The organism is Pseudomonas sp. P7759, assembly GCF_013386445.1.
Lineage (GTDB): Bacteria > Pseudomonadota > Gammaproteobacteria > Pseudomonadales > Pseudomonadaceae > Aquipseudomonas > Aquipseudomonas azotoformans_A.
In genome coordinates, this window is sequence record NZ_JACART010000003.1 from 57672 (window position 1) to 516412 (window position 458741).

Here is a 458741-nt window from a genome sequence, read left to right on the forward strand (position 1 = left end):
ACCAGAAGACGCTCATCGTTTCCGGCGCGTCGGATCAGAACCAGTACATTCGGATCGTCGACACACCCTCCGGGGATTCACTTGGTCTTTCAGATCAACTGGTCAATGGACCTTTTTCCATTCAGATCGAGGTTTCAAAAGGCCGTGCTTACAAAATAGTTGCGGACATCCGGGGCGGCGGTATGCCTTCAAACGAATGGGGTTTCAGGGTCATCTCGTGAGTTGATCGTTTCTTATACCCGCCCCACGGGATAGATTCCCTGGGGCGGGCATGAGCGTTTTCAGGCGTCGACTGGACGGGTAACCAAGCGATCCAGCGCTTCACCCAACCCCGAGGCCTTGTCGCCAATCAGAAGGTGCCAAGCACCGCCATCCAGTTGGGTTACACCTTGGCATCCAAGTGCCACAAGTTCAGCCTCGGACAGGACAGAATCATCCCCCAACTCCACCCGCAACCGAGTCATCGCCACCGCTTCCAACTGCCGCACATTCGCCCGGCCACCTAAAGCGCTCAGCCACTTCTCGGCTTCCTGCACATTCACCGCCACCGGCTTATCCACAGGCGCAACTATCACCGGCGCACTGGCAACAAATGAAGGCATCGCCAAGCGAATCTCATCGGCAATGCTATCGGCCATCGGCCCGACCACGACCTGCAAACTGCCGCCATTCCCCGGTCGTACCACAGCCATGGCGCCCAGGGCTTTCAACTCCGCATCCACGGCCTTGTTGCGATCAACCATATCCAACCGCAGGCGGGTGGTGCAGGCGCCGACGCTCAGCAAATTCTGCGCACCGCCCAAGGCCTGGATGTAGGCCGTGGCGCGCTGGTTATCCGTCATCACCTCAGCCTGCACCACTTGGATGTCTTCACGTCCCGGCGTTTTCAGGTTGAAGCGGCGAATGCAGTAGTTGAACACGCTGTAATAGATCAGCGCATAGGCCAACCCAACCGGGAACACCAGCCAGCCATTGGTGGACTTGCCCCAACCCAGCACCATGTCGATAAACCCACCGGAGAAGGTAAATCCGAGGTGGATATTAAGCATATTGGTGACCGCCATCGACAGGCCGGTCAGCACCGCATGGATCAGGTACAGGAACGGCGCCAGGAACATGAAGGCGAACTCAATCGGCTCGGTCACCCCGGTCAGAAACGAGGTCAGCGCCATCGACAGGAAAATCCCGCCCATCACTTTACGGCGCTCCGGCAACGCATTGCGGTACATCGCCAAACACGCAGCCGGCAGGCCAAACAGCATCACCGGGAACATGCCGGTCATGAACTGGCCGCCTTTAGGGTCGCCGGCAAAGTAGCGAGTCAGGTCGCCGGTGACTACCGCGCCGGTCACCGGGTCAGTGAAGGTGCCGAATACAAACCACGCCATATTGTTGAGGATGTGGTGCAGGCCGGTGACGATCAGCAAGCGGTTGAACACGCCAAACACAAACGCACCCAGGCTGCCGCTTTCCATCAGCAGCACGCCGAAGCTGTTGATGCCGTGCTGGATCGGCGGCCAGATCAAACCAAAGATCACGCCCAATCCGACCGCACTGAACCCGGTAACAATCGGCACAAACCGTCGCCCACCAAAGAACGCCAGGTACTCCGGCAGCTTGATGTCCTTGAAGCGGTTATACAGCCCGCCCGCCATCAGGCCGCTGGCGATACCGGCGAGCATGCCCATGTTGATGGACGTGTCCATCACCTTGAGCGTGGAGACCATCACCAGGTAACCAATCGCACCGGCCAAACCTGCCGTGCCGTTGTTGTCGCGGGCAAACCCCACGGCGATGCCGATGGCGAAGATCAGCGCCAGGTTGGCGAAGATCGCTTGCCCAGCGTCGTGCATCACCGCGATGTTCAAAAGATCAGTGTCACCCAGGCGCAGCAGGAGGCCGGCGATCGGCAGGATCGCGATCGGCAGCATCAGTGCACGGCCCAGGCGTTGCAGGCCTTCGATGAAATGTTGGTACATGGCGAGTCTCCTTTTTTCTTGTTGTTGTCAGCTCAGCGGCCAGTGGTGTTGACAGGCTTGGCGAACGGCCTTGGCGCTGCTCAGGTCGAGCAGGCCTTGGCTCAGTTGCCGGCATTGCGCCGCGTCCAGGTGGCGGACGCGGTCCTTGATTTCGCCGATCTGCGGCGGGCTCACCGACAGCTCGCTGACCCCCAGGCCGACCAGCACCGGTGTGGCCAGCGGGTCGGAGGCGAGGGCGCCGCATACGCCCACCCAACGGCCGTGTTTCGCAGCGCCTGCACAGGTCTGAGCGATCAGCCGCAGCAGCGCCGGATGCAGCGCATCAACGCGCGCGGCGAGGCCGGCGTGGTCGCGGTCCATGGCCAGGGTGTATTGGGACAGGTCATTGGTGCCGATGGACAGGAAGTCCGCGTGCTTGGCCAACTGCTCGGCCATCAGCGCGGCGGCGGGCACTTCGATCATCACGCCCAGTTCGGGACGCTGGGTCAGTTCCAGCTCCACGCACAACTCATCCAGGCGCTGGCGGATCTGCAGCAGCTCATCCACTTCACTGACCATCGGCAACAGGATGCGGCAGCGCTCCAGTGGGGAGATCTGCAGCAACGCACGCAGTTGCTGGTCGAGCACTTCCGGGCGCACCTGGGCCAGGCGAATGCCGCGCAGGCCCAGCACCGGATTCGCTTCGACTGGCAGCGGCAGGTAATCGAGTTGCTTGTCGCCGCCCACGTCGATGGTGCGGATGATCACGGATTTATCGCCCATGGCATCCAGTACGGCTTGATAGGCGTGGCGTTGTTCCTGCTCATCCGGCGCGGTGCGGCGGTCGACGAAGAGAAACTCAGTACGCAGCAGGCCGACGCCATCGGCGCCATTTTCAAACGCCACTTGGGCTTCGGCACTGGACGCAGCATTGGCGGCCACTTCGACGGTCACGCCATCAGTGGTGCGCGCCGGCTGTTGGGCCTTGGCCTGTTGCTGTTGGCGGCGCAGCTTTTGCGCGTCGCGAATCTGGTGCACTTCGGCGTGGCGTGCGTCGCTGGGCGCCAGTTCCAGGCGGCCGTTGGCGGCGTCCAGCACCACGCGTTGGCCTTGGGGCACGTCGAGGACTTCGGCGCCCAACGCAACCACACAGGGCAAACCTTTGCCGCGCGCCAGGATCGCCACGTGGGAGGTGGCGCCGCCTTCTGCCATGCAAATGCCGACGGCCTGTTGCGCGCTCAGTTGCAGCAGGTCCGAGGGGGTCAGTTCATGGGCGCTGACAATCGACCCGGCGGGCAATTCGAAATGCCAGGCTTCACCCAGCAACGCACGCAGTACCCGTTGTTGCAAATCGCGCAGATCGTTGGCGCGTTCGGCAAACAGCGGCTTGCCCAGGGCCAGCAATACCGCGCATTGCGCCTGGATTGCATCGCGCCAGGCGTGGGTGGCTGCGCTGCCTTGTTCAATGGAACCGGTCGCGGCTTCCAGCAGGTTAGGGTCTTCCATCAGCGCGAGGTGGGCGGCGAAGATGTCTTCTTCTTCGACGTTCTTGCGCTGGCGCGCTTGATCCAGAGTGATGCGGATTTCGCTGCGTACTTGCTCCAGGGCGGTGTCCAGGCGTTGCAGCTGTTCGTCGGCGGCATGGTGGCCGGTGTCTTCTGGCAGTTCGATACCGGTCAGGCGGAACAACGGCCCGCAGACCAGGCCCGGTGCAGCACACACACCTTGCAACACGCCCGCTTCGGTGTTGGCTCGGCGTGGGGTGGCAACGACGGGCGCGTGGTGTTCTTCCTTGATGGCGGCGGACAACGCCGCGACCAAGGCCTGCAACGCGGCGTCCGCATCTTTGCCGCGACAGCTCACACGTACCTCATCCCCTTCGCCAATACCCAGGCCCATCAAGCCAATCAGGCTGTCACACGAAGCGGATTTTTCACCGAAATGCAGCCGCGCCTGGCTGCTGAATCCCTGGGCCGTCTTGCGGATCAACGCCGCCGGGCGCGCATGCAAACCGCCGCGATGGGTGATGCGCACGCTGGCGCTGACTTCGGCGTCCGAGTTATCCACAGCGGTTTGAACCGCTGCCGTCGAACGCGCCACGACCTGCAACAACGGCTCACCCACCTTGACCGATTGCCCGGCCACCGAACGCAATTCAAAGCGCTCGCCATTGGTCAGGATGATCAGGCTGACCAGGCTTTTGCACTGGCGCGCAATGCGGTCGAGGTCAAACTGCACCAACGCCTGGCCCTTGCTCACCCGTGCGCCTTCCTTCACCAGCAAGGCAAAGCCTTCGCCATTCAGTTCTACCGTATCGATGCCCACATGCATCAACACCTCGGCACCGTTCTCGGCGCGAATCGTCAGGGCGTGCCCGGTGCGTGCGACATGGATGATCACGCCGTCACAGGGTGCATGCAGGCAGTCATTCAACGGGTCGATGGCAATGCCGTCGCCCATGGCGTGGCTTGCGAACACTTCGTCGGGAACGTTGCCCAGGGTCAGCACGGGCCCGCTTAGCGGGGCGCTGAGGGTCAATTGATTATTGTTGTAGGACATGGGCACGGTACTCATCAGGAAAGCGCGACTCAGTGAGTGCGGGTAACTTTGCTCAGGTGACGCGGCTGGTCCGGGTCCATGCCCCGGGCCTCTGCCAAACCTGCCGCCATCACGTAGAAACTCTGGATCGCCAGGATCGGGTCCAGGGTCGGGTGTTCGGCGCGGCTCAGGGTCAGGTCGCGCTCGACGATGTCATCCGGTGCAGCCAGCAATACACGGGCGCCGCGCTGGCGCATGTCGGCGGCCAGGCTCAGCAGGCCGGCTTGCTCGGCGCCGCGTGGGGCGAACACCAGCAGCGGGTAGTTGTCGCCAATCAGGGCCATCGGCCCGTGACGCACCTCGGCGCTGCTGAAGGCTTCGGCCTGGATCGCCGAGGTTTCCTTGAGCTTGAGCGCAGCTTCCTGGGCGATGGCGAAACCGGCGCCACGACCGATGACCATTAATTGCTGGCAGTCGCGCAGGGCGTCGATGGCAACCGTCCAATCTTGCTGGGCGGCGGCACGCAGGTCATCGGGCAGGGCGCGGCAGGCTTGCAGCAACTCGGTTTCCTGATTCCAGTGGCCGATCAGCTGCGCGCTGGCGCTGAGGGTGGCGATAAAACTTTTAGTCGCGGCCACGCTGTGTTCCGGCCCGGCGCACAGCGGCACATGGAATTCGCAGGCGGCTTCCAAGGGCGAGTCTTCGGCGTTGACCAGCGAAATGCTCAGGGCCCCGCGCTTGCGCAACAAGCGCAGGCTGTTGACCAAATCTGGGCTCTGCCCCGACTGGGAGAAACCAAACGCCACCTGGCCGCTGACTTTCATCGGCGCTTGCAGCAGGGTCACCACTGACATCGGCAACGACGCCACGGGAATGCCGACATGCTGCATGGTCAGGTAGGCGAAATAGCTGGCGGCATGGTCCGAGCTGCCACGGGCGATGGTCATCGCCACTTGCGGCGGCTGGCGGCGCAGGCGGCCGGCGATTTCTTCCAGCGCCGGGTCCAGGCATTGCAGTTGGGCGGCGACGGCGTCGCAGGAGGCCAGGGCCTCTTCAAGCATTTTTGAAGTCAATGGTTTCTCCTTCGACCATTACGTCGGTGAGTGTCAGGGAGCGGTCCAGGCGCACGCAGTCGGCAAAGCTGCCGGGTTGCAGGCGGCCGCGTTCTTCCAGGCCCAGGTAGTCCGCAGGAAATTGCGACAGGCGTTGTGAGGCTTCGCTGATGGGCAGGCCGATCTTCACCAGGTTGCGCAGCGCCTGGTCCATGGTCAGCGTGCTGCCGGCCAGGGTGCCGTCGGCCAGGCGCACGCCACCCAGGCATTTGGTCACGGTGTGGCTGCCCAGCTTGTATTCACCGTCGGGCATGCCGGCGGCGGCGGTGGAATCGGTGACGCAATACAGGCACGGGATCGAGCGCAAGGCCACGCGCATGGCGCCGGGGTGCACGTGGAGCAGATCCGGGATCAATTCGGCGTATTTGGCGTGGGCCAACGCGGCGCCGACGATGCCCGGCTCGCGGTGATGCAACGGGCTCATCGCGTTATACAAATGGGTGAAGCTGGTGGCCCCGGCGGCAAGGGCGGCGACGCCTTCTTCGTAGCTGCCTAGGGTGTGGCCGATCTGCATGCGCACGCCGCGTTCGCTGAGGGCGCGGATCAGGGCATCGTGCCCGGCGATTTCCGGTGCGATGGTGATCACGCGGATCGGCGCCAGGCGCAGGTAGGCTTCCACTTCGGCCATCAACGCGGTGTGGGCGAAGTTGGGTTGGGCGCCGAGTTTTCCGGGATTGATGTAGGGCCCTTCCAAGTGCACGCCGAGCACACGGGCGCTGCCGGTAGGACGTTGCTCGCAGAAGGTGCCGAGCTGGCCGAGCACGCTTGAGATTTCCTCCACCGGAGCGGTCATGGTGGTGGCCAGCAACGAGGTGGTACCAAAGCGTACATGGGTGCGAGTGATCGTCTCGAAGGCATCGCGGCCTTCCATGATGTCCGCGCCGCCACCGCCGTGCACGTGCAGGTCGATAAAGCCCGGCAGCAGGTAGGGCAACTCGTTTTCAGCCGGGTCGCAGGGCGTGCCTTCGATGGCGACGACCTTGCCGTGCGCGTGCACCAGGCGGCCGCGAATCCAGCCGCTGGTCGTGAGGATGTTGTCTTCGGACATGGGCAGTTCTCTAAATTCGCAGTTCAGCGGAATAGTCGTGGCGACGCAGTTCTGCGACGAAGTCGTAGTAGTCGTTGCGGCAATAGGTGTCGGTGATTTCGATCGGCGTGTTATCGGCGGTGTAGCCGACCCGGGTCATCAGCAGCATGGCGGTGCCGGGGGCGATGCCAACCAGCTTGGCGAACTCGTCCGACGCGTTGATCGCCTGGATATGCTGCAGGGCGCGCACCACCGGTTTGCCGATGCCTTCCAGGTATTCATATAACGAGTGGCCGATGGCTTGTGGCTGTGGCAGCACCGAGGCGGGCATGGTGGTCATTTCAATCGCCATCACCGTGTCATCCGCCTTACGCAAGCGCTTGAGGCGCGCCACTTTGTCGGCGGGCGACAGGCCCAGGCGGATCATCTCTTCGTGGGTCGGCTGGGTCAGCTCACGCTCCAGCCATTGGGAGCTGGGCACAAAACCCTTGAGCCGCAGCATCTCGCTGAACCCCGACAAGCGCGACAGCGGCTGTTCCAGGCGTGGCGAAATATAGGTGCCGGAACCTTGGTTGCGGCGGATCAGCCCTTGGGCAAACAACACTTCCAACGCTTTGCGTGCGGTGACGCGCGAAATGCTCAATTGCTCGCTGAGTACGCGTTCTGACGGCAGTGCCTGCTCGGACGTCCACTGGCCGGCGTGGATCGCCGCTTCCAGTTTGCGCGCCAATTGCAGGTACAGCGGCGTGGATTGTTTGTCGTCGGGGCGCAGGGCCAGGATGGGATTCATCGTTCAGGTTTCCGATGCGGTTATTGGAGTGTTGTCGCCCGGTATGGGCCGGAAATTAATACCACTTAAATACCATGTCAATGCAGCCAAAACGGTGCAAGCATTGGTTTTAGGGCTCCGCAATGGGGCCTGGTATCAAGTGGTATTAGAGAGGTCTTTATTGCGCGCAGAACGGCGCAGCCCGCGGGGGTGAACTGGTATTCACTGGCGGGCGCGGGGCAGGGCAGGATTTTTTTTCGAATTATTTTACGAACGGTACGGGATTACGGACGAATCTCGATGAGGGTGCCGTCTTTGACCAAGTTCCACACTTCGCGTATGTCCACGTTGCGCATGCCGATGCAGCCGTCGGTCCAGTCCAGGGTGTGGAACCACTGTTCCGGGTAATCCTCGGTGTCGGGGGTGCCGTGGATCATGATCATGCTGCCGGGCTTCACGCCTTCGCGGCGAGCGCGGGCGGCGTCGCTGATGTTCGGGTAGGAGATGTGCATGGCCAGGTTGAAGCGGTCGCTGGTCTTGCGCCAGTCGATCCAGTACAGGCCCTCTGGCGTGCGGCGATCGCCCTCGATCAGCTTGTGGCCCTTGGGGTTCTTGCCCAGGGAAATGCGGTAGGTCTTGAACGGTTTGCCGTCGTTGATCAACTGCAACTGATGGGCAGACTTGAGCACCAGGACTTTTTCCACAGGCTTGCCGCCCAGGGTTTGCACCGTGGAGGCTGGCGACAGCGTGGTGAACGACAGGCAGAGCAGGGCAAGCACCCAACGCATCAAAGACGGTATCCCTTGTGTCATGGCGTGGGCTTGCCCATGGGTGGCACGGCCTCGCTGCGCACCGGGAACGACTGTTGCCTGCGATCAGCGAAAAAGTATTCCAAAGTACGCCCGACCGTGCGGAACGCCAGCTCTGACCAAGGGATGTCGGCTTCGTCGAACAGCTGCACTTCCAGGCTTTCGGGGCCGGCGGCGAAGTCCAGGTCGAGCAGGTCGGCGCGGTAGAAAATATGCACCTGGTTGATGTGCGGCACGTCGATCAACGTATAGATATTCAAGTTGTGCACGCGGGCGCAGGCTTCTTCCAGGGTTTCGCGCATCGCGGCCTGTTCCACGGTCTCGCCGTTTTCCATGAAGCCTGCGGGCAGGGTCCAGTAGCCCAGGCGCGGCTCGATGGCGCGGCGGCACAGCAGCACTTTATCGCCCCATACTGGCACGGTGCCGGCGACGATATTGGGGTTCTGGTAGTGGATGGTCGAGCAGTGATCACACACAAAGCGCAGGCGGCCGTCGCCTTCGGGGATGCGCTGGGTAACCGGTTTACCGCACTGGCTGCAGAAATTCATGCTGGGGTTCCTGGAAAGTGCGTCTATCTTGGCGTGACGGGCAGGGCGCTGCAACAAGTTGTCGTTTAGCGACACGGCGCGGGTTTTGGGGTTGGGCACCCGCGAGCTTTGGTGCATGATGCAAGGTAGCCAACAGACCGAGATGACTCATGCTGGACGAGCTACTTCGCCGGGTAAGCAATCACACCCCCCATACGCTTGAAACCGACGGGCGTTTCCCCGAGGCCGCGGTGCTGGTGCCGATTACCCGTAGTGACGAACCTGAGCTGATCCTGACCCAGCGCGCCAGTGGCCTGTCGACCCATGGTGGGGAAGTGGCCTTTCCCGGTGGACGCCGCGACCCCGAAGACCCGGACCTGATCTTCACCGCGCTGCGCGAGGCTGAAGAAGAGATCGGCCTGCCACCTGGCCTGGTGGAAGTCATCGGCCCGCTGAGCCCATTGATTTCCCTGCATGGCATTCGGGTTACGCCGTATGTCGGCGTCATCCCGGATTACGTCGAATACCTGGCCAACGATGCCGAAATTGCCGCCGTCTTCAGCGTGCCTTTGGACTTCTTCCGACAGGACCCGCGCGAACATACCCACAGGATCGATTACCAGGGCCGAAGTTGGTATGTGCCGAGCTATCGATTCGGCGAATACAAGATCTGGGGGCTGACGGCGATCATGATCGTCGAGTTGATCAATCTGCTCTATGACGACGCCCAGATCAGCCTGCACCAGCCACCCAAGAGTTTCATCAATATCTAAGCCATCGCTTGAGTGGCAACGCCGTGAGGAAACACCATGAAATACCGCCTGGGCGACGCCCGCGTCGAGACGCATCCACACAGCTGGGTGGCACCGAATGCAACGCTGGTGGGCAAGGTCAAGCTGGAGGAGGGCGCCAACGTCTGGTTCAACGCGGTGTTGCGTGGCGACAACGAACTGATCCTGATCGGCAAGAACAGCAACGTGCAGGACGGTAGCGTCATGCACACCGACATGGGCTACCCGCTGACCCTGGGCACCGGCGTGACCATCGGTCATAACGCTATGCTGCACGGTTGCACGGTGGATGATTACAGCCTGATCGGCATCAACGCGGTGATCCTTAACGGCGCCAAGATCGGCAAGCATTGCATCATCGGCGCCAATTCGCTGATCGGCGAAGGCAAGGAAATTCCCGATGGTTCGCTGGTGATGGGCTCGCCGGGCAAGGTGGTGCGTGAATTGACCGATGCGCAGAAACGTATGCTTGAAGCCAGCGCCGCGCACTATGTGCACAACGCGCAGCGTTATGCGCGTGACCTGGTCGAGCAGGAAGAATGAACCCGACTGAACGCCCCGTCGCCTCGCCGTGCGTGAGCATTTGTGCGCTGGACGATGACGATATTTGCACCGGCTGCCAGCGGACTGTGGATGAGATTACGCGTTGGAGCCGCATGGACAATGCCGAGCGTAGGGCGGTGTTGGGGTTGTGCCATGAGCGGGCGGTGGCGGGTGGGTTGGTGTGGATGATGCCCGGAAAAAGCAGCGTCTGATTAGTTGATGGGCTGCTTTTTTGTGGCGAGGGAGCTTGCTCCCGCTGGGCTGCGCAGCGGCCCCCCATCAGGCCTCCCAATATCCAGATAAGTCCGCGCTGCCCTTTTTAGGGCCGCTGCGCAGCCCAACGGGAGCAAGCTCCCTCGCCACAAGGGTTGTCGTGCTTTACCCTGTGCGCATTCTTCTCAGGCTCCAAACCCCATGCTCTTCCTGATCGCCTACATCAGCAGCGTCGTGCTGATCAACTTCGCCTTCTCCACCGCCCCGCACCTGGACGTCATCTGGTCCGCCTGGGGCGGCCTGGTCTTTATCCTGCGCGACATGGTGCAAACCCGCTTTGGCCACGGTGCAATCATCGCCATGCTGGCTGCACTGGTGCTGTCGTACGTCACGTCCGACCCGGCCATTGCCCTGGCCAGCGCTACGGCGTTTGCGGTGTCCGAGTGCATCGACTGGCTGGTGTTCAGCATCACCAAGCGCCCGCTCCACGACCGCCTGTGGATAAGTTCGGCGCTGAGTATTCCTCTCGATACCTTCATCTTCTTCGGCTTGATCGGCGCGCTCACTCCAGCGGTAGCGGGCACCGCGCTGGTGTCGAAATTCGCCGGGGTCACGGTGGTGTGGCTGATCATGGCCTGGCGCATCCGCAAGCGCGCCGTCGCCAACTGAGGCCAATTGCTGCAGTTCATGTAAAATGCCGGCCTTTCTCCAAATGATCCGCTCCCCTGAGGACCTGAGATGACCCGAATCGGAACTCCATTGTCGCCAACCGCGACCCGCGCTTTGCTGTGTGGCTGCGGTGAGCTGGGCAAGGAAGTGGTAATCGAACTGCAACGCCTGGGCGTTGAAGTGATTGCCGTGGATCGCTACGCCAATGCGCCGGCCATGCAGGTGGCGCACCGTAGCCATGTGATTAACATGCTCGACGGCGCTGCGTTGCGTGCGGTGATCGAGGCCGAGAAACCGCACTTCATCGTGCCGGAAATCGAAGCCATCGCCACCGCGACCCTGGTCGAGCTGGAAGCCGAAGGCTTCACCGTGATCCCGACCGCGCGTGCCACCTCGCTGACCATGAACCGCGAAGGCATCCGCCGTCTGGCCGCTGAAGAGCTGGACCTGCCGACCTCGCCGTACCACTTCGCCGATACCTTCGAAGACTACAGCAAGGCCGTGCAAGACCTGGGCTTCCCGTGCGTGGTCAAGCCGGTGATGAGTTCGTCGGGCAAGGGCCAGAGCCTGCTGCGCAGCGCTGATGACGTGCAGAAAGCCTGGGACTACGCCCAAGAAGGCGGCCGCGCCGGTAAAGGTCGCGTGATCATCGAAGGCTTTATCGATTTCGACTACGAAATCACCCTGTTGACCGTGCGCCACATCGGCGGCACTACGTTCTGTGCACCGGTTGGCCACCGTCAGGAGAAGGGCGACTACCAGGAATCCTGGCAGCCGCAGGCCATGAGCCCGATTGCCCTGGCCGAATCCGAGCGCGTCGCCAAAGCGGTGACCGAGGCCCTGGGCGGTCGTGGTCTGTTTGGTGTGGAGTTGTTCATCAAGGGTGATCAGGTGTGGTTCAGCGAAGTATCGCCGCGTCCGCATGACACTGGTTTGGTAACCCTGATTTCTCAGGACCTGTCGCAGTTTGCGCTGCACGCGCGCGCCATCCTGGGCCTGCCGATTCCGTTGATCCGTCAATTCGGGCCTTCGGCTTCGGCGGTGATCTTGGTGGAAGGGCAGTCGACCCAGACCGCGTTCGCCAACCTCGGCGCTGCGCTGAGCGAGCCGGACACTGCGTTGCGTCTGTTTGGCAAACCGGAAGTGAATGGCCAGCGTCGGATGGGTGTGGCGTTGGCGCGGGATGAGTCGATTGAAGCGGCTCGGGCTAAAGCGACCCGTGCTTCGAAGGCTGTTGTTGTAGAGCTCTAAACCGCGTCGCGCCGTTCGCGAGCAAGTCGAATCGTCGCACCGCCGCTCCCACATTGTTCGGTGCCAGACCTGGCAACTCGGTCAAATGTGGGAGCGGGCTTGCTCGCGAAAGCGGTCTATCAGACGACCTTGTTCAAGTCATTATCCCGCGTCTCTTTCAGGCACAGCACAGCAATCAAGCTGAGCAACGCTGCCGCCGACACATACCCACCGACATAACTCAGCCCACCCATCGCCACCAGCTTGGTCGCGAAAAAGGGGGCGGCCGACGCGCCGACAATCCCGCCCAGGTTATACGCCGCCGAAGCACCGGTATAACGCACGCGGGTCGGGAACAGTTCCGGCAGCATGGCGCCCATCGGCGCGAAGGTCACACCCATCAGGAACAGCTCCAGCGCCAGGAACAAGGCCACGGCCCAGGTCGAACCGTGAGTCAGCAACGGCTCCATGGTGAAGCCCGACAGGATTGCCAGGATCGCGCCGACAATCAGCACCGGCTTGCGCCCGTAACGATCACTGGCCAGCGCCGCCAATGGCGTCGCCAGTCCCATGAACAGCACCGCAAAGCACAGCAGACCGAGGAAGGTCTCGCGGCTGTAGCCCAGGGTTGAAACGCCATAACTCAGGGAAAACGCGGTGGTGATATAGAACAGCGCATAACACACCACCATCGACGCAGCGCCCAGCAATACCGGCAGCCAATGTTGGCTGAACAGTTCCACCAGCGGCACCTTGACCGGCGCTTCCTTGGCGACGGCGTTGGCGAACACTGGCGTCTCATGCAGCTTCAGTCGTGCATACAGGCCAACCATCACCAGCGCAGCGCTGAGGATGAACGGGATGCGCCAGCCCCAGCTGCGGAATTGTTCGTCGTTCAGGCTCATGGCCAGGATCAGGAACAAGCCGTTGGCGGCCAGGAAGCCGATCGAAGGGCCCAGCTGCGGGAACATGCCGAACCAGGCACGTTTGCCCTTGGGTGCATTCTCGGTCGCCAGCAGCGCCGCGCCGCCCCATTCACCGCCCAAGCCCAGGCCCTGGCCGAAACGCAGCACACACAACAGGATCGGCGCCCAGGCCCCGATGCTGTCATAGCCGGGCAGTAAGCCAATCAGCGTGGTACACACGCCCATCAGCAGCAAGGACGCCACCAGTGTGGACTTACGCCCGATGCGGTCGCCAAAGTGGCCGAATAGCGCCGAGCCCAGCGGGCGGGCGATAAAGGCGATACCGAAGGTCAGGAACGACGCCAGCATTTGTGCGGTGCCGGAGGTCTGCGGGAAGAACACCGGGCCGATCACCAGCGCAGCGGCCGTGGCGTAGATATAGAAGTCGTAGAACTCGATGGCGGTGCCGACGATGCTCGCCGTGGCGACCCGTGCAGTCGAGTTGGTCGGGGCGGCGGCGGGCGCGGCCTCGTTATACGTGGTGCTCATGGTGGTGTCCCTGATGGTCATTGCGCGTTTGGACGCGGATTATTATTGGTCGAACACCCATGGATCAGGGTTGTGCGCGGGAAGGCTCGGGATGGGAGCGAACACCGGTCAGACACGATAAAGCGGTGCCTGGACACGCTGGGTGCGGGTAGCACGCGGTCGGGCGCGGCTCTGGTAAGCCGCCCCGATTATAGGAAGGGGTTTGAACATACAACAAGGGGGCTGACACGCCGCAAATCAAAATGTGGGAGCGGGCTTGCTCGCGAAAGCAGTGGGTCAGTCAGCTCATCTTCAGCTGGTCTACCGCATTCGCGAGCAAGCCCGCTCCCACAGGGAGAATGTGTTTCGCCAGCAGCTTATACGGCGACCGGCATCCGGCTGGTGTGCCAGATCAGCACCTTGCTCACGCGGTTGTCCTCGGTCTCGAGGATTTCCAGGCGATAGCGCCCGATTTTCAGGCACACCGCGCAATCGGGAATGGTCTCCAGTGCTTCGGTGACCAGGCCATTGAGGGTCTTGGGGCCGTCGCTGGGCAGGTGCCAGTTCAGGCTTTTGTTCAGTTCGCGGATCGAGGCGGCGCCATCGATGATGTAGCGGCCGTCCGGCTGGGGCTCGATATGCGGGTTGTCGGCACTCTGCTCGCTTTCGAATTCGCCGACGATTTCTTCGAGGATATCTTCCAGGGTCACGATACCCAGCACTTCGCCGTATTCATCCACCACCATGCCCAGGCGCCGCTGCTGCTTGTGGAAGTTCAGCAGTTGCAGTTGCAGGGGCGTGCTTTCCGGGACGAAGTAGGGTTCGTGGCAGGCGGCGAGCAAGGCCTCTTTGGTCAGGCTGGCGTCGGGCAGCAGGTGTTGGATCTGCCGGGTATTGAGCACCGCCTGGACCTGGTTGATGTCACTGTGGAACACCGGCAGGCGCGTGCGCTGGGAGGTGCGCAATTGCTCGATGATTGCTTCGATCGAGTCATCCAGGTTGATGCCGTCCACTTCGCTGCGCGGTACCAGGATGTCGTTGACGGTGATGTTGTCCAGGGCGTGGATGCCGGGCATGCCAGGGGTGCGGCTTTCGTCGGATTCGGCTTGCGGCTCGTCGTCATGGTCGGGCAGCGGTTCGTCGCTCTTTTTCACGATGCCGGACTTGCGTGCGAACGGGCGCAGCAGCAACAGGCTGATGCCATTGAGCAGCCAGGCCAGCGGGTAGAGGATTTTCAGCGGCACGCCCAGCAGCGTATTACCAAAGCCCAGCACGGCCTGAGGATGGCGGACGGCGAGGGCGCGGGGCAGGTAGTCGGCCAGTATCAACAGGATCGCGCAGGAAATCATCCAGCCAAGCCACGGCCCATTCTGCGCCCAGGCATAGATAGCCAGCAGCGTGCAGAGGATCACCACGGCGGCGCGACACAGGCTGTTGCACAAGATCAGGCTGTTACGCGGGAAGCTCAGGCGGGCGGCGGCCTTGTCGCCCTGGCGTGTGCCGGGGCGCAGGGCCAGCAGGTGTTGTTGCGCGGCTTCGATGGCGGTGAACAATGCGGCCCATAGGATCAGCAGGGCGATTACCGCGAGCATCGGCTCCAGGGGCAAGTTGTCCATGATCGCTGCCCGTCAGATATGCAGGATGTATTCGCGGACCAGCTTGCTGCCGAAATAGGCCAGCATCAGCAGGCAGAAACCGGCCAGGGTCCAGCGGATCGCCTTGTGCCCGCGCCAGCCGAGGCGGTTGCGGCCCCACAGCAACACGCTGAACACCACCCAGGCCAGGCACGCCAGCAGGGTCTTGTGCACCAGGTGCTGGGCGAACAGGTTTTCGACGAACAGCCAGCCGGAGATCAGCGACAGCGACAGCAGCGTCCAACCGGCCCACAGGAAGCCGAACAGCAGGCTTTCCATGGTTTGCAGCGGCGGGAAGTTCTTGATCAGCCCCGAGGGGTGCTTGTGCTTGAGCTGGTGGTCCTGCAACAGCAGGAGCAGGGCCTGGAACACCGCGATGGTGAACATGCCGTAGGCCAGGATCGACAGCAGGATATGCGCGAGGATGCCCGGTTCTTCATCAATCACCTGCACCGTGCCGGTCGGGGCGAATTGCGCCATCAGCACCGTCAGCATGCCCAGGGGGAATAGCAGCACCAGCAGGTTCTCGACCGGAATCCGGTAGCAGGCCAGCAGGGTTAATGCGATGACGGCGGCCGCGATCAGGCTGGCGGCGCTGAAAAAATCCAGGCCCAGGCCGACGGGGGTCATCAAATGGGTAAACAGGCTGGCAGCATGGGCCAGCAGGGCGAGCACACCAAAGCCGACGAGCAGGCGTTTGTCCGCCTTGGCGCCTTGGGCCAGACGAGTGCCCTGGTAGAGAGTCGCAGCGGCATACAAAAGGGCGGCGGCGAGGCTGGGTAGCAAACTGGGTGACAAAGGGAGCATAAATCCTGTTAGGCAAGCCCGAAAGGCGCTGAGTTTGGCATACCCCCGCGTAACACGAAAGACTCTCAGGCCAGACAGCGGGTGTGCATGGCGGCAGTCTTCGCTATAATCCGCGACCTGCCCACGCCGCAGGCTCGCCGAGCGCTGTTTTTAATAGCGATTTACCACAGCCTGGGCCGCCATTACCTCGGTCTGAATAGGGCCAGAAAGGATCGCGCATGTTTGAAAACTTGACTGACCGTCTCTCGCAGACGCTGCGCCACGTAACCGGCAAGGCCAAGCTGACCGAGGACAATATTAAAGACACCCTGCGCGAAGTGCGCATGGCGTTGCTGGAAGCCGACGTCGCCTTGCCGGTGGTGAAGGACTTCGTCAACTCGGTCAAAGAGCGCGCGGTGGGCACCGAAGTGTCCCGCAGCCTGACGCCGGGCCAGGCGTTTGTGAAGATCGTCCAGGCTGAACTCGAAAGCCTGATGGGCGCGGCCAACGAAGATTTGAACCTCAGCGCCGTGCCACCGGCCGTGGTGCTGATGGCCGGTCTGCAGGGTGCAGGTAAGACCACCACCGCCGGCAAGCTGGCGCGCTTCCTTAAAGAGCGCAAGAAGAAGTCCGTGATGGTGGTGTCGGCTGACGTCTACCGTCCGGCGGCCATCAAGCAGCTGGAAATGCTCGCAGGCGAAGTGGGCGTGACCTTCTTCCCGTCCGACCTGAGCCAGAAGCCGGTCGACATCGCCAACGCAGCTATTAAAGAAGCCAAGCTGAAGTTCATCGACGTGGTCATCGTCGATACCGCCGGTCGCCTGCACATCGACGAAGAGATGATGGGCGAGATCAAGGCGCTGCATGCCGCGATCAACCCGGTCGAGACGCTGTTCGTGGTCGACGCCATGACCGGCCAGGATGCGGCCAACACCGCCAAGGCCTTCGGTGACGCACTGCCGCTGACCGGTGTGATCCTGACCAAGGTCGACGGTGACGCCCGTGGCGGTGCCGCGCTGTCGGTACGTGCCATCACCGGCAAGCCGATCAAGTTCATTGGTATGGGCGAGAAGAGCGAAGCGCTCGAACCGTTCCACCCGGAGCGTATCGCCTCGCGCATCCTCGGCATGGGCGATGTGCTCAGCCTGATCGAACAGGCCGAAGCCACCCTCGACAAGGACAAGGCCGATAAACTGGCCAAGAAGCTGAAGAAGGGCAAGGGCTTCGATCTCGAAGACTTCCGCGACCAGCTGCAACAGATGAAGAACATGGGCGGCCTCGGCGGCCTGATGGACAAGCTGCCGAACATCGGCGGTGTGAACCTGGCGCAGATGGGCAATGCCCAGGGCGCGGCAGAGAAGCAGTTCAAGCAGATGGAAGCCATCATCAATTCCATGACCCCGGCCGAGCGCCGCGACCCTGAGCTGATCAGCGGTTCGCGCAAACGCCGGATCGCCATGGGTTCCGGCACCCAAGTGCAGGACATCGGTCGCTTGATCAAGCAGCACAAGCAGATGCAGAAGATGATGAAGAAATTCTCCGCCAAGGGCGGAATGGCCAAGATGATGCGCGGCATGGGCGGTATGTTGCCCGGCGGCGGCATGCCCAAAATGTAAAGAATTCGAGCAAAAGCCCGCTTTTGCTCCGACCCACAGGGACGTGGGATCTCCAGCAAACCCGCCGTTGGCGGGCGCTGACTCGCCGTTTTAACCGACGGCTCTATAGCAGATCTGAGTGGCACGCTGATAGGCGCCAGAAAAAGACATTTGCAAAAGTCCGGATATTCCTTAGAATATGCGGCCTTTCGGGCACCTATGCCCGCTGTGCATTTAGATTTGCAGCACCGACTACAGGAACGATGTTCACATGCTAACAATCCGTCTTGCCCTTGGCGGCTCCAAAAAGCGCCCGTTTTACCACTTGACCGTAACCGACAGCCGCAACCCGCGCGACGGTTCGCACAAAGAACAGGTTGGTTTCTTCAACCCTGTTGCTCGTGGTCAAGAAGTTCGTCTGTCCGTGAACCAAGAGCGCGTAGCCTACTGGCTGAGCGTGGGTGCACAGCCATCCGAGCGCGTTGCAAAACTGTTGAAGGACTCGGCTAAGGCCGCAGCCTGAGCAATATGAACGCGACGCCAGCTGTTGCTGATGATTTGATCGTTATCGGCAAGATTTACTCTGTTCATGGCGTTCGCGGCGAAGTGAAGGTGTATTCCTTTACTGATCCGACTGAAAACCTGTTGCAGTACAAGACCTGGACGCTCAAGCGCGAGGGGAGTGTGAAGCAGGTTGAGCTGGTCAGTGGACGCGGGAGCGATAAGTTCCTGGTCGCAAAGCTCAAGGGTCTTGATGACCGTGAAGAAGCTCGTCTTCTGGCCGGTTATGAGATCTGCGTGCCGCGAGACCTGTTCCCTGAATTGACCGACGGCGAGTACTACTGGTACCAGCTGGAAGGTCTGAAGGTTATTGATCAACTCGGGCAATTGTTCGGGAAAATCGATCATCTTCTGGAAACCGGCGCCAATGATGTAATGGTGGTCAAGCCTTGCGCTGGCAGCCTGGATGATCGCGAACGCCTGTTGCCCTATACGGCGCAATGCGTGTTGGCCGTCGACCTGGTCGCGGGCGAGATGAAGGTGGAATGGGACGCGGACTTCTAAGCGTGGCTAATTTGCGCATTGAAGTGATCAGTTTGTTTCCCGAGATGTTTTCCGCCATCAGCGAGTACGGCATCACCAGTCGGGCGGTGAAACAGGGGCTGTTGCAGCTCACCTGTTGGAACCCGCGAGACTACACGACGGATCGACATCACACTGTGGACGATCGCCCATTTGGCGGTGGTCCGGGCATGGTGATGAAGATCAAGCCCCTGGAAGACGCGTTGGTTCAGGCCAAGGCCGCCGCCGGGGAGAAGGCGAAGGTAATTTACCTGTCCCCTCAAGGCCGTCAGCTGAAACAGGCTGGGGTCCGCGAACTGGCGAATGAGGAAGCACTGATCCTGATTGCCGGTCGCTATGAAGGCATTGACGAGCGATTTATTGAAGCTCATGTCGATGAAGAGTGGTCGATTGGGGACTATGTCCTGTCTGGCGGCGAGCTGCCGGCGATGGTCCTGATAGATGCGGTTACACGACTGCTGCCTGGAGCTTTAGGGCATGCGGACTCCGCGGAGGAAGATTCCTTCACGGATGGTTTGCTGGATTGCCCGCACTACACCCGACCGGAGGTGTATGCGGATCAGCGTGTTCCCGACGTATTGCTAAGTGGCAATCACGCACACATCCGGCGTTGGCGTTTACAGCAGTCCCTTGGTCGGACCTATGAACGACGCGCCGATCTTCTGGAAAGCCGCTCGCTTTCTGGAGAAGAGAAGAAGCTGCTCGAGGAATACATCCTCGCGCGGGACGATAGTTAACAACGTATCGATGGTAGGTCCATTGACTTACCTTAGGAGCACAGCATGACTAACAAAATCATCCTTGCACTCGAAGCAGAGCAGATGACCAAAGAGATCCCTACCTTTGCCCCGGGCGACACCATTGTCGTTCAGGTGAAAGTGAAGGAAGGCGACCGTTCGCGTCTGCAAGCGTTCGAAGGCGTGGTAATCGCCAAGCGTAACCGTGGTGTGAACAGTGCTTTCACTGTTCGTAAAATCTCCAACGGTGTTGGCGTAGAGCGTACTTTCCAGACCTACAGCCCGCAAATCGACAGCATGGCCGTTAAACGTCGCGGTGACGTACGTAAAGCCAAGCTGTACTACCTGCGTGACCTGTCCGGTAAAGCAGCTCGCATCAAGGAAAAACTGGCTTAAGTCCAGCTTCCCGATGCAGAAAAAAGCAGCCTACGGGCTGCTTTTTTGTGCCTGAAATTTGTCCATTTGCCGGTATTTGTCCATGACCACCCGCCTCGAAGAAATCCAGCGCCGCACCGACCTGTCCGTGACCCACGTGACCAAGGCCGTGTTCCCGCCGACCACCAACCACCACAACACCTTGTTTGGCGGTACCGCCTTGGCCTGGATGGATGAAGTGTCGTTCATCACGGCCACCCGTTTCTGCCGCCTGCCGCTGGTGACAGTCTCCACCGACCGCATCGACTTCAACCACGCGATCCCGGCCGGCTCCATCGTTGAGCTGATCGGCCGCGTGATCAAGGTCGGCAACACCAGCCTCAAGGTTGAAGTGGAAGTGTTCGTCGAGAGCATGAGCGCCGATGGCCGCGAGAAGGCGATCCAGGGCGTGTTCAGCTTTGTCGCGATTGACGCCGACAAACGCCCTGTACCGGTATTGCCTGGGTTTGCCGACTGATCAGCCAGTTGTGTTGTTCTCGGGTTGGATCACGGCTAGCAAGGTCCAACCGGCTACAGGCTTCAAACTGCTGTCCGGGGTGACCACATGCACCCACCCGCTGATATCTCGTGCAAACAGCAGCGTGGCGCGTTCCCCATGAAGTGTTTGGTATTGCTCCCAGCCGAAGCCCTCTGTGAGATGCGTGCTATACAGCTCGGCGCCCTGGCCCAACAGGCTAGCGAGCTTGGTGTAGGTCAAGGGTTGACTGCCCAGCAACTGGCCACGGTGTTCATGGCTGGCCCGGTGTTTATCGGTGCGGCGGCTCTCCTGGCTGCTGCTCAGGGTGAACAGACGGTGGCCGAAGTCGTGACGAAAACGCATCGCGGCCAGGGTATTCAGTTCGCCGGACGGGGAGAGCGCCAGCAAATGCCCAAGCCCAACCAGGTCCAGGTGCGATTCGGCATGCTGGGAGGCCGGGTTGCCGAAATAGGTGGGAAGCCCTTCCATCCGACTGGCGCGGATATTTTCCCAGCTTGAGTCCGTCAGCAGCACGCGGCTGCCAAGTTGCTGCAAGGCCTTGCCGAGGATGCGGGCCGGGCCGTTCGCGCCGACGATCAGAAAGCCACTGGGGGCGGGCTCGGCGACTTTCAGCAGGCGGGCCAAGGGACGTGCGGTCGCACTTTGCAGCACCACGGTGCCGATGATCACCGCAAAGGTCAGTGGCACCAACAGCAGCGCACCGGCGTGCCCGGCTTCATCCAGACGAATGGCGAATATCGCCGACACCGCGGCCGCCACAATCCCGCGCGGGGCGATCCATGCCAGCAGCGCGCGCTCCCGCCAATTCAGTTTCGAGCCGACGGTCGACAGCGCGACATTTAAAGGGCGGGCGATGAATTGAATGATCAGCAACAGGATCAGTACGAACGGTCCCAGCGCAATCAGGGCGTTCAAGTCCAGGCGTGCCGCCAGCAGGATAAACAGGCCGGAAATCAGCAACACGCTGAGGTTCTCCTTGAAATGCAGGATGTGCCGCACATCCACGCCCTTCATGTTGGCCATCCACATGCCCATCAGGGTCACCGCCAGCAAGCCGGATTCATGCATGACTTCGTTGGAGGCGATAAATACCCCCAGCACCCCGGCCAGCGTCGCCAGGTTATGCAGGTATTCCGGCAACCACTGCCGCCGCATGATCTGCCCCAATACCCAGCCGCCAGCTATCCCGAACAGGCTACCGCAGACGATCACCCCGCCGAAGGTCAGCAGGCTATGGCTCAAGCCATCGCCGGAAGCACGGCTGATGATGAAGCTGTACACCACGACCGCCAGCAGGGCGCCGATAGGGTCAATGACAATGCCTTCCCAGCGCAGGATGTTGGCGATGGAGGCCTTGGGGCGCACCACGCGCAACATGGGAACGATGACGGTCGGGCCTGTGACCAAGGTCAGCGTGCCGAACAGCAGTGCGAGCATCCAGTCGAAACCCAGCAGCCAGTGGGTCGCCAAGGTGATCACCGCCCAGGTCGACAGCGCGCCAAGCGTGACCAGGCGATGCACCACGCTGCCGATTTCCTTCCATTCCGACAGGTGCAGGGTCAGGCTACCTTCAAACAGAATCAGCGCCACCGCCAGCGACACCAGCGGCATCAGCAGCGGGCCGAACATTTCCTGTGGGTCGAGCCAGCCCAGTATCGGTCCTGCCAGAATCCCGCTCAGTAACAGGAACAGAATGGCCGGCAGTTTCAGGCGCCAGGCCAGCCATTGGCAGCCGAGTGCGGCCACGCCAATGCCGCCAAAGGCCAGCAAAATCTGCTGTTCGTTCATTAAAGCTTCCTGTTCCTTGAAGTAGCGGGCTATGAAAGACTAGTGACCCTAATCACAGTTCACTAATTAATTGCCGCAAAGCCCTGTGCCGCGTCGCTTGAGTGCCCATGCCTGCCATTGACCACTTGCTTATCGACCGTTTTCTCGACGCCCTCTGGCTGGAAAAAGGCCTGTCGGACAATACGCGCCAGGCCTACCGCAGTGACTTGGCCCTGTTCAACGGTTGGCTCCAGGAGAAAAACCTCGAGCTGATCAATGCTGGGCGCGAGCTGATTCTCGACCACCTGGCCTGGCGCCTTGAGCAAAACTACAAGCCACGTTCCACGGCGAGATTTCTCTCCGGAGTGCGTGGCTTTTATCGCTATCTGTTGCGTGAAAAGTTGATAGCGGCGGATCCGACTCTACAAGTCGACATGCCGCAATTAGGTAGGCCTCTTCCTAAGTCTCTGTCAGAAACTGACGTGGAGGCCTTGCTGGCCGCCCCTGACCTCAGCGAAGCCATCGGCCAACGCGACCGCGCCATGCTGGAGGTTCTATACGCCTGTGGCCTGCGGGTGACCGAGTTGATCAGCCTGACCCTGGAGCAAGTCAACCTGCGCCAGGGCGTGCTGCGGGTGATGGGCAAGGGCAGCAAGGAAAGGCTGGTGCCCATGGGCGAGGAGGCGATTGTGTGGGTCGAGCGTTACATGCGTGATGCCCGCAGCGAGCTGCTCGGCGGACGGCCCAGCGACGTACTGTTTCCCAGCCTGCGCGGCGAGCAGATGACCCGGCAAACGTTTTGGCATCGCATCAAGCACCAGGCCAAGGTCGCCGGGATCGGCAAGACCCTGTCGCCGCACACCTTGCGCCATGCCTTTGCCACGCATTTGCTCAACCACGGGGCGGATTTGCGCGTGGTGCAGATGCTGCTCGGCCACAGCGACTTATCCACAACCCAGATCTACACCCATGTTGCCCGTGCACGTTTGCAGGATATGCACGCCAAGCACCACCCACGCGGCTGAAAACCGCCAATTTATCCCGCCACGGGCTGCCCTGCGGCCCAACTGTGGTAGGCTTTGCCGGTTAGCAAAGGCGACGGCACAAACCTGTGTTTTCAGTTCAGTATTCTTGCTCCCGTCCCTGCATCTGCCTTCAGGAGTTCCCATGCGCTTGACCCAGATTATTGCCGCCGCAGCCATTGCGTTGGTTTCCACCTTTGCGTTTGCCGATGACGCTGCCGAGCAGACCATCCGCAAGAGCTTGGCCAACCTGCAACTCGATACCCCGATCGAAAGCATCAGCGCCAGCCCGATGGCCGGCCTGTATGAAGTCAAGCTCAAGGGCAGCCGCGTGCTGTACGCCAGTGCCGACGGCCAGTACATCGTCCAGGGCTACCTGTTCCAGCTGAAGGACGGCAAGCCGGTCAACCTGACCGAGAAAGCCGAACGCCTGGGCGTGTCCAAGCTGATCAATGGCATTCCGGTAGCCGAAACCGTGGTTTACCCGGCCATTGGCGAGACCAAGACCCACATCACCGTGTTCACCGACACCACCTGCCCGTACTGCCACAAGCTGCACGCCGAAGTGCCGGCGCTGAACAAGCTGGGCGTGGAAGTCCGCTACGTGGCGTTCCCGCGCCAGGGCCTGGGTTCGCCGGGTGATGAGCAGCTGCAAGCGGTGTGGTGCTCGGCCGACAAGAAAGCGGCCATGGACAAGATGGTCGATGGCAAGGAAATCAAGGCGGCCAAATGTGCCAACCCGGTTTCCAAGCAGTTCGCCCTGGGTCAGTCCATCGGCGTGAACGGCACACCGGCCATCGTTTTGGCTGACGGCCAAGTGATTCCGGGCTACCAGCCGGCACCACAAGTTGCCAAACTGGCGCTCAGTGCCAAATAAATCAGTATCGTCGAAACGTCGACGATCAAGGCTCGCTGACATGTCGGCGGGTCGTTAATTGCAAGCCGCAGTCGTGCGGCTGTTTTCCACGGCCGACCTAGCGTCGGCCGTTTCATGGGGAGTTCTTCAGTGAAACCGGTCAAAGTAGGCATCTGTGGGTTAGGGACCGTCGGTGGCGGCACCTTTAACGTACTTCAGCGTAACGCTGAGGAAATTTCCCGCCGTGCAGGTCGCGGGATTGAAGTGGCGCAAATTGCCACGCGTTCGCCAAAGCCTCAGTTCGAAACGACCGGTATTGCGATTACCAACGATGTCTTCGCCGTTGCCACCAACCCTGAAATCGATATCGTCATCGAGCTGGTCGGCGGCTACACCGTGGCCCGTGAGCTGGTGCTCAAGGCCATCGAGAACGGCAAGCACGTGGTCACCGCCAACAAGGCGCTGATCGCCGTGCACGGCAACGAGATCTTCGCCAAGGCGCGCGAGAAGGGCGTGATCGTCGCGTTCGAAGCCGCCGTGGCCGGTGGTATCCCGGTGATCAAGGCGATCCGTGAAGGCCTGTCCGCCAACCGCATCAATTGGGTGGCCGGTATCATCAACGGCACCGGCAACTTTATCCTTACCGAAATGCGCGAGAAGGGCCGTACCTTCGAAGACGTGCTGGCCGAAGCCCAGGCCCTGGGTTACGCCGAAGCCGACCCGACCTTCGACGTGGAAGGCATCGATGCGGCGCACAAGCTGACCATCCTGGCCTCCATCGCCTTTGGTATCCCGCTGCAGTTCGACAAGGCCTACACCGAAGGCATCACCAAGCTGACCACTGCCGACGTGAACTACGCCGAAGCCTTGGGCTATCGCATCAAGCACCTGGGCGTGGCGCGTAGCACACCGGCCGGTATCGAGTTGCGTGTGCACCCGACGCTGATCCCGGCCGACCGCCTGATCGCCAACGTCAATGGCGTGATGAACGCGGTGATGGTCAATGGTGACGCGGCGGGTTCGACCCTGTTCTACGGCGCCGGCGCCGGTATGGAGCCGACCGCTTCGTCGGTGATCGCCGACCTGGTGGACGTGGTCCGCGCCATGACCAGCGACCCGGAAAACCGCGTGCCGCACCTGGCCTTCCAGCCAGACTCGCTGTCGGCGCACCCGATCCTGCCGATCGAAGCCTGCGAAAGCGCCTACTACCTGCGCATCCAGGCCCAGGACCATCCAGGCGTGTTGGCCCAGGTTGCGAGCATCCTGTCGGAGCGTGGTATCAACATCGAATCGATCATGCAGAAGGAAGTCGAGGAGCAAAACGGCCAGGTGCCGATGATCCTGCTGACTCACCGCGTGCTCGAACAGCATATCAATGATGCCATCGCCGCCCTGGAAGCCCTGCAAGGCGTGGTCGGCCCGGTGGTGCGGATCCGCGTCGAACACCTGAACTAATGGTTTTGCTGCAAGGGCCCCGCAGGTTCGGCGGCCCTTGTTCAAGAATGCTCTAGAGGAGCCAGTCATGCGTTATATCAGCACCCGCGGCCAGGCACCGGCCCTGAATTTCGAAGACGTTTTGCTGGCAGGCCTTGCCACTGACGGCGGCCTGTACGTGCCGGAAAACCTGCCACGCTTCACCCAGGAAGAAATCGCTTCCTGGGCCGGCCTGCCGTACCACGAGCTGGCGTTCCGCGTGATGCGCCCGTTCGTCACCGGCAGCATTCCGGATGCGGATTTCAAGAAGATCCTGGAAGAGACCTATGGCGTGTTTTCCCACAACGCCATCGCACCGCTGCGCCAACTGAACGGTAACGAATGGGTACTGGAACTGTTCCACGGCCCAACCCTGGCGTTCAAGGATTTCGCCCTGCAACTGCTGGGTCGCCTGCTCGACTACGTGCTGCAGAAGCGTGGCGAGCGCGTGGTGATCATCGGCGCCACCTCCGGTGATACCGGTTCGGCCGCCATCGAAGGGTGCAAGCACTGCGAAAACGTCGACATCTTCATCCTGCACCCGCACCAGCGCGTGTCGGAAGTGCAGCGTCGCCAGATGACCACCATCTTTGGTGAGAACATCCACAACATCGCCATCGAAGGCAACTTCGATGACTGCCAGGAAATGGTCAAGAACAGCTTTGCTGACCAGAGCTTCCTGAAGGGCACGCGCCTCGTAGCGGTGAACTCGATCAACTGGGCGCGGATCATGGCCCAGATCGTCTACTACTTCCACGCGTCCCTGCAGTTGGGCGGCCCGGCTCGTTCGGTATCGTTCTCGGTGCCGACCGGCAACTTCGGCGACATCTTCGCCGGTTACCTGGCGCGCAACATGGGCCTGCCGATCAACCAGTTGATCGTCGCCACCAACCGCAACGACATCCTGCACCGCTTCATGAGCGGCAACCAGTACGTCAAGGAAACCCTGCACGCCACGCTGTCGCCGTCCATGGACATCATGGTCTCGTCGAACTTCGAGCGCCTGCTGTTCGACATGCACGGTCGCAATGGCGCAGCCATTGCCGGCTTGATGGACACCTTCAAAAGCGGTGGCGGTTTCAGCGTTGACGAAGAGCGCTGGACCGAAACCCGCAAGCTGTTCGACTCCCTGGCTGTGGACGATGCTCAGACCTGCGAAACCATCGCAGAAGTCTACGCCCAGACCGGTGAGCTGCTGGACCCGCACACCGCTATCGGTGTGAAGGCCGCCCGCGAATGCCGTCGCAGCCTGGACATCCCGATGGTGATCCTGGGCACCGCCCACCCGGTCAAATTCCCGGAAGCGGTAGAGAGGGCGGGTGTTGGCAAGGCGCTGGAATTGCCGGTGCACCTGACTGATTTGTTTGAGCGTGAAGAGCGTTGCACCGTATTGGCCAATGACTTGAAGGCTGTGCAGGCGTTTGTGAGCCAGCATGGCAACCGGGGCAAGCCGTTGTAAGGCGCACCGCGCAGACAAAAACGCCGCTTTCCCTTCCTTGGGACAGCGGCGTTTTTTTATGGCTGGCAGGCCCGCTAGGCGCGATTGTTCATGAGAGTAGCTTCTGCGCGATAGCCATTATGGTTCCGGTTGCCGTGAACATGCCCAGAACGATACCCATGGGATACCAGAAGTTCTCACGGGTTATCTTGTGAGCTTCGGCATTGAGTTTGCGTTGCTCGGCATAGATGCGTGAAATGTCAGCGTGAATCTTCTCTAGCGCAGCCTGTTCTCTGTTGTGTTCCAACATCGCCTTCATCCTTTGCAATAAGGGCCTTTTGACATGCGCTTTTATCTGCGTAGCAGCATTACCAGCGCTCACCGAGTTTAGGATTCACCCTCTGCCTCCGCGTCCGGCCAACCCCAAAACAGCCGACCATTGCGTAAGCAGTTATGTGCCGCCGTTTTTTCCCTGTCATGTTGCAAGCGCATGCTGGAATCCGTCACCCCCTGACGGCCCCATAAAGACGATAAAGCGAACTTTCCTACGTCACAAACAGTCACTTAGGATAGATGCAGCTCCCGTTGAAACGATTGTTCCCGAACTATTGAGTGGTGATCGAGATGGAAAGTATCAGCCTATTGCTCGAAGAAGCACTGAGCCCTTATCAGGTTACGCTGACCACCTCTGGTGTGCAGGACGAGTGCTTGGTAACCGTGAAGAATCCTGCTGGCGCCATCGTGGTCGAACGTGAAGTCGACCGCGCCCAATTGATGGACAAGCGCGTGCTGGTGGATGTGGTGGATTGTCTGCTACGCGACATTAAAATCGCTGAAGGACGCCTGGAGCCCTCGGTCATCGCGGCCTTGCGCAACGCAGCCCAGACCCGCAGCGCCACCGCCGCATGAAGAATTGTTTAACTGTGGAAACTTCCTACAACGTGGCCGGTCAGATTTCGTAACAGCAAGAGCAAACATTGTGCTCCGGTGTTTGTGCCTTGTTGTACTGGTCTTTGTAGGCCACGTTTAACCCCGAAGTGTCTCCCCACGCTTCGGGGTTTCTTTTTGCCTGTGATTTGTCACGGCTCCGGCGAGTCCTGGAAAAAGCTTGGGTTATCGCGCAGATACTGTTCGCGCATGACCGGGTCCAGCCATGAGGCGTAGGACTGCTGTATCTGCTCTTGCGGGATCTCGTGCAGTACCTGGTTGATCCGCTCCATGGCCTGGCGTCCCTGAGGCGTGTCCGAACAGCCGATGTGCGTGTGTTGGTAAGGTGCCGAGCCTTGGATGGGGTAAAAGATCAGGTCGTCCGAGGCGATGCCCTGTTGCATCGCGTGATAACGGATTTCCGGCCAATAACCCAACACCGCCTCAAGCCTGCCCAGGCGCTGCATCTGCAACAGGCTACCCAAGGCGTCGTTACCGTAATGCAGTGCGAGCTTGTGCGCATCGGCGTGCTTGAGCCGTTCATCGATGACAGGCCCGTAGCTGCGCTCTGCGATGGCACCCACCCGGGCTTTGTGGGCATCGAGGAACGCCTGCAGGTCAAACTGGCCTTGGGCGATGTAGGGCACCATGGCTTCTTGCTGGTTGCGCCGCACGGTGACGCCATTGCTGGCGACCACAAATGCCTGGCTGGAAAACACGATGTACCTGGCTCGTTCGGCTGTCCATAACAATGAGGGGTCACAGGTGAACGTAGGCTCACGCAGCATTTGCATGCCCCGCGCGCGATTGACGTGCAGCACCTGGTGCCGATATTCCGGCAGGCGTTCGATGAGTATCGGCAGCAACTGATCCAGTGCGCCCTGGCCTTTACTTGGGCCTTCGAAAATGGTCAGTGGCGGCAAGTCGCGCAATAACCAGATCAGCGTGTCTTCGGCGCTGGCGGTGGTCGGGGCCCAGGCGAGCATGATGCTGAGGCAAAGCTGGGCAAGCCTGCGGACCATCAGATCGCGCCTGCCTCACGTAAACGCGCAATCGCGGCTGCGTCGTAACCCAGCCCACCCAGCACCACACTGTTATGCTCACCCAACTGCGGCCCGACCCACTCGCAGCTGCCCGGTGTGTCCGACAGCTTGGGCACGATGCCGGGCATCTTGAAGTCCTTGCCACCAGGCAACTTGGCCTTGAGGAACATCTCCCTGGCCAGAAATTGCGGGTCGCCGAGCATGTCCTCGGCGCTGTAGATGCGGCTGGCGGGTACTTCGGCCTTATTCAGGATCTCTATCACCTGATCCAGCGGTAGCGAATTCACCCAGCGATCAATTACCCCGTACAGCTCATCACGGCGGCTGTCGCGCCCGTCATTGCTGGCAAGTTCAGGGTCGTTGGCCAAATCCTCACGGCCAATAGCGGACATGAAGCGCTTGAAAATCGCATCGCCGTTGGCGCCAATCTGCACATGCTTGCCATCGGCGCTGGTGTGGATCGAGGAGGGCGTGATACCGGGCATGATGTTGCCGGTGCGTTCGCGAATAAAGCCAAACACGTCGAACTCCGGGATCATGCTTTCCATCATGGCGAAGATGGCTTCGTACAGCGCCACATCCACCACCTGGCCCAGGCCGCCGTTGACTTCGCGATGACGCAGCGCCATCAGCGCACCAATCACCGCCCACAGCGCGGCGATCGAGTCACCGATGGAAATACCGGTGCGGACCGGCGGGCGGTCTTCAAAGCCGGTGATGTAGCGCAAGCCGCCCATGGATTCGCCCACGGCGCCAAAGCCGGGTTGGTCTTTCATCGGCCCGGTCTGGCCAAAGCCGGAGAGGCGCACCATCACCAGCTTGGGATTGAGGGCGTGCAGGGTTTCCCAGCTCAGGCCGAGTTTCTCCAGCACGCCGGGGCGGAAATTCTCGATCAGGATGTCGGCGTCGCCCAGCAACTGTTTGAGAATGGCCAGGCCGTCCGGGTGCTTGAGGTTCAGCGTCAGCGACTGCTTGTTGCGCGCCTGCACGAACCACCACAGCGACGTGCCCTCGTACAGCTTGCGCCATTTGCGCAGGGGGTCGCCGCCGTCGGGCGATTCGACCTTGATCACCTCAGCGCCGAATTCCGCGCAGATACGTGAGGCAAACGGGCCGGCGATCAGGGTGCCGAGTTCGATGACTTTCAGTCCGGCAAGCGGTTTGGCGTTGAACGGCATGAGGATCCTTGTCTGCGCAAGAGCGGTAATGTGGTGCCTTTTAACATAGGCGGGCTGGCCAGGGATAAGGATGATGCAGCGCACGATTCGTTGAATGACCCCGCCATCGGTTAGACTGGCCGCCTTTCCCTGTCTCTAGAAGCCCGTTCATGGCCCAGCCGTCCACGACCTACAAATTCGAACTCAACCTCACCGACCTTGATCGCTCGGTGTACGAGAGTGTCAAACAGACCATCGCCCGCCATCCGTCGGAAACGGAAGAGCGCATGACTGTGCGCCTGCTGGCCTACGCCCTCTGGTACAACGAGCAGCTGTCGTTCGGGCGCGGACTGTCAGATGTAGACGAGCCAGCCCTGTGGGAAAAAAGCCTGGATGATCGGGTCCTGCACTGGATCGAAGTCGGCCAGCCCGACGCCGACCGCCTCACCTGGTGCTCGCGTCGCACCGAGCGTACCAGCCTGCTGGCCTACGGCAGCTTGCGCGTGTGGGAAGGCAAGGTCGTGCCGGTAGCGAATAACCTGAAAAACGTACACATCGCCGCCGTGCCTCAGGAAGTCCTCGAGACCCTGGCCAAGGACATGCCCCGCGTCATCAAGTGGGACGTGATGATCAGCGAAGGCACGATGTTCGTCACCGACGACCGTGGCCAGCATGAAGTGCAGTTGCAGTGGTTGGTCGGCGAACGCGGTTGATTGGATCGCTGCCGGTCACCTGTTTTATTTCCGTATCAGAAGAGAAGCTCCTGTCACCCCATGCGTATCGATCCTCGCCCGTTACCCGCCGTCCTGCCGTTTCTCGGTGAACTGCCACCGCTGTTGACCCGTCTCTACGCCGCGCGCGGGGTGCAGTCCGAGGCCGAGCTGGATAAAAGCCTGGCGCGGTTGATTCCCTACCAGCAGCTCAAGGGGATCGACGCGGCGGTGGACTTGCTGGTGACCGCGCTGGAGCAGCGCCAGCGCATCCTTATCGTGGGTGACTTTGACGCCGATGGCGCCACGGCCAGCACCGTGGGCACCCTGGGCTTGCGTTTGCTCGGTGCGGCCCATGTCGACTATCTGGTGCCCAACCGTTTCGAGTACGGCTATGGCCTGACCCCGGAAATCGTTGCAGTCGCCCTGCAGCGTGAGCCGCAATTGCTGATCACTGTGGACAACGGCATTTCCAGCGTCGAAGGCGTGGCGGCGGCGAAAGCGGCGGGGTTGCAGGTGCTGGTGACGGACCACCACTTGCCTGGCGATGAGCTGCCGGCGGCGGATGCCATCGTCAACCCGAACCAGCCTGGCTGCGAATTCCCGAGCAAGGCCCTGGCCGGTGTCGGCGTGATCTTTTATGTGCTGATGGCCCTGCGCGCGCGCCTGCGCAGCTTGGGCTGGTACGAGAATAAGCCTCAGCCCAACATCGGTGAATTGCTCGACCTGGTTGCCCTGGGCAGCGTCGCCGACGTGGTGCCCCTGGACGCCAACAACCGCATCCTGGTGCATCAGGGCCTGGAGCGTATCCGCGCCGGTCGTGCGCGGCCAGGGATCAAGGCGATCCTGGAAGTGGCCAAGCGCGATGCCGCGCGTATCACCTCCACCGACCTGGGATTTATCCTCGGTCCACGCCTGAACGCTGCCGGTCGCCTGGATGACATGAGCCTGGGCATCGAATGCCTGCTCACCACCGACGTTGCCGCGGCGCGGGAAATGGCTGCGCAACTGGACGGCATGAACCAGGACCGCAAATCCATCGAGCAAGGCATGCAGCGCGAGGCCCTGGCCCAGCTCAAGGACTTGCCGGTGGAGTCGATGCCCTACGGCTTGTGCCTGTTCGACCCGGAATGGCACCAAGGCGTGATCGGGATTCTCGCGTCGCGTATGAAAGAGCGTTACTTCCGCCCGACCATCGCCTTCGCCGACGCCGGTGATGGCTTGCTCAAGGGCTCGGGGCGTTCTGTGCAGGGGTTTCATATCCGTGATGCGCTGGCAGTGGTTGCGAGCCAGCATCCCAACCTGATCGCCAAGTACGGCGGCCACGCCATGGCGGCAGGGCTGACGTTGCCCGAAGAAAATTTCCCGCTGTTTGCCGAAGCTTTCGATGCCGAAGTGCGTCGCCAATTGCGTGAAGAAGACCTGACCGGTCGGCTGCTGTCGGACGGCACCCTGGCGGTGGAAGAGTTTCACCTGGAATTGGCCCGCGCGCTGCGGCATGCCGGGCCGTGGGGGCAGCACTTCCCCGAGCCGGTCTTTCACGGTGTATTCCAGTTGGTGGAGCAGCGCGTGGTGGGTGAGCGTCACCTGAAGGTGGTGCTCAAGACTGAATGCGGGTCAGTGAAGCTCGATGGCATTGCGTTTGGGGTGGACCGTGAGGTCTGGCCGAACCCAACCGTGCGTTGGGTGGAATTGGCGTACAAGCTGGATGTGAACGAGTTTCGTGGGAATGAGACTGTGCAGCTTATGATTGCCCACATCGAACCGCGCTAAATCTCAGCGGTTTTTTTGTGGTGAGCGGGCTTGCCCCACGCTGGGTGGCGAAGCCGCCCCAATAAAAACGCCGCATTCTGTCAGGCAGAATGCGGCGTTTGGTTTTAGGGCTGCTGCGCAGCCCAGCGCGGGGCAAGCCCGCTCACTACATTGGGGGAGGCTATTCGGCTTTGGCCTGGTGTTTGACGATGATATCCACCAAGCGCTTCGCCAGCGCCGGGTAGTTCTCATCGAAGTGATGCCCGCCTGGCAACTTCAGCGCTTCACCCACGGCCGTCTTATCCGTGCAGCCGCTCTCGTCGACCTCTTCCGCACCGTAGATGCACACCACTTTCTCAGGTGGCAGCTTGGCCATTTCTGGCCCAGTGGCGGCTTCCTTACCGGCGTTTCCGAGCCAGCCTTCCACTTCAATCTCGAAGCTGCCCGTGCGCGCAAACGCCAGCAGGATGATCGCGTCCACACGCTGCTGCTCGTTTTCCGGCATACGGTTGTAGATGGCTGGCAACACATCGGCGCCAAACGAATAACCGGTCAATACGAAGCGCTTGGTGCCCCATTTCTGACGGTAGTGCTGCATCAGTTCGGTAAGGTCCTTGGCGCTTTGTTCCGGGGTCTTGTGCTGCCAGTAGTAGCGCAGGGTATCAATACCCACCACCGGGTAGCCGATCTTGGCCATCTCGCCAGCCACGTCGCGGTCCAGGTCGCGCCAGCCGCCATCACCGGAGAGGAACAGGGTGACGGTATCTTTCGCTTGGCCGGCCGGGACTTCAACCACTGGAATCGCCAGGCCGCCGTTGTCCGACCCTACCAGTTGCTTGCGCAACTCGTTGTTCAGCACTTGCGGGTAGTGAATGTCGTAGTCGCTGATGCTGGTGGTAGCACGCGGTGTGTCGCGTACGAAACTGGCAGCATCATCCTCAGGGTTGTCGTTCCAGGCCACCAGCCAATTGCCGTGGGCTGAGGTTTTTGGCAAAGGGTCGTTGCAGCCTGGCTGGGTCATGGCGAAACCGACGGAGATGGCGTTGGCCTTGTCGTCGTTCTGTGCGGCCAACCAGCGCCATGCCAGGCTTGCACCAGGGCCGATACCGCTGACCAGCGTCGCGGGGCCCTTGAGCTGACCCAAAGCGCTTTGCAGCGCTTGTTCCTGCAGCTTGCAGTCGTCCTTGGGCAGGATTACCTGGACGATCTGCGCCTTGCCGCCTTGGCTCAACGCAATCAGTTGGCTGTCGGTCAGCACATCGGCGGCCATCACGGCCACGGCCACGCGGGCTTTCGGCGTGCCGTACGGAGTGACGCGGGTCATCACCGAGCCATCGGCCTGGGGCAATTGCTCCAGGGTCGGCTGCGGGGCTGGGCGGTTCCAGTACCAATAGCCACCACCCAGGACCAGGGCGAGCAGCACTACAAAGGCCAATACATACCGCCAGGAGCGTCGAATCATCAGCGTTTCACCAATCCAGTCAAGCCGCCCGCGATCAGGGCGGCGGTATCGGCCAGTGCCACCAGCGGATCAAGTCCTGCGGGCACGGCCATGTAACGGGGTTCCCAGTCAGGCTGGAACTTGTCTTTGAAGCGGCGCAAACCTTGGAAGTTATACAGTTGCTCGCCACGACGGAACACCATCGAACCCAAACGTTGGGTCAGCGGGGCGCCGCGTCGCGGTTGCAGGCCCGACAACGGCACCATGCCGAGGCTGAAGCGGGCGTAGCCTTGACTCTTATAGTGTTGAATCAGGCCGACCATCATGAACTCCATGGTCAGCTTGGGCGCATCCGGGTGGGCGCGCATCAGGTCGAGGCTGGCCAGGTCGTGGTTGTAGGTCTCGAGCAGGTTGGCGAAGGCCACCGGGCGCCCTTCGAAGCGAATGATCGCAATACGAAAGTGCTTGAGGTAGTCGTCGCTGAAGCGTCCCAGGGAAAAGCCTTTTTCCCGCACATTCTTGCCGGTCAGCCAGGCATCGGAGATCACCTTGAGCTCGTCCATCGGCGCGGTGCCCGGTTCGCAGATCTCTAGGGACAGGCCGTCCCGCGAGCCACGGTTCCAGGTGTAACGCAGGTCCTTCATCTCTTTGCCCTTGGCTTCCAGGTCAAAGCGTTTCAGGTCGACACGGGCTTCTTCGCCCAGCTTGATGGCGGTGAGGCCGATGTCCATGTAGTACGGCAGGTTCTCGGCGCGGACCTGGTAGAACACCGGGCGCGCGTGGTGGATGTCGCACAGGTCACGGAACTGCCAGATCATCTCGGCCCGTGGCTGGGTCGGGCCGATCGGGTCGTACAAGGCTACCAGGCTACGGCCGCGACGGGCATACATCAGGAACGCTTCATCGTTGGGGTGGAACAGCAGCGCCTTGTCACCGGTAAGCGCCAGGCCACCGTCGGGCTGGGACGAGGCCATCAGGATCTTGCTGGCGCGCTCCAGTTCGTCGGGTGTCGGCAGGTGGATTACCGGGCGGGCGGTGCGCAGCAGCCAGGTCAGCGACACAACCACCAGCACCACAGCAGCACCCAACAGCGAACGCAGACCGCGTGGGGCGTTGGCGTCGAGGGTGAACTGCCACCACAGCTGATGGCTGTAAGGCACGTCTTGATAGGCGAACAGCAACAGCCAGATCGAAGCGCCCAGCACGCAGACACTGGCCACCAGGTACAGCGGCGAGAAGGGCAGTTCGGTCAGGCGGCTGGCGCGATAAAACGAGCGCCTGAAGATCGCCAGCAGGATCGCGGTCATGGTCATCAGGCTGGCTTCTTCCCAGTCGAAACCCTTGAGCAGCGAGAGCAGGGCGCCGACCAACAGCAGCACCATGGTCAGCATCCAGGCGGCCGACAAGCGTCGGCGCAAACCCTGGGCTAGCAACAGGCACAACACACCGATCAGGCTGGCGCCAAAGTGCGAGGCGTCAATCAGGCGGTGGGGAATCAGGAAGCCGATGTTTTCCAGGCGTGAGTCGATTTCGGGCGTGGCGCCAGAGAACAGCAGGACCACGCCGGACAAAAAAACCAGCACGGCCAGCACTGGCGCGGCCAGCCCCGAGGCAACCCGCAGGCTTTGCTGGGTCTGGAACAGACGCTGCGCTTCGTTGACCAGCAGGAACACACAGGCGATCAACAGCGGCAGCACCACATAGATCATGCGGTACAGCAGCAGGGCGGCGGCCAATGGCGCGGCACCCAGTTTGTCGGCGAAGGCCGCCAGCAGGATCGCCTCGAACACGCCCACGCCGCCCGGCACATGGCTGAGCACGCCGGCGGCCAGGGCCAGCAGGTACACCAGCAGGAAAGGACCGAACGGTGGCGCTTCCGGCAGCAGCATATAAAGAACGGTGGCGGCAGCGGCCACGTCCAGCGCGGTAATGATCAGTTGCAGGAAGGTCAGGCGGCGACCCGGCAGGCGCAGGGTGCGACGTCCGGCTTTTACCAACAGGTTATCCGGGTAGGGTTGTTCCGGCAGGCGGCGGCGATAAATACCCATGCACAGCACGGCCGACAACAGCAGCACTGCGCCAGCAATACCGCCCAGCACAGCCTGTGGCAAATGCAGGTAGGTCGATGCGGCGGGCAGGTTGCTCAATGTCGCCAATGCAGCCAGCGGCGGCAGCGCAGTGCCGAGCGCCAGGCTGGCGAACACTGTCATATGGGCGACTTCCGAAGCCCCGATGCCATGGCGTGCATATAAACGGTAGCGTACCGATCCGCCGGAAAGCATCGACAGGCCAATCGCATTACCAATGGCGAAGGCGGTAAAACCACCCAGGGCCAGGGTTTTGGCGGGCAGGTTCACGCCCGCGTAGCGCGCACCGGAAAATTCGTAGCCCAATAGAATGACGAACCCGGCGACCGCTGCCGCAAACGCGCCGAGCAAAGCGGGCTTGGGTACTTCCAAGATCGAATCGTGGAGGGCGTAAAGGTCCAGTTCCAGTAGCAAGTGGCGGCAGGCGATCAGGGCGATGGCGAACAACAATAGAGTGACGGCCAGCCCGATGGGTTGCCGGTACTTGCTCACCAGATCCAGCCAGCGCAAACGGGTGGGTGTGATCGGTTGTTCTGCTGTGACAGTGTCTTGTGGTTCAGACGAGTTGGCGCGCATCAATCACCTCGTGGATTGTGCGCGACAGGATGGAGGTATCCAGCCAAGTTACCAATCCCTATGGACAAAATAATTACAAATATTAACGCGTATCACCGGGTGCGGCGACTGCGGCCATTGGTCGTAGAGGGTAGCGCTTGAGCATTGAGCATAGCTTGCAATGAGATGGACTCTACAAACCGCGTGCGGTTTCATGAAAGATGCCATGCCATTGTTTCAGAAGAACTTTTTCACCGGATACAAAAAAGGCCACTCTTTCGAGTAGCCTTTTTTGATGTTTGGTTGCGGGAGCCGGATTTGAACCGACGACCTTCGGGTTATGAGCCCGACGAGCTACCAGACTGCTCCATCCCGCGTCTGTGGGCGGCATTCTACAGTCCAGCGGCGAGGTGTCAACTGTTAATAGATATATCCGTCAAATAACTGCTCAGGCAACCTAAGTTTCAGATTGGAAAAGGTTTTTGTAGCGAGCGGGCTTGCTGTGGTGAGCGGGCTTGCCCCGCGCCAGGCTGCGAAGCAGTCTGCATAATTGACACGCACAAAAAAGGCCACTCTTTCGAGTAGCCTTTTTTGATGTTTGGTTGCGGGAGCCGGATTTGAACCGACGACCTTCGGGTTATGAGCCCGACGAGCTACCAGACTGCTCCATCCCGCGTCTGTGTGTCGGCATTCTACAGAGGAACGCCGGTGTGTCAACCCGTGAATCGAAGAAAAGCGCTTGTGGTTCAATCGGTTAGCTCTCCAAGGAGGCCTCCCGATACCCCGCCAGCCCAGTCTGGCTGAGGGTTTCAGCTCTATCAGCAGGCCAAATTCGATTGAGAAAATAAATTCATCTGGGATTTTTCCTACCGCTCAAGCGGAAGAATCAAACTACTGGTGCTATATACAGGTGTGAATGCGATACTGGCCACCCGTAGGTACACACCCCGTTTATATGACGCAGCGCAAAATCATCCACGTCGACTGTGATTGCTTCTACGCCGCCATCGAGATGCGCGATGACCCGAGCCTGGCGCAAAAACCGCTGGCCGTAGGTGGCTCGGCGGATCGCCGGGGGGTGATCGCCACCTGCAACTACGAAGCGCGGGCCTATGGCGTGCGCTCGGCCATGTCATCACGCCACGCCTTGAAGCTGTGCCCGGACCTGACCATCGTCAAGCCGCGCATGGATGCCTATAAGGAAGCGTCGAAGGAAATCCAGACGATCTTTCGCGACTACACCGACCTGATCGAACCCTTGTCGCTGGATGAAGCCTATCTGGACGTGTCCGACAGCCCGCATTTCGGCGGCAGTGCCACGCGCATTGCCCAGGATATTCGCCGGCGTGTCTCCAACCAGTTGCATATCACCGTGTCCGCCGGTGTAGCGCCGAACAAGTTCCTGGCCAAGATCGCCAGCGATTGGAAGAAGCCCAACGGGCTCTTTGTGATTACGCCGGATCAGATCGAAGACTTCGTCTCGCAATTGCGCGTAAGTAAGTTGCACGGCGTAGGCAAAGTCACAGCGGACAAGCTGGCGCGCCTGGGGATCGAAGACTGCCTGCAGTTGCGCGAATGGAACAAGCTGGCGCTGGTACGCGAATTCGGTAGTTTTGGCGAGCGGCTGTGGAGCCTGGCCCGTGGGATCGATGACCGCGTGGTGCAGAACGACAGTCGCCGCCAGTCGATCAGTGTGGAAAATACCTACGACGTGGATTTACCGGACCTTTCAAGCTGCCTGGCTAAACTTCCCGAACTGATGGAAACCCTGGCCGGACGCATGGCGCGCATCGACAGCAGTTATCGCGCGGGCAAGCCGTTCGTCAAGGTGAAGTTTCATGACTTTACCCAGACCACCTTGGAGCAGGCGGGGGCAGGGCGGGATCTGGAGAGTTATCAACAACTGCTGACGCAGGCGTTCAATCGCGGCGGGAAGCCGGTGCGGTTGCTGGGGATTGGGGTGCGGTTGCTGGACCTAAGCAGCGGTAATGAACAACTCGAATTCTCTTGGTAGAAACCGGGAGCACAAATGTGGGAGCGGGCTTGCTCGCGAATGCGCTGGTTCAGCCTACTCATACGGTGACTGACACTCCGTATTCGCGAGCAAGCCCGCTCCCACATTTAGATCTTCAACAGGCTTTAGATCTCAGCGAGCGCCAGGATCTGCGACGAGTCGCCCCGCATCCTTGGTCAGTGCTTGCAGGAATTCCTGCTGCAACTCGGGATCATTGCGGGTCAGTTCGATCAGGCTTTGCTCCAGCTCACTGGCTTCTTCTTCCAGGCCCAGTTCAGACAAGCGCTTGACCCGGTGCACCCACTGGCTGACTTCGTCGTCTTCCAGGTCGTCGTAGATCAGGCCGTGGGCTTCCAGCAACTTGCTGCGCAAGGTACTGCTGACCGCCAGCGTGGAGTCCGAATGCACGTCATCCTGACCATCTTCCACGCTGATCTTCAAGGTCGTGACGCGGTTCAGGTCCTGCTCGGCAAATGGGCTGTCCAACAGGTTCAGGCGCAGTACGCCGTTACGGTCGGTGGTCAGCTCATGGACTTGCTTGCCGGCGGTGACTTGCACCGGGCGTTCGCTCCAGGGCAGGCTCGAATACTCCACACGCTTGTCGCGCTGGACTTCATCGATCCCCGCCAGGTTCTGTTGCGCACGGCCGTGGGACTGCACGTTCATGAACGGGTTGAGGCCGTCCACGCCGTAGGTCAGCCAGTCACGCGTCACGCTGGTCGGCAGGTTGCCAAGGGCGAATACGTTCACCACATTGGCGCCCGCGCCGGCCACCAGGGCTACGGCACCCAACGGCATCTCATAGAGTTTGCGCCAGGGCTGGTAGGGCGTGTAGCGGTCGTAACGACGGGTGACTTCGAACTCGGTGACCTCAAAGGTCTTTTGCTCGTGAATACGGACCCGGCGTTGCGGCAGTTCCAGCACTTTGGGTTCGCCTACATCGATCTGCAGGCTGTGGTCGAGCAACTTACGCTCGACCCGCTCCTCGTGCTCACTGCGTTGCGACATCTGGTTGGCGCAGCCGCTGACCAGCAGGGCGCCGCACAAGGCGGCGCCCCCCAGGGCTCTGGTGTTTCGCTTGAACATGACTTCTCTTGATCTGGTTTTCAGCGACGAATACGCGCCTGAAGGAAAGACAGCACGTCAGCCACCGGCAACGGTTGGGCTTCGGCTTCGGTCCGGCTCTTGTATTCCAGATTGCCATCGGCCAGGCCGCGGTCACTGACCACGATCCGGTGCGGGATGCCAATCAGTTCCATGTCGGCGAACTTGATGCCCGGGCTGGTTTTCTTGTCCCGGTCATCCAGCAACACTTCAAAACCGGCGGCCGTCAGATCGGCATACAGTTTGTCGGTGGCTTCGCGTACTTGCTCGGTCTCATAACGCAGTGGCACCAGGGCGATCTGGAACGGCGCCAGGGTGTCGCTCCAGATGATGCCGTTCGCATCGTTGTTCTGCTCGATGGCAGCGGCGACCACGCGGGAGACGCCAATGCCGTAGCAACCCATTTCCAGGATCACCGGCTTGCCGTTCTCGCCCAGCACTTTGCAGTTCATCGCCTGGCTGTACTTGTTGCCCAGCTGGAAGATGTGCCCGACTTCGATGCCGCGCTTGATTTCCAGGGTGCCCTTGCCATCCGGGCTTGGGTCACCGGCCACGACGTTACGCAGGTCGGCCACGGTCGGAACCGGCAGGTCACGCTCCCAGTTCACACCGAAGTAGTGCTTGTCGTCGATGTTCGCGCCGATGCCGAAGTCGCTCATCAGCTCGACCGAACGGTCGATGATGATTGGCAGCGGCAGGTTCAGCGGGCCGAGGGAGCCGGCGCCGGCGCCAATGGCGTCACGCAGTTCGGCGTCGGTAGCCATGACCAGCGGGCTGGCCACGCCAGGTTGCTGGGCGGCCTTGATTTCGTTGAGTTCGTGGTCGCCACGGATCACCAGCGCAATCAGCTTGCCTTCTTCTTCGGCGCGCACGATCAGGGTCTTGATGGTCTTTTCAATCGGCAGATTGAATTTTTCCACCAGGGCCGCGATGGTCTTGGTCTCTGGGGTGTCCACCAGGCGCAGCTCTTCGGCCGGTGCTGGGCGGGAGGTTTCCCGTGGCACGGCTTCGGCTTTCTCGATGTTCGCCGCGTAGTCCGAACCGTTGCTGAACACGATATCGTCTTCGCCGGACTCGGCCAGCACGTGGAATTCGTGGGAGCCGGCACCGCCGATGGAGCCGTTGTCCGCTTCAACCGGGCGGAATTTCAGGCCCAGGCGCGTGAACACGTTGCAGTAGGCGGTGTGCATGCGGTCGTAAGTGACCTGCAGCGACGCCTGGTCGGCGTGGAACGAATACGCATCTTTCATGATGAATTCACGGCCGCGCATCAAACCGAAGCGTGGGCGGATTTCGTCACGGAATTTGGTCTGGATCTGATACAGGTTCAGCGGCAGCTGCTTATAGCTGCTCAGCTCGTTGCGCATCAGGTCGGTGATCACTTCTTCGTGGGTCGGGCCTGCGCAGAAGTCGCGGCCATGACGGTCCTTGAAGCGCAGCAACTCAGGGCCGTACTCTTCCCAGCGCCCGGATTCCTGCCACAGTTCAGCCGGTTGGGTGCTCGGCATCAACACTTCCAGAGAGCCGGCAGCGTTCATTTCTTCACGAACGATGGCTTCGACCTTGCGCATCACCTTCAAGCCCATGGGCAACCAGGTGTACAGGCCGGAGGCCAGTTTGCGGATCATGCCGGCGCGCAGCATCAGCTGATGGCTGATCACGACCGCGTCGGAAGGCGTTTCTTTCTGTGTGGCGAGCAAATATTGACTGGTACGCATGGTAGGCCGTTGTCGGTTGCTTGGACTTGAAATGACTCTGGATTGTACGGGCGCCGGCTGCTGGAGTACAGGCATCAGAATGCAGAGGGGTCTGTGGGAGCGGGCTTGCTCGCGAATGCGTAGGATCAGTCAACATCTCCAGCGACTGACACACCGCATTCGCGAGCAAGCCCGCTCCCACAGGTCAGTCTTCTGCCTGGGGATTCAACTTCGCCCGCCGATTCTCCTGATACCAATGCAGCGCAATCAGCGCCAGCGTCGGCACACCCAGCATGCAGGTGATCAGGAAGAAGTTGTGATAGCCGAACTTCTCCACCATCACCCCCGAATACCCACCGATCAGGCGCGGCAACAGCAGCATGATCGAGCTGAGCAACGCATATTGGGTGGCGGAGAACTTCAGGTTGGTCAGGCTCGAAAGGTAGGCCACGAAAGCGGAGGTCGCCAGCCCTGAACTGAAGTTATCCAGGGAAATGGTGAAGATCAGCATCTGCAGGTCCGGGCCCATGTCAGCGAGCATCACGAACAGCAGGTTGGTGCCGGCCGAGGCCACGCCGCCGATGAACAGGATCGGCAGGATGCCGAAACGCACGATCAGCAGGCCGCCCATGCCGGCGCCGACCAGCGTCATGATCAGGCCGAAGATCTTGCTGACCCCGGCGATCTGGTCCTTGGTAAAGCCCTGGTCGATGTAGAACACGTTGGCCATCACGCCCATTACAGTGTCGGACATGCGGTAGGTGGCGATCAGCCCCAGCAGCAACAACGCCTGCCAACGGTAGCGCAGGATGAAGTCGTTGACCGGCGTCAGCACCGGCGCCAAGCCACGGCGGCCCATGGCCGAAAGGCATAGGGCGGTGAGCGTGATATAGAGGATGGCGCGCAGGAACGCGCGGTCTTCCATCAGCAAGTCCCACAGACTCATACCGTGGAACAGCACGCTTTCGAAATCGGTGTTGAACAGCTGGGTGAACATCGCCGGCACCGATACCAGCAACACGATCAGTACAAACACAGACACCAGTTGATGCACGAAGCTGTAACGCCCAGCTTGCAGTTGGGTGCGCAGCGGCACATTGGGTTCGCGCATGAACAGGGTCGTCAGCAGCGCCGGTATCATCAGTACGCCGAACAGCACATAGGTGCCGGTCCAGGCCGAGTGTTTATAGTTGAAGCCGGTAGAGCCGAAGCCTTCTGCAAAAAACAGCGCACCCGCCGTGGCGAGCAGGGCGGCGATGCGATAACCGGACATGTAGCTGGCGGCCAACGCAGCCTGGCGGCTGTCGTCGGCGATTTCCAGGCGGTAGGCGTCGACCGCGATGTCTTGGGTCGCGGAGGCGAAGGCGACGATGACAGCGATAGCGATCAGCCAGGACAAGTGTTTCTGCGGGTCGCAAAAACCCATGCCGATCAATCCGAGGATCACCAGCGACTGGGCCAGCACCAGCCAGGAGCGACGGCGCCCCAGTTTGCCGAGCAACGGCAAGCGCCACTGGTCGAGCAGCGGCGACCACACCCATTTAAAGGCATACGCCAAACCGATCAGGCTCGCATAGCCGATGGTCTCGCGCGCCACACCGGCTTCACGCAACCACACTGAAAGCGTCGAGAACACCAACATGTAAGGCAGGCCGGCGGCAAAGCCGAGCAACAACAGGACCAACGTCGAGGGGCTGGCATAGGCAGCGAGCGCGGCGCGCCAGGTTTTACGGGGCATGGGCTGGAGTCTGCCTCAGATTTGCGGAAACAAAGCGCGCACTCTAACCGCTGTGCTCTACCGGGCGCCAGCCATGGCGCTGAATATCAACGCGATTGTTCAGGATATTGACACCTTCATCGCGCAAACGCGCCCGCTGTTCGTCACCCGAAGCACTGCCCACCGGCAGACTTATCCGACCACCGGCACCCAGCACGCGGTGCCAGGGCAACTTGGTGTCTTCGGGAAGCTGGCTCAGGGTACGGCCGACCCAGCGCGCCGCACGACCGAGACCTGCCAGGTGGGCCAGCTCGCCGTAGCTCACCACGCAGCCTGCGGGCACTTGAGCCAGGGTCAGGTACAGCGCGGTACGGCGCATTTCGGCGGGGCTTTGTGGCGTTTCAGCGGGCTGATTCACGGTGGGCATATCCATTGATACCGACGGCACAATTGTAGGAAAGGTCTGTAAGTGTGTTGATGAGAATTGAACTCAACTTAAATCCTTGAGTCAGTCCTAGCTATCTAACACGATAATCGCCCCTTTTCGCCAACCTTGAGCTCCCGATCCGCTTATGTTGTCCAGAACCCTGCTGTGCCTCGCTGTTTTCAGCGCCTCCACGCCCTTGCTGGCTGACACCGTCTGGTTGAAGAACGGTGACCGCCTGACCGGCAAGATCAAGGTCTTCGACGGTGGCAAGCTGCTGATCCAGACCGATTACGCAGGTGCCATTCCGGTGGACTGGAAGCAGGTGAAAACCCTGGAAAGTGACCAGGAGCTGCTGGTCAAGCAGGATGCCTACACCGGCGAGAAGGCCAAGTCCCTCAAGGCGGCAGATGACGGCAAAGTCGTGCTCGCCAACGGTGAAGCGCCCAAGACCGTCGATTTGGCCAGTATCCAACAGATCATCAAGCCCAAGCCCGTAGTCGAAGACCTGGTGTGGAAGGGCAATGTGGACATGGCGCTGGACTATAAACGCGCCGACAAAGACACCAACGACTACGACATCGACTTCAAGACCACCGCCCGCCATGGTCAATGGCGTCATACCGGGCAGGGCGAGTACAACCGCGAGTTCCAGGACGATGTCACCACCACCGATAACTGGGCCCTGGAATACGACCTCGACCGCTTCCTGACCGAGCATTGGTTCTGGCAGGGCCGCTTGACCTACAAGCGCGACAAGGTTGAAGACCTGTCCCGCCAACGCACCGTCGGTACCGGCCCGGGCTATCAGTTCTGGGACGATGAACTCGGCGCGTTCTCCCTGGGCTCGCTGGTCAACCGCACGGACTATGAATATGCCGACGGCGGCAAGGACAACTTCTATTCCCTGGCTATGAAGTGGAACTACAACCGCTACCTGGTGGGCAAGACCGTCGAGTTCTTCACCAACGGCGAAGTGGGCAAGCCTATCGGCGGCCCGGCCGAATACTCGCTGGATGCAGAAATGGGCCTGCGCTACAAAGTCACCGAGTGGGCTTCGCTCAACCTCAAGGCCGAGCGCGACATCATCAGTGGCGACTCCGACAGCAGCCTGAGCAAGACCCGCTACACCGCAGGCTTCGGCGTGGCCTGGTAACACGGGCGAACAAAACCTGCTTGGCAACCTTTGCCGATAATGATTACCTTGCGTTGAGATTCATTCCCATAGGCCCTATAGGCCGTGGGCGGCTGATTATCCGAGGAGTCATACGTTGAGCGCACAGGTTGCCAAGAACGCCCGAGAGCTGTTGCTCAAGGAATACCGTGGGGCTCTCTCCACACTGTCCAAAGTCATGCCTGGCTTCCCCTTCGGTTCGGTCGTGCCGTATTGCCTGGATGAGCAGGGCCGCCCGCTGATCCTGATCAGCCGCATTGCCCAACACACCCACAATCTGCAGAAAGACCCCAAGTGCTCGCTGCTGGTGGGTGAGCGCGAGGCGGATGACGTGCAGGCCGTCGGGCGCCTGACGTACCTGGCCGAAGCCGAAAAACTGGAGGAGGGCGCTGCCATCGAAGCGGCTGCGGAGCGGTATTACCGCTATTTCCCCGATTCAGCCAACTACCACAAGGCCCACGATTTTGACTTCTGGGTACTCAAGCCGGTGCGTCACCGTTACATCGGCGGCTTTGGCGCGATTCATTGGGTCGACCAGCTGACATTGGCCAACCCGTTCGCGGGCAAGGCCGAGCGCAGCATGATCGAACACATGAACAGCGATCACACCAAGGCCATTGCCCATTACGTCCACCTCACCGGCCTGCCGACGTCCGAGCCTGCCCAGTTGGCCGGCATCGACAGCGAAGGCATGCACTTGCGTATAGGCCAATCCTTATATTGGTTGCCATTTGCGGCGTCTTGCAACACGCCGACACAAGTACGCGAAGCCCTGGTTTCATTGGCTCACGCCGAGGTCTGGCCGAAAAAAGAAGCCGCTGACGCTTGAATTCACGAAACGGCGACGTCATCTAAGGTGGACTGGCAAGGCATTCTTGCGTTGAGGAACCATTTGATGCGCCCTTTTTTATTGCTCTTTCTGCTGTTCCCGGTGTTGGAGCTGTTCGTATTCGTTCAAGTCAGCAGTGCGATCGGCTTTTTCCCGGCCCTGTTGCTGATCATTCTCGGCTCGATGCTCGGCGTCCTGGTGCTGCGTGTCGCCGGCCTGGCCACGGCGCTGCGTGCCCGTGAAAGCCTGAATCGCGGTGAGTTGCCCGCCCAGACCATGCTCGAAGGCCTGATGATGGCCCTGGCCGGTGGCCTGTTGATCCTGCCGGGTTTCATCAGCGATGTGGTGGGCCTGGTGATGTTGCTGCCGTTCACCCGCAAACTGCTGGCCGGCAAGATGCGCCAGCGCGCCGAAGAGGCTGCGGTTCGCCAGCGTGCGTTCGCCGATGATCTGCAACCCCGTGGCGGTCCGGCCCCGCGCCAGCCGCTGGGGCGTGAAGGTGATGTGATCGAAGGCGAGTTCGAACACCGCGACAGCAAATAACCGCTTCACTGGCACGGCACCTCTGGGTGCCGTGTTGCTTTGAGCCGTCGGCACACGCAAAAAAATTACGCCGAGGCCCCTTGTAATAAGCTTATGCGCCCTTATGTAACGGTCACCGCAAGGTTTCTGGTGGCGACACCAGACAGACTTCCGCGTCTTGCTTGGCGAGGCGCGACCGGCGCAGCCGGAATACAACCCGCCGGTACTGACACCGGCCGATGAAAAACACAATTAGGAGAGATCGACAATGAGCAAGCTTCGTCCTCTGCACGACCGCGTCGTAATCCGTCGCAGCGAAGAAGAAAAGAAAACCGCCGGCGGGATCGTTCTGCCAGGTTCGGCTGCTGAAAAAGCCAACCACGGTGTGATCGTCGCTGCTGGCCCAGGCAAAACCCTGGAAAACGGTGAAGTGCGTGCTCTGGCCGTTAAAGTCGGTGACAAGGTTGTATTCGGCCCTTACTCCGGCAGCAACACTGTGAAAGTTGACGGCGAAGACCTGCTGGTCATGGCTGAGAACGAGATTCTCGCCGTACTGGAAGCGTAATTTTCCCGCTCATTTTCCCGTTACTCCAAAGTATTTAAGGATTATCGATCATGGCTGCTAAAGAAGTTAAATTCGGCGATTCCGCCCGCAAGAAAATGCTCACCGGTGTCAACATCCTGGCTGACGCAGTAAAAGCGACCTTGGGCCCGAAAGGCCGTAACGTGATCATCGAGAAGAGCTTCGGCGCTCCGACCATCACCAAGGACGGCGTTTCCGTAGCCAAAGAAATCGAACTGGAAGACCGTTTCGAAAACATGGGCGCGCAGCTGGTCAAAGACGTTGCCTCCCGTGCCAACGATGACGCAGGCGACGGCACCACCACCGCTACCGTTCTGGCTCAGTCGATCGTCAACGAAGGCCTGAAAGCCGTCGCTGCCGGCATGAACCCGATGGACCTGAAACGCGGCATCGACAAGGCGACCATCGCTGTTGTTGCCGAGCTGAAAAACCTGTCCAAGCCATGCGCTGACACCAAGGCAATCGCTCAGGTAGGCACCATCTCTGCCAACTCCGACAGCTCCATCGGCGACATCATTGCCGAAGCCATGGAAAAAGTCGGCAAAGAAGGCGTGATCACCGTTGAAGAAGGCACTGGCCTGGAAAACGAGCTGTCGGTTGTAGAAGGCATGCAGTTCGACCGCGGCTACTTGTCCCCGTACTTCGTCAACAAGCCAGAAACCATGGTTGCCGAGCTGGAAAGCCCGCTGATCCTGCTGGTTGACAAAAAGATCTCCAACATCCGCGAAATGCTGCCAGTGCTGGAAGCCGTTGCCAAAGCCGGCCGCCCACTGCTGATCGTTTCCGAAGACGTTGAAGGCGAAGCCCTGGCGACGCTGGTAGTGAACAACATGCGTGGCATCGTGAAGGTTGCAGCCGTCAAGGCTCCAGGCTTCGGCGACCGTCGCAAGGCCATGCTGCAGGACATCGCTGTTCTGACTGGCGGTACCGTTATCTCCGAAGAGATCGGCCTGAGCCTGGAAAGCGCCACCCTGGAAAACCTGGGCAGTGCCAAGCGCGTGACCATCTCCAAAGAAAACACCATCATCGTTGACGGTGCTGGCGTAGAGCAGGACATCCAGGCTCGCATCACCCAGATCCGCGCCCAGGTTGCCGAGACTTCGTCCGACTACGACCGTGAAAAACTGCAAGAGCGTCTGGCCAAGCTGTCCGGCGGCGTAGCAGTGATCAAGGTTGGCGCAGGTTCCGAAGTTGAAATGAAAGAGAAAAAAGCCCGCGTTGAAGACGCCCTGCACGCAACCCGTGCAGCCGTCGAAGAAGGCGTGGTACCTGGCGGTGGCGTTGCGCTGATCCGTGCTCTGGAAGCGCTGGTTGACCTCAAAGGCGACAATGCTGACCAGAACGTCGGTATCGCAGTTCTGCGTCGCGCCGTTGAATCCCCACTGCGCCAGATCGCTTCCAACAGCGGCGATGAGCCAAGTGTTGTGGTCAACGAAGTGAAGAACGGCAAAGGTAACTACGGTTACAACGCTGCCACCAGCGAATACGGCGACATGGTTGAGATGGGTATCCTGGACCCAACCAAAGTGACCCGTTCCGCGTTGCAGGCAGCTGCTTCGATCGCTGGTCTGCTGTTGACCACCGAAGTGGCCATCGCTGACAAGCCGAAGGCTGAAGGCTCGGCTGGCGGCGGTATGCCAGACATGGGCGGCATGGGTGGCATGGGCGGCATGATGTAAGCCAGCCTTACCCGGCTAACTGAAAAGCCCCGCCTGCAGTGATGCAGGCGGGGCTTTTTTGTGGGCAAAAGGGTGTTTCCCATCCCAATGTGGGAGCGGGCTTACCCGCGAAAGCGGTCAATCTGTCGAAGAAAATATTCAAGCCATCGGTAATTTTCTCATCAGCGCTGTCTTCAATCCGTGAAGCTATAGTGAAAATCTCGTTCAACTAAAATATCGGTTGAAAACCTTAATCGATGGCCCTCTCGGGTCTATCCCTGAGCCAAACTTGGCCTTAAGCTGCGCGAGCCAACACGGCCGTTACCGCGTACGGAGACACTGCCCATGCGAATTCTATTGGTTGAAGACAACCGCGATATTCTGGCCAACCTGGCCGATTACCTGGGGCTAAAAGGCTATACCGTGGACTGTGCGCAGGACGGTTTGTCGGGCCTGCACCTGGCCGCCACCGAGCATTACGACCTCATCGTGCTCGACATCATGCTGCCCGGCATCGATGGCTACACCCTGTGCAAACGCCTGCGCGAAGATGCGCGCCGCGACACGCCGGTGATCATGCTCACCGCCCGCGACCAACTGGATGACCGGCTGCAGGGCTTCAAGTCCGGCGCCGATGACTACTTGCTCAAACCGTTTGCCCTGTCGGAACTGGCCGCGCGCATCGAAGCGGTGCTGCGCCGTGCCCAGGGTGGCGGGCGCCGCGCCCTGCAAGTGGGTGACCTGAGCTACGACCTCGACACCCTGGAAGTGACCCGCGAAGGCCGCTTGCTCAAGCTCAACCCAGTTGGCCTGAAACTACTGGCGGTGCTGATGCAAAAGAGCCCGCACGTGTTGCGCCGCGAAATTCTCGAAGAAGCCCTGTGGGGCGACGACTGCCCGGACAGCGACAGCCTGCGCAGCCACGTCCACCAATTGCGCCAAGTGATCGACAAACCGTTCGCCAAGCCGTTGCTGCAAACGGTGCACGGCGTCGGTTATCGCCTGGCCGAGGGTCGAGATGGAGTTTAAGCAAAGCCTTGCCCAGCGGATCATCATCGCCTTTGCGTTGATGAGTGCGTTGGTGGCGGGGGCCTTTGCCATGGGCATCGTCGCGACGGTGCACCTGGTGGAAGAAAAGTTGATCTCGGCGGGCCTGGGCGGTGACCTGCAACGCTTGTTGCTGATGGACACGGTCGAAGACTGGCGGCACCGGCCCGAGCCGGATCAGCTGTTTTACTTCAGCGGTGGCCCCGGCGATTTTGAGTTGCCCAAGGATCTGCGCCACCTTGAGCCCGGTTTCCATGAAGTGTTCCGCGAAGCGCTGTCGTACCACGCGATGGTCGAAGTGGTCGACGGTCGACGCTACGTGTTGCTGCAGGATCAAAGCGATTTCGAAGAGCGCGAGCGCGTGTTGTTTGCCGTGGTGCTGGTGGGTTTCGTCCTCAGCCTGGCGCTGGCGGTCTTCCTCGGCTGGGTGTTGGCGCGCAAGGTGATGGCGCCGGTCGTGCGACTGGCCCGCCAGGTGCGTCATCGTGACCAACTGCTGGGCCTGGCGCCGCCGTTGGCACCGGATTACGCGGCGGATGAAGTGGGTGAACTGGCCGTGGCCTTCGATGCCACCCTGGGGCGCCTGCGCCAGGCGCTGTCCCGTGAGCAGTTGTTCACCAGTGATGTCAGTCACGAATTGCGCACACCGTTGATGGTGCTGGCCAGCTCCTGCGAACTGTTGCTGGAAAACCCGGCCATTGACCAGCGCGGGCGTAACCAGGTTGAGCGCATCGCCCGTGCTTGTGAGGAAATGCGCGAACTGGTGCAGACCTTCCTGATGCTGGCCCGCGCCGAACATGACGACGGCACCATGTCGCCCCAGGTCAGCCTGGAGCAAGTGGCCGATGACCTGCTAGGCATCTGGCGTGAGCCTATCGAGCGCAAGGGCCTGGTGTTGACCTACCAGCCGGGCAACCCTCTGGATACCCGGTACAACGCGACCTTCCTGCACGCGGTCATGGGTAATCTGCTGCGCAATGCTTTGCACTACACAGAGCACGGTTTTATCCGCCTGACCCTGGAGCCCAGTGGTTTTGTGGTAGAAGACTCCGGCGTGGGGATTCCCGAAGACAAGCGCGAAGCGATGTTCGAGCCGTTTGTGCGCGGCAACGAGAAACGCGGTGACGGCCTGGGCCTTGGGTTGTCGCTGGTCCAGCGCATCTGCGAGAACCAGGGCTGGACTGTGAGCCTCAGCACCATGGAGCCCAACGGCTGCCGCTTTCATGTACAACTGAGTCAGGTCAACGCCTGACTCCACCCTCTGCCGCTATCCTGCCAGAGATCACCGTCATTCGGCGAAGATGGCCCCATGCTATTGCTTGTGTCTGTAAAGTCTTGAAATGTATGGAGTTGGACAGGACAAGATTTTCACAACGGGTTGACCTGTTGATCACAGACGGCTGCTTAAGGTTGTAGGCATCAGCAACTGGAGATCCGTTGATGTCTACCCCGACCAAACTCGAATTTTCCGAAAAGTACAACGACGAACACGCCCAAGAGTATTTGCTCAAGCATCAGGACAATCTGGCCCGCCGGTTGTCCCACAAACGCGACGAGCAATTGGCCCGTGGCGCGCTGGCGATGGCCGGTGAGCCTGGCCTGGTGCTGGACTTGCCGTGCGGCGCCGGGCGTTTCTGGCCGCTGCTGGCCGAAAAGCCCAATCGCGTCATCATTGGAGCCGACAACTCGGCGTCGATGTTGAAGGTCGCAACGGCTGCCCAACCCGCCGATGTGGTGAAACGGGTACGACCCTTGCAGACATCTGCGTTTGATATCGATCTGCCGGATAACTCGGTCGACAGCATTTTTTGCATGCGCCTGTTGCACCACATTGGTGATCCGGCGCACCGACTGGCGATACTGCGGGAGTTTCAGCGCGTTACCCGTGACAGTGTGATCGTTTCGCTGTGGGTCGATGGCAATTTCAAAGCCTGGAAACGCAAGCGTCTCGAAGAGCAGCGTCGTAAAAAAGGTGAGCAGGAAGGTTACCAAAACAGATTTGTGTTACCGGCTGCTACTGTTGAAGCAGAATTCGAAGAAGCCGGTTTCCGTGTTCAGGAGTCCCTGGACTTCATTCCGCTCTACGCCATGTGGCGAGTGTATGTATTGCGCAAGAGGTAACAGGATGGCAGTTGAGTGCGTAGCAGGCAGTCACGTAGCTCCCGAGGAGAGATTCGATTATTTCTGGCGCCAGCAAGGCGAGTGGGTTGAAGAACCCAACCGCCGGCGTGGTGGTGAAAGTGGCGTGCAGCGCGTGATGAGCGCCAATGGACGCTTGCTCTACAGCAAGCGCCAGACCGGGCACATCTACCGCAGTTGGTTGCACCCGTTTGGCCGTCCCACTGTGTTGCGTGAGCGGGATGCCATCAAGGGCCTTCGCCTGTTGGATGTACGCGTACCCGACATGGTTTTTTGCGAGGCGCGCCGCGACCCCGAGCACCGCTGGCAGGCACTGCTGGTCACCGCAGCCCTCGACGGCTTCGACGAAATCGAAAACTGGTACGCCGCCGGTGGTCGTGAACAGTACGGCGAACTGGTGCATGAGCGCGTGCTCAAGGAGCTTGCTGGCACCTTGGCGCGGATGCACCGTGGGCGCTGGCAGCATGGCTGCCTGTACATCAAGCACATTTTTGTAAGGGTGACCGGCCAGGGCGACTCGGCCAACGTCGAAGTGGCGCTGCTGGATTTCGAGAAATGCCGCCAGCGCTTGACCGCTTATCGGGCCGCTTCCCATGACATGCTGCAATTGCGCCGCCATTCGTCGTGGAACGACACGGACTGGAAGAAACTCAGCTACTTTTACGAGACGGCGTTTGGCAGCGCTATCAAGGGTTTAACCAGATGAAGCTAGAAATAGCACGAGGTTTGTTTCTGGTCGGGGCGTTGGGCGTTGCAGCCTTGGCGCTGGCGGCCTGGGAACAGCCTCGCACACAGGTGCTCAGTGCAACGCAGGGTGGCGCGCAATGCCTGTTGCCGCGCGTCGCCAAGGCGAGCACCGCGGCCAAGCCTGATCATGAGTTGTTGCTGTTCATGTTTGGCATGTCTCAAGGGATGAGGCCACAGAGTTGAAACGATTCAAACCCCCAGGAAAGGGCCTTGCGATGCGAGGCCCTTTTTTTTGCTGTGCGCCAGCTCAGATCAGATGCAGGTGGTTATCCCAGAGCCCGGCGGGCAATTCCAACGGCTTTGCCACCAACGGTTTCTGACGACAATCGTAGAACCGGCAACGACCTTGGCCCGAGGTCACGACAAAACCATCCTCGACGGCGCCGACACCGGCACAGTCGGGCAGTGGCCCATCCAGGCGCAGCTCGCCACTGTCCATGTCCCAGATAAAGAAGCGGTTGCCCCGTGGAGCGGTCAACGCCACCAGGCGCAACTCGCTGTGCACCGCGACGCTGGCGGTGTAGTGCCCCATGGCCTGCAACTGCTCATCAGCCACCGGGAACGCCACGAAGGGTTGGCCCGGCCGCTTGATTGCCAGCAACTCGGAACGCTCCTGTGACGCGCCCATGAACTGCTGCCCGGTGAGGATGGTGCCATCGCTGGCGATCCCCATATGGCGCACGCTGTTCATCTGCTGGTCCAGGGTTTCCTTGCTGATCAGGCTGCCGTCGCGGTGCATCAGCACCAGGCTTGGCTCCATGGCGTTGAGGTTCATTTCCACGCGGCTTTCGGCTTCGGTGCGAATGCCGCCGTTGGCCACCACCAGCGTCTCACCGTCGGGCATCCATGACACCTGATGCGGGCCGATGCCGTGGGTGGACATCTCGCCGGTATGCACCAGCCGCTCGCCTTCGAACTTATACACACCAAGCAGGCCACGGCCGGGGTCGGACGTGTCGTTCTCGGTGGCGTACAACCAGTCGCCGCTCTTGTGAATGACCGCGTGGCCATAGAAATGGCGATTCGCCTTGGAGGTGATGGTTTGCAGCAGCGCGCCATCACGCAAGTCGATCAGGTAACTCTCGGTGCCTGGGCGACGGGCGACAAACAGTGCAATTGGCAGCGTCGGGTGGTTGATGATGTCGTGGCAGCGCTGGCCGACCTGGGTGGCAAACACCGGCTTGCCGTCCAGGCGATAGCCCACGGCATAGTGCTTGCCGTCTGCATCATCCCGCGCCGAGAGCAGCAGCGGGCCCTTGTCTTTCCCTTTGAACAGCGTCCAGCCGCCCAACGTGAGCGCACTGAGCAGCACGCTGCCAACCGCCAAAGCCTGTCGCCTGAGCATCATCAGTCACCGTCGTTGGCGTTAAAGCCCAGTTGAATGCCCAGCGCCTTGGCCAATTCGCCTTCGTGCAGGCGGTGGACGACGTTGAGGCTGTCGTAGATATCGTTGAGCTGTTGGCGCCCGGCGTCGTCGGCCAGCAGTTCATTGAGGGTGCGCTGGTTGCTGGCGAAGAGTTTGAGGGACGCGGCATAGGCGGCGTCGATCTTGTCGGCCAACGGCTTCTGCTCGGACGGCAGCAGGCCGCGCAGGCCTTTGTTGTCGACGCCGACCCATACGGTCTGGGCGGCGGCAAGGCTGGCTTCGAGGCTTTGCAGGGACGACTGGCTGCGCCATGCATCGGCCTGGAAGGGCTGCGGGATGCCCTTGGTCTGGCGGCCCATTGGCGTGCCGAGTTTTTTCTTCAGAGTGTCCAGTGCGGTCACTTGGACGCGCAGCAGATCGGCAATGGCTTCGTGGGAATCGGCGTAGCGCTGGTTCGGAAACTTGGTCATCTGCGCCAGCATGCCGTCGGTGCTGTTCCAGCTGGCCAGGATCTCTTCGGCCAGGGCTTTTTGACGGTCGCCGATGGCCACCAGCAGTGGGCAGTAACGGGCTTTTTGCGCGTCGTCGGCGATGTCGGTCTTGGCGTCGTAGAGGATGTATTCGTAGGCCGACAGGCCTTGCACCACCACGCTGGACTTGGCCAGGGCGGCGCCATCGATCTGCGGCTGGCTGGCGACCAGTTGCTCGACCTGGCGGCCGACCAGGTTCTTCTTGTCCGGCCAGAACTGCACCTGCCACGAACGGTTGCCCTCGGCCAGCGGGCCGATCAACAGCGGTTGCAGCTCGGCCCAGGCCTTTTGCGCGTGCAGGAAGTCGGCACGGGCGGTGTCCAGGCTCTCTTTGCCTTGGCAGTAGGCCAGGGCGCTGACGGCCAGTTGGCGGTCGGCTTCGACCCAACGGCTGTAGGTCGGCAGGATCACTTGCTTGGCGATGGCCGCCGAGGTCACCGCTTGCGGGTCTTGCGGCGAGCAGGCACCGAGGGCGAGGGCGGCCAGGCTGGTGAACAACAACTTGGGACGGAACATGTCGAGCTCCCTTCTGTAATTGGGGCGAAGCTTATAAAGAATTCAGGAACGCCAGCAACGCAGCGCGCTGCTCGGCATTAAAGGACAACACATGCTGCTGCGCCGCTTGTGCTTCACCGCCGTGCCACAGCACGGCCTCCAGCAGGTTGCGGGCGCGGCCGTCATGCAAGAACTGGGTGTGGCCACTCACGGTTTGCGTCAGGCCAATGCCCCACAACGGCGGCGTGCGCCAGTCGCGGCCACCGGCCTTGAATTCGCTGCGGTTGTCGGCCAGGCCTTCGCCCATGTCGTGCAGCAGCAGGTCGCTGTAGGGGCGGATCACTTGGTTGGCCAGCTCAGGTTCAGCGGCATTGGCCGCCGTGGTGAACGCGGGCGTGTGACAGCCTTGGCAACCGGCCTGGTAGAACAGGTTCTTGCCGGCCAGCACCTGCGGCGTGTTGACGCCACGGCGCGCTGGCACGGCGAGGTTGCGGGTGTAGAACAGCACCAGGCGCAGGATGTTGTCGCTGACTTCCGGCTCGCCATCGGGGCCATTGCCGTTGGGGGCCTGTTTGCAGGCGACTTGGGCATCGGTGCAGTCATCGAAGGGTCTCAAAGAGGTGGTGAGGCCCATATCACCAGAAAACGCGTGAACATTTTGTTGATTGAGGTTGGGTTGCCCGGCTTTCCAGCCAAAACGCCCAAGCACGGTTTTTTGCTGGGCGTCGTCCCAGACCCAATTGGCACGGCCGACGATGGCTTCCTGGTCGGCGGTCTTCGGGTCGGTGTTGCGCAGGATATCGGCGTCGCTGATGGCTTCGAGCAGGCCCAGGCCGATCATGGGTGGGGCGATGCGTGCGGAGAAGCGTGTATCCGGATGCATCGGGCCGTAACCGAGCTGGGTGATCTGCAGGTCCGGCTTGCGCAGCTCGACCACCGTGCCGTCCTTGAACGTCACGTTGACCGGTGTGTAGTCGACCCGCACCTTGCCTTCAGGCTGCACGCCCGGCACAGCCATATCCTGCAACTGACCGCCGTAGACCGGCTCGGGCACCACGCCGACCTGTTCGATGAGCTTGGCATAGGGCGCCGCATCCGGAATCGACAGGCGCACCAGCATCGACACTGCATTCGGTGCGTCGGGTAATGGCGGGTGCCCACGGCCATCCTTGATATGGCAGTTCTGGCAGGCATTGGTGTTGAACAGCGGGCCAAGTCCATCACGCGCGGTGGTGGTGGACGGCGCGATCACCCAGGGGCTGCGAAAGAAGCTGTTACCCACGCTGAAATCCAGGCGCCGGGTGGGCGACAGGTTGGCCGAAGGCAGGGAAAATGCATTCTGGTCGCGCTTGTTCACCGTCGCAGCGCCGCCCGCCCGTGATTCACCCGGCTCGGCCTTGGTGAAACGTGGCGCGTCATCGCAGGCAGTCAGGCTCAAGGCCAACACGGCTGCGGATAGGCGGAAAAGCAGACGGAACATCGAGTTTCCTGGCGCGAAGGCTGAAAATAAGGTCGCAAAGTCTAACAGGGCAGGGCCGAATGAATAAGAGCAATTATCGTTTGGTGGATGGCGATGCATTCCCGCTAGAATGGCCGCACATTTTTCTCTGGAGGTGGCCAATGCAGGCTCTCGACGCTTTGCTCAACCGTGTTTCCGTGCCGCGTCTGCTGGAACCGGCGCCGACCCAGGAGCAGCGCGACGTGCTGTTCGCCGCCGCCATGCGTGCGCCTGACCACGGCCAATTGCGCCCTTGGCGCTTCCTCACCGTTGAAGGTGCTGCCCGTGAGCAAATGGGCACGCTGTTGGCCGAGGCTGCGCGCCTGCAAGACGCCGATGCGCCACAAGCCGCCATCGACAAGGCCCAGAACGGCCCGTTGCGTGCGCCGTTGGTGGTGGTGGTGATTGCCCGTTTGCAGGAACACTTCAAGGTGCCGAAATCCGAGCAATTGCTGGCCGCCGCCTGTGCGGCCCACGGCATCCTGCTGGCGGCGTATGCCCAGGGAATTGGCGCCGTGTGGCGCACTGGCGAGTTGTCCTATTCGGCCCATGTCGCCAAAGGCCTGGGGCTGACGGCAGATGAGGAAGTGATTGGCTTCCTCTACCTGGGCACGCCGCAGAATCCACCGCGTACGGCGGCTAAAGAAGATGTGACTGCGTTCGTACAGGCCTGGCCAGGTCTCTAAAGCCAAGGTGATCCAAGTGTGGGAGCGGGCTCCCACAAGTATCTCTGTGGTTTTGGAACCGAGTCAGACCCTGAACTGATCCATCAGCTTCATCTGCTGGCTGGCCAACGCATTGAGTTGGCTGCTGATGGCCGCCGACTCGGTGGCCTGGCCGGTGAGGGTTTCGGTCACGGTACGGATCGCCGAAACGTTGCGGTTGACCTCTTCGGCCACGGCGCTCTGTTGTTCGGCGGCGCTGGCGATTTGCAGGTTCATGTCGCTGATCACGGTCACCGCATCGCTGATTTTGCCCAAGGCCTGCACCGCTTGATGGATCTGCCCGGCATTGCTCTGGGCCTGGCTCTGGCTTGAATGCATGGTTGCCACCACGCCGCGGGTGCCGCTCTGGATGCGTTCGATCACCAGGCGGATTTCCTCCACGGAGTCCTGGGTGCGCTTGGCCAGGTTGCGCACTTCGTCGGCCACCACCGCAAAACCACGCCCGCTTTCCCCGGCGCGTGCCGCTTCGATGGCGGCGTTCAGCGCCAGCAGGTTGGTCTGCTCGGCGATGCTGCGGATCACTTCCAGCACCGAACCAATCTGCTCGCTGTTGACCGCCAAGGCTTCGACTTCGCCCACGGCCTTGCTGACTTCTTCGGCCAGGGTGGTGATGTCGCGGGTGCTCTGCTCGATGATCGACATGCCTTCGCGCGCCGACTGATCCGCACCCCGCGCCGCGCTGGCAGCATTGGAGGCGCTGTTGGCGACATCGTGGGCAGTCGCGCTCATTTCGTTGGAGGCCGTGGCCACCTGGTCGATCTCGCGGAACTGCACCTGCATGCCTTCGCTGGTCTGGCGCGCGATGGCGGAGGATTGATCGGCGGTGCCACGGGCTTCGGTGATGCTTTGCTTGATCTGGGCGATGGTCGGTTGCAGCTTGTCGAGGAAGCGGTTGAACCAGTTGACCAGCTCTCCGAGTTCATCCTTCTTGGTGTAGGCCAGGCGTTGAGTGAGGTCACCGTCGCCGCTGGCGATGTCCTTGAGCATGGCGGCCACGCTGTTGATTGGGCGAGTTACGCCAGTGGCGGTCAGCCAGATCAGCAGCAAACCCAGCAGCGCGGCGGCGGCGCCGACCAGCAAGGCCTTGAGCGTACCGGCGGCCTGGGCTTTGTCGAGCACGTCTTGCAGCTTCAAGGTGTCAGCCAGCATCACGTTCTTGGGTAGCGTGATCACCACGCCCCAGGATTTTGCATCGGCAATCGGCTTGACCGGGTACACGGCGCGGATGGTGTCCTCCTGCTCGCGGATCATGGACGAGTCGCCGGCCAGCAACTGCACGATTTCCTTGCCTTCGGCGCCGAGGGTGTCGATCAGGTTTTTGCCAACCTTGTCCGGCTGGCCGCTGTAGGCTGCGATCAGGCCGGTGCTGGACAGGATCTCCAGATGCGCCGCGCCGTCGAACAGTTCTTTTTGCGCCGCGTCCGTCACGGCCTGCAGGGTGTTGAGGGCGATGTCGATACCCACCACGCCGATGACTTTGCCGTCCACGATCAGCGGCAAGGCAATGGTGGTCATCAGCATCTGCTTGCCGGCCACTTCATCGGCGTAGGGATCCAGCAGGCAAACCTTGCGCGTGTCCCGTGGGCAGGTGTACCAGATGTTGTAGGGCGTGCCGCTGAGGTTGGGGGTGGTCTTGGTCAGGTCTTCCTCGACCATGATGGTGTTCAGGCCTTCACCGCCGGCGCGGCTCCAGTAGCTGGAGAAACGGCCTTTTTCGTTGGACACGCGGGCCTTGTCGTCGACGAATTCGCTGTCCTTGCCATCCAGTCCATTGGGCTCGAACGACAGCCAGATACCCAGCACCTTGCTGTTGCGTTCGAAGGTGGTCTTGAGGCTCTGGTTGAGTTCTTCCCGCAAGGCGCCAGGCTCCAGTGAACGCTTGGCGGCCAGGGCGCGCAGGTCCTTGACCTGGTCGGCAAGGGCCGTCACCACCAACAGGTTTTCGCCAAAGGTTTTCTGCAGCTGCACGGCCTGTTCGGCGGCTTTGGATTGCAGCAGGTTCTGCACGCTGTTAGTGAGCATTCGCGAGCTTGAATCGCTGATCAGTTGATCGTTCTGATTGGTTTCGTAGAGGTTGATGCTGATGATCAGTGCGATGACCCCCAAGAGGCAAAGGCCTGACAGCAGCACGATTTTCAAGCGAATGGAGAGGGTGTCGAACATAGGTTCACTCACGAATGGACTTGTTGGAAAGCACGCAGTGCAGGCCAAGTCCATTCAGCGCTATGTCTGAAACATCGGCGTCATGAATCAATTCATGAGAGAGAGGCGATGAGCGGTAGGAAAAACCCTACACGCGCCGTTATACGGGCGCTGCGAGCCGTTCCGGGCGTGACCAGATCCACAGATTGCCCAGGCTCATCCCGGCGATCGCCAGGTAGATCGGCCAGCCGTGATCAAGCATCACCAGCATCAGGATGGCGCACAACAGCATGCTTACCGTGGCACTGACTTTGGCGCGGCGGGCGATGATCTTGCCGTTGCGCCAGTTGCACAGGATGGGCCCGAACAGCCGGTGGTTTTCCAGCCAGGCGCTGAGGCGCGGTGAGCTTTTGGTGGCGGCCCAGGCGGCGAGCAGAATGAATTCGGTGGTGGGCAAACCCGGCACGACAATCGCCACCAGCCCGATGCCCAGGCTGACGTAGGCCAGCAGGCCGAAGAGGATCCGGGCGATTTTCGAGGTGGATTGGGTTTTGCCGGTCATGGGAGCGATTTACAGAGTCGAGGAAGCAGGAGCGGACGTAGCCGCTCCTACAGGGTTTCAGGCCAGTTCAGGGGCGCTAGCGTACGCTTGTTCCAGCAAGACGGTGAAGCGTACAAACGCGTCGATTGCGCCTTTTTCCACGGCGGCTTCTTCTTCAGCGCTGAACTCCAGGCCGTCGAGCGTGCGGGTGAAGCGCTTCCAGCCTTCGGCACGACCACCGGCCGGTTCGCCCAGGTGGCGGGCACCGAAGGTTTCGCTCAGGCCCAGGCCCACGGCGCGCTTGATCAGGAACGCAGCGCCCAGCTTGGAGCCTTCGGACACGAACAGCCAGCCCAAGGCTTCGGCTTTGCTCGGGCTCTTCACGGCACCGGCGACCGGTGCAGGCACTTCGGTGTCGAGGTCGCCCAGGTCCAGTTTGGCGGCTTCGGCGCGGCAACGCTCGGCCAGGTCCGGCACGATCTTGATCAGCTCGGCATCGTTGTACAGCGCCACCAATTCCGACTGGAACAGGTACTGCGCGACCACGAAACGCGCGAAATTGGCCTGGGTTTCAAACGGCGCGTGGGCTTTGACCAGGGCGTCGAGCTTGGTGTGTGGCTCGTTGGTGATCTGGTTCAGGCGCTGGGAGCGTAGGCTTGGGCGTTCTGCGGTTGGAGAAGCGGTCATGAAAAAGTCCTTGAGAAGGGGAGCGCCTGGGTGCCCTAAAGAGAGCTGTTATCAACTAGACGAACAAGAAGACGCGGCACAGTAAAAAATCCTCACCTCGTCGATGACATTTCGACGAGGTGAGTAGGGCGGATCAGATGTCCCAGATCACGTTTATCGCAAAGTTGCGACCCGGCTGGGTCAGGCGGTCGAGGTTGGCCGGGGAGGTCACGCCGGCTTCGCCGACACCGTCGTAGCTGCGTACGTCATCCCAGTTCCAGTACTTCTTGTCGGTCAGGTTGTAGAGGCCGCCGTTGAGGGTCACGTCGTTGGTGACTTTGTAGAAGCCGGTCAGGTCGACGATGCCAAAGCCTGGGGTCTTGAACGGGCCCTTGGACTTGTCGCCGTCTGGCGAGAAGAAGGTGGTGCTGTCGACGCGGTTCTGTTTCTTGACCAGTGTCCAACTGACCAACGCGCCGTATTGTTCCTGGTCGTAACCCAGCCCGAACACGCCCTTGAGCGGGTTGACACTGTTGAGGGGCTCGCCGGTCTCGTCGTTGCGGCCATAGGCGTACGCCACCGCACCTTGGGTGTACAGGCCTTGGGGCGCGCCAAACGCGTCCAGGTTCATGCGGCCCTTGGCTTCGATGCCCTTGATGGTGGCGCGCTTGATGTTGAACGGCTGGAAGATCGTGCCGGTCGGGGCGACGGAGGTGTTGTCCTCGTCGATGAAGTCTTTGTACTTGTTGTAGAACACCGCGACATCGAAGTTACCCGCGTCGAAGTTACCGCGAATCCCGGTCTCGATGCCTTTGCTGGTTTCCGGCTTGAGGCTTGGGTTTGGCTCGACCACGTACCCTTGCTGGATATTTTCAAAGCGGCCGTACAGGGCCTTGGCTGATGGCGTGCGGAAGCCTTCGGCGTATTGGCCGAACCAGGTGTAGTGGTCTGTCAGCGCGTAGGTCAGGCCGAATTTCGGCGAAACACGGTGCCAGGTCTTGGTGTCGTCGTCGTGTGGGTAGATCCGGTTCGGGTCGGTGGCGTTGAGGAAGTCCTCGGTCAGCTTGGGTTTGAGCTGGGTGTAGTCATAGCGAACGCTGGGCAGGAAGGTCCAGTTGTTCCAGGCGATCTGATCCTGGGCAAACAGCGAATAGGTGTTGATGGTCGGGTCCGGGAAGTCGCTGGCCTTTCTCACGCTGTCTGTGGCAGACGGGCTGGGGGCGCCGATGGCGGTACAGCCACTGCCGACGGCCAGGCAGGTGGCGGCACCTTCACGGGAACCGGTGACTTTCTGCTGCTTGAGGGTGGTGCCGTAGGTCACTTGGTGATCGGTGTCACCGACGCTGAAGGCCTTGTCCAGTTGGGCATCGAATACCCATTGTTTTTCCTGGTAGAGCGTATCGCGGGTCCGCAGCACGCGACGGCCGGCCTGGTAGATCTCGGCGGTGGTCTGGTCGGTCTTGGCAATCTGATAGTTGAGGCTGGTCTTGATGCGGTCGGCAATCGGCGATTCGAGCGCGAAGCTGTTTTCCAGGCCGAAGCGCTCACGGGTGATGGTGTCGTTGCCCGAGCGTGCGCGGTACAGGTTGGGGGAGACAGGGGCACCGGTGTTGAACGGCCCGCCTATGGCGTTCTTCTGGTTAGTGTCGCGATCGTCCTTGTACTTCTCATACGTCAGGCCAAGGCGATTGTCGTCGCCGTAATTCCAGCCCAGCTTGGCCAGGATGTTGGTGGTGCGCGCGTCTTCCGGGTTGGCGCCGGTACGGGCCAGGCCGGTGGCGTTGTTGCCGTCGTAGGACTCCATTTCGTGGCCATTGCGCTGGCTCAGGTGCAGCAAACCGTCGAAGTCCTGTACGCGACCAGCGAAGGTGCCGGAGGTCAGCCAGCTTTCATCGGCGGAGCTGTAGCCGGTCTTGAGACGGGCGCCGACGTCCTGGCCGGGCTTGATGATGTCGTCCGGGTCGAGGGTGAAGTAACTCACTGCGCCGCCAATGGCGCTGCTACCGTACAGGGCCGAGGCCGGACCGCGCAGGATCTCGACGCGCTTGACGATTTCCGGGTCGACGTAGTTGCGACGGGTCTTGGCGTAGGGGCCGTTGAAGAAGTTGTCCGGCACTTCCACGCCATCGACCTGAGTGAGGATGCGGTCGCCGTCGATGCCGCGAATGTTGAAGCCGGCGTTACCGGCACGGGTGCCGGCGCCACCGACCGAAACGCCGGGCTCATAGCGCACCAGCTCGCGGATGGTGTTGACGTTCTGGAGGTCCAGCTCTTCGCGGTCATGCACGCTGACGGTGCTCGGTACGCTGCTCACGTCCTGCTCATTGCGGGTGGCGCTGATGGTCACCTGTTGCAGGTTGAGGGTGCTGCCCGCTGCGCGTTTTTCCAGGACGATGTTGTTGCTGCCCAGTTTGCGATAGCTCAGGTTGGTCCCCACCAACAGCCGGTCCAGGGCTTTTTCCGGCGGCAGCGGGCCGCGCACGCCAGGGGACGACACACCCTGGCCCAATTCAGCGGGCAGGCCGACTTGCCAGCCGGTCACGGCGGTAAAGGCGTTGAGGGCCGAGACCAGCGATTGCTGCTCGATGCTGAAGTTGTAGTTGCCATGGCTGCGCGCAGCAGGTTCGGCGGCGGTGGCGCTCATCACTGGCGCACCGGCCAGCAGAATGGCGGCCGTCAGCATGGACAGGACGGGCGAAGAGGACCGGCGGTTGAAACAAGAGGACATCGAGAGCGCTCCGGGGTACGAATCTTATAGTTGCGAACTGAAACAAATAGGAATCAGTTGCATTGGCTAAGACGAGACGTACCACCCTCAGCTATCGAGTAAAAATAATTCTCATTTAGTTCAAGATCACCAGCGCCGGGTATTCCGACAGCTTGGCCGAGGTGATGTGGGCCAGGGATCGCACCACGTCCAGGGGCTGGTCGAGGCGATAATTGCCGGTGACGGCGACGCTGGCGAGTTGGTCATTGGTGTTGACGATCCAACCCGGGTAATAGCGACGCAACTCGGCGAGCACTTCGCTCATCGGGCAGTTTTCGAAAATCAGCCGTCCTTGCACCCAGGCCAGGTCCTTGTTGGTGTCCAGCTTGGCCGGCTGGCCGAAGCCCTTGGGCCCGATGCGGATGCTTTCACCGGCGCTCAGGCGCACACGGGCATCGTCGAAGGTGTTGCTCAGGTCGACATCGCCGCGTTGCACTTGCACCTGAGCTTCGCCATTCAGGTAACGCACGGCAAACGCCGTATCGCGCACGCTGGCACGCACGGGGCCGGCGTCGATTTCCAGGGGCAGGCCGTGGCTGGGCACGATTTCGAAAAACGCCTCGCCTTGGTACAGGCGGGCGATGCGCTGGTGGTCCTTGATGCTGCTGGAAAACGCCGAGTTGGTGTTCAGCAGCACCTTGGAACCGTCGTCCAGTTGCAGGCGCTGGCGTTCGCCCACCACGGTGAGGTGGTCGGCTTGCAGGCGTACCGGCAGGTTGCTGAAGCTGAACAGGCCGATCAGCAGCACGGCGGCGGTAGCCAGTGGTTTCCAATGCGGTTTGATGCGGCGCCAGGCGCTGGGTTTACGCGGTACGGCCAGTGCGACGGCGGCACTGTGCACCGGCGCGCCACCCCAGGCGGCCTGGGCCTTGGCGAAAGCATGAACGTGGGCGGGATTGCTGGCCAGCCAGGCTTCGAATTCGGCTTGCTGCCCGGGTTGCGGGCACTGCAAGGCGATCAGCCAGTCGAGGGCTTGATCCATAGCCGTGTCTTGCAACACCTCATGAGCCAGCTCATGGGGCTGCAGTTTATTCGGGTCCGTCACGGTGTTCCTCGGGTCTTCGCCACGTTCTATTCAACTTTCCTACAGCCTGGGTCGACGCTTCTTTCGGGTGAAGCTTAAGGCCGATCCAGCCGTTCGGCCACACCTACACAGATGGCCATGATCAATTTGAGTTCCTTTTGCACGGTGCTCAAGGACACTTCCAACTGATCGGCAATCTCCTGGTAGCTGCAACCATGCAGGCGGCTGAGGATGAAGATCTGCTGTTGGCGGGCGCTCAACTGGCCCAGGCTGACGCTCAAGGCTTCAAGCATTTGCTCGGCCTGGGTGGCATCTTCGGGGGTGCTGATGGGAGCCGCGACGCTTTGCAGGACGTCCAGCGGAACATCTTCCTGCAGCGTGCGGGCCTGGATCCTGCGCGCGCGCAGATGATCCAGCGCCAGGTTGCGTGCCGTCTGATAGACAAAAGGTTCAAGGTGATCGATCGGCCGCTCGCTCAGGGCCCGAGTCACGCGCAGGTAGGTTTCCTGCAACAGGTCCTCGGCGGTGCTGTGGTTATTCACCATCCGCTGCAAGGTGCGAAGCAGAACCACCCGTTGGGTGAGAAAAACGTGGTTGAAGCGAGATTGGCTCACAGTGATACCAGACCGATTTGCAGTTAATGATAATGCTTATCATCAACTCAAATGGCAAGTAGCTATTTCTGTGAGCCTTTTCCCGTGAGGGTTATTCGGCGTTACACAGCGCCAGGCAGTTATCCAACATACGGTTGGAGAAGCCCCACTCGTTGTCATACCAAGCCAACACTTTCAGCAACTTGCCACTGACCTTGGTGTGATTGGCATCGAAGATCGACGACAACGGGTTGTGGTTGAAGTCGCTGGAAACCAGCGGCAAGGTGTTGTAACCAAGGATCTTGGAATGCTGGCTGGCATCCTTGAGCAATGCATTGACTTGTTCGGCAGTGGCTTCTTTCTTCAACTGCACGGTGAGGTCCACCAGCGACACGTTGATCACCGGTACACGCACCGCCATGCCGGTCAACTTGCCCGCCAGTTCCGGCAGCACCAGGCCGACGGCTTCAGCTGCGCCGGTCTTGCTCGGGATCATGTTCTGGGTGGCCGAACGCGCACGGTACGGGTCGGTGTGGTAGACGTCGGTCAGGTTCTGGTCGTTGGTGTAGGCGTGAATCGTGGTCATCAGGCCACTTTCGATGCCCAGCTCGCGGTGCAGCACTTGCGCCACAGGCGCCAGGCAGTTAGTGGTGCACGACGCGTTGGAGATGATCTGGTGGGATTGGCGCAGAATGTCGTGGTTCACACCGTAGACCACGGTGGCGTCCGCGCCCTTGGCCGGTGCCGAGATGATCACCTTGCGCGCACCAGCGGTAATATGGGCGGCAGCCTTGTCACGGTCGGTGAACAGACCGGTGCATTCGAACACCACGTCGATCTTGTGCGCAGCCCACGGCAGGTCGGCGGGGTTGCGAATGGCGCTGACGGCAATCCGGTCACCATTGACGGTCAGGCTTTCCTGATCGTGGGCGACCTCTGCGTCGAAAGTGCCATGCACGGTGTCGTATTTGAGCAGGTGGGCGTTGATCGAACTGTCGCCCAGATCGTTGATGGCGACGATCTGCAAATCCTGGCGGTAGCCTTGGGTATACAGTGCGCGCAGGACATTACGGCCGATACGGCCAAAACCATTGATTGCGATACGAAGAGTCATTGGAAAGTGCCTGTCGTCGATTTGTTGTAAGAATTACAAGATTATTCGCATAAAAATAGAAAACAAGCCTTTTTAGTGGCAATATTTTGTTCAATCTACAACGAGTGACCTGAATCAACTGGTCCGATGATCCAAACGACTCCCTGCCATCCCATGCGCTGCGGGCGTTTGATCAGCATAGACACTCAGGTCGCCACATCCGTTAGCCTGGAGTTCTACACATGCATCCCCGCGTTCTTGAGGTCACCGAACGGCTTATCGCCCGCAGCCGCGCCACCCGCGAGGCCTACCTTGCGCTCATTCGCGGTGCAGCCATCGACGGTCCGATGCGCGGCAAGCTGCAATGCGCCAACTTCGCCCACGGCGTGGCCGGTTGCGGCACTGAAGATAAAAATAGTCTGCGCATGATGAATGCCGCCAACGTGGCAATTGTTTCGTCATATAACGACATGCTCTCGGCGCACCAGCCGTACGAGCATTTCCCTGAACAAATCAAGAAAGCCTTGCGCGAAGTTGGCTCGGTCGGCCAGTTCGCCGGCGGCACCCCCGCGATGTGCGACGGCGTGACCCAGGGCGAGCCTGGCATGGAGTTGAGCCTGCTCAGCCGTGAAGTCATTGCCATGTCCACGGCGGTAGCGCTGTCCCACAACATGTTTGATGCCGCGCTGATGCTGGGCATCTGCGACAAGATTGTCCCCGGCCTGATGATGGGCGCGTTGCGCTACGGCCACCTGCCGATGATCTTCGTGCCGGGCGGGCCGATGCCGTCGGGCATCTCCAACAAGCAGAAAGCCGACGTGCGCCAGCGCTACGCCGAAGGCAAGGCCACCCGCGAAGAGCTGCTGGAATCGGAGATGAAGTCCTACCACAGCCCCGGCACCTGCACCTTCTACGGCACCGCCAACACCAACCAGCTGCTGATGGAAGTGATGGGCCTGCACTTGCCGGGCGCCTCGTTCGTCAACCCGTACACACCGCTGCGCGATGCGCTGACCCGCGAAGCCGCGCACCAGGTCACGCGCCTGACCAAAGCCAACGGCAGCTTCATGCCGATCGGCGAGATCGTCGACGAGAAATCCATCGTCAACTCCATCATCGCCCTCAACGCCACCGGCGGTTCGACCAACCACACCCTGCACATGCCGGCCATCGCCATGTCGGCGGGCATCATCCTCACCTGGGACGACATGGCCGACCTCTCCGAGGTGGTGCCGACCCTGTCCCACGTGTATCCAAACGGCAAGGCCGACATCAACCACTTCCAGGCGGCGGGCGGCATGTCGTTCCTGATCCGCGAACTGCTCGAAGCCGGCCTGCTCCACGAAGACGTCAACACTGTGGCCGGTAAGGGCCTGAGCCGCTACACCCAGGAACCCTTCCTGGTCGATGGCGAATTGATCTGGCGCGACGGCCCTATCGAAAGCCTCGACGAAAGCATCCTGCGCCCGGTGGCCCGTGCGTTCTCGCCGGAAGGCGGCTTGCGCGTGATGGAAGGCAACCTCGGTCGCGGCGTGATGAAAGTCTCGGCCGTGGCGCCGGAGCACCAGATTGTTGAAGCACCGGCGGTGGTGTTCCAGGACCAGCAAGACCTGGCCGACGCGTTCAAGGCCGGCCAGTTGGAAAAAGACTTCGTCGCCGTCATGCGCTTCCAGGGCCCGCGCTCCAATGGCATGCCAGAATTGCACAAGATGACGCCGTTCCTCGGTGTGTTGCAGGACCGTGGCTTCAAAGTCGCACTGGTAACAGACGGGCGCATGTCCGGCGCGTCGGGTAAGATCCCCGCCGCGATTCACGTCAACCCCGAAGCCCAGAGCGGCGGGCCGCTGGCGCGGGTGCGCGATGGCGATATCATTCGCGTGGATGGCGTGAAGGGCACCTTGGAGCTTAAGGTGGACGCCGATGAGTTTGCAGCGCGCGCGCCTGCCACGGGCCTGTTGGGGAATAACGTGGGGGCCGGTCGCGAGCTGTTTGCATTTATGCGCTTGGCCGCAAGCTCCGCAGAGCAGGGCGCCAGCGCCTTTACCTCTGCCTTGGAGACGCTTAAGTGAAGCTTGCGCTGGTCGGTGATATCGGGGGCACCAACGCCCGTTTCGCGTTGTGGCGCGATCAGGAACTGCATTCGATCCGCGTGCATGCCACGGCGGATCACTCCAGCCCTGAAGACGCGATCAAGGTTTACCTCAACGAGGAAGGCCTGCAAATCGGCGACATCGGTGCGGTGTGCCTGTCGGTGGCCGGACCGGTGAGCGGCGATGAATTTAAATTCACCAACAACCACTGGCGCCTGAGCAAGACTGCGTTTTGCAAGACGTTGCAGGTCGATGAACTGCTGCTGGTCAATGACTTCTCGGCCATGGCCCTGGGCATGACCCGCCTCAAGCCCGACGAATTCCGCGTGGTTTGCGAGGGTACGCCGGAGCCGTTGCGCCCGGCGGTAGTGATTGGCCCTGGCACTGGCCTGGGTGTCGGGACGCTGCTGGACCTCGGCGCAGGTCGTTTTGCGGCGTTGCCGGGGGAGGGCGGGCATGTCGACCTGCCCCTGAGCAGCCCGCGTGAAACCCAGCTGTGGCAGCACATCTACACTGAGATCGGCCACGTCAGCGCCGAAACCGCCTTGAGCGGTGGCGGGTTGCCGCGCCTGTACCGTGCCATTTGCGCGGTCGACGGCCATACGCCGGTACTGGAAACCCCCGAGGCCATCACGGCCGCAGGCTTGGCCGGCGACCCGGTGGCGATGGAGGTATTGGACCAGTTCAGCATCTGGCTGGGCCGCGTCGCCGGCAACAATGTGCTGACCACCGGTGGACGCGGTGGCGTGTACATCGTGGGTGGGGTGATACCGAGGTTTGCCGACTTCTTTATCAACAGTGGTTTCGCCAAGAGTTTTAGCGACAAAGGCTGCATGAGTGACTACTTCAAGGGCATTCCGGTGTGGTTGGTAACCGCGCCGTATTCCGGGTTGACCGGGGCCGGCGTCGCGTTGGAACAGGCGTTTGCCTGACCTGCAACACTTATAACAACAAGGAGGACCCCGTGAGCGTAATCAGTAAATCGATTCTCCTCGTCGACGACGACCAGGAAATCCGCGAATTGCTGCAGACCTACCTCAGTCGCGCCGGTTTCCAGGTGCGTGGCGTGCCGGATGGCGCGGGGTTCCGCCAGGCGATGAACGAGGCGCCGTGCGACTTGGTCATCCTTGATGTGATGTTGCCGGACGAAGACGGTTTCAGCCTTTGCCGCTGGATCCGCCAGCACCCGCGCCAGGCGCAGGTGCCGATCATCATGCTGACCGCCAGCTCCGACGAGGCCGACCGCGTGATCGGCCTGGAGCTGGGCGCCGACGACTACATCGGCAAGCCTTTCAGCCCCCGCGAGTTGCAGGCGCGGATCAAAGCCCTGTTGCGTCGCTGCCAGTTTGGCCAGGAACGCAGCAGTGGTGGCGAAGTGTTGGTGTTCGATGAATGGCGCCTGGATATGATCAGCCACCGCTTGTTCCATGTGGATGGCGAAGAAGTGATCCTTTCCGGGGCCGATTTTGCCTTGCTCAAATTGTTTCTCGACCATCCGCAACAGATCCTCGACCGCGACACCATCGGCAACGCCACCCGTGGCCGTGACCTGATGCCGCTGGACCGTATCGTCGACATGGCCGTCAGCCGCTTGCGCCAACGCCTGCGCGACACTGAAAAACCCCCGAGGCTGATCCGTACCGTGCGCGGCAGCGGTTATCAACTGGCAGCCAGCGTGGTTGCCGGCAATGCCCACTGAACATCTGACTGAGCGCCGCCGCCGCTTCCCTGTGCCCCGTTCGTTGCTGGGGCGCATGCTGCTGTTGACGTTGCTGGCAGTGTTGTTTGCCCAGGCGCTGTCCAGCGTGATCTGGGTCTCGCAGTTGCGCGCCACCCAGCTCGAAGGCCTGGTCACCAGCGCCCGCAGCCTGGCGCATTCGATGACCGCCAGCGTGAGTTATTTCCGTTCGTTGCCGGTGGCCTACCGTCCGTTGGTCCTCGATCAATTGCGCAGCATGGGCGGGACGCGTTTCGTCGTGACCCTCAATGATCGTCCTCTGGACATGGCCATCCTGCCGCAGACTCCGCGTAAACAGGCGGTGCTCGAAGCGGTCGATGAAGTGCTGAAACAAACCCTCGGCGCCGATGTGCATATCTCGGTGGAGTTCGTCAGCGCCGAAGACCTGCGCATCTTCAATGCCGGCCTGAAACTCGATGAATTGCCGCGTTCATGGGCCCACTACGCGTTGACCCTGGAACCGGTGAACCCGCCGGTGCTGGTCACTCAGATCCAGCTCGCGCCCGGCGAATGGTTGTACATCGCCTCGCTGTTGCCCGAGCCCTACACCAGTCTGGAAGAACAAGGCCTGCCGTCGCAGCAGGTGTGGTTTATCGTGCTGACCAGCGGCTTCCTGCTGCTGTTCATCGGCCTGCTGGTGCACTGGCAAAGTCGCCCTCTCAAGCGCTTGGCGCGGGCCGCGCGGGACATGTCGCTGGGCGCCGACGTAGAGCCGGTGGCCGAAGGTGGCGGCAGCGAAGTGGTGGAAGTGGGGCGGGCGTTCAATGCCATGCGCGAGCGCATCAGCCGTTACCTGACCGAGCGCAGCCAGTTGTTCAGCGCGATTTCCCACGACTTGCGCACACCGATCACCCGCCTGCGCCTGCGTGTGGAATTGCTGGAAGACGAGAACCTGCAAACCAAGTTCGGCCGCGACCTGGATGAGCTGGAGTTGTTGGTGAAGGGCGCGCTGCAATGCGTGAAAGACACGGATATCCACGAAAATATCGAGCCGGTCGACCTGAACCATGTGCTCGACTGCCTGGTGGAGCCTTATTTGGCGCCGAACGGCAATGGGCGCGTGACCCAGCATGGGCGGGCGTTGACGACGTATCCGGGCAAGCCGCTGGCGCTCAAGCGATGCATCGGCAACCTGATCGACAACGCGTTGAAGTACGGCCAGAACGCCCATCTGCGCATCGAAGACGATGGCGTGGAATTTATCCTGCATGTGGATGACGAAGGCCCCGGCGTGCCCGAGCAACGCCTGGAGCAGGTGTTCGAACCGCACTTCCGCCTGGCCGGGCAGCAACAGGGCTACGGGCTGGGACTGGGGATTGCGCGCAACATTGCCCATAGCCATGGCGGCGAAGTGAGTTTGCAGAATTTGCGTGAGGGTGGGTTGCGGGTGACCCTGCAACTGCCGCGCACTCTCGACTAAATGCTCTGGCGCAGCCGGGCCAAATCTCTGAGGGGCGGCGCCCCAAACAACCGACTGTACTCGCGGCTGAACTGCGACGGGCTTTCATATCCCACGCGATACCCGGCCGCCGACGCCTCCAACCCTTCGGCGATCATCAACCGCCGGGCTTCCTGCAAGCGCAGTTGCTTCTGGTACTGCAACGGGCTCATGGCGGTGATGGCCTTGAAGCGGTGGTGCAGGGTCGAGACGCTCAGGTTCACTTCCTTGGCCAGATCGTCGATGCGCAGCGGTTGCTCGTAGTTGCCGTTCAACCATTTGATCGCCTGGCTGACCCGATGGCTCTGACTGTTGGCCACGGCGATTTCATACAGGCGATAACCCTGTGGACCCCGCAGCAGGCGATAAAGAATTTCGCGGTTGATCAGCGGCGCCAGCATGGCGATGTCTTTGGGCGAGTCCAGCAGGCGCGCCAGACGCAGCACGGCGTCGAGCAGTTGGCCGTCGATGCGGTCGACATACATGCCACGGGAGGTCGGACGCGACGGCACGCCCATCGGGCCTGCTTCCGCGATCAAGGCCGTGAGCTGCGCCGGGTCGATATTGATGCGCACCGACAGGTTCGGGTCTTCCGGGGTGGCCTCGATGATCCGCCCGGCCACCGGCATCGCCACCGAGAACACCAGGTAGTTGAGTGGGTCGTAGGCAAAGATCTCGTCGGCAAGGCGCACTTCCTTGCTGCCGCTGGCCAGGATGCACAGGGCGGGCTCCACCAACACCGGCATGAAGTCACGCGGCGTGTTGTGGCGGTTCAAGAACAAGGTGGTGATGGCGGTGCCGTAGGAGCCGTCCTCCCAGGTGTTCCGATGCACGATGCTGGCCAGTTCGGCGCGCTGCTTTTCCATCTCGGCATCGAGGGGGATGGCTTTATGTTCGGGCGACGACATGGAGCGTCCTCTACTGGCTACTTCGATGGGCTCAGCTTAGCGGCGGCTTTTCAAAAAGTGTTACGTCGATTCTGCACAATCCTTGCCTGATCCTGCGGCGCATCGTGAATCAGGCAATCGCAGCGCCTGTCATCTCCCTGAAACAAGGCGTTGGCCAATGGAATAAAACAGCTGCGCCAGACGTCCTCTCTACGCTTCTCGCAGGATTGTGCAATAAGCCGACAGGAATTGACTAACCGCGCTCGCATTTGCGCCGTTATCTTTGATCCTGTGGCAACACGCCCTCACAGTGCTTGCCGAGCATCACTTCTCAACGGGAGAGTCGAACATGTCCACCCCCATTCCCGCGAGCCATATGGCCTTTATCCGCGCCCGCAGCGGGTGCAGCACCGAACTCGGTGCACGCTTGAGCAGTTTGATCGAACCGGGCCGTCAGGCTCAGGGTTGCCTGCAATTCTCGTTGCAGCATTCCCAGGTCGATCCCGATGTGTGGCTGGTCTCGGGCTTCTGGAGCAGCGAGCAGGCGATGAGCGCCTACTTCAACTCTCCGGCACTGATGATCTTTACCGAGCTGTTGAACGACATGGTGGTCCGCAGCATGGACTTCCAGACCTTTACCGATGCATCCGCCGCCCATGCCTACGGCGAGTACCTGCAACTGGCCGGTTGAGGGTTAGAATGGCCAACTTTTCCATTGGCCAGGACCTGCAACATGGCACGTAAACAATTTGCCCACCACGAAGCCGTTTCCGCCGTAGTACCGGGGGAGGGTGGCTACAGCGCCGCCGTCGCCGTCAAGGCACTGGATGGCATGGGCGCACCGCGCTTTCACAAGATCCTTGATGGCCAGACGTTCAAGACCGCCTCCGACGCCGACGATGCGGCGACTGTGCAATTGGAACGATTGGTCGATATCGACGAAGAAGGTCAACTGAGCTGGGCGACTGCCGCAAGCTGAAGCCGGACGCGTTTTACTGCCCAACAAAGAACAAATGTGGGAGCCGGGCTTGCCCGCGATGAGGGCATGACAGCCGACTCATTAGGTGGCTGACACGCCGCTATCGCGGGCAAGCCCGGCTCCCACACTGTTTTGTTGTGTTTGTTGAAAAGTGATCAATCAGCGGGGTCGATGCATCTTGAACAGGGCCTCGGGGCCCAACTGGAAGTAATCCGCCGGGCCGCCACCGCGCAGGATCGGCTCGGCGGCGGCGGTGTCGTAGATGCCGTCCTTGAGCAACCACTTGGCAATGTGCACCGCGACCACCTCGCCCAGCACCAGCCAGCTAGGCACCAATGCCTTATCGGCGCGCTGAAGCTGAATGATCTGCGTCACCTTGCACTCGAACGACACCGGGCTCTCGCCCACCCGTGGCACGCCCACGATCTTGGAAGCGACCGGCGTCAGGCCGGACAATTCGAACTCATTCACCTCGGGTGATACCGGGGCGCAACTCTGGTTCATCTGCTCGGCCAGCGGGCGGGTCGCCAGGTTCCACACAAACTCGCCGGTCTGTTCGATGTTGTTCAGGCTGTCTTTGCGCCCGACACTGGAAAACCCGATGATCGGCGGAATGTAGTTGAACGCGTTGAAAAAACTGTAGGGCGCCAGGTTCAGGCGGCCTTCGCTGTCGTGGGACGAAATCCAGCCGATCGGCCGTGGACCGACGATGGCATTGAACGGGTCATGGGGCAGGCCGTGGCCGTTGGCGGGTTCGTAGAAGTGGATATCGTCGGACATGGCCGGGGTTCCTGGTGCGCAGTTCTGGGAGGCGGTCATAGTGCACTGCACAGTTGGTGGTTTTCAAAACAAAAAAGGGCTGTGTCATCTGCTGACATAGCCCCTTTTGCATTGCAGGTGAAACGTTAGTCCGTGGTAATGCGCGAGTGCTTACGCGTGTCCTTCATGGTCACATAGACCACCAGAGACACCGCGATACACGCGGTCACATACCAGTAGTAGCCGGTTTCCATGCCGATGCTCTTGAACCACAGCGCGATGTATTCAGCGGTGCCGCCGAAGATCGAGACGGTCAGGGCGTACGGCAGGCCCACGCCCAGGGCGCGGATTTCGGTAGGGAACAGCTCGGCCTTCACCACGGCGTTGATCGAGGTGTAGCCGCTGACGATGATCAGCGCCGCCATGATCAGGAAGAACGCACCCCACCAGCTCTGGATGGTGTGCAGGGTGGTGAGGATCGGCACGGTGAACAGCGTGCCAAGGATGCCGAAGGCGATCAGGATCGGACGACGTCCGACTTTGTCCGACAGCCCGCCGACGATGGGTTGCAGGCACATGAACAGGAACAACGTCGCCGCCGAGATGGTGGTGGAGTCGGAAATGCTCATGCCGACCGTGTTCACCAGGTATTTCTGCATGTAGGTGGTGTAGGTGTAGAACGCCAGGGTGCCGCCCATGGTCAGGCCGACCACGGTCAGTAGCTCCTTGGGATGGCGCATCAAGGTGCGCATTGCGCTTTCCTTGGCTTTTTCCTTCTTGGTGAACGACTCGGTTTCTTCCATGCCACGACGAAGGTACAGCGCGACGACTGCGCACAGTGCGCCGATGGCGAACGGGATACGCCAGCCCCACGCGTACAGCTGCTCGGTGGTCAGCAGTTGTTGCAGCACGATCAGCACGGCCAAAGCGATGAGCTGGCCGGAGATCAGGGTCACGTATTGGAAGCTGGAGTAGAAACCACGACGTTCCTTGGTTGCCATCTCGCTGAGGTAAGTGGCGGAGGTGCCGTATTCGCCGCCGACCGACAGCCCCTGCAGCAAACGGGCGAACACCAGCAGGATCGGCGCACCGATACCAATCATTTCATAGCCGGGGCTCAGGGCAATCAGCAGCGAGCCGAAGCACATCAGGTAGACCGAGGCCATCAGGGCTTTTTTACGCCCGACCTTGTCGGCATACAGGCCCATCAGCCAGCCACCGATCGGGCGCATCAGGAAGCCCACGGCGAAGATCGCGGCGGTGTTGAGCAGTTGAGCGGTGGTGTCGCCTTTCGGGAAGAAGGTCTTGGCGAAGTACAACGAGAAGGCGGCGTAGACGTACCAGTCGTACCACTCGACCATATTGCCGACGGAACCACTGAAAATCGATTTGATGCGGCTGGAGGTAGTGCGCTCTTTCGTCGGCGCGGCCGCCGACCCCAGAGGCAGGGCGTTGGAGTTATCCATTGAAGGATCCTTCATCTAGTTGTTTTTATGGAGCGGCGCGTGCGCAGCCTGGTTCGAGCTATAGCAGGAGCTGTGCCAGGTAGATGAAGGCCCGGAATAGAGGGGTTGCAGGATTATTTTGAGCGGAAAGTCGCTGATGATTTTTAGCTGATGAGCGGAAATCCGCTTATTGGCGCAGGCGCACACTGCCCATTGTAGGAGCTGGCTTGCCAGCGCCTACAGGAAGGTGTCCCGCACTAACCCGTGGCGTTGCATCTTTTCGTTGAGGGTACGCCGTGGTAGTTGCAATTCGGCCAGCACCGCCTTGATGTCGCCCTTATGCCGGGTCAACGCGGCTTTCAGGCAGTGGGCTTCGAACGCTTCCTGCTGCGCAGCCAGAGACTGTCCGGCCTCGATGCCTTCCGGTTCCGGCTCGCCAAGGCCGAGCACCTGACGTTCGGCGACGTTGGCCAACTCACGCACATTGCCCGGCCAGTCATGGCTGAGCAGGCGCCCCAGTTGCGCGCCGCTCAGGGGCTCGACGCTGCGGCCCAGGCGCTCGGCGGCACTCTGTGCAAAGTGGTCGAACAGCAGCGGAATATCTTCGCGGCGTTCGCGTAAAGGCGGCAGGCGTAGTTGCGCGACGTTCAGGCGATAGGCCAGGTCTTCGCGAAAGCGCCCGGCGCGGGCCTCGTCCAACAGGTCCGGCTTGGTCGCGGCGATGATGCGCAGGTCCACATGGATACTCTGGTTGGAGCCCAGTCGCTCAAGCTTCTGTTCCTGCAACACACGCAGCAGTTTCACCTGTTGGGCCAGCGGCATGCTTTCGATTTCATCGAGGAACAGCGTGCCACCATGGGCATATTCCAGTTTGCCGATGCGCTTGCCTTGGGCGCCGGTAAACGCGCCGCTTTCGTGGCCGAACAGCTCGGCTTCAAACAGCTGCTCGGGGATGGCGGCGCAGTTGAGCGCGACAAAGGGTTTCTTCGACCGAGGGCCAAAATCATGCAGGCAACGGGCGACCATTTCCTTGCCGCTGCCGGTCTCGCCACGGATCAGCACGTTGACCGGCAGGCTGGCCAGGTCCAGCACCTGGCGGCGCAAGGTCTGCAAACCACGGGACACGCCGAGCAAGGTCGACTCCAACTGCGCGCGATGATCGGCCTGTTGATGCAGGCGACGGTTTTCCAGGATCAGCCCGCGTTTGTCCAAGGCGCGGCGCAGGCTATTGAGCAGGGCGTCGGGGCTGAAGGGTTTTTCCAGGAAGTCGTAGGCGCCGTCGCGCATGGCCTCAACCGCCATAGGTACATCGCCGTGGCCAGTGAGCAGGATGACCGGTAAGTCGGCATCGCGGCGTTGCACTTCGGCCAGCAGTTCGAGGCCGCTGAGTCCGGGCATGCGCACATCACTGAGGATTACGCCGGGGAAATCCTTGGGCAATTGCGCCAGGCAGGCCTCTGCGCGACTGAACAACTGCACCTCGAACCCCGAGAGGCTCAGCCACTGCTCGACGGCCGTGCGGATGCTGGCTTCGTCATCGACCACAATCACCGCGTTCAACATAGGTCGGGCGTCTCCAGCGCGATAGGCAGGGTCAGGGTAAATACCGCGCCGTCGCCGCGATTGCTGGCGATCAGGCGACCGCCCAATTCGTGCACGATAGCGTAGGACACCGCCAGCCCCAAGCCTAGGCCATCGCCCACAGGCTTGGTGGTGAAGAACGGGTCGAACACACTGTTCAGGTGCTCGTCGGCAATCCCGCCGCCGCTGTCGCTGACGGTCAGTCGCCACAGCTGTTGGTCGGCATGCAGGCGGATTTCAAGGCGTTTGCGCGGTTTGTCGGCCATGGCATCGAGGGCGTTGCGCAGCAGGTTGATCAGAACCTGTTCCAGGCGGATTGCATCGCCGCGCACCCAGGCGGGGCGGGTCAGGTCCAGCACCACGCCGATGGATTCATCGCGCAGGCGCGCATCGAGCAAGTGCAGCGACTGGTCGACCACGGTGGCCAGGTCCAGGCGTTCACGCAAACCACTGGGGCTTTTGCGCGCGAAGGTCTTGAGGTGGCCGGTGAGGGCGGCCATGCGCGTGAGCATGTCGTCCAGTGGCGTGAGCGCCTGGTAGGCGTCGTCGACACGACCGTGATCCAGCAGCAGGCGCAATGTGGCCAACTGCATGCGTTGGGCGGTGAGTGGCTGATTGATTTCGTGGGCGAGGGCGGCGGACATCTGTCCCAGCGCCGCCAGCTTGGCCGATTGCACCAGGCCATCCTGGGCCGTGCGCAGCGCCTGGGTGCGTTCTTCCACCAGTTGCTCAAGCTCTTCGCGACTGCGCTGGCGCAAGCGGGCTAGACGCCAGCGTTGGGTCAGGAACAGCACCAGGAACACCAACGCCAACCAGGAGCCTGCGGCGGCCAACCCGGCGTTGCGCTGATCTTCAAAGGCGAACTGCGGCTTGCGCAGCAGGTGCAGGGTCCAGCCTTCGGCCTTCAGCGGCAGGGATTCCCAGATGTAATTGGCACTGCCATCCGGGCCGTTGACGCGCATCAAATGGCTGTTTTCGTCGAAGCGTTGCAGGGTGCTGGTTTCCAGCGCCTGCAGTTGCTTCTTGTCGTATTGGCGTGTGGCTTTCAGCTCGGCAAGGTCGCTGGCCGACAACGGTCGCAGGTTGCGATAACGCCAGCCGGGTTGATTGGCGATGAACACGATGCCACGCGCATCGCTGACCAGCAGCAGGTCATTACCCTGGGCCCATTCGCGCTCAAGTTCGGGGAACTCCAGCTTGACCACCATCGCACCGAGGAACTGCTCGTGTTCATCGACCACCGCGCTTGAGAGGAAGTAACCGGGAATACCCGTGGTCACGCCCACCGCGTAGAAGCGCCCGGTGCCCTGGCTCAAGGTCTGGCTGAAATAGGGGCGAAACGCGTAGTTGTGCCCCACATAACTGCTGGGCAGGTTCCAATTGCTGGCGGCCACGGCCAGGCCGGTGCGGTCCATCAATTCCAAGGTGGACGACTGCGCCGCGCCGTTGATGCGCTCCAGTTTGCGGTTGAGCAGGTCTTGGGTTGCGGTATCCAGCGGGCTCTTCAAGGCATTGATCATCTCCGAGTCCAGCGCCAGCACGGCGGGCAGGGCGCGGTAGCGTTCGATCAGGGTGTGCAACGAGTTGGCGTACAGCGCGAGCTGCTGATTGGCACGGGCGGCGTCGTCCACCAGCGCCTGGCGTTCGGCGTGGCGCGTGGCCAAGGCTGCGGCCAACAGCGCGCCGGCGATGATCAGCAGGGAATAGAAGGTCAGGCGCAGGGGGCGAGGGATCACGATCATACGGTGATGGGCAGGCACGGTAAGGGAGTGCACCATACCATGAGCCATAAAAAAGGCGACTGGGCCATGGCCACAGTCGCCTTTATGTCTGCAGCGGAAGGGCTTACTGCACTTCTACCGCCAGGCTTTCACTGATCTTTTTCTGCCAGATGGCAGGACCGGTGATGTGCACGGATTCGCCTTTGCTGTCGACAGCAACGGTGACCGGCATGTCCTTCACGTCGAACTCGTAGATCGCTTCCATACCCAGCTCGGCGAAGGCCACCACGCGCGACTTCTTGATGGCTTGCGCCACCAGGTAGGCGGCGCCGCCCACGGCCATCAGGTACACGGCCTTGTGGTCCTTGATCGCTTCGATCGCAGTCGGGCCGCGCTCGGATTTGCCGATCATGCCCAGCAGGCCGGTTTGCTCGAGGATCTGACGGGTGAACTTGTCCATCCGCGTCGCGGTGGTCGGGCCGGCTGGGCCAACCACTTCTTCGCGCACCGGATCAACCGGGCCGACGTAGTAGATGAAGCGACCTTTCAGATCAACCGGCAGGGTTTCGCCCTTGTTCAGCATCTCGACCATGCGCTTGTGCGCGGCGTCGCGACCGGTGAGCATCTTGCCGTTGAGCAACACGGTTTCGCCCGGCTTCCAGCTCTGCACTTCTTCCGGGGTCAGGGTGTCGAGGTTGACGCGACGGGCCGATGGGCCGGCTTCCCAGACGATTTCCGGGTAGGCGTCCAACGGTGGCGCTTCCAGCGATGCCGGGCCCGAACCGTCGAGTACGAAGTGCGCGTGACGGGTGGCGGCGCAGTTGGGGATCATGCACACCGGCAAGGACGCGGCGTGGGTCGGGTAGTCCATGATCTTCACGTCGAGCACGGTGGTCAGGCCACCCAGGCCCTGGGCGCCGATGCCCAGTTGGTTGACCTTCTCGAACAGCTCCAGGCGCATCTCTTCGATACGGTTCTGCGGGCCGCGCTTTTTCAGCTCGTGGATGTCGATGGATTCCATCAACACTTCCTTGGCCATCACCGCGGCTTTCTCGGCGGTGCCGCCGATGCCGATGCCGAGCATACCCGGTGGGCACCAGCCGGCGCCCATGGTCGGAACGGTCTTCAATACCCAGTCAACGATCGAGTCGGACGGGTTGAGCATGGCCATTTTCGACTTGTTCTCGGAACCGCCGCCCTTGGCCGCCACGTCCACTTCCACGGTGTTGCCTGGGACGATGGAGTAGTGGATGACCGCCGGGGTGTTGTCCTTGGTGTTTTTGCGCGCGCCTGCCGGGTCGGCCAGGATGGAAGCACGCAGGACGTTTTCCGGCAGGTTGTAGGCGCGACGCACGCCTTCGTTGATCATGTCGTCCAGGCCCATGGTGGCGCCATCCCAACGCACGTCCATGCCCACGCGCACGAACACGGTAACGATACCGGTGTCCTGGCAGATCGGGCGATGGCCGGTGGCGCACATGCGCGAGTTGATCAGGATCTGGGCGATGGAGTCACGGGCCGCTGGCGATTCTTCGCGCAGGTAGGCTTCGTGCATGGCCTGGATGAAATCCACGGGGTGGTAGTAGGAAATGAATTGCAGGGCGTCGGCAACGCTCTGAATCAGGTCGTCTTGCTTGATCACGGTCATGAGTCGCGCTCCTCTATAAGGGAACATTCAATAAAGGTGGGCTCAGTGTTGCATCGGTCGGCTGAGCTCACCTTTCCAAGGCACGCCAAAGTGGTGCAGGCGCGACGCTAAAAAGGCGCGGCAGTATAACCCGGCACGGTGGCCGATACACCCGACTATGGTCAAACTGTCGCAGGCATGATTCCCTGTGCGCGCCCCTTGTGATTGAGCCCTTATATGCCTGAACTCTACGTCGGCGAACGCCATTGGTCGGTATCTTCCGGCAGCAACCTGCTGGATGCCTTGAACCAGGCCGGTGTGGCCGTGCCCTACAGTTGCCGCGCCGGCAGTTGCCATGCGTGCCTGGTGCGATGCCGGGGGGAGGTCGAGGACAAGCAGCCCGAGGCCTTGAGCCCGGCGCAACGCCTGGACGGCTGGCGCTTGGCGTGCCAGTGCCAGGTGAGCGGGGACCTGCGCGTTGAAGCCTTTGACCCGACGCGTGACGGGTTGCCGGCCCAGGTGCTGGGTGTGGATTGGTTGAGCCCGAGCGTGCTGCGCCTGCGTCTGCAACCCGAGCGTGGCTTGCGCTATCGGGCCGGGCAGCATCTGGTGTTGTGGGCGGGACAAGTGGCGCGGCCCTATTCCCTGGCGAGCTTGCCCCAGGATGACCCATTCCTGGAGTTTCACCTCGATTGCCGTCTGCCTGGCGAGTTCAGTGATCTTGCCCGTCAGTTGCAGCTGGGCGACCGTCTGCGCCTGGGCGAATTGCGCGGTGGCGCGCTGCAATACGACCCTGACTGGCAAAGCCGGCCGTTGTGGCTGCTGGCGTCCGGCACCGGCCTTGGCCCGCTTTGGGCAGTGTTGCGTGAGGCCTTGCGCCAGGATCATCAGGGCGACATCCGCGTGATTCACCTGGCCCATGATGCAGAGGGGCATTACCTGGCCGAACCCCTGGCGCAGCTGGCGGCACAGCATCCCAACGTGACGGTGGAGTTGTGGACGGCGGCGCAGGCGGCCCAGGCATTGTCGCAACTGCGGCTTGTTTCGCGGCAAACTCTGGCTTTACTCTGCGGGCACCCGGCCAGTGTCGAGGCGTTTTCCAAGCGTCTGTTCCTGGCGGGACTGCCGCGCAATCAACTGCTGGCCGATGTGTTCCTGCCCCGTGGTTGAGCGCTGAATTCTACAGCCGCGAGATTCGCCATGACCGATGCCATCCTGCAACACCGCGAACGCGGGTTGCTGACCTTGCAGCTCAATCGCCCCGACAAGAAAAACGCCCTGACCCGCGCCATGTACATGCAACTGGCCGATGCACTGGAGCAGGCCGATGCGGATGAGGCCGTCCGCTGCGTGCTGATCCAGGGCAGCAGTGACTGTTTCACCGCCGGCAACGACATTGGCGATTTTCTTGAACAGCCGCCCAGCGATCTCGACAGCCCACCGTTTTACTTCATGAAGAGCCTGCTCAACTGCCGCAAACCGGTGATTGCCGCTGTGGCGGGCGCTGCGGTGGGTATTGGCACGACCCTGCTGCTGCATTGCGACCTGGTGTACATCAGCCGTGATGCGCGGCTGCGCATGCCATTCGTCAATCTGGGGCTGTGCCCGGAGTTTGGGTCGAGCCTGATCCTGCCGAGGTTGCTGGGGCACGCAAAGGCTGCGGAATTATTGTTGCTTGGCGAGGGTTTTACCGGCGAGCAGGCGGCTGCGTGGGGGATTGCCACCGAGGCGCTGGGCAGCGGCGAGGCGGCGTTGGCGAAGGCGCGGGAAATGGCCGAGCGCTTTGAGACCTTGGCGCCGGGGGCTGTGCAGGTGACCAAGCAATTGATGAAGAGCGTTGACCGTGAGCAATTGCGCCAGGTGATTGAGGAAGAGGGCGCTTTGTTTGTCCAGCGGTTGAAGTCGCCGGAAGCGATTGCGGCGTTGTCGGGGTTTATCAACCGGTCCTGAGAAAGCAAAAAGCCCCGCCATTCACAGGGCGGGGCTTTTGTTTTTCAGCGTGTTACTCAGTACTGCGGGTCGCCCACGTGCAGGATCTTCATGCCATTGGTGCCACCAGTGGTGTGGTAGCTGTCGCCCTTGGTCAGGATGACCCAGTCGCCTTTCTCTACGACGCCACGTTTGACCAGCTCGTCGATCGCCTTCTGGCTGACTTCGTTCGGTGCCAGCGAGGCCGGGTCGAACGGAATGGTGTACACGCCACGGAACATCGCAGCGCGAGCCTGGGCTTCGCGGTGCGGGGTGAACGCGTAGATCGGCACCGAGGAACGGATGCGCGACATGATCAACGGCGTGTAGCCACTTTCGGTCAGCGCGATGATCGCCTTCACGCCCGGGAAGTGGTTCGCGGTGTACATGGCCGCCAGCGCGATGCTCTGGTCGCAGCTTTCGAACTCTTTGCCGATACGGTGGCTGGAGGTCTTGCTGGTCGGGTGCTTTTCAGCGCCGAGGCAGATACGCGCCATGGCTTGCACAGCTTCCAGCGGGTACGGGCCAGCGGCGCTTTCGGCCGAGAGCATCACGGCGTCGGTGTAGTCGAGCACGGCGTTGGCCACGTCGGACACTTCGGCGCGGGTCGGCATCGGGTTCTGGATCATCGACTCCATCATCTGGGTCGCCACGATCACCGCTTTGTTGTGACGGCGTGCGTGCAGGATGATCTTCTTTTGGATACCGATCAGCTCGGCGTCACCGATTTCCACGCCCAGGTCGCCACGGGCAACCATCACCGCGTCGGAAGCCTTGATCAGGCCGTCGAGGGTTTCGTCATCGGCCACGGCTTCGGCACGTTCGATCTTCGCCACCAGCCAGGCAGTACCACCGGCTTCGTCGCGCAGTTTACGGGCGTATTCCATGTCGGCGGCGTCGCGTGGGAAGGACACGGCGAGGTAGTCCACTTCCATTTCGGCGGCAAGCTTGATGTCGGCCTTGTCTTTTTCGGTCAGGGCCGGTGCGGTCAAGCCACCGCCACGACGGTTGATGCCTTTGTGGTCGGACAGCGGACCACCGATCAGCACGACGCAGTGCAGTTCAGTCGGGGTCGCGGTTTCGACGCGCATGACCACACGGCCGTCGTCCAGCAACAGCTCGTCGCCGACGCCGCAGTCCTTGACCAGGTCCGGGTAGTCGATACCCACGACTTGCTGGTTGCCTTCGGTCAGCGGGTGGCTGGTGGAGAAGGTGAATTGATCACCGATCTTCAGCTCGATCCGCTTGTTGGCGAATTTGGCGATACGGATTTTCGGGCCTTGCAGGTCACCCAACAGTGCGACGAAGCGGCCGTGCTTGGCGGCCAGGTCACGCACCAGCTTGGCGCGAGCCTTGTGCTCGTCCGGGGTGCCGTGGGAGAAGTTCAGACGGGCAACGTCCAAACCAGCCAGAATCAGCTGTTCGAGGACTTCCGGCGAGTTGCTGGCCGGGCCAAGGGTGGCGACGATTTTGGTACGACGGACGGACATGCACAGACTCCTGAGTTCAAGCGCTGAGGAAGGCTACTATGCTCTTTCGTTGTAGTCATTGTTCGTTTGCACTACTTATCGACGATTGACTTGTTTTCGTTGCGGCTGAATACGAACATCCTTGAAGATTTTCGACGGGGGGTCGATACACTGCACAAGACAGGAGAACCCTCATGCGAATTTTGCTCATTGCTGCCCTGGCCGTCAGTGTTGTCGGCTGCACCCGCTGGTCGATGGACCATCATCTGAACAATGCCTACCGCGCCTACAAGGTCGGTGACTGCGAGCGCGTTACCCTGGAATTGTCCCAGGTCGACCGTGAAAGTCGCACCCGACGTTATGTACAGCCGGAAGTCTCGATGTTGCGCGGCCAGTGCCTGGAACGGCAGAAACTGTTCGTCGACGCAGTACAGACTTATCAATTCATCATCAATCAATACCCGTCGAGTGAGTACGCCTACCGTGCCCGCGCAAGGCTCGACACCCTGCAACAACTGGGGCATTACCCCGGCGCAAGCGTCGCGCAACCGCGTCCAGCGTCCTTGTGATGATATTCGTCATTCAATAACTGGCCCGTCGCCAGTCTTGGGCTATCCTTTGAATGTTCGTTTGTATAAGTTTCTATGCAAACGGATGTGGGTCCCTGACTGGGTGGCTGTCTAGCGACAGGCAATTGCCTGTTGTCGCACCGAGATCCAGGGAGAGCAGGCGATGTTGCCTGTTCCGAATCACTGGCACGGCCGCAGTCATGGCCACTGGATGGCGATCTCACCATGTTTACCGACCGAAGGATCGAGCGGCATCAGCTTCCTTATTTCCTGCAAGTGTTTAATCGTCTCACCGACAAGCCCATCGGCTTTTTGGGCAATGTCTCGGAAGACGGGCTGATGTTAATCAGCCAATTGCCCATGATGGTCGACGTGGACTTCGAGCTGCGCTTGAAGATTCCAGGCGCTGACGACACTTTCCACCCCATCGATCTCACAGTGACCTGTCTGTGGAGCCATGAGGACATCAACCCGCAACACTACGACTCCGGGTTCAGGGTGCTCCAGGCACCTGAGGAATATGGGCAGTTGATCAATGTCTTGTTCAATTACTTCAGCTTTGATCCTTTGCAAGCTTCGGCTTAGATAAGGAGCTTCGGCGGGCCCTTTTCAGAGCACGCCGGCTTTCTTCCACCCCAGGTAACGCGTGACCAGGGCCGGTCCCAGTTCAGACGGTAAGGTGTCCAGTAGGGACAGGCCTTGGGCGCGGAGTCGGTCATGCAGTTCGTTGCGGGTATTGAGGTAGTCGATGGTGCCGCTGTAGGCCAAGGCTTCGGGCAAGGTTTGCACGGGGGCTTGGCGCAGTTGATCAAGGGCTTCCTCACGTAAACTGGCCACCAGCACCCTGTGGTGCCGACTGATGCGATTGACTGCGGTCAGCAGTGTTTCATCGTCTTCATCCCGCAAGTTGGTCACCACTATCACCAGCGCGCGTCTTTTCTGCCGAGCCAGCAGTTGGCTTGCCGCAGCCTGATAATCGGCAGTTCGCCGGGTGGTATCAAGGTCGTATACCGCGTTGAGCAACAGGTTCAACTGGCTACTGCCTTTGACTGGCGCCAAGTAGCGTGGCTGGTCACCGGCGAAGGTGCACAGCCCAACCGCATCCCCCTGGCGCAACGCGACATAGCTGAGCAGCAGGCAGGCATTCAGGGCATGGTCAAAGTGGGGCAGTTCGTCATCCTGGCTACGCATGCGGCGGCCGCAATCAAGCATGAACACGATCTGTTGGTCACGCTCATCCTGGTATTCACGGGCGATGGGTGTGCGTTGCCGGGCGGTAGCCTTCCAGTCGATCTGCCGCAGGCTGTCCCCTTCGCGAAACTCACGCAACTGGTGAAACTCCAGTCCCAAGCCACGGCGCTGACGTTGGCGTACGCCCAGTTGGCTCAGCCAGTTATCTACGCCCTGCAGTTGGGCACCGTACAGACGGGCGAAATCCGGGTAGACGCGGGTGGTATCGCCCACTTCGATCAGTCGTCGTGCCGACCACAGGCCCATGGGGCTGGGCAGGAGAATTTCACAGCGGTTGAAACTGAAATGACCACGCCTCAAGGGGCGAAGGCGATAACCCAGTTCACTGCGTTCACCGGGGCGCAGGTCTATGGATTGGGGCATGTGCTCAACGGACAACCCGTCAGGGACATGATCGAACACCTGCACGCTCAGTGCCTGCGCAAAGTCATGCTCTAGAACCAGGCGAATTTCCCCCCAGCGGCCCAGAGCCAGGCTTCCGGGCATTTGCCGCTGCACACGGGGCGAAGGGCGGCTACGCAGGCGCATCGCATCCAGCAGCGCGAGCAGTAACAGCGCCAGTAGCAGACCCCACGCGATGGAGTGCAAGGTGTCGGGCACCTTGAACTGCAACGCTGCCGCAATCCCCAGCAGGATGCCCAAGCCCAGCAATACGCCAAGCCAGTTCAACAGCAGACGGGTCGGTTTCATGGGCGAGTCATTGCCGAGGTGCCGGGATCTGATCGAGCAGTTGCTTGATCACCTGGTCGACCTCCAGCCCGTCGATATCCAGCTCTGGCGCGATGCGTACCCGATGGCGCAGCACTGCCAGCGCGCAACCCTTGATATCGTCCGGGGTGACGAACTCACCACCGCGCAACAGGGCACGGGCACGTGCGCCACGTACCAGGTCGATGGACGCCCGCGGGCCGGCACCAATGGCCAGCCCTGGCCAGCTACGGGTGGCGCGTGCCAGCCGCACGGCATAGTCGAGCACTTGTTCGTCGAGTGCCAGTTCACTGGCTATCTGCTGAAGCAGCAGCACATCTTCGGCCAGCAGTACCGTACGCAAGGGTTGTACATCCAACATGTCGGCGCGAGACGAGCGGGTGACTTCACGTACCATGTCCAGTTCCTGCTGCGCGTCGGGGTAATCCATGCGCACCTTGAGCATGAAGCGATCCAGCTCCGCTTCCGGCAGAGGGTAGGTGCCTTCCTGTTCAATAGGGTTCTGGGTCGCCAGTACCATGAACGGCTGACCGATGGGCAATGCCTCGCCTTCGAGGGTGACTTGCCGTTCCTGCATCGCCTCCAGCAACGCGGCCTGGGTCTTGGCCGGGGCACGGTTGATTTCATCCGCCAGCAACAAGTGGGTGAATACCGGCCCCTTGCGCAGCTTGAACTGTTCGGTGTGCAGGTCATACACGGCATGGCCGGTGACATCGCTGGGCATCAGGTCAGGCGTGAACTGGATGCGCGCGAAATCGCCCTCAAAGCAACGTGCCAGTGCACGCACCAGCAAGGTTTTCCCCAGCCCCGGCACGCCTTCGAGCAGCACATGGCCGCCGGCGATCAGCGCGGTCAGGACATCGTCGATCACCGGGTCTTGGCCAATCACCGCTTTGCGCAATTCAGTACGCAGGGCTTGGGCTTGCCTGCTGGCACGTTGCAAGGTTTCGCTGGTCAGGGCAGTGGCGCTTGGAAGTTCGCTCATAAGGCATTCCTGAGGGTTTGCAGGCACGCCACCTGCCGGCTGAAATCGGCACTGGAAAGCCGTTTCTGCGGGAGTGGGTCAAGGGCCTGGCTGATGACATGAAGGGGTTGTCGCGTCAGGTGTTCAAGCACCCGGCACTGTGCTGCACTGTCGAGGTGTTCAAAACCGGGGTGACGGTGCCGGGCCGCGCGCAGGATGTCGCGCTGCAAGGCTTGCAGCAGCGTGCCCTGGCCGGCGCGGCGCAGCAGGAAGTCGGCGCTGGCTTTAAGGTGTTCCTGCAATTGGCGGCGAGCATTGGAGGTTGGCGATCGAGTCGGGCCTTGACGCATACCGGCCCGCCACAGTGTCAGGGCGATCAACGAAATAAGTGCGATCAGGGCCTGGGGAAAATACCGCATCAGTAACGTGAACAGGTCGTCGAAGTCACTGTTGAACAACAGGCTCACGGCCGTGCCCTGATTCAGGTACCACAGTAGCCAGGCATTGTCGTGCTTGCCGAGGTTCGGGGTTTTCCACAAGTCACTGTCGGTGATCACTGTGACGCTGCCTTCCCCGAGGTCGAGTTGCATCAGGTGGCTCGACCTTGAGCTGTTGGCGGAAAATTGGGCCTGGTGCCTAGGGTCGGTGAGATTGAAATCCGTGTCGAAACTGAAGTACGCCGAGGCCGTTTCATTGTCGACGTAGAGTTTGGTGAGGTCCTGGCTTTTGTTTTTAAGGGGCTTTTTGCTGGAAGGCGCAGGTTCCTCAGGTTCGTCACTCAAGGTTTGATGGATATGCACGCGATCGAGCAGCAGGTCGCCACTTTTGCCGGTCTCCTCATCCCACAACGCCTCGGCCACCAGCAACAGATGACCACCGGATTTGGCCCAGCTCAGCAGTTGCTCTACCTGGCGGGGTGACATGTTGCTGCGCTCGCCGAGCAGCAACAGGCTGTTGCCCTTGCCCGGTAGGGTAGCCAGCCGCTCCAGGCTATTGGCGTGCTCAACGGTCACGCCTTGTTGGCGTAGAAAGTGTTCGGCTGCCAAGTAGGGGTTGGCCAAGGCTTCTGGAGAAGGGCCACGATCCACCACCTCGTCGTAGGGAATTGCCTTGGTCCACACGTAGAAGGCACCGGCTCCAAACACGCATGCCAACAATAGCCCGACCCACAGTAACGGCCGGTTCATTGATTGCTCCCCGGGTTGAACAGGGTGCGCCAATCACTGCACAGTTTTTGCTGGGCTGAGGGGGGAGGCAGGTGATGACCGTAGGCAAGGTTCTGCCAGTGTTGGGTCAACTCATCGCTGAAAGCCAGCAGCTGCGGTTGTCGCAACCGTTGAACCCGCTCCAGGACCTGGCCTTCGGTATCAGCGCTTTTCAGCGGCACATTGAAATCATGCAACAGCCGGCTGAGCAGGCCTCGATACAGTAAGCCAAGGGCTTCCCTGGGATGGGTGGCCCACAAATGCTCGGCGGCACTGGCCACATCGTCGGGCAACGTCTGCGTGTCCAGTTCAAGGCCGAACAGTTGCGTGGGAACGGGGCCGCCAACCTTGATCGTGCGAGGCCCGCGCCGACTGACAAAAGTGCGCAACCACTCACGATAACGCCACGCCAGCAGGAACAGGGCGCCGATCAGAAGCCCCCACAACAGCACCTCCAAGCCCAGGGCGATCGACTTGAAAGTATTGCTGTTGAAGTTATCCAACAGCGCCTTCAGCCAGTCTGGAAGCTTGCCGTCGCTGTGAGCTTTGCTTTTAACCGACGGCTTTTCTTCGCCAAAGCGATAGCGCGTGACGGTTTCCGGGTTCTTGAAGGGAGGCTTGTCCAGTAGGGACTGGACAGATTGGCTTGCGCTCTGGGTGCTCAGTGGTTTTGAGGGGCTGGACGCTTCTGCCATGACGGGCGCGCTGAATGGCAGCAGCGTCAGCCCAATCATCAGCAATAGCAGCGGCGCCACATTGCTCAGGCGTTGACGGAGGCGACGGAAGACCAACTCCAGGTCCCAGGCCTCCAATACGGTGCGGCGGTTGAGGTAGAGGCTGAAACCGCAGGCTACATAGATGGGTTCCCAAAACACCAGGATCAAGGCGTAGAAGGCGTTGCCCAAATGTTCCAGCCATAACCCTTCCGAGCTTGTCGCCAGTACCAGGCGCTGCCAATCCCAATCCATCTCGACGTTTTGGGGAATGAACAGGTAGAAGAGCGCCATGCAACCGAACCACAAGCCGATCTCCAGGTGCACCCCAATGGTGGTCAACCAGCGTGCGGCCCCGGCATTACGTTGCTGCAGTACACCCAGTCGTTTTTGGCGTGCGGGCCCATCCAGGCCTTCGAGCTGGCTGACCGGCATCACAAAGCTGCGGCTCAGACTGAACCGGCGCCAGGTCAGGCTGGCCAACAGTTGACCCTTGAGCAGGCGCGGCCAATGACGAACGGCCTGCTTGATGCTGGGTGTTTCGCCAAACAGGGCCTTGGACAAGATATACAGGGGGAGGCGATCAAAGGCCGGCTTGAGCCACCAGAACAGGAACATTGCGGTGGACGGGTACTTCCACAGCAGTGCCGTGAGCACGGCGAACACTGGCAGCGTCACCAATGCCCAACTGCCCATCAACAGCAGGCGATGCTCACGGGCCATCAATACGCCAAGGTCCATCGCCTCCCAGGCAGTACGTGGGCGGATTACCACGCTGGCATCACTCAGGCGCATGGCGAGTCCTTCCGGCAAGGCTCAAGTAAGCGACTACCAGCAGCCACAGCGCCGCGCCAACCAGATATTTGACCCAGGGAGCTATAAGGGTGGTGGATGACCAGTACGCCTCAATGAAGGCTGCGATCAGCAGGAAGAGCATGACGCCGCATAATATTTGCACGCTCTTGCGCGCCGCCAGCCGCAGTGATTCGCCGCGGCTCAACTGCCCGGGAGCGATCAGCGCCCAGCCCAGTTGCATACCCGCGGCACCGGCGAGGGCGATAGCCGTCAGCTCGAAGGCACCATGCCCGATCACGAATGACCAGAAGGTCTGCCCGTAGCCGATCTCGGTCAGATGCCCGGAGACCGCACCGATGACCAGTCCGTTGAAAATCAGGAAGAACACGCTGCCCAGCCCGAACAGTAATCCGGCAGCAAAAGTCTGGAACGCGATACCGATGTTGTGCATCACGTAGTAGCCGAACATCATCCAGTCTTCGCTTGAGGCACGCTCAGCGGTGCGGCCCAGGCGGCTGGCATCAGGGTCATACATGCCCTGCATCTCGGCAACCTGCTGGGGACTGACGATGCTGTAGATCAGGTCGGGAAACAGGTAGACCAGCAACGCGATACCCACCAGGCTGCCAAAGAACAGCAGGCTGGCTACCAGCACGAAACGCCACTGTTCCCGTACCAACCGAGGAAAATCGGCAAGTACGAAACTCAGTACATTTGCCGTCAATTGGCTGCGATGGCGGTAGAGTTGTTGATGGCCGCGCAAGACCAGTTGTTGCAAGGGGTCTACCAAATAGCTGCTGTAGCCACGTTCCTGGGCCAGGGCCAGGTGCTGGCACAGGCGTCGGTACTGATGGGGGAAATCGGCCATGTCACTGGTTTTAACCTTGCCTTGTTCCAACTGTTGCAGGTGTTGGGCAAACGCCTGCCATTGAGGCTGGTGACGGCTTTCGAAAAGACTCTGCTTCATGTTGGCCCCAACAGGCCACGGGCTACGCCGTTGAGTTGTTCCACGGCGCGGGCCGGGGATACCTGCAACGGGGTGGCGAGAATCGACGCCAACTCGTGAACGCGTTCCGTGGAAAGCTCACCCTGGCGTTCCGCGAAGCCAAGGATGGCCCGTTGTTCACTCAGCTCCAGGGCGAAGGGCAGGCGTAGGGCGGCAGCTTGAGGAATCTTGGGACGTACCAGCGGTTGTTCCCGGTAGATCACCAGTGTACCGGCGGCCAGGTCGCCCAGGCGCTTGAAATGAGGATGCTGCAGGCAACTGATCGCGCCGAGGAAGTAACCGAAGGGCAGCATGTCGACAAACCGCAGCAGATTACGGATCAGTGACGCGGACCAGCCGACCGGGGTGCCGTCATCGTGGACTACCCGCAAACCCATGACTTGCTTGCCGGGCGAACAACCCTGGTTGAGCACCTCGAACAGCACCATGTACCACCAACTGATCAGGAACAGCAGCAGCGAGCCCAGGCCGATGCCAACATTGCCAAGTAAGGCCAATGGCACCAGCAGAACGCCCATCATCACCCCGCGCAAACCCAGGTCAAACGCAAAGGCCAGCGCACGTGGCATCAGGCCAGCGGGGCGCAGCGGCAGGTCGATGCCCTCCGGGGTTTCGATCTGGTAGCGGGTATCCAATGGAGCTGACGGCATCGCGATCCTTGGCAGTGCAGAGTGGCTGGAAGACACGGATGCTAGCAGTGTCGGCGATGGAAGCAACCATTCAAGGTTTTGCTGGATGTTTGTACAGTTGATTTGGTGCTGGTCGCGGACGCCGTCCAGCGCCTAGACTTTGTCGATCTTCAGTACAGGAATAGCCCGTGACCTCCATTTTCTGGTACGACTATGAAACCACCGGCATCAATCCGCGCAGTGATCGCCCGCTCCAGGTAGCGGGCATTCGAACGGACCACGAACTCAATGAGATCGGCGAGCCGGTCAATCTTTATTGCCAGCCCAGCGACGATATCCTGCCCCATCCCGTCGCCTGCGCTATTACCGGGATCACTCCCGCAATCCTCGCGGAAAAAGGCTTGGCCGAGGCCGACTTCATGACTCGGGTGCATGCCGAGCTGGCGGCTCCGGGTACGTGTGGCGCTGGCTACAACACCTTGCGCTTTGACGATGAGATGACGCGCTACAGCCTGTACCGCAACTTTTTCGACCCTTACGCACGCGAGTGGCAGGGCGGTAACAGTCGTTGGGATCTCATCGACGTGATCCGCACCGCCTACGCCCTGCGCCCGGAGGGTATTGAATGGCCGCAACAGGATGGGCGCGTCACGCTCAAGCTGGAGCGCCTGACCGAAGCCAACGGTATCGACCATGGCCAGGCGCACGATGCTCTGTCCGACGTGCGAGCCACTATTGCCCTGGCCCGATTGGTTCGTGAGAAACAGCCCAAGCTGTATAAGTGGCTATTTCAACTGCGCAGCAAGCAGGCGGTGATGGACCAGGTGCGATTGCTGCAACCCATGGTGCACATCTCCGGGCGTTTTTCCGCCGAGCGTCATTACCTGGGCGTCGTATTGCCATTGGCGTGGCACCCACGCAATCGCAATGCACTGATCGTCTGCGACCTTGGGCTCGATCTTCAAGGGTTGTTGGACCTGGATGCCGAAACCTTGCGTCAGCGTCTCTATACCCGTCGTGACGATCTTGCCGAGGGCGAGTTGCCGGTGCCGCTCAAGTTGGTGCACATCAATCGCTGCCCTGTGGTTGCTCCCTTGAATGTGCTTCGGGCAGAAGATCGTGAGCGTCTGCACTTGGACATGGATCTTTATCAGGCGCGCGCCCTGCGGCTAACTGACGCACAGGAACTTTGGCGCGATAAGTTGGCGGCCATTTATGCCGAGGAAGATTTCGCGCCGAGTTCAGACCCGGAGCAACAGCTTTACGATGGCTTTATCGGAGATCGTGATCGGCGCTTATGTGAACAAGTCCGGATGGCTGAGCCTGCGCAATTAGCTCGCCAGCAATGGCCTTTTGATGATCATCGTTTACCTGAATTACTGTTTCGCTACCGAGCGCGTAACTTCCCCGATACCTTGAACAGTGAGGAGCAACAACGCTGGCAGCTTTTCTGTCAGCAACGTTTGTCGGACCCAGAGTGGGGCGCGCCAAATACCCTTGCAGCATTTAAGCAGGCTAAACAGGAATTTGCCGTTAGTGCGACGCCTTTTCAGGCGCAGGTGCTTGAGCAGTGGCAGGAGTATGCCGATGCGCTGGCCCATAAGGTGAATCTGTAGTCGGCTCTCATACAATACACAGGCAATAAAAAACGCCAGCAAGCTGGCGTTTTTAATGTATCGCGTATCAGGCGCAGGCCTGGCGAGCCTTAGCCCAGCAGGGTAGCCCAGCCTTCAACCACGTCACCGCCCCACTTGGCTTTCCACTCTTTCAGGGTTTTGTGGTTGCCACCTTTGGTTTCAATCACTTCGCCGTTGTGTGGGTTTTTGTACTGTTTGACTTTGCGAGCACGCTTGGTGCCGGTAGTTTTCACAGCGCCACGCGGAGCTTTAACTTTCGATTCTGGATCCAGCAGCGCGATGATGTCACGCAGGGATTTGGAGTACTCACCCATGAGGGCGCGCAGTTTGCCTTCGAATTCCAGCTCGGTTTGCAGTTTGTCGTCTTGGGACAGGTTCTTCAAACGGGCTTGCAGCTCTTTGATAGCTTCTTCGGTGGCACGGTATTCGTTGATCAGAGACATGTGGACTACCTTATGTAGAGCGCTGATTGACAGGGATAGTGGCCCAATAATAGTCAGGCAGTTTGCCCAAGTAAACATTTAAGCTCGCATTTATGTGAATTACTTTGAATGTTTGTAGCATTGCTATGCATTCGAGTTAATTACTAGGGCGTATGCCTTAAGATAATCTCGTTGAAATACGGGGAATAGCCGTAGGTTGAGGGAGTAGATTCATATAAAGGTGGTAAAACCATAGGCTATTAAGGGGCAAGCCGTCGGCCAGCGATCAGAATAAGCGTCAACGAATACTGCAGTTTTCCTGCGTAATCGCTAGAATGGCGGCCTTTGCGAAGTTCTGGAGTTTCCCCCTAATGCGCACTTTTCGGCTGGTGATTGCTTGCCCGGACCGGGTTGGCATCGTTGCCAAGGTCAGTAACTTTCTGGCCTCCCACAACGGTTGGATCACCGAGGCGAGTCATCACTCGGACAATCTCAGCGGTTGGTTCTTCATGCGTCACGAGATTCGTGCCGATTCGCTGCCTTTTGGTCTTGATGCCTTCCGCGACGCGTTTGCGCCCATCGCCGAAGAGTTTTCGATGACCTGGCATATCACCGACACCGAGCAGAAAAAACGCGTGGTGTTGATGGCCAGCCGTGAATCCCACTGCCTGGCCGACTTGCTGCATCGCTGGCACAGCGATGAGCTGGACTGCGAGATCGCCTGTGTGATTTCCAACCATGATGACCTGCGCAGCATGGTCGAGTGGCATGGCATCCCGTATTACCACGTGCCGGTCAACCCGCAGGACAAGGAGCCGGCGTTCGCCGAGGTCTCGCGTCTGGTCAAGCAGCACGAAGCCGACGTGGTGGTGCTGGCGCGCTACATGCAGATCCTGCCACCGGAACTCTGCCGCGAATACGCTGGCAAGGTGATCAACATTCACCACAGCTTCCTGCCGTCGTTCGTCGGCGCCAAGCCTTACCACCAGGCGTCCCTGCGGGGTGTGAAGTTGATCGGTGCTACTTGCCACTACGTCACCGAAGAACTGGACGCCGGTCCGATCATCGAGCAGGACGTAGTGCGTGTCAGCCACAGCGACAGCATTGAAGACATGGTGCGTTTCGGCCGTGACGTCGAGAAGATGGTGCTGGCCCGTGGCCTGCGTTACCACTTGGAAGACCGCGTGCTGGTGCACGGCAACAAGACCGTCGTGTTCTGACGGAACTGTTGTGATTGAAGAATGAAGGGCCTGGGCGTTAAATCGTCCCAGGCCCTTTTTCTTTATGCTGCCGAGGATTGAGTCATGAGTGATCCGCTGGACAAAGCCACCTCAAAAGCCCCCGCCACATTAGGGGAGGGGTGTTTGAGTCGATACGACCCGGATGACCTGAGCAGCGAGGACGGCACCGAATTTCCGGGTGCCGCCGAACTATGGGAGCAGGAGCGGGCCAAGTCCGAGACTAAGGACGCCTGATCAGATCCGGAAACTGCCAACCAATTGTTTCAACCGTGCAGCCTGTTGTTCCAGATCGGCACAAGCACGCAACGTGGATTGCAGGTTTTCCACACCTTCCTGGTTGAGGGTGTTGATCTCGGTAATGTCCATGTTGATCGACTCCACCACCGAGGTCTGTTCTTCAGTGGCGGTGGCGACTGACTGGTTCATGCCATCAATTTCGCCGATGCGCTGGGTCACGCTGTTCAGGCGTTCGCCGGCCAGGTTGGCGATATCGACGCTTTCAAGACTGTGGCGCTGACTTTCACCCATGGTGCTGACCGAGTCCCGTGCGCCGACTTGCAGTTCCTCAATCATCTTCTGCACCTGTTGCGCCGATTCCTGAGTGCGATGCGCCAGGTTGCGAACTTCATCCGCGACCACCGCAAACCCACGCCCGGCTTCCCCAGCACGCGCCGCTTCGATGGCGGCGTTCAATGCCAGCAGGTTGGTTTGCTGGGAAATACTGGTGATCACTTCGAGAATCTGGCCGATGTTCACCGTCTTGCTATTGAGGGCTTCGATGTTGCTGCTGGAGGCGCTGATCATCGACGACAACTGGTTCATCGCCTTGATGTTGCGTTCCACCACTTGCTGGCCATCCTCAGCCAGATGCCGTGCATCGCTGGCCTGATGGGAGGCCTGCGCTGCATTGCGCGCGATTTCCTGGGCCGCAGCGCCCAGTTCATTGATGGCGGCGGCGACGCTATTGGTGCGATTGGCCTGCTCATCGGAATTGACCATCGACGAGTTGGAGGCGCTGACCACCCGCAGTGCCACTTCATTTACCTGTTCGGTGGCCGAAGACACTTCGCGGATCGACGTATGAATGCGCTCCACGAAACGGTTGAAGGCGTTACCCAGCGTGCCGAATTCATCGTGGTTCTGGATGGTCAGGCGGCGGGTCAGGTCGCCCTCGCCATCGGCGATGTCTTGCATGGCGCGGGTCATCACATGCAGCGGTTGCAACAGGATTCGGATCAGCATGCCGAGCAGGGCGATGATAATCACCACTGCAATAAGCGTGGCGATGACCGCTGAGGTGCGGAATTCGCTGAGCATGGCGAAGGACTTGTCTTTATCGACTGAAATGCCGAGGTACCAGTTTACCGAGGGCAGGCCCTTGATCGGAGTGAAGGTCACGATGTTGTCTTTGCCGTTGGCCTCGACTTCGCTGAAGTCTGCGCTGATCTTCGGCGTATTTTTCGGATACACGTCGGCCAGGGTCTTCATCACCAGGTTTTTGTCCGGGTGTACCAGTACCTTGCCGTCGGCGCTGACCAGGAACGCATAGCCCATGCCGCCGAAATTAAGCGCGCCGATGTTATCCACCAGGGTTTGCAGGCTCAGGTCACCGCCGACCACGCCGATGCTTTGGGTGCCTTGGTTGCTGGGAGTGGCAACGGAAATGATCAACTTGCCGGTGGCCGCATCGATATAGGGCTCGGTCAGGGTTGAACCGTTGCTGCTCTGGGCCCCCTTGTACCAGGGGCGGACACGCGGGTCGAAACCGTCCGGCATCTTGGTGTCGGGGCGAATGGTGAAGGCACCTTTGCTGTCACCGACGTAGGTCGCCATGAAGGAGGACGTCAGGGTTTTCTGTTCCAGCAGGCTGGCAACCGCGGACGGCTCGGGGTTGATGGCGATGTTTTGCGCGGCGTTTTCCACCAGGGCTATACGCCCGTTAAGCCAGGTTTGAATGTTGCTGGCGGTGACATCGCCCATTTCATGCAAGTAGTTGTTGAGATCGTCGCGTATCGCGTTGCGTTGCAGGTAGTCGTTGTAGAGGGTAAACAGTGCGAATGCGGCGATGACGATAAGGGAGGCTGCAAGCAGGATTTTGTGGCTGAAGCGCAGATTTTTATTCATGGCTTGTAGGGTCCGCTAAGGTCTTAATATCCGAAGCGCGTCCTTATGGGAGGCGCAAAATGGCAGCGTCAAAAAAGGTGTGATACTTCTTGTGATGGTTCCGGTGGTCCCTGTGGGAACTATCTGACCTATTTTTAGACTTTGTGGGTCTCACACTTCTCTGTATCGACCTGGCCGCACTAAAGATTAACCATGGGTGACGAAATGCCTGACTCCACGCAACTGCTAATTGGCGCCGGCCTCGACGGCCAGCCCATCGCCCAGGCCATGCGCCTGGCCAACCGTCACGGGTTGATCGCCGGTGCCACTGGCACGGGCAAGACCGTCACGCTGCAACGCCTGGCCGAAGCCTTCAGTGATGCCGGCGTGGCGGTGTTTGCGGCGGATATCAAGGGTGACTTGTGCGGCCTGGGCGCTGCGGCGAACCCGCAGGGCAAGGTAGCCGAGCGCATCGCCGGCATGCCGTTCCTCAATTACACGGCCAAGGCTTATCCGGTCACGCTGTGGGATATCCACGGGCAATCCGGTCATCCGTTGCGCACTACGATCAGCGAAATGGGCCCATTGCTGCTCGGTAGCCTGCTGGAACTCACCGACAGCCAGCAATCGGCGCTTTACGCGGCGTTCAAGGTCGCAGACCGCGAAGGCCTGTTACTGCTGGATTTGAAGGACCTCAAGGCATTGCTCAATCATCTGCGCTATCACCCGGAGTTGCTGGGCGAAGACGCGGCGCTGATGACCACCGGTTCCAGCCAGGCGTTGTTGCGGCGTCTGGCGGTGCTGGAACAGCAGGGCGCCGAAGCCTTGTTCGGCGAGCCGGCCCTGCAGCTGGAAGATATCCTGCAGCCCACGGGTGACGGGCGTGGTCGCATCCATCTGCTGGACGCGAGCCGTCTGGTTCACGAAGCGCCGAAGGTGTACGCGACCTTCCTGCTGTGGCTGCTGGCGGAGCTGTTCGAGCAACTGCCCGAGCGCGGTGATGCCGACAAGCCGTTGCTCGCACTGTTTTTCGATGAGGCGCATCTGCTGTTCGCCGACACGCCAAAGGCGTTGCAGGAGCGACTGGAGCAAGTGGTGCGGCTGATCCGTTCAAAAGGCGTTGGCGTGTATTTTGTCACCCAGTCGCCAGGCGACCTGCCGGACAGCGTGCTGGCGCAACTCGGCCTGCGCATCCAGCATGGCCTGCGGGCGTTCACCACTAAGGAACAGAAGTCCTTGCGCGCCGTAGCCGACGGTTTTCGGCCGAACCCGGCCTTTGATGCCCTTTCGGTATTGACCGAGCTTGGCACGGGTGAGGCGCTGGTGGGGACGTTGCAGGAAAAGGGTACGCCGGAAGTCGTCCAGCGTGTCCTGGTCGCTCCGCCGCAATCGCGGATCGGGCCGCTCAGCGAAGCCGAACGCGCTGCATTGGTGGCCAGTTCACCGTTGCAGGGTCGGTATGACAAGCCGATTGATCGGGAGTCCGCGTATGAAGTGCTGATGGCACGCAAAGAGCTTGGGCCAACCGAAGAGGCCAAACCGGCCGCCGAGGAGCCTAGCTTCACCGATAGGGCCGGGGCGTTTCTCGGCACAACCGCAGGCAAGGCGCTGAAGTCCGCAATGCAGCAAGCGGCCAATCAGATGGGGCGACAATTGGTCCGTGGTTTGTTGGGGTCGTTGTTGGGCGGCAGCAAACGCAAGTAGCGATTCAGGGCTTGGCTTTGGCGTGGGCCGCCAGCCGTTCAAGCGCCGCGCGCAAGCCTGGGTTGCTGATCCCGTCGGCCGTTGCCTGAATGGCTTCGGCCGCATGGGTCGACAAATCATGAATATGTTCCGCCACGCCAGGTTGGGTGGTGGGCGGTTGCACCTTGAACTGGATGCGTGTCAAACCGGCGAATTCATCAAAAGCCATCAATTGACGCTGCAGGCGTTTTTGCTGATAACGCAAACGTGTCGCCCAGTGGCCATCTGTGACAATAAGCAGCAGGTTGCCTTCACGCCAGGACGCCACGCGGCAATGTTCGCGTGCGGCCGGTTGCAACTGGGTTTCGAGCAGTCGTTGCAGGCGGCCCAGGCGTTGCGCATGGCCAAAGATGGCTTTCAGCGGCTTGGCATCGCGAAGCAACACGGCGGGAGCGCGGGCTGATAAGGGGCGAAACGCCATTATTTGACACCTTAAGTAACAGAGCCACCATCTTAGCAGAACGCGCCTGAACGCCCCCAGCCAATGCATTCGTAGGGTTTTGTTCATGAAATCAATTGGTAACTTCTTCGCTCCATGGGTTGAAGTTCCGACAAAAGCCCTTATTTTAAACAAGCCCTCTCACAGCACCATGCCAGCATCGGGGAACAACGCCACTTTCCTCACCCACGAATCCGGGTAGAATGCGCGTTCGCATGCGGCCGTGAGGGCTGCTCGGGCCACTCACGGTGCGCCCTCCATCCCTATGTGTGGAAGAACCTGCCGATATGTTTGCGCCTTTGTTAAAGAAACTTTTTGGAAGCAAGAATGAGCGCGAAGTCAAACGCATGCTCAAGACGGTGCAGCTGGTCAATGCCTTCGAAGAGCAGATGGTTGCCCTTTCGGACGAGCAATTGCGCGCCAAGACCCAAGAGTTCAAGGCCCGCATAGCCAAAGGTGAAACCCTCGACAAGCTGCTGCCCGAAGCCTTTGCGGTCGCCCGTGAAGCCGGTAAGCGTGTCATGGGCATGCGCCACTTCGATGTCCAGTTGATCGGCGGCATGACCTTGCATGAAGGCATGATTGCCGAAATGCGTACCGGTGAAGGCAAGACCCTGGTGGCAACCCTGGGCGTTTACCTCAACGCACTGTCCGGCAAGGGCGTGCACGTTGTGACGGTGAACGACTACCTGGCCCGCCGGGACGCCAACTGGATGCGCCCGCTGTATGAATTCCTCGGCCTGACCGTCGGCGTGGTTACGCCGTTCCAGCCGCCGGAAGAGAAGCGCGCTGCCTACGCTTGCGACATTACCTACGGCACCAACAACGAATTCGGTTTCGACTACCTGCGCGACAACATGGCGTTCAGCATGGATGAAAAATTCCAGCGCGAACTCAACTTTGCCGTGATCGACGAAGTCGACTCCATCCTCATCGACGAAGCCCGTACCCCGCTGATCATCTCCGGCCAGGCCGAAGACAGCTCGCGCCTGTACACCGAAATCAACAAGTTGATTCCGCGCCTGGAGCAGCACATCGAAGAAGTGGAAGGCGTGGTGACCAAAGAAGGTCACTTCAGCATCGACGAGAAGACCCGCCAGGTCGAACTCAACGAAGCCGGTCACCAGTTCGTCGAAGAAATGCTGACCCAGATCGGCGAGCTGGCCGAGGGTGAAAGCCTGTACTCGGCACACAACCTGGGCCTGTTGACCCACGTGTATGCCGGCCTGCGTGCCCACAAGCTGTTCCATCGCAACGTCGAATACATCGTGCAGGACGGCCAGGTCGTGCTGGTTGACGAACATACCGGCCGCACCATGCCGGGTCGTCGTCTGTCCGAAGGCCTGCACCAGGCCATCGAAGCCAAGGAACACCTCAACATCCAGGCTGAAAGCCAGACGTTGGCGTCCACCACCTTCCAGAACTACTTCCGTCTGTACAACAAACTGTCCGGCATGACCGGTACGGCCGACACCGAAGCGTTCGAATTCCACCAGATCTACAGCCTGGCGGTGATGGTCATTCCGCCGAACAAGCCGTTGGCGCGTAAAGACTTCAACGACCTGGTGTTCCTGACGGCCGAAGAGAAATACGCGGCCATCATCAACGACATCAAGGACGGCATGGCCCAGGGTCGCCCGATCCTGGTGGGTACCGCCACCATCGAGACTTCCGAGCACGTATCGAACCTGCTCAACAAGGAAGGCATCGAGCACAAGGTCCTCAACGCCAAGTTCCACGAAAAAGAAGCCGAGATCATTGCCCAGGCCGGTCGCCCAGGCGCACTGACCATCGCCACCAACATGGCCGGTCGTGGTACCGACATCCTGTTGGGCGGTAACTGGGAAGTGGAAGTCGCGGCACTGGAAAACCCGAGCCCTGAGCAGATCGCCCAGATCAAGGCTGACTGGCAGAAACGGCACCAGGCCGTGCTGGAATCCGGTGGCCTGCAGGTGATCGCTTCCGAGCGTCACGAATCGCGCCGTATCGACAACCAACTGCGTGGTCGTGCCGGTCGCCAGGGTGACGCCGGTTCCAGCCGCTTCTACCTGTCCCTGGAAGACAGCCTGATGCGCATCTTCGCTTCGGACCGCGTGAAGAACTTCATGAAGGCCTTAGGGATGCAGTCCGGCGAAGCGATCGAGCACCGCATGGTGACCAACGCCATCGAGAAGGCCCAGCGCAAGGTTGAAGGCCGTAACTTCGACATTCGTAAGCAACTGCTTGAGTTCGATGACGTCAACAACGAACAGCGTAAAGTGATCTATCACATGCGTAACACGTTGCTGGCCGCCGACAACATTGGCGAGACCATCGCTGATTTCCGTCAGGACGTGCTCAACGCTACCGTCAGCGCACACATCCCGCCACAGTCCCTGCCAGAGCAGTGGGATGTTGCCGGTCTGGAAGCCGCGTTGAAGAGCGACTTCGGTGTGGACTTGCCCGTTCAGCAGTGGCTGGACGAAGACGATCACCTGTACGAGGAAACGCTGCGCGAGAAGCTGATGACCGAGCTGCTGGCCGCGTACAACGAGAAAGAAGAGCAGGCGAGTGCCGAAGCACTGCGCACCTTCGAGAAGCAAATCGTACTGCGCGTGCTGGACGACCTGTGGAAAGACCACCTGTCGACCATGGACCACCTGCGTCACGGCATCCACCTGCGTGGCTACGCCCAGAAGAACCCGAAGCAGGAGTACAAGCGCGAGTCGTTCACGCTGTTCTCCGAACTGCTGGATTCGATCAAGCGCGATTCGATCCGCGTGCTGTCCCACGTTCAGGTGCGTCGCGAAGACCCGATCGAGGAAGAAGCCCGCCTGCGTCAGGAAGCCGAGGCTCTGGCTGCGCGCATGCAGTTCCAGCATGACGAAGCACCGGGCCTGGAAGCGCCTGAGGTATTGGGCGAAGAGGTCGACGTGGCCCTGGCTCAAACCCCGGTTCGCAATGACCAGAAGCTGGGCCGCAACGAGCTGTGCTACTGCGGTTCGGGCAAGAAGTTCAAACACTGCCACGGCCAGATCGAATAAGATTTTTGCCTGACGCTGCAACACCCCGCGCCGCGACCGGCCTCTGCCGTCGCGGCGTTTTGCCATTAATTTCGCCGTCGCTTACGACGGCACAGACATCATCTGATTTTTAAGGAGCGCATTCATGGCTGTTGGTCTTGGTCCTTTGCCCACATTGCACCCGGTTGCCGGTTTTGAACTCGGTATCGCTTCGGCCGGCATCAAGCGCCCTGGGCGCAAGGATGTGGTGGTGATGCGCTGTGCCGAAGGTTCGACCGTCGCCGGTGTGTTCACCCTCAACGCGTTCTGCGCCGCGCCAGTGATCCTGGCCAAGCAGCGCGTTGCCGGCACGATCCGTTACCTGCTGACCAACACCGGCAATGCCAACGCCGGCACCGGCGAGCCAGGCCTGGTGGCGGCCGCGCGCACCTGCGCCAAGCTGGCCCAGTTGACCGGCGTCGACGCCAGCCAAGTGCTGCCGTACTCCACCGGCGTGATCGGTGAACCGCTGCCCGTCGAGAAAATCGAAGGCGCATTGCAAGCCGCGCTGGACGACCTGTCTGTGGATAACTGGGCCGCGGCAGCAACCGGCATCATGACCACGGATACCCTGCCCAAGGGCGCCAGCCGCCAGTTCGTGCACGATGGCGTGACCGTGACCGTGACCGGTATCAGCAAGGGCGCGGGCATGATCCGTCCGAACATGGCCACGATGCTCGGCTACATCGCCACCGACGCCAAAGTTTCCCGCGACGTTCTGCACAGCCTGATCCTCGACGGCGCCAACAAGTCGTTCAACCGCATCACCATCGATGGCGACACCTCGACCAACGACTGCTGCATGCTGATCGCCACCGGCCAGGCCAACCTGCCGGAAATCACCGAGGCCAGCGGCCCGCTGTTCGCGGCGTTGAAGCAGGCCGTATTCGAAGTGTGCATGGAAGTCGCCCAGGCCATCGTGCGTGACGGCGAGGGCGCCACCAAGTTCGTTACCGTTGAAGTGAATGGCGGCGGCAATCACCAGGAATGCCTGGACGTTGGCTACACCGTGGCGCATTCGCCGCTGATCAAGACGGCGCTGTTTGCCTCTGACCCGAACTGGGGCCGTATCCTGGCCGCTGTGGGCCGTGCCGGCGTGCCGGACCTGGACGTGAGCAAGATCGACGTGTTCCTCGGTGACGTGTGCATCGCCAGCCGTGGCGCCCGCGCCGAGACCTACACCGAAGCCCAGGGCTCGGTGGTGATGCAGCAGGAAGAAATCACCATCCGCATCGAGCTGGGTCGCGGCGCGTGCAGCGAAACCATCTGGACCACCGACCTGTCCCACGAGTACGTAAAGATCAACGCGGAATACCGTACCTAAGAGGAAACGCGCGGTGAAACGAGTGCATGTAGCAGCCGCGGTGATCCGCGGTGTCGACGGCAGGATCCTGTTGGCGCGCCGCGCCGATACCCAGCATCAGGGCGGCCTCTGGGAATTTCCCGGCGGCAAGGTGGAGGCCGATGAATCGGTCGCCAGCGCGCTATCCCGCGAATTGCAGGAAGAGCTGGGTATCCAGGTCACCACCGCGCGGCCGCTGATCAAGGTTCAGCACGACTATCCGGACAAACAGGTGTTGCTGGATGTCTGGGAAGTGTCGGCGTTTACCGGCGAGCCTCATGGTGTTGAAGGGCAACCGTTGGAATGGGTCGCTCCTCGGGACCTGATCAACTACGAGTTCCCGGCAGCCAATGCGCCGATTGTGGCGGCGGCGCGTTTACCGGCTGAATACCTGATCACCCCTGGCGAACTGGAAACCCCGATGTTACTGCGGGGTATTCAGAAAGCCATTGCTGGCGGTATCAAGTTGGTGCAACTGCGTGCGCCCAACGGCTACGACCCCAAATACCGTGACCTCGCGGTGGATGCGGTGGGGCTGTGCGCGGGTAAGGCACAACTGATGCTCAAGGGGCCGTTTGAATGGCTGGGGGATTTTCCTTCGGCCGGCTGGCACATGACCTCGGCGCAACTGCGTAAATACGCGAGCAAAGGTCGACCGCTTCCTAAAGATCGTTGGTTGGCGGCGTCTTGCCACAATGCCGAGGAGCTGGCGCTGGCGGAAATGATGGACGTGGATTTCGTCACACTGTCGCCGGTGCAGCCGACCCAGACTCACCCCGATGCACAGCCATTGGGATGGGAGCAGGCGGCAGAGTTGATCCGTGGGTTCAGCAAACCGGTGTTTCTGTTGGGCGGGGTGGGGCCTGCCGAGCGAGAGCAGGCTTGGGAAGTGGGGGCCCAAGGTGTGGCAGGTATTAGAGCGTTCTGGCCGGAAGTTTGATGCTGTCTTGACTGGCCTCTTCGCGAGCAAGCCCGCTCCCACATTCGATCGAGTTCCACCTCTGGAATACGGTCGAATGTGTGCGGGCTTGCTCGCGAAGGCGTCAGATCAGGCACTGAGTAATCAATGGGGTTTAGCAGCTGCTTGCCACAAAACCTCAGCCACACCCTGGCGTCTGGCAATCACCCGCGCCGCCACGAACAGCAAATCCGACAACCGATTGATGTACGCCAACCCCACGCCTTCCAATGGTTCCACCGCATTCAACTGCTGACACCGCCGCTCCGCACTGCGCGCCAGGCTTCGGCATACATGGGCTTGTGCGATCAACGCCGAGCCACCGGGCAGGATGAAGTTCTCCAGCGGCCCCACTTCCTCATTCCAGCGGTCAATCGCGGCTTCCAGCCGATCCACTTCCGCAGCGTTCAAGGCTTTGTACACCGGCATTGCCAGTTCACCGCCCAGATCGAACAAACGATGCTGGCAAGGCGTTAACACCTCGATCACATCCTTCAGTTCCGGATGTTTGCCACTCTGTTCTTCCAGGCTGGCCAGCAACAAACCCAACTGGCTGTTCAGCGTATCCACCTCACCAATCGCTTCCACCCGTGGGTGGTCCTTGGGCACGCGGCGGCCATCGCCCAGGCCGGTTTCGCCCTTGTCGCCGGTACGGGTGTAGATCTTCGACAGGCGAAAGCCCATGGTCAGTGCTCCAGTTGGTTCAGTTCGTAAGGGGGCAGTTGGCTACCGGCCAACGGCAGGCGCAGGGTGAAGCAGGTGCCTTGGCCCAGGGTGGAATGCACTTCCATCTGGCCCTTGTGGTTGTTGGTGATGATGAAATACGACACCGACAGCCCGAGCCCTGTGCCCTGGCCGATTTCCTTGGTGGTGAAGAACGGCTCGAAGGTGCGTTTGCGCACGTTCTCGCTCATGCCGATGCCGTTGTCTTCCACTTGGATCTCCGCCCACGGCGGGTTGAGGCGCGTGCGCAGGATGATGCGCCCCGGCTCGCTGTCGTCTTCACGCAAATGGATGGCCTGGGCGGCGTTTTTCAGCAGGTTGAGCAGCACCTGTTCCAGTTCGTTGGCGGTACCGGGCACCGGGCCGAGTTGAGGGTCGAACTGGCGGATGATGGCCTGGCCCTTGAAGTCGAAGCCGATGGCCAGGTCGAAGTCATTGCCAGCGATTTCCACGGCCTGGTCGATCAGCGCCGGCAAATCGCAGGGGGCCATCTGTCGGTTGCTACGCCGGCTGAAACTGAGCATGTGGGTGACGATCTTTGCCGCCCGCGCCCCAGCCTGTTGGATGCCATCGAGCAGTTGTGGCACTTCGCGACTTTGCAGGTAGCGGTTGACTGTTTCCAGCTCGATGCCTGCCTGCTCCGCATGCTCCAGGTTCTTGGGCAACTCGGGGGACAGGCGGCGACGGATGTTCTGCACGTTGTGCAGGATCGCCCCCAGCGGGTTGTTGATCTCATGGGCCATGCCGGCAGCCAAGCCACCCACGGAGAGCATCTTCTCCGACTGCACCATCATTTCTTCCAGGGACAGGCGCTGCGTGATGTCATCGATCCGGATCACCACGCCACGCCCGGCCCCGCCCATCAGCGGGTAGAAGGTCAGCGCGTAGTGCTTGGCTTCGTCGTCCTTGAACCAGGTGACGCGCTCGATGCGCTCCACGGTGTGTTGCTCCACCGCCGCCCGGATCTGCGGCAGGTAAGGTTTGAGCGGCTGGAACGCCAGGTAGATCGGCTGGTTCAGGGCTTCGTCCAGGCGTGTGCCGGAGAGGGCGCTGGCCTCCTGGTTCCATTGGGTGACGTAGAGCTGTTCATCCAGGGCGATCAGCGCCGAGGGCATGGAGTCGATGATGCTGTTCAGGTAATTCTGGAAGCCGGTGAGTTTCTTCTCGATCTTGCTGCGAACCTGCACTTCCAGTTCCAGTTTGCGGTTGGTGTGGCGAGTTTCTTCCGCCAGACCCTGAGCCTGGTCATACGCCGCCTGAGAGTCGTCCCGCGCACGCTTGAGCTGTTGCTCACGGGCTTCGATGCGCGACAGCATGGTGTTGAAGGCCTCGGCCAGGCTGCCAATTTCATCGTGGTTGCCACGGCCGGCGCGCAAGGCGTAGTTCTCCTCGCGGGTGACCTGGCGTGAGAGTTCTTCCAGTTCGTGGATTGGCCGAGTGATCAGGCGTTTGATCTGGCGGGCGATGATCAGCCACAACAACACACTGAAAATCAGGATGCCCAGGCTGGCCGTCAACGTGCCGGTATAGAACGCCACTGGCAGCTCGCTACTGGCCACCAGCAGCAGATGTCCGGACGGCTGGCCGGCGCGGGGCAGGGTGATGATTTGGTTACTGCGAAACTCGGTCACGCGCCAGGCTTCGATATGCCGATAGTTGTCTGGCAGGTGCAGGCGGTCGCCGTGTTGCATCTGCGCCAGGCGATTGCCTTCGCCGTCATACAGGGCGGCGGCGCGCAACGGCGAATAGCTGGTCAGTTCATTGAGCAGCGCGTCTGCCTTGGCGGGCGATTCGAGGGCTTCGGCGGCGAGTGCGGGGTTGGACACCAGGCGGCCGATGGCCTGCAAGGCCTGGGGTGCCATGCTTTCCTGGGAAATCCAGTAGGCGGCGCTGATAAAGGTCAGGTTGGCCACCAGTAACACGGTGGTCAACAGCACCAGCAGGGCGGCCAGCAGTTTCTGCCCGACCGGTAGGTTTTCAAGACGCTGGCGCAGCGGCATCAGGGTTTTCCCAGGTGATAGACAGGCGGGCAGGGTAGCGCGTGGTTCAGTCGCGGGGCAATCCACGTGCAAGCAAGCGCTCCACCAGGCGCACTTGCAGCTGTTGCAGGTGCGGCAGGTTCAACTGGTGACGAGAACCCGCCTGGCAAGCATAGCCCAATAGATAGCTGATTTCGGTGCGACGGCCGGCGGTCACGTCCTGATACATGGACGAGTAGTTGGCGGCAGTGGCCTGGATCACCCGTTCCACTTCGTGTTGCAGGTCCTGGGCGGCAGCCGGTTGGCCGCAACACTCCAGCAGTTCGCCGAGTTCGGCGCACAGGGTTGCGACTTCACAGTGATGGGCTTGCAGTTCTCCGTTACGGCACTGGTACAGCACGGTCAGCGGGTTGATGGCGCAATTGAGCGCCAGCTTGCGCCACAGCCGCGTGAGGATGTCGGTGCTCCAATCGTGGGGGATGCCGGCGGCCTGTAAATCATCCAGCCAGAGCGGCGGGGTGGGGTGGCTCGCGTCGCCCAGCCAGGTGTAGCCATGGCCGGCGAACACCACACGCCAATCGCCATCGCGAAACGCGCCTTCGGTACTGGAGGCAAAGATGCAGCGTGCCTGGGGCAGTTGCGCGGCCACCGCGTCCTGGCTGCCGAGGCCGTTCTGCAGCAGGATCAGTTCTGCGTCCGGTGCCAGCCGGTGTTGCAGCTGTGCGACGGCACTCTGTGCGTCGTAGGCTTTGCACGCCACGAGTAGGCGATGAATCGGCTCGGGACTGTCGGGCGTTTCGCCAATTACCGGGTATGTGTGTTCCATGCCCTGTTCTACCAGTGTCAGCCCTTTGGCTGCCTGATAGCTGGCCAGGCGCGCAGCATCGCGCAGGATCAACCGCACGGGCACGCCAGCGCGCGCCAGCCGGGTGGCCCAGAGTGTGCCCAGGCTGCCGGCGCCGAGAATATGCCAGGTGGTCGACATCAGTTTGTGCTCCAAAGGGTCACCCGCAGCGAACGGGACAAAAGAACCGCTATAATGCCCCGGCATTTTAGCTTGGGCGCGCTCCATCTCTACTGAGCCCGCCCCTTATATTGGAGAAATGACATGCCTTCGTTCGACGTGGTATCCGAACTGGACAAACACGAAGTCACCAACGCCGTCGAGAACGCCGTCAAGGAACTGGACCGTCGCTATGACTTGAAAGGCAAGGGCAGCTTCGAATTCAAGGAAAAAGAGCTGACCGTCAACCTGACCGCTGAAGCCGATTTCCAGCTGGAAGCGATGATCGAGATCCTCAAGCTGTCGCTGGTCAAGCGCAAGATCGACGCGCAATGCCTTGAGATCAAGGACGCCTACGCCTCCGGCAAGTTGATGAAGCAAGAAGCCGTCCTCAAGGAAGGCATCGACAAGGAGCTGGCGAAGAAGATCGTTGCTCACATCAAGGACGCCAAGCTGAAAGTCCAGGCCGCGATCCAGGGTGAGCAGGTTCGCGTCACCGGCAAAAAGCGTGACGACCTGCAAGAGGCCATCGCGGCCCTGCGCGCCAAGACCTTCGACATGCCGCTGCAGTTCAATAACTTCCGCGACTGATGGCACTTTGGGGAACCTGTGGGCGTTTTTGACGTCCCACGCCCCAGAACCTGCGCCGACTATTGAGCCCTACGGGGCTCAATTGCATTTATGGCCAAACATCCGGTAAACAGGAGAATGTAGATGGATTTGAATGCTGAAGTGGATCACCTGATCAAGACCTCAGAGTCGTGGATCCCGATGATCATGGAATACGGCAGCCGGTTTTTGCTGGCGGTGCTCACTCTGGCCATCGGTTGGTGGCTGATCAACGTGTTGACCCACCGAGTGGGGCGTCTGCTGGCATTGCGCAATGCCGACCTGGCGCTGCAACACTTCATCACCAGCCTGGCGAACATTGCGCTGAAGGTCATGCTGGTGGTCAACGTGGCCTCGATGATCGGCGTCGCCACCACTTCGTTCGTGGCCGCGATCGGTGCCGCTACCCTGGCCATTGGCCTGGCATTGCAAGGCAGCCTGGCGAACTTCGCTGGCGGCGTGCTGATTCTGTTGTTCCGTCCGTTCCGCATTGGTGACTGGATCGAAGCCCAGGGCACTTCCGGCACCGTCGACAGCATCCAGATCTTCCACACCGTGCTGCGTACCGGTGACAACAAGACCGTGATCATCCCCAACGGCAGCTTGTCCAACGGCCTCATCACCAACACCAACCGTCAGCCGACCCGCAAGGTGGTGTTTGACGTGGGTGTCGACTATGAAGCTGACCTGCAGAAAGCCCGTGAAGTGTTGCTGGAACTGGCCAAAGACCCGCGTGTACTGGCAGACCCGGCGGCTGTTGCAGTGGTGTCGACCTTGGGTGACAGTTCGATCACTGTTTCCCTGCGTTGCTGGACCAAGACTGCGGATTATTGGGACGTAGTGTTCATGTTGAACGAACTTGCACGGGATCGTTTGAAAGCGGCGGGGATTGATATTCCGTTTCCACAGCGGGTTATTCGCGTGATGCAGGAAACAGCTGCCAAGTAATGGCAATTAACTGCTTTGAACTTGGCCGTTAGGTCAGGTTCAAGCCGCCGGTGATAATGTCGTTAGTTAGCTTGCTAGTTATTTTGTTGCTGAAACATTAAAGCCATAAAAAAGCCGCTCCCTTGTTAAACAAGAGAGCGGCTTTTTGTTTAAGGCGAAAGCCTTAAGTCATCGCTGTAATAAAACTGTCAATTACAGGATGTTCAGCGGGTATTGCGCGATCAGACGCAGTTCGTCGATCGACGACGAACCGTAGTACACGCCATCAGACGAACGATAGGTCGCTTGACGTACACGCAGGCTCAGGTCTTTGGCTGGGCCGCTCTGGATCACGTATTTGGCTTCGATGTCGCGTTCCCACTCTTTGCCGTTCGAGGTGGTGGCGGTGTTGGCGCCGCTACCGGTCACGTAACGAGTCATGAAGCTCAGGCCAGGAATGCCAAAGGTTGCCATGTTGATGTCGTAACGCGCCTGGTAGGACTTCTCGCCCTCGGCGTTGAAGTCGGAACGGGCGATGGAGTTGGCCAGGAACACCGTGCCGCCGCCGTCTACGCCGTAGCCGTAGTCGCCGTCGCCGGTAACTTTCTGGGCTGCCAGGGTGAAGGTGTGTGCACCGATGGTGTACGCACCCTGCAAGCTGAACGCACGGTTATCGAGCTTGGTACGTTCTGCGAACGGCAGAGCGCTGTCTTTGGAAGCACGTTGCAGGCCTTCGCCTTCGCTCTTGGTGTCGTAGATGTTGAAGTCCAAGGCAAACGACTGGTCGTCGCTGATCGCGTGGGTCCAGTTCAGGTTGCTGTAGTACTTACGGAAATAATCTTCAGTTTTCGCGTAGTACAGGCTACCGGTGAACTCAGGAGTGAAGGAGTAGACACCACCGACGAAGTCGGTTTTGGTCAGGCCCAGGCTGTCATGGTAGGTCTGGTTTTGCGCGACGCTGGAAGTGAAGTGACCGCCTTCAAGCTTCAGGCCCTTGATCTCGCTGCTGGTGATCGAGATACCTTGCGGCAGCTCTGGCAGCAAACGGCTGTCGTCTGAAGCGAATACTGGAGCTGTGGTGTATTGGTCACCAATTTTCAGCACAGTATCGGAGATACGGAATTTAACCGCGCCGCCGCCTTTGGAGTAGTCGTCTTGCGAGCGACCATCGGAACCGGTTGGGAACAGACCAGTGCCAGCACGGCCTTTGCCGCTGTCGAGCTTGACGCCCAGCAGGCCGATCACGTCAACACCGACACCGATGGTGCCTTGGGTGAAGCCCGAAGAGTACAGGGCGTTGAAGCCCAGGCCGGATTCTTCGGCACGGCTCTGAGAGTCCGGGCCCGACGGGTTGTTACGGAAGTCGCGGCTGAAGTACAGGGCGCGAGTGTTAATGCTGAAAGTGCTGTCTTCAACAAAGCCTTTGGAATCGCTTTGGGCGGACGCCATTGCGAACTGCGTAGTGCCTGCTGAAACAGCCAGGGCGATCATGCTCCACTTCATCACGCGCATCGTGATTTGCTCCTTTGGTTTTAGGAAGAGTACTGCCGTCCCACCTATATTTTTGTCTGGGCGGCTCTTTCTTTTTGTGTCGGCGCAAAGTTATATCACGCTGACAATATTGGCGATACTTGCCCAACTTTCCTTTCAGCTTCTTTACGAGCTTGTCGTAGATTGCTATATCCATGTCGCAAATTCACAGCCTCACTGTAACGAGGCTGACAACTTCAATACTGTTTCCAGACCGTTAAAAGAACGCAAGAAAACGTTACTTTCCAAGTTTGAAATCTTCCTTGGTGTGCATTGAACCGCTGCTGTTTTTCATCGCGAAACACCTGCTTCCCTTCCGGTGCCGTTGCCGACGATAAAGGGATGAATGCAGCAAGCGTGCCCAAACCGTAAATCGAATGTCATTTTTTCGTGAAAAACGTTACTGCCTCGTGAAAACCGCATAAGCACGGGGTTTTTACGCCGATTGGTTTGGCCTTGACGCCCGGGCTCTGTGCCTGTGTTGGGGTGCATAAATCCTGTATCTGGGAAAAGCGTTACCCGTTCACCCCGGTCAGTGGGTAATCGGCGGATCTCTTTGAGGCGCGATTGGGTCATTTTGGTGCATGCCGTCTGATGCCTCAGTGTTTCGGTGATGGCTCAATGCCTTGCTTTGTGAGGCCTCTGCATCGCGGTTCTCGTCGCAATGTTTTGATCAGCGCTTAGCTATTCACTGAAGGATTGGTCATTGAGCGTAGTCGAAAAATCCGTTTGGCTCGAAATGGTGCACTTTTTTTCGTCACGCCTTGCCTGGGCGCGTATTGGCCGACGTGAAGCAATAGCGATTCGCAGGTATGCTGGGCGCCTTGAACCTGACCTGCCGAACGGAGTGCCTGCGGTGTTCGCTTTAGACCAACGCCTTCAACAAGACACACTGGTCATCGGGGATTTCCCCCTGTGCCGCCTGCTGCTGTCCAATGACTCGAACTACCCCTGGTTCATCCTGGTACCGCGTATCAACGGTATCAGCGAAGTGTTTCAACTGGATGTCGTCGACCAGCAGCGCCTGTGGCAAGAAACCACCGCCTTGGCCCAGTTGCTGAATGAAGGCTTGTCCGCCGACAAGATGAACATCGGCGCCCTGGGCAACGTGGTCAGCCAGTTGCACGTGCATGTGATCGTGCGCAAACGTGATGATGCCGCCTGGCCTGCGCCGGTATGGGGCAAACACCCCGCGCAGCCTTATACCGATGAACACGTGGCAGCCATTCGTGCTCGCCTGCGCGGGCTGTTGCCCGCCGACTTCGTCTTTACCCAGGGCTGAATCATGGATCTGCAAGACCGCGTCAACGATCTGGAAAGCCGCCTGGCCTTCCAGGACGACACCATCGAGACCCTCAATGACATCCTCGTCACCCAGCAGCGCTCCGTCGAGCGCCTGCAACTGCAGATGACCGCGCTGCTCAAGCGCCAGGAAGAAATGGGCGGTCAGTTCGAAACGTCTGAAGAAGAAGCGCCGCCGCCTCACTATTAATAGGCGCGCATAAAAAAACCGCGACCCAGCCTGGCTGGGTCGCGGTTTTTTTTGCTGCGAAGGCGGGTATCAGCGACGCGGCAGTGCAGCGATCACGTCTTCGGCCTGCAGGCCTTTGTCGCGATTCATGACGGAGAATTCCACGCGTTGGCCTTCCACCAAGACACGATGGCCTTCGCCGCGAATGGCCCGGAAGTGGACGAAGATATCGTCGCCCGAATCACGGGAAATAAAGCCGAAGCCTTTGGAGGTGTTGAACCACTTGACGGTACCGGTATCCCGATTGGTCATGTCGTAGGTTTGCGACGAGGCCGCAGGGGACGAGCGATAGAAGCTGATGGCCAGGTGAAGAACAATGGCGACCACAGCAATCACCAGGCTGAGCAGGATGGCCGGGTGGCCGCCGACTTCAGGCATGGGGGCCAGGAGGGTGAGGGTTTGTACGACAACAGTCAGTACCAACAGCGCGCTGACCAGGTTTTGCAGTTGATGACGCGTGCCTTTGTTCCAGTAAGGGATCACCGGTGCCAGCGTCAGGTTAAGAAGGCCGAACAAGGCCAGGTACAGAGCGTCGTGTTGTTCCAGATACGGCAGGCTTTCAGGCTGCAGGCTCGGGATAAAGGACAGCAGCGAAGCTGCAACGCCCGTTAGCAGGTGGACGATTTTCAACATTTTGATTAACTCACGTTAAGACGGATCACAAGGAAGAGCTGACTGGCACGGTTCGCTTCTGAACAATGGGAGGCGTTGGGCACGTGCGCGGGGTATCAGCCTATGCCGCTGCCGCAGAAAGTAACGGCGACGACACGCCGCCTATTTAACAGCAAAGGCTGTGCCTACTCAAATCAAGCATTTCGAGGTGTTGCAAGGGCGACGGCATTTCTGCGTCAAACGCTTGTGCTAGACACGTGCGGGCTTTTCAAGCGGCCTTCTGGGAGATTTCCTACATGGGCCCAAGGCTTGGACTGTGTCGTTTTCACAGGCCGGGGCGGGGCGAATTGCCGCGCCGGGCTGCGCATCACCGGCACACTTGCTAGAGTGGACCTGCACCTGATCAATGAATGCTTGTCAATTGAAGGGGATAAACATGGCAATCGATATCGGTATCAGTGAAGAAGATCGTAAATCCATCGTCGACGGGCTTTCGCGACTGCTTTCCGATACCTATGTACTGTACCTGAAGACCCACAACTTCCATTGGAACGTCACGGGCCCTATGTTCCGCACGTTGCACCTGATGTTCGAAGAGCAATACAACGAACTGGCGCTGGCGGTGGACTCCATTGCCGAGCGTATCCGTGCATTGGGTTTCCCGGCGCCGGGTGCCTACTCGGTCTACGCGCGTCTTTCTTCCATCAAGGAAGAAGAAGGCGTGCCGAATGCTGAAGACATGATCAAGCAACTGGTAGAAGGCCAGGAAGCGGTCACGCGCACCGCGCGCGGCATCTTCCCGCTGCTCGACAAGGTCAGCGATGAGCCGACGGCCGACCTGTTGACCCAGCGCATGCAGGTTCACGAGAAAACCGCGTGGATGCTGCGTTCCCTGCTCGAAAATAAGTAAACGACTGCCCTGGGCGGCGCCTTCCCGGCGCCGCTCGCTTGTTTCCACGCATTTGCTAGCGTTGTCCTACGCCGATCAACTCCGCGTCTTCTGGCTGCCGCACTCTGCCTGCTGTTTTATAGGGTCATTGCCCAATGGGACAACCCATGGGCGGCTGTTTGGCAATGGAGTGTCAGGTGTATGTCACGCGGAGTGGGTAATGGAATCATGGAGACCGGTGGTTTTCATAAAATAAAGGTCGACCCCTTTGTAAAAGGGTTCGACATGGGGCTGGCCAAGCCATTGTCCCGGTCGGTGAGGCTCAACGGGTTTTCCACGTGCCTGCGGCTGGAGCAGATTTATTGGAATATCCTCACGGAAATCGCCAGGATCAACGCCTGTTCGGTCAGTGCCTTGCTGTCCTACGTGGATCGCGAAGTGCACTTGCGTCATGGCGGGGTGAAGAACTTCAGTGGGTTGGTCAGGGTGGTGTGCGTGGTTCACGCGTTGAAAGAGCGTGTTCAACCTTATTAGCCACCGGGCTTCGGGGGCAGCCCTCCTTTGAGGCGGGCAAGGCCCCGAGGCAGAAAGCCGGCTGCGCTGCCTCGATTTACCAGATATAATCCCGCGCTTTGCTGCGCGTGCCGGGTTAACCCGGAGCAGGCGTGGCGCAGTAACGTTCTGATCGCCGAGACATCGCCATGCCCATGTACGACTATCAATGTGCTTCCTGTGGTCATCAGTTGGAAGCCATTCAGAAGATCAGCGCCGCGCCGCTGGTCGATTGCCCGGCCTGCCAAGCGCCGGAACTCAAGAAGATGTTGTCCATGCCGGGCTTCCGCCTGAGCGGCAGCGGCTGGTACGAGACCGACTTCAAGACCGGCTCGAAGAAGAACCTGGCGGGCGGCGACAAAGCAGACTGAGTTGAACTCTACGCGCAGGCTCCTGCATTATCCGTCCCCTGCTTTAATGTACGGTGACGAGGCAAGCCTCCACCGAATTTCGAATTACGAGAAGTGAAACCACGACCATGATGCGCAGCCACTATTGCGGCCAACTGAACGAGACCCTGGAAGGTCAGGAAATCACCCTTTGCGGATGGGTCCACCGTCGCCGCGACCACGGCGGGGTGATCTTCCTCGATATCCGTGATCGTGATGGTCTGGCCCAGGTGGTGTTCGACCCGGATCGCGCCGAGAGCTTCGCCGCCGCCGATCGCGTGCGCAGCGAATACGTCGTGAAGATCACCGGCAAGGTTCGCCTGCGTCCGGAAGGCGCCGTGAACAAGAACATGGCCTCCGGCGGCATCGAAGTGTTGGGCTACGAGCTGGAAGTGCTGAACGAGTCGGAAACCCCGCCGTTCCCACTCAACGAATACTCCGACGTCGGCGAAGAAACCCGCCTGCGCTATCGCTTCCTGGACCTGCGTCGTCCGGAAATGGCCGAGAAGCTGCGCCTGCGTTCGCGCATGACCACCAGCATCCGCCGCTTCCTCGACGAAAACGGCTTCCTGGACGTTGAAACCCCGATCCTGACCCGGGCCACCCCGGAAGGCGCGCGTGACTACCTGGTGCCGAGCCGTACCCACGCGGGTTCGTTCTTCGCCCTGCCGCAATCGCCGCAACTGTTCAAGCAACTGCTGATGGTGGCCGGCTTCGACCGTTACTACCAGATCGCCAAGTGCTTCCGTGACGAAGACCTGCGCGCCGACCGCCAGCCGGAATTCACCCAGATCGACATCGAGACCAGCTTCCTCGATGAAAAAGAGATCATGGGCCTGACCGAGCAGATGATCCGCAACCTGTTCAAGGAAGTGCTGGACCTGGAGTTCGGCGATTTCCCGCACATGACCTTCGAAGAAGCCATGCGCCGCTACGGTTCCGACAAGCCAGACCTGCGTAACCCGCTGGAACTGGTGGACGTGGCCGACCAACTCAAGGAAGTCGACTTCAAGGTGTTCAGCGGCCCGGCCAATGACCCTAAATGCCGCATCGCCGCCCTGCGTGTGCCTGGCGGCGCGAGCATGCCGCGCAAGCAGATCGACGACTACACCAAGTTCGTCGGCATCTACGGTGCCAAGGGCCTGGCGTACATCAAGGTCAACGAGCGCGCCAACGGTGTTGAAGGTCTGCAGTCGCCGATCGTGAAAAACATCCCGTTGGACAACCTGAACGCGATCCTCGATCGCGTTGGTGCAGTCGACGGTGACATCGTGTTCTTCGGTGCCGACAAGGCCAAGATCGTCAGCGAGGCCCTGGGCGCGCTGCGCATCAAGCTGGGTCACGACCTGAACCTGCTGACCTGTGAATGGGCCCCGATGTGGGTCGTTGACTTCCCGATGTTCGAAGAGAACGACGACGGCAGCTTCAGCGCCTTGCACCACCCGTTCACCGCGCCGAAGTGCTCGCCGGCCGAGCTGGAAGCCAACCCGGCAGGCGCTTTGTCCCGTGCCTACGACATGGTGCTCAACGGCACTGAGTTGGGTGGCGGTTCGATCCGTATCCACCGTAAAGAGATGCAACAAGCGGTGTTCCGTCTGTTGGGCATCAACGAAGCGGAACAGGAAGAGAAGTTCGGCTTCCTGCTCGACGCCCTGAAATACGGCGCACCACCGCACGGTGGCCTGGCGTTCGGCCTGGACCGTCTGGTGATGCTGATGACCGGCGCCCAGTCGATCCGCGAAGTGATCGCCTTCCCGAAAACCCAGAGCGCTGCGGACGTCATGACCCAGGCTCCGGGTGTGGTGGATGCCAAGGCACTGCGCGAACTGCACATCCGCCTGCGCGAGACGCCTAAGGCTGAGTAAGGCTGCTGCGTGAAAGCGCACTGAGGTTTACGCAGTCTAAAAAGGCGCATCTTCGGATGCGCCTTTGCGTTAAAGGACTATTCCTCGCCTGGGGCGGGGGTGATCAAGGTTTCTACAGAATTTCGGAGTTGTGTTATGGCTGGCCATTCCAAGTGGGCGAACATCAAGCACCGCAAAGAGCGTCAGGATGCCAAGAAAGGCAAGATCTTCACCAAGTGGATTCGCGAGCTGACCGTCGCCGCCCGCCAGGGCGGTGGTGACCCCGGGTCCAACCCGCGTCTGCGCCTGGCGCTGGACAAGGCGCTGGGCGCCAACATGAGCCGCGACATCATCGACCGCGCGGTGGCCCGTGGCGCCGGTGCAGCCGATACCGACGACATGGTCGAGCTGAGCTACGAAGGCTACGGCCCCGGCGGCGTGGCGGTGATGGTCGAGTGCATGACCGACAACCGCAACCGCACCGCTGCAGCCGTGCGCCATGCGTTCAGCAAGTGCGGTGGCAACCTCGGCACCGACGGTTCGGTGGCTTACCTGTTCGAGCGCAAGGGGCAGATCACCTTTGCACCCGGCACGGATGAAGATGCGCTGATGGAGGCCGCGATGGAGGCGGATGCCGACGACGTGGTGACCAACGAAGACGGCTCCATCGACGTGTTCACCTCGTTCGCCAGCTTCTACGCCGTGCGCAATGCGCTGGAAGCCGCTGGCTTCAAAGGCACTGACGCGGAGATCGTGATGCTGCCCACCACCAGCGCCGAGCTGGACCTGGACGGTGCGCAGAAAGTGCTGAAGATGCTGGATATGTTGGAAGATTTGGATGATGTGCAGAATGTGTATTCCAACGCGGATATCCCGGAAGAAGTCGCTGCACAGCTTACCTAAGAACGATGAAAGTCCAGTGTGGAAGCGGGCTTTTGTGGCGAGGGAGCTTGCTCCCGTTGGGGTGCGAAGCGCCCCCCAAAGCCTGCGCCTGCTACGCAGTCGAGCGGGAGCAAGCTCCCTCGCCACAAAAGCAGCTTCCACATTGGATCTATGTGTTTCCACAAAACCGCAGGCGTTATGACTTTAATCCTAGGTATCGACCCCGGTTCGCGCATCACCGGTTTTGGCGTGGTGCAACAGACCCCGCGCGGCTGTGTCTATGTCGCCTCGGGCTGCATCCGCACCGGCGCGGGCGAGTTGGCCGAGCGCCTGCAGATCGTCTATCGCGGCGTACGTGAAGTGATCCAGACCTACGGACCGGTCACCATGGGCATCGAAAAGGTGTTCATGGCAAAAAATGCCGATTCGGCGTTGAAACTGGGCCAGGCCCGTGGCGCCGCCATCGTGGCTGGAGCGGAGGAGGGCATGGAGATCGCCGAATATACCGCGACCCAGGTCAAGCAGGCCGTGGTCGGTACGGGTGCTGCTAACAAAGAGCAGGTGCAGATGATGGTCATGCACATGCTCAAGCTCACCTCAAAACCGCAGATCGACGCCTCCGACGCCCTGGCCATTGCCATTTGCCACGCGCACACCCGTTCCAGCCTGTTGCCCCATGGCCTGGGTACCGCACGCAGTCGTGGCGGTCGCCTGCGTCTCTGATAGCATCAGCGCAATCGAAATTTCCGGTCAGGCCATGCGCTGACCCCAAGCTTTAAGGATCTGAACCGTGATTGGACGCTTGCGCGGCACCCTGGCTGAGAAACAGCCGCCGCACCTGATTCTGGATGTAAACGGGTTGGGGTATGAGCTGGAAGTGCCCATGACCACCCTGTATCGCCTACCGTCGGTCGGTGAGCCGATTACGCTGCACACCCACTTGGTGGTGCGCGAAGACGCGCAGCTACTCTATGGTTTCATCGGCAAGCGCGACCGCGACTTTTTCCGCGAACTGATCCGCCTCAACGGCGTGGGCCCGAAACTGGCCTTGGCGTTGATGTCGAGCCTGGAAGTGGATGAGCTGGTGCGCGCCGTTTCGGCCCAGGACACTTCAGCGCTGACCAAGGTGCCGGGCGTCGGCAAGAAGACCGCCGAGCGCCTGCTGGTAGAACTCAAGGACCGCTTCAAAGCCTGGGAAGTGGTACCGAGCATGTTCGCCCTGGTACCGAACCAGCCGGATATGCCGGCGGGCCAGGTTGCCAGCGCCGAAAGCGATGCGGTCAGCGCGCTGATTTCCCTGGGCTACAAGCCGCAGGAAGCCAGCAAGGCCGTGTCGGCCATCAAGGACAAGAACCTGAGCAGTGAAGACATGATCCGCCGCGCCCTGAAGGGAATGATTTAAGTGATTGAAGCTGATCGTCTGATTGCAGCCACTGGCCCGCGCGACCGTGAAGAAGTCCAGGACCGCGCCATCCGCCCCCTGAGCCTGGCCGACTACATCGGCCAGCCCACCGTGCGCGAGCAGATGGAGCTGTTCATCCAGGCTGCGCGCGGTCGCAGTGAATCTTTGGACCACACGCTGATATTTGGCCCTCCTGGGTTGGGCAAGACCACCCTGGCCAATATCATCGCCCAGGAAATGGGCGTGTCGATCAAGTCCACCTCCGGCCCGGTGCTGGAGCGTCCGGGTGATTTGGCGGCGTTGCTGACCAACCTTGAACCTCATGACGTGCTGTTCATCGACGAGATCCACCGGCTCTCGCCAATCGTCGAGGAAGTGCTGTACCCAGCGATGGAGGACTTCCAGCTCGACATCATGATCGGCGAAGGCCCGGCAGCGCGCTCGATCAAGCTCGACCTGCCACCGTTCACCCTGGTCGGCGCCACAACACGGGCGGGCATGCTGACCAACCCGTTGCGAGACCGTTTCGGCATTGTTCAACGTCTAGAGTTCTATAGCACGGCCGACCTTGCGACCATCGTCAGCCGTTCGGCGGGCATTCTCGGCTTGCCCCTGGACCCGGAAGGCGCGTTTGAAATCGCCCGCCGGGCCCGCGGTACGCCTCGAATTGCCAACCGTTTGCTGCGCCGTGTGCGCGACTTTGCCGAGGTGCGGGCCAAGGGGCACATCACCAAGGCCGTGGCCGACCTGGCGTTGAACCTGCTGGATGTGGATGAGCATGGCTTCGATCACCAGGATCGGCGTCTACTCTTGACCATGATCGAGAAGTTCGACGGCGGCCCGGTGGGGGTCGACAGCCTGGCCGCGGCCATCAGTGAGGAGCGTCATACCATTGAGGATGTGCTGGAACCGTACTTGATCCAGCAGGGTTACATCATGCGTACCCCGAGGGGGCGAGTCGTCACGCGCCACGCCTATCTGCACTTCGGGTTAAACATTCCGTCACGATTGGGCGAGATGCCTGTAGTAGACGAATTCCTCGATGCAGTGGACGATTAAAAGCCTCACGCCAGACGATTTATCCGAGGTTTGTGCTGTCCTAGTGGCTGGTGTCGTCATTCAGTCAGTCAGAAATGTTTCAGACAACGAAAAAACAGTTGCCTAGCCGGATTGGCAACCTGAGGAGTAAGCACTAGAGTATGCGCGCGCAAAACGGGGATCAGTCGTTCGCACATCGCTGTCGCGTTTATTACGAGGACACCGATGCCGGCGGCATCGTGTATTACGTCAACTACCTCAAGTTCATGGAGCGGGCTCGAACCGAGCGGCTACGGGAGCTGGGCTTTGCCCAGTCCCAGCTGGCAGGGGAGGACCTGTTATTCGTCGTGCATTCCAGCGAGGCGCGGTATCACGCGCCGGCGCGGCTGGACGACGAGTTGTTGGTCAGCGCTGAAGTAATCGAATTGAACCGTGTCAGCCTGCGTTTCAAGCAGCAAGTCAGGCGGGCAACGGATGCAACGCTGCTCTGTGAGGGGCAGTTCCTGGTGGCCTGTGTGCGCACCAATAGTTTGAAACCCCGGGCCATTCCCGAAGCTCTACGTGCGGCCTTTGCCGACGTAAGCGGCGCGGGTAAACAATCAAAGCAGGAGATTTAGCGTGGAACCTACCGTCGTCGACCATTCCTCCATGTGGAGCCTGGTCAGCAATGCCAGTGTTGTGGTTCAACTGGTCATGCTGACCCTGGTAGCCGCATCGGTTACCTCTTGGGTCATGATTTTTCAGCGCAGCAACCTGCTGCGTGCCGGTCGACGTGCCCTGGAGAGCTTTGAAGAGCGCTTCTGGTCGGGTATCGACCTGTCCAAGCTGTACCGCCAGGCTGGCAGCAACCCAGACCCGGATTCGGGCGTCGAGCAGATCTTCCGCGCCGGCTTCAAGGAATTCTCCCGCCTGCGCCAGCAGCCAGGCGTTGACCCGGAAGCGGTCATGGAAGGCGTGGCCCGTGCCATGCGTGTCGCCATTTCCCGCGAAGAAGAGAAGCTTGAGCAAAGCTTGCCGTTTCTTGCCACCGTCGGTTCCGTGAGCCCGTACATCGGCCTGTTCGGTACCGTGTGGGGCATCATGAACTCCTTCCGTGGCCTGGCCCAGGCCCAGCAAGCGACCCTGGCCACCGTGGCTCCAGGTATTGCCGAAGCCCTGATCGCCACCGCGATCGGCCTGTTCGCTGCTATCCCCGCAGTAATTGCCTACAACCGTTTTGCCGCCACCAGCGAAACGTTGATCGGCCGTTACTACACCTTCGCCGACGAATTCCAGGCGATCCTGCACCGTAAAGTGCACACCAGCGAAGAATAAGCAGGTAATTCCCAATGGCTTTAATCGCTCGAGCTCGCAAAAAGCGCAAGCCGGTCGCCGAGATGAACGTAGTGCCTTACATCGATGTGATGCTGGTGCTGCTGGTTATCTTCATGGTGACCGCGCCGATGCTCAATCAGGGCGTGAAGGTTGATCTGCCCAAGGTTTCCAGCGAAGCCTTGCCGCAAGACAACAACACCCAGGTCCTGACCATTTCGATCAAGGCTGACAAGACCTATTACTGGAACCTTGGCAGCGAAGTCGATACCCAAAAACAGCAGGACAAGGCTATGACCTTGCCGCAGATGACCGACGCGGTGACCAAGATCATTCGCTCTGGCAATGAAGGCGGCAAGCACACCCAAGTCTTCATTCGCGGCGACAAAGTGGTCGACTATGGCTCCGTCATGGGCGCCATGGGCGGACTGCAGAAGGCCGGCGTGGGCAACGTTGGCTTGATTACCGAGGCGCCCTGATGCAGCAACAGCGAGAGCCGTCCGCCTCGGAAAGCTTCTTCTGGCCTAGCGTCTGGGCAATTGCCCTGCACGTCCTGGTGTTTGGCATGCTGTTCGTCAGCTTTGCCATGACCCCGGACCTGCCGCCAGCCAAGCCGATCGTGCAGGCGACCCTGTATCAGCTGAAATCGAAAAGTCAGGCCACCACCCAGACCAATCAGAAGATTGCGGGTGAGGCCCAGAAGTCGGCTGCGCGCCAGACTGAAGTCGAACAGATGGAACAGAAGAAGGTCGAGCAGGAAGCGGTGAAGGCTGCTGCGGAACAAAAGAAAGAAGAGGCGGCTCAAAAGGCCGAGGAATCGAAAAAGGCTGACGAAGCGAAGAAAGCGGACGAGGCGAAAAAGGCTGATGAAGCCAAGAAAGCCGAGAAAGCTGCCGAAGCCAAAAAGGCCGAAGAGAAACAATTGGCTGATATAGCCAAGAAGAAGTCTGAAGAAGAAGCCAAGAAGGCTGCTGAAGAAGAGGCCAAGAAAAAGGCCGCTGAAGACGCCAAGAAGAAAATAGTCGAAGACGCGAAGAAGAAAGCCGCCGAAGACGCCAAGAAAAAAGCTGAAGCAGACGAGGCGAAGAAAAAAGTCGCCGACGACGCGAAGAAGAAAGCTGCCGCCGATGCCCAGAAGAAAAAGGCTCAGGAAGCAGCGCGCAAATCCGCCGAAGAGAAAAAGGCCCAGGCCTTGGCAGACTTGCTCTCCGACACGCCGCAGCGTCAGCAAGCCTTGGCCGATGAACGTGGCGATGAAGTTGCGGGCAGTTTCGACGACCTGATTCGGGCGCGGGCAGCAGAAGGTTGGACACGTCCACCTTCGGCACGTAAAGGCATGACAGTAGTGCTGCAGATCGGCATGTTGCCGGACGGTACGGTGACTTCGGTCAGCGTGTCCAAGTCCAGTGGTGACGGTTCGTTCGACAGTTCGGCGGTTGCCGCGGTCAAGAATATTGGCCGGTTGACCGAGATGCAGGGAATGAAACCAAGCGACTTCGCTCCCTATCGTTCATTCAAGATGACATTCACACCTGAGGATCTAGCCTTGTGAGAAACCTTCTTCGAGGAATGCTTGTCGTTATTTGCTGTATGGCAGGGATAGCGGCGGCGGATGAAAAGAACATCCTGGTCACCAGCGGTAGCGATCGGGCCACCCCGATCGCGGTAGTACCGTTCGGTTGGCAAGGCGGCAGCGTGCTGCCGGACGACATGGCCCAGATCGTCAGCGACGACCTGCGCAACTCCGGCTACTACGCACCGATTCCAAAAGGCAACATGATCAGCCAGCCGAACCAGGCCAGCGAAGTCGTGTTCCGCGACTGGAAAGCGGTGGGCGCGCAGTACCTGATGGTCGGCAATATCACGCCGGCCGGTGGTCGTCTGCAAATCACCTACACCTTGTTCAACGTGGCGACCGAGCAGCAGGTTCTGACCGGCAGCGTGTCGGGCACGGCCGAGCAGATCCGCGACATGGCCCACTACATCTCGGACCAGTCGTTTGAAAAGCTCACCGGTATCAAGGGTGCTTTCTCGACGCGTCTGCTGTACGTAACGGCTGAACGTTTCTCCGTAGACAACACTCGTTACACTTTGCAGCGTTCGGACTACGACGGTGCACGGGCTGTGACCTTGCTGCAATCCCGTGAGCCAATCCTGTCGCCGCGCTTCGCGCCGGACGGCAAGCGTATTGCCTACGTGTCCTTCGAACAGAAGCGTCCGCGTATCTTCGTCCAGCACATCGATACTGGCCGTCGTGAGCAGATCACCAACTTCGAAGGCCTCAACGGTGCACCGGCCTGGTCGCCGGATGGTTCGCGCCTGGCGTTTGTACTGTCCAAAGATGGCAACCCGGATATCTACGTGATGAACATGGCTTCGCGCCAGATCACTCGCGCAACCAGCGGCCCTGGCATCAACACCGAGCCGTTCTGGGGCAAGGATGGTTCGACCATCTTCTTCACCTCTGACCGCGGCGGCAAGCCACAGGTCTACAAGGCGAACGTGAATGGTGGTGGGGCAGAGCGTGTTACTTTTATCGGTAACTACAACGCCAACCCTAAGCTTTCGGCCGATGAAAAGACGTTGGTGATGATTCACCGTCAGGATGGTTTCACTAATTTCCGGGTTGCGGCCCAGGATTTGCAGCGCGGAACCGTAAAAATCCTCACAGATACCAACCTTGATGAGTCAGCCACTGTTGCGCCCAACGGCACCATGGTAATCTACGCCACCCGCCAGCAGGGCCGGGGAGTCTTGATGCTCGTGTCCATTAATGGCCGCGTAAGGCTCCCACTTCCTACCGCACAAGGCGAAGTCAGAGAACCATCCTGGTCCCCTTACCTGAACTGACGCGGCGCTACAAAAAGAAGTACTTAACACACTGGGGTTCATTAGGAGTTTCACGATGGAAATGCTGAAGTTTGGTAAGTTTGCTGCTCTGGCTCTGGCTCTGTCCGTAGCCGTTGGTTGCTCGTCTAAAGGCGGCGACAATGCCGGTGAAGGCGCAGCTGTTGATCCAAACGCTGGTTACGGCGCTAACACTGGTGCGGTTGACGGCTCCCTGAGCGAAGAAGCTGCTCTGCGCGCTATCACCACTTTCTACTTCGAATACGACAGTTCGGACCTGAAACCAGAAGCCATGCGCGCTCTGGACGTTCACGCGAAGGACCTGAAAGCTAACGGCGCTCGCGTTGTTCTGGAAGGTAACACTGACGAACGTGGTACTCGTGAGTACAACATGGCACTGGGCGAGCGTCGTGCGAAAGCCGTTCAGCGCTACCTGGTACTGCAAGGTGTTGCTCCAGGCCAACTGGAACTGGTTTCCTACGGTAAAGAGCGTCCAGTTGCTACTGGCCACGACGAGCAGTCCTGGGCTCAAAACCGTCGCGTCGAACTGCGTAAGTAATTCGTCATGCGAACGTGCCGTCGTGCTCTAACTGTATTGGCTCTCAGCCTCGCACCGCTTGCGGTGTGGGCTGCGGTTCCTGTGGAAGATAGCAACTCTGGCTATAACAATAGCGGGAGCAGTTATCCGCCAGCGGGTTATGGCACGAACGGCGCCTATGCGGGGGGAGCGGCTACGTCCGCTCCCTCGGCACAGGGCGAACTGTTCAACCAGCTGCAACGCATGCAGGATCAACTGGCGCAGCAACAAGGCACCATTGAAGTACTGCAAAACCAAGTGAACCAGCTGAAGCAAGAAGGCCTGGAGCGTTACCAGGATCTTGATCGACGCATTGGAGCCGGCGTTCAACCTGCCGCAACTCCTGATAATTCTTCTACCGGTGGCGCGCCAAGCGCTGCTGCCGGTGGTGCAGCAGCAGGGGCGGCTGCCAGCCAAGCCCCTGCCGCGAGCAGCGAACCGGGTGATCCGGCGAAGGAAAAGCTGTATTACGATGCAGCCTTCGACCTGATCAAAGCCAAGGATTTCGATAAGGCCAGCCAGGCATTTACCGCTTTCCTGCGCAAATACCCGAACAGCCAGTACGCGGGCAATGCTCAATACTGGTTGGGTGAAGTCAACCTGGCCAAGGGTGATCTACAGGGCGCGGGCCAGGCATTTGCCAAGGTCAGCCAGCTCTACCCCAAGCACGCCAAGGTGCCGGATTCACTGTACAAACTCGCTGACGTAGAACGCCGCCTGGGTCATACCGACAAGGTCAAAGGCATTCTGCAGCAGGTTGTGGCCCAGTATCCGGGGACTTCCGCTGCCCAGTTGGCTCAACGGGATCTGCAGCGCTTGTAAGCGATGCAGCCGTTTAGAAGAAACCCGCGCCTGGCGCGGGTTTTTTCGTTAGAATCCACGCCCTTTTATGAAACACGCTTTTTGGGGCCTGCGCGTTGGCGGGGTTCCTTTAAGTGCCTGACGGAGGCGGACAGCCTGTTTAGCTGTTACGCCCGTGGCGACTATGCAAGACACATTACGAATTACCGAAGTCTTTTACTCGTTGCAGGGTGAAACGCGAACGGCTGGCCTGCCCACAGTATTTGTGCGCCTGACCGGTTGCCCCCTGCGTTGCCAATACTGCGACAGCGCCTACGCCTTCAGTGGCGGCACGGTGCGCACCCTCGATGACATTCTGGAGCAGGTCGCCGGCTACAAGCCGCGCTACGTCTGCGTGACCGGCGGCGAGCCGTTGGCCCAGCCCAATGCCATCCCGTTGCTCAAGCAGCTGTGTGATGCCGGCTACGAGGTTTCCCTGGAGACCAGTGGCGCCCTGGACATCTCCGCGGTCGACCCCCGTGTCAGCCGCGTGGTCGACCTCAAGACCCCCGACTCCAAGGAAGCGCACCGTAACCGCTACGAGAACATCGAGCTGCTGACGGCCAACGACCAGGTCAAGTTCGTCATTTGTTCCCGCGACGACTACGACTGGGCGAACTCCAAGCTGATTCAATACGGGCTGGACCGCCGCGCAGGCGAAGTGCTGTTCTCGCCAAGCCACCATGACCTGAATGCACGCGACCTCGCCGATTGGGTGGTTGCAGACAACCTACCGGTGCGCCTGCAATTGCAGTTGCATAAATACCTTTGGAACGACGAGCCAGGACGCTGATATGACTGAACACACAATGGATCAAAAACGCGCGGTAATCCTGCTGTCCGGCGGCCTCGACTCCGCCACCGTGGTGGCCATGGCCCAGGCGCAAGGCTACAGCTGCTACACCATGAGCTTCGACTACGGCCAGCGTCACCGCGCCGAGCTGAATGCCGCCGCGCGTGTCGCCCGTGAGATGGGCGTGGTCGAGCACAAAGTGATTGGACTGAACCTCAACGGCATCGGTGGCTCCGCGCTGACCGACAGCAGCATCGATGTGCCGGAAGCACCTAGCGAAGGCATCCCGGTGACCTACGTGCCGGCACGCAACACCGTGTTCCTGTCCCTGGCCCTGGGTTGGGCAGAGGTACTTAACGCCCGCGACATCTTCATCGGCGTCAACGCAGTGGATTACTCCGGTTACCCGGACTGCCGCCCAGAGTTCGTCGAGTCGTTCGAGCGCATGGCCAACCTGGCGACCAAAGCCGGTGTAGAAGGGCAGGGTTTCCGTATCCTGGCGCCGCTGCAAAACCTGAGCAAGGCCGATATCGTCAAGGCTGGTGTAGGACTTGGCGTAGATTATTCGCTGACTGTTTCCTGCTATCAGGCAGACGATGACGGCCGTGCTTGTGGGAAATGCGACAGCTGCCGACTGCGTGCAGAAGGCTTCCAAGCGGCCGGAATTACTGACCCAACGCGTTATTTCTGATTTATTTCAAATAAGGTGTTGAATAATCCTTAGAAATCAGTATTATACGCGCCACCACACAGCGGGTCGTTAGCTCAGTTGGTAGAGCAGTTGGCTTTTAACCAATTGGTCGTAGGTTCGAATCCCACACGACCCACCATTTTTGGCGGTTTAGAAAATCCGGAAGGCCCACGCAAGTGAGGATTTCCGGGTTTTTTTTTTGCCTGTTCGAAACGTCAAAGGCCCCGGCTCGTGAAGAGTCCGGGGCCTTTTTTATTCCTCAGGAAGTCCTGTCAGGCGCTGTGCTCAATAAAGTACTGACAAATCAGCCGATCCTCCCGCAAGCACTGTTCGCTCGCCGGCATCCCGGTGGCTTCGGAAAAGAACGCGGCCATCGCCCTGCACACGCATTGCTCTTCGCGTACTACGCTGCCCACCGGGCAGGTGAAGTTGCGCACCATCACACCACCTTCCTGAGGCACCGCCTCGGTACTCGCGCCCAAGGCGTCGGCGGCGGCCATCGCCGCGCGCAGTCCGCTGTCAAAATCTTCAGGCTTGGCCAGGCCAGCGCGTTGGGCCAACTGGCGGCCGGTTTGTTCCAGCACGTCACCCAGCTCCTCGACGTTGTAGCGGTCCTTCAGGGTAGCCAGCAATTGCGTGAGCAGGATTTGATAAGCCGTTGAAGTGACATCTTCGCTGCCCGGTGCGGCTTCGAAGATCACGGGAGGCTTGCCCACAGTGTTAGGCGGACGGATCTTGCTGCGGCGCACCAAACCGTCGGACTCCAGCTGTTTGAGCTGCACGATCACGGCATTGCGGGTCACGGCGAGGTATTCGCAAAGCTGCACCACGGTCAGTGGCTCGCGCTGGAGAAGGTGCAGGATGTCGCTTTTGGTACTCACGGGCGGTCAGGTTCGCTGGCGAATGGGAGGGGCGAGTATAGCGTCATCAAATCCAGTTCACGGAACAAAAAACAATAAAGACAACAAATATTGTCAATATAGTTCGACAGTGATTAGAATCCTCTGCGCCATCGCACTGTGCGATCTAAAAAAAGGAAATGCCTGATGAGTCTGATACCCAACAATTCACTGGTCACCGCAACCCCCGAAGAGGGGCGCGAGCTGGCTATCAAAATGGCGCGGCTGGTGATCAAGGCGACCCAACCTGATGAAGCGGTACGCGGCCGCTTGCGCGATGTGTATGCCAATGACGCGGCAATGCTGATCAGCATTGGCCATGTGGTCGCGACGGAATTTGCGACGATTGCGGCGGCGAATAAATACTGGAACGTGTAGAGCGACCCGGCAGCCAGCGGTCTCTGTTGGCTGCCTGGAACTGCCCGGTCACAACCGGGTTTAAAGGTCAGAAAAAGAAACGATAAAACCACAAAAGTCTTTGATATACATAGGATTGTCTGACAATCCTCTGCATGAAAAACTCTTCATAAACCCCCCGCTCGAACGTTGGTAGCTTCCTCGTCGCTGCCCCACAATTCGAGTCCTAATAATGAATAACAAAACTCTTAAAGGCGCCTTGGCGCTCGCCGTTTCCCTTGCCTCAACCCCGCTGTTCGCCGGTGGTTTCGCGCTCAATGAACAAAGTATCAGTTCAATGGGCACGGGCTATGCCGGTCGCTCCTCATCGGCCGAAGACGCCAGTACCGTGTTCGGCAACCCCGCCGGTATGTCTCGCCTGAAGCAGAATGAAGTCAGTCTTGGTGCGACTTACCTCGATGCCAAAACCGATATCAAGAACGCCAGTTCGTCGCAGTTCGGTGCCGACAACCCAGGCACCAACAAGGGCGACATGGTGCCCGGCATTGCCGTGCCGATGGGCTACCTGGTCACGCCCATTGATGAGCACTGGGCGTTCGGCCTGGGCATCTATGCACCGTTCGGCCTGGTGACTGACTATGAGCACAGCTTCCAGGGCAATGGCTTCGGCAACAAGAGCAAGGTTTCGGTCATCACCGTGCAGCCGACGGTCAGCTATGCCTTCAACGACAAGGTGTCGGTAGGCTTCGGCCCGACCTTCAACCGCATCAGTGGCGAGCTGGATTCCAATGTGCCGCTGGGTGGCGGAGCCGGCGAAAGCGTGAAAGTCAAAGGCGACGACAACGCCACCGGGTTCAACGCCGGTATCCTGGTGCAACCCCTCGAAAGTACGCGTATCGGCGTGACCTACCACTCGCAGGTGGTGTACCACCTCACCGGCAAGACCCACGCCTCCGGGGTGATTTCCGATGCCTTTGACGGTGGCCCGCAGCGTTATGACGCCAGTTTGAACGTGACCACGCCGTCCTCGGTGGATTTCTCGGTCACCCATCAACTGAATGACGACTGGACCCTCTACCTCGGCAGCACCTACACCCGTTGGAGCCAGTTGAAGAAGATCACCATCAACAACGACGGGGTGTCCGACCTTACCGCTCAATTCGGCGGCCTGGGCTCGATCACCGAACAACAGCACTGGCATGACACCTGGTCCCACGCCATCGGCGCGGCGTATCGGGTCAACAAACAACTGGTGCTGCGGACCGGTTTCTCGGTGGACCAGACGCCGACCAACAACACCGACCGTTCCGTGCGGATTCCTACGGGGGACCGCACTGTTTTCAGTCTGGGCGCCGGCTGGACGCCCGTCGACAACCTGACGTTCGATGTGGCGTATTCCTACCTCAAGGAAGAGCCGATCAAGGTCCATCAGAACCTTTCCCAGGTAGGGCTGACGTACGATGCCAAGTATGAAAACAGCGCCAATGGGTTCGGTGGATCGGTGACTTACCGGTTCTGATTTTCGCAAAACCGCAAGGAGCCAGCTTTTTGGCATGGCTCTTTGCTATCTACGTGCTGTCAATCGATCGAAGTCTTGGTTAAATTGAGCATTGTCCAGCTCAAGACAGGGATCGTCATGACCACGCTTTCGCCTATTAATACCGGCAATACGCTTATCGCCCGTCCGACAGAAACGCCGCCTGCAACCCTGACGCACAACGTTGAAGTCAGCCTGAAGAGGCCCTCTGCAGTCGTCAGCCTGGGCAACGTCGTCTCCGATACGCTTTCCGACACCTATTCCCGTCGCGGACAATTACCGGGTCAAGAAACCGTGCGCGCCTGGGAAAGTGACAGCCAGGACGCGCTCAGCAAATCGCTCAACACCAACTTCAATTCGCAGTCGACGGCCAACCGCTTCAGTGGCTTGGGCGCCGGCCTGATTTCGCAGTTCGCCAAGGGCGGGGCAGCGGTTTCCCAGTCGGTGATGTTCGCGAGTGCCGACCGCGCGGCGAACGCGGGTGAAATCAAACTTGATCAGGGCCTGCTGCACACCAAGGCCGACAATCAGGTCAGCCTCAGCATCAAAACCGCCAGCGGCAAGACCGTCACCTTCAGCCTCTCGAGCCAGATCGATGGCCTGGGTGTGCAAGCGACGGTAGACGGTGGCACCTTGACCGATGAGGAGCTCAAGGCCGTCGGCAAACTGGGCAGCGCCTTCCAGTCCGCCGTGGATGGGTTGACGGCAATGCCACCGAAGCTCGACCTGAGCCAACTGACGCAGTTTGACACCAACCTGCTGGCGTCGGTGGACCTCAATGCCACGCTCAAATCCCTGGACGGCCAGGACCTGAGTCTGGCCTTCCACGCCGATAGCCAAAGCCGCACCACCCGCATGAGTGGCCCGCTCGGCGAGCTGAACCTGGCCGTCGACCTGAAAAACGCTGCGATCCTCGGCAACGCCAAACAACAAGCCAAGGCCCTGCAAAGCTATCTCGCCCAATTCGACCGGGCGCAGGAGCGCGGCAGTGCCAAGCCAGAGCTGATGGCGATGTTCAAAGACGCCTTCAGCGCCATGAACAGCCATTATCCACAGGGCGTTACCCTGCCCGAAGCGTTGACACGCAATTCGACCGACCAGGGCTTGCTGACCGGCTTGGCGGACTTCAAGGCATCCATCAAACAGGCCAGCGAATCGCCTAACCCGATGCGCCCGTCTGAGGTGGACAGCTTCGCCTACGAGGTCTCGCAAAAGACCCGCGTCGGCGGCAACAGCCTGTTGGATCGCAGTGTCAGCCAGGACCAGCAGTCGAGCCTCTCCGCGAGTTTCCATAAAGGGCTCAAGGGCGGCAAAGCGCCTGCCCTGGACGGCAACGCAGAGTCGCAGAACTATCGCTACGTACAAGTGCAGGACAAGGCCAGCAGTTCGGCCAAGCTCTCCTACAAGGACGGCCTGCTGGCCAGTGCAACCCTCGATCAAAGTGCCAGCCAGAACACCCGCACGCAGCAATATGTGATGGGCAAGTTGGTGGAAGACACCACGGTGCCGAAAGAGGCGTCGGTCAAGCGCGACTATCTGGTGTTGCTCGAATACGCGGCCAAGGAAAGCAAGAAGTCCAAGGATGCGCTGGAGGAGTCCACTGTTAAGGAGGCCCTGGCCAGCCTGCATGCTTCGGTAATGTTGCAGGAAGATCCGTCCGCACTGGCACGCTGACGCGGCTGTAAAAAAGGCGTCTCCAGTGATGGAGGCGCCTTTTTTTTGCCCGGCAGACGCACCGACGAATGCCAGATTAGGCTTTTGAAACCCTTGGATATTCTGTAGCCTTGCGCAGCTTCACCTTAACCCGTGCTTGATGAACACAATCACTTCGTCCGGCGGCGCCCGAAGGGCTCCAGAGCCGGTGGTACACTCGACTTTCGCGCAACTGCGCCTGCAGGTCTTGCGAACATGACGCAAATTTCCGAACGCCTTCTGGTTCAAGCCCACCTCGACGCCAAGCAGCCCAAGGCCCTCAGCGCCGCTGAAGAGGCGAACCTGCGTACCGCCATCGCCGCCGAGCTCAAGGCTCAAGACGCGGTGCTGGTTGCCCACTTCTACTGTGACCCGGTGATCCAGGCCCTGGCCGAAGAAACCGGCGGCTGCGTCTCCGACTCCCTGGAAATGGCTCGCTTCGGCGCTGCCCACCCGGCCAAGACCGTATTGGTCGCCGGCGTACGTTTCATGGGCGAGACCGCCAAGATCCTCACCCCCGAAAAACGCATCCTCATGCCCACCCTGGAAGCCACGTGTTCCCTGGACCTGGGTTGCCCGGTGGAGGAGTTCTCGGCGTTCTGCGACCAACATCCCGAGCGCACCGTGGTGGTGTACGCCAACACCTCGGCGGCGGTCAAAGCCCGGGCGGATTGGGTGGTGACATCCAGTTGCGCGCTGGAAATCGTCGAAAGCCTGATGGACAACGGCGAGACAATTATCTGGGGCCCGGACAAGCACCTGGGCACGTACATCCAGCGCCAGACCGGTGCTGACATGCTGCTGTGGGACGGTGCCTGCATCGTCCACGAAGAGTTCAAGTCCAAGCAGCTTGAAGACATGAAGGCGCTGTACCCGGATGCAGCGATTTTGGTGCACCCAGAGTCGCCGACCTCGGTGATTGAACTGGCAGACGCCGTAGGTTCGACCAGCCAGTTGATTGCGGCTGCCCAGCGCCTGCCGAACAAGACCTTCATCGTCGCCACCGACCGCGGCATCTTCTACAAGATGCAGCAGCTGTGCCCGGACAAGGTCTTTGTCGAGGCGCCTACCGCCGGCAATGGCGCGGCGTGCCGCAGTTGCGCACATTGTCCGTGGATGGCGATGAACACGCTGGAGCGCACGCTGCAGTGCCTGCGCGAGGGCAGCAACGAGATCTTCGTCGAGCCCTCAGTGATCCCGCAGGCCGTGCGCCCGCTCAAGCGCATGCTTGATTTCACTCAGGCTGCCCGCCTGAAACTGGCCGGCAACGCCTGAGTCGTTACTTTTTCTGTTTGGGGATGCGAACCAGCTGGCTGTCGGAATAGATGTCATGCCAGCTGCGTTTGCGCTTATCAACCAGCGACCAGATAAACCCCAGCCCCACGCACAACCACGACGCAATCGACACCACAAAGCGCAACAGCGCCTGCCACAGGCTGATCCGTGAGCCATCGGCATTCTGCACGCGCACGCCCCACACCTGCATGCCCAGGGTCTGCCCGGAATGGGTCCAGAACTTGGCAAAGAAGCCGAACAGCACAAACAACAGGATCGTCGACAGCAACGGGTCGCCGTCCAGCGCGCCGGACTCGGTGAGGGTGCGCATCTTGGCTTCACCGACAAACGCGATCCAGATCAGCTTGTAGGCGAACGCGGTGACGATCAGCAGTGCAGTGCATAACAGAAAGTCATAGAACATCGCTGCCAGGCGACGGCCCAGGCCAACGGCGGGAAATTCGCCTTGAGGGCTCAGCAGGGGTTTTGACATGGCAGGGCTCTCTTGTGAAAAAAGCCATTTTACGAGCAAACGCACATAAAAAAGCCCCTGATGTCACCATCAGGGGCTTTTTGTCGCAGGAGGGATCAACCTTCCGCTTGTACTTCGTCAGCCTGCATGCCTTTTTGGCCTTGCACAGCAACGAACGTCACTTTCTGGCCTTCTTTCAGGCTCTTGAAGCCGTTGCCCTGAATAGCGCGGAAATGCACGAACAGATCCGGACCGCTTTCTGGAGTGATAAAACCAAACCCTTTCTCGTCGTTAAACCACTTGACGGTACCGCTCTGACGTTCAGCCATTTTCTTATTTCCTTGACGCTAAAAATTAATGACAGCCCCTTTCGCAGGAAAGAGTACTGGGCTGGGTTGCAGGAAAGTAAGAGACGTCGAACGGGTTGTAGCACAACTACTTCAGCTACTGCCCAGGTCCAGGTTCCAAGCGACCCATGCAAACACAGTGGGCAAACTCTACGCCAACTAGTGGAGAAAAAACAAGCCCTGCCAAAAGCCCAGGTTTTGCTGGGGCTTATGACACTTGGGTGAATAGTATGGATCCGACTTATTCGATAGAGTTGATCACTTGTTATAGCTTGATTCCTATAGGAAAGACTATCGGTAGTGCACTGTTTTATGGCGATTGCGTTACAAATTAGTGCGCTTTAACGCAATCGCGTTACTTATAGAAACAGTCAATCAACCACGGTAGTAACGTTGTGGCACAAATGGCATTTTACTTACACGTAGTGGCACCTTTTTCCCACGTACCAACGCAGAGACTTCGGTATCCAGTGCAGTAAAAGCACTGTCCAGGTAACCCATGGCCAGCGGGCCGCCGAGGGTCGGACCGAAACCGCCGCTGCACACGCTGCCGATCACGGTGCCGTCGGCGTCGACGATTTCTGCGCCTTCACGCACCGGCGTGCGTTCTTGCGGCAACAGACCTACACGTTTGCGGTTCACACCGGTTTGCTGCTGGGTGAAGATTTTGTCGGCACCCGGGAAGCCACCGGCACGGGCGCCGTCGGCACGACGGGCCTTGGAGATCGCCCACAGCAGGCTGGCTTCGATTGGTGTGGTGTCGGTGTTCATGTCATGGCCATACAGGCACAGGCCGGCTTCCAGGCGCAGCGAGTCGCGGGCGCCCAGGCCGATGGCCTGTACTTCGGTCTCGGCCAGCAGGCTGCGCGCGAGGCTTTCGGCATTGGCGGCAGGCACGGAGATTTCAAAGCCGTCTTCGCCGGTGTAGCCCGAGCGGCTGACGTAGCAGTCCACGCCCAGCAGGCGCAGCGTGGCGAACTGCATGAAGGTCATCTTGGTGACTTCCGGTGCCAGGCGCGCCAGTACCTTCACTGCCGCCGGGCCTTGCAGGGCCAGCAACGCGCGCTCTTCGAACAGTGGCTCGATGGTGCACTGGTCGCCGATATGTTGGCGCAGGTGGGCCAGGTCCTGGTCCTTGCAGGCGGCGTTGACCACCAGGAACAGTTCGTCGTTACCCAGGTTGGCCACCATCAGGTCATCGAGAATGCCGCCCTGGTCGTTGGTGAACATCGCGTAGCGCTGCATGCCCACCGGCAGGTCGATGATGTCGACCGGCACCAGGGTTTCCAGGGCCTTGGCGGCATTGGCGCCGGTGAGGCGGATCTGGCCCATGTGGGACACGTCGAACAGCCCGGCCTGATCACGGGTGTGCAGGTGTTCCTTCATCACGCCCAACGGGTATTGCACCGGCATGTCGTAGCCGGCGAAGGGCACCATGCGCGCGCCCAGTTCGATGTGCAGGGCGTGCAGAGGGGTTTTCAACAGGGTTTCGGTGGACATATTCAGCTCCTGAAAAACGTGCTGGCGCGCCGTTAGGCGTCAGCACTCGATAATGTTGACCGCCAAACCGCCACGGGCGGTTTCCTTGTATTTGCTTTTCATGTCGGCGCCGGTCTGGCGCATGGTGCGGATGACCTTGTCGAGGGACACAAAGTGCTGCCCATCGCCGCGCAAGGCCATGCGCACCGCATTGATCGCCTTGACCGAGCCCATCGCATTGCGCTCGATGCACGGCACCTGCACCAGCCCGCCAATCGGGTCGCAGGTCAGGCCGAGGTTGTGTTCCATGCCGATCTCAGCGGCGTTTTCCACCTGGGAAACGCTGCCGCCCAGGACTTCGCACAACGCTCCGGCGGCCATGGAACAGGCCACGCCGACCTCGCCCTGACAGCCGACTTCGGCGCCGGAGATCGACGCGTTTTCCTTGTACAGAATGCCGATGGCAGCGGCGGTGAGCAGGAAGCGCACCACACCGTCTTCGTTCGCGCCGGGGATAAAGCGCATGTAGTAATGCAGCACCGCCGGCACGATGCCCGCCGCGCCGTTGGTGGGCGCCGTGACCACGCGGCCGCCGTTGGCGTTTTCTTCATTGACGGCCAGGGCGTAAAGGTTGACCCAGTCGAGTACCGACAATGGGTCGCGCAGCGCCGACTCCGGGTGTTTGCACAGCTGGCGATGCAGGGCCGCGGCGCGACGCTTGACCTTCAAGCCGCCGGGCAGAATCCCTTCGTTGCGACAGCCCGCATCCACACAGTCCTGCATCACCTGCCAGATCTTCAGCAGGCCGGCACGGGTTTCCGCTTCCGGGCGCCAGGCGCTCTCGTTGGTCAGCATCACCTGGCTGATGGACAACCCGTAGGTGGTGCAATGGCCGAGGAGGTCTTTGGCATGCTTGAAGGGAAAGGTCAGCGGTGTGGCGTCCTCGACAATCCGGTCGGCGCCGGCGGCGTCTTCATCCACCACAAACCCACCACCGACCGAGTAGTACTCGCGGCTGCGGATCTGGATAGTGGCGGCGTCGAAGGCACGGAAAATCATGCCGTTGGGATGGTAGGCGAGGGGTTTGCGAATCATCGCCAAGTGTTCTTTCTCGTTGAACGCAATGCTGTGTTCGCCGAGCAGGTTCAGGCGGCCGTCCTTGCGCATCTGCGCCAGGCGGGTGGCCACGGTTTCGGTATTCACGGTGTCCGGGTGTTCGCCTTCCAGGCCGAGCAACACAGCCTTGTCGCTGCCGTGGCCTTTACCGGTGGCGCCCAGCGATCCGTAGAGTTCCACCTTGATGCTGGTGGTGGCGCTCAGCAGGTCGTCACGCTTGAGGCCCTCGACGAACCGAGCGGCGGCACGCATCGGGCCAACGGTGTGGGAACTGGAGGGGCCGATGCCAATCTTGAACAGGTCGAACACGCTAAGGGACATGGTTGTTCTCCGGTTTCTTATTATTTTTCTAAGCCTGGCTCGGTCAAATGTGGGAGCGGGCTTGCTCGCGAAAGCGGTGGGTCAATCACAGTTGTATCAACTGACAGACCGCATTCGCGAGCAAGCCCGCTCCCACATTTTTGACCGAGTACAGTCTCAGGTTATGCGTAGCTCTCGATCGACGGGCACGCACACACCAGGTTGCGATCACCAAACACGTTATCCACACGCCCAACCGGCGGCCAGTACTTGCCTTCGATCAACGACGGCACCGGGTACACCGCCTGCTCGCGGGTGTACGGGTGGGTCCAGTCACTCACCAGTTCAGCAGCGGTGTGCGGGGCGTTCTTCAACGGGTTGTCGTCCTTGTCCAAGGTACCGTTTTCCACCGCGCGGATTTCTTCGCGGATGGCGATCATCGCGTTGCAGAAGCGGTCCAGTTCTTCCTTGGATTCGCTTTCGGTCGGCTCGATCATCAAGGTGCCGGCCACCGGGAACGACATGGTCGGCGCATGGAAGCCGAAGTCGATCAGGCGCTTGGCCACGTCGTCCACGCTGATGCCGCTGCTGTCTTTGAGGGGGCGCAGATCCAGGATGCATTCGTGCGCCACCAGGCCGTTGCTGCCGGTGTAGAGCACGGGGTAGTGCTCTTCCAGGCGACGGGAGATGTAGTTGGCATTCAGGATCGCCAGCTGCGAAGCGCGCTTGAGGCCCGCGCCGCCCATCATGCTGATGTACATCCAGGTGATCGGCAAAATGCTCGCGCTGCCGAATGGCGCCGCACACACCGCGCCTTCCTTGCGTTCCATGGCCGCGTGGCCTGGCAGGAACGGCGTGAGGTGCGATTTGACGCCAATCGGGCCGACGCCCGGGCCGCCACCGCCATGAGGGATGCAGAAGGTCTTGTGCAGGTTCAGGTGGGACACGTCGCCGCCGAACTTGCCCGGTGCGCACAGGCCGACCATGGCGTTCATGTTGGCGCCGTCGATGTACACCTGGCCGCCGTTGTCGTGAATGATGCCGCAGATTTCGCGGATGCCTTCTTCGAACACGCCGTGGGTGGACGGGTAGGTGATCATCAGCGCGGCCAGGTGGTCGCGGTGCTCGATGGCCTTGGCGCGCAGGTCTTCGATGTCGACGTTGCCGCGTGCATCGCACGCAGTCACGACCACGCGCATGCCCGCCATGTTGGCGGTGGCCGGGTTGGTGCCGTGGGCCGACGAGGGAATCAGGCAGATGTCGCGGCGCTCATCGCCACGGCTCTGGTGATAGGCACGAATGGCCAAGAGGCCCGCGTACTCGCCCTGGGAACCGGCGTTCGGCTGCAGGGAGATCGCGTCGTAACCGGTGGCGGCGCAGAGCATGGCTTCCAGGTCGGAGGTCAGCTCCAGGTAGCCGGCGCTTTGTTCGGCCGGGGCGAACGGGTGCAGGGCACCAAACTCGGCCCAGGTCACCGGGATCATTTCGCTGGCGGCGTTGAGCTTCATGGTGCACGAGCCCAGCGGGATCATGGTGCGGTCCAGCGCCAGGTCCTTGTCGGCCAGTTTGCGCAGGTAGCGCATCAGCTCGGTTTCGGAGTGATAACGGTTGAAGACCGGGTGGCTGAGGACTGGCGACTGGCGCAGTAGGGCGGCTGGCAGCGTGCTTTCCGTCTGGGCGAAAGCGGGCAGGGGCTTGCCGTCGGCAAAGATCGCCCACAGGGTTTCGATATCGGCCTGGGTGGTGGTTTCGTCCACCGACACACCTACATGCTCACCATCCACCACACGCAGGTTGATGCGCTGGGCGCGCGCCTTGTCGTGCAGCGCGGCAGTGTTGGCGCCGGTGTTGAGGGTAATCGTGTCGAAAAAGTTCTGCTGCTCGACCTTCAAGCCCAGGGCGGTCAGGCCCTTGGCCAGGATCGCGGTCAGTTGGTGCACGCGCTGGGCAATCTGGGTCAGGCCTTTGGGGCCGTGGTACACGGCGTACATGCTGGCGATGTTGGCCAGCAGCACCTGGGCGGTGCAGATGTTCGACGTGGCTTTCTCGCGGCGGATATGTTGCTCGCGGGTCTGCATGGCCAGGCGCAGGGCCGGCTTGCCGAAACGGTCGACGGACACTCCGACCAGGCGGCCCGGCATGTCGCGTTTGAACGCATCCTTGGTCGAGAAATACGCCGCGTGCGGGCCACCAAAGCCCAGCGGCACGCCGAAGCGTTGCGCGCTGCCGATGGCCACGTCGGCGCCGAATTCGCCCGGAGGCGCCAGCAAGGTCAGGGCCAGCAGGTCGGCGGCCACGGCCACCAGGGCATTGGCGGCGTGGAAGCGCTCGGTCAGTGCGCGGTAGTCGAACACGTCACCGTTGCTGGCCGGGTATTGCAGCAGGGCGCCGAAGAACGGGCTGACGTCGCTCAGTTCGCGCTCATCGCCGACCACTACTTCAATCCCCAGAGGCTCGGCACGGGTGCGCAGCACATCAAGGGTTTGCGGGTGGCTGTGGATCGAGGCGAAGAAGGCGTTGCTGCCTTTGTTCTTGCTCAGGCGCTTGCAGAAGGTCATGGCTTCGGCGGCGGCGGTGGCTTCGTCGAGCAGGGAGGCGTTGGCGATCGGCAGGCCGGTGAGGTCGCTGATCAGGGTCTGGAAGTTCAGCAGCGCTTCCAGGCGGCCTTGGGAGATTTCTGGCTGATACGGGGTGTAAGCGGTGTACCAGGCCGGGTTTTCGAGGAGGTTGCGCAGGATCGGCGACGGTGTGTGGCAGTTGTAGTAGCCCTGGCCGATGTAGGTCTTGAACAGTTGGTTCTTGCCGGCGATGGCCTTGATCTTGGCCAGTGCGTCGGCTTCGCTCAGGCCGTCTTCCAGGCCGAGCACGCTGGTGCCCTTGATGCTTTCCGGGATCACGCTGGCGCTCAGCGCTTCCAGGGAGTCGAAGCCCAGGCTGGCGAGCATCTGCTGCTCATCTTCCTGGCGCGGGCCGATGTGGCGGGCGATGAATTCGTTGGCGGTGCTGATGTTGATCGACATGGCGCGCTCCTCAGGCTTCAGCGTTGGCTTTGATCAGGCGGTCGTACGCGTCCTGATCCAACAGTTTAGCGACTGCACCGGCATCGGCCGGCTTAAAGCGGAAGAACCAACCTTCGCCCATCGGGTCTTCGTTGACCAGCTCCGGGCTGCCATCCAATTTGTCGTTCACTTCAAGGACTTCACCGTCCAAAGGCATGTACACGCCGCTGGCCGCTTTGACCGACTCAACGGTGGACGCTTCGGCGCCCTTGTCATAGGCCTGCAACTCCGGCAGTTGCACGAAAACCACATCACCCAGCGCGTTCTGCGCGAAAGCGGTGATACCCACGGTGACGCTGCCGTCAGCTTCGGCGCGCAGCCATTCGTGATCTTCAGTGAAACGCAACTCGCTCATGGAAACTCCTCAAGGCCAGATTCGTCTGGTGGACGGGATTGGAATAATGGGGAGTTGCTTAGCAATATCGCGGCCAATCTTATTTAAACGTTATAAATCAATGAGTTAATAAAATTGGTTATAGCGTTATGCATTATGACTGTAGCGATTTCGCTACAGCTGGGCGCAGGAAAAAAAGCCTATGCGGATCAAAGCCTTGCATGGCGCGCAAAAAACAGGGTTGTATCGATATCGTTACGCTGTAGCGCTTTCAGTACAGCTGATGTCGTTCTCAGACCTTATTCGGGATGCCGTACTTGCGCAGGCGATGGGCAATCGCCGTGTGCGAGGTCTGCAACCGGCTGGCCAGTTGGCGCGTCGAAGGGTAGCTGGTGTATAGCGTTTCCAGCAGGTTGCGCTCGAAGTCTTCCACCGCCTGTTCGAGGCTGTCGATTTCACCGTCGCTCTGGCGCGCCACTGACGTGCCGGCGATATCCAGGTCGCCAATGTCCACCAGGCTGCTTTCGCAGATGGCGGCGGCGCGGAAGATCACGTTCTGCAGTTGCCGAACGTTGCCCGGCCAGCGGTTGCCGAGCAGCGCCGGATACGTGCCGGGTGCCAGGCGGCAGACGGGTCGTTGGATCTGCGCACAGGCCTGCTGCATGAAGTAGCGGGCCAGCAACAGGATGTCCTGGCCGCGTGCGCGCAATGGCGGTACTTCGACGTTGAGCACGTTGAGGCGATAGAACAGGTCTTCGCGAAAGGTGCCTTCGCTGACCATTTTTTCCAGGTCGCGGTGGGTGGCGCTGAGGATGCGCACATTGACCTTCACTTCACGGTCGCCGCCCACGCGGCGGAAGCTGCCGTCGTTGAGAAACCGCAGCAGCTTGGCCTGCAAGTACGGCGACATCTCACCGATCTCATCCAGAAACACCGTGCCCTGGTTGGCCAACTCCATCAGCCCCGGCTTGCCACCGCGTTGCGCGCCGGTAAAGGCGCCCGGTGCATAACCGAACAGCTCACTTTCCGCGAGGTTCTCCGGCAGCGCCGCGCAGTTCAATGCGAGGAAGGGCGCACTGTGGCGCGCGCTGATCGCATGGCAGGCGCGTGCCACCAGCTCTTTGCCGGTGCCGGTTTCGCCCTGGATCAACAACGGGGCATCCAACGCCGCTACCCGCTGGGCGCGGGCCTTGAGCGTGCGGATGACCGGGGATTCACCGAGCAGCGCGTCAAAGCCTTCGGCATGGTCATGGTGCAGCGCCGAAAGCTGTTCGCCGATGCGGTTGGGTTGGTAGAGGGTGAGCAGGGCGCCGGCGTCAGTGATCGGCGTGGCGTCCAGCAGCAGGGTCTGGCCGTTGACGCTGATCTCGCGCAGCGGCAAGCGAAAGCCTTGCTCCAGCAGGGTGTCGAGCAGCTTCGGGTCATTGAACAGTTCGCTGATGCTTTCGCCCGCCGGCTCGCGACCATACAAGGCGATCAGCGCCGGGTTGGCCAGCAGGATCTTGCCCGCGCTGTCCAACGCCAGCACCGGGTCGGTCATGGCGGCCAACAGGGCGTCAAGTTGCAGGTGGCGACGTTGGCCGGGGAGGATGTCCACCACGGTCACCGCTTGCACGCCCTGTACGCTGAACAGCGCGTCGCGCAGTTCTTCGAGCACCTCGGCGCTCAGGGTCGGCGCGTCGATGTAGACGTTGGGCGGTACCATTTCCACCGCATCCAGGTTGAGATTGCGCCCACCGAGCAGGGCCAGGACTTCCTGGGTAATGCCGACGCGGTCGATGAAGCTGACGTGGATACGCATGGGATGGCGTTTGGTTCTGTGGTGCGAGAGGTGGCAAGTATGCCTTGCTGACGATGGAGATCAAAATGTGGGAGCTGGCTTTTGTGGCGAGGGAGCTTGCTCCCGCTGGGCTGCGTAGCGGCCCCAAGATTCTGGGAGCGCTTCGCACTCCAGCGGGAGCAAGCTCCCTCGCCACAAAAGCCCGCTCCCACAGGGATTTGCGTTGTTCTTACTCCAAATGTTCCGGCTTGACCGGATCACCCGGCTTCACATCCAACTGATGCCGCACATCCTCGAACATCAAGTCGTACTGCTTGTGCATCGAGCCGTTCAACACGGCGATCTTCGGCATGCCGTACTTCTGCGCAATGTTCATCGCGTGCCGCGCAAAGTCGAACGCCTGGTCCTTGGGCAGGAAGAACTCTTCCTTGAGGTCCTTGCCCTGCACCGAGCCATGCAGCTTGAACAGCATGCCCTTGCCTTCCTTGGGGTCCTGGCTGACTTCGTAGTCGATACACAGGTTGTAGCTGTAGTCCTGCGCGTTCAGCGCATGGCGTTCAACGTGCAAGTGACCCGGTTCAAAGGTGGCCATAGGCGTCTCTCCTCTACTTCACAGATAGGTGATGCCAGGTTTTGCCGTGCTGATGCGTGTACCGGCGCTGCCCTGGACGATGGCTTCGATGTCCGAGAGTGAACCGATGACGGCGGTTTTGCCAGTCTGGCGGGCGAACTCGCAGGCAGCTTGTACCTTGGGGCCCATGGAGCCGGCGGCGAAACCGAGTTTTTCCATTTCGTCGGGGTGGGCCTGGCCGATGGCCTTTTGGGTCGGTTTGCCGAAATCGATAAAAGCCGCGTTGACGTCGGTGGCGATCACCAGCAGATCGGCGTCCAACTGCGAGGCCAGCAGCGACGAACACAGGTCCTTGTCGATCACCGCTTCGATGCCCTTGAGCTTGCCGTCCTCGCCGTACATCGTAGGAATGCCGCCGCCACCTGCGCAGATCACGATGCTGCTTTTTTCCAGCAGCCACTTGATCGGGCGGATTTCAAAGATGCGTTTAGGGCGCGGGCTGGCGACCACTCGACGGTACTTGTCGCCGTCCGGCGCAATGGCCCAGCCTTTTTCGGCGGCGAGTTTCTCCGCTTCAGCCTTGGAGTACACCGGGCCGATAGGCTTGGTCGGGTTCTTGAACGCCGGGTCCTTGGCGTCTACTTCGACCTGGGTGAGCAGGGTGGCGAAGGGCACTTCGAAGTCCAGCAGGTTGCCCAGTTCCTGTTCGATGATGTAGCCGATCATGCCTTCGGTCTCGGCGCCGAGCACGTCCAGTGGGTACGGCGAGACCTGGGTGTAGGCCGCCGCCTGCAACGACAGCAGGCCGACCTGCGGGCCATTGCCGTGGGCGATCACCAGCTCGTTGCCGGGGTGGATCTTGGCGATCTGTTCGGTGGCAATTCGGATATTGGCGCGTTGGTTGTCCGCAGTCATGGGTTCACCACGGCGGAGCAGGGCGTTACCGCCCAGTGCAACGACGATACGCATAGCGTCTGTCCTTCAGTAATTCTGCGTTGCGAACACGGGACTCAATGTGGGAGCGGGCAAGCCCGCTCCCACATTTGCCCCGTATTCCTTCAGTTATTTACAGGTCGGCCAGGGTCGACACCAGGATCGCCTTGATGGTGTGCATGCGGTTTTCCGCTTGCTCGAAGGCGATGCAGGCCGGCGACTCGAACACGTCGTCTGTCACTTCAATGCCATTGGCCAGGTGCGGATACTGCTCGGCAATCTGCTTGCCGACCTTGGTATCGCTGTTGTGGAACGCCGGCAGGCAGTGCATGAACTTGGTGCGTGGGTTGCCGGTGGCTTTCATCAGCTCGGCGTTCACTTGGTACGGCAGCAGTTGTTCGATGCGCTCGGCCCAGGCTTCCACGGGCTCACCCATGGATACCCACACGTCGGTGTGGATGAAGTCCACGCCTTTGACCGCGGCTTTCGGGTCTTCGGTGAGGGTGATGCGCGCGCCGCTCTCTTCTGCGTATTGCTTGCAGCGGCCGACCAGGTCATCGTGGGGCCACAGGGCTTTAGGCGCGCAGATGCGCACGTCCATGCCGAGCTTGGCGCCCACCAGCAGCAGCGAGTTGCCCATGTTGTTGCGGGCATCGCCAAGGTACGCGTAGCTGATCTCGTGGATCGGCTTGTCGGCGTGTTCACGCATGGTCAGCACGTCGGCGATCATCTGGGTAGGGTGATATTCATCGGTCAGGCCGTTGAACACCGGCACGCCGGCAAACTTGGCCAGCTCTTCGACGATCTCCTGCTTGAAGCCACGGTATTCGATGGCGTCATACATGCGCCCGAGTACGCGGGCGGTGTCCTTCATGCTTTCCTTGTGGCCGATCTGCGAGGAGCCCGGGTCGATGTAGGTGACGTTGGCGCCTTGGTCATAGGCGGCTACTTCGAAGGCGCAGCGGGTGCGGGTGGAGGTTTTTTCGAAGATCAGCGCGATGTTGTTGCCTTTGAGGTGTTGCTGTTCGGTGCCGGTGTACTTGGCGCGCTTGAGGTCGCGGGACAGGTCCAGCAGGTAGCGCAGCTCGCGCGGGGTGTGGTGTTCCAGGCTGAGCAGGCTGCGGTTGTGAATGTTGAACGCCATGATGATTCTCCTTGGATTCGGTAATCGGCCCGGTCGGCGCGGGATATGCGCCGCCGGGTGGATGGTCGTTTAGTAGTCGATAGGGTCGCGGATGATCGGGCAGGTCATGCAGTGGCCGCCGCCACGGCCACGGCCCAGTTCACCGGCGCTGATGGTGATCACTTCCACGCCGGCCTTGCGCAGCAGGGTGTTGGTGTAGGTGTTGCGGTCGTAACCGATCACCACACCTGGCTCCACGGCCACCACGTTGTTGCCGTCGTCCCACTGCTCGCGTTCAGCGGCGAAGCTGTTGCCGCCGGTTTCGACGACGCGCAGGGCCTTGAGGCCGAGGGCGGCGGCGACGGTGTCGAGGAAGTTGGTTTTCTCGCGTTGGATATCGATGCCGTGAGGCTTGCTCTCGTCAGGGCGCAGGGTGAAGGCGACGATCTGGTTGACCACTTCGGGGAAGATGGTGACCAGGTCGCGGTCGCAGAAGCTGAACACGGTGTCCAGGTGCATCGCGGCGCGGGATTTCGGCAGGCCGGCCACGATGACTTTTTCCACTGCCTTGTTCTTGAACAGGTTGCGCGCCAGTTGACCGATGGCCTGATGCGACGAACGCTCGCCCATGCCAATCAGGACCACGCCGTTGCCGATGGGCATCACGTCGCCGCCTTCCAGGGTGGAGGCGCCGTGTTCCTGGTCGGGGTCACCGTACCAGATCTGGAAGTCGGCGTTGGTGAACTCCGGGTGGAACTTGTAGATGGCGGTGGTCAGCAGGGTTTCCTGACGTCGCGCCGGCCAGTACATCGGGTTCAGCGTCACGCCGCCGTAGATCCAGCAGGTGGTGTCACGGGTGAACTGAGTGTTGGGCAGCGGCGGCAGGATGAAGCTGGAATGCCCGAGGAAATCGCGGAACATCTCGATGGTCTTGCCACCGAAGCTGCTCGGCAGGTCATCGGCGGACACGCCACCAATCAGGAACTCACTGATTTTGCGCGGCTCCAGGCTGCGCAGCCAGGAGCTGACTTCATCCACCAGGCCCAGGCCGACGGTGTTGGCGGTGATCTTGCGTTCCAGGATCCAGTCCAGCGCGTCGGGGATGGCGACGATGTCGGTGAGCAGGTTGTGCATTTCCAGCACATCAATATCCCGCTCGCGCATCTTGGTCACAAAGTCGAAATGGTCGCGCTTGGCCTGGGCCACCCACAGCACGTCATCGAACAGCAGTTCATCGCAGTTGTTGGGGGTCAGCCGCTGGTGGGCCAAGCCTGGGGAGCACACCATGACTTTGCGCAGTTTGCCGGCTTCGGAATGTACGCCGTACTTCACTTTTTCCGTGGTCATTACAGATCCTCCAGTGAACAAAAGATTCAGGTGTTACAGGGTCAGGAAACCGTCGTAGAGCCCATAGGCCGCCACCAGGGCGCCAATGACCACTGCGGCGAAAATCAGCTTCTCGACGTTGGTGAAAATCGGTTTGCCCAGTTCACGCTTGGCCTTGGCGAACAGGATTGCGCCGGGGGCGTAGAGCAGGGCGGAGAGCAGCAGGTATTTGGTGCCGCCGGCGTAGAGCAGCCAGATCGCGTAGATCAGGGCGATGGCGCCGATGAACAGGTCTTTCTTGCGCTCTTTCAGGGCGTTCTCGTAGGTCTCGCCGCGCACCGCCAGCAGCAGCGCGTAGGCCGCCGACCACAGGTAAGGCACCAGGATCATCGAGGTGGCGAGGTAGATCAGCGACAGGTAAGTGCTGGCGGAAAACAGCGTGATCACCAGGAACAGTTGCACCATGGCGTTGGTCAGCCACAGGGCGTTGACCGGCACATGGTTGGCGTTCTCCTTGCGCAGGAACTCCGGCATGGTGTGGTCCTTGGCGGCGGCGAACATGATCTCCGCACACAGCAGCACCCACGACAGCAGTGCCCCCAGCAGCGAGATGATCAGGCCGACGCTGATCAGCACCGCGCCCCAGTGGCCTACCACATGCTCCAGCACGGCGGCCATCGACGGGTTTTGCAGCTTGGCCAGTTCCGGTTGGGTCATGATGCCCAGGGACAGCACGTTCACCAGCATCAGGAACAGCAGCACGGTGATAAAGCCGATCACGGTGGCCTTGCCCACGTCGGAGCGTTTTTCCGCACGAGACGAGAAGATGCTCGCGCCTTCGATGCCGATGAACACCCAGACGGTGACCAGCATCATGTTGCGTACCTGGTTCATCACACTGCCCAGGTCCGGGTTTTTCACGCCCCAGATGTCAGCGGTGAAGATCTCCAGCTTGAACGCAAACAGCGCGATCAACACGAACAGCACCAGCGGTACGACCTTGGCGACGGTGGTCACCAGGTTGATGAACGCCGCTTCCTTGATGCCGCGCAATACCAGGAAATGCACGGCCCACAGCAGCGCCGAGGCACCGATCACTGCAGCAGGGGTATTTCCCTCTCCAAATAGCGGGAAGAAGTAACCGAGGGTGCTGAACAGCAACACGAAGTAACCGACGTTGCCCAGCCAGGCACTGATCCAGTAGCCCCAGGCAGACGAGAAACCCATGTAGTCGCCGAACCCGGCCTTGGCATAGGCATACACGCCGCCGTCGAGGTCGGGCTTGCGGTTGGCGAGGGTCTGGAACACAAACGCGAGGGTCAACATGCCGATGGCGGTAATCACCCAACCAATCAACACCGCGCCGACGTCGGCGCTGGCGGCCATGTTCTGCGGCAGTGAGAAGATCCCGCCGCCAATCATCGAGCCCACGACAAGTGCAACCAGTGCGCCGAGTCGAAGTTTTCCGGGAGATTCAGACATTGCATAACTCCAATGCAGGAGAAGAGAGACCACAGAATAATTCCGTGCGCTATTCAAACAGCTGACTCAGATCACTTCATTGGCACATTCCATTGTGAATTAATGACTTAGGCTGGAAACTCGTGGGCGATATAAATCCTCGGAGAGGTGCTTTGCAGAGCGCTTCTCTCGCTTTATGGTTAATCTATTAGTCAGGTCCGTGGACGTTTGAAGCTAGACCGTATTTCCAGATGTGCAAACTTTTTGAACGAAGTTTCACCAAAGCGCTATAAGCGTTAGTGTGATGTGTTATTTAAATTCTAAATAAGCCTAAACGTGAATATTTGACAGGCCATTACGTTATGAGCGTGTCGGTTTTATCGCCTTCTCTAATAAACGCTACACTCGCTGAGTTAATTAGTTGAGTGCACGGTTGTCGGCTCAAACAGTTATTGACCAGGAGTGTGTATGTCCCAACCGGTCCAGAAACTTCGACTCAGCGCCTTGATCGCCCTGGTGGTGGGCTCGATGATCGGCGGCGGGATTTTTTCCTTGCCGCAGAACATGGCTGCCCGCGCCGAGGTGGGGGCCGTGCTGATCGGTTGGGCAATCACCGCGGTCGGCATGTTGACCCTGGCGTTCGTGTTCCAGACCTTGGCCAATCGCAAGCCCGAATTGGATTCGGGTGTGTACGCCTACGCCAAGGCGGGTTTCGGCGACTACATGGGGTTTTCATCGGCTTGGGGCTACTGGATCAGCGCCTGGATGGGCAACGTGGGTTACTTCGTGTTGCTATTTAGTACCCTCGGCTACTTTTTTCCGGTGTTCGGCCAGGGCAACACACCGGTGGCCATCGGCTGTGCATCCTTGTTGCTGTGGGCCGTGCATTTCCTGGTGATGCGGGGGATCAAGGAGGCGGCGTTCATCAACCAGATCACCACCGTGGCCAAGATTGTGCCGCTGCTGATGTTCATCGTGATCGCCGCCGTGGCGTTCAAGGCGGATATCTTCACCCGCGATATCTGGGGCCTGGGCAACCCGAAGATCGGCAGCGTGGTGGACCAGGTGCGCAACATGATGCTGGTCACCGTGTTTGTGTTTATCGGCATCGAAGGCGCCAGTGTCTACTCGGCGCGGGCTGAGAAACGCTCGGATGTGGGCCGCGCCACGGTGATCGGCTTCCTGGGTGTGCTGGCGTTGCTGGTGCTGGTGAACGTGCTGTCGTTGGGCATCATGAGCCAGCCGGAACTGGCGCAATTACAAAACCCGTCCCTGGCGGGTGTGCTGGAACATATCGTCGGCCCCTGGGGGGCGATGGCGATCAGCATCGGTTTGGCAGTGTCTCTGCTCGGCGCCTTATTGTCGTGGGCGCTGCTCTGCGCGGAAATCCTCTACGCCACCGCCCATGACAAGACCATGCCGGCCTTCCTGAAAAAGGAAAACGTCAATCAGGTGCCGGTCAATGCGCTGTGGCTGACCAATGTGATGATCCAGCTGTTCCTGGTGATCACGCTGTTTTCCCACAGCACCTACACCACCCTGATCTACCTGGCCTCGTCGATGATCCTGGTGCCCTACCTGTGGTCGGCGGCCTATGCGGTGCTGTTGAGCGGGCGCGGCGAAACCTATGAAGGCGCCCACGGCCAACGGATGAAGGACCTGCTGGTCGGCCTGATTGCCCTCGGCTACGCGGTGTGGCTGCTCTACGCCGGGGGCTTGAAATACCTGCTGCTGTCGGCGTTGTTGTATGCGCCGGGCGTGATCCTGTTTGCCCTCGCCAAGCGTGAGCAGGGCCAGCCCTTGTTTACCCTCATGGAAAAAGGCATTTTCAGCTGCGTGATCGCCGGCGCAGGGCTGGCGGCGTATGGGTTGTACAGCGGGGTATTGTCGTTGTGAAACTGGCGTATCAGCCGCCCTACGACTGGGCGGCAATGGTGGGGTTTCTGTCGGCGCGGGCGATCGGCGGGATGGAGACGGTCGAGGCGGGCGTGTACCGGCGCAGTATCAGCCTCGGTGGGCAGCAGGGCTGGATCAGTGTGGCAATGGGGGATGGCGATTGGCTCGACGTGGAGGTGGATTTTCCAGAAGCGGCAGCGCTGCCTGAAATCGAACGGCGCCTGCGCACGATGTTTGATCTGGATGCCCAACCCCAGTTGATCAACCCGCAACTGGCGACGGACCCGTTGATGGCGCAACTGGTCGCAGCGCGTCCGGGCTTGCGTGTGCCGGGCACCTGGGATGGCCTGGAACTGGCGATTCGCGCGGTGCTGGGCCAGCTAATCACTGTGGTGGCCGCGATTCGTCTGGCTGGCAAGTTGGTGACTCAATACGGCCAGCCACTGGAAACCCCGCATGCCGGAATCACCCATGTGTTTCCCACCTCCGAGGTGTTGGCGGCGGCGGACCTGGCGACGCTGGGCATGCCCAAGGCGCGTGGGCGGACCTTGTCGGGCGTGGCCCAGGCGTTGCTGAATGATCCTCGATTGTTCGAACCCCAGGCCAGCCTCAAGGCCGGTGTGGCGCGGTTGGTGGCGTTGCCAGGCATTGGTGATTGGACCGCGCAGTACATCGCCATGCGCCAGATGCGCGAGGCGGATGCATTTGCGTCGGGGGATATCGGGTTGATCAATGCGCTGGTGGCATTGGAAGGTGGGCCGGTTTCGGCGCGGCAGTTGTTGGCGCGGGCTGAGGCTTGGCGCCCGCTCCGGGCGTATGCGGCGCAGCACTTGTGGACGTCGTTGCAGCGGGCGGATTAAGAGTGCCTGTACTGGCCTCTTCGCGAGCAAGCCCGCTCCCACATTCGACTGCATTCCCTGGAGGTACTCGGTCAAAATGTGGGAGCGGGCTTGCTCGCGAATGCGGACTCAAGGTCACCACTGAGGCCGATGTGAGCCCAATTCCCCAGCCGGCAAATCCCACTGCAACGGCGTGCCGCTGATGGTCACCGGTGGCAATATTCGATGTGCCTGGCCCCAGGCTGTCTGTTCCATCAATACCCCTTGATCCGTAGGCTCTTCGGCGCGTAACCCTGGCTGCTCCGGCACTTGTCCAGCCTCCACCAACAAGCTCGCCGTTCGCGCCAATGACAACCGCGCCGCGCCACCACGCCCGGACTTCAACCGTTCGCTCAATGCTTGAATCGCACTGGCTGCCATCAAATACCCGGTGGCGTGATCCAGCGCCTGCAACGGCAGGGGCAGCGGTTTGTCCGACTGTTTCCAGGCCATGCCGGCGGCGGCGATTCCGCTGCTCATCTGCACCAGGCTGTCGAAACCCCGGCGGTTGCGCCACGGGCCGCTCCAGCCGTAGGCGTTGAGGCTCACGTCGATCAGCCCGGGGGCGAGGGTTTGCAGTGCGTCGCAGGTGTAGCCCAACTGTTCCAGGGCATCGGCGCGGTAGCCGTGGAACAGGATGTCCGCTTCCTTGAGCAGGTCTTCGAAAACCTGCCGGCCTTCCGGGCTTTTCAGATCCAGGCGGGCGCAGCGTTTGCCCAGGGTCATTTCCGGTACTACGCCGGGTTCGTTCCAGGTGGGCGAGTCGATGCGCAGCACGTCAGCGCCCAGGCCTGCAAGAAAACGACTGGCGACGGGGCCGGCCAACACGCGAGTCAGGTCCAATACCTTGAGGCCCGCCAGTGGCCGCGCAACCGAGCCGAGCCAGGGCTTGTCGGTGGTGGTTGCAAAGGTCTGGCGCTGCACCAGTTCCTCGGCATTCACCGCCAACCCTTGGGGGTGGGCTTGCCAGGCTTGCCAGTCACGCATCTGCGCGGCGCAACCGCCCTCATCGACAATCGCCTGTTCCAGTTCGGCGGCATTCCATTTGGCAACCTTGGCGGCCATTTCGGCCCGGTCGGTCACCTTGCCCAGCACACGCTCGGCCGCCGCGCGGTGATGGGGCGCATTGGTGTGCAGGCGAATCCAGCCATCGGCGCTGGCGTAGTCGCCGGCCACCGGGTCCCACAGCGGCGGTACTTGCCAGCCCACCGGGCGGATCGAAGAAGAAAACCAAAAGGACGCGAGGCGCCGGTCCACTGTGACGCTGGGCAGGCGCCCGGTCTGTTGTTGGATCAACTGCGCCACCGCCTGGCCAGCGGCACCGATGCTGGCGCTGGCCAGCTCAGTCACGGCGAAGGTCGAGGGCAGGGCGCCGGCTTCGGTAAAGGTCAGTGGTGTTTGCGGTAGAGCGAGTGCGGCTTGGATGGGAGTCAGCAGGTCAGTCATCAAAGGCCCTCCGTAAGAGAAGGGCCACTATAGAAGATCATCAGGCCGGTGTGACAACCCCTGGTTCCAACGGCAGGTCGATGCTGGCAACAAAACCGCCGTCGGGATGGTTGGCCAGGATCAAGCTGCCGCCATGGCGCTCGGCGGCGCGACGCGCAATCGCCAGGCCCAGGCCATGGCCTTGTGCGGTCTGGCCGGGGGCGCGGTAAAAGGGTTCGCCCAGCTGGCTCAAGTGTTCGGTGTCAACACCGGGTCCGTGGTCGCGCACGCTGATCAGGATCCGATCACCCTGACGCTGGGCGTGCAGTTCAATCGGTTGGCCCTGTGGATTGAAGCGCTGGGCATTGCGCAGCAGGTTATCCACCGCGCGTTCGATCATGGTCGGCCAGCCCTTCAGGTTCAGGTCGGTGTCGGCGTTCAGTTGCACCACCTGGTCCGGCGCGCCGAGCTGGGCGTCTTTTTGCAAGGTTTTGAGCAAGACGGTGAGGTCGACTTCTTCGGCGCTGGCGTTGTCGGCATCAACGCGGGCCAGTACCAGAATTTCACTGATCAGGGCTTCGAGTCGGTCGCACTCGCGGGTCAGGCGCGGCCAGAGCTTTTCCCGCTCTTCGGGGCTGGCGCGTTCGGCCAGGGCCAGGGCGATACGCAAACGTGCCAAGGGTGAGCGCAACTCGTGGGACACGTCGCGCAGCAACTGGCGCTGGCTGCCGATCAGGCTTTGCAGGCGGGCGCCCATGCGGTTGAAATCGGTGGCCAGCACGCCGAATTCATCGCGACGGTTGGCCAGGCGCGCCAGGCTGTTTTGCTGATAGGTGGCTTGGCCAAGGTCGTGCACCGCGCCGCGTAAACGGCTGAGGGGACGGGTGATGGACAGCGTCACCAACAGGCTGAACAGGGTCAGCACGACCAGCGCAATCGCCAGTGCACTCAACGGCCACAGAAGGCTGCTGCGGTGCCAGGCGTCGAGTTCCGGGTGGGGGATGCGGTAGATCAGCAAGTACGTGTCACCGGTCTTTTCGCTGGTGTACTCGGCGGTCAGGCGGCGCCAGGGCAAGTGGCCGTCCTGGCTGTCATTCTGGCGCGCTTCGAAAGCGGCGGCGCGGCGCGGGAAGGTGCCGCGCACCACCGGCTCGCCGCTTTCATTCAGCACTTGTACGTCGATGTGGTACTGGCGTTTGCGTTGTTGCAGCAAATCCTGCGCCGCGTCCTCGCCCTGGGCTTCGTAGAGTTGGGTCCACTCTTCGGCCAGGTTATTGAGGCCGGGGTGACGGCTGAGAATCCAGGCATCTTGATTGAGCATGTGCCCAAGCAGGATCGACAACCCGGCAACCAAGGCGATGGCCAGCCAGAAACTGGCCAGGATGCGCCAGAACAATGAACGCACAGGAAACCCTCAAACAGGAAAAGCCCAGTGGCGGTGGCCACTGGGCTGGGAGCGTTAACGCGGGTGCATTATTGCGCTTTTTGCGGCTGTTGCGCTTTCCAGGCCTGGAATTCCTTCCATTCGGCGCGACGCTGTTCCTGCTGCTTGACGATCTCGTCGAATTTCTTCTGCTGGTCAGGCTTGAGCACCGCACGAATGTCCGCCTGGGTTTTCTGCTTGCCGGCGGCGATTTCGTCCTGCATGGCTTTCTGGTCAGCGGCTGGCAGTTTGTCCAAGTACTTCTTGGTCAGGTCTTTGCGAGCGTGCCATTGGTCGCCCATCAACTTGCCGATCTGCTGGCGCTGTTCCTTGCTCAGGTCCAGTTGGCTGAAAGGGCCGCCTTTGCCACGCGGACCGTGTTCACCGCCGTGGCCCGGGCCACCCATCATGTGGCCTTCCGGGCCGCCCATCGGGCCTGGGCCTTCAGGCATTGCCGCCATGGCAACGGTGGGCAGGGCAGCGGCGAACATCAAAGCGATAAGGGTCTTGCGCATGGTGATTCTCCTGTCTCTATTCCGGTGAGTCCGGATGTGAGTAGATTACGGAGATCAAGGTCAGCGGCGGTCAGGTGTGGGTAAAGCTTGGGTAAAGACGATTTGGGGGGAGCTGACAAAACCAGGAGCCCAGGGCTCCCGATTTCAAAGACTGTAGTAGTAGCCCCGGCTACGCAACGCCACGATCCGTGGCCGGCCATCCGGGTGTGGGCCGATCTTTTTGCGCAGGTTGCTGACGTGCATGTCCAGGCTGCGATCGTAAAGGGTCAGCTTGCGGCCCAGGGCGATCTGCGCCAGTTCCTGCTTGTCCAGCGGTTCACCGGGCTGGCGCAGCAAGGCTTCCAGCAGGCGGCTTTCGGAAACGGTAAGGGCGAACTCCTGTTCGTCGATGCTGACCACGCCGCGCACCGGGCTGAAGCACAGGTCGCCCAATTCCAGCTGGGTCGACACGGCGGCCGGATGGCTGCGGCGCAATACGGCGCGCAGGCGGGCGGTCAGCTCGCGTGGGTCGCAGGGCTTGGCCAGGTAATCGTCGGCGCCCAGTTCCAGGCCGAGGATGCGGTCCAGTGGTTCTCCACGGGCCGAGAGCATCAGCACCGGCAGTTCCGGGTGGTCGTTACGCAATTGCTTGAGCAATTCAAGGCCGCTGCCGTCGGGCAGCATCACGTCGAGCACCACCGCAGCCGGGGCGCTGTCGGCCAAGGCTTTGCGCGCACTCAAGCCGTCATGGCAGGCGCGCACCTGAAAGCCTTCCTGGCTCAACCAACTGGTCAGCAGCTCACAGAGCTCCTGGTCATCATCTATCAGTAACAGCTCGCTCATGACTCACTCAATTTAGCCATTGTCGACGGCGACGGTGCCCCCCGCTGGCGAAGATCCCGCACAGCAGGGCGATCAGTGCGACGGCCCCACCGGTGACGAACCACTGTTGTTGCTCGGTCAGCCAGCGGGTCAAGGCGCCGCCCTGTGTATCTTTGAGTTGCTGGGCCAGGCGTTGGTTCTCTTGGCGAAGGCGACTCAATTGGGCGCTTTCGCGGGTAGCATCTGCGCTTTGCAGTTGCTTGCTCAGTTCTTCACGCTGGCGTTCGCTTTCTTTCAAACGTTGCTGCAACTCGGTGATCTGGGCGCCAGCACTCAAGGACAGGGGCGTGGAACTGCCGGTGTTCGAGGTTTCTTCAGCGTGGGCCGAAGCCCCGATCATTACCACTGCCAACAGACACAACTGACGTAAGCGCATCGGAACTCCTGATTCCACACGAATATTCAGAACGTTGTCGGCAGGGTACCGAGAATAATGAGCAATTAGGCATGCGCCGAACCGATTAGGTTCGGCGCGGCCGTTATCAAGGCAAGACTTGCTTGAACGGCTTGATCACGACGTCCGCGTAAACGCCGGCCGCCACGTAAGGATCAGCCTTCGCCCAGGCCTGGGCATCGGCCAGGGAGGTGAACTCGGCGACGATGAGGCTACCGGTGAAACCGGCATCGCCTGGGTCGTTGCTGTCTACCGCCGGGTGCGGGCCGGCCAGCACGATACGGCCTTCGGCCTGCAGCTGCTTGAGGCGCTCGACATGGGCCGGGCGTACGCTCAGGCGTTTTTCCAGCGAATTGGCCACGTCGGTGGCAATGATGGCGTAGAGCATGTCAGTCCTCGGTTTTTGGCGTGGTAGGGGCAACGTCATGCAGGTGGCGCGACAGGTAGATGCCCTGGCCCACCAGGAACAACACGGTCATGGCCAGGCTGCCGAACACTTTGAAGTCGACCCAGTAATCCTGGAAGGTAAAGGCCACGAACAGGTTGGCGGCGCCGCAGAACAGGAAGAACACGATCCAGGCCACGTTCAAGCGTGTCCACACGGGCTCCGGCAGGGTCAGCGCGTGGCCCATGATCCGCTTGATCAGCAGGCGGTCACCGATGAAGTGGCTGCCGGTAAACACCAGCGCGAACAACCAGTTCACCACCGGCGCTTTCCATTTAAGGAAGGTTTCGCTGTGGAAGGCCAGGGTCAGGCCGCCGAATACCAGGCAGGCAATGAGGGTGAGCCATTGGCTTTTTTCCAGCTTGCGCTGGGAGATGAAGATAGCGCCGTAGACGACGATAGAGCTGATGATCAGGACGGCGGTGGCGCTGTAGATGCCCCCGAACGACACCGGGTGACCGGCGATATCGATGACCCTGGGGTCGAGTTTGGTAACGATGAAAAACAGCAACAGCGGGATGAAGTCGATGAATTGTTTCACAGTAAGAGCCAGAAGCTGGATGTGGCGGCATAATAACAAACATCCTTGGTAGCGAAAGCGCCAGCTGACTTGAGGTTACACATCCCCGTGAATGTTGATTTGCACTGCCACAGCACGGCCTCCGACGGCGCCCTGGCGCCCGCGGTACTGGTTGCGCGTGCGTTTGAAAAAGGCGTGCGAGTCCTGGCGTTGACCGACCACGACACCCTCGAAGGCCTCGACGAAGCCCGCGAAACCGCGCATTCATTGGGCATGCAACTGGTCAACGGCGTGGAATTGTCCTGCACTTGGGGCGGCGCCACCATTCATGTGCTCGGCTATGGTTTTGATCAGCAAGCCCCGCCGCTGGTGCAGGCCATTGCCGATTTGCACGATGGCCGCTGGCTGCGGTCCGAAGAAATAAGCCGCAAGCTCAGCCTTAAAGGCATGCCGAACGCCCTCGACGGCGCTCGCGCCATCCAGCAGGAGCTGGGCGACAGCGGCAATGCACCGGCCCGGCCGCACTTTGCCGACTGGATGGTGCGTGAAGGGTTCGTCAAGGATCGCGCCGAAGCCTTCCGCAAATGGCTGGGCGCCGGCAAGTTGGGGGATGTGAAGCAACACTGGCCGACCCTGGAAGACACGGTCGCGACCCTGCGTGCCTCCGGGGCCTGGGTCAGCCTGGCCCATCCCTGGCATTACGATTTCACCCGCAGCAAGCGCCGCAAGCTGATCAGCGACTATATTGGAGCGGGTGGCCACGCGATCGAAGTGGTCAATGGGCACCAACCTGCCGAGCAGGTCGGCAGCCTGGCGATCCTTGCCCGCGAATTTGGTCTGCTGGTCAGCGCCGGCAGTGATTTTCATGGCCCAGGTGGGTGGTCCGAAATCGGCGAGTATCGCCAGGTACCCGAAGACCTGCCGCTCTTGTCGGGGCGATTCAAGCATGACCCCATTACTGCCACCGTCTGAACAGGTAGAACACGTGAGTCAATTCTTCCAGATTCATCCGGAAAACCCCCAGGCGCGCCTGATCAAGCAGGCCGTCGAGATCATTCGCGCCGGCGGCGTGGTGATCTACCCGACGGATTCCTCCTACGCCATCGGTTGCCAGATCGGCGACAAGGGCGCGGTGGAACGTGTAAGACGCTTGCGTCAATTAGATGACAAGCACAACTTCGCGCTGATCTGCAGCGACCTGTCCCAGCTCGGCCTGTTCGCCAAGGTCGACACCGGCACTTTCCGCCTGCTCAAGGCGCACACGCCGGGGCCCTATACCTTTATTCTCAACGCCACCCGCGAAGTGCCGCGCCTGCTGCTGCACCCCAAGAAGCGCACCATCGGCCTGCGGGTGCCGGAACATCCCATCGCCCTGGCGCTGCTCGAAGAGCTGGGTGAGCCTTTGATGAGTGTGTCGCTGATCATGCCGGGTGAAGATGAGCCGCTGTACGACCCCTACGAAATGCGTCAATTGCTGGAAAAACAGGTCGACCTGATCATCGACGGCGGCTACGGCGGCAACAAGGCCTCCACCGTGATCAACCTGGCCGACGGCGAACCCGAGGTGATCCGCGTGGGTTGCGGCGACCCGGCCCCGTTCATGGTCGAGGCCTGAATGTCAGCCGTGGAAACCGTGGATCCCCAGGCGGGCGCCCAGCAGGAACTGCCGTTTGCCATGGTGTATGGCCAGGCGGTCATGGAAATGCCGCTGGACCTGTACATTCCGCCGGATGCCCTGGAAGTCTTCCTTGAAGCGTTCGAGGGCCCGCTGGACCTGCTGCTGTACCTGATCCGTAAACAGAACATCAACATCCTCGACATTCCGGTGGCGGAAATCACCCGCCAGTACATGGGCTATGTCGAGTTGATGCAATCGGTACGTCTGGAACTGGCCGCCGAGTACCTGGTGATGGCCGCCATGCTCGCCGAGATCAAGTCGCGCATGCTGCTGCCGCGTTCGGAAACGGTGGAAGCCGAAGAAGACGACCCGCGCGCCGAGCTGATCCGCCGCCTGCAAGAGTACGAACGCTTCAAGGCCGCCGCCGAAGGCATCGACGGCTTGAGCCGGGTGGGCCGCGACGTAGTAGTGCCCAAGCTCGACGCCCCCGAAGCCCGCGCACGCAAACTGCTGCCGGACGTGAGCCTGGAAGAATTGCTGATGTCCATGGCCGAGGTGCTGCGCCGGGGCGATATGTTTGAAAGCCACCAGGTCAGCCGCGAGGCGTTGTCGACCCGCGAGCGCATGAGCGATGTGCTGGAGCGCCTGAAGGGCGGTGGTTTTGTGCCTTTTGTCGAACTGTTTACTAAAGAAGAAGGGCGCCTGGGCGTGGTGGTGACCTTTATGGCGATCCTTGAATTGGTCAAGGAATCCTTGGTCGAGCTGGTCCAGAATGAGCCTTTTGCGGCTATCCACGTGCGGGCGCGAGCCGAATAAAGAGCTGAATCGATGAATCTGACTGAACCCCGCGAACTGGCGCCGCTGCTGGAAGCCTTCCTACTGGCCTCAGGTAAGCCGCAATCCCTGGAACGCCTGTTCGAACTCTTTGAAGAAGCCGAGCGCCCTGAGCCACCGGTGTTCAAGAAGGCACTGGAAATCCTGCGCAAGTCCTGCGATGGCCGCGCCTTTGAACTGCGCGAAGTGGCGTCGGGTTACCGCCTGCAGATCCGTGAGAAGTTTTCCCCGTGGGTCGGCCGTTTGTGGGAAGAGCGTCCGCAACGTTATTCGCGGGCGATGCTGGAAACCATGGCGCTGATCGCCTATCGCCAGCCGATTACGCGGGGCGAGATCGAAGATGTACGGGGCGTGGCGGTCAACAGCCATATCGTCAAGACCTTGCTGGAGCGCGAGTGGATCCGCATCGTCGGCTACCGTGACGTGCCCGGCAAACCGGCGATGTTCGCCACCACCAAGGTGTTTCTCGACCATTTCAACCTGAAAAACCTCGACGATCTGCCGCCGCTGGCCGAACTGCGCGAGATGGAAGCCGAGCCGGTGCTCGATTTCGACGACGCGCCGGTCCCCGCGAGCCTGCAGGAATTGGCCGATGCCAGCGCCGAGCCGGAAGAGCCGAAGGACGAGACCAGTTTCCATACGTTGCTGCTGGAATTGGACGACATGGAGCAGGGCATCAAGACGGACTTCGACGACCTGCTGCGTGACGGCGCCGCCGAACCTGAAATTCAACCGAACGTTGAGGCTGAGCCTGAAGTCGAAGCAGAACCTGAGCCAGAGGAAGACATCCTTGGCGTGGCTGAAGCCCGCGAAAAACTCCTCGCCGCCGTAGCCGCTCTCGAACAACCGCCCCTGAGCGACGAGGAAGACGAAGCCCGCGCCCTGGCCGAAGCCATCGAAGCCGAGCGTCGCCAGTTCGAAGACTGACGCAATCTGACTGTCCTTAAAAAGGATTGCCCATGAGTTCCACCAAAGACCCCTGCATCAGCCTCTGCAAATTCAACGCCGACATCTGCGTCGGCTGTGGCCGCAGCAAGCGCGAGATCCGCGCCTGGAAGAAGCTCGACAAGGCCGACAAACGCACGGTCCTGGCCGAAGCCGAACTCCGATTGCTGGCCCTGGGCGCCACCGGTCGGCGGAAAAGCAAATGATTAGGGTGTTATCGACTAGTCTCTGATGCGCAACGCGCACCATGCGCGTATGATTCGCGACCCTTTGCCGAGCTATTCGGCCAAAGCCCCGCTTTCAACACTCTTCAGGCCACGCCTGAATCGACCCACCGGGAGGTGCTTAAGATGAACGACAAAGACCAGAACGACAGCCAGGAAATCGGCCCAGCAGGCGAAAAACTGCAAAAGGTGCTGGCGCGTATCGGCGTGGGCTCGCGCCGCGACGTCGAAGCCTGGATCACCCAGAAGCGCATCAAGGTCAACGGCGTCGAGGCCACCCTCGGCCAGCGCGTCGACCTGCACGATGCAATCACCATTGATGGCAAGGTCATCAAGCGTGAAGAGGCCGCCGAATCGGTGCGCCGCGTGATCATGTACAACAAGCCGGACGGCGAGATCTGCACCCGTGACGACCCGGAAGGCCGTCCGACCGTGTTCGACAAGATGCCCAAGCCCAAAGAAGGTCGTTGGATCAACATCGGACGTCTGGACATCAACACCACCGGCTTGCTGATGTTCACCACTGACGGTGAACTGGCCAACCGCCTGATGCACCCGTCCTACGAGATGGACCGCGAGTACGCCGTGCGTGTACGTGGCGAAGTCGATGACGAGATGATCGAGCGCCTCAAGGCGGGCGTGGTGCTGGAAGACGGCCCGGCCAAGTTCACCGACATCAAGCAGGCGCCAGGCGGCGAAGGTTTCAACCACTGGTACCACTGCGTGGTGATGGAAGGGCGTAACCGTGAAGTGCGTCGCCTGTGGGAATCCCAGGGCCTGGTGGTCAGCCGCCTGAAGCGCGTGCGTTTCGGTCCGGTGTTCCTCAACTCCGACCTGCCGATGGGCCGCTGGCGCGAAATGAGCCAGTACGAAGTCGACATCCTCAGTGCCGAAGTCGGCCTGACGCCGGTCGCGATGCCGCAGATGAACGCCAAGAGCAAAGACAAGCTTGAGCGTATGCAGCGCAAATCGTCGCGTCCTGTGGCACGTACCGAGCGTGTGGCCCGCACCCTGCGCCCGGCGCTGAATGCACCGGCAACCGGCGGTCGTATCTCGCGTGAGCCGCAGATCGAAGGTGAGCGTCGCCCAACCGCGCCATCGCGCCAGGAAGGGGAGCGTGCGCCACGTGCACCGCGTCCTGCTCCGGCCGGTGGTCGCAGCAACCGGGGTGAAGCCGATCGCCCGGCTGATAACGCCAGCACCAAGCGTCCAGCCAAGCCGGCGGCGAACAAGCGCCCTGGCCCGAAACTGGTCGCGGACGAGCCGTCGGGCAAGCGCCGTGGCGCCCCGGCCGGTTCGGGTCAGCGTCCTGGTTTTGGCCGCAAGAAGCCGCAGTGATGTAAGTGCTGCACAAAAACGCCAACCCTCGGGTTGGCGTTTTTTTTGGTCTGAAATACGCTCGGAAATGTGGGAGCGGGCTTGCTCGCGAATGCGGAGTATCAGGTAACACATGCATCAGCTGACACGCAGCCTTCGCGAGCAAGCCCGCTCCCACATTTGGATCTTCATAGGTTTCTAAATAACTGATCAGAAGGCAAATCTCCCATCAAACACGGGCTTGTCATCCAACGCCAAAACCCCACTGGCAAAGATCAGATCCAAGTGATGACTGCCTTTCTGCCCGCCCCCCAAACCCAGGTGCAGCCCGCAGTGGCGCTCCTCGAACCCGGCATTGCGCGCATACAGATCCTTCACGCCTTCATTGGTGCCAATCCCCAATTCCTCGACGCGACGGTTCGACGGGTTGGCATTCAGGTACTTGTTGAAATCATCTGCCAGCCCCGGCACCTCACTGGCCACGCTGCAGATGGTCGAGTTCTCGATCCACAACTCCAGTGGTGACGCCAGCACGCCATATTTACGCGCAAACGGGATGGTGCTGAGAAAGGTGCCGACAAACCTCACTTGGCCATTGATGGCTTCACTGTGGGTGGCGATCTCGCCGGGGGCCAGGTCGTGGTTGCCGATGCCGTTGATATTGGTCCACTTCTTGATGCTGCTCATCGGCGCTTCCAGGCGTGAGCCGTGCTTGTCGGTAAAGCTCAGCACCGTGGCTTGCGACATGCGCCGGATCAGCGTGGCGTTGAGGTCGGCAATGCGCTGGGGCTCGACACTGAAGGTGTCGTAGAAGTAGTCGCCGTAATCCTTGAACAGCAGGGATTTTTTCCAGTGTTCGGCCATCACGCCTTGCAGCGCACGGATAAAGTCCGGGCCTTCGGCGCGAGGGTTGGGCAAGGTCGAGGAATCATAGAGAAACAGATACAGGTCGCAAGCTTCGATGGCCTCGGCCAGGGTGTCGCTGGCGGCGAGGTCCAGGCGCTGCACCTGGAAGTTGAAGCGGGCGGCGCTGCTGTGGGTGATCGCCTGGGCGATGGCGTCGTAGCGCTCGGTATGGCCCAGCAGCACGGTGGGGCGACTCAGGCCATTGAGGGCCGGGTGGTGCGCGAGGTAGTAGAGAAAGTGTTCGACGGCGCGGGCCTTGTCCATGACGTGTTTCCTTCTGTGCCTTGGGTAAGGAGGCAGATGCCGTGCACAGCACCTGCCGGATGCCTGCCGATATTTAGAATGGCCACATCGCGGTGCCGAACGGCACAACGGCGTCGGCTTGCATCATTTCAACGGCGGCCTCATGGGTCGGCGCTTCAAACCAATCGTCGAGTTGCAGTTCGGTTTCCAGGTCGTTTTCCAGTGCTTGCATGGTGTATCTCCTAGAGGACGTTGTTTGAGAACGGCTTGCCAACGGGCTTCGCGGGCAAGTGGGAAGAACCTAGGAGAGAGTGTTTCAAAATGCAAAATTTTTATTGACACGGTTTCATTTGGATTTTTTGTTCTGTTTTTTGTGTTTGAATTTTTCTTTAGCAAATTCAGGGAACTACGCAGGCTAAATTGTAGGAAATTTCCGAGCGACAATTTTCCTTAAGATCACGGCTGTAACGTTAATTTTCCGTGCTGTAACGATTAATTTACGAGTAAATGGCGACATTATTGGTTGATCCTGCCCTGTAAGGATTACCTGACAGATCGTCGCACTCGTCTCTCGAGGGCGCCCCCAAGCTGGCGAGCGGTGTACAATCCGCCGCGTTTTACTGTGACCCCCTTGCGTAACCACGCAAAAGGCCAAGACCCCAGGGTTTACCCACCCTGATCACTCCGCCTGGCCACGAGCCGGACGGGTTCGATTTCGTCACAGATAAAAACAAACAGGTGACGCATGACCGTTAGAAAGACGCTGTACTCCTGGTGCTTGCGCTGGGGTTTGAGCGGCGCTGCTTGAGTCGGTAATTCAAGGCAGCAACCTGCATTCAACATCATCAAACCTTGCGTGAGAGCCTTTTCATGAGTGTTCCCCCTTCCTCTTCAGGCGAGCTGAAACGTGGCCTGAAAAACCGGCATATCCAGCTGATCGCCCTGGGCGGCGCCATCGGCACCGGCCTGTTCCTCGGCTCGGCCGGGGTGCTCAAATCCGCCGGCCCGTCGATGATCCTGGGCTATGCCATCTGCGGCTTCATTGCCTTCATGATCATGCGCCAACTCGGCGAAATGATCGTCGAAGAGCCAGTTGCCGGTTCCTTCAGCCACTTTGCTCACAAGTACTGGGGCGGTTTCGCCGGGTTCCTGTCGGGCTGGAACTGCTGGATCCTGTATATCCTCGTGGGCATGTCGGAGCTGACGGCGGTCGGCAAATATGTGCACTACTGGTGGCCGGAGATCCCTACCTGGGTCTCGGCCGCAGCGTTCTTCGTGCTGATCAACCTGATCAACCTGGCCAACGTCAAAGTCTTCGGTGAGGCCGAGTTCTGGTTTGCCATCATCAAGGTGGTGGCCATCGTCGGCATGATCGCCCTGGGCAGCTATTTGCTGGTCAGCGGCAGCGGCGGGCCACAGGCCTCGGTGACCAACCTGTGGGAACACGGCGGTTTCTTCCCCCATGGCGTCGGCGGGTTGGTCATGGCCATGGCAATCATCATGTTCTCCTTCGGCGGCCTGGAAATGCTCGGCTTCACCGCCGCTGAAGCGGACCAGCCACGCACCGTGATCCCGAAAGCGATCAACCAGGTGATCTACCGTATCCTGATTTTCTACATCGGTGCGCTGGTCGTACTGCTGTCGCTGACCCCATGGGATAGCCTGCTTACCACCCTCAACGCCTCCGGCGATGCCTACAGCGGCAGCCCGTTCGTGCAGGTGTTCTCGATGCTGGGCAGCAACACCGCTGCGCATATCCTCAACTTCGTGGTCCTGACCGCCGCGCTGTCGGTGTACAACAGCGGCACCTACTGCAATAGCCGCATGCTGTTGGGCATGGCCGAGCAGGGCGATGCGCCTAAAGCATTGGCGAAGATCGACAAGCGCGGCGTGCCGGTGCGTTCCATCCTCGCGTCGGCGGCGATCACCCTGGTGGCGGTGCTGATGAACTACCTGATCCCGCAACACGCGCTGGAACTGCTGATGTCGCTGGTAGTGGCCACTCTGGTGATCAACTGGGCGATGATCAGCTTCTCCCACTTCAAGTTCCGCCAACACATGAACCGCACCGGCCAGGTGCCGCTGTTCAAGGCGCTGTGGTACCCGTACGGCAACTATGTGTGCCTGGCGTTCGTGGTGTTTATCCTGGTGATCATGCTGATGATTCCGGGGATCCAGGTGTCGGTGTACGCGATCCCGGTGTGGGTGGCGTTTATGGCGGTGTGTTACTGGGTCAAGAACAAGCGCAGTGCCCGCGCAGCCATGGGCACAACGGGGACGGTTCTGGAGTAGGACCTTTCCTCAAACAGAAAACCCGGCGCCGTGCCGGGTTTTTTGTGTGCAGGGGCAGGTTAGAATCGCCCCTCGTTTTTTCAGCGTGCCTGGAGGCCCCATGCAACACACCGACATCGACGGCGGCGCCTTGCAGCGCGATGAGCTGGAAGGCCTGATCGACCAGCATGGCGGCCCCTTGCGTCTGATTGGAGTGGATTTGAGCGGCGCTGATCTGTCGCGCATGGCCTTGGATCATTGGGTGTTCGAGCGCTGCATCCTGGTCCAGGCCTCCTTTCTCGGTTCGCGCCTGGAAGGCACGCAGTGGAAAAGCTGCCGCGCCAGTCTCGCCATTTTCGAAGCGGCGAACCTGTTGGAAGCGCACTTCCACAGCTGTGACCTGAACAACACCCGCTGGCAGCGCAGCAAGCTGTCCCAGGCGAGCTTTGAGCACTGTAAGTTGACCGGCGCCAATTTCACCCATTGCGCCTCGCTGGGCTTGAGCTTCAGCGAAACGCGGTTGAACAGCGCCTTCTTGTCCGGGCTGTCGTTTGCCCGCACCGTGCTGAATAACCTGGATTTCTCCGACAGCGATTTGTCGGATGCCGACTTTCGCAAGGCCGAGCTGATCGATTGCAGCCTGGCCCACGCTCGTATCAACGGCGCCAATTTTGCTGGCGCCGACTTGCGGGGGGCGGATTTAAGCGGGTTTCGCCTGAATGATGCCAAACTGTTCAAAGGCGCCGTGATTTCCAAAGCCCAGGCGTCGATGTTGTTGTCCGAGTTGGGCTTGTCCGTTGCTTAAGGTTTTTGATTGATGCTGGTGATTTCCAACAATGTGCAGCTGCCTGACGCCGAGATCGAGCTGACCGCCATTCGCGCCCAGGGCGCTGGTGGACAGAACGTCAACAAGGTGTCGAGTGCCGTGCACCTGCGATTTGATATCCCGGCGTCGTCGCTGCCGGAGTTCTACAAGGAGCGCTTGCTGGCGCTGCGCGACAGCCGCATCACCAGTGAAGGCGTGCTGGTGCTCAAGGCCCAGCAATACCGGACCCAGGAGCAGAACCGCGCGGATGCGTTGGAGCGTCTGGTGGAGTTGATTCTCAGCGCTACCAAGGTGGAGAAGAAACGCCGCCCGACCAAGCCGACCCTGGGCTCGAAAAAGCGCCGTCTCGAATCCAAGACCAAGCGCGGCAGCATCAAGGCCGGGCGCGGCAAGGTCGACTTTTAGTCGTCACGCGCCTCGCGGGCCTTGGGTGCCTGACGGTACAGGTACAGGCTCAGCAGCAAACCACCCAGGGCTGCAAGGGCGGCGAAGAGGAAGATCGACGCAAAGCCGAAGCCGGCTGCCACGGCCCCGGCGAGCGGTCCGGTGATGCCCAGCGACAGGTCGATAAACAGTGAGTAGGCGCCCACCGCCGAGCCGCGGCTGGATGCTGGCACCAGGTTGACGGCCTCCACCCCGAGCGCCGGGAACACCAGGGAAAAGCCAAAGCCGCTCAACGCCGCGCCAGCCAGGGCCAGGTTGGCGTCCGGCGCCAGCCACAGCAACAGCAAACCGAGGATCTCCACCGACAAGCAGGCAATTGCCACGCGAAAGCCGCCGATCCGGTTGATCAGGTTGCCGAACAACAACCGTGCGCCGATAAAGCTGGCGCCGAACAGGCTCAGGGCCCACACCGCGTTATCCCAGTGCTGGGTGGTGTAATACAAGGTGATGAAGGTGGCGATGGTGCCAAAGCCGATGGAACCCAGCGCCAAGGCACAGCCATGGGGCAATACGCGGCCCAGCACATTCATGAAGGGCAGGCGCACGCCGGCAACGATTGGTGCAGCGACTTTGTTCCAGGCCAGCAGCAGGCCGACGATGGCCAGCAAGATAATGCTGACGCCCATGCTCCACAGCCCGAAATTTCTTACCAGCAACACGCCCAGTGGTGCGCCGACGGCCAGCGCGCCGTAGCTGGCGATGCCGTTCCAGGAAATCACCTTGGCGGTGTTCTGCGCGCCGACGCGGCCGATGCCCCAGCCGATCGCGCCCGAACCCACCAGGCTTTCCGCGCTGCCAAGGACCGGGCGGCCAATCAACAGGCTGCCCAGGCTCAAGGCCGGCATGCTGGAAAACCACGCCGCGAGCAGCATGAACACACCGCTCAGGCCGCAGCCCACCAGGCCGATCAGCACGGCGCGCTTGCTGCCCAGGTTATCGATGATTTTGCCCGCGTACGGGCGGCTCAGCAGGGTAGCCAGGTATTGCACGCTGATCACCAGGCCGGCAATCACCGCGCCGTAACCCAGCTCACTGTGGACATAGCCCGGCAACACGGCCAGTGGAATGCCGATATTCAGGTAGCCAATGAAGGTGAACAACACGATGGAAACAACTTGCAGCGTGACCGCCATGGGGCGCTGGGTATCGGGCATGGGAAAGGTCCACTGTCGCGGCAGGTAAAGATAGGCTGCTAATGATACCGGTGGTTTTGCTTGCGCAGGGCGGTAAAACGCAAAAACCTCCGCTCAGAAAGACGTCAGGCTTGGGCAGGGGCCAGCAATTGGGTGGTGACCAGGGCGGCCAGGGCGTTTTCCTGGGTGCCGAAACGCTTGAGCAGCAGCGCTTGTTTGTCGGCGCTGAGGCGGTTCCAGATCTCGACCATCTGCAAGGCCGCGTCGAGTACAGCGGTATCCGGGTTGTCGGGGAGGGTATCGGTCATGGCGGGCGTCTCGATGGGTTCAGGCAGTGTGGAAAGCGCTCAAAGCTGCGCTTTCCACACGGTCTGGTACGGCGTCAGTCCTGGCTTTCGCTGTCGACTGGTTTTGCTTCTTTGGCCTCAGGCTGTTTGTCACTGGCCTGCTGCGGTGTTGGCTGCTCTGTTGGGTGCAGGCTTGGGAAGGGGAGATTAGGTATCTCGTGCATCGTCGTCGCTCCTCGCAAGGTCTGTTTTTTCAATCGCAGGTGATTCCGCGCTCTCAAAAAGCCTTGGCAGGATACAGCACTGCAAATGACAAAAAGATTTTAATGTCGGCAGATGGATGAACTTTCATCGTTTAAACGGTCGTTCGGCTAGAACGGCACCTTGCCCAGGATCATATCGCGGTACATCACAAAATCCCCCAACAGGCTGTAGAACGGGTGTTGAAAGGTCGCTGGGCGGTTCTTTTCGAAGAAGAAGTGGCCGATCCAGGCAAAGCTGTAACCGGCAATCGGCAAGGCGATTAACAGGAGAAGCGAACCTCTGCCGATGGCGTACGCCAAAATACCGATCACCAGCGTGGTGCCGATAAAGTGCAGGCGCCGGCAGGTGCTGTTGGCGTGCTCAGCCAGGTAATAAGGGTAAAACTCAGCAAAGCTATTGAATCGCTTGACGTTTTCCACGGTGACCGGCCCTTTGATTGTTGTGCCGCCCAACAGATGTTCGGCGGGGAGCTTATTTGAGTCTAGAGTGATCAGTGGTAACAGCCAGTGACAATAGATGCCACTTTAGTATCCTTGGCTTCCTGGCTGCCGTTTGAGCCTGCTTTATTAAGAAGACGCCATGAGCGAACGAACAACTTCTGCAAGCTGGGCGATGGGGATAGTCAAGGCATTGGAAATGGACGGCCTGGATTGCCGCGCCTTGTTCAAGCAGCTCGGCCTCGACTATGCCGCCCTGAGCGATCCCGATGCGCGGTTCCCGCAGGACTCCATGACCCGCCTGTGGCAGCGTGCGGTGGAGCTGTCGGGTAACCCGGCGATCGGCCTGAACATGGGCAAAGTGGTGCGCCCGGCGTCATTTCATGTGGCCGGTTATGCGTTGATGTCCAGCAACACCTTGGCCGAAGGTTTTATGCGGCTGGTGCGCTACCAGCGGATCATCGCTGAAAGTGCCGACCTGAGTTTCCGATTGATCCCCGAAGGTTATGCGCTGATTCTGACGGTACACGGTGACCACCTGCCGCCTACCCGGCAGAGCGCCGAAGCCTCGCTGGCCAGCGCCTTGGCCCTGTGCGGCTGGCTGACCGGCCGCACGCTGCAGCCGCGCAAGGTGGTGCTGCAAGGTGAGCAACCGGCGGACCTGGCCCCGTACAAACAAGCCTTCCATGCGCCGCTGGAATTCAATGCGCCCTATGACGCGCTGATTTTCGAGCGGGCCGACATGGACGCGCCGCTGCCCACGGCCAACGAAGCCATGGCCCTGCTGCATGACCGCTTTGCCGGTGAATACCTGGCGCGTTTTTCGGAAAGCCGCGTGACCCACAAGGCGCGGCAAGTGTTGTGCCGCCTGTTGCCCCAGGGCGAGCCCAAGCGTGAGGTGGTGGCCCAGACGTTGCACCTGTCCCAGCGCACCTTGCAGCGGCGCTTGCAGGAAGAGGGCACCAGCTTCCAGACCCTGCTCGATGACACCCGCCGTGAACTGGCCGAGCAATACCTGGCGCAACCCAGCATGACCCTGCTGGAAATTGCCTATCTGCTGGGCTTTGCCGACCCGAGCAACTTCTTCCGCGCGTTTCGTCGCTGGTTCGATGTCACGCCCGGCGAATACCGGGCGCGGTTGTTGGACGCGTCGAGCGTCAGTGACGCCAAAACGCCGGAATACACAGAACAAAGACCGTAATGATCTCCAGCCGGCCGAGCAGCATACCCAGTGACAGGATCCACTTGGCCGCATCCGGCAGGCTGGCGAAATTGCCCGCCGGGCCAATGGTTTCGCCCAGGCCCGGGCCCACGCCCGAAACGGTGCTCGCGGCGCCGGTCAAGGCGGTCATCCAGTCCAGGCCGAGCAGCGACAAGGCCAGGGCGATGGCGCAGATGGTGATGGCGAAGAAGAAGGAAAAGGTCAGGATCGACCGCACGATCTCTTCGTCGAGACGGTGGCCGTTGTACTTCTGCTTGATCACCGCGCGCGGATGAATCAGCTGGTTCAAGTTGGCCTTGAGCAGGATATAGGCAACCTGGAAGCGGAAGATCTTGATCCCACCCGCCGTGGAGCCCGAACAGCCGCCGATAAACCCGAGGTAGAAGAACAGCATCAGTGAGAAATTGCCCCACAGGCTGTAGTCCCCGAGTGCAAACCCCGTGGTCGTCACCACCGACGTGACGTTCAGTGCCACATGACGCAGCGCGTCCAGCCAGTGCAGGTTAGTGGTCCACCAGTACCAGGTGCCCAATACCAGCCAGGTCACCAGCAACAAACCGAGCAGGCCCTGGACCTGCTGGTCCTTGATCAATGCCCTGCGGTTACCGCGTAAGGTGGCCACATACAGGGTGAACGGCAAGCTGCCGAGGATCATCACCACCACGGCTACCCAGTGCACCGCCGGTTGTTTCCAGTGCGCCAGGGATTCATCGGAGGTGGAAAACCCGCCGGTGGAAATCGCTGACATCGCATGGTTGATCGCATCGAACAGCCCCATGCCGGCCCACCAGAACGCCAGGCTGCCAAGGATGGTGATGCCCACGTAGGCCGCCACGATCAGCCGCGCCACCATGTGCGAGCGGGGCATGACCTTTTCCGAGCGGTCCGAGGATTCGGTCTGGAACAGGCGCATGCCACCAATGCGCAGCAGCGGTAGGATCGCTACTGCCATGCCGATAAAGCCGATGCCGCCCAGCCAGTGCAGCAGCGAACGCCACATCAAGATACCCGGCGACATCGCGTCCAGCCCGCTCAACACCGTGGAGCCGGTGGCGGTAATGCCGGACATGCTTTCAAAAAACGAATCGGTGTAGCTGATGTGCTGGGTCAGCAGGAATGGCAGCGCAGCAAAGATACACACCACCACCCAACTGCTGACGGTCAGCAGGTACATGTCCCGCGGGCGAAGGTGCACATGCTCGGGACGCCCGGGGATCACCAGCGCCAGGCCGGCGATAAAGGTGATCATGCTGGCCCACAGGAAGGAGGGCAGGTCGCTGGTGCGTTCGAAGATCACCAGGGTGGCCATGGGCACGACCATCGCGATCGCGAGGGTGATCAGGAAGATGCCGATGATGAAACCGATGATGCGCAGGGTCGGCAACGCCATGAAATTCGCTCGGATGTTGGAGGTGGCGCCATTCTACCTGCGGTGCAGGGCTTGTAAACCGGGGCTTGGAAGCGATGAGAGGCTAATGTGGGAGCGGGCTTGCTCGCGAAGGCGGCGTGTCAGTTGAAGAATTTGTAGCTGATAGACCGCATTCGCGAGCAAGCCCGCTCCCACATGGATTGTGTGGTGTCTGATTGATTGTCGACATCCGCATACAAAAAAGGCGACCCGAAGGTCGCCTCATTCAACTGCGCATTGATCAGAACTCGTGATCAGCGTTATCCGGGTTCAGGTCGCTGATACCCAGCTTGCCCGCCGCCGCTTCGATCGAACCGGTCTGCTTGACCAGAGCGGCGATGGCGTCACGGACGATCTGGTTGCCCGCATCGTTACCGGCCGCGATCAGCTGGTCGTAGTGCTCACCCTTGTTGGCATGGTCAACCATGACCTGAATCTTCGCTTCGGTAGCCGCCAGGTCCGCTTTCAGTGCGGTGTCGGCTGCCGGGTCGGCCTTGGCCACCAGGGACGACAGGCTGGCGCCGGTCATTTTGGTGCCGTCGACGCGGGTGTACTCGCCCAGGTAGACGTTGCGGATGCCCTTGGCGTCGTAGAAGTGCGAGTTGTGGGTGTTGTCGCTGAAGCAGTCCTGCTCGTCTTCCGGCGAGTTGGCTTCCAGGGAAACCTTCATGCGCTCACCGGCCAGTTCGCCGAGGGACAGGCTGCCCATGCCGAACAGCATTTTGCGCAGGCCGTCGGTGGCAGGTTCTGCCTCCAGGGTGGCGCGGTAGTTGTCTTCAACGTTGGGTTTCCAGTTGCCGACCATTTCTTCCAGGTCGCTGACCAGCAGTTGGGTCACAGCGCTCAGGTAGGCGCGGCGACGTTCGTTGTGACCGCCAGTGGCGCCGTCGCCGGTCAGGTAGTCCGACGCAGGACGGTTGCCGGCGCCTGGGCCGGTGCCGTTCAGGTCCTGGCCCCAGAGCAGGAATTCGATGGCGTGGTAGCCGGTGGCGACGTTGGCCTCGGAACCGCCCAGCTCGTTGAGGCTGGCGAGTTTTTCCGGGGTGATGTCTTTCACGTCGACCTTGTCTTCGCCGACCTGGATTTCGTTGTTGGCGATGATGTTGGCAGTGGCGCCTGGGTTACCCAGGGCGTGTTCGTAGGACTTGTCGACATAGTCGATCAGGCCTTCGTCCAGCGGCCATGCGTTCACCTGGCCTTCCCAGTCGTCGATGATGGTGTTGCCGAAGCGGAACACTTCACTTTGCAGGTAAGGAACGCGGGCGGCGATCCAGGCGGTGCGCGCGGCTTTCAGGGTTTCGTCGTTCGGCTTGGCGAGGAACGCGTCGATAGCGGTTTGCAGGGTTTTCGCGGTGGACTCGGCATCGCTGTAGACCGCGAACACCATGTCTGCGTAATGCGCGACCACGGCCTTGGCAGCGGCTTCGTCGACCTGGCCGGCAGGAGTGGCAGCCGCTGGAGCGGTAGTGCTGGCAGCCGGGGTCGGCGCCTGAGGCGCGGCGGCCTTGTCTTTACCTTCGCCGCAACCGGCGAGAGAAATGGCAATGGCCAGCAGACTGGCGGTGGCCAGGGGCATACGAATCATGGCGAACATCCTGCTTCGGTTGTTGATGGGGCGCGCGGGGGAGCGCAAAAACTGCGACATAATGCGAAAGATTTGCATTTTGTGTAAAGGGTTATACGCGGGAAATATTCAGTATCGTTTTGCTGCATCAGAGAATCGCGGCGTTATTGCGCTCCGACTGCTTCAAAAAAGCCGCCAACTCCCGCGCCGGCAAGGGTTTGCTGTAGTGATAACCCTGACCTTCATGGCAGCCTTCGGAGATGATGTAGGCCTCCTGCTCGGCGGTTTCCACGCCTTCGGCGATCACCTGCATACCGAGGCTTTTGCCCAGTTGGATGATCGCCCGCACGATGGTGGCGTCGTCGTCATCGTCCAGCAGGTCCTGCACGAAGCTCTTATCGATCTTGATCTTGTCCAGTGGCAGGCTTTTCAAGTAGCTGAGGGATGAGTAGCCGGTGCCGAAGTCATCAATCGCAATCAATGCCCCGGAACGGCGCAGGCTCAGCAGGTGCTGGGCGGCGGTGCTGATGTCTTCCATCAGGCCGGTCTCGGTGACTTCCAGTTCCAGGCTGCGCGGCGGCAGGCGGTAGATCTGCATCAGGTTGTTGACCACCCGCGGCAACTCGGTGTGGTGCAATTGCACGGTGGACAGGTTGACCGCCATGCGCAACTCGGTGAAGCCTAGGTCGTGCCATTCGCGCAATTGCCGGCAGGCCTGGTCGAGTACCCATTCGCCAATCGGGATGATGGTGCCGTTCTGTTCGGCCAGCGGAATGAACAGGTCCGGCGGCACCAGGCCATGTTCCGGGTGTTGCCAGCGGATCAGCGCTTCCACGCCGACCACATGGTGATCGCGGTAGCTGATCTGCGGCTGGTACACCAGGTGGAATTGGTCGCGGCTGAGGGCATCGCGCAGGTCTTTTTCCAGCTCGCGGCGACGGCGCATTTCGCTGTCGACGCTGGCGATATAGAACTGATAGCGGTTGCGCGACCGGGTCTTGGCCAGGGTCATGGTTTGCTCGGCTTTCTGCAGCAGCTTTTCGGTGCTGTCGCCGTCTTCCGGGAACAGGGTGATGCCGATGGTGGCGCGTAGGCGGATGCCTTCGTGGTCGAGGGCAAATTCCGCTTCCAGGTCATCGAGGATGCTTTGCGCCAGTTCGGCGGCCTCGTAGGGCTGGTCGATATCGGCCTGTACCAGGGCGAACTGGTCGCCGCCCAGCCGGGCCAGGGCACCGAGGCGGCCGCTGTGGGCGCGCAAACGGTCGGCCAGGGCCAGCAGCAATTGGTCGCCGGCCTGGTAGGTGAACTGTTCGTTGACGCTCTTGAAGTCATCCAGCCCCACGCACAACACGGCCACGCGGCGTTGGCGTCGACCGGCGTCGATGAGGATCTTGTCCAACTGCTCCTGCAGTTTCTGGCGGTTCGGCAGGCCCGTCAGGAAGTCGTACTGTGCCATGCGCAGTAGGCTGCTTTCCGCCTCATGGCGCAGGTGGGTGTTGCGTTCGATGGATTCGAGCAACTGGTTGGCGGTGTTGATCCACAGCCCCAGTTCATTGCGCTCGTGGCCCTTGAGTTGCGGGATCTTGTGTTCGCTGGGCCGGTCCGGGTTGATCGAGGTCAGGTGCTCGATGATCCGCGACAGCGGCTTGGTCAGCAGCCAGTGGTAGACCAGGTACAGCACCAGGCCCATCGCCAGGGCGCGCAATACCCCGGAAATAAAGATGATCACTGAACTGACAATAAACCCCTTGCCGTAGGTGGCCGTGTCGAGGGTGATGCTCAGATCGCCGTAATACTCGCTGTAGGGGCCTTTGCCGACCAATGCGGTGGTGAACGTGCGTTCCTGGCCGAGTATCAGGTCGGTCAACCAGCGGCTGGGCGATTGCTGTAGGGCGCGGCTTTTTTCGGCGAGCATGGTTTCGTTGGGATGGCCGATGGACGCCATGCGCACCGCGTCATCCTGGAACAGGCCCTCAATCACTTGCATGCCCATCTCGCGGTCCAGGCTGTAGACGGCCTGGGTCGAGGGGTCGCGGAACATGTCGAGGATGCGCTGGGCATCGCCGGCCACGGCCTGGCGCGTCTTGTAGGCATCGAAAACGATCTGCGCCACGCTCAGCGCAACGCCCACGATCAATGCCGACAGCAGCACAACCCGTAGCAACTTCACCGACAAGCTGTTCTTGAGTTCCAGCTTCAAAGGGGCATTCCTTGTCTCATGCGGGTGGCCTTCAATATGCCATGAGTATTGGCAATCCCGTGAGGGCAGTCAAAGGAACATTAGGGCCGCAGGCGTCTTGAGGCTGAATGCACACAAAAAAACAGAAAAAAACGGCGGATTTGCTCCGCCGTCTGGGTACTCGACTGGCCTGTGGTCAGGCTAAGCCTTTGCATCACTGATAGGCGGAAACCTCGATCTTCGACGGCGCCGGCGGCATCATGTCCTCACCGGGCTTGCTGGGTGCACTGGCACCACCGCCTTCGCTACCACCACCTGCGCCACCGGCGAGGCCTTTCATAAGCCCGCTCATGAGTTGCATCGCCATCTGCCCGCCCGCTTTTCCGATTTCTTCCATCATTGATTCTCCAGCAGAGTGTGAAAGGGTTATTCCTCTCACTGCGTGGGTGGCAGATTCCCTTCTGCGGGTTCCACGATTCCGGTCTGGCCAGCGTTGTGGAGCGCCCACAAAAAAGCCCGGCAATGCCGGGCTTTTTCTACTGCAAGCGGTGCTTAGGCAGTGAAGGTCTTGCCTTCGAACTGCTCAGCCACGAACTTCCAGTTGACCAGGTTCCAGAACGCTTCCACATACTTTGGACGCACGTTGCGGTAGTCGATGTAGTAGGCGTGTTCCCAGACGTCGCAGGTCAGCAGCGGGGTGTCGCCGTTGGTCAGCGGGTTGCCGGCGCCGATGGTGCTGGCCAGGGCCAGGGAACCGTCAGCCTTTTTCACCAGCCAGCCCCAACCGGAACCGAAGGTGCCGACGGAGGTCTTGGTGAACTCTTCCTTGAACTTGTCGAACGAACCGAACGCAGCGTTGATGGCTTCAGCCAATGCGCCGGTCGGTTGGCCGCCAGCGTTTGGCGCCAGGCAGTTCCAGTAGAAGGTGTGGTTCCAGACCTGAGCGGCGTTGTTGAAGATGCCGCCCGAAGAGGATTTGACGATCTCTTCCAGGGTCTTGCCTTCGAACTCGGTGCCTGGCACCAGGTTGTTCAGGTTCACGACGTAGGTGTTGTGGTGCTTGTCGTGGTGGAATTCCAAGGTTTCCTTGGAGATGTGCGGCTGCAGGGCATCGTGTGCGTAGGGCAGCGGCGGCAATTCGAAAGCCATGATGATTCTCCTAATCAGGTCAGTTGCGGTGAGCGCAAGGCCGATCACGGGCGGCCAAACAAGCGCCGGGGAGTTTGTACTCTTTGCGGCGCAGGGTCCGGATCATAGCACCGGGGGTGCGGCAAAACCACGCAACAACTGTGTGGGATAGAGGTTCCAGAGCGTTTTGGAATATTCCCTAAGCCGCGATCAATTGATAGGCCACGCTGAACATCATCACCGCCACCAACAGGTCCAGCAGGCGCCAGGTTGCCGGCCGCGCCAGCCAGGGTGCCAGCCATGCCGCGCCGAGTGCCAGGGTGGCGAACCACAGGAACGATGCGCTGGCGGCGCCGGCCACGTAGGCACCGGGTTCGGTTTGCTGTGCGCCGAGTGAGCCGATCAGCAATACAGTGTCCAGGTACACGTGCGGGTTGAGCAGGGTCACGGCCAGCGCGCTCAGCAACACCGCGCGCAGCGAGCGCACCTTGAGAGTGTCGCCTTGGTCCAGGCTTTGTTTCGAACAGGCCCGGCGCAGTGCACACGCGCCGTACCAGATCAGGAACGCCGCGCCGCCCCAGCGTGCCACCGCCAGCAGCACCGGGCTTTGCGCCAGCACCGTCGCCAGGCCGAACACCCCGGCCGCCACCAGCAGGGCGTCACACACCACACACAATGCCGCCACGGGCAAGTGATGTTCACGACGCAGGCTCTGCGCCAGTACAAAGGCGTTCTGGGTGCCGATGGCCATGATCAGGCCCAGCGCCACCAGCAGACCGTTCAGATAACTCTGCCACATAGGGTTTACTCCGCGTTTGCTGCCAGTTGCCGCAACACCTGCAGGGCGCGCTCGGCATCGGCACGCCCGACGAACAGGTGGTCGTGGTAATAACCGGCAATCACATTGCAACTGATGCCGGCCTTGCCCAGCGCACTGGCGAAGGCGGCGGTGAGGCCCACGGCTTCCAGGGCCGAATGCACATTCAAGGTGATCCACGCGGCGACGTAGTCAAAAGCCAGGCCGGCCTGTTCCGCTTGGTGGCGTTCAACGATCAGGGTCAAGCCTTCCTGCTCGCGAAAGCTGCCGATTACCTCGCAGCCAGCAGGGATGCGGTTGTTGGGCACGGTGCAGAACACGTAGTCGCCGTCATTGAGTTGAGGGCTCATGCTGCGCAGCAGCGTAGCCAGGGCGGTTTCGCCAGCCATGGGAGGTTCCTTATAAAGAGAAGAGCGATGCTGGCTATTCTCAGGGTGCAGGCTGTATAAGAAAAACCAATATTCCTGATCGCTCATTAGAGAAACTGATGTTCGACTATAAATTGCTTTCTGCCCTGGCAGCCGTGGTGGAACAAGCGGGCTTCGAGCGTGCCGCTCAAGTGCTTGGACTGTCGCAATCGGCAATTTCACAGCGCATCAAGTTGCTGGAGGCACGTATTGGCCAGCCGGTACTGGTGCGGGCCACGCCGCCGACGCCCACTGATATCGGCCGTCGCCTGCTCAACCATGTGCAACAGGTGCGCTTACTGGAGCGCGACCTGCAAAGCCAGGTGCCCGCGCTGGATGAGGAAGGCATGCCCGAACGCCTGCGCATCGCGTTGAACGCCGACAGCCTCGCCACGTGGTGGGCCGAGGCCGTCAGCGGGTTTTGCGCCGAGCAGCATTTGCTGCTGGATCTGGTGGTGGAAGACCAGACCGTCGGCCTCAAACGCATGCGCGCTGGCGAAGTGGCGGCCTGCATCTGCGCCAGCGAGCGTCCGGTGGCGGGCGCGCGCAGCCTGTTGCTGGGCGCCATGCGGTATCGGGCGTTGGCCAGCCCGGCGTTTATCGCCCGGCACTTTCCCCAGGGCGTACGCGCCGATCAACTGGCGCGCACCCCGGCACTGGTGTTCGGGCCGGATGATTTCCTGCAGCACCGCTATCTGGCTTCTCTCGGCGTGGACGGCGGTTTCGAGCACCATTTGTGCCCATCGTCTGAAGGTTTTATCCGCCTCACCGAGGCGGGCCTGGGCTGGGGGCTGGTGCCGGAATTGCAGGTTCGCGACCAGCTGGAAAAGGGCATATTGGTCGAGTTATTGCCAGATAAGCCCATCGATGTGCCGCTGTACTGGCATCATTGGCGCAGTGGCGGGCAACTGTTGGGCTTGCTGACCGACCATCTGGCCCAGGCTTGTGGTCAATGGCTGGTGCCGTTGGAGTGATGGCGTGCGTCAAGGCAACAGCGATGAAAAACGTAAGAACATGGGGTAATACATGAAGATTCTGGTCACCGGCGCAAGCGGCTTCATTGGCGGGCGCTTTGCGCGTTTCGCCCTGGAGCAGGGCCTGGACGTGCGGGTCAACGGGCGACGTGCCGAAGGTGTGGAGCACCTGGTCAGGCGCGGCGCCGAGTTTATCCAGGGTGATCTGAATGACGCCGACCTGGTGCGTCACCTGTGCCGCGATGTCGAGGCCGTAGTGCACTGCGCCGGCGCCGTCGGCTTGTGGGGCAAGTATCAGGACTTTTACCAAGGCAACGTGCAGGTCACCGAGAACGTCGTCGAGGCCTGCCTCAAGCAGCATGTCGGGCGTTTGGTGCATCTGTCGTCGCCCTCCATCTACTTCGACGGTCGCGACCACCTGGGCCTGACCGAAGAGCAAGTGCCCAAGCGCTTCAAGCACCCTTATGCCGCCACCAAATACCTGGCCGAGCAGAAGGTGTTCGGTGCCCAGGAGTTCGGCCTCGAGGTGATTGCCCTGCGCCCGCGATTCGTTACGGGGGCCGGCGACATGAGCATCTTCCCGCGCCTGCTGAACATGCAACGCAAGAACCGCCTGGCCATCGTCGGCGACGGCCTGAACAAGGTCGACTTCACCAGCGTGCACAACCTCAACGAAGCCCTGCTCAGCAGTTTGCTCGCGCCGGGCCCTGCGCTGGGTCGGGCCTACAACATCAGCAACGGCACGCCGGTGCCAGTGTGGGATGTGGTCAACTACGTGATGCGTCAAATGCAATTGCCCCAGGTGACGCGTTACCGGTCCTACGGTTTGTCCTACAGCGTGGCGGCGCTCAACGAAGCGTTTTGTGCGATGTGGCCCGGGCGACCGGAGCCGTCTCTTTCGCGCCTGGGCATGCAAGTGATGAACAAAGATTTCACCCTCGACATCAGCCGCGCCAGGCATTATCTGGATTACGAGCCCAAAGTCAGCCTGTGGACCGCCCTCGACGAGTTCTGCAGTTGGTGGAAAGCCCAGGATCCGGGGTTCAAGTAAGCACACAAGCGGCAACACTTCGGGAACCGAATCTGGCGTTCCGGGTCGATCAGTGCGCCGGGAACGCGGTTTATACTCCCGTCGCACGCCACTTCACCGATTCAGGGTTGATACATGCGCAACGATGCTAAAGACGACTTCGACAACGTTCCCAGCCTGCGGGCCGATGTCGGGGATGACGATGATTTCGAACCCACCCCGGCCACCTCGGTGCGCTCGCGCAACCCCCAGGTGGTCAAGGTCAAGAGCGCCAGCACCGGGCCTTTGTGGGCGTTGATCGGCGCGCTGCTGATCGCCTTTGCGGGCCTGGCCTGGTGGAGCTTCCAGCAGATCTCCCTGATGGGCCAGCAGTTGGTGGCCACCCAGGAAAGCTTCGCGCGCATCAGCGAAGAAGCGGCGGGGCGCCTGCAGGACATTTCCGGCAAGGTGGTGGCCAGCGAGGCCAGCGTCAACAACGGCAGCGAAGCGCTGAAACTGCAGATCAAGCAGCTTGAAAGCCAGTTGCTGGAGCAGGGCAAGCAGCAGGTCGGCGTGGCCGGGCAAGCCACCGAGCTGGATAAACGCCTGGCGCAAATGACTGCCAGCACCACTGACCTGTCCAATGCCAACAGCAAATTGCAGGGCCAAGTGCAGGCGTTGACCGACGCCGTGGCGACGCTCAAGGCGGCGCAAGTTGACGCCGGAAAGCGCGATAACGAAATCAAGGAGCTCACTGCAGACGTGGCCGCCTTGAAGAAACAGGGCAACCCGAGTGCTGCCATCGCGCGTATCGAGCAAGACCTTGTGGTGCTCAAGAGCGCCCAGGACAACCAGCCGGCCAACAGCGATGCGCCGACCAATAAAGAGTTCGACGTGTTCCGTATTCAGACCACGCGCAACATCACCACGTTGCAAAGCCAGGTGCAGAACCTGAACCAGCAGCTGAATGCGCCGGCAAGGGTCACCCCGCTCGGGCAATAAGGCTGATGTTGGGAATGTCACCACTTGGTGACATTTCCCATCGCCTTCGTTACTTGCCCCCACCGCGCCCTTGTTTAGACTCCGGTCATCCCACAAAAAACAATAAGGGCCACCCATGACCACGCAACCACTGCCTGCCAGCAGTTGGCTGAACGCGCCTGCCCACCACGTCTGGCTTGCGGCCGAGGGTCAGCGCCTGCTGGCCTTTGCCAAGTCGTCCCGACTGCCCGACGGCTTTGGCAACCTGGACGACAAAGGCCAATTGCCGGCCGATGCCCACGCCGAAACCATGAACACCGCCCGCATGACTCACAGCTTCGCCATGGCCCACGCCTTGGGTTTGCCGGGGTATGCCGACCTGGTTGCGCATGGCGTTGCAGCCCTCAGTGGCCCGCTGCGTGACAGTGAGCACGGTGGCTGGTTTGCCACGCCCCACGCCCTCGATGGCAACCGGGGCAAGGCGGCTTACCTGCACGCGTTTGTTGCCCTGGCCGCCAGCTCGGCGGTGGTGGCAGGTGCGCCCGGTGCACAAAACCTTCTGACTGACGCTGTCCATATCATCGACCAGTTTTTCTGGAGCGAGGAGGAGGGCGTGATGCTCGAATCGTTCGCCCAGGATTGGAGCGGTGTCGAAGCCTATCGCGGTGCCAACAGCAACATGCACGCTACTGAAGCCTTCCTCGCGCTGGCCGATGTCACCGGCGATACGCGCTGGCTGGACCGCGCCTTGCGCATCGTCGAGCGGGTTATCCACACCCACGCGGCGGGCAACCAGTTCATGGTGATCGAACATTTCGACACGCACTGGCAACCCTTGCTCGGTTACAACGAAGACAACCCCGCCGACGGCTTCCGCCCCTACGGCATCACTCCCGGCCACGGTTTTGAATGGGCGCGGCTGGTGCTGCACCTGGAAGCCGCGCGCCTGCACGCCGGGCTTGCTACGCCCGAATGGCTGGTGACCGACGCCAAGGGCCTGTTCGCCAGCGCCTGCGAATACGCCTGGTCCGTGGATGGCGCCCCCGGCATCGTCTACACCCTCGACTGGAACCAGCGCCCGGTGGTGCGCGAACGCCTGCACTGGACCCACGCTGAAGCCAGCGCTGCAGCCCAGGCGTTGCTCAAACGCACCGGCGAGTTGCACTACGAAACCTGGTACCGGCGTTTCTGGGAGTTTTGCGAAACCCACTTCATCGACCGTATTCACGGCAGCTGGCACCACGAACTCAGCCCCCACAACCAACCCAGCAGCGTCATCTGGGGTGGCAAGCCCGACCTGTACCATGCCTGGCAAGCGGTATTGCTGCCTGCGCTGCCGTTGGCGCCAAGCATGGCCAGTGCCATCGGGGCTGGGCGCTATGTCACCGGTTGGTGACATTTGTCCATCCCTTTGTTACCTGCGCCTGAAAAATCCATGTTTAAACTCCGTGCAGCGCAAGCCTAAGACTTGCATGCATAACAACAAGAAAAGGTACTCAGATGAACGCGATTAATCGCCTCGCCGTTGCTATTTCCATTGCCTCGTTGTTTCCCCTCTCTGCATTTGCCGCCGACTCGAAAGGGACGGTTGAAGTTGTGCATTGGTGGACCTCGGGCGGTGAAAAGGCGGCTGTAGATGTCCTGAAGGCCCAAGTTGAGAAAGATGGTTTCGTCTGGAAAGACGGCGCCGTAGCAGGTGGCGGTGGCGCCACCGCCATGACCGTGCTGAAAAGCCGCGCGGTTGCTGGCAACCCGCCAGGCGTTGCCCAGATCAAAGGCCCCGACATCCAGGAATGGGCGTCCACCGGCTTGCTCGACACCGACGTGCTCAAAGACGTCGCCAAAGAAGAGAAGTGGGACTCCCTGCTCGACAAGAAAGTCTCCGACACCGTGAAGTACGAAGGTGACTACGTCGCCGTACCGGTCAACATCCACCGCGTGAACTGGCTGTGGATCAACCCGGAAGTCTTCAAGAAAGCCGGTATCACCAAGAACCCGACCACCCTCGAAGAATTCTACGCAGCCGGCGACAAGCTGAAAGCCGCAGGCTTCATTCCGCTCGCCCATGGTGGCCAGCCTTGGCAGGACAGCACCGTGTTCGAAGCGGTCGTTCTGTCGGTGATGGGGGCCGATGGCTACAAGAAAGCCCTGGTTGACCTGGATAACGCTGCGCTGACCGGTCCGGAAATGGTCAAGTCGCTGACCGAACTGAAGAAAGTCGCGACCTACATGGACGTCGACGGCAAAGGCCAGGACTGGAACCTCGAAGCGGGCAAGGTCATCAACGGCAAGGCCGGCATGCAGATCATGGGTGACTGGGCCAAGTCCGAATGGACCGCGGCCAAGAAAGTCGCCGGCAAGGACTACGAGTGCGTAGCCTTCCCAGGCACCGACAAAGCCTTCACCTACAACATCGACTCCCTGGCGGTGTTCAAGCAGAAAGACAAAGGCACCGCTGCTGGCCAGCAAGACATTGCCAAAGTCGTGCTGGGTGAGAACTTCCAGAAAGTGTTCAGCATCAACAAGGGTTCGATCCCTGTTCGCAACGACATGCTGAACAAAATGGATTCCTACGGCTTCGATTCCTGCGCCCAGACCGCTGCCAAGGACTTCCTGGCAGACGCCAAAACCGGCGGCCTGCAGCCAAGCATGGCGCACAACATGGCCACTACCCTGGCGGTGCAAGGTGCGTTCTTTGATGTCGTGACCAACTTCATCAACGACCCGAAAGCCGATCCGGCCGACACCGCCAAGAAATTGGGCGCTGCGATCAAGTCTGCCAAGTAACGGTTGACCTTGTGGGGGACTCCCTGGCCCCCCATAAGGCTTGTTCCTGTAGTCCTTTTTCCCTGTACTGGATTTCCCCATGAGTTCTGTTGCTGTGTTCAGCAAAGCCTCGCCGTTCGATGCACTGCAGCGCTGGCTACCCAAACTGGTGCTGGCGCCCAGCATGTTCATCGTGCTGGTGGGCTTCTACGGCTACATCCTGTGGACGTTTGTGCTGTCGTTCACCAATTCCACATTCCTGCCCACCTACAAATGGGCGGGCCTTGCGCAATACGCGCGGTTGTTCGACAACGACCGCTGGTGGGTAGCGAGCAAGAATCTGGCGGTGTTTGGCGGGATGTTCATCGGTATCACCCTGGTCATCGGCGTGACCCTGGCGATCTTCCTCGACCAGAAAATCCGTCGTGAAGGTTTTATCCGCACCATTTACCTGTACCCGATGGCGCTCTCGATGATCGTCACCGGTACCGCCTGGAAATGGCTGCTCAACCCGGGCATGGGCCTGGACAAACTCCTGCGTGACTGGGGCTGGGAAGGCTTCCGTCTCGACTGGCTGATCGACCCGGACCGCGTGGTCTACTGCCTGGTGATCGCTGCCGTCTGGCAAGCCTCGGGCTTTATCATGGCGATGTTCCTGGCTGGCCTGCGCGGTGTCGATCAATCGATCGTGCGCGCTGCGCAGATCGACGGTGCGAGCCTGCCGCGCATCTACTGGAGCGTGGTGTTGCCAAGCCTGCGTCCGGTGTTCTTCAGTGCGGTGATGATCCTGGCGCACATTGCGATCAAGAGCTTCGACCTGGTAGCGGCGATGACCGCCGGCGGCCCAGGCTACTCGTCCGACCTGCCTGCGATGTTCATGTACTCGTTCACCTTCAGCCGTGGCCAGATGGGCATGGGTTCGGCCAGTGCCATCCTGATGCTCGGTGCGATCCTCGCGATCATCGTGCCTTACCTCTACTCCGAGCTGAGGACCAAGCGTAATGACTAGTCTCGCCTCCAAATCACCCATCAGCCTGAGTCGCATCGCGATCTATGCGGTGCTGATCCTCGCCGTGCTGCTGTACCTGGTGCCGCTGGTGGTGATGCTGCTCACCAGCTTCAAGACCCCGGAAGACATCAGCTCCGGCAACCTGCTGAGCTGGCCGACCGTGGTCACCGGCATCGGCTGGGTCAAGGCCTGGGCCACGGTAGACGGTTACTTCTGGAACTCGATCAAGATCACCGTTCCGGCCGTACTGATCTCCACCGCCATCGGTGCGTTGAACGGTTATGTGCTGTCGTTCTGGCGCTTCAAAGGCTCGCAGCTGTTCTTCGGCCTGCTTTTGTTCGGCTGCTTCCTGCCGTTCCAGACCGTGCTGCTGCCGGCCTCGTTCACCCTGGGCAAGATGGGCCTGGCCAGCACCACCACCGGCCTGGTGTTCGTGCACGTGGTCTACGGCCTGGCGTTCACCACGCTGTTCTTCCGTAACTACTACGTGAGCATTCCGGATGCGCTGATCAAGGCCGCGCGTTTGGACGGTGCAGGTTTCTTCACCATCTTCCGTCAGATCATTCTGCCGATGTCGACCCCGATCATCATGGTCTGCCTGATCTGGCAGTTCACCCAGATCTGGAACGACTTCCTGTTCGGCGTGGTGTTCTCCAGTGGTGACTCCCAGCCCATCACCGTGGCGCTGAACAACCTGGTCAACACCAGCACCGGGGCCAAGGAATATAACGTGGATATGGCGGCGGCGATGATCGCTGGGCTGCCGACCCTGCTGGTCTATGTGATCGCAGGCAAGTATTTCGTGCGCGGCCTCACGGCCGGCGCGGTCAAGGGGTAATCATGGCTACGCTTGAACTTCGCAATGTAAACAAGACCTATGGCGCCGGCCTGCCCGACACCTTGAAGAACATCGAACTGTCGATCAAGGAAGGCGAGTTCCTGATCCTGGTCGGCCCTTCGGGGTGCGGCAAATCCACGCTGATGAACTGCATCGCCGGTCTTGAGACCATCACTGGCGGCGCCATCATGATCGGCGATCAGGACGTCAGCGGCATGAGCCCCAAGGACCGTGACATCGCCATGGTGTTCCAGTCCTACGCGCTGTACCCGACCATGAGCGTGCGCGAGAACATCGAGTTCGGCCTCAAGATCCGCAAGATGCCCCAGGCCGATATCGACGCCGAAGTGGCGCGTGTAGCCAAGCTGCTGCAGATCGAACACCTGCTCAACCGCAAGCCTGGCCAACTCTCCGGCGGCCAGCAACAGCGCGTGGCCATGGGCCGTGCACTGGCGCGTCGGCCGAAGATCTACCTGTTCGACGAACCGCTGTCCAACCTCGACGCCAAGCTGCGCGTCGAGATGCGCACCGAAATGAAACTGATGCACCAGCGCCTCAAGACCACTACGGTCTACGTGACCCACGACCAGATCGAAGCAATGACCCTGGGCGACAAGGTCGCGGTAATGAAGGACGGCATCATCCAGCAGTTCGGTACGCCGAAAGAAATCTACAACAACCCGGCCAACCAGTTCGTGGCGAGCTTTATCGGTTCGCCGCCGATGAACTTCGTGCCGCTGCGCCTGCAACGCAAGGACGGTCGCCTGGTGGCCCTGCTCGACAGCGGCCAGGCCCGTTGCGAACTGGCGCTTAACACCACCGATGCCGGCCTTGAGGACCGCGACGTGATCCTGGGCTTGCGTCCGGAGCAAATCATGTTGGCCTCGGGCGAGGGCGACAGTGCGTCGAGCATCCGTGCCGAAGTGCAGGTCACCGAGCCGACCGGCCCGGACACCCTGGTGTTCGTGCAACTCAATGACACCAAGGTCTGCTGCCGCCTGGCACCCGACGTGGCACCGCAGGTGGGCGAGACCCTGACCCTGCAATTCGATCCTTCCAAGGTATTGCTGTTCGACGCCAACACCGGCGAGCGACTGGGCACTGCTTCTTCATTGCCCGCCCAGGGGCATGCCGACAATGTGGCCCAATTCAAAGGCCGTTGAAGCAGATAAGTTGTTGTTTTAGATAAAAAAAGTAAACCGCGTTAGATAAAAACAGTTTAATAACAATAAAGACGAGGATGTAGGGATGAAAAAGCAACACAACAACACTCGGCTGATCTGCCAAATGTCAGCTGCAGCAGCCCTGGTATTGTCCGCCAATGCGATGGCGGCCGATGCATTCAGTGCTGATTCGAAATGGATGACCGGCGACTGGGGTGGTGAGCGTACCAAGCTGATCGAGCAAGGTATCGACATCAAGGCTGACTACGTTGGGGAGATGGGCTACAACGCCAAAGGTGGTTACAACAACGACAAGACCGGTCGTTACTCCGATCAATTCGGTCTGGGCGTAGCACTGGACCTGCAAAAGTTGTGGGGTTGGGATAACACCCAAGCCAAGATCCAGTTGACCAACCGTAACGGCCAGAATATCTCCAATGACCGTATTGGCGACCCGCGTGCCGGCACCTTGAGTTCGTCTCAAGAAGTCTACGGCCGTGGCCACATGGTGCGTCTGACCCAGTTCTGGATCCAGCACCAGATGTTCGACAACAAGCTGGACGTGAAACTCGGTTACTTCGGCGAAGGCGAAGACTTCAACACCTTCCCGTGCGACTTCCAGAACCTGTCGTTCTGCGGCTCGCAAGTGGGTAACTATGTAAACACCTGGTACAACTGGCCGGTCAGCCAGGCCGCGATCCGCGTGAAGTACAACATCACGCCTGAGCTGTATGCGCAAATCGGTGCGTACAACCAGAACCCATCGCAACTGGAGCACGGCAACGGCTTCAAACTCAGCGGCAGCGGCACCAAGGGCACCGTGATTCCGGTGGAATTGGTCTGGTCGCCGAAGGTCAACAACCTGCCGGGCGAATACCGTGTGGGTTACTACAAAAGTGCCGCCGATGCTTCGGACGTTCGTGAAGACATCAACGGCAACGATGCAGCGACCACTGGCGCGGCTTACCGTACCCGCAGCAGCAAGAAAGGCTACTGGTTCGTTGCCCAACAGCAACTCACCACGCATAACGGCGATGCTTCCCGCGGCCTGAACATCGCGGCCAACGCCACCTTCCACGACAAGGAAACCAACCTGGTCGACAACTATCAGTCGATCATGCTGGTGTACAAAGGGCCATTCGACGCGCGTCCAAAAGATGACGTTGGTATCGGTGTCGCTCGCCTGCACGTCAACGATGACGTGAAGAAGAACTCTGAGTTGCTCAACGCCGCCAATGGCGTGAGTGACTACGATAACCCGCTGTACACGCCGATCCGTGAGACTGAATACAACGTCGAACTCAACTACGGTTTCCACGTCACCAACTGGCTGACCGTGCGTCCAAACCTGCAATACGTCGTGCAGCCTGGCGGCGTGGATAAAGTCGACAACGCGTTGGTAGCCGGCCTGAAAATTCAGTCTACGTTCTAACGTTGTTGCGATAAGCTCCTTCTCTCTGTGCGCATTTTGCGGGTAGCCATGGCTACCCGCTTTTTTTGGGCAGCACTGTGAAGACATTCAGGACTGTGGCACATGCATGAGCAACCGCTGCAACGCTTTTTCAAATCCCTGCGCGAGCGTCCGGTGTTCGCCTGGGAACGCTTCCAGATGCGTGACGTGTTGGTGATCGACCATCCGCTGTGCCAGGCGGTGTTCAGCCGCCAGGGCGCGCAATTGCTGCACTTTCAGCCCACGGGTCAGAAGCCTTGGCTGTGGTGTGCAGCCAAGTGGCCGCAAGTCGGCGCCATCCGGGGTGGCATACCGGTGTGCTGGCCTTGGTATGGCCGTCACCCGAGCGAAAATGCCTGGCCCTCTCATGGCTGGGCGCGGCTGATCGACTGGAAACTGCTCGACAGCAGCACCGACGACGACGGCGTACGCCTGCACTGGCAACTGCAGCTGTGCGACTGGCAAGTCGACCTGCACGCGCACCTGGGCGAAACCCTGGAATTGCGCTTGAGTACCGAGCATCAGGACGAGCTGCCGTGCCAATTGAGCCACGCTTTGCATGCCTACTGGCGTATTGGTCACGTTGATGAGGTAGCGCTGTCTGGACTTGAGGGCGCGCAAGGTTACGACCAGCTCAATCGCCAGGTTTGCCAGCAGGAAGGCGAGCTACGCGTGGAAGGTGGTTGTCAGCGGGTGTTCCAGCATGACGGTGAATTGCAGCTCAAGGACCATGCCTGGCAGCGTGAATTGTGCATTGATACGGGCGACAGCGCCGACACCGTGGTGTGGCATCCGGGCAGCCGGCCGCTGTTGGGCGTGAGCTTCAATGAGGCGTCGGGGTTTGTGTGCGTGGAGTCGGCGATGGCCGGGGCCAGCTTGGCGCCGGGGGAGCGGGCGCATTTGAGTTTGCAGGCCAGGGCTGGAATTTAGCGGGATGTTTAGGGCCTCTTCGCGAGCAAGCCCGCTCCCACATTTGACCGAGTTCCAGCATGAGAATGCGGTCGAATGTGGGAGCGGGCTTGCTCGCGAAGAGGCCAGTTTTACTGGTAGAGATTCCAGCCTTAGTTGAACTCATCCCCCACCGGATACCGGCTGTCATTCAAGCTCTCTTTGATCTTGCGCAAATGCGGCTGGAAATCCACGCCACGGCGCAAGGTCATGCCGGTCGCCAACACATCCAGCACCGTCAGTTGGATGATCCGCGAGGTCATCGGCATGTAGATGTCAGTGTCTTCCGGCAACGGAATGTTCAGGCTCACCGTACTGGCCTTGGCCAGCGGTGAGTTCTCGGCGGTCACGCCCAGCACGGATGCGCCGTTTTCCCGCGCGATGCGCGCCACTTCCACCAGCTCACGGGTGCGCCCGGTGTAGGAAATGATCACGAACAACTCGCCCGTGTGCGCCACCGAGGCGATCATGCGCTGCATCAGTACATCGGCATGCGCCGTCACTGCCAGGTTGAAGCGGAAGAACTTGTGCAGCGCATCCATCGCCACCGGGGCCGAGGCGCCCAGGCCGAAGAAGTGGATCTGCCGCGCCTGGATCAACAGGTCCACGGCTTTGCTGATCAAGTTCGGGTCCAGCGCCTGGCAGGCACTGTCCAGGGACGCGATGGCACTGCCAAAGATCTTCTGCGTGTAAGCCTCCGGGTTATCATCGGCCTCCACGGCACGGCTGACATACGCGGCACCACTGGCCAGGCTTTGTGCCAACTGCAATTTCAGCTCAGGGTAACCGCTCACGCCGAACGAACGGCAGAAACGGTTGACCGTCGGTTCACTGACCGAGGCAGCCTGGGCGAGGGCGGCGATAGAGAAGCGGGTCGCCTGCTGCGGGTTGAGCAGGATGACCTCGGCGACTTTTTTCTCGGCCTTGTTCAATTCTTCGAGGCGGTTCCGGATCTGTTCCAGAAGATTTCGCACGCGGTCCATTCAGTCTTTCCTTCGGGCGACGATGCAAATAAAAAGGTGGCAACCAATCGACGAGTGGCCTTTTGCGGTGGCCTATCCTACTGAGGGTAGCTGAACACCACCACTCGCAATGCGTATTTCGGGAAAATGTTGTGGTTATTACTACATTTTTCCTTGAGTGATGCCTTGAAAAAAGGTATTTGTAGCTTAACTTGATAAAAGAACAAACATCATGCCTTCGATAACCGTAGAACCCTGCACCTTTGCCCTGTTTGGCGCCTTGGGTGATCTGGCGCTGCGCAAGTTATTTCCTGCCCTCTATCAACTTGATGGCGCCGGGCTGCTGCACGACGATACGCGCATCCTGGCCCTGGCCCGTGAAGCCGGTTCCGAGCAACAGCACCTGGCCCATATCGAACACGCGCTGCGCGAATTCGTCGGCAAGGAGCTGGACGAAGCCATTGCCCAGCGTTTCCTGGCACGCCTCACTTATGTGCACGTCGATTTCCTGAAGGCCGATGACTACGTGGCCCTGGCGGACATCGCCGGCACCGAGCAACGCCTGATTGCCTACTTCGCCACCCCGGCGGCGGTGTATGGCGCGATCTGCGAGAACCTGTCCAAGGTCGGCCTGGCGGAAAACACCCGCGTGGTGCTGGAAAAACCCATCGGTTCGGACCTGGAGTCCTCGCGCAAGGTCAACGACGCCGTGGCGCAGTTTTTCCCGGAAAACCGCACCTACCGCATCGACCACTACCTGGGTAAAGAGACGGTCCAGAACCTGATCGCCCTGCGTTTCGCCAACAGCCTGTTCGAAACCCAGTGGAACCAGAACTACATCTCCCACGTGGAAATCACCGTGGCCGAGCAGGTCGGTATCGAAGGCCGTTGGGGCTACTTCGACAAGGCCGGCCAGCTGCGCGACATGATCCAGAACCACCTGCTGCAGCTGCTGTGCCTGATCGCCATGGACCCGCCGGCCGACTTGTCCGCCGACAGCATCCGCGACGAGAAGGTCAAGGTGCTCAAGGCCCTGGCGCCGATCAGTCCGGACGGCCTGACCACCCAGGTGGTGCGCGGCCAGTACATCGCAGGCTACAGCGCCGGCAAGCCGGTGCCGGGTTACCTGGAAGAAGAAAACTCCAACACCCAGAGCGACACCGAGACCTTCGTCGCCCTGCGTGCCGATATCCGCAACTGGCGTTGGGCCGGGGTGCCGTTCTACCTGCGTACCGGCAAGCGCATGCCGCAAAAGCTGTCGCAGATCGTTATCCACTTCAAGGAACCGTCCCACTACATCTTCGCCCCGGAACAGCGCCTGCAGATCAGCAACAAGCTGATCATCCGCCTGCAACCGGACGAAGGTATTTCCTTGCGCGTGATGACCAAGGAGCAGGGCCTGGACAAGGGCATGCAACTGCGCAGCGGTCCGCTGCAACTGAATTTTTCCGACACCTACCGCAGCGCCCGTATCCCGGATGCCTACGAGCGGTTGTTGCTGGAAGTGATGCGCGGCAACCAGAACCTGTTTGTTCGCAAAGATGAAATCGAAGCCGCGTGGAAGTGGTGTGACCAGTTGATCGCCGGGTGGAAGAAATCCGGTGATGCGCCCAAGCCGTACGCGGCGGGGTCCTGGGGGCCGATGAGCTCCATTGCACTGATCACGCGGGATGGGAGGTCGTGGTATGGCGATATCTGATTTGAAACTGCCCCAGGGCGTAACCCCCCACGAGTACCGCACGCCGGTGCTGTTGGCGGAAGGCCTGGCAACTGACGTGGCCGAGCAACTGCGCACGGCCATCAGCGCCCGTGGCGAGGCGACCCTGGTGGTGTCCGGTGGCCGCAGCCCGGTGGCTTTTTTCCAGCACCTGGCCAAGCAGGGCCTGGATTGGTCCAAGGTCACCATCACCCTGGCCGACGAGCGCTGGGTGCCGGTGGAGCATGCCGACAGCAATGCCGGTTTGCTCAAGCAGCATCTGCTGCAAGGTCCGGCGGCCAAGGCCAAGTTCTTGAGCCTGTACAGCGCCGCGGCCAACCTTGAAGACGCTGCCGAGCAGGCCGATCGCCTGCTGGGCGAATTGCCAGCCATTGATGTGCTGGTGCTGGGCATGGGCGATGACGGCCACACCGCGTCGCTGTTCCCCAACAGCCCGAACCTCGCCGAAGCACTTAAGGCCGACGGTACCCGCCGTTGCTGGCCGATGCTGGCGCCGACCGTGCCGCACCAACGCCTGACCATGAGTCGCGCATTGCTGGCGACGGCGAACTACACCGTGCTGTCGATCTCCGGCAGTTCGAAATTGACCACCTTGAGCGCTGCGCTGGCCAGTGACGACGTCGCTGCCATGCCGATTCGCGCGTTTCTGCAACCTACATTAGAGATTTACTGGTGCCCATGAGCCAAGGATCAGCCGCTATGAAAAGCCCTCAACCGACCGTGTCCATGGCGGATAAAGTTGCCTTGATCGACAGCCTCTGCGCCAAGGCGCGGATCCTGCCGGTGATCACCATCGCCCGCGAACAGGACATCCTGCCGTTGGCCGATGCCCTGGCAGCCGGTGGTTTGACCGCATTGGAAGTGACCCTGCGTTCCGAGTTCGGCCTCAAGGCCATTCAGGTCCTGCGCGAGCAACGCCCTGAACTGTGCACCGGTGCCGGCACCGTGCTCGACCGTCACATGCTTGAAGCCGCCGAAGTCGCTGGCTCGCAGTTCATCGTCACTCCAGGCATCACCCGCGACCTGCTGGAAGCCTCGGTACACAGCCCGATCCCGCTGCTGCCGGGCATCAGCAATGCCTCGGGCATCATGGAGGGTTATGGCCTGGGCTATCGCCGCTTCAAACTGTTCCCGGCCGAAGTCAGCGGCGGCGTGGCCGCGATCAAGGCCCTGGGCGGCCCGTTCGGCGAAGTGAAATTCTGCCCGACCGGTGGCGTCGGCCCGGCCAACATCAAAAACTACATGGCGTTGAAAAACGTGATGTGTGTGGGCGGTAGCTGGATGCTCGACCCTGAGTGGGTCAAGAACGGCGACTGGGCCCGCATCCAGGAAGTCACCGCCGAGGCGCTGGCGCTGCTGGATTGATCTGATTTACCGAATCGTTGTTGCTGTGCTTAACGGCATTTTTGCGGTGCACTTGGTCGGTGTACCGCTTTTTTTTGCCTGTTGGAAACGCGCCTAGCCGACGCTCAACTCGGTGATGGCTTTAACCAGCACGGCTATCTCCTCTGCCTGCGTCACCAACCCCGGCGTCACCCGAATGCAGGTGCCAAACGACGCACCCACACGCGTCGTGGTGAACAGGTTGTAGTCCTTGAGCAAACGCTCCGTCATCACCTGCTGATCCTTCCCAATGAACTTGAACGCCGTAATCGCGCAATACAAGCGTGGATCATCCGGCGTCAGCACCTCGATCCCCGGCAGTGCCCGTACCTGGCTGACCCACAAGTCCCGCAAGTAATTCACTCGCGCGCCCTTGGCCGCCGCGCCGCCCAGTTGCCGATGTTCTTCAAGCACCAGCGGCAAGGTCATCAGCGCCGGGAAATTCGGCGTGCTGTAGGGCGTACGTGCGCGAACGTCGGTGGCGGGGTAGTGGAATTCGCCCATGTCCGGGTCGATGTCGGCCAGGCGCTCCGGAGCGATGTACAGGAAACCCAAGGTCAGCGGGGCGCCAATCCACTTGTGCAGGTTGAAGCCGGCAAACTGGATACCCAGTTCGGCCAGGTTGAATTCGATCTGGCCCAGGGCATGGGCGCCGTCGAGGATCACATCGATACCCTGCTCGCGCGCCGCCTGGGCAATCGCGGCCACGGGCATGACCAGCCCGGTGCGGTGGGTCACGTGGGTCAGTGCCATCAGCTTCAAGCGCGGGTACTGCACGAATGCATCGCGATACGTCTGCACCAGGCTGTCGAAACTCGCCGGGTGCGTGTGGGACAGTTCGATGACTTCCACGCCGCGATAGCCCGCCAGCCAGCGCATGGCGCCTTTCACCGTGTCGTACTCAAGGTCGCTGATCAGCACTTGGTCGCCCGGTTGCAGACGGTTGTAGTTGCGGATCAGCGATTGCAGGGCTTCGGTGGCATTGCGGGTGAAGGCGATGGCGGCGGGGTCGGCATCGATCAGCCCGGCCAGTTGGCGGCGGATCGCCTCGTTTTCACCACGCTCGAATTGCTGGCGTACATGCAGCGAGTTGCTGCGGTTGATAAACGCCACGTGTTCCAGGTACTGCGCCTGTACCGCTTGGCTCATGCGGCCGAAGTAACCGTTCTCCAGGTTGATCGGGCCGGGCTCCAGCACATAGCGCTGGGCGATGGCGTGCCAGTGGTTTTCGTTGTCTGCATTCCTTGGCATGGCATGACTCTTTAATGTCGAGGGGCGGGTTTACCGTGTTTGGCGCGCAGCGGTTCGAGCAATTCAGACAAGCCGTTGCTGTCGATCTCCTGCATCAGGGCCAGCAGACCCCCTAGCTCTCCATGGGGGAATCCTTCGCGGGCGAACCAGTTCAGGTACGGGCCGGGCAGGTCAGCGATGATCCGTCCCTTGTATTTGCCGAAGGGCATTTCGCGGGTGATCAGCAGTTCGAGTTTTTCGGGATTCATGAAGGCTCAGGTGTGTGTATCGAGACTTTGGAAAATACAGGCATTCTGCATGAAGGCCAAATGACAGATCATGCAAATAACGTACATACAGATGGTTCAATTTATCGTAACTAATTGAAATTAAAGGATAAGTTGTTTTGTTAAAACCTGGCACGGGCGCTGCAACCATTAAGACAACCTTCTAACCCGTACAAGGAATTGAAAAATGACTGACATCAATAAAGAATCGATCTCCGTACTGAACGACCTGATCGAGACCAGCATCGACGGCCAAAAGGGTTTCAAGGAGTGCGCTGAAGACATCAAGCACCCAGAACTCAAAGCCCTGTTTGCCAAGCGTTCTGCCGACTGCGCCACCGCCGCCGCCGAACTCAAAACCGCCGTACGTGCCTTGGGCGGTGATCCGGAAGATTCCGGCAGTGTGGCCGGTGCACTGCATCGCGGCTGGGTCGACGTCAAGTCGATGCTAACCGGCAAGGATGAAGAAGCGGTGCTGAACGAAGCCGAGCGCGGTGAAGACCACGCCCTGAAGGCTTATAAAGATGCGATCGAGAAGATCAACAAGCACAACCTGCTGGGCATTCGTGACCTGGTTGAGCGTCAGTACCACGGTGTACAACGCAACCACGACCAAGTGAAAGCCCTGCGTAACCAGGCTCGCGCTCAGTCGTAAGTCCTACGCTGTACCCAATGTGGGAGCGGGCTTGCTCGCGAAAGCGGTAGATCAGTCAGTGATACATCGACTGGTAAATCGCATTCGCGGGCAAGCCCGCTCCCACATTTGTTTTGCGTACTGGTTAGCCAATGCTGATCGGCGGCAACTCGGTCAAGGTCACGACTTGCTGCTTACGCGGCGCCAGGATCTCCGCTTCGCCGTCCACTACCAGTTCATCACGCTGGTTGAACACACGGGTGGCGATGCGCACGCGGAATTTCGGCAGCTTCTCGAGGATTTCCAGGCGCACGGTCAGGGTGTCGCCAATCTTCACCGGCTTCTGGAAGCTCATTTGCTGGCCGATGTAGATGGTGCCCGGCCCAGGCAATTCGCAGGCCACGGCCGCGCTGATCAGGGCGCCGCTGAACATGCCATGGGCGATACGCTCCTTGAACATGGTCGCCTTGGCGTACTCGGCGTCCAGGTGCACCGGGTTGTGGTCACCGGACATCGCGGCGAACAGCTGGATATCGCGCTCCTCCACCAACTTGCTGTAGCTGGCGGTCTGGCCGACTTCGAGGGCTTCGTACGGGGTGTTGGTTACCTGGGTCATCTAAAGGTGCATCCTGTGGCTAATCGGTAATTTAATTGACTGATTTTAAACGATAAATTATTCGCAGCGGGCCGGCCTGCGCAGTGTCAGCGCCTGGTCGAGCCACGCCAGCACATCCGCTGTGACAGCGTCGCGGTTGGTTTCGTTGAACACTTCATGGCGCGCCTGCGGGTAGACAGTCAGTTGCAGGTGCTGGCAGCCGGCGTCGCGCAAGGCGTCGGCCAGACTGTTGAGACGCTTGCCCTCACTCACCGGATCACATTCGCCGCCCATCACCAGGATCGGCAGGCCCGGATCGATCTGCGCGAGATTGGACGCTTTGCTGATCTGCTGCAAGCCGCCGAGCAGGTCGATCCAGAGCTGATTGGTGCAGCGGAACCCGCACAGGGGGTCGTCGATGTACTTGTCCACCTCATCCGGGTCACGGCTGAGCCAGTCGAACGCGGTGCGATTGGGTTTGAAGGCTTTATTGAACGAGCCAAACGACAGGAATTCGATCAGCGCACTGCGCCCGCGCAAGCCCTGGCGCAGGCGCTCTATGCGAGCAATCACCCGAGCGGCGCGATAGAGCGCCACGGGTTGGAAGTTCGAGCCGCTGAGAATCGCCCCATGCAGGCTGGCGCTGTGGTGCAGCAGGTAAGCCTGGGCGATATAGCTGCCCATGCTGTGGCCCAGCAGAATGATCGGCAACCCCGGCTGCTGCTGGCCGATATGCTGGTTGAGGCTGGCCAGGTCGCCCACCACTTTGTTCCAGCCATCCGTCTCGGCGTACAGGCCCAAGGTGCCTTCGTCGGCGGTGCGGCCATGGCCACGCTGGTCCAGCGCATACAGGCCGTAGCCGGCGCCGCACAGGGCCTCGGCCAGGCGCGCATAGCGCCCACTGTGTTCGGCCATGCCGTGGGACAGCATCACCACGGCCTTGGCGGGGCCCTCGGGCATCCATTGATTGACGTACAGGCGGCTGCGGTCATTCGCGGTCAGCCAGAAGGTGCTGTGGTTCATGGCGCTTCCTTTGCTCAGGGTCGTTGCAGTGTATAGCTCATCTGTTGAGGGACTGGGTATCTGCCTACGCATCAGCGGCAAGATTCATACAATCAATGACACGATTTAGCGTATTTGCCTGTTTGGCCATAGCTGCTAACGTCCCCAAAGCTCCGCTTTTTATAGCGTCAGGAAAGCGGCCGGACACACTCAGGTAAGAGGACAAGAATAATGCAACCTGATTTCTGGAATGACAAACGCGCGGCGGGCGTTCCCAATGACATCGACCTGTCGGCCTACAAGTCGGTGATCGAGGTCTTCGAGCGTTCCTGCAAGGCTTTTGCCGACCGTCCGGCATTCAGCAACATGGGCATCACCCTGACTTACGCCGAGCTTGAGCGCCAGAGTGCGGCGTTCGCCGGCTACCTGCAACAGCACACCGACCTCAAGCCGGGCGACCGCATTGCGGTGCAGATGCCCAACGTGCTGCATTACCCGATTGCCGTGTTCGGCGCCTTGCGTGCCGGGCTGATCGTGGTCAACACCAACCCGCTGTACACCCCGCGCGAGATGCGCCACCAGTTCAAGGACGCCGGCGTGCGTGCGCTGGTCTACCTCAACCTGTTCGGCTCGCGCGTGCAGGAGGTGTGCAGCGACACCGAGATCGACTACCTGATCGAAGCCAAGATGGGCGACTTCATGCCCGCCGCCAAGGGCTGGCTGGTCAACACCCTGGTCGACAAGGTCAAGAAGATGGTCCCGGCCTACAGCCTGCCGCGCGCGGTGTCGTTCAAGCGCGCGTTACACATGGGCGCGGGCCTGGGCGTGACGCGCCACCCGGTGACCCTGGACGATATCGCCGTGCTGCAATACACCGGCGGCACCACCGGCCTGGCCAAGGGCGCGATGCTGACCCACGGCAACCTGGTGGCAAACATGCAACAGGTGCGCGCCTGCATGTCCCAGACCGGTGAGGACGGCCACCCGCTGATCAAGGAAGGGCAGGAGGTGATGATCGCGCCGCTGCCGCTGTACCACATCTATGCGTTTACGGCGAACTGCATGTGCATGATGGTCTCAGGCAATCACAACGTACTGATCACCAATCCACGGGACATCGGCGGCTTTATCAAGGAGCTGAAGAAGTGGCGTTTCACCGGGCTGCTGGGGCTCAACACGCTGTTCGTGGCGTTGATGGACCATCCTGACTTCAAGTCCCTCGACTTCTCCCACCTCAAGCTCACCAACTCCGGTGGCACTGCACTGATCAAGGCCACTGCCGAGCGCTGGCAGCAGATCACCGGTTGCGCCATCGGCGAAGGCTACGGCCTCACGGAAACCTCTCCGGTGGCCAGCACCAACCCCTACGGCAATAAATCCCGCCTGGGCACCGTGGGCATCCCGGTGCCGGCCACGGCGATGAAAGTGATCGATGACCAGGGCGTCGAGTTGCCACTGGGCGAGCGCGGCGAGTTGTGCATCAAGGGCCCGCAGGTGATGAAGGGCTACTGGCAGCAACCGGCCGCGACCGCCGAGGCGCTGGACGCCGAAGGTTGGCTCAAGACCGGTGACATTGCAGTGATCGACGAGGATGGCTTTGTGCGCATCGTCGACCGCAAGAAAGACCTGATCATTGTGTCGGGCTTCAACGTCTACCCCAACGAGATTGAAGACGTGGTGATGGCCCACCCGGCGGTGGCCAACTGCGCGGTGATCGGCGTGCCGGACGAGCGCACAGGGGAGGCGGTGAAGCTGTTTGTGGTGGCGCGGGCTGAGGGGGTGAGCCTTGAGGAGTTGAAGGCCTACTGCAAGACCAACTTCACCGGGTACAAGGTGCCCAAGCATATTGTGCTGCGCGAGTCGTTGCCGATGACGCCGGTGGGCAAGATTTTGCGCAGAGAGTTGCGCGACATCGCCTGACCTTGAATTGAAATGCAATAAAGTGTGGGAGCGGGCTTGCTGTGGTGAGCGGGCTTGCCCCGCGCCGGACTGCGCAGCGGTCCTCATTGATTTGCGGTGAACCTGTCGGGGGACAAGCCCCCTCACCACAGCAAGCGCGCTCCCACATTCGTCTTGTGTTGCCATGAAAACCCTATTCCAGAGCGTTTTTCGTAGGCAATTAGGTGTTGTTTAAAGTGTGACCGAATATTGTAGGACAGTCGCGTTTATGACCACGGGGCCCACCTTTGGCTCTAGGCGACCTTTGGCAAAGCTGCTACTCTCGGCGCGCTTTGTGACGTCTCGGCCTGCTTGAAAGCGCCAGATTCACCTAAAAAAACATACACCAATAATAATCGCATCAAATGCGATGATGAATTCGCGTCGCTGACGTCGCTGAGGAGTGGGCTTCCATGAACGAAGACTTTTGGAAGGATAAGTACCCCGCCGGGATTGCTGCACAAATCAATCCAGACGAGTATCCGAATATTCAGGCGGTACTGAAGCAGTCCTGCCAGCGCTTCGCCAACAAACCGGCTTTCAGCAACCTGGGCAAGACCATCACCTACGGTGAATTGTACGAATTGTCCGGCGCCTTCGCCGCGTACCTGCAACAGCACACCGACTTGAAACCCGGCGATCGCATCGCCGTGCAACTGCCCAACGTCCTCCAGTACCCGGTTGCCGTGTTTGGCGCCATCCGTGCCGGCCTGATCGTGGTCAACACCAACCCGCTGTACACCGCGCGGGAAATGGAACACCAATTCAACGACTCCGGTGCCAAGGCCCTCGTCTGCCTGGCCAACATGGCGCACCTGGCGGAAAAGGTCGTGCCCAAGACCGCCGTCAAGCACGTGATCGTCACCGAAGTCGCCGATCTGTTGCCGCCGCTCAAGCGCCTGCTGATCAACAGCGTCATCAAGTACGTGAAGAAGATGGTCCCGGCGTATCACTTGCCCCAGGCGATCAAGTTCAACGACGTGCTGGCCAAGGGGCACGGCCAACCGGTCAACGACGTCAGCCCGGCCAGTGGCGATGTGGCCGTGCTGCAATACACCGGCGGCACCACCGGCGTGGCCAAGGGCGCGATGCTCACCCACCGCAACCTGGTCGCCAACATGTTGCAGTGCAAGGCACTGATGGGGTCCAACCTCAACGAAGGTTGCGAGATCCTGATCACGCCGCTGCCGCTGTATCACATCTATGCGTTCACCTTTCATTGCATGGCGATGATGCTGATCGGCAACCACAACATCCTGATCAGCAACCCGCGCGACCTGCCGGCGATGGTCAAGGAACTGTCGAAGTGGAAGTTCAGCGGTTTTGTCGGCCTGAACACGCTGTTCGTGGCGCTGTGTAACAACGAGGCGTTCCGCAAGCTGGACTTCTCCGCGCTGAAAGTCACCCTGTCCGGCGGCATGGCCCTGCAATTGGCCGCCGCCGAGCGCTGGAAGGCCGTGACCGGCTGTGGCATCTGCGAAGGCTACGGCATGACCGAAACCAGCCCGGTGGCCACGGTGAACCCGATCCAGCACATCCAGATCGGCACCATCGGCATTCCGGTGCCGTCCACCGTGTGCAAAGTCATCGCTGACGACGGCACTGAACTCGCCCTGGGTGAAACCGGCGAGCTTTGTGTGAAGGGCCCGCAAGTGATGAAGGGCTACTGGCAGCGCCAGGACGCCACCGACGAAATGCTCGACAGCGAAGGCTGGCTCAAGACCGGTGACATCGCGATCATCCAGCCCGATGGCTATATGCGCATTGTCGACCGCAAGAAGGACATGATCCTGGTCTCGGGCTTCAACGTGTACCCCAACGAGCTGGAAGATGTACTGGCAGGCCTGCCGGGCGTGCTGCAATGCGCGGCCATCGGTGTGCCGGACGAGAAGTCCGGGGAACACATCAAGCTGTTCATTGTGGTCAAGCCGGGCGCGACCCTGACCAAGGACCAGGTGATGGAGCACATGCGCGCCAACGTCACCGCCTACAAGGTGCCCAAGGCCGTGGAATTCCGCGATGCGTTGCCGACCACCAACGTGGGCAAGATCCTGCGGCGTGAGTTGCGTGATGAAGAGCTGAAGAAGCTCGGTCTTAAAAAGTAACCCATAAAAAACCCCGCCGAAGCGGGGTTTTTTATTGAAGGGGGGTTACAGGGCGAAATGCGCGAAGCTCACGTTAGCACCTGTTGGCCGCACATCCTTCAAGAACGAGTCCTTGTCGGCGCTCAGCTCCAGCGTGATCTCTGGCTTGCGCTTGTTCGCATTGCGCACCACCAACCCTTCGATGTGCTCACGCAAAAACGCGGTCGGCACCTTCAGGTGCAGCAACTGGTCAGTCTCGGCGTTGTGCATCAACAGATGGATCCACTCGTACTGGCCCACGGCAATACGGCCCACCGGCAGGTCGAACCACCAGATGTTGCGTTTGCGGTCCAGGTCGGTGAAGTGGCAGTTGTTGACGCCGAGTACGGCACCGCCCAGTTCGGTGTTTCGGCGGGCGATGGCCTGTGCTTTATTGAGTTTCATAACCTTCCTACGGATCTGTTATTCAGCAGTTGAGCCTGAATGTGCCGGGCATTCTCAGGGGTTGGCGGCAAAACATAAAGCCAAAACTGCGACCGGCGATGAAATGCGTGGGCAAAAATAATTGAAACTCTGCCGAACGGCCTCGGGTCAATCTTTAGGTAATGACCAAAACCCTTGATTGTTCTTTCGGAGAGATACCATGAGCAGCACATCTGACAAGGTTAAAGGCGTGGCAAACGAGGCGGTCGGCAATATCAAGCAAGGTGTCGGTAAAGTCACCGGCAACGACAAACTTCGCGCTGAAGGTGTGGTTCAGGAAAAGAAAGGCGAAGTGCAGAAAGCGGTTGGCGACACCAAGGACGCTGTGAAAAAAGCGACCAAGTAAGCGCGTTTTCAAGCAGTCCAAACGGCCATCCACGGATGGCCGTTTTTATGTCACATGCTGTGATTAAAGTTTCGAAATTGTTTCAAGGTCGCCAAATAGGCTACCTTGATGTAGAAAACGGCCCCTGAGTCGCCCACGAACTCAACCTTTTTGCGGCGAAAGGAGACGCTATGATTTTTCCGGTTCTCGATGGGCTCAAGCTGCACAAAGTGCTGCTGCGCACCGTCAAGGAATTCGTCGATGACGAAATGCCTACCTACGCCTCGGCACTGGCCTACCAGATGCTGTTCTCGCTGTTTCCCTTCCTGCTGTTCCTGATTGCCCTGATCGGTTTCCTGCATTTGCCGGACTTCTTCACCTGGCTGCGTCTGCAGTCGGAACTGGTGTTGCCGCCCCAGGCCCTGGAGCAGGTCAACCCGGTGATCGACCAGTTGCAGCAATCCAAAGGTGGCCTGCTCTCGGTAGGTATCGTGATCGCGCTGTGGACGGCCTCGGCCGGCGTGCGCCTGATGATGAGCGCGATGAACGCCGCTTATGACGTGGTTGAAGGCCGGCCGATCTGGAAGCGCTTCCCGCTGTCGATTTTCTACACCGTTGGCATCGCCGGCATGCTGTTGGCCGCCGCCGCACTGATGGTGCTGGGCCCGCAAGTGATGGAGTGGCTGGCCGGGCAGATCGGCATGCAGGAGTTCGTGGTCACACTGTGGACCATCCTGCGCTGGCCGTTGATTGTGATTTTGCTGATGTTCGCCGTGGCCCTCATGTACTACGTGATGCCCGACGTCGAGCAGAAATTCCGCTTCATCACCCCAGGCTCAGTGCTGGCGGTGGTGGTATGGATCGTCGCGTCACTGGGTTTCGGCTACTACGTCAAAACCTTTGCCGACTACAACGCCATGTATGGCAGTATCGGCGCAATCATCGTGTTGCTCCTGTACTTCTACATTTCCGCCGCCGTGCTGTTGCTGGGCGCGGAGATGAATGCGGTGATCGAGCACATGTCCGCCGAGGGCAAGGATCCGGGTGAAAAAGAGTTCGATGAGCCCGGCCACACCGATGAAAAACAGCACGTCTCAGGCCTCGGCCGGGACCACTCCAAGCCCACTGCCGATGAAGTCTGAGCGATGATCCGTGAAATCCTGAAAATGGGCGACGAGCGCCTGCTGCGCATCGCGCCTCCGGTCCCGCCGGAAATGTTCGACAGCCCCGAGCTGTGGCAATTGATCGATGACATGTTCCAGACCATGGAACACGTGGGCGGCGTCGGCCTGGCCGCGCCGCAGATCGGTGTCGACCTGCAATTGGTGATCTTCGGCTTCGAGGCCAGCGAACGCTACCCGGACGCGCCGCCGGTGCCGCAGACGATCCTGATCAACCCGCTGATCACGCCACTGAGCCCGGTGCTGGAGGAGGGCTATGAAGGCTGCCTGTCCGTGCCGGGTTTGCGGGGGGCGGTGGACCGTTACCAACAGATTCGTTATGAGGGTTTTGACCCAAAGGGCGAGCCGATTGTGCGCATCGCCGAGGGCTTTCATGCGCGGGTGGTGCAGCATGAATGCGATCACCTGATCGGCCGGTTGTATCCGTCGCGGATTACCGATTTCACCAAGTTCGGCTTTATCGAAGTGATGTTCCCGGACATGGATCCCACGGCTGACGACTGATCCTGCAGCTGAATGTGAGGCTGCTTGTTGTGGTGAGCGGGCTTGCCCGCTCACCACAACAAGCCCGCTCACTACAGAAAAGCGATACTCCAATGTTTTTAGCGGGTGGGTTTGACGAACCGCAACGTCATCCGATCCGACTCCCCAATCGCCACATACTTCGCCTTATCCTGCTCGCCCAATCTCAACGTCGGCGGTAGCGTCCACACGCCAGCCGCGTAATCCTTGGTGTCCTTCGGATTGGCATTCACCTCGCTCTGTCCCGCCAGCTTGAACCCGGCATCGGAGGCCAGCTTCACCACCTGTGCGGTGGTCAGATAGCCGCTGTCCTTGATCGCTTCCAGATCCGCGCCATCCTTGGCCCGGTGATCTTCCACGCCCAGCACGCCGCCCGGTTTGAGTACCTTGTAGAACGCACTGAACGTGGCCGGCGCAGTGCCTGCCTCGACCCAGTTATGCACATTGCGGAAGGTCAGTACGGCATCCGCCGAAGCCGGCTTGCCGAACACCGGCGCCTTGGGATCGAACTCGACCACCTCGGCCTTGGCGTAGCGAGCGGGATCAGCCGCGAATTTCTTCTTCAGGTTCTCTTCGGACGTGCGCGCGTAGGCGCTGCTGCTCGCCGCCTGCACCGCTGCGACGTAATGCCCATGCTCATTGAGCAACGGCGCCAGCAGTTCGCTGTACCAACCGCCACCGGGGGTAATTTCGATCACCGTCTGCTTGGCGCCCAGGCCAAAGAACTCCAGCGTCTGTTGCGGATGGCGATAGCTGTCGCGGGCGCTGTTGGCCGGGTCGCGCCAATTGCCGGCGAGCGCGCTCTGGTACTGCTGGGCGGTGATGGGGGCGTCGGCTGCCTGGCTCAAGAGCGGAACGAGCAGGGCGGTGAGGGAGAGAGCTGCAAGCGTCGTTTTCATGATCATCCTGTAAAGGGCCACTGTGCCGCCGAGGCTAGCATGGGGCCTGCAGGCGCCGATCACACATTATCTGCGGTCGACCTTACCAAACGATCTAAGCCCATCGCGATCATGGGTTTGTTGCGCTTGTAGCGTACCCAGCGTTCGCTGAGGGATTGCGGCAGCACGGTGTCCTGGGTGAAGCCCATCCGTTGATACAACCCTTCCAGGTCTGGATGACACAACAACCACAGGGTGCCGTCGACATCGGCAACCGCGGCCTCGATCACCCGCGCCGCCAGCCCTTGGCCGCGATAGGCCGGGTCAACGAACACCCCGGTCAACCATTGCCCTCCCACCACCGGCGTCAGGCACAACCCGGCGACGATCTCTGCGTCGCGCGCCACCCACAAACGCCCACCCTTGAGCGCCTTCATCGACGAGTTGTGGTTGCGGTAAAACTTGTTTAGCAGCGGCCACAGCGGCTCTGCCAGCGGTTCGATGTGCAATGGGGGCATGGTGTTCAGGCAGCGTTATTCAGGGCCTTGGATTATAAGCGACTTCTGCCGGGCAATAGGTGGTATACCCAGTGCTACATCCCCTGTCAGTGGAGCAAGCATCATGGCCAAAGGTATGGATTCAAAGAAAGCCGCGAAGAAAAAACCGGCAAAGACCGCCGATGAAAAACGCGCAGACAAAAAGGCCAAGAAGTCTGAAACCGGCCTTTTCGGTCACTGAGTTACAAGCTTAGAACCAAACGATCTGCAAGATTTTCCCGCCTCATTGCACAGAGCAGGAAACACCTGCTCTGAGCGGCTGATGGCCAACTACCTTGATCTGACCCAACGCCGGGAAATCGAAGCCCTGGCCAGCACCTTTATCGCAAGAACCGAATGGCCGACATGGCTGCTGCTGATCGGCGTGTACGCCGGTTGGTTTGCCGTGATCCTGGGCAGCCATTGGCTGGGCCTGGGGTTGAGCCTCTTGCTGCTGATTCCAATCGTGACGCTGTGGCTGTCGGTGCAACACGAATTGCTCCACGGCCATCCCACCCGTTCGTTGCTGCTCAATAAACTGCTCGGCTACGCGCCCTTTGCGGTGTGGTACCCGTACACGCTGTACCGCGACAGTCACTTGCTGCACCACAACGACGAAGACCTGACCCTGCCGGGCATCGACCCGGAAAGCCGGTACCTCAACCAGCAGCAATGGGACAACAGTTCGCTGTTCGAGCGTGGCGTGCATTGGCTGACCAAGACGGTACTGGGCCGCTTTGTGTTGGCCGCCCCCTTGGCAATCGCCCGTTTGGCCCGTCACGAATATCGGCGCCTGCCCCAAGTGTGGCCGATGTGGCTGGCCCATGGCGCCGTCACCGTGTTGATGCTGAGTTTCATCGCCCATTACAGCGCGCTCTCGGTGTGGCATTACCTGCTGCTGGTCAGCGTGCCGGCCTTGTCCCTGGCGTCGATCCGTTCCTACTATGAGCACCGCCCGCACCCGCAGCCGGAGCAACGCACCGTGCTCAACGAAGCATCCTGGCCGTGGACCTGGCTGTTCCTCAACAACAACCTGCACCTGGTGCACCACGACCTGCCGAAACTGCCCTGGTACTTGCTGCCCACGGTCTACCGTGCCCGCCGCGAACAATGGGTGGCGCGCAGCGGCGGCTTCCTGGTGCAGGGCTACGGCCAGTTGATCAGCCGCCACGGCCTCAAGGCCATCGACAGCCCCCGGCACCCTTTTGCGTGAGAGATGACCATGAGTGACCACTATGCCGAGCTGCTGATGTACGTCGCGCCCGAGCCGATCGAGCAGGCCAACCAGCAGTGGATTGCGCGCATCCTCGACCACCTGAACCTGGGGCGGCGCAATGCCGATCACCTCGACCTGCACGGTCTGTGGCTTGCGCCTGAATTGCTCCTGACCCAGACCTGCGGTTATCCGCTGATGACCCAGCTGCGCGGCCAGGTCCGTGTCATCGGCCGCCCATGCTACGAGTTGCCCCATAGCAGCCAAGGCGAGCATTGCAGCCTGTTGCTGACCCGCGATGACAACCCACGCCGCACCTTGGCGGATTTCTACTACAGCCGTGGCGTGATCAACGGCCACGATTCCAACAGCGGCATGAACCTGCTGCGCGAACGCCTGGCACCCTTGCAACGCGACGGGCGCTTCTTCGCCAACGTCGCCATCAGCGGTGCCCACCGCGAGAGCCTGCGTTGGCTGCGCGAAGACCGCGCCGACCTGGCGGCCATCGACAGCGTCACCTACGACTACCTCGCCCGTTTCGCGCCGCAGGAAGTGGCGGGGCTGCGCATCGTCACGCGCAGCGCACCGAGCCCGACCTTGCCCTATATCGGTCCAGTGGGCTTGAGCGATGAACAGGTCGTTCAGATCCGTCAGGCCATGAACCAGGCACTGCGGGATTTACCGCAGGTGGCCGAGACATTGGGCCTGCAAGCCGTACTGCCCGCCAGCGAAGACGACTACCAAGTGCTATTGGGCTATGAGCAACAGGCCGCAAGCGCTGGCTACCCAGTGCTTCAATAAGGTTATATAAAAATACCTTTTAAATATTATTAAAGAATAAGCAGCCTTGCTAGGATCGCTCCACCGGAACACCGGACATAACGCGCAACCTACTCAGATGGAGCCACTATGTCCGGCGCCGACACTTCTCACAGCGATTACGTGGGCGGATTGTTCCGCAGTCATTACGACTGGCTGTGCAGCCGTTTGCACCGCCACCTCGATTCTCGTGCCCACGCCGAAGACATCGCCGCCGACACCTTCGTCCAGCTGCTGAGTGCACCGGGTGTGGTGCCCATCCGCCAGCCGCGTGCGCTGCTCACCACCATCGCGCAACGCCTCATGTATCAACTGTGGCGCCGGCGTGATCTGGAACGGGCCTACCTCGACGCTCTCGATAACGACGAAACCTCCACCGCGCCGTCTCCCGAAGAGCTGGCGCAAATGCTCGAAGCCCTGCAAGCCATCGATCAGTTACTCGACGGCTTGCCGGCCAAGGTCAAGGCGACCTTTTTGCTCTCGCAACTCAATGGCCTGACCTACCCGGAAATCGCCAGCGAACTGAGGATTTCCCAGCGCTCGGTCAGCGACTACATGACCCGTGCCTTCAACCGCTGCCTGCGGCTGTGCCTGGAATGAGCGACGAGCTGATCGACAGCGCCACGCGCTGGTACGTGCTGTTGCGCTCCGGCCAAGCTTCGACGGGTGACTGGCAGCGCTATGAACAATGGCGCGCCGCCGACCCGCGTCATGACGCCCTGTGCCGACAGTTGGAAACCCGCTTGGGCGTGTTCCAGGTTCCCCAGGCGCAAGGGGTGAGTGGCAAGGTGTTGCAACAGGCACTGGAGGCGCCGTCCAGTCGACGGCAGGTGTTGCAGGTCGCGCTGGCCGGTGCTGGTGTGGCAGTTGGCGCGGCCTTGCTGGCCAAGCCGCTGGGCTTGCCATTGACTGAACTGACGGCGGATATCCGCACTGGCACCGGCGAGCGCCGCACCGTCGCGTTGGGCGATGGCAGCGAATTGCTGCTCAACGCACAAAGCGCGGCCGACATCCAGTTTGATCCGCAACGCCGGCTGATACGCCTGCGCGAGGGCGAGTTGCTGGCCAAGGTCGCCAGCGACCGCATCCGACCGTTTTTGATCCAGACCGACCAGGCGCGTCTGCGCGCCTACGGCAACCGTTTCCTAGTGCGTGAACGGCAAGGGCAGGGCCAGGTGGTTGCCCTCAACGGCGCAGTGGAAATTGACGGCCAGCACGGCGAACGCCTGCAACTCGCCGCCGGCCATGAAGTGCATTACGACCGTGCCGGATTCGGCCCGGTGCAGGCCAGTTCCTCCGGGGCCACGGCCTGGGTCGATGGCTTCCTGCAAGTGCGCGACCGCCCGCTGGCCGAAGTCATCGACGCACTGCGGCCCTATCACAATGGCGTGCTGCGCCTGGATCCTGCGGTGGCGGGCCTGCGCGTCAGCGGCTTGTACCGGTTGGACAACCCCCAGCAAATCCTCGACACCCTGGCGCGCACCTTGCCGATCCACATCACCCGCCGCAGCGGTTTTTGGGTGACCGTCAATGCCGCGTGATGCCCTCTGTGGCGAGGGAGCTTGCTCCCGCTGGGGTGCGCAGCAGCACCAAAACCTGGGAGCGCTTCGCACTCCAGCGCGAGCAAGCTCGCTCACCACAAAGTGCTCGTTCACTTTGGAACAGGCCAGTTCTAAGAACATAACCAAACGATCTGCAAGTTTTCCCCCCGCTGACCCACATCACTCCCGTAAGCGCTGCGGGGAGCAGCGCCGTCGAGTTTCCTTGGGGGGAGCCAAAGTGAATCAGTTCAACCGTGTGCCGCTTCGAACCTTTGCCCTGGTGCCGTTCGCCAGCCTGTTGTTGTCGTTTGCCGCGAGTGCCGAAGAGGTGCGCCAGGTCTATCACATCGCACCAGGCCCGTTGGATGAAGTGCTGCTGAACATCAGCCGCCAAAGCGGCCAGGTGATCTCGTTCACACCGCAGTTGGGTAACTATTCCTCGGCCAGCGTGGACGGTTCTCTGTCGGCGCAACAGGCGGTGGACGCCGCGCTCAAGGGCACCGGCCTGCAAGTCCAGGTGAGCCCGGACGGCGCGTTCATCATCAAGGAAGGCGCGAGCAAAAACGCGACCAGCAACGTCAACGCGCAAACCCGTGCAGCGCAAGCGCCGACCCTGGACCGCGTGGTCGCCATTGGCACCCGGCGCAGTGACGCCACCGCCTTGACCAGCGCCGCGCCGGTGGATGTGATCAACGCCGAAGAACTCAAGCAGACCGGTGCCACCAGCCTCAACCAGGCACTGTTCCAACTGCTGCCGTCGTTCAACTTCCCGCAAAACCAGAGCGCCACCCGTGGCCAGAACCCCAAGGGCGCGTCCCTGCGTGGCCTGGCGCCGGACCAGACGCTGGTGCTGATCAACGGCAAGCGCCGCCATGCCTCGGCGGTGGTGAACATCTCCGGTGGCGTGCCGTTCATTGGCGCGCAGCCGGTGGACCTGGACATGATCCCCATCAGCAGCATCGATCATGTCGAAGTGCTGCGCGATGGCGCGTCGGCGCAATACGGCTCGGATGCGGTAGCCGGTGTGGTCAACATTGTGCTCAAGGAACGTGACAGCGGTGGCCAGGTCAACACCCAACTGGGTAAATACGCCCAGGGCGACGGCTTCAGCAAAACCACCGACGGCTGGTACGGCCTGGGTTTGCCGGGGGATGGCTTTCTCACCTTGAGCTTCAACACGCTCAACAACAAACCCACTGACATTGGCGACAAATACGTCGCCGACGGCCAACTGCAAGACCCGCGCTGGGGCGGTGCAGGGCGCGATAAATTCAACCTGGCAGCCAACGCCGAAATCGGCCTGAGCGACCAGTGGCGCCTCTACAGTTTCGCCACCTTTGGCCAGGACAAGTCGGTGAACAACACGCCACCGCTGCTGGCGAATAACCCGAACAACGTTCAGGGCATCTACCCCAACGGCACCATTCCCAAATACCGCTACCGCTATGAAGACGGCGCACTCACCGTCGGCACCCGCTATGAAGACGACACGCTTGGCCGCTTTGACCTCAGCGCCACCTACGGTCGCGACAAGCACGATGAACTGGCCTTTAACACCGTCAACCCCAGCTACGGCCTGAACAGCCCGACCAAGTTTGACGTGGCGACATTGGTCAACGAGCAGACCAACCTCGGCCTGGATTACGCCAAGGACCTGGACGTCAACTGGTCGAGCCATCCGCTGACCGTCTCGGCGGGCATTGCCTACCGCCATGAGCAGTATCGTCTGGAGGAGGGCGACTACGAGTCCTACTCCTTTGGCGGCATCAACGGTGTGCAGGTCGGCGCGGTGCAAGCCTCCGGTCTCACACCAGACGACGCCGGCACCTACAAGCGGGATGTCGGCGGCGTTTACTTTGGTCTTGAGCACCAGCTCACCGACAAATTCCAGGTCGGGCTGGCCGGGCGTACCGAGCACTATTCGGACTTTGGATCGGCCACCACCGGCAAGCTGTCGGCGCGGTATGACTTCACGCCGCAGGTGGGCTTGCGCGCCACGGTGAACAACTCCTTCCGTGCGCCGACCCTGGGCCAGATCGGCACGTCGTGGACCACCACCACCAACGTCGACATCAACGGCAACCCGGTGCTGACGCGCATGTTGCCCGCCGACAACCCGGCCGCCCGTGCGCTGGGCGCCGAGCCGCTCAAACCGGAAAAATCCACCAACTACTCCTTGGGCCTGGTGTTGCGCCCGGTCGAAAACGCTTCATTGACCATCGACGCCTACCAGATCTCGATTCGTGATCGCCTGCTCTACAGCGGCGGTATTTCCGGGCCACGTGCCGAACAGATCCTGCAGCAAGCCGGGTTTGGCCAGTACACCTGGGCGCAGTTCATGACCAACGCGGCCAACACCCGTACCCGTGGCGTCGACATCGTCGGCAAGTACAACCTGGACCTGGCGCAGTACGGCGCGTTGAGCCTGTCGGCCGGCTACACCAAGGCGCGCACCACGATCGAAAAGGTCCACGAGAACCCCAACGGCTTCGACATCCTCACCCGCGAAGCCCGTGGCTTTCTGGAGCACGGCTACCCCGAAGACAAGCTGGTACTCGGCGCTACCCACCGCATCGGCGCATGGACCATCGCCCTCAGCGAAACCCGCTACGGCGAATACCGCAAATACGCCGCCAGCGAAGCCAACGCCCAGTACGACCAGACCTTCGGCGCGCAGTGGAACACCGACCTGGACGTGAACTACGCCTTCACCAAACAACTGCGTTTGTCAGTCGGCGCCAACAACTTGTTCGACAGCAAGCCCGACGACTTCAACACGCGCCTGCGCCAGACCCCGGGCCAGCAGTACAGCTACCTGTCGCCGTCGGCGCCGGAAGGAGCGTTCTATTACACGCGGCTCAGTTATGACTTTTAACCGATCTTGAATCCGCAGAGATCAAATGTGGGAGCGGGCTTGCTCGCGAATGCGGTGGGTCACTTGATGCAAGTGTTGACTGACCCAATGCCTTCGCGAGCAAGCCCGCTCCCACACTGGATCGTCTGTGCTCTGGAAATTGATTCACCACGAGGTTCTGCATGAAAACACTTAAACACCTGCTCGGTGGCTCGCTGCTGGCACTGGCCGTTTTGGCGCAGCCAACAACGGCGGCCGAAGCCGTCAAACCCATTCACTTCGGTGACATCACTTGGGAAAGCGGCAGCCTGATCACCGAAGTGCTGCGCCTGATCGTCGAGAAGGGTTATGGCTTGCCCACCGACACCTTGCCCGGCAGCACCGTGAGCCTGGAAGCCGCCCTGGCCAAGGACGATATCCAGGTGATCGGTGAAGAGTGGGCCGGGCGCAGTCCGGCGTGGGTCAAGGCCGAAAACGAAGGTAAGGTGTTCGGCCTCGGTGACACGGTCAAAGGCGCCACCGAAGGCTGGTGGGTGCCGGAGTTCGTGATCAAGGGCGATGCCGCGCGCGGTATCAAGCCCCTGGCGCCGGACTTGAAGTCGGTGGCCGACCTGCCGCGCTACAAAGACGTGTTCCGCGACCCCGAAGACCCGAGCCGTGGGCGCTTCCTCAACAGCCCCACCGGCTGGACCTCGGAGATCGTCAACAGCCAGAAACTCAAGGCCTACAAACTCACTGACAGCTTCGTCAACTTCCGCACCGGCTCTGGCGCGGCGCTGGATGCCGAAGTGGCGTCGTCGATCCGTCGTGGTAAACCCGTGTTGTTCTACTACTGGTCGCCGACGCCGCTGTTGGGCCGCTTCAAACTGGTCAAGCTGGAAGAGCCACCGTTCAACGCCGAAGCCTGGAAGACCCTGTCCGACGCGAAAAACCCCAACCCCATCGGCACCCGCTCGATGCCAGCGCGCCTGGCCATTGGTGTGTCGGCACCGTTCAAGGCGCAGTACCCGCAACTGGTGAGCGTGTTTGAAAAGGTCGACCTGCCGATTGATCTGCTCAACGGCATCCTCGGGGAAATGAGCGAGAAACGCACGCCGCCGCGCCAAGTGGCTGAAGCCTTCCTCAAAGACCATCCAGACGTCTGGCAACAATGGGTGCCGGCGGATGTGGCGGCCAAGCTGAAGGGGGCGCTCTGATGCTTAAACTTTTCGCTGCTGCGGTACTTTCACTGGTTGCCAGTCAAGTGCTGGCGGCCGAACCGGCCACGTTGCGCATCGGTTACCAGAAAAGCTCGGTGAGCATGGTATTGGCCCGTGAGCACAAACTCTTCGAGGAAGCGTTGCCCGGCACTCAGGTGCAGTGGATCGAGTTCCTCGGCGGCCCGCCGCTGATCGAGGCGCTGAATGGCGGCAGCCTGGACATCGGCAATATCGGCGATATCCCGCCGATCTTCGCCCAGGCCGCAGGCATCGATTTGCAGTATTTCGCCGTCGAACCCAACGAGGGCAAGACCGAAGCAGTGTTGGTGCCCAAAGCCAGCAGCGTGCAGAGCGTGGCCGAACTCAAGGGCAAGCGCGTGGCGCTGCTCAAGGGCTCCAGCGCCCACAACCTGTTCCTGAAAAGCCTGCTGCGCGCCGGTTTGCAATGGAAGGACGTGAACGTGGTGTACCTGTCGCCGTCCGATGGCCGCGCTGCGTTCGAGCAAGGCAAAGTCGACGCGTGGGTGGTGTGGGACCCGTACTACTCCGCGGCCGTGGTCGACGGTTCCGCCCGCGTGTTGGGCGACGGCCAGGGCCTCAATCCGGCGGGCAGTTTCTTCGTGGTCAGCAGCCCGTTTGCCAAGCAATATCCGCAGTCCATTGGTGCGATCATCAAGACGTTGGCCAAGGCGCAGCGCCTGTCCCTCGACCAGCCCGAAGACAGCATCGCGCTGATGGCCAAGACCCTGGGCCTGCAACCGGCCGTGGTCAAAAGCTACTTCGAACACCGCTCGCCCGCGCCGATTCGCCCGTTGGAAGCGGTTGACGTCGACAACCAGCAACGCACCGCCGACCTGTTTTTTGCCAACGGCCTGATCCCGAAAAAGGTTGATGTGCAGCAAGCTGTCTTCAAGGCGCCATGACCATGCAACCGATCTACATCGATTTTCTCAACGGCCTGGACATCGACGAACTGGGCCTTACCAACGACGAGATCCTCACCGCCATCGAAGCCAGCCTGGCGATCCAGGGCCGTGGCGAGGCGGTGATCGAGCCGCGTACCCACCTGATTCCCGGCGGTGAGATCAACGGCCACTTCAACGTATTGCGCGGTGTACTCGGCGGCGATATCGGCTATGCCGGCGTCAAAGTGGTGGGGGATTTTGTCGACAACTACCGCAAGGGCTTGCCCTCGGAATTGGCCATCCTCAACCTGCTGGACCCGGCCACCGGGATTCCCAAGGCGATCCTGGATGCCTCGGCGATCACCGATATGCGCACCGGTGCGATTACGGCCATCGGCGCCAAATACCTGGCCCGGCCCGACAGCAAAGTGCTGGCGCACATTGGCGCGCGTGGCACGGCGTATTGGAACGTGCGCTTGCTGGATCACCTGTTCGACTTCGACGAAATCCGCGTGCACTCACGTCGCAGCGAAAGCCGCGAAGCCTTCGCTGAGCGCCTGCGCAAGGACCTGGGCAAACCGGTGATCGTTACCGACGATTGGGAGTCCACTGTGCGTGGCGCCGACATCGTGGTCGAGGCGTCGAGGCTGGATCAGCCCGAGCCCTTGTTGCGCACCGGGTGGATCAAACCCGGCGCCTTTGTGGTGCCCTACGGCACCATGAGCGCGGTGGAATTGTCGCTTACCGAGATCATGAGCAAGTTGGTCGTGGATGATTGGGGCCAGTGCAAAGGCGGGCTTTTTGGCGCGCTACGTGCCCATGTCGACGCTGGCAAACTCAGTGCCGAAACCCTGCATGCCGAGCTGGGCCAGATCGTGGCCGGCTTGAAAACCGGCCGGGAAACCGCCGAGGAAACCATCCTGTTCTGGCACCGTGGCCTGAGCCTCAGTGACATCGCGCTGGGCCATGCACTGCTGGAAAAAGCCAAGCGCCTGGGGATTGGCCAGCGGCTGCGCTGGGCATGATTCACTTCGATCCCAAAGGTTTAGCCCTGGCAGATTTGCTGGCGATTGCCCGGCAGGATGTATCGGCGGATTTCTCTGTGCAGGCCCGTCAGCGCATCGATGAAGGCCACCAGTTGTTGGTGAAACTGGCGGCTGAAGGCACGCCGATTTACGGCGTAAATACCGGCCTCGGTGCTGCGGTGGACACGCCGGTGGCGCCCGTGCAGGCGAGTATTCCGTTGGGGCGCGCGGTGGGTGTAGGACGCTTGGCCAATCGCCAGGAGCTGCGCGCCATCACTGCTGCGCGCCTGGCGGGATTGGCTCAGGGGCGTTCGGGTATTTCAGCGCAAGCTGCGCAGGCGTTGCTGGATTTACTTAACTCCGGTGCCGAACCGCAAGTGCCGTTACTCGGCTCTTTGGGCGAGAGTGACCTGGCGCCGTTAGCACACTTGAGCCTGGCGCTTTCGGTGCCTTTGACCGGCAAGGATGGATTAGCGCTGGTCTCGGCGAATGCCGCCAGTGTCGGGCTCGGCGCATTGCTGGTCGCCGAGGCACAGCAAGTGTTGGCAGCGGTGCTGGCGGCGCTGGCGTTATCGTGCGAGGGCTATCGGGCCAACCTTAGTCCGTTCCAGCCATGGGCTTCGCGCCTGCGGGCGGCACCGGGGCAAACCGACCAGTCGGCGGCGTTGTTGCAGTTGCTGGACGGCGGTCAACTGGCTGACAGCCCACGCCGTCTGCAGGACCCCTTGAGCTTTCGCTGCGCCACGGTGGTCCAGGGTGCGGCGCAGCAGGCGTTGCGACAGCTGCATGAGCTGGTCGAACTGGAACTGCGTAGCGGTGCGGATAACCCGGCGTTGATCAGCGAAGAGGCGCTTGTGTTAGCCACGGCAAATTTCGACAGCACGCATTTGGCGCTGGCGGCTGAAGGCCTGGGCCTGGCGCTCAATCGAGTGGCCGCATGCAGCGCCGAGCGGATTGCCAAGTTGCTATCGCCGGCTTCGAGTGATCTGCCGCGCTTCCTCATCACTCAGCCCGGCCACGTCGGCATGGCCGCCTTGCAGCGCACCAGTTCAGCATTGGTCGCAGAAATCGGTCACTTGGCCAATCCGCTGCCAGCGGTGAGCGTGCCGGTGGCGGACCGTGTTGAAGACTATGCGGGCCAAGCCTTGGCCGTGGTCGACAAGACCCGTCGCCTGACCGAGCGGGTATTGTGGCTGGCCAGTATCGAACTGATCGTTGCCGCGCAGGCGGTGGACCTGCGCGGTGAGCTGCGCTTGGGGTACGGTGCACGGCAGGTCCATGCAGCCGTGCGCAGCCAGGTGGCCCATCTGGATCAGGATCGCTCAGGCGCGGTGGATGTGCTGGCGTTGAGTGCCTTTATCACCCAGACCGGGTTTGACGGGTGACCTTGCATAGCGCCAAGCCCTGTCTATGCTGATCCAGAACCGTTGATGACGCTTGGCATATAAAGCGATTCGGATGGTTGTTCCTATAAAGATCTGCCAGCAACATTCAATCCGTGAATGGAATGCGCCTCCCCAGGCGCGGGTAATTGAAGGGTGATCCGAACATGTTCAACCGCCATCACAAATCCGACCTGCAAGAAATCGAACGTTTCTCCTGCGCCCTCACTGAATCCAATGCCAAACTGGCCGCCATCAGCCGTTCCATGGCCATGATCGAGTTCGACCCCAGTGGCGTCATCCTCGACGCCAACGACAACTTCTGCAAAACCATGGGCTACAGCGCCGAGGAAATACGCGGCAAACATCACCGGCTCTTTTGCGAAGAGGCCTACACCCATACCGACGCCTACGCCAAGCTCTGGCGCGACCTGGCGCGGGGCGAGGCCCTCAGTGGCACCTTCATGCGCTTGAACAAGCACGGCCAGGAAGTGTGGCTGGAAGCCAGCTACATGCCGGTGCTGGACAAGAACAATCACGTTCAAAGCGTGATCAAAGTCGCGTCGGACATTACCGCGCGGGTCCACCACGAACATGAAAACCAGAGCTTGATCGACGCCATCGGCCGGTCCATGGCGGTGATCGAATTCACCCCGCAGGGCCAGATCCTCAACGCCAACGAAAACTTCCTGAAGACCGTGCAGTACTCCCTGGATGAAATCGTCGGCCAGCACCACAGCCTGTTTTGCCACCGCAACGAAGTGGAATCGCCGGCCTACAAAGCGTTCTGGGCGTCGCTCAACCGTGGCGAATACCACTCGCACCGCTTCGAGCGCAAAAACAAGTACGGCAAGACCCTGTTCCTGGAAGCGTCCTACAACCCGATCTTCGACACCAATGGGCGCCTGTACAAAGTGGTGAAGTTCGCCAGCGACATCACTGACCAGGTCACCACCCTGCGTAACGCGGCCGACTCGGCCCACGCCACCTCGGTGCAAAACGACGCCTGCGCCCGCAAGGGCTCGGAAGTGGTGCAGCAAACCGTGCAGATCATCGAGGAGATTTCCCACGACCTGAACCAAGCGGCGCAGAGCATCGATGCGGTCAGCAAACAATCGGACATCATTGGCGCCATCGTGCAGACCATCCGCAGCATTGCCGAGCAGACCAATATGCTCGCGCTCAACGCCGCGATCGAAGCGGCACGGGCCGGTGAGCATGGGCGCGGCTTTGCGGTGGTGGCGGACGAGGTGCGCAGCTTGGCGGCGCGAACCAGCCAGGCGACGGTGGAAATCGTCGATGTGGTGCGCAAGAACCACGACTTGTCGCTGAGCGCGGTATCGAGCATGCAATCGAGCTTGAGCCGCACGGGCTTGGGGGTGGAATTGGCGAATGAAGCGGGGCAGGTGATCCTGGAGATTCAGGAAGGGTCACGGCATGTGGTGGATGCGATCGGGCAGTTCAATTCGACGTTGCAACTGCAATAAACGCATTGTCAGCTTGATAACCCGATCACTGTGGGAGCTTGCCTGCGAAAGCATCACCTCGGTACATCAGAAACACCGAGTGATCCGCATCGCTGGCAAGCCAGCTCCCACACAAGTGCGGCTTAGATCGCAGCCAGGGTCTCTTTCACCGCCTGCGCCTGCGGGTCAACGGTCTTTGCCGCTACCTGCTGCTCTTGCTGCTGCTTCAGGCGTTCGGCCACTTGTTTGGAAATCGCATCCTGCTTTTCCTGGGACATGTTCTGCACGTCCGCCTCGGTCAAACCTTGTTCCTTGAGCAATTGCTCACGGATGCGCTCGGCCGGGGATTTGCTCATGTAGTCAGTGAACTCAGAGCGCGCAGTGCTGGCGGTGGCGCCGGTTTTCGGTACGTCCGGTGTCGCCGTAGCGGCAGTGACCGCCTCTGTGGACGTCTGCAACTGCACGCGGGTCTTGGCGAAGGCCTCGTCGATGCGGTCGTTGGCCTTGTCCAGTTCCTTCTGCGCGGCCGGCACGGTCACGCTTTGTTGCGCGGCTTGCAGGGCACCGCTGTACAGCGCGCTGGCAGCGGCGTTGGCGGGGTCCATGTCGGGCCGTTTGAGTTGTTGAACGGTCGACACGGCTAAGGTGTTGTTGTTAACCAGCATGATCGGTCACCTGGGGAAATGTTCGGTGCCACAGGTGCAGCAAATAGCGTGCCGGGTGTGAACGCTAGGGAGTTGGGGGCCTGGACCAAGCCGCTATGGCAAGAGTTGTCCTGCTGCCGGCCAATTCTTGCCGGTTGCTGGCAGTTTGAAAGCCCCCTGTAGGCCTGCTTATTATTTCAAAGGCCGATACCCACTAACTGCATCTCCCCTCCATTGACTTCCAACAACTCACCCCCTGTACCTGTGGCTCTCATGTAGAACCTCGCATGGACTTTTCCAGTGCTGGTATTGAATTCATAAAATGTAATCTCTCCGGACTCAGCTTGAAACCTGAGGGGTGAAGGGTCGGAGGTGTACTTCAAGTCGCAAGTGGCAGTCACCTGTCCGTTGGGGTTGCGGATGGGGTATTTGTCTCGGTTTCCTGTAATTCCAAGTGGGAGGTGGAACTCAAAGAAGACGACATTGGAGCCTTGCATCGTGGCGTCCAAAATATAGCGGAAGGCTGTTTTTCTTAATCTGATTTCATCGGCTCTGAATTCAAGAATCACATTGCCTCTGACGAGTTGTGCTGTGAACGTTCCGTTGGTGGGATTTTTGTCGTCGCGTTCAACTTGGGAATTTGTCATGACGTTATCCTGATGTGTTCGCTAAGGGGCTTCATAGAGCTGTCCTAGCCCTGCTCAAAATCTGATGCCTAAAGCGACTTCAAGTCTACTGTCAGAAATAACAGTCACGACAAATGGCAGCGTTGCCGTCAGTGCGAGATGTTTTCCAGCGCCAGGTTCCGCGTACGCGGCCCGAACCAACTGATGGTGATCATCACGATCAACATGCTGCTGGCAATGAACGCCAACACGCCCGGTGTGCCCAGGTGTTCAAGGATGAAGCCGATCAACAAACTGCTGAACACCGTGGACAAGCGGCTGAACGAGTAACAGAACCCTACCGCCCGTGCGCGGATGTTGGTGGGGAACAATTCACTTTGGTACGAGTGATAACTGAAGCTCAGCCAGGCGTTGCAGAAGGTGATCATCACCCCACAGATCACCAGCCCCACCGCCGTGGTTTGCAGGGCGAACAGGCTGCCGAAGACCATCGCGCCCAGCGCCGAGCCGACGATCTGCCATTTGTTTTCAAAACGGTTGGCCACCTTCACGAACAACAACGGCCCCAACGGGTAGGCGAGGGTGATGATGAAGGCGTAGAGCAAGCTGTGGGTCACGCTGACGCCCTGGCCCGACAGCAACGCTGGCAGCCAGTTGCCAAAACCGAAGAAGCCGATGGCCTGGAACACATGAAACACGATCAGCATCAAGGCGCGGCGGCGGTAAGGCGGTTGCCAGATATCGGCAAAGCGGCCATCACCCTGCACGCTGACGGCTTCGGGCTCGGGTTCATCCAAGGGTTTGCCATGATCCTTCTGGCAGCGCGCTTCAAGGTTGTCCATGATCACACCGGCTTCTTCGAAACGCCCTTTTTGTGCAAGCCAACGCGGCGACTCTGGTAAACGCTTGCGCAATTGCCAGATAAACAGCGCAAACACGGCGCTCGACAACACCACCCAACGCCAGCCGGACACGCCGAACGGCGCCTGTGGCACCAGCCACCACGACATCAACGCCACCGACGGCACTGACAGGAACTGGATAAAAAACGCAAAGGCAAACGCCGAACTGCGCATGCGCTTGGGCACCAGTTCCGAGAGGTAGGCGTCGATGGTTACCAGTTCAATGCCCAGGCCAATGCCGACCAGGAAACGCATGCAAATGATGCCCACGGCGGAGGTCTGGATGCCCATCAATACCGTGGCGACGGTGTACCAGATCAACGCAAAGGTGAAGATCGCCCGCCGTCCGAAACGGTCGGCGATAGGGCTGAGCAGGCTGGCGCCGAGGAACAGGCCGAGGAAGGTTGCCGAGGCAAAGGCGGCCTGGTCCGAGAAACCGAATACGCCTTCGCTGCCGGTGTGGAAGATTCCGTCACTGATCAGGCCGGGGCTGATGTAGGCGGTCTGGAACAGGTCGTACAGCTCGAAAAAGCCGCCGATGGACAGCAACGCCACCAGGCGCCAGACCGTGGCGACGGCAGGCAGGCGATCGATGCGTGCGCTGATATGGGCGGCGCGGATCGGATCGATGCCGTCGGTGCTAGAGAGTGCGGGCATGGGGAAACTCAATAAGTGATCGGAATCTCGAATGTCTGAAACGCATCATCCTGGGGATGGTAACCCAGCACCCGCGTGGTTTCGCTCAGGTCCAGGCGCTTGAAGCGGTTATTGGAAATGCCATGGGCGATCAGGTGCTTCACGCCCTCGGCTTCCACCGAGCGTTGCAGCAACTGCACCGCGTCACGCGGGCTGAGCCAGGCGCTGAGGTCGCGGGCGTTGTTGAGGTCGTGGGTTTCGGGGAATTCGAAGGCGCCGATGCGCAGGGCAATGGTCGACAACGCGGTTTTCGCGGCGTAGTAGCCACACAGCGCCTCGCCGTAGCATTTACTCACGCCGTACAGGTTGGCGGGCATCACCGGCATGCCGGGCGTGATCTGGCGGTCTACCGGGTAGCCTTCGATGGTTTGCGCGCTGCTGGCGAACACCAGGCGCTTGACTCCGGCGGCCACGGCGGCTTCGAACAGGTAGGTGGTGGCGAGGATGTTATTGGGCAGCAATTCATCGAACGACGCGCTGGCGTGGGGGATGCCCGACAGGTGCACGATCACGTCGATGCCGTCGAGCAAGGCCGCCAGGCTGGATTTGTCGCTGAGATCGGCGTGCACGAAGCGGTGCACGCCCAGATCGAAATCCGGCGCGATGCGGTCGGTGAGGGTGAAGCGGTAACGGTCTTTGGAGGCGTCGAAAAACGTCTTGCCGATTCTGCCGCAGGCGCCGGTGAGCAGTACGTTGAGTCCTTTCACGGTGCAGTCCTTGTTTTAGTTATGGCCGTCGAGGGCAAAGGTTTTGAAACCGGGGCGCTGGCTGAGGCGCTGGTAATACGCCTCCACCGCCGGGTAGGGCGGATGCTCCAGCGGCGCGTTGCGCCAGCGGTGTACCGAGAGGCCGACGAGGATGTCGGCCAGGGTGAATTCATCGCCGGTGACGTAGGCGCCGGTCTTGAGCAACTGTTGTTCCAGCAGGCCCATCTTGTCGTTCCAGGCCTGCACGCCGGCCTGGATGCGCTGTGGGTCCTGATAGTCCGGGTTCTGGCGCACCAGCGCATGGAACGCGTAGCCCCAGGACGGGTTGAGCTCGGTCGCTTGCCAGTCCATCCATTGCTCCACCCGGGCCCGTGGGGCGGGTTCGGCGGGGAGCAGGTCGTGGCGTTGGTAGAGGCTGACCAGGTAACGGCAGATGGTGTTGGACTCCCACAACACGCCGTGGTCATCGATCAATACCGGTACCTGGGCGTTGGGGTTCAGGGCGAGGAATTCCGGGGATTGGGTGGGGGTGTAGCCGATGCCCCAGTCTTCGCGCTGGTAATCGATGCCCAGCTCCTGGCAGGTCCAGAGCACTTTGCGCACGTTGATGGAGGACGTGCGGCCCAAGATTTTCAGTGAGTGTCCCATGGTGCTTCCCTGGCAGTGGAGAGCAACCAATCTAGCAGGGTCAGGTACTCTCCCGCACCTGCAACTCAAACCCCATGTCCACCACCGGCTTGGCGATCTTGTTACCCGCCATGATCGTCAACAGATGCTCCGCCGCACGCCGCCCAATCGCTTCACGCGGGGTGCTGATGCTGCTCAGGCGCGGCACCATGAAGGACGAGGCGGGCAGGTCGTTGAATCCCAGCACGGCCACACGTTCCGGCACCTTGATGCCATGGCGCATGGCTTCCAGCAAGGCGCCCTGGGCCAGGTCGTCGTTGCCGAAGAAGATGGCGTCCACGTCGGGATGGGCGGCCAGCAGTTGCAGGAAGAGTTCGCCGCCCAGGCCCACGGAGGAGGGGCGCGGCGTCAGCAATTCCAGCGCCGGGTCGTACAAGCCGGCTTGTTGCAGCGCTCGGCGGAACCCTTCGCCGCGCAGCAACGTGCGTTGGTCCAACTGCGCGCCGATGTAAGCCAAGCGTTTGTAACCACGGGACAACAGATGCGCCGCCGCCGTTTCGCCCGCGCTCAATTGCGAGAACCCTACGCAGTTCACCCCGGCGTTCGGGTCCAAATCCATCATATAGACGCAGGGCACATTGCTGGCCTCGACCATCCGTCGGGCGCTTTCGGTGCGATCAAACCCGGTCAGCAGCAAACCCCGTGGCTGGTAGGCCATGTAGTTGCGCAGCAGGTTTTCTTCTTCATCACGGGAATAGTGGGAGTTGCCAATCAGCACTTCAAAGCCCTTGGGCCGCAGCACCTGGTGGATGGCTTCGAGGGTTTCGATAAACAGCAGGTTGGACAGCGACGGCACCAACACCACCACCGAATGGCTCTGGGCCGAGGCCAGGGCGCGGGCGGCGGGGTTGACCACATAATTGAGTTCGGCGGCGGCCTGCTGCACTTTTTCCACCAGTTCGGTGGCCACGGTGCTGATACCGCGCAGGGCGCGGGAGGCGGTAATCGGGCTGACGCCGGCCAGGCGGGCGACTTCGTTAAGGGTCGGGCGACCCGTGGTGCGCAATTTTTTATCGTTCTTGGAGGTCATCAGGCGGCTTGCCAAACAAAAATCGAGGCACTAAGGTAGCGCTGTCTCCAAAAGGCTGCAAATTCTTGAACTTTGGGTTGCCTGATCCGGTTCAAATGATTGGAGCGGATGCACGCGTCACTCCATAAAAATGACAAGACGGCGCGGGAAAAGCCTGTTTTTGCACTAGCCTTACAGCGTGCAAAGGTAGCGCTATCTGCGTCCTGAGGTGTTTCATGAGTCAACCTGTTACCGCCCTGGTCATCATGGGTGTTTCCGGCTGTGGCAAGTCCAGCGTCAGCGAGGCCCTGTGCCGCCTGAACGGTGCCACCGCCATTGAAGGCGACAGCTTTCACCCTGCCGCCAACATCGAAAAGATGAGCGCCGGCCACCCCCTCAACGACGACGACCGCGCCGGCTGGCTCGACATCCTCTGCGATGAACTGCGCCGTTCGCTCAAAGCGGGCGAGCATCCCGTGCTCACCTGCTCCGCCCTGAAAAAGAAATACCGCGACCACCTGCGCGAAGCCGCGCCGGGCCTGGGTTTTGTCTTTTTGGAGCTGACCCGCGCCGTAGCCGCCGACCGCGTGTCCCATCGCCCTGGGCATTTCATGCCGGCCAGCCTCATCGACAGCCAGTTCGCCACCCTTGAATCGCCCAAAGGCGAACCGCTGACCCTGGCCCTCAACGCCAGTGAAGACAGCGTCGAGGAACTGGCCGAGCAGACCAACGCCTGGTGGCTGCAACACGGCTTTGAACCTACTCATTAATTTTTTGCCGGAAAAGATAGCGCTATCCCCGGCAGGAAATTCAACACCCGCTTTAATAACAACAACAAACAGGAGAGACCCCCCATGTTTGGCATGTCCCACGAGTCCTACCTGCTGCTTGATGCAGTGGTCACAATCATTGGGTTGATCGTTCTGATCACCAAGTTCAAGGTGCACCCGTTCATTGCGCTGATCATCGCGGCCGGCTTCCTCGGCCTGACCTCGGGCATGCCCGTGGACAAGATCATCAAGGCGTTCCAGGACGGTTTTGGCGGGGTGCTCGGCTTTGTCGGCATCATCCTCGCGCTGGGCACGATGCTCGGCAAGATGATGGCCGAATCCGGCGGTGCCGATCAGATCGCACAGACCCTGATCCGCGCCTTCGGCAAAGAGAAGGTCCAGTGGGCCATGATGTTCGCCGCGTTCCTGGTGGGCATCCCGCTGTTCTTCGAGATCGGCTTTGTGCTGCTGATCCCGCTGGTGTTTATCGTGGCACGGCGTACCGGCGTGTCGCTGATCAAGATCGGCATTCCGCTGCTGGCCGGTCTCTCGGCGGTACATGGCCTGGTGCCACCGCATCCGGGCCCGCTGCTGGCCATCGGCGTGTTTGGCGCGGATATCGGCAAGACCATCCTCTACGGCCTGATCGTCGCACTGCCGACCGCCATCATCGCCGGCCCGATCTTCGGTACGTTCATCGCCAAGTACATCCCGGGCAACCCGTCCCAGGAACTGGTCGATCAACTGGCCCGCGAGTCGGAACACAAAAACCTGCCGAGCTTCAGCATCACCCTGATTACCGTGTTGTTGCCGGTGTTCCTGATGCTGCTCAAAACCTTCGCAGATATCGGCTTGCCGGACGGCCACATCGTGCGCAACTGGATGGACATGATCGGTCACCCGATCTCCGCCCTGTTGTTGGCATTGCTGCTGTCGCTGTACACCTTTGGCCATCGCCAGGGCATCCACTCCAAACAGATCCTCAAACTGCTCGATGCCAGCCTGGCGCCGACCGCTGCGATCATCCTGATCATCGGTGCCGGCGGTGGCTTCAAGCAGATGCTGGTGACCAGCGGCGTGGGTGATGTAATCGGCCATATGGCGGTAAACGCGCAGATCAACCCGATCCTGCTGGCGTGGCTGGTGGCGGCGGTGATTCGCGTGGCAACCGGTTCGGCCACGGTGGCGACCATTACCGGCGCTGGCATTGTGGTGCCGGTGGTGGGGATGATTCCGGGGGTTAACCGTGAGCTGCTGGTGCTGGCGACGGGGGCGGGTTCGTTGATCCTGTCTCACGTCAACGATGCGGGGTTCTGGCTGGTGAAGCAGTACTTCAATATGACGGTAGCCGAGACGTTCAAGACGTGGACGGCAATGGAGACGATTCTGTCCGTCGTGGCGTTGATCTTCATCATGCTGTTGTCGTTGGTGGTGTAACAGGTACACCACAAAACAACTGTGGGAGCGGGCTTGCTCGCGAATGCGGAGTGTCAGTCAATGTATTGGGTGACTGATCCAACGCATTCGCGAGCAAGCCCGCTCCCACAGTTTTAACCATATTCCTGCAGTTGGATTGGGTCAGGCTTTAGTGACCAGCCCATCCGCCCTGAACATCCCGCGAATCCCCCGCACCGCCTGGCGGATCCGGTCCTGGTTCTCGATCAGCGCAAAGCGCACGTGATCATCGCCATACTCGCCAAACCCAATCCCCGGCGACACACACACCTTGGCCTCCAGCAGCAGCTTCTTGGCAAATTCCAGCGAGCCCATGGCGGCATATTGCTCGGGAATCTTCGCCCACACGTACATCGACGCCTTCGGATTTTCCACCATCCAGCCCAGTTCATGCAGGCCCTTGACCAGCACATTGCGGCGTTGGCGGTACTGCTCGGCGATGTCTTTCACGCACTGCTGGTCACCTTCCAGTGCTGCAATGGCGGCGACTTGCAGCGGGGTGAAGGTGCCGTAGTCGTGGTAACTCTTGATGCGCGCCAGGGCGTTGACCAGTTCCGGGTTGCCCACCATGAAACCGATGCGCCAGCCGGCCATGTTGTAGCTCTTGGACAAGGTGAAAAACTCCACCGCGATGTCCTTGGCGCCCGGCACTTGCATGATCGACGGGGCTTTCCAGCCGTCGTAGACGATGTCGGCGTACGCCAGGTCGTGGATCACCAGCACGTCGTATTGCTTGGCCAGGGCGATCACACGTTCGAAGAAGTCCAGTTCCACGCACTGCGCGGTCGGGTTGGACGGAAAGCCGAGGATCATCATCTTCGGCTTGGGGATCGAGCCGCGAATCGCCCGTTCCAGCTCCGCGAAGAAGTCCACGCCCGGCACCAGCGGCACAGAACGCACTTGCGCGCCGGCAATCACCGCACCGTAGATGTGGATCGGGTAGCTCGGGTTGGGCACCAGCACGGTGTCGCCCTGGTCCAGGGTGGCCAGCATCAAGTGCGCCAGGCCTTCCTTGGAACCGATGGTCACGATGGCTTCGGACTCAGGGTCGATGTCCACTTCATAGCGATCCTTGTACCAGCGCGAAATCGCCCGGCGCAGGCGCGGAATGCCTTTGGACGTGGAATAACCGTGGGTGTCTTCACGCTGGGCCACTTGTACGAGTTTTTCGACAATGTGCGGCGGCGTGGCGCCGTCAGGATTGCCCATGCTCAAGTCGATGATGTCTTCGCCGCGCCGACGCGCAGCCATCTTCAGCTCAGCCGTGATGTTGAAAACGTAAGGGGGGAGTCGATCTATGCGCGCAAAGCGGCGCGGCGAACCTTGGTCTGCCATTGTTGCCTCGAGAGTACGTAAGCGCCCGGAACCGTCCGAGCGACGTCGGCCACTGCGGTGGCCTGCGGGGCAGACAATACGGTCGATGATGGCCGGTTGTCCAGATGCGTAGGAAAATTTTCTGCATGGAGCCCAATGCGGATATGCCCCTATACTCGATGCGGGTTTGTTCCCTTATAAGAAGGAGACTGTTCGTATGGATCAGCAGACAAAACAACCGTTAGAGCCACGCATGGAAGCCGGTAAAGCCCTGGTGATCGCCGGGGTGCAAGGGCGTTATTCGAAGGCCACCGTGGGGGATATCCCCAAACTGTGGGAGTTGTTCGACACCTGCATCAAGGACATCAAGAAGCGTGTGGGCGGTGTGACCTATGGCGTTTGCCACAACCCCAAGCACGGCGAGTTCGACTACATGGCCGGTGTCGAAGTCCCGACCAAAGCCGATGTGCCAGGCAACTTCGAAGTCATCGAAATCCCACCGCTCAACTACGCCGTGTTCCCGCATTACGGACCGGTGCAGGCGCTTGAGCAAACCTACGAGCGCATCATGTTCGAATGGCTGCCGCACTCGGGCTACAAGGTGATGGGCGCGGATTTCGAGCGCTACAGCGCAGATTTTGATGCGCGCAAGGGCACCGGGACGGTGGAGATCTGGTTGCCGGTGGGGCAGAAAGCCTGACAGGCACAGGGGCCGGTAGGCTGGCCCCTGTCAGCTTTGGGTTGGGCGGCTAGACGCTCAGCGAACGCGCGATATATGACCCGCCGGACACGTATCCCGAAGTTTGTAATTTATCGTTAGGTTGCACCAGTTCTAGCTGTGTGACGTAGGCACTTAGAGGACGGCCTTGCGGATCTCTATAGGCTTCTGCAACGCCATCAACGCCGAAGGTGTTGTCCCACAGCCCTGTCAACGTATGCCTGATCAGGTTGACAAAACGTCCTTTTGCCTCTGCACGAGCCAGTGCAACCATTTTTCCATCGCTTTGGAATAACACGTCCGTATAGGAGCCCAAACCAGTATCTGTGATAAGCAGGTTGCCCTGATGGAAGTCTTGGCTGGGTGTGCCATTGGGCTGAAGCTTTGTAATGAAATTTCGCTCTTGGGGTGAGTAACGATCGGTACCCACGACGCCAATGCTGCCTTGTGGGCCGGAGGCCATGTCAGAAATCGCAAGGTTGTCCTGGGCCAGGACCACTTCACCGTTGTTACCAAACCCCGAGTCAGGATTGCCGTTGGCGTCAAAGCCCAAAGCCAGCGTTTGATTTCCTCTATAGCCGCCTACCACGAACCCTTGCGAGGTTAGGATCAATGACGTGAGGATTGTGCCGTTCAAAGTGATGGGGCCTTGCTGGCCGAAGTTGATGATCGTGCCGTCGCTGTCCAATTGAAAGATGAAGCTGTTTGACAGGTTCCGGAAGGCGACCAGGATTTTCCCGTCTGGTTGGACAGCCAGGCCGCTTCTGGGTAAGAGTCCTGGGTAGATGCGGGTGTTGAGTGAGCGTGTGCCGCCGTCGCCAAAGCTGGAGTCGGTTGTGCCGTCAACATTGAAACGAACCGCCATCGCAATCTGAGCACTCCCCAATGCAAACAGCAGCAGCGGCCGGCCGTCGGGTTGGATGACCAGGTTGAATAACTCGACGAAGTCCGTTGCTGGAATGAATACGGGTTGATAATTCGGGTCGGGCTCACCTTCGGCTGTATGTTTGAACACTGCGATGTAAGGCGCGTTTTCAAAATAACCGACGCCAACCGTGATCACTGAACCATTGGCCAGAGATCTAGAAATACCCGAAATCTGCGAAAAAAACGTTTCGCCTGTCTTAGGCGTGGTATTACCGAAGCTCAGATCCTTGCTGCCTGCGGTGTTGGTGTTGGTGCCTGAACGCCTTGTAGGAATGCTCATTGGCCTGCTCCTTGGGAGAGAATAGAGGTATCCATACCTGCTTGCTGACTGCTCAATGCGACGACGATGGAACGCCATTGAACGACAGATTCTCTCTCATGCGCAGCTGTCAGATCTGACAGTAGACAGTCTACGGATTATTCGCTTGTTTGATTGCTAAAGGCTTGGCCACTCTTTGGATGACCAAACACCCACCTCAACCTGCGCTCATACCCAATCCGCCCCTTATACGCCTCCCCGCTATCTATCCAACCGGCCGACAGATACAACCCCATCGCCGCCCCATTCTCCGTATCCACCGACAACTCCAGCCCCTGAATCTGCGGCCACGCCTGCAACGCCGCTGCGGGCAGCGCCTGCAGGCAGGCTTTGCCGAAGCCACGCCCTTGCTGATGCCGATCCACCTGCAACGCATGCAAGGTCGCGCTGTGCTCATCCGCCCAGTGGGGCAGGCAAGGCGGGCGTTTGAGCAGCAGGAAGGCCACGGGCGTTTCGTCGGCGAGCAGGGCGAAGCCCTTGATGGCGTCAGGATGGGGATTGACCAGCAGGCTGTTCAGCGCACAGTAGATATCGCCGGAATACGCCAGTTGCTCGGGGTGCACTTGCAGGGTGTCGAGTTGCTGTTTCTGCGCAAGGCTCAACGTCTCATACAGGGCGAGGCGGGTTTCCATCGGGTGCGTATCCGAAATCCTACAAAGAGGCGTGGATTCTAGCGGGTTTGCCGGGGGCGAAATTATTTTTAAGCGGCTTGTCGATTGGCCGGTGGGCCATTCGACTAAGGGTGTCTTCCGTGATGTTTTCTACCCCGAGGAGTATCGCCATGAGCACGGCCATCAACACCCTGATCGACCAATGGAAACAAGCGGTCACCGCTAAGGATGTCGAGAAGATTGTCAGCTTTTACGCCGACGATATCGTCGCGTTCGACGCCGTTGGCGCCCTGCAATTCAAGGGCAAGACGGCTTACCAGGCACATTGGCAGGCCTGTATGGAATTCTGCCCTGGCCCCGGCATTTTCGACTTTCATGAGCTGCATATCGTTGCCGGAGCAGACAGCGCTTTCGCCCACTGGTTGGCCCACTGCGGCGGCACCGGCCCGGACGGCGTGCTCAAGACCTGCTGGATGCGGGTCAGCGCCGGCTACCAGCGCATCGATGGTCAATGGAAAGTGGTGCATGAGCACTGGTCCGCGCCGTTCGACATGGAAACCGGCGCTGGTCTGTTCGACCTGAAACCTTGACCCGCGCGATCTATAGTCAGTCGTCCGAAAACGGAGAAACCCATGAAATATCTCTGCCTGATCTACAGCAACGAACAGGTGCTGCACACCTCGCCGGACAGCCCGGCAGACCCTGAGTGTTTCGCCTACGCGCAGTCGGTTCAGGCCAGCGGCCGCATGCTGGCCGCCGAGCCGCTGGAGTCGGTGACCACCGCCACCACTGTGCGCATGCGCAATGGCAAGTTGTCGGTCACTGACGGGCCGTTCGCCGAGACCAAGGAGCAGCTCGCCGGGTTCTACCTGATCGAGGCCCGTGATTTAAATGAGGCGATCCAAGTGGCCGGTGGCATTCCGGCCGCCCGGGTCGGCAGTGTGGAAGTGCGCCCTGTGCGTGAATTGAATCTCTGAATACAACAACCCTAAGACTCAAGAGGTTTACCCCATGTCTACGCAACCTGCCGAGTTTGAATTGTCCATCAGCCGCGTGATCGATGCACCGCGCAGCCGTGTGTTCCGTGCCTGGACCGAACCCGCCTTGCTCCAGCAATGGTGGGGGCCCCATGGCATGACCACCTCCGAGTGCGAAATGAACCTGTGGGTTGGTGGCCTGTTTCGCACCTTGATGCGCGCACCGGACGGCGCCGAATACCCGACCCAGGGTGTGTTTCTGGAAATCGTCGCGCCACGGCGGTTGGTGTTTACCGATGCCTTCACGCCGGGCTGGATTCCGTCTGGCAAGCCGTTCATGACCGCCGAAGTGACGTTGCAGGAAATCGAGGGCAACAAGACGCTTTACACCGCCCGCGCCATGCACTGGAGTGCCGAAGACAAGCAGGCCCACGAAGCCATGGGCTTTCATGACGGCTGGGGCCAGAGCCTGGATCGACTGGTCACCCTGGTGACCGAGGGCATGCGCGATTGACCCTGTCGGTCGAGGCCATTTACCGCGGCGAATCACGCCGGGTCCTCGCGACGCTGATTCGCTTGCTGGGCGATTTCGACCTGGCCGAAGAAGCCCTGCATGAAGCGTTTTTCGTGGCGGTGCAGCGTTGGCCGCTAGACGGAGTGCCGGACAATCCACGCGCCTGGCTGGTGTCGACCGGGCGCTTCAAGGCCATCGACCGTCTGCGCCGCCAGGCGCGTTTCACCCCGTTGTTGCAGGCGCAGGCCGATACACTGGAAGCCGCTGACTGGAGCGATGAAGACGTGGAAGATGACCGCCTGCGCCTGATCTTCACCTGCTGCCATCCCGCGTTGGCGGCCGATGCCCAGGCGGCGTTGACCTTGCGCGAGATCTGCGACCTTACCACCGAAGAAATTGCCCGGGCGTACCTTGCCACGCCGGCCACCATTGCCCAGCGCATCGTGCGGGCCAAGGGCAAGATCCGCGAGGCGAAGATCCCTTACCAGGTGCCATCCCGCGACGAATTGCCCGAGCGCCTCGAGAGCGTGTTGCGGGTGATTTACCTGGTGTTCAACGAGGGCTATTCGGCGTCCATGGGGGCGGACCTGACCCGCGAAGATCTGACCCGTGAGGCCATTCGGCTAGGCCGATTGTTGATGGAATTGCTGCCCGAACCGGAAGTCATGGGCCTGCTTGCGTTGATGCTGCTACACGAATCCCGTCGCCCGGCACGCACCTCAGCCAGTGGTGAATTGGTGCTGCTGGATGAACAGGACCGCTCGCTGTGGGATATGTCCATGATCGGTGAAGGCTGTGCACTGGTGGAGCACGCGCTGAGCACACGGCGCTTTGGTCCGTATTGCCTGCAAGCCGCAATTGCGGCGGTGCACGCCGAAGCGCCCAGTGCGGGTGAAACCGACTGGCCGCAGATCGTCGGGCTCTATGATGTGTTACTCAGGATGATGCCGTCAGCCGTGATCGAACTGAACCGCGCCGTGGCACTCGCCATGCGCGATGGGCCCTTGGCGGGATTGCAGCAGGTAGAAGGGATTCTGGCGCGTGGCGAGTTGCTGGATTACCACCTGGCGCACTCGGCGTGCGGGGAGTTTTACCGGCAATTGGGTCGTGTCGAAGAGGCACGAGTCGCCTACGAACGGGCGCTGGCCTTGACCCAGCAAGCACCCGAACGCAGGTTTATCGAAAAGCGTTTGGCTGAACGCTGAATCAAGGCTGCTGACGCGTCGCCGCCAACACAATTTCGCGAATGCACACATGCTGCGGCTGCTGGTAGGCATAGGCAATCGCCGAGGCCACGTCATCGGCGCTGAGCACGGTGCCGCCCATGTCGTGTTTCCACGCCTGATAGCCGGTCTTGATCGCTTCATCGGTGGTATGGCTGAGCAATTCGGTTTCCACCGCACCTGGGGCAATGGTGATAACGCGCACGTTGCTCGGCGACAATTCTTCGCGCAGGTTTTCCGAAATCCCATGCACGGCAAACTTGGTGCCGACATACGCCACATGATTCGGGAATGTCTTGCGACCCGCCACCGAGCTGACGTTGATGATAGTGCCGCTTTGGCGCGCAACCATGCTGCCGGCCACGGCGTGGATGCCGTTGAGCAGGCCTTTTACGTTCACATCCAGCATCTGTTCCCACTGCGCCGGGTCTTGCTCGCTGACGGCGCCCAGCAGCATGACGCCGGCATTGTTGATCAGCGCATCGGCCGGGCCGAACTGGGCTTCGGCTTCTTGCACGGCGGCGACCAGGGCCGCGCGGTCGGTGATGTCGACACCACGGTTCAAGGTATTCGGCAGGCCCAGATCGTTAAGGCGATCAATGCGACGCGCCAGCAGCAACAACGGATGGCCGGCGGCCGACAACAGGCGGGCGGTGGCTTCGCCGATACCGGAGCTGGCGCCGGTGATGATGATCAATGGCTTGCTCATGCATGAACTCCTGAGATAAGAAAAATCGATAACTGGATCGTGAGCGCAGTATATTTACCGTCGCCAAGGCTGAAAAATGCCTTATTTCTCTGTCAGTCATCGGATTAAGCTATGGATGTTCGTCACCTCAAGGCATTTCTTGCAGTCTTTGAAGAGCGAAATATCACCGCGGCAGCCCAGCGGTTGTTTATCAGCCAGCCGACGTTGTCGGTGACGATCAAGCAGTTGGAAGACGAGCTGGGCGTGGCGTTGTTTGTGCGTCAACCACGGGGTGTGGAAGTAAGTGCCGAGGCGCGTGTGCTGTACCCCCAGGCGCGGCGCATGGTGGCTGAAGCCGAGGCGTTGAGCCGCTTGTTTCGCGGACGCGAAAATCGCATCGCGCTGGAACTGGGTGTGGAAGGCGATATTGCCGACAGCCAGATTGAAACCTTCTTGCGCATGGCGCACCAAGGTCTGCCGGGCTTGTTGCTGACTTTGCAGGAAGGCTGCGAAGGCGAAGGGCGTCTGGCCGTGGAGGAAATGTGCTGTGAGGACGAATTGTTCCTGCCACTTTGGGAAGAGTCCTACGTGATGGTGTTGCCTGTCGCGCACCCCATGGCGCAGTCGGGCAGGGAGCAGGCCTGGGCACCGATTGAAGACTGGATCACCTGCCCACAACACGACTCACACCAGCGCTTGATGGCCCTGTACGGTCGCTCGCCACAAGCGGTGGCCGGGCACGCCGGTTCGCTGACCCAGGCGCTGCATATGGTGGCGGCCGGTGTGGGCGTAGCGATGTTGCCGCTGTCGCTGGCGGTTGAGCGGGCCGGTGTGGTGATTCGTGAATGGCATTTGCCGGCACCCACGCGTCGGGTCGGACTGTGTTTCGCCGCGCAAGCCCTGGAGCTGCCTGCGTTGCGTGCCTTGCACGAATACTTCCAGAACAACCGCCCGCCGCAATTGTCGGCCGCATAACCCTTGCGGATTATTCGAGCATCTGGCTCATCATCCAGCTACCAGCCGGCCCCGGTGGGTGCTGCCGCGACCACAGCGCATCCACCGCCACCGAGCGGGGCCAACCCCGGACGTTGAGTTCAACCAGCCCGGCGTTGCCAAAACGCTCCACCAACCAACGCGGTAACTCTGCCCAGCCAAAGCCGAGTTGCGCCATCTCCATCAGCATCAGAAAACTCGGCGCCGACCACACACGGCCCGAGGGGCGCGTTTCGTTGGGGCTGATGATGCTCGCCAGGCGCAGTTCACGGTGTTGTTGCAAGGCGTGCGGGTCGATGTTCGCTACGCGGGTCAATGGGTGGTCGGGTGCGACGAACAGCGCGATTTCCGTGCGTTCGGCAACGGGCGAGCGGGTCAGATCGGGCGGGTAAACCGCCTGGGCTTCGATCAAGGCAATCTGTGCGCGGCCACTCTGCACCAGGGCGATCAGGTCTTCGCACTCGGCGATCAGCCATTCCAGCTCAAGGTCCGGGTAGCGTTGTTCGAACGCCTTGAGGGCGAGTTCGAAGCGTTCCGACTGGTAGGTGTCGGACATGGCGATCGTCACCTTGGGCTCCAACCCCTGGGCCAACTGGCTCGCCGCCAACTCCAGACGACTGCTGGCCTCCAGCACCTGCTCGGCGCGTTGCAGCAGCACATGCCCGGCCGGGGTCAGTGTCGGTTTGCGACTGCTGCGGTCGAACAGCACCACATCCAGGTCAATCTCCAGGCTCGCCACTGCCGCGCTGACGGTGGACTGGCTCTTGCCCAGCTTGCGCGCCGCCGCGGAAAACGAGCCCTGGGTCGCGGCCTGGACAAACGCTTGCAGCACTTCGTGGGAGGCCATGACTATCGCCTTGATCGATGGTTATTAGTTATGAAGTATCGATTCAAAGGGTAATCATGGCAACCATCGTCACTTACGGAGAAGGGTCATGCACCCCACCAAGTCGATTACTGAACGTGTTTGCCAAGCCCTGGGTTTCGAAGGCCTGGCGTTGTTGATCTGTACACCGCTGCTAGTCTGGATCACCGGGCGGCCGGCCCTGGAAATGGGTGCGGTGACCCTGGGCTTGAGCCTGTTGGCGCTGACCTGGAACATCATTTTCAACAGTCTGTTCGACCGCCTCAAGGTGCGCCTGCAACTCTCGGGTGGCGGTTGGACGCGGGTGTTGCATGCGCTGATGTTCGAAGGCGGACTGATCATCGTCGCGGTGCCGTTGATTGCCGCGTGGCTCAACATCAGCCTGATGCAGGCGTTTATGCTCGATATTGGCGTGCTGCTGTTCTTCCTGCCTTACACCTATGTGTATCACTGGGGGTATGACGTGATCCGGGAAAAAGTCGTACAGCAGCGCCTGCCTAGCCAAGCTTGAGCCCGGCGACAAAATCCAGGAACGCCCGCACCTTGGCGGCGGGCAAATGCCGCGACGGGTAGTAGGCGTACAACGGAAAACGCTCGTCCGGCCAATCCGCAAACAACTCCACTAACCCGCCGGCCTTAAGCGCCGGCGCCAGCCCGAGGTCGAGCATCTGCGCCACCGCGTGCCCGTGTTCGCACACGCTGTACAAGGTGCTGGCATCGTTGACCACCAGGCGGCCATTGGTGCGCACGATCAGCTTTTCGCCGGGGCGGTGGAATTCCCAGGCAAACGGACGACCGGTTTGCGAGTCGCGAAAGTCCAGGCACATGTGCCCGGTTTCCAGGTCTTGCGGGACTGTGGGGCGACCGTACTGCTCAAGGTAGGCCGGGGAGGCCAGGGTCAGCACGCGCACTTCCATCAGCTTGCGGGCGATCAACGAGGAGGATTGCGGGATACCGAAGCGAATCGCCAGGTCGAACCCGTCGGCCACCAGGTCACCGAGTTGGTCGCGGGTGTGCAGGTCCAGTTGCAGGTGCGGATAAAGGCGCATGAAGTCGCCGAGTACCGGGCCCAACACCAGCCGCGAGAAGTACGGGTCGATGTTTACCCGCAGGCGTCCGCGCACGGTCAATGCACTGTCGGCAGCGGCGTTGGCGGCGTCTTCGAGGCCGGCCAGCAGTGGGGCGATTTCCTGGTAGAAACGTCGCCCCTCGTCGGTTAATTGCACTGAACGGGTGGTGCGGTCGAACAGGCGGATGCCCAGGCGTTTTTCCAGGCGGGAAATCGCCCGGCTGACCCCCGAGGGGGTCATGTCCAGGCTGTCGGCGGCGCGGGCGAAACTGCCGCTGTCGACCACGGCCGCCAATACGCCCATGCCGCCGGCCAAACCTGGATCAAAACTCATCGGTGATTGCCTGTCAGTGATCTGAAGGCATGGATGCTAGCGCAGAATGTTCAGAGAAACATGCCGCCCGAGGCCTCGATGCGCTGGCCAGTGATCCAGTTGCTGCCATCGGCCAGCAGCGTGGAAATCGCGCCGCCGATGTCGTCCGGCAAACCGGCGCGCCCCAGGGCCGTGTTGTTGGCCACCATCGCATTCACATCCGGGTTGTCGCGCACCGCGCCGCCGCTGAAATCGGTGGCAATCGCGCCGGGAGCCAGGGTGTTCACGGTGATCCCGCGCGGGCCCAGTTCCTTGGCCTGGTAGCGCGACAGCACTTCCACGGCGCCTTTCATCGAGGCATAGGCCGCATACCCCGGCAGACTGAACCGCGCCAGGCCGCTGGAGATATTGATGATGCGCCCGCCATCGCGGATCAGCGGCAGCAGTTTTTGCGTGAGGAAAAACGGTGCCTTGAAGTGGATCGCCACCAGTTGGTCGAACTGCGCTTCGGTGGTCTCGGCAAAACTGGCGTGGGCGCCGATGCCGGCGTTGTTGATCAGACAGTTGAAGTGATCCTGTGCGAATACATCCTTGAGCAAGCGGCCGACTTCACCGACAAAACCATCGAAGCGGCCACTCTGGCTCACATCCAGTTGCAGCATGGCGGCGCGGCCACCCAGGGCCTGAACCTGTTCGACCACCGCTTGGGCTTCAGTTGCCGCACTGTGGTAGGTGCCGATGATGTCAACGCCCTGTGCCGCCAGGTGCAACGCGGCGCTTTTGCCCAGGCCACGGCTGGCGCCGGTGATGAGTGCGATTTTACGGGTCATGGTGCGGTCCTCTCAGGTGATCAGTGGCAGCGAGTGTATTTATTCGCCCATAACGTGATAAACAGCGCTATACCGGAATCACTGGCCGGATAAGGCGAACAATCCCATGAACAAGCTTGAGCTGCTGCGCACCTTTGTGCGCGTCACCGAACTGTCGAGTTTCACCCAGGCCGGCGAGAGCCTGGGCCTGCCGCGTTCTACCGTGTCGGAGCACGTGCAGGCGCTGGAAGAATTGCTCGGCGCACGCTTGTTGCAACGCACCACGCGCAAGGTGCAGGCGACCCAGGATGGCCGTGTGCTGTATGAGCGCAGCAAGGACTTGCTGGCGCACATGGAAGAGTTGGAGGGGTTGTTTCGCCAGGATGAGGCGCAGCTGACCGGCCGGATTCGCGTGGACATGCCCAACGTGATGGCGCGCGGCATGATCCTGCCGCACCTGCCGCTGTTCATGGAGCGCCATCCGCTGATCCAGATGGAAATCAGCAGCTCGGACCGCCAGGTGGACCTGATCGCCGAAGGCTTCGACTGCGTGTTGCGGGTGGGCGCCCAGCCCGATCAAACCGTGGTGGCGCGCCGGGTGTGCAGCATGCCGATGGTCAACTGCGTGAGCCCGGCCTACCTGCAACGCTATGGCGTGCCGCAGACCCTGGCGGACTTGGCGGATCATCAATTGGTGCATTACGTACGGCCGTTGGGCGCACGTTCGTCCGGCTTCGAATACCAGGCGGGCGGCAAAGTGCAGCGGGTGCCGATGGCCGGGCGTGTCACCGTCAACAGCACCGATGCCTACCAGGCGGCGTGCCTGGGCGGCTTCGGCATTACCCAGGTGCCGCTGCTGGGGATTCGCACCTTGTTGGCCAGTGGAGAGCTGGTGTCGGTGCTGCCGGATTACCCGGCGCCGCCGCTGGACGTGTCATTGCTCTACGCCGGCCAGCGGCATTTGCCGTTGCGGGTGCGAGTGTTCATGGACTGGTTGGCGGCGACCTTGCAAGCCCACCTCTAGCGCCGTGCCGACAACTGCTGCGGTGCCAGGAACGCGTCGTGGAAATAATCGCGCACCGCCTGCATTGCCGGGGTAAACGCGCGCTCGCGGTGCCAGGCCAGGCCCACGCTCATCGGTGTCACTGGATCGGTGACCGTGAGCGTTTCGATGCGTTTGCCTTCCAGGGACCAGGGCCTGTGCACCAGGTCCGACAGGATCGCCACGCCGCTGCCGTTGGCGACCATGCTGCGCACTGCCTCCACCGAACTGGTGCGCAGGCGCACCTTGGGCGTCTGCCCGGCCTGCTCCCAATAGCGCATGGCGCTGTGTTCGGCCTCGTCAACCGTGAGCAGGATATAGGGCTCCTGGGCCACATCCGCCAGGCTCACGGCGCCACGTTCGCACAAGGGATGATGGCTGGGCAGCCACAGGCGGCGCTCTGAATTGAACAGGATTTCCGAGACGATATCCGGGTGGGTCAGGTTGGCGGTGAGTACCACGGCCATGTCGAACTGGCCGTCGAGCAACCCTTGTTCGATGGCCTGGCGTTCCTGCTCAAAGACTTCGATGGTCACGTCCGGGTGCCAGTGTTCCAGGCGTTGCAAATGGTGCGGCAGGAAGTAACCGAGCACCGTGTAGCTGGCGGCCAAGCGCAGCACGCCACGGGCGCGGTAGTCGGGTAGCGGGCTGTTCAGCGCGTCATCGACACTGCGCAGGATCACGTAGGCACGGTTGAGAAAGTGTCGCCCGGCGTCGGTCAGGTTCATGCCCTGGGCCGATCGCACGAACAGCTGCACGCCGAGCATCGCCTCCAGCTCCTTGATCGCTGTGGTCACCGCCGATTGCGAGATATTCAGGTGAATGGCCGCCTGAGAGATCTGGCCGATTTCGGCGGTGGCAACGAAATAACGAATTTGGCGCAAGGTGAGGGACATCGGCCTCTCCAAAACATAGGGTTATCTGATTTTCAGAAGATGGGCCATCTGATAATAGATCTTCCCAAGGGGTCAAGCCGCAGCCTACTTTTCGTCCATCACTTAGGCGGAGCGACTCTGATGCAGGCAGTGGATTTCAACTCGGACATGGGCGAGGGCTTTGGCCCCTGGACCATCGGCGATGGCGTCGACGCGGAGCTGATGGCCTACATCAGCTCGGCCAACATCGCCACCGGCTTCCATGCCGGCGACCCCGGCACCATGCGCCGCACCGTCGAGCGCGCCAAGCAGCTGGGCGTGGCCATCGGCGCGCATCCGGGCTTTCGGGACCTGGTCGGTTTTGGCCGTCGCCACATCAACGCACCGGCCCAGGAGCTGGTGGACGACATGCTCTACCAGCTCGGCGCCCTGCGGGAAATCGCCCGCGCCCAAGGCGTGACCCTGCAACACATCAAGCCCCATGGCGCGCTCTACATGCACCTGGCCCGTGATGAAGAAGCGGCGCGGTTGCTGGTGCAGAACCTGCAAATCATCGAACCGACGCTGTTGTTGTACTGCATGCCCAACTCGGTGATCTGGCGCGTGGCCAAGGAGTTGGGGCAGCCGGTGGTGCGGGAGTTTTACGCCGACCGTGAGTACGATCTGACCGGCTCCATCGTGTTTACCCGCAATGTGCGCGCGCTGGATCCGGCGACGGTGGCGGCGCGCGTCCTGCGGGCTTGTCAGACCGGGCTGGTGCGAACGGTGGAAGGCGAAGACCTGTTTATTGAATTCGATTCCATCTGCCTGCACAGCGACACGCCGGGTGCGTTGGAGCTGGTAGAGGCGACCCGCGAAGCGTTGGACCAAGCGGGCATCACCGTCAAAACACCCCAATAAGAACGATCCCTCAATTTTTTCGCCTGCCTTTCTACAATGATTCCAAGAGGAACAGACATGGCTGAAACATCCCCCATCCGCTACAGCTTCGGCGGCGATGAACACCTGTTTGCCGAGGTCAGCGACAGCATGTCCCTGGAGGCCTTTTTCAAAGGCATGGCCGTGACCCGCGCCGTGGAGCGCCTGGCGTTGGAGGGTGTGCTGGATGTGTGCCTGGCCAATGCGTCGTTCCAGATCCGCTTCGACCCCGACCGCATCGCGCCCCACGTTCTGCTCGATGCGGTGCAGACCGCCGAAGCCCAGGCCGTGGCTGAGCGCACCTTGCATACACGCATCATCGAAATCCCAGTGCTGTACAACGACCCCTGGACCTTTGAGACCCTGATGCGTTTTCGCGACCGCCATCAAGACCCCAGCGGTACGGACCTGGAGTACGCCGCGCGCATCAACGGCCTGGCCGATGTGGAGGCGTTTATTGCCGCCCACAGTGGGGCGCCGTGGTTTGTGTCGATGGTCGGATTTGTGGCGGGCCTGCCGTTCATGTTCCAGATGGTCGAGCGTGAGCGGCAACTTCAGGTGCCCAAGTACCTGCGACCGCGCACCGACACGCCGAAACTCACCCTCGGCCATGGCGGCTGTTTTGGTTGCATCTACTCGGTACGCGGTGCCGGTGGTTACCAGATGTTCGGCGTGACCCCGGCGCCGATCTACGACCCGGCGCAGCAACTGGCGTACCTCAAGGAACACATGGTGTTCTTCCGCCCTGGCGATATTGTGCAGTTCACACCCATGGACCGGGAGGCCTACGACCTGGCCGTTGCCGAAGTCGACGCGGGACGTTTCGACCTGCGCATCCGCCCTGTGGAATTTTCCCTCGATGCTTTTCTCGCCGACCCCATCGGTTATCCGAAATCCCTGCAGGAGGCGCTGGCATGATCAAGGTCCTCAAACCCGGCCTCGCCACCTCCGTGCAGGACCTTGGCCGCGAAGGCTATTACCACCTGGGCATCCCGCCGTCGGGTGCATTGGATCAATATGCGTTGAGTGCGGCCAACCACCTGGTGGGTAATCCCGTCGGCGCGGCGGGCCTGGAATGTACATTGATCGGCCCCGAGCTGGAGTTCCGGCAAGACGCGCTGGTAGCCCTCAGCGGCGCCTTGATGTCGCCGCGCCTGGACGGTGAAGTGGTGCACCAGGACACCGCGTTCCAGGTGCGCGCCGGGCAGGTGTTGCGCTTTGAATTTCCCAAGGCGGGCGCGAGGACTTATCTCGCGGTGGCCGGTGGCATTGACGTGCCGTTGGTGCTCGGCAGCCGCTCGACTTATACCCTCGGCGCGCTTGGCGGATTTAGCGGGCGGCGCTTGCAGGAAGGCGATGAATTGCCCATCGGTACAGCCAGTGGCACGGGCCGGGCGGGCAACAGTCTGCCGATGGCACTGCGCCGATCAGTGGGCGGCGACGTGACCCTGCGTGTAGTGCCGGGGCTGTATTACGAGCGCCTCACTGAGGCGGCCAAGAGCAGCTTCTTTGCCGAACCCTGGACCGTGGGTTCCGAAGCTGACCGCATCGGTTATCGCTTCAAGGGCGGCAGTGCGTTGAGCTTCCAGCCACGGGAGCAGCCGTTTGGCGCGGGGTCGGATCCGTCGAATATCGTCGACAGTTGCTACCCGATTGGCTCGATCCAGGTCCCGGCGGGATTGGAACCTATAGTGTTGCACCGGGATGCAGTGTCGGGCGGTGGCTACGCGATGATCGGCACGGTGATCAGCGCCGACCTGGACCTGATCGGGCAGATGCAGCCGAACCAGCGGGCGGGGTTTGTGGCGGTGACGCTGGAAGAGGCGTTGGAGGCGCGGCGGGTGTACAAGAAGCGGTTGAAGGCTATGACTGGGCTTTTCAATCACTGAAGAAATACAAATCCAAATGTGGGAGCGGGCTTGCTCGCGAATGCGGTGGATCAGTCAATTAATAGGCTGACTGACACTCCGCATTCGCGAGCAAGCCCGCTCCCACATTTTTGCCCTGTGTGGTGTCAGAAGAGTTGGGTGAACAGCCAGTAGAGGCTACCTGACAGCAGGATGGCCGCTGGCAACGTCAGCACCCACGCCATCGCCAGGTTGCGAATCGTGCGCATCTGCAACCCACCGCCATTCGCCACCATCGTCCCCGCGACACCGGACGACAACACGTGGGTGGTCGACACCGGCAACCCATACATATCCGCCGCGCCGATGGTCAGCATCGCCACCATTTCCGCCGAGGCGCCCTGGGCGTAGGTCAGGTGCGTCTTGCCGATCTTCTCGCCGACGGTGACCACGATGCGCTTCCAGCCCACCATAGTGCCCAGGCCGAGGGCGATGGCCACGGCGATCTTCACCCACAGTGGAATGAAGCGTGTGGAGCTGTCGATCTGTTGCTTGAACAGTTGCAGCTTGCCCTGGGTATCGGCGTCGAAATTGCCGACCTTGCCCTTGTCCATCAACCGAATGGTTTCGCTGGTCAGGTACATGTCGTTGCGCACGTTGCCCACGGCTTCGGCGGGCACTTTGGCCAGGGAGCCGTAGCCTTTCACCTCATCACCGATCTGTCCGGCCAGGGCGGCGAGGGCGGGGACCAGTTCCGGCGTGGCTTCCTTGGTGCGCACGTAGGTCGAGAGGATCGGGCGCGGGTCGCCGGCCAGTGCTTGCGGTGCACTTTTCACCAGGGCGACCTGGGTCACTTCGGCCACCGCCGCAAACTGCAACGACTGCTCGGCGGGCATGGTGCGGTTCAGCGCGTAGGCCATTGGCAAGGTGCCCACCAGGATCAGCATGATCAGGCCCATGCCTTTCTGCCCGTCGTTGGAACCGTGAGCAAAAGACACGCCGGTGCACGTGGCGATCAGCAGGCCGCGAATCCACCACGGTGGCGGGGTGTCGCCTTTGGGTGCCTTGTACAGCGCGCGGTTCTTGACGAACGCGCGCAGGGCCAGCAGCAACATCGCCGCAAACGCAAAGCCGATCAGCGGCGACAGCAGCAAGGCGTAACCGATCTTGATCGCCTGGCTCCAGTCCACGCCGCTCGTGCCGTCACGCCCGTGCATCAAGGCATTCGCCACGCCGACGCCGATGATCGAACCGATCAATGTGTGGGACGACGACGCCGGCAAACCCAGCCACCAGGTGCCGAGGTTCCACAGGATCGCGGCGATCAATAGGGCGAAGATCATCGCGAAACCGGCGGAAGAACCCACCTGCAAAATCAACTCCACCGGCAGCAACGCAATGATGCCGAACGCCACCGCACCGCTGGAAAGCAGCACGCCAAGGAAGTTGAAAAAGCCCGACCACACCACCGCAAAATGCGGCGGCAGCGAGTTGGTGTAGATCACCGTCGCCACGGCGTTGGCGGTGTCGTGGAAGCCGTTGACGAACTCGAACCCCAGGGCGATCAACAGTGCCACGCCAAGCAGCAAGAAGGGCGTCCAGGTGGTGAGTTGGGCGCCCATTTCGTGCATGTCGTGCATCAGGCTGTAGGCGGTGAACAGCAGGCCCATGGCGAGCACGGCAAAGAAGATGATCACCGTCACCAGGCCGGGTTTCTTGTCCAGCCTGGGTTTGGGGTCTGCGGGAGACGCGTGGGGGGAGGCAGTCAGGGAAGGGGTGGCCATGCCGGAGCATCCATGTTGGGAGGATGTCGTTCATGATCATTGCAAGATGTTACAGAGATGCTGCCATATATCAGTGTTTAGGTGATTGAACCGGCCGCTGGTCAGTAATCCTTGCGCTTCCTGAACGCCCAACGCCCGGCAATCAGGGTAAAGGTCGCGACCAATGCCACCAGAATCCAGAAGCCTTCCGGGTCCTGGGAAAGCGGTACGCCGCCTACGTTCATGCCGAAAAAACCGGCGATGATATTAATCGGCAGCGCCAGCACCGTTACCACCGTGAGGGTGAACAGCGTGCGGTTGCTTTGCTCGTTGAGGTTGGCGGCGATTTCTTCCTGCAACAACTTGATGCGTTCGCCCAGGGCCATCAGGTCGTTGATGATCAGCGCGAACTCCTCGGTGGATTTGCGCAATTCCTTCACGTCTTCCTTTTGCAGCCACTGCGGCGGGCGGTTGAGCAGGCGCAGCAGCGAGCCCGGCTCCAACGCCAGCAGGCGTTGCAGGCGCACCAGCACCCGGCGTGCGGCGCCCAGTTCAGCACGGTTGGTGGACAGGCGCGAGGACAGCAACTGGTCTTCGATATGGTCGACGCTGATGCTGGTCTTGCGCACGATCTGGGTCAGCACTTCACCCTGGTCGCGCAGCAAATGCACCAGCAAGGCCAGTGGCGAGCGAAAGCTTTCGCCAGCCTTTACCGACGAGCGCAACTTATCCACCGAGTGCAAGGGTTGCAGGCGCGCGCTGATCAAAAGGCGGCTGCGGGCGCAGACCCACAGCGTGGAAATGTCCGACGAGACCATGCTGCTGAAGTTGAACACCACGTCGTTGACCACCGCCAGCAAGGCCGAGTCGACGTGTTCGATGCGCGTGGAGCGCGAGCCTTCATGCAGGGCTTCGAAGAATTCTTCCGGCAGGTCCAGGTGTGCCTGCATCCAACGCTCGCACGCGGCATGGGCGAGGTTCAGGTGCAGCCACAAAAACTCCTCCGGGTCGCCCGGTTGGCGCAACGCCTGGAGCGCCGCCGCCGAATCTATCTGCTCACCCTTTTCCCCTGGGCGAAAACGAAAACCGTAGAGCAAGCCAAACAGGTCGGAATCCTGGTGGCTGTGATCGATGCTGTGGTTCATGAGGGCTCGCAGAAAAAGCGCCTGTAGGAGATTTCACAGGTTCGCATGCGCGAATCATTGCAAGGGGGTTTGACAGTTTTGTGACGGTTTTGAATTTATTTCGTTGTGGTGACATTTATTTGACCGTTTGTCAGTAACCGTTCAAGAAGGCTCTAAATCGGCCGATTCAAGGCGTTAAGAACCGCAGTGGACCGGCGGTGCCTTTTGATGACAAGGACGTTACGCGTGCATGCACCCATTCCTTGTATCGAGGCTTTTCCCCGATGAATGTTTTGCGAACCTCCTTGAGAGCACAAATCCTGTCGCTGCTCGGTGGCAGCCTGTTGGCGATGCTGTTGATCGCCCTGGCCTGTTTCAACTTTTTGTCCAACGGGGTGCAGAGCTATCGCAGCTTGATCGATGGGCCGCTGCTGACTTCACAATTGATTGACGAGGCCAACCTGCAATTCAAGGTGCAGGTGCAGGAATGGAAAAACGTTCTGCTGCGCGGCAAGCAGCCCCAGGACATGGAGAAATACTGGGGCCAGTTCCAGGACCGCCAGCGCGATGTGCAAGGTATCCTCACGCGGCTTGTCACCCAGACCAGCAGCGACCCGAGCCTGAGCCGCCGCATCGACACCTTGCGCCAGGAACACCAGCAACTCGGCGTGGCTTACCAGAAGGGCCGCGATGCCTACGTGGCCGCCGGAGGCGATGCAACGGCCGGCGACACTGCGGTAAAAGGAGTGGACCGTGCCGCCAGTGAGCAGATGAGTGCGTTGGTCAGCGACCTGCGCGAACAAGGCAGCCAGCAATCCAAGGCCATCAGTGCCTATGCCGAACGCACCGTGCTGGTGGGGCTGGCGATCATGCTGTTGTCCGGCATATTGATCGGACTGTTCAGCCTGTGGCTGATCAACCGCAACCTGATCCTGCCGATCCGTGGCTTGATCGACTACGTGACGCAACTGAGCCATGGTCGCTTTGCCGAGCGTGTTGCCAGCCGTCGTCAGGATGAGCTGGGCCACCTGGCCGCTGCCGCAAATACCTTGCGTGACTTCCTGGCCGAAACCTTCAGCCGTTTGCAGCGCAGTGCGACCGACTTGGTCAGCGCCAGCGGCGAGTTGAATGCCATCGCCGGGCAGATGGCGACGGGCACCAACGATCAATTCAACCGTACCGACCAAGTGGCCACGGCCATGACGGAAATGTCGGCCACCGCGCAGGAAGTCGCGCGCCACGCCGCCAGTGCCTCACGCGCGGCGGACGAGGCCGATCACTCGGCCCGCGAAGGCGGTGAAGTGATGAAAGTCACCATTGCCACCATCGGCCAGATGCGCAACGAGATCCTTAATACCGGCACCATCATCCGCCGCCTGGAAACCGACAGCGTGCGCATTGGAAAGGTGCTGGAAGTGATTCGCGGCATTGCCGAACAGACCAACCTGCTGGCGCTCAACGCCGCCATTGAAGCGGCACGCGCGGGTGAAGCCGGCCGGGGTTTTGCGGTGGTGGCCGATGAAGTGCGCAGCCTGGCGCAACGCACGGCGGCGTCGATAATCGAGATCAACGGGATTATCGAAGCGGTACAGACCGGCGCGGTGGATGCGGCTGAAGCCATCGTGAGTGGCCAGTCGTGCAGCGATGAGAGTGTGGAGAAGGTCACACAGGCCGGCGCCATGCTCGCGCACATCACCCAGGCGGTGGAGGCGATCCGCGACATGAACCGCCAGATCGCCACGGCGGCCGAAGAGCAGACCTCGGTAGCCGAGGACATCTCGCGCAACATCACGCAGATCACCACGGTGGCGACGGCCAACCTGGATAACGTGCAGCGCACCGAAGCAGCGAGCCACAACTTGCGCGGGTTATCGAGCGAGTTGAATGAAGTGACGGCGCGTCTGGGCGCCTGACCGGGCACAAAAAAACGCCACCCAAATGTGGGAGCGGGCTTGCTCGCGAACGCGGAGTGTCAGTCGACCTATTCATTGACTGATCCACCGCATTCGCGAGCAAGCCCGCTCCCACATGGGGTTCTGCGTTTTAATCAAGTATCGAGTTTGTTTTCCAGCACTTCGCTGGTTTTGGCGTCGAGCTTGACGTCCCACTTTTTGCCGGTGGTGTCAGTCAGGTCGACTTCGTAGACCAGGCGGCCGGCTTCGTTATCCAACTCGGTGTCGTTGATCACGGCGCCGGGATGTTTGGCCAGGGCGTCTTTGTTGAGTTGCTCGAAAGGCTTCACGGCGCCGGACTGCAACAGGCTTGGAATCTGGTCCGGGCGAACATCGGCCTGGGCCAGGCCGGCGGTCAGGGTCAGAGCAGTAGCGGCGAACAAAGCGGTCAGGGTTTTCATGGTGTGTGTCCTTCTGGTGAGCTGTTTAAGTGGCGCCAGATTAACCAGCGCAACTTAACTCATCCTTAATGGCACACTGACTACATCAATACTTATAGTCGTTCAGCAGATCTTGCACGCTGGACGACGGCCAGCGCTTGTAGAACTTCAGCAGTTCGGCGGCGCGGTTGGTGAAGATGCCATCCACGCCGGCCTTCATCACTTTGTCGAAGTCCACCGGCTCGTCGACGGTGTAGACGTGCACCAGCAGGCCCTTGTCGTGGGTCAGCTTGTTCATCTCCGGTTTGACCAGGTCCGAATAGCTCTGGTCGCCGTGGTCCGTCAGCTCAGCCGAGGGGCCGGTGCCGATGGCGCCGAGGCTCTTGGCTTCGTCGACCCACTTTTCGAACTCGGCCGCGTCTTTCGGCTCTTGCTTGGCGTAGTAGGCGGCCTTGGTGGTTTCGCCGGATTCAGCAAATGTCTGCTTGTTCTTCGGCTCGATGCTGCCTTCACCCACCCACAGCAACAGGATCTTCGGGGTGTTCGGCATTTCTTTCTGCAGCTCTTTCAGGCTGGCCACTTCGAAGGTTTGCAGCACCACGCGCCCCTTGCCCTGGCCGACGCCAGTGTTGCTCTTGCCCAGCTTGGAACCGGCAGAACTCAGCCAGCCCTTGTCGAGCAGCTTGTTCTTCAGGTCGGCTTCGATGCCTGGGAATTGCTTGGGCTCCTTGGTTTCGATGTACAGGCCGGGTTTGTGCTGTGGGTTGCCTTCGGCGATCTTGATGATGTCGTCCAGGCTCTGGATTTTCAGGCCGACGAAGCCTGGACGTGCGCGGTCCGGGTAGGCGGCGTTGAACCAGCTGCCGGCGTCGAGGGTTTGCAGTTCTTTCCAAGTGAACTCGTTGGCCGGGGCGTCCTTGCGATCTGGGAACTTGGTGGCCACGTCGGTGGTGCGCTGCAGGTTGTTGTCGTGCAGGGCGAATAGCACGCCGTCCTTGCTGCGCTGCAGGTCCATTTCCAGGTAGTCGGCACCCAGGTCGCGGGCGATCTTGTAGGCCGCAGCGGTGGATTCCGGTGCATCGAAGGAAGCGCCACGGTGGGCGATCACGGCGGGGTAGGGGATGCCTTCGTTGGTCGCCAATTCAGCCGGGCTGATAGGGTCTTGCGCATGTGCCTGGCCAAGGCCGAGCATCAGGGCGAGCAGCAGGGCGCTCTTGGTAAACGTGACGGGCATATGCGAAGTCCTTTCGTGGAGGTAGCTTTGAGAAGGCCTCCTTTTTAACAATTGATTGCGAAAGGCGCTATCACCAAACCGACATTAACGTGCGCAGGCTTCAATTTTCTCGGATTTTTCCCGAGGCATTGCAGTATTCTTGCTCGCAGCTGCCCCATCAGAGGGCGGTACTTTCCGCCACGCGTGTAAACCATCTTTCCAGTCCCTTTGGGACTTTTCAGTGAGGTTTACCATGCGCATCACTTCCGAACTTATCTGCCAGGCTGCCGACCAACTCCACGGGTTTGTTGGCCTCAACCGCAAGACCGGCCAGTACATCGTGCGTTTCAGCGAAGACGCCTTCGGCATGGACGTGGCCGATGACGGCATCATCCCCACCGCCGAATTCGTCTGGCTGCCGGCCCCGGAGCAGACCATGACCCTGTCCCGCGAGCGCATCCAGTTGCTGCTGGACCAGAACATCGACGACCGCATCAACATCACCGAGCCGTTGCGGGTGTATATGCGCCGGGTGGAGATACCGCAGATCAGCGCGTTGCGCAGTCTGGTGAGCTAGCTCGCTTCAAAACTGTAGGCCCGTTCGACTTTGCATACCCGGGTCTGGAAGGCCGAGTACCAAGTGGCGCGCCCCTGTTCGCGCACCGCCTGGTGCTCGGCCTGCTGCTTCCAGGCCAGGATGGCCGCTTCACTTTCCCAGTACGACACGGTGATGCCCAGGCCGTCTTCCCGTGCGGACTCCACGCCGATGAACCCCGGTTGTTCACGCGCCAGTTCCAGCATGCGACTGGCCGCCTGGCTATAGGCTTGATCGCCTTTGGTGCGCAGTGAACTGAAGATCACCGCATAGTAGGGCGGCGAAGGTGTGCGGGCGATCATGCAGACACCGCCTGGCAAGCCTTGAGCAGGGCCATCGCCAAGGGCGGGGTAATGCCTGCCAGGGCGGTACGTTCGGGCTGGAACAGGGTGGCGACGAAGAACGGGTGGTCGAGCAGTTCCACCGCGCGCAGGTCGCCTGCGCAATCGTGGCCGCTGGGGATCAGGTCGCCTTCGAGCAAGGCACCGAGGAACTCGGGGTTCACGCCATAACGGCAGCGATAACCTTCTTGCACATCCAGGGTGCCATAGGCTTCGGCGATCCGGGTGTAGGGCGCCAGGCGCACGGTGTCGGTGGCTTCCACCAGGGCGCAGCTCAGCGGTGCGATCACGGCGCGCTTGGCGTGTGGCGCGAGTTCGCCATGTTCGGCATCCTTCCAGCCCAGGACATTGCGTGCGTATTCCAGCACGGCATGCTGAAAACCGCCGCACGTGCCGAGGAACGGTCGGCGTTGCTCGCGAGCAAATCGGATCGCCCGCATAGCGCCTTCGGTGTCGCGGTAGGGGCTGGCGGGGACGCACCAGAAACCGTCGAAGTCATGCAGTGATTGGGGCAGGTTATCGGTATCGAGCCACTGCACATGAACGCTCAGGCCGAGGGTCTCGGCCGCCTGTTGCAACGCCACAGGGATGGCCTGGTGAGCGATGACATCGGGGTTGTAATCGCCGATCAGAGCGAGGTGCAGAGGCGTGGTTTTCATCGTGTTCATCCCATGGCTTGTGGAGTCCTGGGGCGCACTATAGATTGGCGTTAACGCAATCAATATGGGCGTTTTGACACATGGTTAATGCGGTGGCGCACTATTCAATCGACTACCCAGACTTATCGTTGATCCTCGCCCTGGTGCGCGGCGGCACACTCGCACGGGCGGCCGCGTTGTTGCGGGTGGACGTATCCACGGTGTTCCGCGCGGTGCGGCGCCTAGAGGCGGCGCTGGGCCAGACGTTGTTCGAAAAAAGCCGCGCCGGCTACCTGCCCACCAGCCTGGCAAGCCATCTGGCGCAGCAGGCGGAACGCGCCGAGCAGGCGCTGGAGGCCGCGCGCATTGGTGTGGAGCAGGGCGGTGAAGTGATCAGCGGCACGGTGCGCCTGACCTGTACCGACTCGGTGCTGCAAGGCTTGCTGTTGCCAGCCTTGGCGAAGTTCATGCCGCAGTATCCGGCGTTGACCCTGGAACTGAGTACGTCGAATGATTTCGCCAACCTCAGCCGCCGCGACGCGGATATCGCCCTGCGCCTGACCCGCACGCCGCCGGAGCATCTGGTGGGCCGGCGCCTGGGCAATGTGGCGTATCAGGTGTGCGCCAGTCCGGGTTTCGCCCAACTGCACGAAAGCCGCGAGCTGGCAGACCTGCCCTGGATTGCCCCGGATGACTTCCTGCCTGATCACCCCACCGTCGTTTGGCGCCGCGGGCACCTGCCCGGCGTGCGTCCCAGTTATCGCTGCAACAGTATGTTGTCGGTCACCGAACTGGTGCGCGCAGGGTTGGGAGTGGCGGCGTTGCCGGACTTTCTATTGGGCAACGGCTTGCAACCGCTGGGCCCCGCATTGGCGGGGCACGACACGGCGTTATGGTTGCTCACACGCCCCGATTGTCGAGCATTGCGCTCGGTGGTGACGCTGTTTGACGAGCTGGGGCGACACCTGCGGTTACCTTAGGTTTTTCGCACAAAGTGCTCGTGCATTTCGCTAGTCAGGCTTTCGATGTGTTCTGTCAGCTGCTTGGTCATTTCCGTCAGCCGGGTGTTTTGTTCGAGCAGTTCCAGCAACTGTTTGGTGGTTTGCGCAGCCTGGGCCTGGCGCTCGGTGTTGGCTATGGCCAGGGCTTCGCGGTGTTGCGCGTCGGCATCTGACTGCGCTTTGTCGCGAGCCGCCTGGCGGGTCTGGGCCAGCAGGATCAGCGGCGCGGCATAGGCTGATTGCAGGCTGAACGCCAGGTTGAGCAGGATGAACGGGTACACGTCGAAGTGCGTGACGCCGGTCATGTTCAGCACCACCCACAACACTACGATGGCGGTTTGTGCGCCGAGGAAGGTGGGGGTGCCGAAGAACCGGGCGAAGGCTTCGGCCTTGAGGGCAAAGGTGTCGTTGCCAAAGGTCGGCGCCAGGTGGGCATGAGGGCGGTGGAAACGCAGGTGGTCGACGGGAGCGGTTTCGGTCTTTTCTGGGGTCATGGCAGGCTCGGATCATGTGCTTGAAGACAAGCAAGCACTATAGACCGAGCCCCCAGTGCCCCGTATGAAGATCGGGTCAGTTACCACCGCGCTCATTGGCGAATGCACTCACCGCCTGCACGGCCTCGCTGGTGCCTTCGCGGATCTGCAGGATCACTGTGCCGGCGCGGTTGGCCAGGTCGACCCCTTGCGCGGCGCGGTCCCGGGTGCCGTCCATGCTGTGGATGGCCTGGCGGGTTTCCTCCTGGATCATCGCGATCATGCTGGAGATTTCCGCCGTGGAGCCACTGGTGCGCGCTGCCAGTTGCCTTACTTCATCGGCCACCACGGCAAACCCGCGACCTTGTTCGCCGGCACGTGCGGCCTCGATGGCGGCGTTGAGGGCCAGCAGGTTGGTCTGGTCGGCGATGCCGCGAATGGTGTTGACGATGGCGGTGATCTGCTGCGAACGCTCGCCCAGCTTGGCGATCAGCTGCGAGGAGCCGTCGATATTCGCCGCAATGTCGCGCATGCCGCTGGCCGTTTGCTGAATCACTTCGGCGCCTTTTTCGGCGATATCCCGGGTGTTCAGGGAGATGTGGTACGCCTGGGCCGCGCTGGCGGCGTCGGCGGTGTGTTGTTGCACCATGGCGGTCACGTCCGAGGCGAACTTCACCACTTTGCACAGGCGCCCGCCGGCGTCGTACACGGGGTTATAGTTGGCTTCCAGCCACACCGTCTGGCCGTTCTTGTCCACCCGTTCGAACTGCCCGCTGAACATTTCGCCTTGGTTCAAGCGCTTCCAGAAGTCGCTGTAGGTCGCGCTATTGGCCAGCTCTGCGGTGCAGAACATACGGTGATGCTGGCCCTCGATCTGCGCCAGTGTGTAACCCATGCGCTGCAGGAAGTTTGCGTTGGCCGTGATGATAGTGCCATCAAGGTTGAACTCGATCACCGCCATGGCACGGCCGATGGCGGCCAGTTTGGCATTGGCTTCGCTTTCGGCTTGCAGGCGCGGGGTGACGTCCATGGCGTACTTCACCACTTTGGTCACCTGGCCCGCGTCATCACGTACTGGGTTGTAGCTGGCTTCCAGCCAAACCGACTGGCCATCGCCCGCCACCCGTTCAAAGGTGCCTGACTGGAACTGGCCATTGCGCAGGTTCGACCACAACTGGTTGTACTCGGCGCTGCGGGCGAACGCCGGGGTGCAGAACATACGGTGCGATTGGCCTTCGACCTGCTCGGCGCGGTAGCCCATGGTCTGGAGGAAGTTGGCATTGGCACGCAGCACAGTGCCGGACAGGTCGAATTCGATAACCGCCATGGAGCGCTCGATGGCGTCCAGCAGGCTGGCCTGTTGAGCGATGGTGTGTTGCAGGGCATTGATGGTTTTTTTGTGGGCGTTGAATAGCATGTTCGGGTGCTCGGGCAAGCAAGCGTCGGGAGTATCCATGTTTATGCGCCTGCCCCCGTAAGGCATGGGCCATACGGTTGACGTGCTCATTGCCAGCTTCCTTGTGCCAGCAGCGGGGGTGGAACAACGGGTTCAGAGTCGTGCGATGCGTCGGAAGTTCGGCCTCAGGGCAGGCACTTTTATGGAAGGCGACCAATGGCGGCATTATGCTATCGCCTAGGCCGTGGGTAGGAAAAATCAGACGAGGTGTCGTATGACAACCTCAGGCGGAATGAGCGACCACTTCTTCGCTGATGTTGACCCGGTTACGTCCGGTGTCCTTGGCGGCATATAGCGCCCGGTCCGCCGCATTCAGCCACATGGCGGCGTCGGTGAAGAAGGGTTGGAAATCAGCCAGGCCGATGCTCAGGCTCACGCGCAACTCAGGGATCTGCGGGTTGCGGTAATTGCTGAAGGTCTCGCGCATGCGTTCCATAACCTGCGCGGCCTGTTCCAGTGGCATTTGCGGAAGAATCACACAGAACTCATCGCCGCCATACCGTCCAGCCAGGTCGTTTTCCCGCAGGTGTCGCCGTAACTCCAGGCTCAACTGCCGTAGGACCGCGTCGCCGACAATATGACCGTGGGTGTCATTGATCTGCTTGAAGTGATCGATATCGATCAGGGCGATGGTGGCGTGGCTTTGCTGCAGCTGGCACTTGTGGAACTTGAGGTGCAGCAGGTCTTTCCATGAGCCATGGTTAAGCAGGCCGGTGAGGCTGTCGATGCGGCTCAAGGCGCTGAGGGCGCGTTTGTGTTCGGACAGTTTGATTGCCAGTTGAAAGCAGACCATGCCAATAGCCATGGGGTAGAGCGTCAACATCGGCAAACAGGCATAGACCTGAACCAGGCTGACCGAAGGGTTGAACTGCAAGCCGAACACTGCTGCCCCCACGACGGCGCCCAGCACTTGAGCCAATGCGCCACGTATCAGCAGGCGTTTGCCACCGGCGGCGACGTTATTCATGGCGACCATCGACAGCAGGGTCACGGTGGTCAGCGGCGTGAACTGCAGCGTGGCGGCCCAAAACCCGCTGAACACGGCGTCATACAACAGGTTGCGCTGTTCGGCGTCGTAGGGGAATTTGGAGTGGGTTGCCAGCTGATACGCCAGGTGCGGCCAGACGAAACCGTTGACCAGCAATAACGCCCATAACCAGTCTGGTTTACCTAAGGGGTACAGGGCCGCTATCACGCTGACGCAGCACATGGCCGTGCCGATGATCCTTGGCTTGTAGATACGCCTGGCAAAGGAAAGCCCCTTGCCTTGTCTGTTTTCCATAAATTCCTGGTTCAGCTCTTTTTGCAGATACGACGACACACGTTCGCAGGGTTAACCGTTGATCGGATAATACCGGCGAATATTGTCAGTTATTCGCGTGGGAATAATCAGTGTCCTTCCAGGCCATTTGCGCAAAACAGAGGGCGAATGCGTCAAAAACGACCCGGAATGTCGTTCGCACAACCGGCTTTTACGGCGTGACCTCATAACCGGCCAGGAACAGGTCGATGGCCGACTCGATAACGCTGGCCTGACTGGCGGGGTCCAGGACCGGTTGGCCCAAGGTAATCTGCGGCCAGAAGGCAAACGCCTTGAGCAGGCTTTGAATCTGGTGGGCGGCAAACGCCGGGTCGCTGCAGTTGAGCCGGCCATCTTCCTGGGCTGCGCGTACCCATTGGGTAAAACCTTCTTCGCGTTTGCTCAGGCGGGTGACCATATCCTGTGCGCGCTCCGGCGAATGGATGGTGGCGGCGATGGCGACCCGGGCCAGGTCGAGGAAATTGGCATCCGCCATCATCTTCATCTTGGCTTCCAACAAGCCGCGCAATTGCTCGCGCAGCGGGCGATCGCTGGCGTAGCTGACGTCAAGCTGCGCAACGCTGCTGGCCCAGAGTTGATGGAGAATTTCGGCGAACAACTCTTCCTTGCTGGGGAAGTGGTTGTACACCGTGCGTTTGGAAACACTGGCGGTAGCGGCGATCTTGTCCATGCTGGTGACCTCGAAACCGTTCTCGCGAAATTCAGCGATGGCTGCGGCCACGATGGCTTCGCGCTTACGGTCGGTGAGGCGTTGTGGGGCAGTCATGGAGGGCGCTCGGCTGGTCAAGGAAAGTTACACTCGGTAGTTTACTTGCTGTGTATTTTGTTGCAATCTTGAAACTACACTGTGCAGTGTAATTTTAGAGCGGTCTGTAGGAGTCACCTGTAAATGGCCACGATTTCGTCCCGTGTCGATTCTTCGCCGGCAGCGCCCAAGCAAGACCTGGGGCACTTCAGCAACGAGGCGCCCGTGCAGCAGGGTGGCTTGGGCAAGACCTTGCGTATTTTCTGGAACATGCTGTTCAACAAGCCGCGCAGCACGCGGCCGGTGGGGCAGATTCCGGTACAACCGCTGAGCCGTGAGCAGTTGCTGGCGGCGCCTGATCACAGCGTGTTCCGCCTCGGGCATTCCACCGTCTTACTGAAAATGCGCGGCAAATTCTGGGTGACCGATCCGGTATTCGCCGAGCGTGCGTCGCCGTTCAGTTGGGCCGGCCCCAAGCGTTTCCATCAGCCGCCGATCAGTCTTGAAGAGCTGCCGCCGCTAGAGGCAGTGATTCTTTCCCACAACCACTACGACCATCTTGACCGCAAGGCTGTCGTCCAATTGGCCGATAAGACCCGCTATTTTCTCGCGCCGCTGGGCGTCGGGGACATTCTGGTGAAATGGGGCGTGGACGCCAGCAAAGTGCGCCAGCTGGATTGGTGGCAGGGCACTGAGGTGGATGGCATTCGGTTTGTTGCCACGCCAGCGCAGCATTTTTCCGGGCGCGGCCTGTTTGATGCCAATCAGACCTTGTGGTGTTCCTGGGTGATGATCGATGGTGCCCGGCGGATTTTTTTCAGCGGTGATACCGGTTATTTCGACGGCTTCAAGCGCATCGGCGAACAGTACGGCCCGTTTGACCTGACGCTGATGGAAACAGGTGCTTACAACGTCGATTGGCCGCACGTGCACATGCAACCTGAGCAAACCCTGCAAGCGCATATCGATCTCAAAGGCCGCTGGTTGCTGCCGATTCACAACGGCACCTTCGACCTGGCTTTCCATGCCTGGCACGAACCGTTCGACCGCATCATGGCCTTGGCCTGGGAGCGCAACGTGTTTATCACCACGCCGCAGATGGGGCAGGCGTTCAGCTTGAACCAGCCCGAGCGTGGGTATGCGTGGTGGCTGGAAGTGGAAAATCAAGGTGCAGAGGAGCGCCTCGCCAGCTGAAGGACAAGGCGTCGGAAAAAGGAGTTTTCAAGCTGTTTCAGAGCTGCGACAGACGCCAGTCAACGGTGCGATGATCCCCGGAAAGTCATTTTTCGGGGACGGTTTTTATGGAGAGTAAGTGTCAGAAATATTGGCAGGCGGGTCTGGCTTGCCCGACGGGCCAACCTGCTTCAGTGCTCGCTGAAGTGTCTGGCCTGGCGACTACGCTCAACGAGCAAGTGAATCCGCGAGGTATCGCTTTTGGCGTCGAGCCGCTGGCTCGTGACAACCCTGGGCGAAGCGTCCCGATTCCTGGATATGACGCGCCAAGTCTTCCCCTGAAACCCTCGCGGGACCCGTCGCTGTCACTGATTGCCTTGAGTGGAGTTGATCCTTCTGGGCCGGTGATGGTGGAAGTCCCCCTGGTGGAAAACAACACGACCTTCACGGCGGATCACGCGCTTGGCGGCAGACGCGTGGGGTTTGCCGAGAGGTTCGTGGAGGGTAGCCAACATGAGCAGATCGAGCACCACCCCTCTTTCCTGAGAGCCTTGGATGTCTTGCGCCGGTCTGGAACCGAGCTGGTACCGGTGCCTGCGCACCGGGCCAACCACACCCTGCATTCGCGCAACGAAATCGACGAGCTGGTACGGGCATTCCGCCTGGACGCCCTGGTTTCCGACAGCCGCAGCAGCGCATTCCACGGGGCGTGCTGGAGTGGATACCCAGGGTTTGGTGAGCCCCTTGGGGATGGGGCGACGCTGTGGTTCTACGGTGCACGATGGGCCAAGGATTGGTTTCCTGCTCTGGTGCAGGGGTATCGAAGCGCCCGTCGCGCGGCGGATTTGCAGGATGAACCACCCACTGCGTTGAACTATCCCACACGCTGAATCGCCTGCGTCGCGCTGCCCGGTAGGAGTGGAGTTTTTAGACTGGGCCATGGATCAACGTTGGTCCTTCTTCATTTCTTACTCCCCAGGAGGTCGTATGTTAGGTATCGCGTATGGGATGGGCTCCATGGTCCGGCAAGTCGTACAGTCGTTTGCCGGAGACTACTCACCCGCTGTTTCAACACCCGTGCCCGCTGGCACTGAGTACCTGAGTGTCAAAGAGCTTGGCGCGCAAATGGCCCAGTCGGGCGGACTTACCTCAGCCAGTCTGGTCGCTTACCTGCAGGAGCGGATCCGCAGGTTGGATCCGCAACTCAGCTCCGTCATAGAACTCAACCCCAAGGCACTTGAGACCGCGCTCGAGTTGGACCGTGAGCGAGCCAGCGGCAAGGTGCGCGGGCCCCTGCATGGCATCCCCGTCTTGCTCAAGGACACGATCGAAACCGAAAATATGCAAACCAGTGCCGGTGCGTTTGGGTTGGTCGGTGCTGCGGCCGGCAAGAATGCCCCGTTGGTGGATTACCTGATCAAGCAGGGCGCGGTGATCCTCGGTAAAACCAATATGACCGAAATGGCGGGGTTCCGTGGAGGTCCGGATGGCTGGAGCAGTCGGGGCGGGCAGACCCGAAATCCTCATCAATCAGATGCCGATGTTGGGGGGTCCAGCTCGGGTTCTGCCGCTGCTGTTGCAGCCGGGTTGGCGCCCCTGGCGGTGGGGGCCGAAACCAACGGTTCGATCATTGTGCCGGCAGCACGCAACGGTATTGTCGGGCTCAAGCCCACTGTCGGCCTGTTGGACCGCAACGGGATTATTCCCGCGAGCCATCACCAGGACACACCGGGCCCGATGACGCGTTCGGTGTATGACGCTGCCCTGATGCTCAATGCCATGTCTGGCAGTGATCCTAAGGACCCGGCAAGTGCGGGAGCGCCTCAAGGTATCGATTACACGCAGTTGCTGGTTCCAAGCGCTTTGAGAGGCAAGCGTATCGGCTACCCCGCCACATTCTCCAAAGAGGGTGAAACCTTGCCTGTGGAGAACAGCGCGCAGTTCAATCGGACACTGGAAGTGCTTCGCGAGCAAGGCGCGGTGTTGGTGCCGGTCAACCTGCGGCTGGCTGATGCCTCGCGCTACGATGAGTTGCTGCTCTCGGATGTGAAAGAGGAGCTGAACACCTATCTGGGCAAACGTTCGGGGTTGCCGGTCAAATCGTTGACCGAGTTGATCCGGTTCAATGATCTACGTGACGGCAGTGAGACGGATCATCAGCCAGCGCTCAAGGAAATCAGCGCCTCAACCCTGACGCCAGAGGAACGCAAGCCACTTTGGGATGCGCTCATTCAGGATTTCAGAAACACGATCGATGACCCGATCAAGGCAGAAAACCTGGACGCGATGGTGTCGGATTTCGACACCAACAGTTACTTCGGTGTCGCAGCGGCTGGCTATCCTGGAATCGCCGTACCGTCTGGCGTAGATGAGGATGGCCTACCCACCAGTGCCTACTTTTTTGGTACCCAATGGACCGAACCCACCTTGCTGGCAGTGGCCCATGGGTATGAGCAGGCCGCTCAAGTAGCGGTTAAACCGGCGCTTTGATGCCATAGCGTGCTGCGGGGGAGCGATGCGACAGGTTGGGCCCCAGGGCCAGGCGTGCTGTTTCGTAGGCGTCCCAGTCGAGGCTGTCGGGCAACGACGGGATGGTCACCTTTTCGCCCTGGGCAAGGCCTGCCAGTGCTGCATCCACCAGATTTTCCGTGCTCATGACGATGGTATCGGGAAGGTTGTTCACGGGCAGCCCCGCAACATCCCAGAACTCGGTGGCGGTGGCGCCGGGCAGCACCACTTGAACACTGACCCCCTTGTCACTCAGCTCATGGTGGAGGGATTCGCTGAACGCCTGCACAAAAGCCTTGGTGCCGGCGTACACACCATTCAACAACCTAGGCGCGACCGCGACGATTGAGCCGATGTTGATCAGGGTGCCACGACCCTGGGCGACAAAGTTTGTCGCGGCGGCTTTTGCCAGGCGAGTGAGCGCGAGGACATTGAGCAGGATCATGGCGTCCATCTTGTCCGGGTCAGAGGCCAGCAATGACGCCGTCGCACCAACGCCGGCGTTGTTCACCAGCAGGCTGATGCGGCTGTCTTCAAGCAGAATCTGTTCTATGCGCGACAGGTCGGCAGGCAAGTTGAGATCGGCGGCCACTACCTGGATGTCCCGTTGGGTCTCGACTTTCAGTCGGGCCGCCAGTTGGTCGAGTCGTTGCTGATTGCGTGCCACCAGCATCAGGTCGTAACCCTGGCGAGCCAGGCGGTCGGCATACACGGCACCGATCCCGGACGAAGCGCCAGTGATCAGGGCATAACCTTTGGATTGAGTCATTGCAGTTGCTCCAGAAGGGCCGGGGAAGGGCGGCCTTGTTGGAGCCAAGATTATGGGTGTAATGTATTGGCTGCAATGTCGTATATCCCTCCTTTCAGGACATGAGGTTTCGCCATGGTATCCATCGGTATTCTGCTGTTTCCCGGGTTCCAGATGCTCAGCCTGGGCACCAGTACCGTGTTCGAATTCGCCAATTTCGAGTTGGACCAGCCGTTCTATCGCGTGGACCTGTTGTCGGAACACGGTGGGCCGATCAAAAGCTCCATGGGCTTTGCCATCGCTACCATGCCCTTCGGCCAACAGCACTACGACACATTGCTGGTGGTGGGAGACAACGAACTGCTGCAAGCCACACCCGGCATGCTCACTTATTTGCAGCAAGCCATGCTCACTTCGCGTCGTGTGACATCGGCCTGCACCGGCTCCTTTTATCTGGCCGCCGCCGGGTTGCTGGAGGGCCGCAAAGCGACGACCCATTGGTATCACGCCCACACCTTTCGTCAGGCCTACCCGAATGTACGGCTGGAGGAAGACCGGATCTTCACCGTCGATGGCCCGCTCTGGACCTCCGCCGGCCTGACCGCCGCCCTCGACCTGGCCCTGGCCTTGGTCGAGCATGACCTGGGTGTCGAGGTTGCACGTGCAGTAGCGCGTAAATTGGTGGTCTACCATCGCCGTGCAGGCGGCCAGTCGCAATTTTCCGCACTGTTGGAAATCGACCCCAAATCCGACCGCGTGCAAACCGCCCTGGTCTACGCCCGGCAGCACTTGCAGGACGATCTCTCAGTAGAGCAGTTGGCTGAAGTTGCGCACTTGAGCCCGCGCCAATTCAGCCGATTGTTCCGTGCCGAAACCGGCCAGTCTCCCGCCAAGGCTATCGAGCGGTTGCGCATCGAGGCAGCCCGCCTGCTGCTTGAATCTGGCGATCACTCCATCGACATCATCGCCCGCGAAACCGGCTTCGGCGACCCGGAACGCATGCGCCGCGCCTTCCTGAGGGCCTTTGGCCAACCGCCGCAGATGATGCGTCGGGCGCTGCAACTGCAGGCCTGAGGCTCTATGCACCACTAGGTTTAAGGGGGGCCGACGTTGAACCTATCAAGCGAGAGAGGATGCCTTGCGCTACAGGCTCCGGTTCTTCGGTGTCGAACCGGCGCGCACTCATCCCCCACCCCGGCGCAAACCCTGGGAAGAACACCAGCCCTTCAGCCTCCAACCGAAACGCCAAGGCCAGGCGGGTTTCATCACTCACGTCCTGTTGGTGTTCAAACTGTTGAACCGCTTCAACCGCCACACCGGCCTGGCAAGCCAGGTCTTCCCGGCTCCAGCCCAGCATCGCGCGGGCCTGAACGCTGTGCTTGGCGGTGAATTGATGCAGGACGATCTGCTGTTCTACGAAAGAGCTCATTGCCAGAGAGGACATGGGTTTTCTCCAGGTTCGACGGGGGAGGACAAACTATACTGTGTTTTTGTACAGTTGTTTTGACCGCTCATCAACTGGATTCTCGCGGACCCGCTATTCCACCCCTGGCGCCTCCCGAATGATCAGATGGTCCAGATTTTCGATGTTCGCGCTGAAGACCCCGAACGTTTGCTCGGGGTTCTTCTTGCTCGGCACCTGTTTCAGTTCCGGCGTCACCCCATAGAAGAAGCAGTACAACGCGCGCTCACTGTCCACTGCTGCCTTGATCTGCTCTAAAAATGCTTTGCGCTTGCGGTAGTTCTCGATGAGCTTTTTGCTCAAGTAAACGTTGACCGAGTAGGGCTTCTTGTCGAGCCACACCTTCTTTTCGAAGTCGATGCGAAAGCTGCTGGTGTAGTCCTTGATCGCCTTGATCTTGCCCCAGTAGATCAGGCCCTTGTTGTCCTGCAAGTACTCGATCTTCTTGAAAAACGTCCAGTAGGTTGCGGCGTGCTCACCAATCTTCAACGGCATGGACTTGAGTTTGTCCTTGTCGTCGATGTTAGACACGAAACATTCCACGGGGTGGGCGAACACGCTGGTTTTGTCTGGAGTGCTGTCACTGGCGCTGTGGGAGACATAGCTTCGATTTGAAGGCGCCTTCACGGGATCGTGTGAGATGTTTCCCTCTGCCCCGACAGGCGGGGTTTTGCGTTCGTACTGACGACGGGTGAGTACAAACTCCGATGGGAAATTGTCCTCACGCTCGTCGTCATTTTCACCTGTCGCAGTCTTGTGCGTGCTGGCGTAACGGCAACCGTCGATATGCCGGGTGCTGGTCTTGTTCTTGAAATGCGGCGTGCGCAGGTAATTGACGTTTTTGGCGTTGAAGGTGCTCAGTGCGTTGCCGGTATCAAACGCCGCGCGACACTCATCATTAGGGCAGAGGAAGCTGTCCTTGTCTGAGTCGAAGTCGGTTGTTTCGTCGAAATTCAGGTCTCGTACGTCGTAGATCGACAGCTTGTCATCGAGACTCAGGCTGTAAGCCGTGTCGAATTTCATGGGGCTCGGGTCCGTGAGAGGTTTCGCTATTAATAGCGGGATCTTGCGTAAATATCAGCAAGAACCTGCAACCCGTCGCCCGCTCAAGAAACACAGCGTTCCGCCCACCGCCGTCAACCCGGCCAGTGCATAAAACATCGTGGTCGGCGGTGAGTTGATCAATAGATAGCCACAAATCACCGGGCTCAGCGCGCCGCCAAAGGCCGCCAGGCTCTGTGCGCCGTAGTAACTGCCCCGCAGCGACTCGGGGGCGAGGGTGTCGATAAACAGGAACTCGGATGGGAAGATAATCATCTCGCCCAACGTAAACACGAACATCGCCACACACCACGACAGCAGGCTGTCAGCCTGGCTGAAGCCGATCAGTCCACCGATGAACAGCGCAGTGCCCAGCAGGATCCAGTAGCGCAATTGCTCGCGCTTGAGGAAGCGGCCGATCTGGTATTGCAGCAACATCACGGTAATGGCGTTACAAGCTAGGACCGCGGAAAGAATCTTCAGCGCATCATCCGGGTTGTGGATCACCAACAGAAATTGCGACAGGTACAAGGTGTAGCGGCCATGCACGATGGTGCTCAACAGGCTGCCGCCGGTGAACAGCACCAGGCTACGGTCGTTGCGCAGGGTCTTGAGGGTGCTGAGAAAACTCAAGGGTTTGCTGCTTTCATCACGCTGGGTGGGCGGGATGCCGATCATCAGGAACACGCTGATAAACGCAATGGCACTGGACAACATGAATGGCAACAGCGGCATCTGCCCGGCAATCACCACGCCGACCATAGGGCCCGTGGCATAGCCGATATTGGTGAGGGTGTAGCGCAGGGAAAACACCTTGGCGCGCTGCTCAACCGGCAGGTTCTCGCTGATGATCGCCTTGGAGCCGATCAGGAACAGCGCCGATGCCGACTCGGTAATCACCAGCGTCAAAGTGGTGAGGTAGAGGTTGGTGGCAAAGGTCAGCAACAGAAAACCGATGGAGCTGGAGAGCATCGCCAGGATCAGCAATTTGCGCTTTTCCATGCGGTCGATGACGTAGCCGCCGTACAGGCCCATCAAGGTGGCGGTGAACACCGCGATGCCCATCAGCAAGCCGATGTCCTGCTGGTCGAGGCCCAGGCGTCGGCTCAGCAGCAAGGTCATCAAGGGACTGGTCATGGCCCGGCTGATGACGATGGTCAGCGAGCAAATCATCAGGCGACGGATTACCAGGGAGTAGGTGGCCACGGCGGGGCGAGTGTCCTTATTATTTTTTCAACGCAACACACATCACAGGTGGAACGGGCTTCTGTGGCGAGGGAGCTTGCTCCCGTTTGACTGCGCAGCAGTCACCGGCTTTCAGGGGCGCTTCGCACCCCAACGCGAGCAAGCTCGCTCGCCACAAAAAGCGCTTCCCAATTACTGGCCGGAGTTAATGGTGATCTTCTCTACAGCACCTTGCTCCAGATCCCACTTCTTCAGGATCTTGCCGTACGTGCCGTCATCGATCATGCCCTGCAACACTTCACTGATCGCGGTGACCAGCTCAGTGTTGCTCTTCTCGATTCCCAGCCCCGTGAACTGCTTGGAAATCGCCAGGCCCACCGGCTTGTACTTGCCCTTATCCAACGACATTAAATAAGGAATGGTCTCGCTGCCCTGCATCGCCGCGTCCAACCGGTTCTGCTGCAACTGTGCCCGCGCATCCGCCGAACCTTCGGTGCCGATCACCACGATCGCCGGCTTACCCGCCGCCTCGCAGTTTTCCTTGCTCCATGCGGCAATTTCCGACGGCCAGGTGGTACGGCGGCTGGTGCCGACTTTTTTACCGCACAGGTCTGTCAATTCCTTGAGGTCTTCACGCTTGGCCAGCGTGTAGAGCTGCGGGCCGCTGGTGAAGTAGTCGATGAAGGTCACGGCCTTCTGGCGTTCGGCGGTGTCGGACATGCCCGACAGCACGATGTCCACGCGCTTGGTGGTCAAGCCGCTGAGCATCTGCTCGAAGCCGGTTTCCTGCCACTTGATCTTCACGCCCAGGCGCTCGGCCAGGGCGTTGCCCAGGTCAAAGTCCAGGCCGGTGATCTTGTTGGTGGCCGGGTCCTTGAAATCCATCGGCGGATAGTTCGGCACGATGGCCGCGCTGATCTCGCCCTTGTCCTTGATTGCCGCCGGCAATGCCGCGAAAACAGCGGAGGAGGCCATCAGGCCTGCAAGCAACGTTGGGATAAACAATTTTTTCATGGGGGCGTTCTCGTTTGTTTTTTAGTTAAGTGCGAACGGCAGAAATAAAGCTTTGGGTACGCGGGTTTTGTGGGCTTATTAGAATTTCTTCCGGGCTGCCGGCTTCCACAATTTGGCCGGCATCCATAAACACCATGCGGTTGGAGACTTCGCGGGCAAAGCCCAACTCATGGGTGACCACGATCATGGTCATGCCGGTGGTGGCCAGGTCGCGCATCACCGACAGCACTTCGCCTACCAACTCCGGGTCGAGGGCTGACGTGGGTTCGTCGAATAACATCAACTTGGGGCGCATGGCCAACGCGCGGGCAATCGCTACCCGCTGTTGCTGGCCGCCGGACAACTCCACCGGGTAGGCATTGCGCTTGTCCGCCAGGCCCACGCGGGCCAGCAGTTCCAACGCATCTTCGATAGCTTCCTTGGGCGAGCGCTTGAGCACCTGGCAGGGGCCTTCGATGATGTTCTGCAATACGGTCATGTGCGGGAACAAATTGAAGCGCTGGAACACCATGCCAGTGGCCAAACGCTGGCGGGCAATCTGTGATTCATTCATCTCATGCAGCTTGTTGCCGACGACGCGGTAACCCACCAGTTCGCCGTCGACCCACAGGCCGCCCTTGTCGATTTTTTCCAGTTGGTTGACGCAACGCAGCAGGGTGCTTTTACCGGACCCCGACGGGCCGATGATGCACATCACTTCGCCTTGCTCGACCTCGATATTGATGTCGCGCAGCGCGTGATACTGGTCGTAATACTTGTTCAGGTTGACGGCCTTGACGATGCTTCTCATGGGGCAAATCTCCTCAACCCAGAATTACGAACGCTTGCCGGCGCCGCGGGCAAAACGACGCTCGAGGCGGCTTTGACCAAATGAAAGAACAGTCACCACCGCCAGGTACCAGATGCCGGCCACGATCAGCAGCTCCATGACCCGCGCGTTGGCGTAGTAGATGTTTTGCGCGTTGTGCAGCAGCTCCGAGTACTGGATCACACTGGCCAGGCTGGTCATTTTCACCATGCTGATGAACTCGTTGCCTACAGGCGGAATGATCACTCGCATCGCCTGCGGGAGAATGATCCTACGCAACGCCTGAAGGCTCGGCATGCCGATGGACTTGGCGGCTTCATACTGGCCGGTATCGACCGACAACAGGCCGGCGCGCACCACCTCGGCGGTGTAGGCGCCCTGGTTGATGCTGAGGCCGAGCAGGGCGGCCACGAACGGCGTCATCAGGTCGACGGTGTCGATGCTGAACAGGCCGGGAATCGCGATCACCGGGAAGATCAACGCCAGGTTGAACCACAGCAGCAGCTGCAGGATCAACGGTGTACCGCGAAACAGCCAGGTGTAAGTGATGGCCACGTAACGCAGGATCGGGTTGGCCGACATGCGCATGATCGCGGTGATCACCCCGATCACCACACCCAGTGCCATCGCCAAAATCGACATGACAATGGTGTTCACCAGACCCCAGAGGATGGCCTCAGACGTGAGGAACTGACCGATGTAGGACCATTCGATCTGGCCATTGGCAAATGCGCGCAACAGCGCGGCCAACACGATCACGATCAAGGTGGCAAAAAACATCCGCCCGTAATAACGACGCGGCACGTGTTCGTACTGCGTGATATCGAACTGGTTCTCGGACAACTTGCGCTCGGCTTCCAAGCGCTCTGCCGGGGTTTGGTTCATGGTGAATCTCCAAAAAAAGCGACTACCGCTGTACTCGGTCCAACTGTTGAAACCCGATCCAATGTGGGAGCTGGCTTGCCTGCGAAAGCGCCCGGCCAGACACCTCATCACCCACAGGCTTAAATGCGAAATCCTTGGTAACTCTCTGTCCATTTTTGCTGTTCGGCCAATGCCACTTTCAACCGCCCAATCTGCTCCCGGACCCGCTCCGGCGCCGTCCCACCCCATCCACTGCGGGCTGCAATCGCCGCTTCCAATGTCAGGCAGTCGCGCACCTCAGGCGTCAACCGAGCATCCACCTCCGCCAACATCGCCGGGGAGGCTTCCCACAATTCAATCTCATACTTCTCACAGGCCTGCACCAAGGCGCCGGTAATCTCATGCGCCTCTTTGAACGGCACACCACGGGTGGCCAACCAATCCGCCACTTCCGTCGCCAAGGTAAAACCCATCGGCGCTTGCCTGCGCAGCTCTTCCACCTGCACCTTCATGGTCGCGACCATCCCGGCCATCGCCGGCAACACCAGCAGCAAGGTATCCACACTGTCCAACACGCTGTGCTTGTCTTCACTCAAATCGCGGTTGTACGACAGTGGCAGCGACTTGAGCGTCGACATCAACCCCGTCAGGTTGCCAATCAACCGCCCAGCCTTGCCCCGCGCCAATTCGGCAATGTCCGGGTTCTTCTTCTGCGGCATGATCGAACTGCCCGTAGCGTAGGCATCGTCCAATACCACCCAGCGAAACTGTCGTGACGACCACAGGCAAAACTCTTCGGAAAGACGCGAAATATTTACCCCGAGCATGCCCGCCACAAACAGGAATTCCGCGACATGGTCACGGCTGGCGACGGCGTCGATGGAGTTTTCGCACGGCCCGGTGTAGCCCATTTCCTTGGCTGAATGCTCTGGCTGACGGGCAATCGCAGAACCTGCCATGGCGGCGGCACCCAAGGGTGACAAGGCCGTGCGCGCATCCCAATCCACCAGACGTTGCACATCCCTCAACATTGACTGCGCGTGAGCCAGCAAGTGATGAGCAAACACAATCGGTTGCGCTTGCTGCAAATGGGTAAAGCCGGGGCAGATGCTCTCGATATGCTGCTCGGCCTGTTCCACCAACGCCTGCTGCAAACCCAGCACCTCGGTGGTGATGGTGCGCGCATGGTCGCGTAGGAAAAGCCGCAGGTCATTGGCGGTCTGGTCGTTACGCGAACGCCCGGCGCGCAGCTTGCCGCCCAGGGCGCCGAGGCGCTCAGTCAATACGCGCTCGATGAAGGTGTGTACGTCCTCGTCATCCAGGGTTGGATGCAGGTTGCCGGCAGCGAAATCTGCGCCAATACCATCCAGGGCCTCTAGGGTGCGCAGGGTTTCCGACTCGTCCAGTAAACCGGCGCGCTGCAACTCACGGGCATGGGCACGCGAGCCTGCCAGGTCGTAGGGCGTCAGGCGGAAATAGCGCTCAGGGCAACGGGACAATGCGGCCAATGCAGCAGACGGACCGGTCTTGAAACGAGCGCCCCAAAGGCGGTCGGTGGGCTGGGACATGGGTATTCCTCACGCTTGTTTTTAGAAGAGTCGGAGGCAGTAAAAATAAGTTTTCAACTAGACTGAACCAGCGTCTGACGCGCCGTATTCAAGGTTGCCAAGGGCGGATGTTTATGTTCATTATCGCCGCCTGGCTATGTTCAAGGATTGGGTTGAAGCCTGTTGAATATGGCACTTGAGGTCAACGCGTATTATGGAAACCCCACTTTCCACTTCTGGAAACCTGCCGCCAAAACCCGGCACAAGACCGCCCCTGCAGTTGAGCGGGCTGGACTTCAAATTGCTGCGCGTGTTCATGGCCGTGGTCGAAGCGGGCGGCTTCAGCGCCGCGCAAAACGAGCTGAACGTGGGCCTGGCGGCGATCAGCAAACAGATCTCCGACCTGGAAATCCGCATCGGCATGCGCCTGTGTACACGGGGGCGGGAAGGGTTCGGGCTGACCGAAGAAGGCAAGCTGGTATATCAAGCCTCCATCGAATTATTTACCTCGGTGGACAGTTTTCGCGACAAGCTTAGTTCGGCGCAAAACGAGCTTATTGGCGACCTTAGTGTGGGGGTTATTGATAACACCGTTTCCGACGTTAATTCCCCGCTCATTACTGCACTGGGGAAATTACATAGCGAATCACCCAAGATTAGATTGCGCCTACATGCCTCGCAATTGGACGAAGTTGAACGCGGCGTAGTGGAAGGGCGGCTGATTGTCGGCATCGTGCCTGTGTACCAACGCCGCGAAGAATTCGACTATTTCCCACTGTACGAAGAAAAGGCTCACGCCTACTGTGCTGTAGGACATCCACTGTTCAACGCGAGCGACATCACGCCCGACGTGCTGCGCCAATACGAAGTAGTGAACCACCGGTATGCGATCCACCGCGACAAGGTCAACTTCGTCAACTACGACAGCCAGTCCGCCTCGGCCTCACAAGTCGAAGCCGTCGCGATCCTGATCCTCACTGGCCGTTTCCTCGGCTTCTTGCCCGAACACTACGCCATGCCCTTGGTGAGAGAAGGGCGCCTGCGCGCACTGTGCCCGGAGCAGGTTCACCTCAGCACCGCCTTCAACCTCATCCTGCGCCACAACGCCCCCAGAAGCCCGATGGTAAAAGCCTTCGCCACAGCGTTGGGCGTGGACCTCAAAGCCACGACATAAACACCCGTTGAACACCGATTAACGAGCCGACAAAGATCAAATGTGGGAGTTGTCGAGCCCCAGCGAGGCTACGAAGGGATCGACCCGGGTTCCCTGCCGAATCAGCCATCAGCATCGATACATTTTCCGCCTAGGCAACAAACAAACTGACTTGTATTGTCTTCAGCCAGCCAAAAGGTGGGATGCCCATGACTGAAACAAAAAACAGCCCCCCAGCAAGAAGCACCTGGGACAGCTATTTTCTCCATGGCGAATCAGTGTCTGACGACTTTATGTCTGAGGATGACCGATTGGAGGTTCTGGAATTGAATCAGATAGGTCAGGAACGGCTCGACGCCAGTGAAACGCCCATTCATGTGCCCCTCGACGATCTGATCAACGAGGCTGAGACAGAAACCGTCCGAAAGAATTGAGTTAGGTATCGACGCAGAGCGCGTATAAAAAAGCCCAATCTTCCAGATTGGGCTTAATGAAAACGAGATTTCGGGGCAACGTAATTCAATCTCTCAACCCCTAGCACCCCATGCTAGTGCGCGACTACCGCAGTTGCTTGCGCTTCTTCTTCGCATGAAAATGCCGAAAATGCGCATCCTGCGCCGCCGCCAGCAACTCCCGATCCCCACGCGTATCGCCCCAGGCCCTGAGCCGATACTCGCCCAGGTCCCCATACACCGCTTCAAGCCGCAGCACCTTGTTCTCACACCGGCAGTTGTTCCCGGTGAGCTTGCCGGTCAGTACCCCATCCACCACCTCAAGCTCAGTCCCGATCAACTTGATCCCCAGCCGATTCGCAAACGGCTGCAACACCAACGCCGGCGACGCCGAACACAGCGTGACCTCCGCCCCGGAGCCCAACTCCTGCTCAACCGACAAAACCCCCGTCGGCCGCATCAACCGCGCCCAGGTCTTCTGGCAATACTCCTCGGCCTTTTGCTGCACCCACGCCTTCTCCACCCCGGTCATAAAGGTGCGGATCAACTGCGCCTTCAACTCATCCCGGCTGATCTGCCGCACCAAAAAGCGCAGCCCCGGCACCGCCAGCTTGACCATCCGGCCATAGAACTCGCCAGGGCCGAAGGCAAACTTGAGGAAGGGTACGAAACTGTCGTGGTGGGTCAGGGTGCCGTCGAAGTCAAAGACGGAAAGTACTTTGGCGTCAGCGGGGCCGGCTTCGAGCATGTCTGGGGTCACGGGTTGGCCTCGGTCCTATCTGGTATTTTTTGAGTGTTCATCAGGTGTGACAGCGGGAGTTTACTCCGGTGCCAATCTTCCGACTTTGGCGTAAAGCCACCTCGGTGAAGGCATTCCGATCACTACGCTGATGGCAATTGGGGCACAAGGCTACAGCATTGGTGATGCGATCCGAACCCTTCTGGGCGAGTCGGTGCGCCTGATGTGCTTCAAGACGTGGCAATTCAGCAGGCATAAAAAAGCCCTGAACGTGTCAGGGCTTAATGGGGTTGATGAGCTGAGGAATCAATCCCAGCTCAGCGCGCCGCCAGTCTGGTACTCGATCACACGGGTTTCGAAGAAGTTTTTCTCTTTCTTCAAGTCCATGATCTCGCTCATCCATGGGAACGGGTTAGTCGTCCCTGGATACTCTTCCTTCAAGCCAATCTGCGACAGACGACGGTTGGCGATGAACTTGAGGTAGTCCTCCATCATCGCCGCGTTCATCCCCAGCACGCCACGCGGCATGGTATCGCGCGCATATTCAATCTCCAGCTGAGTCCCTTGCAGGATCATCTGAGTCGCTTCTTCCTTCATCTCGGCATCCCACAGGTGTGGGTTTTCGATTTTGATCTGGTTGATCACATCGATACCGAAGTTCAGGTGCATCGACTCATCGCGCAGGATGTACTGGAACTGCTCGGCGACGCCGGTCATTTTGTTGCGACGGCCCATGGACAGGATCTGGGTGAAGCCGCAGTAGAAGAAGATGCCTTCCAGCACGCAGTAGTAGGCGACCAGGTTACGCAGCAGCTCTTTGTCGGTCTCGACGGTGCCGGTTTCGAACTTCGGATCGGAGATCGAACGGGTGTACTTCAGGCCCCAGGCGGCTTTTTTCGCGACCGAAGGGATCTCGTGGTACATGTTGAAGATCTCGCCTTCATCCATGGCCAGCGATTCGATGCAGTACTGGTAGGCGTGGGTGTGGATCGCCTCTTCGAAGGCCTGGCGCAGGATGTACTGGCGGCACTCCGGGTTGGTGATCAGGCGGTACACGGCCAGCACCAGGTTGTTGGCGACCAGGGAGTCAGCGGTGGAGAAGAAGCCCAGGTTACGCATGACGATGCGGCGTTCGTCGTCGGTCAGGCCTTCGGGGTTTTTCCACAGCGCGATGTCGGCGGTCATGTTGACCTCTTGCGGCATCCAGTGGTTGGCGCAGCCGTCGAGGTACTTCTGCCAGGCCCAGTCGTACTTGAAGGGTACGAGTTGGTTGAGGTCGGCGCGGCAGTTGATCATGCGTTTTTCGTCAACGGCGACGCGGGCGGCGGAGCCTTCCAGCTCGGCGAGGCCTTCGGCGACGTCGAGTTTGTCGAGGGCGGCCTTGGCGCGCACGATGGCGGCGGAGTCACTGGCGGTGACGGCGCGGGCTTCGATGGCGGCGGCAGCGCCGGCACCGTCGAGGCGGTCCATGTTGGCTTCGGTGGCGTGGCCGGCGTTGGCGCCTTTGGTGGCTACTTCGCCTTCTTCTTCTTTGTCGAATTCGTCCCAGCTCAGCATGACGTGTCGTCTCCTGCGTGAGGGCTCAAAGGTGCCCGTGTGAAACCGGATGGTTGGGTGTTCACACGGCCCTGAGGCCGCGGTGGATCTTAAGGAATCGTTTGTTGCAGCTAGCGCACGCATTAAACGGAATAGGGTTACGGGTGGTCTGCGTGAGGCTTGAGGTGCGGAGCGGTAGGTGCTTGCTCCAGCGGGAGGCCTCAGGTCTGGCTCTTCATCCCAGTGTAAAGGGATATTGCAGGCCCGATTTACCCGCGCATTATAGGGAAAAAATCGACTTTGTGTTGTGGCGGATGGTCACGGATCGCAGACAAAAAGCCTGCTTTTCAAGCCAGGACGCGGGTTTGCTGGGGTTGGCCGAAGGGACGAGCGGCGGGATTTTTTTCGAGGGGGCACAACGAGGTAAGGAGGGGGCGGGTTCTTTGCCGCAAGAACGATTTCTTGCGGCGAATAAGGGCAGGTTCAGATCGAACGCATCAGGTTATTACCCGTTAGAGCAACCATTGCCCATCACGTGGTAATTAAGAATATGGCGCTGACCTTGTGAGTCTTCATATTCCATCTTCACCGGTACAACTTCGCAGACTTCCGGAATAGTGCTCATGGACAATACTTTGGCAACATCCAAGTGGGTGCTGTAAGTGTAGTCCTCGACGATCGGGGTGTTGCGGCCAGCTACGTCAGTCGGGGCTTCGTCGGCCAGGGCGGCGGTGGCGCACAAGCTGCTGAGGGCCATAACTACTAAAGCTTTCATTTCTCTATTTACCTTATTCAGGGCGAGTGGGGTCACGGGGCCCTTGTGAGGCCGCGTGTGTAACTTGAAAGTTGGGAGGTTCGGATTAACGTTGCCTTCGTGGGGGCTGTTGCGTTGTTAATCACTGCTGTGTTTAACCACAGTGTCATGTTGACGGAAGTGATTTTAGGCCTGCGGGTTATATTCATATACCCGTACTTTTGATAAACACTATTGGCGGTTTTTGTAACAATCCCGTGGTAAAGCTTTTTTCACAAAGCGGCCAAGCGCCGCAGCCCGCGGGCTAGAGGTGCACAAGGGGATACCAGGGCAATTTGTAGGGGCTTGTTACTACCATCGTCGAATGGTTCTATAGGTCGGCCCCGGCTACAACAGGGCCATACAAAAACAACTATGTCACCGAGGTAAGAAAGATGAGTGCGGCTTCCCTGTACCCCGTTCGCCCCGAAGTAGCAGCCAACACGCTGACCGACGAGGCGACCTACAAGGCCATGTACCAGCAGTCGGTGGTCAATCCCGATGGCTTCTGGCGCGAGCAAGCCAAGCGCCTTGACTGGATCAAGCCTTTCACCACGGTGAAGCAGACCTCGTTCGACGATCACCATGTCGACATCAAGTGGTTCGCCGATGGCACCCTGAACGTTTCCTACAACTGCCTGGACCGTCACCTCGCCGAGCGCGGTGACCAGGCGGCCATCATCTGGGAGGGCGACGACCCTGCCGAGAGCCGCACCATCACCTACCGTGAGCTGCATGAAGAAGTCTGCAAGTTCGCCAACGCCCTGCGCGGCCAGGATGTGCATCGCGGCGACGTGGTGACTATCTATATGCCGATGATCCCCGAAGCCGTGGTCGCCATGCTGGCGTGTACCCGCATCGGCGCGATCCATTCCGTGGTGTTTGGCGGTTTCTCGCCGGAAGCCCTGGCCGGTCGCATCATCGACTGTAAGTCGAAGGTGGTGATCACCGCCGACGAAGGCATCCGCGCCGGTAAGAAGATTCCGCTGAAGGCCAACGTCGACGACGCCCTGACCAACCCGGAAACCAGCAGCATCCAGAAGGTCATCGTCTGCAAGCGCACCAATGGCAACATCAAGTGGAACCAGCATCGCGACATCTGGTACGAAGACCTGATGAAAGTGGCGGGCACTGTGTGTGCGCCAAAAGAGATGGGCGCCGAAGAAGCGCTGTTCATCCTCTACACCTCGGGTTCCACCGGCAAGCCCAAGGGCGTACAGCACACTACCGGCGGCTACCTGCTGTATGCGTCCCTGACCCATGAGCGCGTGTTCGACTACCGCCCAGGCGAAATCTACTGGTGCACCGCCGACGTCGGCTGGGTCACTGGCCATACGTATATTGTCTACGGCCCGCTGGCCAATGGCGCGACCACGCTGCTGTTCGAAGGCGTGCCGAACTACCCGGATATCACGCGGGTGGCGAAGATCGTCGACAAGCACAAGGTCAATATCCTCTACACGGCACCGACTGCCATCCGCGCCATGATGGCGTCCGGCACTGCGGCGTGCGAAGGCGCAGACGGCAGCAGCCTGCGCCTGCTCGGTTCGGTGGGTGAGCCGATCAACCCTGAGGCGTGGGACTGGTACTACAAGAACGTCGGCCAATCCCGTTGCCCGATTGTCGACACCTGGTGGCAGACCGAAACCGGCGGCAACATGATGAGCCCGCTGCCGGGCGCCCATGCGCTCAAGCCGGGTTCGGCGGCACGGCCATTCTTCGGCGTGGTGCCGGCGCTGGTGGATAACCTGGGCAACCTGATCGAAGGCGCTGCCGAAGGCAACCTGGTGATCCTCGATTCGTGGCCAGGCCAGGCACGTACGTTGTACGGCGACCATGACCGCTTCGTCGACACCTACTTCAAGACCTTCCGTGGCATGTACTTCACCGGTGACGGTGCGCGTCGTGACGAAGACGGTTACTACTGGATCACCGGCCGCGTGGATGACGTGTTGAACGTATCCGGCCACCGCATGGGCACCGCCGAGATCGAAAGCGCCATGGTTGCCCACCCGAAAGTCGCCGAGGCTGCCGTCGTCGGTGTGCCGCACGACATCAAGGGCCAGGGCATCTATGTGTATGTCACCCTCAAGAACGGCGAAGAGCCCAACGAAGCCCTGCGCCTGGAGCTGAAAAACTGGGTGCGCAAGGAAATCGGGCCGATCGCTTCGCCGGATGTGATCCAGTGGGCACCGGGCTTGCCGAAGACGCGCTCGGGGAAAATCATGCGCCGTATCCTGCGCAAGATTGCCACGGCCGAGTACGACGGGCTGGGGGATATCTCCACACTGGCGGACCCAGGCGTGGTCGCGCATTTGATTGAGACGCACAAGACCATGAACGTCGCGTAAGGCGCGATAGTCAGATAAAGCCCCATTCGGTGTGGACCGCGTGGGGCTTTTTTATGGAGGCATTGCAAGCAGCGGAGATCACCTGTGGGAGCGGGCTTGCTCGCGAATGCGGTGGATCAGTTGGCTCATAGGTAGCTGACCCAACGCATTCGCGAGCAAGCCCGCTCCCACATTTTGAGTGCATTTCATGGCGAGTATTGGTGGTGGTCCGACAGACGCACATAACCACCAAGCCAATAAATATCGGTTTCTCTCGTAGGAGGTTCCTTAATGTTACCGTCGAACGCAAATGTGTAACCCGCCGCCCAAACATGAGGCAAAGTGCTACGCCCATGCCCCGAAAAACCGCGTTTTAGACACCCCGGTAAATAAGATTAAACGCCAGACTTGCCGTGCTAGAAGGGTTTGCGAATAATAGGCCCGCAATTTGCAGCGTCTACAGGTTTAATGTCTTTTGTCTCTGCATAAAAAACAGGGGCTGTCAATGAGCTGGAACCGCTTTCTCGGTGCTTCTGTAAATTGTTGTCGCATTGAGGAAATATCGGCTTCCGGCCTGTCGTTAGAATGCCGATCACTCGCTCGTCGTCTCCAGTGTGTAGCTGGTGTAGGACGCAGCACCGCAATTCGGTTTCCCTTAAGTCGCATCGTGGGCCATGGCTCATACTGCTGTTTTGCCCTATACCGATGGAGTCCCAAGATGAAGAAACTCGTGCTGTTGGGCGCCCTGGCGCTGTCCGTGCTGTCCATGCAGGCTTTCGCTGAAGGCAAGCCCCTGAAAATTGGTATCGAAGCGGCTTACCCTCCGTTTGCCTCCAAAGCCCCCGATGGCAGCATCGTCGGTTTTGACTACGACATCGGCAACGCCCTGTGCAAGCAGATGGACGTGAAGTGCACTTGGGTCGAGCAAGAATTCGACGGCCTGATCCCTGCGCTGAAAGTGCGCAAGATCGACGCCATCCTGTCGTCCATGTCCATCACCGAAGACCGCAAGAAGTCCGTGGACTTCACCAACCGCTACTACCTGAGCCCAGCGCAGCTGGTGATGAAGGAAGGCACCACCGTCAGCGACAGCCTGGATGAATTGAAGGGCAAGAAGATCGGTGTGCAACGCGGTTCGATCCACGATCGTTTCGCCAAGGAAGTCCTGGCCCCTAAAGGCGCCACGGTTGTGCCTTACAGCTCGCAGAACGAAATCTACCTGGACGTGGAAGCCGGTCGCCTCGACGGCACCGTGGCCGACGCCACCCTGCTGCAAGACGGCTTCCTGAAGACCCCAGCCGGTAAAGGCTACGCGTTCGTGGGCCCACAGTTCACCGACGCCAAGTACTTCGGTGACGGCATCGGCATCGCCGTACGCAAAGGCGACAAGGAAAACCTCGACCGCATCAACGCAGCCATTGCCGCGATCCGTGCCAACGGTGAGTACAAGAAAATCCAGGACAAGTACTTCGACTTCGATATCTACGGCGCTGACGCCAAGTAAATCGTCGCAGCGGTCTGTCCGAAATGGCGCAAGCAACAGAATTCCTGAGGTTTGCGCCATTTTTTCATCCCCCTTTTCGAGGACCTGAATCATGTTGAAAGGCTACGGGGCCGTCATCCTCGATGGCGCATGGTTGACGCTTCAGCTCGCCTTGTCGTCCATGGCCTTGGCCATCGTTCTGGGTCTGATCGGGGTCGCGTTACGCCTGTCGCCGGTGCGCTGGTTGGCCTGGCTGGGTGACTTGTACTCCACGGTGATCCGCGGGATCCCCGACCTGGTGCTGATCCTGCTGATTTTCTACGGCGGTCAGGACCTGCTCAACCGCGTCGCGCCGATGCTGGGCTACGACGACTATATCGACTTGAACCCCTTGGCCGCCGGTATCGGCACCCTGGGTTTCATCTTTGGCGCCTACCTGTCGGAAACCTTCCGCGGCGCCTTCATGGCCATTCCCAAGGGCCAGGCCGAAGCCGGCCTTGCGTATGGCATGAGCAGTTTCCAGGTGTTTTTCCGGGTGATGGTGCCGCAGATGATCCGACTGGCGATCCCCGGCTTCACCAACAACTGGCTGGTCCTCACCAAGGCGACTGCACTGATTTCGGTGGTGGGCCTGCAAGACATGATGTTCAAGGCCAAGCAGGCGGCAGACGCCACCCGCGAGCCTTTTACCTTCTTCCTCGCAGTGGCGGCGATGTACCTGGTGATCACCAGCGTGTCGTTGCTGGCCCTGCGTCATCTTGAGAAGCGCTACTCGGTAGGCGTAAGGGCGGCTGATCTATGATCTTCGACTACAACGTCATCTGGGAGGCCATGCCGCTGTACCTTGGCGGCCTGCTGACCACCCTGAAACTGCTCGCCATCTCGCTGTTCTTCGGCCTGCTTGCCGCCTTGCCTTTGGGCTTGATGCGCGTGTCCAAGCAGCCGATCGTCAATGGCGCGGCCTGGCTCTACACCTACGTGATCCGTGGCACGCCGATGCTGGTGCAGCTGTTTTTGATCTACTACGGTTTGGCCCAGTTCGAAGCCGTGCGCGAAAGTTTTATGTGGCCACTGCTGTCCAGCGCCACGTTCTGTGCGTGCCTGGCGTTTGCAATCAACACCAGCGCCTACACCGCCGAGATCATTGCCGGTAGCCTCAAGGCCACGCCCAATGGCGAGATCGAAGCGGCCAAGGCCATGGGCATGTCGCGCTACAAGCTGTATCGCCGCATCCTGCTGCCATCGGCCTTGCGCCGGGCGCTGCCGCAGTACAGCAACGAAGTGATCATGATGCTGCAGACCACCAGTCTTGCGTCCATCGTCACCCTGATTGACATCACCGGTGCCGCACGTACGGTGAACGCCCAGTTCTACCTGCCGTTCGAAGCCTACATCACCGCCGGCGTGTTCTACCTGTGCCTGACCTTCATCCTGGTGCGCCTGTTCAAGTTGGCCGAGCGCCGCTGGCTGAGCTACCTGGCTCCACGGAAGCACTGATATGGAACGTATCGATCATCGGTTGCCTTGGGGGCACCTGGGCTGCGAGCGCCAACTGAGCGTATTCCGTTTCGGCCAGGGCGAGCGCAAGGCCTATATCCAGGCCAGCCTGCACGCTGATGAATTGCCCGGCATGCGCGCCGCGTGGGAGCTGAAAAAGCGCCTCACCGAACTGGAACAGCAAGGCGCGCTCAACGGTGTGATCGAGCTGGTGCCGGTGGCCAACCCGATGGGCTTGGGCCAACTGCTGCAAGGCAGTCACCAGGGACGTTTCGAGGTGGGCAGCGGCAAGAATTTCAATCGCGACTTCGTGGAGTTGAGCGAGCCGGTTGCCGAGTTGCTCAACGGCAAGCTGGGCGATGATCCTCACGCCAATGTGCGCATGATCCGTCAAGCAATGGCTGACGCGCTCAATGCGTTGCCCGAGCCAAGCAGCCAGCTGCAAGGCATGCAGCGTATATTGCTGAGCCATGCCTGCACCGCCGATGTGGTGCTCGACCTGCACTGCGACGCCGAAGCCGCCCTGCACATGTATGCACTGCCTCAGCATTGGCCGCAGTGGCGTTCGTTGTCGGCGCATTTGAATGTGAAGGTCGGCCTGCTGGCGGAAGACTCCGGTGGCAGTTCGTTCGATGAGGCCTGTTCGCTGCCATGGCTGCGTCTGTCCCAGATGTTTCCTGAGGCGCAAATCCCGTTGGCCTGCCTGGCGACTACGCTTGAGCTGGGCGGCCAGGCCGATACCGGGCGTGACGAGGCGATTTTCCACGCCGAAGGTATTCTCGCGTTCCTTGCTGAGCAGGGCCTGATCAAGGGCGAATGGCCTGCTCCGCAATTCGAACCTTGCGAAGGCGTGCCTTTCGAGGGCACCGAATTGTTGTTCGCGCCCCACGCCGGGGTGATCAGCTACCTGCGTAAAGCCGGTGAGTGGATCGAAAAAGGCGAGCCGATTTTTGAAGTGATTGACCCCCTGGAAGACCGCGTGAGTACTATTTGCGCAGGTACTTCGGGGGTGTTGTTTGCCGTTGAACGGCTACGTTATGCCCAAGCGGGTTTCTGGCTGGCCAAGGTGGCGGGGCGCGAAGCGCTGCGTCACGGGCGCTTGCTCAACGACTGACCACCTGTTTTTGTGAGAACCGACCGCATGTACAAACTTGAAGTCCAAGACCTGCATAAACGCTATGGCAGTCATGAAGTGCTCAAAGGCGTGTCCCTGGCCGCCGCAGCCGGTGATGTGATCAGCATCATCGGTTCCAGTGGTTCGGGCAAAAGTACTTTTTTGCGCTGCATCAACCTGCTGGAGCAGCCTCACGCCGGCAAGATCCTGCTCAACAACGAAGAGCTGAAGCTGGTCGCCAACAAGGACGGCGCCATGAAGGCTGCCGACCCTAAACAACTGCAGCGCATGCGTTCGCGCCTGTCCATGGTGTTCCAGCACTTCAACCTGTGGTCGCACATGACCGCGCTTGAAAACGTGATGGAAGCCCCGGTGCACGTGCTGGGCATGTCGAAGAAAGAAGCCCGTGAAAAGGCCGAGCATTACCTGGCCAAGGTCGGCGTGGGCCATCGTAAGGATGCGTTCCCTGGCCACATGTCTGGCGGCGAGCAGCAGCGGGTGGCTATCGCTCGCGCCCTGGCGATGGAACCGGAGGTGATGCTGTTCGACGAACCCACCTCGGCCCTCGACCCGGAACTGGTCGGTGAAGTACTCAAGGTGATGCAGGACCTGGCCCAGGAAGGCCGCACCATGGTGGTGGTGACCCACGAAATGGGTTTTGCCCGTGAAGTGTCGAACCAGCTGGTGTTCTTGCACAAAGGTATCGTCGAAGAGCGGGGCAACCCGCGTGAGGTGCTGGTGAACCCGCAGTCCGAGCGTTTGCAGCAGTTCTTGTCCGGTAGCTTGAAATAATCAAGGCTGCTTTTGTGCACTGAATTAGTGCATTATCGGAAATCTTGAGGTTAGCTCAAATCCCCTGTGGGAGCGGGCTTGCTCGCGAAAGCGGTACATCAGATATACATGTATCAACTGAAACACCGCTTTCGCGAGCAAGCCCGCTCCCACATTGGTTCTTCATCGTTTTTAAGATTTGTGTTGGTTTACCGGCTAGCATTAGCCCCTGTCTTCATTACTGTTACTCGCTTCGGATAGCCCTCCATGACCGCCCATCGCATTGGTTTCCTGATTTGGCCCAGCACAAAAGCACTCACGCTTGCGCTGGCTGAGGAGGCCTTGCGCGTTGCCCAGCGGGTGCATCCGGACGTGGTCTACGAGCTGTCGTTCCTGCAGGCCGAACCTGCGACCGAAGGCGCCTGGCAATTGCCGGGAGAGCCATGGGCCGGCAAGCTGGAAGGGTTCCAGAAGCTGTTCCTGTTGGCCGATGAGCCGCCTACGGTCATTGCTTCCCAACTGAGCACCGCCCTCAAACAGCTTGTTCGGGCGGGATGCGTGATCGGCGGCTTGTCGGCCGGTGTGTACCCACTGGCCCAACTCGGCCTGCTCGACGGCTACCGCGCCGCCGTGCACTGGCGCTGGCAGGACGATTTCGCCGAGCGTTTCCCCAAGGTCATCGCCACCAGCCATCTGTTCGACTGGGACCGCGATCGCCTCACCGCCTGCGGTGGCATGTCGGTGCTCGACCTGTTGCTGGCAGTATTGGCCCGTGATCATGGCGCCGAACTGGCCGGTGCGGTGTCCGAAGAACTGGTGGTGGAGCGCATCCGCGAAGGCGGCGAGCGCCAGCGCATTCCGTTGCAAAACCGCCTGGGCTCCAGCCACCCCAAGCTGACCCAGGCTGTGTTGCTGATGGAAGCGAATATCGAAGAACCGTTGACCACTGACGAAATCGCCCAGCACGTCTGTGTGTCGCGACGACAACTGGAACGCATCTTCAAGCAATACCTCAACCGCGTCCCCAGCCAGTACTACCTGGAACTGCGCCTGAACAAGGCGCGCCAGATGCTCATGCAAACCAGCAAGTCGATCATCCAGATCGGCCTGTCGTGCGGCTTCTCCTCGGGGCCGCATTTCTCCAGTGCCTACCGCAATTTCTTCGGCGCCACCCCCCGTGAAGACCGCAACCAGCGACGTAGCAGCAGCCCGTTCGAGCTGTCGTCGGTGCCGGCCGAGCGGGGCTAGCCGTTACTCCTCGTCCATGGGTTCCTCCAGCGGCTGTTGCACGGGGTTGCCCTGGGTATCCGTGGTTGCTTCGACGACCTCGAAGTCAATGCCAGTCCTTCGGTAGTACTCGCGCAGGTGTTCAATGCTTTGCGCCGACCAGGGGTTGTCGCTCAGGTCACAGTCCTCATGCAGGGTTTGCACCATAGCCAGTAAGTCAGGTGTGATCTCGCGGATTTGGTTCTGGCTCAGGTCCAGGTATACCAAGTCGGCTAGTTGGAATACTCCAGAGGGGAGCTCGGTTATCCGCGTGTTGCGCAAGTGCAGGGCGGTAAGCTGCTGCAAGTTGCTGACGTCCGGCGCGCGCCCCAAGGGGTTGTCACACAGGTTCAGGAGTTCCAGGGTTCGCAGGTCGCTCACGGAGCGTGCGGTGGTCTCGGTTAGCGTAATTGCGCACCTGGGCATTTCGAGTGTAGTCAGCTTTGGCAGCTCGAGGAGTACGCTGGGTAAGCCGCCTAGCGTGCACCGGCTCAAGTTCAGCGTTTGCAGGTTAGGGAAGCTGCGCAGGAAGTCATTGACCTGAACGGCGGTTGTCTCACCGGTAAATTTAATGCAGGTGACATGCTCAAGGCGTGTGCGCAGTTCAGGCAGGGCACCCATTATGGGTGTTTCGATTTCCAGTTTGTATGTACTGATGTCATCCAGGCTTTCGTCGTCCAGCTCGCTTTCCCGGCGCCAGGCTTCTTCCAACTGGCGTTTGAAGGTGAGGCGGTTGAGTTGTTCTTCGGCGCGGCTGGCGACGTCCAGCGGGACCCCCAGGTTCGGGTGTTGCGTGGGAACATCAATTGTCCATTCCTGCAGGTCTGCAGTCAGCTGCTCATAGTCCGTTTCGAGGCGGGTGAGTTCTGCGTCGACATCACTCATTGCACCGGGCAGCGTAAACACCAAGTTGTCCGCTGCGGTATCACTTAGCGTTGGGTACAGACGACGGGCCCGTGCTCGCTGTGCGGTGGACGCCTGAACCCTGAAGTGTTCCTGAGTGCGCTGACAGTAAAGCTTGATTTGATCCAGGGCCTGCGGCGACAGCGGGTTACCTGACAAGTCAAAGGCCTGGGTGATCTCCTCCGGCAGTGTGAAGAGTTCAGCAGGCAACTGCTCGATCGCGTTGGCGCTCAAGTTGATGAACTGGCGTGGCGGGCTGCTCAGCAGGCTCGACGGCACCGCATCCAGCCCGGTGTTTTGCAAGTGTATCGCGCTCAAGCCCGGCATCCGGGTGAAGTCCGGTAGTTCTCCCACCGGGTTTGCGTTCAGGTTCAGGTGCTGCAGGGCGGGCATGCGCTCCAGCGCGGCGCGGGAAGTGCTGGAGAGGGTGATCGAACAATCTCTTAATGCCAGCATCCATAGTTTGGACTGGTCGAGTATTGCCTGCGGTATATCCCCCAGTATGAGTTTTTCCATATTGAGGACGCGCAGTTCAGGGAAATTGCCGATAAACCCGGACAAGTTGATTGCCTTATTTGTGCCCACCAGCCCAATTACCTTGATGTGGCGGAAGTGAGCGGTTATCGATGGCAGCTCCCCGGACAGTGTGTGGGGGATCATCAACGCATGCTCAGGGTCTCCCGCAAGTGCGGGTTTACGTCGCCAACTACCCTCCAGCAAGCTGCGCAGGGCGGTTCTGCGGGCGAGCTCTTGCAGGGAAAGGTCGGGTGCGTTTTTCCAATGGGCGAGTTGCTGTTGCAGGGCTTGCAGTTCGCCAGCCAATTGGGCCAGCTCGATCCGGCCGGCTTCCAGCGAGCCGGGTAACCCGTAGATAAAACGATTGAGTCGGTCTTGGTCGAAGCTCGGATAGAGCGCATGGGCATCACGTGTATCGGCTGGCGGCGCGTCGACTTCCCAGTAGGTGTCGTAGTGTTGAAAAAAGGCCTTGACCCGCTTCATCGTTTCGCCCGACAGCGGGTTGTCGCTGAAGTCAAATTCTTCCGAGTGTTTGGGTGGGCGCTCGAAGAGCGCAGCAGGCAGCTCATGCAATTGATTGCCGTTGAACAGGGCGTTGCGCAAGTGGGGACGGCTGGCCAAACCGTCGGGTACCTGCGTGATGCCTGTCAGCGAGAAGTCGAGGCTGACCAGTGCAGGCATGGCTTCTACGCTCGGCACCCGCCCCAACGGGTTGTCGAACAACACCAGGGTGTGCAAGCGGCTCATGGACGCTATCTGCGCCTGGCTCGTGGGGGTGAGCACAATGTTGCAACTGCTCAAGTCCAGCGTGGTCAGGCGTGGCATGTCGTAGATCTGTGGCGGTGGTGCGCCTAACTCAAAACCGTCTATACGCAGTTGCTGCAGGTGGGGGAAGCGCACCAAAAACGCGTTTACGCCCGTGGTGTCGGTGCTTCCGGACAGGTTCAGCATTGATACGTGGTCGAAGTTCGCTGTCATTACCGGCAGCGGACCGAACGTGGGTAAATCCAGCTGCAGGCTGAACCCGTCGTTGGCCGCGTTGTTTGCGGGATGAACAATCGGGGTTTCGCGCCGCCAACAGCGTCTGATTCTCGATGCAATGCGGCGGCGGTTGCTACGCTCGATGCGTTGCTGCATGGCCGACAGAGGGTTGCCAGTACGCGGGTGATTGCTGGGAACCAGCTGTTCCCAGGTTCTCAGGTCCCGGGTCATTCGCGCATACTCCTGAGCGATTAGTTCAATTTCATTGGCTGCACCGTCTGGCAAGGTGTGCAGGTGGTTTAGCAGGCTCTGGATCTGCTCCGCACGCAGCTGTGGATAGAGGTTTTTTAAACGTCCCTCCAAGGTAAGTTGCGGTGCAGGTTGTGAGGGGAGCGTTGGGTATCCCGCGTCCATTCCGAGCAGGCGCTGGGTCTCCAGGTTGGGTTCGCGCGGTACATTGATGCCCAGCACCTGGCGCAACTCATCACGTGCCAGCGGGCGTTGGCGCAGCCGCTCTTTGAGCACCTCGCCCTGGTTGATGTGGATGCCCAAGGCGTCTCGCTGTGCGTCCGGCAGTGCGTTGAGGATGGCGGTGTAGAGGTCGGTTTCACCGAACAGCGGACCTTTCTCATCATGCGGCACATAGCGGCCTGTGGCGGTGCGCACCAGTGTGCGCGGCACTGGCGCGTCATCGGGGCCGACCTGCAGCCAGCGTTCGCCGGCGGGCGTGAGGTGCCTGGCCTCCAGCCGGATGTGATCCGACCAGCCCGGTAGCAGTTTTAGCGTGTTCAGTGCCAGGCGATCACTGTCGATAGTGCCGCCGACATGCAAATACTGCCCTTCATAGGCGCGATTCAGCCGCTGTTCGGCCAGCGCGTTGCGGGCCATTTCCGCCAGCCGTGGGGGCGTGCGCCGAGCGTCCAGTGCCTGCCATTCGCGGCCGTTGGCCTCGGCGAGCAGTTGTTGGGCGAGCGGTGCGGGCAAGCCGGGAGCGGCGTCCATCAGGTGCTGGGCGTGGGTGTTTTCGGCCATATGCCGTTGGGCGTAGCGTGAGTCAAATAAGGCCACGCGATTGTTCTCGGCAAGCCGCGCCAGTTTTTTGCGCAGTTGCTTCACGCGGTTGTCCAGGCTCAGTTCCGGGTCGGCGGCACGTTCGCCGAACTGCGCACGGATTTCCTCTGGGCTCAGGGCTTGCAGGACGGTCTTGAGCAGTTCGCCATTGGCCAGTTGCGCTTCGGGAATCTGCACCACAGGCAGGTGGCTGTCACCAAATTCCCAGGTCGAGTTGCCTTCGGCGTCCAGCATGCGCAGGGCGCGGGTCTTGGGCCAGTCGCCGTAGGTGGTGAGTAACTGGAGCATGTCTTGCGGGTCGACCTGTGCGTGCTGTGCCGGGTCGTCGCTGTCGAGCCGGTCGATCAAGGTTTGCAGGCTGCGGTCGATGCGCAGTCGTTCGAGCGTATCGTCCAATGGCGGTGGCACGGGCGCGCCGCGTACATGCATCTTGCGCAGGTTATTTTCGTGGATGCCGCTGATGTCCAGCGCCAGGTGCCGGTCGGCTTCGCTCAGCTCACTGACGCCGTGGCCCAGGCGACGGAGCAAGGTCGGCCGGTCCCACTGCAGCGGTGTGTCCAGCTCACTGTGCCACGCACCGGCGCCGTTATGTTTCAGGCGCGGGGCATAGGCGTCGGGACGCGTCGGGTGCTTGATCTCATAGCCTTCGTCATCCGCCAGTTTCTGTACGGCGTACAGCTTGCCTTCCAATGGCAGCAGCGACTCGCCGCGCACGCTGTGCAGGCCCAAGGAGTTGACGCCCAGGCGCGGCGGCAGCGCGAGGTTCTGTTGATAGGGCGTGAGGTCGGGTTTCCAGTAGCGTTGGCTGCCATTGGCGAGGGTGACCGGTTTGAAACGGTCGAAGAACTCCACGACTGGCGCGGGCAACACTTTGCGTAACTGCGCGATGCCGATAACACTGCCCGCCGCGAACGTTCCGACTTGCACCCACGTTTGCAGCACGTTCATCAGGTGGCCGAACGCTTCTTGGGGCAAGCCTTCAGCCCAGTCAATGATGCCTTCGAATTCATCGTCGAGTATTTGCCAGGCCATATAGCCCAGCATCAACTCCCCCAGCCCTGGAACAAACGGCGCGACGATCAGGAGTGCGGCGTTAAGGATCGTCGAAGCCACATTTACAATTGAATCCCACAACGCCCAGCGCGCGTTACGGTCAACCGTGGCCGTGGAGACTGCCTGGGTGCGCGCATCGTTGAGGATCTGGTTGAGTTTTTGTTGATACAGGTGCAGCCACGCATCGCCCTGGATCGGCGTGGCGACAAACTGCAGCTTGGGATCGTCGGTGGGCTCTTTACGCCATGACGGCAAACTGCTGCCACGCTGGGGTGGATGCCATTTGATTCGCGCCAGGCGTTGGCTCAGGTCGGCAAAAAATGTCCCACGGTATTCATGGGCAACGAAGCGGCTGAAAAACGTCTGGTAATCGGTGTCGCGCAATTGGCGGGTGAGTTCCTGCTTGAACGCCAGCGGAGAAACGTATTCCTTGAGCGGGTGCTGTGGGTCGTCCGGTACGTAGGCGACCAAGCGTGATACTGAACGGGTGGTTTCCAGGTTGGGGGAGAGCAGTAGGATGCCCGTGAGTGGAGCGCCCATCATCTGCAGGTCGTGGCAATTTAGGGCCCGTTTGTCGAGCACCAGATCGCTGTCGCCTTGCAGCAGCTTTTCGACCTGTTGCGCGAAGTCTTCCTGGATATCGCCGCGCAGCCGTGCCAGTTGCAGGGCTGCGCGCAGGGCGGCTTTTTGGCTGGCGTCAACCTTGATGCGCATCGCGGCAGCACTTACCGGTTCGTCCAGGCCCAGCTGTGTGCGCAGGTAGGTTTGGTAGTGCGCGCCGATATCCAGTTCGCGACACAGGCCGGTGAAGGCGGTCACACCTAGTTTTTTGCGGACGTCGGGCAGTGTCTCAAACTGCCCGCTGGCGTTGGGCTGGGTAATGAAGGTCGAGTCGGCCTCAAAGGCGCCTTTGACGGTTTCGTCGTGTTCAAAGTTGTGCAGGGCCGCGTCCAGCAATGACACGGTCCAGGTCCGCGCGGCGCCGGTGGGGATCGAAAACCAGGGTACGTCTTGGGGAATATAGAGGCGCACGTACACCGTTTCGCTATTGAGGTTCAGGTCATAGCGGGTGCGCAGCGCCTGCTCAAGCATTGTGCGGGCATACGCTCGCGGGTCTTGTACGTTTTTGAGCGCATCATCTACGGTATTTTGCGCGCGCCAATGTGCGGTATTCAGGCGCTTTAGCTCTGCGTTTGCCGGGTGCGGTCGCGGTTTGGCCCGGGAGAGAGCCTGTTGCTTGGTACTCGACGCGGCGCCCAACCAGGCGGGGAAGGCCTCTTTCAGAAGCTGATAGTGGCTGTCGGGCTGTTCGGTCGTTTGCGTTGCTGGGGGCGTACTCATGCTCAAACTCTGATAGTCAGTAAAGCCCATCAGTAGACCAGCGTGTTTCACGCCGCCTGCTCTAGATAGTTAGTTTAAACTGCGCCATTGCGACGCTATTTGTCGCATTGGCGTAAACCCGCCAAAATCGCGGGTTGGCGCTATAAGAAGTTGTCGCTTGGCGGCAAGGCCGCGCTGAAAACTGTCCTTACAATCCCTGCATCGCCCGCCAGTTCCAGGCAGGCGTTCCTCTTCAGGAGACTCCGATGTCCGTTGAGCAAGCCCCGGTGCAACGTGCCGATTTCGACCAGGTCATGGTGCCTAACTACGCACCGGCCGCATTCATTCCTGTACGTGGCGAAGGTTCGCGCGTGTGGGACCAGGCGGGTCGCGAGCTGATCGACTTTGCCGGCGGCATCGCGGTCAACGTGTTGGGCCACGCCCACCCGGCGCTGGTCGGTGCACTGACCGAACAGGCCAACAAGCTGTGGCACGTCTCCAACGTTTTCACCAATGAGCCGGCGCTGCGCCTGGCCCACAAGCTGATCGACGCCACCTTTGCCGAGCGCGTGTTCTTCTGCAACTCCGGCGCTGAGGCCAACGAGGCCGCGTTCAAGCTGGCCCGTCGCGTCGCGTTCGACCGTTTCGGTACTGAGAAGTACGAGATCATCGCGGCGCTGAACAGCTTCCACGGCCGTACCCTGTTCACCGTCAACGTCGGTGGCCAGTCCAAGTACTCCGATGGTTTCGGTCCTAAAATCACCGGTATCACGCACGTTCCTTATAACGACCTGGCTGCGCTGAAAGCCGCTGTGTCGGACAAGATCTGCGCCGTTGTACTGGAGCCGATCCAAGGCGAAGGCGGCGTACTGCCGGCCGAGCTGGCTTACCTGCAAGGCGCCCGCGACCTGTGCGACGCGAACAACGCGTTGCTGGTGTTCGACGAAGTGCAGACCGGCATGGGTCGCAGCGGCCACCTGTTCGCTTACCAGCATTACGGCGTGACCCCGGACATCCTCACCAGCGCCAAGAGCCTGGGCGGCGGTTTCCCGATTGCAGCCATGCTCACCACGGAAGCGCTGGCCAAGCACCTGGTCGTCGGCACCCACGGCACCACCTACGGCGGCAACCCGCTGGCGTGTGCGGTGGCCGAAGCGGTAATCGACGTGATCAACACCCCAGAAGTGCTGGCTGGCGTGAATGCCAGGCACGACCTGTTCAAGGCGCGCCTGGAGCAGATCGGCAAGCAGTACGGCATCTTCACCGAAGTGCGCGGCATGGGCCTGTTGCTCGGTTGCGTACTGAGCGATGCGTTCAAGGGCAAGGCCAAGGACGTGTTCAACGCGGCCGAGAAAGAAAACCTGATGATCCTGCAAGCCGGCCCGGACGTGGTGCGTTTTGCGCCGAGTTTGGTGGTGGAAGAGGCGGATATCAAGGAAGGCCTGGACCGTTTTGAGCGTGCTGTGAAGGCGCTGACCCAAGCCTGATAGCAACACATTTTGCTTGCCGGACCGTTTCCAAATGTGGGAGCGGGCTTGCTCGCGAAAGCGGTAGTTCAGTCGCCAGGTGTATTGACTGACAGATTGCATTCGCGAGCAAGCCCGCTCCCATATTTGGGCCTGAGTTGAATCAGGCACTGTCCGGCATTTTTCCCTCTATGAGTTTTTCGAGTTAAGGAGTGACACCATGCTGGTGATGCGCCCCGCGCAAATGGCTGATCTGGGCGAGGTACAGCGTCTGGCTGCGGACAGCCCGATTGGTGTCACCTCCTTGCCGGATGATGTGGAACGCCTCAGCGACAAGATCGCCGCCAGCGAAGCGTCCTTCGCGGCCGAGGTCAGTTTCAACGGCGAAGAGAGTTATTTCTTCGTGCTCGAAGACACCGAGACCGGCAAGCTCGCCGGTTGCTCGGCCATCGTCGCCTCGGCCGGCTACTCGGAACCCTTCTACAGTTTCCGTAACGAGACCTTCGTGCACGCCTCCCGCGAGCTGAAGATCCACAACAAGATCCACGTGCTTTCCCAGTGCCACGACCTTACCGGCAACAGCCTGCTCACCAGTTTCTACGTGGTGCCTGAGCTGGTCGGTTCGCCGTGGTCGGAACTCAATTCCCGTGGCCGCCTGCTGTTTGTCGCCAGCCACCCCGAGCGCTTTGCCGACTCGGTGGTGACCGAGATCGTCGGCTACAGCGACGAGAACGGTGACTCACCGTTCTGGGACGCCATCGGTCGCAACTTCTTCGACCTCAACTATGCCGCCGCCGAGCGCCTGTGTGGGCTGAAAAGCCGTACCTTCCTCGCCGAGCTGATGCCGCACTACCCGATCTACGTACCGCTGCTGCCGGACGAAGCCCAGGAAGCCATGGGCCAGGTGCACCCGCGTGCGCAGATCACCTTCGACATTCTCATGCGCGAAGGCTTCGAGACCGACCATTACATCGACATCTTCGACGGCGGCCCGACGCTGCATGCACGGGTGTCGGGCATTCGTTCGATTGCCCAGAGCCGCGTGGTACCGGTGAAGATCGGTGAGATGGTCAAGGGTGTCGGTCGCCAGTACCTGGTGAGCAACGCGCAGTTGCAGGATTACCGCGCGGTGATGCTGGAGCTGGACTACGCGCCGGGTAAACCGGTGACGTTGGACTTGGTTGCGGCCGAAGCCCTGGGTGTTGGCGAAGGCGCGAGTGTGCGCCTGGTAGCGGTTTAAAAAGAGAGTTTCGCGGGTGGCTGACAACAGCGGCCCGTTCGAGGAGATAGCATGATCGTTCGTCCCGTACGCAGCAGCGATTTACCGGCCCTGATTGATCTGGCGCGCAGCACCGGCACCGGCCTCACCACTTTGCCGGCCAACGAAGAGCGCCTGACCCACCGCGTGGGCTGGGCCGAGAAAACCTTTCGCGGCGACGCCGGGCGCGGCGATGCCGACTACCTGTTCGTGCTGGAAAACGACGAAGGCCGCGTGGTGGGGATTTCTGCCATTGCTGGCGCCGTTGGCCTGCGTGAGCCTTGGTACAACTTCCGGGTCGGCCTGACAGTCAGCGCCTCCCAGGAGCTGAACATCTACCGCGAGATCCCGACGCTGTTCCTGGCCAACGACCTCACCGGCAACTCCGAGCTGTGCTCGTTGTTCCTGCACGCCGATTACCGCACCGGCCTCAACGGCCGCATGCTGGCCAAGGCGCGCATGTTGTTTATCGCGGAGTTCCCGCAACTGTTCGGCAACAAGATCATTGCCGAGATGCGCGGCGTCTCCAACGAAGCGGGGCGTTCGCCGTTCTGGGAAAGCCTGGGCCGGCATTTCTTCAAGATGGAATTCAGCCAGGCCGATTACCTCACCGGCGTGGGCAACAAGGCGTTTATCGCCGAGCTGATGCCGAAGTTTCCGCTGTACAGCTGCTTCCTGTCCGAAGACGCACGCAACGTGATCGGCAAGGTCCACCCGGACACCGAGCCGGCGCTGAGCATGCTCAAGAGCGAAGGCTTCAGCTACCAGGGCTATGTCGACATCTTCGACGCGGGACCTGCGGTGGAATGTGAAACCACCAAGATCCGCGCCGTACGCGACAGCCAGTCACTGGTACTGGCCATCGGTACGCCGGGGGACGACGCCACGCCGTTCCTGATCCATAACCGCAAGCGCGAAGAGTGCCGCATTACCGCCGCACCGGCTCGCCTGGCGGCAGGTACGCTGGTGGTCGATCCACAGACTGCCAAGCGCCTGCAACTGGTGGTGGGTGATCAAGTGCGTGCTGTTCCGTTGTCTGCTGCTCGGGAGTCGAAATAATGAATTCGCTGTATATCGCAGGTAGCTGGCTGGCAGGCCAGGGTGAGCTGTTTGAATCGCGCAACCCGGTGACCCAGCAGGTGCTGTGGGCCGGCAATGGCGCCACGGCCGAGCAGGTTGAGTCCGCCGTGCAGGCCGCGCGACAGGCATTTCCGGCCTGGGCCAAGCGCCCGCTGGAAGAGCGCATCGCTATTCTGGAGACCTTCGCCGCCACCCTGAAAAACCGTGCCGACGAAATCGCCCGTTGCATCGGTGAGGAAACCGGCAAGCCGCTGTGGGAATCGGCCACTGAAGTCACCAGCATGGCCAACAAGATCGCGATCTCAGTGCAAAGCTACCGCGAGCGTACCGGCGAGAAGAGCGGCCCGCTGGGCGACGCCACCGCCGTGCTGCGCCACAAACCTCACGGCGTGGTGGCGGTGTTTGGCCCGTACAACTTCCCTGGCCATTTGCCCAACGGCCATATTGTCCCGGCGCTGCTGGCGGGCAACACCGTGCTGTTCAAGCCGAGCGAGCTGACCCCTAAAGTCGCCGAGCTGACCGTGCAATGCTGGATCGAAGCCGGCCTGCCGGCGGGTGTGTTGAACCTGCTGCAAGGCGCGCGGGAAACCGGTATTGCGCTGGCGGCCAACCCTGGTATCGACGGGTTGTTCTTCACGGGCTCCAGTCGCACCGGCAATCACTTGCACCAGCAGTTCTCCGGGCGCCCGGACAAGATCCTCGCGCTGGAAATGGGCGGCAATAACCCGTTGGTGGTGGACGAAGTCGCGGATGTGGATGCGGCGGTGTACACCATTATCCAGTCGGCGTTTATCTCGGCCGGCCAGCGTTGCACCTGTGCCCGACGCCTGCTGGTGCCGGAAGGCGCGTGGGGCGATGCGTTGCTGGCGCGCCTGGTGGCGGTCAGCGCGACGATCGAGGTGGGCGCTTTTGATCAGCAACCCTCGCCGTTCATGGGCTCGGTGATCTCCCTCGCGGCGGCCAAAGCCTTGATGGACGCCCAGGAACTGATGCTCGCCAATGGCGCCGTGGCGCTGCTGGAAATGACTCAGCCCCAGGATCAGGCAGCCTTGCTGACCCCTGGCATCATCGACGTGACTGGCGTGAGCGAGCGCGAAGACGAAGAACTGTTCGGCCCGCTGTTGCAGGTGATCCGCTACGCTGATTTCGAAGCGGCGATTGCCGAGGCCAACAACACCCAGTACGGCTTGGCTGCCGGCTTGTTGTCGGACTCCGAAGCGCGCTACCAGCAGTTCTGGCTGGAAAGCCGCGCGGGCATCGTCAACTGGAACAAACAACTGACCGGCGCCGCCAGTACCGCGCCGTTCGGTGGGGTAGGGGCGTCGGGCAACCATCGCGCCAGTGCCTATTACGCGGCGGATTATTGCGCGTACCCGGTGGCCTCGCTTGAGACCCCGAGCCTGGTGTTGCCAGCCGCGCTGACACCCGGCGTGCGATTGTCCTGATTGCTATTGATGCCTATAAAAACAGATGTTCGTGGAGCCTCGCCGATGAAATCCTATGAAGTCAATTTTGACGGTCTAGTGGGGCCGACCCATAACTACGGCGGTTTGTCCTTCGGCAACGTCGCGTCCCAGAGCAACAGCCAGCAGCATTCCAACCCCAAGGAAGCGGCGTTGCAGGGCCTGCAGAAGATGAAAGCCCTGATGGACATGGGTTTTGTGCAAGGTGTGTTGGCACCTCAAGAACGTCCTGATGTGGCCGCCTTGCGCAGCCTGGGTTTCAGCGGCACCGACGCGCAAGTGATCCAGCAAGCGGCCAAGGATGCGATGCCGTTGCTGGTCGCGAGTTGCTCCGCATCGAGCATGTGGGTGGCCAACGCCGCCACCGTCAGCCCAAGCGCCGATACCTTTGACGGCCGCGTGCATTTCACCGCCGCCAACCTCAACTGCAAATACCACCGCAGCATCGAACACCCGACCACCAGTCGTGTGTTGGGCGCGATGTTTGCCGATGATAAACACTTCGCCCACCACGCCGCGTTGCCGGCGGTGGCGCAGTTCGGTGATGAAGGCGCGGCCAACCACACGCGCTTCTGCCGTGACTATGGCGAAGCGGGCGTCGAATTTTTTGTGTTTGGTCGCAGCGCGTTCGACCCCCGTTACCCGGCGCCGCAGAAATATCCGGCGCGCCAGACCCTTGAAGCCTCTCAGGCGGTCGCACGCCTGCACGGCTTGAAGGATGACGGCGTGGTCTACGCCCAGCAGAACCCGGCAGTGATCGATGCGGGCGTGTTCCACAACGACGTGATTGCGGTCGGCAACGGCGAAGTACTGTTCTATCACGAGGACGCGTTTCTCAATACCGAGCAGATGCTCGCCGAACTGCAAGGGAAATTGGGCAAGTTGGGCGGCAACTTCCAGTCCGTCTGCGTGCCCCGCGCCCAGGTCAGTGTCGAAGACGCGGTACGTTCCTACCTGTTCAACAGCCAATTGTTGAGTCGCGCTGACGGCTCGATGCTGCTGATCGTGCCGGAAGAGTGCCGTGCCAATGAGCGCGTCTGGCAGTACCTGCAAGGACTGACCGCTGCCGGTGGCCTGATCCGCGAAGTGAAGGTGTTCGACCTCAAGCAAAGCATGCAGAACGGCGGCGGCCCGGCGTGCCTGCGTTTACGTGTGGCGTTGAACGAAACGGAGCTGGCGGCGGTGAATCCAGGCGTTATCATGACCGCGCCGCTGTACGAAACACTGACTCAGTGGGTAGGCAAGCACTACCGCGACAGCCTGCGCGAAAGCGACTTGGCTGACCCGCAATTGCTGCTTGAATGCCGGACGGCACTGGATGAACTGACGCAAATCCTTAAACTGGGCGCTGTTTATCCTTTCCAGATCAATTAAACGCCGCCTTCTTTTACGACCTATGGCTGAGAGCTATTTATGACCGACACCCTGAAACTGATTCTTGAAGACACCGACGGCACCCAGCTGGAAACTTCCTGCACCCGCGTCGCCGTGGTCTGGCAGGGCAAGGAGATCTGGATCCAGCACGACGGCCGTGGCCAACTGCTGATCGGCGTGGACGTGGAAGAAGGTGACGCCGAGTACGCCAACCTGCTGATGCGCCCACTGGCCACCAACCTGATGAGCCTGCAACTGGAAATGGAACCGGCCGACGTTGAAGGTGATGACGACGATCACGTCCACGGCCCAGGCTGCAACCACTAAGGAAGCTGCGTATGCTCGCCCTCGGCAAACTGCTTGAACTGACCCTCGCCGGTCGTGAACCGGCGCAAAAAATTCAACTGACTGTCGACGGCGTGCAAATGCGCTGGCTCAGCGAAGGCGCGCTTGAAGTGCGCCCACCTGAAGCGAAGGACAATGGCGGCGACCTGTTGCTGTCGTCCGGCATCCATGGCAACGAAACCGCGCCGATCGAACTGCTCGACCGCCTGTTGCATGGTATAGCCCGTGGGGAAATCAAACCCCGTACCCGTATTCTGTTCCTGTTCGGCAACCCCGAGGCCATGCGCCGCGGCGAACGTTACCTGGAACTTGACGTCAACCGGCTGTTCAACGGCCGTCACGAAAAAAACATCGGCCCCGAGGCCATGCGTGCCGCCGAGCTTGAGCAACTGGCTCGTAGCTTCTTCTGCCAGCCTGGCCGTTCACGCCTGCATTACGATCTGCACACGGCCATTCGCGGTTCGAAGATCGAGCAGTTCGCGTTGTACCCGTGGAAGGACGGCCGTCAGCATTCGCGCCATGAACTGGCCCGCCTGCGTGCTGCCGGCATGGAAGCGGTGCTGTTGCAGAACAAGACCTCGATCACCTTCACCGCGTTTACCTACGAGCAATTGGAGGCTGAGGCTTTCACCTTGGAACTGGGCAAGGCGCGGCCGTTCGGGCAGAACGAGGGCGTGGACGTGTCCCGCCTGGAAACCCGCCTTAAGCAGATCATTGAAGGCAACGAGCCGGAAACCGAGAGCCTGGATGGTCTGCAACTGTTTGCCGTGTCCCGTGAAATCATCAAGCACAGCGATTCGTTCCTGATGCACCTGCCGGCGGATGTGGAGAACTTCTCGCCGTTGGCGCAGGGCTATTTGTTGGCTGAGGACGTGGCCAAGACCCGCTGGGTGATCGAGGAGGAGGGTGCGCGCATCATTTTCCCCAACCCGAAGGTGAAGAATGGTTTGCGAGCGGGGATATTGATTGTGCCGACGACGGACGCTGGCCTGGCCTGAAAAAGAAAAAACCCGGTTTTTACACCGGGTTTTTTGTGTCTCTTAGACGGCTACAGCCCGTGGCTCGCTGCGACGAATCGCACGCACCTTGTGCAGGGTATCGGCGCAGGTGCGTGCAGCTTCCTGGCCTTTGTGCACGAAGTGCTCGTAGAAGAAGGTCTGGTGTTCGCTGCCCGCGTGGAAGTGATGCGGGGTCAGGGATACGGAGAACACCGGCACTTCAGTTTCCAACTGCACCTGCATCAGGCCGCTGACCACCGATTGAGCGACGAACTCGTGGCGGTAGATGCCACCGTCCACCACCAGCGCGGCAGCAACGATACCGGCATAACGGCCGGTCTTGGCCAGCAGCTTGGCGTGCAGGGGCATTTCAAAGGCGCCGCCGACTTCGAAGAAATCGATGTCCGATTCCTGGTAGCCCTGGGCGATCATTTCCGCGAGGAAGCCTTTGCGCGATTGGTCGACAATATCCTTGTGCCAGCAGGCCTGGATAAATGCGACGCGCTCGACGTGGTGGTTTTTGCTTTTGCTGTCGATTGCGGTGGGTTGCATGTTCTGACTCCTGTTTAAGAAAAAAACAGGGCGTTATGAATCGAATGGGATTTAAGGGTACGCAAGACGAGCGGCCCTTAGGTGCCAATCCCGTTCTCTCTTCATCCGGACTATGACCGTCGGCCCCGGGATCACACCGGGTCTGCTGACCTTGTCGCCGTCCTGCGTGAGCAGTTGGAGGCGCCAAGCGCTCGCGGGCTATACACATTGCGTGTAATTACCGCCGGTGGGGAATTGCACCCCGCCCTGAGAACGTTGCCACCAGAACCCTGGCGGCGGAGAGTTTTTAACATGGTTTTTCGAAAACTGCACGATTGCCGTATCGATAACCTATATCGGTTTGTTTGGTTGGTATTCGATTGAATGCGTGGGGGGCTTGATATTCCGTGGCGTTGCCCGCAGTAATCACACTCGAAAGGAACTTACTCAACCCTTCAGAGGCTTGTTTCATGTCTGTGATCGACCTGCGCAGCGACACCGTGACCCAACCCACCCCCGGCATGCGGGACGCGATGGCTGCTGCCGTCAGCGGCGATGACGTGTATGGCGAAGACCCCAGCGTCAATCACCTCGAAGCCGAGCTGGCCAAGCGCCTGGGCTTTGCCGCTGCGTTGTTCGTCCCGACCGGCACCATGAGCAACCTGCTGGCGTTGATGGCCCACTGTGAGCGCGGCGAGGAATACATCGTCGGCCAGCAGGCCCATACCTACAAATACGAAGGCGGTGGCGCGGCGGTGCTCGGTTCGATCCAGCCGCAACCCCTGGACGTGCAGGCCGATGGCTCACTGGACCTGGACCAGGTACTGGCAGCGATCAAGCCCGACGACTTCCACTTCGCCCGCACCCGCTTGCTGGCGCTGGAAAACACCATGCAAGGCAAGGTATTGCCACTGGATTACCTGGCAAAGGCACGGGCGTTCACCCGTGAGCATGACCTGGCCCTGCATCTGGATGGCGCACGGCTCTACAACGCAGCGGTCAAGCTCGGCGTGGATGCGCGCGAGATTGCCCAGCATTTCGATTCGGTGTCGGTGTGCCTGTCCAAAGGCCTCGGCGCACCGATTGGCTCGGTGCTGTGCGGTTCCACGGCGTTGATCGCCAAGGCCCGGCGCCTGCGCAAGATGGTCGGCGGCGGCATGCGCCAGGCCGGCTCGTTGGCGGCAGCGGGGTTGTATGCCCTGGATCATCAGGTTCAGCGCCTGGCCGACGACCACGCCAACGCCCAATGGCTGGGCGATGCGTTGCGCCAAGCCGGTTATGAGGTGGAGCCGGTGCAGACCAATATGGTCTACGTGCAGATCGGTGACCAGGCACAGGCCTTGAAGGCGTTTGCCGCCGAACGCGGGATCACGTTGAGCGCCGCCCCGCGCCTGCGCATGGTCACGCATTTGGATGTCAGCCGGGCGCAGATCGAGCAGGTAGCGCAGACATTCGTCGAATTTTCGCGGAAATGACAGTGCAGGCCGTCTAATTGAACGTTTCAATCGTATAAACACGCTGTACCACCGGCAAAGGGCCGATATAATGCGGCCCTTTGCCGTCGCTCCGTCTGATGATGTTGCGCACTGGCCTTTGGCCGCAGCCTCCGTGGAAGAACCTAATGAAAAGCGCAGAAATCCGTGAAGCCTTCCTTCGCTTCTTCGAAGAGCAAGGCCACACCCGTGTAGCCTCCAGCTCCTTGATCCCAGGCAATGACCCAACCCTGCTGTTCACCAACGCGGGGATGAACCAGTTCAAGGACTGCTTCCTGGGCCAGGAAAAGCGCGCGTACACCCGCGCTACCAGCAGCCAGAAGTGCGTACGCGCCGGCGGCAAGAACAGTGACCTGGAAAACGTCGGTTACACCGCGCGTCACCACACGTTCTTCGAAATGCTGGGCAACTTCAGCTTTGGCGACTATTTCAAGAAAGATGCGATCACCTTCGCCTGGACCTTCCTGACCGGCGTGCTGAAGCTGCCGAAGGAAAAACTCTGGGTCACCGTCTACGCGACGGACGACGAAGCGTATGACATCTGGACCCAACAAATCGGCGTGCCTGAAGAGCGCATGATCCGTATCGGCGACAACAAAGGCGCGCCGTACGCTTCCGATAACTTCTGGACCATGGGCGATACCGGCCCGTGCGGCCCTTGCACCGAGATCTTCTACGACCACGGCGCCGACATCTGGGGTGGCCCGCCGGGCTCGCCGGAAGAAGACGGCGACCGTTACATCGAGATCTGGAACAACGTGTTCATGCAGTTCAACCGTACCGCCGATGGCGTGTTGCATCCGTTGCCAGCGCCGTCGGTGGACACCGGCATGGGCTTGGAGCGGATCAGTGCGGTGATGCAGCACGTGCACTCCAACTATGAAATCGACCTGTTCACCAATCTGCTGAGCGCCTCGGCGGCAGCCATTGGCTGCGCCAACGAAAGCCAGTCTTCGCTCAAGGTGGTGTCGGACCACATCCGTTCCTGCGGTTTCCTGATCGCCGATGGCGTGCTGCCGTCGAACGAGGGCCGTGGCTACGTGCTGCGCCGCATCATCCGTCGCGCCTGCCGCCACGGTAACAAGCTGGGCGCCACCGGCAGCTTCTTCTACAAGATCGTTGCGGCACTGGTTGCCGAGATGGGCGAAGCCTTCCCGGAACTCAAGCAGCAGCAAGGCAATATCGAGCGCGTGCTCAAGGCGGAGGAGGAGCAGTTCTCCAAGACCCTGGACCACGGCCTGAAAATTCTCGAGCAGGATCTGGCTGGTCTCAAGGGCACCGTGGTGCCGGGCGACGTGGTGTTCAAGCTGTACGACACCTACGGATTCCCGATGGACCTGACTGCCGACATCGCCCGTGAGCGCGAGCTGACTATCGACGAAGCCGGCTTTGAGCGCGAGATGGAAGCCCAGCGCGTGCGTGCACGTTCCGCCAGTTCGTTCGGCCTGGACTACAACACCTTGGTCAAGGTTGATGTGCCAACTGAGTTCACCGGCTACAACGCTACCGTGGGCTCGGCCAAGATCGTTGCCATCTATAAAGACGGCAAGTCGGTCGATGTATTGAACGAAGGCGAAGAAGCGGTGGTGGTCCTGGACCAGACGCCGTTCTACGCCGAATCCGGTGGCCAGGTGGGCGACTGTGGTTTCCTGAGTTCGACGTCCGGTCGTTTTGACGTGCGCGACACCACCAAGACTGGCGGTGCGTTCCTGCATCACGGTGTGATGGTGCTGGGCAACCTGACGGTCGGTGCGCCGGTCGACACCCAGGTCGACGCCGACGTGCGCCACGCCACCGCGCTGAACCACTCGGCCACGCACTTGCTGCACGCTGCGCTGCGTCAGGTACTGGGCGATCACGTGCAACAAAAGGGTTCGTTGGTCGACAGCCAGCGCCTGCGCTTCGACTTCAGCCACTTTGAAGCGATCAAGCCGGAGCAGATCAAGGCCCTGGAAGACATCGTCAACGCCGAGATTCGCAAGAACACTGCAGTAGAAACCGAAGAAACCGATATCGAGACTGCAAAAGCCAAGGGCGCCATGGCGCTGTTCGGCGAGAAGTACGGCGACAGCGTGCGCGTACTGAGCATGGGCGGCGACTTCTCGGTAGAACTGTGTGGCGGTATCCACGCCAACCGTACCGGTGACATCGCCCTGCTGAAAATCATCAGCGAAGGTGGCGTGGCGTCCGGTGTGCGTCGTATCGAGGCGGTCACCGGCGCTGCGGCCCTGGCCTACCTGAATGCGGCAGAAGAACAACTCAAGGAAGCGGCCAGCCTGGTCAAGGGCAGCCGCGACAACCTGATCGACAAACTGTCCGCTGTGCTGGAGCGCAACCGCGCCCTGGAGAAGCAGCTGGAGCAGTTGCAAGCCAAGGCAGCCAGCGCGGCGGGCGACGATCTGTCGGCTTCGGCGGTGGACGTCAAGGATGTGAAGGTTTTGGCCGCACGCCTGGACGGTCAGGACGGCAAGGCGCTGTTGGCCTTGGTCGATCAGTTGAAGAACAAGCTCGGCCGCGCAGTGATCCTGCTCGGCGGTGTCCATGAGGATAAGGTCGTTCTGGTTGCCGGTGTAACCAAGGACCTGACTGGCCAACTCAAGGCCGGTGATTTGATGAAGCAAGCCGCCGCGACAGTGGGCGGGAAGGGCGGTGGTCGTCCGGACATGGCGCAAGGCGGTGGTGTAGACGCCGCCAGCCTGGACGCAGCCCTGGCCCTGACCGTGCCGTTTGTCGAGGCAGGTATTTAAGGCACTGTTAACCGGCCCGTGGTCTAGTCACGGGCCTGTTCGGTGCTGGTTAATTGGATATTAGGCGCCCCTTTACGGGCTGAGGCGGCTTAGAAATGGCTTTGATCGTACAGAAATTTGGAGGCACCTCGGTCGGTTCTGTCGAAAGAATCGAGCAGGTGGCCGACAAGGTTAAGAAATTCCGCGATGCCGGCGACGACCTGGTGGTGGTGCTGTCGGCCATGAGCGGCGAGACCAATCGCCTGATCGATCTGGCCAAGGCAATCAGTGGTGATCAACAGCCGCTCCCGCGTGAGCTGGATGTGATCGTGTCTACCGGCGAGCAGGTGACCATCGCCTTGCTGGCCATGGCGCTGAACAAGCGCGGTGTGCCGGCGGTGTCCTACACTGGCAGCCAGGTGCGTATCCTGACCGACAGCGCGCACACCAAGGCGCGCATCCTGCAGATCGACGATCAGAAAATCCGTACGGATCTGAAAGCCGGTCGCGTGGTAGTTGTAGCGGGCTTCCAGGGCGTGGACGAGCAGGGCAACATCACCACCCTCGGGCGTGGCGGTTCGGACACCACCGGCGTGGCGCTGGCAGCGGCGCTCAAGGCCGATGAATGCCAGATCTATACCGATGTGGACGGCGTCTACACCACTGACCCGCGTGTGGTGTCCGTGGCCCAGCGCCTGGACAAGATCACCTTTGAAGAGATGCTGGAAATGGCCAGCCTCGGTTCCAAGGTGTTGCAGATCCGTGCGGTGGAATTCGCCGGCAAGTACAACGTTCCGCTGCGCGTATTGCACAGCTTCAAAGAGGGTCCGGGCACCCTCATTACTATTGATGAAGAGGAATCCATGGAACAGCCGATCATTTCCGGTATCGCTTTCAACCGTGATGAAGCCAAGCTGACTATCCGTGGCGTGCCAGACACCCCGGGCGTGGCCTTCAAGATCCTGGGCCCGATCAGCGGCGCGAACATTGAAGTCGACATGATCGTGCAGAACGTTTCGCACGATAACACCACCGATTTCACCTTCACCGTGCACCGCAACGAGTACGATGCGGCGGAGCGGATCCTGCAGAACACTGCGAAGGAAATCGGCGCCCGTGAAGTGGTCGGCGATACCAAGATCGCCAAGGTGTCGATCGTGGGTGTGGGCATGCGCTCTCACGCGGGCGTTGCCAGCCGCATGTTCGAGGCCCTGGCCAAGGAAAGCATCAACATCCAGATGATCTCCACGTCGGAAATCAAGGTCTCGGTGGTGATCGAAGAGAAGTACCTGGAACTGGCTGTACGCGCGCTGCATACCGCTTTTGAGCTGGACGCTCCGGCCCGACAGGGCGAGTGACGAAGTGCCAGGAAGGCGCGGTTTACCGCGCCTTTCCTTTTTTTGTAGGGCGCATGTTCTTTTGCGTGCGCTCGACAATACTTAGGCGGGTAGGGCTATGGCCTTTGGGTTGTAGGTCGAAGGCCTTTTTTTGCAGACTGTTGTTCCTGAACTGAAATGCGTGAGGAGAAAGGTATGCTGATTCTGACTCGTCGTTGCGCAGAAAGCCTGATTATCGGTGATGGCGAAATCACCGTGACCGTGCTCGGCGTCAAAGGCAATCAAGTGCGTATCGGGGTTAACGCTCCGAAAGAGGTAGCGGTACACCGCGAGGAAATCTACCTGCGGATCAAGAAAGAGAAGGACGAAGAACCAAGCCTTTAATTTTTATCGTTTTTTATGTTTGCAAACGGGGATGAACGTGGTTAATATACGCCCCGTGTTGCGGAGAGCTGGCCGAGTGGCCGAAGGCGCTCCCCTGCTAAGGGAGTACACCTCAAAAGGGTGTCGGGGGTTCGAATCCCCCGTTCTCCGCCATTATTTGCTTAGTACGTTGCAATCTGGTTTTTTCGCTAAGTTGTTGAAAATTAACGAAAAAATAGCTTTACATAGAGATTGAACGGCCTATAATGCGCGGCAACAAATGCACTCGTAGCTCAGCTGGATAGAGTACTCGGCTACGAACCGAGCGGTCACAGGTTCGAATCCTGTCGAGTGCACCATTTAAGAGTCAGTTGCAGTCATGCAGGTGATTCGGTTACAACCAGTTGTGATCTGGTCTAAAAACACAATCTGCACTCGTAGCTCAGCTGGATAGAGTACTCGGCTACGAACCGAGCGGTCACAGGTTCGAATCCTGTCGAGTGCACCATACAAACAAAAAGCCCGCCTAGTGCGGGCTTTTTGCCGTCTGGGGTTTGTGTAGGATTTTTTCTTTTTCTCTCGCCTTCATGTGTTCTCCTCCTCCACTGCGTCGTCGCAGTTCATAGATACAGCCAATGCTCAGCTTTGGCTCGCAAGCGCTTGTTCTTTCCAGTTTTTTGACGTTTAAAGTGGCCGGGCGGTGTATCATTGCGCCCGTCAGCCCCGCCGGGGCTTGTGGAATACCTCCATGGACTTACCCAGTAGTTGCTCAGTACCCCGCTTTACCAATCATGAATTGACTGATTGATCCTTCCGGCGTGCCCCGCTGCTGGGAGTGGAGTTCGCCTATGACCGAAGTAGAAGTAAAGAAAACACAAGAAAGCCTGCAGGATCGCCTGGCTCAAGTCATCGAGCTGCTGCAGCGCCAACGCGTGGTCGAAGACCTTACGCATCGCCAGGACGGCCCGAACAACAACCTGGTCGAAAACCTGGTTCACCGGCAAAACCTCGTCGAGTTGCAACGCAAGCTCGACGACCTGCACTCCGCCGACGTCGCCTACATTCTCGAAGCGTTGCCACTGGATGATCGACTGACCCTCTGGCAGTTGGTCAAGGCTGACCGCGACGGCGACATCCTGCTCGAAGTATCCGACTCGGTCCGTGAAACCCTGATCGCCGACATGGACGATCACGAGCTCTTGGCTGCGGCCAAGGAAATGGACGCCGACGAACTGGCCGACCTGGCCCCCGAGCTGCCCCGTGATGTTGTCCATGAGCTGATGGAGGCTCTCGACGGCCAGCAGCGTGAGCGTGTGCGCTCCGCGCTGTCCTACGACGAGGATCAGGTCGGCGCGCTGATGGACTTCGAGATGGTCACCATCCGCGAAGACGTCAGTTTGGAAGTGGTCTTGCGTTACCTGCGTCGTCTCAAAGAGTTGCCGGGCCATACCGACAAGCTGTTTGTGGTCGATTACGAAGGCATTCTCAAGGGCGTGTTGCCGATCAAGCGTCTGCTGGTCAACGACCCTGAGAAGAAAGTAGCCGACGTCATGGCCAGTGATCCGGTAAGTTTTCACCCGGATGAAGACGCCTACGAGGCTGCCCAGGCGTTTGAGCGTTATGACTTGATCTCGGCGCCGGTGGTCGACAAGAACGGCAAGCTGATCGGCCGTTTGACCATCGATGAAATGGTCGACCTGATTCGTGAAGAGAGTGAGACCGAAGTCCTCAACATGGCGGGTCTGCGTGAAGAGGAAGACATCTTTGCCTCGGTCTGGCGCTCGCTGCATAACCGTTGGGCATGGCTGGCCGTTAACCTGATCACCGCTTTTATCGCGTCGCGGGTTATTGGCTTGTTCGAAGGTTCGATCGAGAAGCTGGTGGCGCTCGCTGCGCTGATGCCGATTGTGGCCGGGATCGGCGGCAACTCGGGTAACCAGACGATTACCATGATTGTGCGCGCCATGGCGCTGGACCAGGTCAGTACAGCGAACTCGTCGCGCTTGCTGCGCAAAGAGTTGGCGGTTGGCCTGATCAACGGCCTGGTCTGGGGTGGGGTGATCGGTGTGGTGGCCTACTTGCTGTATGGCAGCTGGTCGCTCGGTGTGGTGATGACCGCCGCCATGACCCTCAACCTGCTGCTGGCGGCGCTCATGGGGGTGTTGATCCCCATGACCCTGGCCCGCCTTGGGCGCGACCCGGCAATGGGTGCCAGCGTGATGATCACGGCCATGACCGACAGTGGTGGCTTCTTCATCTTCCTGGGCCTGGCAACGATCTTCCTGCTCTGATTCCACCCCGCGGGGGCAAATCTGCCCCCGCCTCAAATCTTCTTTCCGAATCCCACGCAAAAAAAAGCCAGCACATGGCTGGCTTCGGCTTTCAGGTGCAGATCAATTGGCTTCTGCGGCCGCCTCAACGTCGTGCGCGATAAGCGAGACGAGAGCATTTTGCTGGCGGTGGGAGAGCTGACGAAAACGCTGCAGCAGTTCGCGTTCGTGCAGCGACAGCTCGGGGCTGTCCAGGCGCATGCTCAACTCTTCGCCCAACGCACCTTCCTGAATGAGGCTTTGTTCCAGGCGCGCGATGATTTCGGAGTTCATGCTGCGGTGATGATTGCGAGCCACCTCGGCAATGCGTTCCCGCATTCCGTCTGGCAGACGTACGACGAACTTGTCAGCCGTACGGCTGGAATAAATTGCCTGTTTCAATGGGCGCATATATTTAACCGGTTAGTTCAGGGGAGCGGTTTCTGGAATTGGCCGCAAGATGAGTGTTAAGACAAGGCTCACGACCAAAGTTCAACCCGAATTGCAAAGAGGCCGCATCATGCCTCAGATTTGACATTTCCTTGGCGTCAATTCTGTGACAAATATTGAACTGCCTAAAGGCTTTATGCCAGCACTCATTTGCGTTTTTGCGGACTGGTTGGAAAACTTTTCCACGCGTGAATCCGCGAGGGAACTTCCTGCAAGTCCAGGCCACCACAGGGTTTCAGGCCGCTCATCCTATAACAAAGTGGCCTTTTGCCCTTAATTTTAAGACTAGTGGCAATTTGCCGATTAGCGAGGGGGAGGCGACATAAGGTAGGGAGGGGGAGTTAGCGCAGGACGGGGTCGAATTTGATGCGGCGACCCACGATCAAGGTGAGCAACAATAGGCAGGCAAACACGCCGCTGGCGACAAATGCAGTCGTTTGGCTGTCCTGGGAGTCAGCCCCCAGGCCCAGAATCCCTGTTAATGCAGTCAGGCACAAAAACAGCCAGGCAAATTTATTCATCAGAGGCTTCCTCAGAAAACCCAGTGTTCAGAAGCGGGTGCGGACTGAGTGTCTTGGGTCAGGCGTGCGGGCGATTGCGCGTTGGGTGTCATCACGGCCAGTTGCGGGCGTTGTTGCAGATGATGTGGCACAGCCTGGCTTAGCTGCGCAGGGTCATTGGTGCCAGTCGATTGAAAGTGAAACATCAGCAATGTCGCCAGGGCTATGGTGTTGAGGGCTAACAGAAGGGCACTGTTCATGGTCATGTTCTCCGCTTAACGCCGTGGCTTATTGGGTTTGTAGGAGAAGTATTGCAGGTGTCGTGCCAATCTATTACTTCAATAAAATCAAGTGCTTAAGTCTACTTTAAGCGGCTGGAATGTTGCAATTTGCAATGATGGCGTTTTGGGGGAGTGCATTTTGCACGATGGCCTCGCAGGCCCCGTGTTTGCGGGGTCAGGGCAGGATAAATAAGGCTGGCATCGACCTACACTCAAAAAGCCCACGGACGACATGACAAAACCTACCTCGGCCGTTAACATGCACGCCGTCCGTCGCCGCGCCTTTAGCGCAACGGCTGTCATTTGTCCCAGTAGCTCAATTGGATAGAGCATCCCCCTCCTAAGGGGAAGGTTGGCCGTTCGAACCGGCCCTGGGACACCAGATTCAAAGCCTCGCACAGATCCGTCTGGCGGGGCTTTTTTGTGGGCGTTTTCCGAAGATGGGTCGAACCTTGCCGGGGTTCTGGGTTCACAGCCCTGGCATCGTGTATTTATAGCAATCTGTGTATCCAGCGAGCAGCCAGGCAGCGTCTGAGCCTTGAAGCAAAATAATCCCCGGAAACAGCGCATACCGCCTGTCCGGACCCGGCCACCCCGGACTATCATGCCGATAGCCCTGTCTCTCACCGCAAGGAGCCGCTCGGAACGCCGATGCGCCAGATCTGGAAATCTTTTCGAGCCCTTTATTTTGCCTCCTTGATGATGCTGATCGGCTCCGGCCTGCTCAGTACTTACCTGGCCCTGCGCCTGGCGGCCGATCATGTCGACAGCCTGTGGGTCGGTGCGTTGATGGCGGCCAACTATTTTGGCCTGGTGCTGGGTGGCAAGATCGGGCACCGCCTGATTGCCCGGGTCGGGCATATCCGCGCCTACGCCACCTGCGCCGGGATCGTCGGTGCGGCGGTGTTGGGGCATGGTCTGATCGACTGGTTGCCGGCCTGGATCGTGCTGCGGATGATCGTGGGCCTGGGCATGATGTGCCAGTACATGGTCATCGAAAGCTGGCTCAATGAGCAGGCCGACGCCAAGCAGCGCGGCGTGGTGTTCAGCGGCTATATGATCGCGTCCTACTTGGGCCTGGTGCTCGGCCAGCTGATTCTGGTCATGCACCCGCAGTTGGGCCTTGAACTGCTGATGCTGGTCGCGCTGTGCTTTGCCCTGTGCCTGGTGCCAGTGGCCATGACGCGCCGGATTCACCCGGCGCCTCTGCACCCCGCGCCGATGGAGCCGCGCTTCTTTATCAAGCGGGTGCCGCAGTCGCTGAGTACGGTGCTTGGGGCGGGGTTGATTGTCGGCTCGTTCTACGGTCTGGCGCCGCTGTATGCCTCTCAGCAAGGCTTGACCACCGAGCAAGTGGGGCTGTTCATGGGTAGCTGTATTTTTGCCGGGCTGGTGGTGCAGTGGCCGTTGGGCTGGTTGTCTGACCGTTATGATCGCGCGCTGCTGATCCGTTGCTTTGCGCTGTGCCTGGCAGTGGCGGCGTTGCCGTTGGCGATACTGACCAAGGTGCCGCTGGAAGTGTTGTTCGTGGCAGGCTTCGTCTGCTCCCTGGTGCAGTTTTGTCTTTATCCCTTGGCGGTGGCGTTCTCCAACGACCATGTCGAGGGTGATCGCCGCGTATCGCTGACAGCCATGCTGCTGGTGACGTACGGTGTTGGCGCCAGTGTCGGGCCTTTGCTGGCCGGTGTGGTGATGAAGCTGTTCGGCAGTCACATGCTGTATGCGTTTTTCAGTCTGTGCGCATTGATCCTGGTGTGGCGCATCCGGCCAAAAGCGGTCACCAACCTGCATCAGGTGGACGATGCGCCGTTGCACCACGTGGCGATGCCCGACAGCATGTCCAGCTCGCCACTGGTGGCCTGCCTTGATCCGCGGGTGGATGAGGCGGTGGTGCAGGAACAAATGCAAACCACTGTCCCGGAGCCTGAACCGCAAACGGAGCCAAGTCCGGAGGCAGAGGAACCGCCTTTCGTGGGGCCTCCTGAACCTGTGGGGCCAGACGAGCATCCTCACGACTTGAGCAGGGCGCGACCCTGAATGCAAAACGGGCAGATCCCATCAGGATCTGCCCGTTTTTTTGCCGCGATCTTTAAGCTTTAAAAATCGTCGTCTTTGTCAAAGCGTCGTGCTTCGCGTTGCAACTGGTACACAAAGCGCTCGACCTGGCGCTGCACCAAGCCACTCATGTTGTGGAAGCGCACGCCGGCGAAGGTGGTGTTGATCTTCTCTTCGAAGTGCAGGTAACGCAGTTCGACCGAAGTGGTCATGCTGCCAAAGGGCAGGGCGGCGATAAAACGGTCGTAGACCTGGCCCAGTTGCAGGCGCTCGGAGATATCCCCTTCAAAGCGCAGTTTGCAGCCGGTGGCGGAAATATCCAGCAGTTTGCCGCTGACGGGGGCTTTGAGCTTCTCGCCACCCAATTCAATATTGACCAGTTGGGCCAGCTTCAAGGCGGCGCGGAACGCATTGCGGCGCTGGTGGTAGACCACTTCGTCGGGCATGGCGCCGGTGTAGATGCGGTGACCGTCTTTTTCGCTGATGGTGTAGGTGCCGTTGCTTTCCCAGGCGACGCGCACGCCTTCATGAAAACCTTCGATACGAAACGGTTCGCCGCTTTCCAGGAAGCGTTCACCGTCACGCGGGATCATTTCGTCCAGCGCCAGGGTCTTGCTGTCCCGGTCAACGTCCACCAGGTAGCTCTGGAAGCGCTGGCTGCGTTCGTGGAAGGTGATGATCAGCGGGTCATGGCTGTCTTGCAGCATCCGTAGGGTGCTGGCGATTTCCAGAGGCGTGGTGAGGACCTTGGGTGGCTGCGGGGCATCTTCCGCATTAAGGGCGTTGAACACGGTTCTTCCATCTCCAGACAAAATACGACTACACGCAAGAGCAGGCATTCTGCCAGTATGTGGCGCGCCTTGGATAGGCCGCGCTGTAAAGCGGCGTCAGGCTTGGCTGCGGGTGCTTGGCTTGACCAGGCGCGAGGTGGAACCCTGAGCGTTGTAAAGCGCCGGAGGCTCTCCGCCGTGAAGTATACGCAACTGGTTGGCGGTCGTGGCTTGCTGGAGCTGGATCGACTGACCGTTGAGCAGGTTGGCTTCCTGGCACTGGGTGAGCAATTGATTGAGTTCTTTGCTCTGGGCCAGTAATTGATCGCCGACCGTGGAGTGGCTGGCCAACTGCGCCAAGCCATCATGGTCTGCCGGCAGGCCCAGGCTGGCGAGGATCTGGCTGCGTTTCTTGCCGTGCTGTTCCAGCAGGACAATCAGCGACTGCTTGCGTGCCAGGATTTCTTCCAGCAGCGGCATGTCCCGGCCGTAGAGGGCCAGGGATTCTTCCCTGAGCAGCTCGAGCAGCTGTTGCGTCGGCGCTAGATCATCAATGATCAGTTGAAGCAGATTTTCGTCGTGATGCATGGCTGGCCTTGGGGTTTAAGCGTCCAAAAGCCCGGCGCAGGCCTTTGCCTAGCGCTCGGCTTCGAAATTAAGCAGCTTGCTGGCTACACGGTTGCTGTCGACTTTATAGCTGCCATCGGCGATTGCCTGTTTCAATTCGGCCACACGGGCTTTATTGACCACCGGTTGATCGCGCAGCGAGTCAGTGACCTTCTGCAACTGTTGAGCCTCATTGCTCAGGTGTACGGATTCCCCGCTCTGGCTGGCGCTGGCCTGTTCTGCCTTGGCGGGCAGTGGCTGGGCCTTGGCTTCTACGCTGTCTTTGGTGCCAGTAGCTCGCGTAGGGGCCGACGTAGTCGGGGTGTTATTTAAACGACTGAAATCGATGACCATGATCAAAAAACCTCTGGGTATTTGGACGCTTGCCATGTTTTCGGCCATACCCGGACAAACTTTAGGCTCGATTGACAATAAAACCTGCAGGCCGGCATCCAACCGACAGTGTAGGAAAAGCGCGCGTCCGATACCAGTAATCTATAAAGCCACCTCCACCTGACCCGGTGCGGTGACCCGCGCCTTGATCACTCGGTTGGAGTTCAGGTTCTTCACGCGAATCTGTTCGCTCATGCCGCCATTGGACAGGGCTTCCCCCGGCATCTTTACCTGCAGCGCACCGCTGCTGGCGGAAATCACCACTTGGTCGCCCTTGCGGATCACCTCCGCCTGCTCCAGATGCACCAGGGTGATGACCTGGTCGGTGACCACTGGTCGGGTCAACTTCTGCCCGACCGCCTGGTCGAGGGAGGTCAGGTAGCCCTGGCTGATCATACTGATGTCGCGCTCGCGCAACGCCACATCCTCGAAACCAATGATCCCGGAGCGTTTGAGTGGACGAGCCACCACGACCACATCGCGGAACAGCTTGACTTGAGCGGGCACAAACACCGTCCAGGGCGAGGCGCCATCGCAGCGGACTTTGACCGTCACGCGGCCGATGGGCTGGGCGGGACTTTCCAGGGTGGCTGTCAATTCCTTGTCGCACATGGGCATGCGCAGGCGGGGGTCCAACTGGTTTACCTGGATTTCATAACGCCCTGGCGTCTGGGTAGTCGCCAGATAATCTTCTACAGTGAACTCAAGAAAGCCTTGAGTGACGCCGATAAGTAGATCAGGCAAGGTGACGTTGTCTGCGCGGGCCGTGGCGCCCAGGCCCAAGGCAAGCAACGCCAGCGGTACGCAGAGCAATCTGCAGAACCGGGTCAGGTGAAGGCGTCGGGAAACTGTCGTTTTAATATCCATGACCTGTAAATAGCAAAGGCCGTGCCGTTTAGTGTTGGGTGCGCGTCGCACCTTTAAAGGTTTTAGCGTAGGAGTCTGGGCATGGCAGGAGTAATGGATTCAGTAAACCAGCGCACACAGCTGGTAGGGCAGAATCGCCTGGAGTTGTTGCTTTTTCGCCTGGATGGCAAGCAGCTGTATGGCATCAACGTGTTCAAGGTGCGGGAAGTGCTGCAATGCCCCAAGCTGACGATCATGCCCAAGTCCAGCCCGGTGGTGTGCGGCGTTGCCAGCATCCGTGGCGCGACGATCCCGATTCTTGACCTGGCCCTGGCAACCGGTTCGGCGGGTTTGCAGGACCGCGAGAACCCCTTCGTGATCATTACCGAGTACAACACCAAGACCCAGGGCTTCCTGGTGCGCTCGGTGGAGCGCATCGTCAACATGAACTGGGAAGAGATCCATCCGCCGCCCAAGGGCACCGGTCGTGATCATTACCTCACGGCAGTGACGCGAGTGGATAACCAGTTGGTGGAAATCATCGACGTGGAGAAGATCCTCGCCGAGGTCGCACCCACGTCGGAATCGATTTCCGTGGGGGTGGTGGACGCTGAAACCGCGCACAAGGCAATCTCCCTGCGCGTGTTGACGGTGGACGACTCCTCGGTGGCGCGTAAACAGGTGACCCGTTGCCTGCAAACGGTCGGCGTGGAAGTGGTGGCCCTCAATGACGGTCGCCAGGCCCTGGATTACCTGCGCAAGCTGGTGGATGACGGCAAGAAGCCGGAAGAAGAATTCTTGATGATGATCTCCGACATCGAGATGCCGGAAATGGACGGCTACACCCTCACGGCCGAGATACGCAACGATCCACGCATGCAAAAATTGCATATCATCCTGCATACTTCGTTGTCGGGTGTATTCAACCAGGCGATGGTCAAGAAGGTCGGTGCCGATGACTTCCTGGCCAAATTCCGTCCTGATGACCTGGCATCCCGGGTAGTCGACCGGATCAAGGCAGCAGATCACGGCTAGGGGCTTTCCCCTGGCGGTCACACGATTTAAGAGGCGGTATCATTGTCTACGGGTAATTTGGATTTCGAACAGTTCCGGGTCTTCCTGGAAAAAGCCTGTGGCATATTGCTCGGTGAAAACAAGCAGTACCTGGTATCCAGCCGTCTCAACAAACTGATGGAGCAGCAGGGCATCAAGTCGTTGGGTGAGCTGGTCCAGCGCATCCAGGGGCAGCCGCGCAGCGGGCTCAAGGAGATGGTGGTCGATGCCATGACCACCAACGAAACCCTGTGGTTTCGTGACACCTACCCGTTTGAAGTGCTCAAGAGCAGAGTGCTGCCGGAAGCCATCAAGGCCAGCCCCGGCCAGCGCCTGCGCATTTGGTCGGCTGCCTGCTCTTCGGGGCAGGAGCCGTACTCGATTTCGATGTCCATCGATGAGTTCGAGCGGACCAATCTGGGCCAGTTGAAGGCTGGGGCGCAAATCGTCGCCACTGACCTGTCCGGCACCATGCTCACCAACTGCAAGACCGGCGAGTACGACAGCCTGGCCCTGGGCCGTGGTTTGTCCCAGGAACGCCTGCAGCGTTACTTCGACCCGAAAGGGGCAGGGCGTTGGGCGGTCAAGGCGCCGATCAAGAGCCGCGTGGAATTCCGCTCGTTCAACCTGCTCGACAGCTACGCCAGCCTGGGCAAGTTCGACATGGTGTTCTGCCGCAACGTGCTGATCTACTTCTCGGCCGAAGTGAAGAAAGACATCCTGCTGCGCATCCATGGCACGCTCAAGCGTGGCGGTTATCTGTTCCTCGGTGCTTCCGAAGCGCTGAACGGTCTGCCGGATCATTACCAGATGGTGCAATGCAGTCCGGGGATCATCTACCAGGCCAAGTGACGCACGCTTGAACAAACAATGGGAGGCCCCACAAAGGCCTCCCATTTTTTTGGCCGCAAAGCGGCAAACGCCATTGCCGCTTTACTGGCGCCACGCGGAAACCGCTTGCCGCTTTTCTGGCATTGCCGCCGGCAACCGCCCCCCAAACCCTTGATATACGGGCCTTCGTAAGATTGGCATGCACCTTGCTATAACCCAGTTAACGAAAAGCAGGTCAGCCCTTAAAGGTTTCCGCCATGAGCATCAGCTTCGATAAAGCGCTCGGTATCCACGAACAAGCCCTGGGCTTCCGCGCCCAGCGTGCCGAAGTCCTGGCCAACAACATTGCCAACGCCGATACCCCGAACTACAAGGCTCGGGACCTGGACTTCTCCGCCGTGCTCGCCGCACAGCAGGACAAGACCAAGAACGGCACCTTCGCCTTGAACATGACCAACAGCCGTCATATCGAAGCGCAAGGCCTGAGCAATGGTGACGAGTCGTTGCTGTATCGCACGCCGATGCAGCCGTCGATCGACCAGAACACCGTCGACGCGCAGCTGGAGCAGTCGGCCTACGCCGAGAACTCGGTGAACTTTCAAGCCAGCTTCACCCTGCTTAACAGCAAATTCAAAGGGCTGATGTCAGCCCTGCGTGGAGAGTAAGCCATGTCCCTGTCCAGTGTTTTCAATATTGCCGGCAGTGGCATGAGCGCGCAGACTACGCGTTTGAACACCGTCGCCAGTAACATCGCCAACGCCGAGACCGTGTCTTCGAGCATTGACCAGACCTACCGCGCCCGTCACCCGGTGTTCGCCACCATGTTCCAGGGCGGCCAGGCGGGCGGCAGCGATTCGTTGTTCCAGGACCAAGGTGCAGCAGGCTCCGGTGTGCAAGTGCTCGGCGTGGTCGAAGACCAAAGCAACCTTGAAGCTCGCTACGAACCCAACCATCCCGCCGCGAACGAAAAGGGTTATGTCTACTACCCGAACGTCAACGTGGTCGAGGAAATGGCCGACATGATTTCCGCCAGCCGTTCGTTTCAGACCAACGCGGAAATGATGAACACCGCCAAAACCATGATGCAGAAGGTCCTGACCCTGGGTCAGTGATAAGGGGCGCCAAATAATGGCCATTGTTGATACGAGTAACAACACGCCAGTCCAGGACCTTTTCAACTCCAAGGTCAAGACCGCGACAGACAACGCCAGCAGCCTGGGTGACGCTTCCAAGGCCGCGACCGGCAAACAGTCGCTGGGCAAGGATGCGTTCCTGCAACTGCTGGTTACCCAGTTGAAAAACCAGAACCCGCTGTCGCCGCAAGACAACGGCGCGTTCGTGGCCCAGCTGGCGCAGTTCAGCAGCCTGGAAGGCATCAACACCCTGAATGACTCGGTGAATGCGATCTCCAGCAACTTCAGCTCGTCGCAAGCGCTGCAGGCGTCGTCGCTGGTAGGCCGCTCGATCATCATCCAGACCGACAAGGCCATGGTGGATACCAGCAAGAGCATGACCGGTTCGGTGGATGTGACAACGGCGACGGGCAACGTCACCGTCAAGGTCACCGACAAAGACGGCAACCTGGTGCGCACCATCGAAATGGGCGCCCAGAGTGCCGGCAGCCAGAGCTTTATCTGGGATGGCAAAAACGACAAGGGCGAGGTCGCTCCTGCAGGCACCTACACCTTCAATGCCACCACCAAGAATGACAAGGGCGACGCCGTTGCCCTGACCACTTCGCTGCCAGCAACGGTAACGAGCGTGACCCTGAGCAAGACCGGCGGCGAAATGCTGCTGAACCTGGCTGGCGGCATGGGCAGCGTCAAGCTGTCGCAAATTCAGACTATCGGTACATAGAGCCGGCTAAATACGGCAGAGGGAGAGAAACATGTCTTTTAACATCGGCCTTAGCGGCCTCTATGCGGCCAACAAACAACTGGACGTGACCGGCAACAACATCGCCAACGTCGCGACTACTGGCTTCAAGTCGTCCCGTGCGGAATTCGCGGACATCTACGCCGCCTCCAAACTGGGTACAGGCCAGAACAGTATCGGCAACGGTGTGAACCTGGCGGCCGTGTCCCAGCAGTTCACCCAAGGTGACGTGAACGGCAGCGGTGGCATCCTGGACATGGCGATCCAGGGCGGCGGTTTCTTCGTGCAGAAGGGCAGCGACGGTTCGCTGGAGTACACCCGTAGTGGTGCCTTCCGTGCCGACAAAGATGGCTACATCACCAACAACACCGGCACCTCGCGCTTGCAAGGTTATGCGGCGGACGCGGACGGCAAGATCATCAAGGGCGGCCTGACCGACCTGCAATTGAACCTGTCGAACCTGCCGCCGAAGGCGTCCACCAAAGTGGACTCCACCAGTAACCTGAACTCCTCGGAGCCGGTGATCGACCAGGTGGCGAAGCCGTTCAACCCGAACGACACCAGCACCTTTACCACTCAATACAGCACCACCTTGTACGACTCCCAGGGCAACGCACACCCGATGGTGCAGTACCTGGTGAAAACCGACGGCAATAAGTGGAATGCCTATACCCTGATCGATGGTCGCAACCCTAACGGTTCTGCGCCAACCGGTACGCCATCGACTCCGCCAGTGCCGTCGGCATTGACCTTTGATGGCAATGGCAAGCTGACTAGCGTCGTGACCGGCGGTGTGTCCGACAAGACTCTGACTATTACCGGTTGGGTCCCTGGCACTGTGACTGATGGTGTGTGGAAGGCCAATGGTGCGAATGCCAACCCGACCGGCATCGCCGTCAACATGGCCAACATTACCCAGTACAACTCGGCCACGTACCGCAACCCACCGGTCACCGATGGCTACGCCACCGGCCAGATCACCGGCCTGAAAATCGACGGCAGCGGTGTACTGTTCGCAACGTTCAGCAACCAGCAGAGCAAGGCCATTGGCCAGATCTCTCTGGCCAGCTTCAACAACGAACAAGGCCTGCAGCCCAACGGCGGTACTACCTGGAAAGAGACCTTCGCTTCGGGCCAGCCAGGTTATGACACCCCGCAAGCCGGCACCCTGGGCTCGATCGTGGCCAACTCCCTGGAGAACTCCAACGTCAACCTGACCAACGAGCTGGTGGACCTGATCAAGGCCCAGAGCAACTATCAGGCGAACGCCAAGACCATCTCCACCCAGAGCACCATCATGCAGACCATCATTCAGATGACGTAATGTCATTGGTCTGACGCTGGTAAAAGAAAACCCCTCAACGAGGGGTTTTTTTTGCGCGTTCATTTTGTAGGCGCGACTTTTCGTACTGCCTGCGTCCCTACGAGACCACTCGTTTTTACTGGAACGGCCGACGCACTTTTCCCTACCAAGTACACCAACGGTGGCTTACGGGCGGGGGAAATTTATGCAATGGGCTCAACAGATATCAGGCCAAACGGCTCGGGTTTATTTTAGCGACAGAACCGCTGCTTTTGGTGCTGAAAACACCCAGGACAAAACCGATGGTGTTCACAGCCTGGATGCCGATAAGGCGGTGGTATCCACTCTTCTGAAGGCATTGGAGGAGGCGCAGAAAACCTCCAAGAGCCAAACCGTCCAGGACTTGCGTGACAAGCTCAATGAGGTGCGCAAGAAACTCGGAGAGGAGAAGTTCAAGGCGATTATCGAGGCGTTAAAAAAAGACGCATCTGACAGTTGGCTCGCATTTTTGAAGGCGCTTTTTCCAGAGCTGTTTGCAGATGATGAATCGCCTTCTCCACCGGCCCCCCCAGACATTGGTGGCGGTGGAGGAGGTGGCGGAGGTGGCGGTGGCGGCCGTGTGAACCCGGAGAATTTTGGCCCTTCCGAATCCATGAGCAACAAGCCCATCACTGAGGGGGCGAAACACCATGATTACCAGCCTGATAAAAGTGTGCGTGGGAAAAAGCCGGATAACATTTGGAGTGGTTTCTCTCAAGGCTTCGAAGGCAATTGCACGACAGTATCCTCAATAAAAGCCGCCATGCAGCACTTCGGCCAGGACCCCAAAGACGTTTTCAAGAATGTCGAGTTGAAGGGCAATACCTATGAGGTGGAGATGCGTGATGGGTTCAAACTCAAGCTGACCAAGGATGAGCTGCGCATGGCTGCGCGAGAGGCGCGCTTCAAGGGCGATGACCCTACCTTAATGACCAATGCCAACTTTATGTATGCGGCGAGTGCCAAGCGAGCGCAGATGGAAGGGAATAGTGGCTCTCCTGGCGAAAACGACAGAAATGCCACGAGAAGCTTCAAGGATGCGCTGATCAGCTTGAATGATGGCGAGCATTCCCGCGAGGGCTTGCATAGGCTTGGGCTGAAAGATCACTACAGGCCGGGCTTTCAAAGTGATTTTGCGCGGGGGATGGTGGGGACTTATGAAACGAATGCACATTCCATGGCGGTGATTGGCAATCGTAAGGAGCTATGGGGAGGGCGAGGCGGTGCTCCAGGGCCGGGCATCTACACGGTGCTTTTTTAAACGGCCAAAAAAAACGCCGACAAACCAATCATGCTCAGGTTTGTCGGCGTTTTTTCAGTTCCGGATCGTTGCGATCCGGAACCGACTCAGCTTACTGGCAAGCTTCGCAATCCGGCTCATCGATCGCGCAGGCCTTTGGCACAGGGGCCGGGCCGGCTGGCGCTGCAAGCACCGAATCATCACCGTGGTTACCGCCGCTGGAAACCGCGTTCAGCTTGCCGGTGTTGATGGTCGACTTCTCGGTGCTGGTCGCGGCCAGGGCGCGGAGGTAGTAAGTGGTTTTCAGGCCACGGTACCACGCCATGCGGTAGGTCACGTCCAGCTTCTTGCCCGAAGCGCCAGCGATGTAGAGGTTCAGCGACTGGGCCTGGTCGATCCACTTCTGACGACGGCTGGCGGCGTCAACGATCCACTTGGTGTCCACTTCGAATGCGGTCGCGTAGAGCTCTTTGAGTTCTTGCGGGATACGCTCGATCTGCTGCACGGAACCGTCGTAGTACTTCAGGTCGTTGATCATGACCGAGTCCCACAGGCCGCGGGCTTTCAGGTCGCGAACCAGGTACGGGTTGATCACGGTGAATTCGCCCGACAGGTTCGATTTCACATACAGGTTCTGGTAAGTCGGTTCGATCGACTGCGACACGCCAGTGATGTTGGCGATGGTTGCGGTCGGCGCGATGGCCATGATGTTGGAGTTACGAATACCTTTCTGCACACGGGCACGTACTGGCGCCCAGTCCAGGGATTCTTCCAGGTCAACGTCGATGTACTTCTGGCCACGTTGCTCAATCAGGATCTGTTGCGAATCCAGCGGCAGGATGCCTTTGGACCACAGCGAACCCTGGAACGTCTCGTAGGCGCCGCGCTCGTCGGCCAGGTCGCAGGAAGCCTGGATCGCGTAGTAGCTGACCGCTTCCATGGACTTGTCGGCGAACTCGACCGCAGCGTCCGAACCGTAAGGAATGTGCTGCAGGTACAGCGCGTCCTGGAAGCCCATGATGCCCAAGCCGACCGGACGGTGCTTGAAGTTGGAGTTCTGCGCCTGTGGCACCGAGTAGTAGTTGATGTCGATCACGTTATCGAGCATGCGCACGGCGGTGTTGACGGTACGTTCCAGCTTGGCGGTGTCCAGCTTGCCGTTGACGATGTGGTTCGGCAGGTTGATCGAGCCCAGGTTGCAAACGGCGATCTCGTCCTTGTTGGTGTTCAAGGTGATCTCGGTGCACAGGTTCGAGCTGTGGACCACGCCCACGTGCTGCTGCGGGCTGCGCAGGTTGCACGGGTCTTTGAAGGTCAGCCATGGGTGGCCGGTTTCAAACAGCATGGACAGCATTTTGCGCCACAGGTCTTTGGCCTGGATGGTCTTGAACAGCTTGATCTTGCCAGGGTACTGGGACAGGGCTTCGTAGTACTCGTAGCGCTCTTCGAAAGCCTTGCCGGTCAGGTCGTGCAGGTCCGGCACTTCGGAAGGCGAGAACAGGGTCCACTGGCCGTCGTCGAAGACACGCTTCATGAACAGGTCAGGGATCCAGTTGGCGGTGTTCATGTCGTGGGTACGACGACGGTCATCACCGGTGTTCTTGCGCAGCTCGATGAACTCTTCGATGTCCATGTGCCAGGTTTCCAGGTAGGCACACACAGCGCCTTTGCGCTTGCCACCCTGGTTCACGGCGACGGCGGTGTCGTTCACCACTTTCAGGAACGGTACAACGCCCTGGGACTTGCCGTTGGTGCCCTTGATGTACGAACCCAGTGCACGCACCGGGGTCCAGTCGTTGCCCAGGCCGCCAGCGAATTTGGACAACATGGCGTTGTCGTGGATCGCGTGGTAGATGCCCGACAGGTCATCCGGCACGGTGGTCAGGTAGCAGCTGGACAGCTGTGGACGCAGGGTACCGGCGTTGAACAGGGTCGGGGTCGACGACATGTAGTCAAAGGACGACAACAGGTTGTAGAACTCGATGGCACGGTCTTCTTTCTGCTTCTCTTCGATTGCCAGGCCCATGGCCACGCGCATGAAGAACACTTGCGGCAGTTCGAAGCGGATACCGTCCTTGTGGATGAAGTAACGGTCGTACAGGGTTTGCAGGCCCAAGTAGGTGAACTGCTGGTCACGCTCGTGGTTGATCGCCTTGCCGAGTTTTTCCAGGTCGAAGGTGGCCAGGATCGGGTTCAGCAATTCGAATTCGATACCCTTGGCGATGTAGGCAGGCAGCGCCTTGGCGTACAGGTCGGCCATTTCGTGGTGGGTGGCGCTGTCGGCGACTTTCAGGAAGCCCAGGCCTTCGGCACGCAGGGTGTCCATCAGCAGGCGCGCGGTCACGAACGAGTAGTTCGGCTCGCGTTCAACCAGGGTACGGGCGGTCATCACCAGGGCGGTGTTGACGTCGGTCAGGGCCACGCCGTCGTACAGGTTCTTCAGGGTTTCGCGCTGGATCAGGTCACCGTCGACTTCTTCCAGGCCTTCACAGGCCTCGGTGACGATGGTGTTCAGGCGACCCAGGTCCAGCGGTGCAAACGTGCCGTCGGCCAGGGTGATGCGGATCGATGGGTGAGCTTGTACCGCAGCTTCTTCAGCTGGGGTGCGTACAGCGCGTTCCTTGGAACGTGCGTCACGGTAGATCACGTAGTCGCGGGCAACTTTCTGTTCGCCGGCACGCATCAGGGCCAGTTCGACCTGGTCCTGGATTTCTTCGATGTGGATGGTGCCGCCCGAAGGCATGCGACGCTTGAAGGTCGCGGTGACTTGTTCGGTCAGGCGGGCAACGGTGTCGTGGATGCGCGACGAGGCGGCAGCGGTGCCGCCTTCAACTGCAAGAAACGCTTTGGTGATGGCGACGGTGATTTTGTCATCGGTGTAAGGAACGACAGTGCCGTTACGCTTGATCACACGCAATTGGCCGGGTGCAGTGGCGGACAGATCCAGGTTCGAATCGGCGGCCTGCGGCACGGAGCCTTGCGGGTTCTCGCGAGTTGTGTCGGTTTGCATGGGGGGTTGTCTCCACGTTCTATATTTGATTGCGAGTGCCAGGCTCTTCCTGCAACACCCGTACCGTTTTCCATATCGGGGATGGGAAACAGCTGCCATCCGCGTGAGCGGTTTGGTCTACTGAAAATCGGTTGGTTCCATGCTGCGCTAGCAATAAAACGCTTGAATTTCTTGCCACTTGTGTGGTTGGGCGCTTTCTTCGAAAACCCCACATGTAGGGTCTTCTACAGTGCCGAGGTACAAGATAATGCGTTTTCGAGGGGTTAGCAACGCAGTAACCTGTGGATAACGCTGTGGGTAAAATGTGTAAGAAAGGTTGAATGGGTGTGTAGGCCGCACTGCTGCTGGATTACGCCGTTTGTCATTAAATGTTTCGGGCTTAAAACAACCTGCCCATTTTCGAAGGGCGCGAACCCTATCACAAAAAAACGCGATCACCGAATGGATTTCCCGGCTTGTGTTTGAGGGCTGGCCCATGGCTACAATCGGCCGCATCGGGCTGTGCAGTTACCCAGATCATGCCCGCCTTTTATGACAGACATTGAGGTCACCCGTGGAGCAAGAAGCCTGGCAGGTATTGATAGTCGAAGACGACCAGCGATTGGCCGAATTGACCCGTGAGTATCTGGAGAGCAACGGCCTGCGAGTGTCCGTGGAAGGCGATGGCGCCCTGGCCGCGGCGCGCATCATCGACGAACAGCCGGACCTGGTGATCCTCGACCTGATGTTGCCCGGCGAAGACGGCTTGAGCATCTGCCGTAAGGTGCGCGAGCGCTATGACGGCGTGATCCTGATGCTCACCGCGCGCACCGATGACATGGACCAGGTACTGGGCCTGGACATGGGCGCCGACGATTACGTGTGCAAACCCGTGCGCCCGCGCCTGTTGCTGGCCCGCATTCAGGCCCTGCTACGGCGCAGCGAACCGGCGGAACCGGCGGCCGTGGAGAACCAGCGTCGCCTGCAATTCGGCCCCTTGGTGGTGGACAATGCCCTGCGCGAAGCCTGGCTGAATAATGCCGGTATCGAGCTGACAAGTGCCGAGTTCGACCTACTGTGGCTGCTGGTGGCCAATGCCGGGCGCATTTTGTCCCGCGAAGAAATCTTCATCGCCCTGCGCGGTATCGGTTACGACGGCCAGGACCGCTCCATCGACGTGCGTATCTCGCGCATCCGCCCCAAGATAGGTGACGACCCGATCCATCCGCGCCTGATCAAGACCATTCGCAGCAAGGGCTACCTGTTCGTCGCTGAAGCTGCTGCCGACATGCCGCTGTGAACTCGATCTTCCTGCGCATCTACGGCGGCATGTGCGCGGCGCTGATCCTGGTGGCGCTGCTCGGCGTGCTGGCCCTGCACCTGCTCAATGAAGTGCGCAGCGGCCAATACCGCGAGCGCCTGGCCCACGGCACCTTCGCCTTGATGGGCGACAACCTGCAACCCATGAGCCCCATCGAACGCCAGCGCGCCTTGGCCGTGTGGGAGCGCTTGCTCGGCATTCCCCTGGAACTGCGCCCCCTGGCCGATGCGCAACTGGACTTGAGCCAGCGCAATCGCCTGCAACGCGGCCAGGTGCTGGTGGAGCAGACCGGGCCTCACGCCGCGCGGGTGCTGCGCCTGGTCAGTGATCAGTCGCAACTGGTACTCACGGGCGAAGTGCAGCAGATCAGCGAACAGCTGGCGCGCGCAACTATCTACCTGCTCGCCGACGAACTGGTGCGTTTTCCTGTGGCTGAACAGCCGCAACGCCTGGCGGATATAAAAGACGCCAAAGGGTTTGGCTTCGACATGCACCTGATGACGCTCGACCAGGCCGACATGGACGAAGACCAGCGCCGCCGCGTCTCGGAAGGCGACACCGTGATGGCCCTGGGCAAGGGCGGCGATTCGATCCGCGTGTTCGCTGGCATGGTCGGCACGCCATGGGTGCTGGAACTGGGGCCTTTGTATCAGATGAACCCTTACCCGCCGCAATGGCTGATCCTGATCGCGTTGATCGGCCTGACCCTGATCGGTTTGATCGTCTATCTATTGGTGCGTCAGCTTGAACGGCGGCTGCGCGGCCTGGAAGCCGCCGCCACCCGTATCGCCAAGGGCAACCTGGAAGTTCGCGTGCCGGCCCGTGGCGCTGACTCGGTGGGGCGCCTGGCCGCGGCGTTCAATGGCATGGCCGAGCACTTGCAGCAGTTGCTGGCGATCCAGCGTGAACTGGTACGCGCGGTGTCCCACGAACTGCGCACACCGGTGGCGCGCTTGCGGTTCGGCCTGGAGATGGTCGGTGATGCCACCACGGCCGAGGCGCGGCGTAAATACTTGGAAGGCATGGACAGCGATATCCAGGACCTTGATGGCCTGGTCGATGAAATGCTCACGTATGCGCGGCTGGAACAAGGCTCGCCGGAGCTGAATTTCCAGCGGGTCGACCTCGATGCGCTGCTTGATCAGGTGATAGGCGAATTATCGCCACTGCGTCCGCAGGTCAAAGTGAGCAGGGGCATTTGCCTGTCTTCGGCGCATTGGGAGGATGCGTGGGTGGATGCCGAGCCACGTTACCTGCACCGTGCGCTGCAGAATCTGGTGAGCAATGCCATGCGTCATGCCCAGGGCCAGGTGTTGATCAGTTATCAGGTGGGCCAGGTGCGTTGCCGCATCGACGTGGAGGATGATGGCCCCGGTGTGCCTGAGAGTGCCTGGGAGCGCATCTTCACGCCATTCCTGCGCCTGGACGACAGCCGCACTCGTGCGTCTGGCGGGCACGGGTTGGGGTTGTCGATCGTGCGGCGGATCATCTATTGGCACGGCGGGCGGGCGTTGATTGGCAAGAGCAACAATCTGGGTGGGGCGTGCTTCAGTCTGAGTTGGCCGAGGGATCAGGAGAAAACCTGATACTGCTTTCGCGAGCAAGCCCGCTCCCACATTCGACCGAGTTCCAGCGTTGGAATACGGTCAACTGTGGGAGCGGGCTTGCCCGCGAAAGCGATGGATCAGGCGCCGATAGCCACCAGGCTCAACAACTGCCCGTCATCCACCGCAAACTGTCCCGCCAACTCCTTGCCGTGGCACCATTCCTCGGACAAATCCGTCAGCAACCGCAGCCTTATATACCCGGCCTCAGTCCACTCCATTACCTCGGCATGCTCAAAATAGAAACGCTTCTGCACAATCGGATAGAGCGCCTTGAACAGGCTCTCCTTGGCCGAAAACGTCAATGTCACCAATTGTGCGATCTGCTCTCGCGGTAGCGTTGCCATACGTTGCAGTTCATCGGGCGTGAGGATTTCCCCAGCCAGCCGCTCCGCCCGTTCTAGGCTCAGCACATTCTCCAAGTCCATCCCCAGCCCACGCCATTGTGCCTTGTGCGCGACAATCGCCGCCGCATGCCCGGTGCTGTGGGTGATGGAGCCACAGATATGCGCAGGCCAAACCGGCGCACGGTCTTCACCGATGGCGGGGATGTAGTTGAGGCGGTCGAGTTGTTGCAGGGCCGCGCGGGCACACACTCGACCAGCCAGGAATTCGGCCTGGCGCTTGGCCACCGAGCGCTGGATGCTGGCCGGTGGCGGCACGGCGCTACGCTGGAAATCGCCGGCCGTTAATAAGGCGGGGTCAAAGCGCGTGCTGAGAAACACCGTGCCCGGCAAGGGTTCGGGCAGCGGCCAATGGGCGTCGAGTGGGGTGCAGCAAGCGGGTAGGGAATTCATGGGCGGTATTTTGCCGAGTTGATGGGCAACAGGATAGCCCGCTGCGGTTCAGGTGAGGTTCAGAGCCTGTTCAGGGGGAGTTCAGGGGCGCCTGCGTAGTCTGGAACTCACACAAGGGCAGCAGCCAAACGCGTAGAGGTAACACCATGACCGTGATCAAACAGCTGATGTTGGCGTTAACCATGCTCAGTGCCACTGCCGGAGCCCAGGCAGGCGATCGTGCCTTTGCCGCGTTCGGCGGTGAGAAAACCAAGAAATCCAGCACCTTGATCCAGCGTGTCAGTTTCGAAGAATCTGCCAGCCAACCCACGCCCTGGGGCCAGTCCCTGGGCCTGGCAACCCCGCAGCCGGCCTATCGCGCCGGCTATGAACACCTGACCGGCCAGTTCAATGGCATTAAACTGCGCCCGCAAGACTTGCAGGGCCGCTATGATATCCCTCTGTCGGACAGTTGATTTGCTTTGGAGAGCCTTATGAAATTGCTGGTGGTGGAAGATGAGGCGCTGCTGCGTCATCACCTGTTGACCCGCCTGACCGACAGCGGGCATGTGGTCGAGGCCGTGGCCAATGCCGAAGAGGCCCTGTACCAGACCGGCCAGTTCAACCATGACCTGGCGATCATCGACCTGGGCCTGCCCGGCATGGGCGGCCTGGACCTGATCCGCCAACTGCGCACCCAGGCCAAGACCTTCCCGATCCTGATCCTCACTGCCCGTGGCAACTGGCAGGACAAGGTCGAAGGCCTGGCGGCCGGTGCCGACGACTACGTGGTCAAGCCGTTCCAGTTCGAAGAGCTGGAGGCGCGGATGAACGCTTTGTTGCGCCGTTCCAGCGGGTTTACCCAGTCGACGATTGTCGCGGGCCCGTTGCTGTTGGACCTCAACCGCAAGCAGGCGTCGCTCGACGAACAGCCCCTGGCGCTGACGGCCTACGAATACCGAATCCTTGAGTACCTGATGCGTCACCACCAGCAAGTGGTGGCCAAGGATCGCTTGATGGAACAGCTCTACCCCGATGACGACGAGCGTGATCCGAATGTCATCGAAGTGCTGGTCGGCCGCCTGCGTCGCAAGCTGGAAGGCCCGGCCGGGTTCAAGCCAATCGACACGGTGCGTGGCCTGGGCTACCTGTTCAATGAGCGCTGCCGTTGATTCGCTCGCTACGCGTGCGCTTGATGCTGGCGGCCGCGACCCTGGCCGTGCTGTTCATGCTGGGTTTGTTGCCGGCGATGCAAGGGGCGTTCAGCCTGGCGTTGCAGGATTCCATCGAGCAGCGCCTGGCCTCGGACGTCACCACGCTCATCTCTGCCGCGCGGGTCGAAAATAACCGCCTGCTGATGCCAGCGCAGTTGCCGGACGAACGCTTCAATCTCACCGACAGCCGCTTGCTCGGCTATATCTACGACCGTGAAGGCCACTTGGTGTGGCGTTCGCGGGCGACCAAGGAAGAAAATATCAACTACAAACCGCGCTACGACGGGCGCGGCAATGAATTTGCACGGATTCGCGAGGCCAATGGCCAGGAGTTCTTCGTCTATGACGTGGAGGTCAGGCTGCTCGGCGGTAAAAGTGCGGCGTTCAGCATCGTTGCCCTGCAACCGGTGCGCGAATACCAACTGACCCTCGAAGGCCTGCGCGAAAACCTCTACCTGGGCTTTGGCGCCGCGTTGCTGGTGCTGCTGACGTTGCTGTGGCTGGGGCTGACCTGGGGTTTGCAGGCGCTGCGACGGCTGAGCCAGGAGCTTGACCAGATCGAAGGCGGCACCCGCGAGAGCCTGTCCGAACAACATCCCCGCGAACTGTTGCGCCTCACCGGCTCCCTCAACCGCTTGCTGCACAGTGAGCGTGAACAACGGGCGCGTTACCGCGATTCGCTCGACGACCTTGCTCACAGCCTGAAAACCCCGCTCGCCGTCCTGCAAGGCGTGAGCGAAGACATGGCCCAGCGCCCGGAAGATCGCGACCAGGCCTGGGTGCTGCAATCGCAGATCGAGCGCATGAGCCAGCAGATCAGCTACCAGTTGCAACGTGCCAGCCTGCGTAAAAGTGGCTTGGTGCGGCACCAGGTGCGCTTGGAGCCGGTGCTGCAAAGCCTGTGCGATACGCTGGACAAGGTTTACCGCGACAAGCGTGTCACCGTGTCCTTTGAACTGCCGGAAGAGTGCGACGTGCCGATCGAGAAGGGCGCCTTGCTGGAGCTGCTCGGCAACCTGCTGGAAAACGCCTACCGCCTGTGTTTGGGCGAAGTGCGCATCAGCTTCGTGGAAAACCTCGAAGGCAGTGAGCTGTGTATTGAAGATGATGGCCCCGGTGTGCCGCCGGATCAGCGGGCAAGGATTCTGCAGCGGGGCGAGCGGCTTGATCGCCAGCATCCGGGGCAGGGGATCGGCTTGGCGGTGGTCAAGGACATCATTGAAAGCTATGGCGCGCGGTTGACCTTGGGTGATTCGCCGTTGGGCGGGGCGGCGTTCAAGATTCACTTTCCGGCCGTTTGATCGTTTTTTGTGGTGAGCGGGCTTGCCCCGCGCTGGGGCGCGAAGCGGCCCTAATAGCGATGTCTGATATGGGGCTGCTTCGCAGCCCAGCGCGGGGCAAGCCCGCTCACCACAAAGATAACTTTTTCCTCTAACTCTCCTGCGCGCGATACGCCCCCGGTGTCAGCCCCGTCCACTTCTTGAACGCCCGATGAAATGCCGACGGTTCGGAAAACCCGAGCTGCTCGGCAATCTCCTGCAACGACAAATCCGCCCGGCCCAGATGAAAGATGGCGATGTCCCGCCGCAGCTCATCCTTGAGTGCCTGAAAGCTGGTGCCTTCTTCGCGCAAATGCCTGCGCAGGGTCTGCGGGCTGATGTGCAGGTGCTGGGCCACGGCTTCCAGGTCCGGCCAGGGCGTGCGGTCGCGGCTGAGCAGGCGGCGTAGTTGGCTGCTCAAGCTGTCGCCTTCGTCCGGCCGCGACAGCAGATCGGCGGGGGAGCGTTCCAGGAAGTGCTTGAGGGTGCGTTCATCCTGCAACAACGGCAGGTTCAGGTAGCGCGCGGGAAATACCAGGCTGCTGTTCGGTGCACCGAATACCTGGGCACAGGGAAACAACAGGTCATATTCGCTGGCGTGCGCCGGCATTGGGTAGCTGAAAGTGGCCTGATGCAACCGGATACGCTGGCCGATCAGCCAACTGCCGAGGCGATGCCAGATCACCAACAGGCACTCACTCAAGAAATGATCCGGGTCCCACAACTGCGAGTCGTCCAGGCTCAAGCGGGCCATTTCGCCTTCGCGTGTCAGCTGCCAGCGCGGGCCTTGTGGGAATAGGCTATAAAATAATAAACCGCGTTCCAGAGCCTTCTCCAGGGTGCGGCAGTGGATCAGCGCGTGGCACATCATGGCGAAAGTGCCGCGTTTACTCGGGCCGTCGGCGAATCCCAGGTATTCGTCGTCCAGTGCCAGCCAGAGCATTTGCAGCAGGCGGGTGAACTGTTCCGGCGCGATGCGGGCGCGGGGTTCGGTCAGCAGCTCCGGAGTGATGCCCACCTGTTGCAGCAGGCCCGAGTAGTCATAGCCGGCCCGACGCGCCCCGCCGAGGGCGGCCCGGGCGTAATGACTGGCGATGGTACGTTCACGCATGCGAAGGCCTCGTCCATGGAGGGGCCGATGGTAGCCAGGCGAGGATGCGGTCACAAGGCGGATATCCGCCAAATTGTAGGACGGGATGGGTCGAGTGGGCGGAAATCCGCCACCTGTTTTGGCGCGGGGGAGGGCGCCCAGGAACCCCCAGCCCTGATGTCTAAAGGCCTTCAGGGTTTTTAAGCAAAGTGGCACGGCGTTTGCGATAAGGATTACAGCGCAGGCTTGTTCCTACAGGGCTCGCAAACAACAAATCCCTCCAGTGCAGGAGGGTTCGCAATTCAAGTGTCGTGGGCAATGGCGGATCTTTGCCACACGGGACGATTGAGGAACTTTGCAATGACGACTCGTCAGCCAATCTACAAATCCCTGTACTTCCAGGTGATCGTCGCAATCGTTATCGGTATTTTGCTCGGTCACTTCTACCCGCAGACCGGTGTGGCCCTCAAGCCGCTGGGTGACGGTTTCATCAAACTGATCAAAATGGTCATCGCCCCGATCATCTTCTGCACCGTTGTCAGCGGCATCGCTGGCATGCAAAGCATGAAATCGGTCGGCAAAACCGGCGGCTACGCGCTGCTGTACTTCGAAATCGTTTCGACTATCGCACTGCTGATCGGCCTGATCGTGGTCAACGTTGTGCAACCGGGCGCCGGCATGCACATCGACGTAGCGACCCTGGACGCTTCCAAAGTGGCGGCCTACGTCACTGCCGGTAAAGACCAGAGCATCGTCGGCTTTATCCTCAATGTGATCCCTAACACCATCGTCGGCGCCTTCGCCAACGGCGACATCCTGCAAGTGCTGATGTTCTCGGTGATCTTCGGTTTCGCCCTGCACCGCCTGGGTGCCTACGGCAAGCCGGTGCTGGACTTCATCGATCGCTTCGCCCACGTGATGTTCAACATCATCAACATGATCATGAAGCTCGCGCCAATCGGTGCCCTGGGCGCCATGGCGTTCACCATCGGTGCCTACGGCGTAGGTTCGCTGGTGCAGCTGGGCCAGTTGATGATCTGCTTCTACATCACTTGCATCCTGTTCGTACTGATAGTGCTGGGCGGTATCTGCCGCGCTCACGGTTTCAGCGTGATCAAGCTGATCCGCTACATCCGTGAAGAGCTGTTGATCGTACTGGGTACTTCTTCCTCGGAATCCGCACTGCCACGCATGCTGATCAAGATGGAGCGTCTGGGCGCGAAGAAATCCGTTGTAGGCCTGGTGATCCCGACCGGCTACTCGTTCAACCTCGACGGTACTTCGATCTACCTGACCATGGCCGCCGTGTTCATCGCCCAGGCGACTGACACCCACATGGACATCACCCACCAGATCACCCTGCTGCTGGTGTTGCTGCTGTCCTCCAAAGGCGCTGCTGGCGTGACCGGTTCTGGCTTCATCGTACTGGCTGCGACCTTGTCGGCCGTAGGCCACCTGCCGGTTGCCGGCCTGGCGCTGATCCTGGGTATCGACCGCTTCATGTCCGAAGCCCGCGCGCTGACCAACCTGGTAGGTAACGCCGTTGCCACCATCGTTGTGGCCAAGTGGGTCAAGGAACTGGACACCGACAAGCTGCAAAGCGAGCTGGCGTCCGGCGGTACCGGTATCTCGGAAACCCGCGAAATCGATGACCTGGGCGTGGCCGAAGGCCCTGCACCTGTCGTCAAGTAAGCCGCTGCTGGCGTGAGCTGACGCCACGGCAACCCACAAACGCCCCGACTGGTTCGGGGCGTTTGCGTTTCTGGCTCATTACTTTGGCGGCTTTTGTTTTACAGTAAGTGAATCGGTTTTAACGCTTGCAGGAGGTTATGTGGACAGTGTTGATTTGAATGTCCTGCGCAGCGTGCTCGAATGGCGCCGCGCCGGGCAGCGAGTGGTGTTGTACAGCGTGGTCCAGACCTGGGGCAGCGCACCACGGCCGCCGGGGGCGATGCTGGCATTGCGTGGCGATGGCGTGGTGATCGGTTCGGTGTCGGGCGGTTGCATCGAGGATGACCTGATTGCACGCCTGCAGGATGGTCGCTTGCCTGAAGACGGGCCACCGGTGCAGTTGGTGACCTATGGGGTTACCCGCGATGAAGCCGCGCGTTTTGGCCTGCCATGTGGTGGCACCCTGCGCCTGACCGAGGAGCGGGTGGATGAGTGGGCGTGGGTAGCCGACTTGCTGGCGCGATGTGAAGATCATCAGATCGTCGCACGTGAGCTGGAACTGACCAGTGGCAAAGTCACCCTGAGCGACGCAAGCAAGACCGATGTGGTGACCTTCGACGGCGAACGTTTGCGCGCCATCTACGGCCCGCGCTGGCGCCTGCTGCTGATCGGCGCCGGCCAACTGTCACGTTATGTGGCGGAAATGGCGCGTTTGCTGGATTTCGAAGTGTTGATCTGCGACCCCCGCGACGAGTTCGTCTACGGGTGGGAAGAACAGCACGGTCGCTTTGTGCCGGGCATGCCCGATGAAGCGGTGCTGAACATCCAGACCGATGAGCGCACGGCCATCGTCTGCCTCACCCATGACCCGCGTCTGGATGATATGGCGTTGCTCACGGCACTGAATTCCTCGGCGTTCTACATTGGCGCCCTGGGTTCGCGGGTCAATACCCAGAAACGCCGGGAAAACCTGGCGGCGCTTGGCTTATCGACCGAGGCGATTGCGCGCCTGCACGGGCCGATCGGCTTGCATATCGGCAGCCACACGCCGGCCGAAATCGCGTTGTCGTTGATGGCGGAAATTGTCGCGATCAAGAACGGCGTAGCGCCGATGCAGAAGAAGCCGTTGCCGGTGGTCGCAGAGTGAAAGTCACGGCGATTGTGCTGGCGGCAGGGCAGGGCAGTCGTTTCCGCGCTGAAGCCGGGGCGGGCCAGGATAAGTTGTTGGCGGATTGCGTTGGCCTGGACGGCGTGGTGCGGCCGGTGATCGAGCAAGTGCTGGTGAACCTGCCTGAGCGCGTCGTGAGGCGTTGGGTGGTGACGTCACTTGATCGTGCGGATGTCATTCGGTTGGCCGAAGCCTATGGTTGTGACGTCCTGCTGCTGCGTTCGGCTGGTATGGGCGACAGTATTGCAGCGGCGGTTGCGGCCAGTGGTGCGGCAGACGGCTGGTTAGTGGTGCTGGGGGATATGCCGTTTATCCGCGCCGCAAGCATTGAACGGGTGATCGAGGGGCTGGAGGCGGGCGGTATCAGCGTGCCGGTGCAGGATGGGCGCTACGGGCATCCCGTGGCGTTTGGCCAGGCATTGGGGCCTGGGCTGATGGCCTTGACGGGGGATCGTGGCGCCAAGCCGTTGTTTGCTCAGGCGACGGTGTGGGAGGTGCCAGTAGATGACCCCGGCGTGTTATGGGATGTGGATGTGCCTGCGTTGCTGCGCTACTCCTGACCGAGCAAACATAAAAAAGCCCCGCCTGATCACTCAGGCGGGGCTTTTTAGTGGCTGCTGGAATCAGGCGAGAGGTTTGCTCTCGTGTTCTGCTTCCTGTGCCGCGGCAGCAGCTGCTGCGGCTTCAGCTTCCTTGCGACGACGACGCACTTCACGTGGGTCGTTCGGTGCACGGCCGTTTTCAGTCAGGGCGCTGGCCGGTGCGGCTTCAACCACTGGCGCTGCCACTTCGGCAACCACCGGTGCTTCAACTGCGGGTGCAGGTTCTGCGACCGGAGCAGGCTCAACCACTGGGGCTGGCTCGGCAACCACGACTTCGGCAACCGGTGCCGGCGCTTCTTCTACCACTGGGGCAGGTTCTGGCGCTTCAACCGAAGCGGCTGGCTCGGCAGTCCATTGGAAGGCGGTCTGTTCTTCACGAACTTCACGAACTTCTGGAGCGGCGTCGACAACCGGTGCTTCAACAATCGCTTCAACCACTGGCTCGGGCTCAACCACAGGTGCCGGTTCAACGACCGCCACTTCAACTTCTGGTTGGGCTTCAGGTGCCTGGGCAACTTCCACTTCCGGAACAGCCGGCGCTTCGATTGGGGTAGTGGCTTCGACAACCGGTGCCTCTACAACTGGCGCTTCAACTGCTGGTGCTTCAACAACCGGCGCTTCAACCACTGGGGCCTCGGCAGCAGGTGCTTCAACCACTACGGTTTCTTCGACAGCAGCAGTGGCGCGTTCAGCCTGCTCGTGAGCCTGGGCTTCAGCAGGAGCGCTGATGACCGAGCTGGCAACAGCAGCGGTAACGGCCAGGCCGGCAGCCAGTTCAGCGCCAGTCGGTTCGCTGGTCGCGGCTTCTGCGTTTTCGCCGGTCTCTTCCGAGCCTTCGATCACGTTGCCGTTGGCATCACGTTGACGCTCACGACGGTTGCTGCGACGACGCTGGCCACGGGAGCGGCGGCGTGGACGATCGCCTTCGGCGCCTTCCTGACCGTCTTCCTGCAGTTGCTCTTCGCCGGTCAGCACTTCTTCTTCGCTGGCGGCTGCGGCTTGTTCGGCACGCGGTTGACGCTCTTCACGCGGGGCGCGAGGTTGGCGCTCTTCACGTGGCGCACGCTCTTCACGCGGCTGGCGAGCTGGGCGCTCTTCGGTAGCTGCGGCGGCACCAGCTACGGCAGCAGGGGCTGCGTCCAGCGGCTCACGCAGTTCACGCACACGCTCTTCACGCTCGCCACGTGGCTTGCGGTCTTCGCGTGGGGCGCGCGGAGTACGTGGGGCGCGCTCTTCGCGGGGTGCACGTTCTACGGTCGGGGTTTCTTCACGGGCTTCGCGAGGGGCACGCTCTTCACGTGGAGCGCGTTCTTCACGCGGTGCACGTTCTTCGCGCGGCTTGCGCTCTTCATCACGGCGACCGTTACGGTTACGGCTCTGTTGGCGACCGTTGCGACGCTCTTCGTTGCGCGCAGGGCGCTCGGAGGCAGGTTTCTCAACCACAACCGGAGCAACTGGTTCTTCCTTGGTGGCGAACAGGCTGACCAGCGATTTCACCAGGCCTTTGAACAGGCTTGGCTCAGGCAGGGCGGCCGGCGCTGCAACTGGCGCTGCAACTTCAGCTGGAACCGGTGCATTGGCACGAGCTGGAGCGGTCTTGACTGCGGCTTCCTGGCGAACCAGGGTGCGGGTCGCGGCGGCTGGCTGGACTTCTTCCACTTCGGCGGCAGCAGCGGCGATTTCGTAGCTGGACTGGCCGCTGTGGGCTTCCGGGCTGTCGTCACGCAGGCGTTGCACTTCGAAGTGCGGGGTTTCGAGGTGATCGTTCGGCAGGATGACGATACGGGCACGGGTGCGCAGTTCGATCTTGGTGATCGAGTTGCGTTTTTCGTTGAGCAGGAAGGCTGCAACCGGGATTGGCACTTGCGCGCGGACTTCGGCGGTGCGGTCTTTCAGGGCTTCTTCTTCGATCAGGCGCAGGATCGCCAGGGACAGCGATTCAACGTCACGGATGATGCCGGTGCCGTTGCAACGCGGGCAGACGATGCCGCTGCTCTCGCCCAGGGATGGACGCAGGCGCTGACGGGACATTTCCAGCAGGCCGAAGCGCGAGATGCGACCGACCTGTACGCGGGCACGGTCAGCTTCCAGGCATTCGCGGACTTTTTCTTCCACGGCGCGCTGGTTCTTGGCAGGGGTCATGTCGATGAAGTCGATCACGATCAGGCCGCCGATATCACGCAGGCGCAGCTGGCGGGCGATTTCTTCAGCCGCTTCCAGGTTGGTCTGCAGGGCGGTTTCTTCGATGTCGCTGCCTTTGGTCGCACGCGCCGAGTTGATGTCGATGGACACCAGGGCTTCGGTCGGGTCGATCACGATGGAGCCACCGGAAGGCAGTTCGACCACGCGCTGGAAGGCGGTCTCGATCTGGCTTTCGATCTGGAAACGGTTGAACAGCGGAACGCTGTCTTCGTACAGCTTGATCTTGCTGGCGTACTGCGGCATCACCTGGCGGATGAAGGTCAGGGCTTCGTCCTGGGCTTCAACGCTGTCGATCAGCACTTCGCCGATGTCCTGGCGCAGGTAATCGCGGATGGCGCGGATGATCACGTTGCTTTCCTGGTAGATCAGGAATGGCGCGGAACGATCCAGGGACGCTTCTTTGATAGCGGTCCACAGTTGCAGCAGGTAGTCGAGGTCCCACTGCATTTCTTCGCTGCTGCGGCCCAGGCCTGCAGTGCGAACGATCAAGCCCATGTCGGCCGGTGCGATCAGGCCGTTCAGCGCTTCACGCAGTTCGTTGCGCTCTTCGCCTTCGATGCGGCGGGAAATGCCGCCAGCACGTGGGTTGTTTGGCATCAGGACCAGGTAACGGCCGGCCAGGCTGATGAAGGTGGTCAGGGCTGCGCCCTTGTTGCCACGTTCTTCTTTTTCTACCTGGACGATGACTTCCTGGCCTTCGCTCAGGACGTCCTTGATGTTCACGCGGCCTTCAGGGGCTTTCTTGAAGTATTCGCGGGAGATTTCCTTGAGGGGCAGGAAGCCGTGGCGCTCGGAGCCGAAATCGACAAAGGCAGCCTCAAGGCTTGGTTCGATGCGAGTAATACGGCCTTTATAGATGTTGGCCTTCTTTTGCTCGCGCGCACCGGATTCGATGTCCAGGTCGTAGAGGCGTTGGCCATCTACCAGTGCAACACGCAACTCTTCGGGTTGAGTTGCGTTAATCAGCATTCTTTTCATGTTGTACCGTCGGTTTCCGGGCTGCCGGAAACGGCGTTCGGCACACACGACTTCTCACGGTCGGTGTCAGGTGCGTCAAGAGTGGTTGGCCACTCCAGTGTCCAGCAAAAACCAGCCAATTGGGCCGGTATCGCGACGGACGCGTCCTGCTTGTTAGCGGTGGTGACAAAGGCACCACTTCAACAAAAGCTAAGGTCAGGAGGAGGAATCAACCGGCGACTGTGGACGAGATGAAGCGTCTAAATATAAGCCTAGTGCTACACGGTCCGACGGTTGTGCATCTCCACCCTACACGTATCCCTGATAATTCGGGTGCTGCCGCGCGCAGAATCCGCAGCGGGTTGGCATTTACCGTGTTCTCCAATGGGGAGTCCACGCTCATGGCTAAACAAGACTAGGTGTGGGCGGTTGCGCTCTCACTCAGCTCTTAACAGGCGTTGTTTCCGAAGCATTCGCCGTGGTCTGGTCCAAGACTGACTGCACTTTGTGAACTGGCCGTAAATATCGGCGCAGAACGCGAGTATTCACTCTGCTTTCTGCACTCGCTTCAGGCCTCATGTCACCTGCGCTTGTTACAATCTTGAGCCTTCCAGGGTGGCGAAAGCCCCGTAGGACGGCCTCGCGTCCTGATGAATTGCGATGGTCAGGGCCGGCAGTTTGCCGCAAGTCCTCTGTCCAGGCCGCTTTTGGCGGCGTTCGCGACTATAGCAGCAATGATTAAGTGCTTCAATTCCATAAAAAATTGTTATCATCGCCGCCATGACGACTACCGCCCCCCAGACCCCCAGCGTCCAGCTGCTCGAGGTCTCGCCGGAATATGCCGGCCAACGCATCGACAATTTTCTCCTGGCCAGGCTCAAAGGCGTGCCCAAGACCTTGATTTACCGCATCTTGCGTAAAGGTGAAGTGCGGGTGAACAAGGGTCGGATCAAGCCCGAGTACAAGTTGCAGGCGGGCGATATCGTCCGTGTGCCGCCGGTTCGCGTGCCGGAGCGTGACGAGCCTGTGCCATTGGCGCAGGGGTTGCTGCAACGCCTGGAAGCCTCGATTGTCTTCGAAGACAACAAGCTGATCGTGATCAACAAGCCTTGCGGTATTGCGGTTCACGGCGGCAGTGGGCTGAATTTCGGTGTGATCGAAGCCTTTCGTCAGTTGCGCCCGGACGCCAAGGAGCTGGAGTTGGTCCATCGCCTGGACCGTGACACCTCTGGCCTGCTGATGATCGCCAAGAAACGCAGCATGTTGCGCCACCTGCACACCGCCCTGCGTGGCGATGGCGTGGACAAGCGCTACATGGCGCTGGTGCGCGGCAACTGGGCCAGTTCCATCAAGAGCGTCCGCGCGCCGTTGCAGAAGAGCAACCTGCGCTCCGGCGAGCGCATGGTCGAAGTGGACGAGGAGGGCAAAGAAGCCCTGACCCTGTTCAAGGTGCTGCGTCGCTTCGGTGACTTCGCCACTATGGTCGAGGCAAAGCCGGTGACCGGGCGTACCCATCAGATTCGCGTGCACACCTTGCACGCCGGCCATTGCATTGCTGGTGACACCAAGTACGGCGACGAGGATTTCTCCAAGGAAATCCGCGACCTGGGCGGCAAGCGCCTGTTCCTGCACGCCTACATGCTCACAGTGCCACTGCCTGATGGTGGCGAGTTGAAGCTGCAGGCGCCGGTCGATGAGATGTGGGCCAAGACCGTGGAGCGTTTGAGTGTCGCACCTTGATTACAAACTGCTGATTTTCGATTGGGACGGCACCCTGGCCAACTCCATTGGCCGGATTGTCGAGTCGATGCACGCGGCGTCGACCCGCTCGGGCTATGCGCTGTGCACCGATCACGCGGTCAAGGGCATCATCGGCCTGGGCCTGCCTGAGGCGATTCGCACCTTGTATCCCGAGATCAGCGACGCTGAGCTGGTCACCTTTCGTGATCACTACGCCGATCACTACATCGCCCTGGAAGCCACGCCTTCGCCGTTGTTCGACGGCGTGGTGCAGTCTCTGGAGGCGTTCCGCGCCGAGGGTTATCACCTTGCGGTCGCCACCGGCAAGGCGCGTCGCGGGCTGGATCGGGTGCTCAAGGCCCACGGTTGGGAAGATTATTTCGATATCACCCGCGCCGCCGATGAAACTGCCAGCAAGCCTCACCCTCTGATGCTGGAGCAGATCCTGGCCCATTGCGGCGTGTCGCCACGCCAGGCCTTGATGGTGGGTGATGCTTCCTTCGACCTGATGATGGCACGCAATGCGGGCATGGACAGTGTGGCGGTCAGCTATGGCGCCCAGGCTGCCGAGGCCTTGCAGCAATACGAGCCGCGTCTGACGATCGATCATTTTTCCGAATTGCAGGCCTGGCTCAGCCGGGCCCAATAAGTCTTTGCTGGGGTTGATGGCATGAGTGACGAGTGGAAAGCGCCCGAAAAGGCTGAAAACAGCGACGACAAAAGCTGGAAACTGCTGGAGAAAACCCTCCTGGCCAGCGTCCAGGAGCAACGCCGTGCACGGCGCTGGGGGATTTTCTTCAAGCTGCTGACGTTCGTCTGGCTTCTCGCCATGCTCGCATTGTTCAGCCCGCTGATGGACATGGAAAAAAGTGCAACCCGTGGAGCCAACTACACCGCCCTGATCGAAGTGCGCGGGGTGATTGCCGACAAGGAGTCCGCCAGCGCCGACAACATCGTCAGCAGCCTGCGTGCCGCATTTGAAGACCCCAAGGTCAAGGGTGTGATCCTGCGCATCAACAGCCCAGGCGGCAGCCCGGTGCAGTCCGGTTACGTGTATGACGAGATTCGCCGCCTGCGTGGCCTGCACCCGGATACCAAGCTGTATGCGGTAATTTCCGACCTAGGGGCTTCGGGTGCCTATTACATCGCCAGTGCTGCCGACCAGATCTACGCCGACAAGGCCAGCCTGGTGGGTTCCATTGGTGTAACGGCGGCCGGGTACGGCTTTGTCGGCACCATGGAGAAGCTCGGTGTAGAGCGTCGCACCTACACGTCGGGCGAGCACAAGTCGTTCCTGGATCCGTTCCAGCCGCAGAAGGCTGACGAAACCCAGTTCTGGCAGGGCGTGCTCGACACCACGCATCGTCAGTTTATCGCCAGCGTGAAGCAGGGGCGCGGCGATCGTCTGAAGGACAAAGACCATCCGGAGTTGTTCTCCGGCCTGGTGTGGTCGGGTGAACAAGCGTTGCCGCTGGGCCTGATCGACGGCCTGGGCAGTGCCAGTTCGGTGGCGCGGGATGTGATTGGCGAGAAAGAGTTGGTGGACTTTACGGTTGAGGAATCTCCGTTTGATCGATTCTCCAAGAAACTGGGTGCCAGCGTCGCCGAGAAGCTGGCCTTTTACATGGGCTTCCAAGGCCCATCCCTGCGCTGATCCAGCAGGCGCATCGATTCAAATGTGGGAGCGGGCTTGCCCGCGATAGCGGTGGGCCCGTCGACATCAATATCGGCTGATCCACCGCTATCGCAGGCAAGCCAGCTCCCACAGTGGTTTTGGGGTGGGCTTCAAGGGATCTGTACGCCTTCGGCCAGCAGCATATCCACCAGTCGGATCAGTGGCAGGCCTACCAGGCTCGTCGCATCCGGCCCCTCTGTGCTCTGGAACAGGCTCACGCCCAACCCTTCGGCCTTGAAACTGCCCGCACAGTCGTACGGCTGCTCAATCCGCAGGTAACGCTCGATGCGTGCCGCGTCCAGTTCGCGCATGTGCACGGTAAAAGGTACGCAGTCGACCTGGCATTGACCGGTTTTGCTGTTAAGCAGCGCCAAGCCGGTCAGGAAGCTCACACGCTTGCCACTGGCGGCGAGTAGTTGTTCGCGAGCGTTTTCGAAAGTGTGCGGTTTGCCGATGATCCGGCCATCGAGCGCCGCGACCTGGTCGGAGCCTATAATCAGATGCCCTGGGTGGTTGGTGGCGAGGGCGCGGGCTTTCTGTTCGGCCAGACGCTTGACCAGTTCCACGGCGGACTCATTTGCACGGTGGCTTTCGTCGATATCCGGTGAGCTGCAGATGAATGGCAGGTGCAGGCGGCTCAGCAATTCCCGGCGATAAACCGAGCTGGATGCGAGTAATAAAGGCAGCATGGGCGTCTCCTCAGGGCAGCCGGGGATTCTAGCGGGGCGACCGGCTGACGCACAGGGCTGAATTTCCTTTGACATGGCTGGGTGCATCCCTATAATGCTGCGCCTATGTTGAATGACCCGATTCCACCTCACGTTGACCCGCGCAAATTGGCTGATCGTGGCACTTCCCTTCAAGGTGAATTGCTGCTGGCCGATTTGGAGAGACTCTGCGACCCGCTTTCCGACACTGTCGGTACGGTGCAGGCCAAATTCGTTTTTGAACGAGATGAACGTAAGTCTGTGGTAATCCACAGCTTTATCGACACCGAAGTCAAAATGGTTTGCCAGCGTTGTCTTGAGCTGGTCACCCTGCCGATCCACAGTGAGTGCAGTTATGCTGTGGTGAAGGAGGGTGCGAATACCCAGTCGTTGCCGAAAGGTTATGACGTGCTGGAACTGGGCGAAGATCCATTGGATCTGCATGCACTGATCGAGGAGGAGCTTCTGCTCGCCTTGCCCATTGTGCCTGCTCATCATCCGGAAGAATGCCAGCAGCCGGAGGGGCTCGATGACGAGCCCGAACCGAGCGAGGACGAGGTAACGCGGTCCAACCCGTTCAGTGTATTGGCGCAGTTAAAGCGTGACCCAAACGTTTAGGAGTTAATCAATTATGGCTGTTCAGCAGAACAAAAAATCCCGCTCTGCCCGTGACATGCGTCGTTCGCACGATGCCCTGACGGCGAGCACTCTGTCTGTAGAAAAAACCACCGGTGAAATTCACCTGCGTCACCACGTATCGCCAGAAGGCGTATACCGTGGTCGTAAAGTGATCGACAAGGGCGCTGACGAGTAATCACTTGTCTGCTCTAGTCATCGCGATAGACGCAATGGGCGGGGACTTCGGTCCCCGCAACATTGTTCAGGCCTGCATTGCCAGCCTGTCCGCTACACCCTCGCTGCACCTGACCCTCGTCGGTCAACCCTCCCTACTTGAAGAACTGATTGCCAGCCATCCGGCGGTGGATCGCGCGCGCCTGACGATTACGCCAGCCAGCGAAACCATCACCATGGATGAAAAGCCAGCGGCGGCCCTGCGTGGTAAGCACGACTCGTCGATGCGGGTGGCGCTGGAGCTGCTGCGTGACGGCAAGGTGCAAGCCTGTGTCAGTGCTGGCAATACCGGGGCCCTGATGGCGTTGTCGCGGTTTGTGCTCAAGACGTTGCCTGGCATTGACCGGCCGGCGATGGTGGCGGCGATTCCGACGCAGAAAGGCTATTGCCAACTGCTGGACCTGGGCGCGAACGTTGATTGCAGTGCCGAGCACTTGTTCCAGTTTGCCGTGATGGGCTCGGTGGCCGCCGAAGCGCTGGGTGTTGCCCGGCCACGGGTGGCCTTGCTGAATATCGGCACCGAAGACATCAAGGGCAACCAGCAGGTCAAGCTGGCCGCCACTTTGCTGCAAGGCGCGCGTGGCTTGAACTACATCGGTTTTGTCGAGGGTGACGGTTTGTACCGTGGCGAGGCCGATGTAGTGGTGTGCGACGGGTTTGTCGGAAATATCCTGCTTAAATCCAGCGAAGGCTTGGCGACCATGATCGCCACGCGTATCGAGGCGTTGTTCAAGCAGAGCCTGGCGTCGCGCCTGGTTGGCGCCCTGGCGTTGCCGTTGATGCGTCGCCTGCAAGCCGACCTTGCCCCGGCACGGCATAATGGTGCGAGTTTCCTGGGTTTGCAGGGCATTGTGGTGAAAAGCCATGGCTCGGCGGGTGTGGAAGGCTTTCAAAGTGCGATTGCGCGGGCCCTGATCGAGATCCAGGAAAACCTGCCGCAACGCCTGCACGGCCGTCTTGAGGACCTGTTGCCTTAGGCGAATCGGCCCGAGAGTGCTTAAATGTGACCGGCCAGTTCAATTGACCATCCAATCTGTCAGTTTCGTGCGCTCCCTCCGTAGGAGTGCGCATTTTTGACGACCAGATCATTAGGGGCTTGTTACATGTCTACATCCCTCGCATTCGTCTTTCCAGGGCAGGGTTCGCAGTCCCTCGGCATGTTGGCCGAGCTGGGCGCTCAATACCCGCTGGTCCTGGACACCTTTAAAGAGGCTTCCGACGCCCTCGGTTACGACCTGTGGGCACTGACCCAGCAAGGGCCGGAAGAGCAGCTCAATCAAACCGATAAAACCCAGCCGGCCATCCTGACCGCTTCGATCGCCCTGTGGCGCTTGTGGCTGGCGGAAGGCGGCGCGCGTCCGGCATTCGTCGCCGGTCACAGCCTGGGCGAATACAGCGCCCTGGTTGCCGCGGGCAGCCTGACCCTCGGTGAGGCGGTCAAGCTGGTCGAGCGCCGTGGCCAACTGATGCAAGAAGCCGTTCCGGCCGGGCAGGGCGGCATGGCCGCTATCCTGGGCCTGGATGACGCCGTGGTGATCGAAGCCTGCGCCGAAGCGGCCCAGGGCGAAGTGGTCAGCGCCGTGAACTTCAACTCGCCTGGCCAGGTGGTGATCGCCGGTGCCAAGGCTGCGGTCGAGCGTGCCATCGAAGGCTGCAAAGCCCGTGGCGCCAAGCGTGCGCTGCCATTGCCGGTGAGCGTGCCGTCGCACTGCGAGCTGATGCGTCCGGCGGCCGAGCGTTTTGCCGAGTCCATCGCTGCCATCAACTGGCAGGCGCCGCAGATTCCGCTGGTACAGAACGTCAGCGCAGCCGTGGCTGCCGACCTCGACACCCTCAAGCGCGACCTGCTGGAACAACTCTACAAGCCCGTACGCTGGGTTGAATCGGTCCAGACCCTGGCGGCCAACGGTGCCACCGAGCTGGTCGAGTGCGGTCCGGGCAAAGTCCTGGCCGGCCTGAACAAGCGCTGCGCCGACGGCGTGTCGACTGCCAACCTCAATACCCCGGATGCCTTCGCTGCCGCTCGCGCGGCACTGGCCTAATCCCCGAACTAAGGAGAAGCCTGCATGAGTCTGCAAGGTAAAGTTGCACTGGTTACCGGCGCAAGCCGTGGCATTGGCCAGGCGATCGCCCTGGAACTGGGCCGTCAGGGCGCCGTTGTGATCGGCACCGCCACTTCCGCTTCGGGCGCCGAGCGTATCGCCGCGACCCTGAAGGAAAACGGCGTGCAAGGTACTGGCCTTGAGCTGAACGTGACCAGTGATGAATCCGTGGCTGCCGTACTGGCCGAGATCACCGCACAGTTCGGTGCGCCGGCGATTCTGGTGAACAACGCCGGTATCACCCGCGACAACCTGATGATGCGCATGAAAGACGACGAGTGGTACGACGTGGTCGACACCAACTTGAACAGTCTGTTTCGCCTGTCCAAGGGCGTTTTGCGCGGCATGACCAAGGCGCGTTGGGGCCGAATTATCAATATTGGCTCCGTAGTGGGTGCCATGGGCAACGCAGGCCAAGTAAACTACGCCTCCGCTAAAGCCGGTCTGGAAGGTTTCAGCCGTGCATTGGCACGTGAAGTCGGCTCGCGGTCGATTACGGTCAACTCGGTGGCCCCAGGGTTCATCGACACCGATATGACCCGCGAGTTGCCGGAAGCACAGCGTGAAGCCTTGCTGACGCAGATTCCGCTGGGCCGTCTGGGCCAGGCCCAAGAGATCGCGAATGTGGTCACTTTCCTGGCATCCGACGGTGCGGCATACGTGACTGGGGCTACAATCCCGGTGAACGGCGGGATGTACATGAGTTAAATTGTGACGGATCGCTTCAAAAAAATGTCATACGAGCTGTCTAAAATCCGTTATAAAGCTGCAACTTAATTTATAGGCAGGTGGCCGACCGGGTACAGGGTGAAGCTTTCAGTTGAAAAGCTGAAAAGGCTTTCTATACACTTACCCACCGGCCAGCTGCCTGAATTTGTCCATTAGGAGTTAAACAAGGTATGAGCACCATCGAAGAGCGCGTCAAGAAAATCGTCGCCGAGCAACTGGGCGTTAAAGAAGAAGAAGTGGTCAACACTGCTTCCTTCGTAGAAGACCTGGGTGCCGATTCCCTTGACACCGTTGAGCTGGTGATGGCTCTGGAAGAGGAATTCGAGACCGAAATCCCGGACGAAGAAGCTGAAAAAATCACTACTGTTCAAGCTGCTATCGACTACGTTACTAGCCACCAGGCGTAATAGTTTGTAGTCGTCGCTTGCTGTCAGGGAAAAACCGCACTGCTGTAACGGCGTGCGGTTTTTTCTTTAGCCCTGATGAAAAACAAGCGCTGAAGCAAAAGTGTCGTCATTAGAAAAAGGAGAGTGCTGTGTCGCGTAGACGCGTCGTAGTCACCGGTATGGGTATGTTGTCGCCACTGGGCACGGATGTGCCGAGCAGTTGGCAGGGCATTCTGGCTGGCCACAGTGGTATTGGTCTGATCGAACACACGGACCTTTCTGCCTATTCCACCCGTTTTGGCGGCTCGGTAAAGGGTTTCAATGTCGAGGAATATCTCTCGGTCAAAGAATCCCGCAAACTCGACCTGTTCATTCAATACGGCCTGGCAGCCGGTTTTCAGGCAGTGCGTAACGCCGGCCTGGAAGTCACCGACGCCAACCGTGACCGCATCGGCGTGGCCATGGGTTCGGGTATTGGCGGTTTGACCAATATCGAAGAAACCAGCCGCACGTTGCACGATTCAGGCCCCCGTCGAATTTCACCGTTCTTCGTTCCGGGCTCGATCATCAACATGATTTCCGGTTTCCTGTCGATCCACTTGGGCGCACAGGGGCCTAACTACGCCATTGCCACGGCGTGCACCACCGGCACGCACTGCATCGGCATGGCGGCGCGCAACATCGCCTATGACGAAGCCGACGTGATGATCGCCGGCGGCGCTGAAATGGCGGCCTGCGGCCTCGGCATGGGCGGCTTCGGCGCGTCCCGTGCGCTGTCGACGCGCAACGACGAACCCACCCGCGCCAGCCGTCCATGGGACAAAGGCCGTGACGGTTTCGTACTGTCCGACGGTGCTGGTGCCCTGGTGCTGGAAGAGTTGGAACACGCCAAGGCGCGTGGCGCCACCATCTACGCCGAGCTGATCGGTTTCGGCATGAGCGGCGATGCGTACCACATGACATCGCCACCGTCCGACGGTGCCGGTGCTGCGCGCTGCATCACCAATGCCCTGCGCGATGCTAAGGTCAATGCGGACCAGGTGCAGTACATCAACGCCCACGGCACGTCGACCCCGACCGGCGACTTGGCGGAAGCCGAAGCCATCAAGTCGGTGTTCGGCGCACACGCCTACAACCTGGCGGTCAGCTCCACCAAGTCCATGACCGGCCACTTGTTGGGTGCGGCGGGCGCGGTCGAAGCGATCTTCAGCGTCATGGCCATCAAGGACCAGGTCGCTCCGCCGACCATCAACCTGGATGAGCCGGACGAAGGCTGCGACCTGAACTTCGTGCCTCACGAAGCACAACCGATGCCGATCGACGTGGTGATCTCCAACTCGTTCGGTTTTGGTGGCACCAACGGATCCCTGGTGTTCCGCCGGTTCGCCGAGTGATGCACAGCTGGGTCGACGGTCAGCCAGCGGACAGCGTGCCCCTGAAAGATCGCGGCCTGGCGTATGGCGATGGGCTGTTCGAGACCATCGCCGTCAGGGCCGGGCAGCCGGTGCTGCTCGACCGTCACTTGCAGCGCCTCGATGAGGGTTGCAGGCGCCTCGCCTTGATTGCGGACCCCGTGGTGATCCGCAGCGAAGTGCTGGCCTATGCCGCCGCCCTCGGCGACGGTGTCCTCAAGTTGATCCTCACCCGTGGCGACAGCCTGCGCGGTTATGGCATCAACCCTGGCGCGCCGGTGCGCCGTATCTTGCAGGGCAACCCGCCCGCTACCTATCCCCACGCCCATGCAGTCGACGGTATTCGTCTGTTTGCGTGTGCGACCCGCTTGGCCGAACAGCCGTTGCTGGCTGGTCTCAAGCACCTCAATCGCCTGGAGCAGGTGATCGCCCGCGCCGAATGGCAAGACGCCGAGCACGCTGAAGGCTTGATGTTGGATGTGTCCGGCCGTGTCATTGAAGGCGTATTCAGCAACCTGTTCCTGGTGCGCAACGGCTTGTTACTAACCGCTGATCTGACCCGTTGCGGCGTTGCCGGCGTGATGCGTGCCGAGATTCTGGCCCAGGCACATACCCTCGGAATCCCGGTGGCCGTGGCCGACATCGATCTTGAGCAGTTGCAGCAGGCCGACGAAGTCTTCGTGTGCAACAGCGTTTATGGCATTTGGCCGGTGCGCGGTTGCGCTGGGATGAGCTGGCCGGTTGGGCCGCTCACCCGTAAACTGCAGGGCATTGTTCGCGCGCTATTGGAAATTTGAGTTGATACGAAAACTGGTTGTACTGCTGCTGATCGGTCTGTTCTCGGCGGCGTTGCTGTTGGGCTATGGCGCGTGGAAATACGACGCGGCCCTGAAGCAGCCCTTGAACCTGACCCAGGAGCAATTGCTCGACGTACCGGCTGGGGCGACCCCCACCGGTACCTTCAATCGCCTGGAAGCCGACGGCGTGCTGGATGGCGCCTTCTGGTTGCGCCTGTACTGGCGTTTCAACCTCGACGGCCAGCCGCTGCACAGCGGCGAATACCGCATGACCCCTGGCATGACGGCGCAAAGCCTGATCGGCCTGTGGCAGCGGGGTGAAGTGGTGCAATACAGCCTGACGCTGGTGGAAGGCTGGAACTTCCGCCAGGTGCGCTCGGCGCTGGCCAAGCATGAAAAGATCGTGCAGACCCTCGCAGGCCTGAGCGACACGGAGCTGATGGACAAGCTCGGTCACCCCGGCGTGTTTCCCGAAGGGCGGTTCTTCCCCGATACCTATCGCTTTGTGCGTGGGATGACCGACGTCGAATTCCTGAAAAAAGCCTACAACCGTCTGGACGATGTCCTCGCCCAGGAGTGGAGCAAGCGTGCGGCCGATGCGCCGTACACCGACCCTTATCAAGCGTTGATCATGGCCTCCCTGGTGGAGAAAGAGACGGGCGTGCCTGAAGAGCGTGGGCAGATTGCCGGTGTCTTTGTGCGTCGCCTGAAGGTCGGCATGCTGTTGCAGACCGACCCGACGGTGATCTACGGCCTGGGCGAGCGCTACAACGGCAAGTTGACCCGTGCGCACCTCAAGGAAGCCAACCCTTACAACACCTATATGGTCGCCGGCCTGCCGCCGACGCCCATCGCCATGGTCGGCCGGGAGGCGATCCATGCCGCGCTGAACCCGGTGCCGGGCAGCAGCCTGTATTTCGTCGCACGGGGTGATGGCAGCCATATTTTCTCTGATGACCTGGATGCGCATAATGCCGCCGTGCGCGAGTTCCAGCTCAAGCGCCGCGCCGACTACCGCTCCAGCCCGGCGCCAGTGGTGAAGCCTGCGGAAGATGCAACGCCGCCGGCCGATGTGCCCGTTGAAAAGCCGGCCGAGTCCGCGCCAGATGTTGAAGCGCCGCAAAACCCGCAATAATTCTGACTAAGGACTGCCTGTGACTGGCTTGTTTATAACCCTGGAAGGCCCTGAAGGCGCCGGCAAAAGCACCAACCGCGATTACCTGGCTGAGCGCTTGCGCAGCGAAGGGATCGAAGTGGTGCTGACCCGCGAGCCCGGTGGCACGCCGCTGGCCGAGCGTATCCGCGAGGTGCTGCTGGCGCCGGGTGAAGAGCAGATGAACCCGGACACCGAGCTGCTGCTGGTGTTCGCCGCCCGTGCCCAGCACCTGGCCGAAGTGATTCGTCCGGCCCTGGCACGCGGTGCCGTGGTGATCTGCGACCGGTTCACCGATTCCACCTATGCCTACCAGGGCGGTGGTCGGGGCCTGTCCCTGGAGCGCATCGCCACGCTCGAAACCTTCGTTCAAGGCGACTTGCGTCCTGACCTGACCCTGGTCTTTGACCTGCCGGTGGAAGTGGGCCTGGCCCGCGCCAGCGCCCGTGGTCGCCTGGATCGTTTCGAGCTGGAAGGCCAGGCCTTCTTTGACGCCGTACGCACCGCGTTCCTCAAGCGCGCTGCGGCCGAGCCTGCGCGCTACTACCTGCTGGACGCCGCCCAACCGCTGGCCCAGGTGCAACACGCCATCGACGCGCTGTTGCCGACACTGCTGGAGCGCGCCCGTGGCTGAAGCCTACCCGTGGCAGGACAGCCTGTGGCAACAACTGGCTGGCCGTGCCCAGCACGCCCACGCCTACCTGTTGCATGGTCCGGTTGGGATCGGCAAGCGAGACCTGGCCGAGCGCCTCATGGCCAGCCTGCTGTGCCAGCGCCCGGTCAACCTGGAAGCCTGCGGCGAGTGTAAGTCCTGCCTGTTGCTCAAGGCTGGCAGCCACCCGGACAACTACGTGCTGGAGCCCGAGGAAGCCGACAAGGCGATCAAGGTCGACCAGGTGCGCGACCTCGTCAGCTTCGTGGTGCAGACCGCGCAGATGGGCGGGCGCAAGGTTGTGTTGATCGAGCCGGTGGAGGCGATGAACATCAACGCCGCCAACGCCTTGCTCAAGAGCCTGGAAGAGCCGTCCGGCGATACCGTGTTGTTGCTGGTCAGCCACCAGTCCAGCCGTTTGTTGCCGACCATCCGCAGCCGTTGCGTACAGCAGGCGTGCCCACTGCCGAGCGAGGCCATGAGCCTCGAATGGCTCGCGCAGGCGTTGCCGGAGTGCAGCGCGGATGAACGGGTCGAACTGCTGACCCTGGCGGCCGGCTCACCCTTGGCGGCGGTGAAGCTGCACGCCCAGGGCGTGCGTGAGCAACGCGCGCTGGTGGTGGAGGGCGTGAAGAAACTCATCAAGCAGGAAGTCTCCGCCACCCAGCTGGCCGAAACTGCCTGGAAGGACATTCCCCTGCTGCTGCTGTTCGATTGGTTCTGCGACTGGTCGAGCCTGATCCTGCGCTACCAGCTGACCCAGGATGAAAACGGCCTGGGCCTGCCGGACATGCGCAAAGTGGTGCAGTACCTGGCGCAGAAAAGTGCCCAGGACAAAGTGCTGACGATCCAGGACTGGATCCTCGCCCAGCGCCAGAAGGTGCTCGGCAAGGCCAACCTTAACCGCGTGCTGTTGCTTGAGGCGCTGCTGGTGCAATGGGTCGGCTTGCTTGGCCGCCGTTAATTTCCGTGGCCGACGGGTGTATCGTCGGCCAGACATTTTTCGTGATTTAAGTTGTAGATCCCTATGCTCGTAGATTCCCATTGCCATCTTGATCGCCTCGACCTGGCCCAACACGGCGGCTCCCTGGATGCTGCCCTCGAAGCCGCGCGCCAGCGCGGGGTAGGGCACTTCCTGTGCATCGGCGTCAGCGCGGAAAACGCAGCCGACGTCAAAGCCCTGGCTGATCGCTACGCCGATGTGGATTGCTCGGTGGGCATTCACCCGCTGGACCTCAAGCCCGGTGAAGCCCCAGCGCTTGATTGGCTGCTGACTGAACTCAATCATCCTCGTGTAGTGGCCATCGGCGAAACCGGCCTGGATTACCACTACGAGCCCGAAGCGGCGCAGTTGCAGCAGGCGTCGTTCCGCCTGCACCTGCAAGCCGCCCAGCAGACCGGCAAACCGGTGATCGTCCACACCCGTGGCGCGCGTGCCGACACCCTGACCCTGCTGCGCGAAGCCGCGCTGCCTCAGGCCGGCGTGTTGCATTGCTTCACCGAAGACTGGGACATGGCCAAGGCGGCCCTGGACCTGGGGTTCTACATCTCCCTGTCGGGCATCGTCACCTTCCGCAACGCCGACGCCCTGCGTGACGTCGCACGCCAGGTGCCGGCCGACCGTCTGCTGGTGGAAACCGACTCGCCGTACCTGGCGCCCATCCCCCATCGCGGCAAGCCGAACCTGCCCGAGTATGTGCGCGATGTGGCGGATTACCTGGCGATGTTGCGCGGCGAGTCCTACGAGCGGTTTGCCGAACAGACTACCGAGAACTTCAAGCGCCTGTTCCCGCTTGCTCACGTCGCTGGCTGACGCGGCCAAATCCCAGGCAAAAAAAACCCGGGTTCTGGGGGGTGAATCCGGGCTAAGACCATTAGGAGTAAAACAAGGGTACGCGGTCCGTTGGTACCCAGGTCGGCGCGTCACTTGGGGGAGATGTCACGCAGACAGTTCAAGTATTGATCAGTATCCGATTCAGTCCAGTCGCGACTGGTCGTTTTTTAAACAGATTTGGAATACGCGCGCTTCGCTTGAGTTCTCATTGGGTAGGCGCACGGCGGCAGTTGTTGCGTATTATTTCTGACTGAGATCCATGAAAACGTTGGCGCACTGAAAGTAAAGTGCGTTTCGGGTTCACATAGGCATTGCCCAGCGACCGTTCAGTCGGGATAATCCCTCGCACCGGGTAAATCGTATCGCCGCGTATCCGTGGCCCTGCGTCACCCTCCCTATTTTGACCTTTGCAGACCTCTTCCTCATGCACAAAGAACCCCGTAAGGTCCGTGAGTTTCGCCGCCGTGAGCAGGAAATTCTCGACACCGCACTCAAACTGTTCCTCGAACAGGGTGAAGACAGCGTCACCGTCGAGATGATCGCGGATGCCGTGGGTATCGGCAAAGGCACGATCTACAAGCACTTCAAGTCCAAGGCCGAGATCTACCTGCGCCTGATGCTCGACTACGAGCGTGACCTGAACGAACTGCTGCATTCGGCCGATGTGGACAAGGACAAGGAAGCCCTGTCCCGCGCCTACTTCGAGTTCCGCATGCGCGACCCGCAGCGCTATCGCCTGTTCGACCGCCTGGAAGAGAAGGTGGTCAAGGGCCATCAGGTGCCGGAGATGGTCGAGGAACTGCACAAGATCCGTGCGTCGAACTTCGAACGCCTGACCCTGTTGATCAAGGGTCGCATCAGCGAAGGCAAGCTCGAAGACGTGCCGCCGTATTTCCACTACTGCGCCGCCTGGGCGTTGGTGCACGGCGCCGTGGCGCTGTATCACTCGCCATTCTGGAGCAATGTGCTGGAAGATCAGGAAGGGTTCTTCCAATTCCTGATGGACATCGGCGTGCGCATGGGCAACAAGCGCAAGCACAGCACCGAGCAGCCGCCGCTGGAATCGCCTTCCACGTAATGATTTGCTGCCACGCGTAGTACCCCAGGAATATACTCAGGCAAGGACTCTTGCTAAAAGCTGATTTATCAGTCAGCTTTTAGCGCGCCCGAATCATCCTCTGCCGGAGTGATCCATGATCGTTGATCGTCAAGGCAGGCGTTTTCGCAATTTGCGGATCAGCCTGACCTCAGCCTGCAATTACGCGTGTACCTACTGCGTGCCCAACGGCAAGCGGCTGGTGGCTGCCCAGGACGAACTCTCGGCCGAGGCCATGGCCCGTGGCGTGGCTTACCTGATCGAGGCAGCCGGCATCGACCGCCTGCGCATCACCGGCGGTGAACCGCTGGTCAGTCCCAAGCTGGAAGCCTTCATGGGTGCCGTCGGGCAAATGGGCTTGAGTGACATCAGCCTGACCACCAATGGTCAACTGCTCGCGCGCAAACTGCCGCTGTTGGTGGACGCCGGGATCAAACGCATCAACGTCTCCCTCGATACCCTGGATGCGGACGCCTTCCGCAGCATCGCCCGTGGCGGCGACCTGGCCACCGTGCTCGACGGCATGGACCAGGCCCGCACCGCCGGAATCAAGATCAAGGTCAACATGGTGCCGTTGCGCGGCCAGAACCTCGACCAGGTGATGCCGCTGCTCGAGTACTGCCTGGAGCGGGGTTATGAACTGCGCTTTATCGAGCTGATGCGCATGGGCCACCTGGCCAAGGACTCCAACGCATTCCTGCAGCAATTTGTAAGCCTGCAACAACTGCTCGGCCTGATCGGCGAACAGCATGAATACCTGCAAGCCAGTGCGCCCATTGACGCGACGGCGGTGCGTTATGAAATACCCGGCAAGGGCTATTTCGGCGTCATCGCCAACGAAAGTGTGCCGTTCTGCCGGACCTGCTCGCGGTTGCGGTTGTCGTCCACGGGTTGGTTACATGGTTGCCTGTCGTCGAGTAACCGCCACTATGTCGGCGACCTGCTCGACAAGCCTCGCCATCAAGCATTGCCGGCGCTGCAGGGCCTGTTGATGAAGGCGTTGGGCGACAAACAGGAAGTCGCCTTCTCCGGCGGCGCGACCATCATGAAGATCATCGGCGGCTAGTGTTCCAAGCTGGCGCAGAACCTGCATCTCACGCCCATTCGCCGGTTTTCCGTCACCGGCTTCTGGAGGATTAGGATGCGTAGTCTGGTTTTGTTGCTGGCGTCGTTGACGCTGAGTGGTTGCATGACCGTCAGCGATATGGCCGAAGGCACCCGCTATCAGATGAGCGATGCCGGTTTGCTGGATCACAGCGATACCCGTCGCACCGCCTCGGTTCGCATACAGCCGGATTCTTTCGTATTTATCGCCCAAGGCGCCTTTGTGCCGCCGGGCAGCGCTTATCCGCGTCCAAACGTGGTGGCCGAGGAAGCCTTCAACGGCTTTATCGAGTATTTCCCCATGGTGCGTCGCGCCCGTCAGCCGGAAGGCCTGGAGCAGGCAATGTCCGAAGCGCGTGCGGCCGGTGCTCACTACCTGCTGTACTGCCGTTTCGCCAAGGCGGATGACCGTATCGGCAACGCCGATGAGTGGGCCGACCAGGAAGCCCTCGACCGTGTCGGGTTGGACAGCGGCGTCATCCAGATCATGTTGATCGAGACCAGCACCCAGTATTTGATTGATACTGCACGTATTCGCAGTCGTGGCGGTTTACTGACGTTCCACGACAACAAGCCAGAAGATCTGATTGCCCGCCCGCTGCGCCAGTACGCTCGCAGTCTGCTGGGCATGAGTGATCAATAAGCACCAGGAGAACCCCATGACCGATTCCGCCAAGGCCAACGATCTGTTGGCCCAACTGCCCAAAGGCAAGGGGCCGGCGCCGGTACATCTGTGGAACCCGGACTTCTGCGGCAACATCGACATGCGCATCGCCCGCGACGGTACCTGGTTCTACCAGGGCACGCCGATCGGGCGTAAGCCGATGGTCAAGCTGTTCTCAAACATCATCCGTCGCGATGGCAATGATTACTTCCTGGTCACTCCCGTGGAAAAGGTCGGCATCAGCGTCGATGATGCGCCGTTCGTGGCCGTAACGCTGGAGGTCGAAGGGCAGGGCGAGGGCCAGGTTCTGCGCTTTACCACCAACGTGGACGATCAAGTCGAAGCGGGCCTTGAACACCCCTTGCGGGTGGTGATCGACCCAGTCACCCAGGAACCTGCGCCCTATCTGCGGGTGCGCAACAACCTCGAAGCCCTGGTGCATCGCAATGCGTTCTACCAATTGGTGGAGCTGGCGGTGAGCCGTCCGATCAACGGTCAGAACTGGCTGGGCGTCTGGAGCGGCGGCGAGTTTTTCCGTATCGGCCTGGAGCCCTGAGGCCGGTTTTTTCATCTCCCTGAAATAATTCGCTTGCTGCAAACGACCGCTTTCGGTTATCAATTTGTACATGATTAGACATGTTCGATTTGATAAGAAAAAACGCGTCGTCGACGAGCTCATCCGCCGTATCGAGGGTGGGGTGATGGCCGACGGTTTCCTGTTGCCGGGCGAGCACCAACTGGCCGAAGAGTTTGCGGTCAGCCGTGGCACCCTGCGCGAAGCCCTCGCCGAGCTCAAGCGACGTAACTACATCGCGACCCAGAGCGGCGTCGGCTCCATCGTCACCTTTGACGGCATGGTGCTCGATCAACGCAGCGGTTGGGCGCAGGCCCTGGCCGACACAGGCGCGCGAGTGAACACCGACATCCTGCGCCTGGAAGCGGTGACCCGTCCCGACCTGTTCAGCCGTTTCGGCAGCGACCAATTCATTGCCCTTGATCGCCGTCGCCGCACCACCGACGGCACGGCAGTCTCGCTGGAACGCTCGTTGATGCCCGCATCTGGCGGCCTGGAAAGTTTGCCTAAAGTCGGCCTGATCGATAATTCCCTGACCATCACCCTGGCCGCCTACGGTTACGTCGGCGCCGAAGGTGACCAATGGATCGGCGCCGAACCCCTCAGCGACGAAGACGCCGAATTGCTCGGCCGCCCTGCGGGCACGGTGTTTCTCAAGGCCTCACGGACCACCTACGACCGCCGTGAGCGTTTCATGGAGCATGTCGAAAGCTTGCTCGACCCGCTGCACTTTCGCCTGCACCTTCAGTTTGGAAACCCGAAATGACCCCGCACACTCGCGCCCTCGGCGCTTTCTACGGCTTGGCGTTGGGCGATGCCCTGGGCATGCCGACCCAGTCCTTGAGCCGCGAGCAGGTCCGCGCGCGTTTCGGTGCCATCACTGGCCTGGAAGACGCCGACGCCGACCAGCCGATTGCGCCGAACATGCCCGCCGGTTCCATCACCGATGACACCGAGCAGGCGATTCTGGTGGGCGAGTTGCTGGTGGAAGGGCAGGGCGTGATCGAGCCGACGGTGCTCGCCCAGCGTTTGATCGACTGGGAAGCGGTGATGCGCGCCAAGGGCTCGCAGGATCTGCTCGGCCCGTCCACCAAGCGTGCGATCGACATGATTCTCGCCGGTCACACCCCTGAAGAGTCCGGTCGGTATGGCACCACCAACGGCGCTGCGATGCGCATCACCCCGGTGGGAATCGCCGCCGACGTCAGCGACCCGGCGCGGTTTATTCAGGCGGTGATCCAGGCCTGCCAGGTTACCCATAACACCACCCTGGGGATTTCCAGCGCGGCGGCGGTGGCGGCGGTGGTCTCGGCCGGCATCAACGGCGTGGACCTGGGCGAAGCACTGAACATCGGCACCCAGATTGCCCAGCAAGCGGAAGGCCACGGTCACTGGATTGCCGGCGGGCGTATTTCCACGCGCATCAGTTGGGCGCGCACCTTGAGCGTCGGCAGCGGCGACAAAGCTCTGTTCGCCGACTTGCTGTACGAATTGATCGGCACCTCCGTCGCGTCCCAGGAGTCGGTGGTGGTCTCGTTCGCCCTGGCCCAGCAAGTGGCGGTGGGCGAGTTGAACGCCTTCGAAGCGCTGTGTCTGGCCGCCAGCCTTGGCGGCGACACTGACACCATTGCCGCCATTCTCGGCGCCATGCTGGGCGCGTGCCTAGGACTGCAGTGCTGGCCTGAGGCGATGATCGAACAGGTCAAGCAGGTCAATGGCCTGGAGTTGCAGCCGCTGGTTCAAGAGCTGTTGAAAATGCGCTGACTCAGGACGACCGGAAACACGATTCGCTTTGTACCCCTGCCACAACCACAACAATACAGGCACCAGGAGCACCCCCTCATGAGCAGCACCTCTTCCGGCCAAAGTGCCGGGCAATTGGAAACACGCGGCATCGAACCGGTCCCTGAAGGCGAGTGCAACGGGCACCCGCTGCAACTGTTCTGGGTGTGGTTCGCCGCCAACATCAGCATCCTCGGCTTGCCGCTCGGCGCCACGTTAGTGGCGTTTCGCGGCCTGGCGATCTGGCAGGCGATTATCGTGGCGATCCTCGGCGCTGCCGGCTCGTTCGCGGTGGTGGGCATCATCTCCATTGCCGGTCGTCGTGGACGTGCGCCGAGCCTGACGCTGTCCCGCGCCATCTTCGGTGTGCGTGGCAATATCGGGCCGACGCTGGTGTCGCTGATGTCGCGCCTGGGCTGGGAAACCGTCAACACCACCACGGCCGCGTTTGTGCTGCTGTCGTTGTGCTCGATCCTGTTTGGTTCGCCGGTCGAGGCGAAAAGCGCACCGGTGCTGACCCTGATCTTTATCGCGATCTTCGTGCTGCTGACCCTGTCGGTTTCCGGTCTGGGCCACGCCACGTTGCTGGTGATTCAGAAGTGGGCCACCTACGTCTTCGGCGCCTTGAACATCCTGGTGGGCGGCTTCCTCTGCGCCACCATCGATTGGAGCGCGGTGTTCAACGCGACCCCGGCGCCGTTGAGCGCGATGATCATCGGCGTCGGTACCATGGCCGCCGGTACGGGTATCGGTTGGGCGAATGCTGGCGCCGACATGTCGCGCTACCAACACCGCAGCGTCACGGCTGTGCGCCTGGTGGCCTCGGCCGCGTTTGGCGCGGGCATTCCGCTGGTGTTGCTGATCACCCTCGGCGGCCTGCTGTCGGTGGGCAACAACGACCTGGCCTCGGCCACCGACCCGATCGTCGCGATCCGCGACATGCTGCCGACCTGGATGGCGGTGCCGTACCTGATCACCGCGTTTGGTGGCCTGCTGTTGTCCAACAACCTGTCGGTGTACTCGGCGGGCCTGACCACGCTGACGCTGGGGCTGAAGGTCAAGCGCGTGCATGCGGTGATCGTCGACATCGTGGCGATCTTCGCCGGCTCGATCTACTTCATGCTGATCGCCGACAGTTTCTACGGCCCGTTCATCACCTTCATCTCGTTGCTGGCCGTGCCGATTACGGCGTGGGTCGGCATCTTCGTGGTTGACCTGATCCACCGTCACTACTACAGCCCCAAGGACCTGCTGGACGTGAGCCCAAGCAGCGTCTACTGGTATCGCGGCGGTGTGGAATGGCGTGCGTTCGGCGCCTGGGCGGTGGCGATCGTGCTGGGCTTCAGCTTCACCACCATCGGCACCACCGCCGAAAATATCTGGTTCGCCGGGCCTTTGTCCGACTCCTGGCTGGGCCACAACGGCCTGGGCTGGATTGTCACCTTCGTGGTGGCCGGCGGGATTTATGCAGTACTGGGTGGCGCCGCTGACCGTCGCCCGGCTTTGGTAGAGCGTCCTAATGTCTAGATTGCTGCACACAGGCCAAGTCATCGTCGACCTGGTCATGGCCCTCGATACTTTGCCCGCCACCGGCGGCGATGTGCTGGCGCAATCGGCCAGCTTTGAGGCCGGAGGGGGCTTCAATGTGATGGCGGCCGCGCGGCGCAATGGGTTGCCGGTGGTTTACCTCGGCCGTCATGGCAATGGGCGCTTTGGTGACCTGGCCCGTGCGGCGATGCAGGCCGAAGGGGTCGAAATGGCTCAGACGGCCAGCACCGATAAAGACACCGGTTTGTGTGTCTCGCTGACCGAGGCCACCACCGAGCGCACCTTCATTTCCCATCTCGGCGCTGAAGGTGACTTGAGTGCCGAGGACCTGGCGCGCGTGGTCCCGCAACCGGACGATTACGTGTATGTCAGCGGCTACAGCCTGTTGCTGGAAGGTAAGGCGCAGGCATTGCTCGACTGGCTGCTGGCGCTGCCGCGAGCGATCACCGTGGTGTTCGATCCGGGCCCGTTGGTCAAGGCGCCTGACTCCACGCTGATGGTGGCGTTGCTGCCGCGTATCGATATCTGGACCAGTAATGGCCCGGAAGCCCTGGCCTTTACCGGGGCGGGTACGGTGGCGGATGCGCTGGTCGATCTCAATCGTCACCTGCCCGTGGAGGCCTTGCTGGTGGTGCGGGATGGACCGAATGGTTGCTGGGTCAGCCGCAATGGCCAGGCGCAGCATGTGCCGGGGTTCAAGGTGAAGGCGGTGGACAGCAATGGCGCGGGGGATGCCCATGCGGGGGTGTTTATGGCAGGGTTGGCGAATGGCCTGGCACCCGCTCAAGCGGCACGTCGTGCCAATGCGGCAGCGGCGTTGGCGGTGACACGCTGGGGGCCAGCAACCTCACCCGGCACTGCGGAGGTCGATGCTCTACTAGCTGGCTGAATGCGGACAAAACTGTGGGAGCGGGCTTGCTCGCGAAGGCGGAGTGTCAGGCAAAGATTTGCCACTGATACTCCGCCTTCGCGAGCAAGCCCGCTCCCACATTTTGTTTTGTATGAGGGCTGTTAGAGCGTTTCAGACTCCAACTTACGCGCCTCATCCACCCCGGACGCCGTCAGCTTGATCGGCAGATTCAACGCGTACTCACCGGCCGCGTCAGTGGTCACATGCCCATCCTTGATCAACCCACGGTCCTGCAGGAATGCCAAGACACTGGCCACCTCTTTTTCGCCGCGGTAGTTATCCAGCACCTCCTTGCCCAGCCCTTGCGGATGAGCGTGCAGCAGGCGGGTGAGGACTTCTTTCTCAAGGTTTCTATCGACGTTCATGCGTACCTCTTCACTGGGAAATGATCGGGTGTTCGTCTTGCGTTCGATGGATCAAGGCGCAGGTTGTTTCGGCGCACCTGGGACGTTGGAGTCATCGCCCTTGTTGATATTGGGCTGATTGACCGCCGGGCCCATTTTGCCGTTACCGACGGCGGCAGGCGCTTGGCGCTGGTTATCGTTGCCTTGGGTGCGCGGGTCAGCGCCGGGCTCAATGACCGCGCCACCATTGGTGTCCATGCCGGTACCCATGGATTTCTGCGACTCGGTGGTGGCATTCGGTGTTGGATCGGTTGGCCCGGTGGTCGAGCTGGCGGCAAAGGCGCTCAGCGACGCAGCAGACAACAGGCCCGTGAGGGCGAGGGCAGCAAACTTGGAATTTTTCATGAGGGTGTCTCCATATGATTAATGTCCTTACCCTCTATTGGTCAGCCCGGCCTTGGTGTTCGTGCCTGGGTGGCGACGAACGGTCTTAGCTCACCTGTAAGATTTTGTGTGCCGAGGCCCGCCGCCAGACCAGCCTGGCGACGCTGATCAACCAATTGATCAACGCCACTGCCGTCACACTCAGCAGCAGCGATTGCAGGCCATATTCGACGATGATCCGCCCGGCCAGCAGCGGGAAACCGAATACCCCGACGAAGTACCCAAGGCTGAACAGCAGCAACGCCTGGGGCGTGGTGCCGAAGGGCGCTTCATTGGCCACCAGTCCGTTGATCACCGAGTACGTCAGCCCATAACCCACGCCCAGGGTGATGGCGGCGAGCAGGTAGCTGAAGGTCCCCGATACCGTGAAGCCGAACATCAACACCGACACCAGCATCAGCCCCGACAACACGCACGCCGAGCGATAGGCATCCCGCTTGACGACAAGCCCTGCAATCAACAAACGGCTGGTAATTGCCGCGCTCAGGAAACCCAGGAAGAACAGCGAATAGTCCAACGAATGCGCCGCTGCATAGCTGGTCTGGAACGAGGACAACCCACCGAACACACAACCGCCCAGGCCGACCATGATGATCGCGAACACAGCCTTCGATGACAGCACCTGGCGCGTGGCACGCCAGGAGATTTTTGCCACTGCTGCGTCTTGCTTGAGATGAGCGCCCAGTCGCCAGAACATCACCACACCGACAAGGCTGGCGCAGGCCGCGATGTAGAACGCGCTGGTCAGCGGCAGCCCCAACGCGCTCGCCGCGCGGCCGAGCAAGGGGCCGGCCCCTATTCCGCTCATCATGCTGCCGGACAACAAAGCAAAATACTTCGCCCGCTGTTGCGGTTCTACCAGCAGGGCCACGATGATCGGCCCCAAGGTATAGAACACTCCCCAACCGAGCCCCAGCGCCAGGCCAAACCCCATCAAGCCCTGGCCGAACCCAGGCATCAGTGCAAAACCCAGGCACGCCACCACCAACAGCAGGCCCATTCCCGCAATCGCCCGCGCCGCGCCCAGCGCATCGGCCAAATGCCCGGAGACCACCACGGCCACAAAGGTGCTGAGCATTGCCATGGAGATCACACTGCCGGCATCGTGCTCGTTGCCGCCGCGCGTATGAATCAGCAACGACAACAGAAAGGTCGAGCCGTAAGACAGCGACAATAGAAAACTGGCAAGGCAAAACAGGGCGAACAACGGCGTGCTCACTGCAGATTTGGAATGCATGGGATGGCCTGGAAGTCATTGGAGTTATGCCGGACGTTTTACCATGCACCGCTTGGCCGATTGTTGTGGGGTTGCTGGTGCCAGCGTTACCTGTGGGCGGAGTAAGGGCACGTGGTGAAATTGCACTGCAATCCGTCACGAAAGCGCCTTAGTATGTGTGCTTTGAAATTGCCAAGGCTCGCCCATGACCATCGAGATTCGCCCCGCCGTGCCCAGCGATGCTGCGCAAATCCTGACCTTCATCACGGAGCTGGCCGAGTACGAAAAAGCCCGGCACGAAGTGATCGCCAGTGTGGTGGACATCGAGCGCAGCCTGTTCAGCGAGGGCGCCACCGCCCATGGACTGATCTGCTTGCGCGACGGCTTGCCGATTGGTTTTGCGGTGTTCTTCTTCAGCTATTCCACCTGGTTGGGCAGCAACTGCCTGTACCTGGAAGACCTCTACATCAACCCGGAACAGCGCGGCGGCGGGGCGGGCAAGAAGCTGCTGCGTCACTTGGCGAAGATCGCCTTCGATAACGGTTGCGGGCGCTTCGAGTGGAGCGTGCTGGACTGGAATGAACCGGCGATTGCCTTCTACAAATCCATCGGCGCCCAGCCCCAGGAAGAGTGGGTGCGCTACCGCATGGAAGGCGACGCACTGCGCGACTTCGCCCTCGGCTGACGGAGAAGGCCCTACAAATAACCGGCGACGATTCGCCGGTTTTTTTGTTTCTGTGCTCACTATGTGGGATGCAAATTTATATATTGAGATATTTCAAATGATGGGTTTATAGTCGGCTGCATCAGCACTCACTACCAAAAATAAAACAGGTGAAGCGATGCAGGCACAACCCTTGTCACTCCCCGCCGTGCCCGAGCCCACCTACGGCGAGCGGCTCAAAGGCAAAGTGGTGATCATCACCGGCGCCGCCCAAGGCATTGGCGAGGCGATCGTCGCGTGTTTCCAGGCGCAGCAGGCGCAATTGATCATCGCCGATATCCAGGGCGAAAAAGTCGAGAAGGTCGCCGCCCACTGGCGTGAGCGCGGCGCCGACGTCTACGCGCAGGCCGTCGACATCACCTCGAAAGATCAATGGCAGGCGCTGGTCAACCTGGCCATCGAGCGCTTCGGTCGGGTGGATGTGCTGGTCAACTGCGCCGGGGTCAATGTGTTCCGCGACCCGCTGGAAATGACCGACGAAGACTGGCGCCGCTGCTTCGCCATCGACCTCGACGGTGCCTGGTTCGGCTGCCGCGCGGTGTTGCCGCACATGATCGAGCAGGGCATCGGCAACATCATCAACATTGCGTCCACCCATTCCAGCCACATCATCCCCGGCTGCTTTCCCTATCCCGTGGCCAAGCACGGCCTGCTCGGCCTGACCCGCGCCCTCGGCATCGAATACGCGCCCAAAGGTATCCGCGTGAACGCCATCGCGCCGGGCTACATCGAAACCCAGCTCAACGTCGACTACTGGAACGGTTTCGCCGACCCCCACGCTGAGCGTCAGCGCGCGTTCGACCTGCACCCGCCCAAGCGCATCGGCCAGCCGGTGGAGGTGGCGATGTCGGCACTGTTCCTGGCGACTGACGAGGCGCCCTTTATCAATGCAACCTGCCTGATGATCGATGGCGGGCGTTCTGTGATGTACCACGACTAAAGCGTTTTCCAATAACAAGAAGGAGGTGGTCCATGTTCAAGAAGACTCTAGGCACCCTGGCGCTGGCAATGGCGTTCAGCAGCGTGGCGCTCGCCGAGGAAGTGAAGATCGGCTTCCTGGTCAAGCAGGCCGAAGAACCCTGGTTCCAGACCGAATGGGCCTTCGCCGAAAAAGCCGGCAAGGACCAGGGTTTCACCGTCATAAAGATCGCCGTGCCGGACGGTGAAAAAACCTTGTCGGCCATCGACACCCTGGCCGCCAATGGCGCCAAGGGCTTCGTGATCTGCCCGCCGGACGTGTCCCTCGGCCCGGCGATCATGGCCAAGGCCAAGCTCAATAACCTCAAAGTGCTGGCGGTGGACGATCGTTTCGTCGACGCCAAGGGCAAGCCCATGGAAGACGTGCCTTACGTCGGCCTGGATGCCTACAAGATCGGCCAGAAACAAGGCGAAGCCATGGCCGCCGAAGCCAAGCATCGCAACTGGGACTGGAAAGAAACCTACGCCGTCATCAACACCTTCGATGAGCTGGAAACCGGCAAGAAACGCACCGACGGTTCGGTCGAAGGCCTCAAGGCTGCCGGCTTGCCCGCCGACCACATCCTGTTCAGCGCGCAGAAAACCCTCGACGTACCGGGCAGCATGGACGCCACCAACTCGGCCCTGGTGAAACTGCCCAGCGGCGCGAAAAACCTGATCATCGGTGGCATGAACGACAGCACCGTACTGGGCGGCGTGCGCGCCACCGAAAGCGCCGGTTTCAAGGCGGCGAACGTGATCGGCGTGGGTATCAACGGCACCGATGCGATTGAAGAGCTGAAGAAAACCGACACCGGCTTTTACGGCTCGATGCTGCTGAGCCCTGACGCCTCCGGCTATAAAACCGCCAGCGCCATGTTCGAGTGGGTCACCAAGGGCACCGAGCCTGCCAAGTTCACCGCGTTGGACAACGTGACCCTGATCACCCGCGCCAACTTCAAGGAAGAGTTAAGCAAAATCGGGCTGTGGAAATGACCGGCGCGGCCCTGCGCTTCAACGGCATCGGCAAGGAATTTCCCGGTGTGAAAGCCCTGGCGCAGATCAGCTTTGAAGCGCGGCCGCGCCAGGTGCATGCGCTGATGGGCGAGAACGGCGCGGGTAAGTCGACGCTGCTGAAGATCCTCGGCGGTGCTTACTTGCCGAGCAGTGGTTCGCTGCAGATCGGCGAGCAGACCATGGACTTCAAGTCGGCCGCCGACAGCATTGCCAGCGGTGTGGCGGTGATCCACCAGGAGCTGCACCTGGTGCCGGAAATGACCGTGGCCGAGAACCTGTTCCTTGGGCATTTGCCGACGCGTTTCGGGGTGGTCAACCGCAGCCAGTTGCGCAAGCAAGCGTTGGCCTGCCTCAAAGGCCTGGCGGATGAAATCGACCCGGACGAAAAGCTCGGTCGCCTGTCCCTCGGTCAGCGCCAGCTGGTGGAAATCGCCAAGGCGTTGTCCCGTGGCGCCCATGTGATTGCCTTCGACGAACCCACCAGCAGCTTGTCGGCGCGCGAGATCGACCGCTTGATGGCGATCATCACCCGCCTGCGCGATGAGGGCAAAGTCGTGCTCTATGTGTCGCACCGTATGGAAGAAGTGTTCCGCATCTGCAACGCGGTGACGGTGTTCAAGGACGGCCGTTATGTGCGCACTTTCGATGACATGAATGCGCTGACTCACGACCAGTTGGTGACCTGCATGGTCGGTCGCGATATCCAGGATATCTACGATTACCGGCCACGGGAACAGGGCGAAGTGGCGCTGAAAATCGAGGGCTTGCTCGGACCGGGCCTGCGTGAGCCGGTCAATCTGCAGGTACACAAGGGCGAGATTCTTGGCCTGTTCGGACTGGTCGGTGCAGGGCGTACGGAGCTGTTTCGGCTGCTCAGCGGGTTGACCCGCAGCACCGCCGGTAGCCTTGAACTCTGCGGGCAAACGCTGCGCTTGCAGTCACCCCGTGACGCCATCGCAGCCGGTGTGCTGCTGTGCCCGGAAGACCGCAAGAAGGAGGGCATTATTCCGCTGTCCAGCGTGGCCGAGAACATCAACATCAGCGCGCGGGGCGCCCATTCCACCTTTGGTTGGCTGCTGCGAGACGGCTGGGAAACGGCCAACGCCGACCGGCAGATCAAGGCGATGAAGGTCAAGACGCCCAACGCCGAACAGAAAATCATGTACCTCTCCGGCGGCAACCAGCAGAAGGCCATTCTCGGCCGCTGGCTGTCGATGCCGATGAAGGTGCTGCTGTTGGACGAGCCGACCCGTGGCATCGACATCGGCGCCAAGTCGGAGATCTACCAGATCATCCACAACCTGGCCGCCAGCGGTATTGCGGTGATCGTGGTGTCCAGCGACCTGATGGAAGTCATGGGCATCAGCGACCGCATCCTGGTGATGAGCGAAGGCGCCCTGACCGGCGAACTCACCCGCGACCAAGCGGATGAGGCTCGGCTATTGCAACTGGCTCTCCCGCGTTCGCGGGCTTGAAGAATTCGAGGTGAATGATGTCTGAGGTAAAAACTGCAAAGGGCTTCTGGCCGGGTTTCAACCAGCGTAAGTTCCTCGATGACTGGGTGATGCTGCTCGCCGCGTTGGGCATCTTTGTGCTCAGCGCGTTGTTTATCGATAACTTCCTTTCGCCGCTGAACATGCGCGGGTTGGGCCTGGCGATTTCTACCGTGGGTATTGCGGCGTGCACCATGCTGTTCTGCCTGGCGTCGGGGCACTTCGACTTGTCGGTGGGCTCGGTGATTGCCTGTGCTGGCGTGGTTGCGGGCATTGTGATCCGCGACACCGACAGCGTGGTGCTCGGCGTGTCCGCCGCGTTGGCCATGGGCCTGGTGGTGGGGCTGATCAACGGCATTGTCATCGCCAAGCTGCGCATCAACGCGTTGATTGCGACCTTGGCGACCATGCAGATCGTACGCGGCCTGGCGTACATCTTTTCCAACGGCAAGGCCGTCGGCGTGATGGACGAAGGTTTCTTCGTGTTCGGCAACGGCCAGCTGATGGGTGTGCCGGTGCCGATCATCATCACTGTGCTGTGCTTTGTGTTCTTTGGCTGGCTGCTGAACTACACCACCTACGGGCGCAACACCATGGCCATCGGCGGTAACCAGGAAGCGGCGTTGCTGGCCGGGGTGAACGTTGATCGCACCAAGATCATCATCTTTGCCGTGCACGGCTTGATCGGCGCCCTGGCCGGGGTGATCCTCGCCTCGCGCATGACCTCGGGCCAGCCGATGATTGGGCAAGGTTTTGAGCTGACCGTGATCTCGGCGTGTGTACTGGGCGGGGTGTCGCTGAGCGGCGGCATCGGCATGATCCGTCACGTGATTGCCGGGGTGCTGATTTTGGCGATCATCGAGAATGCGATGAACCTGAAGAACATCGACACCTTTTACCAGTATGTGATCCGGGGTTCGATCCTGCTTCTTGCGGTCATCATCGATCGCATGAAACAGCGCTAGGAAGAACACCGCCTAACCCCTGTGGGAGCGGGCTTGCTCGCGAAGGCGGTGGTTCAGTAAGTACATCTTTGACTGACACACCGCCTTCGCGAGCAAGCCCGCTCCCACATTTGGATCTCCACTGTATTGAGGTCCGTGATTTGCCATAATGGCGCCGTTTTCGTACTCCCCAATAGGCCCGATATGCAGGAAAACGCCCACACCCCCGTCAAAGACGCCGCCCCCACCGGCACCCAGACCCTGCTGCGTGGCCTGGGCGTGGTGCAAGCGGTGGCGGCCGGTGCGCGGGATCTGAAAGAGATCGCCAAGCGCATCGGCACCACCCGCAGCACCACCCACCGCCTGGCCAGTTGCCTGGTGGAAGAGCGTTACCTGCGGGTGGTGCCACAGGTCGGTTACCTGCTGGGGCCGAAGTTGATCGAGCTGGGTTTCCAGGCGCGGGAAGAGCTGCCGCTGGTGACTCTGGCGATCCCCTATCTGGATGAATTGTCGGCGCTGACCGGCGACACCATCCACTTGGCCATCCGCGAATACGACGACGTGCTGTACCTGCACAAGAACCCCGGCCGCAACGGCCCGGAAATGCGCTCACGGGTCGGCCATCGCATGCCGCTGGCACGCACCGGGATCGGCAAGGCCTTGCTGTTGGATGACACGGTCGCAGAGTGGCAGCGCCTGTACGAAGTCAGCCTGCCGGCGGGTGGGAAAAGCCTGCAATGGCCGCAGCACCCGGAGCAATCCTGGGCACAGTTCGAGCAGCGCATGCATGAATACGTGGTGGGCGGTTATGCGTTCGACCTGGAAGACAACGAACCGTCGATCCGTTGTGTGGCCGCTCCGGTGCGCGATGCCAGCCGGCGCATCGTCGCCGGCATCAGCATCGCCAGTACCGTGCCCTACATGCCGCTGGAGAAAATGGCCGAGCTGATTCCTGTGGTCAAACAGGTCGCAGGCCGGCTGTCGGCGGAGTTGGGCGCGAAGGCCTGATCAGGCCTTCAACGTCGCCATGTCGATGACAAAGCGGTACTTCACGTCGCCGGCGATCATGCGGCTGTAGGCTTCGTTGATATTGCGGATGTCGAGCATTTCGATGTCGCAGGTGATGCCGTGCTCGGCGCAGAAATCCAGGACTTCCTGGGTTTCGGCAATACCACCGATCAACGAACCGGCCAGCACCTTGCGGCCCAGCACCAGCTTGGCGGCGTTGACGGGCGGGTCCACCGGCTCGATCAGGCCGACCAGGATATGCACGCCGTCAAAGCGCAGCACGTCGAGGTAGGGGTTCAGGTCGTGCTGCACAGGGATGGTGTCCAGCAGGAAGTCGAAGCTGCCGGCGGCGGCTTTCATCTGGGCTTCGTCGGTGGACACGATCACATGATCGGCGCCCTGGCGACGGCCTTCTTCGGCCTTGCTTGCCGAGCGCGTGAACAAGGTCACTTCCGCGCCCATGGCCTTGGCAAACTTGATGCCCATATGGCCGAGGCCGCCCATGCCCAGCACGCCGACTTTATCGCCGGCCTTCACGCCGTAGTGCTTGAGCGGCGAGTAGGTGGTGATGCCGGCGCAGAGGATCGGCGCGGCGCTGGCCAGGTCAAGCTTGGCCGGGATCTTCACCACGAAATGTTCGCTGACCACGATGCTGTCGGAGTAACCGCCCATGGTGTTGCTGCCATCGACGCGGTCTGGGGTGGCGTAGGTCATGGTCGGGCCTTCGAGGCAGTATTGCTCCAGGTCCGCTTGACACGCGTCGCAGTGACGGCACGAATCGACCATGCAGCCCACGCCCACCAGGTCACCGACTTTGTGCGCGGTGACGTTGGCACCAATGGCGGTGACCTTGCCGACGATCTCGTGGCCAGGCATCAGTGGGTACACGGCGATGCCCCACTCGTTGCGGGCCTGGTGGATGTCGGAGTGGCAGACGCCGCAGTACAGGATCTCGATCGCCACGTCATCGGCACGCGGGCTGCGGCGCTGGAACGACATGGGGGCGAGGGGAGTGGTGGCCGACTGGGCGGCATAACCGATGGCGGTGTACATGGGGAAACCTCGCAAAAGCAATGACAGGTGAGGCGGCGCATTCTCCGCGCCGGGTCCTGATGCGGCCATGGCGATTGCTCCGAGTCTCATGCCTATTCGTCCGGGAGTGCCCCGTGTTTGGATCCTTGTGACGCCAGACCTGCGATGATGTTCTCATCCCCTTTTCGCGAAGTTTTTTGCCATGCTGCTCACCCGCCATCTCGACGCCAACGCCACACTGGTGTCCTTGATTGAGGGGCTTACGCCCTGCGACGGTTTTTCCCCAACCAACCTGCCCGGCGTGCAAGTGCTGCGCGCCAGTTGCGACGTGGCGCGTGGGCCGCAGATCTATGAACCGAGCCTGATGTTCGTGGCCCAGGGCAGCAAAGTCGCCTACCTCGGGCCGCGTACGCTGGAGTATGGCGCCGGGCATTACCTGATCCAGGCGATGCCGGTGCCGTTCGAATGCGAGACCTTTGCCATGGCCTCCGACGCGCCGTTGTACGGCGTCACGGTGGGCATTGACCGCGTGGTGCTGGGGGAACTGGTCATGGCCATGGGCATTCAGGCCGGGCCGCCACCGACGGCGCAGACGCTGGAGTCGATGAGTTCGGTAATGCTCGATGACGCGATGCGCGGCGCCGTCGAACGCCTGTTGGAATGCCTGCACGATCCGCTGGAAAGCCGGATCATGGGCCCGGCGCGGGTCAGGGAAGTGTTGTTCACCGCGTTGCGGGGCCCGCAGGCGGATGTATTGCGGGCGCTGGTGGAACAGCAGGGGCAGTTTTCGCGGATCGCCACGTCGTTGAATCACTTGCATGCCCATTACGCCGAGCCGCTGAATATCGAGACGCTGGCGGGGTATGCGCACATGAGTGCGTCGACGTTTCATGAGCATTTCAAGCGCTGTACGTTGTTGTCGCCGGTGCAGTACTTGAAGCGTCTGCGCTTGCTCAAGGCCCAGCAACTGTTGCTGGTGGAGGGCATGGGCGTAGCGCAGGCGGCGCATAACGTGGGTTATCAGAGTACGTCGCAGTTCAGTCGGGAATATAAGCGCTATTTCCTGCGCAATCCCGGTGAAGAACGCGCCGCATAATTCCACCAGGCACAACACCGTAAATGTGGGAGCGGGCTTGCTCGCGAATACGGTGGGTCAGCTAACACATTCCTCAACTGACAGGCCGCCTTCGCGAGCAAGCCCGCTCCCACATTTGACCGAGGTGACTGGCTTTTTTCGGGCCACAAAAAAGGCTCCCATTTGGGAGCCTTTTTTTATTCAAGCAGCGGGCTTACATGTTCGGGTAAGTCGGCCCACCCGCACCTTCCGGCGTGACCCAGGTGATGTTCTGCGAAGGGTCCTTGATGTCACAGGTCTTGCAGTGCACGCAGTTCTGGGCGTTGATCTGGAAGCGCTTCTCGCCGTCTTCCTTGGTGATCACTTCATACACGCCGGCCGGGCAGTAGCGCTGCGCCGGTTCATCGTAGAGCGGCAGGTTGGTGCCGATCGGGATGCTCGGGTCCTTGAGCTTCAAGTGGCACGGTTGCTCTTCTTCGTGGTTGGTACCGGAGATGAACACCGAGCTCAACTTGTCGAAGCTCAGCTTGCCGTCGGGTTTCGGGTAGTCGATCTTCTTGCTGTCCTTGGCCAGCTTGAGGCAGGCGTAGTCCGGCTTGGTGTCGTGCAGGGTGAACGGCATCTTGCCGCCCAGGATGTTCTGGTCGAACCAGTTGAAGCCGGCGCCGATGATCGGGCCGAACTTGTGCATTGCCGGGCCGAAGTTGCGGCTGGCGAACAGTTCTTCGTAGAGCCAGCTGGATTTGAAGCTGTCGACGTAAGCGGTCAGTTCATCACCGCCTTCGGAGTCGGCGAACAGGCGGTCGGCCACGGCGTCGGCGGCGAGCATGCCAGACTTCATCGCGGTGTGGCTGCCCTTGATCTTGGCGAAGTTCAGGGTGCCGAGGTCGCAACCGATCAATGCGCCACCTTTGAAGACCATCTTCGGCAGCGAGTTCAGGCCGCCTTTGCAGATGGCGCGGGCGCCATAGCTGATGCGTTTGCCGCCTTCCAGGTACTGGGCCAGCACCGGGTGGTGCTTGAGGCGCTGGAACTCATCGAACGGCGACAGGAAGGTGTTGCTGTAGGACAGGTCGACGATCAGGCCAACGACTACCTGGTTGTTTTCCAGGTGATAAAGGAACGAGCCACCGGTGTTTTCGGCGCTCATGATGTCCAGCGGCCAACCGGCGGTGTGCACCACCAGGCCAGGTTGGTGCTTGGCGGGGTCGATTTCCCAGATTTCCTTCAGGCCGATGCCGTAGTGCTGGGCGTCGGCGTCGCTGTCCAGGTTGAAGCGCTGGATCAGTTGCTTGCCGATGTGGCCACGGCAACCTTCGGCGAACAGCGTGTACTTGCCGCGCAGTTCCATGCCAGGGGTGTAGACGCCTTCTTTCGGGTTGCCTTCACGGTCGACGCCGAGGTCGCCGGTGATGATCCCGCGCACCACGCCGTTTTCGTCGAACAGCGCTTCCTGGGCGGCGAAGCCTGGGTAGACTTCCACGCCCAGGTTCTCGGCCTGCTGGGCCAGCCAGCGGCACAGGTTGCCCAGGGAGATGATGTAGTTGCCTTCGTTGTGCATGGTCTTGGGCACAAAGAAGTCAGGCACCTTGGTGGAGGCTTCGGGGCTGCGCAGTACATAGATGTCGTCGCGCACCACCGGGGTGTTGAGCGGGGCGCCGAGTGCTTTCCAGTCCGGGAACAGTTCGTTCAGGGCGCGGGGTTCGAACACGGCACCGGAGAGGATATGCGCGCCGACTTCGGAGCCTTTCTCGACCACGCAGACGCTGATTTCCTTACCGGCTTCGGCGGCCTTCTGCTTCAGTCGGCAGGCGGCAGACAGTCCCGCCGGGCCAGCGCCGACGATGACCACGTCGAATTCCATGTATTCGCGTTCCACAGGCTATCTCCTACTCAAGGCTCAACAGGCTTTTTTTTCTAATGGGTGGAGGTTCGGTGTCGTCTTGCGGCAACGGCAAGACCCACCTTTCTCTCTAGGTGGCGCATTATATCTACACCACTGCCAGCGTCCAATACAAACGTTTGTTTGAATTGCCCGCAGGCTAGGTAAATCAAAGTGGTGCGGCTTATGACTGGCTATTTTGCCGTATTGACCAGAATAGGTGTTCCGGTCAATATACGGTCGGTTTTGCGCTAACCGTAGGCAGACTGCAGGTTTCAAGAGCACGTCCAAAAGCAAGACAGGTGGCGCGCGTCCAGACACTGGCGCGCAGTTTACACGCTGCGATAAAGAATGACCTCTCAGTCACCACTGACGAACGGTCATCATTTCCCGTGAGCAAGGTCACCGCCTGCGTTTTTGGAGGTGCCCTTGTGTGCCGATGAGCATCAACCGCCAGGTTCGCCTAGGCGACTTTCTTTTCACCGGAGAGTAACGAGGAATCCATGAAGGTTCTTGTAGCTGTCAAACGCGTTGTCGATTACAACGTGAAAGTTCGCGTCAAGGCGGACAATTCCGGCGTCGACCTTGCTAACGTCAAGATGTCGATGAACCCTTTCTGCGAAATCGCTGTGGAAGAAGCCGTCCGCCTGAAAGAGAAAGGCGTGGCGACTGAAATCGTCGTGGTTTCCATCGGCCCTACCACTGCTCAAGAGCAGCTGCGTACCGCCCTGGCACTGGGTGCCGACCGCGCCATCCTGGTCGAGTCCGCTGAAGACCTGACCTCCCTGGCCGTGGCCAAGCTGCTCAAAGCCGTTGTCGACAAGGAACAGCCTCAGCTGGTGATCCTCGGCAAACAGGCCATCGACAGCGACAACAACCAGACTGGCCAGATGCTGGCTGCACTGACCGGTTACGGCCAGGGCACCTTCGCCTCCAAAGTCGAAGTGAGCGGCGACAGCGTCGCTGTGACCCGTGAAATCGACGGCGGCGCGCAGACCGTTTCCCTGAAACTGCCGGCCATCGTCACCACCGACCTGCGTTTGAACGAGCCGCGCTACGCGTCCCTGCCAAACATCATGAAAGCCAAGAAGAAGCCGCTTGAGTCGGTCACTCCTGAAGCTTTGGGCGTTTCCACCGCCTCCACCAACAAGACCGTCAAGGTTGAAGCACCGGCTGCACGCAGCGCGGGCATCAAGGTCAAGTCGGTGGCCGAACTGGTCGAGAAACTGAAAAACGAAGCGAAGGTGATCTGATCATGACTATCCTCGTAATCGCCGAACACGATAACAAGGTGCTGGCCCCGGCCACCCTGAACACCGTGGCTGCCGCTGCTAAAATCGGTGGAGACATTCACGTACTGGTTGCCGGCCAGGGCGCTGGCGCCGTGGCTGAAGCCGCTGCGAAAATCGCGGGCGTGAGCAAAGTCCTGAACGCTGACAATGCCGCCTACGCGCATCAGTTGCCAGAAAACGTTGCGCCGCTGGTAGCTGAGTTGGGCGCTGGCTACAGCCACATCCTGGCTGCTGCTACCTCCAACGGCAAAAACATCCTGCCACGCGTTGCCGCGCAGCTGGACGTTGACCAGATCTCCGAGATCATTTCGGTTGAAAGCGCCGACACCTTCAAGCGCCCAATCTACGCCGGTAACGCCATCGCTACCGTACAGTCCAACGCTTCGGTCAAAGTCATCACCGTGCGTGCTACCGGTTTCGACCCGGTTGCCGCCGAAGGTGGTTCGGCTGCCGTTGAAGCCGTTGCGGCTGCCCACGACGCTGGCACTTCCAGCTTCGTAGGCGAAGAGCTGGCCAAGTCGGATCGTCCTGAGCTGACCGCTGCCAAGATCGTCGTGTCTGGCGGGCGTGGCATGCAGAACGGTGACAACTTCAAGCACCTGTACGCCCTGGCCGACAAGCTGGGCGCTGCGGTCGGCGCTTCCCGCGCGGCCGTCGACGCAGGTTTCGTACCCAACGATATGCAGGTCGGCCAGACCGGCAAGATCGTTGCGCCACAGCTGTACATCGCCGTCGGTATCTCCGGCGCGATCCAGCACTTGGCCGGTATGAAAGACTCCAAAGTGATCGTTGCGATCAACAAGGACGAAGAAGCGCCGATCTTCCAGGTGGCTGATTACGGCCTAGTGGCGGACTTGTTCGAAGCCGTCCCTGAGCTGGAGAAGCTGGTCTAAACCAGCGGCTTCACTTATAAAGAGCCCGGTCCTTGTGACCGGGCTTTTTTTTGACTTGGAGACACACGCCATGGAATTGCGCCCTTGGGCGGTACTGCTGGGCCTCACATTGCTGCCGACGCTGTCGCTGGCCGCCGGCAAATGCGATCGCCTGGTGATCACCGGCAGCCCGGATGCGCCGCCGTTGCTCTGGCGCGACCCGCAAGACCCCACGCACCTGATCGGCGCCACCGCCGATGTGTTGCAACAAGTGGGCAAGGACCTCGGCTTGAAAATCGACCTGCTCTACGGTGGTAAGCGCTCCCTGGCCCTGGAGGAAGTGCGCAGCGGGCGCATGGACATCCTCGCCGACGCACCGCTGAACCTGGGTGAGCTGGAAACCCTCGATTACATCCACCCGGCGCTGGTGCAGCTCGACTACCTGGTGTGGACGCGCAAGGACTCGGCGCTGGCCTATGCCACAGCCGCCGACCTGCACGGGCACAAAGGCGCGGTGTCAGAGCGCGCGCGTTTGAGCGCGGCCTTCGAGACCTTCGCCGGTGAGCAACTGAGCCTGCAACGCCTGCCGTCGCTGACGCCAGCGTTCCAGAAACTGCTGCTGGGTGAAGTCGACTACGTGCTGGCCGGGCGTTATTCCGGCATGGCCATGGCGCAGACCCTGGGCATGAGCAACGACCTGATGGCCCGCGATATCCCCATCGACCAGCCGGGCCTGTACCTGGCGATTTCCCACAACTCGGCCTGCAATGATCCGTGGCTACGCGGACAGCTGGCCAAAAAGATGACAGAATTGCCCGCGTCCGGTGTGGCGCAAGCTGCGTTGCAGAGCAATCTGGAGCGCTGGAAAGCGCAATTGCAGCAACCCGTCGGCACCCCAACAAAGTAGGGATTTTCAGTGACTCTTCGACCTCTTTTCGCGGCCCTCGCCGTTGTCGCTCTGGCGGGATGTGCAGCCGATCCTGCGCCGAATGAACAAATGCGCCTCACCCAGCAAGCCCTGGAGCAAGCCAGTGCCGTGGGGGCCAACGCGGATGAATCGCCCGAATTGAAACTGGCCGAAGCCAAGTTCGCCCGGGCCAAGTCGAGCATGGCCGACCAATCCTACAAAAACGCCCGTATGCGTTTCGAACAAGCCGAACTGGATGCACGCCTGGCTGAAGCCCAAGTGCTGACCCGCAAGAGCCAGGAGCAGTTGAACGTGCTCAACGCCCGTATCACTCGTCTGCGCAAGCAGTTGCAGTTGGGGGAAGCCCAATGAACCCGATGCTCCGCAGTTTGAGCTGTGCGGTACTGTTGGGCACCGCCGTGTTGGGCGGTTGCGCCAGCCATCCCGACGGCGAGCAGGCCTTGCAACAGGCGGGCAACGACTTCCAGCAGGTCAAGGAAGACGCCAACGTGTTGCGCTTTGCGCCCAAGGACGTGATCCGTGCCGGTGAATCCCTGGCCCGCGCCGACCGCTTGTCCAGCTACTGGGGCAGCGGCGCCGACGTGGTGCATTACGCCTACCTGAGCCAACGCTACAGTGCGATTGCTCGCGAACACACCGAGCAGGGGCTCAATGAAGAACGCCGCGTCAAGCTCGAACTGGAGCGCCAGCGCCTGCAATTGGCCCTGCGTGAAAACAAGCTGATCAGCGTGCAGCAGCAGGGCAAGTGGCTTGAAGAACAGATCGCCAGCCTGGCCACTACCCAGACCGATCGCGGCCTGGTGATGACCCTGGGCGATGTGCTGTTCGATACCGGTGAAGCAGAGCTGAAAAACTCGGCCAACCGCACGGTGCTGAAAATCGTACAGTTCCTGCAACTCAACCCCAAGCGCGTGGTGCGTATCGAGGGTTACGCCGACAATACCGGCGGCGAGCGCGAAAACCTCAAACTGTCCCGTGATCGCGCGCAGTCGGTGGCGGATGTGCTGGTCGACCTGGGGATCGACGAAAAACGCATCCAGGTTGAAGGGTATGGCGACCAATACCCGGTGGAAGCCAATGCGTCAGAGCGGGGCAGGGCGCAGAACCGTCGCGTGGAAATTGTGTTCTCGGATGAGAAAGGTCAATTGGGTGCCGCGCGCTAAGCGCCTGACACAGATCAAACTGTGGGAGCGGGCTTGCTCGCGAAGGCGATGTACCAGTCAGTACTTCATTGGCTGATACACCGCCTTCGCGAGCAAGCCCGCTCCCACATTTGTTTGGTGTAGACCCTCACAGTTTTTGCTGTCACTCCAGCGCGCGCTCGACTATTGTGGCAACTGTCCCCGTACACTTCTAAACTGTGCCGGTATGTTTCACACAAAAATAAAATACCCGTGAAATCGAGTGCTGCGTCATGACCAATCTGTTGCTTTACCAACGTATCGCCCAGCAACTGGCTGAGGATATCCGGCGCGGTGTCTATCAACCGGGCGAGCGCGTGCCTTCGGTGCGCAAGATGAGTTCGCAGTTGAACGTGAGCCACGCCACGGTGTTGCAGGCCTACGCCAACCTGGAAGACCAGGGCCTGATCCGGGCGCGGCCGCAGTCCGGCTATTACGTGCACCAGACGCCAGCGCTCACCGCGCCGACGCCGGATATTGCACGGGTTGAGCGTCCGGGGTTGGTCACCCGCAGCAGCATCATCCAGCAGGTATTGGGCGAGTCGCGCCGCGAAGGGGTGTTCCCGCTGGGGGCCGCCGTGCCGAGCGTGGACTACTTGCCGGTACGCGCGCTGCATCAGCAACTGGCCAAAGTCACGCGCTTCCAGAGCCCACGGGCATTCAGCTATATGTTCAGCCCCGGTTTCGAACCGCTGCGCCGCCAGGTGGCGATCCGCATGCGCGATGCGGGCGTGGTGGTGGACCCTTCCGAAGTGGTGATCACCCACGGTTGCGTCGATGCCTTGCAGATGTCGCTGCGCGTGCTGACGCGGCCGGGCGACCTGATTGCCGCAGAGTCACCGACCTATTACGGCTTGCTGCAACTGGCCGATCTGTTAGGCCTTAAAGTCATCGAGATCCCCAGCGATCCGTCCACCGGCATGAGCCTGGAAGCCCTGCAACTGGCGGCCAACCAATGGTCGATCAAGGCGTTGGTATTGACCACGCGCCTGAGTAACCCGCTGGGCGGCACCATGCCCGAAGAACGGCAGAAACAGTTGCTGCGCCTGGCGTCGGACTTCGATATCCAGATTGTCGAGGACGATATCTACGGCGAGCTGATGTTCGAATTGGGCCGCACCAAGGCCCTGAAGGCCTATGACCGCCTGGATCGGGTGATCTACTGTTCCAGTTTTTCCAAGACGCTGTCCCCCGGCGTGCGCATCGGCTGGATGATCGCCGGCAAGTACCAGCAGGAAATCCAGCGCTTGCAGATGTTCAGTACCCACTCCGCCTGCAGCGTCACGCAGATGGGTGTCGCCGCGTACCTGGAAAACGGCGGTTATGATCGGCACCTGCGTTACATCCGCCAGGAGTACCGCAAGAACCTCAGCGCCTTCCAGCTGGCGGTGCAGCAATATTTCCCGGAAGGCACCCAGATGACGCGTCCGACCGGCGGCTTCATCCTGTGGGTCAGTTTGCCCGGACGGGTCAATACCCAGGAACTGCACGTACGTGCACTGCAACAGGGCATCAGCATTGCGCCGGGGCTGATCTTCAGTAATACCGAGCAATTCAACCACTGCATCCGCCTCAACTGCGGTACACCGTGGAACCGCGAGGCAGAGCGGGCGCTGATGACCTTGGGGATGCTGGCGAGCCAGCTCTGCCAGGAAACCGCCGCCGGACTGTGACGCTCAGAAAGGGGACAAATCCTATAGCAAGCTAATCACCGCGCTTGTCATGCCGCGCACAACAAGCGAGCATATGGCCCTCTGCCGTTAATGCTGTAGGCAATATGACTTCGATTGTTCGCGCGGTTTTGGTGATTGGCTTGTTAAGCCTTTGCAATGTCGGCACAGCGCTGGCGGCAGCCCCTGTGAGCGAAACGAAGCCCGCCGCCAGTACTGAGCAGAAGTCCCCCGCGAAAAAACCAGCCCCCGTGAAACAAGCGCCAGCGGTGAAAAAAACCACCGCCGCCGCCAAGAAACGTGCGGCCAGTAAGTCCAAGGCGTCTCGCGAAGTGACGCAGACGCAATTGCCACCGGCGCAGTTGGACCTGTCGCTGCCGTCGGACATGGTCAGGCACTTGCAGCCTATCGGCACCATGCCCAAACCCAAAAGTGTGCCCCTGTTGCCACCGATGTTCGGCGAGAAGCCCACCGACAACAGCGCGTTCCAGATCAACGGCCGCTTGCTCAGCAATGAAATGAAGCTGCAGTTGCGCAATGAAGAACGGCGCGAAGTGGAAGGTGCAGCGTTGGAATTCGAATTCAAGCAGTAAACTTTTCCTACAAAGGTGACGTCGACCGCCGACCATGTGTCGGAGACTGGTCAGTCATTTTTGTTTTCTGCGAAAAACCCCTGTTAGACCATTTTAAAACGGCTGTTTTAGGGCGTACTCTAGCTCGGCCATCCACATTGAGTCGTCGAGGACCTGCTGGTCATGAATTGCCGTGAAGGCTGTGGCGCATGCTGCATCGCCCCCTCCATCAGTTCGCCATTACCCGGAATGCCACAGGGCAAACCGGCGGGTGTTCGCTGTGTGCACCTGTCGGTCGAACTGCTATGCCAGATTTTCGGCCAACCGGAGCGACCGGCGGTGTGCAGTGATTTCAAGGCGGATCTCGAGGTCTGCGGCACCGACCAGGCCGATGCGATCCGCTTGATCGGCTGGTGGGAGCAGATGACGGCGGCTTGATGGGCTTTACTATCGGAACTTTTTTTCGGAACTTCGACAATAAGGAATACAACAATGGGTTCGCTGAAACGAATGGCTGTGGTGTGCGGGTTTACGGTGTTGTTTGCTGCCACTGCCCAGGCTGAGGATTGGCAAGTCGCCAAGGACGAAGACGGTATCAAGGTGTCCCTGAGCGAAATTGCCGGCTCCAAATACAAGGCGTATCGCGGTGTGACCGTGATCAAGGCGCCAGTAGCCAAAATCGTCGCACTCCAGGAAGACGTCGCCGGTGCCTGTGCCTGGATCCACGAGTGCAAGTCCCAGAAGCTGGTCGACAAAAAAGGCGACGAGAGCTGGACCTATACCCAATTCAAAGCCCCGTTCCCTGTGACGGATCGTGATTCCTACCTGCACATCACCACCACCAAGGCGGCCGACGGCACACTGACCCGTAAGCTGGAAGGCGTGCCGACCTACAAGCCTGAAGAAAAAGGCTACGTACGTGTCGCCCAAGTGGACGGTTTCTGGAAACTGGTGCCTAAGGGCGACAACCAGACCGAAGTCACCTATCAGGTGCACACCGAGCCAGGCGGCAGCGTGCCCTCGTGGCTGGCCAACAAGTTCGTGGTGGACGCGCCGTTCAACACCTTGAAAGCCTTGAAAGAACACGCTGAGAAGTAAGCGCAGCTGATCAGGTGTCTCCTACCTTGGGTGGAACGTTTGCCGAGCCCCCAAGGTCCAGATAAAGGTAAGCCCACACACGGGTTTTATCGAGGAGGCACCGATGCAAAAGTGGCAGATTACCTTCGTTGATGATCACGGCGTGAAGTCCGTCGAGCAGTTCACCTGCGAGCAGAAGCCCAGCCTCGAAGATGCGGCACACATGATTCGCAACAAGCTGGTGCCCGTTGCCGCCGAGCTGGACCTCAATGACCTTGAGGGCCGCAAGCCCGAGCCTACGGTCAAGATCCTCAAAGACCAGAACAGTATCCAGATCCTCGACATCTCTCCCGCCGCCTGAACATTCCCTGTCCACCCTTCAAGCACCTCTGGTGGAGGTGATAGCTTCGCGCTACTCTGCAAGTGAGATCAGCGAATGAATCGCTAGTTCTGGTCTTGTCAGCTACATGCTTGTTTTCCAGCGGTGATGTTGTTGCCGTAGTTCCCACGCCAGTAAGGCGTGGGCTTCGGGAAGCACGGAAAGTCTATCCATCAATTCGAGGAGCACTTTTCATGAGCACAGCCTATCAAGAAGACATCAGCACCAACGTTCTGCGCCGCATGAAAGAAGGCGGTTTCGACTTCTCGCGTTTCCACCCCATCGAGTTCTACGCCATTTTCCCGGATGAGGAACGGGCGCGCCGGGCTGCGGGTGAGTTTCGTGGGGAATCCCTGAATGCCCAGGTCAGTGCGCGCGACGATGGCGCCTGGTACCTGGAGCTGAGCAAGATCATGTCCGCTACCTACGACGGCATTGGAGACTTCGAGCAAGACTTTGGGGCGGTGGTCGAGCCGCTGGGCGGGATCATCGAGGGATGGGGCGTGAAGCAGGAGGTGCGTGGGTTACCCATGTAGCAGCTTGAAGTATGAGAAACGCAGCGTATCGGCTGACCTTTGGGTCGGCCGATTTTGTTTGTGCTGTGAGAAATTTTACGGAACTAGTCCTGCACTTTTTTGCACCAAAAAAAAAGCCACCCATTGAGGGTGGCCTAAAGGGAAGACCGGGAGCACGGTCGGTACACGATTCACTACATTACCGACGGTTTGAAGGCTTTAGCTGTAGGACGAGTCCTGTTCAGCAGATGGGGCCGATTATCCGCAGGCTTGGCCGGGCAGTGAAATCAACTCTGACTATGCTGTTGATAGTCAAAGCCCGCATTGCGATGAAGCGTCGGGCCATGCACCGGGCATTCTGCGCACCAGGACGGTGCGGCTGGATTCTGGTTGTAATTCAACTCACTGATTTTTAAGTGTTTATGCCGCTGGCACGGGCCTTGCGATGGTTCTAGCGCCCGGGTGACAAGGAGTTCGGCATGATCCGCACTTATTACGATGAAATGTACGATGGGGCAGGCCAGGTCAGGCCTCATTACCGCGAGTTCGCCCGTTGGTTGGCCGAAACCCCTGCTGAATTGCTGGCCCAGCGCCGGCGTGAAGCCGATTTGCTGTTTCACCGCGCCGGGATCACCTTCACGCTCTACGGTGACGAGCAGGGTACGGAACGGTTGATTCCCTTCGATACCATCCCGCGCAGCATCCCTGCCAGCGAATGGCGGATTGTCGAGCGCGGCTGTATCCAGCGGGTCAAGGCGCTGAACATGTTTCTCGCCGACCTGTACCACGAACAACGCATCATCAAGGCCGGAATCATCCCCGCTGAACAGGTGCTGGCCAACGAGCAATACCAGTTGGCGATGCAGGGGCTGGACCTGCACCGTGATCTCTATTCCCACATCTCCGGGGTCGACCTCGTACGCGACGGTGACGGCACGTACTACGTGCTGGAAGACAACCTGCGTACACCGAGCGGCGTCAGCTACATGCTCGAAGACCGCAAGATGATGATGCGCCTGTTCCCTGAACTGTTCGCCGCCCAGCGTATCGCGCCCATCGATCACTATCCCAACTTGCTGCTCGACACCTTGAAAAGCTCCAGCCCCCTGGATAACCCGAGCGTGGTTGTACTGACGCCAGGTCGCTTCAACAGTGCGTTCTTCGAGCACGCGTTCCTGGCCCGCGAAATGGGCGTGGAACTGGTGGAGGGCGCCGACCTGTTCGTGCGCGATGACCGCGTCTTCATGCGCACCACCGACGGGCCCAAGGCCGTTGACGTGATCTACCGTCGCCTGGATGACGCGTTCCTCGACCCGTTGGCCTTCAACCCCGAATCCATGCTTGGTGTGCCGGGACTGCTCGCGGCTTATCGCTCCGGCAATGTGGTATTGGCCAATGCCATCGGCACCGGTGTAGCGGATGACAAGTCGGTGTACCCCTTCGTCACCGAGATGATCCGTTTTTACCTGGATGAAGAACCTATCCTGAAGAATGTTCCGACCTTCCAGTGCCGTAAGCCCGACGAACTGTCCCACGTGCTGGCCAATCTGCCCGACCTGGTGGTGAAGGAAACCCAGGGTTCGGGCGGCTACGGCATGCTGGTCGGCCCCGCGTCCACAGCGGCGGAAATCGAAGCCTTCCGCGCCCGTATCAAGGCCAAGCCCCACGCCTATATCGCCCAGCCGACCCTGTGTTTATCCACCTGCCCGACCTTTGTCGAAAACGGCATTGCGCCGCGTCATATCGACCTGCGTCCGTTCGTGTTGTCCGGCAAGGAAACCCGTGTGGTCCCCGGCGGCTTGACCCGCGTGGCGTTGCGCGAAGGCTCGCTGGTGGTCAACTCGTCTCAGGGCGGCGGCACCAAAGACACCTGGGTGGTGGAGGACTGATGCCATGTTGAGTCGAACTGCCTCGGACCTGTACTGGATGTCGCGCTACCTGGAACGTGCGGAAAACCTCGCACGCATGCTCGATGTCAGCTATTCGCTGTCGCTGATGCCCCAGGACGGGCGCGGCGATGGCCTGCACGAACTGGCCATGCCGCTGTTGATCACCGGCACCCTGGAGGATTACCACGAACGCCACGGCGAACTGCACGCCGAGCGCTTGTTGCACTTCTTTGCGCTGGATGCTGCCAACCCGGCCAGCATCTACAGTTGTCTCGGCGCTGCGCGGGCCAGCGCCCATGCGGTGCGTGGGCGAATTACCGCCGACATGTGGGAAAACATCAACGCCACCTGGCTGGATATTCGCGATATCGCCCAGCAGGGCTTGAGCCGCTATGGCATGAGCCGGTTCTGCGAGTGGGTCAAAGAGCGTTCCCATCTGTTTCGCGGCGCCACCTACGGCACCATCATGCGTAACGATGCATTCCGCTTCATTCGCCTGGGCACGTTTATCGAGCGTGCCGACAACACACTGCGCCTGCTGGACGCCCGCTATGAAATGGCCGGCGATCGCGCCGAAGCCGTCACCGATGGCACCGCCCATGCCTACTATCAGTGGAGCGCCTTATTGCGTGCGCTGTCGTCGTTCGAGGCCTACACCGAGATCTATCGCGATGCCCCTGGCGCACGGCAAGTGGCGGAGTTGCTGCTGTTGCGCGCCGATGTACCGCGCTCACTGCGTGCCTGCAGCGAAGAGATCGACCAGATCCTCGCCAGCCTGCCGGGCCTCAACGGTCGACCGGCCCAGCGCCTGGCCGCCGAGATGGACGCGCGCCTGCGCTTTACCGCCATCGATGAAATCCTCGAGGAAGGCCTGCACGCCTGGCTGACCGACTTTATCCCCTTGGTCCGCCAGTTGGGCGACGCCATCTACAGTTCCTACCTGGAGGCGGCATGAGACTCTCCATCAGCCACGAAACCACCTACCACTACGAAGACCAGGTGCGTGCCAGCATCCAGTACCTGCGCCTGACGCCCCACGACAGCGAACGCCAGCACGTACTCAGTTGGCAACTCGACCTGCCGCGTCCGGTTCGCGCCCAAGTGGACCCGTTCGGCAACATCCTGCATGTGCTGACCCTGGATGAACCCCACGACGCCATCATCATCGGCGCCCGTGGCCAGGTGGACATTGACGAGTTGCGCGAGGCCGAACATGAGCACCAATCGGCGTTCCCGTTCCTGCGTTGCACCCGCCTGACCGAACCCGACGAAGCCCTGCGCGACTTTGCCGACCAGAAGTGCCACCAACGCCGTGACCGCACCGCGCTGATCGACCTGATGCACGCGCTCAACCAGGCGATGGTCTACACGCCAGGCGCCACCGAAGTCGACACCTGCGCCGCCCAGGCTTTCGCCGGTCGTGCGGGCGTGTGCCAGGACCACACCCACGCGTTCCTGGCCTGCGCGCGCAGCCTGGGGATTCCGGCGCGGTATGTGTCAGGGTATTTGTACTCGGAGGACAGCACGCACCTGGCCAGCCACGCTTGGGCTGAAGCCTGGCTGGATGACGCGTGGTACAGCTTTGATGTGACCAACCAGCTTGCGCGGCCGGAGCGGCATTTGAAGCTGGCGGTGGGGTTGGATTACCTGGATGCCTGCCCGGTGCGCGGGATGCGGCGTGGCGGTGGGCATGAGCAGATGCATGCCAAGGTGTTCGTGGCGCCAACGCCGGTGATCTCCGTCCAGCAGCAATGACCTTGTGGCGAGCCCGCTCGCCACAAGGGTTCCTCACCCGATGTTTAAGGTTGCTGCTTACGCCCCGCCATATGCTTCAAATACCCCACCAACAAATCCAGCTCGCCGTCCGGCAATACACTGGCAGCAAACGCCGGCATCTTCGCCTGCGGCCAATGCCGCAAGCTTTGCGGGTCACGGATATAACGCTTGAGGAAATCACCACCGAAATACTCGGTGGGGTTATACGGAATGTTCAAATCCGGCCCCACCTGCGCATCGCCGGCGCCATTGAGGCGATGGCAAGCCAGACAGTTTTTCTGGAACAGCACAAAGCCTTGGTTGATCGGGTCATTGGCTGCCAGCTTTGGGTCCGGCAACAGTGCGGGAAAGCGCTCGGCAACCGTCTTCAACTGTTTGATCCCGGAGATCTGGAACGGCCACTGCTCAGGGCTGATGTGCCCGGCTTGCGGGTCGGTCCACACCAGGTAGAAGGGCCCTGCACTCGGTTTGCCTTCCGCCAGCGCAGGCCATGGCTGGGCAGGATCTTCCACCGCCAGCCAGGCGCGTGAACCGTGGATTTCCAGCAGCGGCGCAGCAGTGAGTTCGGCAGCGAAACCATCCAGGGCAACGGCCTGCAAGTGGCTTTCAGGTTTCAGTCCCGGTAGGAGCGCGGCCAAGGGCACTGCGCGATAACTCATGGTGCGCTTGTAGGAAACGTCATCGACGATCTGCACCGTTTGCGCCTGCGGATGCTTGAGCAGGTCAGCGGTCTGCCACGTCTGGTGGGTATGGTCGAGTTCGATGGTCAATTGTGCTGCCGAAGCGGGAAGCGCGATCAGCAAGGCGAGGAGGGCGAAGATCGATTTCAAGAGGCAGGCCCGGTGTGAAGTGGCAATAACGCTCACGATACCGGAAATCGGTGCGCAAAAAGACAGCCCCTGCAGGACCGCTATGCGCAATGTCCCGGCAGGTGCTGCCAAAAGCTGCAAACCCGGTGCTGTGAAGGCACGGAATGTGGGCGTTGAGGGGTCACCCAATGACCTTGGTCAAGTTGGGCAAGATCAGAATCAGTGTGGTGGCGAACAGAATGAGTCCCGCCTGACGTACTTTCGAATGTTTGAACATGGCTGACTGCCTTTTGTTGTTATTCCTGAGCGTCAAATGCGTGCCGGTTTTATTTCAGTATGGCGAGATGACGTGTCGCTTTTCTTACAGCCGCTCCAGCAAAACCCGGCAGTGGCTTCCTACTGATTCAACCTTAGAGCCCTCGTTCTTCGTGGCTTAGACTCATTTCATATCAGCTAATAAGCATTTCAGCTTAAAAAGGCATGAGGCATATCGCCATCTTGGCGCCAATGCCTTGGCTAGACAGCTAAAACGATTAACCCGGCGTTTAGCTTAGGAGACTACCGTTCGTCCGAGCGAGGGGGTCAAAAGCAATGAGCGCATCCGTCATTGAAACCGTGTCAATCGGGCCTAAGGTAAAGGCACACATGCACAGCGGTTCGAGGACGTCATGACCCAAGCTTTGATCTTTGATGCGATACGCACGCCCCGTGGCAAAGGCAAGGCCGACGGTGCCTTGCACAGCGTCAAGCCGGTGAACCTGGTGGCCGGCCTGCTCACGGCGCTGGCCCGGCGCAGCGACCTCGACACCCATCAAGTGGACGACATCGTGCTCGGCTGCGTAACGCCGATAGGCGACCAGGGTGCCGACATCGCCAAGACCGCCGCCTTGGTCGCGGACTGGGACATCAGCGTCGCCGGTGTGCAGATCAACCGCTTCTGCGCCTCAGGCCTGGAAGCCGTCAACCTGGGCGCGATGAAGGTGCGTTCCGGCTTCGAAGACCTGGTGGTGGTCGGTGGCGTTGAGTCCATGTCCCGTGTGCCCATGGGCAGTGACGGTGGCGCGTGGGTGCTCGATCCGCAGACCAATATGCACAGCCACTTCACTCCCCAGGGCATCGGCGCGGACCTGATTGCCACCCTGGAAGGTTTTACCCGTGAAGACGTCGACACTTTCGCCCTACATTCCCAACAGAAAGCGGCGAGGGCTCGGGCGGACGGTTCCTTCAATAAATCGCTGATCGCGGTGCAGGACCAGAACGGCATAGTGCTGCTGGACCATGACGAATTTATTCGCGGCGACTCGACCCTGGAAGGCTTGGGCAAGCTTAAGCCCAGCTTCGAAATGATGGGGCAAATGGGCTTCGACGCCACAGCATTGCGGGTCTACAGCCATGTGGAGCGCATTCACCATGTGCACACACCGGGCAACAGCTCCGGCATCGTCGATGGTGCCGCGTTGATGTTGATCGGCTCTGAGGCCAAGGGCCGCGAGCTGGGCCTGCAACCCCGTGCACGTATCGTCGCCACGGCGGTCACCAGCACCGATCCGACCATCATGCTCACCGGCCCCGCGCCCGCCACGCGCAAGGCCCTGGCCAAGGCCGGGTTGCGCGTCGAAGACATCGACCTGTTCGAAGTCAACGAAGCCTTTGCCTCCGTGGTGCTCAAGTTCATCAAGGACATGGGCATCGACGCGGCGCGGGTCAACGTGAATGGCGGCTCCATCGCCATGGGCCACCCGTTGGGCGCCACCGGTTGCGCCATCCTCGGCACCTTGCTCGACGAACTGGAAGTGCGCCAGCGGCGCTACGGCCTGGCCACCCTGTGTGTCGGCGGTGGCATGGGCATCGCCACCATTATCGAACGCCTCTGAGCCCAAGGAATCAGTCATGACCCAAGCCATTCGTTACGAAAAAGGCCAGGACGGCATCGTGGTGCTGACCCTCGACATGCCCGGCCAGAGCGCCAACACCATGAACGGCGCTTACCGCGAGGCCATGGCGGCCACGGTGCAGCGCCTGGAAGCGGAAAAGGATGACCTTGCGGGCGTGGTGATCACCTCGGCCAAGAAGACATTTTTTGCCGGCGGCGACCTCAATGAATTGATCCAGGTCGACAAGGCCCACGCCCAGGATTTCTACGACGGCGTACTGGTACTGAAAGCGCAACTGCGTCGCCTGGAAACTCTTGGCAAACCCGTGGTCGCCGCGATTAATGGTGCGGCGCTGGGGGGCGGCTGGGAGATTTGCCTGGCGTGTCATTACCGTGTGGCGCTGGACGACAAATCGGTGCAGCTGGGCCTGCCGGAAGTCACCTTGGGTCTGCTGCCGGGCGGCGGCGGGGTGGTGCGTATGGTGCGCATGCTCGGGCTGGAAAAGGCTTTGCCGTATCTGCTGGAAGGCAAGAAAGTACGGCCGCAACAGGCGTTACTGGCCGGGCTGGTGAATGAGCTGGCGACGGATCGCGATGAGCTGCTGGCCAAGTCCCGCGCTTGGATCCTGGCCAATCCGGACGCCAAGCAACCGTGGGATAACAAGGGCTACCAGATCCCCGGCGGTACACCGTCGAGTCCAAAAGTTGCGCAGATGTTGGCGATTGCGCCTTCGATTTTGCGCAGTAAGACCCAGGGCTGTTTCCCCGCGCCGGAGAAAATCCTCTGCGCCGCCGTCGAAGGCGCCCAAGTGGATTTCGACACCGCGCACTTGATCGAAACCCGTTATTTCACCGAACTGGTGACGGGGCAGGTGGCGAAGAACATGATCGGCACCTTCTGGTTCCAGCTCAATGAGATCAACGCAGGCCGTTCGCGGCCGCAAGGTTTCGCACCCTATGTCACGCGCAAGGTCGGCGTGCTCGGTGCAGGCATGATGGGCGCAGGCATCGCCTACGTCAGCGCCAGTGCCGGTATCGACGTGGTACTCAAGGACATCAACCTGGCGGCCGCCGAGAAGGGCAAGGCGCATTCCGCGGCGTTGCTGGACAAGAAAGTCAGCCGTGGGCAATTGACCGCCGAACAGCGGGAAACCACCTTGGCGCGAATTCTTCCTACGGCCAGCGATGACGACCTTGCCGGGTGCGACCTGATCATCGAAGCGGTGTTCGAAGACCGCGAACTCAAGGCAAAGGTCTCAGCCGCCGCGCAACACGTGGTCGGCGCCGACGCTGTGATTGCCTCCAACACTTCCACCTTGCCCATCAGCGGCCTGGCCACGGCGGTGCCGGATCAAGCCAAGTTCATCGGTCTGCACTTCTTCAGCCCGGTGGACAAGATGCCTCTGGTGGAAATCATCAAGGGAGCGCGTACCAGCGACGAAACCCTGGCCCGTGGTTTCGATTTCGTCCTGCAAATCAAGAAAACCCCGATTGTGGTCAACGACAGCCGTGGCTTCTTCACTTCGCGGGTGTTTGGCACCTTTACCAACGAAGGCATCGCCATGCTGGGTGAGGGCGTGGCCGCGCCGATGATCGAGACTGAGGCGCGCAAGGCCGGCATGCCGGTGGGGCCGCTGGCGGTATCGGATGAAGTGTCCCTCAGCCTGATGAGCCATATCAGGCAGCAGACGGCCAAGGATCTGCAGGCGGAAGGCAAGGCTGTGCCGACACATCCGGCGACAGCGGTCATCGATCTGTTGGTCAACGAATACAAGCGCGTGGGCAAGGCGGCGGGAGGCGGTTTCTATGAATATCCCAATAGCGGGCAGAAATACCTGTGGCCAGAGCTGAAAAGCCGCTTTGAACGGCCCGACCAACGTATCTCTCCCCAGGATGTGCGCGACCGTCTGCTGTTTATCCAGGCCATCGAGACCGTGCGTTGTGTGGAGGAGGGCGTATTGATGTCCACGGCGGACGCGAACGTGGGGTCGATCTTCGGCATTGGTTTTGCGGCCTGGAGCGGCGGCGCGTTGCAGTTCATCAACCAATATGGGCTGAACGACTTCATTGCCCGCGCCCGCTACCTGGCCGAGCAATATGGCGAACGCTTCGCGCCACCGGCGTTACTGCTCGAAAAAGCGGCGCAAGGTGACACGTTCAGGTGATTAAAGGGGGCTTGCCTTGAAGGGGTATTTCAAGGCAGGCTCTGGGGTGTGCAATATTCCCATCACCGTGTCAGGTATTTTTTATGTCGCTACGCGTCTGTATCCTGGAAACCGATATCCTGCGTCCAGGCTTGATCGATCAATACCAAGGGTACGGGCAGATGTTCAAGCGCCTGTTCGCCAAGCAGCCCATTCCCGCCGAGTTTGTCGTGTACAACGTGGTGAACGGCGAATACCCGCCGGACGATGAAGTATTCGATGCCTACCTGGTGACCGGCAGCAAGGCCGACTCCTTTGGCACCGACCCGTGGATCCAGACCCTCAAGACCTACCTGCTCGAACGTTACGAGCGCGGCGACAAGCTGCTCGGCATCTGCTTCGGTCACCAACTGCTGGCGCTGTTGCTCGGCGGCAAGACCGAACGCGCCGGCCAGGGCTGGGGCATGGGCATCCACGACTACAAGCTCGATGCCAAGACGCCGTGGATGAGCCCGGAAGTGGAAGAACTGACGCTACTGATCAGTCACCAGGACCAGGTGACCACACTGCCGGAGAATGCCACGGTCATCGCCTCCAGCGCCTTTTGCCCGTTCGCCGCGTACCACATCGGCGATCAGGTGCTGTGCTTCCAGGGGCACCCGGAATTTATCCACGACTATTCCCGCGAGTTGCTGGAGATTCTTCAGACGACGTTGGGCGAAAAAGTCTACACAAGCGGTGTGGCCAGCCTTGAGCGAGACCACCACGGCGCCACCGTGGCGGAGTGGATGATGCGTTTCGTCGCGCACAAGCCCGAGGCCCAGGTTTAAAGCCAGCCCGAACGCTTGAAACTGGCCCACAGGCTGGTGCAACCCACCGCAATAAACCCGAGCACCGCAAAGTAGCCGTAGTGCCATTGCAGCTCGGGCATGTTCTGGAAGTTCATCCCGTAAATCCCTGCCACCGCCGTGGGGAACGCCAGGATCGCCGCCCATGCGGCGAACTTGCGCTGCACCACACTCTGGCGCGACGCCTCCAGCAGCACACCGATCTCTATGGTCTGGCTGGCGATGTCGCGCAGGGTGGTCAGGTCTTCCATCTGCCGCGTCACGTGGATCTGCACATCACGGAAGTACGGGCGCATGTTCTTGTCGATAAACGGAAAGCTGAGCTTCTGTAGCTCCTGGCTGATCTCCACCATCGGCGCCACGTAACGCTTGAGCCGTAATACGTCGCGACGCAGGCCGTGAATCTTCTGGATATCCCGCTCGCTCAACGAACTGCACAGCACATTACGCTCCAGCTCATCGATCTCGGCATGGATCGCTTCGCTCACCGGCTGGTAGTTCTCGGTGACGAAATCCAGCAGCGCATAGAGTACGAAATCTTCCCCATGCTCCAGCAACAGTGGCCGCGCCTCACAGCGCTGGCGCACAAAGCCGTAGGACGCTGAGTGACCGTTGCGTGCAGTAATGATGTAGCCGTTGCCGGCGAAGATATGCGTCTCGATAAACTCCAGCTTGCCGTTCTCGCGCACCGGTGAATAGGTGACGATAAACAGCGCATCGCCGAAGGTTTCCAGCTTGGGGCGGCTGTGTTTTTCCAGGGCGTCTTCGATGGCCAATTCATGCAGGTTGAACTGGCGTTGCAGGTTGGCCAGTTCCTGGGCGTCGGGCTCTTCCAGGCCGATCCACACAAAGTGGTCGGGTTTGGCGGCCCAGGCCGCGCCTTCATCGAGGGTGATATCCGTGACTTTCTTACCGGCGCTATAAACGGCGGCCGCAACAACTCTACCCATGGTGCTGATCGCTTCTTATTGGGAGGACAGGTGTTGGGCAGCTTAGCTTGAATGGCGTTCCGTCGTAGCGGCAAGCTTTTTGTGGTGAGCGAGCTTGCTCGTGCTGGGGTGCGAAGCGCCCCCGACAATCTTCAGCTAGCCCGCAACTCGCGGTCCATCTGCGCGATGCATTCATCCATCTGCGCATGACACGCCTGCATCAACGCCGGTATGTCATCCGCAGTCATCCCAGTGGTAGGAATCGGCGGCAACGACCGTATGAGCACATCCCCACTGTTCCAGCGATTGAGCTGCATGTGAGTGACGTAATTGCTCACACACACCTGCACAATCGGCACACCGGCCGCAATCGCCATGTGGAACGCGCCTTTCTTGAACGGCAGCAAACCCCTGCCCAGATTGCGCGTGCCTTCCGGGAACACCCAGATCGACGTGTCTTCGTGCTGCAAAGTGTGCGTCGTGGTGAGCATCGCGCGGCGCGCCTTGTGCGCATTGCCTCGGTCGATCAGCACGTTGCCCGCCAGCCAGAACAACTGGCCGAACAGCGGCACCCATTTCAGGCTTTTCTTGGCGATACACACGGTGCGGTAAGGCACCACGTTGCCGAACACAAACAGGTCATAGTTGGACTGGTGATTGGCGATGATCACGCAGGTGCCAGGCTTGTTGCGCAGCGAGTCCACATCGGCTTTCACGTTCAGGCGCAGAATCCACATGGCCGGTAGCGCATAGAGACGAGCACACAGGCGGCTGTTGTCCGGATTGAATGGCCGACACAGACCGACCAGCACGCCCAGTACACCGGCGAGCATAAAGTGCAGGCCCATCAACAACATACGCAGCAAAAAAAGCATCGACACGGCCTATCCGGACAAAAGGTGGCGCAGTGTACGGATGTGCACTGTATTCGGCAATTACCCCTGTAGAGGTAGGAGATAGCCGATGTTTAAGCGCATGTTTCGATATCTACCGGCACGGGCAGGCTAGAGCGGCTAAAGAGGATTCGGATTTGTTTGTAAGAAAAAGCCCGACTCAAGGTCGGGCTCTGGTGTATCAGGCGTAGGGCTTAGCTCAGGATATGTCCCTGGTCCTGGATGATTGCATCGTCCAGGGCTTCCAGCAGCTCTTTACGCACCTTCAACTTGGTGTGCTTGTGGGCATTCATGTTCAGCTTCTTCAACTGACGCGCCGCCTCCAGCGCCGCCGCATGCAATTCCTCCGGTGCTACCACCTTGTCGAGGAAGCCGGCTTGTAACGCGCCTTGCGGGTCAAACATCTCGGCATTGATCACCGAACGATGGAAGGCCGACTTACGCAGACGATCCCGCGCCAGCTCGATCCCGGCGTGGTGCATGGTCATGCCTATCGCCACCTCGTTCAGGCCAATGCTGAACGGGCCTTCCACACCAATCCGATAATCCGCCGACAACAGCAGGAACGCACCCTTGGCCACCGCATGCCCAGGGCACGCCACAATCACCGGGAATGGGTGCGACAACAGACGACGCGCCAAGGTCGAACCGGACGTCACCAGACCGATTGCCTCTTTAGGGCCGGCGGTCATCACCTTCAAATCATAACCCCCCGACAGAATCCCCGGCGTGCCGGTGATTACCACCACCGCCCGGTCCTTCTCGGCCTGATCCAGCGCTTCATTAAAGGCACTGACCACCGCCGGAGAAATGGCATTCACCTTGCCGTTGCTCAAGGTCAGGGTCGCGATACCGTCTTCGAGGTGGTAGGCAATCAACTCACTCATGACGCGGTTCCTTGTAGGATTTGTTATAGAAGGCTTGTTAATAGCAGTGCATGCGCAGACGTTACCCACCACGCCCGCCCCGGTAAAGCGCCGTGACTGACTGCCCAGTCAGACTTTTCCCGCACACAGGCGTTGGGAAAGCCTAGAGCAGGGCGCAATCGCCGCCCCAGACGCACACCGCCGATGCCTGAGAATGGCACAATCACCGCCCCTTGCCGGGCGTGGATCGGCATAACCGGCTAACCGCATGAAAATTCTGAAAAAAACCTTTGCCATCAGAAAGGCTTTCGACTACATTAGCGCGCCTCGACAGACTGAACTGGTTTGACGAGATACGGTGAAGTGTCCGAGTGGCTTAAGGAGCACGCCTGGAAAGTGTGTATACAAGAAATTGTATCGAGAGTTCGAATCTCTCCTTCACCGCCAAATTCGATGTAAACAAAACCCCTGGTTTCGAAAGAGACCAGGGGTTTTGCAGTTTCAGGGGTATCACATCCTTTAGGCGGAAAGCTCAAAGCTTCAGGCCTGCACGTACACCCAAGCCCTCAACCCCGAAGCCAACCCCACCTCCACCCGCTTGTAATCCGCCACCTCATACGCATCCGCCGCCGCCAGTTCCTGCTCGGTAATCTGAAACACCGTCCCCTCAACCCTGGCGTCTGCCTGCGTACTCGGCGCCACAATCGGATGATGCGTCTTGCCACTGCTCGCCAGCACGTCCGGGTCAGTAATCTCCACCCAGCTCTGCGAGTAACCCAGCATTGCATCCTGCTGGCCGGTCAGTTCGCGGCCGAAGTTGGCCAGTTGTACGGATTTGTCTTGCAACGTGCCGTAGGAAAACAACAGCACAGGGTGTTCGGTGGAGCGGTTCATTGCAGTTCCTTAAGCGAGGAGGTCTTCGTAGAAAGCACCGTAGGGTTTGCTCGGATGGGCGATCTGGATTTCGAGGATCCACAGCCCGGCATTCGGGTAGTGCTCGAAATCCCCCAGGTCGCCGCCGCGGTGGATGGCGTGGGGGAAGTCGCTTACGCGGTGCCCCTTGATGTCGAGGTTGAGGTGCCAGCCCATGGCCTGGGCTTGTGCTTCGGCGTAGCGGTAAAGCTCGAGGCCCACGACCTGGTCGTTTTTCCAGCGGGCTTGTACGCGGTCGAACAGCGCTTTGGCGGCGCTGGCACAGGCGAGCATGTCTGGGTCGTTGCCGATGGCGAAGGTGGCGCCGGCATCGCCTTCGTGGCCTTGCCAGACGGCGCCCATGTCGATGAAGAAGATGTCGTTGTCGCCCAGCACCGGGTCGCCGTCGGAGCGTTGCTTGAAGGTCTTGAGGGTGTTGGCGCCAAAGCGAACCAGCAGTGGGTGCCAGATGCGCTGCATGTCGAGATCGGCGAGGACTTGCTTGCCCAGGTCGCGGGCTTCGGATTCGCGCATGCCGGGGCGGACACGTTGGGCGAGTTGTTCGATGGCTTGCCAGGTCATGGCCTGGGCGTAGCGCATGGAGTCGATGCTGTAGGCGGCGCCCACGGCTTCTTTGGGTTGTGCGGACACCGCTATCTCCTTGGGTAACGTTATTCCTTTTACTATATAGCGGTGGGGGCAGGGGGCCCAAGGGAATTTGCTAGATATGCAACCAGGCCAGGCTACCCAACACAACCGCCACACCAGCTGCTGCATACGACATCCGCTTCAACCACTCCCGCCGCGTCAGCAAGGTAATCGCCGCCAACGAAATCGCGATCTGGATCGCGGTCATCGCCTGGGCCCAGCGATGATGCTGGTGCAGCGCCTGCTCTGATTTTTCATCCCATTGCTTTGACGTGGCTTCAAGCTTCTCGGCCTGTTTGCGCACGTCTTCCTTCTGGCTCTTGTAGCGCTCGATTTCTTCCTTGTAATGCACCGCGTCCACACCGGGAATGTGGGTGGCCAGTTCCGCGAGGTTTTGCCGGCTGGATTTGGCCTGATAGTAATTCCACTGGTTGGCGGCTTCGGTCTTGAAGATGGCGGCGTTGTTCTTGTCCATCGCCGCTTCGCTTTCGGTGGAACCGGCCTGGTAGCTGAGCATGGCGCCGAGGGTGGCCATGAGGGCGGTCATCACGGCGATGCGGCTGGCGAAATTGTCGCCACGGCCGTGGGCGTGTTCGGTGGTGTGTTCGATGTGTTTTTCGTGAGGGCTGGGGACTTCGAAGGCTTCGGACATGGGGGCGTCTGTGAAGGGAATGAGGGAATCTGATTCTTCACCAGTGAAGCTGTCTCAAGCCTGTACGTAACGCTTGCGGGCATTGTGAAGTTTGGCTCGAAGGGGCATGCAGATTCGGCCTCTACTGGGAGAATGAGGCGGCGCTGATACTGGGGTGGTTCGTTCATTCAGAGGATTGGCTTTCATGACTTCATCCAATGCAAAACCTGTCTGGTTTATCACCGGCTGCTCCACCGGTTTCGGTCGCTACCTGGCGTTGCACACCCTCAGCCTCGGCTACCCGACCGTCGTCACCGCCCGCGACCCGCAACAGGTGCAGGACATCGTTGCCGACTACGCCGACCACGCCCTGGTGCTGGCGTTGGACGTGACCGACCCGGCCCAGGTCCGTGAGGCGGTGAAATCCGCCGAAGATCACTTCGGGCATATCGATGTGCTGGTCAACAATGCTGGCATCGGTTACTTCGGTTCGTTCGAAGAGAGTGAGTTGGACGAAGTGCGCCGCATGTTCGAGATCAACGTCTGGGGCCTCAGCGATGTCACCCGCGCCGCGCTGCCGGGCATGCGTGCGCGGCGTTCCGGTACCGTGGTGAATGTGTCGTCTGTGGGCGGGATCATGGCCTACCCGACACTGAGCTTCTACAACGCCAGCAAGTTTGCGGTGGAGGCGATTTCCGAGTCGTTGTCCCAGGAGGTCGCGCCGCTGGGCATCAAGGTGCTCTTGGTGGAACCGAGCGGTTTCCGCACCGACTGGGCTGGGCGTTCCGCCAACGAAGCGCCTCACGCGATTGCCGATTACCACGCCACCGCTGGCGCGCGCACGGCGTTGTTGCGCAGCATCGACGGCAAACAAGCGGGTGACCCGATGCGTGCGGCGATTGCCATCGTCAATGCCGTGGAGGCCGACCAACCGCCACTGCGTTTGCTGCTGGGCAAGGCAGCGCTGGCCAATGCGCGGACCAAGGTGGAAGCCTTGAGCAAGGACTTTAATGCGTGGGCTTCAGTGACTGAAGGGGCGGATTTTCCAGAGTAGCGCTCTATAGCTCCAATTGACTGGCGTTGATGCCAAACGCCCTGGCAATTTTTTCCCGCGTTGCACGGCGAGGTTTATTCACCGACTCTTGTTGGGCAAATGCAGATTGGGAAATGCCCAGGCGTTTGGCGACTTCCTCCTGGGTCAGGCTCAGGTGTTCGCGCCAGGCGCGGATGGGGGTTGCCCCATCCACCAAGCGGCTTACCACCGCATGGGGAATCAGATTTGGATCGTTCTGCTGGGCCAGGTAATGTTCATAGGGAATCACCACAAAGGCTGGCTTGCCCTCCGTATTGTGGATGATCTGTACGGCAGTAGGTTCGTTCGTCACGCTTCTTGACCTCTTCAATGCTGACCACATGGATATCGCGATCCCAATCGAAAAGAACTCGATAATTACCCACGCGCAAGCGATAACCACGGGGGTAATCAACCAATGCCTTGACGTTGGCGGCATCGGGCATGCGCTCAAGCGCTGACACAGCATCGCGTACCTGTTGCTGATGATAGGTGTGCAGCCGAAGCAGTTGCTTCACGGATTTTCGGGTCCAGTGGATGGAGTTCATTGGAGATTAATAAGTCTTTTATAAGGTTTGCAAGGGGTATTTTCTGACGCGAGTCAGTGGCAGCTCGCGTTGCCCTCACAAACCGTAGACGGTCTCCGAGAATGCCGATCGGTAAAACTGTTGTCAGGTTTGGGCACTGATTTGAAGGGCCATCAAGCAGCGAATCGAAGCGATACAAAGTCGTGGAGGTTGTCTGTATGGGACTCGTACCGCTATTGTGCTGAATCCTTTTAGTCCTTCCCCCCAAGGATCTGTTGTGACGAATGCACCACGTACTGCTGTCCCGATCAAGGCTGTGATTTTCGATATGGACGGGTTGTTGCTGGACACTGAAGGCATCTACACCGAAGTCACGCAGATCATCGCCGAACGCTATGGCCGCACCTACGATTGGGGCATCAAGCAGCACATCATCGGGCGCGGTGCCCAGGATCTGGCTGACTACGTGGTGAAGGCGTTGGACCTGCCGATCACTCCCGCCGAGTTCCTGACGATCCGTGAGCCGCTGATGAGCGAGCGCTTCCCAAAAGCTTTGGGCATGCCCGGCGCTGAAGCCTTGGTGCGGCACTTGAAGGCGCACAATATCCCGATTGCCGTGGGCACCAGTTCGTCGCGCAATTCGTTTGGTCACAAGACCACCTTGCACCGCGAATGGTTTGGCCTGTTCGACACCATCGTCACCGCTGACGACCCGGAAGTCGGCGCCGCCAAACCCGCGCCGGACATCTTCCTCACCGCCGCCCGCCGCCTGGGCGTTGCGCCCGAGGATTGCCTGGTGTTCGAAGACTCACCGTTTGGCGTCACCGCGGCCAAGGCTGCACACATGACCGCCATCGCCGTGCCGGACGAAGCCATGGCCGACAGCAAGTACCACCACGCCGACCAGATCATCCGCAAGCTCGCGGACTTCGATCTGGCAGCCTATGGCCTGCCGCCCCTGCGCTGAAAAAACGCGGTCAAAAAAATGTGGGAGCTGGCTTGCCTGCGATGGTGATCTTGAGATCGCTATCGCAGGCAAGCCAGCTCCCACACTGGGTTAAGCGCTGAAGCCACCATCAATGGTCAAGCTTGCACCGGTGATGTAGCCCGCTTCCGGCCCTGCGAGGTAAGCCACAAAGCTGGCAATTTCCTCGACATGCCCATACCGACCCACCGCCATCAACCCAATCAGACTCTCGGCAAAATCACTGTTCGCCGGGTTCATGTCGGTATCCACCGGCCCAGGCTGCACATTGTTGATAGTGATACCCCGTGGTCCCAAATCCCGCGCCAGGCCCTTGGTCAACCCCACCAGCGCCGCCTTGCTCATGGCATACGGGCCACCACCGCCAAACGGCATGCGCTCGGCATTGGTGCTGCCAATGTTGATCACCCGACCCCCTTCACCCATATGCTTGGCCGCTTCCTGGGTGGCGATAAACACGCTGCGTACGTTGATCGCCAGGGTCTGGTCAAAATCTTCCAGCTTGAAGTCTTCCAGCGGTGCGATGGCCAGCACGCCGGCGTTGTTCACCAGGATATCCAGGCGGCCAAAGGCTTCGACGGTGGCGTTGACCGCGTTGCGGATCGCACCGGCATCGGCGCTGTCGGCGTGGATTGCCAGGGCTTTGCCGCCTTCGCTGATCACGCTGTTCTGCAATTCTTCAGCCTTGGCGGCCGAGCTGACGTAGGTAAAGGCGACTGCTGCGCCCTGCGCCGCGAGGCGCTTGACGATGGCGGCGCCGATGCCGCGAGAACCGCCTTGAATCAAGGCGACTTTGCCGCTGAGGTTCTGTGTGGTCATGTCGATCTCCTAGCTGTTCAAGGCGGGATGCCTTGTTGTTGGAACCGAGTATCGACCTCGCCAGCCCCTCCCGGTAGACCGTGATTGCTATAGTCTGTGTAAACCAAAAGTTTAGAGTGGGTCGATATGGAAAGCTTTGGCAGTATCGAATGCTTCGTGCGCAGTGCCGAAGGCGGTAGCTTTGCGGAGGCTGCGCGGCACCTGAGCCTGACCCCGGCCGCCGTCGGCAAAAGTGTCGCCAAGCTGGAGGCGCGCCTGGGTGTCAGGTTGTTCCAGCGTAGCACTCGGCGTCTCACCCTGACCGAAGCCGGAAAACTGTTTCTGGAAGAGGTCAGCGGCAGTCTCACCACCATCCAGAATGCGGTGGCCAACCTGGCCACCGCCGAAGGGCGGCCGGTAGGAACGCTGAAGGTCAGCATGGGCACTGTGTTTGGTAATCGCTATGTGGTGCCGCTGCTGGGGGCGTTCATGCAGCGCTTTCCGGACATCAGCCCGGATTGGCATTTCGATAACCGCCAGGTGGACCTGATCGGCCAAGGTTTCGATGCCGCCATCGGCGGTGGTTTTGAGCTGCCCCAAGGGGTCGTGGCGCGCAAGCTCGCACCGGCGCATCGGGTACTGGTGGCTTCGCCGGATTACCTGGCGCAACGCGCTCCGGTATTCAGCCCGGAGGACTTGGCGCGCTGCGGGGGCATCCTTATCCGCTCACCGCAAACCGGCCGCGTCCGCTCCTGGCAATTGACCAGCACCGAGCGTGAACATAGCCCACTGGTGCTCAAGGCGGGCATGACCATGAGCGACTCCGAAGCCGCCTGCTGCGCCAGCGCCCAGGGCCTGGGCATCGCGTTGGTAAGCATGCCCATGGCCGTGCCGTTCCTGGACAGTGGTGCGGTGGTGCGGGTGCTGCCCGACTGGTACGTCGACGACGGCAACATCTCCATTTACTACGCCGAGCACAAACTGTTGCCCGGCAAGACCCGCGTGTTTGTGGAGTTCATCATCGAGCAGTTTGCCGAGCAGCAGTTGAACCAACGTTTCAACGCGGCCAACCGATGATTTTTTTTGGCCTCGGCGTCGCATAGGTCCTGATCTTCGACGTCGACAACCCCAACCGCACCAGCGACTCAGCGATGGTCACGGCGGCGGTCACACCGTCCACCACCGGCACACCGGTGCGCTGGCGAATCTGCTCATCCAGCCCCGCCATGCCACCACAGCCCAGGCAGATTACCTCGGCCTTGTCTTCGCTGATGGCCAGTTCGGCCTGGCGCACGATGGCTTCCATGGCCGCCAACGGATTTTCTTCCAACTCCAGCACCGCCATGCCACTGGCCCGTACCGAGGCGCAACGCTGGTACAGGCCGGCCAGTTTCAGGCGGTCTTCGATCAACGGCACGGTGCGGTCCAGGGTGGTCACCACCGAGTAAGCGTGGCCCAGGAACATTGCGGTGCTGGCGGCGGCTTCGGTGATATCCACCACCGGTACGTTGAGCAATTCCTGCAAGCCTTCACGGCCATGCTCCCCGTAGCCGGCCTGGATCACCGCGTCGAACGGCTGGTCGTAAGCCATCACCCGGTCCATCACCGCGATGGCCGCCAGGTAGCTTTCAAAGTTGCCCTCCACCGACTCCGCGCCGAAATAGGGTGTGAGCCCGACAATCTCAGTGCCGGGCGCAGCCACGGCGCGTGCCTGCTGGGCGATGGTTTCAGTGATGGATTCGGTGGTGTTGACGTTGACCACGAGGATACGCATGGAATGTCCTTGATTAATGACTGACGTTATCGACTGCAATGCTTTCGCCGCTGACATCGGCGTAGAACGGCTGACGCTTGGCGATCAGCAGGTACAGCACCCCTGCAATACCGGCGCCAAACATCCAGGAAAACGGTGACACGCTGGCAAAACCGGGCAGCAGCGCCAGGAGAATGGCAATCACCGCTGCGGGAATGAACGCCGCCACTGCGCGCAGATTGACCCCACGGCTGTAGTAATAAACGCCATTCGGGTCTTCGCTATACAGCTGCAACACGTCCACCCGGCTTTTACGGATCAACCAGTAATCGACCATGATCACGCCATACAACGGCCCCAGCAGGGCGCCCAGGCCGGAAAGGAAATACACGATCACCAACGGGCTGTTGTAGAGGTTCCACGGCAGGATCAACACTGCCACGGTGGCGCTGATCAACCCAGCACGGCGGAAGTTAAGGTACTTGGGCGCCAGGTTGCTCAGCACAAAGGCCGGTGCGACGAAGTTGGCCATGATGTTCACGGCCACGGTGACGATCAGGAACGCCAGGCAACCCAGCACCAGGAAGAAGGTATTCGGGATAGCCGCGATGATTTCAGTGGGGCTTTCGATCACCCGGCCATTGAGCTGGAATTGCCCACCGCACAGCAGTACGGTGATCGCGGCAAACACCAGGATATTCACCGGCAAGCCCCAGAAGTTGCCGACCTGGATGGTCTTGCGGCACGGCGAAGAGCGGGCGAAGTCGCAGAAGTTGAGGATCAGCGTGCCGTAGATCGCCAGCCACAGCGCGCCACCGGCAAAGATATTGCGCCACATCTCGCCGCCGCTCAGCGGTTCGCGGATCGACCAGGCGATGTTGCCGCCGGTCTGGAAATACATCCAACCGGCCAGTGACGCCACCGTCAGCAGAATCACCGGCCCGGCGAAGCCTTCGTAGCGTCGCACCATCTCCATGCCGTAGGCCAGGATCACCAATTGCACCAGCCAGATCGCCACAAAACAGGCCCAGCCGAGCGACGACAGGCCGAGGATCGAATTGTGGTCGTAGTCGGCAAACCCCGGATGAATGGCCGTCAAAAGCACGCGGAAAACTACCGAGGCCAGGTAGGTCTGGATACCGAACCAGGCAATCGCAATCACCGCTCGGATCAGCGCCGGAATCTGCGCGCCATGAATGCCGAAGCTGATACGGCTGATCACCGGGAAAGGCACACCGGTCTTCTGGCCCATGTAGCCCGACAGGTTCATGAAGAAGTACACCAGCGCCGCGCCAATCCCTAAGGACAGCAGAATCTGCCAGCCGCCCAGGCCCAAGGCATACAAGCCAATGGCGAAGGAGTAGTTGGCGATGTTGTGCACGTCATTGGTCCACAGCGCAAAGATGCTGTAGCGCCCCCAGCGACGGCCTTCGACCTTGGTGGGTGCCAGGTCCTTGTTGTGCAGCCGTGGGCTGAGCACCAGCGGACCGGGCTCGATGGCTTCGGGCTTCAGGGAGGAGGGCAGATCCAGTGCGATGTTATTCGAGAGGCTTGTACGCATTCCGGCAGGCTCCAGCGCATCGGCAGCCAAGCCGCAGATGGCAAAGTGTATGTAGGTTTTGTATTTATTGTATACAAAGCGCATTTCACCTTAAGCCACTTGCGTGCCAGTTTTTGATCTATGAAAGCTGTAGGTAATTTCGTTTTTATAGGTGTCGGAAATAACTAGCTGAATTCAAAGCGATATAAATTGACCGTTTGAACAGCTATTTATTTTGTTGGGTGAGGAGTGTGCAAAACAGCGAGGGCAGTGAGGCGGGGAAGAATGTAACTTTTCGGTGCGTAATTTTATAAGTGCACACAAGAATGGCACTAATGGTGACATTCTTGTGTACAGATCGAGGATCATGCCTTGCTGATGATATTCCCCGCATGCAGCCCGCATTCCTTCTGCGTGGCTTCTTCCCACCACCAGCGGCCTTCGCGTTCGTGCTGGTTCGGCAGCACCGGGCGGGTGCAGGGCTCGCAGCCGATGCTGATAAAGCCGCGCTCATGCAGGCTGTTGTACGGCAACTCCAGCATACGGATGTAACCCCAGACTTCCTCGCTGCTCATCTGTGCCAGCGGGTTGAACTTGTACAGGGTGCGTTCCGGGGTGGAGAAGGCTGTGTCGATTTCCAGCGCCGCCACCTGGCTGCGGGTGCCGGGGCTCTGGTCGCGGCGCTGGCCGGTGGCCCAGGCGCTGACGCCGGAGAGCTTGCGGCGCAGCGGTTCGATCTTGCGTACACCACAGCATTCGCCATGGCCGTCCTTGTAGAAGCTGAACAGGCCTTTTTCTTTGACGAAGGGTTCCAGCTTGCTCTGGTCTGGCGAGATCAGCTCGATGTCGATCTTGTAGAACTCGCGTACCTGCTCGATGAACCGGTAGGTCTCCGGGTGCAGGCGGCCGGTGTCGAGGCTGAACACCTTGACGTTCTTGTTCAGCTTCCAGGCCATGTCCACCAGCACCACGTCCTCGGCGCCGCTGAAGGAAATCCACAGGTCATCACCGAACTGGCTGAACGCCAGCTTGAGAATATCCTGGGCAGATTTATTGGCGTAAGTCGCGGCGAGTTCAGCGACGTCGAAGGCTTGGTTCATCAGGACGGTTCCTACAGGTCAGTGGCGCTGAGCGCTCTATAGGGGAGCGATGGTATCAAAATCCGCTCTGCGTTGCGGCGGCGAGCTTGAATCGCTAGAGTTCGGCAGTCCTTTTGCTCGCTCAACCGACAACATCAACAATGGGAGTGTCTTGTGGAAATTGCCTGTCTCGACCTGGAAGGGGTGCTGGTTCCGGAAATCTGGATCGCCTTCGCCGAAAAAACCGGTATTGAATCCCTGCGGGCCACCACCCGGGACATTCCCGATTACGACGTGCTGATGAAGCAGCGCCTACGTATCCTCGACGAACACGGGCTCAAGCTCGCCGACATCCAGGCAGTCATCGCGACCCTCAAGCCGCTGGACGGCGCCATCGAGTTCGTCAACTGGCTGCGCGAGCGCTTCCAGGTGGTGATCCTGTCCGACACCTTCTATGAATTCTCCCAGCCGCTGATGCGCCAACTGGGTTTCCCGACCTTGCTGTGCCACCGCCTGATCACCGACGAAACCGATCGTGTGGTCAGTTACCAACTGCGCCAGAAAGACCCAAAGCGTCAGTCGGTATTGGCCTTCAAGACCCTCTACTACCGCGTGATCGCCGCCGGCGATTCCTACAACGACACCACCATGTTGGGCGAAGCCGATCGTGGGATTCTGTTCCATGCGCCGGAGAACGTGATCCGCGAATTCCCGCAGTTCCCGGCGGTGCATACCTTTGAGGACTTGAAGAAAGAGTTCATCAAGGCGTCGAATCGGGCGTTGAGCCTGTAAGCTTTTCAGTGCGGCGGATGGCTTCTTCGCAGGCAAGCCAGCTCCCACCTTTAGGCGGTGTGAACCCGATCAACTGTGGGAGCCGGGCTTGCCCGCGATGGGGCCTTCGCAGACGCCGCAAATCTCAGATGCCAGCCAGTAAGCGCTCATAAGGAATTCGCAAGCCTTCATGCAGGCGCTTGATCATCGACAGACTCAACTTGCGCTTATGGTTCAACACTTCTGACACCCGCCCACTGGTACCGATAAAGGGCTCCAGGTCGCGGGCGGTCATGCCCAGTTGTTCCATGCGGAATTTGATTGCCTCCACCGGATCTGAAGGAGGCATTGGAAAATGCTCGGCCTCGTATTTCTCGATGAGAATGGCGAGGATTTCCAGTTCGTCACCCTCGGGAGAGCCGATTTCCGCTCCCCATATCTGCTCCACGCGCGCAAGCGCAGCGGTTAGATCCTCATGGGAATGTATAGGTTTGATGTTCATCACACGGTCTCCGCGTTGATCTGATCGTACTGGGCATGAGTCCCCACGAAACGTATAAACCCAAGCTGTCGCTGATAGTCGATCGCCATGATCACTCGATACTTGTTGCCGCCCACGTTGAAGACAACCCTGCCGCTTTTAAGAATGCTTGCCGTTCTAAGCTCTGCTTTGAGCGCTTGCGGCGTTGGGTAATTCGCCTTTTCCATATGGCGATACAGCTCGACAAGAGGTGTTTTGGCGTCGGAATAAGCTGAGTAGCTTTCCCAGAATATCCGCAAGGTAGAGAGAGCGATTATTCGCATCGCTGCAACCTCCCAATTTGGGAGATGATAGGTGTGATTGGGTTGAGATGCAATCTCGGAAACAATTTCTGACGAGTAAGCAGACGCTTCATGTGATCCCTCACAAACGGCGGTTGGGCGGTCGGAGCTGGACGCTATCTTCCAGTTCACTCACCGTCCACACGCGTTCTGAATCAGGATCTTTCTTGCTGCCTGCCCCTACGTTGCAGAGCCAGGAGGGGCGTGGGGCTACAGGTTTTCCAGAGTTTGTAACAACACCCGCACCTTCGTCAGCGACTCCTGATACTCCGCCTCCCACTGCGAATCCGCCACAATCCCGCCACCGCCCCAGCAGCACACCTGCCCATCCTTGACCAGCAAACTGCGAATGGCGATGGAGCTGTCCATCTCGCCCCGCACGTCCAGATACACCAGCGACCCGCAGTACAACCCGCGTCGCGTCGGCTCCAGTTCGTCGATGATCTGCATCGCGCGGATCTTCGGTGCGCCCGTGATGGAGCCGCCGGGGAAGCTGCCGGCGATCAGGTCGAGGGCGTCTTTGCCATCGGCCAGTTCTCCGATGACGCTGCTCACCAGGTGGTGCACGTTGGGGTAGCTTTCCAGGCTGAACAGCTCCGGCACGCTCACCGAGCCGGTGCGGCAAGTGCGGCCGAGGTCGTTGCGCAGCAGGTCGACGATCATCAGGTTCTCGGCGCGGTCCTTGGGGCTGGCCAGCAGTTCCGCGGCGTTGGCGGCGTCTTCTTCGGGCGTCAGGCCTCGGGGGCGGGTGCCTTTGATCGGCCGGGTTTCGACGCGGCGCTCGCTGATATGCACGAAGCGCTCGGGCGACAGGCTCAGCACCGCGCCGTCGTCCGGCAGGCTCTGGAACCCGGAGAATGGCGTCGGGCAGGCTTCGCGCAGGGCGCAGTAGGCAACCCAGGGATCGCCCGCACACGACGCTCGGAAGCGCTGGGCAAAGTTGACCTGGTAGCAGTCGCCGGCCTGGATGTAGTCCTGGATGCGCACGATGGCCTGGCGATAGGCCTCGGCGGTGAGGTCCGCAGCCATGGGCCCGTCAAGCTTGAAGGTCGCCGCGTGGTGGGCGACCGGCTGGCCGAACAGAGTGATCAAGCGCCGCTGTTCGCTCTCGGCCAGGGCCGGATGAAACACAAGTTGGCTGGTCTGCACCTGATGATCGCTGATCAACGCCCAGGCATATAGCCCGAACCGCGCGTCCGGCAGGTGCAAATCGTCTGCGGCAAGGTGCGGCATGTGCTCAAGATGGCGACCAAAGTCATAGCTCAGGTAACCGATCAGCCCACCCGCGAACGGCAGCGCATAGCCAGCAGGCAGATCCGCCTTGCCCAACTGCGTAAGATTTGCCCGCAAGCGTTGCAGGAAATCAACACCGCTTTCGTCGGGCGATACCGTCAATGTCGCTTGTGGCCAGGCGCTCAGCAGGTCATAACGCCCGCGCTCGGCTGCTGGCCGTCCGCTGTCCAGCAGCACCGCGCCAGGCGCATGGCGGATCGCCGCAAAATACGCAGCGGGGTTGGCCCGATAGGGCAACGGGTGTACGGAACAGGTCGACATGCGGGGTGGGTCAGCCGTTGGCGTGGGGGTGGGGGATTGTAGCCCCCCGAAGAATTTGGTCCTAGAGCGCGGTTCAAATGTGGGAGCGGGCTTGCTCGCGAATGCGGGCTGTCAGTTGATACATTCATTACTGATCCACCGCATTCGCGAGCAAGCCCGCTCCCACAGGGGACAGTGTTTAGCCCTCAACCGGCGGAATATGCCCAAACATTTCCTGCACAAACTTCACCCGCTCCTCCGGCGTTTCCGTCACGCCAGCGGCTTTCAGTGCTTCCAGCCGTGCTTCCACCGCATGCGTACGCAGGGTCAAACCGCAGTCGTTGGCAATCTGAATATTCAGCCCTGGCCGCGCATTCAACTCAAGAATCAGCGGGCCTTTCTCCTGGTCCAGCACCATGTCCACGCCGATGTAACCCAGTCCGCACAGCTCGTAGCAACCGGCCGCGAGCTTCATGAAACCGTCCCAGTTGGGCAGTTGCACGCCGTCCACCGCGTTGGTGGTGTCGGGGTGCTTGGTGATGATGTTGTTCAGCCAGGTGCCACGCAGGGTCAGGCCGGTCGCCAGGTCCACGCCCACGCCGATGGCGCCCTGGTGTAGGTTGGCCTTGCCGCCCGACTGGCGCGTCGGCAAGCGCAGCATGGCCATGACCGGATAGCCCATCAACACGATGATGCGAATGTCCGGCACGCCTTCATAGCTGATGCTCTTGAAGATCTGGTCAGGCACCACGCGGTATTCGATCAACGCACGGTCGCGGTGGCCGCCCAGGGAATACAGGCCGGTGAGGATGCTGGAAATCTGATGCTCGATCTCTTCATGGCTGATGATCTTGCCGGACACCGTGCGATAGCGCCCTTCAAAGCGGTCCGCCACCACCAGGATGCCGTCACCGCCGGCGCCCTGGGCTGGCTTGATCACGAAGTCGCTGCGCCCGCCGATGATATCGTCGAGTTTGTCGATTTCCTTTTCGGTGGAAATCACCCCGTACATCTCCGGCACATGAATACCGGCGGCGAGGGCGCGCTCCTTGGTGATGATCTTGTCATCCACGATCGGGTACAGGCTGCGCTTGTTGTACTTGAGCACGTAGTCGGCATTACGCCGGTTGATGCCCATGATCCCTCGCGCTTCCAGGGCCTTCCAGGTCTTCCAGAAACCGAACATTACTTATCAGCCTTCAAGAATGCCTTGAAACGCACCAGCTCGGTCAGGCGGTAGCCGCGATAACGACCCATGGCCAGCATGAAGCCCACCAGGATCAGCAGGATCGCCGGGAAGGTGAACACGAAGTAGATCAGCTCGGGCACGCTCATGATGATGTGCGCCAGCGATGCGGCGAACAGCGTACCAATCGCGACTTTCAGAGCATGGTTGGCGCCGCGTTCTTCCCAGGTGATCGACAGGCGTTCGATGGTCATGGTCAGGATCACCATCGGGAACAGCGCCACCGACAACCCACGCTCCAGCCCCAGTTTATGGCTGAACAGGCTGATCGCCGCGATCAGCACCACCACGAACGTCAGCACCACCGACAGCCTCGGCAGCATCTGCAATTTCAAATGTTCCAGGTACGACCTGAGGGACAGCCCCAGCGCCGTGATAATCGTGAACAGCACAATCCCGAAACCCAGTTGCGTCTCGCGGAACGCCAGGGCGATCAGCACCGGCGTGAACGTGCCCAGGGTCTGCAGGCCGATCAGGTTGCGCAGGATCAGGATCACCAGTACACCAATCGGGATCATCACCATGATCATGAAGGTCTGCTGGGTTTGCAGCGGCAGGCCGTACAGCGAGTATTCGAGGAAGTTGGCGTCGGTGTTCTCGTCCGTCAGCTTGGCCAGGCGAATCGCGTTCATTTCGCTGTTGTTCAGGCTGAAGGTCACCATGGCCTTCTTGCCGCCATCGACGGTGATCAGGTTTTCATCACCGGTCCACCACAGCAGGCGGTCGGTGGGCAAACCTTGTTCGCCGGTTTCAGGGTTGAAGTACAACCAATCATTGCCGTTGAAACTGCGCAGCCACAGTTCCGGGGTTTGCGGCTGGTCGGCCACCAGGCGGATGGTGTGGACCTTCTCCACCGGCACATGGGCGATGGACAGCAGCAATTCGACGATCTTGGCCTTGTGCGGCGTGGACGGATCGCCCGCCAGCAGCAGCTTCACATTGTCGTCATTGAGGTTGTTGGTGCGCTTGATGGCTTCGCTGATAAAGGTCTCGACGTCGGCCGAGTGCTGGCGGATCGGCGCCAGCAAGGCTTCAGCGGCGATTTTTTCCGGGCCTTCCACGGCAATGCTGTCGCGGAAGGTCGGGCCCTTGACCTTGACCTTTTCGCCGCTGTAACGCTTGGTGAGGACCAGGCGGTAATACAGGGTCTGGTTACCCTTGGCGCGGCGTGCCGACCAGGTCACCTTGCGGTTGCCGTCGGTGCGGTTGACGCTCACGCCGTAGTTGTTCGAAATAAAGCTCTCGTTGAGGCTGACGAAGTCGCGGCTCAAGGGCGGCACGAACATCTGGATCTTCACCGGGTCTTTCGGGTTGGCGACGAACTCGACCTTGGCGTCGATGTTCCACAAGTCGTCGGTGGCGTCCTCGGTGACGGGGATGCCCAGCACGAAGATCTGGTAGGCGGTGACCGAAATACCCAGCACCACCAGGATGGCGATCAGGATTTTCAGGTGCAGTGTCAGAGAGCGCATTCGGTTTACTCGGCGGTATGAGCGTCGGCGGCGCAGGCGGGTTTGCCTGCTGCGTATTTAAGACTGGGGTCGACCAGCGCATCAAAGCGTTTCAGCGCTTCGGAGCCGATCAGCAGCGGGTATTGGAATGCGCTGCGGTCAGTCAAGTTCACTTCGATGCTGCGTAAAGCGGTGCCCATGCAGATATCCAGGGCAATCACCGGACGGGCGGTGTAGTTCTTGTCCTCATCGGGGTCGTAGTCACCGGCGCGGCGCTTGATCTTGCTGACGCGGGCCAGGGGGCGTTCGATGGGGTGGGAATGGGCGGTGTCGATGGCCAGGTAGAAGCGCACCCAGGATTCGCCGTTGCGCTTGAAGCGCTTGATATCACGGGCACTGAGGGAGGCGGTCTTGGCACCGGTGTCCAGTTTGGCGGCGACTTCCAGGTCGATCCCGGCCAATTGGGCGTATTCGTTGAGGCCGTACACGGTCTTCTCGGCGGCGACGCTAAGGCCCGGTGCGGATAACAGGCAAATCAATAGAAGGAAGGGCTTGAGTCTCATAAATCCCGAGGCGGTGCAGTGCGATGTTCAATTCAAGGCGACTGGCATTACTGCGCAAGCTCCCTCGTGCGCCGTTTCATCTCGCGATGTCAGGCAAAAGTGCCGGGCATTCTAACATGATGCTTTTTTGGCGCCAGCGCTGGCAGGCGGCCATGCCCTGATAGGGTGCAACCCTGGTTATTAGACGATTGTCGACAATGTGCATTTATTCTTTGACTATCCAGGGCTGATTGGCTAGTTTTTGCGGCATCGCTTTTAAAGGTGTCGACAATATGCTGGATCAGCTGGAATCCCCAGTGGTGGCGCAAGACGATTCCCAGACCATGTCCGAGAACGTCTTCCGGCGTATCCAGGCCGCCATCGTCAAGGGCGAGATCGCCCCCGGCAGCAAGATCTCCGAGCCGGAACTGGCGCGCACCTATGGCATCAGCCGTGGCCCGCTGCGCGAGGCGATCCACCGCCTGGAAGGCCAGCGCCTGCTGGTGCGCGTGCCGCATGTCGGCGCGCGCGTGGTTTCGTTGAGCCATGCCGAGCTGATCGAACTTTATGAAATTCGCGAATCCCTCGAAGGCATGGCCTGTCGCCTGGCCGCCGAGCGCATGACCGACGCGGAAATCGAAGAACTGCGCCAGGTGCTGCACACCCATGAGCGCGACGAAGCCTTCCAGGCTGGCCTCGGTTATTACCAGCAGGAGGGCGACTTCGATTTTCATTACCGGATCATTCAAGGCGCCGGCAACCGCACCCTGACCCAAATGCTCTGCGGCGAGTTGTACCAGCTGGTGCGCATGTACCGCATCCAGTTCTCCGCCACCCCCAATCGTCCACGCCAGGCCTTTGCCGAGCACCACCGCATCCTTGACGCGATTGCCGATCGTGACGGTGAACTGGCCGAACTGTTGATGCGCCGGCATATCGGCGCATCCAAACGCAACATTGCCCGTCACTTCCCCGACGGCACTGCCCAATCACGAGGTGAATGATGAGTTCCAATAACAAGACGACTCCCGGCCAGCGTTTCCGTGACGCGGTCGCCAGCGAGCAGCCTTTGCAGGTGGTCGGTGCGATCAATGCCAACCACGCGCTGCTGGCCAAGCGCGCCGGTTTCAAGGCGATCTACTTGTCGGGTGGCGGTGTGGCTGCCGGTTCCCTCGGCGTGCCGGACCTGGGGATTACTGGCCTGGATGACGTGCTGACTGACGTGCGCCGCATCACTGACGTCTGCGACCTGCCGCTGCTGGTGGATGTGGACACCGGTTTCGGCTCCTCGGCGTTCAACGTGGCACGTACCGTCAAGTCGATGATCAAGTTCGGCGCGGCGGCGATCCATATCGAAGACCAGGTCGGCGCCAAGCGCTGCGGTCACCGTCCGAACAAGGAAATCGTGTCCCAGCAGGAAATGGTCGACCGCATCAAGGCCGCCGTGGATGCGCGCACCGATGACAGCTTCGTGATCATGGCGCGCACCGATGCCCTGGCGGTGGAAGGTCTGGAGTCCGCCCTGGAACGCGCCGCCGCCTGCATCGAAGCCGGCGCCGACATGGTGTTCCCGGAAGCCATCACCGAACTTGAGATGTACAAGCTGTTCGCCTCCCGTGTGAAGGCCCCGATCCTGGCCAACATCACCGAGTTCGGCGCTACGCCGCTGTACACCACCGAACAATTGAAATCGGCCGATGTTTCCATCGTGCTGTACCCGCTCTCGGCTTTCCGCGCCATGAACAAGGCCGCCGAAAACGTCTACACCGCGATCCGTCGCGACGGCACCCAACAGAACGTGATCGACACCATGCAAACCCGCATGGAGCTGTACGATCGCATCGACTACCACACCTTCGAGCAGAAGCTCGACGCGCTGTTCGCAGCCAAGAAGTAAAGAACAGCCTCCCTAATAAATTCAAGATTGGAGAACCGACATGGCTGAAGCAAAAGTACTGAGTGGTGCCGGCCTGCGTGGCCAGGTGGCCGGGCAGACCGCATTGTCCACCGTGGGCCAAGCAGGCGCCGGCCTGACCTATCGCGGCTATGACGTGCGCGAACTGGCCGCCGATGCGCAGTTTGAAGAAGTCGCCTACCTGCTGCTGTACGGCGAATTGCCGACCAAGACCGAACTGGCTGCCTACAGCGCCAAGCTGAGCAAGCTGCGCGACCTGCCGCAAGCGCTGAAAGAAGTGCTGGAACGCATCCCCGCCGACGCCCACCCGATGGACGTGATGCGCACTGGTTGCTCGTTCCTGGGCAATATCGAGCCCGAGCAAGACTTCAGCGTGCAACGCGACGTCACCGACCGCCTGCTGGCCGCCTTCCCGGCGATCATGTGCTACTGGTATCGCTTCAGCCACGACGGCAAGCGCATCGATTGCGTGACCGACGAGCCTTCCATCGGTGGCCACTTCCTGCATTTGCTGCATGGCAAGAAGCCGAGCGAGTTGCACGTCAAGGTCATGAACGTTTCGTTGATCCTCTACGCGGAACACGAATTCAACGCCTCGACCTTCACGGCGCGGGTGTGTGCTTCGACCCTGTCCGACCTGTATTCCTGCGTTACCGCCGCCATCGGCTCCCTGCGTGGCCCGCTGCATGGCGGTGCCAACGAAGCAGCGATGGAAATGATCGAGCGCTTCTCGTCCGCTGAAGAAGCAGTCGAAGGCACCCTCGGCATGCTGGCGCGCAAAGACAAGATCATGGGCTTCGGCCACGCGATCTACAAAGACAGCGACCCGCGTAATGAGGTGATCAAGGGCTGGTCGAAAAAACTCGCTGACGAAGTAGGCGACACGGTGCTGTTCCCGGTCTCCGAAGCCATCGACAAGACCATGTGGGAGCAGAAGAAACTGTTCCCCAACGCCGACTTCTACCATGCCTCGGCGTACCACTTCATGGGCATCCCGACCAAGCTGTTCACGCCGATCTTCGTGTGCTCGCGCCTGACTGGCTGGGCCGCGCATGTGTTTGAACAGCGCGCCAACAACCGCATCATCCGTCCAAGCGCCGAATACACCGGCGTAGAACAGCGCAAGTTCGTGCCAATCGAACGTCGCTGAATGGAGAAACCGCTGATCCCGGGGTGAAACCGGATCAGAAATGTGGGAGCGGGCTTGCTCGCGAAAGCGGTGTGTCATTCAACACACATGACGACGGTTAAACCGCCTTCGCGAGCAAGCCCGCTCCCACCTTTTGATCGCATTCTCTCCCAGGATCCGTGGGCTCCTTTTGCAACCACCGTGACCGAGTCCTGACGATGAACACTGAATTTCGCAAACCGCTCCCCGGCAGCCGCCTGGATTACTTCGACGCCCGCGCGGCAGTTGAAGCAATCACCCCCGGCGCCTACGCCACCTTGCCTTACACCTCCCGCGTGCTCGCGGAAAACCTGGTGCGTCGCTGCGACCCGGCCACCCTCAACGCGTCCCTCAGCCAGTTGATCGAACGCAAGCGCGACCTCGATTTCCCGTGGTTCCCGGCGCGTGTGGTGTGCCATGACATTCTCGGCCAGACCGCCCTGGTCGACCTCGCCGGCCTGCGTGATGCCATCGCCCAGCAAGGCGGCGATCCGGCCCAGGTGAACCCGGTGGTGCCGACCCAACTGATCGTCGACCACTCCCTGGCCGTCGAAGCCGGTGGTTTCGACCCGGACGCGTTCGAGAAAAACCGTGCCATCGAAGACCGTCGCAATGAAGACCGTTTCCACTTTATCGAGTGGACCAAAAAGGCTTTCAAGAACGTTGACGTGATCCCGCCGGGCAACGGCATCATGCACCAGATCAACCTGGAGAAAATGTCCCCGGTGATCCAGGTGCGTGACGGCGTTGCGTTCCCGGACACCTGCGTCGGCACTGACAGCCATACTCCGCACGTGGACGCCCTGGGCGTGATCGCCATTGGCGTCGGCGGCCTGGAAGCCGAGAGCATAATGCTCGGCCGCGCCTCCTGGATGCGCCTGCCGGAAAGCGTCGGCGTGGAACTCACCGGCAAGCTGCTGCCGGGTATCACTGCCACCGACATGGTGCTGGCGCTGACTGAGTTCCTGCGTAAACAGAAAGTGGTCGGCGCCTGGCTGGAGTTCTTCGGCGAAGGCGCTTCGGCACTGACCCTCGGCGACCGCGCGACCATCTCCAACATGGCCCCGGAATACGGCGCCACCGCGGCGATGTTCTATATCGACCAGCAAACTATCGCTTACCTGAAACTCACTGGCCGTGAAGACGAACAAGTCACCCTGGTTGAGCAATATGCCCGCCACACCGGCCTGTGGGCAGATGACCTCAAAGGCGCGCGATACGAGCGCGGCCTCACCTTCGACCTGTCCAGCGTCGTGCGCAACATGGCCGGCCCGAGCAACCCGCATGCCCGTGTTGCCACCAGCGACCTGGCGTCCAAGGGCATCTCCGGCCAGTGGGACGAAGTGCCGGGGCAAATGCCCGACGGCGCGGTGATCATCGCCGCCATCACCAGTTGCACCAACACCAGTAACCCACGCAACGTGATTGCCGCCGGCCTCTTGGCGCGCAATGCCAACAAACTGGGGCTGACGCGTAAACCTTGGGTCAAATCCTCCCTGGCACCCGGCTCGAAAACCGTGGCCATGTACCTCGACGAAGCTGGCCTGACCACCGAGCTGGAGCAACTGGGCTTTGGCGTGGTTGCATTTGCCTGCACCACCTGCAACGGCATGTCCGGCGCGCTCGACCCGGTGATCCAGCAGGAAATCATTGACCGCGACCTGTACGCCACCGCCGTGCTGTCGGGCAACCGCAACTTCGACGGGCGTATCCACCCGTACGCCAAGCAAGCGTTTCTGGCGTCGCCGCCGCTGGTAGTGGCCTACGCGATTGCCGGCACCATCCGTTTCGACATCGAAAAAGACGTGCTTGGCCTGGACGCCAACGGCAAGGAAATCCGCCTGCAGGACATCTGGCCGAGCGACGAAGAGATCGACGCGGTGGTCAAGGCCTCGGTCAAGCCGGAGCAGTTCCGCGCGGTGTATATCCCGATGTTCGCCATCCACGAAGACACCGGCCCGAAAGTCGCGCCGCTGTATGACTGGCGCCCCCAAAGCACTTACATCCGCCGCCCGCCTTACTGGGAAGGCGCGCTGGCCGGTGCTCGTCCGCTCAAGGGCATGCGCCCGCTGGCGGTGCTGCCCGACAACATCACCACCGACCACCTGTCGCCGTCCAACGCAATCATGCTCGACAGCGCCGCCGGCGAATACCTGGCGAAAATGGGCTTGCCGGAGGTGGACTTCAACTCCTACGCGACTCACCGTGGCGACCATTTGACCGCGCAGCGCGCGACCTTTGCCAACCCGAAACTGTTCAACGAAATGGTGATTGAAAACGGCAAGGTCAAGCAAGGTTCCCTGGCGCGGATCGAGCCGGAAGGCCAGGTCACGCGGATGTGGGAAGCCATCGAGACCTACATGGAGCGCAAGCAGCCGCTGATCATTATTGCCGGGGCCGACTACGGCCAAGGCTCGTCCCGCGACTGGGCGGCCAAGGGCGTGCGCCTGGCCGGGGTGGAGGCGATTGCCGCCGAAGGGTTCGAGCGCATCCACCGCACCAACCTGGTGGGCATGGGCGTGTTGCCGCTGGAGTTCCTGCCGGGCACCGACCGCAACACCCTGAAGATCGACGGCAGCGAAACCTATGACGTGGTCGGTGCACGCACCCCGCGTGCGCAATTGACGCTGGTGATCAACCGCAAGAATGGCGAACGTGTCGAAGTGCCGGTGACCTGCCGCCTGGACACTGCCGAAGAAGTGTCGATCTACGAGGCGGGCGGCGTGTTGCAACGTTTTGCCCAGGACTTCCTGGAATCGGCGGCGACGGCCTGAGAGGACACCATGGCACACGTAGCGCAAATCAAGATCCCCGCCACCTACATGCGTGGCGGCACCAGCAAGGGCGTTTTTTTCAGCCTCAAGGACCTGCCCCAGTCGGCGCAGGTGCCGGGTGCCGCGCGCGACGCCTTGCTGTTACGGGTGATCGGCAGTCCCGATCCCTACGACAAACAGATCGACGGCATGGGCGGCGCCACTTCCAGCACCAGCAAGACGGTGATCCTGGCCAAAAGTACCCGTGCCGAGCATGACGTGGACTACCTGTTTGGCCAGGTCTCCATCGACAAGCCGTTCGTGGATTGGAGCGGCAACTGCGGCAACCTGTCGGCGGCGGTCGGTTCCTTTGCCATCAGCGCTGGCCTGGTCGACCCGGCCCGCGTTCCGCACAACGGCGTGGCTGTGGTGCGGGTGTGGCAGGCCAATATCGGCAAAACCATCATCGCTCATGTGCCGATCACCGACGGTGCGGTGCAGGAAACCGGTGATTTTGAACTGGACGGCGTGACCTTCCCGGCCGCCGAAGTGCAGTTGGAATTCATGGACCCGGCAGCGGAAGAAGAGGGCGGCGGTGGTTCGATGTTCCCCACCGGCAACCTGGTCGACGACCTGGAAGTGCCCGGCGTCGGCACCTTCAAGGCCACGCTGATCAACGCCGGCATTCCGACGATCTTCATCAACGCCGAAGACCTCGGCTACACCGGCACCGAGCTGCAAGGCGCGATCAACAGCGACCCCAAGGCCCTGGCCATGTTTGAAACCGTGCGGGCCTATGGCGCATTGCGCATGGGCCTGATCAAACACCTGGACGAAGCCGCCCAGCGCCAGCACACGCCGAAGGTGGCGTTCGTGGCCAGACCTGCGGACTACGTGGCGTCGAGTGGCAAGGCGATCAAGGCCGGTGATGTGGACCTGCTGGTGCGCGCACTGTCCATGGGCAAGTTGCACCACGCGATGATGGGCACCGCTGCGGTGGCGATTGGCACGGCGGCGGCGATTTCCGGGACCTTGGTCAACCTGGCGGCGGGTGGCGTGGAGCGCAATGCGGTGCGGTTCGGTCATCCGTCCGGCACCTTGCGCGTCGGCGCTGAAGCCAGCCAGGTCGACGGCGAATGGGCGGTGAAAAAAGCCATCATGAGCCGCAGTGCACGGGTGCTGATGGAGGGTTTCGTGCGCGTGCCAGGTGATTCCTTTTAAAGGCAGACAGTCAAGATCTGCCCCCGACAACCGTGAGCCCGAGGACTGACCCCAACCCCTTTTTGGAGTACTGCCATGAGCGCCAACGTCGACCAGAACAACCGCCCGGACTACGATCAGGTCCTGCAGGACATTGCTGACTATGTCCTCAACTACCGGATCGACTCTCGGGATGCGCTGGACACCGCCCGCCACTGCCTGATGGACACCTTGGGCTGTGGCCTGCTGGCCCTGCGTTTCCCCGAGTGCACCAAGCACCTGGGGCCTATCGTCGAGGGTACGGTGGTGCCGTTTGGCGCGCGGGTGCCGGGCACGTCGTTTCGTTTGGACCCGGTCAAGGCCGCGTGGGACATCGGTTGCATCGTGCGTTGGCTGGACTATAACGACACCTGGCTTGCTGCCGAATGGGGCCACCCCTCGGACAACCTTGGCGGCATTCTCGCCGTGGCCGATCACCTGTCGCAGAAGCGCGTGGCCAATGGCGACGCGCCGCTGACCGTGCGCGCGGTGCTGGAAGCGATGATCATGGCCCACGAAATCCAGGGTGTGATTGCCCTGGAAAACTCCTTCAACCGGGTAGGGCTCGACCATGTGCTGCTAGTCAAAGTCGCCTCCACGGCGGTCACCGCCAAGTTGATGGGTGCCAACCGTGAGCAATTGCTGGCGGCACTGTCCCATGCGTTTGTCGATGGGCAGGCGCTGCGCACCTACCGGCATGCGCCGAATGCCGGTTCGCGCAAGTCCTGGGCGGCGGGGGATGCATCGAGTCGGGGCGTGCGCCTGGCGGACATCGCCTTGCGTGGCGAGATGGGCATTCCTGGGGTATTGAGCGCGCCGCAGTGGGGTTTTTACGATGTGCTGTTCAGCCACACCAACAAGGACCTGGCGCTCAAGCCGGAGGACAAGCGCGCGTTCAGCCTGTCCCAGCCCTACAGCACCTATGTGATGGAAAACGTGCTGTTCAAGATCAGCTTCCCGGCCGAGTTCCATGCCCAAACGGCCTGTGAAGCAGCGGTGACCTTGCACCCCTGGGTGAAAGACCGCCTGCAGGAAATCGAGCGCATCGTGATCACTACCCATGAATCAGCGATCCGCATCATTTCCAAAGTCGGCCAATTGGCCAACGCCGCCGACCGCGACCATTGCCTGCAATACATGACCGCCGTGCCGTTGGCATTCGGCAATCTGGTGGCCGAGCAGTACGAAGATGAATTCCACGCCGCCCACCCGATCATCGATCAGTTGCGCGACAAAATGGTCATCGTCGAAGACCCACGCTACAGCCGCGAATACCTGGAGGCCGACAAACGCTCCATCGCCAATGCGGTGCAGGTGTTCTTCAAGGATGGCAGCAGCACCGAGCAGGTGGCGGTGGAGTACCCGATTGGCCACCGTCGGCGTCGCGTCGAGGGCATCCCGTTGCTGGAAGACAAGTTCAAGGCCAACCTGGCCACACGGTTTACGGGACAGCGCAGTGCCGAGATTTTAGCGCTGTGCAAGGATCAGGCACGGCTTGAAGCCACGCCGGTCAACCGGTTTGTGGACTTGTTCGTGATCTAGCAGACGACGCGGTCAATGTGGGAGCTGGCTCCCACATTGGATCGCCTTCACTCGAATCGCAGGATCACCCGGCGGTTGTGCTTACTCTTTTTCTCGATCTTCTCGCAGAACACCCGGCCGATTTCTTCGGTGTTGATCACATGGGTGCCCCCGCACGGCTGGATATCAATGCCAGCGATTTCAATCACCCTGACCGAGCCTTGAATCACGGGTGGCGCCACGGCCTGTGTGCGGGTGATCTGCAGCAACGTTGCATACTCCGTAGCCGGCATCGACAGGGTTTTCACCGGGTGAGCCTGTTCGATCAGCGCATTGAGGTCGCGGGTGATGCTGTCTTTGTCGAGGGTCATTTCGGGCAGGTCGAAATCCAGCCGGCCCTTGTCCGCACTGATGCTGCATCCGGTGACCGGCGCATCGATGATCGAACACAGCAGGTGCAGGCAGGTGTGCATTTTCATGTGTTGGTAGCGCCGCTCCCAATCGAGGCCGGCATCCACCTGTACCCCAGCCGTCAGCTGCGCGGGGCAGTGTTCCACCTGGTGCCAGATGATCGAGCGCAGCACCGGGTCGCGCACCGTGCCGGTCACGTCGACCCGCGTACCGTCCGCGAGTGTGAGGTGCCCCGTGTCACCTGGCTGGCCGCCGCCCGTGGGGTAGAACAAGGTGTGCTCCAGGGCGATGCCGTGTTCGCTGACGGCAATCACCCGGGCGCTGAAGGCGTTCTGGTAGGGCGCGCTGTCGAACAGCGCCAGGGTTTCCATGGTGTGCACGGACATGTTCAACCTCCGACGATCAGTGGGCTGGCTTGCAGCAGGGAACGCACCATTGCACTCAAGCCTGGGGGCGAGAGCAGGGTGATTTCAAATTCCGGGCCGCAGACTTTCAGGTTCAGCGGCAAGCGTGGCAAATGGCTGCCCGACTCGACGCGATGCAAGCGAAATTGCAGGTGGTGGCGCTCCTTGACCGTGGGCTCCAGCATCAGCCCCGGCAAGGGATGGAAATCGGCGTCCAGCACGGTCACCTTATGGCTGGCGTTGATCTCGCCCACCACATGCAAACGCTCATCCAGGGCGAAGGCACCGAGGTAGTTGCTGTGGTCCGATTCATCGTTTTTTTGCAGCTGGATCTGGTTCACCACCTTCACTTTGGTGCCGGCGGGGACGTCCTGGGTGATCACGCAGGACGGGCTGATAAACACGTTGTCGCCAATCAGCACATAACCCAGCACGCGGGCACCGGAGCCGACCTCGACATTGTTGCCCAGGCGCGGGTGGCGCTTGCCGTCGGGGTTGTTGGCGATGCCACGGGCGCCCAAGGTCACGCCGCAGAGGATGTAACAGTCGTTACCAATTTCGCAGGTTTCGCCGATCACCGTGCCGTAGCCGTGGTCCAGCACGAAGCGTCGGCCGATGCGCGCCGCCGGGTGAATCTCGGCGCCGGAAAGTACCTTGCCCTGGTTGCTCAGCTTGAGGGCAATGCGTGAAAACACCCCGTTGGTCTGGTCGGGGAAATTCCACACCAGATGTGCCAGGCGGTAATACAGCACCGCCTTGAACGAGGCGTAGGACTCCAGGATCAACTCGCCGCGCCCGCGTGAGGCCGGATCACGGTAGGCGTAGGCGATCAGGTCTTCGGCTACTGCCTGGGCAGCATTCTGGATCAGGGGCGCCAGATGCGGTTCCAGCTGCTTCATCTGTAGGGGCGTAAGGGTTTTGATGAGGTGAGTGATCAACTCATCGTGCAACTGTTGCATGTCGATAAAACCGCCCATGGAGGCACCCCTGCATTCTGGTTGGCTGGAAACCCGTTTATTCGAAACTGGGCAGGTAGCTGTCGGCATTGTCGTAGACCATGGTCAGCACCACCGTTTCGGGCGGCAGTTCGGGGGCGAGCTTGGCGATGGCCACCATGTTGGCGGCGGACGACAGGCCCAGGCTGATAGCGTCGGTGCGCATGATGCGTTTCATCATGTCGATGCAGTCCTGGCGCGAGACCTTGAGCATGCCGTCGATCACGTCCAGGTTGAGAATGCTCGGGATCAGGCCGATCGACAGGCCCTGGATGTGATGCGGTGCGTGCTGGTTTTTCAGCAGGTCGCATTCTTCCGGTTCCACGCCCATGACGCGCAGCTGCGGCCAAGCGGCTTTGAGGGTTTCACCGATGCCGGTGATATGCCCTCCGGTGCCGATGCCGCTGACAAAGTAGTCGGCGCGCAGCTCACCGAAGGCTCGCAGGATTTCCGGTGCGGTGGTGTCGCGATGGGTCTGCGGGTTGGCGCCGTTGCGCTGCTGGTTGAGCATCACGTAGCTGGGGTTTTCCAACTGCAGTTCCATGCACTTTTCGCCGTGGGAATTGTTGCCCAGGCGGCTGTCCGACAGCACCACCTTGGCCCCATATAAACGCAGCAGCTTCTGTTTTTCGGGGCTGTAGTTGTCGGGGATCACCAGCACCACTTTGTAGCCCAGCACATTGCCCGCCATCACCAGGCCGATGCCGGTGTTACCGCCACTGGGTTCGATGATGGTCTGCCCGGAATCACGGATCAGCACGCCTCGGCGCTCGGCGTCGAGGATCATGCCCAGGGCGATACGCGCCTTGTGGCTGCCGCCGGGGTTGAGGGATTCGAGCTTGGCGTAGACCTCGATACCGAGGTCTTCGGAAAACTGCGCCAGGCGCACGATCGGCGTTTGGCCGATCACGTCGAGGATGGAGTTATGCAACATCATTCAGCCCCCGGCTCAATACAACGGCATGTCGGGTTCGACGTCACGAACCCAATGTTTCATGCCGCCCTGCAGGACTTTGGTGTTGGCAAAACCGGCGGCCAGCAAGGTACTGGCGGCTTGCTCCGCGCGGGTGCCGGCGTAGCAGATCAGGTAGTGGGTGTTGTCCCGGCTGAGGCGGTCGAGGTGGCCGTCCAGTTCGGCCAAGGGGATATGCACCACCCCCGGCAATTTGCACACTTCCAGTTCGCTGGCGTCGCGCACATCCAGCAGCACATCGGCGCTGCTGGGGTGTTCGAGTACTTGCTTGAGTACGCGCGGCTTGATGTAGCGCTCTTCGGCCAGCGAGGGCTGGTTGGGCACGGCATCGGCGCAAACTGCGGGGGCCAGGGTTTCACTGTGCCGCGCTTCGGAGCAGCACGGGCAGTCGGCGCGGCGCTTGAAGCGGATTTCGCTGAACTTCATCGCCAACGCGTCGAAGCGCATCAAGCGGCCGGACAAGGGTTCACCAATGCCGATCAATAACTTGATCGCCTCGGTGGCCTGGATCATCCCGACCACACCGGGCAGCACCCCGATCACGCCACCGGCGCTGCAATTGGGCGCCAGTTCTGCGGGCGGCGCGCTGGGAAACAGGCAGCGGTAGCACGGCCCGCCTTTATAGTTGAGCACGCTGATCTGCCCGTCGAAGCGGTAGATGGCGCCGTACACCAAGGGCTTGCCCAGTTGCACGCAAGCGTCGTTGACCAGGTAGCGGGTGTCGAAATTGTCGGTGCCGTCGATCACCAGGTCGTAGGCGCCTACCAGTTCCAGGGCGTTATCGACATTCAATGCGGTGTCGTGGGCGTTGATCTGGATATGGCGGTTGAGGTCTTGCAGGCGCTGCTTGGCGGATTCGACTTTGGGCATGCAGAGGGTGCTGTTGCCGTGGACGATCTGGCGTTGCAGGTTGCTGCTTTCGACCACATCAAAGTCCACCAGCCCCAGGGTGCCGACGCCGGCAGCCGCCAGGTACAGGCTGATCGGCGAGCCCAGGCCGCCGGTGCCGATGATCAGCACCTTGGCTTTCTTGAGGTTCAACTGACCTTCGCGACCTACGCCCGGCAGGGTGATGTGGCGCACGTAGCGTTGTACTTCTTCGTTGCTCAGCGCGTCGACGTCCATGCCACCGGACGTGGCCAGCAGCACCTCGATTCTGGCTTTCTCGGGCAGTGGGTCATCCGCGCCAACCAGCTCTTCCTCGGCGGTAAACAGGAAGTGCTCCTTGAGCTGGTTGTTCTTCTCGTGAAACAGGTGCGGACGCAACTGTGGGTGACTGCTGCAGAGGTTTTCAATGACTTCGCGCAATGTCGATCCGGTGCCCTCGAGGGTCGATTCCGGCAGCTTGGCCACGCGAACCAGAATGTCGGGGAAAGAGACAGCGTTCATGGACAACTCCGTGTGCAGGTCGTTGAAAGGTTGAAGGGCGAAATGCTTGCCATCCCAGGCAAACAGCTTGGAGCCCAGGGTCTGGCCCTGGCGAACGTCGACCACCAGATAGCTGACGGGGTAGATCGGCTCGCCCATGAACAGCGCCTTGTCCTGGTCTTCATCGCTGAAATAGGCACCTACATCCGGGTGCGAGTGGTAGATCACTACCACCGGGTTGTCGCTGCGAAACGCCTTGTTCATCAGCAACGTATCGGCCACCGAGAAGGTGTAGCCGTTGGCCGCGCTGCGCGCGTACATCTCGGGGTTCTTGTGGTGCAGTTCATTCTGGATATTGCTGCCCAGGTACACGCTGCCGTCGGCGAAGACAAAACCACAGCATTCCTCGGGGTAGCTGCGGCTGGCGTGGGCGTAGATCTGTTCCAGGGCTTTGGGGCGGAGGACGTCCATGTTTCTCTCGCGTGGCTGAAGTTGATGGGGCAGGGCAAGGGTCAATTTTTCTTGGCCAGGAGTTTTTCAACCGGCAACTTGGTAATCGCAAAACCGGCCAGCAGGATGGCCGAGTACAGCATCAGGTCGCGGGAAATCGACACGCCTTCGTACCAGGCGCCGATGATCACCGCGAACACCGGGAAGATGATGAACACGAACGACAGGATGATCGGGCTCAAGCGCTTGAGCAGCATGAAGTACACGATGAACCCGCCCACCGAAGCCACCAGGCCCAGGTAGAACAGCGCGCCCCAGGAGCGCAGGGTGATGGTTTCGAAGGTCGGCGTTTCAAACCACAGACCGGCGACGAACAGCATCAGCCCGGCAATGCCGATGGGCAGGGTGTTGTAGGTGATCACGCTGATGGCGCTGCCTTTCTGCTTGGTAATCACGTAGCACAGGGCATGCATGATCGCGGCGGTGAGGATCGCCAGCACGCCGAAGAACTCCGCGTGGTCCAGGTGCAGGCCCTGGCTCTTGATGATCATGTAGAGGCTGCCGAAACCGATGCCGATGCCAACCACCTGGGAAAAGTAGATGCGCTCGCGCAGGAACAACGCGGAGAAAATCAGAATGAACACCGGCATGCAACTGAACAGCAGCGCGGTCAGGCCGGACGAGACATGCATTTCGCCGTAGTTGAGCAGGTAGTAGGGCACGCTGAAGTAGGACAGGGTCACGAACACGAAGAACCAGCGGCTCTCACGGGGAAACAGGATCGGCTCGCGACGTACCATGGCAAAACACAGGAACAGCGGGAAGGCGATCAGGAAACGCAGGCCGGCGGACGTCAGTGGCGGCACGCTCTCCACCGCAATCTTGATCCCCAGCCAGGTGGTGCCCCAACTCAGGCACACGATCAGGAACATCACGCTGGTGATCAGCCCGGCCAACCACTGTTTTTGGGTTTTGGTTTTGGCGGTGTTTTCGAGAACGGCGGACATTGGCATCGTTTATTGCTTCCCTGAGCCGGAATTGAACTCTATATTGAGCTTGTAATGAGTTGTAAAATTCGGCGATTGAACCCGTAAAAGCACACTATTAGGGCGAAAGATGGCTGTCAAAACAAATATTGACATGGTGTCAATTATGCGTGAGGGGTTGTCCAACGGTCAGGGCGTGAAGTACAAGCGCCTGTCCGATGTCATGGAGCGGGGCATCCTCGAAGGCCTGATTGAACCAGGACGAAAACTGCCGCCCCATCGGGTGCTTTCCGACAACCTGGGCGTAACGATCGGCACCATCAGCCGGGCCTACGGCGAACTGGAACGCCTGGGGCTGGTGGTGGCGCGAGTCGGTGACGGCACCTTCGTGCGCAAGCGTGGGATGGAGCGCCAGCGCGATGAAGGTTTTCGCAACTTCAGCGAAGAACCGCGCCAGTACTTCGACATGAGCCGCAATATGCACATCCCCGGTCAGGAAACCGTGTTCCTGGCCCAGAGCTTCCAGACCCTGTCGACCAACGCCAAATTCCTCCAGGACATCAGCGCCTACACCCCGGACGCCGGCCTGCCGCGTTACCGTGAAGCGGGCGCGCAATGGCTGGTGCAGCGTGACTTTCACCCGATCCCCGAGCAGGTCATCTGCGTCAATGGCGGCCAGCATGGCTTGCTGTGTTCGATGATGGCGCTGTTACGGGCCGGCGATACCGTGGTCACCGAGCAACTGACGTATCCGGGCCTGATTACCGCTGCGCGGATGCTGGGTATCCGGTTGATCGGCCTGGAGATGGACGAAGAAGGCGTGCTGCCGAGCGCGCTGGATGAAGTCTGTCGAAATCACCGGGTTTCAGCGCTGTACTGCACGCCGACGATCCAGAACCCGACCACGGCGGTGCTTTCGGTGGCGCGCCGCGAAGCCTTGGTCAAAGTCTGTCGTGAGCACAACCTGCTGATTCTTGAGGACGAAGCCCACGGTGTACTGGTGGAAGACCGGCCGCCGCCGCTCAGCCATTTCGCCCCCGAGCGTACGATTTTGATCAGTAGCCTGAGCAAAGCCGTGTCGGCCGGGCTGCGTGTGGGTTATGTGCATGCGCCACCGGCGTTGGTCAGCCGTATTTCGGCCGCCCTGCGTTCAACGTGTTGGATGGCCACGCCTGTCACTCTAGAGCTTGCCACCCAGTGGATCGAAAACGGCACGGCGGAGTACCTGTTGCGCCAACAGATCAACGAGATCAGCCGGCGTAAGGCCTTGGTCCGCGACCTGCTGGCCGGTCTGGAATATCGCACCCATCTCAATAGCCCGCATTTCTGGATCGAAGTGCCGGAGCCGTGGCGGGCGTCGGAAATCGAGGCGGAGCTCAAGCAGAATAATTACCTGATCGCCACCGCCGAAGCGTTCGCCGTGGGGCAAACGGCGGTGCCGCAGTTTATTCGGGCGAGTATCTGCAACACGTCGGGGGATGATCAGTTGCTGCGGGCGGGGTTTGATGCGTTGGCGACGGCGCTGGGGCAGGGTGGGGGGCGCTTCCAGCTGTAGGCCTTGATCTTTGTGGTGAGCGGGCTTGCCCGCGCGAGGCAAGCTCGTTCACCACAAAAGTGCCAGGCAGAAAATATTATTTGAAGCGCCGCTCCACGCCTTTCTCCACCAGAATCTTCGCCGAAATCTCTTCCACCGAAAAATGCGTGGAATTGATGTGCGCAATATTCTCGCGACGGAACAGATTTTCTACTTCTCGCACTTCGAACTCGCACTGCGCATAGCTGGAATAGCGGCTGTTGGGCTTGCGTTCATTGCGGATCGCCGTCAGCCGATCCGGATCAATGGTCAGCCCGAACAGCTTGTGCGAATGCGCGCGCAGGGCGGCCGGCAGCGTCAGGTGCTCCATGTCGTCCTCGGTCAGCGGATAGTTGGCCGCGCGGATGCCGAATTGCATGGCCATGTACAGGCAGGTGGGCGTTTTGCCGCAGCGGGATACGCCCACCAGGATCAGGTCGGCCTTGTCGTAGTAGTGGGTGCGGGCGCCGTCATCGTTGTCGAGGGCGAAGTTCACCGCCTCGATACGCTCCATATAGTTGGAGTTGTGGCCAATGGAATGGGACTTTCCTACCGAGTACGACGAATGTTCACTCAGCTCTTGTTCCAGCGGCGCGAGGAACGTCGAGAAAATGTCGATCATGAAACCATTCGACGTTGCGAGAATCTCACGAATGTCTTGATTGACGATGGTGTCGAAAATGATCGGACGAAAACCGTCTTTTTCGGCCGCCAGATTGATTTGTTGTACCATGGCCCGCGCTTTATCCACGCTGTCGATATACGGCCGCGTGAATTTGGCGAAGGTAATGTTTTCGAACTGCGCGAGCAGGCTTTGACCCAATGTTTCGGCTGTGATGCCGGTGCCGTCGGAGATAAAGAAAGCAGATCGTTTCATTTGAGCCCTGGGCCTTAAGCTGATGGCGAATCTTGGATATGATAGGCGCGATTTTGCCGTCCCGCAGTGGGCCGCATTCTCACTTATTTTCCAGGTCCAGGCCACAAGCGCTGGCACTCGCTCCTACTGAGCAGCCGGCGTCCTGAGCTTTTCCAACACAGTTAGTGGAGAGATCACCTTGGTAGAGTACGTAGTTTCCCTCGATAAGCTCGGCGTCCATGATGTAGAGCACGTGGGGGGCAAGAACGCATCCCTCGGCGAGATGATCAGTAATCTTGCAGGCGCTGGTGTCTCGGTGCCCGGTGGTTTCGCCACCACGGCCCAGGCTTACCGCGATTTCCTCGAACTGAGCGGCCTCAACGCTCAGATCCACGCCGAGCTGGACGCCCTGGACGTCGACGACGTCAATGCCCTGGCCAAGACCGGCGCCCAGATCCGCCAGTGGATCATGGAAGCCGAGTTCCCCGAGAAGCTCAACGAAGAAATCCGCACCGCCTTCGCCGCGCTGTCGGCCGGTAACCCGGACGTCGCCGTTGCCGTGCGCTCTTCGGCCACCGCCGAAGACTTGCCGGATGCCTCTTTCGCCGGCCAGCAAGAAACCTTCCTGAACATCCGCGGCGTGGAAAACGTGATCCGCGCGGCCAAGGAAGTGTTCGCCTCGCTGTTCAACGACCGCGCCATCTCCTACCGTGTGCACCAAGGTTTCGACCACAAGCTGGTGGCCCTTTCTGCCGGTGTGCAGCGCATGGTGCGTTCGGAAACCGGCACTGCCGGCGTGATGTTCACCCTCGATACCGAATCGGGCTTCCGTGACGTGGTGTTCATCACCGGCGCCTACGGCCTGGGCGAAACCGTCGTACAGGGTGCGGTCAACCCTGACGAATTCTACGTACACAAGCACACCCTTGAAGCCGGCCGCCCGGCCATTCTGCGCCGCAACCTGGGCAGCAAGGCCATCAAGATGATCTATGGCGACGAGGCCAAGGCCGGTCGCTCGGTGAAAACCGTTGAAGTCGACAAGGCCGAACGCGCGCGTTTCTGCCTGACCGACGCTGAGGTCAGCGAATTGGCCAAGCAAGCGATGATCATCGAAAAGCACTACAAGTGCCCGATGGACATCGAGTGGGCCAAAGACGGTGACGACGGCAAGCTGTACATCGTGCAGGCCCGTCCGGAAACCGTGAAAAGCCGCACCTCGGCCAATGTCATGGAGCGCTACCTGCTCAAAGAAACCGGCACCGTACTGGTGGAAGGCCGTGCCATCGGCCAGCGCATCGGCGCCGGCAAGGTGAGGATCATCAAGGACGTGTCCGAGATGGACAAAGTCCAGCCAGGTGACGTACTGGTCTCCGACATGACCGACCCGGACTGGGAACCGGTGATGAAGCGCGCCAGCGCCATCGTCACCAACCGTGGCGGGCGTACCTGCCACGCGGCGATCATCGCCCGTGAACTGGGGATTCCTGCGGTCGTGGGCTGCGGCAACGCGACCCAACTGTTGAAAGACGGCCAAGGCGTGACTGTTTCCTGCGCCGAAGGCGACACCGGCTTCATCTTTGAAGGCGAGCTGGGCTTCGATATCAAGCAGAACTCCATCGACGCCATGCCGGACCTGCCGTTCAAGATCATGATGAACGTCGGTAACCCGGACCGCGCCTTTGACTTCGCGCAATTGCCGAACGCCGGTGTGGGCCTGGCCCGCCTGGAGTTCATCATCAATCGCATGATCGGCGTGCACCCCAAGGCCCTGCTGAACTACGACGGCCTGCCGCTGGACATCAAGGAAAGCGTCGACAAGCGCATCGCCGGCTACAACGACCCGGTGGGCTTCTACGTCGAGAAGCTGGTGGAAGGCATCAGTACCCTGGCGGCGGCGTTCTACCCGAAAAAGGTCATCGTGCGCCTGTCGGACTTCAAGTCCAACGAATACGCCAACCTGATCGGCGGCAAGCTCTACGAGCCGGAAGAAGAAAACCCGATGCTGGGCTTCCGTGGCGCCTCGCGCTACATCAGTGAAGCGTTCCGTGACTGCTTCGAACTCGAATGCCGCGCCCTCAAGCGCGTGCGTAACGAGATGGGCCTGACCAACGTCGAGATCATGGTGCCGTTCGTGCGCACCCTGGGCGAAGCGAGCCAGGTGGTGGACTTGCTGGCTGAGAACGGCCTGTCCCGTGGTGAGAACGGCCTGCGCGTGATCATGATGTGCGAATTGCCGTCCAACGCCATCCTGGCTGAAGAATTCCTGGAGTTCTTCGACGGTTTCTCCATCGGCTCCAACGACCTGACCCAGCTGACCCTGGGCCTGGACCGTGACTCCGGGATCATCGCGCACTTGTTCGACGAGCGAAATCCTGCGGTCAAGAAGCTGCTGGCCAACGCCATCCAGGCCTGCAACAAGGCCGGCAAGTACATCGGTATCTGCGGCCAAGGCCCTTCCGATCACCCGGACCTGGCCAAATGGCTGATGGAACAGGGCATCGAAAGCGTCTCGCTGAACCCCGATTCCGTGCTGGAAACCTGGTTCTTCCTGGCGGAAGGCCAAGCGTCCGCCTAAGATCGTTACGTCAAAAGTGCCGGTCACCCGTGGTGGGTGACCGGCATTCTTATCTGTACAGGGCGGAATCCTTGCGGACGTCGCCCTTTTTTTGTGCAAGAGCATTATGCAAAGCAGCAGCAACCTGTTTCCTGTCGCCCTGATCAGCGCTGAACGTCGTGGCGACCTGAGTGAAGACGTGTATCGCCTCAAACCCGGTAACAGCCCCGACGGCACCGTCGAGCTGGCGGTTACCCGTTTGGGCCTGGCCGATGTCCCGGAAAACCGGGGCATCCCGGTTATTTTGTTACACGGCAGTTTTTCCAACCGACGCTTCTGGTATTCGCCAAAAGGTATCGGGTTGGGTGCTTATCTGGCGCGCGAGGGGTTTGATGTCTGGATCCCGGAAATGCGCGGCCACGGCCTGTCCAAGCGCAATCATGACTACGCCCGCAACCGCGTCGCGGACTATGCACGTTATGACTTGCCGGCCATCGGCGCGTTCGTGCGTGAGCAAAGCGGACAGATTCCCCACTGGATCGGCCATTCCCTGGGCGGCACCAGCTTGGCGGCGGCCCTGGGTGGGCAGCACCTGGGTGCACCGGCCGTGGCGTCGGTGGCGCTGTTTGGTTGTCAGGTCAGTCGCACCCACTGGCCGTTGAAACTGCCACCCGTGGAATGGACCGGGCGCCTGCTGTTGAAGCGTTTTGGCGAAGTGTCCGGCTCGCGCCTGAAGCGTGGCCCCGAGGACGAACCGGCGGGCGTGATGATCGAAGCCATGCGCTGGAATGGCCTGTTTGGCCGCTTCGGCGAGGGCAAGAACGATTGGTGGAAAGGCCTGGCTGAAGTCGATGTGCCGCTGTTGGCCGTCAGTGCGGCCGGGGATCATCAGGACCCCGACTGGGCGTGTCGCAAGCTGTTCGAGCAAGTCGGCTCCGAGCATCGTCAGTACCTGTGCCTGGGCCCTCAGCAAGGCTTTACCGGGGATTTCGGGCATGTGGAGATGCTGGTGAGCAAAGCCGCCCAGGCCGAAGTGTGGCCGTTGGTGATGCAGTGGCTGAAAGATCCGCTCACACCCTTGCCAGGCGCGCAGGCCGAGGTGTTGGCTACGGTTTGAGGCAACGCTCTGCCAAGGGCGTTTCGCTCATGTGTGGTTGCGGCTAAGATATGACGCGTTAAACGCTTCTGGTCATATTCAGTCGCGCAGTGGCTATTGCGTTGCGGCGAGACGAATGGGATGTTTCGCACCTGCCCTGGCTGGCGCTTCTTTCGAAAGACACCTCTTTGACGCAAAGGAATTTTTCAATGAACCATTACGTGACTCCCGATCTTTGCGACGCCTATCCGGACCTGGTGCAGGTGCTCGAACCAATGTTCAGCAACTTCGGCGGCCGAGACTCCTTCGGCGGCGAGATCGTCACCCTTAAATGCTTCGAAGATAACTCCCTGGTCAAGGAACAAGCCGATCAGCCGGGCGCCGGCAAGGTGCTGGTGGTCGACGGTGGCGGCTCCCTGCGTCGCGCGCTGCTGGGCGACATGATCGCCGAGAAAGCGGCAAAAAACGGTTGGGAAGGGCTGGTGATCTACGGTTGCATCCGTGACGTCGACGTCATTGCCCAGACCGATCTGGGTGTACAGGCCTTGGCCAGTCATCCGATGAAGACTGACAAGCGCGGTATTGGCGACCTGAACGTGGTCGTTACTTTCGCGGGTGTGACCTTTCGTCCGGGTGAATACATCTACGCCGATAACAATGGCGTGATCGTTTCCCCTAGCCCGCTGAAAATGCCCGAATAAAACAGGAGTAAGGATGTTCGAGGAAGAAAACGCGCAATGGGGCCTGGTGCATGCCCTGGTGCTGGACGGTAAAGGCGGTGCGCGTTCGATTGCCCGGACTGAGCTCGACGACTTGCAACTGCAGCCCCAGGAGAGCCTGTGGCTGCATTGGGATCGCAGCCACCCGCAAACCCAGACCTGGCTGCGCAAATCCAGCGGTTTGAGCGAGTTTGCCTGTGACCTGTTGCTGGAGGAGAACACCCGTCCGCGCCTGTTGCCGCTGCCGGACTCGGAATTGCTGCTGTTCCTGCGCGGGGTCAACCTGAACCCCGGTGCGGAGCCGGAAGACATGGTCTCGGTGCGCATCTTCGCGGCTGCCAGCCGTGTGATTTCCCTGCGCCTGCGCCCGTTGCGCGCCACTGACGAACTGTTGGTGCAGTTGGCGGACGGCAAAGGGCCCAAGACCGCGTCGGAACTCATCCTTTATATGGCGCAGTACCTGACCCATAAAGTGCAGGATCTGGTCTCCGACCTGTCTGAAATCGTCGATGCCGAGGAAGAAAAACTCGATACCGACGAACGGTATACCCCGGAACACGGCAGCATTTTGCAGATCCGCCGACGAGCGGCCGGGCTGAAGCGATTCCTCGCTCCGCAGCGGGATATTTTTGCCCAGCTCACACGGATCAAATTGCCGTGGTTCTGCGATGACGATGCCGATTACTGGAACGAATTGAACAACAGCCTGACCCGCTACCTGGAAGAACTTGAATTGACCCGGGAGCGCGTGGGGCTTGTGCTGGAGGCCGAAGACCGGCGTTTGAGCGTGCGCATGAACCGCACCATGTACCGCTTCGGGATCATCACCGGGATCTTCCTGCCGATGAGTTTTCTCACCGGGCTGCTGGGCATCAATGTGGGCGGGATTCCGTTCTCCGCCAGCCCCTATGGATTCATGGTGGCGTGCCTGTTGATGGTCTCGGTGGCACTCGGACAATGGTGGCTTTTTCGACGATTGCGCTGGGTTTGAGCTGAATATGACCTGAACGTAGGAAGGGTCCTATGTGACCCCAAGAATTTTACCCTCGTCTTTTAAATCACTTGCGAGAGGTCTTTATGCACGATCCGTTCGAACAGTCTTTGCGTGACATGCTCAATGCCTCGCCGTCCAACCGCGACGACGATGCCTGTCTGGGCCGCGTGTTGAAAACCGCCAACCGCCAGGTGGGTGCGGGTGACCTGTTCGGTCTGCTCGGCCGCTGGCTGCCAGCGTTGATGATGGCCCTGAACAACGGTTCGGCCCACGTATCGCCGGTTTCCCGTCGTAAACCTCTTGCTCGCACTGCTGATAAGGCTGATTGAATATGGAACTTGATCTCTGGACCCAGAGCCTGGTCACCGCGATGACCGCATTGTGGACCAAGGTGGCGAATTTCATTCCCAACCTGTTTGGTGCCTTGGTACTGGTACTGCTGGGCTTTGTCGTGGCCAAGCTGCTCGACACCCTGTTGTCCAAATTGCTCGCAAAACTGGGCCTCGATCGCCTGATGGCTGGCACCGGCCTGACCAAGCTGCTGGGGCGCGCCGGGCTGCAAGTGCCGATCTCCACCTTGATCGGCAAGATCGTCTATTGGTTTGTTTTGCTGATTTTTCTGGTTTCTGCGGCTCAATCCCTTGGACTTGAGCGAGTTTCAGCTACGCTCGACATGCTGGCGCTGTATTTGCCGAAGGTTTTCGGCGGCGCGCTGGTGCTTTTGGTAGGCGTTTTGCTGGCGCAACTGGCCAATGGGCTGGTGCGCGGTGCCGCCGAAGGCGTGGGGCTGGACTATGCGGCGGGCCTGGGGCGGATCGCCCAGGGCTTGGTCATTATCATCAGTATTTCGGTCGCGATCAGCCAGTTGGAGGTCAAGACTGACCTGCTCAACCATGTGATTGTGATCGTTTTGATTACCGTTGGTCTGGCCGTTGCGCTGGCCATGGGCTTGGGAAGCCGGGAAATTGCCGGTCAGATTCTTGCGGGAATCTATGTGCGTGAGTTGTATCAGGTTGGGCAACAGGTGCGTGTGGGCGAGGTCGAAGGGCAAATCGAGGAGATCGGCACAGTCAAGACGACGGTGCTGACCGATGACGGCGACCTGGTGTCGTTGTCCAATCGGATTCTTCTGGAGCAGCAGGTCAGTAGCCGCTAATCCGGCAAACCCTGCTAATGTACGCCGCCGCAAACCCGGCTGACCGGGCTGTAGCGGACATTGACCTGACTGTCGGCACGACTTGTTTTGAATAAAGCCCAAACGCTGTCCACGCGCTATGACCCCCGTGAGCTCTCTGATGAGGAGTTGGTCGCGCGCTCGCACACGGAGCTGTTTCACGTAACTCGCGCGTACGAAGAATTGATGCGCAGATATCAACGCACTCTGTTCAACGTTTGTTCAAGGTATTTAGGGAACGATAGAGATGCGGATGATGTCTGTCAGGAAGTGATGCTCAAGGTGCTGTATGGCCTGAAGAACTTCGAGGGAAAATCGAAGTTCAAGACATGGCTATATAGCATCACGTACAACGAGTGCATCACGCAGTATCGCAAGGAACGGCGAAAGCGTCGCTTGATGGACGCCTTGAGTCTGGACCCCCTTGAGGAAGCGTCTGAAGAGAAGACGCCGACACCCGAGGAGAAGGGCGGACTTGATCGCTGGTTGGTGTATGTGAACCCGATTGACCGGGAAATTCTGGTGCTACGATTTGTCGCAGAGCTGGAATTCCAGGAAATCGCTGACATCATGCACATGGGTTTGAGTGCTACAAAAATGCGTTACAAACGTGCTCTTGATAAATTACGTGAGAAATTTGCGGGCGAGACTGAAACTTAGTGCGTGGCAAATATCTCTTACGTGTAGGCAAGTTCTGTTAGACTTGTCGCCGAGTTGTCCCCCGGTTTGTGGGACTGCTTTACAATCACCAGATGGGGATTTAACGGATGAAACTGAAAAACACCTTGGGCTTGGCCATTGGTTCTCTTATTGCCGCTACTTCTTTCGGCGTTCTGGCACAAGGCCAAGGCGCAGTTGAAGGCGAGCTGTTCTACAAGAAGCAGTACAACGATAGCGTCAAGCACATCGAAGACGGCTTCAATCCTGGCGCTCGCATCGGTTACTTCCTGACCGACGACCTGTCCTTGAACCTGTCCTACGACAAAACCAACCACACCCGTTCGAACGACGGTACTGGTAACCAGAAGATCAAAGGCGATACCGGCAGCCTGGTTGCCCAGTATCACTTCGGTCAAGCTGGCGTAGACAGCCTGCGTCCGTACGTTGAAGGCGGTTTCGGCCACCAGAGCCGTACCAACGTTCAAGCTGACGGCCACAGCGGTCGCGACCAGACTACCTTCGCTACCGTTGGTACTGGCGTGAAGTACTACTTCACCAACAACCTGTACGCTCGTGCCGGTGTTGAAGCTGACTACGGTCTGGACAACGGCAAGTGGGACTACTCCGCACTGGTCGGCCTGGGCGTGAACTTCGGCGGTAACGCTGGCGCAGCTGCTCCAGCTCCTACCCCAGCACCAGCTCCAGAGCCAACTCCAGAGCCAGAAGCTCCAGTTGCTCAGGTTGTACGTGTTGAGCTGGACGTTAAGTTCGACTTCGACAAGTCGGTTGTTAAGCCTAACAGCTACGGCGACGTGAAAAACCTGGCCGACTTCATGGCTCAGTACCCAGCTACCAACGTAGAAGTTGCTGGTCACACTGACTCCGTAGGTCCAGACGCTTACAACCAGAAGCTGTCCCAGCGTCGTGCTGACGCTGTTAAGCAAGTCCTGGTTAAAGACGGCGTTGCTCCTAGCCGTATCACCGCAGTAGGTTACGGCGAATCCCGCCCAGTTGCTGACAACGCAACTGAAGCTGGTCGTGCTGTTAACCGTCGCGTAGAAGCGTCGGTTGAAGCTCAAGCTCAGTAATTACTGAGTGGTAGAAAAAAGCCCGGCTTAGGCCGGGCTTTTTTTCGCCTGGAATTTGCCTCAGGCGCTGGCGGCTTGGGCGAGTCTAGCGACCTGGCCTGGGGCTGCAACATGGCCGATCACCAGGATAGCCGGGCTCTTCAAGGCAAATGCCTGCGCATCTTCGTACAGACGCCATAGCTCGCTGCGACATTCCCTTTGCAGGGGCAGCGATGCATTCTCGATCATCGCCACCGGCATATCCGCCGCCATCCCGCCGTCCAGCAGTTGCTGGCGGATTTCCTCCAGTTTCGCCACGCCCATGTACACCACCAGGGTGGTCCCGCCTTCTGCCAGCGCACGCCAATTCAGGCTGCTGCCGTCCTGGGTATGCGCCGTGACCAGCGTCACGCCGCGACTCACCCCGCGCAAGGTCAGTGGCACCGCGCAATTCGTCGCGCCTGCCAGGCCTGCGGTAATACCGTTGACCAATTCAACCTCGACACCCCGTTCACGCAGCCACATCGCCTCTTCACCGCCGCGCCCGAAAATGCACGGGTCGCCGCCTTTGAGACGCACCACACACTTGCCTTGGCGCGTATAGCGCAGCATCAGGCGGTGGATAAAATCCTGCGGAGTCGACCGGCAGCCGCCGCGTTTACCCACGGTAATCAGCCGCGCTGCAACGCAATGTTCCAGCACGGCCGGGTTGACCAAGTCATCGATCAGCACCACATCGGCCTCATGCAGGGCGCGTACCGCTTTGAGGGTCAGCAGCTCCGGGTCACCCGGACCCGCGCCTACCAGCCAGACTTTTGCATTCATAAGGTGTTCCTCGTCCAGGGATGACGTCAGCGGTGAAAGAGTGAGTACAACAGCACCAGATTGATCAGCAGCGAGAGCAGCGCCAGGGTGCGCCAGACCTTCAAGGGTTCACGCTCCAGTAATGGCTTGGGGCGGATGCTCAGTTCCTGGCGGTCAGCCTGCTCCAGCACGCGCAACCACTCTTCGGCGGTCTCATAGCGATGGGCGGGTTGGGCCGCCACGGCCCGCTCCAGGCTGAGGGGCAGCCAATCCGGCACGTCCGGGCGGTAGCGGCTGGCGCTGACAGGTTGAGTGAACCGGGGCCGTTGGAAAGCCTCGATTTCGCCGTAGGGGTAGTGCCCCGTCAGCAGGTAATACAGGGTTACGCCGGCGCTGTATAAATCCTGTTGGGCCGTAGGACGCTCGCCGTTGAAAGCTTCAGGTGCAATAAAACTTGGGGTGCCCGGCAGCGCATGGGCGCTGTCTTCCGACAGGCCAGGGCAATACGCCAGGCCGAAATCCAACACCCGCAATTCGCCGTCGTCTCCCAGCAGCAGGTTTTCCGGCTTGATATCGCGATGCAGGATCTGCCGTCGATGCAGCATGCCCACGGCGCGCAGCAAACGTTCGGCAATCGACTGCCATTGTGCCAAGGGCAAGGGGCCTTGATGTTGGAACAGTTCGGCCAAGGTCTGGCCGGAATATTCACGCATCACATAGTACAAATGCTGGCGCCCGTTGCCGGCATGCACTTCAGGAAACGCCCGTCCCGCAACCCGCCGCAGGAACCATTCCTCCGACAGCAAGGCCTGGCCGGCATCATGCTCATCGTCGCGGCTCAGCGGCAGGGTTTTCAGCAGCCAGGGTTGCTGCTGGGCATCGCGCACCCGGTAAAGCAGTGACTGCCGGCTTTGTGCCAACACGCTTTCCACCTGCCAGCCTTCAAAGTGTTGCCCGGCTTTCAACAAGGGCGGCAGTGGCCATTGCTGCAACTGCACCAGCGCGTCGCCGAGGGTGGCGGCGCCGAGGGTGTCGATCCGGATGAGCAACGCGCTGGCATTGTCCTGGCTGCCGGCCAAATGCGCGGCAGTCACCAGGGTGTTGACGGCCAGTTGCATGTCCGTCTGTTCGCGCAGAATCGCTTGGATACTCTGATCGCCCAGGGTGGCCCACACACCATCACTGAGCAGCAGGAAACATTCGCATTCACGCAACTGACCGTCGAGAAAATCCACCACCAGGTGTTGATCCAGGCCAAGGGCGCGCTTGAGCACATGCTGCATGCCCGGTTGCTCCCAGACGTGATCCTCGGTGATGCGCTGCAATTGGCCGTCGAACCAACGATACGCCCGGCAATCGCCGACATGCGCCAGGGTAAACCGCTGGCCGCGAAACACCAGCGCGCTCAGGGTGGTCAGCAGCGGCTGACCACCGCCATTGGCTTGCAGCCAGCGATTCTGTGCCAGCAGCAAACGCTCCAGGGCCTGGGCCACGCCCCAGGTTTGCGGCGTGGCGTAGTAATCCAGGGCCAGCGCCTGCAAGGTCGAGCGCGCGGCCAGGCCGCCGTCGGCGCACTGGCTCACGCCGTCGGCGATGGCGCACAGGTAGCCCTTGCTGGCCGCCAGTTCGGCCACGGGCGTGACCACCCGCAGCGCGTCCTGGTTTTCCGCCCGTGGGCCAATGGCACTGGCCTGGGCGATGCTCAGATGCAGGCTCATCAGACCCGCGCAGCCGTCACGGCCGCCGAGCCCCAGGTGGTTCTCCAGCGACGCTTCACGCCATGGAGGCCGAACCAGGCCAGCACGCCCAGGCTGGCGAACAACCACAGCGCCATCTGATAGCTGCCGGTGCTTTGCTTGATCGCGCCCATGCCGGCTGCCAGGGCAAAGCCGCCGATACCGCCGGCCATGCCGATCAGTCCGGTCATCACGCCGATTTCACGGCGAAAACGCTGCGGGACCAACTGGAACACCGCGCCATTGCCTGCGCCAAGGCCCAGCATGGTGCAGACGAAAAGCGCCAGCGCCGCGTAGGAACTCGGCAGGTTGAATCCCACCGCCGCGATGCAGATCGCCGCCACGCTGTACATGCCCAGCAGGGTACGAATCCCGCCGAAACGGTCCGCCAATGCGCCGCCCAGTGGGCGCATCAGGCTGCCGCCGAACACGCAGGCGGCGGTGTAGTAGCCAGCGGTTACCGGGCTCAGGCCGTATTGGTCATTGAAATAGCCGGGCAGGGCGCTCGCCAGGCCGATAAAGCCGCCAAAGGTCACGCTGTAGAAAAACATGAACCACCAGCTGTCCCGGTCACCCAGCGCCTTGAAGTAGTCGGCCATGGACTTGGCTTTCGGGCGTTCCGGGGCATTGCGCGCCAGCCAGGCAAAGACAATCAGGGTCAGCACCAGAGGGATCAGCGCGAAACCGAACACGTTGCTCCAGCCAAACGCGGCCGCCAAAACCGGTGCCAGCAACGCGGCGAACACTGTGCCGGAGTTGCCTGCACCTGCGATGCCCATGGCTTTGCCCTGGTGTTCCGCCGGATACCATTGGGAGGCCAGGGGCAGCGCGACGGCAAACGAGGCACCGGCCATGCCGAGAAACACGCCCAGCAACAGCGCTTGTTCGTAGCTATGGATTCCGAGTTTCCAGGCTCCGAACAAGGCGCAGATCACAATCACCTGGCCAATCAGCCCGGCCGTCTTGGGCGACAGCTTGTCCGCCAGCATGCCCATCAAAAAGCGCAGAATCGCACCGGCGAGGATCGGCGTCGCGACCATCAGGCCACGCTGCTGAGTGGTCAGGTGCAGGTCGGCGGCAATCTGGATCGCCAAGGGGCCGAGCAGGTACCAGACCATGAAGCTCAGGTCGAAATACAGGAACGCGGCAAACAGGGTCGGGGTGTGCCCGGATTTCCAGAAGCTTGATTTCATCACGCACCTCAACGGTTGGGAGTCTTGCAAGAAGGCCAAAACGAAAAAACGCCGCCACCGGGTTCGCGAGGGCAAACCGGGTGTGCGACGTCTTTGTCGGGGAGGGGCAACCGCCGTTGGCTACCTGTGATGAATGCTTAGCAAGAGCTGCGCCAAATCATCCAAGCAGCTCACTCATGGCGATAATCTGCTCCGCCACCTGGATCAGCTTCTGTTGGCGGCTCATGGCCTGGCGGCGCATGAGGGTGTAGGCCTCTTCCTCGTTGCAGTCCTTCATTTTCATCAACATGCCCTTGGCCAGCTCGATGCGCTTGCGCTCGGCCAACTGCTGGTCGCGGGCTTGAAGCTGCGCGCGCAAGGCCTGGTCGCTTTCGAAGCGGGCCATGGCTACATCAAGGATCGGCTGAAGGCGCTGGGCCTGGATGCCTTCGACGATGTAGGCGCTGACGCCGGACTTGATCGCCTGGCGCATCACGTTCGGGTCGTGTTCGTCGGTGAACATCACGATGGGCCGGGGTTGGTCGCGGCTGACCAGCACGACTTGCTCCATCACATCGCGGCCCGGTGACTCGGTATCGATCAGGATGACGTCCGGGCGCACCGTTTCGACGCGTGCAGGCAGGTCAATGGTCAGGCCGGACTCATCGATGACGTCAAAGCCGGCTTCGATCAGTGCCGTCCTCAGTCGGCCGACTTTACGCGGCGTGTCGTTGATCAGCAGGATTCGCAGCATGGAGGTCCTCCTGTCAGCGCAAGGCTTGGCGGTGGGTCGGATCAGCCAGCGCATGCAGGCGGAAGCTACGGGCATAGCCGGCGGGGTCGGAACCGTCCCAGATTTTGCCGTCGATCAGCTGGCTGCTGCGCATGTTCTGGTCGTTCGTGACGATACCCAGCCCATCGGCGGCCTGGCGATACAGCGCCAGTTGTTGCACCTGGCGCGCGACGCCGAGGTAGTCGGGGTCTTCGCGCAGCAGGCCCCAGCGCCGGAACTGGGTCATGAACCACATGCCATCGGAGAGGTACGGCAGGTTTACTTCGCCGCCGGCGAAGAAGCGCAGCGCGTGGGGATCCTGCCACTGATTGCCCAGGCCGTCGTCATAAGTCCCCAGCAGGCGCGGCTCGATGCAGTCGAGCGGGGCATCGAGGTAGTCGCGGCCACTGAGCAATTGCGCGGTGGAGCGGCGGTTTTCCGTACTTTCTTCGATAAACCGGCTGGCCTCCAGGATCGCCCTCACCAGCACGCGTGCCGTGTTTGGATACTGGTCGACGAACGCCTGGGTGCAGCCGAGGACCTTTTCTGGATGATCCGGCCAGATCGCCTGGGTGGTTGCCAGGGTAAATCCTTGGTTTTGCTTGACCGCACTGGCGCACCAGGGCTCACCCACGCAAAACCCGTCGATGCGCCCGGCTTGCAGGTGCGCCACCATTTGCGGCGGCGGGACCACCACGCTGTCCACATCCTGCAAGGGGTGAATGCCCTGGCTCGCCAGCCAGTAATACAGCCACATGGCATGGGTGCCTGTGGGAAACGTCTGAGCGAAGGTCAGTTTTGTTCGGCTTTGGTGCACGTGGCGGTCCAGTGCCTCAGGAGTGATCACCCCCTGTTGTTGCAAGCCGTGGGAGAGGTTGATGCTCTGGCCGTTCTGGTTGAGCCCCATCAGCACAGCCATGTCAGTGGGTGCGACGCCGCCGATACCCAGGTGCACGGCGTAGATCAGCCCGTACAGGCTGTGGGCGGCGTCGAGTTCGCCGCTGACCAGTTTGTCGCGCAGGTTGGCCCAGGACGATTGGCGCTTGAGGTTCAAGGTCAGGCCATAGGGTTGTGCGAAGCCCTGGGTAGCCGCCACCACCATCGAGGCGCAGTCGCTCAAGGCCATGAAGCCCAGGTCGAGGCTGCTCTTTTCCGGGGCATCACTGCCGTTGACCCAGGCCAGCGGGTCGTTCATCGGGCTGTTGCCAACCGAATCGTTCATCAACACCTACCTTTTCTTTCAAAAAAAAGCGTCGTTCCCTCAGATGGCGATGTAAGCCAACGCGGGTAACGACGCCTTTGTCCGTAAGCTCGCTCCGCCGTTGGCGCGTGCTCTGATACAGAGTTCATAGCAAGGCACATGCCACGGCTGGTTGGGCCTGGAGCGTCATCAACTTTCCATCAAGATTGAAAGCGGGCGGGCTCTCAGTATGGCGACTCTCCCACTGCCAGCCCGCCCAGGAAAACCCACGGTGTACGCCGAAGTCCCAGTAACGATGCCTCGCCTCTGGCTACACCGCCGACTGTTGTTTGTCGTGCTGCTACTGATCAGTGCGCTGGCCTGGGGTGAGCTTTACCAAGCGCAGGACGAAAGCCTGCAGACCGTGTTCACTGCGCTGTCGGTGCCACTTGGGCTGCCTATCGTTGTCAGTCGCGAAGTTGCACGCAAACGCCTCAGCGCAGCACTGGATTTTGATGCGCCACAACAGGCCCTGGAGGCGCTTGCACTTGAGCAAGGGTTGATCTGGTACAGCGACGGGCAAGCGTTGTATGTCTATGACGCGGGTGAAGCCAAGAGCTCTGCGGTGACCTTGCGGCATATCTCCGTCGACAGGCTGCGTAACCTCATGCGGCGCTCCGGCCTCGATGAGTCGCGCTATCCGTTGCGTGAAAGCGGAGCGCGCACGTTCTCTGTCTCCGGCCCACCGAATTACATCGACCAGGTGCTGCGTCTGGCTCAGTTGATGGACCGGCAACGGGCGGAGTTGCGGGTGGGCGCTCAGTCCTTTGCCGTCGTTCAGGTGCTCAACACCGATGTGGTGGATCGCCAGTACGGCACGCGCGACAACCCGGTTACCGTGCCGGGGATGGCGTCGATGATCGAGACCTTGTTGGCCAGCGAGCAAAAGGGCTTGCTCTCTGACAAGAGCCTGGGCGTGATCGCTTACCCGGACAGCAACAGCCTGTTGATCAAGGGCAAGCCGGCCCAGGTGAGTTTCATCCAGAAACTGGTGGCGGAACTCGACGTGCCCAAGCGAGCGATCGAGGTCTCGCTGTGGCTGGTGGATGTTGAGCGCGATGAATTGAAGAAGCTGGGCCTGGATTCGGACGAACAACCGAAGGCGTCGACCACGCGCGTCTTGGCTCCCTTGGACGATAGCCAGCTTATGGCGAAGGTGGGTGCATTGGAGCGCCGTCGACGGGCGAAGGTGGTGACGTTGCCGGTGATCCTCACCCAGGAGAATGTGCCAGCGGTGTTTCAGGACAATCACACGTTTTATATGCCGCCCCGCGGAGATGATCGCGCTGACTGGAAACCGATGCGTTATGGCACCCAGGTCAGCGTGCTGCCGCGTTTTGGCGAGGGCAACCAGATTGAGATGCGCCTTGAGGTGGACGAAGGGCGCCAGATGAGTGAGCCGGGGCAGCGTGAAAAAAATGCGGCGGTGGGGCGGATCGGCATCAACAGCGTGGTCCGAGTGCCTCAGGGCAGGCGCTTATGGCTGGGTGCGTTTCAACGGGAATCAGAAGGGCGCACGGCAGGTCGTGCAGCCCAAGTACGCCTGTTTGTGATCCAGGCCAGGGCGGTGGGGAGTGAATTGAAGGGGCAGGAAGAGGCGGGAGGGCCACCGCCCCTGACTGCGGCGCAATACGAGCGTGTCCAGCGCGCGTTTGTGCGACCGCAGCGCGATGTCTCACCGTAAACAAGGTGTTAACCCATGCATCTGGAAATTCTTCTACAGGAACAACTGATCAGCCGCAGACGGCTGGCGGCCTTTGCACCCGGAAAGGTGCTGCCGTTGGCCCCGGAGATCATCCACAGCGTGGAAGTCCGGGTGAACGGGCAACTGCTGGCCTTGGGCGAGCTGGTGCAGTTGGAGGATCGGCTGGGGGTTGAGTTGCATGAGGTGTATCAAGCGTGGCTGCCTGTGGAAGAGGGATAGCGAAACGTCTTACAGCACGTTTTCAAAAGCCGCTGGATGTATGGGTTTTTTCCTAGCGTGAGTCGTGAGCCAGGTTTTTATAGTCGTGACATGGGTGCATGGGTCAGTGATTGAAATGAGGGCTTCAATGTCAGCAGTCGGATGCCGAGGTAAGCATGGCCGTCATGGATGATGGAGAGACGGCGACTTCCCTGGTGTTCGCACGTTGGACCCTGCATCACCACGGCCGCCTGACCGGTGAGGGTTCGGATGTCCAGTTACCGCCCAAGGAGTGCCAGGTGTTGCGGCTGTTGTTGGTGTCTGACGGTGCCTTGATGACCAAGGATCGCTTGCTGGAACTGGGCTGGCCGCAGGGAGAGGTTGCCGAGGAGTCGTTGACGCGCTGCATTTACTCGCTGCGCAAGTACCTCGGTGCCGACAAGGGGTTTATCAAGACGATCTACGGCCGGGGGTATCGCTTTACCTGTCCGGTGCGCGCAATGTCGGGGCGGGCGCAACAGGTGTGTGCGGCCTGCGGGCACGTCAGCCAGGGTTTGTTGAAACGTGGCTAGGTTCTGGAGCAAGGGCTGGGTGCTGGGTGCGCTGATGGTCAGTCATCAAGCGTTGGCCTACTGCTGGGAGGAGGCCGCCAGTCACTACAATATCGAGCCGGAGTTGTTGCAAGCGATCGCCGTCGTAGAGTCGGGTAACCGCGCGCAAGCGATGAATCATGCCAACCGTAATGGCACCCGAGACATCGGCCTGATGCAGATCAACAGCATTCATCTGCCACGCTTGCTCAAGCAGGGCATCACTGAGGATCGGTTGATCAACGAGCCATGCCTGTCGGTTGAGGTGGGGGCTTCGATCCTGGCCGAGTTCATCCAGCGCTTTGGGTACAACTGGACGGCAGTGGGTTCCTACAATGTGGGGACAGGCGCCGGGCCCGAGCGTGAGGCATTGCGCCTGCAGTATGCGCAGAAAATCTGGGCATATTACGAGCAGTTGGTCGCGCATCGTTACTGACGATTGGGGTTCACGCCTCGCGCCTTACCTGTCACCCCGGCTATAATCGCCGTCACCTTTCGCCGCCTCCGAGTCTAGCCCGCCCATGTATACCCTGGCCCGCCAGCTGTTGTTCAAACTTTCCCCGGAAACTTCCCACGATCTGTCCCTGGACCTGATCGGTGCCGGTGGCCGCCTGGGGCTCAATGGCCTGGTATGCAAGGCTCCGGCAAAAATGCCGGTCTCGGTGATGGGGCTCGATTTTCCCAACCCGGTCGGCCTGGCGGCTGGCCTGGATAAAAACGGTGCGGCCATCGATGGCTTTGCGCAGTTGGGTTTCGGATTTGTCGAAATCGGCACCGTCACCCCACGTCCACAGCCGGGCAACCCCAAGCCGCGCATCTTCCGCCTGCCGGAAGCCGAGGCGATCATCAACCGCATGGGCTTCAACAATCTGGGCGTTGATCATCTGCTGTCGCGGGTTCAGGCGGCGAAGTACAAGGGCATTCTCGGTATCAATATCGGCAAGAACTTCGATACGCCGGTCGAGCGTGCCGTCGACGATTACCTGATCTGCCTGGACAAGGTCTACGCCCATGCGAGCTATGTCACGGTCAACGTGAGTTCGCCTAATACACCGGGCTTGCGCAGCTTGCAGTTTGGGGACTCCCTCAAGCAACTGCTGGAAGCCCTGCGCCAGCGCCAGGAAGACCTGGCCGTGCGCCATGGCAAGCGCGTGCCGCTGGCGATCAAGATTGCCCCGGACATGAGTGACGAAGAAACCGTACTGGTTGCCCAGGCCCTGGTGGACGCCGGCATGGACGCGGTGATCGCGACCAACACCACCCTCAGCCGCGTCGGTGTCGAAGGCCTGGCCCATGGTGATGAGGCGGGCGGTCTGTCCGGTGCTCCAGTACGTGAGCAGAGCACTCATATCGTCAGGGTGCTGGCCGCCGAACTGGCTGGGCGCTTGCCGATCATCGCCGCAGGAGGCATCACCGAAGGCAAGCACGCAGCGGAGAAGATCGCCGCAGGTGCCAGCCTGGTGCAGTTGTACTCCGGCTTTATCTACAAGGGCCCGGCGCTGATCCGCCAGTCGGTGGACGCTATCGCAGCACTGCCAAAAGCCTGAACTGCACCCATTAAAAAGGGCTCCATCAAGGAGCCCCCTGGGCCGAAGCCCGCCGCCCGGATGGGGCGTGCGTGGTTAAGTCGTTAAATCTTCATCGGTGGTGATGTCGGAATTAGTTGCCCTTGATTAGCCGACGGCGTGAAGTTCGTTGAGTCTGTGGATTCCCGCAGTGCCAGTCATACCGTCCCAGTTGTCGCCGCGTCCTTCTCGCCAGCCGTTGATCCAGGCTTGGCGTACCGACGGTAGAGTAAATGGGCAAAGCTCACGGGATTTGCCATGAACGCCATATTGATATCCGCGTAAAAATGCTCTTTCCAACGGATCACGCTTAAGTCTTCTCATAGGGTGTTTCCCTCACTTGTTGACTGTCTTGATATCCTTCGGCCCCGCTTGGGGCCGGGCAGAGTTTTTCTGCCGTTGGTGGGCTCGCTGCCGGCGTGGCGAGCCTATGTGTCGGCGTCGTTACGGCGCCAACCTGTGTTGAGTTCTAACCAATAGGTCACATGGATTCAATGATCGTTTTGTCATAAGCACGTAACGATAACGATGCTATAGCCATAAGCTGGGATGGCTTTTCGCCCCATTTGTGGGGCAAAGCCAGCTATGATGCACCCTGCATAGAGGATGGGTTTAATCCTTTAGTGAGAATGCCCGCCCGTTGCAGTCGGTTATTATTCGACGAAGGGTCGGAATATTTCTTTTTGTTACAGCTAATTGTTTATCTGCCCCGTCAATAAAGGCCCAAACGCCTGTCGGACGGGGTGGGACGGCACATTTGTGCCACGCGAGCACTCTTCAAGAAAAGTGCTTGATTGAAAACCGAGCCGGCGATGCGTCGCCCGTTCATTTATTGCTGAAAAGCCTGGAATGCCCCATGTCGGACCGTTTTGAACTCTTCCTCACCTGCCCCAAGGGCCTCGAAGGCCTGCTGATCGAGGAAGCCGTCGGGCTTGGCCTTGAGGAAGCCCGCGAGCACACCTCGGCCGTGCGCGGCATGGCCGACATGGAAACCGCCTACCGCCTGTGCCTCTGGTCGCGCCTGGCCAACCGCGTATTGTTGGTGCTCAAGCGCTTCCCGATGAAGGACGCCGAAGACCTCTACCACGGCGTGCTGGATATCGAGTGGGCCGACCACATGGTGCCGGACGGTACCCTGGCTGTTGAATTCAGCGGCCACGGCTCGGGTATCGACAACACTCACTTCGGCGCGCTGAAGGTCAAGGATGCGATCGTCGACAAGCTGCGCACGCCGACCGGCGAACGCCCGTCCATCGACAAGATCAACCCGGACCTGCGCATCCACCTGCGTCTGGACCGTGGCGAAGCCATCCTGTCCCTCGACTTGTCGGGCCACAGCCTGCACCAGCGCGGTTACCGGCTGCAGCAGGGTGCGGCACCGTTGAAGGAAAACCTGGCCGCCGCGATCCTGATCCGTGCCGGCTGGCCACGCATTGCCGCTGAAGGCGGCGCGTTGAGCGACCCGATGTGCGGCGTGGGCACCTTCCTGGTGGAAGGCGCAATGATCGCCGCCGACATGGCGCCCAACCTGAATCGTGAACTGTGGGGCTTCACCACCTGGCTGGGCCACGTCCCGGCGCTGTGGAAGAAGCTGCACACAGAGGCTGCCGAACGCGCCGCCATCGGCATGAACAAGCCGCCCCTGTGGATCCGAGGCTACGAAGCCGATCCTCGCCTGATCCAACCCGCGCGCAACAACATCGAACGCGCAGGCCTGAGCCATTGGATCAAGGTGTACCAGGGCGAAGTCGGCACCTTCGAGCCGCGTCCGGACCAGAACCAGAAAGGCCTGGTGATCTGCAACCCGCCGTACGGCGAGCGTCTGGGTGACGAAGCCAGCCTGTTGTACCTCTACCAGAACCTCGGCGAGCGTCTGCGCCAGGCGTGCATGGGCTGGGAAGCGGCGGTGTTCACCGGCGCGCCGGACCTGGGCAAGCGCATGGGCATCCGCAGCCACAAACAGTATTCGTTCTGGAACGGCGCGTTGCCGTGCAAGCTGCTGCTGATCAAGGTCAATCCAGACCAATTCGTCACCGGCGAGCGTCGCACCCCGGAACAGCGCCAGGCTGAGCGTGAGCAAGCCGCTTACGATCAAGCCCCGGCTGAGCCGCAAGAGCGCCAGTACAACAAGAACGGCAACCCGATCAAACCCGCGCCGGCACCTGTGGTCGAGCAGGCGCGCCTGAGCGAAGGCGGGCAGATGTTCGCCAACCGCCTGCAGAAGAACCTCAAGCTGCTGGGCAAGTGGGCCAAGCGTGAAGGCGTGGATTGCTACCGTGTGTACGACGCCGACATGCCGGAATACTCCATGGCTATCGACCTGTACCACGATTGGGTCCACGTCCAGGAATACGCCGCACCGAAATCCATCGACCCGGAAAAAGCCTCTGCGCGTATGTTCGATGCCCTGGCCGCGATTCCCCAGGCGCTGAACATCGACAAGAGCCGCGTGGTGGTCAAGCGTCGCGAGCGTCAGAGCGGCACCAAGCAGTACGAGCGCCAGAGCGCCCAGGGCAAGTTCACCGAAGTCAGCGAAGGCGGCGTGAAGTTGCTGGTCAACCTCACCGACTACCTGGACACCGGCCTGTTCCTCGACCATCGCCCGATGCGCATGCGCATCCAGAAAGAAGCGGCCGGCAAGCGCTTCCTCAACCTGTACTGCTACACCGCCACCGCCAGTGTGCACGCGGCCAAGGGCGGCGCGCGCAGCACCACCAGTGTCGACCTGTCCAAGACCTACCTGGACTGGGCGCGTCGCAACTTCTCCCTCAACGGTTTCTCCGACAAGAACCGTCTGGAGCAGGGTGACGTAATGGCGTGGCTGGAGGCCAGCCGCGATGAGTTCGACCTGATCTTCATCGACCCGCCGACCTTCTCCAACTCCAAGCGCATGGAAGGCATCTTCGACGTACAGCGCGACCACGTGCAGTTGCTTGACCTGGCCATGGCGCGCCTGGCACCGGGCGGCGTGCTGTATTTCTCGAACAACTTCCGCAAGTTCGCGCTGGAGGACAACCTCAGCGAACGTTATGCGGTCGAGGAGATCAGCGACAAGACCATCGACCCGGATTTTGCGCGCAATGCCAAGATCCACCGGGCGTGGAAAATCACCGCACGCTGATTGCTTCACCAAAAAGCCGCAAGCCTGGATTATTCCGGGCTTGCGGCTTTTTTACGCTGGTCAAACCCAGGGCCGATGGCTATAACTTAAGGCCTAGCCAAAGTGACACCCCCCGCACGCTGGCGTTGTGAGTGTTGCCTATGCCGTTGCAAGCCGTTCGCCCGAAAATCCTAGGCTTTATCAGTGAGCAGGCGTCGGCTTGGCTGGTGGCATTGGTGGTGTTGCTGGCAGGGTTTGCCTTGACCGCGATTGTCGCCTGGGCGGCTTCCGATCTCTATCAGCAACAGGTGCGCCAGCGCTTTCAGTTGCTGGTCAATGAACGCTACACCCGCCTGCAGGAACGTTTCGAAGATCAGGAGCAACGGCTCAACAGTCTGCGGCGTTTCTTCGTCAACTCCGATGATGTGTCCCGCGAAGAGTTCGACGGTTTTGCCCAGCCCTTGTTGTTGCGCGCCCGTGCTTACTCCTGGGCGCCACGGGTGTATCGCGAACAGCGCAGCCAGTTCGAGCAAAAGGTGTCCAGCCAACGCGGTGCACCCTTTTTCATCCGTGAATTGAATTCGGCTGGCGAACTGGCCCCGGCGCCCGAGCGCGACGAATACGTGCCGGTGCTGTACAGCCAGACCCAAAGCTTGCTGGGTGCCCCCCTCGGTTTTGACCTCTTGGCCCAGCCCCTGCGGCGTTCAACCCTTGAGCGCGCGCAAAAGACCGGCAAGCTGGCGGTGTCCCAGCCCATGCAATTGGTGGGGGTGGAGCCGGCCTATGCCACCGGGGTTTTACTGGTCGCGCCGGTGAGTCACCTGCCCACCTCGGATCAGTCGCAGAACGAGCCCTACGGCTATGTGATGGCGGTGATCAGCATGCGCCAGCTGGTAGCCGACGGCTTGCCTAAGCCAGACCGGGACAACCTGGTGATGCAGATCATCGACACGTCCGACCTGCAGAAACGCGTACTCTTCGAGTCCACCAATGAGGTAGGCAGCAGCGACTTGGTCGGCGCGCGCCGCCTCACGCTGGGTGACCATGTGTACGCCCTGAAACTGCGCCCCAGCCAGGTGTTCGACCAGGCCAACCATTCCTCGCTGAACACCATCCTGACCATGGGCGGCCTGCTCAGCCTGCTGCTCAGTGCCTTGCTTTATGTGCTGGTCAGCCAACGCCAGCGCGCTGTGAAGCTGGTGGAGCAACGCACTGCCCAGTTGCGCCTGCGTGAACAGGAATTGCGTGGCGCCCATGGCCAATTGCGCAGTGTGCTGAATGCCGCGACCCAAGTGGCGATCATTGCCACTGACCTGCGCGGTGTGATCAATACCTTCAACGCCGGCGCCGAGCAGATGTTGGGCTTCAAGGCCGATCACGTAGTGGGTACGCACACCTTGGAAAGCCTGCACCTGGCGCCTGAGCTGGAGGCGCGCGCGGCCAGCCTGAGTGTGGCGTTGGGCAAGCGTATTCCCGCCAGCCAGGCGATGCTGGTGGAAAGCCCGGACACCCTGCACGAAGCCCGCGAATGGACCTTGATCCGCGAAAACGGCACCCCGTTGACTGTGAACATGCTGGCCACGGTGTTGCTGGACGACCATGGTTTGTGGATCGGCCACCTGGCGATCTACCTGGACATTACCGAACAGAAACGTGCCTACGAGGCCTTGGCGGCCCGCGACCGCCTGCTCAAGAAACTCAGCGCCCATGTGCCCGGTGGGATCTTCCAGTTCACCCTGGAGCCCCAGGACAACTGGAAATTCATCTACGCCAGCGACGGCATGCGCGACATCTATGAAATCGAACCGAATGTGTTGCAGCAGGACGCGAATAAAGTGTTCGAGCGCATCCACCCGCTGGATGCGGAACGCGTGCGTGCTTCGATCCGCTTGTCAGCGTTGCAGTTGAGCCATTGGCGCGAGGAATACCGCGTGCTGTTGCCGCAACGCGGCCTGCGTTGGATTCGGGGCGAGGCGACTCCGGAAGAGTTACCCGCAGGCGGTACGTTGTGGCATGGCTACGTGTCGGATATTTCCGATCTGAAGCGGGTAGAAGAAGAACTGCGTGCGCTGTCCATCACCGACTCTTTGACCGGCATCCACAACCGTCGCTATTTCCAGGATCGCCTCAAGGCCGAGATGGTCAGGCTCAATCGCACCTCGGGTCACTTGTCGGTGATCATGCTGGATATCGATCACTTCAAACGCATCAACGACCAGCATGGACACGCCGTCGGCGATGGGGTACTGCAGGAATTGTGCAAGCGCATCAGCCAGCGCCTGCGCCGCACCGATGTGTTCTGTCGCCTGGGTGGCGAGGAGTTCATGGTGCTGTGCCCGCACACCGATGGCGAACAGGCCTACAGCCTGGCGATGGAATTGTGGACGTCGCTGCGCAGTGCGCCGATGGAACCGGTGGGCATCGTCACCGCCAGCTTTGGCGTGGCCAGCTGGCGGGTGGATGAAGGCATTGACGGGTTGCTGCTACGCGCGGACTCGGCCGTGTATGTGGCCAAGCAGGCGGGCAGGGATCGGGTGGAAGCCGAAAGACTGCGCGCTTGAGACCGCCGCAGGCCAATGTGGGAGCGGGCTTGCTCGCGAATGCGGTAGACCAGCCACTCTATTTGGCGACTGATACTCCGTATTCGCGAGCAAGCCCGCTCCCACAGGGGGACTGCGTTACCTCTTAAAGGACGGGAGCGGCCGCCACCACCTTCGGCTGACGATACAAATCCAGCAACACCTGATCCAGCACCGACGAAGCACCCCATGGTTTCGGATCGTTGAGGATCGCCACCACGGCCCAGGTATTGCCGTTGTTGTCGCGGCTGAACCCGGCGATGGCACGCACGGTGTTCAAAGTACCGGTCTTGACGTGGGCTTCACCACGCATGGCAGTGGTCTTCAGGCGCTTGCGCATGGTGCCGTCGGTGCCGGCGATCGGCATCGAGCTGATGTATTCGGCAGCGTAAGGGCTCTTCCACGCGGCTTGCAGCATGGCCGCCATTTCGCGGGCGCTGACGCGTTCGGCGCGGGACAGGCCGGAACCGTTTTCCATCACCAGGTGCGGCGCGGTGATGCCTTTCTTCGCCAGCCACTGGCGCACCACACGTTGGGCTGCCTTGGCATCGTCGCCGTCGGCGTCGTTGCGGAACTGCGCGCCCAGGCTCAGGAACAGCTGCTGGGCCATGGTGTTGTTACTGTATTTGTTGATGTCGCGAATGATTTCCGCCAGGTCCGGCGAGAAGGCCCGGGCCAGTACCTTGGCATCCTTGGGCACTGGCGCCTGGATATCACGGCCCTGGATGGTGCCACCCAGTTCCTGCCAGATCGCGCGCACGGCGCCGGCGGTGTAGGTGGCGTGGTCGAGCAATGACAGATAAGTCTGCGAGCTGCAGCCATCGGCCAATTGGCCGCTGACGGTGACCGTCACGCTGCCATCGGCGGCGGTGACCGGGTTGTAGCGCACATCACCGGTGCACTGCTTGGCGTTGGAGACCTTGACCTGGTTGTCGATGCGAATGCTGGCAATCGGCGGTTCGACCGACACCAGTACGCGGCCGGAGTCATTGCGCGTTACAAAACGCAGGGCCTTGAGGTTGACCAGCAGCGCGTCCGGCTTGACCAGGAACGGTTTGTTCTCGTCGTTGCCGTCGTCATTGAACTCCGGCAACAGCGGCTGGTTGAAGAAACCACGGTCCAGCACCAGGTCGCCGGTGACTTGCTGCACGCCGTTGGCGCGCAGGTCGCGCATCAGCAGCCAGAGTTTTTCCATGTTCAGCTTGGGATCGCCGCCGCCCTTGAGGTAGAGGTTGCCGTGCAACACGCCACCGCTGAGGGTGCCGTCGGTGTAGAACTCGGTTTTCCACTGGTGGTTGGGGCCGAGCATTTCCAGGGCCGCATAAGTGGTGACCAGCTTCATGGTCGAGGCCGGGTTCACGGAGACGTCTGCGTTGAACACGGTCGGCGTGCCGGGACCGTTCAGGGGGATCATTACCAAGGACAACGCAGTGTTTTGCAGCTTGGCTTTGGCCAGCGCCTGTTGAACATTCGGTGGCAGGGTATTGTTGACGGGGGCAGCGGAGACGGAAAAGGCCAGTGGCAGAATAAGACCGGCAAAAAACACAGAACGCAAAGATTTGATCATAAGAAGTAAAACCCTACTGCTGAGGAGGGTGAAAAAGGCGAGGGGTAAATAAGAAAAATCCCTCAATGGTCATGAAAGTGTCGGCATTATGCCCCAAGGTGGAGCCACTTGTAGCTGAACCATAGCTGGTATTCTGCGTTTTTTTTGCAGGCAAATTGCCGCCTGTCCCAGAGAGTCGGGCAATCGCCGCCTTAAACTGCTAAAGTGCCGCCCGTTATTACTTATGAGGATTGTTCCAATGGCGACTAACCGTTCCCAGCGTCTGCGCAAAAAACTGTGCGTTGATGAATTTCAAGAGCTGGGTTTCGAACTGAACCTGGACTTCAAAGAAGACCTGAGTGAAGAAGCTACCGACGCTTTCCTCGAAGCATTCATCAAAGAAGCCATGGAAGCCAATGGTCTGGGCTATGTTGGCGGCGATGACTTCGGTCTGGTTTGCCTGCAGAAGCGTGGCTCGGTCAACGAAGAACAGCGCGTAGCGGTTGAAAGCTGGCTCAAAGGCCGCAGCGAACTGAAAAGCGCTGAAGTCAGCCCACTGCTGGACGTGTGGTATCCGGAAAAGCCGATCAACGCGGCTAAGTGATACTAAAAAAACGGCGACCTCAGGGTCGCCGTTTTTTTATGCCTTGCGCCAGTTCAGAATCAGCAACGTCAACACCCCCGCCACAATCCCCCAGAACGCCGACCCGATGGAAAACAGCGTCAAGCCGGACGCCGTGACCATAAAGGTGATCAGCGCTGCTTCCCGTTCCTTCGGCTCATTCATGGCAATGCTCAAGCCATTGATGATCGAGCCAAACAGCGCCAACGCCGCAATCGACAGCACCAGTTCCTTGGGCAAGGCTGCGAACAACGCCGCCAAGGTCGCGCCGAACACCCCGGCAATTCCGTAGAACACTCCGCACCACACGGCAGCGGTGTAGCGCTTGTTGCGGTCTTCATGGGCATGAGGCCCGGTGCAGATGGCCGCGCTGATCGCCGCCAGGTTGATGCCGTGGGAGCCAAACGGCGCCAGCACCAATGAGGCCAGGCCGGTGGCGGTGATCAGCGGCGAGGCGGGCACGTTGTAACCGTCGGCCCGAAGCACCGCGACGCCGGGCATGTTCTGGGATGTCATCGCCACGACGAACAGCGGGATACCGATGCTGATGGTTGCGGCCAGCGAGAAGTGCGGCGTGGTCCACACCGGCGTCGCCACTTCCAGATGAAAACCACTGAAGTCCAGCAGCCCCATCAACCCCGACAATACGGTGCCGATTACCAGCGCAGCCAGCACCGCGTAGCGTGGCGACAGGCGTTTGATCACCAGGTAAGTGAAAAACATCCCCAGTACCAGCCCGGTGCGATGCTGCGCGGCGACGAAGATCTCGCTGCCGATCTTGAACAGAATCCCCGCCAGCAAGGCCGCCGCCAGTGACGCCGGGATGCGCTTGACCAGTTTTTCAAAGCTGCCGGTCAGCCCGCAGATCGTCACCAGCACCGCACAGGTGATGTAGGCACCGATGGCCTCGCCATAACTCACGCCGCCCAGGCTGGTGATCAGCAGTGCCGCGCCTGGCGTCGACCAGGCAATGGTGATCGGCGTGCGATAGCGCAGGGACAGGCCGATGCTGCACACCGCCATGCCGATGGAAATCGCCCAGATCCATGAAGAAATCTGCGCCGTGGTCAAACCGGCGGCTTGCCCGGCCTGGAACATCAGGACGAGGGAGCTGGTGTAGCCGGTCATCATGGCGATGAAGCCGGCGACAACGGCCGAGGGAGACGTGTCGGCCAGCGGGCGCAAAGGCGCTTGGGTGGCGTCGTTCATGGAGAGGTGTTCCTTTTACCTGGATTTTTGCCGTTGTCGGCACGGATTCAAGCCTAAACTCAAACGTAACGACTCATTGCAATACAGCCGACGGCGCAAACAGCCGTACAGTGTGTTGGCGCATCCGGTTGTGTACAATGTGCCCTGTTTTTAGGTGATACTTGCCAGCGACCCGCTGTTGACGTATTACCGTTAATTCGCCGCCGTTCTCCAAACCCGAGTGCCCATGAACGAACAGTTGCAACCTCTCAAGAAACAACCGCGAGCCGGCAAGGCCGGTCGCAGCGGAACCCAGGACGATATCGTCTACGCGCATATCTTCGAGGCGATCCTCGAACAACGCCTGGCACCCGGCACCAAATTGAGTGAAGAGGCACTGGGCGAAATCTTTGGCGTGAGCCGCACCATCATTCGCCGCGCCCTGTCGCGCCTGGCCCATGAAGGTGTGGTCCTGCTGCGGCCCAATCGCGGTGCGGTGGTGGCCAGCCCGAGCGTCGAGGAAGCCCGCCAGGTGTTCCTTGCGCGGCGTCTGGTGGAGCGGGCGATCACTGAACTGGCCGTCCAGCACGCCACGGCCGAACAACTGGCCGAGCTGCGCCAGATGGTCAACGACGAGCGCGACAGCTTTTCCCGTGGCGATCGTGGCGCCGGTATCCGCCTCTCCGGCGAATTCCACCTCAAGCTGGCCGAAGCGGCGAAGAACGCGCCGCTGATCAGCTTCCAGCGCAGCCTGGTGTCCCAGACCTCATTGATCATCGCCCAGTACGAAAGCGGCAACCGCTCGCACTGTTCCTATGACGAGCACACCCAATTGATCGATGCGATCGAAGCGCGGGACGCGGCGTTGGCGGTGAACCTGATGATGCATCACATGGACCACATCGACAGCAAGCTCAACCTCGATGAAGAGAGCGCGTCGGATGATCTGCATGCGGTGTTCTCGCATTTGTTGCAGACCAAGAAGCCGGGTCGTTCCTCAATAAAGCTGTAATTTCCCTGATTCACCGGGGACAAAAATGTGGGAGCGGGCTTGCTCGCGAATGCGGTGGATCAGTCAATACATCTGTTGACTGACACTGCGCATTCGCGAGCAAGCCCGCTCCCACATTTGGTTTTGTTGTTTGGCTGAAATTAGCGTTGGTGCACCAGCTGCCCGGCTGCATACGTCTGCAACACCGTCCGGTCATCCCCCAGCGTCATCAGCACAAATAACGTCTCGGCAATGTTCTTCGCCTGCTTCAAGCGGTAGCTCAGCAGCGGCGTGGCGTTGTAATCCAACACCAAAAAGTCCGCATCGGTGCCCGGTTGCAACGTGCCGATCTTGTCTTCCAAGCGCAATGCACGCGCACCGCCCAGCGTTGCCAGGTACAGCGATTTGAACGGACTCAACCGCGCACCCTGCAATTGCATGACCTTGTAGGCTTCGTTCAAGGTTTGCAGCAGCGAGAAACTGGTGCCGCCGCCCACGTCCGTGCCCAAGCCCACATTCAGTTTGTGCTTCTCAGCCATCGGCAGGTTGAACAAACCGCTGCCGAGGAAGAGGTTCGAGGTCGGGCAAAACGCGACCGCCGAACCGGTCTGCGCCAAACGTGCACACTCGTCATCACACAGGTGCACGCCATGGGCAAACACCGAGCGCTCGCCCAGTAGTTTGTAGTGGTCGTACACATCCAGATAGCCTTTGCGCTCCGGGAACAGTTCCTTCACCCACTCGACTTCCTGCTTGTTCTCACTGATGTGAGTCTGCATGTACAGGTCCGGGTATTCCCCCAACAGTTGCCCCGCCAACGCCAGTTGCTCGGGCGTGCTGGTCGGCGCAAAACGTGGGGTGACCGCGTAGTGCAGGCGGCCCTTGCCATGCCAGCGTTCGATCAGCGCCTTGCTTTCCTGGTAGCCGGATTCTGCGGTGTCGGTCAGGTAGTCCGGCGCATTGCGGTCCATCATCACCTTGCCGGCGATCATGCGCAGGTCGAGTTTCTCGGCGGCCTCGAAGAACGCATTCACCGACTGCGGATGCACACTGCCAAACACCAGCGCGGTGGTGGTGCCGTTGCGCAGCAGTTCCTTGATGAAAATATCCGCGACCTCTTCGGCGTGGGCCTTGTCGGCGAACTGGCTCTCGCAGGGGAAGGTGTAGGTGTTGAGCCAGTCCAGCAACTGCTCGCCATAGGCGCCGACCATGCCGGTTTGCGGCAGGTGGATGTGGGTGTCGATCAGGCCGGGCGTGATCAGCGCGTCCTGGTAGTGGGTGATCTCGATGTCGGCAGGCAGGGTTGGCAGCAAATCGCTGGCATGGCCGACGGCGCTGATCTGACCGTTTTCGATCACCAACAGGCCGTCTTCGAAATATTCGTAGGAGGCTTCGATCCCCACTTCAGCAGGGTCGGCGATGCTGTGCAGGAGGGCGGCACGGTAGGCTTTGCGAGTCAAAGGCATGGTGATCTCAATTCAAAGGGCTTGGCTGCGACGTGAAGCCGGCAGCAGTTTGGCAATAGGTTCGGCGCTGGCAGTGTGCTGGCCGAAATTGGCGTTATAAGTGGCGATGATTTCGCCGGCGATGGAGATGGCGATTTCCACCGGCAACTTGCCCTTTACCTCGGTGAGGCCCATGGGGCAGCGCATGCGTTGCAATTGCGCGGCGTCGAAGCCGCGATCACGCAGGCGGTGTTCGAACTTGACTCGCTTGGTCTTCGAGCCGATCAGGCCGAAGTAGGCAAAGTCATTGCGCTTGAGCAGGGCGGCGGTGAGTTCCAGGTCCAGCGCGTGATTATGGGTCATGACGATGCAGTAACTGCCCGTCGGCAGGTCGGCAATTTCGTCGACCGGCTCTTCGCTGACGATTTTACGCACGCCCTGTGGGATATGTTCTGGAAACTCCTGATCCCGCGAATCGATCCAGCGCACCCGGCACGGCAGGCTGGCCAGCAACGGCACCAGCGCACGGCCGACATGGCCGGCGCCAAACACCGCGATCTGCGCCTGCACCTGGCCCATGGGCTCGAACAGCAGCACGGTCACGCCGCCGCAGCACTGGCCCAGGCTGGCGCCCAGGCTGAAGCGCTCCAGGTGGGTGTTCTGCTGACCGCGTACGAGCATCTCGCGGGCGATCTGCATCGCCTTGTATTCCAGGTGCCCGCCGCCGATGGTGTCGAAGGTCTGCGCGGCGCTGATCACCATCTTCGAACCGGCGTTGCGCGGCGTGGAGCCGAGCTCTTCGATGATGGTTACCAGGACGCAGGGTTCGCCGCTGATTTGCAGATTCGCGAGGGCGCTGATCCAGTTGTTCATGTTTACCTCAACATTTCTGTTGTCAGTTCGGCCGTCTTCGCGAGCAAGCCCGCTCCCACATGGGAATGCATTTCAAATGTGGGAGCGGGCTTGCTCGCGAAGGCCGCGCCTCGGTTTAAAGCGAAGCCATCTCGGTATCAGCCTCAACCACCTTCGCCGCCTTTAACTGCCGCATTTGTTCGCACCCCCACAACACCCGCTCCGGTGTCGCCGGCGCATCAATCTTGGGCTGATGGCGATAGTCACCCAAACTCGCCACCGCATCCTTGATCGCGCACCACGAAGCAATCCCAAGCATGAAAGGCGGTTCGCCCACGGCCTTGGAATGGAACACCGTGTCTTCCGGGTTCTTGCGGTTTTCCACCAGCTTAACCCGCAGGTCCAGCGGCATGTCGGCCACGGCCGGGATCTTGTAGCTGGCCGGGCCATTGGTCATCAGCTTGCCCTTGTTGTTCCACACCAGTTCTTCCATGGTCAGCCAGCCCATGCCCTGGATAAAGCCGCCTTCGACCTGGCCAATGTCGATGGCCGGGTTCAGCGAGGCGCCGACGTCGTGGAGGATGTCGGTGCGCAGCATCTTGTATTCGCCGGTCAGGGTGTCAACGATCACTTCGCAGCAGGCCGCGCCGAAGGCGAAGTAGTAGAACGGCCGACCGCGCGACTGGCTACGGTCATAGAAGATTTTCGGGGTCTTGTAGAAGCCGGTACTGGAGAGCGAAACCTGGGCGAAATACGCCTGCTGGATCAGCGCCTCAAAGGTGAGGATCTGATCCCGCACGCGCACATGGCCGTTGTGGAATTCCACGTCCGCTTCGCTCACGTCGTACTTGTGTGCGGCGAATTCCACCAGGCGCTGCTTGATGGTTTCGGCGGCGTTCTGTGCGGCCTTGCCATTCAAGTCGGCACCGCTGGAAGCGGCGGTCGGTGAGGTGTTGGGCACCTTGTCGGTGTTGGTGGCGGTGATCTGCACGCGGTCGATTTCGACCTGGAACACTTCGGCCACCACCTGCGCAACCTTGGTGTTCAAACCCTGGCCCATCTCGGTGCCGCCATGGTTCAGGTGGATGCTGCCATCGGTGTAGATATGGATCAGCGCACCGGCCTGGTTGAGGAAGCTGGCGGTAAACGAAATGCCGAACTTCACCGGAGTCAACGCCAGGCCTTTTTTCAGGATCGGGCTGTGGGCGTTGTACAGGCGGATCGCTTCGCGGCGTTCGGCGTATTGGCTGCTGGCTTCTAGTTCGGCAGTCATCTCTTCGAGCATGTTGTGCTCGACGGTCTGGTAGTAGTGGGTGACGTTGCGCTCGGTCTTGCCGTAGTAATTGACCTTGCGCACCGCCAGCGGGTCGAGCGCCAGATGGCGGGCGATGGCGTCCATCACTTCCTCGATGGCGACCATGCCTTGTGGGCCACCGAAACCGCGATAGGCGGTGTTGGACGCGGTGTTGGTCTTGCAGCGATGGCCGTTGACGGTGGCATCGCCCAGGTAATACGAGTTGTCGGAGTGGAACATGGCGCGGTCGACAATCGAGTTGGACAGGTCCGGCGAGCAGCCACAGTTGCCCGCCAATTCCAGGTTGATCCCGTGCAGGCGGCCGCTGTCGTCAAAGCCCACGTCGTATTCGATATAGAAGGGGTGGCGCTTGCCGGTCATCAGCATGTCTTCGACGCGCGGCAGGCGCATCTTGGTCGGCTGGCCGGTGAGGCGCGCGACCACCGCGCACAGGCAGGCGGGGCTGGCCGCCTGGGTTTCCTTGCCGCCGAAACCACCGCCCATGCGGCGCATGTCGACGACGATTTTATTCATCGACACGTCCAGCACTTCGGCCACCAGTTTCTGCACTTCGGTGGGGTTCTGCGTGGAGCAGTAGACAATCATGCCGCCGTCTTCGGTAGGCATCACCGAAGAGATCTGGGTTTCCAGGTAGAAGTGTTCCTGGCCGCCGATATGCAGCGTGCCCTGGATACGGTTTTTCGCCGTGGCCAAGGCGCCCGCTGAATCGCCGCGCTGGTGGGTGTGGCTGTCGAGCACAAAATGCTTCTTGCGAAAGGCCTCGACCACGTCCAGCACCGGTTCCAGGTCTTCATATTCGATCACCGCGGCCATCGCGGCTTTGCGTGCGGTTTCCAGGTCGCGGGCGGCAACCGCCAGCACGACCTGGCCGACGAACTGCACGGTGTCGATGGCCAGCAATGGATCACCTGGCATCAAGGGGCCGATGTCTTTCAGCCCCGGCACGTCTTCATGGGTGATGACAATGCGCACGCCGTCAAAGGCATAGCAGGGCGCGGTGTCGATGCTGAGGATGCGGGCGTGGGCGCGGTCGGACATGCGCGCATACAGATGCAGTTGGTTGGGGAATTCCAGGCGGTCATCGATGTACTGCGCTTCACCGGACACGTGCTTGGCGGCGCTGTCATGCTTGACGCTGCGACCGACCCCGGAGGTCAGGTCCTGGGCGAACAGTTCGGCCAGCTCAGCCTGGGTTTTAACGACGGCGTGATGGTTAGACATAAGCGGTCACCCGAGTCTCGATGTGCGGCGTTTGCAGCTCGATGAAGTATTTGCGCAGCAGGTTCTGCGCGCTGAGCAGGCGGTATTCCTTGCTGGCGCGGAAGTCCGACAGCGGGGTGAAATCCTCGGCCAGGGCGGCGCAGGCTTTCTCGACAGTAGCGGAATTCCAGGTGGCGCCAACCAACGCGGCTTCGCAGCTTTTGGCGCGTTTGGGGGTAGCCGCCATGCCGCCGAACGCCACGCGGGCCTCGTTGATCACCCCGTTTTCGATCTTCAGGTTGAACGCGGCGCAGACGGCGGAAATATCATCGTCCAGGCGCTTGGAGACCTTGTAGGCGCGGAACAGCGTGTGGCCTTTGGGCACGATGATCTTCTCGATGAACTCGCTGTCCTGGCGCGCGGTGACGCGGTAGTCGATGAAGTAATCTTCCAGCGCCAAGGTGCGGCGGGTTTCGCCTTTGCACAAGACGATCTGCGCGCCCAAGGCGATCAGCAGTGGCGGCGAATCACCGATCGGCGAGGCGTTGCCGATGTTGCCGCCCAGGGTGCCCTGGTTGCGTATCTGCAGGGAAGCGAAGCGGTGCAGCAGTTCGCCGAAGTCCGGGTATTCGTGGTGCAGCGCGGTGTAGCAGTCGGAGAGGGCGGTGGCGGCGCCGATTTCCAGGCGGTCGTCGAAGTCGTCGATGCGCTTCATTTCTTCAATGTTACCGACGTAGATCATCACCGGCAGCGTGCGGTGGAACTGGGTGACTTCCAACGCCAGGTCGGTGCCGCCGGCCAACAAGCGGGCTTGCGGGTAGGCGTCATAGAGGTCGGCCAGGTCGGCGACGGTCAGTGGCACCAGGCAGCGTTTATCGCCGCTGTTGAGTTCACCGGTTTGCGTTGGTGCGATGGCTTTGAGGCGGGCAATGGTCTCGGCCTGGCGGCTGTCGAACTGATCCTGGGGTTTGTTGCAGCAAGCCTGCTCGGCGGCGGCAAGGATCGGGCGATAACCGGTGCAGCGGCACAGGTTGCCGGCCAGGGCTTCGTGGGCTTTTTGGCTGTCGGGGGCGTCGCTGTTCTTTTGCAGGGCGAACAACGACATCACGAAGCCGGGGGTGCAAAAGCCGCATTGCGAGCCGTGGCACTCGACCATGGCTTGTTGGACGCTGTGCAGTTGGCCCTGGTGCTTGAGGTCTTCAACGCTGATCAGTTGCTTGCCGTGCAACGACGACACAAAGGTCAGGCACGAATTGAGGCTGCGATAACGGATCTGCTCGGCGCCTTGAGCATCCGTATGCAACTCACCGACCACCACGGTGCAGGCACCGCAATCGCCGCTGGCGCAGCCTTCCTTGGTGCCGGATTTGCCCAAATGCTCACGCAGATAGTTGAGCACCGTCAGGTTGGGGTCCAGGGCGTGCTCGCTACGGAGTTCCTGGTTAAGTAAAAACTGGATCACGGAAGGCCTCGCAGACTCATTATTGTTGTTAACCGCTTTGCGCCGAATCTAGTCATGTCTGACTTTTCGGTCAACGATTTTCTGACCAGAAGGTCAAGAAAATGCAGTCGCAACACTTTCAATTATGGTCCAGTCTTCTGGAACCGGTGTTTTTGGGGGCTTGTGGGTGTTCATCGCTGCTTATTCCGTGCCAAATTCTGCAGGGTGGGCGTAGCGCCATCAGCGAGCCAATGCGCTACACTGCCGCGCTTGTACCGATAGAAGATTTTGAAGGGAAAACATGACGTTCAAGGCGCCGGACAGTCTCGCCGAGCAAATTGCTCACCACCTCGCCGAACGCATCATTCGCGGCGATCTCAAGCCTGGGGAGCGGATCCAGGAGCAAAAGGTCACGCTGGCACTCAATGTCAGCCGTGGTTCCGTGCGCGAAGCCTTGCTGATCCTCGAACGCCGCCACCTGATCGCGATCCTGCCGCGTCGTGGCGCCCACGTCACCGAACTCACGGCGCACAAGGTGCAGAGCCTGTGCACCTTGATGGGCGAGCTGTACATCCTGCTCGGCAACGCGGTGGCCCAGGGCTGGCAGACCCAGGCCGACATGGCGCCGTTCATGCAGATTCAGCAGCGCCTGATCGCCAGCTTCGAGCGCCAGGACATCCGCGCCTTCGTCGAAGAAAGCTTCAATGTGATGCGCGCCGCGTACCCCTTCGCCAACAACCCGTATCTGCAGGAAACCGTCGAGAACCTGCAGCCGGCGATGAACCGCGCCTATTACCTGGCGCTGGATCAACGCAAGGCGTCCATGAGCGAGTACCTGGCGCTGTTCGAGCAACTGCTCGCCGCCGTACTGGCCCGTGACCTGCCGCAGATCCGCCAAGTGCTGTCGGCCTACGGCGAGCGCAGTTGCTCGCTGGTCATCGCTGCGTTGGCGGACGCCTAAACGTGCGGCTCAAGTGCATCAAACTGGCGGGGTTCAAATCCTTCGTCGACCCGACCACGGTGAACTTCCCCAGTAATATGGCGGCGGTGGTCGGGCCCAACGGTTGCGGCAAGTCGAACATCATCGACGCCGTCCGTTGGGTGATGGGCGAGAGCTCGGCCAAGAACCTGCGTGGCGAGTCGATGACCGACGTCATCTTCAACGGCTCCACCAGCCGCAAGCCGGTGAGCCAGGCCAGCATCGAACTGGTGTTCGATAACTCTGACGGCACCTTGATTGGTGAGTACGCGGCCTATGCGGAAATTTCCATTCGCCGCAAAGTGACCCGCGACAGCCAGAACAGTTACTTCCTCAACGGCACCAAATGTCGGCGCCGCGACATCACCGATATCTTCCTGGGCACCGGCCTGGGCCCGCGCAGCTACTCGATCATCGAGCAGGGCATGATCTCCAAGCTGATCGAAGCCAAGCCCGAAGACCTGCGTAACTTCATCGAGGAAGCGGCCGGCATCTCCAAGTACAAGGAGCGCCGCCGCGAGACCGAAAACCGCATCCGCCGCACCCATGAAAACCTCGCCCGCCTGACTGACCTGCGCGAAGAGCTGGAGCGTCAACTTGAACGCCTGCACCGCCAGGCCCAGGCCGCCGAGAAGTATCAGGAATACAAGGGCGAAGAACGCCAGCTCAAGGCGCAACTCTCGGCCCTGCGCTGGCAGGCGCTGAATGATCAGGTCGGCCAGCGCGAAGCGATCATCGGCACCCAGGAAATCAGCTTTGAAGCGCTGGTGGCCGAGCAGCGCAACGCCGACGCCAGCATCGAACGCCTGCGTGACGGTCACCATGACCTGTCCGAGCGCTTCAATCTGGTGCAGGGCCGTTTCTATTCGGTGGGCGGCGACATTGCCCGCGTCGAGCAGAGCATCCAGCACGGCCAGCAGCGCCTGCGCCAATTGCAGGATGATTTGAAGGAAGCCGAACGCGCACGCCTGGAGACCGAATCGCACCTGGGCCACGACCGCACCTTGCTGCTGACCCTTGGCGAAGAGCTGGACATGCTCACCCCCGAGCAGGAAGTTACCAGTGCCGCCGCCGAAGAAGCCGCCGCCGCCCTGGAAGAATCCGAAACCACCATGCATGGCTGGCAGGAGCAGTGGGACACGTTCAACCTGCAATCCGCCGAGCCACGCCGTCAGGCCGAGGTGCAGCAGTCGCGCATCCAGCAACTGGAAACCAGCATGGAGCGTCTGGCCGAGCGCCAGCGCCGGATGCAGGAAGAACGCGCATTGCTGTCCGCCGACCCGGAAGACGCGGCGATCATGGAACTGAGCGAGCAACTGGCCGAAAGCGAAATGACGCTGGAAGAGCTGGAAGCCAGCGAAGAACAACAAGTGGAGCGCCTTGAGCAATTGCGTCAGCAACTGCAACAGGCGACCCAGGCGCAGCAGCAGGCCCAGGGTGATTTGCAGCGGCTCAATGGTCGATTGGCATCCTTGGAAGCCTTGCAGCAAGCCGCGTTGGATCCGGGCACCGGCACTGCCGAATGGCTGCGCGATCAGCATCTGGCCGAGCGACCACGATTGGCTGAAGGCTTGAAAGTGGAGGCGGGCTGGGAGCTGGCGGTGGAGACCGTGCTCGGCGCCGACCTGCAAGCCGTGCTGGTGGATGATTTTGGCGGGTTCGACCTGTCCGGTTTTGCTCAAGGCGATTTGCGTTTGCTCAGCCCGGCCGCCGACGGCACGCGGGTGCCGGGGAGTCTGTTGGATAAGGTAGAGGCCGCGATTGATCTGTCGCCTTGGCTGGGCCAAGTCAAACCGGTCGAATCACTGGAGCAGGCCTTGGCTCGGCGCGGCCAACTCGGCGCCGGTGAAAGCCTGATCAGCCGCGACGGCTACTGGGTCGGCCGGCACTTCCTGCGTGTAAGTCGCGCCAGTGAAGCCGAAAGTGGCGTATTGGCCCGTGGCCAGGAAATCGTCAACCTGATCGCCGAACGCGAAGAACGCGAAGCCACCCTCGAAAGCCTGGAAACCGAACTGCAAACCCTGCGCGCCACCCAGCGTCAGCAAGAGACCGGTCGCGAACACCTGCGCCGCTTGTTGCAGGACGAAGCGCGCCAGCAAGGCGAACTGAAAGCCCAGCTTTCCGCGAGCAAAGCCAAGGTCGAACAACTCACTCTGCGTCGCACCCGTCTTGATGAGGAAGTGGCGGAGATGGGCGAGCAACGCGCCCTGGAACACGAGCAGATTGGCGAAGCGCGCCTGCAATTGCAGGAGGCCCTCGACAGCATGGCGCTCGACACCGAGCAGCGCGAACTGCTGCTGGCCCAGCGTGACAGCCTGCGCGAACGCCTCGACCGTGTGCGCCAGGAAGCCCGCCAGCACAAGGATCACGCGCATCAGCTGGCGGTACGCCTGGGTTCGCTCAAGGCCCAGCACGCGTCCACCGCCCAGGCCCTTGAACGCCTGGAGATGCAGTCCGAACGCCTCACCGAAAAGCGCGAACAACTGAGCCTCAACCTGGAAGAGGGCGAAGCGCCGCTGGAAGAGCTGCGCCTCAAGCTCGAAGAATTGCTCGACAAGCGCATGACCGTCGACGAAGAGCTCAAGACCGCGCAGATCGCCCTGGAAGACGCCGACCGCGAACTGCGCGACGCCGAAAAGCGCCGGACCCAGGCCGAGCAGCAATCCCAGCTGATCCGCGGCCAACTCGAACAGCAGCGCATGGAATGGCAAGCCCTGACCGTGCGCCGCAAGACCCTGCAAGACCAGTTGCTGGAAGACGGCTACGACCTGCACGGCGTGCTCAATACCCTGACCGCCCAGGCCAATGAGAAAGACGCCGAAGAAGAACTTGAGCGGATTGCCGCGCGTATTCAACGCCTCGGCGCGATCAACTTGGCGGCCATCGACGAGTACCAGCAACAATCCGAGCGTAAACGTTATCTGGATGCCCAGGACGCCGACCTGGTCGAAGCCCTGGACACCCTGGAAAATGTGATCCGCAAGATCGACAAGGAAACCCGTAACCGCTTCAAAGATACCTTTGATCAGATTAATGGCGGTTTACAGGCCTTATTCCCAAAAGTTTTCGGCGGTGGCAGCGCTTACTTGGAACTGACGGGCGAAGATCTACTCGATACAGGGGTGACGATCATGGCGCGGCCTCCGGGCAAGAAGAACAGCACCATCCATTTGTTGTCCGGCGGCGAAAAAGCCCTGACCGCATTGGCCCTGGTATTTGCCATCTTCAAGTTGAACCCGGCGCCGTTCTGCATGCTCGACGAAGTTGACGCCCCGCTGGATGACGCTAACGTTGGACGGTATGCACGGTTGGTTAAAGAGATGTCCCAGACCGTGCAGTTCATCTATATCACCCACAACAAGATCGCCATGGAGATGGCGGATCAATTGATGGGGGTGACGATGCACGAACCGGGCTGTTCACGTTTGGTTGCGGTGGATGTGGAAGAAGCGATGGCGATGGTGGAGTCTTGAACCATGCCGAGACAGAATTTTTATAGTGCGCGGTAAGACGCTTTACCGGTCTGGCGAAAGTGGCAAATGGACATATTTGTTCAAGGCATTTTGACAGACGGTGTAAAGTTATCTTTGGTCGTGCTAGTTTAATGTCAAATTTTCGTATGCGTGGGCAAAACGTCAGTCAGAACATAGAGTTGGCGCCACGTTTTAAAGCGGTTTGCACGTTGCTAAACCCCTTATTTTTCAGCATTTTTTATTAGAGGCACGGGATTACATGGAAATCGGTCTGCGCGAGTGGCTGATCGTCATCGGCATAATTGTCATTGCCGGTATTCTTTTTGATGGCTGGCGCCGCATGCGCGGTGGCAAGGGCAAGCTTAAATTCCGTCTGGACCGCAACCTGTCCAACTTGCCTGACGACGACGGCAGCGCCGAGCTGCTGGGGCCGCCCCGTGTGCTGGATACCCATAAAGAACCGCAACTGGACGAGCACGACTTGCCGTCGATGAGCGCGCCGGTGCGTGAAGCCCGCGAGCCGTCTTCCAAGCGTGGCAAGCGCGCCGCGCCGGTGGTGGCCGAGCCGCGCCAGGCCGACCTGGACCTGGACGTCGATGACGGCCCGAGCTTCAGCAGCCGCGACGATGATTTCCCGGATGAAAACGCGGGCAAGAACGCGCCGCGCCAATCCGTGAACGACCAGCCTGCCGCCGAAGAAGTGCTGGTGATCAGCGTGATCTGCCGCGATGCCGCCGGCTTCAAGGGCCCGGCTTTGTTGCAAAATATTCTGGAAAGCGGCCTGCGTTTCGGCGAGATGGATATCTTCCACCGCCACGAAAGCATGGCCGGTAACGGCGAAGTGCTGTTCTCCATGGCCAACGCGGTCAAGCCGGGCACCTTCGACCTGGACGATATCGACCTGTTCAGCACCCCGGCGGTGAGCTTCTTCCTCGGCCTGCCAGGCCCGCGTCACCCGAAACAGGCGTTCGACGTGATGGTCGCCGCAGCCCGCAAGCTGTCCCAGGAACTGAACGGCGAACTCAAGGACGACCAACGCAGCGTCCTGACCGCCCAGACCATCGAGCATTACCGTCAGCGCATCGTCGAGTTCGAGCGTCGCGCCCTGACACAAAAACGCTGAGGATTGCTCCTCGGCGTTGTCGGATAGAATAAGCGCACTAACATATTGAGCAGCTTCGGCTGCTCTTTTGCTTTCTGAGAGAACACCCATGACCGCCGCCCACACCCGCATCCTCGAACTGCGCGCTGAACTGGATCAGCACAACTACCGCTACCACGTCCTCGACGAGCCGAGCATTCCGGACGCCGAGTACGACCGGCTGTTCCATGAGCTCAAGGCCCTGGAAGCCGAGCACCCGGACCTGGTCACGCGCGACTCGCCGACGCAGCGGGTCGGCAGTGCGGCGTTGTCGGCGTTTACCCAGGTCAAGCATGAGATCCCCATGCTCAGCCTCGGCAACGCGTTTGATGAAACCACCATGCTCGAGTTTGATCGTCGGGTCACCGAAGGCCTGGACCTGCCGGCCGGCGATCTGTTTGGCGGTGGCGCGGCGGTGGAGTACAGCTGCGAACCCAAGCTGGATGGCCTGGCGGTCAGCCTGCTGTATCAGGACGGTGAGCTGGTGCGCGGCGCCACCCGTGGCGACGGTACCACCGGCGAAGACATCAGCGTGAACGTGCGCACCGTGCGCAATATCCCTTTGAAACTGCACGGCAACGGCTGGCCGGCGACCCTGGAAGTGCGTGGCGAAGTGTTCATGTCCAAGGCCGGTTTCGAACGGCTCAACGCCTCGCAGCTGGAAGTCGGCGGCAAGACCTTCGCCAACCCGCGCAACGCCGCGGCCGGCAGCTTGCGCCAGCTGGATTCGAAGATTACGGCTAGCCGGCCGTTGGAATTCTGCTGCTACGGCGTGACTACCGATATCAGCGACACCCATATCGGCAACCTGCAACAGTTGCAGAAATGGGGCATGCCCATCAGCCATGAGCTGAAGCTGGCCAAGGGCATCCAGGATTGCCTGGATTACTACCGCGATATCGGAGAACGCCGTAACAGCCTGCCGTATGAGATCGACGGCGTGGTGTTCAAGGTCAACAGCATCGCCTCGCAGCGTGAACTGGGTTTCCGTGCCCGCGAGCCGCGCTGGGCCATCGCCCACAAATTCCCAGCCCTGGAAGAGCTGACCGAATTGCTCGACGTGGAATTCCAGGTCGGGCGTACCGGCGCCGTCACACCAGTGGCACGCCTGAAGCCGGTCAAGGTCGCGGGTGTCACCGTGTCCAACGCCACCTTGCACAACATGGATGAAGTGGCGCGCCTGGGCGTGATGATCGGCGATACCGTGATCATCCGCCGCGCCGGGGATGTGATCCCACAGGTTGTGTCGGTGGTGCTTGAGCGCCGCCCGGAAAACGCCCGTGCGGTGCCGATCCCCGAGAGCTGCCCGGTGTGTGGCTCCCACGTGGAGCGCACGCAACTGGTCAAGCGCAGCAAGGGCAAGGAAACCGTCAGCGAAGGCGCGGTGTACCGGTGCGTTGGGCGACTGGCCTGTGGCGCGCAGCTCAAGCAGGCGATCATCCATTTTGTCTCGCGCCGCGCCATGGACATCGACGGCCTGGGCGACAAGACCATCGAGCAACTGGTGGATGAAAAGCTCATCGGCTCGCCGGCCGACCTCTACAAGCTCAAGTACGAACAGATCATCGACCTGGAAGGCTTTGCCGACATTTCCAGCAAGAAGCTGATCACCTCCATCGAAAACAGCAAATCCCCGACCCTGGCGCGCTTTATCTACGCCCTCGGCATTCCCGACGTTGGCGAGGAGACGGCCAAGGTGCTGGCGCGCTCCCTGGCCTCCCTGGAGCGCGTGCAGAAGGCCTTGCCAGAAGTGCTGACCTACTTGCCGGATGTGGGCCTGGAAGTGGCGCATGAGATTCATAGTTTCTTTGAAGACAGCCATAACCAAGACGTGATCGGCGCGCTGCTGTCGCCGCAAGAATGCGGCCTGCAATTGCAGGATGAGGGCGACCTGAGTGCCGAATTCTCCGCCAGCACCACCTTGGGCGGGTTGCTCGACAAGCTGCACGTGCCGAGCGTCGGTCCGGGCGCTGCGCAGAAGCTGGCGGACAAGTTCGTCACCCTCGAAGGCGTGATCAAGGCCGACTGGCTCGACATGCGCCAGGCCCTGCCCGAGAAGCAGGCCAAGGCCGTGCGCGAGTTCTTCGACAACGCCGAGAATGCCCGCCGCGCCCTGGCCATCGAGCAACAGCTCAAGGACTTCGGCATGCATTGGGACAGCGAGAAGAAAGTCGTCGAAGGCTTGCCCGAGGCCGGCCACACCTGGGTACTCACTGGCTCTCTGGAGTTGATGAGCCGCGACGTGGCCAAGGAAAAGCTCGAAAGCCTCGGCGCCAAGGTGGCGGGTTCCGTCTCGGCGAAAACCCACTGCGTGGTAGCGGGGCCGGGTGCGGGTTCCAAACTGGCCAAGGCCAGCGAGCTGGGCCTGAAGGTATTGGACGAAGAGGCTTTCGTCGCCTTCCTCGCCAAGCACAACATCACGGTCTGATAGCGTTTTGTGATGGGCTGGCTTTTGTAGTGAGCGGGCTTGC

429 protein-coding genes, 8 tRNA genes, 7 pseudogenes and 1 riboswitch (1 of these 445 only partly in view) are annotated in these 458741 nt (G+C 60.4%); of the genes and pseudogenes, 256 read left to right on the forward strand and 188 right to left on the reverse strand.

Going from position 1 to position 458741, the window contains the following annotated elements; genetic code table 11:
* Positions 1–221, forward strand: the 3' portion of a protein-coding gene (locus HX823_RS00980) for a hypothetical protein (RefSeq protein WP_177073927.1). It extends 67 nt beyond the left edge of the window; the window shows 221 of its 288 coding nt (coding positions 68–288); the start codon falls outside the window, past its left edge; it ends in the stop codon at positions 219–221.
* 60 nt (positions 222–281) lie between these two features.
* Here HX823_RS00980 and nagE read toward each other — a convergent pair whose 3' ends face one another.
* The 7 genes from nagE to HX823_RS01015 all read right to left on the reverse strand — a co-directional run bounded on the left by nagE (position 282) and on the right by HX823_RS01015 (position 8761).
* A complete protein-coding gene (gene nagE, locus HX823_RS00985; protein ID WP_177073928.1) occupies positions 282–1979 on the reverse strand; it encodes an N-acetylglucosamine-specific PTS transporter subunit IIBC in 1698 nt (565 codons plus the stop codon).
* Positions 1980–2006: 27 nt separating this feature from the next.
* Complete coding sequence (gene ptsP / locus HX823_RS00990; RefSeq protein WP_177073929.1) at positions 2007–4517, reverse strand: phosphoenolpyruvate--protein phosphotransferase; 2511 nt, start codon at positions 4515–4517, stop codon at positions 2007–2009.
* Positions 4518–4546: 29 nt separating this feature from the next.
* The gene (locus tag HX823_RS00995) at positions 4547–5557 is read right to left on the reverse strand and encodes an SIS domain-containing protein (protein WP_177074172.1); all 1011 of its coding nucleotides are present in this window, start codon (positions 5555–5557) and stop codon (positions 4547–4549) included.
* Positions 5550–6656 carry an N-acetylglucosamine-6-phosphate deacetylase gene (gene nagA, locus HX823_RS01000; RefSeq protein WP_038848654.1) on the reverse strand — a complete coding sequence of 369 codons (1107 nt, stop codon included), beginning with the start codon at positions 6654–6656 and terminating at the stop codon, positions 5550–5552. Before nagA ends, HX823_RS00995 begins: the two co-directional genes overlap by 8 nt.
* Before the next feature lie 10 nt (positions 6657–6666).
* Positions 6667–7425, reverse strand: a complete 759-nt coding sequence (locus HX823_RS01005) for a GntR family transcriptional regulator (protein WP_016977704.1) — start codon at positions 7423–7425, stop codon at positions 6667–6669.
* Positions 7426–7688: 263 nt separating this feature from the next.
* Positions 7689–8192, reverse strand: a complete 504-nt coding sequence (locus tag HX823_RS01010) for a murein L,D-transpeptidase family protein (RefSeq protein WP_177073930.1) — start codon at positions 8190–8192, stop codon at positions 7689–7691.
* 20 nt (positions 8193–8212) lie between these two features.
* Positions 8213–8761 carry an NUDIX hydrolase gene (locus HX823_RS01015; protein WP_033898594.1) on the reverse strand — a complete coding sequence of 183 codons (549 nt, stop codon included), beginning with the start codon at positions 8759–8761 and terminating at the stop codon, positions 8213–8215.
* A gap of 149 nt (positions 8762–8910) precedes the next feature.
* Here HX823_RS01015 and HX823_RS01020 point away from each other — a divergent pair, with 149 nt between their 5' ends.
* From HX823_RS01020 to purT, 5 genes are all read left to right on the forward strand, one after another.
* A complete protein-coding gene (locus HX823_RS01020) occupies positions 8911–9513 on the forward strand; it encodes a CoA pyrophosphatase (RefSeq protein WP_177073931.1) in 603 nt (200 codons plus the stop codon).
* Positions 9514–9549: 36 nt separating this feature from the next.
* Complete coding sequence (locus HX823_RS01025) at positions 9550–10074, forward strand: gamma carbonic anhydrase family protein (RefSeq protein ID WP_065939223.1); 525 nt, start codon at positions 9550–9552, stop codon at positions 10072–10074.
* Positions 10071–10286, forward strand: coding sequence for a DUF1289 domain-containing protein (locus tag HX823_RS01030; protein ID WP_177073932.1), 216 nt, complete (start codon positions 10071–10073; stop codon positions 10284–10286). Before HX823_RS01025 ends, HX823_RS01030 begins: the two co-directional genes overlap by 4 nt.
* Positions 10287–10488: 202 nt before the next feature.
* A complete protein-coding gene (locus HX823_RS01035) occupies positions 10489–10956 on the forward strand; it encodes a VUT family protein (RefSeq protein ID WP_015885703.1) in 468 nt (155 codons plus the stop codon).
* A 69-nt stretch (positions 10957–11025) separates the two neighbouring features.
* Complete coding sequence (gene purT, locus HX823_RS01040; protein ID WP_177073933.1) at positions 11026–12207, forward strand: formate-dependent phosphoribosylglycinamide formyltransferase; 1182 nt, start codon at positions 11026–11028, stop codon at positions 12205–12207.
* A 119-nt stretch (positions 12208–12326) separates the two neighbouring features.
* On the opposite strand, the gene HX823_RS01045 is transcribed toward purT, so the two are convergent.
* The 3 genes from HX823_RS01045 to HX823_RS01055 all read right to left on the reverse strand — a co-directional run bounded on the left by HX823_RS01045 (position 12327) and on the right by HX823_RS01055 (position 16060).
* Positions 12327–13640, reverse strand: a complete 1314-nt coding sequence (locus tag HX823_RS01045; protein ID WP_033898588.1) for an MFS transporter — start codon at positions 13638–13640, stop codon at positions 12327–12329.
* Positions 13641–13996: 356 nt separating this feature from the next.
* Complete coding sequence (locus tag HX823_RS01050; protein ID WP_177073934.1) at positions 13997–15235, reverse strand: transporter associated domain-containing protein; 1239 nt, start codon at positions 15233–15235, stop codon at positions 13997–13999.
* 12 nt (positions 15236–15247) lie between these two features.
* Entirely contained in the window at positions 15248–16060 is an 813-nt protein-coding gene (locus HX823_RS01055; protein ID WP_038848662.1) for an inner membrane protein YpjD, read from the reverse strand.
* A gap of 218 nt (positions 16061–16278) precedes the next feature.
* On the opposite strand from HX823_RS01055, the gene ffh reads away from it, so the two are divergent.
* The 6 genes from ffh to HX823_RS01085 all read left to right on the forward strand — a co-directional run bounded on the left by ffh (position 16279) and on the right by HX823_RS01085 (position 20346).
* Positions 16279–17655 (forward strand): signal recognition particle protein, encoded by a 1377-nt coding sequence (gene ffh, locus HX823_RS01060; protein WP_003193965.1) that lies wholly within the window; start codon positions 16279–16281, stop codon positions 17653–17655.
* 250 nt (positions 17656–17905) lie between these two features.
* Positions 17906–18157 (forward strand): 30S ribosomal protein S16, encoded by a 252-nt coding sequence (rpsP, locus tag HX823_RS01065; RefSeq protein ID WP_003175899.1) that lies wholly within the window; start codon positions 17906–17908, stop codon positions 18155–18157.
* A gap of 5 nt (positions 18158–18162) precedes the next feature.
* On the forward strand, positions 18163–18699 hold the full coding sequence (rimM, locus tag HX823_RS01070; protein WP_033898585.1) for a ribosome maturation factor RimM: 537 nt from the start codon (positions 18163–18165) through the stop codon (positions 18697–18699).
* Positions 18681–19454, forward strand: coding sequence for a tRNA (guanosine(37)-N1)-methyltransferase TrmD (gene trmD, locus HX823_RS01075; RefSeq protein WP_016977714.1), 774 nt, complete (start codon positions 18681–18683; stop codon positions 19452–19454). Before rimM ends, trmD begins: the two co-directional genes overlap by 19 nt.
* Before the next feature lie 45 nt (positions 19455–19499).
* Positions 19500–19850, forward strand: a complete 351-nt coding sequence (gene rplS, locus HX823_RS01080) for a 50S ribosomal protein L19 (RefSeq protein ID WP_003175895.1) — start codon at positions 19500–19502, stop codon at positions 19848–19850.
* 82 nt (positions 19851–19932) lie between these two features.
* Positions 19933–20346 carry an acyl-CoA thioesterase gene (locus HX823_RS01085; protein WP_016977715.1) on the forward strand — a complete coding sequence of 138 codons (414 nt, stop codon included), beginning with the start codon at positions 19933–19935 and terminating at the stop codon, positions 20344–20346.
* Here the strand turns inward: HX823_RS01085 and HX823_RS01090 are convergent, their stop codons facing one another.
* Positions 20347–22155, reverse strand: coding sequence for a sodium:proton antiporter (locus HX823_RS01090; RefSeq protein WP_038848668.1), 1809 nt, complete (start codon positions 22153–22155; stop codon positions 20347–20349). It abuts the gene before it with no gap.
* 107 nt (positions 22156–22262) lie between these two features.
* Between HX823_RS01090 and xerD the strand changes: the two genes are divergently transcribed.
* The 4 genes from xerD to thrC all read left to right on the forward strand — a co-directional run bounded on the left by xerD (position 22263) and on the right by thrC (position 26944).
* A complete protein-coding gene (xerD, locus tag HX823_RS01095) occupies positions 22263–23159 on the forward strand; it encodes a site-specific tyrosine recombinase XerD (protein ID WP_177073936.1) in 897 nt (298 codons plus the stop codon).
* A 142-nt stretch (positions 23160–23301) separates the two neighbouring features.
* Positions 23302–24033, forward strand: a complete 732-nt coding sequence (locus HX823_RS01100) for a thioredoxin fold domain-containing protein (protein WP_010207987.1) — start codon at positions 23302–23304, stop codon at positions 24031–24033.
* Positions 24034–24162: 129 nt separating this feature from the next.
* Positions 24163–25467, forward strand: coding sequence for a homoserine dehydrogenase (locus HX823_RS01105; RefSeq protein ID WP_010207988.1), 1305 nt, complete (start codon positions 24163–24165; stop codon positions 25465–25467).
* A gap of 67 nt (positions 25468–25534) precedes the next feature.
* Positions 25535–26944: a threonine synthase gene (gene thrC / locus HX823_RS01110; RefSeq protein WP_038848672.1), complete on the forward strand. Its 1410-nt coding sequence runs from the start codon at positions 25535–25537 to the stop codon at positions 26942–26944.
* A gap of 88 nt (positions 26945–27032) precedes the next feature.
* On the opposite strand, the gene HX823_RS01115 is transcribed toward thrC, so the two are convergent.
* On the reverse strand, positions 27033–27233 hold the full coding sequence (locus HX823_RS01115) for a hypothetical protein (protein WP_177073937.1): 201 nt from the start codon (positions 27231–27233) through the stop codon (positions 27033–27035).
* Between the two features lie 314 nt (positions 27234–27547).
* Between HX823_RS01115 and HX823_RS01120 the strand changes: the two genes are divergently transcribed.
* Complete coding sequence (locus tag HX823_RS01120) at positions 27548–27832, forward strand: DUF3509 domain-containing protein (RefSeq protein ID WP_033898579.1); 285 nt, start codon at positions 27548–27550, stop codon at positions 27830–27832.
* A 170-nt stretch (positions 27833–28002) separates the two neighbouring features.
* On the opposite strand, the gene HX823_RS01125 is transcribed toward HX823_RS01120, so the two are convergent.
* Positions 28003–28872: a TIGR02285 family protein gene (locus HX823_RS01125; protein WP_177073938.1), complete on the reverse strand. Its 870-nt coding sequence runs from the start codon at positions 28870–28872 to the stop codon at positions 28003–28005.
* Positions 28872–30071, reverse strand: a complete 1200-nt coding sequence (locus tag HX823_RS01130; protein ID WP_038848677.1) for a CaiB/BaiF CoA-transferase family protein — start codon at positions 30069–30071, stop codon at positions 28872–28874. The genes HX823_RS01125 and HX823_RS01130 overlap by 1 nt, the downstream gene beginning before the upstream one ends.
* Positions 30072–30220: 149 nt before the next feature.
* Here HX823_RS01130 and HX823_RS01135 point away from each other — a divergent pair, with 149 nt between their 5' ends.
* Complete coding sequence (locus tag HX823_RS01135) at positions 30221–30763, forward strand: YaeQ family protein (protein ID WP_016977727.1); 543 nt, start codon at positions 30221–30223, stop codon at positions 30761–30763.
* A gap of 60 nt (positions 30764–30823) precedes the next feature.
* Positions 30824–32533, forward strand: a complete 1710-nt coding sequence (gene recJ / locus HX823_RS01140) for a single-stranded-DNA-specific exonuclease RecJ (protein ID WP_177073939.1) — start codon at positions 30824–30826, stop codon at positions 32531–32533.
* A gap of 160 nt (positions 32534–32693) precedes the next feature.
* Here the strand turns inward: recJ and HX823_RS01145 are convergent, their stop codons facing one another.
* From HX823_RS01145 to HX823_RS01160, 4 genes are all read right to left on the reverse strand, one after another.
* On the reverse strand, positions 32694–33974 hold the full coding sequence (locus HX823_RS01145) for a virulence factor family protein (RefSeq protein ID WP_177073940.1): 1281 nt from the start codon (positions 33972–33974) through the stop codon (positions 32694–32696).
* Complete coding sequence (mprF, locus tag HX823_RS01150) at positions 33974–36616, reverse strand: bifunctional lysylphosphatidylglycerol flippase/synthetase MprF (protein ID WP_177073941.1); 2643 nt, start codon at positions 36614–36616, stop codon at positions 33974–33976. The genes HX823_RS01145 and mprF overlap by 1 nt, the downstream gene beginning before the upstream one ends.
* Before the next feature lie 279 nt (positions 36617–36895).
* Positions 36896–36972: transfer RNA gene (locus HX823_RS01155), tRNA-Met, on the reverse strand.
* A 222-nt stretch (positions 36973–37194) separates the two neighbouring features.
* Positions 37195–37271: transfer RNA gene (locus tag HX823_RS01160), tRNA-Met, on the reverse strand.
* A 279-nt stretch (positions 37272–37550) separates the two neighbouring features.
* Between HX823_RS01160 and dinB the strand changes: the two genes are divergently transcribed.
* Positions 37551–38609, forward strand: a complete 1059-nt coding sequence (gene dinB / locus HX823_RS01165) for a DNA polymerase IV (protein ID WP_038848685.1) — start codon at positions 37551–37553, stop codon at positions 38607–38609.
* A 132-nt stretch (positions 38610–38741) separates the two neighbouring features.
* On the opposite strand, the gene HX823_RS01170 is transcribed toward dinB, so the two are convergent.
* The 4 genes from HX823_RS01170 to HX823_RS01185 form a co-directional block, all read right to left on the reverse strand.
* A complete protein-coding gene (locus HX823_RS01170) occupies positions 38742–39695 on the reverse strand; it encodes a hypothetical protein (RefSeq protein ID WP_177073942.1) in 954 nt (317 codons plus the stop codon).
* 20 nt (positions 39696–39715) lie between these two features.
* Positions 39716–41431, reverse strand: coding sequence for a proline--tRNA ligase (locus tag HX823_RS01175; RefSeq protein ID WP_016975522.1), 1716 nt, complete (start codon positions 41429–41431; stop codon positions 39716–39718).
* A gap of 184 nt (positions 41432–41615) precedes the next feature.
* Complete coding sequence (locus HX823_RS01180; RefSeq protein ID WP_177073943.1) at positions 41616–43148, reverse strand: AmpG family muropeptide MFS transporter; 1533 nt, start codon at positions 43146–43148, stop codon at positions 41616–41618.
* A gap of 43 nt (positions 43149–43191) precedes the next feature.
* Positions 43192–43554, reverse strand: coding sequence for an MGMT family protein (locus tag HX823_RS01185; protein WP_177073944.1), 363 nt, complete (start codon positions 43552–43554; stop codon positions 43192–43194).
* Between the two features lie 145 nt (positions 43555–43699).
* Between HX823_RS01185 and HX823_RS01190 the strand changes: the two genes are divergently transcribed.
* The 10 genes from HX823_RS01190 (at position 43700) to HX823_RS01235 (ending at position 52433) form a co-directional block, all read left to right on the forward strand.
* Positions 43700–44707: a DUF481 domain-containing protein gene (locus HX823_RS01190; RefSeq protein WP_038848692.1), complete on the forward strand. Its 1008-nt coding sequence runs from the start codon at positions 43700–43702 to the stop codon at positions 44705–44707.
* A 115-nt stretch (positions 44708–44822) separates the two neighbouring features.
* Positions 44823–45554, forward strand: coding sequence for a HugZ family protein (locus HX823_RS01195; RefSeq protein WP_177073945.1), 732 nt, complete (start codon positions 44823–44825; stop codon positions 45552–45554).
* Between the two features lie 66 nt (positions 45555–45620).
* Positions 45621–46097 (forward strand): FxsA family protein, encoded by a 477-nt coding sequence (locus HX823_RS01200; RefSeq protein ID WP_038848696.1) that lies wholly within the window; start codon positions 45621–45623, stop codon positions 46095–46097.
* 247 nt (positions 46098–46344) lie between these two features.
* Positions 46345–46641 carry a co-chaperone GroES gene (gene groES, locus HX823_RS01205; RefSeq protein WP_016975516.1) on the forward strand — a complete coding sequence of 99 codons (297 nt, stop codon included), beginning with the start codon at positions 46345–46347 and terminating at the stop codon, positions 46639–46641.
* A 50-nt stretch (positions 46642–46691) separates the two neighbouring features.
* Positions 46692–48338: a chaperonin GroEL gene (gene groL, locus HX823_RS01210; RefSeq protein ID WP_016975515.1), complete on the forward strand. Its 1647-nt coding sequence runs from the start codon at positions 46692–46694 to the stop codon at positions 48336–48338.
* A gap of 324 nt (positions 48339–48662) precedes the next feature.
* Positions 48663–49346, forward strand: coding sequence for a two-component system response regulator ColR (gene colR, locus HX823_RS01215; RefSeq protein WP_003175870.1), 684 nt, complete (start codon positions 48663–48665; stop codon positions 49344–49346).
* Positions 49336–50616: a HAMP domain-containing sensor histidine kinase gene (locus tag HX823_RS01220; protein ID WP_038845913.1), complete on the forward strand. Its 1281-nt coding sequence runs from the start codon at positions 49336–49338 to the stop codon at positions 50614–50616. Before colR ends, HX823_RS01220 begins: the two co-directional genes overlap by 11 nt.
* 188 nt (positions 50617–50804) lie before the next feature.
* Complete coding sequence (locus HX823_RS01225; protein ID WP_177073946.1) at positions 50805–51485, forward strand: class I SAM-dependent methyltransferase; 681 nt, start codon at positions 50805–50807, stop codon at positions 51483–51485.
* A gap of 4 nt (positions 51486–51489) precedes the next feature.
* The gene (locus tag HX823_RS01230) at positions 51490–52209 is read left to right on the forward strand and encodes a lipopolysaccharide kinase InaA family protein (RefSeq protein WP_038845918.1); all 720 of its coding nucleotides are present in this window, start codon (positions 51490–51492) and stop codon (positions 52207–52209) included.
* Positions 52206–52433, forward strand: a complete 228-nt coding sequence (locus tag HX823_RS01235) for a hypothetical protein (protein WP_028617789.1) — start codon at positions 52206–52208, stop codon at positions 52431–52433. Before HX823_RS01230 ends, HX823_RS01235 begins: the two co-directional genes overlap by 4 nt.
* A 64-nt stretch (positions 52434–52497) precedes the next feature.
* Here HX823_RS01235 and HX823_RS01240 read toward each other — a convergent pair whose 3' ends face one another.
* The 3 genes from HX823_RS01240 to HX823_RS01250 are packed head-to-tail and all read right to left on the reverse strand — an operon-like array spanning position 52498 to position 56121.
* On the reverse strand, positions 52498–53595 hold the full coding sequence (locus tag HX823_RS01240) for a DUF1513 domain-containing protein (RefSeq protein WP_177074173.1): 1098 nt from the start codon (positions 53593–53595) through the stop codon (positions 52498–52500).
* 2 nt (positions 53596–53597) lie between these two features.
* Positions 53598–54662, reverse strand: a complete 1065-nt coding sequence (locus HX823_RS01245; protein WP_016975505.1) for an imelysin family protein — start codon at positions 54660–54662, stop codon at positions 53598–53600.
* 31 nt (positions 54663–54693) lie between these two features.
* Complete coding sequence (locus HX823_RS01250) at positions 54694–56121, reverse strand: di-heme oxidoredictase family protein (protein WP_177073947.1); 1428 nt, start codon at positions 56119–56121, stop codon at positions 54694–54696.
* Positions 56122–56261: 140 nt separating this feature from the next.
* Between HX823_RS01250 and HX823_RS01255 the strand changes: the two genes are divergently transcribed.
* Positions 56262–56825: an NAD(P)H nitroreductase gene (locus HX823_RS01255; protein ID WP_038845925.1), complete on the forward strand. Its 564-nt coding sequence runs from the start codon at positions 56262–56264 to the stop codon at positions 56823–56825.
* A gap of 63 nt (positions 56826–56888) precedes the next feature.
* On the opposite strand, the gene HX823_RS32205 is transcribed toward HX823_RS01255, so the two are convergent.
* The 8 genes and pseudogenes from HX823_RS32205 to gap form a co-directional block, all read right to left on the reverse strand.
* A complete protein-coding gene (locus HX823_RS32205) occupies positions 56889–57644 on the reverse strand; it encodes a methyl-accepting chemotaxis protein (protein WP_370468593.1) in 756 nt (251 codons plus the stop codon).
* Positions 57645–57746: 102 nt separating this feature from the next.
* Positions 57747–59081: pseudogene (locus HX823_RS32210) on the reverse strand (HAMP domain-containing protein); the annotation flags it as partial.
* 85 nt (positions 59082–59166) lie between these two features.
* A complete protein-coding gene (locus HX823_RS01265; RefSeq protein WP_177073949.1) occupies positions 59167–59568 on the reverse strand; it encodes a YbaN family protein in 402 nt (133 codons plus the stop codon).
* Positions 59569–59625: 57 nt separating this feature from the next.
* Positions 59626–60234, reverse strand: a complete 609-nt coding sequence (locus HX823_RS01270; RefSeq protein ID WP_177073950.1) for a biliverdin-producing heme oxygenase — start codon at positions 60232–60234, stop codon at positions 59626–59628.
* A 133-nt stretch (positions 60235–60367) separates the two neighbouring features.
* Entirely contained in the window at positions 60368–62941 is a 2574-nt protein-coding gene (locus HX823_RS01275; protein WP_177073951.1) for a TonB-dependent receptor, read from the reverse strand.
* A 115-nt stretch (positions 62942–63056) separates the two neighbouring features.
* Positions 63057–64025 (reverse strand): FecR domain-containing protein, encoded by a 969-nt coding sequence (locus HX823_RS01280; protein ID WP_177073952.1) that lies wholly within the window; start codon positions 64023–64025, stop codon positions 63057–63059.
* A gap of 74 nt (positions 64026–64099) precedes the next feature.
* Positions 64100–64618, reverse strand: a complete 519-nt coding sequence (locus HX823_RS01285; RefSeq protein WP_033898538.1) for an RNA polymerase sigma factor — start codon at positions 64616–64618, stop codon at positions 64100–64102.
* A gap of 91 nt (positions 64619–64709) precedes the next feature.
* A complete protein-coding gene (gene gap, locus HX823_RS01290) occupies positions 64710–65711 on the reverse strand; it encodes a type I glyceraldehyde-3-phosphate dehydrogenase (protein WP_038845935.1) in 1002 nt (333 codons plus the stop codon).
* A gap of 221 nt (positions 65712–65932) precedes the next feature.
* Between gap and edd the strand changes: the two genes are divergently transcribed.
* From edd to HX823_RS01310, 4 genes are read left to right on the forward strand one after another with little or no spacing between them, the layout of a single operon-like run.
* Positions 65933–67759 (forward strand): phosphogluconate dehydratase, encoded by a 1827-nt coding sequence (gene edd, locus HX823_RS01295; RefSeq protein ID WP_016975495.1) that lies wholly within the window; start codon positions 65933–65935, stop codon positions 67757–67759.
* Positions 67756–68712 (forward strand): glucokinase, encoded by a 957-nt coding sequence (locus HX823_RS01300; protein ID WP_038845937.1) that lies wholly within the window; start codon positions 67756–67758, stop codon positions 68710–68712. Before edd ends, HX823_RS01300 begins: the two co-directional genes overlap by 4 nt.
* A 32-nt stretch (positions 68713–68744) precedes the next feature.
* Entirely contained in the window at positions 68745–69479 is a 735-nt protein-coding gene (locus HX823_RS01305) for a response regulator (RefSeq protein WP_016975493.1), read from the forward strand.
* 31 nt (positions 69480–69510) lie between these two features.
* A complete protein-coding gene (locus tag HX823_RS01310; protein ID WP_161630237.1) occupies positions 69511–70938 on the forward strand; it encodes an ATP-binding protein in 1428 nt (475 codons plus the stop codon).
* Here HX823_RS01310 and HX823_RS01315 read toward each other — a convergent pair.
* Positions 70935–71864: an AraC family transcriptional regulator gene (locus HX823_RS01315; RefSeq protein WP_177073953.1), complete on the reverse strand. Its 930-nt coding sequence runs from the start codon at positions 71862–71864 to the stop codon at positions 70935–70937. The genes HX823_RS01310 and HX823_RS01315 overlap by 4 nt on opposite strands.
* 328 nt (positions 71865–72192) lie before the next feature.
* On the opposite strand from HX823_RS01315, the gene HX823_RS01320 reads away from it, so the two are divergent.
* Positions 72193–72534 carry an antibiotic biosynthesis monooxygenase family protein gene (locus HX823_RS01320; RefSeq protein WP_034100252.1) on the forward strand — a complete coding sequence of 114 codons (342 nt, stop codon included), beginning with the start codon at positions 72193–72195 and terminating at the stop codon, positions 72532–72534.
* A gap of 42 nt (positions 72535–72576) precedes the next feature.
* The gene (locus HX823_RS01325) at positions 72577–72822 is read left to right on the forward strand and encodes a hypothetical protein (protein ID WP_177073954.1); all 246 of its coding nucleotides are present in this window, start codon (positions 72577–72579) and stop codon (positions 72820–72822) included.
* A gap of 159 nt (positions 72823–72981) precedes the next feature.
* Here the strand turns inward: HX823_RS01325 and HX823_RS01330 are convergent, their stop codons facing one another.
* The 5 genes from HX823_RS01330 to HX823_RS01350 all read right to left on the reverse strand — a co-directional run bounded on the left by HX823_RS01330 (position 72982) and on the right by HX823_RS01350 (position 79976).
* The gene (locus tag HX823_RS01330; protein ID WP_177073955.1) at positions 72982–73602 is read right to left on the reverse strand and encodes a flavin reductase family protein; all 621 of its coding nucleotides are present in this window, start codon (positions 73600–73602) and stop codon (positions 72982–72984) included.
* A gap of 125 nt (positions 73603–73727) precedes the next feature.
* A complete protein-coding gene (locus HX823_RS01335; protein ID WP_068935922.1) occupies positions 73728–75047 on the reverse strand; it encodes an MFS transporter in 1320 nt (439 codons plus the stop codon).
* Between the two features lie 216 nt (positions 75048–75263).
* Positions 75264–76589: a sigma-54 dependent transcriptional regulator gene (locus HX823_RS01340; protein ID WP_177073956.1), complete on the reverse strand. Its 1326-nt coding sequence runs from the start codon at positions 76587–76589 to the stop codon at positions 75264–75266.
* Positions 76583–78349: an ATP-binding protein gene (locus HX823_RS01345; protein WP_177074174.1), complete on the reverse strand. Its 1767-nt coding sequence runs from the start codon at positions 78347–78349 to the stop codon at positions 76583–76585. Before HX823_RS01345 ends, HX823_RS01340 begins: the two co-directional genes overlap by 7 nt.
* A gap of 103 nt (positions 78350–78452) precedes the next feature.
* Positions 78453–79976 carry a fumarate hydratase gene (locus HX823_RS01350; protein WP_010208051.1) on the reverse strand — a complete coding sequence of 508 codons (1524 nt, stop codon included), beginning with the start codon at positions 79974–79976 and terminating at the stop codon, positions 78453–78455.
* Between the two features lie 216 nt (positions 79977–80192).
* Between HX823_RS01350 and HX823_RS01355 the strand changes: the two genes are divergently transcribed.
* Both HX823_RS01355 and HX823_RS01360 read left to right on the forward strand, forming a co-directional pair.
* Complete coding sequence (locus tag HX823_RS01355; protein WP_177073957.1) at positions 80193–81125, forward strand: iron-sulfur-binding ferredoxin reductase; 933 nt, start codon at positions 80193–80195, stop codon at positions 81123–81125.
* Positions 81126–81155: 30 nt separating this feature from the next.
* Positions 81156–81905, forward strand: coding sequence for an enoyl-CoA hydratase-related protein (locus tag HX823_RS01360; protein ID WP_177073958.1), 750 nt, complete (start codon positions 81156–81158; stop codon positions 81903–81905).
* A gap of 56 nt (positions 81906–81961) precedes the next feature.
* Here the strand turns inward: HX823_RS01360 and pyk are convergent, their stop codons facing one another.
* Positions 81962–83413, reverse strand: a complete 1452-nt coding sequence (pyk, locus tag HX823_RS01365; protein ID WP_038845943.1) for a pyruvate kinase — start codon at positions 83411–83413, stop codon at positions 81962–81964.
* A 173-nt stretch (positions 83414–83586) separates the two neighbouring features.
* On the opposite strand from pyk, the gene HX823_RS01370 reads away from it, so the two are divergent.
* Together HX823_RS01370 and HX823_RS01375 are read left to right on the forward strand one after the other, a co-directional pair.
* Positions 83587–83961, forward strand: coding sequence for a hypothetical protein (locus tag HX823_RS01370; protein WP_025854787.1), 375 nt, complete (start codon positions 83587–83589; stop codon positions 83959–83961).
* A 225-nt stretch (positions 83962–84186) separates the two neighbouring features.
* The gene (locus HX823_RS01375) at positions 84187–84546 is read left to right on the forward strand and encodes a PilZ domain-containing protein (RefSeq protein WP_177073959.1); all 360 of its coding nucleotides are present in this window, start codon (positions 84187–84189) and stop codon (positions 84544–84546) included.
* Positions 84547–84570: 24 nt separating this feature from the next.
* On the opposite strand, the gene HX823_RS01380 is transcribed toward HX823_RS01375, so the two are convergent.
* The 6 genes from HX823_RS01380 to HX823_RS01405 are packed head-to-tail and all read right to left on the reverse strand — an operon-like array spanning position 84571 to position 91253.
* The gene (locus HX823_RS01380) at positions 84571–85902 is read right to left on the reverse strand and encodes a DUF58 domain-containing protein (RefSeq protein ID WP_177073960.1); all 1332 of its coding nucleotides are present in this window, start codon (positions 85900–85902) and stop codon (positions 84571–84573) included.
* Between the two features lie 7 nt (positions 85903–85909).
* Positions 85910–86905 (reverse strand): MoxR family ATPase, encoded by a 996-nt coding sequence (locus HX823_RS01385; RefSeq protein WP_038845947.1) that lies wholly within the window; start codon positions 86903–86905, stop codon positions 85910–85912.
* Positions 86902–88071 (reverse strand): DUF4350 domain-containing protein, encoded by a 1170-nt coding sequence (locus HX823_RS01390; RefSeq protein ID WP_177073961.1) that lies wholly within the window; start codon positions 88069–88071, stop codon positions 86902–86904. Before HX823_RS01390 ends, HX823_RS01385 begins: the two co-directional genes overlap by 4 nt.
* Complete coding sequence (locus tag HX823_RS01395; protein ID WP_038845950.1) at positions 88068–89597, reverse strand: DUF4129 domain-containing protein; 1530 nt, start codon at positions 89595–89597, stop codon at positions 88068–88070. Before HX823_RS01395 ends, HX823_RS01390 begins: the two co-directional genes overlap by 4 nt.
* Positions 89584–90564, reverse strand: coding sequence for a stage II sporulation protein M (locus HX823_RS01400; protein ID WP_177073962.1), 981 nt, complete (start codon positions 90562–90564; stop codon positions 89584–89586). Before HX823_RS01400 ends, HX823_RS01395 begins: the two co-directional genes overlap by 14 nt.
* A complete protein-coding gene (locus tag HX823_RS01405) occupies positions 90561–91253 on the reverse strand; it encodes an RDD family protein (RefSeq protein ID WP_177073963.1) in 693 nt (230 codons plus the stop codon). The genes HX823_RS01400 and HX823_RS01405 overlap by 4 nt, the downstream gene beginning before the upstream one ends.
* A 167-nt stretch (positions 91254–91420) precedes the next feature.
* On the opposite strand from HX823_RS01405, the gene sbcB reads away from it, so the two are divergent.
* Positions 91421–92848: an exodeoxyribonuclease I gene (gene sbcB / locus HX823_RS01410; RefSeq protein WP_177073964.1), complete on the forward strand. Its 1428-nt coding sequence runs from the start codon at positions 91421–91423 to the stop codon at positions 92846–92848.
* Positions 92849–92937: 89 nt separating this feature from the next.
* Here the strand turns inward: sbcB and mvaT are convergent, their stop codons facing one another.
* Positions 92938–93312, reverse strand: coding sequence for a histone-like nucleoid-structuring protein MvaT (gene mvaT / locus HX823_RS01415; protein ID WP_016970296.1), 375 nt, complete (start codon positions 93310–93312; stop codon positions 92938–92940).
* Positions 93313–93662: 350 nt separating this feature from the next.
* Between mvaT and purU the strand changes: the two genes are divergently transcribed.
* A complete protein-coding gene (gene purU, locus HX823_RS01420; protein ID WP_010208067.1) occupies positions 93663–94511 on the forward strand; it encodes a formyltetrahydrofolate deformylase in 849 nt (282 codons plus the stop codon).
* Between the two features lie 255 nt (positions 94512–94766).
* Here the strand turns inward: purU and HX823_RS32215 are convergent, their stop codons facing one another.
* Together HX823_RS32215 and HX823_RS32220 are read right to left on the reverse strand one after the other, a co-directional pair.
* The gene (locus HX823_RS32215) at positions 94767–95531 is read right to left on the reverse strand and encodes a methyl-accepting chemotaxis protein (RefSeq protein WP_370590840.1); all 765 of its coding nucleotides are present in this window, start codon (positions 95529–95531) and stop codon (positions 94767–94769) included.
* Between the two features lie 93 nt (positions 95532–95624).
* Positions 95625–96656 (reverse strand): annotated as a pseudogene (locus HX823_RS32220) (cache domain-containing protein); the annotation flags it as partial.
* Between the two features lie 204 nt (positions 96657–96860).
* Between HX823_RS32220 and HX823_RS01430 the strand changes: the two are divergent.
* Entirely contained in the window at positions 96861–98339 is a 1479-nt protein-coding gene (locus HX823_RS01430; protein WP_038845986.1) for a helicase HerA-like domain-containing protein, read from the forward strand.
* Between the two features lie 4 nt (positions 98340–98343).
* Here the strand turns inward: HX823_RS01430 and HX823_RS01435 are convergent, their stop codons facing one another.
* On the reverse strand, positions 98344–98799 hold the full coding sequence (locus tag HX823_RS01435; protein ID WP_033898507.1) for a DUF721 domain-containing protein: 456 nt from the start codon (positions 98797–98799) through the stop codon (positions 98344–98346).
* Positions 98800–99104: 305 nt separating this feature from the next.
* Here HX823_RS01435 and secA point away from each other — a divergent pair, with 305 nt between their 5' ends.
* The 3 genes from secA to HX823_RS01450 all read left to right on the forward strand — a co-directional run bounded on the left by secA (position 99105) and on the right by HX823_RS01450 (position 104140).
* Positions 99105–101840 (forward strand): preprotein translocase subunit SecA, encoded by a 2736-nt coding sequence (gene secA, locus HX823_RS01440; RefSeq protein ID WP_038845958.1) that lies wholly within the window; start codon positions 99105–99107, stop codon positions 101838–101840.
* A 124-nt stretch (positions 101841–101964) separates the two neighbouring features.
* Positions 101965–103182 (forward strand): bifunctional glutamate N-acetyltransferase/amino-acid acetyltransferase ArgJ, encoded by a 1218-nt coding sequence (gene argJ, locus HX823_RS01445; protein ID WP_177073966.1) that lies wholly within the window; start codon positions 101965–101967, stop codon positions 103180–103182.
* A gap of 13 nt (positions 103183–103195) precedes the next feature.
* Entirely contained in the window at positions 103196–104140 is a 945-nt protein-coding gene (locus HX823_RS01450; protein WP_177073967.1) for a Nudix family hydrolase, read from the forward strand.
* Positions 104141–104263: 123 nt separating this feature from the next.
* On the opposite strand, the gene HX823_RS01455 is transcribed toward HX823_RS01450, so the two are convergent.
* The 3 genes from HX823_RS01455 to HX823_RS01465 are packed head-to-tail and all read right to left on the reverse strand — an operon-like array spanning position 104264 to position 107845.
* On the reverse strand, positions 104264–104842 hold the full coding sequence (locus tag HX823_RS01455) for a cob(I)yrinic acid a,c-diamide adenosyltransferase (RefSeq protein WP_038845963.1): 579 nt from the start codon (positions 104840–104842) through the stop codon (positions 104264–104266).
* 2 nt (positions 104843–104844) lie between these two features.
* Positions 104845–106881, reverse strand: a complete 2037-nt coding sequence (locus HX823_RS01460; protein ID WP_033898501.1) for an ATP-binding protein — start codon at positions 106879–106881, stop codon at positions 104845–104847.
* Positions 106882–106927: 46 nt separating this feature from the next.
* Positions 106928–107845: a putative 2-dehydropantoate 2-reductase gene (locus tag HX823_RS01465; protein ID WP_033898646.1), complete on the reverse strand. Its 918-nt coding sequence runs from the start codon at positions 107843–107845 to the stop codon at positions 106928–106930.
* Positions 107846–107968: 123 nt separating this feature from the next.
* Here HX823_RS01465 and HX823_RS01470 point away from each other — a divergent pair, with 123 nt between their 5' ends.
* Together HX823_RS01470 and HX823_RS01475 are read left to right on the forward strand one after the other, a co-directional pair.
* Entirely contained in the window at positions 107969–108454 is a 486-nt protein-coding gene (locus HX823_RS01470) for a YajQ family cyclic di-GMP-binding protein (RefSeq protein WP_003175814.1), read from the forward strand.
* A 123-nt stretch (positions 108455–108577) separates the two neighbouring features.
* Positions 108578–109420 (forward strand): mechanosensitive ion channel family protein, encoded by an 843-nt coding sequence (locus HX823_RS01475; protein WP_016975459.1) that lies wholly within the window; start codon positions 108578–108580, stop codon positions 109418–109420.
* A 192-nt stretch (positions 109421–109612) separates the two neighbouring features.
* Here HX823_RS01475 and HX823_RS01480 read toward each other — a convergent pair whose 3' ends face one another.
* Positions 109613–110911, reverse strand: coding sequence for an OprD family porin (locus HX823_RS01480; protein ID WP_033898499.1), 1299 nt, complete (start codon positions 110909–110911; stop codon positions 109613–109615).
* 874 nt (positions 110912–111785) lie between these two features.
* Here HX823_RS01480 and HX823_RS01485 point away from each other — a divergent pair.
* Positions 111786–112211, forward strand: coding sequence for an HIT domain-containing protein (locus HX823_RS01485; RefSeq protein WP_061433915.1), 426 nt, complete (start codon positions 111786–111788; stop codon positions 112209–112211).
* 3 nt (positions 112212–112214) lie between these two features.
* A complete protein-coding gene (locus HX823_RS01490; RefSeq protein ID WP_177073968.1) occupies positions 112215–112421 on the forward strand; it encodes a SlyX family protein in 207 nt (68 codons plus the stop codon).
* 69 nt (positions 112422–112490) lie between these two features.
* Here HX823_RS01490 and HX823_RS32150 read toward each other — a convergent pair whose 3' ends face one another.
* Positions 112491–113093 carry a cold-shock protein gene (locus HX823_RS32150; protein ID WP_177073969.1) on the reverse strand — a complete coding sequence of 201 codons (603 nt, stop codon included), beginning with the start codon at positions 113091–113093 and terminating at the stop codon, positions 112491–112493.
* Between the two features lie 415 nt (positions 113094–113508).
* Between HX823_RS32150 and HX823_RS01500 the strand changes: the two genes are divergently transcribed.
* The 18 genes from HX823_RS01500 to HX823_RS01585 all read left to right on the forward strand — a co-directional run bounded on the left by HX823_RS01500 (position 113509) and on the right by HX823_RS01585 (position 127266).
* Complete coding sequence (locus HX823_RS01500) at positions 113509–113982, forward strand: Dps family protein (protein WP_033898494.1); 474 nt, start codon at positions 113509–113511, stop codon at positions 113980–113982.
* Between the two features lie 180 nt (positions 113983–114162).
* Complete coding sequence (locus HX823_RS01505; protein WP_177073970.1) at positions 114163–114495, forward strand: ribbon-helix-helix domain-containing protein; 333 nt, start codon at positions 114163–114165, stop codon at positions 114493–114495.
* A gap of 167 nt (positions 114496–114662) precedes the next feature.
* Positions 114663–114884 carry an FmdB family zinc ribbon protein gene (locus tag HX823_RS01510; protein ID WP_010208103.1) on the forward strand — a complete coding sequence of 74 codons (222 nt, stop codon included), beginning with the start codon at positions 114663–114665 and terminating at the stop codon, positions 114882–114884.
* Between the two features lie 107 nt (positions 114885–114991).
* A complete protein-coding gene (gene aspS / locus HX823_RS01515; protein ID WP_033898492.1) occupies positions 114992–116767 on the forward strand; it encodes an aspartate--tRNA ligase in 1776 nt (591 codons plus the stop codon).
* Positions 116768–116902: 135 nt separating this feature from the next.
* Positions 116903–117649: a YebC/PmpR family DNA-binding transcriptional regulator gene (locus HX823_RS01520; protein WP_033898490.1), complete on the forward strand. Its 747-nt coding sequence runs from the start codon at positions 116903–116905 to the stop codon at positions 117647–117649.
* A 177-nt stretch (positions 117650–117826) separates the two neighbouring features.
* Positions 117827–118351: a crossover junction endodeoxyribonuclease RuvC gene (gene ruvC, locus HX823_RS01525; protein ID WP_016975450.1), complete on the forward strand. Its 525-nt coding sequence runs from the start codon at positions 117827–117829 to the stop codon at positions 118349–118351.
* Positions 118352–118418: 67 nt separating this feature from the next.
* Complete coding sequence (gene ruvA, locus HX823_RS01530; protein ID WP_003175802.1) at positions 118419–119030, forward strand: Holliday junction branch migration protein RuvA; 612 nt, start codon at positions 118419–118421, stop codon at positions 119028–119030.
* Positions 119031–120089 carry a Holliday junction branch migration DNA helicase RuvB gene (gene ruvB / locus HX823_RS01535; protein ID WP_015885611.1) on the forward strand — a complete coding sequence of 353 codons (1059 nt, stop codon included), beginning with the start codon at positions 119031–119033 and terminating at the stop codon, positions 120087–120089.
* Positions 120090–120229: 140 nt separating this feature from the next.
* Positions 120230–120685: a tol-pal system-associated acyl-CoA thioesterase gene (gene ybgC, locus HX823_RS01540; protein WP_015885610.1), complete on the forward strand. Its 456-nt coding sequence runs from the start codon at positions 120230–120232 to the stop codon at positions 120683–120685.
* A gap of 1 nt (position 120686) precedes the next feature.
* Positions 120687–121382 (forward strand): protein TolQ, encoded by a 696-nt coding sequence (gene tolQ, locus HX823_RS01545; protein ID WP_015885609.1) that lies wholly within the window; start codon positions 120687–120689, stop codon positions 121380–121382.
* 23 nt (positions 121383–121405) lie between these two features.
* The gene (gene tolR / locus HX823_RS01550) at positions 121406–121858 is read left to right on the forward strand and encodes a protein TolR (RefSeq protein ID WP_161630238.1); all 453 of its coding nucleotides are present in this window, start codon (positions 121406–121408) and stop codon (positions 121856–121858) included.
* Entirely contained in the window at positions 121858–122931 is a 1074-nt protein-coding gene (gene tolA, locus HX823_RS01555; protein ID WP_033898485.1) for a cell envelope integrity protein TolA, read from the forward strand. The genes tolR and tolA overlap by 1 nt, the downstream gene beginning before the upstream one ends.
* 17 nt (positions 122932–122948) lie before the next feature.
* A complete protein-coding gene (gene tolB, locus HX823_RS01560) occupies positions 122949–124229 on the forward strand; it encodes a Tol-Pal system beta propeller repeat protein TolB (protein ID WP_177073971.1) in 1281 nt (426 codons plus the stop codon).
* 55 nt (positions 124230–124284) lie between these two features.
* Positions 124285–124785: a peptidoglycan-associated lipoprotein Pal gene (gene pal, locus HX823_RS01565; protein WP_003209827.1), complete on the forward strand. Its 501-nt coding sequence runs from the start codon at positions 124285–124287 to the stop codon at positions 124783–124785.
* Between the two features lie 6 nt (positions 124786–124791).
* Positions 124792–125625 (forward strand): tol-pal system protein YbgF, encoded by an 834-nt coding sequence (ybgF, locus tag HX823_RS01570; protein ID WP_025854758.1) that lies wholly within the window; start codon positions 124792–124794, stop codon positions 125623–125625.
* Between the two features lie 163 nt (positions 125626–125788).
* Positions 125789–126436 carry a 7-carboxy-7-deazaguanine synthase QueE gene (queE, locus tag HX823_RS01575; RefSeq protein WP_010208116.1) on the forward strand — a complete coding sequence of 216 codons (648 nt, stop codon included), beginning with the start codon at positions 125789–125791 and terminating at the stop codon, positions 126434–126436.
* 16 nt (positions 126437–126452) lie between these two features.
* Positions 126453–127127: a 7-cyano-7-deazaguanine synthase QueC gene (queC, locus tag HX823_RS01580; RefSeq protein ID WP_028617741.1), complete on the forward strand. Its 675-nt coding sequence runs from the start codon at positions 126453–126455 to the stop codon at positions 127125–127127.
* 63 nt (positions 127128–127190) lie between these two features.
* A tRNA-Lys gene (locus HX823_RS01585) sits at positions 127191–127266 on the forward strand.
* A 133-nt stretch (positions 127267–127399) separates the two neighbouring features.
* Here the strand turns inward: HX823_RS01585 and HX823_RS01590 are convergent.
* Positions 127400–128008: an ArsR family transcriptional regulator gene (locus tag HX823_RS01590; RefSeq protein WP_177073972.1), complete on the reverse strand. Its 609-nt coding sequence runs from the start codon at positions 128006–128008 to the stop codon at positions 127400–127402.
* A gap of 165 nt (positions 128009–128173) precedes the next feature.
* Between HX823_RS01590 and HX823_RS01595 the strand changes: the two genes are divergently transcribed.
* The 4 genes from HX823_RS01595 to nadA all read left to right on the forward strand — a co-directional run bounded on the left by HX823_RS01595 (position 128174) and on the right by nadA (position 132887).
* Positions 128174–128404, forward strand: a complete 231-nt coding sequence (locus HX823_RS01595) for a hexameric tyrosine-coordinated heme protein (RefSeq protein ID WP_033902227.1) — start codon at positions 128174–128176, stop codon at positions 128402–128404.
* A gap of 211 nt (positions 128405–128615) precedes the next feature.
* A complete protein-coding gene (locus HX823_RS01600; RefSeq protein WP_177073973.1) occupies positions 128616–129902 on the forward strand; it encodes an OmpP1/FadL family transporter in 1287 nt (428 codons plus the stop codon).
* A gap of 117 nt (positions 129903–130019) precedes the next feature.
* Positions 130020–131594, forward strand: coding sequence for a lactate dehydrogenase (locus HX823_RS01605; protein ID WP_256349944.1), 1575 nt, complete (start codon positions 130020–130022; stop codon positions 131592–131594).
* 234 nt (positions 131595–131828) lie between these two features.
* Entirely contained in the window at positions 131829–132887 is a 1059-nt protein-coding gene (nadA, locus tag HX823_RS01610) for a quinolinate synthase NadA (RefSeq protein ID WP_038845978.1), read from the forward strand.
* 4 nt (positions 132888–132891) lie between these two features.
* On the opposite strand, the gene HX823_RS01615 is transcribed toward nadA, so the two are convergent.
* The 12 genes from HX823_RS01615 to arcD (HX823_RS01670) all read right to left on the reverse strand — a co-directional run bounded on the left by HX823_RS01615 (position 132892) and on the right by arcD (HX823_RS01670) (position 147209).
* The gene (locus HX823_RS01615; RefSeq protein ID WP_028617737.1) at positions 132892–133380 is read right to left on the reverse strand and encodes an RDD family protein; all 489 of its coding nucleotides are present in this window, start codon (positions 133378–133380) and stop codon (positions 132892–132894) included.
* A gap of 95 nt (positions 133381–133475) precedes the next feature.
* Positions 133476–133688: a cold-shock protein gene (locus HX823_RS01620; protein ID WP_003365337.1), complete on the reverse strand. Its 213-nt coding sequence runs from the start codon at positions 133686–133688 to the stop codon at positions 133476–133478.
* A gap of 393 nt (positions 133689–134081) precedes the next feature.
* Positions 134082–135206 (reverse strand): glycine cleavage system aminomethyltransferase GcvT, encoded by a 1125-nt coding sequence (gene gcvT, locus HX823_RS01625; RefSeq protein ID WP_177073974.1) that lies wholly within the window; start codon positions 135204–135206, stop codon positions 134082–134084.
* 39 nt (positions 135207–135245) lie between these two features.
* Positions 135246–136622, reverse strand: a complete 1377-nt coding sequence (locus HX823_RS01630) for an L-serine ammonia-lyase (RefSeq protein WP_177073975.1) — start codon at positions 136620–136622, stop codon at positions 135246–135248.
* A 161-nt stretch (positions 136623–136783) separates the two neighbouring features.
* A complete protein-coding gene (gene gcvP / locus HX823_RS01635) occupies positions 136784–139621 on the reverse strand; it encodes an aminomethyl-transferring glycine dehydrogenase (RefSeq protein ID WP_177073976.1) in 2838 nt (945 codons plus the stop codon).
* Positions 139622–139631: 10 nt separating this feature from the next.
* Complete coding sequence (gcvH, locus tag HX823_RS01640) at positions 139632–140015, reverse strand: glycine cleavage system protein GcvH (RefSeq protein ID WP_010208126.1); 384 nt, start codon at positions 140013–140015, stop codon at positions 139632–139634.
* Between the two features lie 271 nt (positions 140016–140286).
* Positions 140287–141795, reverse strand: coding sequence for a sigma-54-dependent transcriptional regulator (locus HX823_RS01645; protein ID WP_016975437.1), 1509 nt, complete (start codon positions 141793–141795; stop codon positions 140287–140289).
* Positions 141796–142003: 208 nt separating this feature from the next.
* Entirely contained in the window at positions 142004–142366 is a 363-nt protein-coding gene (locus HX823_RS01650; protein WP_095017426.1) for a DUF5064 family protein, read from the reverse strand.
* 18 nt (positions 142367–142384) lie between these two features.
* The gene (gene arcC, locus HX823_RS01655; protein WP_177004775.1) at positions 142385–143314 is read right to left on the reverse strand and encodes a carbamate kinase; all 930 of its coding nucleotides are present in this window, start codon (positions 143312–143314) and stop codon (positions 142385–142387) included.
* A 97-nt stretch (positions 143315–143411) separates the two neighbouring features.
* Positions 143412–144422 (reverse strand): ornithine carbamoyltransferase, encoded by a 1011-nt coding sequence (locus tag HX823_RS01660; protein ID WP_177073977.1) that lies wholly within the window; start codon positions 144420–144422, stop codon positions 143412–143414.
* A gap of 69 nt (positions 144423–144491) precedes the next feature.
* Entirely contained in the window at positions 144492–145748 is a 1257-nt protein-coding gene (arcA, locus tag HX823_RS01665) for an arginine deiminase (RefSeq protein ID WP_016975433.1), read from the reverse strand.
* Between the two features lie 33 nt (positions 145749–145781).
* Positions 145782–147209 carry an arginine-ornithine antiporter gene (gene arcD, locus HX823_RS01670; protein WP_038851585.1) on the reverse strand — a complete coding sequence of 476 codons (1428 nt, stop codon included), beginning with the start codon at positions 147207–147209 and terminating at the stop codon, positions 145782–145784.
* A 447-nt stretch (positions 147210–147656) separates the two neighbouring features.
* Between arcD (HX823_RS01670) and arcD (HX823_RS01675) the strand changes: the two genes are divergently transcribed.
* Entirely contained in the window at positions 147657–149084 is a 1428-nt protein-coding gene (arcD, locus tag HX823_RS01675; RefSeq protein WP_177073978.1) for an arginine-ornithine antiporter, read from the forward strand.
* Positions 149081–149944 (forward strand): DNA-3-methyladenine glycosylase, encoded by an 864-nt coding sequence (locus tag HX823_RS01680; RefSeq protein WP_177073979.1) that lies wholly within the window; start codon positions 149081–149083, stop codon positions 149942–149944. The genes arcD (HX823_RS01675) and HX823_RS01680 overlap by 4 nt, the downstream gene beginning before the upstream one ends.
* Before the next feature lie 114 nt (positions 149945–150058).
* On the opposite strand, the gene HX823_RS01685 is transcribed toward HX823_RS01680, so the two are convergent.
* The 7 genes from HX823_RS01685 to HX823_RS01715 form a co-directional block, all read right to left on the reverse strand.
* On the reverse strand, positions 150059–151408 hold the full coding sequence (locus HX823_RS01685) for a CoA transferase (RefSeq protein ID WP_038851589.1): 1350 nt from the start codon (positions 151406–151408) through the stop codon (positions 150059–150061).
* Between the two features lie 40 nt (positions 151409–151448).
* Complete coding sequence (locus HX823_RS01690; RefSeq protein WP_033896350.1) at positions 151449–152792, reverse strand: HAMP domain-containing sensor histidine kinase; 1344 nt, start codon at positions 152790–152792, stop codon at positions 151449–151451.
* A 68-nt stretch (positions 152793–152860) separates the two neighbouring features.
* Positions 152861–153325: an LTXXQ domain-containing protein gene (locus HX823_RS01695; protein WP_016975427.1), complete on the reverse strand. Its 465-nt coding sequence runs from the start codon at positions 153323–153325 to the stop codon at positions 152861–152863.
* A gap of 144 nt (positions 153326–153469) precedes the next feature.
* Positions 153470–154147 carry a response regulator transcription factor gene (locus HX823_RS01700; RefSeq protein WP_003193803.1) on the reverse strand — a complete coding sequence of 226 codons (678 nt, stop codon included), beginning with the start codon at positions 154145–154147 and terminating at the stop codon, positions 153470–153472.
* Between the two features lie 7 nt (positions 154148–154154).
* Positions 154155–154562, reverse strand: a complete 408-nt coding sequence (locus HX823_RS01705; protein ID WP_038851591.1) for a hypothetical protein — start codon at positions 154560–154562, stop codon at positions 154155–154157.
* Between the two features lie 106 nt (positions 154563–154668).
* Positions 154669–154968, reverse strand: coding sequence for a YciI family protein (locus HX823_RS01710; protein WP_177073980.1), 300 nt, complete (start codon positions 154966–154968; stop codon positions 154669–154671).
* Between the two features lies 1 nt (position 154969).
* Complete coding sequence (locus tag HX823_RS01715) at positions 154970–155566, reverse strand: septation protein A (protein WP_016975424.1); 597 nt, start codon at positions 155564–155566, stop codon at positions 154970–154972.
* Between the two features lie 87 nt (positions 155567–155653).
* Between HX823_RS01715 and HX823_RS01720 the strand changes: the two genes are divergently transcribed.
* From HX823_RS01720 to rluB, 6 genes are all read left to right on the forward strand, one after another.
* Positions 155654–156517 (forward strand): PHP domain-containing protein, encoded by an 864-nt coding sequence (locus tag HX823_RS01720; protein ID WP_038851593.1) that lies wholly within the window; start codon positions 155654–155656, stop codon positions 156515–156517.
* A gap of 13 nt (positions 156518–156530) precedes the next feature.
* Positions 156531–157160 carry an L-threonylcarbamoyladenylate synthase gene (locus HX823_RS01725; RefSeq protein WP_033896346.1) on the forward strand — a complete coding sequence of 210 codons (630 nt, stop codon included), beginning with the start codon at positions 156531–156533 and terminating at the stop codon, positions 157158–157160.
* A 120-nt stretch (positions 157161–157280) separates the two neighbouring features.
* Positions 157281–157979: a ScpA family protein gene (locus HX823_RS01730; RefSeq protein ID WP_177053511.1), complete on the forward strand. Its 699-nt coding sequence runs from the start codon at positions 157281–157283 to the stop codon at positions 157977–157979.
* Between the two features lie 12 nt (positions 157980–157991).
* Positions 157992–158924 carry an SMC-Scp complex subunit ScpB gene (gene scpB, locus HX823_RS01735; protein ID WP_177073981.1) on the forward strand — a complete coding sequence of 311 codons (933 nt, stop codon included), beginning with the start codon at positions 157992–157994 and terminating at the stop codon, positions 158922–158924.
* Positions 158925–158956: 32 nt separating this feature from the next.
* Complete coding sequence (locus HX823_RS01740) at positions 158957–159148, forward strand: DUF1289 domain-containing protein (protein WP_033896343.1); 192 nt, start codon at positions 158957–158959, stop codon at positions 159146–159148.
* 144 nt (positions 159149–159292) lie between these two features.
* A complete protein-coding gene (rluB, locus tag HX823_RS01745; protein WP_010208149.1) occupies positions 159293–160504 on the forward strand; it encodes a 23S rRNA pseudouridine(2605) synthase RluB in 1212 nt (403 codons plus the stop codon).
* A gap of 189 nt (positions 160505–160693) precedes the next feature.
* Here the strand turns inward: rluB and HX823_RS01750 are convergent, their stop codons facing one another.
* Positions 160694–161653, reverse strand: a complete 960-nt coding sequence (locus HX823_RS01750; RefSeq protein WP_177073982.1) for a leucyl aminopeptidase — start codon at positions 161651–161653, stop codon at positions 160694–160696.
* A gap of 73 nt (positions 161654–161726) precedes the next feature.
* Positions 161727–161864: a hypothetical protein gene (locus tag HX823_RS01755; RefSeq protein ID WP_003175756.1), complete on the reverse strand. Its 138-nt coding sequence runs from the start codon at positions 161862–161864 to the stop codon at positions 161727–161729.
* 638 nt (positions 161865–162502) lie between these two features.
* On the opposite strand from HX823_RS01755, the gene HX823_RS01760 reads away from it, so the two are divergent.
* The 3 genes from HX823_RS01760 to arfB all read left to right on the forward strand — a co-directional run bounded on the left by HX823_RS01760 (position 162503) and on the right by arfB (position 165134).
* Positions 162503–163924: an amino acid permease gene (locus tag HX823_RS01760; protein WP_033896340.1), complete on the forward strand. Its 1422-nt coding sequence runs from the start codon at positions 162503–162505 to the stop codon at positions 163922–163924.
* A gap of 100 nt (positions 163925–164024) precedes the next feature.
* Positions 164025–164708, forward strand: a complete 684-nt coding sequence (locus HX823_RS01765) for a pentapeptide repeat-containing protein (protein WP_177073983.1) — start codon at positions 164025–164027, stop codon at positions 164706–164708.
* Positions 164709–164720: 12 nt separating this feature from the next.
* On the forward strand, positions 164721–165134 hold the full coding sequence (gene arfB / locus HX823_RS01770; protein ID WP_017737978.1) for an alternative ribosome rescue aminoacyl-tRNA hydrolase ArfB: 414 nt from the start codon (positions 164721–164723) through the stop codon (positions 165132–165134).
* On the opposite strand, the gene HX823_RS01775 is transcribed toward arfB, so the two are convergent.
* The 3 genes from HX823_RS01775 to HX823_RS01785 all read right to left on the reverse strand — a co-directional run bounded on the left by HX823_RS01775 (position 165131) and on the right by HX823_RS01785 (position 167276).
* Positions 165131–166327: an MFS transporter gene (locus tag HX823_RS01775; protein ID WP_177073984.1), complete on the reverse strand. Its 1197-nt coding sequence runs from the start codon at positions 166325–166327 to the stop codon at positions 165131–165133. The two genes, arfB and HX823_RS01775, sit on opposite strands and share 4 nt — an antisense overlap.
* A gap of 104 nt (positions 166328–166431) precedes the next feature.
* Positions 166432–166614 carry a hypothetical protein gene (locus HX823_RS01780; protein WP_038851602.1) on the reverse strand — a complete coding sequence of 61 codons (183 nt, stop codon included), beginning with the start codon at positions 166612–166614 and terminating at the stop codon, positions 166432–166434.
* Positions 166615–166964: 350 nt separating this feature from the next.
* The gene (locus tag HX823_RS01785; RefSeq protein WP_038851615.1) at positions 166965–167276 is read right to left on the reverse strand and encodes a DUF962 domain-containing protein; all 312 of its coding nucleotides are present in this window, start codon (positions 167274–167276) and stop codon (positions 166965–166967) included.
* 160 nt (positions 167277–167436) lie between these two features.
* Here HX823_RS01785 and HX823_RS01790 point away from each other — a divergent pair, with 160 nt between their 5' ends.
* Positions 167437–168495: an AraC family transcriptional regulator gene (locus HX823_RS01790; RefSeq protein ID WP_177073985.1), complete on the forward strand. Its 1059-nt coding sequence runs from the start codon at positions 167437–167439 to the stop codon at positions 168493–168495.
* Here the strand turns inward: HX823_RS01790 and HX823_RS01795 are convergent.
* From HX823_RS01795 to HX823_RS01825, 7 genes are all read right to left on the reverse strand, one after another.
* The gene (locus tag HX823_RS01795) at positions 168452–169906 is read right to left on the reverse strand and encodes a TrkH family potassium uptake protein (RefSeq protein ID WP_033896335.1); all 1455 of its coding nucleotides are present in this window, start codon (positions 169904–169906) and stop codon (positions 168452–168454) included. The genes HX823_RS01790 and HX823_RS01795 overlap by 44 nt on opposite strands.
* Positions 169907–170165: 259 nt before the next feature.
* On the reverse strand, positions 170166–171509 hold the full coding sequence (locus HX823_RS01800; protein WP_038851605.1) for an imelysin family protein: 1344 nt from the start codon (positions 171507–171509) through the stop codon (positions 170166–170168).
* A gap of 127 nt (positions 171510–171636) precedes the next feature.
* Entirely contained in the window at positions 171637–173688 is a 2052-nt protein-coding gene (locus HX823_RS01805; protein ID WP_038851606.1) for a bifunctional diguanylate cyclase/phosphodiesterase, read from the reverse strand.
* Positions 173689–173881: 193 nt separating this feature from the next.
* Positions 173882–174067 carry a hypothetical protein gene (locus HX823_RS01810; RefSeq protein ID WP_177073986.1) on the reverse strand — a complete coding sequence of 62 codons (186 nt, stop codon included), beginning with the start codon at positions 174065–174067 and terminating at the stop codon, positions 173882–173884.
* A 152-nt stretch (positions 174068–174219) separates the two neighbouring features.
* Positions 174220–174816 (reverse strand): superoxide dismutase, encoded by a 597-nt coding sequence (locus HX823_RS01815; protein WP_016975406.1) that lies wholly within the window; start codon positions 174814–174816, stop codon positions 174220–174222.
* Positions 174817–174994: 178 nt separating this feature from the next.
* Positions 174995–175594, reverse strand: a complete 600-nt coding sequence (locus HX823_RS01820; protein ID WP_033896331.1) for a LysE/ArgO family amino acid transporter — start codon at positions 175592–175594, stop codon at positions 174995–174997.
* A gap of 5 nt (positions 175595–175599) precedes the next feature.
* Positions 175600–176001, reverse strand: a complete 402-nt coding sequence (locus tag HX823_RS01825) for an ACT domain-containing protein (RefSeq protein WP_177073987.1) — start codon at positions 175999–176001, stop codon at positions 175600–175602.
* A 98-nt stretch (positions 176002–176099) separates the two neighbouring features.
* Between HX823_RS01825 and HX823_RS01830 the strand changes: the two genes are divergently transcribed.
* The 10 genes from HX823_RS01830 to HX823_RS01875 all read left to right on the forward strand — a co-directional run bounded on the left by HX823_RS01830 (position 176100) and on the right by HX823_RS01875 (position 187139).
* Positions 176100–176993: a LysR family transcriptional regulator ArgP gene (locus HX823_RS01830; protein WP_016975403.1), complete on the forward strand. Its 894-nt coding sequence runs from the start codon at positions 176100–176102 to the stop codon at positions 176991–176993.
* Positions 176994–177045: 52 nt separating this feature from the next.
* Entirely contained in the window at positions 177046–178044 is a 999-nt protein-coding gene (locus HX823_RS01835; protein WP_177073988.1) for an NAD(P)-dependent oxidoreductase, read from the forward strand.
* 114 nt (positions 178045–178158) lie between these two features.
* Complete coding sequence (locus HX823_RS01840) at positions 178159–179004, forward strand: ATPase (RefSeq protein ID WP_177073989.1); 846 nt, start codon at positions 178159–178161, stop codon at positions 179002–179004.
* 115 nt (positions 179005–179119) lie between these two features.
* Positions 179120–180379, forward strand: coding sequence for an AGE family epimerase/isomerase (locus tag HX823_RS01845; protein WP_177073990.1), 1260 nt, complete (start codon positions 179120–179122; stop codon positions 180377–180379).
* A 104-nt stretch (positions 180380–180483) separates the two neighbouring features.
* Positions 180484–181770: an ABC transporter substrate-binding protein gene (locus tag HX823_RS01850; RefSeq protein ID WP_038851613.1), complete on the forward strand. Its 1287-nt coding sequence runs from the start codon at positions 180484–180486 to the stop codon at positions 181768–181770.
* Positions 181771–181849: 79 nt separating this feature from the next.
* Positions 181850–182758 (forward strand): carbohydrate ABC transporter permease, encoded by a 909-nt coding sequence (locus HX823_RS01855; RefSeq protein ID WP_033896325.1) that lies wholly within the window; start codon positions 181850–181852, stop codon positions 182756–182758.
* The gene (locus HX823_RS01860; RefSeq protein WP_016975397.1) at positions 182751–183596 is read left to right on the forward strand and encodes a carbohydrate ABC transporter permease; all 846 of its coding nucleotides are present in this window, start codon (positions 182751–182753) and stop codon (positions 183594–183596) included. Before HX823_RS01855 ends, HX823_RS01860 begins: the two co-directional genes overlap by 8 nt.
* 2 nt (positions 183597–183598) lie before the next feature.
* Entirely contained in the window at positions 183599–184759 is a 1161-nt protein-coding gene (locus tag HX823_RS01865) for an ABC transporter ATP-binding protein (RefSeq protein ID WP_016975396.1), read from the forward strand.
* A gap of 85 nt (positions 184760–184844) precedes the next feature.
* Positions 184845–186191, forward strand: a complete 1347-nt coding sequence (locus tag HX823_RS01870) for a carbohydrate porin (protein WP_016975394.1) — start codon at positions 184845–184847, stop codon at positions 186189–186191.
* A 102-nt stretch (positions 186192–186293) separates the two neighbouring features.
* Positions 186294–187139, forward strand: a complete 846-nt coding sequence (locus tag HX823_RS01875; RefSeq protein ID WP_177073991.1) for a D-hexose-6-phosphate mutarotase — start codon at positions 186294–186296, stop codon at positions 187137–187139.
* Between the two features lie 131 nt (positions 187140–187270).
* On the opposite strand, the gene HX823_RS01880 is transcribed toward HX823_RS01875, so the two are convergent.
* Entirely contained in the window at positions 187271–188131 is an 861-nt protein-coding gene (locus HX823_RS01880) for a MurR/RpiR family transcriptional regulator (protein WP_174555598.1), read from the reverse strand.
* Positions 188132–188351: 220 nt separating this feature from the next.
* Between HX823_RS01880 and zwf the strand changes: the two genes are divergently transcribed.
* The 3 genes from zwf to HX823_RS01895 are packed head-to-tail and all read left to right on the forward strand — an operon-like array spanning position 188352 to position 191201.
* Positions 188352–189818: a glucose-6-phosphate dehydrogenase gene (gene zwf / locus HX823_RS01885; RefSeq protein ID WP_033896321.1), complete on the forward strand. Its 1467-nt coding sequence runs from the start codon at positions 188352–188354 to the stop codon at positions 189816–189818.
* Positions 189805–190518: a 6-phosphogluconolactonase gene (pgl, locus tag HX823_RS01890; RefSeq protein ID WP_038850554.1), complete on the forward strand. Its 714-nt coding sequence runs from the start codon at positions 189805–189807 to the stop codon at positions 190516–190518. The genes zwf and pgl overlap by 14 nt, the downstream gene beginning before the upstream one ends.
* Positions 190519–190535: 17 nt before the next feature.
* Positions 190536–191201 carry a bifunctional 4-hydroxy-2-oxoglutarate aldolase/2-dehydro-3-deoxy-phosphogluconate aldolase gene (locus HX823_RS01895; protein ID WP_025858441.1) on the forward strand — a complete coding sequence of 222 codons (666 nt, stop codon included), beginning with the start codon at positions 190536–190538 and terminating at the stop codon, positions 191199–191201.
* A 93-nt stretch (positions 191202–191294) separates the two neighbouring features.
* On the opposite strand, the gene HX823_RS01900 is transcribed toward HX823_RS01895, so the two are convergent.
* Both HX823_RS01900 and HX823_RS01905 read right to left on the reverse strand, forming a co-directional pair.
* Complete coding sequence (locus tag HX823_RS01900; RefSeq protein ID WP_177073992.1) at positions 191295–192470, reverse strand: aminotransferase class V-fold PLP-dependent enzyme; 1176 nt, start codon at positions 192468–192470, stop codon at positions 191295–191297.
* Positions 192471–192481: 11 nt separating this feature from the next.
* Positions 192482–192718 (reverse strand): DUF3820 family protein, encoded by a 237-nt coding sequence (locus HX823_RS01905; protein ID WP_010208204.1) that lies wholly within the window; start codon positions 192716–192718, stop codon positions 192482–192484.
* Between the two features lie 205 nt (positions 192719–192923).
* Here HX823_RS01905 and HX823_RS01910 point away from each other — a divergent pair, with 205 nt between their 5' ends.
* The gene (locus HX823_RS01910; RefSeq protein WP_033896318.1) at positions 192924–193391 is read left to right on the forward strand and encodes a PA2169 family four-helix-bundle protein; all 468 of its coding nucleotides are present in this window, start codon (positions 192924–192926) and stop codon (positions 193389–193391) included.
* A gap of 124 nt (positions 193392–193515) precedes the next feature.
* Here HX823_RS01910 and HX823_RS01915 read toward each other — a convergent pair whose 3' ends face one another.
* Positions 193516–193986: a MaoC family dehydratase gene (locus HX823_RS01915; RefSeq protein ID WP_010208208.1), complete on the reverse strand. Its 471-nt coding sequence runs from the start codon at positions 193984–193986 to the stop codon at positions 193516–193518.
* A gap of 57 nt (positions 193987–194043) precedes the next feature.
* Positions 194044–194988: an alpha/beta hydrolase gene (locus tag HX823_RS01920; RefSeq protein ID WP_177073993.1), complete on the reverse strand. Its 945-nt coding sequence runs from the start codon at positions 194986–194988 to the stop codon at positions 194044–194046.
* Between the two features lie 210 nt (positions 194989–195198).
* Between HX823_RS01920 and fadD2 the strand changes: the two genes are divergently transcribed.
* Together fadD2 and fadD1 are read left to right on the forward strand one after the other, a co-directional pair.
* Positions 195199–196887 (forward strand): long-chain-fatty-acid--CoA ligase FadD2, encoded by a 1689-nt coding sequence (gene fadD2 / locus HX823_RS01925; RefSeq protein WP_177073994.1) that lies wholly within the window; start codon positions 195199–195201, stop codon positions 196885–196887.
* A 431-nt stretch (positions 196888–197318) separates the two neighbouring features.
* Positions 197319–199010, forward strand: coding sequence for a long-chain-fatty-acid--CoA ligase FadD1 (gene fadD1 / locus HX823_RS01930; protein WP_033896315.1), 1692 nt, complete (start codon positions 197319–197321; stop codon positions 199008–199010).
* A 45-nt stretch (positions 199011–199055) separates the two neighbouring features.
* Here fadD1 and HX823_RS01935 read toward each other — a convergent pair whose 3' ends face one another.
* Entirely contained in the window at positions 199056–199433 is a 378-nt protein-coding gene (locus HX823_RS01935; protein ID WP_033896314.1) for a hypothetical protein, read from the reverse strand.
* A gap of 199 nt (positions 199434–199632) precedes the next feature.
* On the opposite strand from HX823_RS01935, the gene HX823_RS01940 reads away from it, so the two are divergent.
* From HX823_RS01940 to def, 3 genes are all read left to right on the forward strand, one after another.
* Positions 199633–199818: a CsbD family protein gene (locus HX823_RS01940; protein ID WP_028617689.1), complete on the forward strand. Its 186-nt coding sequence runs from the start codon at positions 199633–199635 to the stop codon at positions 199816–199818.
* Positions 199819–199988: 170 nt separating this feature from the next.
* Complete coding sequence (locus HX823_RS01945) at positions 199989–200939, forward strand: YihY/virulence factor BrkB family protein (RefSeq protein ID WP_016975971.1); 951 nt, start codon at positions 199989–199991, stop codon at positions 200937–200939.
* Between the two features lie 3 nt (positions 200940–200942).
* Complete coding sequence (def, locus tag HX823_RS01950) at positions 200943–201482, forward strand: peptide deformylase (protein WP_016975972.1); 540 nt, start codon at positions 200943–200945, stop codon at positions 201480–201482.
* A 98-nt stretch (positions 201483–201580) separates the two neighbouring features.
* Here def and HX823_RS01955 read toward each other — a convergent pair whose 3' ends face one another.
* On the reverse strand, positions 201581–202399 hold the full coding sequence (locus HX823_RS01955) for a class I SAM-dependent methyltransferase (RefSeq protein ID WP_177073995.1): 819 nt from the start codon (positions 202397–202399) through the stop codon (positions 201581–201583).
* Positions 202400–202458: 59 nt separating this feature from the next.
* Positions 202459–202896, reverse strand: coding sequence for a GNAT family N-acetyltransferase (locus tag HX823_RS01960; RefSeq protein ID WP_033896311.1), 438 nt, complete (start codon positions 202894–202896; stop codon positions 202459–202461).
* Positions 202897–203197: 301 nt separating this feature from the next.
* Between HX823_RS01960 and HX823_RS01965 the strand changes: the two genes are divergently transcribed.
* The 11 genes and pseudogenes from HX823_RS01965 to HX823_RS32230 form a co-directional block, all read left to right on the forward strand.
* Complete coding sequence (locus HX823_RS01965) at positions 203198–204127, forward strand: fatty acid desaturase (RefSeq protein ID WP_038850564.1); 930 nt, start codon at positions 203198–203200, stop codon at positions 204125–204127.
* Between the two features lie 9 nt (positions 204128–204136).
* Positions 204137–204928 (forward strand): phosphate/phosphite/phosphonate ABC transporter substrate-binding protein, encoded by a 792-nt coding sequence (locus HX823_RS01970; protein ID WP_177073996.1) that lies wholly within the window; start codon positions 204137–204139, stop codon positions 204926–204928.
* 108 nt (positions 204929–205036) lie between these two features.
* Positions 205037–205546, forward strand: coding sequence for a sigma-70 family RNA polymerase sigma factor (locus HX823_RS01975; RefSeq protein WP_177073997.1), 510 nt, complete (start codon positions 205037–205039; stop codon positions 205544–205546).
* On the forward strand, positions 205543–206487 hold the full coding sequence (locus tag HX823_RS01980) for a FecR domain-containing protein (protein WP_177073998.1): 945 nt from the start codon (positions 205543–205545) through the stop codon (positions 206485–206487). The genes HX823_RS01975 and HX823_RS01980 overlap by 4 nt, the downstream gene beginning before the upstream one ends.
* A 238-nt stretch (positions 206488–206725) precedes the next feature.
* A complete protein-coding gene (locus HX823_RS01985; protein WP_177073999.1) occupies positions 206726–209362 on the forward strand; it encodes a TonB-dependent receptor in 2637 nt (878 codons plus the stop codon).
* A gap of 161 nt (positions 209363–209523) precedes the next feature.
* Complete coding sequence (locus tag HX823_RS01990) at positions 209524–210537, forward strand: ABC transporter substrate-binding protein (RefSeq protein ID WP_177074000.1); 1014 nt, start codon at positions 209524–209526, stop codon at positions 210535–210537.
* Entirely contained in the window at positions 210537–211463 is a 927-nt protein-coding gene (locus tag HX823_RS01995) for an aliphatic sulfonate ABC transporter substrate-binding protein (RefSeq protein ID WP_177074001.1), read from the forward strand. Before HX823_RS01990 ends, HX823_RS01995 begins: the two co-directional genes overlap by 1 nt.
* A 2-nt stretch (positions 211464–211465) precedes the next feature.
* Entirely contained in the window at positions 211466–212470 is a 1005-nt protein-coding gene (locus HX823_RS02000) for an ornithine cyclodeaminase family protein (protein ID WP_038850573.1), read from the forward strand.
* Complete coding sequence (locus HX823_RS02005) at positions 212467–213855, forward strand: aromatic amino acid lyase (RefSeq protein ID WP_177074002.1); 1389 nt, start codon at positions 212467–212469, stop codon at positions 213853–213855. The genes HX823_RS02000 and HX823_RS02005 overlap by 4 nt, the downstream gene beginning before the upstream one ends.
* 164 nt (positions 213856–214019) lie before the next feature.
* Positions 214020–214796 (forward strand): annotated as a pseudogene (locus tag HX823_RS32225) (PAS domain-containing protein); the annotation flags it as partial.
* Between the two features lie 129 nt (positions 214797–214925).
* Positions 214926–215339, forward strand: a pseudogene (locus HX823_RS32230) (methyl-accepting chemotaxis protein); the annotation flags it as partial.
* 122 nt (positions 215340–215461) lie between these two features.
* Here the strand turns inward: HX823_RS32230 and HX823_RS02015 are convergent.
* The 6 genes from HX823_RS02015 to HX823_RS02040 form a co-directional block, all read right to left on the reverse strand.
* On the reverse strand, positions 215462–215983 hold the full coding sequence (locus HX823_RS02015) for a hypothetical protein (protein WP_177074004.1): 522 nt from the start codon (positions 215981–215983) through the stop codon (positions 215462–215464).
* Between the two features lie 176 nt (positions 215984–216159).
* Positions 216160–216609: a hypothetical protein gene (locus HX823_RS02020; protein WP_177074005.1), complete on the reverse strand. Its 450-nt coding sequence runs from the start codon at positions 216607–216609 to the stop codon at positions 216160–216162.
* A gap of 128 nt (positions 216610–216737) precedes the next feature.
* Positions 216738–218147 carry an MFS transporter gene (locus tag HX823_RS02025; protein WP_177074006.1) on the reverse strand — a complete coding sequence of 470 codons (1410 nt, stop codon included), beginning with the start codon at positions 218145–218147 and terminating at the stop codon, positions 216738–216740.
* 8 nt (positions 218148–218155) lie between these two features.
* Entirely contained in the window at positions 218156–218893 is a 738-nt protein-coding gene (locus HX823_RS02030; protein ID WP_177074007.1) for an NAD(P)-dependent oxidoreductase, read from the reverse strand.
* Positions 218894–218908: 15 nt separating this feature from the next.
* A complete protein-coding gene (locus HX823_RS02035) occupies positions 218909–219541 on the reverse strand; it encodes a glutathione S-transferase family protein (protein ID WP_061449324.1) in 633 nt (210 codons plus the stop codon).
* Between the two features lie 40 nt (positions 219542–219581).
* Positions 219582–220613 carry a LacI family DNA-binding transcriptional regulator gene (locus HX823_RS02040; protein WP_161630256.1) on the reverse strand — a complete coding sequence of 344 codons (1032 nt, stop codon included), beginning with the start codon at positions 220611–220613 and terminating at the stop codon, positions 219582–219584.
* 212 nt (positions 220614–220825) lie between these two features.
* Here HX823_RS02040 and HX823_RS02045 point away from each other — a divergent pair, with 212 nt between their 5' ends.
* Positions 220826–221359 (forward strand): gluconokinase, encoded by a 534-nt coding sequence (locus HX823_RS02045; RefSeq protein WP_033896292.1) that lies wholly within the window; start codon positions 220826–220828, stop codon positions 221357–221359.
* 84 nt (positions 221360–221443) lie between these two features.
* The gene (locus HX823_RS02050; RefSeq protein ID WP_017738791.1) at positions 221444–222796 is read left to right on the forward strand and encodes a GntP family permease; all 1353 of its coding nucleotides are present in this window, start codon (positions 221444–221446) and stop codon (positions 222794–222796) included.
* A 141-nt stretch (positions 222797–222937) separates the two neighbouring features.
* Here HX823_RS02050 and alaC read toward each other — a convergent pair whose 3' ends face one another.
* A complete protein-coding gene (alaC, locus tag HX823_RS02055) occupies positions 222938–224149 on the reverse strand; it encodes an alanine transaminase (protein WP_038850588.1) in 1212 nt (403 codons plus the stop codon).
* Between the two features lie 196 nt (positions 224150–224345).
* On the opposite strand from alaC, the gene HX823_RS02060 reads away from it, so the two are divergent.
* Positions 224346–224828 carry a GyrI-like domain-containing protein gene (locus HX823_RS02060; protein ID WP_177074008.1) on the forward strand — a complete coding sequence of 161 codons (483 nt, stop codon included), beginning with the start codon at positions 224346–224348 and terminating at the stop codon, positions 224826–224828.
* A 49-nt stretch (positions 224829–224877) separates the two neighbouring features.
* Here the strand turns inward: HX823_RS02060 and HX823_RS02065 are convergent, their stop codons facing one another.
* On the reverse strand, positions 224878–226053 hold the full coding sequence (locus HX823_RS02065) for a hypothetical protein (RefSeq protein ID WP_177074009.1): 1176 nt from the start codon (positions 226051–226053) through the stop codon (positions 224878–224880).
* Between the two features lie 137 nt (positions 226054–226190).
* Positions 226191–226724: a GNAT family N-acetyltransferase gene (locus tag HX823_RS02070; protein ID WP_177074010.1), complete on the reverse strand. Its 534-nt coding sequence runs from the start codon at positions 226722–226724 to the stop codon at positions 226191–226193.
* Positions 226725–226873: 149 nt separating this feature from the next.
* On the opposite strand from HX823_RS02070, the gene HX823_RS02075 reads away from it, so the two are divergent.
* From HX823_RS02075 to HX823_RS02090, 4 genes are read left to right on the forward strand one after another with little or no spacing between them, the layout of a single operon-like run.
* The gene (locus HX823_RS02075) at positions 226874–227293 is read left to right on the forward strand and encodes a nuclear transport factor 2 family protein (RefSeq protein ID WP_038850594.1); all 420 of its coding nucleotides are present in this window, start codon (positions 226874–226876) and stop codon (positions 227291–227293) included.
* Between the two features lie 42 nt (positions 227294–227335).
* The gene (locus tag HX823_RS02080; RefSeq protein ID WP_033896286.1) at positions 227336–227680 is read left to right on the forward strand and encodes a YciI family protein; all 345 of its coding nucleotides are present in this window, start codon (positions 227336–227338) and stop codon (positions 227678–227680) included.
* A gap of 34 nt (positions 227681–227714) precedes the next feature.
* Positions 227715–228194 (forward strand): SRPBCC family protein, encoded by a 480-nt coding sequence (locus HX823_RS02085; RefSeq protein ID WP_177074011.1) that lies wholly within the window; start codon positions 227715–227717, stop codon positions 228192–228194.
* The gene (locus tag HX823_RS02090; RefSeq protein WP_177074012.1) at positions 228191–229399 is read left to right on the forward strand and encodes an RNA polymerase sigma factor; all 1209 of its coding nucleotides are present in this window, start codon (positions 228191–228193) and stop codon (positions 229397–229399) included. The genes HX823_RS02085 and HX823_RS02090 overlap by 4 nt, the downstream gene beginning before the upstream one ends.
* Before the next feature lies 1 nt (position 229400).
* On the opposite strand, the gene HX823_RS02095 is transcribed toward HX823_RS02090, so the two are convergent.
* Positions 229401–230126, reverse strand: coding sequence for an SDR family oxidoreductase (locus HX823_RS02095; RefSeq protein ID WP_177074013.1), 726 nt, complete (start codon positions 230124–230126; stop codon positions 229401–229403).
* 111 nt (positions 230127–230237) lie between these two features.
* Between HX823_RS02095 and HX823_RS02100 the strand changes: the two genes are divergently transcribed.
* Positions 230238–231080, forward strand: a complete 843-nt coding sequence (locus HX823_RS02100; RefSeq protein WP_177074014.1) for a LysR family transcriptional regulator — start codon at positions 230238–230240, stop codon at positions 231078–231080.
* Between the two features lie 10 nt (positions 231081–231090).
* Here the strand turns inward: HX823_RS02100 and HX823_RS02105 are convergent, their stop codons facing one another.
* The gene (locus HX823_RS02105; protein WP_177074015.1) at positions 231091–231945 is read right to left on the reverse strand and encodes a LysR family transcriptional regulator; all 855 of its coding nucleotides are present in this window, start codon (positions 231943–231945) and stop codon (positions 231091–231093) included.
* A gap of 88 nt (positions 231946–232033) precedes the next feature.
* On the opposite strand from HX823_RS02105, the gene HX823_RS02110 reads away from it, so the two are divergent.
* The gene (locus HX823_RS02110) at positions 232034–232474 is read left to right on the forward strand and encodes a multidrug/biocide efflux PACE transporter (protein ID WP_038850604.1); all 441 of its coding nucleotides are present in this window, start codon (positions 232034–232036) and stop codon (positions 232472–232474) included.
* Here HX823_RS02110 and HX823_RS02115 read toward each other — a convergent pair.
* Both HX823_RS02115 and HX823_RS02120 read right to left on the reverse strand, forming a co-directional pair.
* Positions 232461–233366 carry a LysR family transcriptional regulator gene (locus tag HX823_RS02115; RefSeq protein ID WP_038850605.1) on the reverse strand — a complete coding sequence of 302 codons (906 nt, stop codon included), beginning with the start codon at positions 233364–233366 and terminating at the stop codon, positions 232461–232463. The genes HX823_RS02110 and HX823_RS02115 overlap by 14 nt on opposite strands.
* A 50-nt stretch (positions 233367–233416) precedes the next feature.
* A complete protein-coding gene (locus HX823_RS02120; protein ID WP_177074016.1) occupies positions 233417–234175 on the reverse strand; it encodes an SDR family NAD(P)-dependent oxidoreductase in 759 nt (252 codons plus the stop codon).
* A 106-nt stretch (positions 234176–234281) separates the two neighbouring features.
* Between HX823_RS02120 and HX823_RS02125 the strand changes: the two genes are divergently transcribed.
* The gene (locus HX823_RS02125) at positions 234282–235178 is read left to right on the forward strand and encodes a LysR family transcriptional regulator (RefSeq protein WP_177074017.1); all 897 of its coding nucleotides are present in this window, start codon (positions 234282–234284) and stop codon (positions 235176–235178) included.
* Here HX823_RS02125 and HX823_RS02130 read toward each other — a convergent pair.
* Positions 235175–236092 carry a LysR family transcriptional regulator gene (locus HX823_RS02130; protein WP_016978327.1) on the reverse strand — a complete coding sequence of 306 codons (918 nt, stop codon included), beginning with the start codon at positions 236090–236092 and terminating at the stop codon, positions 235175–235177. The two genes, HX823_RS02125 and HX823_RS02130, sit on opposite strands and share 4 nt — an antisense overlap.
* 120 nt (positions 236093–236212) lie before the next feature.
* Here HX823_RS02130 and HX823_RS02135 point away from each other — a divergent pair, with 120 nt between their 5' ends.
* From HX823_RS02135 to HX823_RS02145, 3 genes are read left to right on the forward strand one after another with little or no spacing between them, the layout of a single operon-like run.
* Positions 236213–236971: a 5-oxoprolinase subunit PxpA gene (locus HX823_RS02135; RefSeq protein WP_177053507.1), complete on the forward strand. Its 759-nt coding sequence runs from the start codon at positions 236213–236215 to the stop codon at positions 236969–236971.
* A 57-nt stretch (positions 236972–237028) separates the two neighbouring features.
* The gene (locus HX823_RS02140) at positions 237029–237907 is read left to right on the forward strand and encodes an allophanate hydrolase subunit 1 (protein ID WP_177074018.1); all 879 of its coding nucleotides are present in this window, start codon (positions 237029–237031) and stop codon (positions 237905–237907) included.
* Positions 237904–238878 (forward strand): biotin-dependent carboxyltransferase family protein, encoded by a 975-nt coding sequence (locus tag HX823_RS02145; RefSeq protein ID WP_177074019.1) that lies wholly within the window; start codon positions 237904–237906, stop codon positions 238876–238878. Before HX823_RS02140 ends, HX823_RS02145 begins: the two co-directional genes overlap by 4 nt.
* 125 nt (positions 238879–239003) lie before the next feature.
* Here HX823_RS02145 and HX823_RS02150 read toward each other — a convergent pair whose 3' ends face one another.
* Together HX823_RS02150 and HX823_RS02155 are read right to left on the reverse strand one after the other, a co-directional pair.
* Positions 239004–240620, reverse strand: coding sequence for an inorganic phosphate transporter (locus HX823_RS02150; protein ID WP_038845272.1), 1617 nt, complete (start codon positions 240618–240620; stop codon positions 239004–239006).
* 101 nt (positions 240621–240721) lie between these two features.
* Complete coding sequence (locus HX823_RS02155; RefSeq protein WP_016978332.1) at positions 240722–241744, reverse strand: transporter; 1023 nt, start codon at positions 241742–241744, stop codon at positions 240722–240724.
* Between the two features lie 263 nt (positions 241745–242007).
* Between HX823_RS02155 and HX823_RS02160 the strand changes: the two genes are divergently transcribed.
* On the forward strand, positions 242008–243636 hold the full coding sequence (locus HX823_RS02160) for a methyl-accepting chemotaxis protein (protein WP_177074020.1): 1629 nt from the start codon (positions 242008–242010) through the stop codon (positions 243634–243636).
* Positions 243637–243770: 134 nt separating this feature from the next.
* On the opposite strand, the gene HX823_RS02165 is transcribed toward HX823_RS02160, so the two are convergent.
* Positions 243771–244076, reverse strand: a complete 306-nt coding sequence (locus HX823_RS02165) for a PepSY domain-containing protein (protein WP_033896270.1) — start codon at positions 244074–244076, stop codon at positions 243771–243773.
* Positions 244077–244161: 85 nt separating this feature from the next.
* The gene (locus HX823_RS02170) at positions 244162–245289 is read right to left on the reverse strand and encodes a glycerophosphodiester phosphodiesterase family protein (protein ID WP_177074021.1); all 1128 of its coding nucleotides are present in this window, start codon (positions 245287–245289) and stop codon (positions 244162–244164) included.
* A 232-nt stretch (positions 245290–245521) separates the two neighbouring features.
* Here HX823_RS02170 and HX823_RS02175 point away from each other — a divergent pair, with 232 nt between their 5' ends.
* Positions 245522–245845, forward strand: a complete 324-nt coding sequence (locus tag HX823_RS02175) for a DUF2025 family protein (protein ID WP_033896266.1) — start codon at positions 245522–245524, stop codon at positions 245843–245845.
* On the opposite strand, the gene HX823_RS02180 is transcribed toward HX823_RS02175, so the two are convergent.
* Complete coding sequence (locus tag HX823_RS02180) at positions 245842–246165, reverse strand: antibiotic biosynthesis monooxygenase (RefSeq protein ID WP_177074022.1); 324 nt, start codon at positions 246163–246165, stop codon at positions 245842–245844. The two genes, HX823_RS02175 and HX823_RS02180, sit on opposite strands and share 4 nt — an antisense overlap.
* Positions 246162–246863, reverse strand: coding sequence for a CTP synthase (locus tag HX823_RS02185; protein ID WP_177074023.1), 702 nt, complete (start codon positions 246861–246863; stop codon positions 246162–246164). Before HX823_RS02185 ends, HX823_RS02180 begins: the two co-directional genes overlap by 4 nt.
* A gap of 80 nt (positions 246864–246943) precedes the next feature.
* On the opposite strand from HX823_RS02185, the gene HX823_RS02190 reads away from it, so the two are divergent.
* Positions 246944–247822, forward strand: coding sequence for a LysR family transcriptional regulator (locus tag HX823_RS02190; protein ID WP_177074024.1), 879 nt, complete (start codon positions 246944–246946; stop codon positions 247820–247822).
* On the opposite strand, the gene HX823_RS02195 is transcribed toward HX823_RS02190, so the two are convergent.
* The 5 genes and pseudogenes from HX823_RS02195 to HX823_RS02210 form a co-directional block, all read right to left on the reverse strand.
* Positions 247819–248337 carry a DUF1003 domain-containing protein gene (locus HX823_RS02195; protein ID WP_033896262.1) on the reverse strand — a complete coding sequence of 173 codons (519 nt, stop codon included), beginning with the start codon at positions 248335–248337 and terminating at the stop codon, positions 247819–247821. The genes HX823_RS02190 and HX823_RS02195 overlap by 4 nt on opposite strands.
* Positions 248338–248413: 76 nt before the next feature.
* Positions 248414–248965 carry a methyl-accepting chemotaxis protein gene (locus tag HX823_RS32235; RefSeq protein ID WP_371317939.1) on the reverse strand — a complete coding sequence of 184 codons (552 nt, stop codon included), beginning with the start codon at positions 248963–248965 and terminating at the stop codon, positions 248414–248416.
* Positions 248966–249823 (reverse strand): annotated as a pseudogene (locus tag HX823_RS32240) (PAS domain-containing protein); the annotation flags it as partial.
* A gap of 172 nt (positions 249824–249995) precedes the next feature.
* The gene (locus HX823_RS02205) at positions 249996–251054 is read right to left on the reverse strand and encodes a diguanylate cyclase (RefSeq protein ID WP_177074025.1); all 1059 of its coding nucleotides are present in this window, start codon (positions 251052–251054) and stop codon (positions 249996–249998) included.
* A 190-nt stretch (positions 251055–251244) separates the two neighbouring features.
* The gene (locus tag HX823_RS02210) at positions 251245–251859 is read right to left on the reverse strand and encodes a TetR/AcrR family transcriptional regulator (RefSeq protein WP_038846750.1); all 615 of its coding nucleotides are present in this window, start codon (positions 251857–251859) and stop codon (positions 251245–251247) included.
* 123 nt (positions 251860–251982) lie between these two features.
* Here HX823_RS02210 and HX823_RS02215 point away from each other — a divergent pair, with 123 nt between their 5' ends.
* The 3 genes from HX823_RS02215 (at position 251983) to HX823_RS02225 (ending at position 255501) form a co-directional block, all read left to right on the forward strand.
* Positions 251983–253032: an MBL fold metallo-hydrolase gene (locus HX823_RS02215; RefSeq protein ID WP_038846748.1), complete on the forward strand. Its 1050-nt coding sequence runs from the start codon at positions 251983–251985 to the stop codon at positions 253030–253032.
* 107 nt (positions 253033–253139) lie between these two features.
* On the forward strand, positions 253140–253901 hold the full coding sequence (locus tag HX823_RS31900; RefSeq protein ID WP_256349947.1) for a hypothetical protein: 762 nt from the start codon (positions 253140–253142) through the stop codon (positions 253899–253901).
* A 97-nt stretch (positions 253902–253998) separates the two neighbouring features.
* Positions 253999–255501 carry an amidase family protein gene (locus HX823_RS02225; protein WP_177074026.1) on the forward strand — a complete coding sequence of 501 codons (1503 nt, stop codon included), beginning with the start codon at positions 253999–254001 and terminating at the stop codon, positions 255499–255501.
* Here the strand turns inward: HX823_RS02225 and HX823_RS02230 are convergent.
* A complete protein-coding gene (locus HX823_RS02230; protein ID WP_177074027.1) occupies positions 255485–256288 on the reverse strand; it encodes an SDR family oxidoreductase in 804 nt (267 codons plus the stop codon). The genes HX823_RS02225 and HX823_RS02230 overlap by 17 nt on opposite strands.
* A gap of 114 nt (positions 256289–256402) precedes the next feature.
* Here HX823_RS02230 and HX823_RS02235 point away from each other — a divergent pair, with 114 nt between their 5' ends.
* A complete protein-coding gene (locus HX823_RS02235; protein ID WP_033901940.1) occupies positions 256403–257341 on the forward strand; it encodes a GlxA family transcriptional regulator in 939 nt (312 codons plus the stop codon).
* Positions 257342–257345: 4 nt separating this feature from the next.
* On the opposite strand, the gene HX823_RS02240 is transcribed toward HX823_RS02235, so the two are convergent.
* The 7 genes from HX823_RS02240 to argH form a co-directional block, all read right to left on the reverse strand.
* Positions 257346–257711, reverse strand: coding sequence for a helix-turn-helix transcriptional regulator (locus HX823_RS02240; protein WP_177074028.1), 366 nt, complete (start codon positions 257709–257711; stop codon positions 257346–257348).
* Between the two features lie 93 nt (positions 257712–257804).
* Entirely contained in the window at positions 257805–258752 is a 948-nt protein-coding gene (locus HX823_RS02245; protein ID WP_177074029.1) for a hypothetical protein, read from the reverse strand.
* 54 nt (positions 258753–258806) lie between these two features.
* Complete coding sequence (locus HX823_RS02250; RefSeq protein WP_177074030.1) at positions 258807–259976, reverse strand: MFS transporter; 1170 nt, start codon at positions 259974–259976, stop codon at positions 258807–258809.
* Positions 259977–260147: 171 nt separating this feature from the next.
* Positions 260148–260969, reverse strand: coding sequence for an ABC transporter substrate-binding protein (locus HX823_RS02255; protein ID WP_038846737.1), 822 nt, complete (start codon positions 260967–260969; stop codon positions 260148–260150).
* Positions 260970–260994: 25 nt separating this feature from the next.
* Positions 260995–261759, reverse strand: coding sequence for an amino acid ABC transporter ATP-binding protein (locus HX823_RS02260; protein ID WP_010208290.1), 765 nt, complete (start codon positions 261757–261759; stop codon positions 260995–260997).
* Positions 261760–261783: 24 nt separating this feature from the next.
* On the reverse strand, positions 261784–262662 hold the full coding sequence (locus tag HX823_RS02265) for an amino acid ABC transporter permease (protein WP_016979819.1): 879 nt from the start codon (positions 262660–262662) through the stop codon (positions 261784–261786).
* A 119-nt stretch (positions 262663–262781) separates the two neighbouring features.
* Complete coding sequence (argH, locus tag HX823_RS02270; protein WP_177074031.1) at positions 262782–264209, reverse strand: argininosuccinate lyase; 1428 nt, start codon at positions 264207–264209, stop codon at positions 262782–262784.
* A gap of 193 nt (positions 264210–264402) precedes the next feature.
* Here argH and HX823_RS02275 point away from each other — a divergent pair, with 193 nt between their 5' ends.
* Together HX823_RS02275 and HX823_RS02280 are read left to right on the forward strand one after the other, a co-directional pair.
* The gene (locus HX823_RS02275) at positions 264403–265362 is read left to right on the forward strand and encodes a LysR family transcriptional regulator (protein ID WP_177074032.1); all 960 of its coding nucleotides are present in this window, start codon (positions 264403–264405) and stop codon (positions 265360–265362) included.
* Between the two features lie 188 nt (positions 265363–265550).
* Positions 265551–265775, forward strand: a complete 225-nt coding sequence (locus HX823_RS02280; protein ID WP_177074033.1) for a hypothetical protein — start codon at positions 265551–265553, stop codon at positions 265773–265775.
* Positions 265776–265899: 124 nt separating this feature from the next.
* Here HX823_RS02280 and HX823_RS02285 read toward each other — a convergent pair whose 3' ends face one another.
* The 4 genes and pseudogenes from HX823_RS02285 to HX823_RS02300 all read right to left on the reverse strand — a co-directional run bounded on the left by HX823_RS02285 (position 265900) and on the right by HX823_RS02300 (position 268843).
* Complete coding sequence (locus HX823_RS02285; protein ID WP_038846731.1) at positions 265900–266541, reverse strand: HAD-IB family hydrolase; 642 nt, start codon at positions 266539–266541, stop codon at positions 265900–265902.
* A gap of 72 nt (positions 266542–266613) precedes the next feature.
* Positions 266614–266776, reverse strand: a pseudogene (locus tag HX823_RS02290) (HNH endonuclease); the annotation flags it as partial.
* Between the two features lie 62 nt (positions 266777–266838).
* Positions 266839–268089, reverse strand: coding sequence for a ribonucleotide-diphosphate reductase subunit beta (locus tag HX823_RS02295; RefSeq protein ID WP_005790649.1), 1251 nt, complete (start codon positions 268087–268089; stop codon positions 266839–266841).
* A 484-nt stretch (positions 268090–268573) separates the two neighbouring features.
* Positions 268574–268843: a DUF2790 domain-containing protein gene (locus tag HX823_RS02300; protein WP_038850351.1), complete on the reverse strand. Its 270-nt coding sequence runs from the start codon at positions 268841–268843 to the stop codon at positions 268574–268576.
* Positions 268844–269256: 413 nt separating this feature from the next.
* Here HX823_RS02300 and acs point away from each other — a divergent pair, with 413 nt between their 5' ends.
* The 7 genes from acs (at position 269257) to argR (ending at position 277304) form a co-directional block, all read left to right on the forward strand.
* Positions 269257–271212 (forward strand): acetate--CoA ligase, encoded by a 1956-nt coding sequence (gene acs / locus HX823_RS02305; protein ID WP_033902234.1) that lies wholly within the window; start codon positions 269257–269259, stop codon positions 271210–271212.
* 697 nt (positions 271213–271909) lie between these two features.
* On the forward strand, positions 271910–272695 hold the full coding sequence (locus HX823_RS02310; RefSeq protein WP_033901307.1) for an ABC transporter substrate-binding protein: 786 nt from the start codon (positions 271910–271912) through the stop codon (positions 272693–272695).
* A 91-nt stretch (positions 272696–272786) separates the two neighbouring features.
* Positions 272787–273476, forward strand: coding sequence for an ABC transporter permease (locus tag HX823_RS02315; protein ID WP_010208305.1), 690 nt, complete (start codon positions 272787–272789; stop codon positions 273474–273476).
* Positions 273473–274171, forward strand: a complete 699-nt coding sequence (locus HX823_RS02320; RefSeq protein WP_038848988.1) for an ABC transporter permease — start codon at positions 273473–273475, stop codon at positions 274169–274171. The genes HX823_RS02315 and HX823_RS02320 overlap by 4 nt, the downstream gene beginning before the upstream one ends.
* 1 nt (position 274172) lies before the next feature.
* Positions 274173–275285, forward strand: coding sequence for a succinylglutamate desuccinylase/aspartoacylase family protein (locus HX823_RS02325; RefSeq protein ID WP_177074034.1), 1113 nt, complete (start codon positions 274173–274175; stop codon positions 275283–275285).
* Positions 275286–275312: 27 nt separating this feature from the next.
* Positions 275313–276077 carry an ABC transporter ATP-binding protein gene (locus tag HX823_RS02330; RefSeq protein WP_005790637.1) on the forward strand — a complete coding sequence of 255 codons (765 nt, stop codon included), beginning with the start codon at positions 275313–275315 and terminating at the stop codon, positions 276075–276077.
* Positions 276078–276323: 246 nt separating this feature from the next.
* Positions 276324–277304 carry a transcriptional regulator ArgR gene (argR, locus tag HX823_RS02335; RefSeq protein WP_038848984.1) on the forward strand — a complete coding sequence of 327 codons (981 nt, stop codon included), beginning with the start codon at positions 276324–276326 and terminating at the stop codon, positions 277302–277304.
* Positions 277305–277307: 3 nt separating this feature from the next.
* Here the strand turns inward: argR and HX823_RS02340 are convergent, their stop codons facing one another.
* Positions 277308–283187 carry a dermonecrotic toxin domain-containing protein gene (locus HX823_RS02340; protein ID WP_177074035.1) on the reverse strand — a complete coding sequence of 1960 codons (5880 nt, stop codon included), beginning with the start codon at positions 283185–283187 and terminating at the stop codon, positions 277308–277310.
* Positions 283188–283432: 245 nt separating this feature from the next.
* Between HX823_RS02340 and HX823_RS02345 the strand changes: the two genes are divergently transcribed.
* From HX823_RS02345 to astE, 7 genes are all read left to right on the forward strand, one after another.
* Positions 283433–284653: an aspartate aminotransferase family protein gene (locus tag HX823_RS02345; RefSeq protein ID WP_177074036.1), complete on the forward strand. Its 1221-nt coding sequence runs from the start codon at positions 283433–283435 to the stop codon at positions 284651–284653.
* 199 nt (positions 284654–284852) lie between these two features.
* The gene (gene aruF / locus HX823_RS02350; protein ID WP_177074037.1) at positions 284853–285872 is read left to right on the forward strand and encodes an arginine/ornithine succinyltransferase subunit alpha; all 1020 of its coding nucleotides are present in this window, start codon (positions 284853–284855) and stop codon (positions 285870–285872) included.
* A gap of 51 nt (positions 285873–285923) precedes the next feature.
* Positions 285924–286949 carry an arginine N-succinyltransferase gene (gene astA / locus HX823_RS02355; protein ID WP_033901301.1) on the forward strand — a complete coding sequence of 342 codons (1026 nt, stop codon included), beginning with the start codon at positions 285924–285926 and terminating at the stop codon, positions 286947–286949.
* Positions 286946–288415 carry a succinylglutamate-semialdehyde dehydrogenase gene (gene astD, locus HX823_RS02360; protein WP_177074178.1) on the forward strand — a complete coding sequence of 490 codons (1470 nt, stop codon included), beginning with the start codon at positions 286946–286948 and terminating at the stop codon, positions 288413–288415. The genes astA and astD overlap by 4 nt, the downstream gene beginning before the upstream one ends.
* Positions 288416–288460: 45 nt before the next feature.
* Positions 288461–289807: an N-succinylarginine dihydrolase gene (gene astB, locus HX823_RS02365; protein WP_038844135.1), complete on the forward strand. Its 1347-nt coding sequence runs from the start codon at positions 288461–288463 to the stop codon at positions 289805–289807.
* Between the two features lie 39 nt (positions 289808–289846).
* Positions 289847–290134 carry a hypothetical protein gene (locus HX823_RS02370; protein WP_003175651.1) on the forward strand — a complete coding sequence of 96 codons (288 nt, stop codon included), beginning with the start codon at positions 289847–289849 and terminating at the stop codon, positions 290132–290134.
* A gap of 11 nt (positions 290135–290145) precedes the next feature.
* Positions 290146–291150 (forward strand): succinylglutamate desuccinylase, encoded by a 1005-nt coding sequence (gene astE, locus HX823_RS02375; RefSeq protein WP_038844132.1) that lies wholly within the window; start codon positions 290146–290148, stop codon positions 291148–291150.
* A 42-nt stretch (positions 291151–291192) separates the two neighbouring features.
* On the opposite strand, the gene HX823_RS02380 is transcribed toward astE, so the two are convergent.
* The gene (locus tag HX823_RS02380) at positions 291193–291702 is read right to left on the reverse strand and encodes a 6,7-dimethyl-8-ribityllumazine synthase (protein WP_177074038.1); all 510 of its coding nucleotides are present in this window, start codon (positions 291700–291702) and stop codon (positions 291193–291195) included.
* Positions 291703–291790: 88 nt separating this feature from the next.
* Positions 291791–291960, reverse strand: a riboswitch (FMN riboswitch).
* A gap of 191 nt (positions 291961–292151) precedes the next feature.
* On the opposite strand from HX823_RS02380, the gene ltaE reads away from it, so the two are divergent.
* The 8 genes from ltaE (at position 292152) to mgtE (ending at position 299891) form a co-directional block, all read left to right on the forward strand.
* The gene (gene ltaE, locus HX823_RS02385) at positions 292152–293156 is read left to right on the forward strand and encodes a low-specificity L-threonine aldolase (RefSeq protein ID WP_177074039.1); all 1005 of its coding nucleotides are present in this window, start codon (positions 292152–292154) and stop codon (positions 293154–293156) included.
* A 146-nt stretch (positions 293157–293302) separates the two neighbouring features.
* Positions 293303–295921 carry an alanine--tRNA ligase gene (gene alaS / locus HX823_RS02390; protein WP_177074040.1) on the forward strand — a complete coding sequence of 873 codons (2619 nt, stop codon included), beginning with the start codon at positions 293303–293305 and terminating at the stop codon, positions 295919–295921.
* A 95-nt stretch (positions 295922–296016) separates the two neighbouring features.
* Positions 296017–297258 (forward strand): aspartate kinase, encoded by a 1242-nt coding sequence (locus HX823_RS02395; protein ID WP_010208327.1) that lies wholly within the window; start codon positions 296017–296019, stop codon positions 297256–297258.
* Between the two features lie 174 nt (positions 297259–297432).
* The gene (gene csrA, locus HX823_RS02400; protein WP_003175645.1) at positions 297433–297621 is read left to right on the forward strand and encodes a carbon storage regulator CsrA; all 189 of its coding nucleotides are present in this window, start codon (positions 297433–297435) and stop codon (positions 297619–297621) included.
* Between the two features lie 62 nt (positions 297622–297683).
* Positions 297684–297774, forward strand: a tRNA-Ser gene (locus HX823_RS02405).
* A 108-nt stretch (positions 297775–297882) separates the two neighbouring features.
* Positions 297883–297959 (forward strand) — tRNA-Arg (locus HX823_RS02410).
* Between the two features lie 72 nt (positions 297960–298031).
* Positions 298032–298108, forward strand: a tRNA-Arg gene (locus HX823_RS02415).
* A 340-nt stretch (positions 298109–298448) separates the two neighbouring features.
* On the forward strand, positions 298449–299891 hold the full coding sequence (gene mgtE, locus HX823_RS02420; protein ID WP_033901295.1) for a magnesium transporter: 1443 nt from the start codon (positions 298449–298451) through the stop codon (positions 299889–299891).
* A gap of 102 nt (positions 299892–299993) precedes the next feature.
* Here mgtE and HX823_RS02425 read toward each other — a convergent pair whose 3' ends face one another.
* From HX823_RS02425 to HX823_RS02435, 3 genes are all read right to left on the reverse strand, one after another.
* Complete coding sequence (locus HX823_RS02425; protein WP_003193592.1) at positions 299994–300320, reverse strand: Arc family DNA-binding protein; 327 nt, start codon at positions 300318–300320, stop codon at positions 299994–299996.
* Between the two features lie 380 nt (positions 300321–300700).
* Positions 300701–300880 carry a PA3371 family protein gene (locus tag HX823_RS02430; protein ID WP_177074041.1) on the reverse strand — a complete coding sequence of 60 codons (180 nt, stop codon included), beginning with the start codon at positions 300878–300880 and terminating at the stop codon, positions 300701–300703.
* 11 nt (positions 300881–300891) lie between these two features.
* Positions 300892–301119: a hypothetical protein gene (locus HX823_RS02435; RefSeq protein WP_038846387.1), complete on the reverse strand. Its 228-nt coding sequence runs from the start codon at positions 301117–301119 to the stop codon at positions 300892–300894.
* Between the two features lie 326 nt (positions 301120–301445).
* Between HX823_RS02435 and HX823_RS02440 the strand changes: the two genes are divergently transcribed.
* Positions 301446–301522: transfer RNA gene (locus tag HX823_RS02440), tRNA-Arg, on the forward strand.
* 269 nt (positions 301523–301791) lie between these two features.
* Positions 301792–303177 (forward strand): MFS transporter, encoded by a 1386-nt coding sequence (locus HX823_RS02445; RefSeq protein WP_038846378.1) that lies wholly within the window; start codon positions 301792–301794, stop codon positions 303175–303177.
* Between the two features lie 59 nt (positions 303178–303236).
* Here the strand turns inward: HX823_RS02445 and HX823_RS02450 are convergent, their stop codons facing one another.
* The 4 genes from HX823_RS02450 to flgA all read right to left on the reverse strand — a co-directional run bounded on the left by HX823_RS02450 (position 303237) and on the right by flgA (position 305831).
* Complete coding sequence (locus tag HX823_RS02450; protein ID WP_038846377.1) at positions 303237–303986, reverse strand: flagellar brake protein; 750 nt, start codon at positions 303984–303986, stop codon at positions 303237–303239.
* A gap of 96 nt (positions 303987–304082) precedes the next feature.
* The gene (locus tag HX823_RS02455; protein ID WP_038846375.1) at positions 304083–304553 is read right to left on the reverse strand and encodes a flagella synthesis protein FlgN; all 471 of its coding nucleotides are present in this window, start codon (positions 304551–304553) and stop codon (positions 304083–304085) included.
* Positions 304554–304601: 48 nt separating this feature from the next.
* The gene (gene flgM / locus HX823_RS02460) at positions 304602–304925 is read right to left on the reverse strand and encodes a flagellar biosynthesis anti-sigma factor FlgM (RefSeq protein WP_038846372.1); all 324 of its coding nucleotides are present in this window, start codon (positions 304923–304925) and stop codon (positions 304602–304604) included.
* A 141-nt stretch (positions 304926–305066) separates the two neighbouring features.
* A complete protein-coding gene (gene flgA, locus HX823_RS02465) occupies positions 305067–305831 on the reverse strand; it encodes a flagellar basal body P-ring formation chaperone FlgA (RefSeq protein WP_177074042.1) in 765 nt (254 codons plus the stop codon).
* A gap of 81 nt (positions 305832–305912) precedes the next feature.
* On the opposite strand from flgA, the gene HX823_RS02470 reads away from it, so the two are divergent.
* From HX823_RS02470 to HX823_RS02500, 7 genes are all read left to right on the forward strand, one after another.
* Positions 305913–306845 carry a chemotaxis protein CheV gene (locus tag HX823_RS02470; RefSeq protein WP_038846366.1) on the forward strand — a complete coding sequence of 311 codons (933 nt, stop codon included), beginning with the start codon at positions 305913–305915 and terminating at the stop codon, positions 306843–306845.
* 42 nt (positions 306846–306887) lie between these two features.
* Positions 306888–307715: a protein-glutamate O-methyltransferase CheR gene (gene cheR, locus HX823_RS02475; protein ID WP_038846364.1), complete on the forward strand. Its 828-nt coding sequence runs from the start codon at positions 306888–306890 to the stop codon at positions 307713–307715.
* Between the two features lie 236 nt (positions 307716–307951).
* Positions 307952–308359, forward strand: coding sequence for a flagellar basal body rod protein FlgB (gene flgB, locus HX823_RS02480; RefSeq protein WP_010208346.1), 408 nt, complete (start codon positions 307952–307954; stop codon positions 308357–308359).
* A gap of 3 nt (positions 308360–308362) precedes the next feature.
* The gene (flgC, locus tag HX823_RS02485) at positions 308363–308806 is read left to right on the forward strand and encodes a flagellar basal body rod protein FlgC (RefSeq protein ID WP_010208347.1); all 444 of its coding nucleotides are present in this window, start codon (positions 308363–308365) and stop codon (positions 308804–308806) included.
* A gap of 16 nt (positions 308807–308822) precedes the next feature.
* Positions 308823–309551 carry a flagellar hook assembly protein FlgD gene (flgD, locus tag HX823_RS02490; RefSeq protein ID WP_038846362.1) on the forward strand — a complete coding sequence of 243 codons (729 nt, stop codon included), beginning with the start codon at positions 308823–308825 and terminating at the stop codon, positions 309549–309551.
* 31 nt (positions 309552–309582) lie between these two features.
* Positions 309583–310893, forward strand: coding sequence for a flagellar hook protein FlgE (gene flgE / locus HX823_RS02495; protein ID WP_177074043.1), 1311 nt, complete (start codon positions 309583–309585; stop codon positions 310891–310893).
* Between the two features lie 184 nt (positions 310894–311077).
* Entirely contained in the window at positions 311078–312172 is a 1095-nt protein-coding gene (locus HX823_RS02500; RefSeq protein ID WP_177074044.1) for a hypothetical protein, read from the forward strand.
* Positions 312173–312263: 91 nt separating this feature from the next.
* Here the strand turns inward: HX823_RS02500 and HX823_RS02505 are convergent, their stop codons facing one another.
* Positions 312264–315161 (reverse strand): ribonucleoside-diphosphate reductase subunit alpha, encoded by a 2898-nt coding sequence (locus HX823_RS02505; protein WP_177074045.1) that lies wholly within the window; start codon positions 315159–315161, stop codon positions 312264–312266.
* A gap of 553 nt (positions 315162–315714) precedes the next feature.
* On the opposite strand from HX823_RS02505, the gene HX823_RS02510 reads away from it, so the two are divergent.
* Both HX823_RS02510 and HX823_RS02515 read left to right on the forward strand, forming a co-directional pair.
* On the forward strand, positions 315715–316440 hold the full coding sequence (locus HX823_RS02510; protein WP_177074046.1) for a response regulator: 726 nt from the start codon (positions 315715–315717) through the stop codon (positions 316438–316440).
* The gene (locus HX823_RS02515; RefSeq protein WP_177074047.1) at positions 316437–318047 is read left to right on the forward strand and encodes an ATP-binding protein; all 1611 of its coding nucleotides are present in this window, start codon (positions 316437–316439) and stop codon (positions 318045–318047) included. Before HX823_RS02510 ends, HX823_RS02515 begins: the two co-directional genes overlap by 4 nt.
* A 98-nt stretch (positions 318048–318145) precedes the next feature.
* Here HX823_RS02515 and HX823_RS02520 read toward each other — a convergent pair whose 3' ends face one another.
* Positions 318146–318862, reverse strand: coding sequence for a 4'-phosphopantetheinyl transferase (locus HX823_RS02520; protein WP_177074048.1), 717 nt, complete (start codon positions 318860–318862; stop codon positions 318146–318148).
* Between the two features lie 146 nt (positions 318863–319008).
* Between HX823_RS02520 and HX823_RS02525 the strand changes: the two genes are divergently transcribed.
* Genes HX823_RS02525 through HX823_RS02535 form a run of 3 tightly spaced genes read left to right on the forward strand, consistent with a single transcriptional unit; the run spans position 319009 to position 321356 of the window.
* The gene (locus tag HX823_RS02525; protein WP_016979766.1) at positions 319009–319317 is read left to right on the forward strand and encodes a hypothetical protein; all 309 of its coding nucleotides are present in this window, start codon (positions 319009–319011) and stop codon (positions 319315–319317) included.
* An 18-nt stretch (positions 319318–319335) separates the two neighbouring features.
* Complete coding sequence (locus HX823_RS02530; RefSeq protein ID WP_016973689.1) at positions 319336–320013, forward strand: response regulator transcription factor; 678 nt, start codon at positions 319336–319338, stop codon at positions 320011–320013.
* Positions 320010–321356, forward strand: a complete 1347-nt coding sequence (locus tag HX823_RS02535; RefSeq protein WP_061449297.1) for an ATP-binding protein — start codon at positions 320010–320012, stop codon at positions 321354–321356. Before HX823_RS02530 ends, HX823_RS02535 begins: the two co-directional genes overlap by 4 nt.
* A 130-nt stretch (positions 321357–321486) precedes the next feature.
* On the opposite strand, the gene HX823_RS02540 is transcribed toward HX823_RS02535, so the two are convergent.
* Positions 321487–322485 (reverse strand): AraC family transcriptional regulator, encoded by a 999-nt coding sequence (locus HX823_RS02540; protein ID WP_177074049.1) that lies wholly within the window; start codon positions 322483–322485, stop codon positions 321487–321489.
* Between the two features lie 339 nt (positions 322486–322824).
* Here HX823_RS02540 and HX823_RS02545 point away from each other — a divergent pair, with 339 nt between their 5' ends.
* From HX823_RS02545 to HX823_RS02555, 3 genes are all read left to right on the forward strand, one after another.
* On the forward strand, positions 322825–324156 hold the full coding sequence (locus HX823_RS02545) for a dicarboxylate/amino acid:cation symporter (RefSeq protein WP_033901277.1): 1332 nt from the start codon (positions 322825–322827) through the stop codon (positions 324154–324156).
* 139 nt (positions 324157–324295) lie between these two features.
* Positions 324296–325282: an XdhC family protein gene (locus HX823_RS02550; protein WP_177074050.1), complete on the forward strand. Its 987-nt coding sequence runs from the start codon at positions 324296–324298 to the stop codon at positions 325280–325282.
* Entirely contained in the window at positions 325279–325863 is a 585-nt protein-coding gene (locus HX823_RS02555) for a nucleotidyltransferase family protein (RefSeq protein WP_177074051.1), read from the forward strand. The genes HX823_RS02550 and HX823_RS02555 overlap by 4 nt, the downstream gene beginning before the upstream one ends.
* 63 nt (positions 325864–325926) lie before the next feature.
* On the opposite strand, the gene rne is transcribed toward HX823_RS02555, so the two are convergent.
* Positions 325927–329085 carry a ribonuclease E gene (rne, locus tag HX823_RS02560; RefSeq protein WP_218169609.1) on the reverse strand — a complete coding sequence of 1053 codons (3159 nt, stop codon included), beginning with the start codon at positions 329083–329085 and terminating at the stop codon, positions 325927–325929.
* Between the two features lie 759 nt (positions 329086–329844).
* On the opposite strand from rne, the gene rluC reads away from it, so the two are divergent.
* Genes rluC through HX823_RS02575 form a run of 3 tightly spaced genes read left to right on the forward strand, consistent with a single transcriptional unit; the run spans position 329845 to position 332458 of the window.
* Positions 329845–330804 (forward strand): 23S rRNA pseudouridine(955/2504/2580) synthase RluC, encoded by a 960-nt coding sequence (gene rluC / locus HX823_RS02565; protein ID WP_033901273.1) that lies wholly within the window; start codon positions 329845–329847, stop codon positions 330802–330804.
* Positions 330791–331453 (forward strand): HAD-IA family hydrolase, encoded by a 663-nt coding sequence (locus tag HX823_RS02570; RefSeq protein ID WP_038846346.1) that lies wholly within the window; start codon positions 330791–330793, stop codon positions 331451–331453. Before rluC ends, HX823_RS02570 begins: the two co-directional genes overlap by 14 nt.
* Before the next feature lie 21 nt (positions 331454–331474).
* Entirely contained in the window at positions 331475–332458 is a 984-nt protein-coding gene (locus tag HX823_RS02575; protein ID WP_038846344.1) for a S49 family peptidase, read from the forward strand.
* Between the two features lie 131 nt (positions 332459–332589).
* Here HX823_RS02575 and HX823_RS02580 read toward each other — a convergent pair whose 3' ends face one another.
* Positions 332590–333168, reverse strand: coding sequence for a nucleoside triphosphate pyrophosphatase (locus HX823_RS02580; protein WP_177074053.1), 579 nt, complete (start codon positions 333166–333168; stop codon positions 332590–332592).
* A gap of 105 nt (positions 333169–333273) precedes the next feature.
* Between HX823_RS02580 and HX823_RS02585 the strand changes: the two genes are divergently transcribed.
* The 20 genes from HX823_RS02585 to HX823_RS02680 all read left to right on the forward strand — a co-directional run bounded on the left by HX823_RS02585 (position 333274) and on the right by HX823_RS02680 (position 350760).
* Positions 333274–333804 (forward strand): YceD family protein, encoded by a 531-nt coding sequence (locus HX823_RS02585; RefSeq protein WP_017737760.1) that lies wholly within the window; start codon positions 333274–333276, stop codon positions 333802–333804.
* Between the two features lie 13 nt (positions 333805–333817).
* Positions 333818–334000, forward strand: a complete 183-nt coding sequence (gene rpmF, locus HX823_RS02590) for a 50S ribosomal protein L32 (protein WP_008152339.1) — start codon at positions 333818–333820, stop codon at positions 333998–334000.
* A 4-nt stretch (positions 334001–334004) separates the two neighbouring features.
* Positions 334005–335015: a phosphate acyltransferase PlsX gene (gene plsX, locus HX823_RS02595; protein ID WP_177074054.1), complete on the forward strand. Its 1011-nt coding sequence runs from the start codon at positions 334005–334007 to the stop codon at positions 335013–335015.
* A gap of 126 nt (positions 335016–335141) precedes the next feature.
* On the forward strand, positions 335142–336080 hold the full coding sequence (fabD, locus tag HX823_RS02600) for an ACP S-malonyltransferase (RefSeq protein WP_177074055.1): 939 nt from the start codon (positions 335142–335144) through the stop codon (positions 336078–336080).
* A gap of 24 nt (positions 336081–336104) precedes the next feature.
* Positions 336105–336848 carry a 3-oxoacyl-ACP reductase FabG gene (fabG, locus tag HX823_RS02605; RefSeq protein WP_005790544.1) on the forward strand — a complete coding sequence of 248 codons (744 nt, stop codon included), beginning with the start codon at positions 336105–336107 and terminating at the stop codon, positions 336846–336848.
* 191 nt (positions 336849–337039) lie between these two features.
* Positions 337040–337276, forward strand: coding sequence for an acyl carrier protein (acpP, locus tag HX823_RS02610; protein ID WP_003175607.1), 237 nt, complete (start codon positions 337040–337042; stop codon positions 337274–337276).
* 128 nt (positions 337277–337404) lie between these two features.
* Positions 337405–338649 (forward strand): beta-ketoacyl-ACP synthase II, encoded by a 1245-nt coding sequence (gene fabF, locus HX823_RS02615; protein WP_016979749.1) that lies wholly within the window; start codon positions 337405–337407, stop codon positions 338647–338649.
* Positions 338649–339464, forward strand: a complete 816-nt coding sequence (gene pabC, locus HX823_RS02620) for an aminodeoxychorismate lyase (protein WP_177074056.1) — start codon at positions 338649–338651, stop codon at positions 339462–339464. The genes fabF and pabC overlap by 1 nt, the downstream gene beginning before the upstream one ends.
* Before the next feature lies 1 nt (position 339465).
* On the forward strand, positions 339466–340599 hold the full coding sequence (gene mltG, locus HX823_RS02625) for an endolytic transglycosylase MltG (RefSeq protein WP_177074057.1): 1134 nt from the start codon (positions 339466–339468) through the stop codon (positions 340597–340599).
* Between the two features lie 19 nt (positions 340600–340618).
* A complete protein-coding gene (gene tmk / locus HX823_RS02630; RefSeq protein WP_033901265.1) occupies positions 340619–341251 on the forward strand; it encodes a dTMP kinase in 633 nt (210 codons plus the stop codon).
* Positions 341244–342233, forward strand: coding sequence for a DNA polymerase III subunit delta' (locus HX823_RS02635; RefSeq protein WP_038847785.1), 990 nt, complete (start codon positions 341244–341246; stop codon positions 342231–342233). Before tmk ends, HX823_RS02635 begins: the two co-directional genes overlap by 8 nt.
* A gap of 63 nt (positions 342234–342296) precedes the next feature.
* Positions 342297–343082, forward strand: a complete 786-nt coding sequence (locus HX823_RS02640; protein WP_038847783.1) for a TatD family hydrolase — start codon at positions 342297–342299, stop codon at positions 343080–343082.
* A gap of 445 nt (positions 343083–343527) precedes the next feature.
* Positions 343528–344181 carry a TetR/AcrR family transcriptional regulator gene (locus HX823_RS02645; protein WP_016979740.1) on the forward strand — a complete coding sequence of 218 codons (654 nt, stop codon included), beginning with the start codon at positions 343528–343530 and terminating at the stop codon, positions 344179–344181.
* A 115-nt stretch (positions 344182–344296) separates the two neighbouring features.
* Positions 344297–345265, forward strand: coding sequence for a GTP 3',8-cyclase MoaA (locus HX823_RS02650; protein ID WP_038847781.1), 969 nt, complete (start codon positions 344297–344299; stop codon positions 345263–345265).
* A gap of 75 nt (positions 345266–345340) precedes the next feature.
* Positions 345341–345946 (forward strand): DUF4823 domain-containing protein, encoded by a 606-nt coding sequence (locus tag HX823_RS02655; protein WP_033901260.1) that lies wholly within the window; start codon positions 345341–345343, stop codon positions 345944–345946.
* A gap of 16 nt (positions 345947–345962) precedes the next feature.
* Positions 345963–346523 (forward strand): DUF1285 domain-containing protein, encoded by a 561-nt coding sequence (locus tag HX823_RS02660; protein ID WP_177074058.1) that lies wholly within the window; start codon positions 345963–345965, stop codon positions 346521–346523.
* Between the two features lie 70 nt (positions 346524–346593).
* The gene (locus HX823_RS02665) at positions 346594–347307 is read left to right on the forward strand and encodes a GntR family transcriptional regulator (protein ID WP_033901258.1); all 714 of its coding nucleotides are present in this window, start codon (positions 346594–346596) and stop codon (positions 347305–347307) included.
* The gene (locus tag HX823_RS02670; RefSeq protein ID WP_033901257.1) at positions 347304–348305 is read left to right on the forward strand and encodes an ADP-ribosylglycohydrolase family protein; all 1002 of its coding nucleotides are present in this window, start codon (positions 347304–347306) and stop codon (positions 348303–348305) included. Before HX823_RS02665 ends, HX823_RS02670 begins: the two co-directional genes overlap by 4 nt.
* A 78-nt stretch (positions 348306–348383) precedes the next feature.
* A complete protein-coding gene (locus HX823_RS02675) occupies positions 348384–349850 on the forward strand; it encodes a cytosine permease (protein WP_038847776.1) in 1467 nt (488 codons plus the stop codon).
* Positions 349843–350760, forward strand: coding sequence for a PfkB family carbohydrate kinase (locus HX823_RS02680; RefSeq protein WP_177074059.1), 918 nt, complete (start codon positions 349843–349845; stop codon positions 350758–350760). The genes HX823_RS02675 and HX823_RS02680 overlap by 8 nt, the downstream gene beginning before the upstream one ends.
* 122 nt (positions 350761–350882) lie before the next feature.
* Here HX823_RS02680 and HX823_RS02685 read toward each other — a convergent pair whose 3' ends face one another.
* The 3 genes from HX823_RS02685 to HX823_RS02695 form a co-directional block, all read right to left on the reverse strand.
* Positions 350883–351146: a hypothetical protein gene (locus HX823_RS02685; protein ID WP_033901254.1), complete on the reverse strand. Its 264-nt coding sequence runs from the start codon at positions 351144–351146 to the stop codon at positions 350883–350885.
* Positions 351147–351197: 51 nt separating this feature from the next.
* Complete coding sequence (locus HX823_RS02690; RefSeq protein WP_038850345.1) at positions 351198–351530, reverse strand: hypothetical protein; 333 nt, start codon at positions 351528–351530, stop codon at positions 351198–351200.
* 85 nt (positions 351531–351615) lie between these two features.
* Complete coding sequence (locus HX823_RS02695; RefSeq protein WP_177074060.1) at positions 351616–352806, reverse strand: MFS transporter; 1191 nt, start codon at positions 352804–352806, stop codon at positions 351616–351618.
* A 184-nt stretch (positions 352807–352990) separates the two neighbouring features.
* Between HX823_RS02695 and HX823_RS02700 the strand changes: the two genes are divergently transcribed.
* The 6 genes from HX823_RS02700 to HX823_RS02725 all read left to right on the forward strand — a co-directional run bounded on the left by HX823_RS02700 (position 352991) and on the right by HX823_RS02725 (position 358928).
* A complete protein-coding gene (locus HX823_RS02700) occupies positions 352991–353470 on the forward strand; it encodes a GNAT family N-acetyltransferase (RefSeq protein ID WP_010208407.1) in 480 nt (159 codons plus the stop codon).
* Between the two features lie 157 nt (positions 353471–353627).
* Positions 353628–354449 (forward strand): SDR family oxidoreductase, encoded by an 822-nt coding sequence (locus tag HX823_RS02705; protein ID WP_177074061.1) that lies wholly within the window; start codon positions 353628–353630, stop codon positions 354447–354449.
* A 32-nt stretch (positions 354450–354481) separates the two neighbouring features.
* Positions 354482–355462 (forward strand): substrate-binding domain-containing protein, encoded by a 981-nt coding sequence (locus tag HX823_RS02710; protein WP_033901250.1) that lies wholly within the window; start codon positions 354482–354484, stop codon positions 355460–355462.
* Positions 355459–356958, forward strand: coding sequence for an L-arabinose ABC transporter ATP-binding protein AraG (araG, locus tag HX823_RS02715; protein ID WP_177074062.1), 1500 nt, complete (start codon positions 355459–355461; stop codon positions 356956–356958). The genes HX823_RS02710 and araG overlap by 4 nt, the downstream gene beginning before the upstream one ends.
* 17 nt (positions 356959–356975) lie before the next feature.
* Positions 356976–357941: an L-arabinose ABC transporter permease AraH gene (gene araH / locus HX823_RS02720; RefSeq protein ID WP_038850349.1), complete on the forward strand. Its 966-nt coding sequence runs from the start codon at positions 356976–356978 to the stop codon at positions 357939–357941.
* Between the two features lie 183 nt (positions 357942–358124).
* Positions 358125–358928, forward strand: a complete 804-nt coding sequence (locus tag HX823_RS02725; RefSeq protein ID WP_177074063.1) for an IclR family transcriptional regulator — start codon at positions 358125–358127, stop codon at positions 358926–358928.
* Here HX823_RS02725 and HX823_RS02730 read toward each other — a convergent pair whose 3' ends face one another.
* Positions 358929–359981, reverse strand: coding sequence for an NAD(P)-dependent alcohol dehydrogenase (locus HX823_RS02730; RefSeq protein WP_177074064.1), 1053 nt, complete (start codon positions 359979–359981; stop codon positions 358929–358931).
* Between the two features lie 181 nt (positions 359982–360162).
* Between HX823_RS02730 and HX823_RS02735 the strand changes: the two genes are divergently transcribed.
* A complete protein-coding gene (locus tag HX823_RS02735) occupies positions 360163–361056 on the forward strand; it encodes an AraC family transcriptional regulator (protein WP_177074065.1) in 894 nt (297 codons plus the stop codon).
* Between the two features lie 193 nt (positions 361057–361249).
* Here HX823_RS02735 and HX823_RS02740 read toward each other — a convergent pair whose 3' ends face one another.
* A complete protein-coding gene (locus HX823_RS02740) occupies positions 361250–362914 on the reverse strand; it encodes an electron transfer flavoprotein-ubiquinone oxidoreductase (protein ID WP_177074066.1) in 1665 nt (554 codons plus the stop codon).
* Between the two features lie 506 nt (positions 362915–363420).
* Here HX823_RS02740 and HX823_RS02745 point away from each other — a divergent pair.
* From HX823_RS02745 to HX823_RS02810, 14 genes are all read left to right on the forward strand, one after another.
* Positions 363421–364170, forward strand: a complete 750-nt coding sequence (locus HX823_RS02745) for an electron transfer flavoprotein subunit beta/FixA family protein (protein ID WP_017138339.1) — start codon at positions 363421–363423, stop codon at positions 364168–364170.
* Between the two features lie 2 nt (positions 364171–364172).
* Positions 364173–365102, forward strand: a complete 930-nt coding sequence (locus HX823_RS02750) for an electron transfer flavoprotein subunit alpha/FixB family protein (protein WP_028617554.1) — start codon at positions 364173–364175, stop codon at positions 365100–365102.
* 70 nt (positions 365103–365172) lie between these two features.
* Positions 365173–365988: an ABC transporter substrate-binding protein gene (locus tag HX823_RS02755; protein ID WP_033901245.1), complete on the forward strand. Its 816-nt coding sequence runs from the start codon at positions 365173–365175 to the stop codon at positions 365986–365988.
* 9 nt (positions 365989–365997) lie between these two features.
* Positions 365998–366360, forward strand: a complete 363-nt coding sequence (locus HX823_RS02760) for a DUF4398 domain-containing protein (RefSeq protein ID WP_016980006.1) — start codon at positions 365998–366000, stop codon at positions 366358–366360.
* Positions 366357–367172: an OmpA family protein gene (locus tag HX823_RS02765; RefSeq protein ID WP_177074067.1), complete on the forward strand. Its 816-nt coding sequence runs from the start codon at positions 366357–366359 to the stop codon at positions 367170–367172. Before HX823_RS02760 ends, HX823_RS02765 begins: the two co-directional genes overlap by 4 nt.
* 251 nt (positions 367173–367423) lie before the next feature.
* Positions 367424–368863 (forward strand): PLP-dependent aminotransferase family protein, encoded by a 1440-nt coding sequence (locus HX823_RS02770; protein ID WP_015885400.1) that lies wholly within the window; start codon positions 367424–367426, stop codon positions 368861–368863.
* 104 nt (positions 368864–368967) lie between these two features.
* Positions 368968–369453, forward strand: coding sequence for a hypothetical protein (locus HX823_RS02775; protein WP_038847062.1), 486 nt, complete (start codon positions 368968–368970; stop codon positions 369451–369453).
* Positions 369454–369615: 162 nt separating this feature from the next.
* Positions 369616–369870 (forward strand): YkgJ family cysteine cluster protein, encoded by a 255-nt coding sequence (locus tag HX823_RS02780; protein ID WP_016979374.1) that lies wholly within the window; start codon positions 369616–369618, stop codon positions 369868–369870.
* A gap of 54 nt (positions 369871–369924) precedes the next feature.
* Complete coding sequence (locus HX823_RS02785) at positions 369925–370530, forward strand: START domain-containing protein (RefSeq protein WP_033901241.1); 606 nt, start codon at positions 369925–369927, stop codon at positions 370528–370530.
* Positions 370531–370633: 103 nt separating this feature from the next.
* The gene (locus tag HX823_RS02790) at positions 370634–370870 is read left to right on the forward strand and encodes a hypothetical protein (RefSeq protein ID WP_025999984.1); all 237 of its coding nucleotides are present in this window, start codon (positions 370634–370636) and stop codon (positions 370868–370870) included.
* Between the two features lie 212 nt (positions 370871–371082).
* On the forward strand, positions 371083–371424 hold the full coding sequence (locus tag HX823_RS02795; protein ID WP_010208429.1) for a ribonuclease E inhibitor RraB: 342 nt from the start codon (positions 371083–371085) through the stop codon (positions 371422–371424).
* Positions 371425–371882: 458 nt separating this feature from the next.
* Positions 371883–373292, forward strand: a complete 1410-nt coding sequence (locus HX823_RS02800; RefSeq protein ID WP_177074068.1) for a circularly permuted type 2 ATP-grasp protein — start codon at positions 371883–371885, stop codon at positions 373290–373292.
* Positions 373293–373296: 4 nt separating this feature from the next.
* Positions 373297–374247 (forward strand): alpha-E domain-containing protein, encoded by a 951-nt coding sequence (locus tag HX823_RS02805; protein ID WP_016979378.1) that lies wholly within the window; start codon positions 373297–373299, stop codon positions 374245–374247.
* Entirely contained in the window at positions 374244–375047 is an 804-nt protein-coding gene (locus tag HX823_RS02810) for a transglutaminase family protein (protein WP_177074069.1), read from the forward strand. Before HX823_RS02805 ends, HX823_RS02810 begins: the two co-directional genes overlap by 4 nt.
* A 44-nt stretch (positions 375048–375091) precedes the next feature.
* Here HX823_RS02810 and HX823_RS02815 read toward each other — a convergent pair whose 3' ends face one another.
* Entirely contained in the window at positions 375092–375898 is an 807-nt protein-coding gene (locus HX823_RS02815; protein ID WP_177074070.1) for a cytochrome c, read from the reverse strand.
* A gap of 647 nt (positions 375899–376545) precedes the next feature.
* Between HX823_RS02815 and HX823_RS02820 the strand changes: the two genes are divergently transcribed.
* The 3 genes from HX823_RS02820 (at position 376546) to HX823_RS02830 (ending at position 380724) form a co-directional block, all read left to right on the forward strand.
* Positions 376546–377751 carry an acetyl-CoA C-acetyltransferase gene (locus HX823_RS02820; protein WP_177074071.1) on the forward strand — a complete coding sequence of 402 codons (1206 nt, stop codon included), beginning with the start codon at positions 376546–376548 and terminating at the stop codon, positions 377749–377751.
* 16 nt (positions 377752–377767) lie between these two features.
* Entirely contained in the window at positions 377768–379915 is a 2148-nt protein-coding gene (locus HX823_RS02825; RefSeq protein WP_177074072.1) for a 3-hydroxyacyl-CoA dehydrogenase NAD-binding domain-containing protein, read from the forward strand.
* 83 nt (positions 379916–379998) lie between these two features.
* Positions 379999–380724, forward strand: a complete 726-nt coding sequence (locus tag HX823_RS02830; RefSeq protein ID WP_177074073.1) for an amidotransferase — start codon at positions 379999–380001, stop codon at positions 380722–380724.
* On the opposite strand, the gene HX823_RS02835 is transcribed toward HX823_RS02830, so the two are convergent.
* The 3 genes from HX823_RS02835 to HX823_RS02845 all read right to left on the reverse strand — a co-directional run bounded on the left by HX823_RS02835 (position 380721) and on the right by HX823_RS02845 (position 383451).
* Entirely contained in the window at positions 380721–381692 is a 972-nt protein-coding gene (locus HX823_RS02835; RefSeq protein WP_016979227.1) for a magnesium and cobalt transport protein CorA, read from the reverse strand. The two genes, HX823_RS02830 and HX823_RS02835, sit on opposite strands and share 4 nt — an antisense overlap.
* 131 nt (positions 381693–381823) lie before the next feature.
* Positions 381824–382546 (reverse strand): 1-acylglycerol-3-phosphate O-acyltransferase, encoded by a 723-nt coding sequence (locus HX823_RS02840; protein ID WP_177074179.1) that lies wholly within the window; start codon positions 382544–382546, stop codon positions 381824–381826.
* Positions 382547–382758: 212 nt separating this feature from the next.
* Positions 382759–383451: a crotonase/enoyl-CoA hydratase family protein gene (locus HX823_RS02845; protein WP_015885385.1), complete on the reverse strand. Its 693-nt coding sequence runs from the start codon at positions 383449–383451 to the stop codon at positions 382759–382761.
* Between the two features lie 336 nt (positions 383452–383787).
* On the opposite strand from HX823_RS02845, the gene HX823_RS02850 reads away from it, so the two are divergent.
* A tRNA-Ser gene (locus HX823_RS02850) sits at positions 383788–383877 on the forward strand.
* A 93-nt stretch (positions 383878–383970) separates the two neighbouring features.
* On the opposite strand, the gene HX823_RS02855 is transcribed toward HX823_RS02850, so the two are convergent.
* The 3 genes from HX823_RS02855 to HX823_RS02865 all read right to left on the reverse strand — a co-directional run bounded on the left by HX823_RS02855 (position 383971) and on the right by HX823_RS02865 (position 385642).
* Complete coding sequence (locus HX823_RS02855) at positions 383971–384324, reverse strand: gamma-glutamylcyclotransferase family protein (protein WP_177074074.1); 354 nt, start codon at positions 384322–384324, stop codon at positions 383971–383973.
* 9 nt (positions 384325–384333) lie between these two features.
* Positions 384334–384993, reverse strand: coding sequence for a M24 family metallopeptidase (locus HX823_RS02860; RefSeq protein ID WP_177074075.1), 660 nt, complete (start codon positions 384991–384993; stop codon positions 384334–384336).
* Between the two features lie 70 nt (positions 384994–385063).
* Positions 385064–385642, reverse strand: a complete 579-nt coding sequence (locus HX823_RS02865; protein WP_038841917.1) for a DUF4337 domain-containing protein — start codon at positions 385640–385642, stop codon at positions 385064–385066.
* A gap of 184 nt (positions 385643–385826) precedes the next feature.
* Between HX823_RS02865 and HX823_RS02870 the strand changes: the two genes are divergently transcribed.
* Positions 385827–386675, forward strand: coding sequence for an oxidoreductase (locus HX823_RS02870; protein WP_177074076.1), 849 nt, complete (start codon positions 385827–385829; stop codon positions 386673–386675).
* 4 nt (positions 386676–386679) lie between these two features.
* On the opposite strand, the gene HX823_RS02875 is transcribed toward HX823_RS02870, so the two are convergent.
* On the reverse strand, positions 386680–387036 hold the full coding sequence (locus HX823_RS02875) for a helix-turn-helix domain-containing protein (RefSeq protein ID WP_177074077.1): 357 nt from the start codon (positions 387034–387036) through the stop codon (positions 386680–386682).
* Positions 386990–387241: pseudogene (locus HX823_RS02880) on the reverse strand (type II toxin-antitoxin system RelE/ParE family toxin); the annotation flags it as partial. The pseudogene HX823_RS02880 and the gene HX823_RS02875, both read right to left, overlap by 47 nt.
* Positions 387242–387497: 256 nt before the next feature.
* On the opposite strand from HX823_RS02880, the gene HX823_RS02885 reads away from it, so the two are divergent.
* Positions 387498–388187, forward strand: a complete 690-nt coding sequence (locus tag HX823_RS02885; RefSeq protein WP_371317936.1) for an HAD-IA family hydrolase — start codon at positions 387498–387500, stop codon at positions 388185–388187.
* A gap of 90 nt (positions 388188–388277) precedes the next feature.
* Here the strand turns inward: HX823_RS02885 and HX823_RS02890 are convergent, their stop codons facing one another.
* Positions 388278–389024: a 3-oxoacyl-ACP reductase family protein gene (locus HX823_RS02890; protein ID WP_033901224.1), complete on the reverse strand. Its 747-nt coding sequence runs from the start codon at positions 389022–389024 to the stop codon at positions 388278–388280.
* A 126-nt stretch (positions 389025–389150) separates the two neighbouring features.
* Here HX823_RS02890 and HX823_RS02895 point away from each other — a divergent pair, with 126 nt between their 5' ends.
* Complete coding sequence (locus HX823_RS02895; protein ID WP_177074078.1) at positions 389151–390080, forward strand: LysR family transcriptional regulator; 930 nt, start codon at positions 389151–389153, stop codon at positions 390078–390080.
* On the opposite strand, the gene HX823_RS02900 is transcribed toward HX823_RS02895, so the two are convergent.
* The 3 genes from HX823_RS02900 to HX823_RS02910 form a co-directional block, all read right to left on the reverse strand.
* Positions 390061–390777: an aspartate/glutamate racemase family protein gene (locus HX823_RS02900; RefSeq protein WP_038847334.1), complete on the reverse strand. Its 717-nt coding sequence runs from the start codon at positions 390775–390777 to the stop codon at positions 390061–390063. The two genes, HX823_RS02895 and HX823_RS02900, sit on opposite strands and share 20 nt — an antisense overlap.
* Positions 390778–390790: 13 nt before the next feature.
* The gene (locus HX823_RS02905; RefSeq protein WP_038847340.1) at positions 390791–392317 is read right to left on the reverse strand and encodes an NCS1 family nucleobase:cation symporter-1; all 1527 of its coding nucleotides are present in this window, start codon (positions 392315–392317) and stop codon (positions 390791–390793) included.
* 344 nt (positions 392318–392661) lie between these two features.
* Positions 392662–393396: a phosphoadenylyl-sulfate reductase gene (locus HX823_RS02910; RefSeq protein ID WP_177074079.1), complete on the reverse strand. Its 735-nt coding sequence runs from the start codon at positions 393394–393396 to the stop codon at positions 392662–392664.
* A 153-nt stretch (positions 393397–393549) separates the two neighbouring features.
* Between HX823_RS02910 and thrH the strand changes: the two genes are divergently transcribed.
* Positions 393550–394167, forward strand: coding sequence for a bifunctional phosphoserine phosphatase/homoserine phosphotransferase ThrH (gene thrH, locus HX823_RS02915; protein ID WP_016979242.1), 618 nt, complete (start codon positions 393550–393552; stop codon positions 394165–394167).
* 124 nt (positions 394168–394291) lie between these two features.
* Here the strand turns inward: thrH and HX823_RS02920 are convergent, their stop codons facing one another.
* The 6 genes from HX823_RS02920 to HX823_RS02945 form a co-directional block, all read right to left on the reverse strand.
* Positions 394292–394648, reverse strand: coding sequence for a type II toxin-antitoxin system HigA family antitoxin (locus HX823_RS02920; RefSeq protein ID WP_038847328.1), 357 nt, complete (start codon positions 394646–394648; stop codon positions 394292–394294).
* Positions 394648–394950 carry a type II toxin-antitoxin system HigB family toxin gene (locus tag HX823_RS02925; protein ID WP_038847325.1) on the reverse strand — a complete coding sequence of 101 codons (303 nt, stop codon included), beginning with the start codon at positions 394948–394950 and terminating at the stop codon, positions 394648–394650. The genes HX823_RS02920 and HX823_RS02925 overlap by 1 nt, the downstream gene beginning before the upstream one ends.
* 228 nt (positions 394951–395178) lie before the next feature.
* Positions 395179–396522 carry an aminodeoxychorismate synthase component I gene (gene pabB, locus HX823_RS02930; RefSeq protein ID WP_177074080.1) on the reverse strand — a complete coding sequence of 448 codons (1344 nt, stop codon included), beginning with the start codon at positions 396520–396522 and terminating at the stop codon, positions 395179–395181.
* A gap of 178 nt (positions 396523–396700) precedes the next feature.
* Positions 396701–397687, reverse strand: coding sequence for an alpha-L-glutamate ligase-like protein (locus HX823_RS02935; RefSeq protein ID WP_033901220.1), 987 nt, complete (start codon positions 397685–397687; stop codon positions 396701–396703).
* Positions 397687–399219, reverse strand: a complete 1533-nt coding sequence (locus HX823_RS02940) for an inactive transglutaminase family protein (RefSeq protein WP_038847322.1) — start codon at positions 399217–399219, stop codon at positions 397687–397689. Before HX823_RS02940 ends, HX823_RS02935 begins: the two co-directional genes overlap by 1 nt.
* 5 nt (positions 399220–399224) lie before the next feature.
* The gene (locus HX823_RS02945) at positions 399225–399761 is read right to left on the reverse strand and encodes an ATP-dependent zinc protease (protein ID WP_177074081.1); all 537 of its coding nucleotides are present in this window, start codon (positions 399759–399761) and stop codon (positions 399225–399227) included.
* A gap of 272 nt (positions 399762–400033) precedes the next feature.
* Here HX823_RS02945 and HX823_RS02950 point away from each other — a divergent pair, with 272 nt between their 5' ends.
* From HX823_RS02950 to prpD, 6 genes are all read left to right on the forward strand, one after another.
* On the forward strand, positions 400034–400744 hold the full coding sequence (locus tag HX823_RS02950) for a GntR family transcriptional regulator (protein WP_016979247.1): 711 nt from the start codon (positions 400034–400036) through the stop codon (positions 400742–400744).
* On the forward strand, positions 400744–401637 hold the full coding sequence (gene prpB, locus HX823_RS02955; protein WP_016979248.1) for a methylisocitrate lyase: 894 nt from the start codon (positions 400744–400746) through the stop codon (positions 401635–401637). The genes HX823_RS02950 and prpB overlap by 1 nt, the downstream gene beginning before the upstream one ends.
* 40 nt (positions 401638–401677) lie before the next feature.
* Positions 401678–402805, forward strand: a complete 1128-nt coding sequence (gene prpC, locus HX823_RS02960; RefSeq protein WP_033901216.1) for a 2-methylcitrate synthase — start codon at positions 401678–401680, stop codon at positions 402803–402805.
* Between the two features lie 197 nt (positions 402806–403002).
* The gene (acnD, locus tag HX823_RS02965) at positions 403003–405597 is read left to right on the forward strand and encodes a Fe/S-dependent 2-methylisocitrate dehydratase AcnD (protein WP_177074082.1); all 2595 of its coding nucleotides are present in this window, start codon (positions 403003–403005) and stop codon (positions 405595–405597) included.
* Positions 405598–405606: 9 nt separating this feature from the next.
* The gene (prpF, locus tag HX823_RS02970; protein ID WP_177074083.1) at positions 405607–406797 is read left to right on the forward strand and encodes a 2-methylaconitate cis-trans isomerase PrpF; all 1191 of its coding nucleotides are present in this window, start codon (positions 405607–405609) and stop codon (positions 406795–406797) included.
* Positions 406798–406872: 75 nt separating this feature from the next.
* On the forward strand, positions 406873–408357 hold the full coding sequence (gene prpD, locus HX823_RS02975) for a 2-methylcitrate dehydratase (protein WP_177074084.1): 1485 nt from the start codon (positions 406873–406875) through the stop codon (positions 408355–408357).
* A gap of 47 nt (positions 408358–408404) precedes the next feature.
* Here the strand turns inward: prpD and HX823_RS02980 are convergent, their stop codons facing one another.
* The 5 genes from HX823_RS02980 to HX823_RS03000 are packed head-to-tail and all read right to left on the reverse strand — an operon-like array spanning position 408405 to position 413893.
* Positions 408405–409133 (reverse strand): alanyl-tRNA editing protein, encoded by a 729-nt coding sequence (locus HX823_RS02980; protein WP_038851169.1) that lies wholly within the window; start codon positions 409131–409133, stop codon positions 408405–408407.
* Positions 409134–409135: 2 nt separating this feature from the next.
* Complete coding sequence (locus HX823_RS02985; RefSeq protein WP_177074085.1) at positions 409136–410128, reverse strand: serine O-acetyltransferase; 993 nt, start codon at positions 410126–410128, stop codon at positions 409136–409138.
* A 37-nt stretch (positions 410129–410165) separates the two neighbouring features.
* Complete coding sequence (locus tag HX823_RS02990) at positions 410166–411080, reverse strand: PLP-dependent cysteine synthase family protein (protein WP_025999978.1); 915 nt, start codon at positions 411078–411080, stop codon at positions 410166–410168.
* Positions 411081–411095: 15 nt separating this feature from the next.
* Positions 411096–412958 carry a molybdopterin-synthase adenylyltransferase MoeB gene (gene moeB / locus HX823_RS02995; RefSeq protein WP_177074086.1) on the reverse strand — a complete coding sequence of 621 codons (1863 nt, stop codon included), beginning with the start codon at positions 412956–412958 and terminating at the stop codon, positions 411096–411098.
* A 41-nt stretch (positions 412959–412999) separates the two neighbouring features.
* Positions 413000–413893, reverse strand: coding sequence for a DMT family transporter (locus HX823_RS03000; RefSeq protein ID WP_161630257.1), 894 nt, complete (start codon positions 413891–413893; stop codon positions 413000–413002).
* A gap of 160 nt (positions 413894–414053) precedes the next feature.
* On the opposite strand from HX823_RS03000, the gene HX823_RS03005 reads away from it, so the two are divergent.
* Positions 414054–415478, forward strand: a complete 1425-nt coding sequence (locus tag HX823_RS03005; RefSeq protein ID WP_033901208.1) for a PLP-dependent aminotransferase family protein — start codon at positions 414054–414056, stop codon at positions 415476–415478.
* Positions 415479–415554: 76 nt separating this feature from the next.
* Here the strand turns inward: HX823_RS03005 and HX823_RS03010 are convergent, their stop codons facing one another.
* Positions 415555–416373, reverse strand: a complete 819-nt coding sequence (locus HX823_RS03010; protein ID WP_003193298.1) for a pyruvate, water dikinase regulatory protein — start codon at positions 416371–416373, stop codon at positions 415555–415557.
* A 178-nt stretch (positions 416374–416551) separates the two neighbouring features.
* Here HX823_RS03010 and ppsA point away from each other — a divergent pair, with 178 nt between their 5' ends.
* The 8 genes from ppsA (at position 416552) to HX823_RS03050 (ending at position 424637) form a co-directional block, all read left to right on the forward strand.
* Entirely contained in the window at positions 416552–418927 is a 2376-nt protein-coding gene (gene ppsA / locus HX823_RS03015) for a phosphoenolpyruvate synthase (RefSeq protein WP_177074087.1), read from the forward strand.
* 106 nt (positions 418928–419033) lie between these two features.
* Positions 419034–420023 carry an alpha/beta fold hydrolase gene (locus tag HX823_RS03020; protein ID WP_177074088.1) on the forward strand — a complete coding sequence of 330 codons (990 nt, stop codon included), beginning with the start codon at positions 419034–419036 and terminating at the stop codon, positions 420021–420023.
* A gap of 188 nt (positions 420024–420211) precedes the next feature.
* Positions 420212–420703, forward strand: coding sequence for a ribonuclease E activity regulator RraA (rraA, locus tag HX823_RS03025; RefSeq protein ID WP_015885349.1), 492 nt, complete (start codon positions 420212–420214; stop codon positions 420701–420703).
* A 13-nt stretch (positions 420704–420716) separates the two neighbouring features.
* Positions 420717–421712, forward strand: a complete 996-nt coding sequence (locus HX823_RS03030) for a zinc transporter ZntB (protein ID WP_038851176.1) — start codon at positions 420717–420719, stop codon at positions 421710–421712.
* 86 nt (positions 421713–421798) lie between these two features.
* Positions 421799–422044 carry a hypothetical protein gene (locus tag HX823_RS03035; RefSeq protein WP_005790375.1) on the forward strand — a complete coding sequence of 82 codons (246 nt, stop codon included), beginning with the start codon at positions 421799–421801 and terminating at the stop codon, positions 422042–422044.
* A gap of 2 nt (positions 422045–422046) precedes the next feature.
* The gene (locus HX823_RS03040) at positions 422047–422871 is read left to right on the forward strand and encodes a mechanosensitive ion channel domain-containing protein (RefSeq protein WP_003175519.1); all 825 of its coding nucleotides are present in this window, start codon (positions 422047–422049) and stop codon (positions 422869–422871) included.
* Between the two features lie 87 nt (positions 422872–422958).
* Entirely contained in the window at positions 422959–423549 is a 591-nt protein-coding gene (gene sigX / locus HX823_RS03045) for an RNA polymerase sigma factor SigX (protein WP_038851177.1), read from the forward strand.
* Positions 423550–423656: 107 nt separating this feature from the next.
* Positions 423657–424637, forward strand: a complete 981-nt coding sequence (locus HX823_RS03050) for an OmpA family protein (protein WP_015885346.1) — start codon at positions 423657–423659, stop codon at positions 424635–424637.
* A 60-nt stretch (positions 424638–424697) separates the two neighbouring features.
* Here the strand turns inward: HX823_RS03050 and cobA are convergent, their stop codons facing one another.
* The 5 genes from cobA to HX823_RS03075 all read right to left on the reverse strand — a co-directional run bounded on the left by cobA (position 424698) and on the right by HX823_RS03075 (position 430322).
* On the reverse strand, positions 424698–425441 hold the full coding sequence (cobA, locus tag HX823_RS03055; RefSeq protein WP_177074089.1) for a uroporphyrinogen-III C-methyltransferase: 744 nt from the start codon (positions 425439–425441) through the stop codon (positions 424698–424700).
* A gap of 26 nt (positions 425442–425467) precedes the next feature.
* Positions 425468–427138, reverse strand: a complete 1671-nt coding sequence (locus HX823_RS03060; protein WP_177074090.1) for a bifunctional protein-serine/threonine kinase/phosphatase — start codon at positions 427136–427138, stop codon at positions 425468–425470.
* Positions 427138–428349: a NarK/NasA family nitrate transporter gene (locus tag HX823_RS03065; protein ID WP_016979267.1), complete on the reverse strand. Its 1212-nt coding sequence runs from the start codon at positions 428347–428349 to the stop codon at positions 427138–427140. The genes HX823_RS03060 and HX823_RS03065 overlap by 1 nt, the downstream gene beginning before the upstream one ends.
* Positions 428350–428506: 157 nt before the next feature.
* Positions 428507–429082, reverse strand: a complete 576-nt coding sequence (locus HX823_RS03070; protein WP_010208501.1) for an ANTAR domain-containing response regulator — start codon at positions 429080–429082, stop codon at positions 428507–428509.
* Between the two features lie 13 nt (positions 429083–429095).
* Entirely contained in the window at positions 429096–430322 is a 1227-nt protein-coding gene (locus HX823_RS03075; RefSeq protein ID WP_177074091.1) for a CmpA/NrtA family ABC transporter substrate-binding protein, read from the reverse strand.
* Positions 430323–430596: 274 nt separating this feature from the next.
* Here HX823_RS03075 and sctC point away from each other — a divergent pair, with 274 nt between their 5' ends.
* The 5 genes from sctC (at position 430597) to HX823_RS03100 (ending at position 434380) form a co-directional block, all read left to right on the forward strand.
* The gene (sctC, locus tag HX823_RS03080) at positions 430597–432024 is read left to right on the forward strand and encodes a type III secretion system outer membrane ring subunit SctC (protein WP_177074181.1); all 1428 of its coding nucleotides are present in this window, start codon (positions 430597–430599) and stop codon (positions 432022–432024) included.
* Positions 432025–432039: 15 nt separating this feature from the next.
* Complete coding sequence (locus tag HX823_RS03085) at positions 432040–432264, forward strand: FliM/FliN family flagellar motor switch protein (protein ID WP_033900531.1); 225 nt, start codon at positions 432040–432042, stop codon at positions 432262–432264.
* A gap of 155 nt (positions 432265–432419) precedes the next feature.
* Positions 432420–432815: a winged helix-turn-helix domain-containing protein gene (locus tag HX823_RS03090; RefSeq protein ID WP_038847167.1), complete on the forward strand. Its 396-nt coding sequence runs from the start codon at positions 432420–432422 to the stop codon at positions 432813–432815.
* Complete coding sequence (locus tag HX823_RS03095) at positions 432808–433269, forward strand: transglycosylase SLT domain-containing protein (RefSeq protein WP_038847164.1); 462 nt, start codon at positions 432808–432810, stop codon at positions 433267–433269. Before HX823_RS03090 ends, HX823_RS03095 begins: the two co-directional genes overlap by 8 nt.
* 85 nt (positions 433270–433354) lie before the next feature.
* Complete coding sequence (locus tag HX823_RS03100) at positions 433355–434380, forward strand: quinone-dependent dihydroorotate dehydrogenase (protein ID WP_177074092.1); 1026 nt, start codon at positions 433355–433357, stop codon at positions 434378–434380.
* A gap of 126 nt (positions 434381–434506) precedes the next feature.
* On the opposite strand, the gene rmf is transcribed toward HX823_RS03100, so the two are convergent.
* Complete coding sequence (rmf, locus tag HX823_RS03105) at positions 434507–434722, reverse strand: ribosome modulation factor (protein ID WP_002553055.1); 216 nt, start codon at positions 434720–434722, stop codon at positions 434507–434509.
* Positions 434723–435254: 532 nt separating this feature from the next.
* Between rmf and rlmKL the strand changes: the two genes are divergently transcribed.
* A complete protein-coding gene (gene rlmKL / locus HX823_RS03110; protein ID WP_122726549.1) occupies positions 435255–437519 on the forward strand; it encodes a bifunctional 23S rRNA (guanine(2069)-N(7))-methyltransferase RlmK/23S rRNA (guanine(2445)-N(2))-methyltransferase RlmL in 2265 nt (754 codons plus the stop codon).
* Positions 437520–437659: 140 nt separating this feature from the next.
* A complete protein-coding gene (locus tag HX823_RS03115) occupies positions 437660–440059 on the forward strand; it encodes a GGDEF domain-containing protein (RefSeq protein WP_177074093.1) in 2400 nt (799 codons plus the stop codon).
* Between the two features lie 124 nt (positions 440060–440183).
* Here HX823_RS03115 and dacB read toward each other — a convergent pair whose 3' ends face one another.
* Positions 440184–441644: a D-alanyl-D-alanine carboxypeptidase/D-alanyl-D-alanine-endopeptidase gene (gene dacB / locus HX823_RS03120; RefSeq protein WP_038847815.1), complete on the reverse strand. Its 1461-nt coding sequence runs from the start codon at positions 441642–441644 to the stop codon at positions 440184–440186.
* A 238-nt stretch (positions 441645–441882) separates the two neighbouring features.
* Here dacB and HX823_RS03125 point away from each other — a divergent pair, with 238 nt between their 5' ends.
* Positions 441883–442227, forward strand: a complete 345-nt coding sequence (locus HX823_RS03125; protein ID WP_033900540.1) for a YggL family protein — start codon at positions 441883–441885, stop codon at positions 442225–442227.
* A gap of 36 nt (positions 442228–442263) precedes the next feature.
* Here the strand turns inward: HX823_RS03125 and HX823_RS03130 are convergent, their stop codons facing one another.
* Positions 442264–443454 (reverse strand): benzoate/H(+) symporter BenE family transporter, encoded by a 1191-nt coding sequence (locus tag HX823_RS03130; protein ID WP_038847817.1) that lies wholly within the window; start codon positions 443452–443454, stop codon positions 442264–442266.
* A gap of 226 nt (positions 443455–443680) precedes the next feature.
* On the opposite strand from HX823_RS03130, the gene HX823_RS03135 reads away from it, so the two are divergent.
* Positions 443681–444445 (forward strand): GntR family transcriptional regulator, encoded by a 765-nt coding sequence (locus tag HX823_RS03135; RefSeq protein ID WP_015885332.1) that lies wholly within the window; start codon positions 443681–443683, stop codon positions 444443–444445.
* A gap of 140 nt (positions 444446–444585) precedes the next feature.
* Here HX823_RS03135 and guaD read toward each other — a convergent pair whose 3' ends face one another.
* The 4 genes from guaD to xdhA form a co-directional block, all read right to left on the reverse strand.
* Complete coding sequence (gene guaD / locus HX823_RS03140; RefSeq protein ID WP_095017233.1) at positions 444586–445890, reverse strand: guanine deaminase; 1305 nt, start codon at positions 445888–445890, stop codon at positions 444586–444588.
* A gap of 12 nt (positions 445891–445902) precedes the next feature.
* Positions 445903–446742, reverse strand: a complete 840-nt coding sequence (gene xdhC / locus HX823_RS03145; RefSeq protein WP_177074094.1) for a xanthine dehydrogenase accessory protein XdhC — start codon at positions 446740–446742, stop codon at positions 445903–445905.
* A 115-nt stretch (positions 446743–446857) separates the two neighbouring features.
* The gene (gene xdhB, locus HX823_RS03150; RefSeq protein ID WP_177074095.1) at positions 446858–449257 is read right to left on the reverse strand and encodes a xanthine dehydrogenase molybdopterin binding subunit; all 2400 of its coding nucleotides are present in this window, start codon (positions 449255–449257) and stop codon (positions 446858–446860) included.
* The gene (xdhA, locus tag HX823_RS03155) at positions 449250–450698 is read right to left on the reverse strand and encodes a xanthine dehydrogenase small subunit (RefSeq protein ID WP_038844929.1); all 1449 of its coding nucleotides are present in this window, start codon (positions 450696–450698) and stop codon (positions 449250–449252) included. Before xdhA ends, xdhB begins: the two co-directional genes overlap by 8 nt.
* 280 nt (positions 450699–450978) lie before the next feature.
* Here xdhA and HX823_RS03160 point away from each other — a divergent pair, with 280 nt between their 5' ends.
* From HX823_RS03160 to ligA, 4 genes are all read left to right on the forward strand, one after another.
* Positions 450979–451638 (forward strand): GntR family transcriptional regulator, encoded by a 660-nt coding sequence (locus HX823_RS03160; protein WP_028617494.1) that lies wholly within the window; start codon positions 450979–450981, stop codon positions 451636–451638.
* Between the two features lie 2 nt (positions 451639–451640).
* A complete protein-coding gene (gene smc / locus HX823_RS03165) occupies positions 451641–455129 on the forward strand; it encodes a chromosome segregation protein SMC (protein WP_177074096.1) in 3489 nt (1162 codons plus the stop codon).
* 259 nt (positions 455130–455388) lie between these two features.
* Entirely contained in the window at positions 455389–456252 is an 864-nt protein-coding gene (gene zipA, locus HX823_RS03170) for a cell division protein ZipA (RefSeq protein ID WP_016979286.1), read from the forward strand.
* Positions 456253–456340: 88 nt separating this feature from the next.
* The gene (ligA, locus tag HX823_RS03175; protein ID WP_177074097.1) at positions 456341–458698 is read left to right on the forward strand and encodes an NAD-dependent DNA ligase LigA; all 2358 of its coding nucleotides are present in this window, start codon (positions 456341–456343) and stop codon (positions 458696–458698) included.
* Positions 458699–458741: the final 43 nt, after the last annotated feature.

Coding starts and splice junctions, on each gene's coding strand:
- HX823_RS01480 (WP_033898499.1), bottom strand. CDS start 110,911: ATGCGCGTGATGAAGTGGAGCATGATCGCCCTGGCTGTTTCAGCAGGC.
- edd (WP_016975495.1), top strand. CDS start 65,933: ATGCATCCCCGCGTTCTTGAGGTCACCGAACGGCTTATCGCCCGCAGC.
- HX823_RS01045 (WP_033898588.1), bottom strand. CDS start 13,640: ATGAGCACCACGTATAACGAGGCCGCGCCCGCCGCCGCCCCGACCAAC.
- HX823_RS01390 (WP_177073961.1), bottom strand. CDS start 88,071: ATGAACCGGCCGTTACTGTGGGTCGGGCTATTGTTGGCATGCGTGTTT.
- HX823_RS01910 (WP_033896318.1), top strand. CDS start 192,924: ATGACTGACATCAATAAAGAATCGATCTCCGTACTGAACGACCTGATC.
- HX823_RS01255 (WP_038845925.1), top strand. CDS start 56,262: ATGCAGGCTCTCGACGCTTTGCTCAACCGTGTTTCCGTGCCGCGTCTG.
- flgA (WP_177074042.1), bottom strand. CDS start 305,831: ATGGATATTAAAACGACAGTTTCCCGACGCCTTCACCTGACCCGGTTC.
- HX823_RS01755 (WP_003175756.1), bottom strand. CDS start 161,864: ATGCAAGCACTGGAAAACGACCTGGAAACCGAACTGCAACTCGACGAT.
- HX823_RS02110 (WP_038850604.1), top strand. CDS start 232,034: ATGCACCCCACCAAGTCGATTACTGAACGTGTTTGCCAAGCCCTGGGT.
- trmD (WP_016977714.1), top strand. CDS start 18,681: ATGGGACGCGGACTTCTAAGCGTGGCTAATTTGCGCATTGAAGTGATC.
- HX823_RS31900 (WP_256349947.1), top strand. CDS start 253,140: ATGGAGAGTAAGTGTCAGAAATATTGGCAGGCGGGTCTGGCTTGCCCG.
- HX823_RS02725 (WP_177074063.1), top strand. CDS start 358,125: ATGCAGGAAAACGCCCACACCCCCGTCAAAGACGCCGCCCCCACCGGC.
- HX823_RS02540 (WP_177074049.1), bottom strand. CDS start 322,485: ATGCGTGAACGTACCATCGCCAGTCATTACGCCCGGGCCGCCCTCGGC.
- HX823_RS02260 (WP_010208290.1), bottom strand. CDS start 261,759: ATGAGAAGCATCGTCAAGGCCGTCAACCTGAACAAGTATTACGACCAG.
- HX823_RS02205 (WP_177074025.1), bottom strand. CDS start 251,054: ATGGAAAACAGACAAGGCAAGGGGCTTTCCTTTGCCAGGCGTATCTAC.
- HX823_RS02925 (WP_038847325.1), bottom strand. CDS start 394,950: ATGCGAATAATCGCTCTCTCTACCTTGCGGATATTCTGGGAAAGCTAC.
- HX823_RS03160 (WP_028617494.1), top strand. CDS start 450,979: ATGACGTTCAAGGCGCCGGACAGTCTCGCCGAGCAAATTGCTCACCAC.
- HX823_RS02775 (WP_038847062.1), top strand. CDS start 368,968: ATGACTTCGATTGTTCGCGCGGTTTTGGTGATTGGCTTGTTAAGCCTT.
- HX823_RS02935 (WP_033901220.1), bottom strand. CDS start 397,687: ATGTTCGGTTTCTGGAAGACCTGGAAGGCCCTGGAAGCGCGAGGGATC.
- HX823_RS01385 (WP_038845947.1), bottom strand. CDS start 86,905: ATGAGCGAACTTCCAAGCGCCACTGCCCTGACCAGCGAAACCTTGCAA.
- HX823_RS03035 (WP_005790375.1), top strand. CDS start 421,799: ATGCACGATCCGTTCGAACAGTCTTTGCGTGACATGCTCAATGCCTCG.
- HX823_RS02890 (WP_033901224.1), bottom strand. CDS start 389,024: ATGACCACACAGAACCTCAGCGGCAAAGTCGCCTTGATTCAAGGCGGT.
- purT (WP_177073933.1), top strand. CDS start 11,026: ATGACCCGAATCGGAACTCCATTGTCGCCAACCGCGACCCGCGCTTTG.
- aruF (WP_177074037.1), top strand. CDS start 284,853: ATGCTGGTGATGCGCCCCGCGCAAATGGCTGATCTGGGCGAGGTACAG.
- HX823_RS01760 (WP_033896340.1), top strand. CDS start 162,503: ATGAGTGTTCCCCCTTCCTCTTCAGGCGAGCTGAAACGTGGCCTGAAA.
- HX823_RS02150 (WP_038845272.1), bottom strand. CDS start 240,620: ATGGCCACCCCTTCCCTGACTGCCTCCCCCCACGCGTCTCCCGCAGAC.
- HX823_RS02470 (WP_038846366.1), top strand. CDS start 305,913: ATGGCAGGAGTAATGGATTCAGTAAACCAGCGCACACAGCTGGTAGGG.
- HX823_RS02825 (WP_177074072.1), top strand. CDS start 377,768: ATGACCCAAGCCATTCGTTACGAAAAAGGCCAGGACGGCATCGTGGTG.
- purU (WP_010208067.1), top strand. CDS start 93,663: ATGCGCACTTTTCGGCTGGTGATTGCTTGCCCGGACCGGGTTGGCATC.
- pgl (WP_038850554.1), top strand. CDS start 189,805: ATGGCGATATCTGATTTGAAACTGCCCCAGGGCGTAACCCCCCACGAG.
- HX823_RS01895 (WP_025858441.1), top strand. CDS start 190,536: ATGAAAAGCCCTCAACCGACCGTGTCCATGGCGGATAAAGTTGCCTTG.
- HX823_RS01955 (WP_177073995.1), bottom strand. CDS start 202,399: ATGAAAACGACGCTTGCAGCTCTCTCCCTCACCGCCCTGCTCGTTCCG.
- moeB (WP_177074086.1), bottom strand. CDS start 412,958: ATGGACGTCCTCCGCCCCAAAGCCCTGGAACAGATCTACGCCCACGCC.
- HX823_RS01695 (WP_016975427.1), bottom strand. CDS start 153,325: ATGCGCAAGACCCTTATCGCTTTGATGTTCGCCGCTGCCCTGCCCACC.
- HX823_RS03125 (WP_033900540.1), top strand. CDS start 441,883: ATGGCGACTAACCGTTCCCAGCGTCTGCGCAAAAAACTGTGCGTTGAT.
- HX823_RS01975 (WP_177073997.1), top strand. CDS start 205,037: ATGTCCGGCGCCGACACTTCTCACAGCGATTACGTGGGCGGATTGTTC.
- HX823_RS02300 (WP_038850351.1), bottom strand. CDS start 268,843: ATGAAAGCTTTAGTAGTTATGGCCCTCAGCAGCTTGTGCGCCACCGCC.
- flgC (WP_010208347.1), top strand. CDS start 308,363: ATGTCCCTGTCCAGTGTTTTCAATATTGCCGGCAGTGGCATGAGCGCG.
- HX823_RS02160 (WP_177074020.1), top strand. CDS start 242,008: ATGAATGTTTTGCGAACCTCCTTGAGAGCACAAATCCTGTCGCTGCTC.
- HX823_RS02745 (WP_017138339.1), top strand. CDS start 363,421: ATGAAGGTTCTTGTAGCTGTCAAACGCGTTGTCGATTACAACGTGAAA.
- HX823_RS00995 (WP_177074172.1), bottom strand. CDS start 5,557: ATGCTTGAAGAGGCCCTGGCCTCCTGCGACGCCGTCGCCGCCCAACTG.
- HX823_RS32150 (WP_177073969.1), bottom strand. CDS start 113,093: ATGTTGAAAATCGTCCACCTGCTAACGGGCGTTGCAGCTTCGCTGCTG.
- mprF (WP_177073941.1), bottom strand. CDS start 36,616: ATGCGCGCCAACTCGTCTGAACCACAAGACACTGTCACAGCAGAACAA.
- rpmF (WP_008152339.1), top strand. CDS start 333,818: ATGGCTGTTCAGCAGAACAAAAAATCCCGCTCTGCCCGTGACATGCGT.
- HX823_RS02945 (WP_177074081.1), bottom strand. CDS start 399,761: ATGAGACTCAAGCCCTTCCTTCTATTGATTTGCCTGTTATCCGCACCG.
- HX823_RS02320 (WP_038848988.1), top strand. CDS start 273,473: ATGATCTTCGACTACAACGTCATCTGGGAGGCCATGCCGCTGTACCTT.
- HX823_RS02770 (WP_015885400.1), top strand. CDS start 367,424: ATGACCAATCTGTTGCTTTACCAACGTATCGCCCAGCAACTGGCTGAG.
- HX823_RS01915 (WP_010208208.1), bottom strand. CDS start 193,986: ATGACCCAGGTAACCAACACCCCGTACGAAGCCCTCGAAGTCGGCCAG.
- HX823_RS01835 (WP_177073988.1), top strand. CDS start 177,046: ATGAAGATTCTGGTCACCGGCGCAAGCGGCTTCATTGGCGGGCGCTTT.
- HX823_RS01325 (WP_177073954.1), top strand. CDS start 72,577: ATGGCACGTAAACAATTTGCCCACCACGAAGCCGTTTCCGCCGTAGTA.
- HX823_RS02080 (WP_033896286.1), top strand. CDS start 227,336: ATGAAATATCTCTGCCTGATCTACAGCAACGAACAGGTGCTGCACACC.
- HX823_RS02545 (WP_033901277.1), top strand. CDS start 322,825: ATGACGACTCGTCAGCCAATCTACAAATCCCTGTACTTCCAGGTGATC.
- HX823_RS02675 (WP_038847776.1), top strand. CDS start 348,384: ATGAGCAGCACCTCTTCCGGCCAAAGTGCCGGGCAATTGGAAACACGC.
- HX823_RS01685 (WP_038851589.1), bottom strand. CDS start 151,408: ATGACTGACCTGCTGACTCCCATCCAAGCCGCACTCGCTCTACCGCAA.
- HX823_RS01615 (WP_028617737.1), bottom strand. CDS start 133,380: ATGTCAAAACCCCTGCTGAGCCCTCAAGGCGAATTTCCCGCCGTTGGC.
- cobA (WP_177074089.1), bottom strand. CDS start 425,441: ATGAATGCAAAAGTCTGGCTGGTAGGCGCGGGTCCGGGTGACCCGGAG.
- HX823_RS01830 (WP_016975403.1), top strand. CDS start 176,100: ATGTTCGACTATAAATTGCTTTCTGCCCTGGCAGCCGTGGTGGAACAA.
- HX823_RS01005 (WP_016977704.1), bottom strand. CDS start 7,425: ATGAATCCCATCCTGGCCCTGCGCCCCGACGACAAACAATCCACGCCG.
- HX823_RS02845 (WP_015885385.1), bottom strand. CDS start 383,451: ATGAGTGAGTTGATTGCCTACCACCTCGAAGACGGTATCGCGACCCTG.
- HX823_RS01190 (WP_038848692.1), top strand. CDS start 43,700: ATGTTGTCCAGAACCCTGCTGTGCCTCGCTGTTTTCAGCGCCTCCACG.
- HX823_RS02730 (WP_177074064.1), bottom strand. CDS start 359,981: ATGTACACCGCCATCGGTTATGCCGCCCAGTCGGCCACCACTCCCCTC.
- HX823_RS01375 (WP_177073959.1), top strand. CDS start 84,187: ATGTTTACCGACCGAAGGATCGAGCGGCATCAGCTTCCTTATTTCCTG.
- HX823_RS01330 (WP_177073955.1), bottom strand. CDS start 73,602: ATGTCCGACGATATCCACTTCTACGAACCCGCCAACGGCCACGGCCTG.
- xdhB (WP_177074095.1), bottom strand. CDS start 449,257: ATGTCTAACCATCACGCCGTCGTTAAAACCCAGGCTGAGCTGGCCGAA.
- HX823_RS02195 (WP_033896262.1), bottom strand. CDS start 248,337: ATGACCCCAGAAAAGACCGAAACCGCTCCCGTCGACCACCTGCGTTTC.
- HX823_RS01245 (WP_016975505.1), bottom strand. CDS start 54,662: ATGTTCCGTCCCAAGTTGTTGTTCACCAGCCTGGCCGCCCTCGCCCTC.
- HX823_RS01505 (WP_177073970.1), top strand. CDS start 114,163: ATGTCACGCGGAGTGGGTAATGGAATCATGGAGACCGGTGGTTTTCAT.
- HX823_RS02310 (WP_033901307.1), top strand. CDS start 271,910: ATGAAGAAACTCGTGCTGTTGGGCGCCCTGGCGCTGTCCGTGCTGTCC.
- astA (WP_033901301.1), top strand. CDS start 285,924: ATGATCGTTCGTCCCGTACGCAGCAGCGATTTACCGGCCCTGATTGAT.
- HX823_RS02655 (WP_033901260.1), top strand. CDS start 345,341: ATGCGTAGTCTGGTTTTGTTGCTGGCGTCGTTGACGCTGAGTGGTTGC.
- queE (WP_010208116.1), top strand. CDS start 125,789: ATGCAAGACACATTACGAATTACCGAAGTCTTTTACTCGTTGCAGGGT.
- HX823_RS02120 (WP_177074016.1), bottom strand. CDS start 234,175: ATGACCCGTAAAATCGCACTCATCACCGGCGCCAGCCGTGGCCTGGGC.
- HX823_RS02695 (WP_177074060.1), bottom strand. CDS start 352,806: ATGCATTCCAAATCTGCAGTGAGCACGCCGTTGTTCGCCCTGTTTTGC.
- HX823_RS02810 (WP_177074069.1), top strand. CDS start 374,244: ATGAGACTCTCCATCAGCCACGAAACCACCTACCACTACGAAGACCAG.
- groL (WP_016975515.1), top strand. CDS start 46,692: ATGGCTGCTAAAGAAGTTAAATTCGGCGATTCCGCCCGCAAGAAAATG.
- HX823_RS02980 (WP_038851169.1), bottom strand. CDS start 409,133: ATGTCCGTGCACACCATGGAAACCCTGGCGCTGTTCGACAGCGCGCCC.
- fabD (WP_177074055.1), top strand. CDS start 335,142: ATGTCTACATCCCTCGCATTCGTCTTTCCAGGGCAGGGTTCGCAGTCC.
- HX823_RS02175 (WP_033896266.1), top strand. CDS start 245,522: ATGCGCATCACTTCCGAACTTATCTGCCAGGCTGCCGACCAACTCCAC.
- HX823_RS01380 (WP_177073960.1), bottom strand. CDS start 85,902: ATGAAACCGACCCGTCTGCTGTTGAACTGGCTTGGCGTATTGCTGGGC.
- rlmKL (WP_122726549.1), top strand. CDS start 435,255: ATGTCGGACCGTTTTGAACTCTTCCTCACCTGCCCCAAGGGCCTCGAA.
- HX823_RS01035 (WP_015885703.1), top strand. CDS start 10,489: ATGCTCTTCCTGATCGCCTACATCAGCAGCGTCGTGCTGATCAACTTC.
- HX823_RS01225 (WP_177073946.1), top strand. CDS start 50,805: ATGTCTACCCCGACCAAACTCGAATTTTCCGAAAAGTACAACGACGAA.
- HX823_RS02425 (WP_003193592.1), bottom strand. CDS start 300,320: ATGCGCCCATTGAAACAGGCAATTTATTCCAGCCGTACGGCTGACAAG.
- aspS (WP_033898492.1), top strand. CDS start 114,992: ATGATGCGCAGCCACTATTGCGGCCAACTGAACGAGACCCTGGAAGGT.
- HX823_RS02295 (WP_005790649.1), bottom strand. CDS start 268,089: ATGCTGAGCTGGGACGAATTCGACAAAGAAGAAGAAGGCGAAGTAGCC.
- HX823_RS02265 (WP_016979819.1), bottom strand. CDS start 262,662: ATGAACCAAACCCCGGCAGAGCGCTTGGAAGCCGAGCGCAAGTTGTCC.
- HX823_RS02525 (WP_016979766.1), top strand. CDS start 319,009: ATGACCGTGATCAAACAGCTGATGTTGGCGTTAACCATGCTCAGTGCC.
- HX823_RS02340 (WP_177074035.1), bottom strand. CDS start 283,187: ATGAGTACGCCCCCAGCAACGCAAACGACCGAACAGCCCGACAGCCAC.
- HX823_RS01995 (WP_177074001.1), top strand. CDS start 210,537: ATGCTTAAACTTTTCGCTGCTGCGGTACTTTCACTGGTTGCCAGTCAA.
- HX823_RS02710 (WP_033901250.1), top strand. CDS start 354,482: ATGTTCAAGAAGACTCTAGGCACCCTGGCGCTGGCAATGGCGTTCAGC.
- HX823_RS01600 (WP_177073973.1), top strand. CDS start 128,616: ATGAATAACAAAACTCTTAAAGGCGCCTTGGCGCTCGCCGTTTCCCTT.
- HX823_RS01370 (WP_025854787.1), top strand. CDS start 83,587: ATGCGAATTTTGCTCATTGCTGCCCTGGCCGTCAGTGTTGTCGGCTGC.
- HX823_RS02585 (WP_017737760.1), top strand. CDS start 333,274: ATGTTGAATGACCCGATTCCACCTCACGTTGACCCGCGCAAATTGGCT.
- HX823_RS01030 (WP_177073932.1), top strand. CDS start 10,071: ATGAACCCGACTGAACGCCCCGTCGCCTCGCCGTGCGTGAGCATTTGT.
- prpC (WP_033901216.1), top strand. CDS start 401,678: ATGGCTGAAGCAAAAGTACTGAGTGGTGCCGGCCTGCGTGGCCAGGTG.
- tolB (WP_177073971.1), top strand. CDS start 122,949: ATGCTTGTCGTTATTTGCTGTATGGCAGGGATAGCGGCGGCGGATGAA.
- HX823_RS02640 (WP_038847783.1), top strand. CDS start 342,297: ATGCTCGTAGATTCCCATTGCCATCTTGATCGCCTCGACCTGGCCCAA.
- HX823_RS01470 (WP_003175814.1), top strand. CDS start 107,969: ATGCCTTCGTTCGACGTGGTATCCGAACTGGACAAACACGAAGTCACC.
- HX823_RS01085 (WP_016977715.1), top strand. CDS start 19,933: ATGACCACCCGCCTCGAAGAAATCCAGCGCCGCACCGACCTGTCCGTG.
- HX823_RS01520 (WP_033898490.1), top strand. CDS start 116,903: ATGGCTGGCCATTCCAAGTGGGCGAACATCAAGCACCGCAAAGAGCGT.
- HX823_RS02035 (WP_061449324.1), bottom strand. CDS start 219,541: ATGGGACACTCACTGAAAATCTTGGGCCGCACGTCCTCCATCAACGTG.
- alaS (WP_177074040.1), top strand. CDS start 293,303: ATGAAAAGCGCAGAAATCCGTGAAGCCTTCCTTCGCTTCTTCGAAGAG.
- HX823_RS02070 (WP_177074010.1), bottom strand. CDS start 226,724: ATGGAAACCCGCCTCGCCCTGTATGAGACGTTGAGCCTTGCGCAGAAA.
- HX823_RS01710 (WP_177073980.1), bottom strand. CDS start 154,968: ATGCTCTACGCCATCATTGCCACCGACGTGGCCAATTCGCTGGAAAAA.
- pal (WP_003209827.1), top strand. CDS start 124,285: ATGGAAATGCTGAAGTTTGGTAAGTTTGCTGCTCTGGCTCTGGCTCTG.
- recJ (WP_177073939.1), top strand. CDS start 30,824: ATGCGTATCGATCCTCGCCCGTTACCCGCCGTCCTGCCGTTTCTCGGT.
- HX823_RS02025 (WP_177074006.1), bottom strand. CDS start 218,147: ATGCCCGCACTCTCTAGCACCGACGGCATCGATCCGATCCGCGCCGCC.
- HX823_RS01800 (WP_038851605.1), bottom strand. CDS start 171,509: ATGATTCGTATGCCCCTGGCCACCGCCAGTCTGCTGGCCATTGCCATT.
- flgB (WP_010208346.1), top strand. CDS start 307,952: ATGAGCATCAGCTTCGATAAAGCGCTCGGTATCCACGAACAAGCCCTG.
- HX823_RS02245 (WP_177074029.1), bottom strand. CDS start 258,752: ATGAAATTCGACACGGCTTACAGCCTGAGTCTCGATGACAAGCTGTCG.
- HX823_RS02235 (WP_033901940.1), top strand. CDS start 256,403: ATGGTATCCATCGGTATTCTGCTGTTTCCCGGGTTCCAGATGCTCAGC.
- HX823_RS01170 (WP_177073942.1), bottom strand. CDS start 39,695: ATGTTCAAGCGAAACACCAGAGCCCTGGGGGGCGCCGCCTTGTGCGGC.
- HX823_RS02870 (WP_177074076.1), top strand. CDS start 385,827: ATGACTTCATCCAATGCAAAACCTGTCTGGTTTATCACCGGCTGCTCC.
- HX823_RS02785 (WP_033901241.1), top strand. CDS start 369,925: ATGGGTTCGCTGAAACGAATGGCTGTGGTGTGCGGGTTTACGGTGTTG.
- HX823_RS01050 (WP_177073934.1), bottom strand. CDS start 15,235: ATGGACAACTTGCCCCTGGAGCCGATGCTCGCGGTAATCGCCCTGCTG.
- HX823_RS02315 (WP_010208305.1), top strand. CDS start 272,787: ATGTTGAAAGGCTACGGGGCCGTCATCCTCGATGGCGCATGGTTGACG.
- HX823_RS02755 (WP_033901245.1), top strand. CDS start 365,173: ATGGAATTGCGCCCTTGGGCGGTACTGCTGGGCCTCACATTGCTGCCG.
- HX823_RS02100 (WP_177074014.1), top strand. CDS start 230,238: ATGGATGTTCGTCACCTCAAGGCATTTCTTGCAGTCTTTGAAGAGCGA.
- HX823_RS01810 (WP_177073986.1), bottom strand. CDS start 174,067: ATGATGGAAGAAATCGGAAAAGCGGGCGGGCAGATGGCGATGCAACTC.
- HX823_RS02685 (WP_033901254.1), bottom strand. CDS start 351,146: ATGAACGTCGATAGAAACCTTGAGAAAGAAGTCCTCACCCGCCTGCTG.
- HX823_RS01795 (WP_033896335.1), bottom strand. CDS start 169,906: ATGGCGTTGCCGACCCTGCGCATCATCGGTTTCATCATCGGCATCTTC.
- HX823_RS01850 (WP_038851613.1), top strand. CDS start 180,484: ATGAACGCGATTAATCGCCTCGCCGTTGCTATTTCCATTGCCTCGTTG.
- rluC (WP_033901273.1), top strand. CDS start 329,845: ATGACGACTACCGCCCCCCAGACCCCCAGCGTCCAGCTGCTCGAGGTC.
- HX823_RS01235 (WP_028617789.1), top strand. CDS start 52,206: ATGAAGCTAGAAATAGCACGAGGTTTGTTTCTGGTCGGGGCGTTGGGC.
- HX823_RS01175 (WP_016975522.1), bottom strand. CDS start 41,431: ATGCGTACCAGTCAATATTTGCTCGCCACACAGAAAGAAACGCCTTCC.
- HX823_RS03085 (WP_033900531.1), top strand. CDS start 432,040: ATGCATCTGGAAATTCTTCTACAGGAACAACTGATCAGCCGCAGACGG.
- HX823_RS01020 (WP_177073931.1), top strand. CDS start 8,911: ATGCTGGACGAGCTACTTCGCCGGGTAAGCAATCACACCCCCCATACG.
- csrA (WP_003175645.1), top strand. CDS start 297,433: ATGCTGATTCTGACTCGTCGTTGCGCAGAAAGCCTGATTATCGGTGAT.
- HX823_RS32215 (WP_370590840.1), bottom strand. CDS start 95,531: ATGGTCAATTCCGATGAGCAGGCCAATCGCACCAATAGCGTCGCCGCC.
- HX823_RS02575 (WP_038846344.1), top strand. CDS start 331,475: ATGAGTGACGAGTGGAAAGCGCCCGAAAAGGCTGAAAACAGCGACGAC.
- HX823_RS01185 (WP_177073944.1), bottom strand. CDS start 43,554: ATGCCCACCGTGAATCAGCCCGCTGAAACGCCACAAAGCCCCGCCGAA.
- HX823_RS03030 (WP_038851176.1), top strand. CDS start 420,717: ATGTTCGAGGAAGAAAACGCGCAATGGGGCCTGGTGCATGCCCTGGTG.
- HX823_RS02345 (WP_177074036.1), top strand. CDS start 283,433: ATGTCCGTTGAGCAAGCCCCGGTGCAACGTGCCGATTTCGACCAGGTC.
- HX823_RS01905 (WP_010208204.1), bottom strand. CDS start 192,718: ATGAATCCCGAAAAACTCGAACTGCTGATCACCCGCGAAATGCCCTTC.
- HX823_RS02105 (WP_177074015.1), bottom strand. CDS start 231,945: ATGGCCTCCCACGAAGTGCTGCAAGCGTTTGTCCAGGCCGCGACCCAG.
- HX823_RS02800 (WP_177074068.1), top strand. CDS start 371,883: ATGATCCGCACTTATTACGATGAAATGTACGATGGGGCAGGCCAGGTC.
- HX823_RS02095 (WP_177074013.1), bottom strand. CDS start 230,126: ATGAGCAAGCCATTGATCATCATCACCGGCGCCAGCTCCGGTATCGGC.
- rmf (WP_002553055.1), bottom strand. CDS start 434,722: ATGAGAAGACTTAAGCGTGATCCGTTGGAAAGAGCATTTTTACGCGGA.
- HX823_RS02840 (WP_177074179.1), bottom strand. CDS start 382,546: ATGCTTTTTTTGCTGCGTATGTTGTTGATGGGCCTGCACTTTATGCTC.
- HX823_RS02735 (WP_177074065.1), top strand. CDS start 360,163: ATGCTGCTCACCCGCCATCTCGACGCCAACGCCACACTGGTGTCCTTG.
- fabG (WP_005790544.1), top strand. CDS start 336,105: ATGAGTCTGCAAGGTAAAGTTGCACTGGTTACCGGCGCAAGCCGTGGC.
- HX823_RS02530 (WP_016973689.1), top strand. CDS start 319,336: ATGAAATTGCTGGTGGTGGAAGATGAGGCGCTGCTGCGTCATCACCTG.
- alaC (WP_038850588.1), bottom strand. CDS start 224,149: ATGGCAGACCAAGGTTCGCCGCGCCGCTTTGCGCGCATAGATCGACTC.
- HX823_RS03060 (WP_177074090.1), bottom strand. CDS start 427,138: ATGAGCCTGCATCTGAGCATCGCCCAGGCCAGTGCCATTGGCCCACGG.
- HX823_RS02325 (WP_177074034.1), top strand. CDS start 274,173: ATGGAACGTATCGATCATCGGTTGCCTTGGGGGCACCTGGGCTGCGAG.
- HX823_RS02230 (WP_177074027.1), bottom strand. CDS start 256,288: ATGACTCAATCCAAAGGTTATGCCCTGATCACTGGCGCTTCGTCCGGG.
- HX823_RS01870 (WP_016975394.1), top strand. CDS start 184,845: ATGAAAAAGCAACACAACAACACTCGGCTGATCTGCCAAATGTCAGCT.
- HX823_RS02905 (WP_038847340.1), bottom strand. CDS start 392,317: ATGCGTACAAGCCTCTCGAATAACATCGCACTGGATCTGCCCTCCTCC.
- HX823_RS03020 (WP_177074088.1), top strand. CDS start 419,034: ATGCAAAGCAGCAGCAACCTGTTTCCTGTCGCCCTGATCAGCGCTGAA.
- HX823_RS01780 (WP_038851602.1), bottom strand. CDS start 166,614: ATGACCGATACCCTCCCCGACAACCCGGATACCGCTGTACTCGACGCG.
- dacB (WP_038847815.1), bottom strand. CDS start 441,644: ATGATCAAATCTTTGCGTTCTGTGTTTTTTGCCGGTCTTATTCTGCCA.
- dinB (WP_038848685.1), top strand. CDS start 37,551: ATGACGCAGCGCAAAATCATCCACGTCGACTGTGATTGCTTCTACGCC.
- HX823_RS01015 (WP_033898594.1), bottom strand. CDS start 8,761: ATGAATTTCTGCAGCCAGTGCGGTAAACCGGTTACCCAGCGCATCCCC.
- HX823_RS01595 (WP_033902227.1), top strand. CDS start 128,174: ATGAGTCTGATACCCAACAATTCACTGGTCACCGCAACCCCCGAAGAG.
- nadA (WP_038845978.1), top strand. CDS start 131,829: ATGACGCAAATTTCCGAACGCCTTCTGGTTCAAGCCCACCTCGACGCC.
- araG (WP_177074062.1), top strand. CDS start 355,459: ATGACCGGCGCGGCCCTGCGCTTCAACGGCATCGGCAAGGAATTTCCC.
- mgtE (WP_033901295.1), top strand. CDS start 298,449: ATGACCGAAGTAGAAGTAAAGAAAACACAAGAAAGCCTGCAGGATCGC.
- HX823_RS01660 (WP_177073977.1), bottom strand. CDS start 144,422: ATGGCGTTCAACATTCACAACCGCAGCCTGCTCAGCCTGGAACACCAC.
- arfB (WP_017737978.1), top strand. CDS start 164,721: ATGCTGGTGATTTCCAACAATGTGCAGCTGCCTGACGCCGAGATCGAG.
- HX823_RS02280 (WP_177074033.1), top strand. CDS start 265,551: ATGACTGAAACAAAAAACAGCCCCCCAGCAAGAAGCACCTGGGACAGC.
- colR (WP_003175870.1), top strand. CDS start 48,663: ATGCGAATTCTATTGGTTGAAGACAACCGCGATATTCTGGCCAACCTG.
- HX823_RS01605 (WP_256349944.1), top strand. CDS start 130,020: ATGACCACGCTTTCGCCTATTAATACCGGCAATACGCTTATCGCCCGT.
- HX823_RS02170 (WP_177074021.1), bottom strand. CDS start 245,289: ATGCCCGTCACGTTTACCAAGAGCGCCCTGCTGCTCGCCCTGATGCTC.
- HX823_RS02830 (WP_177074073.1), top strand. CDS start 379,999: ATGTCGCTACGCGTCTGTATCCTGGAAACCGATATCCTGCGTCCAGGC.
- HX823_RS02050 (WP_017738791.1), top strand. CDS start 221,444: ATGTTTGGCATGTCCCACGAGTCCTACCTGCTGCTTGATGCAGTGGTC.
- HX823_RS02285 (WP_038846731.1), bottom strand. CDS start 266,541: ATGCTCGAAGCCGGCCCCGCTGACGCCAAAGTACTTTCCGTCTTTGAC.
- flgM (WP_038846372.1), bottom strand. CDS start 304,925: ATGGTCATCGATTTCAGTCGTTTAAATAACACCCCGACTACGTCGGCC.
- HX823_RS02505 (WP_177074045.1), bottom strand. CDS start 315,161: ATGCAAACCGACACAACTCGCGAGAACCCGCAAGGCTCCGTGCCGCAG.
- HX823_RS01125 (WP_177073938.1), bottom strand. CDS start 28,872: ATGGTCCGCAGGCTTGCCCAGCTTTGCCTCAGCATCATGCTCGCCTGG.
- acnD (WP_177074082.1), top strand. CDS start 403,003: ATGAACACTGAATTTCGCAAACCGCTCCCCGGCAGCCGCCTGGATTAC.
- gcvP (WP_177073976.1), bottom strand. CDS start 139,621: ATGTCGATCAACATCAGCACCGCCAACGAATTCATCGCCCGCCACATC.
- HX823_RS02185 (WP_177074023.1), bottom strand. CDS start 246,863: ATGAAAACCACGCCTCTGCACCTCGCTCTGATCGGCGATTACAACCCC.
- HX823_RS02520 (WP_177074048.1), bottom strand. CDS start 318,862: ATGAATTCCCTACCCGCTTGCTGCACCCCACTCGACGCCCATTGGCCG.
- HX823_RS02900 (WP_038847334.1), bottom strand. CDS start 390,777: ATGCGTATCCTCGTGGTCAACGTCAACACCACCGAATCCATCACTGAA.
- HX823_RS03075 (WP_177074091.1), bottom strand. CDS start 430,322: ATGAACGATTCGGTTGGCAACAGCCCGATGAACGACCCGCTGGCCTGG.
- HX823_RS03050 (WP_015885346.1), top strand. CDS start 423,657: ATGAAACTGAAAAACACCTTGGGCTTGGCCATTGGTTCTCTTATTGCC.
- ligA (WP_177074097.1), top strand. CDS start 456,341: ATGACCGCCGCCCACACCCGCATCCTCGAACTGCGCGCTGAACTGGAT.
- HX823_RS01090 (WP_038848668.1), bottom strand. CDS start 22,155: ATGAACGAACAGCAGATTTTGCTGGCCTTTGGCGGCATTGGCGTGGCC.
- HX823_RS01920 (WP_177073993.1), bottom strand. CDS start 194,988: ATGAACCACAGCACCTTCTGGCTGACCGCGAATGACCGCAGCCGCCTG.
- argR (WP_038848984.1), top strand. CDS start 276,324: ATGACCGCCCATCGCATTGGTTTCCTGATTTGGCCCAGCACAAAAGCA.
- HX823_RS02130 (WP_016978327.1), bottom strand. CDS start 236,092: ATGTCCCTCACCTTGCGCCAAATTCGTTATTTCGTTGCCACCGCCGAA.
- HX823_RS03115 (WP_177074093.1), top strand. CDS start 437,660: ATGCCGTTGCAAGCCGTTCGCCCGAAAATCCTAGGCTTTATCAGTGAG.
- HX823_RS01345 (WP_177074174.1), bottom strand. CDS start 78,349: ATGATCGTGATCCCTCGCCCCCTGCGCCTGACCTTCTATTCCCTGCTG.
- HX823_RS01865 (WP_016975396.1), top strand. CDS start 183,599: ATGGCTACGCTTGAACTTCGCAATGTAAACAAGACCTATGGCGCCGGC.
- pyk (WP_038845943.1), bottom strand. CDS start 83,413: ATGTCCGTCCGTCGTACCAAAATCGTCGCCACCCTTGGCCCGGCCAGC.
- pabB (WP_177074080.1), bottom strand. CDS start 396,522: ATGTCGACCTGTTCCGTACACCCGTTGCCCTATCGGGCCAACCCCGCT.
- HX823_RS02430 (WP_177074041.1), bottom strand. CDS start 300,880: ATGAATAAATTTGCCTGGCTGTTTTTGTGCCTGACTGCATTAACAGGG.
- HX823_RS01100 (WP_010207987.1), top strand. CDS start 23,302: ATGCGCTTGACCCAGATTATTGCCGCCGCAGCCATTGCGTTGGTTTCC.
- ybgC (WP_015885610.1), top strand. CDS start 120,230: ATGCGCGCGCAAAACGGGGATCAGTCGTTCGCACATCGCTGTCGCGTT.
- HX823_RS01220 (WP_038845913.1), top strand. CDS start 49,336: ATGGAGTTTAAGCAAAGCCTTGCCCAGCGGATCATCATCGCCTTTGCG.
- HX823_RS01825 (WP_177073987.1), bottom strand. CDS start 176,001: ATGGCTGGCGAAACCGCCCTGGCTACGCTGCTGCGCAGCATGAGCCCT.
- HX823_RS02690 (WP_038850345.1), bottom strand. CDS start 351,530: ATGAAAAATTCCAAGTTTGCTGCCCTCGCCCTCACGGGCCTGTTGTCT.
- HX823_RS02805 (WP_016979378.1), top strand. CDS start 373,297: ATGTTGAGTCGAACTGCCTCGGACCTGTACTGGATGTCGCGCTACCTG.
- HX823_RS02665 (WP_033901258.1), top strand. CDS start 346,594: ATGATTAGACATGTTCGATTTGATAAGAAAAAACGCGTCGTCGACGAG.
- HX823_RS03135 (WP_015885332.1), top strand. CDS start 443,681: ATGAACGAACAGTTGCAACCTCTCAAGAAACAACCGCGAGCCGGCAAG.
- HX823_RS01010 (WP_177073930.1), bottom strand. CDS start 8,192: ATGCGTTGGGTGCTTGCCCTGCTCTGCCTGTCGTTCACCACGCTGTCG.
- HX823_RS01945 (WP_016975971.1), top strand. CDS start 199,989: ATGATTTTTCCGGTTCTCGATGGGCTCAAGCTGCACAAAGTGCTGCTG.
- HX823_RS01230 (WP_038845918.1), top strand. CDS start 51,490: ATGGCAGTTGAGTGCGTAGCAGGCAGTCACGTAGCTCCCGAGGAGAGA.
- HX823_RS02700 (WP_010208407.1), top strand. CDS start 352,991: ATGACCATCGAGATTCGCCCCGCCGTGCCCAGCGATGCTGCGCAAATC.
- HX823_RS01400 (WP_177073962.1), bottom strand. CDS start 90,564: ATGAAGCAGAGTCTTTTCGAAAGCCGTCACCAGCCTCAATGGCAGGCG.
- xdhC (WP_177074094.1), bottom strand. CDS start 446,742: ATGAACAACTGGATCAGCGCCCTCGCGAATCTGCAAATCAGCGGCGAA.
- ybgF (WP_025854758.1), top strand. CDS start 124,792: ATGCGAACGTGCCGTCGTGCTCTAACTGTATTGGCTCTCAGCCTCGCA.
- HX823_RS02660 (WP_177074058.1), top strand. CDS start 345,963: ATGACCGATTCCGCCAAGGCCAACGATCTGTTGGCCCAACTGCCCAAA.
- HX823_RS01265 (WP_177073949.1), bottom strand. CDS start 59,568: ATGACCGGCAAAACCCAATCCACCTCGAAAATCGCCCGGATCCTCTTC.
- arcD (WP_177073978.1), top strand. CDS start 147,657: ATGTCCCAACCGGTCCAGAAACTTCGACTCAGCGCCTTGATCGCCCTG.
- HX823_RS01900 (WP_177073992.1), bottom strand. CDS start 192,470: ATGCCAAGGAATGCAGACAACGAAAACCACTGGCACGCCATCGCCCAG.
- flgD (WP_038846362.1), top strand. CDS start 308,823: ATGGCCATTGTTGATACGAGTAACAACACGCCAGTCCAGGACCTTTTC.
- flgE (WP_177074043.1), top strand. CDS start 309,583: ATGTCTTTTAACATCGGCCTTAGCGGCCTCTATGCGGCCAACAAACAA.
- HX823_RS03010 (WP_003193298.1), bottom strand. CDS start 416,373: ATGAAACGATCTGCTTTCTTTATCTCCGACGGCACCGGCATCACAGCC.
- HX823_RS02180 (WP_177074022.1), bottom strand. CDS start 246,165: ATGATCGCCCGCACACCTTCGCCGCCCTACTATGCGGTGATCTTCAGT.
- argH (WP_177074031.1), bottom strand. CDS start 264,209: ATGTCCCAGCCCACCGACCGCCTTTGGGGCGCTCGTTTCAAGACCGGT.
- HX823_RS01990 (WP_177074000.1), top strand. CDS start 209,524: ATGAAAACACTTAAACACCTGCTCGGTGGCTCGCTGCTGGCACTGGCC.
- HX823_RS03100 (WP_177074092.1), top strand. CDS start 433,355: ATGTATACCCTGGCCCGCCAGCTGTTGTTCAAACTTTCCCCGGAAACT.
- HX823_RS02500 (WP_177074044.1), top strand. CDS start 311,078: ATGCAATGGGCTCAACAGATATCAGGCCAAACGGCTCGGGTTTATTTT.
- HX823_RS01335 (WP_068935922.1), bottom strand. CDS start 75,047: ATGGATAACTCCAACGCCCTGCCTCTGGGGTCGGCGGCCGCGCCGACG.
- HX823_RS01455 (WP_038845963.1), bottom strand. CDS start 104,842: ATGGGCTTTCGCCTGTCGAAGATCTACACCCGTACCGGCGACAAGGGC.
- tolA (WP_033898485.1), top strand. CDS start 121,858: ATGCAGCAACAGCGAGAGCCGTCCGCCTCGGAAAGCTTCTTCTGGCCT.
- HX823_RS32235 (WP_371317939.1), bottom strand. CDS start 248,965: ATGGTGCAACAACACACCGCCGACGCCGCCAGCGCGGCCCAGGCGTAC.
- HX823_RS01360 (WP_177073958.1), top strand. CDS start 81,156: ATGACCGATGCCATCCTGCAACACCGCGAACGCGGGTTGCTGACCTTG.
- HX823_RS01340 (WP_177073956.1), bottom strand. CDS start 76,589: ATGTTGAACGCGGTGATTGTGGTCGATGACGAAGCCAGCATCCGCACG.
- HX823_RS01620 (WP_003365337.1), bottom strand. CDS start 133,688: ATGGCTGAACGTCAGAGCGGTACCGTCAAGTGGTTTAACGACGAGAAA.
- HX823_RS02855 (WP_177074074.1), bottom strand. CDS start 384,324: ATGAACCGCTCCACCGAACACCCTGTGCTGTTGTTTTCCTACGGCACG.
- pabC (WP_177074056.1), top strand. CDS start 338,649: ATGCACAGCTGGGTCGACGGTCAGCCAGCGGACAGCGTGCCCCTGAAA.
- HX823_RS01510 (WP_010208103.1), top strand. CDS start 114,663: ATGCCCATGTACGACTATCAATGTGCTTCCTGTGGTCATCAGTTGGAA.
- HX823_RS01765 (WP_177073983.1), top strand. CDS start 164,025: ATGCAACACACCGACATCGACGGCGGCGCCTTGCAGCGCGATGAGCTG.
- HX823_RS02145 (WP_177074019.1), top strand. CDS start 237,904: ATGATCAAGGTCCTCAAACCCGGCCTCGCCACCTCCGTGCAGGACCTT.
- rne (WP_218169609.1), bottom strand. CDS start 329,085: ATGAAAAGAATGCTGATTAACGCAACTCAACCCGAAGAGTTGCGTGTT.
- HX823_RS01475 (WP_016975459.1), top strand. CDS start 108,578: ATGGATTTGAATGCTGAAGTGGATCACCTGATCAAGACCTCAGAGTCG.
- HX823_RS02680 (WP_177074059.1), top strand. CDS start 349,843: ATGTCTAGATTGCTGCACACAGGCCAAGTCATCGTCGACCTGGTCATG.
- arcD (WP_038851585.1), bottom strand. CDS start 147,209: ATGTCTGAATCTCCCGGAAAACTTCGACTCGGCGCACTGGTTGCACTT.
- HX823_RS02060 (WP_177074008.1), top strand. CDS start 224,346: ATGGATCAGCAGACAAAACAACCGTTAGAGCCACGCATGGAAGCCGGT.
- HX823_RS01935 (WP_033896314.1), bottom strand. CDS start 199,433: ATGAAACTCAATAAAGCACAGGCCATCGCCCGCCGAAACACCGAACTG.
- HX823_RS02670 (WP_033901257.1), top strand. CDS start 347,304: ATGACCCCGCACACTCGCGCCCTCGGCGCTTTCTACGGCTTGGCGTTG.
- HX823_RS03130 (WP_038847817.1), bottom strand. CDS start 443,454: ATGAACGACGCCACCCAAGCGCCTTTGCGCCCGCTGGCCGACACGTCT.
- HX823_RS03040 (WP_003175519.1), top strand. CDS start 422,047: ATGGAACTTGATCTCTGGACCCAGAGCCTGGTCACCGCGATGACCGCA.
- HX823_RS02190 (WP_177074024.1), top strand. CDS start 246,944: ATGGTTAATGCGGTGGCGCACTATTCAATCGACTACCCAGACTTATCG.
- HX823_RS02920 (WP_038847328.1), bottom strand. CDS start 394,648: ATGAACATCAAACCTATACATTCCCATGAGGATCTAACCGCTGCGCTT.
- HX823_RS03005 (WP_033901208.1), top strand. CDS start 414,054: ATGGCTGTCAAAACAAATATTGACATGGTGTCAATTATGCGTGAGGGG.
- ltaE (WP_177074039.1), top strand. CDS start 292,152: ATGTCTGTGATCGACCTGCGCAGCGACACCGTGACCCAACCCACCCCC.
- HX823_RS02000 (WP_038850573.1), top strand. CDS start 211,466: ATGCAACCGATCTACATCGATTTTCTCAACGGCCTGGACATCGACGAA.
- HX823_RS02950 (WP_016979247.1), top strand. CDS start 400,034: ATGCTGGATCAGCTGGAATCCCCAGTGGTGGCGCAAGACGATTCCCAG.
- HX823_RS02140 (WP_177074018.1), top strand. CDS start 237,029: ATGGCTGAAACATCCCCCATCCGCTACAGCTTCGGCGGCGATGAACAC.
- HX823_RS01315 (WP_177073953.1), bottom strand. CDS start 71,864: ATGTCGTCGCCCGAACATAAAGCCATCCCCCTCGATGCCGAGATGGAA.
- scpB (WP_177073981.1), top strand. CDS start 157,992: ATGAATCTGACTGAACCCCGCGAACTGGCGCCGCTGCTGGAAGCCTTC.
- HX823_RS02215 (WP_038846748.1), top strand. CDS start 251,983: ATGGCCACGATTTCGTCCCGTGTCGATTCTTCGCCGGCAGCGCCCAAG.
- HX823_RS01970 (WP_177073996.1), top strand. CDS start 204,137: ATGAGTGACCACTATGCCGAGCTGCTGATGTACGTCGCGCCCGAGCCG.
- HX823_RS01465 (WP_033898646.1), bottom strand. CDS start 107,845: ATGTCGACCACCTGGCATATTCTCGGCGCCGGCAGCCTGGGCACACTC.
- HX823_RS02645 (WP_016979740.1), top strand. CDS start 343,528: ATGCACAAAGAACCCCGTAAGGTCCGTGAGTTTCGCCGCCGTGAGCAG.
- HX823_RS02435 (WP_038846387.1), bottom strand. CDS start 301,119: ATGAACAGTGCCCTTCTGTTAGCCCTCAACACCATAGCCCTGGCGACA.
- HX823_RS02445 (WP_038846378.1), top strand. CDS start 301,792: ATGCGCCAGATCTGGAAATCTTTTCGAGCCCTTTATTTTGCCTCCTTG.
- arcA (WP_016975433.1), bottom strand. CDS start 145,748: ATGACCACGGAAAAAGTGAAGTACGGCGTACATTCCGAAGCCGGCAAA.
- HX823_RS02330 (WP_005790637.1), top strand. CDS start 275,313: ATGTACAAACTTGAAGTCCAAGACCTGCATAAACGCTATGGCAGTCAT.
- argJ (WP_177073966.1), top strand. CDS start 101,965: ATGGCTGTTGGTCTTGGTCCTTTGCCCACATTGCACCCGGTTGCCGGT.
- ruvC (WP_016975450.1), top strand. CDS start 117,827: ATGACTTTAATCCTAGGTATCGACCCCGGTTCGCGCATCACCGGTTTT.
- HX823_RS01650 (WP_095017426.1), bottom strand. CDS start 142,366: ATGGCCACCTTTGAACCGGGTCACTTGCACGTTGAACGCCATGCGCTG.
- HX823_RS02820 (WP_177074071.1), top strand. CDS start 376,546: ATGACCCAAGCTTTGATCTTTGATGCGATACGCACGCCCCGTGGCAAA.
- HX823_RS02015 (WP_177074004.1), bottom strand. CDS start 215,983: ATGCTGGTTAACAACAACACCTTAGCCGTGTCGACCGTTCAACAACTC.
- HX823_RS01965 (WP_038850564.1), top strand. CDS start 203,198: ATGGCCAACTACCTTGATCTGACCCAACGCCGGGAAATCGAAGCCCTG.
- rluB (WP_010208149.1), top strand. CDS start 159,293: ATGAACGACAAAGACCAGAACGACAGCCAGGAAATCGGCCCAGCAGGC.
- HX823_RS01120 (WP_033898579.1), top strand. CDS start 27,548: ATGGAAAGTATCAGCCTATTGCTCGAAGAAGCACTGAGCCCTTATCAG.
- HX823_RS01275 (WP_177073951.1), bottom strand. CDS start 62,941: ATGTCCTCTTGTTTCAACCGCCGGTCCTCTTCGCCCGTCCTGTCCATG.
- rplS (WP_003175895.1), top strand. CDS start 19,500: ATGACTAACAAAATCATCCTTGCACTCGAAGCAGAGCAGATGACCAAA.
- HX823_RS01130 (WP_038848677.1), bottom strand. CDS start 30,071: ATGCCGTTCAACGCCAAACCGCTTGCCGGACTGAAAGTCATCGAACTC.
- HX823_RS02275 (WP_177074032.1), top strand. CDS start 264,403: ATGGAAACCCCACTTTCCACTTCTGGAAACCTGCCGCCAAAACCCGGC.
- HX823_RS32205 (WP_370468593.1), bottom strand. CDS start 57,644: ATGCAGGTGCAGTTCCGCGAGATCGACCAGGTGGCCACGGCCTCCAAC.
- zipA (WP_016979286.1), top strand. CDS start 455,389: ATGGAAATCGGTCTGCGCGAGTGGCTGATCGTCATCGGCATAATTGTC.
- HX823_RS01145 (WP_177073940.1), bottom strand. CDS start 33,974: ATGATTCGACGCTCCTGGCGGTATGTATTGGCCTTTGTAGTGCTGCTC.
- acs (WP_033902234.1), top strand. CDS start 269,257: ATGAGTGCGGCTTCCCTGTACCCCGTTCGCCCCGAAGTAGCAGCCAAC.
- HX823_RS01980 (WP_177073998.1), top strand. CDS start 205,543: ATGAGCGACGAGCTGATCGACAGCGCCACGCGCTGGTACGTGCTGTTG.
- HX823_RS02395 (WP_010208327.1), top strand. CDS start 296,017: ATGGCTTTGATCGTACAGAAATTTGGAGGCACCTCGGTCGGTTCTGTC.
- HX823_RS02985 (WP_177074085.1), bottom strand. CDS start 410,128: ATGGGCGGTTTTATCGACATGCAACAGTTGCACGATGAGTTGATCACT.
- gap (WP_038845935.1), bottom strand. CDS start 65,711: ATGACTCTTCGTATCGCAATCAATGGTTTTGGCCGTATCGGCCGTAAT.
- HX823_RS02990 (WP_025999978.1), bottom strand. CDS start 411,080: ATGTTGCATAACTCCATCCTCGACGTGATCGGCCAAACGCCGATCGTG.
- HX823_RS02240 (WP_177074028.1), bottom strand. CDS start 257,711: ATGTCCTCTCTGGCAATGAGCTCTTTCGTAGAACAGCAGATCGTCCTG.
- zwf (WP_033896321.1), top strand. CDS start 188,352: ATGCCTTCGATAACCGTAGAACCCTGCACCTTTGCCCTGTTTGGCGCC.
- HX823_RS01705 (WP_038851591.1), bottom strand. CDS start 154,562: ATGCGCTTACGTCAGTTGTGTCTGTTGGCAGTGGTAATGATCGGGGCT.
- HX823_RS02115 (WP_038850605.1), bottom strand. CDS start 233,366: ATGAGTTTTGATCCAGGTTTGGCCGGCGGCATGGGCGTATTGGCGGCC.
- HX823_RS01395 (WP_038845950.1), bottom strand. CDS start 89,597: ATGCGCCTGAGTGATGCCAGCGTGGTAATCCGCCCACGTACTGCCTGG.
- prpF (WP_177074083.1), top strand. CDS start 405,607: ATGGCACACGTAGCGCAAATCAAGATCCCCGCCACCTACATGCGTGGC.
- HX823_RS02370 (WP_003175651.1), top strand. CDS start 289,847: ATGACCGACACCCTGAAACTGATTCTTGAAGACACCGACGGCACCCAG.
- HX823_RS02005 (WP_177074002.1), top strand. CDS start 212,467: ATGATTCACTTCGATCCCAAAGGTTTAGCCCTGGCAGATTTGCTGGCG.
- HX823_RS02835 (WP_016979227.1), bottom strand. CDS start 381,692: ATGGGTAGAGTTGTTGCGGCCGCCGTTTATAGCGCCGGTAAGAAAGTC.
- HX823_RS02865 (WP_038841917.1), bottom strand. CDS start 385,642: ATGTCCGAAGCCTTCGAAGTCCCCAGCCCTCACGAAAAACACATCGAA.
- nagE (WP_177073928.1), bottom strand. CDS start 1,979: ATGTACCAACATTTCATCGAAGGCCTGCAACGCCTGGGCCGTGCACTG.
- mvaT (WP_016970296.1), bottom strand. CDS start 93,312: ATGTCTCTGATCAACGAATACCGTGCCACCGAAGAAGCTATCAAAGAG.
- astE (WP_038844132.1), top strand. CDS start 290,146: ATGCTCGCCCTCGGCAAACTGCTTGAACTGACCCTCGCCGGTCGTGAA.
- secA (WP_038845958.1), top strand. CDS start 99,105: ATGTTTGCGCCTTTGTTAAAGAAACTTTTTGGAAGCAAGAATGAGCGC.
- HX823_RS01180 (WP_177073943.1), bottom strand. CDS start 43,148: ATGCCCCGTAAAACCTGGCGCGCCGCGCTCGCTGCCTATGCCAGCCCC.
- HX823_RS01790 (WP_177073985.1), top strand. CDS start 167,437: ATGAGCGAACGAACAACTTCTGCAAGCTGGGCGATGGGGATAGTCAAG.
- HX823_RS02165 (WP_033896270.1), bottom strand. CDS start 244,076: ATGAAAACCCTGACCGCTTTGTTCGCCGCTACTGCTCTGACCCTGACC.
- ptsP (WP_177073929.1), bottom strand. CDS start 4,517: ATGTCCTACAACAATAATCAATTGACCCTCAGCGCCCCGCTAAGCGGG.
- groES (WP_016975516.1), top strand. CDS start 46,345: ATGAGCAAGCTTCGTCCTCTGCACGACCGCGTCGTAATCCGTCGCAGC.
- HX823_RS01740 (WP_033896343.1), top strand. CDS start 158,957: ATGAGTTCCACCAAAGACCCCTGCATCAGCCTCTGCAAATTCAACGCC.
- ffh (WP_003193965.1), top strand. CDS start 16,279: ATGTTTGAAAACTTGACTGACCGTCTCTCGCAGACGCTGCGCCACGTA.
- HX823_RS01940 (WP_028617689.1), top strand. CDS start 199,633: ATGAGCAGCACATCTGACAAGGTTAAAGGCGTGGCAAACGAGGCGGTC.
- HX823_RS01860 (WP_016975397.1), top strand. CDS start 182,751: ATGACTAGTCTCGCCTCCAAATCACCCATCAGCCTGAGTCGCATCGCG.
- queC (WP_028617741.1), top strand. CDS start 126,453: ATGGATCAAAAACGCGCGGTAATCCTGCTGTCCGGCGGCCTCGACTCC.
- HX823_RS01405 (WP_177073963.1), bottom strand. CDS start 91,253: ATGCCGTCAGCTCCATTGGATACCCGCTACCAGATCGAAACCCCGGAG.
- HX823_RS02875 (WP_177074077.1), bottom strand. CDS start 387,036: ATGTGGTCAGCATTGAAGAGGTCAAGAAGCGTGACGAACGAACCTACT.
- HX823_RS01320 (WP_034100252.1), top strand. CDS start 72,193: ATGTCCACCCCCATTCCCGCGAGCCATATGGCCTTTATCCGCGCCCGC.
- gcvT (WP_177073974.1), bottom strand. CDS start 135,206: ATGTCCACCGAAACCCTGTTGAAAACCCCTCTGCACGCCCTGCACATC.
- HX823_RS03065 (WP_016979267.1), bottom strand. CDS start 428,349: ATGAAATCAAGCTTCTGGAAATCCGGGCACACCCCGACCCTGTTTGCC.
- araH (WP_038850349.1), top strand. CDS start 356,976: ATGTCTGAGGTAAAAACTGCAAAGGGCTTCTGGCCGGGTTTCAACCAG.
- HX823_RS02580 (WP_177074053.1), bottom strand. CDS start 333,168: ATGCTGCCTTTATTACTCGCATCCAGCTCGGTTTATCGCCGGGAATTG.
- HX823_RS02895 (WP_177074078.1), top strand. CDS start 389,151: ATGGAAAGCTTTGGCAGTATCGAATGCTTCGTGCGCAGTGCCGAAGGC.
- HX823_RS02155 (WP_016978332.1), bottom strand. CDS start 241,744: ATGAACCACAGCATCGATCACAGCCACCAGGATTCCGACCTGTTTGGC.
- astB (WP_038844135.1), top strand. CDS start 288,461: ATGAAATCCTATGAAGTCAATTTTGACGGTCTAGTGGGGCCGACCCAT.
- HX823_RS01355 (WP_177073957.1), top strand. CDS start 80,193: ATGCCTGAACTCTACGTCGGCGAACGCCATTGGTCGGTATCTTCCGGC.
- HX823_RS02255 (WP_038846737.1), bottom strand. CDS start 260,969: ATGAAAAAATTGTTTATCCCAACGTTGCTTGCAGGCCTGATGGCCTCC.
- HX823_RS01025 (WP_065939223.1), top strand. CDS start 9,550: ATGAAATACCGCCTGGGCGACGCCCGCGTCGAGACGCATCCACACAGC.
- HX823_RS01460 (WP_033898501.1), bottom strand. CDS start 106,881: ATGCCGCTGCGCCAGCGTCTTGAAAACCTACCGGTCGGGCAGAAACTG.
- HX823_RS01135 (WP_016977727.1), top strand. CDS start 30,221: ATGGCCCAGCCGTCCACGACCTACAAATTCGAACTCAACCTCACCGAC.
- prpD (WP_177074084.1), top strand. CDS start 406,873: ATGAGCGCCAACGTCGACCAGAACAACCGCCCGGACTACGATCAGGTC.
- rraA (WP_015885349.1), top strand. CDS start 420,212: ATGAACCATTACGTGACTCCCGATCTTTGCGACGCCTATCCGGACCTG.
- HX823_RS02020 (WP_177074005.1), bottom strand. CDS start 216,609: ATGACAAATTCCCAAGTTGAACGCGACGACAAAAATCCCACCAACGGA.
- HX823_RS01750 (WP_177073982.1), bottom strand. CDS start 161,653: ATGGACAAGGCCCGCGCCGTCGAACACTTTCTCTACTACCTCGCGCAC.
- HX823_RS02750 (WP_028617554.1), top strand. CDS start 364,173: ATGACTATCCTCGTAATCGCCGAACACGATAACAAGGTGCTGGCCCCG.
- HX823_RS02780 (WP_016979374.1), top strand. CDS start 369,616: ATGAATTGCCGTGAAGGCTGTGGCGCATGCTGCATCGCCCCCTCCATC.
- HX823_RS02910 (WP_177074079.1), bottom strand. CDS start 393,396: ATGAACCAAGCCTTCGACGTCGCTGAACTCGCCGCGACTTACGCCAAT.
- HX823_RS01200 (WP_038848696.1), top strand. CDS start 45,621: ATGCGCCCTTTTTTATTGCTCTTTCTGCTGTTCCCGGTGTTGGAGCTG.
- HX823_RS03090 (WP_038847167.1), top strand. CDS start 432,420: ATGGCCGTCATGGATGATGGAGAGACGGCGACTTCCCTGGTGTTCGCA.
- guaD (WP_095017233.1), bottom strand. CDS start 445,890: ATGCCTTTGACTCGCAAAGCCTACCGTGCCGCCCTCCTGCACAGCATC.
- rimM (WP_033898585.1), top strand. CDS start 18,163: ATGAACGCGACGCCAGCTGTTGCTGATGATTTGATCGTTATCGGCAAG.
- HX823_RS02380 (WP_177074038.1), bottom strand. CDS start 291,702: ATGCAACCCACCGCAATCGACAGCAAAAGCAAAAACCACCACGTCGAG.
- xerD (WP_177073936.1), top strand. CDS start 22,263: ATGCCTGCCATTGACCACTTGCTTATCGACCGTTTTCTCGACGCCCTC.
- HX823_RS01630 (WP_177073975.1), bottom strand. CDS start 136,622: ATGTCCCTTAGCGTGTTCGACCTGTTCAAGATTGGCATCGGCCCCTCC.
- HX823_RS01250 (WP_177073947.1), bottom strand. CDS start 56,121: ATGTTCCGTCTGCTTTTCCGCCTATCCGCAGCCGTGTTGGCCTTGAGC.
- prpB (WP_016979248.1), top strand. CDS start 400,744: ATGAGTTCCAATAACAAGACGACTCCCGGCCAGCGTTTCCGTGACGCG.
- HX823_RS01960 (WP_033896311.1), bottom strand. CDS start 202,896: ATGCCCCCATTGCACATCGAACCGCTGGCAGAGCCGCTGTGGCCGCTG.
- HX823_RS02225 (WP_177074026.1), top strand. CDS start 253,999: ATGTTAGGTATCGCGTATGGGATGGGCTCCATGGTCCGGCAAGTCGTA.
- sctC (WP_177074181.1), top strand. CDS start 430,597: ATGCCTCGCCTCTGGCTACACCGCCGACTGTTGTTTGTCGTGCTGCTA.
- HX823_RS02210 (WP_038846750.1), bottom strand. CDS start 251,859: ATGACTGCCCCACAACGCCTCACCGACCGTAAGCGCGAAGCCATCGTG.
- def (WP_016975972.1), top strand. CDS start 200,943: ATGATCCGTGAAATCCTGAAAATGGGCGACGAGCGCCTGCTGCGCATC.
- fadD2 (WP_177073994.1), top strand. CDS start 195,199: ATGCAACCTGATTTCTGGAATGACAAACGCGCGGCGGGCGTTCCCAAT.
- arcC (WP_177004775.1), bottom strand. CDS start 143,314: ATGCGTATCGTCGTTGCACTGGGCGGTAACGCCCTGCTCCGCCGTGGT.
- HX823_RS01820 (WP_033896331.1), bottom strand. CDS start 175,594: ATGTGGCAGAGTTATCTGAACGGTCTGCTGGTGGCGCTGGGCCTGATC.
- gcvH (WP_010208126.1), bottom strand. CDS start 140,015: ATGAGCGAGTTGCGTTTCACTGAAGATCACGAATGGCTGCGCGCCGAA.
- HX823_RS01500 (WP_033898494.1), top strand. CDS start 113,509: ATGGCAATCGATATCGGTATCAGTGAAGAAGATCGTAAATCCATCGTC.
- HX823_RS02125 (WP_177074017.1), top strand. CDS start 234,282: ATGAACAAGCTTGAGCTGCTGCGCACCTTTGTGCGCGTCACCGAACTG.
- HX823_RS02795 (WP_010208429.1), top strand. CDS start 371,083: ATGAGCACAGCCTATCAAGAAGACATCAGCACCAACGTTCTGCGCCGC.
- HX823_RS01270 (WP_177073950.1), bottom strand. CDS start 60,234: ATGACCGCTTCTCCAACCGCAGAACGCCCAAGCCTACGCTCCCAGCGC.
- HX823_RS01435 (WP_033898507.1), bottom strand. CDS start 98,799: ATGGCGTTTCGCCCCTTATCAGCCCGCGCTCCCGCCGTGTTGCTTCGC.
- fadD1 (WP_033896315.1), top strand. CDS start 197,319: ATGAACGAAGACTTTTGGAAGGATAAGTACCCCGCCGGGATTGCTGCA.
- HX823_RS02705 (WP_177074061.1), top strand. CDS start 353,628: ATGCAGGCACAACCCTTGTCACTCCCCGCCGTGCCCGAGCCCACCTAC.
- HX823_RS01430 (WP_038845986.1), top strand. CDS start 96,861: ATGCCTGACTCCACGCAACTGCTAATTGGCGCCGGCCTCGACGGCCAG.
- HX823_RS02065 (WP_177074009.1), bottom strand. CDS start 226,053: ATGAGCATTCCTACAAGGCGTTCAGGCACCAACACCAACACCGCAGGC.
- acpP (WP_003175607.1), top strand. CDS start 337,040: ATGAGCACCATCGAAGAGCGCGTCAAGAAAATCGTCGCCGAGCAACTG.
- HX823_RS02765 (WP_177074067.1), top strand. CDS start 366,357: ATGAACCCGATGCTCCGCAGTTTGAGCTGTGCGGTACTGTTGGGCACC.
- HX823_RS03070 (WP_010208501.1), bottom strand. CDS start 429,082: ATGCTGCGAATCCTGCTGATCAACGACACGCCGCGTAAAGTCGGCCGA.
- nagA (WP_038848654.1), bottom strand. CDS start 6,656: ATGTCCGAAGACAACATCCTCACGACCAGCGGCTGGATTCGCGGCCGC.
- HX823_RS02940 (WP_038847322.1), bottom strand. CDS start 399,219: ATGCGCTCTCTGACACTGCACCTGAAAATCCTGATCGCCATCCTGGTG.
- HX823_RS01490 (WP_177073968.1), top strand. CDS start 112,215: ATGGATCTGCAAGACCGCGTCAACGATCTGGAAAGCCGCCTGGCCTTC.
- HX823_RS01815 (WP_016975406.1), bottom strand. CDS start 174,816: ATGGCTTTCGAATTGCCGCCGCTGCCCTACGCACACGATGCCCTGCAG.
- HX823_RS01645 (WP_016975437.1), bottom strand. CDS start 141,795: ATGCGTATCCACGTCAGCTTCATCGACCGCGTCGGCATTACCCAGGAA.
- HX823_RS02790 (WP_025999984.1), top strand. CDS start 370,634: ATGCAAAAGTGGCAGATTACCTTCGTTGATGATCACGGCGTGAAGTCC.
- HX823_RS01115 (WP_177073937.1), bottom strand. CDS start 27,233: ATGTTGGAACACAACAGAGAACAGGCTGCGCTAGAGAAGATTCACGCT.
- HX823_RS01840 (WP_177073989.1), top strand. CDS start 178,159: ATGCGCAACGATGCTAAAGACGACTTCGACAACGTTCCCAGCCTGCGG.
- HX823_RS01875 (WP_177073991.1), top strand. CDS start 186,294: ATGCATGAGCAACCGCTGCAACGCTTTTTCAAATCCCTGCGCGAGCGT.
- HX823_RS01055 (WP_038848662.1), bottom strand. CDS start 16,060: ATGCTCCCTTTGTCACCCAGTTTGCTACCCAGCCTCGCCGCCGCCCTT.
- thrC (WP_038848672.1), top strand. CDS start 25,535: ATGCGTTATATCAGCACCCGCGGCCAGGCACCGGCCCTGAATTTCGAA.
- HX823_RS01845 (WP_177073990.1), top strand. CDS start 179,120: ATGACCACGCAACCACTGCCTGCCAGCAGTTGGCTGAACGCGCCTGCC.
- HX823_RS02075 (WP_038850594.1), top strand. CDS start 226,874: ATGAGCACGGCCATCAACACCCTGATCGACCAATGGAAACAAGCGGTC.
- HX823_RS01240 (WP_177074173.1), bottom strand. CDS start 53,595: ATGCTCAGGCGACAGGCTTTGGCGGTTGGCAGCGTGCTGCTCAGTGCG.
- HX823_RS02455 (WP_038846375.1), bottom strand. CDS start 304,553: ATGCATCACGACGAAAATCTGCTTCAACTGATCATTGATGATCTAGCG.
- HX823_RS02085 (WP_177074011.1), top strand. CDS start 227,715: ATGTCTACGCAACCTGCCGAGTTTGAATTGTCCATCAGCCGCGTGATC.
- HX823_RS01855 (WP_033896325.1), top strand. CDS start 181,850: ATGAGTTCTGTTGCTGTGTTCAGCAAAGCCTCGCCGTTCGATGCACTG.
- HX823_RS02135 (WP_177053507.1), top strand. CDS start 236,213: ATGCAGGCAGTGGATTTCAACTCGGACATGGGCGAGGGCTTTGGCCCC.
- HX823_RS01775 (WP_177073984.1), bottom strand. CDS start 166,327: ATGCCCGATACCCAGCGCCCCATGGCGGTCACGCTGCAAGTTGTTTCC.
- rpsP (WP_003175899.1), top strand. CDS start 17,906: ATGCTAACAATCCGTCTTGCCCTTGGCGGCTCCAAAAAGCGCCCGTTT.
- HX823_RS01350 (WP_010208051.1), bottom strand. CDS start 79,976: ATGACCGTGATCAAGCAAGACGACCTGATTCAGAGCGTTGCCGACGCC.
- HX823_RS02045 (WP_033896292.1), top strand. CDS start 220,826: ATGAGTCAACCTGTTACCGCCCTGGTCATCATGGGTGTTTCCGGCTGT.
- HX823_RS01700 (WP_003193803.1), bottom strand. CDS start 154,147: ATGAGCGAGCTGTTACTGATAGATGATGACCAGGAGCTCTGTGAGCTG.
- HX823_RS02650 (WP_038847781.1), top strand. CDS start 344,297: ATGATCGTTGATCGTCAAGGCAGGCGTTTTCGCAATTTGCGGATCAGC.